Annotated in this window: 385 protein-coding genes, 6 tRNA genes, 3 pseudogenes and 2 riboswitches (1 of these 396 only partly in view); of the genes and pseudogenes, 213 read left to right on the top strand and 181 right to left on the bottom strand. The window is 59.4% G+C overall.

Going from position 1 to position 404,424, the window contains the following annotated elements:
* The 28 genes and pseudogenes from tuf to rplQ form a co-directional block, all read left to right on the top strand.
* A pseudogene (gene tuf / locus CFB10_RS03725) lies at nucleotides 1-346 on the top strand (elongation factor Tu); the annotation flags it as partial.
* Between the two features lie 311 nt (nucleotides 347-657).
* Nucleotides 658-966, top strand: coding sequence for a 30S ribosomal protein S10 (rpsJ, locus tag CFB10_RS03720; RefSeq protein ID WP_003507767.1), 309 nt, complete (start codon nucleotides 658-660; stop codon nucleotides 964-966).
* Between the two features lie 204 nt (nucleotides 967-1,170).
* Nucleotides 1,171-1,812: a 50S ribosomal protein L3 gene (rplC, locus tag CFB10_RS03715; protein ID WP_003507769.1), complete on the top strand. Its 642-nt coding sequence runs from the start codon at nucleotides 1,171-1,173 to the stop codon at nucleotides 1,810-1,812.
* Between the two features lie 12 nt (nucleotides 1,813-1,824).
* On the top strand, nucleotides 1,825-2,445 hold the full coding sequence (gene rplD, locus CFB10_RS03710; RefSeq protein WP_003495173.1) for a 50S ribosomal protein L4: 621 nt from the start codon (nucleotides 1,825-1,827) through the stop codon (nucleotides 2,443-2,445).
* Complete coding sequence (locus CFB10_RS03705; RefSeq protein WP_003495178.1) at nucleotides 2,442-2,735, top strand: 50S ribosomal protein L23; 294 nt, start codon at nucleotides 2,442-2,444, stop codon at nucleotides 2,733-2,735. Before rplD ends, CFB10_RS03705 begins: the two co-directional genes overlap by 4 nt.
* Before the next feature lie 43 nt (nucleotides 2,736-2,778).
* The gene (gene rplB / locus CFB10_RS03700) at nucleotides 2,779-3,615 is read left to right on the top strand and encodes a 50S ribosomal protein L2 (RefSeq protein WP_003507771.1); all 837 of its coding nucleotides are present in this window, start codon (nucleotides 2,779-2,781) and stop codon (nucleotides 3,613-3,615) included.
* 15 nt (nucleotides 3,616-3,630) lie between these two features.
* Nucleotides 3,631-3,909: a 30S ribosomal protein S19 gene (gene rpsS, locus CFB10_RS03695; RefSeq protein ID WP_003507772.1), complete on the top strand. Its 279-nt coding sequence runs from the start codon at nucleotides 3,631-3,633 to the stop codon at nucleotides 3,907-3,909.
* Between the two features lie 2 nt (nucleotides 3,910-3,911).
* Entirely contained in the window at nucleotides 3,912-4,301 is a 390-nt protein-coding gene (gene rplV / locus CFB10_RS03690) for a 50S ribosomal protein L22 (RefSeq protein WP_003495184.1), read from the top strand.
* Entirely contained in the window at nucleotides 4,301-5,032 is a 732-nt protein-coding gene (rpsC, locus tag CFB10_RS03685; RefSeq protein WP_003507773.1) for a 30S ribosomal protein S3, read from the top strand. The genes rplV and rpsC overlap by 1 nt, the downstream gene beginning before the upstream one ends.
* A 38-nt stretch (nucleotides 5,033-5,070) precedes the next feature.
* Nucleotides 5,071-5,484: a 50S ribosomal protein L16 gene (gene rplP / locus CFB10_RS03680; RefSeq protein WP_003507774.1), complete on the top strand. Its 414-nt coding sequence runs from the start codon at nucleotides 5,071-5,073 to the stop codon at nucleotides 5,482-5,484.
* Between the two features lie 12 nt (nucleotides 5,485-5,496).
* Entirely contained in the window at nucleotides 5,497-5,697 is a 201-nt protein-coding gene (gene rpmC / locus CFB10_RS03675) for a 50S ribosomal protein L29 (protein ID WP_003495193.1), read from the top strand.
* A gap of 11 nt (nucleotides 5,698-5,708) precedes the next feature.
* Nucleotides 5,709-5,945: a 30S ribosomal protein S17 gene (rpsQ, locus tag CFB10_RS03670; protein ID WP_003495195.1), complete on the top strand. Its 237-nt coding sequence runs from the start codon at nucleotides 5,709-5,711 to the stop codon at nucleotides 5,943-5,945.
* Nucleotides 5,946-6,181: 236 nt separating this feature from the next.
* Nucleotides 6,182-6,550 (top strand): 50S ribosomal protein L14, encoded by a 369-nt coding sequence (gene rplN, locus CFB10_RS03665; RefSeq protein WP_003495199.1) that lies wholly within the window; start codon nucleotides 6,182-6,184, stop codon nucleotides 6,548-6,550.
* Between the two features lie 12 nt (nucleotides 6,551-6,562).
* Nucleotides 6,563-6,871: a 50S ribosomal protein L24 gene (gene rplX / locus CFB10_RS03660; protein ID WP_003495200.1), complete on the top strand. Its 309-nt coding sequence runs from the start codon at nucleotides 6,563-6,565 to the stop codon at nucleotides 6,869-6,871.
* On the top strand, nucleotides 6,864-7,418 hold the full coding sequence (gene rplE, locus CFB10_RS03655) for a 50S ribosomal protein L5 (RefSeq protein ID WP_003507784.1): 555 nt from the start codon (nucleotides 6,864-6,866) through the stop codon (nucleotides 7,416-7,418). Before rplX ends, rplE begins: the two co-directional genes overlap by 8 nt.
* A 33-nt stretch (nucleotides 7,419-7,451) precedes the next feature.
* Nucleotides 7,452-7,757, top strand: a complete 306-nt coding sequence (rpsN, locus tag CFB10_RS03650) for a 30S ribosomal protein S14 (RefSeq protein ID WP_003507785.1) — start codon at nucleotides 7,452-7,454, stop codon at nucleotides 7,755-7,757.
* Between the two features lie 12 nt (nucleotides 7,758-7,769).
* Entirely contained in the window at nucleotides 7,770-8,168 is a 399-nt protein-coding gene (gene rpsH / locus CFB10_RS03645; RefSeq protein WP_003507786.1) for a 30S ribosomal protein S8, read from the top strand.
* A gap of 43 nt (nucleotides 8,169-8,211) precedes the next feature.
* A complete protein-coding gene (gene rplF / locus CFB10_RS03640) occupies nucleotides 8,212-8,745 on the top strand; it encodes a 50S ribosomal protein L6 (RefSeq protein ID WP_003495204.1) in 534 nt (177 codons plus the stop codon).
* A gap of 12 nt (nucleotides 8,746-8,757) precedes the next feature.
* A complete protein-coding gene (gene rplR, locus CFB10_RS03635; protein WP_003507787.1) occupies nucleotides 8,758-9,120 on the top strand; it encodes a 50S ribosomal protein L18 in 363 nt (120 codons plus the stop codon).
* 119 nt (nucleotides 9,121-9,239) lie between these two features.
* Nucleotides 9,240-9,809 (top strand): 30S ribosomal protein S5, encoded by a 570-nt coding sequence (gene rpsE, locus CFB10_RS03630; RefSeq protein ID WP_003495208.1) that lies wholly within the window; start codon nucleotides 9,240-9,242, stop codon nucleotides 9,807-9,809.
* An 11-nt stretch (nucleotides 9,810-9,820) separates the two neighbouring features.
* Nucleotides 9,821-10,027, top strand: coding sequence for a 50S ribosomal protein L30 (gene rpmD / locus CFB10_RS03625; protein WP_003495212.1), 207 nt, complete (start codon nucleotides 9,821-9,823; stop codon nucleotides 10,025-10,027).
* Between the two features lie 16 nt (nucleotides 10,028-10,043).
* Nucleotides 10,044-10,523 carry a 50S ribosomal protein L15 gene (gene rplO, locus CFB10_RS03620; RefSeq protein ID WP_003521009.1) on the top strand — a complete coding sequence of 160 codons (480 nt, stop codon included), beginning with the start codon at nucleotides 10,044-10,046 and terminating at the stop codon, nucleotides 10,521-10,523.
* A 328-nt stretch (nucleotides 10,524-10,851) separates the two neighbouring features.
* Nucleotides 10,852-12,192 carry a preprotein translocase subunit SecY gene (gene secY / locus CFB10_RS03615; RefSeq protein WP_020012909.1) on the top strand — a complete coding sequence of 447 codons (1,341 nt, stop codon included), beginning with the start codon at nucleotides 10,852-10,854 and terminating at the stop codon, nucleotides 12,190-12,192.
* Nucleotides 12,189-12,779, top strand: a complete 591-nt coding sequence (locus tag CFB10_RS03610) for an adenylate kinase (RefSeq protein ID WP_003507790.1) — start codon at nucleotides 12,189-12,191, stop codon at nucleotides 12,777-12,779. The genes secY and CFB10_RS03610 overlap by 4 nt, the downstream gene beginning before the upstream one ends.
* A gap of 300 nt (nucleotides 12,780-13,079) precedes the next feature.
* Nucleotides 13,080-13,448, top strand: coding sequence for a 30S ribosomal protein S13 (gene rpsM / locus CFB10_RS03605; RefSeq protein WP_003507791.1), 369 nt, complete (start codon nucleotides 13,080-13,082; stop codon nucleotides 13,446-13,448).
* A gap of 138 nt (nucleotides 13,449-13,586) precedes the next feature.
* A complete protein-coding gene (rpsK, locus tag CFB10_RS03600; protein WP_003495225.1) occupies nucleotides 13,587-13,976 on the top strand; it encodes a 30S ribosomal protein S11 in 390 nt (129 codons plus the stop codon).
* A 195-nt stretch (nucleotides 13,977-14,171) separates the two neighbouring features.
* Nucleotides 14,172-15,182, top strand: a complete 1,011-nt coding sequence (locus tag CFB10_RS03595) for a DNA-directed RNA polymerase subunit alpha (RefSeq protein WP_003495228.1) — start codon at nucleotides 14,172-14,174, stop codon at nucleotides 15,180-15,182.
* 118 nt (nucleotides 15,183-15,300) lie between these two features.
* On the top strand, nucleotides 15,301-15,726 hold the full coding sequence (gene rplQ, locus CFB10_RS03590) for a 50S ribosomal protein L17 (RefSeq protein WP_006313985.1): 426 nt from the start codon (nucleotides 15,301-15,303) through the stop codon (nucleotides 15,724-15,726).
* 137 nt (nucleotides 15,727-15,863) lie between these two features.
* Here rplQ and CFB10_RS03585 read toward each other — a convergent pair whose 3' ends face one another.
* From CFB10_RS03585 to CFB10_RS03580, 3 genes are all read right to left on the bottom strand, one after another.
* Nucleotides 15,864-16,193, bottom strand: coding sequence for a hypothetical protein (locus CFB10_RS03585; RefSeq protein WP_020012906.1), 330 nt, complete (start codon nucleotides 16,191-16,193; stop codon nucleotides 15,864-15,866).
* Nucleotides 16,190-16,732, bottom strand: a complete 543-nt coding sequence (locus CFB10_RS23650) for a hypothetical protein (RefSeq protein ID WP_141097698.1) — start codon at nucleotides 16,730-16,732, stop codon at nucleotides 16,190-16,192. The genes CFB10_RS03585 and CFB10_RS23650 overlap by 4 nt, the downstream gene beginning before the upstream one ends.
* Before the next feature lie 124 nt (nucleotides 16,733-16,856).
* Nucleotides 16,857-17,729, bottom strand: a complete 873-nt coding sequence (locus CFB10_RS03580; protein WP_020012905.1) for a DUF817 domain-containing protein — start codon at nucleotides 17,727-17,729, stop codon at nucleotides 16,857-16,859.
* 55 nt (nucleotides 17,730-17,784) lie between these two features.
* Here CFB10_RS03580 and CFB10_RS03575 point away from each other — a divergent pair, with 55 nt between their 5' ends.
* Nucleotides 17,785-18,213, top strand: a complete 429-nt coding sequence (locus CFB10_RS03575; protein ID WP_020012904.1) for a DUF2809 domain-containing protein — start codon at nucleotides 17,785-17,787, stop codon at nucleotides 18,211-18,213.
* Here CFB10_RS03575 and msrQ read toward each other — a convergent pair.
* Both msrQ and msrP read right to left on the bottom strand, forming a co-directional pair.
* Nucleotides 18,167-18,814 carry a protein-methionine-sulfoxide reductase heme-binding subunit MsrQ gene (msrQ, locus tag CFB10_RS03570; RefSeq protein ID WP_020012903.1) on the bottom strand — a complete coding sequence of 216 codons (648 nt, stop codon included), beginning with the start codon at nucleotides 18,812-18,814 and terminating at the stop codon, nucleotides 18,167-18,169. The genes CFB10_RS03575 and msrQ overlap by 47 nt on opposite strands.
* A gap of 2 nt (nucleotides 18,815-18,816) precedes the next feature.
* Nucleotides 18,817-19,758, bottom strand: coding sequence for a protein-methionine-sulfoxide reductase catalytic subunit MsrP (msrP, locus tag CFB10_RS03565; RefSeq protein ID WP_026364172.1), 942 nt, complete (start codon nucleotides 19,756-19,758; stop codon nucleotides 18,817-18,819).
* Between the two features lie 312 nt (nucleotides 19,759-20,070).
* Between msrP and ilvD the strand changes: the two genes are divergently transcribed.
* Nucleotides 20,071-21,906, top strand: a complete 1,836-nt coding sequence (gene ilvD, locus CFB10_RS03560) for a dihydroxy-acid dehydratase (protein WP_026364171.1) — start codon at nucleotides 20,071-20,073, stop codon at nucleotides 21,904-21,906.
* A gap of 385 nt (nucleotides 21,907-22,291) precedes the next feature.
* Nucleotides 22,292-23,293 carry a serine hydrolase gene (locus CFB10_RS03555; RefSeq protein ID WP_020012900.1) on the top strand — a complete coding sequence of 334 codons (1,002 nt, stop codon included), beginning with the start codon at nucleotides 22,292-22,294 and terminating at the stop codon, nucleotides 23,291-23,293.
* A 16-nt stretch (nucleotides 23,294-23,309) separates the two neighbouring features.
* Here CFB10_RS03555 and CFB10_RS03550 read toward each other — a convergent pair whose 3' ends face one another.
* Complete coding sequence (locus tag CFB10_RS03550; RefSeq protein ID WP_020012899.1) at nucleotides 23,310-23,660, bottom strand: lysozyme inhibitor LprI family protein; 351 nt, start codon at nucleotides 23,658-23,660, stop codon at nucleotides 23,310-23,312.
* Between the two features lie 184 nt (nucleotides 23,661-23,844).
* Here CFB10_RS03550 and CFB10_RS03545 point away from each other — a divergent pair, with 184 nt between their 5' ends.
* Both CFB10_RS03545 and CFB10_RS03540 read left to right on the top strand, forming a co-directional pair.
* Complete coding sequence (locus CFB10_RS03545) at nucleotides 23,845-25,251, top strand: DegQ family serine endoprotease (protein WP_020012898.1); 1,407 nt, start codon at nucleotides 23,845-23,847, stop codon at nucleotides 25,249-25,251.
* Nucleotides 25,248-26,564 (top strand): replication-associated recombination protein A, encoded by a 1,317-nt coding sequence (locus CFB10_RS03540; RefSeq protein WP_020012897.1) that lies wholly within the window; start codon nucleotides 25,248-25,250, stop codon nucleotides 26,562-26,564. Before CFB10_RS03545 ends, CFB10_RS03540 begins: the two co-directional genes overlap by 4 nt.
* Nucleotides 26,565-26,677: 113 nt before the next feature.
* Here CFB10_RS03540 and CFB10_RS03535 read toward each other — a convergent pair whose 3' ends face one another.
* On the bottom strand, nucleotides 26,678-26,992 hold the full coding sequence (locus CFB10_RS03535; protein WP_020012896.1) for a DUF1883 domain-containing protein: 315 nt from the start codon (nucleotides 26,990-26,992) through the stop codon (nucleotides 26,678-26,680).
* A gap of 241 nt (nucleotides 26,993-27,233) precedes the next feature.
* Between CFB10_RS03535 and CFB10_RS03530 the strand changes: the two genes are divergently transcribed.
* From CFB10_RS03530 to CFB10_RS03510, 5 genes are all read left to right on the top strand, one after another.
* Nucleotides 27,234-29,048, top strand: coding sequence for a methyl-accepting chemotaxis protein (locus tag CFB10_RS03530; RefSeq protein WP_026364170.1), 1,815 nt, complete (start codon nucleotides 27,234-27,236; stop codon nucleotides 29,046-29,048).
* Nucleotides 29,049-29,413: 365 nt separating this feature from the next.
* Entirely contained in the window at nucleotides 29,414-30,697 is a 1,284-nt protein-coding gene (locus tag CFB10_RS03525) for an extensin family protein (RefSeq protein ID WP_020012894.1), read from the top strand.
* Between the two features lie 314 nt (nucleotides 30,698-31,011).
* Nucleotides 31,012-31,833 carry a sulfite exporter TauE/SafE family protein gene (locus tag CFB10_RS03520; protein WP_026364169.1) on the top strand — a complete coding sequence of 274 codons (822 nt, stop codon included), beginning with the start codon at nucleotides 31,012-31,014 and terminating at the stop codon, nucleotides 31,831-31,833.
* Nucleotides 31,834-31,938: 105 nt separating this feature from the next.
* Complete coding sequence (locus tag CFB10_RS03515) at nucleotides 31,939-32,865, top strand: ABC transporter ATP-binding protein (RefSeq protein ID WP_026364168.1); 927 nt, start codon at nucleotides 31,939-31,941, stop codon at nucleotides 32,863-32,865.
* Nucleotides 32,862-33,623, top strand: a complete 762-nt coding sequence (locus tag CFB10_RS03510; protein ID WP_003507827.1) for an ABC transporter permease — start codon at nucleotides 32,862-32,864, stop codon at nucleotides 33,621-33,623. The genes CFB10_RS03515 and CFB10_RS03510 overlap by 4 nt, the downstream gene beginning before the upstream one ends.
* Before the next feature lie 74 nt (nucleotides 33,624-33,697).
* Here the strand turns inward: CFB10_RS03510 and ribB are convergent, their stop codons facing one another.
* The 4 genes from ribB to CFB10_RS03490 all read right to left on the bottom strand — a co-directional run bounded on the left by ribB (nucleotide 33,698) and on the right by CFB10_RS03490 (nucleotide 36,469).
* Nucleotides 33,698-34,339: a 3,4-dihydroxy-2-butanone-4-phosphate synthase gene (ribB, locus tag CFB10_RS03505; protein ID WP_020012891.1), complete on the bottom strand. Its 642-nt coding sequence runs from the start codon at nucleotides 34,337-34,339 to the stop codon at nucleotides 33,698-33,700.
* Between the two features lie 119 nt (nucleotides 34,340-34,458).
* Nucleotides 34,459-34,609, bottom strand: a riboswitch (FMN riboswitch).
* A 159-nt stretch (nucleotides 34,610-34,768) separates the two neighbouring features.
* Nucleotides 34,769-35,476, bottom strand: a complete 708-nt coding sequence (locus CFB10_RS03500; protein ID WP_020012890.1) for a TIGR02281 family clan AA aspartic protease — start codon at nucleotides 35,474-35,476, stop codon at nucleotides 34,769-34,771.
* Complete coding sequence (locus CFB10_RS03495; protein WP_020012889.1) at nucleotides 35,473-35,664, bottom strand: DUF1289 domain-containing protein; 192 nt, start codon at nucleotides 35,662-35,664, stop codon at nucleotides 35,473-35,475. The genes CFB10_RS03500 and CFB10_RS03495 overlap by 4 nt, the downstream gene beginning before the upstream one ends.
* 19 nt (nucleotides 35,665-35,683) lie before the next feature.
* Nucleotides 35,684-36,469 (bottom strand): adenosylcobinamide-GDP ribazoletransferase, encoded by a 786-nt coding sequence (locus CFB10_RS03490; protein ID WP_026372494.1) that lies wholly within the window; start codon nucleotides 36,467-36,469, stop codon nucleotides 35,684-35,686.
* A 152-nt stretch (nucleotides 36,470-36,621) separates the two neighbouring features.
* Here CFB10_RS03490 and cobT point away from each other — a divergent pair, with 152 nt between their 5' ends.
* Together cobT and CFB10_RS03480 are read left to right on the top strand one after the other, a co-directional pair.
* Nucleotides 36,622-37,656 (top strand): nicotinate-nucleotide--dimethylbenzimidazole phosphoribosyltransferase, encoded by a 1,035-nt coding sequence (gene cobT / locus CFB10_RS03485; protein ID WP_020012887.1) that lies wholly within the window; start codon nucleotides 36,622-36,624, stop codon nucleotides 37,654-37,656.
* 8 nt (nucleotides 37,657-37,664) lie between these two features.
* Nucleotides 37,665-38,069 (top strand): diacylglycerol kinase, encoded by a 405-nt coding sequence (locus CFB10_RS03480; RefSeq protein WP_020012886.1) that lies wholly within the window; start codon nucleotides 37,665-37,667, stop codon nucleotides 38,067-38,069.
* Between the two features lie 38 nt (nucleotides 38,070-38,107).
* Here CFB10_RS03480 and pdhS2 read toward each other — a convergent pair whose 3' ends face one another.
* Nucleotides 38,108-39,643, bottom strand: a complete 1,536-nt coding sequence (gene pdhS2, locus CFB10_RS03475) for a two-component system sensor histidine kinase PdhS2 (RefSeq protein WP_020012885.1) — start codon at nucleotides 39,641-39,643, stop codon at nucleotides 38,108-38,110.
* Nucleotides 39,644-39,751: 108 nt separating this feature from the next.
* Between pdhS2 and CFB10_RS03470 the strand changes: the two genes are divergently transcribed.
* From CFB10_RS03470 to CFB10_RS03455, 4 genes are all read left to right on the top strand, one after another.
* Complete coding sequence (locus tag CFB10_RS03470; RefSeq protein WP_020012884.1) at nucleotides 39,752-40,345, top strand: thermonuclease family protein; 594 nt, start codon at nucleotides 39,752-39,754, stop codon at nucleotides 40,343-40,345.
* Entirely contained in the window at nucleotides 40,338-40,982 is a 645-nt protein-coding gene (locus CFB10_RS03465; RefSeq protein ID WP_170940893.1) for a uracil-DNA glycosylase family protein, read from the top strand. The genes CFB10_RS03470 and CFB10_RS03465 overlap by 8 nt, the downstream gene beginning before the upstream one ends.
* 70 nt (nucleotides 40,983-41,052) lie before the next feature.
* A complete protein-coding gene (locus tag CFB10_RS03460) occupies nucleotides 41,053-41,541 on the top strand; it encodes an Lrp/AsnC family transcriptional regulator (protein WP_003507846.1) in 489 nt (162 codons plus the stop codon).
* Between the two features lie 285 nt (nucleotides 41,542-41,826).
* Complete coding sequence (locus tag CFB10_RS03455) at nucleotides 41,827-42,792, top strand: aliphatic sulfonate ABC transporter substrate-binding protein (protein ID WP_026364166.1); 966 nt, start codon at nucleotides 41,827-41,829, stop codon at nucleotides 42,790-42,792.
* Between the two features lie 261 nt (nucleotides 42,793-43,053).
* On the opposite strand, the gene CFB10_RS03450 is transcribed toward CFB10_RS03455, so the two are convergent.
* From CFB10_RS03450 to CFB10_RS03430, 5 genes are all read right to left on the bottom strand, one after another.
* Nucleotides 43,054-43,878: a class I SAM-dependent methyltransferase gene (locus tag CFB10_RS03450; RefSeq protein WP_020012881.1), complete on the bottom strand. Its 825-nt coding sequence runs from the start codon at nucleotides 43,876-43,878 to the stop codon at nucleotides 43,054-43,056.
* An 83-nt stretch (nucleotides 43,879-43,961) separates the two neighbouring features.
* A complete protein-coding gene (locus CFB10_RS03445) occupies nucleotides 43,962-44,228 on the bottom strand; it encodes an usg protein (RefSeq protein ID WP_003507863.1) in 267 nt (88 codons plus the stop codon).
* Nucleotides 44,229-44,397: 169 nt separating this feature from the next.
* Nucleotides 44,398-45,228 (bottom strand): ABC transporter permease, encoded by an 831-nt coding sequence (locus tag CFB10_RS03440; protein ID WP_020012879.1) that lies wholly within the window; start codon nucleotides 45,226-45,228, stop codon nucleotides 44,398-44,400.
* Nucleotides 45,225-46,028: an ABC transporter permease gene (locus CFB10_RS03435; protein WP_020012878.1), complete on the bottom strand. Its 804-nt coding sequence runs from the start codon at nucleotides 46,026-46,028 to the stop codon at nucleotides 45,225-45,227. Before CFB10_RS03435 ends, CFB10_RS03440 begins: the two co-directional genes overlap by 4 nt.
* 112 nt (nucleotides 46,029-46,140) lie before the next feature.
* Entirely contained in the window at nucleotides 46,141-46,914 is a 774-nt protein-coding gene (locus CFB10_RS03430; protein ID WP_003507867.1) for an ABC transporter substrate-binding protein, read from the bottom strand.
* 341 nt (nucleotides 46,915-47,255) lie between these two features.
* Here CFB10_RS03430 and CFB10_RS03420 point away from each other — a divergent pair, with 341 nt between their 5' ends.
* On the top strand, nucleotides 47,256-49,523 hold the full coding sequence (locus CFB10_RS03420) for an OmpA family protein (protein ID WP_026364165.1): 2,268 nt from the start codon (nucleotides 47,256-47,258) through the stop codon (nucleotides 49,521-49,523).
* Nucleotides 49,524-49,660: 137 nt separating this feature from the next.
* Here CFB10_RS03420 and CFB10_RS03415 read toward each other — a convergent pair whose 3' ends face one another.
* Entirely contained in the window at nucleotides 49,661-50,584 is a 924-nt protein-coding gene (locus tag CFB10_RS03415) for a pseudouridine-5'-phosphate glycosidase (protein WP_020012876.1), read from the bottom strand.
* Nucleotides 50,585-50,613: 29 nt separating this feature from the next.
* On the bottom strand, nucleotides 50,614-51,555 hold the full coding sequence (locus CFB10_RS03410) for a carbohydrate kinase family protein (protein WP_020012875.1): 942 nt from the start codon (nucleotides 51,553-51,555) through the stop codon (nucleotides 50,614-50,616).
* A 246-nt stretch (nucleotides 51,556-51,801) separates the two neighbouring features.
* Here CFB10_RS03410 and recA point away from each other — a divergent pair, with 246 nt between their 5' ends.
* The 3 genes from recA to CFB10_RS03395 all read left to right on the top strand — a co-directional run bounded on the left by recA (nucleotide 51,802) and on the right by CFB10_RS03395 (nucleotide 56,256).
* Complete coding sequence (gene recA / locus CFB10_RS03405; RefSeq protein ID WP_020012874.1) at nucleotides 51,802-52,893, top strand: recombinase RecA; 1,092 nt, start codon at nucleotides 51,802-51,804, stop codon at nucleotides 52,891-52,893.
* 230 nt (nucleotides 52,894-53,123) lie between these two features.
* On the top strand, nucleotides 53,124-55,787 hold the full coding sequence (gene alaS, locus CFB10_RS03400; RefSeq protein ID WP_020012872.1) for an alanine--tRNA ligase: 2,664 nt from the start codon (nucleotides 53,124-53,126) through the stop codon (nucleotides 55,785-55,787).
* 85 nt (nucleotides 55,788-55,872) lie between these two features.
* Complete coding sequence (locus CFB10_RS03395; protein ID WP_020012871.1) at nucleotides 55,873-56,256, top strand: VOC family protein; 384 nt, start codon at nucleotides 55,873-55,875, stop codon at nucleotides 56,254-56,256.
* A 76-nt stretch (nucleotides 56,257-56,332) separates the two neighbouring features.
* Here CFB10_RS03395 and CFB10_RS03390 read toward each other — a convergent pair whose 3' ends face one another.
* The 3 genes from CFB10_RS03390 to CFB10_RS03380 all read right to left on the bottom strand — a co-directional run bounded on the left by CFB10_RS03390 (nucleotide 56,333) and on the right by CFB10_RS03380 (nucleotide 58,984).
* Nucleotides 56,333-56,959, bottom strand: coding sequence for a glutathione S-transferase family protein (locus CFB10_RS03390; protein ID WP_020012870.1), 627 nt, complete (start codon nucleotides 56,957-56,959; stop codon nucleotides 56,333-56,335).
* A gap of 357 nt (nucleotides 56,960-57,316) precedes the next feature.
* Nucleotides 57,317-57,568, bottom strand: a complete 252-nt coding sequence (locus tag CFB10_RS03385; RefSeq protein ID WP_020012869.1) for a DUF1772 domain-containing protein — start codon at nucleotides 57,566-57,568, stop codon at nucleotides 57,317-57,319.
* A gap of 201 nt (nucleotides 57,569-57,769) precedes the next feature.
* Nucleotides 57,770-58,984, bottom strand: coding sequence for an NADP-dependent isocitrate dehydrogenase (locus CFB10_RS03380; protein WP_020012868.1), 1,215 nt, complete (start codon nucleotides 58,982-58,984; stop codon nucleotides 57,770-57,772).
* A 215-nt stretch (nucleotides 58,985-59,199) separates the two neighbouring features.
* Between CFB10_RS03380 and CFB10_RS03375 the strand changes: the two genes are divergently transcribed.
* From CFB10_RS03375 to CFB10_RS03340, 7 genes are all read left to right on the top strand, one after another.
* A complete protein-coding gene (locus CFB10_RS03375) occupies nucleotides 59,200-59,730 on the top strand; it encodes a hypothetical protein (protein ID WP_020012867.1) in 531 nt (176 codons plus the stop codon).
* 116 nt (nucleotides 59,731-59,846) lie between these two features.
* Complete coding sequence (locus CFB10_RS03370) at nucleotides 59,847-60,689, top strand: RNA methyltransferase (RefSeq protein WP_020012866.1); 843 nt, start codon at nucleotides 59,847-59,849, stop codon at nucleotides 60,687-60,689.
* Entirely contained in the window at nucleotides 60,673-61,494 is an 822-nt protein-coding gene (gene murI, locus CFB10_RS03365) for a glutamate racemase (RefSeq protein WP_020012865.1), read from the top strand. The genes CFB10_RS03370 and murI overlap by 17 nt, the downstream gene beginning before the upstream one ends.
* A 392-nt stretch (nucleotides 61,495-61,886) precedes the next feature.
* Entirely contained in the window at nucleotides 61,887-62,126 is a 240-nt protein-coding gene (locus tag CFB10_RS03355) for a hypothetical protein (RefSeq protein ID WP_020012863.1), read from the top strand.
* A gap of 186 nt (nucleotides 62,127-62,312) precedes the next feature.
* On the top strand, nucleotides 62,313-62,948 hold the full coding sequence (locus CFB10_RS03350) for a LysE family translocator (protein WP_020012862.1): 636 nt from the start codon (nucleotides 62,313-62,315) through the stop codon (nucleotides 62,946-62,948).
* A 36-nt stretch (nucleotides 62,949-62,984) separates the two neighbouring features.
* The gene (locus CFB10_RS03345) at nucleotides 62,985-63,872 is read left to right on the top strand and encodes an O-acetylserine/cysteine exporter (protein ID WP_020012861.1); all 888 of its coding nucleotides are present in this window, start codon (nucleotides 62,985-62,987) and stop codon (nucleotides 63,870-63,872) included.
* Nucleotides 63,873-63,998: 126 nt separating this feature from the next.
* Nucleotides 63,999-65,516 (top strand): ATP-binding protein, encoded by a 1,518-nt coding sequence (locus tag CFB10_RS03340; protein WP_020012860.1) that lies wholly within the window; start codon nucleotides 63,999-64,001, stop codon nucleotides 65,514-65,516.
* Between the two features lie 39 nt (nucleotides 65,517-65,555).
* On the opposite strand, the gene CFB10_RS03335 is transcribed toward CFB10_RS03340, so the two are convergent.
* Nucleotides 65,556-66,539, bottom strand: coding sequence for a TerC family protein (locus tag CFB10_RS03335; protein ID WP_026364164.1), 984 nt, complete (start codon nucleotides 66,537-66,539; stop codon nucleotides 65,556-65,558).
* A gap of 451 nt (nucleotides 66,540-66,990) precedes the next feature.
* On the opposite strand from CFB10_RS03335, the gene rpsD reads away from it, so the two are divergent.
* The 5 genes from rpsD (at nucleotide 66,991) to CFB10_RS03310 (ending at nucleotide 71,295) form a co-directional block, all read left to right on the top strand.
* Nucleotides 66,991-67,608, top strand: a complete 618-nt coding sequence (gene rpsD, locus CFB10_RS03330) for a 30S ribosomal protein S4 (protein ID WP_003507896.1) — start codon at nucleotides 66,991-66,993, stop codon at nucleotides 67,606-67,608.
* Between the two features lie 69 nt (nucleotides 67,609-67,677).
* Nucleotides 67,678-68,607 carry a glutaminase gene (locus tag CFB10_RS03325; RefSeq protein WP_003495341.1) on the top strand — a complete coding sequence of 310 codons (930 nt, stop codon included), beginning with the start codon at nucleotides 67,678-67,680 and terminating at the stop codon, nucleotides 68,605-68,607.
* A gap of 62 nt (nucleotides 68,608-68,669) precedes the next feature.
* On the top strand, nucleotides 68,670-69,596 hold the full coding sequence (ttcA, locus tag CFB10_RS03320; protein ID WP_020012858.1) for a tRNA 2-thiocytidine(32) synthetase TtcA: 927 nt from the start codon (nucleotides 68,670-68,672) through the stop codon (nucleotides 69,594-69,596).
* Between the two features lie 16 nt (nucleotides 69,597-69,612).
* Entirely contained in the window at nucleotides 69,613-70,440 is an 828-nt protein-coding gene (locus CFB10_RS03315; protein WP_020012857.1) for an inositol monophosphatase family protein, read from the top strand.
* Between the two features lie 30 nt (nucleotides 70,441-70,470).
* A complete protein-coding gene (locus CFB10_RS03310; RefSeq protein WP_020012856.1) occupies nucleotides 70,471-71,295 on the top strand; it encodes an inositol monophosphatase family protein in 825 nt (274 codons plus the stop codon).
* Nucleotides 71,296-71,370: 75 nt separating this feature from the next.
* Here the strand turns inward: CFB10_RS03310 and CFB10_RS03305 are convergent, their stop codons facing one another.
* The 4 genes from CFB10_RS03305 to CFB10_RS03290 form a co-directional block, all read right to left on the bottom strand.
* Nucleotides 71,371-72,579, bottom strand: coding sequence for a multidrug effflux MFS transporter (locus CFB10_RS03305; protein ID WP_020012855.1), 1,209 nt, complete (start codon nucleotides 72,577-72,579; stop codon nucleotides 71,371-71,373).
* Between the two features lie 137 nt (nucleotides 72,580-72,716).
* A complete protein-coding gene (grxD, locus tag CFB10_RS03300; protein ID WP_003507904.1) occupies nucleotides 72,717-73,052 on the bottom strand; it encodes a Grx4 family monothiol glutaredoxin in 336 nt (111 codons plus the stop codon).
* A gap of 138 nt (nucleotides 73,053-73,190) precedes the next feature.
* Nucleotides 73,191-73,622 carry a hypothetical protein gene (locus CFB10_RS03295; RefSeq protein ID WP_020012854.1) on the bottom strand — a complete coding sequence of 144 codons (432 nt, stop codon included), beginning with the start codon at nucleotides 73,620-73,622 and terminating at the stop codon, nucleotides 73,191-73,193.
* On the bottom strand, nucleotides 73,619-73,870 hold the full coding sequence (locus CFB10_RS03290; protein WP_020012853.1) for a hypothetical protein: 252 nt from the start codon (nucleotides 73,868-73,870) through the stop codon (nucleotides 73,619-73,621). Before CFB10_RS03290 ends, CFB10_RS03295 begins: the two co-directional genes overlap by 4 nt.
* 110 nt (nucleotides 73,871-73,980) lie before the next feature.
* Between CFB10_RS03290 and CFB10_RS03285 the strand changes: the two genes are divergently transcribed.
* Entirely contained in the window at nucleotides 73,981-75,129 is a 1,149-nt protein-coding gene (locus tag CFB10_RS03285; protein ID WP_020012852.1) for a hypothetical protein, read from the top strand.
* A gap of 136 nt (nucleotides 75,130-75,265) precedes the next feature.
* Here CFB10_RS03285 and CFB10_RS03280 read toward each other — a convergent pair whose 3' ends face one another.
* The 4 genes from CFB10_RS03280 to CFB10_RS03265 form a co-directional block, all read right to left on the bottom strand.
* Nucleotides 75,266-75,499, bottom strand: coding sequence for a BolA family protein (locus CFB10_RS03280; RefSeq protein ID WP_003516012.1), 234 nt, complete (start codon nucleotides 75,497-75,499; stop codon nucleotides 75,266-75,268).
* Nucleotides 75,500-75,515: 16 nt separating this feature from the next.
* A complete protein-coding gene (purL, locus tag CFB10_RS03275; protein ID WP_020012851.1) occupies nucleotides 75,516-77,750 on the bottom strand; it encodes a phosphoribosylformylglycinamidine synthase subunit PurL in 2,235 nt (744 codons plus the stop codon).
* A gap of 114 nt (nucleotides 77,751-77,864) precedes the next feature.
* A complete protein-coding gene (locus CFB10_RS03270; protein ID WP_020012850.1) occupies nucleotides 77,865-78,455 on the bottom strand; it encodes an acyloxyacyl hydrolase in 591 nt (196 codons plus the stop codon).
* 112 nt (nucleotides 78,456-78,567) lie between these two features.
* Nucleotides 78,568-79,986 (bottom strand): PLP-dependent aminotransferase family protein, encoded by a 1,419-nt coding sequence (locus CFB10_RS03265; protein WP_020012849.1) that lies wholly within the window; start codon nucleotides 79,984-79,986, stop codon nucleotides 78,568-78,570.
* A 93-nt stretch (nucleotides 79,987-80,079) separates the two neighbouring features.
* Between CFB10_RS03265 and CFB10_RS03260 the strand changes: the two genes are divergently transcribed.
* On the top strand, nucleotides 80,080-80,385 hold the full coding sequence (locus CFB10_RS03260) for a DUF1127 domain-containing protein (RefSeq protein WP_020012848.1): 306 nt from the start codon (nucleotides 80,080-80,082) through the stop codon (nucleotides 80,383-80,385).
* 241 nt (nucleotides 80,386-80,626) lie between these two features.
* Here the strand turns inward: CFB10_RS03260 and CFB10_RS03255 are convergent, their stop codons facing one another.
* From CFB10_RS03255 to bcp, 14 genes are all read right to left on the bottom strand, one after another.
* Nucleotides 80,627-81,076 (bottom strand): hypothetical protein, encoded by a 450-nt coding sequence (locus CFB10_RS03255; protein WP_020012847.1) that lies wholly within the window; start codon nucleotides 81,074-81,076, stop codon nucleotides 80,627-80,629.
* Between the two features lie 33 nt (nucleotides 81,077-81,109).
* The gene (purQ, locus tag CFB10_RS03250) at nucleotides 81,110-81,781 is read right to left on the bottom strand and encodes a phosphoribosylformylglycinamidine synthase subunit PurQ (RefSeq protein WP_020012846.1); all 672 of its coding nucleotides are present in this window, start codon (nucleotides 81,779-81,781) and stop codon (nucleotides 81,110-81,112) included.
* 20 nt (nucleotides 81,782-81,801) lie between these two features.
* Nucleotides 81,802-82,044, bottom strand: coding sequence for a phosphoribosylformylglycinamidine synthase subunit PurS (purS, locus tag CFB10_RS03245; RefSeq protein WP_003507918.1), 243 nt, complete (start codon nucleotides 82,042-82,044; stop codon nucleotides 81,802-81,804).
* A gap of 55 nt (nucleotides 82,045-82,099) precedes the next feature.
* Nucleotides 82,100-82,864: a phosphoribosylaminoimidazolesuccinocarboxamide synthase gene (gene purC / locus CFB10_RS03240; protein WP_003516002.1), complete on the bottom strand. Its 765-nt coding sequence runs from the start codon at nucleotides 82,862-82,864 to the stop codon at nucleotides 82,100-82,102.
* A 203-nt stretch (nucleotides 82,865-83,067) separates the two neighbouring features.
* Nucleotides 83,068-83,631: an alpha/beta hydrolase gene (locus CFB10_RS03235; RefSeq protein WP_020012845.1), complete on the bottom strand. Its 564-nt coding sequence runs from the start codon at nucleotides 83,629-83,631 to the stop codon at nucleotides 83,068-83,070.
* 81 nt (nucleotides 83,632-83,712) lie between these two features.
* A complete protein-coding gene (gene purB / locus CFB10_RS03230) occupies nucleotides 83,713-85,020 on the bottom strand; it encodes an adenylosuccinate lyase (RefSeq protein WP_026364160.1) in 1,308 nt (435 codons plus the stop codon).
* Between the two features lie 81 nt (nucleotides 85,021-85,101).
* On the bottom strand, nucleotides 85,102-85,608 hold the full coding sequence (locus CFB10_RS03225) for a hypothetical protein (RefSeq protein ID WP_020012843.1): 507 nt from the start codon (nucleotides 85,606-85,608) through the stop codon (nucleotides 85,102-85,104).
* Nucleotides 85,609-85,669: 61 nt separating this feature from the next.
* On the bottom strand, nucleotides 85,670-86,347 hold the full coding sequence (gene rpe / locus CFB10_RS03220; RefSeq protein ID WP_003507931.1) for a ribulose-phosphate 3-epimerase: 678 nt from the start codon (nucleotides 86,345-86,347) through the stop codon (nucleotides 85,670-85,672).
* A 131-nt stretch (nucleotides 86,348-86,478) separates the two neighbouring features.
* Complete coding sequence (locus CFB10_RS03215) at nucleotides 86,479-87,558, bottom strand: ABC transporter substrate-binding protein (protein WP_051091660.1); 1,080 nt, start codon at nucleotides 87,556-87,558, stop codon at nucleotides 86,479-86,481.
* Nucleotides 87,559-88,433: 875 nt separating this feature from the next.
* Nucleotides 88,434-88,859 (bottom strand): NUDIX domain-containing protein, encoded by a 426-nt coding sequence (locus CFB10_RS03210; protein ID WP_020012841.1) that lies wholly within the window; start codon nucleotides 88,857-88,859, stop codon nucleotides 88,434-88,436.
* A gap of 8 nt (nucleotides 88,860-88,867) precedes the next feature.
* Nucleotides 88,868-90,373 (bottom strand): DEAD/DEAH box helicase, encoded by a 1,506-nt coding sequence (locus tag CFB10_RS03205; protein ID WP_020012840.1) that lies wholly within the window; start codon nucleotides 90,371-90,373, stop codon nucleotides 88,868-88,870.
* A gap of 219 nt (nucleotides 90,374-90,592) precedes the next feature.
* Complete coding sequence (locus tag CFB10_RS03200) at nucleotides 90,593-91,891, bottom strand: M23 family metallopeptidase (RefSeq protein ID WP_020012839.1); 1,299 nt, start codon at nucleotides 91,889-91,891, stop codon at nucleotides 90,593-90,595.
* Between the two features lie 92 nt (nucleotides 91,892-91,983).
* Nucleotides 91,984-92,808, bottom strand: a complete 825-nt coding sequence (locus CFB10_RS03195; RefSeq protein ID WP_020012838.1) for a ferritin-like domain-containing protein — start codon at nucleotides 92,806-92,808, stop codon at nucleotides 91,984-91,986.
* A gap of 14 nt (nucleotides 92,809-92,822) precedes the next feature.
* Nucleotides 92,823-93,290 carry a thioredoxin-dependent thiol peroxidase gene (gene bcp, locus CFB10_RS03190; protein ID WP_026364158.1) on the bottom strand — a complete coding sequence of 156 codons (468 nt, stop codon included), beginning with the start codon at nucleotides 93,288-93,290 and terminating at the stop codon, nucleotides 92,823-92,825.
* 233 nt (nucleotides 93,291-93,523) lie between these two features.
* On the opposite strand from bcp, the gene CFB10_RS03185 reads away from it, so the two are divergent.
* Nucleotides 93,524-96,907: a DUF3971 domain-containing protein gene (locus CFB10_RS03185; protein ID WP_020012836.1), complete on the top strand. Its 3,384-nt coding sequence runs from the start codon at nucleotides 93,524-93,526 to the stop codon at nucleotides 96,905-96,907.
* 45 nt (nucleotides 96,908-96,952) lie between these two features.
* Here the strand turns inward: CFB10_RS03185 and tyrS are convergent, their stop codons facing one another.
* Nucleotides 96,953-98,206 carry a tyrosine--tRNA ligase gene (gene tyrS, locus CFB10_RS03180; protein ID WP_020012835.1) on the bottom strand — a complete coding sequence of 418 codons (1,254 nt, stop codon included), beginning with the start codon at nucleotides 98,204-98,206 and terminating at the stop codon, nucleotides 96,953-96,955.
* Nucleotides 98,207-98,406: 200 nt separating this feature from the next.
* Here tyrS and CFB10_RS03175 point away from each other — a divergent pair, with 200 nt between their 5' ends.
* Entirely contained in the window at nucleotides 98,407-99,528 is a 1,122-nt protein-coding gene (locus CFB10_RS03175; RefSeq protein WP_020012834.1) for an anhydro-N-acetylmuramic acid kinase, read from the top strand.
* A 240-nt stretch (nucleotides 99,529-99,768) separates the two neighbouring features.
* On the opposite strand, the gene CFB10_RS03170 is transcribed toward CFB10_RS03175, so the two are convergent.
* Entirely contained in the window at nucleotides 99,769-100,446 is a 678-nt protein-coding gene (locus CFB10_RS03170) for an alpha/beta hydrolase (protein WP_020012833.1), read from the bottom strand.
* 210 nt (nucleotides 100,447-100,656) lie between these two features.
* On the opposite strand from CFB10_RS03170, the gene CFB10_RS03165 reads away from it, so the two are divergent.
* The 7 genes from CFB10_RS03165 to sufA all read left to right on the top strand — a co-directional run bounded on the left by CFB10_RS03165 (nucleotide 100,657) and on the right by sufA (nucleotide 107,882).
* Nucleotides 100,657-101,826, top strand: a complete 1,170-nt coding sequence (locus CFB10_RS03165; protein ID WP_020012832.1) for a cysteine desulfurase family protein — start codon at nucleotides 100,657-100,659, stop codon at nucleotides 101,824-101,826.
* A 197-nt stretch (nucleotides 101,827-102,023) separates the two neighbouring features.
* The gene (sufB, locus tag CFB10_RS03160) at nucleotides 102,024-103,493 is read left to right on the top strand and encodes a Fe-S cluster assembly protein SufB (RefSeq protein WP_026364157.1); all 1,470 of its coding nucleotides are present in this window, start codon (nucleotides 102,024-102,026) and stop codon (nucleotides 103,491-103,493) included.
* Between the two features lie 181 nt (nucleotides 103,494-103,674).
* A complete protein-coding gene (gene sufC, locus CFB10_RS03155; RefSeq protein WP_003507958.1) occupies nucleotides 103,675-104,430 on the top strand; it encodes a Fe-S cluster assembly ATPase SufC in 756 nt (251 codons plus the stop codon).
* Nucleotides 104,431-104,452: 22 nt separating this feature from the next.
* Nucleotides 104,453-105,724, top strand: coding sequence for a Fe-S cluster assembly protein SufD (sufD, locus tag CFB10_RS03150; protein ID WP_026364156.1), 1,272 nt, complete (start codon nucleotides 104,453-104,455; stop codon nucleotides 105,722-105,724).
* Nucleotides 105,717-106,967 carry a cysteine desulfurase gene (locus tag CFB10_RS03145; protein WP_020012828.1) on the top strand — a complete coding sequence of 417 codons (1,251 nt, stop codon included), beginning with the start codon at nucleotides 105,717-105,719 and terminating at the stop codon, nucleotides 106,965-106,967. The genes sufD and CFB10_RS03145 overlap by 8 nt, the downstream gene beginning before the upstream one ends.
* A gap of 36 nt (nucleotides 106,968-107,003) precedes the next feature.
* Complete coding sequence (locus tag CFB10_RS03140) at nucleotides 107,004-107,387, top strand: SUF system Fe-S cluster assembly protein (protein ID WP_003507963.1); 384 nt, start codon at nucleotides 107,004-107,006, stop codon at nucleotides 107,385-107,387.
* Nucleotides 107,388-107,492: 105 nt separating this feature from the next.
* Nucleotides 107,493-107,882 (top strand): Fe-S cluster assembly scaffold SufA, encoded by a 390-nt coding sequence (sufA, locus tag CFB10_RS03135; protein ID WP_003507965.1) that lies wholly within the window; start codon nucleotides 107,493-107,495, stop codon nucleotides 107,880-107,882.
* A gap of 219 nt (nucleotides 107,883-108,101) precedes the next feature.
* Here the strand turns inward: sufA and CFB10_RS03130 are convergent, their stop codons facing one another.
* Nucleotides 108,102-108,377, bottom strand: a complete 276-nt coding sequence (locus CFB10_RS03130) for a hypothetical protein (protein WP_020012826.1) — start codon at nucleotides 108,375-108,377, stop codon at nucleotides 108,102-108,104.
* A gap of 167 nt (nucleotides 108,378-108,544) precedes the next feature.
* Here CFB10_RS03130 and CFB10_RS03125 point away from each other — a divergent pair, with 167 nt between their 5' ends.
* Together CFB10_RS03125 and CFB10_RS03120 are read left to right on the top strand one after the other, a co-directional pair.
* Nucleotides 108,545-108,784, top strand: coding sequence for a hypothetical protein (locus tag CFB10_RS03125; protein WP_020012825.1), 240 nt, complete (start codon nucleotides 108,545-108,547; stop codon nucleotides 108,782-108,784).
* Entirely contained in the window at nucleotides 108,762-109,271 is a 510-nt protein-coding gene (locus tag CFB10_RS03120; RefSeq protein WP_026364155.1) for a DUF6714 family protein, read from the top strand. The genes CFB10_RS03125 and CFB10_RS03120 overlap by 23 nt, the downstream gene beginning before the upstream one ends.
* A 92-nt stretch (nucleotides 109,272-109,363) precedes the next feature.
* Here CFB10_RS03120 and CFB10_RS03115 read toward each other — a convergent pair whose 3' ends face one another.
* From CFB10_RS03115 to CFB10_RS03105, 3 genes are read right to left on the bottom strand one after another with little or no spacing between them, the layout of a single operon-like run.
* Complete coding sequence (locus tag CFB10_RS03115; protein ID WP_020012823.1) at nucleotides 109,364-110,572, bottom strand: ABC transporter permease; 1,209 nt, start codon at nucleotides 110,570-110,572, stop codon at nucleotides 109,364-109,366.
* Nucleotides 110,562-111,281 carry an ABC transporter ATP-binding protein gene (locus CFB10_RS03110; RefSeq protein ID WP_020012822.1) on the bottom strand — a complete coding sequence of 240 codons (720 nt, stop codon included), beginning with the start codon at nucleotides 111,279-111,281 and terminating at the stop codon, nucleotides 110,562-110,564. Before CFB10_RS03110 ends, CFB10_RS03115 begins: the two co-directional genes overlap by 11 nt.
* A 14-nt stretch (nucleotides 111,282-111,295) precedes the next feature.
* Nucleotides 111,296-112,594, bottom strand: a complete 1,299-nt coding sequence (locus CFB10_RS03105; RefSeq protein ID WP_020012821.1) for an efflux RND transporter periplasmic adaptor subunit — start codon at nucleotides 112,592-112,594, stop codon at nucleotides 111,296-111,298.
* A 237-nt stretch (nucleotides 112,595-112,831) separates the two neighbouring features.
* Between CFB10_RS03105 and CFB10_RS03100 the strand changes: the two genes are divergently transcribed.
* A complete protein-coding gene (locus tag CFB10_RS03100) occupies nucleotides 112,832-112,981 on the top strand; it encodes a hypothetical protein (RefSeq protein WP_020012820.1) in 150 nt (49 codons plus the stop codon).
* A gap of 77 nt (nucleotides 112,982-113,058) precedes the next feature.
* On the opposite strand, the gene CFB10_RS03095 is transcribed toward CFB10_RS03100, so the two are convergent.
* From CFB10_RS03095 to CFB10_RS03085, 3 genes are all read right to left on the bottom strand, one after another.
* Complete coding sequence (locus tag CFB10_RS03095; RefSeq protein WP_020012819.1) at nucleotides 113,059-114,261, bottom strand: DUF3644 domain-containing protein; 1,203 nt, start codon at nucleotides 114,259-114,261, stop codon at nucleotides 113,059-113,061.
* A gap of 108 nt (nucleotides 114,262-114,369) precedes the next feature.
* Nucleotides 114,370-114,446 (bottom strand) — tRNA-Arg (locus CFB10_RS03090).
* Nucleotides 114,447-114,494: 48 nt separating this feature from the next.
* Nucleotides 114,495-114,800: an ETC complex I subunit gene (locus tag CFB10_RS03085; RefSeq protein WP_003507982.1), complete on the bottom strand. Its 306-nt coding sequence runs from the start codon at nucleotides 114,798-114,800 to the stop codon at nucleotides 114,495-114,497.
* Between the two features lie 267 nt (nucleotides 114,801-115,067).
* Between CFB10_RS03085 and CFB10_RS03080 the strand changes: the two genes are divergently transcribed.
* Nucleotides 115,068-115,144 (top strand) — tRNA-Pro (locus CFB10_RS03080).
* Between the two features lie 53 nt (nucleotides 115,145-115,197).
* Here CFB10_RS03080 and CFB10_RS03075 read toward each other — a convergent pair.
* Together CFB10_RS03075 and CFB10_RS03070 are read right to left on the bottom strand one after the other, a co-directional pair.
* Nucleotides 115,198-116,340 (bottom strand): ceramide glucosyltransferase, encoded by a 1,143-nt coding sequence (locus CFB10_RS03075; RefSeq protein ID WP_026364154.1) that lies wholly within the window; start codon nucleotides 116,338-116,340, stop codon nucleotides 115,198-115,200.
* A gap of 226 nt (nucleotides 116,341-116,566) precedes the next feature.
* Nucleotides 116,567-116,836: a DUF982 domain-containing protein gene (locus tag CFB10_RS03070; protein WP_026364153.1), complete on the bottom strand. Its 270-nt coding sequence runs from the start codon at nucleotides 116,834-116,836 to the stop codon at nucleotides 116,567-116,569.
* A 213-nt stretch (nucleotides 116,837-117,049) separates the two neighbouring features.
* Between CFB10_RS03070 and CFB10_RS03065 the strand changes: the two genes are divergently transcribed.
* On the top strand, nucleotides 117,050-117,298 hold the full coding sequence (locus tag CFB10_RS03065; protein ID WP_003507987.1) for a BON domain-containing protein: 249 nt from the start codon (nucleotides 117,050-117,052) through the stop codon (nucleotides 117,296-117,298).
* Between the two features lie 60 nt (nucleotides 117,299-117,358).
* Here CFB10_RS03065 and CFB10_RS03060 read toward each other — a convergent pair whose 3' ends face one another.
* Nucleotides 117,359-117,841 (bottom strand): DUF192 domain-containing protein, encoded by a 483-nt coding sequence (locus CFB10_RS03060; RefSeq protein ID WP_020012816.1) that lies wholly within the window; start codon nucleotides 117,839-117,841, stop codon nucleotides 117,359-117,361.
* Complete coding sequence (locus CFB10_RS03055; RefSeq protein ID WP_026364152.1) at nucleotides 117,841-118,419, bottom strand: cold-shock protein; 579 nt, start codon at nucleotides 118,417-118,419, stop codon at nucleotides 117,841-117,843. Before CFB10_RS03055 ends, CFB10_RS03060 begins: the two co-directional genes overlap by 1 nt.
* Nucleotides 118,420-118,611: 192 nt before the next feature.
* On the opposite strand from CFB10_RS03055, the gene CFB10_RS03050 reads away from it, so the two are divergent.
* Nucleotides 118,612-119,052 carry a VOC family protein gene (locus CFB10_RS03050; protein ID WP_020012814.1) on the top strand — a complete coding sequence of 147 codons (441 nt, stop codon included), beginning with the start codon at nucleotides 118,612-118,614 and terminating at the stop codon, nucleotides 119,050-119,052.
* 156 nt (nucleotides 119,053-119,208) lie between these two features.
* Nucleotides 119,209-120,471: a YcbK family protein gene (locus CFB10_RS03045; RefSeq protein WP_020012813.1), complete on the top strand. Its 1,263-nt coding sequence runs from the start codon at nucleotides 119,209-119,211 to the stop codon at nucleotides 120,469-120,471.
* A gap of 308 nt (nucleotides 120,472-120,779) precedes the next feature.
* On the opposite strand, the gene CFB10_RS03040 is transcribed toward CFB10_RS03045, so the two are convergent.
* Nucleotides 120,780-120,855, bottom strand: a tRNA-Lys gene (locus tag CFB10_RS03040).
* Between the two features lie 282 nt (nucleotides 120,856-121,137).
* Here CFB10_RS03040 and CFB10_RS03035 point away from each other — a divergent pair.
* Together CFB10_RS03035 and CFB10_RS03030 are read left to right on the top strand one after the other, a co-directional pair.
* Nucleotides 121,138-121,884, top strand: a complete 747-nt coding sequence (locus CFB10_RS03035; protein WP_020012812.1) for a cytochrome c biogenesis CcdA family protein — start codon at nucleotides 121,138-121,140, stop codon at nucleotides 121,882-121,884.
* 34 nt (nucleotides 121,885-121,918) lie between these two features.
* Nucleotides 121,919-122,857: an AEC family transporter gene (locus CFB10_RS03030; RefSeq protein ID WP_020012811.1), complete on the top strand. Its 939-nt coding sequence runs from the start codon at nucleotides 121,919-121,921 to the stop codon at nucleotides 122,855-122,857.
* On the opposite strand, the gene CFB10_RS03025 is transcribed toward CFB10_RS03030, so the two are convergent.
* Entirely contained in the window at nucleotides 122,841-124,049 is a 1,209-nt protein-coding gene (locus CFB10_RS03025; RefSeq protein WP_020012810.1) for a UbiH/UbiF family hydroxylase, read from the bottom strand. The two genes, CFB10_RS03030 and CFB10_RS03025, sit on opposite strands and share 17 nt — an antisense overlap.
* A gap of 209 nt (nucleotides 124,050-124,258) precedes the next feature.
* Between CFB10_RS03025 and pcsA the strand changes: the two genes are divergently transcribed.
* The 12 genes from pcsA to CFB10_RS02965 all read left to right on the top strand — a co-directional run bounded on the left by pcsA (nucleotide 124,259) and on the right by CFB10_RS02965 (nucleotide 136,264).
* Entirely contained in the window at nucleotides 124,259-124,984 is a 726-nt protein-coding gene (pcsA, locus tag CFB10_RS03020) for a phosphatidylcholine synthase (protein ID WP_026364151.1), read from the top strand.
* 212 nt (nucleotides 124,985-125,196) lie between these two features.
* Nucleotides 125,197-126,756, top strand: a complete 1,560-nt coding sequence (locus CFB10_RS03015) for an ABC transporter ATP-binding protein (protein WP_020012808.1) — start codon at nucleotides 125,197-125,199, stop codon at nucleotides 126,754-126,756.
* Nucleotides 126,746-127,837: an ABC transporter permease gene (locus CFB10_RS03010; RefSeq protein WP_020012807.1), complete on the top strand. Its 1,092-nt coding sequence runs from the start codon at nucleotides 126,746-126,748 to the stop codon at nucleotides 127,835-127,837. The genes CFB10_RS03015 and CFB10_RS03010 overlap by 11 nt, the downstream gene beginning before the upstream one ends.
* Nucleotides 127,837-128,757: an ABC transporter permease gene (locus tag CFB10_RS03005; protein ID WP_026364150.1), complete on the top strand. Its 921-nt coding sequence runs from the start codon at nucleotides 127,837-127,839 to the stop codon at nucleotides 128,755-128,757. The genes CFB10_RS03010 and CFB10_RS03005 overlap by 1 nt, the downstream gene beginning before the upstream one ends.
* A 35-nt stretch (nucleotides 128,758-128,792) precedes the next feature.
* Nucleotides 128,793-129,866 carry a BMP family ABC transporter substrate-binding protein gene (locus CFB10_RS03000; RefSeq protein WP_003508013.1) on the top strand — a complete coding sequence of 358 codons (1,074 nt, stop codon included), beginning with the start codon at nucleotides 128,793-128,795 and terminating at the stop codon, nucleotides 129,864-129,866.
* Between the two features lie 212 nt (nucleotides 129,867-130,078).
* On the top strand, nucleotides 130,079-130,816 hold the full coding sequence (locus CFB10_RS02995) for a FadR/GntR family transcriptional regulator (protein ID WP_020012805.1): 738 nt from the start codon (nucleotides 130,079-130,081) through the stop codon (nucleotides 130,814-130,816).
* Between the two features lie 222 nt (nucleotides 130,817-131,038).
* A complete protein-coding gene (glmU, locus tag CFB10_RS02990; protein WP_026364149.1) occupies nucleotides 131,039-132,400 on the top strand; it encodes a bifunctional UDP-N-acetylglucosamine diphosphorylase/glucosamine-1-phosphate N-acetyltransferase GlmU in 1,362 nt (453 codons plus the stop codon).
* A 204-nt stretch (nucleotides 132,401-132,604) separates the two neighbouring features.
* Nucleotides 132,605-134,431, top strand: coding sequence for a glutamine--fructose-6-phosphate transaminase (isomerizing) (gene glmS / locus CFB10_RS02985; protein ID WP_020012803.1), 1,827 nt, complete (start codon nucleotides 132,605-132,607; stop codon nucleotides 134,429-134,431).
* Complete coding sequence (locus tag CFB10_RS02980) at nucleotides 134,428-134,931, top strand: GNAT family N-acetyltransferase (protein ID WP_020012802.1); 504 nt, start codon at nucleotides 134,428-134,430, stop codon at nucleotides 134,929-134,931. Before glmS ends, CFB10_RS02980 begins: the two co-directional genes overlap by 4 nt.
* Before the next feature lie 13 nt (nucleotides 134,932-134,944).
* Nucleotides 134,945-135,613, top strand: coding sequence for a DUF502 domain-containing protein (locus CFB10_RS02975; protein ID WP_020012801.1), 669 nt, complete (start codon nucleotides 134,945-134,947; stop codon nucleotides 135,611-135,613).
* Nucleotides 135,614-135,731: 118 nt separating this feature from the next.
* Nucleotides 135,732-135,977: a CopG family ribbon-helix-helix protein gene (locus tag CFB10_RS02970; RefSeq protein WP_026364148.1), complete on the top strand. Its 246-nt coding sequence runs from the start codon at nucleotides 135,732-135,734 to the stop codon at nucleotides 135,975-135,977.
* Complete coding sequence (locus CFB10_RS02965) at nucleotides 135,974-136,264, top strand: type II toxin-antitoxin system RelE/ParE family toxin (protein WP_020012799.1); 291 nt, start codon at nucleotides 135,974-135,976, stop codon at nucleotides 136,262-136,264. Before CFB10_RS02970 ends, CFB10_RS02965 begins: the two co-directional genes overlap by 4 nt.
* Nucleotides 136,265-136,284: 20 nt before the next feature.
* Here CFB10_RS02965 and CFB10_RS02960 read toward each other — a convergent pair whose 3' ends face one another.
* A complete protein-coding gene (locus CFB10_RS02960; protein WP_020012798.1) occupies nucleotides 136,285-136,557 on the bottom strand; it encodes a hypothetical protein in 273 nt (90 codons plus the stop codon).
* Nucleotides 136,558-136,569: 12 nt separating this feature from the next.
* The gene (gene recG / locus CFB10_RS02955; protein WP_020012797.1) at nucleotides 136,570-138,675 is read right to left on the bottom strand and encodes an ATP-dependent DNA helicase RecG; all 2,106 of its coding nucleotides are present in this window, start codon (nucleotides 138,673-138,675) and stop codon (nucleotides 136,570-136,572) included.
* 188 nt (nucleotides 138,676-138,863) lie between these two features.
* Between recG and CFB10_RS02950 the strand changes: the two genes are divergently transcribed.
* The 3 genes from CFB10_RS02950 to CFB10_RS02940 all read left to right on the top strand — a co-directional run bounded on the left by CFB10_RS02950 (nucleotide 138,864) and on the right by CFB10_RS02940 (nucleotide 143,398).
* Nucleotides 138,864-139,175: a succinate dehydrogenase assembly factor 2 gene (locus CFB10_RS02950; RefSeq protein WP_026364147.1), complete on the top strand. Its 312-nt coding sequence runs from the start codon at nucleotides 138,864-138,866 to the stop codon at nucleotides 139,173-139,175.
* A 3-nt stretch (nucleotides 139,176-139,178) separates the two neighbouring features.
* Nucleotides 139,179-142,676 (top strand): transcription-repair coupling factor, encoded by a 3,498-nt coding sequence (gene mfd / locus CFB10_RS02945; RefSeq protein ID WP_020012795.1) that lies wholly within the window; start codon nucleotides 139,179-139,181, stop codon nucleotides 142,674-142,676.
* Nucleotides 142,677-143,053: 377 nt separating this feature from the next.
* The gene (locus CFB10_RS02940) at nucleotides 143,054-143,398 is read left to right on the top strand and encodes a hypothetical protein (RefSeq protein WP_020012794.1); all 345 of its coding nucleotides are present in this window, start codon (nucleotides 143,054-143,056) and stop codon (nucleotides 143,396-143,398) included.
* 54 nt (nucleotides 143,399-143,452) lie between these two features.
* On the opposite strand, the gene CFB10_RS02935 is transcribed toward CFB10_RS02940, so the two are convergent.
* From CFB10_RS02935 to CFB10_RS02925, 3 genes are read right to left on the bottom strand one after another with little or no spacing between them, the layout of a single operon-like run.
* Nucleotides 143,453-144,385 (bottom strand): DMT family transporter, encoded by a 933-nt coding sequence (locus CFB10_RS02935; RefSeq protein ID WP_020012793.1) that lies wholly within the window; start codon nucleotides 144,383-144,385, stop codon nucleotides 143,453-143,455.
* A gap of 51 nt (nucleotides 144,386-144,436) precedes the next feature.
* Nucleotides 144,437-145,105, bottom strand: a complete 669-nt coding sequence (locus CFB10_RS02930; protein WP_020012792.1) for a DsbA family oxidoreductase — start codon at nucleotides 145,103-145,105, stop codon at nucleotides 144,437-144,439.
* Nucleotides 145,106-145,140: 35 nt separating this feature from the next.
* Nucleotides 145,141-146,988, bottom strand: a complete 1,848-nt coding sequence (locus CFB10_RS02925; RefSeq protein WP_020012791.1) for an extracellular solute-binding protein — start codon at nucleotides 146,986-146,988, stop codon at nucleotides 145,141-145,143.
* A 306-nt stretch (nucleotides 146,989-147,294) separates the two neighbouring features.
* On the opposite strand from CFB10_RS02925, the gene CFB10_RS02920 reads away from it, so the two are divergent.
* Nucleotides 147,295-147,951, top strand: a complete 657-nt coding sequence (locus CFB10_RS02920) for an invasion associated locus B family protein (RefSeq protein WP_003508037.1) — start codon at nucleotides 147,295-147,297, stop codon at nucleotides 147,949-147,951.
* Between the two features lie 102 nt (nucleotides 147,952-148,053).
* Here the strand turns inward: CFB10_RS02920 and hspQ are convergent, their stop codons facing one another.
* The 4 genes from hspQ to CFB10_RS02900 all read right to left on the bottom strand — a co-directional run bounded on the left by hspQ (nucleotide 148,054) and on the right by CFB10_RS02900 (nucleotide 151,312).
* Nucleotides 148,054-148,383, bottom strand: a complete 330-nt coding sequence (gene hspQ, locus CFB10_RS02915; RefSeq protein ID WP_003508038.1) for a heat shock protein HspQ — start codon at nucleotides 148,381-148,383, stop codon at nucleotides 148,054-148,056.
* Nucleotides 148,384-148,474: 91 nt separating this feature from the next.
* Nucleotides 148,475-149,395, bottom strand: a complete 921-nt coding sequence (locus CFB10_RS02910; protein ID WP_020012789.1) for a DMT family transporter — start codon at nucleotides 149,393-149,395, stop codon at nucleotides 148,475-148,477.
* A 97-nt stretch (nucleotides 149,396-149,492) separates the two neighbouring features.
* Nucleotides 149,493-150,902 (bottom strand): type I glutamate--ammonia ligase, encoded by a 1,410-nt coding sequence (glnA, locus tag CFB10_RS02905; protein WP_003508040.1) that lies wholly within the window; start codon nucleotides 150,900-150,902, stop codon nucleotides 149,493-149,495.
* A 71-nt stretch (nucleotides 150,903-150,973) separates the two neighbouring features.
* Nucleotides 150,974-151,312 carry a P-II family nitrogen regulator gene (locus tag CFB10_RS02900; RefSeq protein WP_003508042.1) on the bottom strand — a complete coding sequence of 113 codons (339 nt, stop codon included), beginning with the start codon at nucleotides 151,310-151,312 and terminating at the stop codon, nucleotides 150,974-150,976.
* Nucleotides 151,313-151,401: 89 nt separating this feature from the next.
* Here CFB10_RS02900 and CFB10_RS02895 point away from each other — a divergent pair, with 89 nt between their 5' ends.
* Complete coding sequence (locus tag CFB10_RS02895; protein ID WP_081629726.1) at nucleotides 151,402-151,674, top strand: hypothetical protein; 273 nt, start codon at nucleotides 151,402-151,404, stop codon at nucleotides 151,672-151,674.
* Nucleotides 151,671-153,146, top strand: coding sequence for an NAD(P)H-hydrate dehydratase (locus CFB10_RS02890; protein ID WP_026364146.1), 1,476 nt, complete (start codon nucleotides 151,671-151,673; stop codon nucleotides 153,144-153,146). The genes CFB10_RS02895 and CFB10_RS02890 overlap by 4 nt, the downstream gene beginning before the upstream one ends.
* Before the next feature lie 130 nt (nucleotides 153,147-153,276).
* Here CFB10_RS02890 and CFB10_RS02885 read toward each other — a convergent pair whose 3' ends face one another.
* Nucleotides 153,277-154,314: a GlxA family transcriptional regulator gene (locus tag CFB10_RS02885; protein WP_020012787.1), complete on the bottom strand. Its 1,038-nt coding sequence runs from the start codon at nucleotides 154,312-154,314 to the stop codon at nucleotides 153,277-153,279.
* 271 nt (nucleotides 154,315-154,585) lie between these two features.
* Entirely contained in the window at nucleotides 154,586-154,804 is a 219-nt protein-coding gene (locus tag CFB10_RS02880; protein WP_020012786.1) for a DUF1127 domain-containing protein, read from the bottom strand.
* Nucleotides 154,805-155,043: 239 nt separating this feature from the next.
* On the opposite strand from CFB10_RS02880, the gene CFB10_RS02875 reads away from it, so the two are divergent.
* Nucleotides 155,044-155,982, top strand: coding sequence for a LysR family transcriptional regulator (locus CFB10_RS02875; RefSeq protein WP_003508046.1), 939 nt, complete (start codon nucleotides 155,044-155,046; stop codon nucleotides 155,980-155,982).
* A gap of 54 nt (nucleotides 155,983-156,036) precedes the next feature.
* Here the strand turns inward: CFB10_RS02875 and CFB10_RS02870 are convergent.
* Nucleotides 156,037-156,959 (bottom strand): annotated as a pseudogene (locus CFB10_RS02870) (methylenetetrahydrofolate reductase).
* Between the two features lie 88 nt (nucleotides 156,960-157,047).
* Nucleotides 157,048-157,824 carry a formyl transferase gene (locus CFB10_RS02865; RefSeq protein ID WP_020012785.1) on the bottom strand — a complete coding sequence of 259 codons (777 nt, stop codon included), beginning with the start codon at nucleotides 157,822-157,824 and terminating at the stop codon, nucleotides 157,048-157,050.
* A gap of 192 nt (nucleotides 157,825-158,016) precedes the next feature.
* Between CFB10_RS02865 and CFB10_RS02860 the strand changes: the two genes are divergently transcribed.
* On the top strand, nucleotides 158,017-158,178 hold the full coding sequence (locus CFB10_RS02860) for an entericidin A/B family lipoprotein (RefSeq protein ID WP_003495552.1): 162 nt from the start codon (nucleotides 158,017-158,019) through the stop codon (nucleotides 158,176-158,178).
* Between the two features lie 107 nt (nucleotides 158,179-158,285).
* The gene (locus CFB10_RS02855; RefSeq protein ID WP_003508049.1) at nucleotides 158,286-159,050 is read left to right on the top strand and encodes a phosphodiester glycosidase family protein; all 765 of its coding nucleotides are present in this window, start codon (nucleotides 158,286-158,288) and stop codon (nucleotides 159,048-159,050) included.
* 9 nt (nucleotides 159,051-159,059) lie between these two features.
* Here the strand turns inward: CFB10_RS02855 and CFB10_RS02850 are convergent, their stop codons facing one another.
* Entirely contained in the window at nucleotides 159,060-159,410 is a 351-nt protein-coding gene (locus CFB10_RS02850; protein WP_026364145.1) for a hypothetical protein, read from the bottom strand.
* A 3-nt stretch (nucleotides 159,411-159,413) separates the two neighbouring features.
* Here CFB10_RS02850 and CFB10_RS23960 point away from each other — a divergent pair, with 3 nt between their 5' ends.
* The gene (locus CFB10_RS23960) at nucleotides 159,414-159,554 is read left to right on the top strand and encodes a hypothetical protein (protein WP_003508051.1); all 141 of its coding nucleotides are present in this window, start codon (nucleotides 159,414-159,416) and stop codon (nucleotides 159,552-159,554) included.
* A 126-nt stretch (nucleotides 159,555-159,680) separates the two neighbouring features.
* On the opposite strand, the gene CFB10_RS02845 is transcribed toward CFB10_RS23960, so the two are convergent.
* Entirely contained in the window at nucleotides 159,681-160,070 is a 390-nt protein-coding gene (locus CFB10_RS02845) for a hypothetical protein (protein ID WP_161974088.1), read from the bottom strand.
* Here CFB10_RS02845 and CFB10_RS02840 point away from each other — a divergent pair.
* Both CFB10_RS02840 and CFB10_RS02835 read left to right on the top strand, forming a co-directional pair.
* Entirely contained in the window at nucleotides 160,069-161,472 is a 1,404-nt protein-coding gene (locus CFB10_RS02840; protein WP_003508052.1) for an L-serine ammonia-lyase, read from the top strand. The two genes, CFB10_RS02845 and CFB10_RS02840, sit on opposite strands and share 2 nt — an antisense overlap.
* Nucleotides 161,473-161,537: 65 nt before the next feature.
* Entirely contained in the window at nucleotides 161,538-161,972 is a 435-nt protein-coding gene (locus tag CFB10_RS02835; protein WP_020012781.1) for a DUF1489 family protein, read from the top strand.
* A gap of 82 nt (nucleotides 161,973-162,054) precedes the next feature.
* Here the strand turns inward: CFB10_RS02835 and CFB10_RS02830 are convergent, their stop codons facing one another.
* The 4 genes from CFB10_RS02830 to CFB10_RS02815 form a co-directional block, all read right to left on the bottom strand.
* On the bottom strand, nucleotides 162,055-162,663 hold the full coding sequence (locus tag CFB10_RS02830) for a transglutaminase-like cysteine peptidase (RefSeq protein WP_003523403.1): 609 nt from the start codon (nucleotides 162,661-162,663) through the stop codon (nucleotides 162,055-162,057).
* Between the two features lie 436 nt (nucleotides 162,664-163,099).
* Nucleotides 163,100-163,297, bottom strand: a complete 198-nt coding sequence (locus CFB10_RS24285) for a DUF1993 family protein (RefSeq protein WP_371258466.1) — start codon at nucleotides 163,295-163,297, stop codon at nucleotides 163,100-163,102.
* A 123-nt stretch (nucleotides 163,298-163,420) separates the two neighbouring features.
* Nucleotides 163,421-164,038 (bottom strand): PilZ domain-containing protein, encoded by a 618-nt coding sequence (locus CFB10_RS02820; protein WP_003508056.1) that lies wholly within the window; start codon nucleotides 164,036-164,038, stop codon nucleotides 163,421-163,423.
* Between the two features lie 184 nt (nucleotides 164,039-164,222).
* A complete protein-coding gene (locus tag CFB10_RS02815) occupies nucleotides 164,223-164,765 on the bottom strand; it encodes a PAS domain-containing protein (RefSeq protein ID WP_020012779.1) in 543 nt (180 codons plus the stop codon).
* A 354-nt stretch (nucleotides 164,766-165,119) separates the two neighbouring features.
* Between CFB10_RS02815 and CFB10_RS02810 the strand changes: the two genes are divergently transcribed.
* The gene (locus CFB10_RS02810; protein ID WP_020012778.1) at nucleotides 165,120-165,857 is read left to right on the top strand and encodes a rhomboid family intramembrane serine protease; all 738 of its coding nucleotides are present in this window, start codon (nucleotides 165,120-165,122) and stop codon (nucleotides 165,855-165,857) included.
* A 154-nt stretch (nucleotides 165,858-166,011) separates the two neighbouring features.
* A complete protein-coding gene (locus CFB10_RS02805; RefSeq protein WP_003508059.1) occupies nucleotides 166,012-166,446 on the top strand; it encodes a CBS domain-containing protein in 435 nt (144 codons plus the stop codon).
* A 34-nt stretch (nucleotides 166,447-166,480) separates the two neighbouring features.
* On the opposite strand, the gene CFB10_RS02800 is transcribed toward CFB10_RS02805, so the two are convergent.
* The 4 genes from CFB10_RS02800 to folE all read right to left on the bottom strand — a co-directional run bounded on the left by CFB10_RS02800 (nucleotide 166,481) and on the right by folE (nucleotide 169,113).
* Nucleotides 166,481-166,828, bottom strand: coding sequence for a hypothetical protein (locus CFB10_RS02800; RefSeq protein ID WP_020012777.1), 348 nt, complete (start codon nucleotides 166,826-166,828; stop codon nucleotides 166,481-166,483).
* A 46-nt stretch (nucleotides 166,829-166,874) separates the two neighbouring features.
* A complete protein-coding gene (locus CFB10_RS02795) occupies nucleotides 166,875-167,813 on the bottom strand; it encodes a patatin-like phospholipase family protein (RefSeq protein ID WP_003508061.1) in 939 nt (312 codons plus the stop codon).
* Nucleotides 167,814-167,908: 95 nt separating this feature from the next.
* A complete protein-coding gene (gene hisI, locus CFB10_RS02790) occupies nucleotides 167,909-168,361 on the bottom strand; it encodes a phosphoribosyl-AMP cyclohydrolase (protein ID WP_020012776.1) in 453 nt (150 codons plus the stop codon).
* Between the two features lie 125 nt (nucleotides 168,362-168,486).
* Entirely contained in the window at nucleotides 168,487-169,113 is a 627-nt protein-coding gene (gene folE, locus CFB10_RS02785; RefSeq protein WP_003495569.1) for a GTP cyclohydrolase I FolE, read from the bottom strand.
* Nucleotides 169,114-169,396: 283 nt separating this feature from the next.
* Here folE and CFB10_RS02780 point away from each other — a divergent pair, with 283 nt between their 5' ends.
* The 4 genes from CFB10_RS02780 to thrS all read left to right on the top strand — a co-directional run bounded on the left by CFB10_RS02780 (nucleotide 169,397) and on the right by thrS (nucleotide 172,857).
* On the top strand, nucleotides 169,397-169,843 hold the full coding sequence (locus tag CFB10_RS02780) for an iron-sulfur cluster assembly scaffold protein (protein ID WP_026364143.1): 447 nt from the start codon (nucleotides 169,397-169,399) through the stop codon (nucleotides 169,841-169,843).
* A gap of 3 nt (nucleotides 169,844-169,846) precedes the next feature.
* Nucleotides 169,847-170,206, top strand: coding sequence for a membrane protein insertion efficiency factor YidD (gene yidD / locus CFB10_RS02775; protein ID WP_020012775.1), 360 nt, complete (start codon nucleotides 169,847-169,849; stop codon nucleotides 170,204-170,206).
* On the top strand, nucleotides 170,203-170,727 hold the full coding sequence (locus CFB10_RS02770) for a DUF1697 domain-containing protein (protein ID WP_020012774.1): 525 nt from the start codon (nucleotides 170,203-170,205) through the stop codon (nucleotides 170,725-170,727). Before yidD ends, CFB10_RS02770 begins: the two co-directional genes overlap by 4 nt.
* Before the next feature lie 126 nt (nucleotides 170,728-170,853).
* Nucleotides 170,854-172,857, top strand: a complete 2,004-nt coding sequence (thrS, locus tag CFB10_RS02765; RefSeq protein ID WP_020012773.1) for a threonine--tRNA ligase — start codon at nucleotides 170,854-170,856, stop codon at nucleotides 172,855-172,857.
* Nucleotides 172,858-173,069: 212 nt separating this feature from the next.
* Here thrS and CFB10_RS02760 read toward each other — a convergent pair whose 3' ends face one another.
* Nucleotides 173,070-174,050, bottom strand: coding sequence for a hypothetical protein (locus CFB10_RS02760; protein WP_020012772.1), 981 nt, complete (start codon nucleotides 174,048-174,050; stop codon nucleotides 173,070-173,072).
* 109 nt (nucleotides 174,051-174,159) lie between these two features.
* Here CFB10_RS02760 and CFB10_RS02755 point away from each other — a divergent pair, with 109 nt between their 5' ends.
* The 3 genes from CFB10_RS02755 to CFB10_RS02745 all read left to right on the top strand — a co-directional run bounded on the left by CFB10_RS02755 (nucleotide 174,160) and on the right by CFB10_RS02745 (nucleotide 176,618).
* Nucleotides 174,160-174,741 carry a nitroreductase gene (locus tag CFB10_RS02755; RefSeq protein WP_003508076.1) on the top strand — a complete coding sequence of 194 codons (582 nt, stop codon included), beginning with the start codon at nucleotides 174,160-174,162 and terminating at the stop codon, nucleotides 174,739-174,741.
* Nucleotides 174,741-175,358, top strand: a complete 618-nt coding sequence (locus CFB10_RS02750; protein ID WP_020012771.1) for a flavin reductase family protein — start codon at nucleotides 174,741-174,743, stop codon at nucleotides 175,356-175,358. The genes CFB10_RS02755 and CFB10_RS02750 overlap by 1 nt, the downstream gene beginning before the upstream one ends.
* Before the next feature lie 105 nt (nucleotides 175,359-175,463).
* Complete coding sequence (locus CFB10_RS02745; protein ID WP_020012770.1) at nucleotides 175,464-176,618, top strand: DUF2336 domain-containing protein; 1,155 nt, start codon at nucleotides 175,464-175,466, stop codon at nucleotides 176,616-176,618.
* Nucleotides 176,619-176,660: 42 nt separating this feature from the next.
* Here CFB10_RS02745 and CFB10_RS02740 read toward each other — a convergent pair whose 3' ends face one another.
* A complete protein-coding gene (locus CFB10_RS02740) occupies nucleotides 176,661-177,095 on the bottom strand; it encodes a hypothetical protein (RefSeq protein ID WP_003508079.1) in 435 nt (144 codons plus the stop codon).
* Nucleotides 177,096-177,201: 106 nt separating this feature from the next.
* On the opposite strand from CFB10_RS02740, the gene CFB10_RS02735 reads away from it, so the two are divergent.
* Complete coding sequence (locus tag CFB10_RS02735; RefSeq protein ID WP_020012769.1) at nucleotides 177,202-177,657, top strand: GNAT family N-acetyltransferase; 456 nt, start codon at nucleotides 177,202-177,204, stop codon at nucleotides 177,655-177,657.
* A gap of 87 nt (nucleotides 177,658-177,744) precedes the next feature.
* Here the strand turns inward: CFB10_RS02735 and CFB10_RS23955 are convergent, their stop codons facing one another.
* Nucleotides 177,745-177,888 (bottom strand): hypothetical protein, encoded by a 144-nt coding sequence (locus tag CFB10_RS23955; RefSeq protein WP_020012768.1) that lies wholly within the window; start codon nucleotides 177,886-177,888, stop codon nucleotides 177,745-177,747.
* 25 nt (nucleotides 177,889-177,913) lie between these two features.
* Nucleotides 177,914-179,152 carry an AI-2E family transporter gene (locus CFB10_RS02730; protein ID WP_020012767.1) on the bottom strand — a complete coding sequence of 413 codons (1,239 nt, stop codon included), beginning with the start codon at nucleotides 179,150-179,152 and terminating at the stop codon, nucleotides 177,914-177,916.
* 231 nt (nucleotides 179,153-179,383) lie between these two features.
* Between CFB10_RS02730 and CFB10_RS02725 the strand changes: the two genes are divergently transcribed.
* Nucleotides 179,384-181,117, top strand: coding sequence for an ABC transporter ATP-binding protein (locus CFB10_RS02725; RefSeq protein WP_020012766.1), 1,734 nt, complete (start codon nucleotides 179,384-179,386; stop codon nucleotides 181,115-181,117).
* A gap of 23 nt (nucleotides 181,118-181,140) precedes the next feature.
* Here the strand turns inward: CFB10_RS02725 and CFB10_RS02720 are convergent, their stop codons facing one another.
* Entirely contained in the window at nucleotides 181,141-181,368 is a 228-nt protein-coding gene (locus CFB10_RS02720; protein ID WP_020012765.1) for a hypothetical protein, read from the bottom strand.
* Between the two features lie 465 nt (nucleotides 181,369-181,833).
* Here CFB10_RS02720 and CFB10_RS02715 point away from each other — a divergent pair, with 465 nt between their 5' ends.
* Nucleotides 181,834-183,159, top strand: a complete 1,326-nt coding sequence (locus CFB10_RS02715) for an Nramp family divalent metal transporter (protein WP_026364142.1) — start codon at nucleotides 181,834-181,836, stop codon at nucleotides 183,157-183,159.
* 203 nt (nucleotides 183,160-183,362) lie between these two features.
* Here CFB10_RS02715 and CFB10_RS02705 read toward each other — a convergent pair whose 3' ends face one another.
* From CFB10_RS02705 to CFB10_RS02680, 7 genes are all read right to left on the bottom strand, one after another.
* Entirely contained in the window at nucleotides 183,363-183,941 is a 579-nt protein-coding gene (locus CFB10_RS02705) for a Swt1 family HEPN domain-containing protein (RefSeq protein ID WP_020012762.1), read from the bottom strand.
* On the bottom strand, nucleotides 183,931-184,551 hold the full coding sequence (locus CFB10_RS23630; protein ID WP_141097696.1) for a DUF5343 domain-containing protein: 621 nt from the start codon (nucleotides 184,549-184,551) through the stop codon (nucleotides 183,931-183,933). Before CFB10_RS23630 ends, CFB10_RS02705 begins: the two co-directional genes overlap by 11 nt.
* A gap of 111 nt (nucleotides 184,552-184,662) precedes the next feature.
* Nucleotides 184,663-188,481, bottom strand: coding sequence for a vitamin B12-dependent ribonucleotide reductase (locus CFB10_RS02700; protein ID WP_020012761.1), 3,819 nt, complete (start codon nucleotides 188,479-188,481; stop codon nucleotides 184,663-184,665).
* A gap of 382 nt (nucleotides 188,482-188,863) precedes the next feature.
* Complete coding sequence (locus tag CFB10_RS23625) at nucleotides 188,864-189,133, bottom strand: hypothetical protein (RefSeq protein WP_141097695.1); 270 nt, start codon at nucleotides 189,131-189,133, stop codon at nucleotides 188,864-188,866.
* A gap of 27 nt (nucleotides 189,134-189,160) precedes the next feature.
* Entirely contained in the window at nucleotides 189,161-189,658 is a 498-nt protein-coding gene (gene gpt, locus CFB10_RS02690; protein WP_003508098.1) for a xanthine phosphoribosyltransferase, read from the bottom strand.
* 299 nt (nucleotides 189,659-189,957) lie between these two features.
* Nucleotides 189,958-190,803 carry a universal stress protein gene (locus tag CFB10_RS02685; RefSeq protein ID WP_020012759.1) on the bottom strand — a complete coding sequence of 282 codons (846 nt, stop codon included), beginning with the start codon at nucleotides 190,801-190,803 and terminating at the stop codon, nucleotides 189,958-189,960.
* Nucleotides 190,804-190,906: 103 nt separating this feature from the next.
* Entirely contained in the window at nucleotides 190,907-191,698 is a 792-nt protein-coding gene (locus CFB10_RS02680) for a competence/damage-inducible protein A (RefSeq protein ID WP_020012758.1), read from the bottom strand.
* 278 nt (nucleotides 191,699-191,976) lie between these two features.
* Here CFB10_RS02680 and wrbA point away from each other — a divergent pair, with 278 nt between their 5' ends.
* Nucleotides 191,977-192,576, top strand: a complete 600-nt coding sequence (gene wrbA, locus CFB10_RS02675) for an NAD(P)H:quinone oxidoreductase type IV (protein WP_026364141.1) — start codon at nucleotides 191,977-191,979, stop codon at nucleotides 192,574-192,576.
* Nucleotides 192,577-193,088: 512 nt separating this feature from the next.
* On the opposite strand, the gene CFB10_RS02665 is transcribed toward wrbA, so the two are convergent.
* Both CFB10_RS02665 and CFB10_RS02660 read right to left on the bottom strand, forming a co-directional pair.
* Entirely contained in the window at nucleotides 193,089-193,334 is a 246-nt protein-coding gene (locus tag CFB10_RS02665; protein WP_003509748.1) for a DUF982 domain-containing protein, read from the bottom strand.
* Between the two features lie 94 nt (nucleotides 193,335-193,428).
* Nucleotides 193,429-193,731: a hypothetical protein gene (locus tag CFB10_RS02660; protein WP_003509745.1), complete on the bottom strand. Its 303-nt coding sequence runs from the start codon at nucleotides 193,729-193,731 to the stop codon at nucleotides 193,429-193,431.
* 701 nt (nucleotides 193,732-194,432) lie between these two features.
* Between CFB10_RS02660 and CFB10_RS02655 the strand changes: the two genes are divergently transcribed.
* From CFB10_RS02655 to exoR, 8 genes are all read left to right on the top strand, one after another.
* Nucleotides 194,433-194,585, top strand: coding sequence for a DUF3309 family protein (locus tag CFB10_RS02655; protein WP_003495626.1), 153 nt, complete (start codon nucleotides 194,433-194,435; stop codon nucleotides 194,583-194,585).
* 240 nt (nucleotides 194,586-194,825) lie between these two features.
* Nucleotides 194,826-194,899 (top strand) — tRNA-Cys (locus tag CFB10_RS02650).
* 43 nt (nucleotides 194,900-194,942) lie between these two features.
* Nucleotides 194,943-195,188, top strand: a complete 246-nt coding sequence (locus CFB10_RS02645) for a hypothetical protein (RefSeq protein ID WP_020012755.1) — start codon at nucleotides 194,943-194,945, stop codon at nucleotides 195,186-195,188.
* A 183-nt stretch (nucleotides 195,189-195,371) separates the two neighbouring features.
* Entirely contained in the window at nucleotides 195,372-196,043 is a 672-nt protein-coding gene (locus tag CFB10_RS02640; RefSeq protein ID WP_020012753.1) for a protein-L-isoaspartate O-methyltransferase, read from the top strand.
* Between the two features lie 392 nt (nucleotides 196,044-196,435).
* The gene (gene popZ, locus CFB10_RS02635) at nucleotides 196,436-197,422 is read left to right on the top strand and encodes a cell division protein PopZ (RefSeq protein ID WP_026364140.1); all 987 of its coding nucleotides are present in this window, start codon (nucleotides 196,436-196,438) and stop codon (nucleotides 197,420-197,422) included.
* A 219-nt stretch (nucleotides 197,423-197,641) separates the two neighbouring features.
* Entirely contained in the window at nucleotides 197,642-200,485 is a 2,844-nt protein-coding gene (locus CFB10_RS02630) for a valine--tRNA ligase (protein ID WP_020012751.1), read from the top strand.
* Between the two features lie 459 nt (nucleotides 200,486-200,944).
* Complete coding sequence (locus CFB10_RS02625; RefSeq protein WP_003509739.1) at nucleotides 200,945-202,234, top strand: outer membrane protein transport protein; 1,290 nt, start codon at nucleotides 200,945-200,947, stop codon at nucleotides 202,232-202,234.
* Between the two features lie 562 nt (nucleotides 202,235-202,796).
* Nucleotides 202,797-203,591, top strand: a complete 795-nt coding sequence (gene exoR, locus CFB10_RS02615) for an exopolysaccharide production regulator ExoR (RefSeq protein ID WP_020012750.1) — start codon at nucleotides 202,797-202,799, stop codon at nucleotides 203,589-203,591.
* Between the two features lie 42 nt (nucleotides 203,592-203,633).
* On the opposite strand, the gene xth is transcribed toward exoR, so the two are convergent.
* Nucleotides 203,634-204,431, bottom strand: coding sequence for an exodeoxyribonuclease III (gene xth / locus CFB10_RS02610; RefSeq protein ID WP_020012749.1), 798 nt, complete (start codon nucleotides 204,429-204,431; stop codon nucleotides 203,634-203,636).
* Nucleotides 204,432-204,741: 310 nt separating this feature from the next.
* Nucleotides 204,742-205,074: an iron-sulfur cluster insertion protein ErpA gene (gene erpA / locus CFB10_RS02605; protein ID WP_020012748.1), complete on the bottom strand. Its 333-nt coding sequence runs from the start codon at nucleotides 205,072-205,074 to the stop codon at nucleotides 204,742-204,744.
* Nucleotides 205,075-205,289: 215 nt separating this feature from the next.
* Between erpA and CFB10_RS02600 the strand changes: the two genes are divergently transcribed.
* The 13 genes from CFB10_RS02600 to CFB10_RS02540 all read left to right on the top strand — a co-directional run bounded on the left by CFB10_RS02600 (nucleotide 205,290) and on the right by CFB10_RS02540 (nucleotide 221,180).
* Complete coding sequence (locus CFB10_RS02600; RefSeq protein WP_020012746.1) at nucleotides 205,290-206,507, top strand: deoxyguanosinetriphosphate triphosphohydrolase; 1,218 nt, start codon at nucleotides 205,290-205,292, stop codon at nucleotides 206,505-206,507.
* Between the two features lie 76 nt (nucleotides 206,508-206,583).
* Nucleotides 206,584-208,341, top strand: a complete 1,758-nt coding sequence (gene argS, locus CFB10_RS02595) for an arginine--tRNA ligase (RefSeq protein WP_026364139.1) — start codon at nucleotides 206,584-206,586, stop codon at nucleotides 208,339-208,341.
* Between the two features lie 66 nt (nucleotides 208,342-208,407).
* The gene (locus CFB10_RS02590; RefSeq protein ID WP_020012744.1) at nucleotides 208,408-211,428 is read left to right on the top strand and encodes an SPOR domain-containing protein; all 3,021 of its coding nucleotides are present in this window, start codon (nucleotides 208,408-208,410) and stop codon (nucleotides 211,426-211,428) included.
* A gap of 247 nt (nucleotides 211,429-211,675) precedes the next feature.
* Complete coding sequence (nagZ, locus tag CFB10_RS02585; protein ID WP_026364138.1) at nucleotides 211,676-212,692, top strand: beta-N-acetylhexosaminidase; 1,017 nt, start codon at nucleotides 211,676-211,678, stop codon at nucleotides 212,690-212,692.
* A 58-nt stretch (nucleotides 212,693-212,750) separates the two neighbouring features.
* Nucleotides 212,751-213,596: a ScpA family protein gene (locus CFB10_RS02580; RefSeq protein WP_026364137.1), complete on the top strand. Its 846-nt coding sequence runs from the start codon at nucleotides 212,751-212,753 to the stop codon at nucleotides 213,594-213,596.
* Entirely contained in the window at nucleotides 213,589-214,323 is a 735-nt protein-coding gene (scpB, locus tag CFB10_RS02575) for an SMC-Scp complex subunit ScpB (RefSeq protein ID WP_020012741.1), read from the top strand. Before CFB10_RS02580 ends, scpB begins: the two co-directional genes overlap by 8 nt.
* Nucleotides 214,324-214,451: 128 nt before the next feature.
* Nucleotides 214,452-214,658 (top strand): twin-arginine translocase TatA/TatE family subunit, encoded by a 207-nt coding sequence (locus tag CFB10_RS02570; protein ID WP_003509722.1) that lies wholly within the window; start codon nucleotides 214,452-214,454, stop codon nucleotides 214,656-214,658.
* Nucleotides 214,659-214,714: 56 nt separating this feature from the next.
* Complete coding sequence (gene tatB, locus CFB10_RS02565; RefSeq protein WP_020012739.1) at nucleotides 214,715-215,452, top strand: Sec-independent protein translocase protein TatB; 738 nt, start codon at nucleotides 214,715-214,717, stop codon at nucleotides 215,450-215,452.
* Nucleotides 215,449-216,252: a twin-arginine translocase subunit TatC gene (tatC, locus tag CFB10_RS02560; protein WP_020012738.1), complete on the top strand. Its 804-nt coding sequence runs from the start codon at nucleotides 215,449-215,451 to the stop codon at nucleotides 216,250-216,252. Before tatB ends, tatC begins: the two co-directional genes overlap by 4 nt.
* A 104-nt stretch (nucleotides 216,253-216,356) precedes the next feature.
* Nucleotides 216,357-217,640 carry a serine--tRNA ligase gene (gene serS, locus CFB10_RS02555; protein WP_020012737.1) on the top strand — a complete coding sequence of 428 codons (1,284 nt, stop codon included), beginning with the start codon at nucleotides 216,357-216,359 and terminating at the stop codon, nucleotides 217,638-217,640.
* Between the two features lie 213 nt (nucleotides 217,641-217,853).
* On the top strand, nucleotides 217,854-218,624 hold the full coding sequence (surE, locus tag CFB10_RS02550) for a 5'/3'-nucleotidase SurE (protein ID WP_020012736.1): 771 nt from the start codon (nucleotides 217,854-217,856) through the stop codon (nucleotides 218,622-218,624).
* On the top strand, nucleotides 218,621-219,274 hold the full coding sequence (locus CFB10_RS02545; protein ID WP_026364136.1) for a protein-L-isoaspartate(D-aspartate) O-methyltransferase: 654 nt from the start codon (nucleotides 218,621-218,623) through the stop codon (nucleotides 219,272-219,274). Before surE ends, CFB10_RS02545 begins: the two co-directional genes overlap by 4 nt.
* A 346-nt stretch (nucleotides 219,275-219,620) precedes the next feature.
* The gene (locus CFB10_RS02540) at nucleotides 219,621-221,180 is read left to right on the top strand and encodes a LysM peptidoglycan-binding domain-containing M23 family metallopeptidase (protein WP_020012734.1); all 1,560 of its coding nucleotides are present in this window, start codon (nucleotides 219,621-219,623) and stop codon (nucleotides 221,178-221,180) included.
* 144 nt (nucleotides 221,181-221,324) lie between these two features.
* On the opposite strand, the gene mobB is transcribed toward CFB10_RS02540, so the two are convergent.
* From mobB to moaA, 5 genes are all read right to left on the bottom strand, one after another.
* A complete protein-coding gene (gene mobB / locus CFB10_RS02535; protein WP_020012733.1) occupies nucleotides 221,325-221,840 on the bottom strand; it encodes a molybdopterin-guanine dinucleotide biosynthesis protein B in 516 nt (171 codons plus the stop codon).
* A complete protein-coding gene (gene mobA / locus CFB10_RS02530) occupies nucleotides 221,837-222,463 on the bottom strand; it encodes a molybdenum cofactor guanylyltransferase MobA (RefSeq protein ID WP_003509706.1) in 627 nt (208 codons plus the stop codon). Before mobA ends, mobB begins: the two co-directional genes overlap by 4 nt.
* On the bottom strand, nucleotides 222,460-223,659 hold the full coding sequence (locus CFB10_RS02525) for a multidrug effflux MFS transporter (RefSeq protein ID WP_020012732.1): 1,200 nt from the start codon (nucleotides 223,657-223,659) through the stop codon (nucleotides 222,460-222,462). Before CFB10_RS02525 ends, mobA begins: the two co-directional genes overlap by 4 nt.
* A 1-nt stretch (nucleotide 223,660) precedes the next feature.
* The gene (locus tag CFB10_RS02520) at nucleotides 223,661-224,629 is read right to left on the bottom strand and encodes a DMT family transporter (RefSeq protein WP_020012731.1); all 969 of its coding nucleotides are present in this window, start codon (nucleotides 224,627-224,629) and stop codon (nucleotides 223,661-223,663) included.
* Between the two features lie 161 nt (nucleotides 224,630-224,790).
* Nucleotides 224,791-225,840 (bottom strand): GTP 3',8-cyclase MoaA, encoded by a 1,050-nt coding sequence (gene moaA / locus CFB10_RS02515; RefSeq protein ID WP_026364135.1) that lies wholly within the window; start codon nucleotides 225,838-225,840, stop codon nucleotides 224,791-224,793.
* Between the two features lie 132 nt (nucleotides 225,841-225,972).
* Between moaA and CFB10_RS02510 the strand changes: the two genes are divergently transcribed.
* The 3 genes from CFB10_RS02510 (at nucleotide 225,973) to CFB10_RS02500 (ending at nucleotide 229,085) form a co-directional block, all read left to right on the top strand.
* Nucleotides 225,973-226,341 (top strand): gamma-butyrobetaine hydroxylase-like domain-containing protein, encoded by a 369-nt coding sequence (locus tag CFB10_RS02510; protein ID WP_020012728.1) that lies wholly within the window; start codon nucleotides 225,973-225,975, stop codon nucleotides 226,339-226,341.
* A 273-nt stretch (nucleotides 226,342-226,614) separates the two neighbouring features.
* A complete protein-coding gene (locus tag CFB10_RS02505) occupies nucleotides 226,615-228,426 on the top strand; it encodes a monovalent cation:proton antiporter-2 (CPA2) family protein (RefSeq protein WP_020012727.1) in 1,812 nt (603 codons plus the stop codon).
* A 50-nt stretch (nucleotides 228,427-228,476) separates the two neighbouring features.
* Nucleotides 228,477-229,085, top strand: a complete 609-nt coding sequence (locus CFB10_RS02500) for a pyridoxamine 5'-phosphate oxidase family protein (RefSeq protein ID WP_020012726.1) — start codon at nucleotides 228,477-228,479, stop codon at nucleotides 229,083-229,085.
* Between the two features lie 95 nt (nucleotides 229,086-229,180).
* On the opposite strand, the gene CFB10_RS02495 is transcribed toward CFB10_RS02500, so the two are convergent.
* The 8 genes from CFB10_RS02495 to CFB10_RS02460 form a co-directional block, all read right to left on the bottom strand.
* Nucleotides 229,181-230,251, bottom strand: coding sequence for a GGDEF domain-containing protein (locus tag CFB10_RS02495; protein WP_020012725.1), 1,071 nt, complete (start codon nucleotides 230,249-230,251; stop codon nucleotides 229,181-229,183).
* A gap of 493 nt (nucleotides 230,252-230,744) precedes the next feature.
* A complete protein-coding gene (glp, locus tag CFB10_RS02490) occupies nucleotides 230,745-231,962 on the bottom strand; it encodes a gephyrin-like molybdotransferase Glp (protein ID WP_020012723.1) in 1,218 nt (405 codons plus the stop codon).
* Nucleotides 231,963-232,454 (bottom strand): cyclic pyranopterin monophosphate synthase MoaC, encoded by a 492-nt coding sequence (gene moaC, locus CFB10_RS02485; RefSeq protein ID WP_020012722.1) that lies wholly within the window; start codon nucleotides 232,452-232,454, stop codon nucleotides 231,963-231,965.
* Between the two features lie 7 nt (nucleotides 232,455-232,461).
* Nucleotides 232,462-233,277: an indole-3-glycerol phosphate synthase TrpC gene (gene trpC / locus CFB10_RS02480; RefSeq protein WP_020012721.1), complete on the bottom strand. Its 816-nt coding sequence runs from the start codon at nucleotides 233,275-233,277 to the stop codon at nucleotides 232,462-232,464.
* A 10-nt stretch (nucleotides 233,278-233,287) separates the two neighbouring features.
* Complete coding sequence (trpD, locus tag CFB10_RS02475; RefSeq protein WP_020012720.1) at nucleotides 233,288-234,301, bottom strand: anthranilate phosphoribosyltransferase; 1,014 nt, start codon at nucleotides 234,299-234,301, stop codon at nucleotides 233,288-233,290.
* Between the two features lie 16 nt (nucleotides 234,302-234,317).
* The gene (locus CFB10_RS02470; protein WP_026364134.1) at nucleotides 234,318-236,210 is read right to left on the bottom strand and encodes a peptidylprolyl isomerase; all 1,893 of its coding nucleotides are present in this window, start codon (nucleotides 236,208-236,210) and stop codon (nucleotides 234,318-234,320) included.
* 373 nt (nucleotides 236,211-236,583) lie between these two features.
* Nucleotides 236,584-236,718: a hypothetical protein gene (locus tag CFB10_RS24260; RefSeq protein WP_003503032.1), complete on the bottom strand. Its 135-nt coding sequence runs from the start codon at nucleotides 236,716-236,718 to the stop codon at nucleotides 236,584-236,586.
* Between the two features lie 42 nt (nucleotides 236,719-236,760).
* Nucleotides 236,761-236,940 carry a hypothetical protein gene (locus CFB10_RS02460; protein WP_003503030.1) on the bottom strand — a complete coding sequence of 60 codons (180 nt, stop codon included), beginning with the start codon at nucleotides 236,938-236,940 and terminating at the stop codon, nucleotides 236,761-236,763.
* 417 nt (nucleotides 236,941-237,357) lie between these two features.
* On the opposite strand from CFB10_RS02460, the gene coaD reads away from it, so the two are divergent.
* The 6 genes from coaD to CFB10_RS02425 all read left to right on the top strand — a co-directional run bounded on the left by coaD (nucleotide 237,358) and on the right by CFB10_RS02425 (nucleotide 242,735).
* Nucleotides 237,358-237,852, top strand: a complete 495-nt coding sequence (coaD, locus tag CFB10_RS02450; RefSeq protein ID WP_026364133.1) for a pantetheine-phosphate adenylyltransferase — start codon at nucleotides 237,358-237,360, stop codon at nucleotides 237,850-237,852.
* A 29-nt stretch (nucleotides 237,853-237,881) separates the two neighbouring features.
* Nucleotides 237,882-238,451: a peptidylprolyl isomerase gene (locus tag CFB10_RS02445; protein WP_020012716.1), complete on the top strand. Its 570-nt coding sequence runs from the start codon at nucleotides 237,882-237,884 to the stop codon at nucleotides 238,449-238,451.
* A 36-nt stretch (nucleotides 238,452-238,487) separates the two neighbouring features.
* A complete protein-coding gene (locus tag CFB10_RS02440) occupies nucleotides 238,488-238,997 on the top strand; it encodes a peptidylprolyl isomerase (protein ID WP_020012715.1) in 510 nt (169 codons plus the stop codon).
* A 243-nt stretch (nucleotides 238,998-239,240) separates the two neighbouring features.
* Entirely contained in the window at nucleotides 239,241-240,323 is a 1,083-nt protein-coding gene (queA, locus tag CFB10_RS02435) for a tRNA preQ1(34) S-adenosylmethionine ribosyltransferase-isomerase QueA (protein WP_020012714.1), read from the top strand.
* On the top strand, nucleotides 240,323-241,453 hold the full coding sequence (gene tgt, locus CFB10_RS02430) for a tRNA guanosine(34) transglycosylase Tgt (RefSeq protein WP_003503021.1): 1,131 nt from the start codon (nucleotides 240,323-240,325) through the stop codon (nucleotides 241,451-241,453). The genes queA and tgt overlap by 1 nt, the downstream gene beginning before the upstream one ends.
* A gap of 124 nt (nucleotides 241,454-241,577) precedes the next feature.
* Entirely contained in the window at nucleotides 241,578-242,735 is a 1,158-nt protein-coding gene (locus CFB10_RS02425) for an aminodeoxychorismate synthase component I (RefSeq protein ID WP_020012713.1), read from the top strand.
* 104 nt (nucleotides 242,736-242,839) lie between these two features.
* On the opposite strand, the gene CFB10_RS02420 is transcribed toward CFB10_RS02425, so the two are convergent.
* The 5 genes from CFB10_RS02420 to CFB10_RS02400 form a co-directional block, all read right to left on the bottom strand.
* Nucleotides 242,840-244,117, bottom strand: a complete 1,278-nt coding sequence (locus CFB10_RS02420) for a type III PLP-dependent enzyme (protein WP_020012712.1) — start codon at nucleotides 244,115-244,117, stop codon at nucleotides 242,840-242,842.
* Entirely contained in the window at nucleotides 244,101-245,633 is a 1,533-nt protein-coding gene (locus tag CFB10_RS02415) for an AMP-binding protein (RefSeq protein WP_020012711.1), read from the bottom strand. The genes CFB10_RS02420 and CFB10_RS02415 overlap by 17 nt, the downstream gene beginning before the upstream one ends.
* Nucleotides 245,630-245,893, bottom strand: coding sequence for an acyl carrier protein (locus CFB10_RS02410; RefSeq protein WP_003503006.1), 264 nt, complete (start codon nucleotides 245,891-245,893; stop codon nucleotides 245,630-245,632). Before CFB10_RS02410 ends, CFB10_RS02415 begins: the two co-directional genes overlap by 4 nt.
* 105 nt (nucleotides 245,894-245,998) lie before the next feature.
* Nucleotides 245,999-246,739, bottom strand: coding sequence for a hypothetical protein (locus tag CFB10_RS02405; protein ID WP_020012710.1), 741 nt, complete (start codon nucleotides 246,737-246,739; stop codon nucleotides 245,999-246,001).
* A gap of 288 nt (nucleotides 246,740-247,027) precedes the next feature.
* Nucleotides 247,028-248,155: an S-(hydroxymethyl)glutathione dehydrogenase/class III alcohol dehydrogenase gene (locus CFB10_RS02400; protein ID WP_020012709.1), complete on the bottom strand. Its 1,128-nt coding sequence runs from the start codon at nucleotides 248,153-248,155 to the stop codon at nucleotides 247,028-247,030.
* 351 nt (nucleotides 248,156-248,506) lie between these two features.
* On the opposite strand from CFB10_RS02400, the gene CFB10_RS23950 reads away from it, so the two are divergent.
* From CFB10_RS23950 to CFB10_RS02385, 4 genes are all read left to right on the top strand, one after another.
* Nucleotides 248,507-248,644 (top strand): hypothetical protein, encoded by a 138-nt coding sequence (locus CFB10_RS23950; protein ID WP_020012708.1) that lies wholly within the window; start codon nucleotides 248,507-248,509, stop codon nucleotides 248,642-248,644.
* A 25-nt stretch (nucleotides 248,645-248,669) separates the two neighbouring features.
* Nucleotides 248,670-249,797 carry a hypothetical protein gene (locus CFB10_RS02395; protein ID WP_020012707.1) on the top strand — a complete coding sequence of 376 codons (1,128 nt, stop codon included), beginning with the start codon at nucleotides 248,670-248,672 and terminating at the stop codon, nucleotides 249,795-249,797.
* 115 nt (nucleotides 249,798-249,912) lie between these two features.
* Nucleotides 249,913-250,365: a TadE/TadG family type IV pilus assembly protein gene (locus CFB10_RS02390; RefSeq protein ID WP_244559844.1), complete on the top strand. Its 453-nt coding sequence runs from the start codon at nucleotides 249,913-249,915 to the stop codon at nucleotides 250,363-250,365.
* Nucleotides 250,362-250,964 (top strand): TadE/TadG family type IV pilus assembly protein, encoded by a 603-nt coding sequence (locus CFB10_RS02385; RefSeq protein ID WP_020012705.1) that lies wholly within the window; start codon nucleotides 250,362-250,364, stop codon nucleotides 250,962-250,964. Before CFB10_RS02390 ends, CFB10_RS02385 begins: the two co-directional genes overlap by 4 nt.
* Nucleotides 250,965-250,970: 6 nt before the next feature.
* On the opposite strand, the gene trmFO is transcribed toward CFB10_RS02385, so the two are convergent.
* The 3 genes from trmFO to CFB10_RS02370 form a co-directional block, all read right to left on the bottom strand.
* Complete coding sequence (trmFO, locus tag CFB10_RS02380) at nucleotides 250,971-252,413, bottom strand: methylenetetrahydrofolate--tRNA-(uracil(54)-C(5))-methyltransferase (FADH(2)-oxidizing) TrmFO (RefSeq protein ID WP_020012704.1); 1,443 nt, start codon at nucleotides 252,411-252,413, stop codon at nucleotides 250,971-250,973.
* A gap of 445 nt (nucleotides 252,414-252,858) precedes the next feature.
* Nucleotides 252,859-253,002, bottom strand: coding sequence for a DUF1127 domain-containing protein (locus CFB10_RS02375; RefSeq protein ID WP_003495735.1), 144 nt, complete (start codon nucleotides 253,000-253,002; stop codon nucleotides 252,859-252,861).
* Between the two features lie 458 nt (nucleotides 253,003-253,460).
* Nucleotides 253,461-253,607, bottom strand: a complete 147-nt coding sequence (locus CFB10_RS02370; protein ID WP_003502992.1) for a DUF1127 domain-containing protein — start codon at nucleotides 253,605-253,607, stop codon at nucleotides 253,461-253,463.
* A 662-nt stretch (nucleotides 253,608-254,269) separates the two neighbouring features.
* On the opposite strand from CFB10_RS02370, the gene CFB10_RS02360 reads away from it, so the two are divergent.
* The 4 genes from CFB10_RS02360 to CFB10_RS02345 all read left to right on the top strand — a co-directional run bounded on the left by CFB10_RS02360 (nucleotide 254,270) and on the right by CFB10_RS02345 (nucleotide 257,707).
* A tRNA-Leu gene (locus CFB10_RS02360) sits at nucleotides 254,270-254,352 on the top strand.
* 241 nt (nucleotides 254,353-254,593) lie between these two features.
* Nucleotides 254,594-256,069 carry a trigger factor gene (gene tig, locus CFB10_RS02355; protein WP_020012703.1) on the top strand — a complete coding sequence of 492 codons (1,476 nt, stop codon included), beginning with the start codon at nucleotides 254,594-254,596 and terminating at the stop codon, nucleotides 256,067-256,069.
* Nucleotides 256,070-256,277: 208 nt separating this feature from the next.
* Nucleotides 256,278-256,838, top strand: a complete 561-nt coding sequence (locus CFB10_RS02350; RefSeq protein WP_034501517.1) for an AAA family ATPase — start codon at nucleotides 256,278-256,280, stop codon at nucleotides 256,836-256,838.
* A 221-nt stretch (nucleotides 256,839-257,059) separates the two neighbouring features.
* On the top strand, nucleotides 257,060-257,707 hold the full coding sequence (locus CFB10_RS02345; protein ID WP_026364130.1) for a hypothetical protein: 648 nt from the start codon (nucleotides 257,060-257,062) through the stop codon (nucleotides 257,705-257,707).
* A gap of 198 nt (nucleotides 257,708-257,905) precedes the next feature.
* Here the strand turns inward: CFB10_RS02345 and sthA are convergent, their stop codons facing one another.
* The 3 genes from sthA to CFB10_RS02330 form a co-directional block, all read right to left on the bottom strand.
* The gene (gene sthA, locus CFB10_RS02340) at nucleotides 257,906-259,309 is read right to left on the bottom strand and encodes a Si-specific NAD(P)(+) transhydrogenase (protein WP_026364129.1); all 1,404 of its coding nucleotides are present in this window, start codon (nucleotides 259,307-259,309) and stop codon (nucleotides 257,906-257,908) included.
* Nucleotides 259,310-260,063: 754 nt separating this feature from the next.
* A complete protein-coding gene (locus tag CFB10_RS02335) occupies nucleotides 260,064-260,597 on the bottom strand; it encodes a DUF1003 domain-containing protein (RefSeq protein ID WP_020012699.1) in 534 nt (177 codons plus the stop codon).
* Nucleotides 260,598-260,713: 116 nt separating this feature from the next.
* Nucleotides 260,714-262,654: an LTA synthase family protein gene (locus CFB10_RS02330; protein ID WP_020012698.1), complete on the bottom strand. Its 1,941-nt coding sequence runs from the start codon at nucleotides 262,652-262,654 to the stop codon at nucleotides 260,714-260,716.
* A 222-nt stretch (nucleotides 262,655-262,876) separates the two neighbouring features.
* Between CFB10_RS02330 and CFB10_RS02325 the strand changes: the two genes are divergently transcribed.
* Nucleotides 262,877-264,556, top strand: a complete 1,680-nt coding sequence (locus CFB10_RS02325; RefSeq protein WP_020012696.1) for an NAD+ synthase — start codon at nucleotides 262,877-262,879, stop codon at nucleotides 264,554-264,556.
* A gap of 252 nt (nucleotides 264,557-264,808) precedes the next feature.
* Here CFB10_RS02325 and CFB10_RS02320 read toward each other — a convergent pair whose 3' ends face one another.
* Nucleotides 264,809-265,186 (bottom strand): glyoxalase superfamily protein, encoded by a 378-nt coding sequence (locus tag CFB10_RS02320; RefSeq protein WP_020012695.1) that lies wholly within the window; start codon nucleotides 265,184-265,186, stop codon nucleotides 264,809-264,811.
* A 192-nt stretch (nucleotides 265,187-265,378) separates the two neighbouring features.
* On the opposite strand from CFB10_RS02320, the gene CFB10_RS02315 reads away from it, so the two are divergent.
* Together CFB10_RS02315 and bluB are read left to right on the top strand one after the other, a co-directional pair.
* Nucleotides 265,379-266,206 (top strand): TolB family protein, encoded by an 828-nt coding sequence (locus CFB10_RS02315; RefSeq protein ID WP_020012694.1) that lies wholly within the window; start codon nucleotides 265,379-265,381, stop codon nucleotides 266,204-266,206.
* Between the two features lie 63 nt (nucleotides 266,207-266,269).
* Nucleotides 266,270-266,453: riboswitch (cobalamin riboswitch) on the top strand.
* Between the two features lie 76 nt (nucleotides 266,454-266,529).
* The gene (bluB, locus tag CFB10_RS02310) at nucleotides 266,530-267,246 is read left to right on the top strand and encodes a 5,6-dimethylbenzimidazole synthase (RefSeq protein WP_020012693.1); all 717 of its coding nucleotides are present in this window, start codon (nucleotides 266,530-266,532) and stop codon (nucleotides 267,244-267,246) included.
* A 205-nt stretch (nucleotides 267,247-267,451) separates the two neighbouring features.
* Here bluB and CFB10_RS02305 read toward each other — a convergent pair whose 3' ends face one another.
* Both CFB10_RS02305 and CFB10_RS02300 read right to left on the bottom strand, forming a co-directional pair.
* Nucleotides 267,452-268,558 (bottom strand): DUF2865 domain-containing protein, encoded by a 1,107-nt coding sequence (locus tag CFB10_RS02305; RefSeq protein ID WP_020012692.1) that lies wholly within the window; start codon nucleotides 268,556-268,558, stop codon nucleotides 267,452-267,454.
* A 136-nt stretch (nucleotides 268,559-268,694) separates the two neighbouring features.
* The gene (locus tag CFB10_RS02300; RefSeq protein WP_020012691.1) at nucleotides 268,695-271,010 is read right to left on the bottom strand and encodes an NADP-dependent malic enzyme; all 2,316 of its coding nucleotides are present in this window, start codon (nucleotides 271,008-271,010) and stop codon (nucleotides 268,695-268,697) included.
* Between the two features lie 228 nt (nucleotides 271,011-271,238).
* On the opposite strand from CFB10_RS02300, the gene CFB10_RS02295 reads away from it, so the two are divergent.
* Entirely contained in the window at nucleotides 271,239-272,078 is an 840-nt protein-coding gene (locus CFB10_RS02295) for a UDP-2,3-diacylglucosamine diphosphatase (RefSeq protein WP_020012690.1), read from the top strand.
* Nucleotides 272,079-272,575: 497 nt separating this feature from the next.
* Here the strand turns inward: CFB10_RS02295 and dgcA are convergent, their stop codons facing one another.
* Complete coding sequence (gene dgcA, locus CFB10_RS02290; RefSeq protein ID WP_020012689.1) at nucleotides 272,576-273,559, bottom strand: N-acetyl-D-Glu racemase DgcA; 984 nt, start codon at nucleotides 273,557-273,559, stop codon at nucleotides 272,576-272,578.
* Between the two features lie 143 nt (nucleotides 273,560-273,702).
* Between dgcA and CFB10_RS02285 the strand changes: the two genes are divergently transcribed.
* The 5 genes from CFB10_RS02285 (at nucleotide 273,703) to CFB10_RS02265 (ending at nucleotide 278,775) form a co-directional block, all read left to right on the top strand.
* Nucleotides 273,703-274,863 (top strand): ABC transporter permease, encoded by a 1,161-nt coding sequence (locus tag CFB10_RS02285; protein ID WP_020012688.1) that lies wholly within the window; start codon nucleotides 273,703-273,705, stop codon nucleotides 274,861-274,863.
* A 10-nt stretch (nucleotides 274,864-274,873) separates the two neighbouring features.
* The gene (locus CFB10_RS02280; protein WP_020012687.1) at nucleotides 274,874-275,710 is read left to right on the top strand and encodes an ABC transporter ATP-binding protein; all 837 of its coding nucleotides are present in this window, start codon (nucleotides 274,874-274,876) and stop codon (nucleotides 275,708-275,710) included.
* Nucleotides 275,711-275,718: 8 nt separating this feature from the next.
* Entirely contained in the window at nucleotides 275,719-277,089 is a 1,371-nt protein-coding gene (locus tag CFB10_RS02275) for an MlaD family protein (protein ID WP_020012686.1), read from the top strand.
* A gap of 15 nt (nucleotides 277,090-277,104) precedes the next feature.
* Nucleotides 277,105-277,710 carry an ABC-type transport auxiliary lipoprotein family protein gene (locus CFB10_RS02270; RefSeq protein WP_026364128.1) on the top strand — a complete coding sequence of 202 codons (606 nt, stop codon included), beginning with the start codon at nucleotides 277,105-277,107 and terminating at the stop codon, nucleotides 277,708-277,710.
* A gap of 99 nt (nucleotides 277,711-277,809) precedes the next feature.
* Nucleotides 277,810-278,775, top strand: coding sequence for a dienelactone hydrolase family protein (locus CFB10_RS02265; protein ID WP_026364127.1), 966 nt, complete (start codon nucleotides 277,810-277,812; stop codon nucleotides 278,773-278,775).
* 31 nt (nucleotides 278,776-278,806) lie between these two features.
* Here CFB10_RS02265 and CFB10_RS02260 read toward each other — a convergent pair whose 3' ends face one another.
* On the bottom strand, nucleotides 278,807-279,244 hold the full coding sequence (locus CFB10_RS02260; RefSeq protein ID WP_003502966.1) for a PACE efflux transporter: 438 nt from the start codon (nucleotides 279,242-279,244) through the stop codon (nucleotides 278,807-278,809).
* A 368-nt stretch (nucleotides 279,245-279,612) separates the two neighbouring features.
* On the opposite strand from CFB10_RS02260, the gene CFB10_RS23945 reads away from it, so the two are divergent.
* Nucleotides 279,613-279,771, top strand: coding sequence for a hypothetical protein (locus tag CFB10_RS23945; protein ID WP_003502964.1), 159 nt, complete (start codon nucleotides 279,613-279,615; stop codon nucleotides 279,769-279,771).
* 153 nt (nucleotides 279,772-279,924) lie between these two features.
* On the top strand, nucleotides 279,925-280,173 hold the full coding sequence (locus CFB10_RS02250) for a hypothetical protein (protein WP_020012682.1): 249 nt from the start codon (nucleotides 279,925-279,927) through the stop codon (nucleotides 280,171-280,173).
* 141 nt (nucleotides 280,174-280,314) lie between these two features.
* Here CFB10_RS02250 and CFB10_RS23940 read toward each other — a convergent pair whose 3' ends face one another.
* The 3 genes from CFB10_RS23940 to CFB10_RS02235 all read right to left on the bottom strand — a co-directional run bounded on the left by CFB10_RS23940 (nucleotide 280,315) and on the right by CFB10_RS02235 (nucleotide 281,460).
* Nucleotides 280,315-280,503 (bottom strand): hypothetical protein, encoded by a 189-nt coding sequence (locus tag CFB10_RS23940; RefSeq protein ID WP_020012681.1) that lies wholly within the window; start codon nucleotides 280,501-280,503, stop codon nucleotides 280,315-280,317.
* Between the two features lie 273 nt (nucleotides 280,504-280,776).
* Complete coding sequence (locus CFB10_RS02240) at nucleotides 280,777-281,007, bottom strand: hypothetical protein (RefSeq protein WP_006315379.1); 231 nt, start codon at nucleotides 281,005-281,007, stop codon at nucleotides 280,777-280,779.
* 201 nt (nucleotides 281,008-281,208) lie between these two features.
* Nucleotides 281,209-281,460, bottom strand: a complete 252-nt coding sequence (locus CFB10_RS02235) for a hypothetical protein (protein WP_026364126.1) — start codon at nucleotides 281,458-281,460, stop codon at nucleotides 281,209-281,211.
* A 135-nt stretch (nucleotides 281,461-281,595) separates the two neighbouring features.
* Between CFB10_RS02235 and CFB10_RS24165 the strand changes: the two genes are divergently transcribed.
* The gene (locus tag CFB10_RS24165; protein ID WP_244559843.1) at nucleotides 281,596-282,375 is read left to right on the top strand and encodes a hypothetical protein; all 780 of its coding nucleotides are present in this window, start codon (nucleotides 281,596-281,598) and stop codon (nucleotides 282,373-282,375) included.
* A 171-nt stretch (nucleotides 282,376-282,546) separates the two neighbouring features.
* On the opposite strand, the gene CFB10_RS02225 is transcribed toward CFB10_RS24165, so the two are convergent.
* Nucleotides 282,547-282,622, bottom strand: a tRNA-Lys gene (locus CFB10_RS02225).
* Nucleotides 282,623-282,777: 155 nt separating this feature from the next.
* Nucleotides 282,778-283,032, bottom strand: a complete 255-nt coding sequence (locus CFB10_RS02220) for a GlsB/YeaQ/YmgE family stress response membrane protein (RefSeq protein WP_003524764.1) — start codon at nucleotides 283,030-283,032, stop codon at nucleotides 282,778-282,780.
* Between the two features lie 147 nt (nucleotides 283,033-283,179).
* On the opposite strand from CFB10_RS02220, the gene CFB10_RS02215 reads away from it, so the two are divergent.
* The 5 genes from CFB10_RS02215 (at nucleotide 283,180) to CFB10_RS02195 (ending at nucleotide 291,435) form a co-directional block, all read left to right on the top strand.
* Entirely contained in the window at nucleotides 283,180-285,825 is a 2,646-nt protein-coding gene (locus CFB10_RS02215) for a mechanosensitive ion channel family protein (RefSeq protein ID WP_026364125.1), read from the top strand.
* Nucleotides 285,826-286,057: 232 nt separating this feature from the next.
* Nucleotides 286,058-287,380: a hypothetical protein gene (locus tag CFB10_RS02210; protein ID WP_244559842.1), complete on the top strand. Its 1,323-nt coding sequence runs from the start codon at nucleotides 286,058-286,060 to the stop codon at nucleotides 287,378-287,380.
* Nucleotides 287,350-287,712, top strand: a complete 363-nt coding sequence (locus CFB10_RS02205) for a hypothetical protein (RefSeq protein ID WP_026364123.1) — start codon at nucleotides 287,350-287,352, stop codon at nucleotides 287,710-287,712. The genes CFB10_RS02210 and CFB10_RS02205 overlap by 31 nt, the downstream gene beginning before the upstream one ends.
* 215 nt (nucleotides 287,713-287,927) lie before the next feature.
* Nucleotides 287,928-290,441: an FAD-dependent oxidoreductase gene (locus CFB10_RS02200; RefSeq protein ID WP_020012672.1), complete on the top strand. Its 2,514-nt coding sequence runs from the start codon at nucleotides 287,928-287,930 to the stop codon at nucleotides 290,439-290,441.
* Between the two features lie 160 nt (nucleotides 290,442-290,601).
* Nucleotides 290,602-291,435 carry a response regulator gene (locus CFB10_RS02195; protein ID WP_003502949.1) on the top strand — a complete coding sequence of 278 codons (834 nt, stop codon included), beginning with the start codon at nucleotides 290,602-290,604 and terminating at the stop codon, nucleotides 291,433-291,435.
* Between the two features lie 22 nt (nucleotides 291,436-291,457).
* Here the strand turns inward: CFB10_RS02195 and CFB10_RS02190 are convergent, their stop codons facing one another.
* Nucleotides 291,458-293,014, bottom strand: coding sequence for a phospholipase D family protein (locus CFB10_RS02190; protein ID WP_020012671.1), 1,557 nt, complete (start codon nucleotides 293,012-293,014; stop codon nucleotides 291,458-291,460).
* Between the two features lie 156 nt (nucleotides 293,015-293,170).
* On the opposite strand from CFB10_RS02190, the gene CFB10_RS02185 reads away from it, so the two are divergent.
* From CFB10_RS02185 to CFB10_RS02175, 3 genes are read left to right on the top strand one after another with little or no spacing between them, the layout of a single operon-like run.
* Nucleotides 293,171-293,485 carry a helix-turn-helix transcriptional regulator gene (locus CFB10_RS02185; protein WP_006697387.1) on the top strand — a complete coding sequence of 105 codons (315 nt, stop codon included), beginning with the start codon at nucleotides 293,171-293,173 and terminating at the stop codon, nucleotides 293,483-293,485.
* Nucleotides 293,482-293,838: an SRPBCC domain-containing protein gene (locus tag CFB10_RS02180; protein WP_020012670.1), complete on the top strand. Its 357-nt coding sequence runs from the start codon at nucleotides 293,482-293,484 to the stop codon at nucleotides 293,836-293,838. Before CFB10_RS02185 ends, CFB10_RS02180 begins: the two co-directional genes overlap by 4 nt.
* A 43-nt stretch (nucleotides 293,839-293,881) precedes the next feature.
* On the top strand, nucleotides 293,882-294,490 hold the full coding sequence (locus tag CFB10_RS02175; protein ID WP_020012669.1) for an ATP-dependent Clp protease proteolytic subunit: 609 nt from the start codon (nucleotides 293,882-293,884) through the stop codon (nucleotides 294,488-294,490).
* Nucleotides 294,491-294,498: 8 nt separating this feature from the next.
* Here CFB10_RS02175 and CFB10_RS02170 read toward each other — a convergent pair whose 3' ends face one another.
* From CFB10_RS02170 to CFB10_RS02135, 8 genes are all read right to left on the bottom strand, one after another.
* Nucleotides 294,499-295,389, bottom strand: a complete 891-nt coding sequence (locus CFB10_RS02170; protein WP_020012668.1) for an NAD(P)-dependent oxidoreductase — start codon at nucleotides 295,387-295,389, stop codon at nucleotides 294,499-294,501.
* A 248-nt stretch (nucleotides 295,390-295,637) separates the two neighbouring features.
* A complete protein-coding gene (locus CFB10_RS02165) occupies nucleotides 295,638-297,230 on the bottom strand; it encodes a TniQ family protein (RefSeq protein WP_020012667.1) in 1,593 nt (530 codons plus the stop codon).
* Entirely contained in the window at nucleotides 297,227-298,369 is a 1,143-nt protein-coding gene (locus CFB10_RS02160) for an ATP-binding protein (RefSeq protein ID WP_020012666.1), read from the bottom strand. The genes CFB10_RS02165 and CFB10_RS02160 overlap by 4 nt, the downstream gene beginning before the upstream one ends.
* A gap of 10 nt (nucleotides 298,370-298,379) precedes the next feature.
* On the bottom strand, nucleotides 298,380-300,716 hold the full coding sequence (locus CFB10_RS02155; protein ID WP_026364122.1) for a Mu transposase C-terminal domain-containing protein: 2,337 nt from the start codon (nucleotides 300,714-300,716) through the stop codon (nucleotides 298,380-298,382).
* A gap of 11 nt (nucleotides 300,717-300,727) precedes the next feature.
* Nucleotides 300,728-301,585: a hypothetical protein gene (locus CFB10_RS02150; protein WP_020012664.1), complete on the bottom strand. Its 858-nt coding sequence runs from the start codon at nucleotides 301,583-301,585 to the stop codon at nucleotides 300,728-300,730.
* Nucleotides 301,586-301,854: 269 nt separating this feature from the next.
* Complete coding sequence (locus tag CFB10_RS02145; protein ID WP_052819824.1) at nucleotides 301,855-302,310, bottom strand: hypothetical protein; 456 nt, start codon at nucleotides 302,308-302,310, stop codon at nucleotides 301,855-301,857.
* A complete protein-coding gene (locus CFB10_RS02140) occupies nucleotides 302,292-302,627 on the bottom strand; it encodes a hypothetical protein (RefSeq protein WP_020012661.1) in 336 nt (111 codons plus the stop codon). The genes CFB10_RS02145 and CFB10_RS02140 overlap by 19 nt, the downstream gene beginning before the upstream one ends.
* Nucleotides 302,628-302,645: 18 nt before the next feature.
* On the bottom strand, nucleotides 302,646-302,993 hold the full coding sequence (locus CFB10_RS02135) for a hypothetical protein (protein WP_020012660.1): 348 nt from the start codon (nucleotides 302,991-302,993) through the stop codon (nucleotides 302,646-302,648).
* Nucleotides 302,994-303,727: 734 nt separating this feature from the next.
* Between CFB10_RS02135 and CFB10_RS02130 the strand changes: the two genes are divergently transcribed.
* On the top strand, nucleotides 303,728-304,408 hold the full coding sequence (locus tag CFB10_RS02130) for a hypothetical protein (RefSeq protein WP_020012659.1): 681 nt from the start codon (nucleotides 303,728-303,730) through the stop codon (nucleotides 304,406-304,408).
* Here the strand turns inward: CFB10_RS02130 and CFB10_RS02125 are convergent.
* On the bottom strand, nucleotides 304,368-306,542 hold the full coding sequence (locus CFB10_RS02125) for a DNA cytosine methyltransferase (RefSeq protein ID WP_020012658.1): 2,175 nt from the start codon (nucleotides 306,540-306,542) through the stop codon (nucleotides 304,368-304,370). The genes CFB10_RS02130 and CFB10_RS02125 overlap by 41 nt on opposite strands.
* Nucleotides 306,543-306,984: 442 nt before the next feature.
* Here CFB10_RS02125 and CFB10_RS02120 point away from each other — a divergent pair, with 442 nt between their 5' ends.
* The 3 genes from CFB10_RS02120 to CFB10_RS23935 all read left to right on the top strand — a co-directional run bounded on the left by CFB10_RS02120 (nucleotide 306,985) and on the right by CFB10_RS23935 (nucleotide 311,898).
* The gene (locus tag CFB10_RS02120; RefSeq protein ID WP_081629722.1) at nucleotides 306,985-308,937 is read left to right on the top strand and encodes an ATP-dependent endonuclease; all 1,953 of its coding nucleotides are present in this window, start codon (nucleotides 306,985-306,987) and stop codon (nucleotides 308,935-308,937) included.
* A 4-nt stretch (nucleotides 308,938-308,941) separates the two neighbouring features.
* Nucleotides 308,942-310,927 carry a UvrD-helicase domain-containing protein gene (locus tag CFB10_RS02115; RefSeq protein ID WP_020012656.1) on the top strand — a complete coding sequence of 662 codons (1,986 nt, stop codon included), beginning with the start codon at nucleotides 308,942-308,944 and terminating at the stop codon, nucleotides 310,925-310,927.
* A 569-nt stretch (nucleotides 310,928-311,496) separates the two neighbouring features.
* Nucleotides 311,497-311,898, top strand: coding sequence for a DUF4145 domain-containing protein (locus CFB10_RS23935; protein ID WP_170940891.1), 402 nt, complete (start codon nucleotides 311,497-311,499; stop codon nucleotides 311,896-311,898).
* A 158-nt stretch (nucleotides 311,899-312,056) separates the two neighbouring features.
* On the opposite strand, the gene CFB10_RS02105 is transcribed toward CFB10_RS23935, so the two are convergent.
* From CFB10_RS02105 to CFB10_RS02095, 3 genes are read right to left on the bottom strand one after another with little or no spacing between them, the layout of a single operon-like run.
* Nucleotides 312,057-313,250, bottom strand: a complete 1,194-nt coding sequence (locus tag CFB10_RS02105) for an MFS transporter (RefSeq protein ID WP_170940890.1) — start codon at nucleotides 313,248-313,250, stop codon at nucleotides 312,057-312,059.
* A gap of 60 nt (nucleotides 313,251-313,310) precedes the next feature.
* Entirely contained in the window at nucleotides 313,311-313,910 is a 600-nt protein-coding gene (locus tag CFB10_RS02100; RefSeq protein ID WP_020012653.1) for an NADPH-dependent F420 reductase, read from the bottom strand.
* Nucleotides 313,911-313,936: 26 nt separating this feature from the next.
* Nucleotides 313,937-314,689, bottom strand: a complete 753-nt coding sequence (locus CFB10_RS02095; RefSeq protein ID WP_020012652.1) for a 3-oxoacyl-ACP reductase family protein — start codon at nucleotides 314,687-314,689, stop codon at nucleotides 313,937-313,939.
* Nucleotides 314,690-314,800: 111 nt separating this feature from the next.
* Here CFB10_RS02095 and CFB10_RS02090 point away from each other — a divergent pair, with 111 nt between their 5' ends.
* Complete coding sequence (locus CFB10_RS02090; protein WP_020012651.1) at nucleotides 314,801-315,730, top strand: LysR family transcriptional regulator; 930 nt, start codon at nucleotides 314,801-314,803, stop codon at nucleotides 315,728-315,730.
* A gap of 536 nt (nucleotides 315,731-316,266) precedes the next feature.
* Here CFB10_RS02090 and CFB10_RS02085 read toward each other — a convergent pair.
* Complete coding sequence (locus tag CFB10_RS02085; RefSeq protein WP_051091659.1) at nucleotides 316,267-316,833, bottom strand: type II toxin-antitoxin system VapC family toxin; 567 nt, start codon at nucleotides 316,831-316,833, stop codon at nucleotides 316,267-316,269.
* 159 nt (nucleotides 316,834-316,992) lie between these two features.
* On the opposite strand from CFB10_RS02085, the gene CFB10_RS02080 reads away from it, so the two are divergent.
* The 4 genes from CFB10_RS02080 (at nucleotide 316,993) to CFB10_RS02065 (ending at nucleotide 322,272) form a co-directional block, all read left to right on the top strand.
* On the top strand, nucleotides 316,993-317,196 hold the full coding sequence (locus CFB10_RS02080; RefSeq protein WP_020012649.1) for a hypothetical protein: 204 nt from the start codon (nucleotides 316,993-316,995) through the stop codon (nucleotides 317,194-317,196).
* A gap of 360 nt (nucleotides 317,197-317,556) precedes the next feature.
* Complete coding sequence (locus tag CFB10_RS02075) at nucleotides 317,557-318,183, top strand: hypothetical protein (RefSeq protein WP_020012648.1); 627 nt, start codon at nucleotides 317,557-317,559, stop codon at nucleotides 318,181-318,183.
* A 9-nt stretch (nucleotides 318,184-318,192) separates the two neighbouring features.
* On the top strand, nucleotides 318,193-320,085 hold the full coding sequence (locus tag CFB10_RS02070; protein ID WP_020012647.1) for an AAA family ATPase: 1,893 nt from the start codon (nucleotides 318,193-318,195) through the stop codon (nucleotides 320,083-320,085).
* 354 nt (nucleotides 320,086-320,439) lie between these two features.
* Complete coding sequence (locus tag CFB10_RS02065) at nucleotides 320,440-322,272, top strand: ATP-dependent endonuclease (RefSeq protein WP_020012646.1); 1,833 nt, start codon at nucleotides 320,440-320,442, stop codon at nucleotides 322,270-322,272.
* A gap of 577 nt (nucleotides 322,273-322,849) precedes the next feature.
* Here CFB10_RS02065 and CFB10_RS02060 read toward each other — a convergent pair.
* The 7 genes from CFB10_RS02060 to CFB10_RS02025 form a co-directional block, all read right to left on the bottom strand.
* The gene (locus CFB10_RS02060; RefSeq protein WP_020012644.1) at nucleotides 322,850-323,371 is read right to left on the bottom strand and encodes a DUF2247 family protein; all 522 of its coding nucleotides are present in this window, start codon (nucleotides 323,369-323,371) and stop codon (nucleotides 322,850-322,852) included.
* 2 nt (nucleotides 323,372-323,373) lie between these two features.
* Nucleotides 323,374-332,100 carry a hemagglutinin repeat-containing protein gene (locus CFB10_RS02055; protein ID WP_020012643.1) on the bottom strand — a complete coding sequence of 2,909 codons (8,727 nt, stop codon included), beginning with the start codon at nucleotides 332,098-332,100 and terminating at the stop codon, nucleotides 323,374-323,376.
* A 375-nt stretch (nucleotides 332,101-332,475) separates the two neighbouring features.
* A complete protein-coding gene (locus CFB10_RS02045; RefSeq protein WP_244559841.1) occupies nucleotides 332,476-333,315 on the bottom strand; it encodes a tetratricopeptide repeat protein in 840 nt (279 codons plus the stop codon).
* A 125-nt stretch (nucleotides 333,316-333,440) separates the two neighbouring features.
* Nucleotides 333,441-335,471, bottom strand: coding sequence for a filamentous hemagglutinin N-terminal domain-containing protein (locus CFB10_RS02040; protein WP_051091657.1), 2,031 nt, complete (start codon nucleotides 335,469-335,471; stop codon nucleotides 333,441-333,443).
* Nucleotides 335,468-336,382 (bottom strand): ChaN family lipoprotein, encoded by a 915-nt coding sequence (locus CFB10_RS02035; RefSeq protein WP_244559840.1) that lies wholly within the window; start codon nucleotides 336,380-336,382, stop codon nucleotides 335,468-335,470. Before CFB10_RS02035 ends, CFB10_RS02040 begins: the two co-directional genes overlap by 4 nt.
* A gap of 38 nt (nucleotides 336,383-336,420) precedes the next feature.
* A complete protein-coding gene (locus CFB10_RS02030; RefSeq protein ID WP_141097693.1) occupies nucleotides 336,421-336,984 on the bottom strand; it encodes an invasion associated locus B family protein in 564 nt (187 codons plus the stop codon).
* Between the two features lie 102 nt (nucleotides 336,985-337,086).
* The gene (locus CFB10_RS02025) at nucleotides 337,087-339,078 is read right to left on the bottom strand and encodes a ShlB/FhaC/HecB family hemolysin secretion/activation protein (protein WP_244559839.1); all 1,992 of its coding nucleotides are present in this window, start codon (nucleotides 339,076-339,078) and stop codon (nucleotides 337,087-337,089) included.
* Between the two features lie 621 nt (nucleotides 339,079-339,699).
* On the opposite strand from CFB10_RS02025, the gene CFB10_RS02020 reads away from it, so the two are divergent.
* Both CFB10_RS02020 and CFB10_RS02015 read left to right on the top strand, forming a co-directional pair.
* Nucleotides 339,700-340,299 (top strand): hypothetical protein, encoded by a 600-nt coding sequence (locus tag CFB10_RS02020; RefSeq protein ID WP_020012636.1) that lies wholly within the window; start codon nucleotides 339,700-339,702, stop codon nucleotides 340,297-340,299.
* Nucleotides 340,300-340,305: 6 nt separating this feature from the next.
* On the top strand, nucleotides 340,306-340,641 hold the full coding sequence (locus tag CFB10_RS02015; RefSeq protein ID WP_020012635.1) for a hypothetical protein: 336 nt from the start codon (nucleotides 340,306-340,308) through the stop codon (nucleotides 340,639-340,641).
* A gap of 21 nt (nucleotides 340,642-340,662) precedes the next feature.
* On the opposite strand, the gene CFB10_RS02010 is transcribed toward CFB10_RS02015, so the two are convergent.
* A complete protein-coding gene (locus CFB10_RS02010; RefSeq protein WP_170940889.1) occupies nucleotides 340,663-341,352 on the bottom strand; it encodes a response regulator transcription factor in 690 nt (229 codons plus the stop codon).
* A gap of 204 nt (nucleotides 341,353-341,556) precedes the next feature.
* Here CFB10_RS02010 and CFB10_RS02005 point away from each other — a divergent pair, with 204 nt between their 5' ends.
* Nucleotides 341,557-342,129, top strand: coding sequence for a recombinase family protein (locus CFB10_RS02005; RefSeq protein ID WP_026364118.1), 573 nt, complete (start codon nucleotides 341,557-341,559; stop codon nucleotides 342,127-342,129).
* A gap of 7 nt (nucleotides 342,130-342,136) precedes the next feature.
* Here the strand turns inward: CFB10_RS02005 and CFB10_RS02000 are convergent, their stop codons facing one another.
* Nucleotides 342,137-343,825, bottom strand: coding sequence for a flagellin (locus CFB10_RS02000; RefSeq protein ID WP_020012631.1), 1,689 nt, complete (start codon nucleotides 343,823-343,825; stop codon nucleotides 342,137-342,139).
* A 262-nt stretch (nucleotides 343,826-344,087) separates the two neighbouring features.
* On the opposite strand from CFB10_RS02000, the gene CFB10_RS01995 reads away from it, so the two are divergent.
* The gene (locus CFB10_RS01995; RefSeq protein WP_020012630.1) at nucleotides 344,088-347,801 is read left to right on the top strand and encodes a hypothetical protein; all 3,714 of its coding nucleotides are present in this window, start codon (nucleotides 344,088-344,090) and stop codon (nucleotides 347,799-347,801) included.
* 529 nt (nucleotides 347,802-348,330) lie between these two features.
* Here CFB10_RS01995 and CFB10_RS01990 read toward each other — a convergent pair.
* Nucleotides 348,331-349,362, bottom strand: a complete 1,032-nt coding sequence (locus CFB10_RS01990) for a serine/threonine-protein kinase (RefSeq protein ID WP_020012629.1) — start codon at nucleotides 349,360-349,362, stop codon at nucleotides 348,331-348,333.
* A gap of 1 nt (nucleotide 349,363) precedes the next feature.
* Complete coding sequence (locus CFB10_RS01985) at nucleotides 349,364-349,825, bottom strand: hypothetical protein (RefSeq protein ID WP_020012628.1); 462 nt, start codon at nucleotides 349,823-349,825, stop codon at nucleotides 349,364-349,366.
* Between the two features lie 465 nt (nucleotides 349,826-350,290).
* On the opposite strand from CFB10_RS01985, the gene CFB10_RS01980 reads away from it, so the two are divergent.
* Nucleotides 350,291-351,319 (top strand): hypothetical protein, encoded by a 1,029-nt coding sequence (locus tag CFB10_RS01980; protein ID WP_020012627.1) that lies wholly within the window; start codon nucleotides 350,291-350,293, stop codon nucleotides 351,317-351,319.
* Nucleotides 351,320-351,529: 210 nt separating this feature from the next.
* On the opposite strand, the gene CFB10_RS01975 is transcribed toward CFB10_RS01980, so the two are convergent.
* The 6 genes from CFB10_RS01975 to CFB10_RS01945 form a co-directional block, all read right to left on the bottom strand.
* Nucleotides 351,530-351,892, bottom strand: coding sequence for a hypothetical protein (locus CFB10_RS01975; protein WP_026364117.1), 363 nt, complete (start codon nucleotides 351,890-351,892; stop codon nucleotides 351,530-351,532).
* 416 nt (nucleotides 351,893-352,308) lie between these two features.
* Nucleotides 352,309-354,405 (bottom strand): AIPR family protein, encoded by a 2,097-nt coding sequence (locus CFB10_RS01965; protein ID WP_020012624.1) that lies wholly within the window; start codon nucleotides 354,403-354,405, stop codon nucleotides 352,309-352,311.
* Complete coding sequence (locus tag CFB10_RS01960) at nucleotides 354,392-355,375, bottom strand: PD-(D/E)XK motif protein (protein ID WP_020012623.1); 984 nt, start codon at nucleotides 355,373-355,375, stop codon at nucleotides 354,392-354,394. The genes CFB10_RS01965 and CFB10_RS01960 overlap by 14 nt, the downstream gene beginning before the upstream one ends.
* A complete protein-coding gene (locus tag CFB10_RS01955; protein WP_020012622.1) occupies nucleotides 355,362-358,094 on the bottom strand; it encodes a Z1 domain-containing protein in 2,733 nt (910 codons plus the stop codon). Before CFB10_RS01955 ends, CFB10_RS01960 begins: the two co-directional genes overlap by 14 nt.
* The gene (locus CFB10_RS01950; protein WP_020012621.1) at nucleotides 358,091-359,584 is read right to left on the bottom strand and encodes an ATP-binding protein; all 1,494 of its coding nucleotides are present in this window, start codon (nucleotides 359,582-359,584) and stop codon (nucleotides 358,091-358,093) included. The genes CFB10_RS01955 and CFB10_RS01950 overlap by 4 nt, the downstream gene beginning before the upstream one ends.
* Nucleotides 359,585-359,661: 77 nt before the next feature.
* A complete protein-coding gene (locus tag CFB10_RS01945; RefSeq protein WP_026364115.1) occupies nucleotides 359,662-361,191 on the bottom strand; it encodes a DNA cytosine methyltransferase in 1,530 nt (509 codons plus the stop codon).
* A gap of 66 nt (nucleotides 361,192-361,257) precedes the next feature.
* On the opposite strand from CFB10_RS01945, the gene CFB10_RS01940 reads away from it, so the two are divergent.
* Complete coding sequence (locus tag CFB10_RS01940) at nucleotides 361,258-361,713, top strand: very short patch repair endonuclease (RefSeq protein ID WP_020012619.1); 456 nt, start codon at nucleotides 361,258-361,260, stop codon at nucleotides 361,711-361,713.
* Nucleotides 361,714-361,947: 234 nt separating this feature from the next.
* On the opposite strand, the gene CFB10_RS01935 is transcribed toward CFB10_RS01940, so the two are convergent.
* The 3 genes from CFB10_RS01935 to CFB10_RS01925 are packed head-to-tail and all read right to left on the bottom strand — an operon-like array spanning nucleotide 361,948 to nucleotide 363,916.
* Nucleotides 361,948-362,496 carry a hypothetical protein gene (locus tag CFB10_RS01935; RefSeq protein ID WP_020012618.1) on the bottom strand — a complete coding sequence of 183 codons (549 nt, stop codon included), beginning with the start codon at nucleotides 362,494-362,496 and terminating at the stop codon, nucleotides 361,948-361,950.
* A gap of 30 nt (nucleotides 362,497-362,526) precedes the next feature.
* Nucleotides 362,527-363,111, bottom strand: a complete 585-nt coding sequence (locus CFB10_RS01930) for a papain-like cysteine protease family protein (protein ID WP_020012617.1) — start codon at nucleotides 363,109-363,111, stop codon at nucleotides 362,527-362,529.
* Nucleotides 363,104-363,916, bottom strand: coding sequence for a metallophosphoesterase (locus tag CFB10_RS01925; RefSeq protein ID WP_020012616.1), 813 nt, complete (start codon nucleotides 363,914-363,916; stop codon nucleotides 363,104-363,106). Before CFB10_RS01925 ends, CFB10_RS01930 begins: the two co-directional genes overlap by 8 nt.
* A 207-nt stretch (nucleotides 363,917-364,123) precedes the next feature.
* Here CFB10_RS01925 and CFB10_RS23600 point away from each other — a divergent pair.
* A pseudogene (locus CFB10_RS23600) lies at nucleotides 364,124-364,255 on the top strand (transposase); the annotation flags it as partial.
* A gap of 341 nt (nucleotides 364,256-364,596) precedes the next feature.
* Here the strand turns inward: CFB10_RS23600 and parE are convergent.
* Entirely contained in the window at nucleotides 364,597-366,717 is a 2,121-nt protein-coding gene (gene parE, locus CFB10_RS01920; RefSeq protein ID WP_020012615.1) for a DNA topoisomerase IV subunit B, read from the bottom strand.
* A gap of 206 nt (nucleotides 366,718-366,923) precedes the next feature.
* Between parE and CFB10_RS01915 the strand changes: the two genes are divergently transcribed.
* From CFB10_RS01915 to CFB10_RS01900, 4 genes are all read left to right on the top strand, one after another.
* Nucleotides 366,924-367,805: an alpha/beta fold hydrolase gene (locus CFB10_RS01915; RefSeq protein ID WP_026364114.1), complete on the top strand. Its 882-nt coding sequence runs from the start codon at nucleotides 366,924-366,926 to the stop codon at nucleotides 367,803-367,805.
* Nucleotides 367,806-368,017: 212 nt separating this feature from the next.
* The gene (tpiA, locus tag CFB10_RS01910; RefSeq protein ID WP_020012613.1) at nucleotides 368,018-368,788 is read left to right on the top strand and encodes a triose-phosphate isomerase; all 771 of its coding nucleotides are present in this window, start codon (nucleotides 368,018-368,020) and stop codon (nucleotides 368,786-368,788) included.
* A 115-nt stretch (nucleotides 368,789-368,903) separates the two neighbouring features.
* Nucleotides 368,904-369,362 carry a preprotein translocase subunit SecG gene (gene secG, locus CFB10_RS01905; protein WP_026364113.1) on the top strand — a complete coding sequence of 153 codons (459 nt, stop codon included), beginning with the start codon at nucleotides 368,904-368,906 and terminating at the stop codon, nucleotides 369,360-369,362.
* A gap of 159 nt (nucleotides 369,363-369,521) precedes the next feature.
* Nucleotides 369,522-371,150 carry a CTP synthase gene (locus CFB10_RS01900; RefSeq protein ID WP_003502929.1) on the top strand — a complete coding sequence of 543 codons (1,629 nt, stop codon included), beginning with the start codon at nucleotides 369,522-369,524 and terminating at the stop codon, nucleotides 371,148-371,150.
* A 98-nt stretch (nucleotides 371,151-371,248) separates the two neighbouring features.
* Here CFB10_RS01900 and CFB10_RS01895 read toward each other — a convergent pair whose 3' ends face one another.
* Both CFB10_RS01895 and fumC read right to left on the bottom strand, forming a co-directional pair.
* Entirely contained in the window at nucleotides 371,249-372,181 is a 933-nt protein-coding gene (locus tag CFB10_RS01895) for an alpha/beta hydrolase (RefSeq protein WP_020012611.1), read from the bottom strand.
* 195 nt (nucleotides 372,182-372,376) lie between these two features.
* Nucleotides 372,377-373,768, bottom strand: a complete 1,392-nt coding sequence (gene fumC / locus CFB10_RS01890) for a class II fumarate hydratase (RefSeq protein ID WP_020012610.1) — start codon at nucleotides 373,766-373,768, stop codon at nucleotides 372,377-372,379.
* Nucleotides 373,769-374,268: 500 nt separating this feature from the next.
* On the opposite strand from fumC, the gene CFB10_RS01885 reads away from it, so the two are divergent.
* The gene (locus CFB10_RS01885; RefSeq protein WP_020012609.1) at nucleotides 374,269-376,137 is read left to right on the top strand and encodes a murein L,D-transpeptidase; all 1,869 of its coding nucleotides are present in this window, start codon (nucleotides 374,269-374,271) and stop codon (nucleotides 376,135-376,137) included.
* A gap of 77 nt (nucleotides 376,138-376,214) precedes the next feature.
* Here the strand turns inward: CFB10_RS01885 and CFB10_RS01880 are convergent, their stop codons facing one another.
* Together CFB10_RS01880 and CFB10_RS01875 are read right to left on the bottom strand one after the other, a co-directional pair.
* On the bottom strand, nucleotides 376,215-376,778 hold the full coding sequence (locus tag CFB10_RS01880; protein ID WP_020012608.1) for a hypothetical protein: 564 nt from the start codon (nucleotides 376,776-376,778) through the stop codon (nucleotides 376,215-376,217).
* Nucleotides 376,779-376,803: 25 nt separating this feature from the next.
* Entirely contained in the window at nucleotides 376,804-377,505 is a 702-nt protein-coding gene (locus CFB10_RS01875) for an HAD family hydrolase (RefSeq protein ID WP_020012607.1), read from the bottom strand.
* A gap of 191 nt (nucleotides 377,506-377,696) precedes the next feature.
* Between CFB10_RS01875 and rpiA the strand changes: the two genes are divergently transcribed.
* The 3 genes from rpiA to gor all read left to right on the top strand — a co-directional run bounded on the left by rpiA (nucleotide 377,697) and on the right by gor (nucleotide 380,510).
* Nucleotides 377,697-378,392, top strand: a complete 696-nt coding sequence (gene rpiA / locus CFB10_RS01870) for a ribose-5-phosphate isomerase RpiA (RefSeq protein ID WP_003502924.1) — start codon at nucleotides 377,697-377,699, stop codon at nucleotides 378,390-378,392.
* Between the two features lie 16 nt (nucleotides 378,393-378,408).
* Nucleotides 378,409-378,978 carry a DUF2059 domain-containing protein gene (locus CFB10_RS01865; protein ID WP_003524811.1) on the top strand — a complete coding sequence of 190 codons (570 nt, stop codon included), beginning with the start codon at nucleotides 378,409-378,411 and terminating at the stop codon, nucleotides 378,976-378,978.
* A 143-nt stretch (nucleotides 378,979-379,121) separates the two neighbouring features.
* Nucleotides 379,122-380,510, top strand: coding sequence for a glutathione-disulfide reductase (gor, locus tag CFB10_RS01860; RefSeq protein WP_020012606.1), 1,389 nt, complete (start codon nucleotides 379,122-379,124; stop codon nucleotides 380,508-380,510).
* A 47-nt stretch (nucleotides 380,511-380,557) separates the two neighbouring features.
* On the opposite strand, the gene CFB10_RS01855 is transcribed toward gor, so the two are convergent.
* Nucleotides 380,558-381,418, bottom strand: coding sequence for a LysR family transcriptional regulator (locus tag CFB10_RS01855; protein ID WP_026364112.1), 861 nt, complete (start codon nucleotides 381,416-381,418; stop codon nucleotides 380,558-380,560).
* Nucleotides 381,419-381,562: 144 nt separating this feature from the next.
* Between CFB10_RS01855 and CFB10_RS01850 the strand changes: the two genes are divergently transcribed.
* Nucleotides 381,563-381,748, top strand: coding sequence for a hypothetical protein (locus tag CFB10_RS01850; RefSeq protein ID WP_026364111.1), 186 nt, complete (start codon nucleotides 381,563-381,565; stop codon nucleotides 381,746-381,748).
* 201 nt (nucleotides 381,749-381,949) lie between these two features.
* Nucleotides 381,950-383,326 (top strand): class II 3-deoxy-7-phosphoheptulonate synthase, encoded by a 1,377-nt coding sequence (locus CFB10_RS01845; RefSeq protein ID WP_020012603.1) that lies wholly within the window; start codon nucleotides 381,950-381,952, stop codon nucleotides 383,324-383,326.
* Nucleotides 383,327-383,392: 66 nt separating this feature from the next.
* Here the strand turns inward: CFB10_RS01845 and CFB10_RS01840 are convergent, their stop codons facing one another.
* The 6 genes from CFB10_RS01840 to CFB10_RS01815 all read right to left on the bottom strand — a co-directional run bounded on the left by CFB10_RS01840 (nucleotide 383,393) and on the right by CFB10_RS01815 (nucleotide 390,033).
* Nucleotides 383,393-385,132 carry a TadG family pilus assembly protein gene (locus tag CFB10_RS01840; RefSeq protein WP_020012602.1) on the bottom strand — a complete coding sequence of 580 codons (1,740 nt, stop codon included), beginning with the start codon at nucleotides 385,130-385,132 and terminating at the stop codon, nucleotides 383,393-383,395.
* 1 nt (nucleotide 385,133) lies between these two features.
* Nucleotides 385,134-385,556 carry a TadE/TadG family type IV pilus assembly protein gene (locus CFB10_RS01835; RefSeq protein ID WP_020012601.1) on the bottom strand — a complete coding sequence of 141 codons (423 nt, stop codon included), beginning with the start codon at nucleotides 385,554-385,556 and terminating at the stop codon, nucleotides 385,134-385,136.
* Between the two features lie 137 nt (nucleotides 385,557-385,693).
* Nucleotides 385,694-386,536 (bottom strand): DNA repair protein RadC, encoded by an 843-nt coding sequence (gene radC, locus CFB10_RS01830; RefSeq protein ID WP_020012600.1) that lies wholly within the window; start codon nucleotides 386,534-386,536, stop codon nucleotides 385,694-385,696.
* A gap of 13 nt (nucleotides 386,537-386,549) precedes the next feature.
* Nucleotides 386,550-387,389: a type I methionyl aminopeptidase gene (gene map / locus CFB10_RS01825; protein WP_020012599.1), complete on the bottom strand. Its 840-nt coding sequence runs from the start codon at nucleotides 387,387-387,389 to the stop codon at nucleotides 386,550-386,552.
* Between the two features lie 31 nt (nucleotides 387,390-387,420).
* Nucleotides 387,421-388,140: a DNA/RNA nuclease SfsA gene (gene sfsA / locus CFB10_RS01820; protein WP_020012598.1), complete on the bottom strand. Its 720-nt coding sequence runs from the start codon at nucleotides 388,138-388,140 to the stop codon at nucleotides 387,421-387,423.
* 33 nt (nucleotides 388,141-388,173) lie between these two features.
* Nucleotides 388,174-390,033: an alpha/beta hydrolase gene (locus CFB10_RS01815; RefSeq protein ID WP_020012597.1), complete on the bottom strand. Its 1,860-nt coding sequence runs from the start codon at nucleotides 390,031-390,033 to the stop codon at nucleotides 388,174-388,176.
* 138 nt (nucleotides 390,034-390,171) lie between these two features.
* Between CFB10_RS01815 and CFB10_RS01810 the strand changes: the two genes are divergently transcribed.
* Nucleotides 390,172-390,597, top strand: a complete 426-nt coding sequence (locus tag CFB10_RS01810; protein WP_244559837.1) for a hypothetical protein — start codon at nucleotides 390,172-390,174, stop codon at nucleotides 390,595-390,597.
* A gap of 547 nt (nucleotides 390,598-391,144) precedes the next feature.
* On the opposite strand, the gene fnrN is transcribed toward CFB10_RS01810, so the two are convergent.
* Nucleotides 391,145-391,870, bottom strand: coding sequence for a transcriptional regulator FnrN (fnrN, locus tag CFB10_RS01805; RefSeq protein ID WP_003502897.1), 726 nt, complete (start codon nucleotides 391,868-391,870; stop codon nucleotides 391,145-391,147).
* Between the two features lie 212 nt (nucleotides 391,871-392,082).
* On the opposite strand from fnrN, the gene hemN reads away from it, so the two are divergent.
* From hemN to CFB10_RS01765, 8 genes are all read left to right on the top strand, one after another.
* Complete coding sequence (gene hemN / locus CFB10_RS01800; RefSeq protein WP_020012593.1) at nucleotides 392,083-393,432, top strand: oxygen-independent coproporphyrinogen III oxidase; 1,350 nt, start codon at nucleotides 392,083-392,085, stop codon at nucleotides 393,430-393,432.
* 114 nt (nucleotides 393,433-393,546) lie between these two features.
* Entirely contained in the window at nucleotides 393,547-393,831 is a 285-nt protein-coding gene (locus tag CFB10_RS01795) for an acyl carrier protein (RefSeq protein ID WP_003495848.1), read from the top strand.
* Between the two features lie 89 nt (nucleotides 393,832-393,920).
* The gene (locus CFB10_RS01790; protein ID WP_003502886.1) at nucleotides 393,921-394,400 is read left to right on the top strand and encodes a 3-hydroxyacyl-ACP dehydratase FabZ family protein; all 480 of its coding nucleotides are present in this window, start codon (nucleotides 393,921-393,923) and stop codon (nucleotides 394,398-394,400) included.
* Between the two features lie 208 nt (nucleotides 394,401-394,608).
* Nucleotides 394,609-395,805 (top strand): beta-ketoacyl-ACP synthase, encoded by a 1,197-nt coding sequence (locus CFB10_RS01785; RefSeq protein WP_020012590.1) that lies wholly within the window; start codon nucleotides 394,609-394,611, stop codon nucleotides 395,803-395,805.
* Nucleotides 395,806-395,816: 11 nt separating this feature from the next.
* Nucleotides 395,817-397,100, top strand: coding sequence for a beta-ketoacyl-ACP synthase (locus CFB10_RS01780; RefSeq protein WP_003502883.1), 1,284 nt, complete (start codon nucleotides 395,817-395,819; stop codon nucleotides 397,098-397,100).
* A 145-nt stretch (nucleotides 397,101-397,245) separates the two neighbouring features.
* Entirely contained in the window at nucleotides 397,246-398,274 is a 1,029-nt protein-coding gene (locus CFB10_RS01775; RefSeq protein WP_003502882.1) for a zinc-binding dehydrogenase, read from the top strand.
* A gap of 5 nt (nucleotides 398,275-398,279) precedes the next feature.
* Complete coding sequence (locus tag CFB10_RS01770; RefSeq protein WP_026372493.1) at nucleotides 398,280-399,209, top strand: lipid A biosynthesis lauroyl acyltransferase; 930 nt, start codon at nucleotides 398,280-398,282, stop codon at nucleotides 399,207-399,209.
* Between the two features lie 279 nt (nucleotides 399,210-399,488).
* On the top strand, nucleotides 399,489-400,184 hold the full coding sequence (locus CFB10_RS01765) for a hypothetical protein (RefSeq protein ID WP_026364110.1): 696 nt from the start codon (nucleotides 399,489-399,491) through the stop codon (nucleotides 400,182-400,184).
* 56 nt (nucleotides 400,185-400,240) lie between these two features.
* Here the strand turns inward: CFB10_RS01765 and CFB10_RS01760 are convergent, their stop codons facing one another.
* Nucleotides 400,241-401,044 carry a TSUP family transporter gene (locus tag CFB10_RS01760; protein WP_020012587.1) on the bottom strand — a complete coding sequence of 268 codons (804 nt, stop codon included), beginning with the start codon at nucleotides 401,042-401,044 and terminating at the stop codon, nucleotides 400,241-400,243.
* A 182-nt stretch (nucleotides 401,045-401,226) separates the two neighbouring features.
* Here CFB10_RS01760 and CFB10_RS01755 point away from each other — a divergent pair, with 182 nt between their 5' ends.
* The 3 genes from CFB10_RS01755 to CFB10_RS01745 form a co-directional block, all read left to right on the top strand.
* A complete protein-coding gene (locus CFB10_RS01755) occupies nucleotides 401,227-402,186 on the top strand; it encodes a nucleoside hydrolase (protein WP_020012586.1) in 960 nt (319 codons plus the stop codon).
* Between the two features lie 302 nt (nucleotides 402,187-402,488).
* On the top strand, nucleotides 402,489-403,709 hold the full coding sequence (locus tag CFB10_RS01750; RefSeq protein ID WP_020012585.1) for an LL-diaminopimelate aminotransferase: 1,221 nt from the start codon (nucleotides 402,489-402,491) through the stop codon (nucleotides 403,707-403,709).
* Nucleotides 403,710-403,770: 61 nt separating this feature from the next.
* On the top strand, nucleotides 403,771-404,424 hold the 5' portion of the coding sequence (locus tag CFB10_RS01745) for a homoserine dehydrogenase (RefSeq protein WP_020012584.1). 657 nt of this gene lie beyond the right edge of the window; 654 of the gene's 1,311 nt are visible here — the first part of the coding sequence; it begins with the start codon at nucleotides 403,771-403,773; its stop codon lies beyond the right edge, outside the window.

Below are 404,424 nucleotides of genomic sequence, written 5' to 3'. Positions count from 1 at the left end.
CGGTGTTAACCGTGACGGCGTCGAGCGTGGCCAGATCCTGTGCAAGCCGGGTTCGGTCAAGCCGCACAAGAAGTTCAAGGCAGAAGCCTACATCCTGACGAAGGAAGAAGGCGGCCGTCATACGCCGTTCTTCACGAACTACCGTCCGCAGTTCTACTTCCGCACGACGGACGTAACGGGCATCGTTACGCTTCCGGAAGGCACGGAAATGGTTATGCCTGGCGACAACGTCACCGTTGACGTCGAGCTGATCGTTCCGATCGCGATGGAAGAAAAGCTGCGCTTCGCTATCCGCGAAGGCGGCCGTACCGTCGGCGCCGGCATCGTGGCTTCGATCGTCGAGTAATTTCGACCATTGAAATTCTGACTGGCGGCGGTGTGAACAACACCGCCGCCGGCCTTTTAGTAAAAAGCCTGGCGGCGTTGCATTTTTAGTGCTTGAAAAATTCGGTGAAAGCGCGTAAACGCGCACTCACAATCACCGCTGGATTCGCAAGCGATTGCGGAGCGCGGTGTTTTTAGCAATACAGACTACCGAAATGATTGGGGTGTAACGCTCATCCCTCTCGATTTTTGAAAATCTGCGGCGCCACGATCAATAGAAGTTCATGTGTTTCCGCGTGCGGAAACGAATAACAAAGAACAAGGACAAGACGAATGAACGGCCAGAATATCCGTATCCGCCTCAAGGCGTTCGATCACCGGATCCTCGATGCCTCTACCCGTGAAATCGTGTCGACCGCAAAGCGCACCGGCGCCAGCGTTCGCGGCCCGGTTCCGCTCCCCACCCGCATCGAAAAGTTTACCGTCAACCGCTCTCCCCACGTTGATAAGAAGAGCCGTGAACAGTTCGAAATGCGGACGCACAAGCGTCTTCTCGATATCGTTGACCCCACCCCGCAGACTGTCGATGCTTTGATGAAGCTCGACCTCGCTGCTGGCGTTGACGTGGAAATCAAGCTCTAAGACCCGGCCCGATCCATCCAAGGTGAGGGCTGAAGTAACAAGGCCGGGCTTCACCCTCGGGTGAAGGCCAATAACAAGGAAGGTACGTGGAGAAATCCAACGACTTCCAAACCGGAGACCGGAAACATCGTGAGATGTCGAAGGGCACTCCTTAACAAAGGCCAGAGAGGGTTTTCCCTTCAAGGCTCGCAAGAGGATGAACCAATGCGTTCAGGTGTGATTGCACAGAAAGTGGGTATGACACGCGTCTATAACGACGCAGGTGAACATATCCCTGTAACAGTATTGCGACTGGATAACGTACAAGTCGTTGCCCAGCGCACGGAAGACAAGAATGGCTACACCGCAGTTCAGCTCGGTGCCGGCCAGTCCAAGGTCAAGAACACGACGAAGGCGCTTCGCGGTCATTTTGCCGCTGCCAACGTCGAGCCGAAAGCCAAGCTCGTCGAGTTCCGGGTTTCCCCCGAGAACCTGATCGACATCGGTGCAACACTGACCGCAAATCATTTTCAGTCCGGCCAGCTGGTCGACGTCACTGGAACCACGATCGGTAAAGGTTTTGCCGGTGCTATGAAGCGTCACAACTTCGGTGGTGGCCGCGCTTCGCACGGTAACTCCGTATCGCACCGTGCACACGGTTCGACCGGTAACAACCAGGATCCGGGCCGCGTCTGGAAGGGCAAGCGCATGGCTGGTCATATGGGCCAGACGCGCGTTACGACCCAGAACCTCGAAGTCGTTTCGACCGATGAAGACCGTGGCCTCATCCTCGTGAAGGGTGCAGTTCCCGGCTCGAAGGGTTCCTGGATCATCGTCCGCGACGCCGTCAAGTCGGCTGCGAAGTAAGGGAGCCTTATCATGGAATTGAACGTCAAAACCCTCGAGGGAAAAGACGCCGGCAAGGTTTCTCTGTCGGATGAGATCTTCGGCCTCGACCCCCGCCAGGACATCCTGGCCCGTATGGTTCGCTGGCAGCTTGCAAAGAAGCAGCAGGGAACCCACAAGTCCAAGAACCGGTCGGAAGTTTCCCGCACCGGCGCGAAGATGTACAAGCAGAAGGGTACGGGCCGCGCTCGTCACCATTCGGCTCGCGCACCGCAGTTCCGCGGCGGCGGCAAGGCCCACGGCCCGGTCGTTCGCAGCCACGCACATGACCTTCCCAAGAAGGTTCGTGCGCTTGCTCTGCGTCACGCCCTGTCTGCAAAGCTGAAGGCTGAAGAACTGATCATCGTCGATCAGCTGGTCGCGTCCGAAGCAAAGACCAAGGCTCTGCTGGGCAGCTTCGCTTCGCTTGGCCTGACCAACGCTCTCGTAATCGGTGGCGCCGAACTTGATGGCAACTTCAAGCTCGCTGCTCAGAACATCCCGAATGTGGACGTTCTGCCGGTACAGGGCATCAATGTTTACGACATCCTGCGCCGTGGCAAGCTGGTGCTTTCCAAGGCTGCTGTAGAGGCTCTGGAGGAGCGGTTCAAATGACGGATCTTCGCCACTACGATGTGATCGTATCTCCTTCGATCACGGAAAAGTCGACGCTGGTATCCGAACAGAACCAGGTCGTATTCAACGTCGCCAAAAGCGCTTCCAAGCCTGAAATCAAGGCTGCCGTGGAAGCTCTCTTCGGCGTCAAAGTCACGGCTGTGAACACGCTTATCCGCAAGGGTAAGACCCGTCGTTTCCGTGGGTTCGCCGGTAAGCTTAAGGACGTCAAGAAAGCCGTCGTTACGCTCGCCGAAGGTCAATCCATCGACGTGTCCACCGGACTCTAAAGGTTAGGCCCAAGCGGGCAAAGACCCAAAAGGGAACAAGAATATGGCATTGAAAAGTTTCAATCCGACCACGCCGAGCCAGCGTCAGCTGGTTATCGTGGACCGCGCTTCGCTCTACAAGGGCAAGCCGGTAAAGGCTCTCACCCAGGGCCTCAGCTCCAAGGGTGGCCGTAACAACCAGGGCCGGATCACCGTCCGTTTCCAGGGTGGCGGTCACAAGCGGACCTACCGTCTGGTTGACTTCAAGCGTCGCAAGTTCGACGTTGAAGGCACCGTTGAACGTTTGGAATACGACCCCAACCGCACCGCGTTCATCGCGCTGGTTACGTATACCGACGGCGAACAGGCTTACATTCTCGCGCCACAGCGTCTCGCTGCCGGTGACAAGGTGATCGCCTCCGACAAGGCAGTGGACGTGAAGCCCGGCAACACCATGCCGCTTCAGTACATTCCTGTTGGTTCGATCATCCACAACGTCGAGATGAAGCCGGGCAAGGGCGGTCAGATCGCTCGCTCCGCCGGTACGTATGTCCAGCTCGTCGGCCGCGATGCCGGTATGGCCATCCTGCGTCTCAACTCGGGCGAACAGCGTCTGGTGCACGGCTCCTGCCTCGCATCGATCGGCGCTGTTTCGAACTCGGATCACGGCAACATCAACGACGGTAAAGCCGGTCGTTCGCGTTGGCGTGGCAAGCGTCCGCACGTTCGCGGCGTCGTCATGAACCCGGTCGACCACCCGCACGGTGGTGGTGAAGGTCGCACGTCGGGTGGTCGCCACCCGGTTACTCCGTGGGGCAAGCCCACGAAGGGCAAGCGCACCCGTTCGAACAAGTCGACCGACAAGTTCATCATGCGCTCGCGCCATCAGCGTAAGAAGTAAGAGAGGTAGTCACTAATGGCTCGTTCAGTATGGAAAGGTCCGTTTGTTGACGGCTATCTTCTCACCAAGGCTGAGAAGGTGCGCGAGAGCGGACGTAACGAAGTAATCAAGATCTGGAGCCGTCGCTCCACGATCCTGCCGCAGTTCGTTGGTCTGACGTTCGGCGTCTACAACGGCAGCAAGCATGTGCCCGTCTCCGTCAACGAAGACATGGTCGGACACAAGTTCGGTGAATTCTCTCCGACCCGTACCTATTACGGTCACGGCGCGGACAAGAAGGCAAAGAGGAAGTAATCATGGCGAAGGCTAAGACCGAACGCCGGCTGAAGGACAATGAGGCTCAGGCCATTGCCCGTACGCTCCGCGTCAGCCCCCAGAAACTGAACCTGGTTGCCGCTCTTATCCGTGGCAAGAAGGTTGATCGCGCTCTCGCCGAGCTCGAATTCTCCCGCAAGCGCATTGCAGGCACCGTCAAGAAGACGCTCGAATCTGCAATTGCCAATGCGGAAAACAACCATGACCTCGACGTCGACGCTCTCGTCGTCGCCGAGGCCTATGTTGGCAAGTCCATCACCATGAAGCGTTTCCACGCCCGTGGCCGTGGTCGTGCTTCCCGCATTGAAAAGCCGTTCTCTCACCTCACGATCGTTGTTCGTGAAGTTGAGGAAAAAGGGGAGGCCGCATAATGGGTCAGAAAATCAATCCGATCGGCTTCCGCCTCGGCATCAACCGTACCTGGGACAGCCGCTGGTACGCTGACACCGCTGAATACGGCAAGCTTCTGCATGAAGACCTGAAGATCCGGGCTTACCTGATCAAGGAACTCAAGCAGGCCGGCATCGCCAAGGTCGTCATCGAGCGTCCGCACAAGAAGTGCCGCGTCACGATCCACTCGGCTCGTCCGGGTCTGATCATCGGCAAGAAGGGTGCAGACATCGAGAAGCTTCGCAAGAAGCTTTCCGAGATGACCAACTCCGAAACGCACCTCAACATCGTTGAAGTGCGCAAGCCGGAAATCGACGCGACGCTGGTTGCCCAGTCGATCGCTCAGCAGCTCGAGCGCCGCGTGGCTTTCCGCCGTGCGATGAAGCGTGCTGTTCAGTCCGCAATGCGTCTTGGCGCCGAAGGCATCAAGATCACCTGCGGCGGCCGTCTCGGTGGTGCAGAAATCGCTCGTACCGAATGGTACCGCGAAGGTCGCGTTCCGTTGCACACGCTGCGTGCGGACATCGACTACGGCACAGCCGAAGCTGAAACCGCATTCGGTATCTGCGGCATCAAGGTCTGGATCTTCAAGGGCGAAATCCTTGAGCACGATCCGATGGCTTCTGAGCGTCGCGGTCTCGAAGGCGACGCACAGGGCCCTGCAAGCCGTGAGCGTGGCGATCGTTCCGATCGTCGTCGCGAAAACGCTTGATTGACGCTGGCGAAAGATAAGCTCGGAGAAGTAAGAAAATGTTGCAGCCAAAGCGTACTAAGTACCGTAAGCAGTTCAAGGGACGCATCAAAGGCGTCGCCAAGGGCGGCTTTGACCTGGCATTCGGTGAATTCGGCTTGAAGTCGCAGGAACCGAACCGCGTGAATGCACGCGAGATCGAAGCGGCCCGCCGCGCGATCACGCGTTACATGAAGCGCGCAGGTCGTGTGTGGATCCGCGTATTCCCAGACGTTCCGGTTACGGCCAAGCCGACCGAAGTTCGTATGGGTAAGGGCAAGGGTTCGGTCGATTACTGGGCATGCAAGGTCAAGCCCGGTCGTATGATGTTCGAGATCGACGGTGTTACCGAGGAGATCGCCCGTGAGGCGCTTCGTCTCGGCGCTGCCAAGCTCTCGGTCAAGACGCGCTTCGTACAGCGCATCGCAGAGTAAGGAGCAAGGCACATGAAAGCCGATGAAGTTCGCGGCCTCAGCGCCGACCAGCTCAAGGACAAGCTCGCCGATCTGAAGAAGGAGCAGTTCAACCTGCGCTTCCAGAAGGCGACTGGCCAGCTGGAAAAGTCCTCGCGCATCAACGAAGTCCGCAAGGATATCGCCCGCGTTAAAACCATTGCCCGCCAGAAGGCGGCAGAAGCCAAGGCCTAAGGAAAAATAATATGCCGAAACGCATTCTGCAGGGCGTCGTAGTGTCCGACAAGAACGAGAAGACTGTCGTTGTCCGCGTTGAGCGTCGATTCGCTCACCCGCTGCTTCAGAAGACCGTTCGCCGTTCGAAGAAGTACAAGGCGCACGACGAAAACAATCAGTATAAGGTCGGCGATGTCGTTTCCATCGAGGAATGCGCACCGATCTCCAAGGACAAGCGCTGGACGGTTGTATCCGCCCAGGCTTAATTTCATCAGAATCGCGCCGGGTCTCTTGAACTTGGCGCGAATTCCTGTATGAAGCACCGCAAGGACGCTCGTGAATCGAGCGTCTTTTGCTTTGATGCGCACGGAAGGTCCTTTTAGGAAACCACCCTGTCACGACATTTCCGCGCAAGACGAAGATATATTCATAAGCTGGGGCAGGGGGCTTACTCGGGAGAGTTTGCCCAACCGTTCCGGTAACAACAAGAAGGCGACCTGACATGATTCAGATGCAAACAAACCTCGACGTGGCGGATAATTCCGGCGCACGTCGTGTCATGTGCATCAAGGTGCTGGGCGGCTCGAAGCGCAAATATGCTTCTGTTGGCGACATTATTGTCGTTTCCATCAAGGAAGCTATTCCGCGCGGCCGCGTCAAGAAGGGCGACGTGATGAAGGCGGTTGTCGTTCGCACCGCCAAGGACATCCGCCGCGCTGACGGCAGCGTCATCCGTTTCGATAACAACGCAGCCGTTCTTATCGACAACAAGAAAGAGCCGATCGGCACCCGTATCTTCGGACCGGTTCCGCGCGAACTTCGCGCCAAGAACCACATGAAGATCATCTCGCTGGCTCCAGAAGTGCTGTAAGGAGCTATAGCGATGCAGAAAATTCGTAAAGGCGACAAGGTTGTCGTATTGACCGGTAAGGACAAGGGCCGTACCGGCGAAGTAATCCAGGTGATGCCGAAAGAAGACCGTGCCGTTGTGCGTGGCGTAAACATGGTGAAGCGTCACCAGCGCCAGACCCAGGCACAGGAAGCCGGCATCATCAACAAGGAAGCATCCTTGCACATCTCCAACATCGCCATCGTCGACAAGGATGGCAAGCCGACCCGCGTTGGTTTCTCTGTTGTGGATGGCAAGAAGGTCCGCGTGGCCAAGCGTTCGGGAGAAGTGATCGATGGCTGATAAGTACGAGCCGCGTCTCAAGACGGAATACGTTTCCCGTATCCGTGGCGCCATGCAGGAGAAGTTCTCCTACGCCAACGTGATGATGATCCCGAAGCTTGAAAAGATCGTGATCAACATGGGTGTTGGCGAGGCAACTGCCGACTCCAAGAAGCCCACGATTGCTGCCGCCGATCTGGCTGCAATTGCCGGCCAGAAGCCGGTCGTTACCCGCGCTCGCAACTCGATCGCTGGTTTCAAGGTTCGCGAAGGCATGCCGATCGGTGCGAAGGTTACTCTTCGTGGCGCACGCATGTACGAATTCCTTGATCGTCTGGTCAACATCGCGCTGCCGCGCGTTCGCGACTTCCGGGGCCTGAACCCGAAGAGCTTTGACGGCCGTGGCAACTTCGCCATGGGCATCAAGGAACACATTGTGTTCCCTGAGATCAACTACGATAAGGTTGATCAGATGTGGGGCATGGACATCATCGTTTGCACGACGGCGACGTCGGACGACGAAGCTCGGGCTCTGCTGACAGAGTTCAACTTCCCGTTCCGTCACTAACCGTAACGACGAGCGTAGAAAAGGAACTCCGATATGGCGAAAACAAGCGCAGTTGAAAAGAACAAGCGCCGCCGCAAGTCGGTCGCCCAGCAGGCCGCCAAGCGCGCTGCACTGAAGGCGATCGTGATGAACCAGTCCCTTCCGATCGAAGACCGGTTCAAGGCCACTCTGAAGCTCGCTTCGCTGCCGCGTGACGGCTCGAAGACGCGTATCCGCAACCGCTGCGAAGTAACGGGCCGTCCGCGCGCGTTCTATCGCAAGCTCAAGATGTCGCGTATCGCGCTTCGTGAGCTGGGCAATTCCGGCAAGGTGCCGGGCATTGTCAAGTCGAGCTGGTAAGGAGACGGGCACATGACCATGACTGATCCTTTGGGTGATATGCTCACCCGCATCCGCAATGGTGCCGCTCGCCGCAAGTCTGCGGTAAGCACGCCTGCTTCCAGCCTCCGCGCACGCGTTCTCGACGTGCTGCAGGCTGAAGGCTACATTCGCGGTTATTCCAAGGTCGATTTCGAAAACGGCAAGTCCGAATTCACGATCGAGCTGAAGTACTACGAAGGCGCGTCCGTGATCCGTGAGATCGGCCGCGTTTCCAAGCCGGGCCGCCGGGTTTATGTCTCGGTAAAGTCCATTCCGCAGGTCGCGAACGGCCTCGGCATCACCATCCTTTCGACCCCGAAGGGCGTGATGGCCGATCACCAGGCTCGCGAACAGAACGTTGGTGGCGAGGTTCTTTGCTCGGTCTTCTAAGACCCGAGCAAGGATCTCCATAACGAACAGACAGGATTGAATAATGTCTCGTATCGGTAAAAAGCCCGTTCCGGTTCCCGCAGGTGTGACGGCCAATGTCGACGGCCAGAAGGTCACTGCGAAGGGCCCGAAGGGTGAACTGTTTTTCGTCGCTAACGACGACATTCAGCTGAAGCTCGAAGATAACGGCGTTTCCGTAACGCCGGCTAACGGCACCAAGGAAGCTCGTTCGAAGTGGGGCATGTCCCGCACGATGATCGAGAACATCTTCAAGGGTGTTAAGGACGGTTACGAGCGCAAGCTCGAAATCAACGGCGTCGGTTACCGTGCCGCCATGCAGGGCAAGAACCTGCAGCTGGCTCTCGGCTTTTCCCATGACGTTGTTTACGAGCCGCCGGTCGGCATCACCATTGCCGTTCCGAAGCCGACGGAAATCATCGTTTCCGGCATCAACAAGCAGCAGGTTGGCCAGGTAGCCGCGGAAATCCGCGAATACCGCGGTCCCGAGCCCTACAAGGGTAAGGGCGTGAAGTACGCTGAAGAGCGTATTGTCCGCAAAGAAGGCAAGAAGAAGTAAGGATCACGCGAAATGGCTAGCAGGAAAGAAGCACTTGCACGTCGCGCGAGCCGTGTGCGCCGCCAGATCAAGGCGGTTGCCAACGGCCGCCCGCGCCTGTCGGTTCATCGCTCGTCGAAGAACATCTACGCCCAGATCATCGATGACGTTGCTGGCAAGACGCTTGCGTCTGCCTCAACGCTCGAGGCAGATCTGCGCGGCTCGCTCAAGACCGGCGCCGACGTTGCAGCAGCAGCTGTCGTAGGCAAGCTGGTTGCCGAGCGTGGCGTCAAGGCTGGCGTCAAGGATGTCGTATTCGATCGTGGCGCGTTCATCTATCACGGCCGCATCAAGGCCCTGGCAGACGCTGCCCGTGAAAGCGGTCTGAACTTCTGATTTTTTTCCGCCCGGACAACGATCCGGGCGGAATTTCACCGGGCCATGCGGGTCTCCTCAAAGAGGCCGGTGGTCTTTTCGTTTGCCGTTCCACCCGTAAAAGAAAAAGGACAAGGACAATGGCACAGGAAAAAAGAGGTTCTCGCGACGATCGCCAGAACCGTGAAGAGCGCGATAGCGAATTCGTCGACAAGCTGGTCGCGATCAACCGCGTTGCAAAGGTTGTTAAGGGTGGCCGTCGCTTCGGCTTCGCCGCTCTCGTCGTCGTCGGCGACCAGAAGGGCCGCGTTGGCTTCGGTCACGGCAAGGCTCGCGAAGTTCCGGAAGCCATCCGTAAGGCTACCGAGAGCGCCAAGCGCGATCTGATCTTCGTTCCGCTGCGCGATGGCCGCACGCTGCATCACGACGTCAATGGCCGTCACGGCGCAGGCAAGGTTCTGCTGCGTTCGGCCAAGGCCGGTACCGGTATCATCGCCGGTGGCCCGATGCGCGCTGTTTTCGAAACCCTGGGTGTTCACGACGTTGTTGCCAAGTCGACCGGTTCTTCGAACCCGTACAACATGGTTCGCGCAACGTTCGACGCTCTGAAGCATCAGGTTCATCCGAAGGACATCGCTGCACAGCGCGGTCTCAAGTATGCGACGCTTCAGGCTCGCCGTGCCGCCTCCGGCAACGCTTCTGAAGAATAAGGAGCTGGATCATGGCCAAGAAGACTACTGAAGCCAAGAAGACTGTTACGGTCGAACAGATCGGCAGCCCTATTCGCCGCCCGGCAATCCAGCGTCAGACGCTGGTCGGTCTGGGTCTCAACAAGATGCATCGTCAGCGCACCCTGGAAGATACTCCTGCGGTTCGCGGCATGATCCGTGCGGTCCAGCATCTCGTTCGCGTCGTTGACGAGAAGTGAGACGGAGTAACCTATCATGAAACTCAATGAAATCAGAGACAACGAAGGCGCCTCCAAGGATCGTATCCGCGTAGGTCGCGGTATCGGTTCCGGCAAGGGCAAGACCGGTGGTCGCGGTGTAAAGGGTCAGAAGGCTCGTTCGGGCGTCGCCATCAACGGTTTTGAAGGCGGTCAGATGCCAATCTACCGTCGTCTGCCGAAGCGCGGTTTCAACAACATCTTCGCTTCCGAATATGTTGTCGTATCGCTCGGCCGCATTCAGACCGCCATCGACGCCAAGAAGCTTGACGCTTCCGCAACGATCGATGCCGCTGCTCTCAAGGCTGCCGGCGTTATCCGTCGCGCCAAGGACGGCGTTCGCATTCTCGCCGACGGCGAGCTGAAGGCCAAGGTCGCTTTCGAAGTTGCCGGTGCTTCCAAGCCCGCAATCGAAAAGATCGAAAAGGCTGGCGGTTCGATCAAGCTTCTCGCAGTTGCAGCAGAAGCCGCCGAGTAATATATAGACTTCAGACGCCCGGGGCTCGTCGCTCCGGGCGTTTGCGCTCCCTGGCCTATGGTGCTTTCGATCTAAATCGATTTATAGAGCATCAGGGCAATCTCTTCGCGGTGTGCTTCCTTGGCCCCGCTTGCGGCAGAAAGTGCTGCAGGGAGAGCCTCACAGTTCTTGAACTTCCGTAGGGGAGGGGATAGGACATAAAAAACAGGGTGAGGCATGATGGCGGTCGAGAGCCGCATTTGTCCGAAGCCCGGTTTTGACCAGTATCTTTTAGACCTTTCCGCATCGGCCGGTTGCGCTGGCTGGCAAGGGTCATTCGGAGAAATTTATGGCTTCAGCAGCGGAACAACTGGCTTCGAACCTGAATTTTTCGACCTTCGCTAAGGCGGAGGATCTGAAAAAGCGTCTCTGGTTTACTCTTGCCGCACTTCTCGTCTACCGTCTCGGCACCCACATTCCGCTTCCGGGCCTGAACCCAGAAGCCTATGCGCAGGCCTTCCGTGGCCAGGCCAACGGTATTCTCGGTCTTTTCAACATGTTTGCGGGTGGCGCCGTCGAGCGCATGGCGATCTTCGCGCTCGGCATCATGCCTTACATCTCCGCTTCGATCATCGTGCAGCTCATGACCTCGGTCGTGCCGTCGCTCGAAGCGTTGAAGAAGGAAGGCGAAGCCGGCCGCAAGATCATCAACCAGTATACGCGCTACGGCACGGTGCTGCTCGGCACGCTGCAGGCCTATGGCATTGCGGTCGGCCTTGAAAGCGGCAACGGCCTTGTGGTCGATCCTGGCTGGTTCTTCCGCGTTTCCACCGTCATCACGCTGCTCGGCGGCACGATGTTCCTGATGTGGCTCGGTGAACAGATCACCTCGCGCGGTATTGGCAACGGTATTTCGCTGATCATCTTCGCGGGTATTGCCGCAGGCCTGCCCAAGGCGCTTGCCGGCACGCTCGAACTCGGCCGTACCGGTGCGCTTTCGACCCCGCTCATCCTGATGGTTGTCGTGGTCGCCATCGGTGTCATCGCGCTTATCGTCTTCGTGGAGCGCGCCCAGCGCCGTCTGCTCATTCAATATCCGAAGCGACAGGTCGGTAACCGGATGTTCCAGGGCGATACTTCGCATCTGCCGCTGAAGCTCAATACGGCCGGCGTCATTCCCGCGATCTTCGCATCTTCGCTGCTGCTCCTGCCGGCGACGGCTGCGGGTTTTGCAGGCAACACCAACCTGCCGGGCTGGGCGACGTCGATCATCGCGTCGCTGCAGCATGGACAGCCGCTGTTCATGGCCCTTTATGGCCTGCTGATTGCGTTCTTTGCGTTCTTCTATACGGCGATCGTCTTCAATCCGAAGGACACCGCAGATAACCTCAAGAAGCATGGCGGCTTCATCCCGGGTATTCGTCCGGGCGAGCGCACCGCGGAGTACATTGATTACGTCCTGACCCGTATCACCGTGGTCGGCGCGATTTATCTGGTCTTCGTGTGTATCCTTCCTGAGACACTTATCGCACGCACGGGCATTCCATTAGCCCTTGGTGGTACTTCGCTTTTGATCGTTGTCAGTGTAACTCTGGATACGGTTGCGCAGATTCAGGGTCACCTGATCGCGCAGCAATATGAAGGGCTGATCAAGAAGTCGAAGTTGCGTGGAGGAAAGAGGGGACGATGAGACTGATATTTTTGGGTCCGCCGGGTGCGGGCAAGGGAACCCAGGCCAAACGGCTGACGGACAAGTACGGGATCCCGCAGCTTTCCACCGGTGACATGCTTCGCGCTGCGGTCAGCGCGGGCACCGAAATCGGCAAACGCGCCAAGGCGGTCATGGACGCCGGCGGGCTTGTTTCCGACGATATCGTCAATCAGATCGTTTCCGAACGCATCGAAGCGCCGGACTGTGCCAAGGGCTTTATTCTGGACGGCTATCCGCGCACCGTTCCGCAGGCCAAGGCGCTTGCAGACAACATGCGCAAAAAGAATCTGGTCCTTGATGCCGTTATCGAACTGAAGGTCGACGAAGAGGCGTTGATTCGCCGAATCGAAAACCGTGTGGCTGAAACCATTGCCGCCGGCGGCACGGTTCGCTCGGATGACAATCCGGAAGCATTTCGCAAGCGCCTGACGGAATATCGCGAGAAGACTGCGCCGCTGTCTGCCTATTACAGCGAACAGGGCGAGCTCGTAACACTGGATGGCATGGCTGACGTCGATGCCGTCACCGAGGCAATCGAGCGCGTTCTCGAGAAAGCCTCCGCCTGATCGATGGAGCGGATGGGCGAGGCTGTTGTGTTCTTGCCCATATCTCGCTGCCGCATGGCGACTGATCCTTTGGATCGTAAAAGAATCTTGGCGGAGCCGGTTGCTTTTTTGCGCTGATTCCGTTAAACACCGCGCCAACTCGCGACATCCCAAGCGACTGGCGCGGATTTCCTTGAGGGAAGGGAGATCCGGGTTTGGTCGTTTTGACTTGTCACGGACATCAATTTTGAACTGGCGGTCTCGGCCGCTCGAATGGAATCACCACTTGCCGGATGGCAACTGGAACCAAGGAGAAAAGACGTGGCACGTATCGCTGGCGTCAACATCCCGACTGCGAAGCGCGTTGTTATTGCGCTGACCTACATTCACGGGATTGGTCCGAAATTCGCGCAGGAAATCATGGACAAGGTCGGTCTTCCGGCTGACAAGCGCGTTCATCAGCTGACGGATGCTGAAGTTCTTCAGATCCGCGAAGCCATCGACCGCGACTACCAGGTCGAAGGTGACCTGCGTCGCGACACGTCGATGAACATCAAGCGTTTGATGGACCTCGGCTGCTACCGCGGCCTGCGTCACCGTCGTGGCCTTCCGGTCCGCGGTCAGCGCACGCACACCAACGCCCGCACCCGCAAGGGTCCGGCGAAGGCTATCGCTGGTAAGAAGAAGTAATTTTCCGGTTCTCCGGAAAGGGGAGGCTGGTGCAGTCCGCGCCAGCCTTTCTGGGTTTGGCGTGAAGCCCGGATACGGGTCGATCGCCGGTGTAGCCGCTGGTGTTACGGCGGTGAAGAGATCAATGAAAGGTATAAAATGGCCAAGGAAGCCGCACGCGTTCGCCGTCGCGAACGTAAAAATATCACGTCGGGCGTCGCGCACGTCAACTCGACCTTCAACAACACGATGATCACCATCACCGACGCACAGGGCAATGCTATTGCCTGGTCGTCTGCTGGTGCCAAGGGCTTCAAGGGTTCGCGTAAGTCGACCCCGTTCGCTGCCCAGATCGCTGCTGAAGATTGCGCGAAGAAGGCTCAGGAACACGGCATGAAGTCGCTTGAAGTTGAAGTTTGCGGTCCGGGTTCCGGCCGTGAATCGGCACTTCGCGCCCTGCAGGCTGCCGGTTTCATGATCACCTCCATTCGCGACGTGACGCCGATCCCGCACAACGGTTGCCGTCCGCGCAAGAAGCGCCGCGTCTGACGCGACCGTGGTTCGGAAATTCCGCCTTTCCCCGGGTCAGGCGGAATTTTCGTGTATCTGGCGTGTGCGCGTCGATTTCGATCGACGGACTTGCGCTCAAGAACCCACCGATGAACCACTGAATTAGGTTCCTCTCGGTGTTTTCATGCTCGGTCCGTCACGATTGGATGGTGGCGGCGAACGGAAGGTTTAAAGATGATTCAGAAGAACTGGCAGGAACTTATCAAGCCGAACAAGGTCGAGTTCACCTCGTCCAGCCGCACCAAGGCAACGCTCGTTGCCGAGCCGCTGGAGCGTGGTTTCGGTCTTACCCTCGGCAACGCGCTGCGTCGCGTTCTGTTATCTTCTCTGCGTGGCGCCGCTGTAACGGCCGTGCAGATCGACGGTGTCCTGCACGAATTCTCCTCCATCCCCGGCGTTCGGGAAGATGTGACGGATATCGTGCTCAACATCAAGGAAATCGCCATCAAGATGGACGGCGATGATTCCAAGCGCATGGTCGTGCGCAAGCAGGGTCCGGGTGCCGTAACCGCTGGTGACATCCAGACGGTTGGCGACATCGAGATCCTGAACCCCGACCACGTGATCTGCACGCTTGATGATGGCGCTGAAATCCGCATGGAATTCACCGTCAACAACGGCAAGGGTTACGTACCGGCTGAGCGCAACCGCGCGGAAGATGCCCCGATCGGCCTCATTCCGGTGGACAGCCTCTATTCTCCGGTCAAGAAAGTGTCCTACAAGGTGGAAAACACCCGTGAAGGCCAGGTTCTCGACTATGACAAGCTGATCATGACGATCGAGACCAACGGTTCGGTTTCCGGCGAAGACGCCGTTGCCTTCGCCGCTCGCATTCTTCAGGACCAGCTGGGCGTCTTCGTCAACTTCGACGAGCCGCAGAAGGAAGCAGAAGAAGAATCGGTTACCGAACTCGCGTTCAACCCGGCGCTTCTCAAGAAGGTCGATGAACTCGAGCTGTCCGTTCGTTCGGCAAACTGCCTGAAGAACGACAACATCGTTTACATCGGCGACCTGATCCAGAAGACCGAAGCCGAAATGCTTCGCACGCCGAACTTCGGTCGCAAGTCGCTGAACGAAATCAAGGAAGTTCTCGCTTCCATGGGTCTGCACCTCGGTATGGAAGTACCGGCATGGCCGCCTGAGAACATCGAAGATCTCGCCAAGCGTTACGAAGACCAGTACTAACAATCAAAAAGGCAGACCCTTTAAAGACTGCCTTTCCCCGTCAAACAGCAGGTAAGTCACCTGCATGTGCCAGGAAACGGCAGGTCCGGACAGGAACCTGCGTACAAGGAGAATAGCAATGCGCCACGGAAATTCAGGCCGCAAGCTCAATAGAACCGCCAGCCACCGCAAGGCAATGTTTGCCAACATGGCTGCTTCGCTCATCACCCATGAGCAGATCGTCACCACCCTTCCGAAGGCGAAGGAAATCCGTCCGATCGTCGAGCGTCTCGTGACCCTCGGCAAGCGCGGCGACCTGCACGCTCGTCGTCAGGCGATCTCGCAGATCAAGGATCAGGACGCCGTTCGCAAGCTGTTCGACGCGATCGCTTCGCGTTACGCAACCCGCAATGGCGGCTACCTGCGTATCATGAAGGCCGGCTACCGCCAGGGCGACAACGCGGCTCTCGCCGTCGTTGAATTCGTTGAGCGCGACGTTGATGCCAAGGGCGCAGCCGACAAGGCTCGCGTTGCTGCAGAAGCTGCTGCTGCTGAAGCCGCATAAGGTCTGGCGCCCTTGAGGCGTCGTGAGTTAAAGAAGCCGGGCGAGAGATCGCCCGGCTTTTTGCGTCCTTAAATGGCCTTTCGATCTTGAAGGAAGTTTTGCGTTTCGGACGACGTATGTTCGAGCAACACTCGACTTTAACTTCGAAATGGCCGGTTGTAGTAAACGTCGGTCCCGTCATCCTTCTCAATCAAGTCGGCAGTACGTTGAAGCAGCCAACGAATACCGTCGTCATCGCTGCCGAACTCGGCATTCGATTTGTTCCAGAGTTTTCCAATCAAACTGTTTGGGATATCTGGGCGCAGTGTGGATCGCAAAAATGCGAGGAGTTCATTGCGTTCCGTTTTTGTCAGATGCATGAGACCAAAAAGCAGTACCGCGTCGAGACTTTCAAACAACTCGAAGTCCTGGATCATATAGCTTGTGAACTTCAAGAAAACGGTGGGCGGGGTGACGTTCTTCCTCATTGGCTCATCGTTTCTGGGGTAAGCCGTATTGATATAAAAGCCGTTCGGGCGGTCGCGACACCTGTGCGATGGCCGAATCTCGTTATTAGAAAAGCTTGTTGCAAGATACCTGAGGAGACAAGCCTTACAGTTTCGATATTGCGAGCAATAGTTTTATTCACAAAGTAATCGGCATCTCCATAACTGTCGAAGCTGCCGTTTCGATACATAACGAAGGGTCGAGGCATCCACCATCTTGCTGGAGGTCCCATCCGCAGTAGTATTTCCATATCGGTTTTGCCGACATGGTATCGTAGCGTATGCGCGCCACGGTAGTTTTCTTCCTTGCGTAAATCTACCTTCGGGGTATTTTTTTCCGAAGAAGGAACTTCGTCTTGCGAGCCCGAATGATTGACTGCAGTCCATTCTCCACCGCGTGGATCACCTGCGGGTATTCTGGGTTGATCTGGATTGAAATTGGCCTTTGTTCGGTGAATCTGCAGACGGGCATAAGATAAGTACAGGCGACAGATTTTGAGTTTTCTTTCAAGCTTCTCCACAGCTGGTAATCTCCAAGTTCATAGAACTAACGAGATTAAATCTGTTTTTAGCGACGTGGAAAAAATGGCTGCTTCGCTCATTGATCATGCGCAAATCCGCGGGCGTTTTGTGAGAGAGCCCATCTTACTCCGGAATATGAATGCGGGCCTTGATGTGCTTTAGATGTGCGACGATTGTGAAAGTCATGATGACCAGCAGCGACCATGAACTCCACTTTCCGATGTGGACGACGGACCAGGCGCCTATTTGATCGGGGTATTTCCAGATACCGAAGAAGGTGGAGATATTTTCCGCCAGCCAGACGAAAAAGCCGATCAGGATGAAGGCGAGGAGCAGCGGCATCTTTCGATCCCGATCGTAGGGGCGAAAGACGACTGTTGCGCGGGAATAGAGGCCGATGGCGCAGGCGGCGATGTACCAGCGGTAATCGCCGATGAAGTGATGGGTGAAGAAGTTGGCGTAGATGGCGATGCCGATCAAGGTTGCCATCCAGTAGGTCGGATAGTGGCGAATGCGCACATCCAGCAGCCGCCATGCCTGAATGATGTAGCTGCCGACGGCGGCATACATGAAGCCGGAAAACAGCGGTACGCCTAGCACTTTGGTGTAGGCGAAATCCGGATAAGACCATGACTGGATGGCGCTCGACGTCTTGAACACTTCCAGTGCGAAGCCGACGATATGGAACAGCAGGATGGCCTTGGCCTCGTCAAGCGTTTCGAGCCTGCTCCAGATCATGAAGAACTGGATGCCGAGCGCAATGATCAGCAGCACGTCATATCGGGGGATGCCGAGCACGCCGCCATGCGGCACCACGAAGATGGAGACGAAGAACAAGCCCGCGAACATGCAGGCCCGTGCCTCCTTGATGCCGAAATACAGAAACTCGACGATAAAACGCCTGATGCCCTTGAGTTCGCCCCAGGGATAGGTATCGCAGAGCAGATTGTCCAGGACGGAGAGGCGGCTTGCGGCCGGGCTTGTTGTTGTGCTCATTTCCGTCCCCGATCTCAGTTAGTCACCTTTCATACGAAAACCCGAAGGAAGCCGTATGGGCCTGCCGCGCGTATCCCCATCTTATTTAGCCAGCATCCGGCTTCTGGCGGCGGCGATGGCGGTGATCGTCTGCGGCCTTTGCCTGCGGACCTTCGGTTACGATGTGGGACTGCCGTTCGTGGCGGTAAAATATGGCGGATCCGTGCTCTGGGGTGCGATGGTTTATCTGTTGCTGGCGACCGTCTTTCCCTACCGTTGGCGTGGCTATGAGGTCCATGCCGCGATTATTGCGGCTATCCTCGTGGAACTCGTCCGGCTTGTTCATTTCCCGGCGCTGGATGGGTTTCGCGCAACGACAGCCGGCGCTTTGCTGCTCGGCCGTGTTTTTTCGCTGTGGAATATAGTCTGTTATGTCGCGGGGATTGGGGCCGCCGCCATTATGGCCGGACGGGTCTGGCGCGTTTCGCCCTCTTCATCGACATGATCGAGGGCCGCACCAGCCGGTATCCGAGCAGCACGACCATCGTGCTGATATAAAACACAGGCTCCAGCGTGATCGATTTTCGCGCCAGCACGAAATGCAGCACGCCGACGATGAGCACGAGATAGACGAGTTTGTGCAGCGTGTTCCAGCGGTTGCCGAGCTTGCGGATGGACCAGCGGTTGGAGGTGAGCGCGAGGGGCAGGAGCATGGTAAGCCCCGCCATGCCGAGCATGATATAGGGCCGCTTCAGAATATCGCCGGCGATGGAGCTGATGATCAGGCCGCGATCCAGCACCAGATAGACCGTGAAATGCGCCAGCACGTAATAAAAGGCGATCAGTCCCAGAGCGCGGCGATAGGCGATGAGGTTGATATTGAACAGGTCCCGCAGCGGCGTCACCAGCAGTCCGAGGCAGAGGAAGCGCAGCGCCCAGATGCCGAGCAGGTGCTCGAAATCCTTGACCGGATTAAAGCCGAGGCCGCCGGTCGCGGCGAGGTAGAAATACCAGACGCCGGGACAGAGGCCGATCACATAAAGCGACCAGATAGCCGCCGGCTGGTAACGCTTCGGCAGCGATGGAAGTGAAAAGGCGAGGGCCATGGTCAATAATTCGCTTTCAGGTCCATGCCGGCGTAAAGGCTTGCCACCTCGTCATAACCGTTGAACATCAGGGTAGGGCGGTTCTGGGTGCCGAAAAAGCCGCCTTCGCCGATGCGCTGTTCCGTCGCCTGGCTCCAGCGCGGATGGTCCACATGCGGATTGACGTTGGAATAGAAGCCATATTCGCGGGCGTTGGAGTTTTTCCACGTCGTTTCCGGCTGTTTCTCGGTGAGCGAGATCCGGACGATGGATTTGATACCCTTGAAGCCGTATTTCCACGGCACGACGAGCCGGATGGGCGCGCCGTTCTGGTTCGGCAGCGTTTCGCCGTAAAGGCCGACGGCGAGGATGGTCAGCGGGTGGCGTGCTTCATCGAGGCGCAGGCCCTCGACATAGGGCCAGGACAAAGGCTGAAACAGGCCGCTCTGGCCGGGCATTTCCTCCGGCCGCACCACGGTTTCGAAGGAGACGTATTTGGCGCTGCCAAGCGGCTCCACCTTGTCGAGAAGGGCAGCCAAGGGGAAACCGATCCACGGAATGACCATCGACCAGCCCTCGACGCAGCGCATGCGATAGGTGCGCTCTTCGAGCTGATATTTGATCAGCTCCTCGATGCCGAATTCCTGTGGTTTGGAGACAAGGCCATCCACCTTCACGGTCCACGGTGTGGGCTTGAACTTGCCGGAATTTTCCTTGGGGTCGGATTTGCCCACCCCGAACTCGTAGAAGTTATTGTAGCTGGTGACGGCGTCGAGCGGGGTGAGCTTTTCATCCAGCTTGTAGGCGCCGGGTTTCGCCGCAAGCGGAGCGGCAATTGCCTCGCGGCCGCCAAGCCCGATGGCCGCAAGTCCCGCCGCCGTACCGAGGAAGCCGCGTCTGGACAGGTAGATGTTCTTCGGCGTGATTTCTGTAGCCGCGATCAGGGGCGGACGATAGGCGGGCATTTCAACCTCCACAAAAGCCGGGTGCATCGGCGATAAATCGATTATGATAGGCTATACGGCTGCTGCACAGATATGTTTCAGCGCGTCGCGCAAAAACAACGGTCGGGCGGCGGAAATCGCGCATTTGTGATAAGTGGCCGCGTGAATTGCTGCACCGGGAAGCAGCGTACCGTACCGAACCGTACTGTTTTGCCTGAAGGTGACAGTGACAGGGCTTGCGGTTTGCGCTAGAAAAACCGCAAAATAGGGCAGGAGCTGTTTTTACCGCGTTTGCGGAAATGCGCTCTTTGCCATGAGATCGAGGAAAACACCATGCCAGCCTATCGCTCCAGAACGACAACCCACGGCCGCAACATGGCGGGCGCGCGCGGCCTCTGGCGCGCCACCGGCATGAAGGATAGCGATTTCGGCAAGCCGATCATCGCCGTGGTCAATTCCTTCACGCAGTTCGTGCCGGGCCATGTGCATCTCAAAGATCTCGGCCAGCTGGTTGCCCGCGAAATCGAGGCGGCCGGCGGTGTTGCCAAGGAATTCAATACCATTGCGGTCGATGACGGTATCGCCATGGGCCATGATGGCATGCTCTATTCGCTGCCGTCGCGCGAGATCATCGCTGACTCGGTGGAATACATGGTCAATGCCCATTGCGCCGATGCGATGGTGTGCATTTCCAACTGCGACAAGATCACGCCCGGCATGTTGAATGCGGCCATGCGCCTCAACATTCCCGCCGTCTTCGTTTCCGGCGGCCCGATGGAAGCCGGCAAGGTCGTTCTGCACGGCAAGACGGTCGCGCTCGATCTGGTTGACGCCATGGTCGCGGCTGCCGACGACAAGATTTCCGATGAGGACGTCAAGATCATCGAGCGTTCCGCTTGCCCGACCTGCGGTTCCTGTTCCGGCATGTTCACTGCCAATTCCATGAACTGTCTGACCGAGGCGCTCGGCCTGTCATTGCCCGGCAACGGTTCGACGCTTGCCACCCATTCGGACCGCAAACGCCTGTTCGTCGAGGCCGGTCACCTGATCGTCGATCTGGCGCGCCGTTATTACGAGCAGGACGACGAGACCGTTCTGCCGCGCACCATTGCCAACAAGGCTGCGTTTGAAAACGCCATGTCGCTGGATATCGCCATGGGGGGGTCCACCAATACGGTGCTGCATATTCTGGCGGCAGCGCATGAGGGCGGTGTCGATTTCGGCATGGAAGACATCGACCGTCTTTCCCGCAAGGTTCCCTGCCTTTCCAAGGTCGCGCCTGCCAAGCAGGACGTGCACATGGAAGACGTTCACCGTGCGGGTGGCATCATGCGTATTCTCGGTGAGCTGGAACGCGGCGGCCTCATCAACCGCGATACCTATACGGTGCACGAAGCGACGCTTGGCGACGCCATTGACCGCTGGGACATCACCCGCACCAACAGCGAGACGGTGCGCGAATTCTTCAAGGCAGCGCCGGGCGGCGTGCCGACGCAGGTCGCTTTCAGCCAGTCCTCGCGTTGGGACGATCTGGATACCGACAGCGACAACGGCGTCATCCGCTCGGTCGAAAAGCCGTTCTCAAAGGATGGCGGTCTGGCCGTGCTTTACGGCAACATCGCGCTCGACGGCTGCATCGTGAAGACGGCTGGTGTTGACGAATCCATCCTGAAATTCACCGGCCCGGCGGTCGTTTACGAAAGCCAGGACGCAGCGGTGAAGGGCATTCTCGGCAACGAGGTCAAGGCGGGCGACGTCGTCGTCATCCGTTATGAAGGCCCGAAGGGCGGCCCCGGCATGCAGGAAATGCTCTATCCGACCAGCTACCTGAAATCCAAGGGCCTCGGCAAAGCCTGCGCACTGATCACCGACGGTCGTTTCTCGGGCGGCACTTCTGGCCTCTCGATCGGTCACGCCTCGCCGGAAGCGGCGCAGGGCGGCGCAATCGGCCTCGTACGCCAGGGTGACCTGATCGAGATCGATATCCCGAACCGCACGATCAATCTCAGGGTAGCGGATTCGGAACTGGCTTCGCGCCGCGCCGAACAGGAAGAGCTGGGCTGGAAGCCGGAAGCACCGCGCAAGCGCAATGTCACCACGGCGCTGAAGGCCTATGCGGCCTTTGCGTCCAGTGCGGACAAGGGCGCGGTGCGGATTCTGCCGGAGTAAGGCCTTTTCTGCGGTTTCGGGTTAAGGGCGAAGGTGCATAAGGCTTCCTTCGTCATCCCTGCCCTTGAGGCGAGGAGCCCAAAACCACTGACGCCATGGTTCCTCGGGGCAGGTCCGAGGATGACGTCGAGCGTGAGGAGTCTCTCATCCTCTATCAGCCGCCCTTTCGGGGCGGCTTTTTGCTGCCTGTACGTCGGTTAAACGCTTCCTTCAGAAACAGATTCAACCGCCTTAGAGCTTGATTCCCCAAACCCGCGCAACATGCTGTTTTCCAGCTATAAATTCGAAATTTCCAATCGGGTGCCGGCAACCCCCGCAGTCACATTGGAGTGATGTTCAGCCCTCGGCTCTTTTCCACGGCCTGGCGATGCCTAATTTCAACACCATGAAAAGACGAACCGCACTCGCCCTCATCGCGTCCCTGCCTTTTGCCGAGCTTGCCCGCGCACAGAGTTCAGGCAAGGGCATCCGTTTCGATCCGTTGCTGAGGGACGCAGACGCGCTTTCCAGCCTCAAGACGGTCCTCGTCAGCATCGACGGCGAGGAGGTCGCAAGCCGCGCCTATCATGGGGCCAGCGTTAATGGCTCCACCAATATCAAATCGGCGTCCAAATCGATCATTTCGGCGCTGGTCGGCATGGCGATTGACCGCAAGATCATCGAGAGTGCGGACCAGCCGATTTCGACGGTTCTGCGCGGCGATTTTCCGCCAAGTCCCGATGCGAGACTGGAACGGATCACCATCGGTAACCTCTTGTCCATGCAGTCGGGTCTGGAGCGCATGTCCGGGCCGAATTACGGCCGCTGGGTCGCCAGCCGCAACTGGGTGCGGATGGCGCTGGGTTCCGGTTTTGCGGGAGAGCCCGGCGGCGGCATGCTCTATTCCACGGGTTCCACGCATCTGCTCTCGGCGATATTGACCAAGGCCTCCGGCCGCTCGACGCTTGCTCTGGCGCGTGACTGGTTTCGTCCGCTGAAGGGTTTTGCGATCGGCGGCTGGGAGCGTGATCCACAGGGCATCTATCTCGGCGGTAACCAGATGGCGATGACGGCGCGGTCGCTACTGGCCTTCGGCGAGCTTTACAGGCGCGGCGGGGCGACACCGGAGGGCGAGCGACTGATTTCGCAAGGCTGGATCAACCAGTCCTGGCAGCAGCGCACCAATTCGGTCTTTAACGGCGACGGATATGGCTATTGCTGGTTCATCAAGGAGATGGCGGGCGAAACGGTCTATTACGCCTGGGGTTATGGCGGGCAGATGCTCTATATCGTGCCCGCCAGACGGCTGTCCGTGGTGATGACCTCTCGTGAGGATGCACCTTCCGCCAGAACCGGTTATCGCGACCAGCTGCATGGCCTCATGGAAGTCATGATCCGTGCGGCGTGAGGGCAGGCGATAACGGTCAGAGCGGCCGGTTGATGCTCTGGAACGCCTCTGCAAGACGCTTCATGCGCTCCTCATAGGCGGCTGTCAGGCAGGCGACGTCGGCTGTACATTCCTGACGTTTCTTCAGCCATTTGCTCTGTTCGTCACGCAGCGTGTCGCGTGCGCCCATGGCCATCAGCTGGGTGAGGATATCGAAGGTGGTGGCCATCTTCACATCCTGATCGTTGAGGCTACGGTTGTCGCAGATAGCCTTTTCATCGGCCGCCAGATCGGGCTTTGCGCAGTCGAAGCTTGCAGCAGCGGCCGGTGAAACGAGGGAGGAGGCGAGGAGCAGACCGCAGGCGAGGAGGGGCCTTTTCAAATCCATGACGTGTCTCTTTGAGAAATGCTGTTGCGGATGAAACCGGAAAGGCGGCTCGCTGGTTCCATTTCGCTGCTGTCATGATGGGAAAAGGCGCGGCTTGGGAAAAGGATAGCCATCATCTTGCCGCTCTTTGCTTTACAGGCTTTGGCGTTATAACTCCATCATACTGATGACGATGAGGAATCACATGCGAAGCGTGTTGAAGTATCTGTCCACCGGCTTTCTCGCCGCGCTTATTCTCTTGCCCGTGGGCGCTGGCGCACAGGACAACAGGACCGTGCCCTCAAGCCACACGGAAATGCAGCTTTCCTTTGCGCCACTGGTCAAGCGCACCGCGGGCGCGGTGGTGAATGTCTATGCCGAGCGTGTCGTGCAGCGGCGCCTGTCGCCTTTTGCCGGCGATCCTTTCTTTGAGCAGTTCTTCGGCCAGCAGATGCCGAACCGCACGGAAAAACAGTCGTCGCTCGGCTCGGGCGTGATCGTGACCTCCGGCGGCCTCGTGGTGACCAACAATCACGTCATCGATGGCGCCGACGACATCAAGGTGGCGCTTGCGGACGGGCGCGAGTTCTCCTCAAAGGTGCTGCTGAAAGATGACCGGGTCGATCTTGCCATTCTGCAGATCGATGCGAAAGAACAGTTCCCGGTGCTGTCGCTCGGCAATTCCGACGCGATTGAAGTTGGTGATCTGGTGCTTGCCATTGGCAACCCCTTCGGCGTCGGCCAGACGGTGACCAGCGGCATCGTCTCGGGTCTCGCCCGCAATCAGGTGACGCAGGGCGATTTCGGCTTCTTCATCCAGACCGACGCCTCCATCAACCCCGGCAATTCCGGCGGCGCACTCATGAACATGGCGGGTGAGCTGATCGGCATCAATACGGCCATCTTCTCCAAGGGCGGCGGATCGAACGGCATCGGTTTCGCCATTCCCGCCAATCTCGTCCGGGTTTTCGTCGCGGCTGCTGAACGCGGTGACGCGAGCTTCGAGCGGCCCTATATCGGCGCCACCTTCGATCCCGTGACATCGGACGTTGCTGAGGCGCTTGGCCTGCATCGCGCCCGCGGCGCGCTTGTCGTCAGCGTCGTCAAGGGCGGACCGGCCGAGAAGGCGGGCATCGAGCCCGGCGAGGTCGTTACCGCCGTCAACGGCTTCGAGGTGGAGCATCCGGATGCGCTGGGATATCGCGTGACGACCGCCGGAATCGGCAAATCCGCTGAACTGACGGTGGTGGAGAAGGGCAAAGAGAAAAAGGTGACCATCGCGCTCGATACTGCGCCGGAAACCGCGCCGCGTGATGAGCGCCTGATCGAGGGTCGCAATCCCTTTGCCGGCGCGACAGTCGCCAATCTCTCGCCGAAGCTTGCCGATGAATTGCGGATGCCGTCACAGGTGACGGGTGTTGTGATCACCGATGTGAAGCGCGGCTCGCCGGCCTATCGTGTCGGTTTCCAGCCGAAGGATGTGATCCTGTCGCTGAACGGTGCAGACATCGCCTCCACCGCTGCGGCCGAAAAGGCGCTGGACGATAATCCCGGCTTCTGGCGCGTGGAAATCCTGCGTGACGGGCAACGCATCCGGCAGTTCCTGCGATGAGCGACGATCTCTTCGCCCCGCAAGTGCCCGTGGAGGTCGCCAACCGGCGGCCTCTTGCCGATCGCCTGCGTCCGAAGACGCTGGCGGAGGTGAGCGGGCAGCCGCATCTGACGGGCGAGGAGGGCGTACTGCGCCGCATGATCGACAGTGGGTCATTGGGATCGATGATCTTCTGGGGCCCGCCCGGCACCGGCAAGACCACGGTCGCCCGGCTGCTTTCCGGCGAGGCGGGACTGGCCTTCGAACAGATTTCGGCGATCTTTTCCGGTGTCGCCGATCTCAAGAAGGTTTTCGAGGCAGCGCGCACACGCCGGATGAACGGCCGGCAGACGCTGCTTTTCGTCGACGAAATCCATCGTTTCAACCGCGCCCAGCAGGACAGTTTCCTGCCGGTGATGGAAGACGGCACCATCATTCTGGTGGGCGCCACCACCGAAAACCCGTCCTTTGAGTTGAATGCCGCTCTGTTGTCGCGTGCGCGCGTGCTGACGTTCGGCTCGCATGACGAGGAGAGCCTGAGCGAATTATTAAAACGCGCCGAGGAGGCGGAGGGCAAGCCCCTGCCGCTCACCGAGGATGCGCGTGCAAGCCTTATCCGCATGGCCGACGGCGATGGCCGCGCCGTGCTGACGCTTGCCGAAGAGGTCTGGCGCGCGGCGCGCAAGGATGAGACCTTCGATACCGCGGGGCTGACGCGCATCGTGCAGCGTCGCGCTCCGGTTTATGACAAAAGCCAGGACGGCCACTATAATCTCATTTCGGCGCTGCATAAGTCCGTGCGGGGTTCGGACCCGGATGCGGCGCTTTATTATCTCGCCCGCATGTTCGATGCCGGCGAAGACCCGCTCTATCTCGGGCGGCGGCTGGTGCGCATGGCGGTGGAGGATATCGGTCTTGCCGATCCGCAGGCGCTCGTCGTCTGCAACGCCGCCAAAGACGCCTATGATTATCTCGGCTCACCGGAAGGCGAGCTCGCATTGGCTCAGGCCTGTGTTTATCTCGCCACTGCGCCGAAATCGAACGCCGTTTATACGGCTTTCAAGTCGGCGATGCGGGCGGCCAAGGAAAATGGCTCGCTGGTGCCTCCGAAACATATTCTGAACGCGCCGACCAAGCTCATGAAGGGCGAAGGTTACGGCGATGGCTACCGCTACGACCATGACGAGCCGGACGCCTTTTCCGGGCAGGATTATTTCCCTGAGAAAATGGGGCGCACGACCTTTTATGATCCACCGGACCGGGGTTTCGAAAGGGAAATCCGCAAGCGTCTGGACTGGTGGGCGAAGCTGCGCCGCGAGCGGGGATCGCGTTAGGGTTTTTGCGCGGTTTGAGCCGAAACCGTGTCGCCGTCAATCTTAAGAAAAAGATTCAGGCCGCTGGCAAAAAGAGTCGCGAAACTGCGGCAACTCACTGTTTTTAAAGAAGATCAGGATGCCTTGCGATGTGGTGCTGCCTGCGTCTGCGCGGGCAGCATCTTGACCGAGGATTCGGCGAGGCCGCTATGGCCTTCGGCGTCGATGACCAGATGCCAGTGCAATGTCTCGGGAATGGCGAGGCGGATCGGCGATTTTTTCGCGACGCCGCCGAGATATTTGAAATCGAGCAATTCGGTGAAGCGCTGGAAATTCGCACCCGTCATCAGCCGGACATTGTTGACGACCGACAGGGATACTTCAATGACCGTGCCGGCCCGAAGTTCCTTCAGGTCATAATGTGTATAGCGAAAATTGGGCCGTGCCATCGCGCGTCTCCCTGTAGTGTAATTTCGGTCAAGGAGGATAGGGGCCACACGGTTAACGCTGTCTTTAAATGCCGCCGGCCGGTTTGAAAATTCACTTTGCTGTACTGGTTTGGAATGGTGGCGCGAATTAACGCGAGCATAGAAGAATAATACCAACGTATAATATGTGTATTTAATAATAATAAATTTTTTGCCTTTAACATCGGCTGGTCGAAGTGCATCAGCGACGTTGAGGGGGAACATGAAAAACGTAACAATATCTATGCGCCTGTATGCGCTCGTCGCATTGTTTCTGGCAATACTGGCCGCGGCTCTCACATTCAGCCTGTTTGAAAGCTACCACGAAATGGAGCGCGAGCGGAAAGCCGGGCTTGCGTCAATGAACGAAACCGCTGTTGCCATTCTCGATCAATATTACCGACTGGAGCAGGGCGGAAGCCTGACGCGGGAGGCGGCGCAGCAGCAGGCCAAGACGACCATTGCGGCAATGCGCTACGGCAATGGCAGCGGCTATTTCTGGATCAACGATATGCATCCCAAAATGGTGATGCATCCGATCAAGCCCGAGATGAACGGCACCGACCTTACCGCCAACAAGGACCCGAACGGCAAGGCGCTGTTCGTCGAGTTCGTGAACACGGTCAAGGCAGGCGGCAAGGGCTTTGTCGATTATTACTGGCCGAAGCCCGGTGCGCCGGAGCCGGTCGAGAAATTCTCCCATGTCGCCGGTTTCGCCCCCTGGGGCTGGATTGTCGGCACCGGTGTTTATGTTGACGATCTTGAAGCGGTGTTCTGGCGCGACGTCTATTTTAATGGTGGTCTTTGTGTCTTGGCCGGCCTTCTGGTTGTCGGCGTGGCCGCAGCCGTCGTGCGCAGCGTGACCCGGCCGATCGATCTCATCCGCCAGAGCATGCGCCGCATCGCCGATGGGGACGGTGCGGCGGATATCCAGTTCGCCGACCGACGCAATGAAATCGGCGCGATCGCCAAGACGCTGCTGGTACTGCGCGACAGCGTCAATGAGCGCAGCGCGCTGCAGGCCCGTGAGGCCGACCAGCAACGGGCGCTGGAAGAAGCGCGGCACGGCAACGAGATGGTGCTTCGTTCCGCATCCGAGCGGCAGGCCCATGCCATGGAGCAACTGGGCGATGCGCTCGAAGCGCTTGCCAATGGCGACCTGACCGTTTCGCTTACCGATATCGGCGCGGATTATGAAAAGCTGCGCATGGACTTCAACCGCGCGGTCGGTGCATTGCACGGTGCGATCGAGGCCATTGCCAGAACCGGCCATGTCGTCAATGACAGTGCCTCTGATATCAGCGGCGCGACCGGCAATCTTTCCCGCCGGACCGAACAGCAGGCGGCGGCGCTGGAGGAGACGGCGGCCGCTCTCGATGAAATCACCGCCACGGTGCGCACCGCTTCCGAGCGGGCCAACGAGGCCCGGCAGATGGTGCAGGACACGAAAACCAGCGCCGGTCGCTCGGGCGAGATCGTGCGTAATGCCGTCGACGCCATGGGCCGTATCGAGGACTCTTCCAAACGCATCGGGCAGATCATCTCTGTAATCGACGAGATCGCTTTCCAGACCAATCTTCTGGCGCTGAATGCCGGTGTGGAAGCGGCGCGTGCGGGCGAGGCCGGGCGTGGTTTTGCCGTGGTGGCGCAGGAGGTTCGCGAGTTGGCGCAACGTTCCGCCAATGCGGCCAAGGAAATCAAGACCCTCATCAACCGTTCGGCCGAGGAGGTCGGCGGCGGCGTCGCACTCGTGCGCTCGACAGGCGATGCGCTGGAGGAGATCGTGGCGCTGGTCAACCGCGTCGATGGCCACGTCAACTCCATCGCCACGGCCGCGCGCGAACAGGCGACCGGCCTGCAGGAGATCAACACCTCCGTCAACCACATGGACCAGATGACCCAGCAGAACGCCGCCATGGTGGAAGAAACGACGGCGGCCAGCCAGACGCTCGCTGAGGAAAGCCGCCAGCTGCGCTCGCTGCTGTCGCGTTTCGAACTTGGAAATGGGGTTGCGCGCGAGGTTTCGCGGGCCGCGTGACATATGCGTTTGGGTAAAGTGGAGGGCGCGGCCATGGCTGCGCCCTTAGATGAATGAGAAGCTTTTCCAGCACTCGACGTCATCCTCGGGCTTGACCCGACATCCATTCCTCGCGCGGCTCTGGATCCTCGGGTCAAGCCCGAGGATGACGGAGGAGACGTTTGAGTGTCGGGTGTCGGAGGAGAGGTTTCAGCGTTTCTGTTATGACCTTCGACGCGATTTCGATCGTGCCTTCTTCATTTGCAGCGTCACGCAACAACCAGGTTCGTTATTTCCCGTAACCAATAAGGTTTCGTTTACCTCATTTCTTTAAAATTTATCCTGTATTGCCGCGAATAGCGGCCGCTGAAGGTACAGGTTCTCGTATGGCGTATGTTTCCCTTCCGCGTCGTCTTGTGACGTTGCTGATGGTTTCCACGGTCATGGTGTCGTGTTCGGCGGAGGGCCTCGTGCCACCGGCGGAAGTGGACGGTACCACGCGCGTCAGCGCCATCCGCTCCTCGCGGCAACAGGGATACAGCGCGCCGGCGGGTGCCGTGTATCAGGCGGAGCGGGTGGGGCAGGGCGGTGACTATCCCGCGGCCGTTTCTCAGCCGATGCCAGAACCTTACGCCTCGCAGGATCCCCTGCTGCAATCGCGGCAGGGCGGGCAGGGTTATTCGACACTCGATTCCCAGCATCAGGCGCGCATGGCGGCCAGCGGCCATACCACTGTGCCGGCGCAGACCATGCAGAGCCAGACCATGCCCGCGCAGCAGATGAGCAGCAACCAGATCGCTGAAGGCGAAGGCGGCGTGAACATGGATTCCATGCTGGGTGTGGAGCCCGTCCGCGGGCTTGCCGAAGAACAGGATGCGGAGATTGCCGAAGGCGCTTCCACGCAGCCTGTGGTGGATGGTATCGGCACGGATAATCCCATGGCCGTGCCTCCGGCCCGCCAGACGCAACGGGCCAGCCAATCGCGGCTCATCCCGCCGCCGCCGCTTGGCTCTTCCTCGCGCCGCCAGCCGGTGGAGGAAGTCGCCATGCTCATGCCTGATAATCCGATGGCGGGCGGCGGGCCGCAAAGCAACCGCTCGATGCAACCAGGCGTCATGCCATCTTCGGAGGTTGCCTGCCGCTCCGAACTGCGCCGCCTCGGCGTTGCTTTCCGGGACGTTGCGCGCATTGCCGATGGTCCGACCTGCGGTATCGATTATCCGATTGAACTCAGCGGTCTTGCCAGCGGCGTCGCGATCCGGCCGGCGGTGAAGCTCAATTGTCAGGTCACGCTTGCCTTTGCCAAATGGGTGAAGTTCGAACTCGTGCCATCCTCGCGCTTCCGTTATCTCTCCGGCGTTGGCCGCATCACGCCGATGGGCGGTTATTCCTGCCGCAAGATGAATTCGCGCTCCAGCAACCCATGGTCCGAACATGCGCGCGGCAACGCCATCGATATCGGCACCATCACGCTGAAAAACGGCAAGGAGATCGATGTGCGCAGCAAGAGCTTCTTCGCCTTCCGCGAAAAGGCGCTGCTGAAGGCGGTGCGGTCTGACAGCTGCAAATATTTCTCGACCGTTCTCGGGCCGGGCAGCGATCCCAATCACTGGAACCATTTTCACTTCGACCTGCGCACGCGCAAGTCAGGTTACAGGCATTGCGACTAGGAACGCGAACGGCGTGATTGGGCAGGGCGATAGTCGGGCGGCGTCTTGTCGGAATTCCAATTCTTCTGTCACATTCCAACAAAAAAAGACCGGCCCGAAGGCCGGTTGAAGAAGACAGCCTTATCGGGGGGATATCGGCGTCTTTGCAAGGGCATGCAATGGGAAAAAAATCCCATGGAGTGGTCCATCCGGCGCGGATATGCGGCAAAAGACATCGCGCCGTACTGACCTGCGGCCAACATGGCTTGCCGCGCTCTTCTGATACGCTATGAGGGTCACATGTTTGTGACAACGGCCTTCGGGAGCCTGCCTTTATGCCCCCTGTTTCAGAGCTGATGGTCTTTGCCGCGGCGCTTGCGGTAGCGGGTGTGGTCGCCGGTCTTCTGGCCGGCCTGTTCGGCATCGGCGGCGGCGCGGTGCTGGTGCCCGTCTTCTACCAGGTCTTCGGGCTTCTGGATGTGCCGGAGGCGGTGCGCATGCATCTCTCGCTCGGCACCTCGCTTGCCATCATCGTGCCCACCTCCATCCGTTCGTTTCTGACGCATCGTCAGAAAGGCGCGGTTGATATCGATCTTCTGAAGGGCTGGATCGTTGCGGTGCCGCTCGGCACCATCCTCGCATCCGTGGTTGCCGCCTATGCCTCGAGCGTTGCGCTGCGGCTGATCTTCGCTTTCATCGCGCTCGCGCTCGCCTTCCGGATGATCTTCAACCGGGCGAGCTGGCATCTCGGCTCCGACCTGCCGAAAAATCCGGGCCGTTTTCTTGTCGGCGCCGGCATCGGGCTCTTTTCCGGCCTGATGGGCGTGGGCGGCGGGGTGATGAACAACACCTTCATGACGCTTTACGGACGTACGATCCATCAGGCGGTCGCCACCTCTTCCGGTGTCGGCGTGTTGATTTCGCTGCCGGGGCTTCTGGGTTACATCTGGGCCGGCTGGGGCGATGCGGGCTTGCCGCCGTTTTCCACCGGTTTCATCAACTGGATCGCCGTGGTGCTGCTGATCCCCATCACGCTTGTCGTTGCGCCCTATGGCGCCAGGCTCGCCCATGCGCTCAGCAAAAAGCAGCTGGAGCGGGCCTTCGGGGTGTTTCTGGTCTTCGTCGCAGCGCAGTTTTTCTATAGCGTCTACGGCTGATTTTCCGTCTCTGCCGAACGCAGTGTTCGGTCCGCTGGGGTGGCATTTGCAACCTCTGCGGTCTATATGGCGTTCATCTTACTCGGTTTTTCGAAAGAATTCGCCATGAATGCCATTGTTTCGATACGGAATCTGACAAAATCCTACGCAAACGGCTTTCAGGCGCTCAAAGGTGTCAGCCTCGATATCAGGGAGGGTGAAATCCTTGCCCTACTTGGCCCGAACGGCGCCGGCAAGACAACGCTGATCTCGATTGTCTGCGGCCTGGTCAATCCGGGGGAAGGTTCGGTGCTTGTCGGCGGGCATGATGTGGTGAAGGATTTTCGCCAGACCCGCGCCCTGATCGGCCTCGTGCCGCAGGAATTGACCACCGACCAGTTTGAGACGGTGTGGAACACCGTCAGCTTCTCGCGCGGCCTGCACGGGCAGAAGAAGAACCCGGAACTGATCGAGCGCATCCTCAAATCCCTGTCGCTCTGGAACAAGAAGGACAACATGCTGCGGGAGCTTTCCGGCGGCATGAAACGGCGTGTGCTGATCGCCAAGGCGCTGGCGCACGAGCCGAAGGTTCTGTTCCTCGACGAGCCGACCGCCGGCGTTGATGTGACGCTCCGCCGCGACATGTGGAACGTCGTCTCCGAGCTGCGGGCCAAGGGCGTCACCATCATCCTCACCACGCACTACATCGAAGAGGCGGAAGAAATCGCCGACCGGGTGGGTGTCATCAATGGCGGCGAATTGCTGCTGGTGGAAGAAAAGACGGCGCTGATGAAGAAACTCGGCCGCAAGCAGCTTTTACTGGAACTCGCCCAGCCGGTGGAGCAATTGCCCGAGAGCCTCGCGCCCTTCGGTCTGGCGCTTTCCGAAGACGGTTGCACCGTCACCTATGAGATTGAAGATAATGGCGAGCAGGGCCGCATTGCCGATGTTCTGAGCGCCCTTTCCGCCGCCAACATCCATTTCAAGGATATTTCCACGCGACAGAGTTCGCTTGAGGATATCTTCGTTTCGCTGGTGGGAGGCCAGAAATGAATTTCGAAGCCATAAAGGCCATCTATCTGTTCGAAATGGCGCGCACGCGCCGCACCCTGCTGCAGAGCGTGGTCTCGCCGGTCATCTCCACCTCGCTTTATTTCATCGTCTTCGGAACCGCGATCGGTTCGCGGATTCAGGAGGTTGGCGGGGTTTCCTACGGCGCGTTCATAACCCCCGGCCTCATCATGCTGACGCTGTTGACGCAATGTATCGGCAACGGCTCCTTCGGCATTTATTTCCCGAAATTCACCGGCACGGTCTATGAAATATTGTCCGCGCCCGTATCGATGACGGAAATTGTCGCCGGCTATGTCGGGGCGGCGGCGACCAAGGGCCTGATGATCGGGACGATCATTCTGATAACAGCCACCTTCTTCGTGGATATCACGATTGCTCATCCGTTCATGATGGTGCTGTTCTTCGTACTGACGGCTGTCAGTTTCAGCCTGTTTGGCTTCATCATCGGCATATGGGCAACGAATTTCGAGCAGCTGAACCTCATTCCAATGCTGGTGGTGCCGCCTTTGACCTTCCTTGGCGGCAGCTTCTATTCCATCGACATGCTGCCGCCCTTCTGGCAGACGGTCAGCCATTTCAATCCGGTGCTTTATCTCATCAGCGGTTTCCGGTGGAGCTTCTATGAGATCGCCGACGTCAATCCCATCATCAGTCTGGCGATGATCACGCTGTTTCTTGCGCTCTGCCTCGGTGTTGTCAGCTGGATGTTCAAGACGGGGTATCGGTTGCGGAACTGAGCGGAAAAGCTTTTTTTAAAATTTGACGCCCGGTTTGCGCCGGGCGTTTTCGTATTCACAACAGGAAGCGCAGATCAGGCGACCTGCTTCTGCACCACGTCCTCGACAACCTCGCCCTTGAGGTAAGAAACGAGGTCCTTGATCGTCACGACGAGCAGGCCGTGGCGTTCAGCAAAGACTTCGAGCTGGGGCAGGCGGGCCATGGTGCCGTCGTCATTGGCGACTTCGCAGATGGTGCCGCAGGGGAATTTCCCGGCAAGACGGCAAAGATCGACGGCCGCTTCGGTATGGCCGGTGCGGCCGAGAACGCCTTGCGGGTTGGCGCGCAGCGGGAAGATATGGCCGGGGCGGGCGAAGTCTTCGGGGCGTGAATCCTCCGATACCAGCGCACGCACGGTGTTTGCCCGGTCGGCGGCGGAAATGCCTGTCGTGGTGCCGGGAATATAATCCACCGAAACGGTGAAGGCTGTCTTGAGGGATTCGGTATTGCGCGACACCATCAGCGGAATGTCGAGGGCATCGAGACGCTCGCCCGGCATGGCGACGCAGATCAGCCCGCGCGCATGGTTCATCATGAAGGCGATCTGCTGCGGGGTAATGCTGTCGGAGGCGGCGATGACATCGCCTTCATTTTCGCGGTCTTCGTCGTCAACGACAACCACCATCTCGCCACGGGAAATGGCTTCGATGGCGTCTTCAATTCTAGCAATGGTCATTTTCTTTCAAGCCTTTCAAGGGTTATGCCGTTTTGCGGCATTTTCGCGCTTCAAGAAGCGCCAAATATCCCTTGGGCGAACAATGCAATGCGAGGCCCGCTGCGTGCGGGCGCCTTATGCCTTGTCCTCTTCCATCCGGACTATACCGTCGGCTCCGGCCTCTCACCGGATCTGCTGACCTTCCGGCTTTGGAGACCGGAAGCGCTCGCGGGCTCCGGGAAAAATCCCGATACCGCCGGTGGGGAATTGCACCCCGCCCTGAGAACAAGGCCAACATAAATTATCAAATGGGAAGGAAGCAAGGGGCAATGGCCGGCCTTTGGTCCCTATGTGCGAAAAGAATATCCCCGTTGCGGTCGCATCGGGGTATTTTCTTTCCGGGGCCAATGTCTCGGGGAAGCCGCAGAATGAAGAGCAAAGGGCCGGCGTTTATCGGTCGCGCAGCCGCAGTTCATCGGTCTGCATCTGCAGCGAACCGAGCGTCGACAGGAAGCTCATGCCGAGCAGGCTCTGGCCCAATTGGCCGTCCTGGGCGACGAGGGCCGGGATGTTGCGGCGCACGATCGGGCCAATGCCAATTTCCGACAGGGTGACGGGGGCTGCCGCCGTGCGGCCGTTCGCAGTCATGACCGGTACGGTATAGCGGAGGTTTGTGGTGTCGATGCCGATTGCGGCGGCATCCGCATTGGCGAGTACCACCGAGCTTGCGCCGGTATCCACCAGCATATGGATGGTCTTGCCTTCGACGCCGACATTGGCTTCGAAATGACCGCTCATCGATTTATGCAATATGATTTCCTGCCCACCGTCCGAGGTCGTCACCACCACGGCGCGGCCGGGTATCAGGCCGCCAAGCAGCCTGTCGCCGAAGGATTGCAGATCGTAGCGATAGAGGTAGAGGGAAACGAGGCCGAGGATAATGACCAGCCAGACGGCGAGCTGGCGGATGACGGTGCCGAAACTGCCGCGGCTTCCCGCCAGAATGCCTGCCGATAGGAGACCGGCGATTGGCAGAAGATAAAGAACATGGGCGAATTGATCATTGTCGATGCCGAGCGTTCGGCCACCGTCGTGATTGATGAGCAGCAGCCCAAGGCCGACGGCCAGCAGGAGGAGAACGATGGTCAGCCTGTTCATGCGGTATGCGTCTCCTTGGCGGTCTCGGCCAGATTTGCCAGTCTTTGCGGCAGCAACCGCATGATCTCGCGGCGCTTCTCGTCGCTATACCCTGCCCAGCCGCCAATTTCATCCAGCATTCGTCCGCAGCCGATGCAGAGGCTCATGGTTTCATCGAGGCGGCAGATATGGATGCAGGGTGTTTCCATGATGATTTATATCAGGCCGTCACGCCGCAAGGGCAAGGGCGACAAGAATCACGATCTCCGTGATCTGCTGGCAGGCGCCGATGGTGTCGCCGGTATGGCCGCCGATCTTCCGGTCGCAGAGCCTGCCGAAAAGCATGGCCGCCAGAAAGGCTGCCGCCAGCACAAGGGCGATCGACAGGAGCGGCAGGGCGTGCAGCGTGAAGAGGATGAAAAGCAGCAACCCGATTACAAGCGCGATGTTGCGCTCGCTTGTGCCCGGCTGGCCGGCGCCGGCGGCGATGCCGGAGGTCTTGGCGGCGGGCAGGGACTGCCAGTGCCACACCATCAGCGCGCGGCTCAGGACAAGCGCGGCGATCAGGGCGGCGGCGGCGGTTTTTGCCGGCAGCGTTTCAATGAGCGAGGCGAGTGCGGTGGCGCGGAGCGCAAAGGACAGGATCATGGCAATCGTGCCATAGCTGCCGATGCGGCTGTCCTTCATGATTTCAAGCATGCGCGCCTTCTCCTTGCCGCTGCCGAAACCGTCGGCCATGTCGGCCAGGCCATCTTCGTGCAGCGCACCTGTCACGAGCGCCGTCAGGCCGATGACAAGCCAGCCGGTGAGCTGCGGAGAGGCGTCGAAGGCCGTAAAAACCACAACGAGGAAAGCGGCGGGCAGGGCGATCAGCAGACCGGCGGCGGGAAAGGCGCGGGCAGTGCGGCGCATCGACACATCGTCGGCATCATCAAAAAACCGCGAGGGAACGGGCAGGCGGCTCAGAAAGGCGAGGGAATGCATGACATCTGTTATAAAATCCCCGGCCTTCATGCTCTCTCCGTTGCAGTTGCTGCATTTCCGGTTGTTCCGCGGCGCATCCGCGATTATGAGAGGCGCAACAAAGACCGATTTGCCGGAAAACACAAGTTCCGGACGCATGAGCCGATGCGACAGCCAACCCGACGACGAGAAAGACAGATATCATGAGCATGAGCGGATTGCCCTTCGACGATTTCCGCGCGCTGCTGCGCGAGCTTCCCGGCCCGGATACGCATGCGCTTGTGGCGGCCAAGGAGCGCAATGCGCAGCTGACCAAGCCCGCCGGTTCGCTCGGCCGCCTCGAAGAAATCGCCATGTGGCTGGCTGCCTGGTCCGGCCGTTCTCCGGCAGTCACCCGTCCGCTGGTGGCGATCTTCGCCGGCAATCACGGCGTTACCCGGCACGGCGTTACGCCCTATCCGACCTCAGTGACCCAGCAGATGGTGGAAAATTTCGCGGCAGGCGGCGCGGCGATCAACCAGATCTGTGTCGCCAACGATCTCGGCCTGAAGATCTTCGATCTGGCGCTCGATTACCCGACCGGCGACATCACCTGCGAGCCTGCGCTCTCGGAGCGAGACTGCGCCGCCACCATGGCCTTCGGCATGGAGGCGATTGCCGGCGGCACCGATCTTCTCTGCGTCGGCGAAATGGGCATCGGCAACACCACCATTGCGGCGGCGATCAATCTCGCGCTCTATGGCGGCACGGCGGAAGAGTGGACCGGTCCGGGCACAGGCTCGGAAGGCGAGGTCATGGCCCGCAAGATCGCGGCGGTGAAGGCCGCGGTGGAATTCCACAAGGATCACCTGTCCGATCCGCTGGAGATCATGCGCCGTCTTGGCGGACGCGAGATCGCGGCGATTGCCGGCGCCATCCTCGCCGCCCGCGTGCAGCGCATTCCCGTGCTGATCGACGGTTATGTGGCGACGGCCGCTGCCGCTCTTCTCAAGGCCGCCAATCCTTCGGCGCTTGATCATTGCCTGATCGGCCATGTCTCGGGCGAGCCCGGCCATCTGGCCGCCATCGAAAAGCTCGGCAAGACGCCGCTGCTGGCGCTTGGCATGCGGCTTGGCGAGGGAACCGGGGCTGCACTTGCCGCCGGCATCGTCAAGGCTGCGGCCGCCTGCCATTCCGGCATGGCGACATTCGAAGCGGCGGGTGTGGACACCCGCATCAGTTCCCGCACCGATCATTGAGGCTGAAGATGGACGTGACGCCGCAAAAGAAGCAACCGGAACCCGCCTTTCGCAAGGAAAAAGGCTGGCGGCATCTTTTTGCCGCCGCCCGCTATTCCGTGCAGGGGCTTGGCCGGCTGTGGCAGGAAGCGGCGTTCCGGCATGAGGTTCTTGCCTTCGGCGTCGGGCTCGCCCTGCTTCTGGTCGTGGGCGCGCCGTTTGCGCATCTTCTCGTCTTCACGGTGCTGATGCTGTTGCTGTTTTCAGTAGAGGCGTTGAATACCGCGATCGAAGAGCTGGTGGATCGCATTTCGCCGGAAATCTCCTCGGTCGGGCGGCATGCCAAGGACCTCGGTTCCTTTGCCGTCTTCTGCCTGTTGATGGCGAACGGATTTTTCGTGCTTTATTCGCTGGTGACGACGCTGTTCTTCTAGGCGGAGCGCCTTCGCTTTTGGGCTAATGCTCAGGGGCTTCAGGCAAAGGACCGTCGGCGCGGCTGGATGGCGTGGGTTTCTTCCACGGCCGGCAGGCTCTGCAGCACGCGTCTTGCGGGCAGGATGGCGATGCCTTCGGTGCCCTCGCGCAGTTTCGATTTCAGGATGAACTGGCCGTCATGTTTGGCGAGAATGGCCTGGACGATGGGCAGGCCAAGACCGGTTCCCTGTTCGGCGCTCTTGATGGCGATAGAGCCCTGACCGAAGGCCGACAGCACCACGGGAATTTCATCTTCGGGAATGCCGGGGCCATTATCCCTGATCGACACATATTGGCCCCCGCCCGCCGTCCAGCCGGCTTTCACGAGGATTTCGCCGCCCTGCGGCGTGAACTTCACGGCGTTGGAGAGCAGGTTGAGAATGACCTGGCGGATGGATTTTTCATCGGCCCAGACCTGTGGCAGGCTGTTTTCGAACTGCTGGGAAATCCTGATATTCTTGGCGCGGGCGCGAAGCTGGATCATGCCGATGCAATCCTCGGCGATTTCCAGCATCGAGATCGCTTCTTCATTCAGGTCATAACGGCCGGCCTCGATGCGCGACAGGTCGAGGATTTCGTTGATGAGATCAAGCAGATGCTGGCCGGAACGGTGGATGTCGCCGGAATATTCCTTGTAGAGCGGATTGTTGAGCGGGCCGAGTACTTCCGAGGACATGACCTCGGAGAAGCCGAGAATCGCGTTGAGCGGGGTTCTGAGTTCGTGCGACATGGAGGCGAGAAAGCGCGATTTCGCCAGATTGGCTTCTTCCGCGCGCCGCCGTGCCTCGTCCGAAACCGAGTTAGCGACTTCGAGTTCGGCGATCAGGTCGTCCTTTTCCGTCTGCGAGGAGAGAAGCTTGATGCTGGTCTGGTAAAGCCGGCTGGTGATGCGATGACAGAAGAGGATCGCCATGCCGAACATCAGCGCCAAGCCGACATCAAAGGGATCGCGTGAAATGGCCGATGTTATGCAAAGCGCCGCCAGCACCGGCAGGAAGGTCATGAAGGTCGCCCGCCGCAGCATGAAATTGGCCATGGCGGTGAGCGAAAGCGCGATCAGCAGCGTCGAGCCCTTGAAGAAAAGGACAAGCGTCGGGTTGTTGCGCACTGGTTCGGCCAGTGCAAACATCGCCCAGGCGCAGCCGATCAGAATCTGCACGCTGAGGAAGAGACTTTTCCAGTGCTGGAGATTGTCGGCGGTGATCTCTTGCTTTGCCGCCCGCTTGGCTAGAAGCAGAGAAAAGGCGTGGAAGCTCAGCGCAATCAGCGACCAGATGATCAGGCCGATATCGCGGGTTATATAAAGGCCGATGACGGAAGCGAGCACGATGAAGAGCGGCATGATCATCGCGCCCTGCAGGGTTTCGGCGATATGCATGGTCAGCATTTCGCGTTCATAGGCGTCGCTTGCGCCGGCCCCTTGCTGCAGGCGTTCACGTGTCGTCTTCACCGTGTCGAAGACCGCCTTGTTGCGATGCTTTTTCGACCGGTCGACGATGATCTTGTCGGTGGACGTGCTGACGCTTTTACTCATTGTTACAACGCGGGGTGACATGAACCCTTGCAGACTACGCGCAAAATCTTAAGAAGATGCTGCCGTTAAAGGATTTGTTTGCCATTTCTGACAAGGGTTTGTTGTTACATGAGACGAAATGGAGGCAAGGGCAGGCGTTTTTCGGCATTTCGCGATGGCGGGCTTTTTCTCGCCACGGTTTTTCTCGGCATTCTGATCGCGGCCAAGCTCGATCAGATCAACAGCGAGACCTATAGCGGCCGCTTCTTCGTGATCGATGGTGACACGCTGTCAAAGGGTGAGGACCGTTTTCGGCTGCTCGGTATCAATGCGCCGGAGCTTGCGCAGACATGCCTGCGCGGCAACGAAAGCTGGCCATGCGGGAAGGAGGCGCGCCGCGTCCTGCAACGGCTGGCCGAGCCGGCGGATTTTTCCTGTTCCGGCAGTTCCAGAGACCGTTACGGGCGGCTGCTCGTCTATTGTTCCGCAGGCGGCAGGGATGTCTCATCGGAAATGGTGTCGGCGGGTTTTGCGGTCGCATCAGGTTATTTCCAGTTCTCAAGCGAGCAGGCGGCGGCGCGCAGGCAGGCGCGCGGCATCTGGGCGGGAGAATTCGAGAAACCATCGCAATGGCGGCGGGAACACCGGGCTGCGGATCTGGAAACGCCGGCGGCGGGCTTCCTCACCATTATCCGCCATCTTCTGGGATGGGACCATGGTTGAGCTAGCGCCGGTGCGTGATGATGGGCTGGACGGGTTGCGCAGCGAAATCGCCCGCTGTCGTCTCTGTCGCGATATGCCGCTCAACGGAATGGCTGATCGCCTGCCGCACGAACCCCGGCCGGTAGTCGTCATGTCGGCCAAGGCGCGCATCCTGATCGCCGGGCAGGCGCCGGGGCTTCGTGTGCACGAAACGGGGTTGCCCTTCAACGATGCCTCGGGCGACAGGCTGCGCCAGTGGCTTGATGTCGATCGGCAGACTTTCTACGACCCGGATCGTTTCGCCATCGTGCCCATGGGCTTCTGTTTTCCCGGTTATGACGACAAGGGCGGCGACCTGCCGCCCCGGCGCGAATGTGCGCCGCACTGGCGTGAGCGGGTAATAATGGCCATGCCGCAGGTGGAGCTGATCCTCGCCATTGGCCAATATGCGCAGGCCTTTCACCTGGGTGGGAAGCGGCGCAAAACCATGACTGAAACGGTGCAAAACTGGCGCAGCTATCTTCATGCCAATTCCGGTCCCGCCATTTTTCCCCTGCCGCATCCGAGCTGGCGCAACACCGGCTGGCTGAAAAAGAACCCATGGTTCGCGGAGGAACTGCTGCCGGTTCTGCGACAACATGTGGAAATGCGGCTTTAGTGAAACAATTTTCTGTTTTTCTGCGAAAATTAGTGTATTGAAAGGAAATTAATTCAGGAGGGTAGACGCATTGGATCGCCTAGACCGTAAGATTTTGCGCATTCTGCAAGAGGATTCCACGCTGGCCGTTGCCGATCTGGCGAAAAAGGTCGGCCTTTCCACGACGCCCTGTTGGCGGCGTATCCAGAAGATGGAAGAAGACGGCGTCATCCGCCGGCGCGTGGCGCTGCTCGATCCGGTCAAGGTCAACACCAAGGTCACGGTTTTCGTCTCCATCCGCACCGCCTCCCATTCCATCGAATGGCTGAAGCGTTTCTCCGAGGTGGTTTCCGAGTTTCCGGAAGTCGTCGAATTTTACCGCATGAGCGGTGACGTCGATTATCTGCTGCGCGTCGTCGTGCCTGACATTGCCGCCTATGACGCTTTCTACAAGCGCATGATCGCCAAGATCGAAATTCGCGACGTTTCCTCCGCGTTCGCGATGGAGCAGATCAAATATACGACGGAACTGCCGCTCGACTATATGCTGCTGGACAATCCGAAATCCGGCGAGGAGTGATCCGCCGCCGGCCAGGTTTTTGATCAATGCCCTTTCCGGTTGCCGGGGAGGGCATTTTCATTTGCGGGCCGTTTTTTTCGTCGCTCTGGCCCGCCGGAAGCTGATCTTGCAGGAAGGTCCATCCGGTAGCCGCCGCCAGGCCACGACAATTCTATTCCGCCCAGAATGGCAAATTCGCACATTCAATTCTCTCGGCGTCGTCTCCGCGCAAACTGGGATTTTGATAAAATCTCTCGAATATCTACGCTTTTACTGTCGAAGGATGGAATAGCGAGGGATATCCATATGCTCACACGACGCGGAACATTGGGACTGATTGCAGGTGCGACCGGGGCGGCGTTTCTGCCGCATATCCGGCGGGCAAGCGCCGCAACCACCACATTGCGGATTGGCTGGCAGAAGAATGGCGTGATAGCGCTCGCGAAAAGCCAGGGCGCGCTCGAAGCGCTGCTGAAAGATCGCGGCATCGAGGTCAAATGGTCGGAATTCTCCTCCGGGCCGCCGCTTCTCGAAGCGCTTGGTGCAGGCGCGCTTGATATTGGCCCGACTGGCGATGTGCCGCCGCTTTTCGCACAGGCCGCCGGCGGCAATCTTCGTTATGTCGGCACCTACAAGGCGGCGGCCGGCGGATCGGCCATCCTCGTGCAGAAGGATTCACCGCTGAAGACGCTGGAAGACCTGAAAGGCAGGAAGGTCGCCTTCAAGCGCGGCTCCAGCGCCCATAATGTCACCGTCAAGGCGCTGCGAAAGGCGGGATTGACCTTGAACGACATTACCCCAGTCGATCTTGCGCCGCCGGATGCGGCCGCCGCCTTCCGCAGCGGCAGCATCGATGCCTGGTCGATCTGGGATCCTTATTTCGCCGTGGCGGAAAAAGAGCCGACGACGCGGGTTCTTTCGACCGCCGAAGGCATCGTCGATCCGTGGAGTTACTTCCTCGCCAATGGCGATTTCGTGGAGAGCAATCCCGATCTCGTGCCGCTGATCATCAAGGAATTGGCGAATGTGGGTGCGAAGGCGCAGGCCAATATCGACGCAACGGCAAAATCGCTGGCGTCGATCACCGGCGTTCCCGAGGATGTCACCAAGGTCTCGCTGACACGACCGGGGGCTGATCTCGGACGGGTCTCGCTGGTTCCGGATGAAGCCATCGCCTATCAGCAGGCGCTTGCGGACGAATTCTATGATCTGAAGATCGTGCCGAAGAAACTCAAGGTGGCGGATATCGTCTGGCGTCCCAAGGCGAGTTGAGCGGGCGGGAAAGGTGAGTCTCTTCAACCTGCTGGCGGATGTTGCTGAGAGGTTGATTCAGCAATGTTCCTTAAACTTAGGGCGAGCATGCCCCGCTTGTTTCTTCTCCCCGCCGGGGAGAAGTCCGCGGCAGCGGGATGAGGGAGCAAGGGTAGAGATAGATTGAGAGCTTGCCCCCTCATCCGACCCTTCGGGCCACCTTCTCCCCGGCGGGGAGAAGAAAACTGCCGAGACGTCGGGGCATAAGCCTCCTATGTCGTATCAGCCCTTGAGCTTTGCAATCACCAGATGACCGGGCGTCGGATTGCCGTCCTGCATGCGCACGTTGATGTCGGTCACTTCGAGAACCTCGAAGCCCGTCGCGGCCAGTCTTTCCCTGATATAGTTTTCCGCATGGGCGAAACGCTGGTGCGGGCCGACCATATAGGGGCGTCCGGCGAGCGTCGTTTCGGGCAGAGTTTCCGATGAGAAGATCAGCAGGCCGCCGGCGTTGAGGTTTTCGGCAGCGCCGAAAAACAGCGGCTCCAGCGCGCCGAGATACGGCAGCACATCGGTTGCGGTGATGATGTCGAAGGGCTCGTCGTCATTATCCTCGAGAAAGTCCTCGGCTTCGGCGACATAGAGCGTCTCGTAAAGGTCCTTCTCATGGGCGATCTCGACCATGTTTTCGGAAATATCGATGCCGGTGATATCGTCGGCCATATCGCGCAGCGCTTCGCCGGTGAGGCCGGTGCCGCAGCCGAGATCGAGCAGGCGCTTGAAGGGGCCGAGGTTGAGGGTCTGCAGCCGCTGGCGCACCATCATCGGCACGGCGTAACCGAGCTGCTCGACGAGAATATCCTCGAAAGCTTCGGCGTGCTGGTCGAACAGGGTTTCGACATAGGCGTCAGGCGCTTTCGATGGCTGTTCGCCCCGGCCCATGGCGGCGATGCGCACGGCCGCACCGCCGTGATCGTCCGGATCGATGGCGAGAACCTCTTCATAGGCCTTCACCGCCGCGTCCACATCGCCGGCTTTTTCAAGCGCCAGCGCGCGGTTATAGGCCTCGGCAAGCGCCTCTTCGTCAATTTTCTGGTTCTTCGTCATCGTGCCTATCCGTCAGCGTCTTCAGTTGAAGTTTGCTGTAAGCCGCATCGGGGACGGGCGCAATGTTTATGTGGCGCTATGGCTCAGTGGAGGATGAACTCCCCTTTCAGCGCGCGCCATTCCTGCGCCGAGATCACCTGCCGGTGCACGTAGCGGACGGAGTGCAAAGGCCCGTCGAGCTTTTCCTGCCAGAATTTGAGGAAACCGTGCATTTCGGGGAAATCAGGGGCCAGATCATAGTTCTGCCAGATATAGGTCTGGAGAACCAGCGGATGGTCCGGCAGGCGATAAAAAATCTGGGCGGTGGTGAGGCCGTAGCCTCTCAGCATCATTTCCATGTCCTTGTTCATGACGGCGGTTCCCGTTTCCATGATTGCCGATCACAGCATTGCCGCTGTATCGAATATGGGAACACGACATGGTTAATCCAAGCTTGCCAAGGACATGGATTGTCATAAAATAGTTATATTTTTCAGAGTGTTAGCAGCCTTCCTTGATGAGTGCTGCCAGCTTTGCCGCTTAACGCTTGAGATGGCGCGTCAGGCGGGCTTCCAGCCATGCCCAGACATGTCTCAGCGTTTCAACGATCGTCAGGTAGAAGATCGCCGCCCAGAGATAGGCCTGATAATCGAAGGTGCGGGAAAACGCATAACGGGTCTGGCCCATGAGGTCGAAGACCGTGACGATGGAGACCACCGCCGAACCCTTGATCATCAGAATGATCTCATTGCCATAGGGACGCAGCGCGACGATGAGCGCCTGCGGCAGGATGACCTTGCGGAAGGTGACGAGTTTCGACAGGCCGAGCGAGGCGGCGCCCTCATGCTGGCCGCGCGGCACGCTCTGAATGGCGCCGCGCAGGATTTCGGCCTGATAGGCGGCGGTGTTGAGCGTGAGCGACAGGAGGCCGCAATACCAGGCTTCGCGGAAGAACCACCACAGGCCGACGGTCTCCAGCCCCTGGCGGAAGCTGCCGAGGCCGTAATAGATCAGGAAAAGCTGCGCCAGAAGCGGTGTGCTGCGGAAGACATAGACATAGGCATAAGCGAGCGCGCCGATGATGCGATTTTGCGACATGCGGCCAAAGGCGATCGGCACGGAGAGAATGGCGCCGAGAATGATCGAACTGCCGACCAGCGTGATGGTGGTGATGAGACCATTGATATAGCGCGGCCCGTAACGTTCGAATTTATCCCAGTCCCAGCCTTCGATCATCGCGAAGATCAGCCCGGCGGCAAGCAGCAGCCAGAGCGTGATGACGGCAATGCCGACGATGCGCGAGATATTGAGCGGCTTGTCCGCGACGGCCGGGGCGGGGCGGGCTGGAATGAGTTCCTTGATATGGCTCATCGGCGCGCCTCCGATTTGCGCGACCAGCGATCGATGAAGCCGATCCCGATCGACGAAAGCAGCGCGAGAATGAGATAAAGCAGGCAGGCGATGCTGTAGAAGAAAAAGGCTTCCTTGCTGACGCGGGCGGCGATGCCGGTCTGGCGGATGATATCGGCAAGGCCGATGATCGAGACGTAGGACGTGTCTTTCAGCAGGATGACCCAGAGATTGGTCATGCCGGGCAGGGCGATGCGGACAAGTTGCGGAATGATGATGAGCACCATGGTGTGGCCCCGCGAAAGGCCGAGGGCCGCGCCCGCCTCATATTGCCCCTTGGGTATCGCCTTGAAGGCGGAGAGCAGCACTTCAGAGGCATAGGACGAGAACACCACCGATAACGCCACCATGCCCGCCACGAAGGCGTTGATCTCGACCGGGCCGGTGATGCCGATGTAACCGGCCATCGATTGCAGCAGCATCTGGATGCCGTAATAGACGATGAAGAGCGTCAGGAGTTCCGGCAGACCGCGGAAGATGGTGGTGTAGATACCCGTCGCCAGCCGCAGCGATTTTTCTTCCGATTGTGCGGCGAGCGCGATGAGAAAACCGATCAGCAGTCCGACCGGCAGGGTGGCAAGCGCCAGCGAGATCGTGACCTTGACGCCGAAAGCGATCTCATCGCCCCAGCCCGCATCGCCGCAGGCGACCAGGGTGCCGTTTCCGAAAAGCGAGAAGAGACCGACCGGCCCGCAGAAGGGATCGAGAAGTGTCGAGACATAGGTCCAGAACGCACCTATGGCGGAAAATGCTCCGCTCATGCCAGTTTTCCCCTGCGGTCTTAAGCCGCCGTGATTGTTATCGTGACGTTTTCAAACAAAAATGGCGGAAGGGCAAGCCTTCCGCCACGAGATTTCAACAGATCGAACAGGCTTACTCGCCGTAAACGTCGAAATCGAAGTATTTTTTGTTAATCTCCTGATACTTGCCGCTGGCGCGGATGCCGGCGATGGCGGCGGTGAACTTGTCGGCGAGCGCCGTGTCACCCTTGCGCACGGCAACGCCCGCGCCATTGCCGTTGATCTCGACGTCGACCTTGAGCGGCGTCAGGATCTTGCAGCAGGCGCCGGCATCCGTCTTCAGCCATTCCGAAAGCACGACGATGTCGTCGATGACGGCGTCGATGCGGCCATTGGCGATGTCGAGCTTATATTCGTCGGCGGTCGGATACATCTTCACGTCGGCATCCGGGAAATGCTTTTCGGCATAGTTGGAGTGGGTGGTGGAACCCTGCGCGCCGAGCGACTTGCCCTTGAGATCATCGAGGGACTTGATCGGCGAATCCTTCGGTACGGCGATAGCCGGCGGGGTGTTGTAATATTTCTTGGAGAAGTCGACCTTCTGGAGACGTTCCGGCGTGATCGACATGGACGCGATGATGGCGTCGAACTTCTTGGCCTGCAGGGCGGGGATGATGCCGTCCCAGTCATTGGTGACGAAGGTGCACTCGGCCTTCATTTGTTCGCACAGCGCCTTGGCGATGTCGATGTCGAAGCCGGTCAGCGTGCCGTCGGCTTCGAGATTGTTGAAGGGCGGATAGGCGCCTTCGGTGCCGATGACGATCTTGTCCTGCGCGAGGGCTGCGCCCGACAACAGCGAGATGGCGGCAATCGATACGGCTGCGAGCAGACGGGTGGAAATAGGCATTTCGATCCTCTCTTTTGGTCGTTCATCCGCAGTCTGTTGTTGTTTTCAGTGCGGACGCCATGGGCGCTGGGCGCGGCAGGACGGAGGATACCGCCTGTGGCCTTCAGCGCGGATGCAATTATTCATCCGGTTGGTCAAAAAATGCAACTGCAATATTAGTCATCGCGTTTGTGCCGCAGAGCCTCCACGAAAAGGCCTTGATCTGTTCATTTCCGGTACAGAACGCTTTGTTCATCATGGGAACCGAAGTGTGTGCCGGGCGTTGACCAGCGCCTGCACGCGCAGCCGGAATCACGATGTCGCAAGACTGGCGACCAATAATGGCAGATGAGGAAACACCGATGCTGAAGAAGAACACATTGCTGACGGGGGTGGTTTTCCCCCTCATGTCGCTGGCGATTGCGGTGGAGCCGGCCGCGGCCGGTTTTGCCGGTGCCGCGCGGGCGCAGGCGCTTCCCGGACAGGCGACGACCGGTCAGGTGATTCTGGCGCAGGCGCAGCCGGAAGAGCCGAACCCGGAAGAAGAACTGCGCAAGCGGCGCAAGCAGGCCGAAGAGGCGCAGCCGCAGGCCGAGCCGCAACGCCAGGAGCGTGCACAGGAGCCGCCGCGTGAGCCGGAGCCCAAACGCGAAGCCGCGCCCGCCGAACCGCGCCCCGAGCCGCAGAGGGAACCCCAGCGTGAGCCGCAGCCCGAACCCCAGCGGGAACCGCAGCAGCAGCGCGAGGCCCGCCCGGAGCCCGTGCCGGCCGAACAGCCGCAGGAGCGTCCCCGCAAACCAGAACGCGCACAGGAGCCGCAGGGCGAGGGCGAACAGCGCCCGGCACGCCAGCGCGAGGCGGCACCCGAAGCCGCACCTGCCGAGGAGCAGCCGAAGGAACGTCCGCGCAAGCCCGAACGGGCCGAGCAGCCCGCAGGTGAGGGTGAGCAGCAGCGTCCCCGTAAGGAGCGCGCGAAAGAACCTGCAGCCGAACAGGAGCCCGCAGCACGCCCTGAAAATGCCGAGCAGCCGGCCAAGCCTCGCGAGCCGGCGCCTTCCAAAAAGCCGCAGGTAGAGGAAAAGGCCCCGGAACAGAAAGCCGAACCGGCTGAAAAAGCCGTTCCGGAGAAAAAGCCTGCCGCCCCGGAGCCGGCAGTGAAGGAAGCACCGGTTCCGACCGAAGCCCCGACGCCCGCACGTCCGCCGGCGCCCGAGGCCCAGCCCAATCCCGCACCGGGTCGTCAGCCTTCCGAACAGCCGCCGGTAGAGGGCCAGGGTAGAACTGAACCTGCAGCCCCGCTGCCAGGCGCGCCGACGCCTCCGCCGCCGAGCGGTGCGACGACCGGACAGGCGCCGGCCGGCGAACCCGTGCCCAATCAGGTCGCTGTTCCGCAGACGGAAGCGCCGCCGATGACGAAGGAAGAGCTGGACAAGGCCAAGGCCATTGCCAAGGACCCGTCCAAGACCGCCGATACCGTCATTCTGCCGGTCGACAAGGGTGCCGCCGTTCTCGACAGCGACAAGGAAGTGGAACGCTCCGGTAACCGCCAGACCCGCGAGGAGCGCCGTCGTGAACGGGAGCAGGCCGGCGACGTGAAGGTTCCGACATCGGACGCCGAAGCGCAGCGTGCCGGCGCCGCCGAAGGCAAGGCTCCGCCACCGCCCGTCAAAATGGAGGCGATCACCTCCCAGCAGGGCGAACGTGTCGATCGTCGTCCGCAATATGAGCGGCCGGAAGGTGTCCGCGAATGGCAGCCGCGCGAAGGCCGCCCGCGCGATCGGGATCGTGACGGCGACGCGCCGATCATCCTGCAATTCGGCGACCGTGTCGTGGTGCGCGGCGATGATAACCAGCGCTTCATCCGCGATGGTGGTGAGCCCTACTACGAGCGCTTGGGCGGCGGCCGTGTCCGCGAAACCGTGGAGCGCCGCGATGGAACGCAGGTGGTTACGATCCGCAACCGTTATGGCGACGTGATCCAGCGCTCGCGCATCGACGATCGCGGCCGCGAATATGTGCTGTTCTATGCACCGGAGCTGATGGAAGATCCGGACCGTGATTATGTCTATCGCGATCCCGGCCTCGACCTGCCACCGATGCGCCTGCGCATTCCCGTGACCGATTACATCATCGACACGTCGAGCGATCCGGACCGCGATTATTATCGCTTCCTGGAACAGCCGCCCGTCGAACCGGTGGAGCGGGTCTATTCGCTGGATGAAGTGCGTTATTCGGCCCGTATCCGCGACAAGGTGCGCCGTATCGACCTCGATACGATTACCTTCGCCACAGGCAGCGCGGAAATTCCGATGGCGCAGGCACGCTCCCTGCGCAAGGTGGCTGATGCCATCAACAAGGCGCTCAACAAGAACCCGGGGGAAACCTTCCTGATCGAAGGCCATACCGATGCCGTCGGTTCGGATGAAAGCAACCTCGTTCTCTCGGACGAGCGCGCCGCTTCCGTCGCCAATGTGCTGACCGATGTTTACGGTATTCCGCCGGAAAACCTCGCGACTCAAGGCTATGGCGAGCGTTACCTGAAGGTTCAGACACTTGGCCCGGAACAGCAGAACCGCCGGGTCACCATCCGCCGCGTGACGCCGCTGGTGAAGCCGGTCGCACAGAACTGATTGGGTTCAGGAACTGAAAAGAAAAAGGCCTGGAAAGCGCAAGCTTTCCGGGCCTTTTTGCCGGTTGCGAGGCTTTCCGCCTTTACACCGGCATCCTCGGGCTTGACCCGAGGATAACTGAGAAGACGATCTTTTCTTCAGTTCAGCGCCACGGCGATCTCAGCCGCAAGCTGCGCATTGTTGCGCACCAGCGCAATATTCGTCTCCAGGCTGCGGCCATCCGTCAGGCGGAAAATATCGCCGAGCAGGTAGGGGGTGACTTCCTTGCCGGTGATTTCGTCGCGCTCGGCGTGCGAGATGGCGCGGTTGATGTAGATCTCCATCTCTTCGCGCGGAATTTCGTCTGCTTCCGGCACGGGATTGGCCACCAGCATGCCGCCATCGATGCCCAGCTGTTCGCGGGTTACCTGGAAATTGGCAATCGCTGCCGGGCTGTTGAGCGAAAGCGGGCTCGACAGGCCGGAGGAGCGCGACCAGAAAGCGGGGAATTCCTCAGATCCGAAGGTGACGACAGGCACGCCGTTGGTTTCGAGAACTTCCAGCGTCTTCGGAATATCGAGAATGGCTTTCGCGCCGGCGCAGACGACGATCACGCCGGTCTTGGCAAGCTCGGTCAGGTCGGCGGAGATGTCGAAAGTCTCTTCCGCGCCCTTGTGCACGCCGCCGATGCCGCCTGTCGCAAAAACGCGGATGCCGGCGCGGGCGGCGGCGATCATGGTGGCGGCAACCGTGGTGGCGCCGGTGCGGCGCTCGGCGATCGCAAAGGCGATATCGGCGCGCGAGACCTTCATGGCGTCCGTAGTCTGGGCAAGCGCCTCAAGCTGGTCCTTCTCAAGGCCGATATGCAGCGTGCCGTGAATGACGGCGATGGTGGCCGGAACCGCACCCTGATCGCGGATGATCTGTTCGACGCTTTCGGCCATCTCGATATTGCCGGGATAGGGCATGCCGTGGGTGATGATGGTCGATTCAAGCGCCACGATCGGCGCGCCGCGCTGCTTGGCTGCGGCGACTTCCTGAGAATAGACGATGGGCAGGAGCGGGGAGATGGGGCGGGTCATGGCATCTGTTCCAGTTTTTAAAAGCGAGTTCATGCCAGCATTTCAGCCTGGGGAACAAGCCCCAACATGGCTTCGACACTGTCTTTTGATAGTTCATGCGAGGTGGCGAAGGGGGACTGCACGGTGATGGCCGCCGCGGCCGCCCCCTGTCGCAAGGCCTCCGCAATCGTCTTTCCCCCGGCGATGGCGGCGAGATAACCCGACGCCATGGCGTCGCCCGCACCTGTGACATCCTTCACTTCGCGGATGAGGGGCGGGTGGAGGATCGCTTTTTCCGTTCTGTTGAAGGCAACAACTTCGCTTGCGCCGCGCGTAACGACGCCGCCGGAAAGCCCGGCCTTGCGCAGAATATCCGGCCAGTCGCGAACATTGGCGGCCGTCTCGCCCGTCAGGGCGCGGGCCTCCGCCTCGTTCATGAAGAGAATGTCGATATCGCCGAGAGCGGCTTTCAGCTTCACCGCCTTGGCCGGCGAAATGGCGATGGCCGCCAGCGGCTTTTCGCAGGCGCGGGCAACGAGGCCGAGCGCCGTGAGCGTATCATCCGGCAGATTGGCGTCGCAAAGCAGGATATCGCTCGCCGTGATCGCCTCGCGCACGGCGCGTATCTTCAGGCGGCGCGGGGTGAAGAGCTTGTAGAGGTCCATATCGGCAAGCGCGATGACGAGGTTGCCGTCACGCTCCAGAATGGCGGTGTAGCTCGGCGTGCGCCGGTCGAGGAAGGTGAAGGGCGTGTCTTCAACGCCCGCCTGCCGCGCAGCCTCCGCCACCGCTTCGCCTGTCACGTCACCGCCGCGCGGAGCGATGATGCGGACCTGAAAACCGAGGCGGGAGAGATTGCGCGCGGCGTTGAAGCCGCCGCCGCCCGCCTCTTCCATCCACGAGCCGGGGTTGCTCGCGCCGGGCGCCGTCTCAGTCTCGATCATGCCGCGCCGGTCGATATGCGCGCCGCCCAGAACGAGTATTTTCTTCACGCTTGCGTTTCCCTCTTTGGCGGATGGAAAGACCGGACGATTCGGCCTAAACTGACGTCTTCCTGACCTCGCATCCGGTTTGCGGCGATGGGCCGGGCACGGAAAAACGAAAGCAGAACAAACTACTTATCGCTATTTGTTTTCAATATGCTGGCTCAGCCTTGCGAAATGAGAACAAATAGAGTACATACCGTTTCCATACTGCTTCATTGCCTGTGCGGCTTCAATAACCTAAAGGTGGTTCGGATGGCACAAAATTCTTTGCGTCTCGTAGAGGATAAATCGGTGGATAAAAGCAAGGCACTGGAAGCGGCGCTCTCCCAGATCGAACGGTCGTTCGGCAAGGGATCGATCATGAAGCTCGGTTCCAATGAAAATGTGGTTGAGGTGGAGACCGTTTCGACGGGTTCTCTCAGCCTGGATATCGCGCTCGGCATCGGCGGTCTGCCGAAGGGGCGCATCGTTGAAATTTATGGCCCGGAAAGCTCGGGTAAGACGACGCTGGCGCTGCAGACGATTGCGGAAGCCCAGAAGAAGGGCGGCATCTGCGCCTTCGTGGATGCCGAGCATGCGCTCGATCCGGTCTATGCCCGCAAGCTTGGCGTGGATTTGCAGGGCCTTCTTATCTCGCAGCCCGATACGGGCGAGCAGGCGCTTGAGATCACCGATACGCTGGTGCGTTCCGGCGCGGTTGATGTCCTCGTGGTCGACTCCGTTGCGGCGCTGACGCCGCGGGCGGAAATCGAAGGCGAGATGGGCGACAGCCTGCCGGGTCTTCAGGCCCGCCTGATGAGCCAGGCGCTGCGCAAGCTGACCGCTTCGATCTCCAAGTCGAAATGCATGGTCATCTTCATCAACCAGATCCGCATGAAGATCGGCGTCATGTTCGGTTCGCCGGAAACGACGACAGGCGGTAATGCTCTCAAGTTCTATGCGTCCGTTCGCCTCGACATCCGCCGCATCGGCGCCGTCAAGGAACGCGAAGAGGTTGTTGGCAACCAGACCCGCGTCAAGGTCGTCAAGAACAAGATGGCTCCGCCCTTCAAGCAGGTGGAATTCGACATCATGTATGGCGAGGGTGTTTCCAAGACCGGTGAGTTGGTCGACCTCGGCGTGAAGGCCGGAATCGTCGAAAAATCCGGTGCATGGTTCTCCTATAACAGCCAGCGTCTGGGGCAGGGGCGTGAGAACGCCAAGACCTTCCTGCGCGACAATCCGGAAACGGCAAATGAGATCGAACTGGCATTGCGCCAGAATGCCGGTCTGATTGCCGACCGCTTCCTGCAGAATGGCGGCCCGGACGCCGGTGAAGGCGACGACGGCAGCGACGAAGGCTGATGCCTTCCGCGAAGGTCCCGATGTCGCCGTCCGGAGACTTCGTCGAACTGGTATAGATCAAAAGGGCCGTGCGATTTTTCTTCGCGCGGCCCTTTTTCTTTGCCTATATGTCTTGCTTCGCCTCCATGGCTGGACAGGGCAGGATGCGGACGATAAAAGCCAGTGATTTTGCAATATAGCCATCATTTCCGGTGGCAGTGATGGACTCCAGCTGTGAGCGGTGTGTGGGCATGAGCGGTGTGAATGAAATTCGGTCGACCTTTCTCGACTACTTCAAGAAGAACGGACACGAGATCGTGCCCTCCAGCCCGCTGGTGCCGCGCAACGATCCGACACTGATGTTCACCAATGCCGGCATGGTGCAGTTCAAGAACGTCTTCACCGGTCTTGAAAGCCGTCCTTATTCCACGGCCGCTTCGGCGCAGAAATGCGTTCGCGCCGGCGGCAAGCATAATGACCTCGACAATGTCGGTTATACCGCCCGCCACCACACCTTCTTCGAAATGCTCGGCAATTTCTCCTTCGGCGATTATTTCAAGGAAGAAGCGATCACCCATGCCTGGAACCTGATCACCAGGGAATTTGGCATCGACCGCAACCGTCTGCTGGTGACTGTCTATCACACCGACGACGAGGCCTTTAATCTCTGGAAGAAGATCGCCGGTTTCTCCGACGACCGCATCATCCGCATTCCGACCAGCGACAATTTCTGGGCGATGGGCGATACCGGCCCCTGCGGTCCCTGTTCGGAAATCTTCTACGACCACGGTGATCACATCTGGGGCGGACCTCCCGGCTCGCCGGAAGAGGATGGCGACCGGTTTATCGAAATCTGGAACCTCGTCTTCATGCAATATGAGCAGCTGACGAAGGAAGAGCGCATCGACCTGCCGCGCCCGTCAATCGACACCGGCATGGGGCTTGAGCGTATTTCCGCGCTGCTGCAGGGCAAGCACGACAACTACGACACCGATCTGTTCCGGGCGCTGATTGCCGCTTCCGTGGAAGCGACCGGCGTTCCGGCCGAAGGTGAAAAGCGCGCGAGCCACCGGGTCATCGCCGACCATCTGCGCTCGTCCGCCTTCCTGATCGCCGATGGCGTCCTGCCGTCCAATGAAGGCCGTGGTTATGTCCTGCGCCGCATCATGCGTCGCGCCATGCGCCATGCCGAACTTCTCGGCGCGCGCGAGCCGCTGATCTACAAGCTCCTGCCGGCGCTGGTGCAGCAGATGGGCCGCGCCTATCCGGAACTGGTTCGCGCCGAAGCGCTGATTTCCGAAACGCTGAAGCTTGAGGAAACCCGTTTCCGCAAGACGCTGGAACGCGGCCTGTCGCTTCTCTCCGACGCTACCTCGACCCTGCACAAGGGCGATATGCTGGATGGCGAAACCGCCTTCAAGCTTTATGACACCTATGGTTTCCCGCTCGACCTGACGCAGGATGCGTTGCGCGCCCGCGAAATCGGCGTCGATATTTCCGGCTTCACGGACGCCATGCAGCGTCAGAAGGCGGAAGCCCGCTCGCACTGGGCCGGCTCCGGCGACAAGGCGACCGAAACCGTCTGGTTCGAACTGAAGGAAAAGTTCGGCGCGACCGAATTCCTCGGTTACGATACTGAAACCGCCGAAGGCGTCATTCAGGCGATCGTCAAGGACGGCAAGTCGGTGGACAGCGCCGCCGAGGGCGAGACGGTCCAGATCGTCGTCAACCAGACGCCGTTTTATGGCGAGTCCGGTGGCCAGATGGGCGATACGGGCGTTATCTCCGGTGACAACGGCGCCTTTGCCGTTTCCGACACCCAGAAAAAGGGCGAAGGCCTGTTCGTGCATACCGGCACCGTTTCCAAGGGCGGATTGAAGCTCGACGAAGCCGTGCAGCTGACGGTCGATCATGACCGTCGTTCGCGTCTGCGCGCCAACCACTCCGCCACCCACCTGCTGCACGAGGCGCTGCGCGAGGTGCTCGGCACGCACGTCGCCCAGAAGGGTTCGCTGGTCGCGCCCGAGCGCCTGCGCTTCGACGTTTCGCATCCGAAGCCGATGTCGGCCGAGGAGCTGAAGGTGGTCGAGGAGATGGCGAACGAAATCGTGTTGCAGAACTCGCCTGTTGTCACCCGCCTGATGAGCGTCGACGACGCCATTGCCGAGGGTGCAATGGCGCTGTTCGGTGAAAAATATGGCGATGAGGTTCGCGTGGTGTCCATGGGCACCGGCGTTCACGGTGCGAAAGCCAACCGTCCCTATTCCGTCGAGCTTTGTGGCGGCACGCATGTGGCGGCCACCGGTCAGATAGGCCTTATCCGCATTCTCGGCGAAAGCGCCGTTGGTGCGGGTGTGCGCCGTCTGGAAGCCGTAACGGGGCAGGGCGCGCTTGCCTATCTCGCCGAGCAGGATGAGCGCGTAAAGGCACTGGCTTCGTCGCTGAAGGTTCAGCCGGGCGAGGTACTGTCGCGTGTCGAGGGACTTCTTGACGAGCGCAAGAAGCTGGAGCGCGAACTTGCCGATGCCCGCAAGAAACTCGCAATGGGCGGTGGTTCCTCGGATGCCGGCGCAAACGACGTCCAGCAGGTTGCAGGCGTCAATTTCCTCGCAAAATCCCTGTCCGGCATCGATGCCAAGGACTTGAAGGGTCTTGCCGATGAAGCCAAGGCAAATCTCGGCTCCGGCGTCGTGCTGCTGATCGCTGTTTCCGAAGACGGCAAGGCAAGCGCTGTTGCGGCCGTGACCGAAGATCTGACGGCCCGTTTCAGCGCCGTCGATATCGTCCGCACGGCGTCTGCCGCCCTTGGCGGCAAGGGCGGCGGCGGTCGCCCGGACATGGCGCAGGCCGGCGGCCCGGATGGCGCCAAGGCGCAGGATGCCATCGAAGCGGTGGCGGCGGCCCTGGCGGCCTAGTCAGAGTAAATTGAAAGGGCGGGGTTTTACCCCGCCTTTTTGTTTCGGCCTTCAGGGGCTGCCAAAGACGCGACGGAGGGAAGCGATGCGTTTTGTAAATCCCATCCCTTTCGTGCGAGATATCGATCGGTCAAAGGCGTTTTATCGTGACAGGCTCGGCCTGAAGATCATCGAGGATTTCGGAGACTTCGTCCTCTTTGAAACTGGCTTTGCAATCCATGAGGGGCGGTCGCTTGCGGAGACTGTCTGGGGGACATCGTTGGGCGCGGAAGAGCCCTATGGCAGACGAAATATGCTGCTTTATTTCGAACATGCGGATGTCGAGGCGGCCTTTCGAAATATCGCGCCCCATGTTGAGCTTATCCATCCTCTCGAGCGGCAGGCCTGGGGGCAGAGGGTGTTTCGTTTTTACGACCCGGACGGACATGCGATAGAGGTCGGAGAGCCGCTCGGCCAGTCCGGTGACTAACCCACCGTGACTATCGACCGGATAGACGATTTCGGACGGGTTATGGTTTCGTCGGTGGCGAAACGATCGGCCAGTATTATCCGGTTGCCTGCAAATCCTTTGCCGCTTCCTCATCGAGCTGGGCGGCCCGCTTGAAGGCCGGGCGGTCGGTGAGATGGGCCATGTAGTCGAGAAAGGCCGGGCGTTTTTCGATCGTGCCGAAATGCAGGCCCCAGCCGATATGGGCGCCGACATAGACATCCGCCGCGGTAAAGAGATCACCGGCGATAAAGCGGTTTTCGCTGACGGCCCGTTCAAGCGTATTCATCACATCCGCATAGCTGCCGCAGCCGGCCATGCGCAGTTTCTCCTTCGGCACTTCGAAACCCATCGCCTTCATGCTTGCCGCCATTTCCAGCGGGCCTGCGGCAAAGAACATCCAGCGATAATAGAGCCCGCGCGCCTTGGGCGTGGGCGCAAGGTTTGCGCCGGGAAAGGCATCGGCGAGATAGGCGCAGATCGCTGCCGCCTCGGTGACGATTGTATCGCCATGTTTGATGGCGGGCACCTTCGCCATCGGATTTATCAGCCGGTAGGCCGGCGATTTCATCGAGGTCTCGAAACCCAGTATTTCCGTTCGGTATGGAACGCCCACTTCCTCGAGCATCCACCGCGCGATGCGTCCGCGCGACATGGGGTTGGTGTAGAAGATCAATTCACTCATGCTTTTGCCTCCCCAAGCAAAATCCTCGAAGCATCCCGGGAAAACCGATGCGGATTTCGCGCCTGCGCTTCGCTTTTTTAGTCCGCGGCATCCTTCGCATGTTCCCTAAGACCGCGCCGATGCTCCGATGAATATTTGACTGTGCCGGGCAAGTTATCTGCAAGTAGATGCTGTTTAAGCTTTTGTACTGGCCGCAGCACGCGGAATCGAAGTCTGCGCCTAGTACAACGGCTAATCAAGATACTGTGAACAAAAAAGAAACCCGGCATTGCGCCGGGCTTGTGTTTCCCATGTCTGTATCTTCAGCCATCAATGCCATTGGCTGCCAGATCCTTTGGGCAGGAAAACCATTGTGGTTCAGTGAGGGTCTTTTCTTCCGGCATGCCTTGTTTCCGCGAGAAGCGCCAGAAAAAACGCGATGGTGGCGAGCAGGGTGTGGAGGAGGTTGGAAAGCGCCCAGCGTTTGCGTAGTTCCTGCCAGTCGACCGGCACTTCTGCCGCGACGGCCTTGAAAAACTCGTTGATCGGAACATTGACCATTCGCGTCTGAATGACGGCGACGGTGTAGATGATCAAGGCCGACCGCCATAACAGCCGGCGCGGCGGCATCGGAGGAGCCTGCGGAAATCTGGTTGTCGCTTCTCGCAGGGGATTTGTAGATAAAGCGTACAAAGGGTGGGCTTGCCCTGCCGACGCGGGAGGAGATAGGCGCACGCTCGGCCCGCGTCGCGCAGTTGACGTGTCAGCTCTACGGTAGACATAAAAAACCCGGCGCTGAGGCCGGGTTTTGAAGTCGTTGAGAAAGCAGGCTTAAGCCGCCATCGCCTTCTTGAGGTTTTCGTCGATCTTGTCGAGGAAGGCGGTGGTGGAGAGCCACGGCTGGTCCGGACCGATGAGGAGGGCCAGATCCTTGGTCATGAAGCCGCTTTCGACGGTGTCGACGCAGACGGTTTCGAGCGTTGCTGCGAACTTTGCCAGTTCCGCATTGTCGTCCAGCTTGGCGCGGTGGGCAAGGCCACGCGTCCAGGCGAAGATCGAAGCGATCGAGTTGGTCGAGGTTTCCTGACCCTTCTGGTGCTGGCGGTAGTGGCGGGTAACCGTGCCGTGCGCCGCTTCAGCTTCGACCGTGCGACCATCAGGCGACAGAAGAACTGAGGTCATCAGGCCGAGCGAGCCGAAGCCCTGCGCAACCGTGTCGGACTGCACGTCGCCGTCGTAGTTCTTGCAGGCCCAGATGTAGCCGCCGGACCACTTCAGCGCGGAAGCGACCATATCGTCGATCAGGCGGTGCTCATAGGTGATGCCGGCTTCGTCGAACTGCGCCTTGAACTCGGTCTGGTAGACTTCTTCGAAGATGTCCTTGAAGCGGCCGTCATAGGCCTTGAGGATGGTGTTCTTCGTGGAGAGATAAACCGGCCACTTGCGCATCAGGCCATAATTCATGGAGGCGCGGGCGAATTCGCGGATGGATTCGTCGAGGTTGTACATGGCAAGAGCCACGCCGGCGCTCGGAGCGTCGAAGACGTCCTTTTCGATGACCTGACCGTCTTCACCGACGAACTTGATCGTCAGCTTGCCCTTGCCGGGGAATTTGAAGTCGGTTGCCTTGTACTGGTCGCCGAAAGCGTGACGGCCGACAACGATCGGCTTGGTCCAGCCGGGTACGAGGCGGGGAACGTTCTTGCAGATGATCGGCTCGCGGAAGATGACGCCGCCCAGAATGTTGCGGATCGTGCCGTTCGGGCTCTTCCACATCTGCTTCAGGCCGAATTCCTCGACGCGGGCTTCATCCGGGGTAATGGTCGCGCACTTGATGCCGACGCCGTGCTTCTTGATCGCGTGCGCCGCGTCGACAGTGACCTGGTCGTTGGTGGCGTCGCGGTTTTCAACCGAGAGGTCGTAATATTCGATGTCGAGATCGAGGTATGGCAGGATCAGCTTGTCCTTGATGAGCTGCCAGATGATACGGGTCATTTCGTCGCCGTCGAGATCGACGACCGGATTGGCTACCTTGATCTTTGCCATGAATTCCTCACCTTCGAAGCTGTGACGCTTGATAACGCCAATAGTCGGAAAAATATCCGGTGCGGCTATAGCATCGCACGCGCCTGAGGCAAAGCCATGGGGGGCGCTTTTTTGGCGCAGCGCAATAACGCTTTGCGCATTGCCAAACCATAATGCCGGAATACAGTCAGGCGAATCGCTTTGCCCGCTTGTCGGGCCTACCCCGGGATCACATCATGCGGAATATTCTGCTTCTGACTGCCGCCGTCCTCTTTTCCCACAGCGCCCTTGCTGCCGGGCCCACCGATCCCGTCCAGAAGGTGATGGACATCACCGTCAAGAACTGGTCCGGTGACGCCGAAAACTGGAAATACATCTTTGATGAGGACATGCTGACCAGCCTGTTCAGCAAGGATTTCGTCGCACAATATCACGAAGCGTCCAAGAAGCCGGCTTACGAGGCCGAAAGCGGGGAGAAGGGTGATCCCTTCGGCTACGATGTCGTCACCAACTCCCAGGATGGCTGCCCGCTGCAGGAGGTTTCAGTGACCGCCGGTGCGGTGAAGGACGGCGTGACTGACGTGACGGCGAAATTCAAACTCTGGGCCTGCATGGATGAGGCGGAGATGAAGGCGACGGTTGACGAAGTGCATTTCGACGTCGTCGAGGAGGATGGCCGGCCGGTCATCAGCGATATTCATCGCGTTGGTGACGAGGGCAGGGATTCGCTGCGCGAAGAGATGGCGACGATCATCAAGGGGGAGTGAAGAGGACGCTCACATCCCTCCGCCTTTGATTTTACCGCCGATCTGTGCCAGTGAGGCGCGCTTTAGCGTATCGGTTCCAAAATCGACGCGCCGCTTCAGAAAACGGACGAAAGACGATGGCAGGCACAAACAGCGAGCTTGAACTTGTGGCGGAAGGCCCGGCGATCATTCTGGTCGAGCCGCAGCTCGGCGAAAATATCGGTATGGTGGCGCGGGCCATGGCCAATTTCGGCCTTGCCGAATTGCGTCTGGTCAACCCGCGCGATGGCTGGCCGAGCGAGAAGGCGCGGGCGGCTGCTTCCAAGGCCGACCATGTTATCGACGGAACGAAGGTGTTCGAGACGCTGGAAGAGGCGATCAGGGACCTGAACTTCGTCTATGCGACGACGGCGCGCGAGCGTTACGGTTTCAAGCCGGTACGCGCGCCTGTCACTGCCGCCGAGACGCTGCGTGCAAAGTTCAAGACGGGCGAAAGAACCGGCATCCTGTTCGGGCGCGAGCGCTGGGGGCTGACCAACGAAGAGGTGGCGCTGGCTGACGAGATCGTGACCTTTCCGGTCAATCCCGCCTTTGCCTCGCTCAATATCGCCCAGGCAGTGCTTTTGATGTCCTATGAGTGGATGAAGTCCGGCATGGATGATCTGGGAGAGACGCTGTTTCAGTCCGTCGAGCAGCGGCCTTCGACCAAGGAACAGGTTTTCGGCCTGTTCGAACATATTGAAGAGGCGCTGGACGCGCGCGGTTATTTCCATCCGGCTGAAAAAAAGCCGAAAATGGTCGACAATCTGCGCGCCGTGCTGTCGAGACGTGGTTTTTCCGAGCAGGAAATCAGTGTTTTCCGTGGCGTGATCAATTCGCTCGACCGTTTTCCCCGGCAATGGCCAAAGCAGGCCGGCCGTGGAGGAGCGGCAGAGGGAACATTGGCGAAGGGAACTGGGGAGAATGCTGAAGACGAGTGAGGCGGCCGCCGATGTGCTGAAACCGGTGCTGGTGTTTGATTCCGGCATTGGCGGGCTGACGGTTCTGCGCGAGGCGCGGGTGCTGATGCCTGAACGCGGTTTCATCTATGTGGCCGATGATGCGGGTTTTCCCTATGGCGGCTGGGAGGAGGAGGCGCTGAAGGCGCGCATTCTCTCGCTCTTCGAAACGCTGCTGCAGGATTATAGCCCGGAAGTCTGCATCATCGCCTGCAATACGGCCTTCACGCTCGCGGGTGCCGATCTTCGCGCCCGCTTTCCGCAGATGACTTTTGTCGGCACCGTGCCCGCCATCAAACCGGCGGCGGAGCGCACCCGTTCGGGCCTCGTTTCCGTGCTGGCGACACCGGGCACCGTCAAGCGCGCTTATACGCGCGATCTCATCCAGTCCTTCGCCACCCAATGCCATGTCCGTCTCGTTGGCTCGGAAAATCTGGCACGCATGGCGGAAAGCTGGATCAGGGGCGAGCCGGTCTCGGACGAGGCGGTTCTGGCCGAAATAGAGCCCTGCTTCATCGACAGCGACGGCAAGCGCACAGACATCATCGTGCTTGCCTGTACCCATTATCCCTTCATGGCCAATGTGTTTCGCCGGTTGGCGCCCTGGCCGGTGGACTGGCTCGATCCCGCCGAGGCGATTGCCCGGCGAGCCCGCCATCTGGTGCCGCTGCCACAGGATGCGGAGCACCCTGACGGTTTCGATTTTGCCGTCTTCACATCAGGCAAGCCGGATTTTGCCACCCGGCGGCTGATGCAGGGATTTGGTCTTAGCGTTTCGGCGACCTGAGTTTCCCCGCTCAGCCGCCTGTTGTATTTTTGCATCTATTTTGCCTGTCTTTTGCAATTCGAGATTGCGACCTCTTGTCGCGCCGAATTTCTTATGTAAGATGTTTCTCGTCTGTAACCGCTATGAATGGAGGCGTGGAATGACCAATGACATGAATATGCGCCTTAACGGCATGTCTGGCTTTTCCGGCATGGTCTTCGGCGGTTATGTGATGCGAGGCATCTCCCTCCGATAAGGCTTAAAGCCTGATTTCCCTGCCGTTAGGCATTTTCACTTCGTCCGACATGTGACTTGCGCGTCCGCGTGGCATGACTGCTGCGCCCGCCGTTTCGGCATGTCGTTTTCCATCGATAAAGGACCTGGCCGCTTTGCCGCGCCGGGATGGATTTCCCATGCAGAAAAATCAACCATTGGTAGCACATGCGCTGCCGGATGCGGTCGATCGCTTGTTCGTCACATTCGGCGTCTGGAAAACTCTCAAAGCGGTTCTCGTTGCCGCACTGGTGCCGCGCGCGCCGCCGACTGATCCTGCCGATCTGCCTGAACGCCTTCTGGTCGATATCGGCCTTGACCCCTCGCGCGTAAAGCGGCGGCGGGATTGGGAGGTTCCACACTGGGCGCCCCGGTTTTGATGTGACGGCCTCTCCCGCGCAGACATGCGGGAGGGGCCGTATCGAACTTTGACCGCCGACGGCGGAGAAAATCCTGCGCAGACGTTTTTCGGGTTGTTACGAGAGAGCTGCACGGTTTGTAAAATCCGGCTTGAAGCGAAACATTTTCCGTGGCTTGCTCAAGACTCGGGATAAAGGAGACTCATCATGCCACTGGAGAACTGGCTGGCCTTCGTGGCCGCATCCGCCATCATGCTTGCCATTCCGGGACCGACGATCCTGCTGGTAATTTCCTATGCACTCGGCCACGGCCGCAAGGCAAGCACCGCGACGGTAACGGGCGTGGCGCTTGGGGATTTCACCGCCATGACGGCTTCCATGCTGGGGCTCGGGGCACTGCTTGCCACATCGGCGGCGCTTTTCACTGGTCTGAAATGGATCGGTGCGGCTTACCTCATCTATCTCGGCATCAAGCTGTGGCGTTCGCCGGTTGGTGACGCGGCGGAAAACACGGGCGTGACGGGCCGTGAAAGGCCGCTCAAAATCTTCCTGCATGCCTATATCGTCACCGCGCTGAACCCCAAGAGCATCGTGTTCTTCGTCGCCTTCCTGCCGCAGTTTCTGGTGCCGACATTGCCCTTCTGGCCGCAGGTGCTGATCTTCGAGGTGACATTCCTGGTGCTTGCCACGGTGAACGCGGCGCTTTATGGACTTCTGGCAAGCGCCGCCCGCAATACGATCCGCAAACCGAAGGTCCAGCGCATCGTCAATCGCACGGGCGGCGGTCTCCTGATCGGCGCCGGTCTTGTCGCCTTTGGCTGGAAGAGGGCGGTTTCGGCGTAAACGCCCGTCGATCGCCTGAAATTCGGACATAACAAAATGGCATTGCCGCATATTCTTCTCGCCCTGATCACCGTGTTTTTGTGGGGCTTCAACTTCGTCGCCATCAAGATCGGCGTTGCCGACATGCCGCCCTTGTTTCTGACGGGGGTGCGTTATCTCTTTGCTGCCGTGCCCCTGGTGTTCTTCCTGCCGAAACCCAACGTGCCGTGGCGGCATATGATCGTTTACGGCATGGCGATGGGTTTCGTGCAGTTCGGCCTGCTTTACCCGGCCATCAAGCTCGGTCTGCCGGCGGGGCTTGCTTCGCTCGTCATGCAGTCGCAGGCTTTCTTCACGCTGGCGCTTGCCGTGGTGCTCCTCGGCGAGCGGCCGTTGCCGTCACAGATCCTCGGCGCGATCATCGCTTTTGGCGGGCTGGCGGTCATTGGTCTGGAGCGCATGACGGCGGCAGCGCTGATACCGCTCCTGATGGGCGTCGGCTCGGCCATTGCCTGGGCCTGCGGCAACATCGTCAATCGCCGCATCGGCCAGGTGAACGCGGTTTCCTTTGTCGCATGGACGAGCCTTGTACCCGTTCTGCCGTTAATCCTGCTTTCGCTTATGGTGGAAGGACCTGATGCGATTGCGGAAGGCCTGCTCAACGCAACGCCGACGATGGCTTTCGTGGTGATCTACATGGCCTATGGCGCGACCATCGTCGGCGCAGGCATCTGGAGTTACCTGCTTCTGCGTTATCCGGCCGGAACGGTGGCGCCGTTTTCGCTGCTGGTGCCGATTGTCGGTTTCATCAGCGCCTATCTCGCTTTTGCGGAGCATATCACCGTCTTCGAAGTGGTCGGCGCCGCATTGGTCATCACCGGGCTGATGCTGAACGTGTTCGGCAGGCGGCTTTCATTTTTGCGGGTCTCATCCGGAGCCGCATAGATGGGGCGTAATTGCCTGTGCATTACCGGCACGGGGCAGACGCAACCGGCGATTTTTTGGTAAAGAGCATGTTCGGCCGCCGCCAAGGGAATCGGCCGGATGACATGCAGCACGAGGAATGGAACATTGCAGGTCGGCATCGACATGGGCACCCTATCGGGCGGGCAACAGGCCAAGCTCGATATTGAAGAATTGCTTGCGACACGTTTGCTGGTGCAGGGCAATTCCGGGTCCGGCAAGTCGCATCTCCTGCGCCGGCTGCTGGAGCAATCGGCGCAATGGGTACAGCAGGTCATCATCGATCCCGAGGGCGATTTCGTCACGCTTTCCGATAAGTTTGGCCATGTGGTGGTGGATGGCGAGCGCACGGAAGCCGAGCTTGCCGGCATTGCCAACCGCATTCGCCAGCACCGCGTCTCCTGTGTGCTGACGCTGGAAGGCCTTGATATCGAGCAGCAGATGCGGGCCGCCGCCGCCTTCCTCAACGGCTTGTTCGATGCGGATCGTGAATTTTGGTATCCGGTGCTTGTCGTGGTGGATGAGGCGCAGATGTTTGCGCCCTCCGTCGGCGGCGAGGTGACCGAGGATGCCCGCAAGGCGTCTCTCGGCGCCATGACCAATCTGATGTGCCGTGGCCGCAAGCGCGGGCTTGCGGGCGTCATCGCCACGCAGCGCCTTGCCAAGCTTGCCAAGAACGTGGCGGCGGAAGCCTCCAACTTCCTGATGGGCCGCACCTTCCTCGATATCGACATGGCGCGTGCGGCCGATCTGCTCGGAATGGACCGGCGACAGGCGGAAATGTTCCGCGATCTGCAGCGCGGCAATTTCGTGGCGCTTGGGCCTGCGCTATCGCGCCGCCCGCTGCCGATCGTTATCGGTGCCGTGGAAACCTCGGCGCGCTCGTCCTCGCCGAAGCTGATGCCGCTGCCGGATGCGCCCCAGGATGTGGAAGACCTGATCTTCACGCCTGATCCGGAAGAGTTCACGCGCGCCGTGGTGCGCCGTACGCCGCCAGCACCACGTCCGACGACCGATATTCTCGCCGAGCTCTCCCGTTCCACGCCCGCCGCCGTCGGTCCTTCGCCGGAGCCATCGCCGCGTGCAGGTCAGCCGGAGCTGACGGCGGAAGAGCGAGAGGAGAAGATCGCCGCTGTGCTGGTCGAAATTCTCGACGATCCGCAATCGGCCTATCGCACCGACGCCGTGCTTTATCAGGATTTTCTGGTGCGCGCCCGCATGCGCCGCATTCCCGGCACGCCGATGACGCTGGCGGATTTCCGCCGGCAGGTGGCGATTGCACGCTCAGGCGTGGATGCGACGATGGCGGCAAGCGAAGGCTGGCAGAAGGCGCTGGAGCTATCGATGTCGGTTTCCGACGATCTGCAGGGGGTTTTCCTGCTGTTGGTCAAGGCGGCGCTGGGGGAGGAGCCTTGCCCGCCCGACGCCCGAATTGCCCGCGCCTATGGCACCCATTCCGCCCGCCGCGCGCGCCGTCTTCTCGGTTATTTCGAGGAGAAGGAGCTTGTGGTGGTACATGCCGATTTCTCCGGCAAGCGCATCGTGGCTTTCCCTGATCTCGATGCAAAAACCGCACCCGGCGATGCGGATGCGGCGGAGGATGATGCGAGGCTTGCGGCGGAGTGAGGTTGCGGCAGGTTTCCCTGCCGCTTGCCGTTGAAGACCTTATTCTACGGCCTTTGCTTCCTTGCGTGTCGCGATCAGCGAACCGATGATGCCGGTTGCGAGGATGGCGGCGGTGACGCCGAGCGAGACTGCCGGCGGGATCTTGGCGATGCCGAGCATGTCGGCCACGAAGATTTTCGAACCGACGAAGACCAGAACCGCAGCCAGCGCATATTTCAGATAAGCGAAGCGGTGGATCAGGGCGGCAAGCGCGAAATAGAGGGCGCGCAGGCCAAGGATCGCGAAGATGTTCGAGGTATAGACGATAAACGGATCGGTGGTGATCGCGAAGATTGCCGGGATCGAATCGACCGCGAAGATAAGGTCGGCGATTTCGACCATGATGAGCGCCAGGAAGAGCGGCGTCACGAAGGTCTTCAGCTTGCCGGTGGTCGCATCCGTTTCCTTGACGAAGAACTTCTCGCCATGCAGCTTCTCCGTTACCGGAAGGCGGCTGCGCAGGAATTTCAGGATGCGGTTGTTGCCGATGTCCGATTCGTCATGGTCGGACGAGAACAGCATCTTGAGGCCCGTGAAGACGAGGAAGGCCGCGAAGAGATAAAGCACCCAGTGGAAGTTCTCGACGATGGCAGCGCCGCCGGCGATCATGATGCCGCGCAGGATGATGACGCCGAGGATACCCCAGAGCAGCACGCGGTGCTGATATTGGCGGGGAATGGCGAAATAGGAGAAGATCATGGCGATGATGAAGATATTGTCCATCGCCAGGCTTTTTTCGACCACGAAGCCGGTGACATATTCCATCGCCGACTGCTGGCCGGACTGGTACCAGATCCAGCCGCCGAAGGCCAAACCAATGGCGATATAGAAGCCTGACATCAGCAGGCTTTCACGGATGCCGATTTCCTTGGAGTTCTTGTGCAATACGCCAAGATCGAGCGCCAGGAGGCCAAGGACGAGAGAAATGAAGACCGCCCACATCCATGTGGGGGTACCGAGAAAATCGTTGAGGAGGAACTCCATCAGTCAACCTTTAGCCGGACGAGGTTGGCTTTGCGGATGGGGAACGTGTGTCAAGAATATACGTGGGCCCCAACCTAAAGAAACTCGACATCACGTGTTGTCCGGTAACACGCCAGAGGGGCCCGAGTTCTGATCACGAGGGAGAGATAGGAGAGCCTTCAGGCTTTTCAAGGGCCGGTTTGAGAAAAAAGCGGCAGGCTTTGTTTGACAAATTTGTAAAACGTGTTTAGAAGCCGCCCCAACGCCGGGCAGTGATGTCCGGTGTGTTTTGTTGACTGCCCTGCAGTTTAATAACTGACGTTCGGCGGTCAATATCACCGACATGTCCCGTGGTTTCTCCATTTGCATGTGAGAAGCCTGTCAGAGGCCCTGAAACGGGCTTCAGAGGAGGGCGTGTTTCCTTAAACCGGTTTGGTAACAGACCGGCATAACCTATTGAGAAGGAAATACGATGAGCAAGCGCGAATCGGCTAAGTACAAAATTGACCGCCGCATGGGCGAAAACATCTGGGGCCGTCCGAAGTCCCCGGTAAACCGCCGCGAATACGGCCCGGGCCAGCACGGCCAGCGCCGCAAGGGCAAGATGAGCGACTTCGGCACGCAGCTGCGCGCCAAGCAGAAGCTCAAGGGCTACTACGGCGAACTGCGCGAAAAGCAGTTCCGCGCCACCTACGACGAAGCAAACCGTCGCAAGGGCGATACCTCCGAGAACCTGATCGGCCTGCTCGAGTCGCGTCTGGACGCCATCGTCTACCGCGCCAAGTTCGTTCCGACCGTTTTCGCATCGCGTCAGTTCATCAACCATGGCCACGTCACGGTTAACGGCGTTCGCGTCAACATCGGTTCTTACCGTTGCAAGCCGGGCGACGTTGTTGAAGTTCGCCAGAAGTCCAAGCAGCTGGTGACCGTTCTCGAAGCTGTTCAGCTCGCAGAACGCGACGTTCCTGACTACATCGAAGTCGATCACAATAAGATGGTTGCGACCTACGCTCGCATCCCGGCTCTGTCTGACGTTCCGTACCCGGTCGTCATGGAACCGCATCTGGTCGTCGAATTCTACTCGCGTTAATCGACGCGTTTCAGTATTGAGAAAGCCGCCCCTCGGGGCGGCTTTTTTGTTTGCTGGGGAAGGCTTTGCATGCAGGACATTCAGGCGATCGTCGATTCCATTTACGACAGCATGGTGCCGCGCCTGGGCGAGGGCAAAGTTGCGGACTATATTCCCGAGCTCGCCAAGGTCGATCCGAACCAGTTCGGCATCGCCATCACCACTGTCGATGGAACCACCTATACGGCCGGCAATGCGCTCACGCCGTTTTCGATCCAGAGCATTTCCAAGGTTTTCATGCTGACGCTGGCGCTCGGCAAGGCGGGAGAGACCGTGTGGAACCGGGTGGGGCGAGAGCCTTCAGGCTCTTCTTTCAACTCCATCGTCCAGCTGGAGCATGAGCACGGCATTCCGCGCAATCCCTTCGTGAATGCTGGTGCCATCGTGGTGACGGATATCGTTCTTTCCGGCCACCAGCCGCGAGAGGCGATCGGCGAACTCTTGCGCTTCGTGCGTTATCTCGCTGACGATGACACGATCAGCATTGACGACACGGTGGCGAAATCCGAGCAGGCGACGGGTTTCCGCAACTTCGCGCTTGCCAATTTCATGCGGTCCTTCGGCAATCTGCACCACCCCGTCGAATATACGCTGGGCGTTTATTTTCACCAATGTGCGCTGTCCATGACCTGCGCGCAGCTCTCTCGCGCCGGGCTGTTCCTTGCCAATCGCGGCCGCAATCCGCTGAGCGGCCATACGGTCGTGTCAGACCGGCGGGCGCGGCGCATCAACGCGCTGATGCTGACCTGCGGCCATTATGACGGATCGGGCGATTTCGCCTATCATGTCGGCCTGCCCGGCAAGAGCGGTGTGGGTGGCGGCATCATGGCGGTTGCGCCGGGCAAGGCGTCCATTGCCGTCTGGTCGCCGGGTCTCAACAAGGTGGGCAATTCGGCGCTTGGGTCACATGCGCTGGAAATGCTGGCGACGAAAACCGGCTGGTCGGTATTCGGGGCTTGATATTGCAGGCAGATGCGGGCATTTGCCTGCATTGAGAACGGCAGTCGTGCCGGAGCGAGCTAATGATGAACATTCTCACCAGGATCGATGACATCGCCGATAAGGTCGAGGCAGATCAGGACGCGCCCGAGGAAAACGGCAGCTCGCATCCTCTGTTCGACAATGCACCGCGTTCGGTCTCGTTCAACAAGCTGCGCAAGCGTCTGCTACGCAATGTGCGTCAGGCCTTTACCAATTTCGGCATGCTGAACGGCCAGAAACGCTGGCTGGTGGGCCTTTCCGGTGGCAAGGACAGCTATGGGCTGTTGGCGCTGCTGCTCGATCTGAAGTGGCGCGGCCTTTTGCCTGTCGAACTCATCGCCTGCAATCTGGATCAGGGCCAGCCGAATTTCCCCAAGCACGTGCTGCCGGAATATCTGGCGAAGATCGGCGTTGCCCATCGTATCGAATATCGCGACACCTATTCCGTGGTGAAGGAAAAGGTGCCGTCTGGCGGTACGTACTGTTCCCTCTGTTCGCGGCTGCGGCGCGGCAATCTCTACCGCATCGCGCGGGAAGAGGGCTGTGACGCGCTGCTGCTCGGCCATCACCGCGAGGATATTCTCGAGACCTTCTTCATGAACTTCTTCCATGGCGGTCGCCTTGCGGGCATGCCGGCGAAGCTGATGAATGACGAGGGTGACCTGATGGTGCTGCGCCCGCTTGCCTATTGCGCCGAAGAGGATATGGCGAAATTCGCGGCGGCGATGGAGTTCCCGATCATCCCCTGCGACCTCTGCGGCTCGCAGGACGGACTTCAGCGCAATGCCATGAAGGAAATGCTGGCCGACATCGAAAGGCGCATGCCGGGCCGCAAGGACGTGATGCTGCGGGCGCTTGCCCACGTCAATCCGTCGCACCTGCTCGATCCGAAGCTTTTTGATTTTTCGGCGCTCGCTGTCACCGGGGCGTCACCTGAAGAGCGTACGGAGGCCCGCCCTCCCTTATGAAGAAGTGCCCCGCGCGATGACCCTTTCCGATAAAGATATCGACTTTCTGATTTCCACCGTTGCCGCTGCCGGCCGCCAGGAAATCATGCCCCGCTTCCGCAATCTCGACGCCGGCGCGATCTCCGAAAAGACCTCCGCCGTCGATCTCGTAACCGAGGCGGATATTCTTACGGAAAAGGCGATAACCGCCGCTCTCCTGCAACGGTTTCCGAAGGCCCATATCGTTGGCGAAGAGGCCTATGATGCGGATCAATCCGTCATTCCAGCTCTTGCCGATGCGCCGTTCGCCTTCGTGATCGATCCAATCGACGGCACTTTCAACTATGCTTCGGGTTTTCCCGCCTTCGGCACGCTGCTCGCCGTCACCGTCAAGGGTGAGACGGTCGCGGGCATCATCCACGATCCCGTCATGGGCGATACCATCATCGCACTGAAAGGTGAGGGCGCGTTTCTCAACCGCAGGGACGGCTCGCAGGCAAGGCTCAAGGTCGCCGATCCCGTGCCATTGTCCGAAATGGTCGGCATCTTTTCCTGGGGTCACAGCCATGAAGATCGCCGCCCGGTGATCGCCGCCAATATGGCCAAGATCAAGATGGCGCTTTCAATCAATTGCTCGGCTCATGAATATTGGCTTGCCTCGACTGGCAAGCTGCACTTCATCGGCCATGAAAAGCTGATGCCTTGGGATCATCTTGCCGGTGTTCTCATTCATCAGGAAGCGGGCGGCTACACGGCCCGTTTCGACAATACGCCCTACCGGCCGGGACAGACGACCGGCGGCATCCTGTCGGCCCCCGACAAGGAAAGCTGGAAGATGCTGCGACGGGAAATCGTCGCTTTATAGTCGTTACGCTCAGAAAGAAGGATATCGCCCATGGCTCTCGAACTCGACATCGCCTCTCTTGCCAATGCGCTTCAGGAGGCGGCGGCGGTGGAAATCCTGCCGCGGTTCCGCAATCTGGGCGATGGCGACGTCAGGATAAAGAGCGAGGCGATCGATCTTGTCACCGAGGCCGACGAGGCTGCGGAGCGGCTGATCCGGGCCCGGGTGCAGGAAATCATGCCGGACGCGCTGTTCATCGGCGAAGAGGCGGTCGCGGCGGATGCCTCGCTGCTTGGCAAGCTTGCCGACGCCGATCTCGCCGTGGTGGTCGACCCAATCGACGGCACCTATAATTTCGCCTCCGGCCTGCCGCTCTTCGGCGTGATGATGAGCGTTATCTCGAAGGGCGAGACCGTTGCCGGCCTGATCTTCGATCCGATGGGGAATGACTGGGCGATTGCCGAAAAGGGCTCCGGTGCATGGCTTTGCGCCGCCGATGGCTCGCAGACGCAGATGTCGGTCGTGTCGGCGCCTGCATTGTCGCAGATGGTTGGCATCGCCAATACCGGCTATTTTGATGTGGAGACACGCCGCAAGATTCTCATGAACCTTGCCGATGTGCGGTTGTTCACCAGCTATCGCTGTGCTGCGCATGAATACCGCGTGTTCTGCGGCGGCCATATGCATTTCCTGATGTATAACAAGCTGATGCCCTGGGACCATCTGGCCGGCACGCTGCTGTCGCAGGAGGCGGGCGCTTATGCCGCCCGTCTCGACGGCTCTCCCTATCTGCCGCGCCATCTGGATGGCGGCCTGCTGCTGGCTCCTGATCAGGAGACTTGGGAATTGCTGCGCGAGAAGATTTTTACGGTTTGAGGGAAGTGTCGCTGTAACCAACAAAAAAAGGGCGTGGAACCGAGTTCCGCGCCCTTTTTGTTTGTGTGCCTGAACTTACCGTGTCGGTTTGTTATGCGCTTGGAACAGCACGCCCTTTTCGCCGATCAGCACGAAGACGAGGCCGATGATGGAGACGACGAAGAAGCCCGCCACCATGGGCAGCGCCGTGCCGTCGAAAGCCTGGCCGATGGCGGCGCCGATGAGAGAGCCGCCGACCGTTCCCATGAAGCCGATGACGGAGGAGGCGGTGCCGGCGACGTGGCCGAGCGGCTCCATGGCGAGCGAGTTGAAGTTCGAGCCGATCCAGCCGAACTGGAACATGGCGAGCGCGAAGAACACAATGAAGATCGCAAAGGGCATCGGTTCCGGTCCAACCATCTGCACCACCAGCCAGAGGAAGGTGATGGCGATGAAGCCGAGCAGCGACCCGTGCGACAGCTTGCGCATGCCGAACCGGCCGACCAGCCTTGCATTGATGAAGGACGAGAAGGCCATGAACAAAGCAACGCCCGCAAAGGCCGCCGCAAACCATGCGCCGAGCCCGTAAATGCCCTTGTAGACCTGTTCGGCCGAATTGATAAAGCCGAACAGGGCACCGAAGATGAAGGTGCTGGAGAGCGTGTAACAAAGCGCGATGCGGTTGGTGAGCACGATCTTGAAACCGCCAAGGATAGAGCGGGCAGTGAAGGGGCGGACATCGTCCGGATGCAGGGTTTCCGGCAGGCGGAAATACATCCAGGCCGTTACGACGGCGGCAATTCCCGCCATGAAGGCGAAAATCAGGTGCCAGTCACCGAAAAACAGCACGATCTGGCCGGTGCCGGGCGCGATGACCGGAACGACCATAAACACCATCATGATCAGCGACATGACTTCCGCCATCTGGCGGCCGCCATAAATGTCACGCACGATCGAGATGGTGATGACGCGTGTCGCCGCCGAGCCGATGCCCTGAATGAAACGCAGGATCAGCAGGCCGGAGAATGACGGTACGAAGACTACGGCGAGGGCTGAAACGATATAGATCGCAAGTCCGACGAGCATCGGCTTGCGGCGTCCGAAACGGTCCGAGATCGGGCCGTACAGAAGCTGTGCGACGCCGAAGCCCAGAAGATAGGTGGAAATGACATATTGGCGGTGGTTTTCATTGACGACGCCAAGCGATGCGCCGATTTCCTGAAGACCCGGCAGCATGATGTCGATGGCGAGCGCGTTCAGCGCCATCAGCATCGCGGCAAGCGCGATGAATTCCGTGCGCCCCATCGAGCCTGCGCGCGAAGCGGTGGATTGTGAAAGTTCTGTCACAGGATTGCCCCAAAAAGAACGGCAAAGGCGTTGCATGAAGCAACGCCTGGCATACATTTCTGACAATCAGGGTGGGCCGGATGAACCGGCCGAAATCAGGCCGCGCCGCGGACGCTGATACCCTGTTCTTGGAAGTGGCTTTGCAGTTCGCCGGACTGGAACATCTCTCTTACGATGTCACAGCCGCCGACGAATTCGCCCTTGACGTAGAGCTGCGGGATTGTCGGCCAGTTGGAATAGTCCTTGATGCCCTGACGGATGTCGGCATCGGCAAGCACGTTGATGCCCTTGTAGTCGACGCCGAGATAATCGAGGATCTGTACCACCTGGCCGGAAAAACCGCACTGCGGAAATTGCGGGGTGCCCTTCATGAAAAGAACGATGTCGTTGCTCTTCACTTCGCTGTCGATCATGTCGTTAATGCCGCTCATAGGCCTATTCCTTTCACATGCGGTTCAAGGCCGCTGCTTTCTCTTTGTCCCTAAATAACATGTCGCGGCGCGATTTCCACCCGTGGCGCATAAAAAATGCGCTGGTGTGGTATCGCTAAGTGAAGGTCGCAACCCCCGCTACCAGCGCGTCGTCCCGGGCGGGTAAGAAAAGTTGAGCATTATCTTCCCGATAGGCTCCCGCCGCCTGAAGACTGATTTTATTATCGGACCTGATCTGCCGTTATAAATATTGAGTTCCTGTTTGTTGTCGAACGTCATGGTTTCGTGCCCGCTATTCAGTGAGCAGTCATCCTTGCACTTGATTTCGATCTCGCTAGAGAAGCGACCCGCTTTGATATCGATAATTAGTTTTGGACTTTCCTGTTCTACGAGTCGGCAGGTGTCGCCGGTTTTGCAGAAGGCTGTGCCAGATATCCGATCAGCACCATCAAGCTCCACGACGAAGCCGAGCTTGATCTCTTTGCTGCTCTTAACCTCTGCGGCACCTTGTAGCGGCCCCGAAATCGTCAACACCAAAAAGGTGGGAAGCAGGCGAAGGCGATGCATCATCGAAGCCGCTGTCTGCTGCGCGCGGCGGCGGTGCGTCTTTTGCTCACCTGTTTCTTGGCCGGCTTGGGTTTGACCGCGGCGTTTATTGCCGCTTCCAGAACCGAGCCGACGATGCCGCCTGCGAGGGAAGTATTGCTTTTCGTCCGGCGGCGGGTGCGGCGGGTCTTGCGAAGACCGGTCTTGGTGAGGATTTCAGACAGCGCGCCCTTGACGACGCCGTTGAGCACTTGATCGACGATGCCAGACAATTTTCCCTCGCCAATAAATAAATCATATTTCCGTCGCGATTTTTACTATACGTGCATCGCCCACTGTATCAAGCGATCCTTTCGGGTGTCTCCAGCCCGAAGGTTTATGCATGCCGAGCGTCAAGTCACGACTTGTTCTTTATTTCCCCGGTTTCGATCCGCTCGATGCGGCGGCCCATCATCTGCGTTACCAGCGGGCGGCGGCGCTGGCCGGCAAGACTTGGGATGTCGACTATGCGGTGGGACCGCTCACGAGCAGGCCGGGCGGCGAGACATTCACGGTTGAAGCTTCGGCGGGCGACTGGCGGACGCGCTCAGACATTTTCGTTTACGATCATAATGCGGTGATATCGCAGTTACGGGATGCGCCGGTGTGGCAGCAGATCTGGCTTGGTTTCAAAGCCGGTGCAGGCATTATCGCCGAGGGCGGTGCGGCGCGCTACTTCCGCCATGCCTGGCGTTTTGGTCTGTTCTTCATCTTCCCGTTCCTGCTGATGCTGGTCGGCGGCGCTGTTGCGGCGGCTATTGCGCTCTCGCCTTCGCTGCTCGGTTTGCCTCTCTGGCTCTTCGCAATCAGCCTTCCCGCCGCCGCCCTGTTTTTCGTGAAGGCGTTTCTGCCTTTTGCGGAGCGGTTTCACACCCTGCATCTCTATGCGGACTGGCGCTTCGCGCTCGCTGTCGGCCGCGATGAAGCGATTGCCCGCGACTGGATCGAAGAGAGGGCCGCACTTGTTCTGACGGCGCTTGAGCAGCCCTCGGACGAGGTTCTGGTCATTTCGCACAGCATGGGCGCCAGTCTTGCGCTCGCCGTGATCGGCCGCGTGCTGGAACTCAGGCCGGATGCGCTGGATGGCCGGAAGCTGTCCTTTACAACGCTGGGCGGCGCAGCGCTGCAATGTGCGTTCCTGTCGAGTGCGGACAGGCTGCGTGAGAGCGTCGGCGCGATTGCACGTCACCCTGAGGTGACATGGTTCGATATCCAGTGCCTCACCGATCCCATTCACCTCTACAGGTGCAACACGGTGGCGCTGACCGGCCATAAGGATGCGCCGTTGCCGAAGATCGTGCCGATCCGCTTCAAGCATTCGCTTTCGCCGGAGCGGTATAAAAAGAACAAGCGCAACTTCCTGCGCATGCACCGGCAATATGTTCTGGGGCCTGATCGCAAATCCGGTTACGATTTTACGCTGCTAACGGCTGGACCTTTACCGGCCGCATCTTTTGCCGATCTGGAATCGCAGAGCCCGCCTGCTTTGTAAGCGGCTACTGCTCATTCTACCGGATATGAAAAGGCCCGCGTGAGAGTATCACGCGGGCCTTTGATTTTAGTCCGGAGCCTTTATGCGTTGGCGGGACAGTGAAACTGTCTTGCCCGAACGGCTTTGACGGCCACGGTCATTCGGGAGCCGAGGTCTGCAGTGCAAGGGCGTGCAGAACGCCGCCCATATTGCCCTTCAGCGCGTCATAGACCATCTGGTGCTGCTGCACGCGGGTCTTGCCCTTGAACGCATCCGCAACGACTTCTGCCGCGTAATGATCGCCATCACCTGCCAGATCGCGGATCGTGACCTTTGCCCCGGGAATTCCCGCCTTAATCATGTCTTCAATGTCGCCGGGTTTCATGGGCATGGTGTTTCTCCTTAATTCATTCTGCGGCGAGCAAAGTTTCGCCGTCCATGAATTGAGGGAACCACGATTCATAGGCCAAGTGCAATTCTTTAATCTCGACAGCCCGCGCCGTGCCCAGCTTTACGCTCGCACCGCCGGTAACGCCGATTGCCGGGCAGGAAACGCCCGCCGCTTTGGCCGCCGCCTGCACCTTGTCGAGATCGGCCTTCTTCACCGTCAGGACGTAACGGCCCTGGTCTTCGCCATAGAAGGTGAGGACCGGATTATGGCCTTCGACCGCATCGATCGTCGCGCCGATGCCGGAGGAAATCGCCATTTCGGCAACCGCAAGCGCCAGACCGCCCGAAGAGCAATCGTGAACGGCTGTCGCAAGACCATCGGTGATGAGCGTGCGGACGAAATCGCCGTTCTTCTTTTCGGCTGCCAGATCCACATGCGGCGCCGGGCCATCGATGCGGCCGTGGATATCGCGCATGTAAACCGACTGGGCGATATGCGTGCCGAGACCGGCAGGCGCACCGATGAGCAGCACCACTTCGTCAGCGGCGGCGAAACGAATGCGCGCCATGCGGCCCCAATCCTTCAGCAGGCCAACGCCGCCGATGGTGGGGGTGGGCAGGATCGCCTGACCGTTGGTCTCGTTGTAGAGCGAGACGTTGCCGGAAACGATGGGGAATTCCAGCACGCGGCAGGCTTCGCCGATGCCCTTGATGGCATGGACGAGCTGGCTCATGATCTCGGGCTTTTCCGGATTGCCGAAATTGAGATTGTCGGTGGCCGCGAGCGGCAAAGCGCCGGTTGCGGTGATGTTGCGCCAGCATTCGGCGACCGCCTGCTTGCCGCCTTCGAACGGGTCGGCCTCGACATAACGCGGTGTGACGTCGGAGGAGAAGGCGAGCGCCTTCTTGTCATGGCCTTCAACGCGAACCACGCCCGCATCGCCACCCGGCAGCTGCAGAGAGTTGCCCTGGATCAGCGTGTCATACTGTTCGTAGACCCAGCGGCGCGAGGAGTTGTTGGCCGAACCGAGAAGCGAAACCAGCGCATCGGCAATATCGGCCGACGGCACGTCGTTGTCGGCCAGAGCCGCCGGCACCTTGGCGGGCGTCCACGGGCGGTCGTATTCCGGGGCCTCGTCGCCCAGTTCCTTGATCGGCAGGTTGGCGACTTCCTCGCCATTGTGCAGCACGCGGAAGCGCAGGTCGTCGGTGGTCCTGCCGACAATGGCGAAGTCCAGACCCCATTTGACGAAGATCGCCTTGGCGACCTCTTCCTTGGATGGCTCGAGAACCATGAGCATGCGCTCCTGGCTTTCCGACAGCATCATTTCATAAGCCGTCATGCGCTCTTCGCGCACCGGTACGGCATTGAGATCGAGCTCGATGCCGAGATCGCCCTTCGCGCCCATTTCGACGGCCGAGCAGGTGAGGCCGGCGGCGCCCATGTCCTGAATGGCGATGACCGCGCCTGTTTTCATCAGTTCGAGGCAGGCTTCCAGCAGGCACTTTTCGGTGAAGGGGTCGCCGACCTGAACGGTCGGGCGCTTTTCTTCGATGGACTCATCGAATTCGGCGGACGCCATGGTCGCGCCGCCGACGCCGTCGCGGCCGGTCTTCGCGCCGAGATAGACCACCGGCAGGCCGACGCCCTTGGCTTCCGAAAGGAAGATCGCATCGGACTTGGCAAGGCCGGCGGCAAAGGCGTTGACGAGGATGTTGCCGTTGTAGCGCGGGTCGAATTCCACTTCGCCGCCAACCGTCGGCACGCCGAAGGAGTTGCCGTATCCGCCGACACCGGCGACGACGCCGGCCACGAGGTGGCGGGTCTTCGGATGGTCAGGCGCGCCGAAACGCAGGGCATTCATGGCCGCGATCGGGCGTGCGCCCATGGTGAAGACGTCACGCAGGATGCCGCCGACGCCGGTCGCCGCACCCTGATAGGGCTCGATATAGGACGGGTGGTTGTGGCTCTCCATCTTGAAGACGACGCAGTCGCCATCGTCGATATCCACCACGCCGGCGTTTTCGCCGGGGCCTTGAATGACGCGCGGGCCGGTGGTCGGCAGGGTCTTCAGCCACTTCTTGGAGGACTTGTAGGAGCAGTGCTCGTTCCACATGGCCGAGAAGATGCCAAGCTCGGTAAAGCTGGGCTCCCGTCCGATCAGGTCGAGGATACGCTGGTATTCGTCGGGCTTCAGCCCGTGGGATGCAACGAGTTCCGGGGTGATCTTGATGGAATTTGAGATAGACATAGGTCTCACGCGGTTCGAGCCGAGGAAAGTTTCCGGTTCTTTAGCGCAAGAGGCTCAATGGCGCGACAGGAAAATGTGCTGTTTTGCCGGCAAAACGCTGCTTTGTTGGCTTATTCAGAACTTGTAGCCGACCATCAGGCCGACGCGGGTGAGCCCGTCATTGGGGCCATCGCACAGATTGGCGTGGGAGGCGTGCTCGATCTGGGTCGAAATATTCCAGTTGTTGTCGAAGCGATATCCGATGGCGGCATATTCATGGAAAAGCACCCGGCAGCCGAATTCCGCGCCGGTTTCGCCAGCGCCGTTTTTCAGCCTGCCATCGTGCCAAAGGCCGCCAAAACCGAAATCCACGAAAATCTTCGGGTTAAGATCGAAGGTCCAGTTCACGCCGCCGTAAATGGTGTTCGCCGCGCCCTCGGTGCCGATTTCCGCACCCAGATGCAGGCGGGGGCGAGCGAGTTTTTCGCCTGTCGTTACGGCGGCTGCGCTGGCGAAGGGATCGAAATAGGCGGTGAAGGCCGGGAAGACGCCGTTTTCACCGCCGCCATCGCGATTGGCGAGCGAGGTGGTGGCTCCGAAGCGCAATTCATCGAAGATGCTGCCGTCCGCCGCATTGGCCGGCACGATGTCGATGAAGACATATGCCGCAAGCAGCACCGCCAAAGTGAAAAACGCCCTGACACCTGTGGAACCGAATGCTGCCATCGAATCATTCCCCACTGCGAATTGCGCAAAGGATGGCAGGTTTGTAATTTTGGTAAATGATCAGTTACTGAATTAAACGGGATGTTGCAGGAAAGACTCTGCGGGCCAGCGTTCACGCCACGCTTTCATAGCCGGCCGAGCCATTATCGAGCAGGCGGCGAAGGACGCCGAAGGCATGCGTCAGTTCTTCGCGGGTGGAGGGGCCTGAAAAGCTGATGCGGACGCGGTGGAAAACCTTGTCCGTCCGTCCGGCCTTGAATTCGTCCTCGTCATCGATCAGCACGCCTTCCTTCATCGCCGCATTGCGGAAGGTGCCGGAAAGCCAGGGTTCGGGCAGTCTCAGCCACAGGAAGGCGATATCGGGCAGCGAATTGAAGTCCAGCCCGGCAAAGACGCGCCGGGCAATCGCCTCGCGCTTATTCAGTTCGGCGATGCAATCCTTGCGGATATCGTGGGCGTCGCCGCTATTGACGAGGCGCGCATTGAGTTCGGCCAGCATGAACGGCAGGCCGCCCGTCATCATCGAGTGGGAAATGCGGATGCGCGAGGAATATTGCGCCGGACAGGCGACCCAGCCGCCGCGCACGCCGGCGGCGACGGATTTCGACAGGCCGCCGACAACGAAGGTGATGTCGGGCGCAAATTCGGCGATCAGCGGGATCGCCTCGCGGGTCATCGCGCCATAAAGATTGTCCTCGATGATCCACACGCCGTATCGGCGGGCGATATCGGCAATCGCGCGGCGGCGCTCTTCCGGCAGGATGGCGCAGGTGGGGTTCTGGCCGGCCGACATCAGGAAGATCATCTTCGGATGCTGCTGGGCGCAGACGCGCTCGAAATCATCAGGGACGATGCCGTTCTCATCCGCTTCAACGAGCGTCACCCGCCGACCGGCAAGGGCGGCGCTGCGGCTGATGTGGGAATAGGTGACGGGTTCGAAGACGATGCGGTCGCCCGGCGCGGTCATCGCCGTCACCACACTCATCACCGCCGCATGGGCGCCGAGCGTCGAGACGATGTTTTCCGGTTTTGGCGACCAGCCATTCTGGGAAAGCCAGCGAACGCCCGCCATGCACCAGCTGTCAGGGAAGGAGCGGGCGTAATTGGTGATGTCGTAGGCATGCTCACGGGTGACGGCCTCGATGTGCCGGGCGATCAGCCCGCTCTGGCCGACATCCGGTGCCGCCGTCGTGTTCAGCCTGAATTCGGCGCTGCTGTCGATGGCGTGGCGCGTGCTGCCGAAGGCCGCCGCTGCCGGTTCCATGGGCAATGAGGGGGCAGGGGTCTTGCGCTCATTGACATAGGTGCCGCGTCCGACCTCACCACTGACGAGGCCGCGTTCGTGAATGAGCGCATAGGCCCGGCTGATTGTACCGATTGTCACACCGAGATCGTAAGCAAGATTGCGCTGGGGCGGCAATTTGGAGCCGGCCTGCAGGGTGCCGTCGGAAATCGCGCCTTCAATACTGTCGGCGAGGCGAAGATAAATCGGGCCGTCGCCCTCGGTGATGTCGGGAAGCCAATTTGTCATGGTGACAATTTATGCATTGTATCTATCGGTAAGTCAATTGTATTTATTGTATGCATTGATTGAGGATCAACGAACGGAGACAATAGGTGCAATATGCGCAAGATGGATCAATACCTTTCGACAGCGGATACACTCTATCCTGATGGCTACGAACGGGAACGCGTGTTCCGCGATGCCGGCGACATGGTCGCACCGGCGCCCTTTCCGGCCAAGATCGCCCACACGCTTATTGGTCGCCTGATTGCGGGCATGTTCAATTGGCACCGGAAACGGCAGGGACGGCTCGCTTTGCGGGAATTGTCCGACGATCTTCTGGAGGATATTGGCGTTACGCGGGATGAGGCCCTCAACGAGGCCGCAAAATCGCGGCTTCTCTCCTGGCCCTCCCGGTCGCTTTGATTTTTTGTCGGAGAGCGGTGCCTTCTTTCCCCGGCGCCATCAAGCCATTCGGCAGCCCGCCGCGCCACTCCCAACCGGCGCTGGCGGGTTTTTTTAGTGGGTATACGCGGGGGTGGCAAACGGCCAAAACAACTCCCCGTCATCCTCGGGCTTGTCCCGAGAATCTGCACATATCGATTTTGCTGACGTATTTGGGTCCTCGGGACAAGCCCGAGGATGACGTCTGTGGACGTATGTTAGATCAGCAGCCCTTGCCGCCGTTCGCCCAGCGCTTGACGTCGGTTGCGATGCGGCCGGAAAGGGCTTCGTTCATCACGGGTCCGAAAGCGTCGAGCTTTGCCGGATTACCTTCGGCCTGCACCACCAGCATGGGGCGCGATTCCGGGCTGTTGCGCGGCACGAGCAGGATGCGCGGGCGGCCGGAGAAGGAATTGAGTTCGGGGGCCAGACGATAGGCCTTGAACGCCGCATCGCCCGATTTGAACCAGCAGGCATTCGCGCCAAGCGCGATCCGTTCCATCGTCGGCAGGGCCGCGCGGGAGACGGAGGCAGCCGGCTGCGGTTTCGGCTGGCAGGCGGCAAGTGCGGCGGCAGCGAGGATCAATCCGGCGGCTTTATAGGCATTGTGTCGAAGAAGACGGGGCATCAGGTCATCCAGAAGAAAGGCCGAAACGGCGCCGGAAGCCGGCATCAAAAAAGGCGGGCCTGAAGCCCGCCCGGTCTGTCAGGCCGCGATGACGCCAAGCGCCGAGGCGAAGAGGCCGCGCCCATCATTGCCGCCATGGGCGGCTTCGATCAGGTTTTCCGGATGCGGCATCATGCCGAGAACGTTGCCTTGGGCGTTGATGACGCCGGCAATGTCGTTCAGCGAACCGTTGGGGTTGGTGCCCTCTGCATAACGGAACACCACCTGGCCGTTGCCTTCCAGCGCCTTCAGCTCGTCGGTTTCGACGAAATAGTTGCCGTCGTGGTGGGCGACGGGGCAGCGCAGGATCTGGCCCTTGTCGTAAGCGCGGGTGAAATCGGTGTCGTTATTGGCGACTTCCAGCTTCACTTCACGGCAGACGAATTTCAGCGAGGCGTTGCGCATCAGCGCGCCGGGCAGCATGCCGGCTTCGACCAGAATCTGGAAGCCGTTGCAGACGCCAAGAACCTTGACGCCCTTTTCGGCCTTTTCGCGAATGGCCTGCATGACCGGCATGCGCGCGGCGATGGCGCCGCAACGCAGGTAGTCACCATAGGAGAAGCCGCCCGGTATGACGATCAGGTCGACATCGGGAATATCCGTTTCCGTCTGCCAGATGGTGACGGGCGCGCTTCCGGAGATTTTCGTCAGCGCCGCGATCATGTCGCGGTCGCGGTTGAGGCCGGGAAGTTGGACGACAGCGGATTTCATGGACGGCGGCTCCTGCGGCTTCAGAGGATGGCGATAGCGTAGTTTTCGATGACCGTATTGGCCAGGAGCTTTTCGCACATCGCCTTCAGGTCGGTCTCAGCCTTGGCCTTGTCGGCGCCTTCCAGCTCCAGGTCGAAGACCTTGCCCTGACGGACATGGCCGACGCCACCGAAACCGAGGCTGCCGAGCGCGCCTTCAATTGCCTTGCCCTGCGGATCGAGAACGCCGTTCTTCAGCGTAACAGTCACCCGTGCCTTGATCACCTGATCTTCTCCTGATTTTACCTTGTTAGGCCAATATTACTTCACGAGGCCGATATTACTTTACCAGGACAGGACCGGTGCCGCGGATCGGTTCGTTTTCATTGATGATGCCGAGACGGCGCGCCACTTCGGAATAGGCTTCCACAAGTCCGCCCATATCGCGGCGGAACAGGTCCTTGTCCATCTTTTTCTGGGTCTCGATGTCCCACAGGCGGCAGCTGTCTGGCGAAATCTCGTCGGCGAGGATGATGCGCATCATGTCGCCTTCGAACAGGCGGCCGCATTCGATCTTGAAATCGACGAGCTGGATGCCGACGCCGAGGAAGAGGCCGGACAGGAAGTCGTTGACGCGGATGGCAAGCGCCATGATGTCATCAAGCTCGGCGGGATTGGCCCAGCCAAAGGCCGTGATGTGCTCTTCGGAGACCATCGGGTCTTCCAGCTCATCCGACTTGTAATAGAACTCGATGATGGAACGCGGCAGCACCACACCTTCATCAATGCCGAGACGCTTGGAGAGCGAGCCGGCGGCGACATTGCGCACGACGATCTCAAGCGGGATCATCTCCACTTCCTTGATCAGCTGCTCGCGCATGTTGAGGCGGCGGATGAAGTGGGTGGGAATGCCGATCTTGTTCAGATGCGTGAAGACATATTCGCAGATGCGGTTGTTCAGCACACCCTTGCCGTCGATGACTTCGTGTTTCTTCTTGTTGAAAGCGGTCGCATCGTCCTTGAAGAACTGGATAAGCGTGCCTGGCTCCGGACCTTCGTAGAGGATCTTGGCCTTGCCTTCGTAAATACGGCGGCGACGGTTCATAATTGCAGGTCTCTTGGTTGACGCCGATTCTGGTGGCGTTGCGTTTGGTCTTTGAAGCGGTCCCATAAAGGAAAAGAGTGCATTCTACAATGCGGCTCGCATATTTCCCTTCAATTCTTGTGACAGGCCGGAGAAACCGCGGCACCCGGAAAACAGGCCTCCGGGGCAGATCGAAGGGGCTGCGGCCCGCACGGCCGCCGCCGTCAGGGCTCGACGGCCTTCAGTCGGCTCAGGAACTGGGCGAATACCATGCCACCTTCCGGCCACGGACCATGACCGGACTCGCTGTTGATATGGCCGGACATGCCGGCGTCGATCAGCAGCGAGCCCCAGGCGGCGGCGATGTCATCGGCATGTTCATAGGAGCCGAAAGGATCGTTCCGGCTGGCGATGGTGATCGTCGGGAAAGGCAGCGGATCGCGCGGGTAAGGTCCGAAGGTCATCAGGTGCTTGGGCCGGATATCGGGATTGGCGACATCGGGCGGCGCAACGAACAGCGCGCCGGACACCTTCTTGCCGATTTCCGGCAGGGCATGGATGACGGTCGGCACACCGAGGGAATGGGCGACGAGGACGATGGGCTTGGTGGAGGCATTGACCTCTTCCACCAGCCGGGCGACCCAATCTTCCTTCACGGGTTTGGACCATTCGGCCTGCTCGACGCGGCGGGCGGTGGAAAGCTTGCGCTCCCAGCGGCTCTGCCAGTGGTCGGGGCCGGAATTGGTATAACCGGGGACGATCAGGATATCTGCTTCTGAAACTTTCATGCGCCCATATCTGTGTTGTGATGCCGCCGCGATCAAGGTCGCGGCGGCATTAACTTCAAGGTCTCTTGCTCAGCTCAAGTCTCAGGCGTTGCCGAAGACGCGGTTGAAGATCGTGTCGACATGCTTGGTGTGGTAACCGAGGTCGAACTTCTCGCGGATCACCTCTTCGGGAAGGGCAGCGCGCACTTCCTCGTCGCCCAGCAGTTCCTCAAGGAAGTCGGCGCCCTGTTCCCAGACCTTCATGGCGTTGCGCTGCACGAGACGATAGGCGTCCTCGCGGGAAACGCCGGCCTGCGTCAGCGCCAGAAGAACGCGCTGCGAGTGCACGAGGCCACGGAACTTGTTCATGTTCTTCAGCATGTTGTCCGGGTAGATCACCAGCTTTTCGATGACGCCGGCCAGACGGTTCAGCGCGAAATCCAGCGTGACGGTCGTGTCGGGGCCGATAGCGCGCTCCACGGAGGAGTGGCTGATATCGCGCTCGTGCCAGAGCGCCACGTTTTCCATTGCCGGAACGACCGACATGCGCACCAGCCGGGCAAGGCCGGTCAGGTTTTCGGTCAGAACCGGGTTGCGCTTGTGCGGCATGGCGGACGAACCCTTCTGGCCGGGAGAGAAGAACTCTTCCGCTTCCAAAACCTCGGTGCGTTGCATGTGGCGGATTTCGATGGCGACGTTTTCAATCGACGAGGCGATGACGCCGAGGGTCGCGAAGAACATGGCGTGGCGGTCACGCGGGATGACCTGCGTGGAGACCGGCTCGGGGATGAGGCCGAGCTTTTCGCAGACATGTTCCTCGACGCGCGGATCGATATTGGCGAAGGTGCCGACGGCGCCGGAGATCGCGCCCGTGGCGATTTCGGCGCGGGCATTGACAAGACGCTCGCGGTTGCGGTGCATCTCGGCATAAAAGCGGGCAAAGGTCAGGCCCATGGTGGTGGGCTCGGCATGGATGCCGTGGCTGCGGCCGATGCGCACCGTGTTCTTGTGTTCGAAGGCGCGGGTTTTCAGCGCCGCCAGAACCCGGTCCATATCGGCGAGCAGAAGATCGGCGGCGCGCACGAGCTGGATGTTGAGCGTGGTATCAAGCACGTCCGACGAGGTCATGCCCTGATGCACGAAGCGGCTGTCGGGACCGACAAATTCGGCAAGATGGGTGAGGAAGGCGATGACGTCATGCTTGGTGACGGCTTCGATTTCATCGATGCGGGCGACGTCGAAGGTGGCGCTGCCGCCCTTTTCCCAGATGGTCTGGGCAGCCGACTTGGGGATGACGCCGAGTTCGGCCAGCGCGTCACAGGCATGTGCCTCGATCTCGAACCAGATGCGGAACTTTGTTTCCGGCGACCAGATGGCGACCATTTCCGGCCGGGAGTAACGAGGGATCATGGCAATGACTTTCTTTGTGGAGGAATTTTGCTGCCCGTTTAGCAAAGTGTTCCGGTAATCTCAATCTATCAAGCCACATGCCTATGTTGCTCGTTGCGCACGTCGGCAAAGGAATGCACCCGCAGGCAGGAGCGGAACGGCGGCAAAGGGCAGATATAATCCAAGGCCCAGAACGCAGAACTGGTAAATCGCGCCGAGCGATGTGAAGAGCTGCTGGAAAAACCAGATGCGGGAGAATGCCGGCGCGTGCCATTGCGCATAGAAAATCCGGTACTCAAAAGCGAAGAACGCCGCCGCGACCGCCAGCGTGAAAAAAATGATGGCAAGACAGGCCGCCGCAAAACGCAGCGGCAGGGCGGTGGACGGGGGAACGAAGTGCAACGCGGCCATGGCCAGCAGCCAGCCGAAAAGGCCGCCCGTGAAGAAAAGCGTGATTATGTCGGTGGCGTGGTCGGTTTCCAGCCGGTTCCTGACATAGAGGCCGATGGCGGCGGCCGCGGCTGAGCAGAGGGCCCAGACAAACGCGCCGAGCAGCGTAAACAGCGCTGCCGAAGCCATGTCACGGAAACCCTGCCTGTCGCTTTCCATGAAAATCCCCCAACGCCTTGCTGTGCCGCCCCCGGCCTGTCCCGCATTCAGCGGCGACGGGTTACGTCCGTCCGGCTTCCGCCGCCGCGCGCAGCTGAGCGACGGTCTTGCGGTAGTCGGCGACGCCATCGCCTTTGAAGACGGCCGAGCCGGCTACCAGCGCGTTCGCACCGGCGGCAACGATTGCGCCTGCGGTTTCCGCCGTCACGCCGCCATCCACTTCCAGTTCGATCGGCCGGTCGCCGATCATTGCCTTTGCCGCGCGGATCTTGTCGAGCATGGCCGGAATGAATTTCTGCCCGCCGAAACCGGGATTGACGCTCATGATCAGGACGAGATCGACATCATCAAGCACGTTCTCGATGACCGAAAGCGGTGTGGCGGGGTTGAGCGTCACGCCGGCCTTTCTGCCAAGCCCGCGGATCGTCTGCAGCGAGCGGTGCAGGTGAGGCCCTGCTTCCGCATGTACGGTGATGCTGTCACAGCCAGCCTTGGCGAAGGCTTCGAGATAGGGGTCGACGGGGGCGATCATCAGATGGCAGTCGAAGAACGCCATGCTGTGCGGGCGCAGCGCCTTGATGACATCTGGGCCGAAGGAGATGTTGGGGACGAAGTGGCCATCCATGACATCGAGATGGATCCAGTCCGCGCCGGCTTCCGTGACATCGGCGACTTCCTGTCCGAGCTTGGCGAAATTGGCGGCCAGAATGGAAGGGGCTATGCGGATGGGCAGGGACATGGGGCAAACTCCTCTCGACGCGTTGCGTAAGCTGCCTTTAACATCAAGTATCGGGGTTTGAAACGGCCGGCCGCGCGGTTGCGGGTGGTTTTCAGCCGCGTTTCATCGAATTTCCGTTGCTGCCGCGTTGCCTATTGTCTTTCCGCCTTGTCCGCCGGTTCGAAACGCTGGCCGTTCCAGCGCTGCAGACGATAGGGATTGTCGGAAAGGTCGTGCGACGGGTTGAAGCCGAGATCGCCGATGACGGTCTTGAAGACGGCGCCGCCAGCCAATATTTCCGGCCCGGGTTTCGACTGCGCCTGCACTGCCTCTGCAAGGGCGGCGGTGAGTTCGGCCGCTGCATAAGCGGGCAGGATGTAACCCTCAGGTTCGATGCCCGCGCCCCGCAGTTCGCCGGCGACGGTCTGGGCGGAGGGCAGGGCGTCATAGGCCGGACGCGTGACGGCCAGCACATTCGCGGTCAAGGGAACCGGATTGTTGGCGGCGTTCATGGCGTCGCCGCCCATGATGGTCAAGGGAAGGTTTTCGGATGCGGCATCCCGGGCGATGATGGCGACGTCGTTGCGCTCTGCGCCCACGAAGACATGGGAGATGCCGGTGCGCGCCAGCCGGCGTACAAGCGCAACCTGCTGTTCCTGATTGGGCCGCATCGTATCGGTGAAGGTGGGCTTGAGGCCGTTTTCCTCGAGCGCCGAGCGGATGCGGTCCACCAGTTCGCGGCTATAGATCGTGCCGTCATCCACAAGTCCGATGGAGTGTCCCTTCCAGTCGCGCAGGATGATCTCCGCGATCCTGTCCGATTCGGCCCGGTCTGATGGGGCGAGGCGGAAGAGCGGCCAGCCGTATTTCAGCGCATCTTCCATCAGGATCGGCGCGCGGCTGGAAAGTGTGATCGCGGGAATGGCGGCCGCTTTCAATGGCGGCAGAACGCCCTGAAGCGTTTCCGTGCATAAAAACCCGATCGCGGCGCTGACCTTGGCGGCCACGAGGCCATCGGCAATCGCGCCGCCGCTGCCGTCTTCGCAGCTCTCGTGGATTTCGACGACATCAAGCCCGAGCTTGGCCGCCGCCGCTTTCGCCCCCTGCCGCACCTGCTGGCCCAGAAGCTCGTAAGGACCGTTCTGGGGGGCAACAATGCCAATCGATGCCGCGCTTGCTGAGCCCGCGAAGGCAAAACCGGCGATGATCGTTAGCAGGCGAAGTGAAAGCATGAGGCGATAGAAATCCTGTTGTCCCGGCTTGATGTTTATCGGCAACAACTGGTTTTCCAAAGGAAAAATCGCTGCGGTTTCATCTTAATCGCATATCGCCATCCGCAGGGCGGCGGTTTTGATCGGAAGTTGCCCGATTCGAGGGCTCGTAGCAGTTGGACAACTTTTGATTGTTTGCGTTCGGTGCAATTGCGCGCGACCGGTCTCACGGCGCGGCTGTTCTTGCGGTGAAGTTGTTCCTCCTTTGCGCCGACTGGACGAGGAGGTATTTCGTGTTCCTGCCGTGAGTTGCGTTACTTCATAAATCTATTACATGTGCCGCGTATAAGCACAGTTTAGAAAAGACTGAGCTAGGTTTATGCTTTTCAGAGTGCAGCACAAAAACATGCACATTTTATTATCAATTGCATAATTTATTGATATATATGACGAATATATAATCCTTCCAATTATTCACCGCTTTTACGCCATGTTTTTTTCGCATTTGCGAGAAGATTTGCTTGACGGAAAGTAAATGATTAGCTTAGATGTAACTGTTTCAGGGGACGACTGAAATTGGCTGTAACAGGCCTCGGAAAGTGTTCCGATTATAAGCACTGCCAGACTATATTACATTCTATATTCTATTTTTTTCATTACGTATAAACCGCTTCAGGCAACTGGGGCGGTTTTTTACATGAAGCTAATTTAAGCAATTTAAAATTGAATTCCGAAAGCCTGGCGCAAAGACGTTCTTTCATTTTTGTATTTCTGGAAAAGATATAGCGCGGAGAGGGTAAATCCAACTCCGGCGTATAGATCATATGACTGTGTGAAATTGCCCGTCGAACGCCCTTGCTGCCTGCAAGCGAATTCGGTTGGTCGCTTGTGCGGCCTTATTTCAGGGCGGCCAGGGCGTCCCTGGCAAAGGCGGAGATGGGTTCGGGAAGTTTATCCGGATCGAACCAGCCGATGGCGGAAAGCTTGTCTGGTTCGGTCAATGCCGGCTCACCCTGTGCGTCGCGGGTGACGAAGATCAGTGAAACCCAGTGGTGACCGTCTTGCGTATCGATAAATTCGCTATGGCAGAGAAATTCGACGTCGCCGATCTCAAGGCCGGTTTCTTCTTCGGCCTCGCGGCGTGCTGCGGCGAGGGAAGTTTCAAGGTGATCGACCTTGCCGCCCGGAATACTCCAGTATCCGGCTTCCGGCGCCTTCAGGCGCCGGCATAAAAGTACGCGCTCGTTACGCAATATGACAAGGCCGACACCAACGCCCGGAAAATCGAGGCCGGGCTTGATGGTCGATGTCATATTGTCCATTGCGCTGGTCAAGCCTTGGCGTTGGCCACGATCAGCATGAAGGCGGGAATGTCGTCGCCGAAACCAACCGGTGTCGGGCCATCGTCATGGTCGCGATAATGGCGGCGGCGGTCGCGGTTGTCGTCGTTGGCGTGCGGCTGGTTGCGGCTGTTGCGCTCGGAATTGCGCGGGGTCTTTTCCGGTCTGCGTTCTGCCTTCACCTTGTCTTCTCCGTGAGCCGCAACGTCCGTATCCACAGCGGACTGTGCATCCTGATTGATGTTTTCGACCGGCGATGCGGGTGCATCGCGACGGTTCCTGTCGCGACCTCTGCCGCCACGTTCCTTGGGCCCCCGGCGGCTGGAATTGCTCTCGAAGCTTTCCATGGGTGCGGGGAGTGCGGACAGGTCACCGCTCAGCCACTCGATCTTCTCGGCGATCAGCTTTTCGATCGCGTCGAGATATTTCGCATCGCTCTTGGTGACGAGGGTGAAGGCCTTGCCCGAACGGCCCGCACGACCGGTACGGCCGATGCGGTGGACATAGTCTTCGGCATGAATGGGAACGTCGAAGTTAAAGACGTGGCTGACATCGGGAATATCCAGCCCGCGTGCTGCGACGTCGGAAGCGACCAGCAGCGAGAGGTTTCCGTCGCGGAAGTTTTGCAGCATCGTGGTGCGCGAACGCTGGTCCATGTCGCCATGCAGGGCGCCCACGGAAAAACCGTGGCGGTCAAGCGAGCGGAACAGGTCGGCCACATCCTTCTTGCGGTTGCAGAAGATGATCGCGTTCTTGAGTTCGGCTTCCTCGGCGCGGACGAGATCACGCAATACGGCGCGCTTCTCATAGTCCTTGTTGTGCGCGGCGACGATGCGCTGCGTCACGGTCTTTGCCGTGGAAGATGGCTTGGCGACTTCGATGCGGGTCGGGTTCTGAAGGAACCGGTCAGCCAGCTTCTGAATTTCCGGCGGCATGGTGGCCGAGAAGAACAGCGTCTGCCGGGTGAAGGGGATCATCTTGGCGATACGTTCGATATCGGGAATGAAGCCCATGTCGAGCATGCGGTCGGCTTCGTCGATGACGAGAATTTCAACGCCGGTCATCAGGAGCTTGCCGCGCTCGCAATGGTCGAGAAGGCGGCCGGGCGTGCAGATCAGCACATCGGCGCCGCGCTCCAGCTTGCGGTCCTGGTCTTCGAAGGAAACACCGCCGATGAGGAGGGCGACGTTCAGCTTGTGATTCTTGCCGTATTTCTCGAAGTTCTCCGCCACCTGTGCTGCAAGCTCGCGGGTCGGCTCGAGGATCAGGGTGCGCGGCATTCTGGCGCGCGCACGGCCCTTTTCGAGCAACGTCAGCATCGGCAGAACGAAGGACGCGGTTTTGCCCGTGCCTGTCTGTGCGATACCGCAGATATCACGCTTTTCCAGCGCCGGCGGAATGGCGCCAGCCTGAATGGGTGTCGGCGTCGTGTAGCCGGCATCTGCAATAGCGGAAAGAACTTTTTGGCTCAGGCCAAGATCAGAGAATGTTGTCAAAGGAAGAACTTTTTCCGTTCTGGTTCGGTAAGAACACCTGCGTGCCGCTGCGGCACTTGCAAAGACTTGGCGCGGGGATATGCCCAAATTGCCGGAAAGTCAAGGAAACAACGGGGAAAGCGCGCGAAACAGCGGGGTTCGGGCGGGGCTTCTGGGCCTTTGGTGCAGATTTCAGCGATTTATCGTAAAAAGCGCAAAAAAAGCATTAAAATCGTGCTGCTATTTTAAATAGGTTTTGAGTTCCGTTCCAGCGATCAGGAACCGCATGGGATCAACAGGCGTGTCGTTGCGGCGCACCTCGTAATGCACATGTGGACCGGTGGAGCGGCCGGTGCTGCCGGCGCGACCGATGACGTCGCCTGCTTCGACCTTGTCGCCGGCTCTCACCAGAATGGCGGAGAGATGGCCGAATCGCGTCGAGACGCCCTGGCCGTGATCGATCTCGACCATATTGCCGTAGCCGCCTGAGTTTTCCGCCACCGTCACCTTGCCCGCGCCGGTGGATTTGACGTCAGCACCGGTCTCGGCGCGAAAATCGATGCCGGTGTGCAGGGCCGGCCGGCCGAGAAACGGATCCATCCGGTTGCCGAATCGGCTGGTAATCGCCCGGCCGGGAGCAGGGTTGCCGAAGGGCAGGGCGGTTGCGGTTTCCTTGACGATGTCGAGCCTGTTCAGGGCATTGTCGAGATTGGTAAGCGACAGGTTGAAGGGATCGCCTTCACCGCGCTCGGGATCGGCATAGGGGCCGCCTACGTCGTCGTTGCCATTCTCCTCGATTTTCAGGCCGGCCTGCCGGATGATATCCTGCATCGCATTCGCCTTGTCCTCGGCGTCGCTGGTCAGTCGGGCTATGCGCGATATCTGCTGGCGCTCTATATCCTTCAGCGACAGTGTCACCTTGGAGAACACCCGATCGGCCCGGTCGGACGGTGTTTCGCCGGCTTCGGGTACATAGGCGGCGCGTCTGTCTGATGTGGCGGGCTTTTCCGTCTGTGGCCTGCGTGGCGCCATCAGCTTTTCAATGGCCGAAAGGCCGCCGGAAAGGTCAGCGCGTTTTTCCGGCGCCATGGCGTTCGAAAGAGACGAGGGCGCGGCCGGGGAGGCGGCGATGCCGGAATTTTCGGCGCGCTCCAGCAATTCACTCATGCGGCCGTGTCGCGAGGTCAGCGCCGCCTGCTGTTCCAGCAGCTTTTCCACTTTCTTTTCAACGACCTGCTGATCGAGCAGCTGCCGGGACGTGACGCGGTCCACCTGGGCCCTCAGCGCCGCGATGCGGTCTTCATAGTCGTTCTGCATGCGGGTCTGGCGCGCCATGGTCGCGCCGATCAGGTCGTCACGCAAGATGAGATAGCTTGTGGCGCCGAGATAGCCGAGTGAAAACAGGCCTATCGTGCAGCCGGCAAGCGCCGCCATCCACGGCCGGATGGTCATGTGCCGCACCCTGTCGCCGCGCGCGAGAATGAGCACGTGGGGCTCACGCTTTTTGCCGAATACCCGGTTTTCCGCCGTATCAGTCACAATCTCTCTCCGGACTGGCCGATTTCTTAAGGGAAATCATAATTCGTTAAGGTTAACGAAGTTTTGCAGGAGAGGTCTTTTAGCCTTGTCAGCTATTGGCTGACGGATGTGAGCGCGCGGTAAAAGGAAGGTGTCAGGCCGGCTTCGGCCCGGGCAAGGTCGTTGAAGGGCGGTTTCAGCGGACCGCGGAAATTGGCGCGCACCAGTTGCCTGAAGGTTGCGGCCGGGTCCTTCTTCTCCCGCGCGCACAGGAACCGGAACCATTTCGCGCCGATGGCGACATGGCCCTTTTCATCATTATAGATGATGTCGAGAACGGCGGCGCTTTCGAGGTCGCCGGTTTCTCGCATCCTGGCCTGCAGGGCAGGGGTAACGTCCAGCCCGCGCGCTTCCAGGATGAGCGGCACGACCGCCAGCCGCGCGGTGAGATCGTTGCGTGTGGAGTGGGCGGCCTGCCAGAGCCCGTCATGGGCCGGCAGATCGCCATAGTCGGCGCCGAGGCTTCTCAGGCGGTCGCGCACCAGCCGGAAATGTTTGGCCTCTTCGAAGGCGACCTGCATCCAACCGTCGAAAAAGGAATGCGGCACCGGTTCGCTGGCGTAACGCGCGACGATATCGAGCGCGAGATCGACGGCGTTAAGTTCGATATGGGCGATGGCATGCAGCAGCGCGATCCGTCCCCTGACGCTGTGGAGCGAGCGGCGTTCCACAGCGGTTGGCGGCACGAGTTCCGGCTTCTCGGGCCTGCCCGGACGTTCGGGCAGCGGCGCGTCGAGCGGGGAGCGCAGCGACAGGCGGCGCGCAAACCAGCGTGTCGCCGTTTCCTGCGCAAGCGCGGTTTTTCTGTCGAGATCGGCGCTCGCGATCGCATCCGTCGCGCCGCCTCGGAGCGAAATGATCTTGAACGGGGGCGTCACGACGGGTTGGTCCCTCAGAGCTTCTTCACGGCCTCAAGAACGGCCTGCGCGTGACCCGCGACCTTCACCTTGTTCCAGACTTCCGCGATTTTTCCATCGGGTGCGACGAGGAAGGTGGTGCGTTCGACACCCATGTATTTTTTGCCATACATGCTTTTTTCCTTCCAGACGCCATAGGCTTCCACAACCTTCTTCTCCTCATCGGAGGCCAGCATGACGGAGAGAGCGTGTTTTGCCGCGAATTTGTCGTGACTTTTGACGCTGTCGGGCGAAATGCCGATGACGACGGCGTTGGCTGCCTCGAATTCGCCGCCCAGCGCGCTGAAGTCGATGGCTTCGGCGGTGCAGCCTGATGTGTCGTCCTTCGGGTAGAAATAGAGGATGACGGCCTTGCCTTGCAGTTTGGACAATGTCACCGTCCCTTCACCGTTACGGGGCAAAGTAAAATCGGGAGCGGTGCCGCCAATCGTCAAGTCTGTCATAATCTACCTTTCTTTCGCCGGGATGTTGAGTGAAAGTCGCCACATTCGATATATAGCGAAACCGCGCGTCGTCCAGATCACGATTGAGATTTGAGGTCGAAACGATCTTAAATCTCAATCGTGATCTGGACTAAAGAATTAGAGCGGGATTCCAGACGCAAACCGCTTATACTTTTCGCCATCCGCTCCGGTGTTGCGGCGAAACAAAGCTATTCAAGGGCAAACAAGGGCGTATGGCTGAAGTCAGGGGTGAAAAGGTCAAGTTCGGCAAGCGTGATATCATTGCGCTGCATGATCTTCCTTCGGCGCAGGCCGAAGATCCCATCATCGTTCATTGCCCTGCGCCGCGCTCCATGGTGCGGGCCTTCGTCAAGATTTTCGCGGCGCTTTTCGTGCTGGCCTTCCTCTCCATCGGCGGCATCATTCTTTCGGTCGAGACCGGATCGATCGATGCGACGCTTTCCAGCCAGGCGCAGCAGGCGCTGGAAAAGGCGCTCGGTCCACACTACAGCGCGCGGATCGGTTCTTCGGCGATCAGGTTTTCCACCGGGCTGCGCCTTGCGCTGGTGGCCGAGGACGTGGATATCGTCGAGAAGGAATCCGGCCAGCATCTGAGCCGGGCGCGGGCGATCGGCATGGCGCTCGATCCGCTTGCGCTTCTGACCGGCCGTGTCTCGGTGCAAAGCCTCGAAGCTGACGGGATGGAGCTCGATACCGCGCTTTTGCCCAAGGGTAACGGGTTCGATCTTACCAGCATCAAGCTCGACGCCGTGCCGCAGCAATTGCAGGACGCCTTCGGACAGCTCGACAAGCTCGCCCAGGCTTTCCTGAGCAGCGGAACCGAGGAGATCGATATCTCCAGCGTTTCGGTTCACCTGCCGCCCGGCGAGCTCGGCAAGCCGCGCACCATAGAAGTGCGCGAATTGTCGCTGACGCCGGATCAGCAGGGCGGCTATTCGCTTGATGGCGAAACGCTGTTTAACGGTGAAATTGCCAGCGTGTCGCTCAAGACCTCCGGCGCGGGCGGTGTGATCAGCGGCTTCGAGGCCCGCATCGACGGTTTCGATATCGGCCCGTTCCTGGAAAAATACGATCCCGACGGCAATCTTCATGAGGGCCTGAACGTCAAGACCGGCGTCAACATTGTCGCCCGGCGGGCCACGCAGGGGCAGGAGCCGCGCCTGGACGTTTCCCTCGGCATGGGCAACGGTACGCTTCGGATTGGCGGCGAAGCCCAGACCTTCACGGCAGGCACCGTCAATGCGCATTATGACTTTGCAAAAAGCACCCTCGTCATCGACAATTCGCGGCTGGAGCTCGGCCGGACCATTATTCCGGTCGCCGGTGAAATCAGCGATACGGAAGACGGCTTCGGTCTTTCGTTGCGGATCGACAATGGCGTTGCTTCGTCCGAAGCTTCGGGGGAGGCCCCTGTTCCTTTCAGCCTGAAGGCGGACGGGCATTTCACGGCGGCGACGAAACAGCTTGATGTTCCCGCGCTTTATGTCTCGGGCCCGCTCGGAGACATGGCGGGATCGCTGAAAATCCGGTTCGGCCAGGGGTCGCCGGAAATCAGTTTCGGCGGACAGATTCCGAAGATGGAGGCCACGGCGGTCAAGCAGCTCTGGCCGTTCTGGATGGCGCACAAGCCGCGCGACTGGGTCGTGTCCAATCTTTACGGCGGCACCGTCACCAATGGCTCAATCGCGATCTTCATCCCGCAGGGACGGATGTGCGGCCCCGGCTGCCCTCTGGTGCTGGGCGAAAGCGAAATGCAGATCCGTTTCGACATCGATGACACGCGCCTCAATACCACCGGCGACATTCCACCCTTGCGCGATGTGGACGCGCATTTTGACCTTGTCGGCGGCAAGATGGCCGTCGACATCAAGCAGGGCACAACCTATTTCCCGTCGAACCGGTCGCTTGCGCTGGAGAACAGCCGCTTTCTCATTTCCGCCGTTTACGACAAGCCGTTACTCGGAAATCTCGAGTTGAACGTTTCAGGTTCGGCCGATGCCGTGGCCGAGCTTGCGACACTCAAACCCATCAATGCGCTCAAGGACACGCAGTTCAAACCGGAAGATTTCACCGGCGATGTCAAAGCCCACGCGAATCTCACCGTTGGCCTGCTTTCCAGCCACAACCCGCCGCCGCCGGTCTGGACGGCCGATCTCGACCTGAAGAACCTGTCGCTGACGAAGCCCTTCGCCGGCCACAAGGTGACCGCTGTCGACGGCTTCATGACGTTGGACGACCGCCAGCTCAAACTGGAGGGCAAGGGCCGCGTGGACGACGTGCCGATGGACATCGTGATGACGGAGCCGGTGCGCAAGAAGAGCGATATCGCGCCGACACTGTCGTTGAAGGCAACCCTCAATGAGACGCAGGTCGCCAAGCTCGCCCCTGAACTGTCCACGGTCCTCGGCGGCACGACGGCGATTGAAATCGACGGCGCTGACCCCAAACGCCAGGACATCCGGCTTGATCTGACCAAGGCGTCGATCATTCTGCCCGGGCTCGGTTGGAGCAAGGGTATCGGCATTCCCGCCAATGCCACCTTGACCATGGAAGTGGCTGATGGGCGCACGACGATCAGCGACTTCTCACTCGATGGCGACGGTTTCGGCGCTGCCGGCGATATCGCCTTCAGCAAGAACGGGCTGATTTCCGCCGATCTCAGCCGCGTGCAACTCTCGCCCTCCGACAATTACGCCGTTTCGGTCGCCGCGTCGAAGAACGGCTATATCATCAATGCATCGGGCAAATCCGCCGATCTCAGGCCCTTCATTTCGAAGCTGCGCAGCCCCTCCAGCGGCAGCGATGGCGCGTCCCGTTCGCAGCCCACACTTTCCGTCAAGGCGCAGTTCGACAAGGTTTACGGTTTCAACGACGAAATCCTCGGCAATGTCAGCGCCGATGTCAGCGTGCGGGACGGCAAGGTACGCTCGGTTGATTTCCGCGGTGTCACCGGCAACGGCCAGGCGGTCGTCGCCCAGACCACCAATCGCGGGGCGACGGGAACCGTAACGCTGACCAGCAGCGATGCGGGTTCGCTCGCCCGTTTTGCCAATATCTACAGCCGCATCCGCGGCGGCCTGCTCAATCTTGCGCTGACGACGTCCAATGGCAACGACTGGAGCGGCTCGCTCGACCTGCGCAATTTTGCCGTCGTCAACGAAGCCAAGCTGCAGGACATCGTCGCCACACCGACGGGTGAGGACGGCAGGAGCCTCAACAATGCGGTGCGCCGCAATATCGATGTCAGTTCGGAAAAATTCCAGCGCGGTTTTGCCCGCCTCGTTTATGTCAATGGTTCGGTGGCGGTGGAAAACGGCGTCGTGCGCGGTGAACAGATCGGCGCGACATTCCAGGGGCTCTTGAAGGACCAGAGCGGCCGCATGGACATGACTGGCACCTTCATGCCTGCCTATGGTCTGAACCGGCTGTTCGGGGAACTGCCTTTCATCGGCATCTTCCTTGGCAATGGCCGCGACCGGGGTCTGCTCGGCATTACCTTCAAGCTGTCAGGCCAGACGGACCAGCCGAAGCTGACGATTAATCCGCTGTCGCTCATCGCGCCCGGCGTCTTCCGGCAAATCTTCGAGTTCCAATAAAAAGGGCCGCTTTCGCGGCCCTCAATAACAGCTTTGGTGCGGGTGTTACGCCGGGCGAACCAGAACGTGCTTCTTCTTGCCGACCGAGAGCTTGATGACGCCGTCACCGGTCACTTCGCCGGAACCAACGCTCTGACGCTCATCGGAAACGCCGATGTCGTTGATCTTAACCGCACCGCCCTGAACATGGCGGCGGGCCTCACCATTCGAACCGGCGAGACCGGCGCGCACGATGAGCGAGAGAACGCCGACGCCGGCTTCGAGTTCGGATGCCGGAACCTCGATGGAGGGCAGGTTTTCAGCCAACGCGCCTTCCTCAAAGGTCTTGCGTGCGGTTTCGGCAGCTTCTTCCGCAGCGGCGCGGCCATGCAGGATCGCCGTTACTTCGGTCGCGAGGATTTTCTTCGCCTCGTTGATCTCCGATCCGCCAAGCGCGGCGATACGGGCGATCTCATCCATCGGAAGCGTGGTGAAGAGCTTCGCGAAGCGAACGACATCCGCATCTTCCGTGTTGCGCCAGTACTGCCAGAAATCATAGACCGGTAGCAGGTCCTTATTCAGCCATACGGCGCCCGACGCCGACTTGCCCATCTTTGCACCCGAGGAAGTGGTCAGAAGCGGCGAGGTCAGCGCGTAGAGTTGCGGTGTCCCCATGCGGTGACCGAGGTCGATGCCGTTGATGATGTTGCCCCACTGGTCGGAACCGCCCATCTGCAGGCGGCAGCCTGTGCGCTGGTTCAGCTCCACGAAGTCGTAGGCCTGCAGGATCATGTAGTTGAATTCGAGGAAGGACAGCGACTGCTCGCGGTCGAGACGCGTCTTCACGCTGTCGAAGGACAGCATGCGGTTGACCGAGAAATGGCGGCCGACATCGCGCAGGAATTCGAGGTAGTTGAGACCACGCAGCCAGTCGGCATTGTTGATCATCAGCGCCGGATTGCTGGCGCGATCGTAATCGAGGTAGTTGGCGAAGACGTGCTTGAGCGAGGTTATGTTATCCTCGATCATGTCGATCGTCATCAACTTGCGGGCCTCTTCCTTGAAGGAGGGATCGCCGACCATGCCGGTGCCGCCGCCCATCAGGGAAATCGGCTGGTGGCCGGTCTTCTGCATCCAGTGCAGCATCATGATCTGGGTGAGGTGGCCGACATGCAAACTCGAAGCCGTCGGGTCATAGCCGATATAGGCGGTCACGGTTTCCTTGGCGAACAGTTCGTCGAGACCTGCCTCATCGGAGATCTGGTGAATGAAGCCGCGCTCATCGAGCGTGCGGAGGAAATCGGACTTGAACCTGGACATAACCTTTTACTTTCTGGTTTGATCTTTGCCGTCGCTGGAGCGCCGCACGTCCTTTCGGACGCGCAAAGGACGCTCCACAATGCCGTAAGCAGCCAATGAACGACGCGGCTTTATCATTGTTTTTTGAAATGTGCACCCGTTTCGGCCATGAATAACGGCGATTCACGTCATCATGATTCGATATTGAAAGGGAGCGGCGCGTGGGCGAGGTCAAAACGGCGATCGGGCTGATGAGCGGGACATCGATGGACGGCATCGATATCGCCCTCTTGCACACGGATGGCGAAAGCGTGGTCCGGCACGGGCCGAGCGGTTATTTTCCTTACGATCCGGGCCTGCGCGCCATCTGGCAGAAGTCACTGGTTACCGCCAAAGCCATTCGCGAACGGCGCGAACGCCCCGGCGATCTGGGTGAGGCCGAGCGCAAGCTGACGCTTGCCCATGCGGCGGCGGTCAAATCCTTTCTCCATCGTCACCGGCTCCAGCCCGTCGATATCGATGTGATCGGTTTTCATGGCCAGACGGTGCTGCACCGGCCGGATGAGGCGCTGACCGTGCAGATCGGCGACGGCGCACTGCTGGCCGAGGAAATCGGTATCGATGTGGTTTACGATATGCGCGCCAACGACATGGTGCATGGCGGGCAGGGTGCGCCGCTGATCCCGGCCTATCACATGGCTCTTTCCGCCAACCTGCCTGATGGGTTCGAAACGCCGGCCGTCTTCGTCAATATCGGCGGTATCTCCAATCTGACCTATATTGGCGAGGGCGGGCGGCTTGCGGCGTTCGACAGCGGGCCGGGCAATATGCTGATCGACCAGTGGATAGAGGCGCATACCGGCAAAGCTTTCGACAAGGGCGGCAGGACGGCGGCGGGCGGCACCGTCGTTGCCTCGCTTGTGAAGCGCTACATGGAAAGCCCGTTCTTCTCGGCCAATATCCGCCGCTCGCTTGACCGCAGCGATTTCGTTCCGCCGCAAAAGGGGGAGATTTCGCTGGCGGACGGTGCGCGCACGCTATCGCATCTGACAGGTGCCGCGATCCTCAAATCGGCGAGCTATCTGCCGGAAGCGGCGAAAACCTATGTCGTCTGTGGTGGTGGGCGGCTCAATCCGGTGATCATGGAGGAGTTTGCGAGCCTTGCCGCGAAGGTGGGCGCGCGGGTAATTGCGGCGGAGGAGGCGGGGTTCGATGGCGGTGCAATGGAGGCGGAGGCCTGGGCCTATCTGGCCGTGCGATCGCTTAAAGGTCTGCCGCTGACCTATCCCGGCACGACGGGGGTGAAGGAGCCGGTGACGGGTGGGGTTTTGGCGAGGGTTTAGTAGAAGACGGCGGTTGTGGCTTACCCCCCTCTGCCCTGCCGGGCATCTCCCCCTCAAGGGGGGAGAACGAATCGGGGCGACCTCCCGGTCATCTTTAACGCAGAGGCTTAGGCGAGGAGCAGGCGTCTAGCTGATCTCCCCCCTTGAGGGGGAGATGCCCGGCAGGGCAGAGGGGGGTAAACCGCACCCGCCGGCGATCATTTTAGAAAAATCGAGCCGCCCGCCAAGATGCGCAGCCAATCACCGAATGCGCTTGGCCGCCGGTTCCGGAACCAGTTCGCCGTTGAGGCGGCGGTCGAGATAGTCCTCGCATTCGCCCATCAGCTCATCCACCTTGCCGTTGAAGAAGTGGTTGGCGCCGGGAAGCGTGCGGTGGGTGATGAGGATGCCCTTCTGGGTCTTCAGCTTTTCCACCAGACCGTTGACGTCCTTTTCAGGTGCAACCTTGTCGCTATCGCCGTTGATGATGAGGCCCGACGACGGGCACGGCGCGAGGAAGGAGAAATCGTAGGTGTTGGGCTGCGGCGCAATCGACATGAAGCCCTCGATTTCCGGACGGCGCATCAGAAGCTGCATGCCGATCCAGGCGCCGAAGGAATAACCGGCAACCCAGCAGCTTTTCGAATCGGGATGCAGGCTCTGCACCCAGTCGAGAGCGGAAGCGGCGTCTGAAAGCTCGCCGGCGCCGTGGTCGAACTCGCCCTGGCTGCGGCCGATGGAGCGGAAATTGAACCGGAGCGTCGTGAAACCGCGCTTCTGGAAAAGATAGAAGAGCTGATAGACGATCTGGTTGTTCATCGTGCCGCCGAACTGCGGGTGCGGATGAAGGATGATCGCTATCGGCGCGCTCTTTTCCTTGGAGGGTTGATAACGGCCTTCGAGGCGACCCGCAGGGCCGTTAAAGATGACTTCGGGCATTGGTACTCCGGTCGTGTTTTTTCATTCTCCAACCGCATTCTTCCGATGAGAAGACTTGACGAACTGTGTCATCTTTTCTAGAACGCAGTTTAGAATAATTCGAAACTTTGCGTGTGCTTAAGCACTCGGGTCGTGTCATAAGGCAAGCGCAACTGTAATTTCAAGAAAAATGCGTTTTGGCGCATTGAAGATTGGGCGAAGCCTCTCGTTATGACGGTTTTGACGCGCACATATATGGATTGGAACGCCACGGCGCCGCTTTTGCCCGCCGTGCGGGATGTTCTTGTGTCGGCGCTCGACCTTGCCGGCAATCCGTCTTCCGTTCATCGGGAAGGGCGTGCGGCGCGTGCTGCCGTTGAGACCGCCCGCCGCGAGGTTGCGGCACTTGCCGGTGCGCAGGCCGCCCATGTCACCTTTACCAGCGGTGCGACGGAAGCCGCCAATCTGGTGCTTTCGCCGGATTTCAGGATGGGGCGCGCTCCCGTGCGCTATGGCCGTCTTTATGTGTCCGCTATCGAGCATCCTGCCTTTCGCGAAGGCGGCCGCTTCGCCAAGGCTGACGTTACGGAAATTCCCGTTACGTCAGCGGGCGTCATCGATCTTGAAGCGCTTGAGGCGCTGTTGTCGTCACACGATGCGTCCGCCGGCCTGCCGATGGTTGCCTGCATGCTGGTCAATAACGAGACGGGTATTGTTCAGCCGGTGGCGCAAGCCGCGCGGCTTGCGCATGCTGCGGGTGGGTTGATGGTCGTCGACGCCGTGCAGGCGGCAGGTCGTATCCCGCTCGATATCGATGCTCTCGATGCCGATTTTCTGGTCATCTCGTCCCACAAGCTCGGTGGCCCCAAGGGTGCCGGCGCGCTTGTTTCGCGCGGCGAGGTGATGATGCCGAAGCCGCTGATCCATGGCGGCGGGCAGGAGAAGGGGCATCGTTCGGGCACGGAAAACACCCTGTCGGTCATCGGCTTCGGTGCCGCTGCGGCTGTGGCTACCCGGAATCTCGAGATTGAAGCGGCGCGTCTTGCCGCTCTGCGGGCGCGGCTGGAGGATGGCATGCGGGAGAGTGCGCCTGACGTGATCATCCATGGCGAGGATGTCGCCCGCGTCGGCAATACCACGTTTTTCACCCTGCCGGGCCTTAAGGCGGAAACGGGCCAGATCGCCTTCGATATCGAAGGCATCGCGCTCTCTGCCGGCTCGGCCTGCTCATCGGGCAAGGTGGGGGAAAGCCACGTGCTGACGGCGATGGGGCGCGACCCCAAGCTTGGCGCACTCAGGATTTCCCTTGGCCACGCCACGACCGAGGCGGATATCGAGCGCACGCTCGCGGCGTTCATGAAAATTGCCGGGCGGCGCAAGCTTTCCGGTCAGGCCGCGTAAAATGCGGCAAAGAATTGCGGAATAGCAATTTTCCGCTTGCCGGGATGTGTGAAAAGCGCCATCCCGCACTTACATGGGTATAAGCTCCGCCCCGCTTAACGGCGCGGTGACATTGCCCGAAGATGGATAAGGCGGCTTTCCGCCTTGATACGTTGACAAGCCACCGGACCTTTGCTCCGGCGAGATTGGAGAACGACATGGCAGCGGTTCAGGAAACGATCGATCAGGTCCGCCAGATCGATGTGGACCAGTATAAATACGGCTTCGAAACCAATATCGAAGTCGACAAGGCCCCCAAGGGCCTTTCGGAAGAGGTGATCCGTTTCATCTCGGCCAAGAAGCAGGAGCCTGAATGGATGCTGGAATGGCGTCTTGAGGCTTACAAGCGCTGGCTGACGATGGAAGAGCCGACCTGGGCGCGCGTCAGCTATCCCAAGATCGACTTCAACGATCTCTATTATTATGCCGCACCCAAAAGCACGCCCGGCCCGAAGTCGCTTGAGGATGTCGATCCCGAGCTGCTGAAGGTTTACGAGAAGCTCGGCATTCCGCTGAAGGAACAGGAAATCCTGGCCGGCGTGGAAAACCGCCGCGTGGCCGTGGATGCCGTGTTCGACAGCGTCTCCGTCGTCACCACCTTCAAGGCGGAACTGGCGAAAGCCGGCGTCATCTTCATGTCGATTTCGGAAGCCGTTCGCGAATATCCGGAGCTGGTGAAGAAATATCTCGGCTCGGTCGTGCCGACGACGGACAATTTCTATGCGACGCTGAACTCGGCCGTCTTCACCGACGGTTCCTTCGTGTTCGTGCCGAAGGGCGTGCGGTGCCCGATGGAGCTTTCCACCTATTTCCGCATCAACGAAAAGAACACCGGCCAGTTTGAGCGCACGCTGATCATCGCTGAAGAGGGCGCCTACGTTTCCTATCTGGAAGGCTGCACCGCACCGCAGCGCGACGAGAACCAGCTTCACGCCGCCGTCGTCGAACTGGTGGCGCTCGACGATGCCGAAATCAAATATTCCACCGTCCAGAACTGGTATCCGGGCGACAAGGAAGGCAAGGGCGGCATCTACAACTTCGTGACCAAGCGCGGCGATTGCCGTGGCGACCGTTCCAAGATTTCGTGGACGCAGGTGGAAACCGGCTCGGCCATTACCTGGAAATACCCGTCCTGCATTCTGCGCGGTGACGACAGCCGTGGCGAATTCTATTCGATCGCTGTTTCCAACGGCCATCAGCAGATCGACAGCGGCACCAAGATGATCCATCTCGGCAAGAACACGTCGAGCCGCATCATCGCCAAGGGCATCGCCGCCGGTTTCTCGGAAAACGTCTATCGCGGCCAGGTTTCGGCTCACCGCAAGGCGACCAACACGCGCAACTTCACGCAGTGCGACTCGCTGCTGATCGGCGACAAGTGCGGCGCGCATACCGTGCCCTATATCGAGGCGAAGAATTCCTCCGCGCACTTCGAACACGAGGCGACGACGTCGAAGATTTCCGAAGACCAGCTGTTCTACTGCCTGCAGCGCGGCATCCCCGAGGAGTCGGCCATCGCACTGATCGTCAACGGCTTCGTGAAGGATGTCATCCAGCAGCTACCGATGGAATTTGCGGTTGAAGCGCAGAAGCTGATCGGCATTTCGCTGGAAGGGTCTGTCGGCTGATTCTTGCTCGGCGTCATCCTCGGGCTTGACCCGAGAATCCACAGCCTTTTGCTTGAGCATAGATAACCGACCGACTGGATCCTCGGGACAAGCCCGAGGATGACGGATGTGAAAGTTGAGACGGCCTCTCAGGGGTCTACGAGGCGGTCCTTGAAACCGCACCATGAACAGGAACAAAACCATGCTTGAAATCATCGACCTGCACGCAAAGATCGCCGACACCGAAACCGAGATCATCAAGGGCCTCAACCTGAAGGTTGCTGCCGGTGAAGTTGCGGCCATCATGGGCCCGAACGGTTCCGGCAAGTCGACGCTGTCCTACATCCTGTCGGGCCGCGAAGACTATGAAGTCACCTCCGGTGACATTCTCTATAACGGCGAAAGCATTCTGGAACTGGACGCGGCCGAGCGCGCTGCCAAGGGCATTTTCCTTGCCTTCCAGTATCCGGTCGAAATTCCCGGCGTCGCCACCATGCAGTTCCTGAAGGTCGCGATGAACGAGCAGCGCAAGGCGCGTGGCGAAGCCGAGCTGACGACGCCGGACTTCATCCGCCGCGTCAAGGAAGCTGCCGGCGACCTGAAGATCGACATGGACATGCTGAAGCGTCCGCTGAACGTCGGTTTCTCCGGCGGTGAAAAGAAGCGCGCCGAAATCCTGCAGATGGCGCTTCTGGAGCCGAAGCTCTGCGTTCTCGACGAAACCGATAGCGGCCTCGATATCGACGCGCTGAAGATCGTGGCTGACGGCGTCAACGCGCTGAAGTCGCCGGATCGCGCCACCGTCGTCATCACCCACTACCAGCGCCTGCTCGACTACATCGTGCCTGACAGCGTTCACGTTCTCTACAAGGGCAAGATCATCCGTTCGGGCGACAAGGCTCTGGCGCTGGAGCTGGAAAACAATGGTTACGCCGACATCATCGGTGAAGCGGCCTAAGTCAGGCCAGGAGGTGATGTCCATGAACATTCAAACTACCAATCGGTTGACACCAGCGGAAACCGCGCTCATCGACGCCTATACCGCCAAGTTCAGCGAATTGCCGGGGAATGGCGCGGTCGTCGCTGCCCGCGACGTGCTGTTCGACGATCTGAAGACCGGTGGTCTTCCGACCCGCCGCATCGAGGCATGGCACTATACCGATCTCAAGAGCCTGCTGCGCGCCGTTCCGGAAGACCAGCCCGCTCCAGTCATCGAGAAGGCCGCGTCCGTCATCGCTGGTTCGCCGGTCGCCTATGTGCTGCATGGCACGGCCAATATTGGCAAGGTCGAGGATATCAGCGTTTCGAGCTTTGCCGAAAGCCTGCTCGACGGTTCGGCCGCCGCAGGTCTTGCCGAAGCCAGCAAGGACGACGTGATCGGCCGTATCAACGGCAGCTTCGTGCGCGACGGTCTGGTGCTCGACATTCCCGCCGATGCCGATATCGAGAAGCCGATCGAATTGCAGGCCATCCATGGTGCCGGTCAGGTTCACAGCCGCTTTCCGGTACGCTTCGGCAAGGGTTCCAAGGCAACCGTTATCGAGCGTCACCTTTCGGTGACCCCTGATGCAGCCTTCGTTTCCTCCGTCACCGATATCGTCGTTGAAGACGGCGCGGAAGTGACCTGGATCATCCTGCAGCAGCAGGGTGCGGCCGATATCCATCTCGGCCAGCTGCGCATGAAAATCGGCGCGGATGCCAAGATCCGCCTGTTCGTCATCAACGCCGGCGGCAAGCTGGTGCGGCAGGAACTGCGCATCGACGTGGATGGCGAGGGTACTGACCTCATCGTTCGCGGCGTCAACCTGCTGGGCGGCGAAACCCATACCGACGTGACGATGGTTCTTGGCCACAACGTGCCGAACACGACCTCGACGGAAGTGTTCCGCAATGTTGTGTTCGACCGTGCAAAGGGCATTTTCCAGGGCATGATCCGGGTTGCACCCGATGCCCAGAAGACCGATGCGAAGATGGCGTGCAACACGCTGCTGATGTCTGACGATGGCGAGTTCTCGGCAAAGCCGGAGCTTGAAATCTTCGCAGACGACGTTCAGTGCGGTCACGGCGCGACGGTTGCCGATATCGACGACAACCATCTTTATTACCTGATGGCGCGCGGCGTGCCGCGGGCCAAGGCGCGGGCGATGCTCGTCAACGCCTTTGTCGCGGAAATCGCCGAAGAACTGGAAGAAGAAAATCTGGTAGAGGCGCTGGAGGCCATCATCTCCAGCTGGCTGGAACATCATGCCTGAGAGCGAACGCGCCGCGCTGGCGGCCCCCTATGACGTCGAAGCCGTGCGGAAGGATTTTCCGATCCTGTCGCGCGAGGTCTATGGCAAGCCGCTGGTCTATCTCGACAACGGCGCGTCCGCTCAAAAGCCGCAGGTGGTGATCGACGCCATTTCGCATGCTTATTCCAATGAATATGCGAATGTGCATCGCGGCCTGCATTTCCTCTCCAATGCCGCAACCGATGCCTATGAGGCGGCGCGTGAAAAGGTGCGCCGTTTCCTGAATGCCGGTTCGGTGGACGAGATCGTCTTCACCAAATCCTCGACCGAAGCGATCAATACGGTCGCTTACGGTTACGGCATGCCAAAGATCGGCGAGGATGACGAGATCGTCATCTCGATCATGGAGCACCACTCCAACATCGTGCCGTGGCATTTCATCCGCGAACGGCAGGGCGCCAAGCTCGTCTGGGTGCCGGTGGACGATGACGGCGCGTTCCATATCGAGGCTTTCGAAAAGAGCCTGACGGAGCGCACCAAGCTCGTCGCCATCACCCATATGTCGAATGCGCTCGGCACCATCGTTCCGGTCAAGGAAATCTGCCGCATCGCTCATGAGCGCGGCATTCCGGTGCTGGTCGATGGATCGCAGGGCGCTGTTCACATGCCGGTCGATGTGCGCGATATCGATTGCGACTGGTATGTGATGACCGGCCACAAGCTTTACGGTCCCTCGGGCATCGGCGTGCTTTACGGCAAGGCTGACCGCTTGCGCGAGATGCGGCCGTTCCAGGGCGGTGGGGAGATGATCCTCGACGTGTCCGAAGACAATGTAACCTATAACGAGCCGCCGCACCGTTTCGAAGCCGGCACGCCGCCGATCGTGCAGGCCATCGGGCTTGGTTACGCGCTTGATTATATGGACAATCTCGGCCGTGCCGCGATTGCCGCGCATGAGGCAGATCTTGCGGCTTACGCCGCTGAGCGGCTGCGCGAGATCAATTCTCTGCGCATCATCGGCAATGCGCCTGACAAGGGCGGCATCTTCTCCTTCGAGCTCGAGGGCATCCATGCCCATGACGTTTCGATGGTGATCGACCGGCGCGGCGTTGCCGTGCGCGCCGGCACCCATTGCGCCATGCCGCTCTTGAAACGGTTCGGCGTCACCTCCACATGCCGGGCATCGTTCGGCCTTTACAATACCCGCGCCGAAGTAGACTCTCTTGTTGAGGCGCTGGAATATGCGCGCAAATTTTTCGCCTGATATCGGAATAAGAGATCAGGATTGAGGTTTAAGACCATGACTGCCGAAGCCACTGCAAAGACCCAGGATGCGACCGAAGCTCAGGAAAAGGTATCCACCATTCCGCCGGATGAGCTGGCGCGCCTCAGCGACGACGTGATTGCGGCGCTGAAAACCGTCTACGACCCGGAAATTCCAGCCGATATTTTCGAACTCGGTCTCGTCTACAAGATCGACATCGAAGACGACCGGATGGTCAAGATCGTCATGACGCTGACGGCCCCGGGTTGCCCGGTTGCAGGTGAAATGCCGGGCTGGGTGGAAAATGCCGTGGGTGCCGTCGAGGGTGTTTCCGGTGTTACCGTTGAAATGACCTTCGATCCGCCGTGGACGCCGGACCGCATGTCGGAAGAAGCACAGGTCGCCGTCGGCTGGTACTGACGTGATTTTGACAGGTGTCATCCCTTGATGACACTCTCAGGCGCTATTAGATTGAAATCCATAAGCATCGAGCCTTGAACTCGATTGTCGAAGGAGAATGGGCCCATGGGCTTTGCGATCATGACCATGACCGGGGCTGCCGCCTCGCGCGTTAAAGCAATCGTCGAAAATTCCGGTCCGGACGCCAAGGGCGTGCGCGTCGGCATCAAGAAGGGCGGCTGCGCGGGCATGGAATATACCATCGACCTTGTGACCGAAGCGGATGCGAAGGACGATCTGGTCGAATTCGAAGGCGCCAGGGTCTGGGTTCAGCCTTCTGCCGTGCTCTATCTGCTCGGTACGCAGATGGATTTCGAAGTGACCAAGATGCGCTCTGGCTTCACCTTCAACAATCCGAACCAGACATCCGCCTGCGGCTGCGGTGAATCGGTCGAGCTGAAGCCTGCCGATCTGGCGGCGCTGGCAAAGCAGCGCGAGGCAGAGGCCAGCGTCTGATTGGTTACGGCTATCTCTGCGATGGAGAGGCAGACCTTTCTTATGCACGCAGCGCTCCCATAAACGCGACGTCATCCTCGGGCTTGACCCGAGGATCCATCCCCGTCAAATCGCTTGAGACGTTTGTAGATCCTCGGGTGAAGCCCGAGGATGACGGATGAGAGGTTTGAGGTTCTTTTTCCGCAAACTGCGCCCCGCGCAAAATCAGCTTTCGAAGGATCATGACTGTTGTTTGAGGGTTTCGATAAAATCCGCCAGCGGATGAATCGATGGCGTTGTCGTCAATAACGGTTCAAGAGCCGCCGCGATTATACCGCAATCCTCATCGGCAAGCGGCCGAAGGCTCGAAGTGACCTTGTTGTAGTCGGGCGTGCCGCGTGACGCGAGGGAACGATTGATCACAAACACTTCCGTCTGCCCGTCAGTTCGTTCCACGAAGAGAGCGAGCGAACCGCCGTCCGCGGCAGCGGCGCTGTCTGATACCGATTTGAACATCCAGACTCCATCCGGTAAACTTGAGGGCGAGCCTATCCGATTGAGGCCCTGAAGCAAGGTTATCGGATATTCCGCGAGGTCTGGCAGGAGGTGCGTGACCACCTGCCACCCATACTGAAAAGGTATTTCGGACAGCTGACAGGATTGATCGTGGGGAGGAAACCGGGATGGAAATCAATAGCGCCTCGATTGATATCTGGACCATAGGTCTGATCGTCGCCTGCGTCGTGGCTGGTCTGACGCTGATCGTCGGCATTATTTATCTTACATTTTACTGGGAGGAGAAGGCGCGCCTGCGAGCGCGGTCTGCGACATCCAAGGGTGACACGCAGAATGGTCTTCAGTTCGAGCGGACCGAGGGTGGAGAATGGCCGACGGTGCACGGTGACGGAGGAACGCATCATTGAACAGGCGGATTATTTGATGCGACCGGAGCCTGATATTATCGCAAACGCGAAAGCCGCGGTGAGAGAAGCATTCGCGGGTGTCACCCTGGGTGGTGGCGTCGGCCTTTCCGAGGCGCAGGCGCTTGACGATTATGCGAATAATGAGGTTCGCGCCGCGTGTCGTGCTGGCGACGAGAAGAATGACTGGGCCGCTATCCCCGTGGAGGACCTCAACAGACATTCCGGCAGCCCCGCCTTCCTTGATGCTGAAGGAATGCGATTTCATCTGCCCGCCTATATGACTGCTGATCTCGATGGCGACTACAGGCACGAATTCGCACCCTATTTGTGCGGGTGCCAGGAGAAATTTTCCTTACTGACCCTGCTGCAACGGAATGCCGTGGAAGCGTATCTCCGCGCTATCAATGAGACGGAAAACCTGCCGCCCTATCAGGACGATATAGAGCGCGCGCTAGAAGAATGGGTGGATATGCGTGCTCCACGGTGAGCGATTAGAGCGGATCGGGTCAATCCCCAAGGAGGAGTTGCAGCTTGCCGTTTCCTCTCACACAAAGCCGGTTGCGGTTTGAACGCCGACTTTCACTCATGTCGCAACGCTTCTATCGGGCTCAGGCTTGCCGCCCGCCGTGCCGGAAAATACCCGAAAATCACCCCGATGGCCGCCGAAAAGGCGAAAGCGAGGAAGATGATCGAGGGGCTGGTGACAAAGGGCACGGTGAGATAGCTGACGACGGCATAAGCGAGGCCGAGGCCGGTAAGGATGCCGACGAGGCCACCGAAGGCCGACAGCATGACGGCTTCCACCAGAAACTGCGTCAGCACCTGTTTTTCCAGCGCGCCGATGGCAAGTCGAATGCCGATCTCGCGGGTGCGTTCCGTCACTGAGACCAGCATGATGTTCATGATGCCGATGCCGCCCACCAGAAGACTGACGGCGGCGACCGCGCCCAAAAGCCCGGTCAGCAGCGTCGTCGTGCCGGTCATGGCCGAGGCGATCTGCGTCATGTCGTTGACGGTGAAGTCATCCTCACGGCCGATGCCGATGCGGCGGCGCTCGCGCAGCAGGTTCTGCAGGTCGCTCTGCACCTTGGCGGTGGAAACGCCATCCTGCGCTGAAACCATGATCGAGGAAATGGTGGTGGTGCCGCCAATGCGCCGCTGGTGGATTTTAAGCGGCATGATGATCGTGTCGTCCTGATCGTCACCGAGGCCTGACTGGCCTTTTCTGGCCAGCACACCGATGACGGGGCAGGAGATGTTGCTGACGCGGATCGTTTGCCCCACAGGGTTTTCTGCCCCAAAGAGTTCCTGACGCACCGTTTCGCCGATGATGCAGCCGATCTGGCCGCCGCGATCTTCGGCGAGCTGGAAGTCGCGGCCGAGCGCAATGGTCCAGTCCTGCGCGATCAGATAATCGTTGGTGGTGCCGATGACACTTGTCTGGTGGTTCTTGCCGCCGAAAATGACGGTTGCGGCGGAACTGCGGTTCTGCGGCGCAACGGCACGGATGCCTGATATCTGGTTGCGGATGGCCTCGATATCGCGGTCGTCAAAGCGCTTGGCTTCGGTGCTCGCCCTTCCGGGGCCGAACTGGCCGGGGCGGACGAACAGCATGTTGGTGCCGAGCCGTGACAGTTCCGATTTCACCTGTTCCGTCGTGCCGTTGCCGATGGTGACCATGGCGATGACGGCGGCCACGCCGATGACGACACCAAGCACGGTGAGGAAGGAGCGCAGCAGGTTGCGGCTGATGGCGCGCAGCGCAAGACGCGACGTCTCAAAGAACATCTGATGTCTCCTTTTTGTCCGCGGCGCTATCGGAGGCGAGATGGCCGTCGACAAAGCGCAGGAGGCGTCCGGCGTGGGCGGCGATATCCTCTTCATGCGTGACCATGACGACCGTGATGCCCCTGTCACGATTGAGTGCGGTGATCAGTTCCATGATCTCGACACTGGTTTTCGTATCGAGATTGCCGGTCGGCTCGTCGGCCAGAAGCAGGGCAGGGCGGGTGACGATGGCGCGGGCAATGGCCACACGCTGCTGCTGGCCGCCGGAAAGCTCCTGCGTGGTGTGGTCCTCGCGGCCCTTCAAACCTACCTGCGCCAGCGCCTCCATGGCGCGCTCGCGCCGTTCCGAGGCCTTCATGCCGCGATAGATCAGCGGCAGCTCGACATTTTCCACGGCCGAGGTGCGTGAGAGAAGATTGAAACCCTGAAACACGAAACCCAGCATGTGCCGGCGCAGCAGCGTCAGATGTTCATTGTCGAAACTGCTGGTGGGCACGCCCTGAAACAGATATTCGCCTGATGTCGGCACATCCAGACAGCCGATGATGTTCATTGAGGTGGATTTGCCCGATCCTGACGGGCCCATGATGGCGACGAACTCTTTCTCGCGAATGGAAAGGCTGACGCCATCGAGCGCGCGGATCGTCGCTTCGCCGCGGCCATATTGCTTGACGACATCGCGGAATTCGATGAGCGGCGGCTGTTGCATGCGCTTGTCCTCCGTCAGCCGGCGTTGCGGGCCGTTGCGTCGGTAATCACCTGGTCATCGGCCTTCAGCTCACCCGATTTTACCACGGTATGCTGGCCATCGGTGGAGCCGGTTTCGATGGAAACGGAGACCGGATTGTTGTTGCGCAGCACCCAGACCGTTCTTTTGCCTGTCGCTGCCTGGCCGGCGTCGCGGTTCTGCGAGCGGCCCATGCGGGGCGGGCGGAACAGGCTCATCAACCCGCCGCCACGCGAGGCGGATTCGCGCGGCGGCGTATAACGAAGCGCGGAATTCGGCACCAGCAGCGTGTCCTTGATTTCCTCGACAATGATATTGGCCGTCGCCGTCATGCCGGGGCGCAGCAGCAGTTCCTCATTGTCGACAGTCAATATGCCCTTGTAAGTCACCACGTTGGACACGGTCTCGGACGCGAAGCGCACGGTCTCGATCTCGGCCGGGAAACTGCGGTCGGGATAGGCATCGACGTTGAAAGTGGCCTTCTGCCCGGTTTCGACCTTGCCGACATCGGCCTCATCCACAGACACCTGCAATTCCATGTGGCGCAAATCACCGGCGATGGTGAAGAGAACAGGGGCGTTGAGCGAGGAGGCGACAGTGGCGCCGGGATCGACGCTGCGGGTAAGGATGACGCCATCGATGGGCGAGACGATCTTCGCCTTGCCGAGATTGACCTCGGCGAGCCGCAAATCCGCTTCGGCCGAAAGCACCGTCGCCTCGTTGACCTCCAGCGTGGCGGCGGCGGCATCATGGGTGAACTGCGCCGCATCCAGATCCTGCTGGCTGGACACCCGGTTCTGCACCAGCGATCTCAGGCGCTCCATCGAGGTTTTTGCCGAGCCGAGATCGGCGCGCGCCTTCAGTACATTGGCCTTGGCGGAGGCAAGCTTGGCGCGGGCGCTCTGCACATCGGCCTCCAGCTTGTTGGTATCCAGTTCCGCCAACACGTCTCCGGCCTTGACCGGCGTATTATAGGTGACGTTGACCTTGCGCACCGTGCCGGACAGTTCACTCGATATATCGACCTGGTCCGTCGGCTGAACCGAGCCCGTGGAGGTGACGATGACCGAGAGATCGCCCTGACGTGCGGCCTCCGTGGTGTAGCTATAGGCGACGCCAGCTGCGCGTGACTGGTAATAATAACCAAGGCCCCCGCCAATCAGCACAATGGCTGCTGCGGCATAGAGAAAGCGACGCGACTTTTTCCTGCGGCCGTTTCTGTTCGTTCCCAGAATCTCGCGCAGATCGGGCTGGCTGTTTTTTGTATCGCTGCCACTCGTATTGGCGTCATTCATTCTTATCACCCGCAAATTTCAAAATACCACAGAGGGTTGTTTCCGCTCTCCGGTTTGTCCGTCCATCTGTCGCCGTTGTATTCCTCTGATTGTGGGAAGTGACATAGCTTGCCGTAAGGGTGAAGTGAAAACTTGGTAATATTTATGATAGTTCTGGTCTGCTAGAGATAAATCCGGAAATATCGATGCCATAAACGCGGCTGAGCTTTCAGCAGTGACACTCAGGACGATGATGAAATGAACGACAATGTGGTGAAGTTCCGCAAACCGGTGCCGCCGAAGAAGCCGCGCGAACCGTTGGGGCCGAAAGCCAGGAAGGCCTTGACGATTGCGGCTGTCATCGCGTTTTTCGTGGCCGCGTGGGGGTATTTTACGCTGTTTGGGTAATAGTTTCCCCTATCCAATCAGGCATTTAGACGAAGGTCGAAATCGACCTACTTTTGGAACGCGCTTCGTGAGGCGGTTTAGTTATTCGGATTTTGGTACTCCGCGGCGTGTTCTTGGCAGTGAGCGCGAACTCGTTGGAGCCAGTTTTCGTACCAAACCCACATGCCTTTATACTCGCCTTCTCGGCCGAAGTTGTGAGCCGGATTTTTCGCGTCCAAACTTTGCCAAAGGGCTGTGTGGCTCCCCTGCTTGAATCTTGGATAGCCTTCCGTCTGCATGATTTCGATAATCTGCTTGCCTAGATATCGCTTCTTTTCGACCTCTTTTAGCAAGACGCGATTGATCTCGGCCGCTTCCTCGGATCCCGGTTTAACAAACTCTACGGCAAGATCGGCAGCTGACTGGCGCTTAGCTAGTTTCGGTACGAAAACAACGCGGTACGCGAAATCCGGATCAGCTAATTGTTCATCTGAGAGACCCTGGTGGAACTCGTCCATCAATGTTTCTATGTGCGTTGGTAGTGAACTAGCCTTTTTTAGAATCGAGCGCTGATCAGAACTAAATGTTACAAACTGAAGTGCAATCGGAAGTCGGCGTTCTAGACCATATTGGCCACCGAATAGCGTTTTGATTGCCTCATTGAAGTTGATGCAACAGGCTTGCAGCTTTGCACTAACGGCGTCATCGATCCGGGTCGTCATGCGATGCTCGATCTCGTGCCGGATTAGGATCAAGAATTCCAAGTTTTTGATTGCACCGCCAGCAATTGGGCATTGTGCGTGGCGAAGACAAGCACCCAATTCCCAGTAGCAGTCTTCGCCGGATGCGGTTTTCTTGATAGTGCCATCTACGTTTGTGTAGCGATAGTCTATGTCTTCACGACGGTAGTAGGCATGCATTAGGTACGTCCACGCGATAACGCTGGTAACGATAAACAATTCAGTCCTAAATGTGAGTCCTGCTCCATTGAAAGTATGAACAGCTGCTATCATTGCTTCACGGGCTTTAATGAGTAGTTCATCGCCGCGCACGCTCAAGCCAGTTGCTGGATCAACGTCCGGCCAAGTTGCGAGAAAATCGCTCAAGTCGTCGTTCGTAGCGGCTTTAACAGACTTGTGCTTGCTCTCCGTTCTTATTTCAGAGATGACGCGGTGGTTTACCGACCGTGTTGGACGGGTGAAATACGCTAGGATTTCTTGATCGCTATAACCACCCCGAACGAGCATCGCCTTCACTAAGGCGATTTCCCATCGTTCAAGCGGAAGACGCATTTTTTTCATCGCCTTATCCCTCGTGCATAATGGGATACGACTAGAAAAGTGGGTGAGTCGCAACTTAGAAGCTAAGTGCGTCGAGCGGTTTTCTACTAGATGCGACGTGATAGTAAATGGCGACCCCTGCAGGACTCGAACCTGCGACCTACTGCTTAGAAGGCAGTTGCTCTATCCAGTTGAGCTAAGGGGCCATCATGCCGGGCAATCGATACTCCGGCAAAAACTTTGGTCTTGATGTTTCAGTGCGTCCAGGGCTGGGTGCGGTTGAAACGGAAATTGTCGGTGTAGGAAACCACCTTGCGGGTCGCTTCCTTCGGCTGGATGACGCGGTATTCGATGCCCTTGCGCTGGGCATAGGCTTCGGCCTGTTCCTGCGTCTCGAATGTCAGCTTGAGCTGCTGCTTCATGTCTGAACTGGAGGTGTAGCCCATGATCGGATCGATCTTGCGCGGAACCTCGGCGTCGAATTCCAGAACCCAGACATTGGTCTTCGCCTTGCCGGATTGCATGGCGGTTTTTGCAGGGCGGTAAATCTTCGCAGACATGTCGAAACTGCTCCGGTTGGACAGCGGGGCGCAACGCCCCCGAATTATTCATCACGTACCTGAATAGAATAACCAAATCGTGTCAGGAACGTTGAATTTGAAATGGACTGACTTCAGGTGAGAGTCAAGACGATTATCCCCTTGCAGCCCGATCGCACTGCGCCGTTGCGGCGTCATGTTTTGCCCGTCGGGGCCGCGGTTGAACAAAGATGAATTTCCCTGTTGCGGACTGCGGGTGAACCGTGTATTCCCCAGCCATCGCCTCGGCGGAGTGTAGCGCAGTCTGGTAGCGCATCTGGTTTGGGACCAGAGGGTCGGGAGTTCGAATCTCTCCACTCCGACCATTTTAAAGCAAAACATCAGCTTTCCGGCGTAACCCTATCCCAAAGATGACAATTTATTCCGCTGACGGACCAGCCAGTTTGCTCTCGGCCGTGCCGATCGTCATGACATTGCCACGCCATGCCACCGCGCTGCCGATCCAGCTGCGGGCCCAGACGACGGGCATGATCATATCCCTGCTGATCATGGCGGGCAGCGTGTAGAGCGAAACCGGCCAGCGGTTGAGGGCGGCGAGCGCGAGTTCCGGCACGTACATGAGGGAAAGGACGGCAAAGGCGGTTGCGGCGAGGTTCACGTTCATCATCGCAGCGGCGGCGAGCGCGAAGAGAAGCGGGGGAAGCGCGCCGGTCAGGATTTCCGGTGCGAAATATTGCGGGAAGGTCACGCGCCGCAGCCGTGCCCAGCGGGTCTGGCGCGACCAGATTTCGCCGGCATGGCGCTTTCCGAGCGGCTGCTCGAAGGGGGCGGAGACCAGGTGCACCTTGCGGCCGGCGCTTCGCACCAGCTTCGTCGAGGCGGCGTCTTCGGCGATTTCGGCGGCCAGCGCGCGAATGCCGCCATTGTCTTCCAGGAACGGCTTGTTCCACAACATCGACTTGCCCTGCGCGAAACCCATGCCGATCGCTTCCGCCGCATATTGCCAGCGGCCCTGCGAGCCGTTGAGGAAGGCGCATTCCACATGCGCCCAGAAACCCGCAGGCCGTGAACCGAGCGGCGGCGAGCAGACGAGCCCGCTATCGCTCTGCCAGGCCGACATCATGGTGGCTATATAGGATTTCGGCATCAACACGTTCGAATCGGCGAGAATAACCCATTCATGCTGGGCGGCGCGCCAGCCCTTGACGCAATTGTTCAGCTTCGGATTGGCGCTGATGCGATCGTCACCGATGAGCAATTGCGTGGAAACCGTGGGAAAGGCGGCTTCGGCCTTGCGGACTTCCTCGATCACGGGATCGAATTCATCAGCGACGCAGAATAACAGCTCGTAGTCGGGCCAGTTGAGCTCAAAGGCGCGCGACAACGTCAGCGGCGTGAAGTGTTCCACGCCGCGCAGCGGCACGACAAGCGAGACAGGCGGTTTTTTCCGGACAAGATCGTTTTCTGCATCCCGTCTTGTCAGTCGCCAGCCGGCCAGAACGATGCCGAGAAGATTGAAGGCGAGGAGCAGGATTGCGCAAAGGGCAAAAAAGGTTTCCATGCTGGCCAGTTCCACTCCCAAGCTTTCGGCGGTCCACCCGCCAATCGATTCCATGGAATTCGTCTCTGCCGATTATAACGTTTGCGTGACAGTTACATGTCATGATCGGACAGGCGGGAAGATCGAGCGGCGCATGAGAGGCGCATGATAGGCGTCACGATGGCCCCCGCGCAAAAGAAAAGCCCTCCGCATAGAAGGGCCCAATCGTCATGATGCTCGATGAATTTTAGTGGACGTTCAGGATATGGGCATGACTGCTAGCGATGAGAAACGATTCCCGTGCTTTCTCGATGTCGCATCTGCCGGCGATGGCATCGAGGCAGTTCCTGCGCGCTTCCTCATATTCCGGCCCATGTTCCTCGGGCCAGCGGTACATCAGCATATCAAGCGCCACCAGCGGGCTGTAGATTTCCACGGCCGCCGAAAGCGGCAGATGGATCGCCACCGGTTTCATCCACGCGGCGTGGTGACACGGCTCCGTTCTGTGAATCAGCATGTCATTTTCCTCCCTGTTTCACCTGGCTTGAAAGCCTCTCACACTCCCATGCGCGAAATGCCCGCCTCACGAAATGGTTCCCGATCACCTAAAATGTGATCGGCCAGGGGGTTCCAATTTTCCAAGATGAATGGAAGATGAACAAATAGATGAACCGGAGATGAACAAAACCACCGCTACGGCGTTGGTATGTTCATAAGAAGGAGAACACATATGTTTAATTTGTCAGGCATTCAGGAAAGCTTCTTCGGAGACCGCATGGCCGGCGTATGCGAGGCTATCACCTCGGCTCTGGCCTTCGAATCAGGGCTCGAAAAGTCGCGCATTTCCGCAAGTGTCGAAAATGATGTGATTTATCTGGAAGGCACGGCCGATTCGGTCGAGGCTATTGATATCGCCATCAATCTTGCCGCTTCCATTTCCAATTGCCGGATTCTGAGCCATATCGAGCCGGTTTACTGAATATTGCGCCAGCCGGGCGAAACCTCGTCCGGCTCATTCACACGCAATAACGCGGCAATCTCATTTCCGGTTGCCGATTTGCGCGCTGCGAACCATATCGCCGGGCTTGATGCCAGAACGTTTCGCGGCGCCGCCATTCAGTTCAAGCACAAATTTCACCGGTCCGCGGGAGCTGATGATCGCTTCCGAATGCGGAACGGCGTTTTCGTGAATATGTGTGATTCGGCCATCGCTGCCGATGAACAGCATATCGAGCGGTATGAGGGTGTTGCGCATCCACATGGCGACAGCTCGCGTCTCACCGAAATCGAACAACATGCCGTTTTCAGACGGCATGGATTTGCGGAACATCAGCCCCTGCGCGCGCTGGGCATCGTCAAGCGCCAGTTCGGCAACGAAGTCGTGCGTTTTCCCGGAAGCGGTTTCAATGGTGAGCGGCTCTGACGTGAAGGTCTGGCGTTCCTGAGCCTGGGCGGCGCCGGCGAGGGTGAAAAAAAGAAGCGCCATAACGGCGCTTTTCACCATATGGCGCAGGCCGGGCATCAATGCGACATCCCTATGGCAACCGGGTTGTCGGGATGGATTTCCGCAGCCATCAGGCCCTTGTCGCCATCGCCGTAGCGCACCAGCACCACCTGGCCGGGGCGAAGCTCCGTCAGGCCGAAACGGCGCAGCGTTTCCATATGGACGAAAATATCTTCCGTTCCTTCGCCGCGCGTCAGGAAGCCGAAACCCTTGGTGCGGTTGAACCACTTCACGATGGCGCGCTCAAGCCCGCTCGAAGGCGTCACCTGCACATGGGTGCGCACCGGCGGCAGCTGCGAGGGGTGAACGGCGGTCGACTGGTCCATGGAGAGAATGCGGAAAGCCTGGAAACCACGGTCGCGCCGCTGGATGAGGGCGACGATGCGCGTGCCTTCGAGAATTGTCTGGTAACCGTCGCGGCGCAGGCAGGAGACGTGCAGCAGCACATCCTGCGTGCCGTTGTCAGGCACGATGAAGCCGAAACCCTTGGCGACATCGAACCACTTCACGACGCCGGTGATCTCGGTCAGGTCCACGGCATCGCCCGAAAGGTCCTCGACATCGACTATCGTTTTCGATGACATCCTATCAGCCATATCCTGCCAACCCCTCGATTACGCGCCATACACCGGTCAACTGATTCCTGTGCGCCAGATTAACATCTTGGTAACGGTTTCACGCAAGCCCTAGTTTTTGATTTACGCAGCTGCTTTTATGTCGCCGTCCTTGTCCGGGGCTTGCCATCACGCGTTTATCGGCTTCGGACCCGTGTAATGGAGAGGAATAAAATGCGGTATCTGCACACGATGGTTCGCGTCAAAGACCTTGGCGAATCACTTAAATTCTATGTCGACCTCCTGGGTCTTACGGAAATACGCCGAATCGAGAACGAAAAAGGCCGCTTCACTCTGGTGTTTCTTGCGGCCCGCGACGACATTGCTGCGGCAAAGGAAAACAAGGCGCCGTGCCTGGAGCTCACCTATAACTGGGACACCGAGGATTATAACGGCGGCCGCAATTTCGGCCATCTGGCATACGAGGTCGACAATATCTACGATTTCTGTGCCCGGCTGCAGAAGAACGGCATCGTCATCAACCGGCCGCCGCGCGACGGACATATGGCCTTCGTGCGTTCGCCTGACGGTATTTCCTTCGAAATTCTGCAGAAGGGCGAAAGCCTCGCACCAGCCGAACCGTGGATATCTATGCAGAATACCGGTTCCTGGTAGGGATTTTCCGGTGAGTAGCGGCGTTTTCGGGTGCTATTGCCTTGTCCCGAGGGGATGAGGCATAGTCCGCGAATCGAAACGGCCAGTCCCGTTTTGGGGAAGCACACGCGCCCGTTCCCGTGCTGCTGTTGGAAATGCAAGATACGGAGGCCAGCCATGAAAACTGTCGATAGCGCGAAAGGACGCCTTGTCCGTCCGCGTCTCGTCGTCGCGGTTTCGCTGCTTGGGCTTTCCGGATGTGTTTCGGCGGTGACCGACGACGAGATGGCCGCCGCTGCCAGGAAGCCGGAAATTGCCGCACAGCAAAAGCCGCAAGCCGCAGCTTCTGCCGCTGCCGCCGGCGCGCAACCGGGACATTATGTTGATCCCGCCGTGGCATCGGCGGCCGGTGCGGCTGCGCCCGCCCAGCCGCAGGCGCCGGGCGGCCCGGCGCAGGCTTATGGCGCCGCCGCCGATATTGGCGGATTGACAACGCAGCCAACGGCGATTTCCGCCGGAACAACAAGCATTTATTCCACCGCAGCGTCCGCTGGTGCTGCGGGTGCACCCGGCGCGACGGGCGCTCCTTCTCACAAAATCATTCCTGCGGTCAGCAGCGTTTATTCGGCGCCCATGCAGGCGGCGCAACCTCAGCCTCAGCCGGCATCAGCGCCGGTTCAGGTCCCGCAAGCCGGGTATGTGCCGGCGGAACAGCACAGCGAAAATCGTCAGCCGGTTCCTGTGCCCGCGCCGCAGTCCGCCTCGGAACAGCTCGCGGCTGTTGCGGCGCAGCCGGCCGCAGACGCTGCCAAGGTGGCGGGCGAGGCGCAGGGAGGCGACGGTAAGGGCGTGACGCTTGCGGCATTTTTTGCCGGCGCGGCCAAGAAGCGCCTGCCCAAGATGATTGAAAGCGGCACGGCGGGCAATACGCAGGTCGCATCATTGCCCGGGGCCGCGGACGGGACGATGGGCATTGCGCTTTCCGGCCGCTCGGTCATGTCCGACGAGTTCGATGACGCCCACCTCGATGAAGAGGATGACCAGCCGACGGGCCTGATGAAGCTCGCCTCGCTCTCCGGCCTGAGCCGCGTCGCCCCGAATGGGCTTTTCCTGCAGACGGATCGCGTCGAAGTTGGCTGCTTCAAGCCGGAACTGGTGCGGATGATCAAGGATGTGGAGCGCCACTACAACAGCCCGGCGATCGTCACCTCGGGCTATCGTCCGCCAAAGGGCGTAAGGCAGGGCTCCAAGCACTATACCTGCGATGCCGCCGACATCCAGATCAAGGGCGTCTCCAAATGGGAGCTTGCGACCTATCTGCGTTCCCTGCCGGAGCGCGGCGGCGTGGGCACCTATTGCCACACCGAATCGGTCCATATGGACACGGGTGAGCCAAGAGACTGGAACTGGCGCTGCCGCCGTACCGCTGCGCGCAAATGATCTCTGGCCGGGTTTGCAGGAATATCAAACCCTATGCTTTCCGAGCCTGAAATTTATGCCTGAAGACTGTTCCAACGTTTTAGAGACTGTCCGGTCGTTCTGGGGAGTTGGTGTTTGAGCCGATAGCCCTGATTGTTGCTGCGCGGTGTGGGGCCGGTTGCCTGATTGATGCGCGCAGTGGGTATTCTGAAACCAGGCTTGCAATGGATACAGTCTAAGACTGCAAACGCATCTTTTCCGCTCACATCAGAGTCCTGTCACTAGCGGTGATAACTCTTTGCAAAATATCAGAAAATGTAGATTTGAGGTGGTGAGAGCGCAGGGATTCGAACCCTGGACCTACTGATTAAAAGTCAGTTGCTCTACCGGCTGAGCTACGCTCTCCCGTGTCGGGGCTTGGTTGCCCTTCGGAAGTGCGCGGAACATATGTAGAGCGATCCGTTCGGTCAACCCAAAAAAAGCGCTTTCTACAATCAATCCGGTTTTTTTTGTCGCACCCCCGAAAAGGTGATTGGAGAGAGGGGGCGGCTGGGGATAAAACCTGCTGCAGACATGTCGGCCAGACGGGTGAAATCCTTTTGCAGCAATGACATGCATGAAAATGAAGCGTGAAGCGGCGGCGAATCCCAGGAATCGCGGCGGCTTTGCGGGATGCGGAGTTCTTTCTTGTCGATTGCCGATATTTCCCTGTTCAGCGCGCTTCTGGCCGGCGCTCTTTCCTTTCTGTCGCCCTGCGTCCTGCCGCTGGTGCCGCCCTATCTCTGTTATATGGCGGGCGTTTCGGTCGAGCAGTTCAGGACGGAAGATACAGCACCCCGGCCGGAGATTCGCAGGGCCGTGCTGTTTTCGGCCTTTTTCTTTACGCTCGGTTTCGCCACTGTTTTCGTGGCGCTTGGAGCAGGGGCCTCGACGATCGGTACGCTCCTGCGTCAGAACCTGGATATTCTCGCCAAGGTCGGCGGTTTCATCATCATTCTCATGGGTCTGAATTTCCTCGGCGTCTTCCGCATCGGCCTGTTTTCGCGCGAAGCGCGGTTTCAGGGGGCGGGCAAGCCCGCCACGCTTTCGGGGGCCTATGTCATGGGCCTTGCCTTCGCTTTCGGCTGGACGCCCTGCATTGGTCCGGTTCTGGGTGCGATCCTTGGTGTCGCCGCCGCGCGTGATACGGTTGGTGATGGTGCGGCGCTGCTTGCCGTCTATTCTCTGGGCCTTGCCGTGCCGTTCTGGATCGCCGCGGCGTTTTCCGGTTCCTTCATGCGTTTCCTCGTCCGCTTCCGCCGCCATCTCGGCCTCGTGGAAAAGCTGCTGGGCGTGTTGCTGGTGCTGACCGGTCTTGCCTTCATGTCCGGTTTTATCACCAATGTGGCGATCTGGTTCCAGGAGACCTTTCCGATCCTGATGAAAATCGGTTAAGCCTCCCGCCGGAGTTGCTTGCGGGGGAAACACAGTGACCGATATCGTCGGATTGCTTTTGCCGTTTTTCGGGCTGATCTTCATCGGTTATGGTGCGGCGCGCCTAACGAAACAGCCGGTCGAGGCGATGGGCTGGCTGAACACATTCATCATCTATGCGGCGCTTCCGGCGCTGTTTTTCAAGCTGGTGTCGAAAACGCCGGTTGAAGAGCTGGCGCGCATGGATTTCGTCGCGGCCAGCCTCGCCTGCACCTATGGCATTTTCTTGGCTGTGTTCCTGATCGGCCGGTTCGTGCGGAAAAACAGCCTTGCCGAAACCACGATCCAGAGTTTTGCGGCCAGCTACGGCAATATCGGCTATATGGGGCCGGGCCTTGCGCTTCTGGCGCTTGGCGAGAAGGCGGCGGTGCCCGTCGCGCTGATCGTCTGCCTTGAAAACGCCGCCCATTTCATCGTCGCCCCGGCGATGATGGCGGTTGCGGGCGGCGACAAGCGCTCTCCGGCGAGGCTTGCGCTGGATGTGGCGCGCAAGGTCATCACCCATCCCTTTATCGTGTCGGTGATCGCCGGTTTTCTCGCCGCTTCGCTGTCATGGCAGCCGCCGGAGGCGGTGCAGCGGCTGGTGGATTATCTGGCGCAGTCGGCGGCGCCCTGCGCATTGTTTGCCATGGGCGTGACGCTGGCGCTTCGGCCGATGAAACGGGTGCCGGTGGAAATCAGCTATATCGTGCCGGCAAAGCTGATCCTGCATCCGCTCGCGGCGTATCTCGTGCTCTCGTCGCTCGGGCGGTTCGAGCCGGTGTGGATCTATTCGGCCGTGCTTTTGGCCGCGCTGCCGACCGCGACGAATGTTTTCGTCATCGGCCAGCAATATCACGTCTGGCAGGAGAGGGCGTCTGCGACGATCCTGATTTCGACGGTTCTGTCGGTCTTCACGCTGACCGGCGTGGTTTATTTTATCCAGCCTTTTTGAAGCTGCCGAATAAAAGCGAGGGCAGGGCCTTCAGCCCGCGTCCGGGCTCGATGCCTTCGCGCATGACCATGCTTCGGAGCGTGCCGATTCCCGAGAGCACGTGCAGGCCCGCCGCGCGCGCCATCTGCACCGGCAGGAGATCGGAAAGCAGGGAGCGGTTCAGGAGATCGACGCTCAGCGTGCGGCTATAGACATCCGCCCGCCGCCTGCGGTCGAAGCTGCTGCCCGCATCGGCCGCAATCGGCCGGTCGGAGACCGCGCCCAGCAGTTCCGTCAGCGCGATGATGTCGCGCAGGCTGAGGTTCAACCCCTGCGCGCCGATGGGCGGAAAACCATGTGCGGCCTCGCCGATCAGGGCAACGCGGCCCTTGCCGAAGCGGTGCGCCGTCATTGAAGAGAGCGGCCAGGCCTGCACGCTGTCCTCGACGGTGACCGCGCCCAGCATGGATTGCATGCGCTCCTCGACCCGGAGGCTGAGTGTTTCCAGCGGCAGCGCCGTCAATTCCTCTGCCTGTTGCGGGGTAACGACCCAGACGAGACTGGATCGGTTGCCGGGCAGGGGAACCTGGGTGAAAGGACCGGTTGGCGTGTGGAATTCCGTCGAGACATTGCCATGCGGCCGGCTATGACCGAAGTTCAAAACAATGGCTGTCTGCGGATAGGACCAGGATTTGACGCCGATGCCGGCCGCATCCCGCACCATCGACTTCCTGCCATCAGCGCCGATGAGGAAATCGGCCGAAAGCGTTTCGCCGTCCGCAAGCGTCACCGATACGCGGTCATTGCCGATGTCTATCGTTTCTGCCGTGGCGTCAAGGCGGGTAATATTGTGTTCCTGCCCGACAGCTTCGCTGAGAACATCGAGCAGCGCCTCGTTGGGAATGTTCCAGCCGAAGGCATCAAGCCCGATTTCGGAGGAGCGGAACTGCACGGTCGGCGCGCGCAGCAGGCGCTCGGTGCCGTCGATGATCTGCATGGTGGAAAGGCGTGCGGCTGATGGCGCGATTCGTGACCAGAGGCCGAGACGGTCCATGAAGCGGATGGACTGGTCCATCAGCGCCGTGGTGCGCTGGTCCTTCCTTTCGCTCGAGGGTGCAATGAGCGCCACGTGGCGGCCCGCCCGCGCCAGCGCGATGGCCGCGATCTGGCCCGCAAGTCCCGCACCTGTTATGGCGATATCGAAGTGTCTCATGGTCCTGATCCGTTGTTATTTCCAAAGCATCATAATGGCTTTGCGCGGGTAAATCCACTTCGGCTCCGGAACATCCGGTTGCGAAGATTCGTTGGTCGCCCTGTTATATTAGTCTTAGGATAAGCGGATTGAGCCGGTTGCAAAGCGTGATGAATGGCCGCATACCGGAATAAGCAGGGCGGATGAAAAACGGGGCGCAGACGCTGACCATGAAAATTTTCAACTACAAGCGTGTTCCCTACGCGGAAATCCGCGCCTTTTCCGTTCATATGCTTACGGCTTCCGGTTCGTTTCTGGCCTTTCTCGGCGTCGTTGCCGCGGCTGAACACCGTTTCGTCGACATGTTCTGGTGGCTGGGGCTTGCGCTTCTGGTTGACGGTATCGACGGACCCATCGCCCGTAAGGTTCGGGTGAAGGAGGTTCTGCCCAACTGGTCCGGCGATATGCTCGACAATATCATCGACTACGTCACCTATGTGCTCTTGCCCGCCTTTGCGCTCTACCAGAGCGGCATGATCGGCGAGCCGCTGTCCTTCGTGGCGGCCGGCATGATCGTGGTGTCGAGCGCCATCTATTATGCCGATATGGGCATGAAAACGGACGAATATTTCTTCTCCGGCTTTCCGGTGGTGTGGAACATGGTGGTGTTCACCCTGTTCGTCATGGACGCCAGCGCAACGACGGCCATGATCGTCGTTACCGTCTCGGTGTTCCTGACATTCCTGCCGATCAATTTCCTGCATCCGGTGCGGGTGAAGCGGTTGCGGCCGCTCAATCTGGCTGTCGTGTTCATCTGGTGCGCGCTTGGCGGTTATGCGCTGCTGAGGCACTTCGAAACCCCGAGCTGGGCCGTGGTCGGCTTCGTGGCCAGCGGCATCTATCTTTATTGCATCGGTGGCATATTGCAGTTTTTCCCCTCGCTCGGTGCGAAATAAGAAAAAGGTAAAGCCGTTTATTGCTTGTGCAAATCGCATTTAAGCGGCTTCTTTTTCAGTTGTGCGCAGCAGCAAAACCGTTATCAATAAGTCTTGATTGGATGAAATTGCATACGCATTGACGTCCGATTGGGAACAATGACCGCGATCGTTAGAAACGCCTCGAAGAAGGCATGGATGGTCGGTGAGAGAGGGAACTCGTGACTGGAACTTTGGCGCCGGAGGCCGTGCCTCTCCTGTCCGTTCGCAAGCTGACCAAGCTGTTCGGCAATTTCGCCGCCTGCAACGGTATTGATCTCGATATTGCGCCGGGCGAAATCCACGCACTTCTGGGTGAAAACGGTGCGGGCAAATCCACGCTCGTCAAGATGCTGTTCGGCGTTCTCGCACCCACCGAGGGTGATATTGTCTGGCAGGGCCAGCCGGTTTCCGTCGGTTCGCCAAGTGAGGCGCGCGAGCTCGGCATTGGCATGGTCTTCCAGCATTTTTCCCTGTTCGAGGCGCTGACGGTCGCTGAAAACATCGCACTGTCGCTCGACCCTAAAATTTCACTGAAGGAAATCGCCAGGGAAGCGGAAACGCTATCGCGGGCCTATGGCCTGCCGCTCGATCCCTATGCGCATGTGGCCGATCTTTCGGTTGGCGAGCGCCAGCGGATCGAGATCGTCCGCGCCCTGCTGCAGAACCCGCGCCTCATCATTCTCGATGAGCCGACCTCGGTGCTGACGCCGCAGGAGGCCGACAAGCTGTTCGAGACGCTGGCAAAGCTGAAGGCCGAAGGCCGTTCGGTGCTTTATATCAGCCACCGTCTGGAAGAGGTGCAGCGCATCTGCGACCGCGCCACCGTCCTGCGTCACGGCAAGGTGACCGGCGCCTGCGATCCGCGCAAGGAAACGCCGGCATCTCTGGCGCGTATGATGGTCGGCAGCGATGTTGCAAGCGTTTCGCGCCCGACGGGCGAGGCGCTCGGGCAACCGCAGATCGAGGTCATGGGGCTTTCGGTCGCGCCACGCACGCCTTTTGCCGTGGCGCTGAAATCGATTTCCATGCAGGTGCGCGCCGGCGAGGTGCTGGCGATTGCCGGTGTGGCCGGAAACGGGCAGGGTGAGTTGTTCGATGCGCTTTCGGGCGAATATCCGGTCTATAATAACGACGCCATTCACCTGCGCGGCAAGCCCGTCGGTCGCATCGGCATCAATGGCCGTCGCCTGATGGGTGCGGGTTTTGTGCCGGAAGAACGCCACGGCCACGCCGCCGTTCCCGGCATGAGCCTTTCCGACAATCTGCTGCTGGCGCGGGCGCGTTCCGACCGCAAGGCGTTTCTGACCGGCGGTTTCCTGCGCATCGTCAGGGGTTCGGCGATCAGGGCGGCGGCGCGGCGCATTTCCGAAACGATGGATGTGCGCAAGAGCGGGGCTGATCCGCTGGCCGGATCGCTTTCCGGCGGCAACCTGCAGAAATTCATCGTCGGGCGCGAGCTTGATCGTCAGCCGACCGTGCTTGTTGTCAACCAGCCGACCTGGGGCGTGGACGCCGGTGCTGCAAGCCGCATTCGCCAAGCGCTTGTCGATCTCGCCAAGGCGGGCTCGGCCGTCATCGTCATCAGCCAGGATCTCGACGAAATCTTCGAGGTCGCCACCAATATCGCGGTCATTTCCGATGGCAAGCTTTCTGAGGCTCATCCGGTAGAAGAGATGACGCTTGAAAAGATCGGCCTTTTGATGGGCGGCATTCACACGTCACATTCAGGAGCGGCCCAGCATGCGCATTGAACTGGAAAAACGCGCAGGGGTCTCCCGGATTTTCACCCTTCTTTCGCCGCTTCTGGCGCTTGTGCTGACGCTGCTTGTCGGCGCCGTCATGTTCGCCATGCTCGGCAAAAATCCGGCTCATGCACTTTACGCCTTTTTTGTTGAACCGCTGCTGGAAGTCTGGTCGTTGCACGAGCTTGCGATCAAGGCCGCACCGCTGATCCTGATCGGCGTTGGCCTGTCGATCTGTTATCGCTCCAACAACTGGAACATCGGCGCGGAAGGGCAATTCACCATCGGCGCGATCACCGGCTCCATTCTGCCGGTGCTTTATCCCGACTGGCATTCGCCGATGCTCCTGCCGCTGATGCTGGTGATGGGCGCCATCGGCGGCGCGCTTTATGCGGGAATTCCCGCACTTTTGAAGACGAAGTTCAACACCAACGAAATTCTCGTCAGCCTGATGCTTGTTTATGTCGCGCAGCTGTTTCTCGACTGGCTGACACGCGGCATCTGGCGCGATCCGGGCGGCTACAACTTCCCGCAGACCAAGCCCTTCAACGATAGCGCCGTCTTGCCGGAGATGCTGGCATCGGGCCGGGCGCATTGGGGTTTCGTTTTCGCCATCGTCGCGGCAATCGCGCTGTGGTTCATGATGCGCTACATGCTGAAGGGCTTCGAGGTCACGGTTCTCGGCCAATCGGCGCGGGCAGGGCGGTTCGCCGGTTTCTCGTCGAGCCGCATGGTGTGGTTTTCGATGCTGCTGTCAGGCGCGCTGGCAGGGCTTGCGGGCATTTCGGAAGCTTCCGGCTCCATCGGCCATCTCCAGCCCAGCATTTCTCCGGGTTATGGTTTCACCGCCATCATCGTCGCCTTTCTCGGTCGTCTCAACCCGCTCGGCATCATCCTCTCCGGGCTGGTGCTGGCGCTGACCTATCTCGGCGGCGAGGCGGCGCAGCTTTCGATTGGTGTGTCTGACAAGGTGACGCGCGTGTTTCAGGGGCTGATGCTGTTCTTCGTGCTGTCCTGCGATACGCTGATCTTCTATCGCATCCGGGTCGTCTTCACCGGCAAGGCGCATAACAATCAAGGAGCGGCATGATGGATATGCTTCAGGCCATCCTCCTCACCGTCATCACCGCCGCCACGCCGCTGGTTATCGCCACCTCCGGCGAGCTGGTGACGGAGCGCTCCGGCGTCCTCAATCTCGGCGTCGAGGGCATGATGATCATGGGTGCGGTATGCGCTTTTGCGACCGCCCATATGACGGGGTCTCCCTATCTCGGCATTCTGGCCGGCATCGCCTCCGGCGCGCTTTTCTCGCTGCTGTTCGGCTTCCTGACGCTGACGCTCGTCACCAACCAGGTGGCGACCGGTCTCGCGCTAACAATTTTAGGTCTTGGCGTCTCCGGCATGCTGGGCGAAAGTTTCGTCGGCCTGCCCGGCGTCAAGCTGCAGCCCATCGTCTTTCCGGTGCTGTCGGAGATACCCTTCATCGGCCCCTTGCTGTTCCGGCAGGATCTGATCTTCTACATGTCCGTCGCGCTGGTTTTCGGCACTGGCTGGTTTCTGTTCAAAAGCCGCGCGGGCCTGAAAATCCGCGCTATCGGCGACAGTCACGCTTCCGCCCACGCGCTTGGCATCAACGTCATCCGCACACGTTATCTGGCTGTGATGTTCGGCGGCGCCTGTGCCGGTCTTGCCGGAGCGCAGCTGTCGCTCGTCTATACGCCGCAATGGGTGGAAAACATGTCGGCCGGGCGCGGCTGGATTGCGCTCGCGCTCGTCGTTTTCGCGTCATGGCGTCCATGGCGGGTTCTGGCGGGCGGTTATCTGTTCGGCGCCGTCTCCATCGGGCAATTGCATGCGCAGGCATTCGGTATCGGCGTGCCGTCGCAACTGCTTTCGGCGCTACCTTACCTTGCAACTATTGTCGTGCTGGTCATCATCTCGCATAATCGCCGTACGACCTTGATCAATACACCGGCATCCCTAGGCAAATCCTTCGTGCCGGACAGGTGAAGCATTCTCACGTCTCCAAACCAACAGGGGTAAAAATGAAAAAACTGGTCATCGCACTTGCCGCTTCCATCGCGGCGCTTGGAGGCGTTGTTTCCTCCGCTGAAGCCGCCGACGCCAAGAAGGTCTGCTTCATCTATGTCGGCAGCCGCACCGATGGCGGCTGGACGCAGGCGCATGAAATCGGCCGCGAAGAGCTGCAGAAGCACTTCGGCGACAAGATCGAAACGCCGTTCCTCGAAAGCGTTCCGGAAGGCCCGGATGCCGAACGCGCCATCGAGCGCATGGCCCGTTCCGGCTGCGAACTGGTGTTCACCACCTCCTTCGGTTTCATGGATGCGACCGTGAAGGTCGCCCAGAAGTTCCCCAAGGTGAAATTCGAGCACGCCACCGGCTTCAAGACCGCTGAAAACGTTGCGACCTACAATTCGCGCTTCTATGAAGGCCGTTACATTCAGGGCCAGATCGCCGCTAAGATGTCGAAGAAGGGTGTCGCCGGCTACATCGCGTCCTTCCCGATCCCGGAAGTGGTGATGGGCATCGACGCCTTCGTTCTCGGCGCGCAGTCCGTCAATCCCGAATTCAAGGTCAAGGTCGTCTGGGCCAACACCTGGTTCGATCCCGGCAAGGAAGCCGATGCCGCCAAGGCGCTGATCGACCAGGGCGTCGATATCCTGACGCAGCACACTGACACCACCGCGCCGATGCAGGTTGCAGCGGAACGCGGCATCAAGGCCTTCGGTCAGGCTTCCGACATGATCAAGGCCGGTCCGGAGACGCAGCTGACCGCGATCAAGGACACCTGGGGCGCATATTACATCAAGCGTACGCAGGCTCTTCTGGACGGCACCTGGAAGTCCGAATCCATCTGGGACGGCCTGAAGGACGGCATCCTGACCATGGCGCCCTACACCAACATGCCTGATGACGTGAAGAAGATGGCCGAGGAAACCGAAGCCAAGATCAAGTCGGGCGAACTGCACCCCTTCACCGGCCCGGTGAAGAAGCAGGACGGTTCGGAATGGCTGAAGGCGGGCGAAAAGGCTGAAGACAAGGTTCTGCTCGGCCTCAACTTCTACGTTGCCGGCGTGGACGACAAGCTGCCGCAATAATGCGGATTATCTATTCTTATTGAGGCAAGGCCGCACATGTGTCATGTGCGGCCTTGCTTATTTTCATGCGTTTTACTGCATGGATGAAGTTTGCCTTTGCTTTTCACGCAACTTGATGTTTTTCACTATAATCTGACTTGAGATACACACGTCTGGCGCGATTTTTTCGAGATCGCCAACCGCACGGAAGGATATGGCACTTGCAGCGCGGAATGCTCGATGCGGCGATCGGTTTTCGAAAGCTGCGGACAAATCATGCACAGGTCGTTCACAAGCTCGGTCTCGATATCGTCTCCGGCACCTTCAAGACGGGTGACATCCTTCCCGGTGATGCCGAGCTGATGGAGCGGCTGAAAGTGTCGCGCACAGTGCTGCGCGAAGCGATGAAGACGCTCACCGCCAAGGGCATGATTTCCCCCAAGGCGCGTATCGGCACCCGGGTGACCGAGCGCGAGAGCTGGAACATGTTCGACAGCGAAGTGCTGCTATGGCATTTCGAGGCGGGCGTCAGCGATGAGTTTCTGCTGCATCTCTATGATATCCGTCAGGCTTTCGAACCCTATGGCGCGGGACTTGCCGCTATCAGGGCAAAGGACGGCGATATCGCCAAGCTAGCCGCCTATGCCAACGAGATGGGCAACACGGCCTATTCCAAGGAAAAGCGCGCTCTTGCGGATATGAACTTCCATGTGCTCATCACCGAAATGTCGGGCAACCCGTTCATGCGCACCGTCGGTTCGCTGATAAAGGCGGCTCTGGTGGGCATTTTCCGGATGAGCAACCCGGACACCGATCCCAATGAGATTTCCGATGTCTCCGCCTCTCACCTGAGGCTCGTCGAGGCGTTTCGCCTGCGCGATGAGGCAGCGGCGCGCCGTGAAATGGAAAGGCTGATTGAAAACGGCCGCCAGCAGGTGCTGGAATTCACTGCCCGCAATACCCCACGATAACTCAAACTGCGGGAGCGGGATGCGACCCTCTCCCAATCACGTTTGATGAAAATCGGTGCGGAAATTTGGTGCAGATTTGCATGGTTTCTTAAGTGGGCCGCCGTTATAGCAATTCCGGAATGAAATTACCGATGCGCCCGTTCGTTTGCCGGACGGCGTGAAGTCAAACATATGCCGCCGTCCTGGCCGCCATGCGGCCGGTGACAGGGTGTTGGAGGTCTTATGGAGCGCAGCTCTCTAGCCATTATTCTCGCAGCGGGCGACAGCACGCGCATGAAATCGTCGAAGTCCAAGGTGCTGCATCCGGTCGCCGGGCGTCCGATGATCGCGCATGTGGTGGAGGCGGTGGCTGGATCTGGCGTCGGCACGGTGGCGCTGGTGGTCGGGCGCGATGCCGACAATGTCACCGCGGCCGCAAGCATGAAAGGCATTCAGGTCGAAGCTTTCCTGCAGACGGAACGCAAGGGCACCGGCCACGCGGTTCTTGCCGCACGTGCTGCCCTTGAGCGCGGTTTCGATGATCTCATCATTGCCTATGGCGATGTGCCACTTATCACCTCCGCAACGCTCGACCGGGCGCGTGAGGCGATTGCCGCCGGCGCCGATGTGGCTGTCATCGGTTTCCATACCGATCGCCCGACCGGTTACGGCCGGCTTCTGGTCGAGAATGGCGAACTTGTCGCGATCCGCGAGGAAAAGGACGCCACGGACGCGGAGCGCAAGGTCACCTGGTGCAATAGCGGCCTGATGGCCATCAACGGCCGCAACGCGCTGGACCTGCTCGACCGGATCGGCAACAGCAATGTGAAGGGCGAATATTATCTCACCGACGTCGTCGAGATCGCCCGCTCTCTCGGCCGCCGCGCCGTCGCCATCGACGCGCCGGAAGCCGAGTTGGTCGGCTGCAACAACCGCGCCGAACTCGCCTTTATCGAGAAGCTCTGGCAGGAGCGCCGCCGCCACGAATTGATGGTGGACGGCGTTTCGATGATTGCCCCCGAAACCGTCTTCCTCTCCTTCGACACGAAGATCGCTCAGGATGTTCTGATCGAGCCGAACGTCGTCATCGGTCCCGGCGTCACCATCGAGCCGGGCGCCGTCATCCACGCCTTCTCGCATCTGGAAGGGGCCCATGTCGCACAAGGCGCGGCCGTTGGTCCCTATGCGCGGTTGCGTCCGGGTTCAAACCTGCATGCCAATTCCAAGGTGGGCAATTTCTGCGAGGTCAAGAAGGCGGAGATCGGCGAGGGCGCCAAGGTCAACCATCTGACCTATATCGGTGACGCCTTTATCGGTGCCGGCAGCAATATCGGCGCGGGCACCATCACCTGCAATTACGATGGCTACAACAAGGCTGAAACGCGCATCGGTGCGAACAGTTTCATCGGCTCGAACTCGTCGCTGGTTGCTCCTGTCACCATTGGAGAGGGGGCCTATATCGCCTCCGGCAGCGTGATTACCGATGACGTGCCTGATGATGCGCTGGCGTTCGGGCGGGCGCGGCAGGAGATGAAACCGGGCCGGGCGACCGTTGTGCGCGAGCGGGCAAAAGCGCTGAAGGAAGCGAAGAAAAAGTCCTCTTAGATGACGTTACCGAGCGATACCGAAAGTGACCGGCGGCGTAATTGCCGATTTCAGGGAAACGGTTAAAGCATTTCCAGTAAAAGTGTGCAGCGGTTTTACGTCCGGAAATGCGTCAGAACAAAAAGGTGAAGTATTTTCGCATTTCAGGGAAATGCGAAAATACTCTGAAAGTTTCGGCGAAGAGATCGCCGTCTGGAGAAATATATGTGCGGAATTGTCGGAATTGTCGGAACCCAGCCCGTTGCTGAACGGCTTGTCGATGCGCTGAAGCGTCTCGAATATCGTGGTTACGATTCGGCGGGTGTCGCCACCATCGACAATGGCGCGATGGACCGCCGCCGTGCGGAAGGCAAGCTGTTCAATCTGGAGACGCTGCTTTCGCAAGAGCCGCTGCCGGGTGTCGTTGGCATCGCGCACACCCGCTGGGCGACCCACGGCGTTCCGAACGAGACCAATGCCCACCCGCATTTCGTCGATGGCGTTGCCGTCGTCCATAATGGCATCATCGAAAACTTCGCCGAACTGCGCGAAGAACTGAGTGCCGAAGGGGCGACCTTCACCACCCAGACCGACACCGAAGTGGTGGCGCAGCTTCTGGCGAAATATACCCGCGAGGGTCTCGGCCATCGTGAGGCGATGCTGAAGATGCTGAACCGCGTCACGGGCGCCTACGCGCTGGTGGTGATGTTCAAGGACGATCCCGACACGCTGCTTTCGGCGCGTTCCGGCCCGCCGCTCGCCGTCGGTTACGGCCGTGGCGAAATGTTCCTCGGATCGGATGCCATCGCGCTCTCGCCCTTCACCAACGAAATCACCTATCTGGTGGATGGCGACTGCGCCATCGTGACCCGTCAGGGTGCTGAGATCATCGATTTCTCCGGCAAGCCGGTGAAGCGCGAGCGTCAGATTTCGCAGGCGACGGCCTTCGTGGTCGACAAGGGCAACCATCGCCACTTCATGGAAAAGGAAATCTACGAGCAGCCGGAAGTCATTTCCCACGCGCTCAGCCACTATGTGGATTTCGCCTCCAAGACCGTGAAGCAGGCTGACACGGCCATCGACTTCGCCAAGCTTTCCGGCCTTGCCATTTCCGCTTGCGGCACGGCCTATCTGTCCGGCCTGATCGGCAAATACTGGTTCGAGCGTTATGCGCGCCTGCCGGTGGAAATCGATGTCGCCTCGGAATTCCGTTACCGCGAAATTCCGCTCGTTCCTACGCAGGCTGCGCTGTTCATTTCGCAATCGGGCGAAACCGCCGATACGCTGGCGGCCCTGCGTTATTGCCAGCAGGAGGGGCTGAAGATCGGCGCGGTGGTCAATACCCGTGAATCCACCATGGCGCGCGAATCGGACGCGATCTTCCCGATCCTCGCCGGTCCTGAAATCGGCGTTGCCTCCACCAAGGCTTTCACCTGCCAGCTTGCCGTGCTCGCTTCGCTTGCCGTTGCCGCCGGCAAGGCGCGCGGCACGATCACACCACAGCAGGAAACCGAGCTGGTTCGCCATCTCACCGAGATGCCGCGCATCATGAGCAAGGTTCTCAACAGCGTCCAGCCGCAGATCGAAGCGCTGTCGCGCGATCTGTCGCGTTTCAAGGACGTGCTTTATCTCGGACGCGGCACCAGCTTCCCGCTGGCGCTGGAAGGCGCGCTGAAGCTCAAGGAAATTTCCTATATCCACGCCGAAGGTTATGCCGCCGGCGAGCTGAAGCATGGGCCGATCGCGCTGATCGATGAGAACATGCCCGTCATCGTCATTGCGCCGCATGACCGCTTTTTCGAAAAGACCGTTTCGAACATGCAGGAGGTCGCCGCGCGTGGCGGCCGCATCATCTTCATCACCGACGAGAAGGGAGCCGCCGCTTCCAAGCTCGACACCATGGCGACGATCACGCTGCCCAATGTCGATGAGCTTATTGCGCCGATGGTCTTTTCGCTGCCGATCCAGCTGCTCGCCTATCACACTGCCGTCTTCATGGGCACGGATGTGGACCAGCCGCGCAATCTGGCGAAATCGGTAACGGTGGAATGATCATCCGGCCGGAGCGGCAGGGCGACGAGGAAGCGATCGCTCGCGTTACGGAAGATGCCTTCCGTGACGCCGAGCACAGCAGCGGGACAGAACAGCTGATCGTCGGGCGGCTGCGGGACGCCGGCGCACTGACGGTTTCACTGGTGGCGGAAGACAGCGAAGGCGTCATCGGCCATGTCGGCTTCTCGCCGGTGACGCTGTCGGGCGGCGAGACCGGCTGGTTCTGCCTCGCGCCGCTCTCCGTGACGCCGGAAAGACAGGGAGAAGGTGTCGGTTCGCGGCTGGCGCGTGAAGGGCTTGCCGCACTGGAGCGGCTGAGTGCTGCCGGCTGCGTCGTTGTCGGTGATCCCGCCTATTACGGTCGCTTCGGTTTTCACCATGTTGAAGGGGTGGGTGCGGAAGGGATTCCTGACGAATATTTCACAGTTCTTCGCTTGCATGGTGGAACTCCATCCGGCATTGTCGGTTTTCATCCGGGTTTCGATGGCGACAACGCTTAATTCCGAACGGTAAATGACCGATATTCCAGTCAAAATTTCATTCGCAGCCCGCCTGCGCAATAGTTTCCTCACGGGCGTTCTGATCCTTGCGCCCGTCACCATCACCATGTGGCTGGTGTGGAGTTTCCTGCAATGGGCGGATAGCTGGGTGAAGCCCTATATTCCGGCCCGTTACGATCCCGAGCAATATTTCGATGTGGCAATCCCCGGTTTCGGCCTGCTGATCGCCGTCATTGGCATCACGCTCATCGGCTTTCTCGGCAATAACCTCATCGGCAAATGGATTTTCGGCGTTGGCGAATCCATCCTCAACCGCATGCCGCTAGTGCGGCCGATCTATAAGAGCATCAAGCAGCTGTTCGAATCCGTCCTGAAAGAGCATTCGAACTCCTTCAAGAAGGTCGGCCTGATCGAGTTTCCATCGTCAGGCACCTGGGCCATGGTCTTCGTCGCCTCCGAGGCCAAGGGTGAGCTTGCTCACCGTTTCAACGAAATGGGCCAGCAGATGGTCGCCGTCTTCCTGCCGCCCACACCGGTGCCGACAGCCGGCTTCCTGCTCTTCGTGCCGAAAGACAAGATCGTGATGCTGGACATGACACCTGAAGATGCGGCGAAACTGCTGATTTCCGGTGGCTTGGTGGCGCCCGATTTCACGCCGCCCAAGATGATCGCGCCGGTTTGAAGGCATTCGCGAGGCGCTAGATTCATCCCTCCATTCTCAAGGAAGGATGAGAAACCATGCGGTTGACGAACCAACGTGGTTCACCAATAATCACAGTGAACCAAGAAGGGTTGCGATCATGACTGCATTCACGGTGCGTCTGCCTGATGAGGTTGCCGACAAACTCGACCAATTGGCTGAAAAACTTGATCGGTCACGATCCTATATGGCGGTGCGGGCGATTGAGGACTTTGTTGCACGAGAGGAGTGGCAACTTGCCGAGATCGAGGCGGGTGTAGCGGAAGCCGATCGCGGCGAGTTCGGGACGCCTGAGGATCTCGCAAACATTGTCGGGAAATATGTAAAATCCACCCGGCCGTCATGAGTGACCGGAGAATTCTCTGGACCTTACGGGCGCTGCGACGGCTCGATGAAATTGGCGCGCATATCGAAAAGGACAACCCGGCTGCAGCAGCCCGTGTGATTTCCCGCATTGTTTCGGCGGCCGACATGTTGGTGGAACAGCCGGCAATGGGACGGGTCGGGCGTATCAAGGGAACACGGGAAGCTGTGCTTCCCGACATTTCCTATATTATCGCCTATCGTGTCGGCCAGGATATCGAAATCCTGACGATCATCCATACCTCGCAGCGATGGCCTTCGGCGCTCTAATAATCTTTCATATCAGTCGATCAATCCTCGTCATCAAGATCATCCACTTCCGTCCCCGCATTGGTCGCGTGGAATACGGGAACGAAAAGCCGCATATAGACCAGCCGCACGCTCCAGCCTGCCTCCAGCGCCTCGCTCCAGGCCTTTTTGCGGCCGGGCTTCTTGAACGCCTTGCCGATCGCCTTTTTCTGACTCTTCGCAAATGTCTCGGGTTGCAGGATGTTCTGCGGCGAGCATAGCGCGTAGCCCTTGCGGAAGGCGGGTGGCGGGCGGCGGGGGTCGATCATGTTCATGGCAGGTCACTTTCAGCCGGCGTGCAGGAAGCGGATCGCTTCGTCGCGGCGGTGCAGGTAGAGCAGGGTGCGCAGCGCATTGCCGCGTGGGCCCGTCAGTTCGGGGTCGCGCTCGATGACGTAGGCCGCGTCCTTGCGGGCGATTTCCAGAAGATCGGCGTGGGCTTCCAGGCTGGCGATGCGGAAGCCCGGCGTGCCGGACTGGCGGGTGCCGAGCAACTCGCCTTCGCCGCGCAGCTTTAAATCTTCCTCGGCGATCAGAAAGCCGTCCTCGCTGTCGCGCAGGATGGAAAGCCGGGCGCGGCCGTTTTCGCTGAGCGGGCCCTTATAGAGCAGGATGCAGGTGGAAGCCTCGTCACCGCGCCCCACGCGGCCGCGCAGCTGGTGAAGCTGGGCAAGGCCGAAACGTTCGGCATGTTCGATGACCATGATCGTCGCGTCAGGCACGTCGACGCCCACTTCCACCACCGTCGTTGCCACCAGAAGCCGGGTTTCGCCGCTCTTGAAGGCGAGCATGGCGGCGTCCTTCTCCGGGCCGCTCATGCGGCCATGGATGAGGCCGATATTCGCGCCCAGCATCTGCGAGAGAACCGCATGCCGCTCCTCCGCCGACATCAGGTCGGATTCTTCCGTTTCTTCCACCAGCGGGCAAATCCAGTAAGCCTTCTTGCCTTCCTTCAGCGCGGCGCGCAGTCGCTCGACGATATCGCCGATGCGTTCCGTGGGGATGGTCACCGTCTGGATGGGTTTGCGGCCGGCAGGCTTTTCGGTGAGCTTGGAGACATCCATATCGCCGAAGGCGGCCAGCACCAGCGTGCGCGGAATGGGGGTGGCGGTCATAACAAGCATATGCGGCGTGATGCCCTTGGCGGTAAGGCGCAGGCGTTGATGCACGCCGAAACGGTGCTGTTCATCCACCACGGCCAGCACGAGGTTCTTGTAACTCACGCTGTCCTGAAACAGCGCATGGGTGCCGATGACGATCTGCGCTTCACCTGATGCGACGCGCTCCTCGATCTCGCGCCGCTCCTTGCCCTTGGTGCGGCCGGTCAGCACTTCGACGGTAATGCCCGCTGCCTGAGCGAGTTTGGAAATGGTGGCGTAGTGCTGCCGGGCGAGAATTTCGGTCGGGGCCATCAGCACCGCCTGTCCGCCGGCCTCCACGGCCGTTGCCATCGCCATCAGCGCCACCAGCGTCTTGCCCGCGCCGACATCGCCCTGCAGCAGGCGAAGCATGCGGTCTTCGCCGGCCATGTCCGTCAGAATATCCTTCACCGCAGCGCTCTGGCTCGGTGTCAGCGAGAAGGGCAGTTGCGAGAGGATTTTCGCGGCGACATCACCCCTGGCGCGGACTGGCTGGCCAGCCACCTTGCGCAACCGCTGGCGCACCAGCGCCAGTGACAGCTGCCCGGCAAGGAACTCATCATAGGCAAGCCGCCTGCGCGCCGGAGCCTGCGGCTCGATATCGGCGCTGTCGCGCGGGTCGTGCAATTCACGGAAGCTAGAAGCGACATCACCGAAGCCCTGACGGGTTTTCAGCGTTTCATCGATCCATTCCGGAAAGACCGGCAGCTTCGACAGCCCGCCTTCGATTGCCCGCCGCAGCACCTTGGGCGATAGACCGGCGGTCATGGGGTAAACGGCTTCCACCAAAGGCAGGTTTTCGGCTTCGGAAACCTTCACCATGAAATCCGGATGCACCATGGAGGCGCGACCGTTGAACCAGTCCACCTTGCCGCTGACGAGAACCTCCTCATCCACGGGCAGGGCCTTTGACAGCCAGTCGCCCTTGGCGCGGAAGAAGGTCAGCGCCAATTCGCCGGTCTCGTCATGCAGGAAGACGCGATAGGGCGCGGAGCGGTTTCCCGGCGGTGGCGGCTGGTGGCGGTCCACGCGTCCCTGAATGGTGACAATGGCGCCGGGCGCGGCCAGCGCGATGCCGGGGCGGTTTCGGCGGTCGATGACGTTCGATGGCGCGTGGAACAGGAGATCAATCACGCGGGTGTCGTCTGCGTTTTCCCGGCTCAAGAGCTTGGCCAGAAGATCGGCAAGCTTCGGCCCCACACCGGCAAGGGTGGAGACGGAAGCAAACAGCGGATCGAGAATGGCCGGGCGCATGGTCAGCAAAATCGGGGAAGGGCACGGCTTATGCAAGACTTCGCAGGTCACAAAGGCGGGTTATCACCGGCAGTTTTTAGCCGCCGTGGCATTATTTCGATAAAAACCGGTTCCCAAGCGTTCGCCTCCTGTTCTATAGGAGGTCGCAGTCAACATCCTGTTGAATAGCCAACCGAAAGGTGAATGCGATGACTGGACTGGTGCGCACGAGTGCCGACCTCGATCCGAGACGCCGGCGGATTCTTTACCGCTGCTGGCACCGGGGCATTCGCGAGATGGATCTGGTGCTCGGGCAGTTCGCGGAAGACAATATTGCCGGGCTTTCCGATGATCAGCTCGATGAGCTTGAGATCATCATGGCGGAAGAGGATAACGACCTCGTCAAGATGGTGACGGGTGCCCTTGCCATACCGGAAAAATTCCAGACCCCGCTGTTTGAACAGATCGCCTCCTACCGTCCCGATTTTGATCTCGTCACCGCCGAAACCCTGAAAGCCTGAAACATGATAGCCGGATTCGATGCAAAGCTGGTGGCGTCGGCAGATACGCCGCTGACCATCGGAAATGTGCCCTCCGGCATGGAAGCCCTGCTGCTCGCCGATATGGCGCGGGCGGGGACATCGGTTGCCTATGTGATGTCGGATGGCCAGCGGGTCGCCGATCTCGAACAGATCCTCGGTTTCGTCGCGCCTGATATTCCGGTCATGACGCTGCCGGCCTGGGACTGCCTTCCCTATGACCGCGTGTCACCGAGCGCCGACACCTCGGCGCGCCGGCTGGCGGCGCTTTCCGGCCTCATCGCCCACGCGAAGAAACCGCATCCGGCCATCGTGCTCGTCACCGTCAACGCCATGCTGCAGAAAATGGCGCCGCGCGACATTATCGAGAGCCTCGGCTTTTCGGCGAAGCCCGGCAACCAGATCCGTATGGACGACATCGCCGCAAGGCTGGAGCGCAACGGTTTTGACCGGGTGGCGACGGTGCGTGAAGTCGGTGAATTCGCCGTGCGCGGCGGCATTCTCGATGTCTTCGTGCCCGGCACGGAAGAGCCGGTGCGGCTCGATTTCTTCGGCGATACGCTGGAAAGCATCCGCACCTTCGATCCGGCTAGCCAGCGCACCATCGGCCAGGCGCGCTCGCTCGATTTGAACCCGATGAGCGAAGTGACGCTGACGCCGGATACGATCAGCCGTTTCCGCAAGAATTATCTGTCGCTGTTCGGTGCCGCGACGCGTGACGATGCGCTTTATCAGGCCGTCTCCGAAGGCCGCCGTTATGCCGGCATGGAGCACTGGCTGCCGCTGTTTTACGAGAAGCTGGAAACGGCGTTCGATTATCTCGCGGGGTTCCGGATCGTCACCGATCACACGGCGCGGGAGGCGGCAAAAGAGCGCTCCAAGCTGGTGCTCGATTATTACGATGCGCGCCGCAGTTCCGGCGAAACCAAGGGGTCGACCCAGGGTGCGCCTTATAAGCCGGTTTCGCCCGGCCAGCTCTATCTCGACGGCAAGAGTTTCGATGCGGCACTGGCCGCCGTCAATGCGGTGCGTCTGACACCCTTCAACGAACAGGACAGCGAAGGCCGCCCGGTCGCCACGCTCGATGCCCATGTCGGGCCGCGCTGGGCGCGTCCGCCAACCGAAGGCGAGAGCGAAGAACGGGTCAATGTTTTCGATCTGGCGGTGAAGCATATTGCCGAGCGCCGCGCCAAGGGCTGGAAGGTGCTGATAACAGGCTGGTCGGAAGGTTCGCTCGACCGGCTGCTGCAGGTGCTGAACGAGCACGGGCTTGAGAAGATTAAGCCGGTGACCTCGCTGAAGGAGGTGGAGAAGCTCGGTAAGGGTGAGGCTGCCTCGGCGGTGCTGAGCCTTGAGACGGGTTTCGAAACCGGGACGCTCGCGGTCATCGGTGAGCAGGATATTCTCGGCGACCGCATGGTGCGGCGCTCCAAGCGCCGCAAGCGCGGTGCGGATTTCATCTCGGAAGTGGCGGGGCTGGACGAAGGCTCGCTGGTCGTCCATGCCGAACATGGTATCGGTCGCTTCGTCGGCCTGCGGACGATCGAGGCGGCGGGCGCGCCGCGTGCGTGTCTCGAACTGCATTATGCCGATGATGCCAAGCTGTTCCTGCCGGTTGAAAACATCGATCTTCTGTCGCGTTACGGCTCGGATGCGGCCGAAGCCCAGCTCGACAGGCTCGGCGGCGGCGCATGGCAGATGCGCAAGGCCAAGCTCAAGAAGCGCCTGCTCGACATGGCCGATGAGCTTATCCGCATCGCTGCCGCGCGTCTGGTGCGCCATGCGCCGGTGCTGACGGCTCCCGATGGGCTTTACGACGAATTCGCCGCCCGTTTCCCCTATGATGAGACGGAAGACCAGCTGAACGCCATCGAGGCCATTCGTGAAGATCTCGGCGCCGGCCGGCCGATGGATCGTCTCATCTGCGGCGATGTCGGTTTCGGCAAGACCGAAGTGGCGCTTCGCGCTGCTTTCCTTGCCGCCATGAACGGCGTGCAGGTGGCGGTGGTGGTGCCCACCACGCTGCTATCGCGCCAGCATTTCCGCACTTTCTCCGAGCGTTTCCGCGGCCTGCCGATCCGGGTGCAGCAGGCTTCACGCCTCGTCGGCTCCAAGGAACTGACGCTGACGAAAAAGGAAGTGGCTGACGGAAAGACTGACATCGTCGTCGGCACCCATGCGCTGCTTGGCGCGGGAATCAGTTTTGCCAATCTCGGCCTGCTCATCATCGACGAAGAGCAGCATTTCGGTGTGAAGCACAAGGAGCGGCTGAAGGAGCTGAAGAGCGACGTGCATGTGCTGACGCTCTCTGCGACGCCCATTCCGCGCACCCTGCAGCTGGCCATGACGGGCGTGCGCGAACTGTCGCTCATCACCACGCCGCCGGTGGACCGCATGGCGGTGCGCACCTTCATTTCGCCCTTTGACCCGCTCGTCATCCGCGAAACGCTGATGCGTGAGCACTATCGCGGCGGCCAGAGCTTCTATGTCTGCCCGCGGCTTGCCGATCTCGCCGATATCCACGCGTTCCTGCAATCGGATGTGCCGGAGCTGAAGGTGGCGGTGGCGCATGGGCAGATGCCGGCAGGCGAACTCGAAGACATCATGAACGCCTTTTACGACGGCAAATATGACGTGCTGCTTTCGACCACCATCGTCGAATCCGGCCTCGACGTGCCGACCGCCAATACGCTGATCGTGCACCGCGCCGACATGTTCGGTCTTGCCCAGCTTTACCAGCTGCGTGGTCGCGTCGGTCGTTCCAAGGTGCGCGCCTTCGCGCTCTTCACCCTGCCGGTCAACAAGGTGCTGACGACGATGGCGGAGCGGCGGCTGAAGGTGCTGCAATCGCTCGACACGCTCGGCGCAGGCTTCCAGCTGGCGAGCCACGACCTCGATATTCGCGGCGCGGGCAATCTGCTCGGCGAAGAACAGTCCGGCCACATCAAGGAAGTCGGTTTCGAGCTTTACCAGCAGATGCTGGAAGAGGCGGTTGCCGAGGTGAAGGGCGACGAACAGGTGCAGGACAGCGGCTGGTCGCCGCAGATTTCGGTCGGCACCTCCGTCATGATCCCGGAAGATTATGTTCCGGATCTGCATCTGCGCATGGGCCTTTACCGCCGTCTCGGCGAGCTTGCGGATATCAGCGAGATCGACGGTTTTGGCGCGGAAATGATCGACCGTTTCGGCCCATTGCCGAAAGAGGTGCAGCACCTGCTCAAGATCGTCTACATCAAGTCGCTCTGCCGCATCGCCAATGTGGAGAAGCTGGATGCGGGGCCGAAGGGCGTCGTCGTGCAGTTCCGCAACAAGGAATTCCCCAATCCGGGCGCGCTGGTCGGTTACATCGGCAAGCAGGGATCAATGGCGAAAATCCGCCCCGACCACAGCCTGTTCCTGAACCGCGATCTGCCGACGCCGGAAAAGCGGCTGACGGGTGCGGCCATGATCATGACGCAGCTGGCGGAACTGGCGCGGTCCTAGATTTGAGCTTCAAGGGGGGCTATTTGGCACCGCAGGTGGGTGCGGCTTACCCCCCTCTGCCCTGCCGGGCATCTCCCCCTCAAGGGGGGAGATTGGCGAGAGGCGCTGTCAACCACTTCATCCTCTAACGTCGAGATAGGCGAGGCATTGCCGCATATCGATCTCCCCCCTTGAGGGGGAGATGCCCGGCAGGGCAGAGGGGGGTAAGCCACACCCATCCCCAGCCAAATTTCCAATACCCCACCCACTCCGTTCAGCGAAAATTACCTCGATGTAATGAAACGGACATGCGCCGGTAGTCTTCGCCGGCGTAATCTTTCCCTCATACCCGGTGCGGCGGATGAGTGGATGCCGCCGGGTGATGAAGGAGCAGGACGATGTGGACCAATATCAACAGGTTTGCCACCGCTGGTCTGGTTGCCTTGACAATTGCGGGCGCCACAATTGCCACCACCAGCCAGGCGGAAGCGCGCAATAACTTCGGCCGCGGCCTTGCCGCCGGCATCGCAGGCACGATCATTGGCGGAGCGCTGATTGCGGGTGCAAGACACCCGGGCTACGCTTACGGCCCCGCCTATTACGCGCCGGCTTACGGTCCACCCGTCTACGCTGCGCCTGCTTATGGCCCGCCGGTCGTTTACCAGCCGGTTTATCCGCGCTGCCACGTTGCCTGGAGGCAGAATGCCTGGGGTGACATGTATCGGGTCAGGGTTTGCGATTAATCGATTGGCAGACCGGCGGCGTGCAGAGCGTCGCCGGTTTTTGCATGATTTTAGCTAGCGGCTGTCTTCCGGTGTGATGCCGACGGCCACGTTCTGGTCGGTTGCCGCGATCGAGGCGGGCAGCGGCACTTTTCTCTGTTTCTCGCGGATGAGCGTCAATAGGCCGGAGCCTACGATGAGGGCGATGCCGACCAGCATCCATCCATCGATGCGGTCACCGAAAATCAGATAACCGAACAGGATGGCCCAGAGCATCTGGCTATATTGCGTCGGGCCGATCATGGCGGCCGGCGCATATTGGGCGGCATACATGACCAGCACGTTGCCAAGCGCGCCGAGCAGGCCATATCCCGCCAGCAGCAGCCATTGTTCTCCACCCGGCATGACAAAGGTCGGCACCATGGCGATTCCGCTTATGGCGAGGCAGCCGAGCAATCCGGCACCATAAAGCGAAACGTTCTTTTCCGATGGGCCCATTGCGCGGAAGATGACGATGCTGAGCGCGCCGCTGAAGCCGGCGATGATGGCGCCCAGATGGCCGATGCCCAATTCTCGGAATCCAGGCCGCAGAATAATGAGCACACCCACAAAACCGATGATGACGGCCGACCAGCGGCGAATGCCCACCTGTTCCTTGAGGAACACCACAGACATGATGGTGACGAAGGAAGGAAGCAGGAAGATCAGCGCGAAGGCTTCGGCCATGGAAAGATGGGTAAAGGCAGTCACACTGCCGACCGCGCCGATCCCGGCGGAAAAAAAGCGGATGATCCACAAAGGACGGTTGGTCGTCTTCACCACATCCAGCCAGCTGTCATTGCGCTTGCGGATGAAGGGCAGGGCGACAAGGCCGAACACGGCGCCGAAAAAGACCGATTCGATCGGCGAAATCTGGCCTTCTATGAGTTTAACGCTGGCATCGCTCCAGGCGTAGGCAGCGAAGGCGGCAAAGGCGAGCAGAATGCCTTTCAGGGTCTGGTCGGACACGGAAACACCGGCGGAAAATCAAGTTGCAGAAAACCGCCGGTGATTTGACCGTCAGTTCATCGATCTATGCTCGTCCGCCTTGATTTTTGCAATATCCCGCAATGCAGCAATCAGGACATCAGGCGTTTGTGCACCGCTTATGGCGTATTTCTGGTCGATGATGAAGAAAGGTACGCCGGCGACGCCCATCTGCTGCGCCGCATCAATTTCGGCGATGACCGTGTCCTTGTCCGCCTCCGAAGCGAGAAGCCGTGCCACCACCTGCGCGTCCATACCCGCCTTTTCGGCCACATCGATCAGCACGGCGTGGTCGCCGATATTGCGGCCTTCTTCGAAGTTGGCCCTGAACAGCGCCGTCACGACCTTCTCCTGGACGTCGCGGCCTTCGGAATGGGCCCAGAGCGACAGGCGGTGTGCATCAAGCGTGTTCGGACCGATCTTGATCGCATCAAAATCGTAGTCGATGCCGACTTCCTTGCCGAGCTGCACCAGTGTGGCGTGGGCCTGTTCCAGGCGCTCCTTGCCGAGCTTCTCCTCCAGGGCAGCTTTCTGGTCGACACCCTCGGGCGGATAGTCCGGGTTGAGGCGATAGGGACGCCAGTTCACGTCGACGCTGATTTCATCCTGTACGTCGGCAATGGCGAGATCGAGCCTCGCCTTGCCGAGATAACACCAGGGGCAGACCATATCCGACACGACGTCGATAACGATGCGTTCCATGGTTTCATCTTCCCTTGTCTGGACCGGGCGGCGGGTTATTGCACCCTTGCATCCCACCAGGTCTGTTTCTGATTTCCCGATATTGGCGTCATATCCGGGCGGTCGATATATTTCCAGCGCGCAACCCATTGGGCGCCGATGTAATAGAGCGGAATGATATAATGGCCGGCCACCAGAAGGCGGTCATAGGCGCGCACGGCGGCCTGGAAATCTTCCGTCGAGCGCGCCTGCAGCAGCGCTTCGATCATCCGGTCAATATCGGGATTGGCGGCGCCGGCATAGTTGAAGCTGCCCTGCGCATCGCGTGAGAGCGAACTCCAGCGGTTGAGCTGCTCCATGCCCGGCGAAAGCGACGACGGCAGGGAGCGGATGATCATGTCGTAATCAAAGCTGTTCGAGCGGGCCTGATATTGCCCGTCATCAACCGAGCGGATGCCCATGGCGACGCCGATCAGATTGAGCGAGCGCTGATAGGCAAGCGCGATGCGCTCCTGAGCGGGGTTCTGCGTCATGATCTCGAAGGCGAGCTGGCGGCCGCTGGCATCGGACATCCTGCCGTTTTTGATGCTGTATCCGGCCTCTTTCAGCTTGTCGACGGCCATTTTGAGGACCTTGCGGTCCGCACCGGTGGCGTCGGTGGTCGGCAAGGCATAGGTGCCGGCCAGTAGCTGCGGAGGCATGGTCTTAGCCGCGTCGCCGAGCAGCGCCAGCTCGCGTTCGTCCGCGGCATTGCCATAGGCGCCGAGCGGTGAATTCTGCCAGTAACTCTGTGTGCGCTTGAAGGAGCCGCCGAGAATGTTTCTGTTCATCCACTCGAAATCGAACGCGTAGGTAAGGCCTTCGCGCACCTTCTCGTCGGCGAAGACGGCGCGGCGGGTGTTGAAGACGAGACCGAACATGCCTGTCGGCAGACGCGGCTGGAAGACGTCCTTGACGATATCGCCACGATGGACGGCGGGGAAATTGTAAGCCTGTCCCCAATGGGAGGTGTCGGAGGTGCCGTTGATGGCGTCGCCTTCGGGATAGATGTCGATATCGCCCTTCTTGAAGGCCTCGAACATGGTGGTGACCTGCAGGAAATAGGTCACGCTGATCTCGTCGTAATTGTCGAAGCCGACCTTGCCCGGAATGTCCTTGCCCCAATAGTCCGGATTGCGCTCCCAGATGATTCGTTCGCCCGGCCGCAGGGTTTTGATTCGGTATGGACCCGAGCCGACGACTGCGCCGAGGCCGGCCTGTTCGAATTTTTCCGGATCGATCGCATGTTTTGGCAGGATCGGGGTGGAGGAGGCGAGAATGAGCGGCGTTTCGCGGTTGGCCTTGTCGTTGAAGGTGAAACGCACGCTGCGATCGCCGATCTTTTCCAGCTTCGCCACCCCGTCCAGGCGGCTGTTGAAGGGCGGGCGGCCTTTTTCCTTCAGAAGATTGAAGGTGAAGATCACGTCATCTGCGGTCACCGGCTCGCCGTCGGACCATTTTGCCTTCGGATTGATGTTGAACTGGACGAAGCTGCGCTCCTCATCCCACTCCACTGTTTCGGCTAGCAGGCCGTAAAGGCTGAAAGGCTCGTCGCTGGAACGCAGCATCAGGGGTTCGTAGAGCAGATTGCCGAATTCCGGGTCCCAGACACCGCGCGCGGTGGTGCGCATTCCCTTGAGAACGAAGGGATTGAGGCTGTCGAAGGTGCCGACGACGCCATAGGAAATGCGGCCGCCTTTCTTCACATCCGGATTGACATAAGGAAGATACCTGAAGTCTGCGGGAAGTTCCGGCGTGCCGTGCATGGAAATGCCGTGCAGCGGCTGCGCGAGAGCGTTCCCGGTGGGAAGCAGGGATGATCCCAAAAGGAACAATGCGGGGATGAGGGCCGCAAGGTTGCGCATGTCACTGTCCTGTCTCAACTGTCCGTCCGATGTGCGTCACGACCGTTTATCATCATGATTCTGGCAGATATGTAGCACACGGACATGGTGCGACCCATCCAGGCGCGGGAAATCTTGGGTCAGCTCAAGAAAAAGTTAAAGAAGTGCTGGATATCGCCGCGATCGGCATGTAACAGGGTGGCCGGAAGAGACGGGTCACGCATTTGCCTCATTTAAACGACAGTTGAACGGGCAGAAGGATACCGCCATCGACGAACAGGGCCTTAACGGTTCTGTTCTGGCAGACATTCAGGAGACGGAACTCTTATGATGCAAAAGGCAAACACATTCACCCGGACGGCTCTGTCCGCTCTGGTCCTCTCTCTGGGCGCGGTTTCCGCTCCGGCCATCTCGCAGGCACAGGATGCTGCTCCCGCCGCTCAGGGCGCTGGCGCTCCGCCGCTCGGCTGGTTCAAGACCTGCTCCAAGCAGGAAGACAACGATGTCTGCGTCGTGCAGAACGTGGTTCTGGCCCAGAACGGCCAGATGATCACCGCTGTCGGCCTCATCACTGTTGAAGGCAAGGTCAACCGCAAGCTGCTGCAGGTTTCCGTTCCGACCGCGCGTCTCATTCCTCCTGGTGTGATGATGCAGATCGACGGCGGCAAGGGTCAGAAGCTCGATTACGCCGTATGCCTTCCCGACAAGTGCACGGCCGAAGTTCCGCTGACGGACGCCATGATCGCTTCCCTGAAGAAGGGTAGCGAGGTGGTCTTCACCTCCATCAACTTCCGCCGCGCGCCGAACCCCATCAAGATCGCTCTCTCCGGCTTCACCGGCGCCTTTGACGGCCCGGCGATCACCCAGTCGCAGCTGGCCGAAAGCCAGCGCAGCCTGCAGGAAGGCATGCAGAAAAAGGCTGAAGAGGCTCGCAAGAAGCTGGAAGCCGCTCAGGATGCCGCCAAGGGCGCTCCGAAGCCCTGATTGCAGCGTAAGCGCTAAAAACAGAAAACCGGTCTGGCGACAGACCGGTTTTTTTATGCCCTTTTTTAGCCCCTGGGAGGGTGGGGAGATGCCTGGCGGGCGTCAATGCGCCGTTGACATTTTCGGACGCCACTCACCGTTCGGCGCCTTATCGAAGATGCGGCCGATATTGGGGTTTCGGAGCGGCGTCTCGTTTTCGTCGTGGACGAGGTTCTGCTCGGAAACATAGGCGACATACTCCGTCTCCTCGTTTTCGGCCAGAAGATGATAGAAGGGCTGGTCGCGATCCGGCCTGATTTCCGCGGGGATGGCGTTCCACCATTCCTCGGTATTGGCATATTCCGGGTCCACGTCGATGACCACACCGCGGAACGGAAACACCTTGTGGCGGACGATCTCGCCAAGCGTGAATTTTGCGTCTCTTTGTTTCATGGCATGAACTTCCTTTCCCACTAATAGTTGGGTGCGGAACGCAAAATATCAAGGGCTAGGGGGTATCCCGGCTCTTTCTGCCTATATGAGCTCAGCCACGGCGGCCGAGCGGTGCGGTGGCGATGATGACGCCGCCGGTGACCAGCACGATGCCGATCGCGTGGTAGGTCTCGAAGGTCTCCCCCAGAAACAGCGTGGCCATGAGGATCGAGACGGGCGGCATCATGTAAAGCGTGACGCCTGCCGTGGCGGGACCGAAGACCCGCACCGTGTGGGTGAAGCAATAAAAGGCCAATAGCGAGGCGAACAGGATGATGCCGCCGATCTTGGCCCATGCCATTGGCGTGGCGGGCAGCATGCCGCCCTGCGCCAGTTCCAGCGCCGCCGGCGGCAGAAGCACCAGCGCACCGGAGAGCGCGATCAGGCCAAAAAGGCTGAAGGACGCCATCTGCCGCGCCGCCGGCTCGCGCAGCAGCAGCGAATAGACGGCAAAGGCGATGGCCGCCGTCAGTATGGCGAAATCGCCGATGTTGAAGTTCATGTGCCGGAGAGCTGCGATATCGCCCTTGAGCACGATGGCCGCCACGCCGGCAAAGGCGATGACCATGCCCGCCACTTCGAGCTTTCTGATGGGGCGGCCCTGAAAGATGCGCTGGAACAGGATGATGAACAACGACGAAGTCGTGTAGATGAGCGTGCCGTTGGCGGCCGTGGTCATTGTGAGGCCCCAATAAACAACGCCGCCGCAGATGCCCATGCCGAGAACGCCGAGAACGAGCCAGAGCAACGTTTTCCGGCGCAGGAAAGCGATGCAGTTGCGCCAGTCGGCGATCATGAACGGCGCGATGATGAGTGTCGAGCCCATCCAGCGGATGAAGGCGGCGATGAAGGGCGAGACTTCGCCGACGACGCCACGGCCGAAAATGACATTGCTGGAGAAAAAGAACGGCACCGCCAGAAAGATGAGCCAGTCCGTGAGGCGTGTTTGCTGAGTGGCTGGCTTGATTGACATTCTTCGCGACATGGCTGGTCTTCAAAAGAAAACGGCGGCTTTCCGGGGAAAACCGCCGAGATGGATCGAGCGCCCCGGAGAGCGCTCGAAAGGCCGATCAGGCCGAGTAGTACATGTCGAATTCGACCGGATGCGGGGTCATTTCGAAACGCATGACTTCCTGCATCTTCAGCTCGATGAACGAGTCGATCTGGTCGTCATCGAACACGCCGCCGGCGGTCAGGAACTTGCGATCCTTGTCGAGGCTTTCAAGCGCTTCACGCAGCGAACCGCAGACGGTCGGGATCTTCTTCAGTTCCTTTGCAGGAAGGTCGTAGAGGTCCTTGTCCATCGGCTTGCCGGGGTGAATCTTGTTCTTGATGCCGTCGAGGCCGGCCATCAGCATGGCCGCAAAACCGAGATAGGGGTTCTGGGTCGGGTCCGGGAAGCGGACTTCGACGCGCTTTGCCTTCGGGTTGGAGCCGAAGGGAATGCGGCAGGATGCGGAACGGTTGCGCGCGGAGTAGGCGAGCAGAACCGGCGCTTCATAACCCGGCACCAGACGCTTGTAGGAGTTGGTGGTGGGGTTGGTGAAGGCGTTGATGGCCTTGGCGTGCTTGATGATGCCGCCGATGTAATAGAGGCAGTTTTCAGAAAGGCCGGCATATTCGTCGCCAGCAAAGGTCGGCTTGCCGCCCTTCCAGATAGACTGGTGAACGTGCATGCCCGAGCCGTTGTCGCCGAAGATCGGCTTCGGCATGAAGGTTGCCGTCTTGCCATAGGCATTGGCGACCTGATGCACAACGTACTTGTAGATCTGCATCTTGTCGGCGCTGGATACCAGCGTGTCGAACTTCACGCCCAGCTCGTGCTGTGCGGCAGCCACTTCGTGGTGGTGCTTTTCAACAACGACGCCCATTTCGGCCAGAACCGTCAGCATTTCGGAGCGCATGTCCTGCAGGCTGTCGATCGGCGGAACGGGGAAATAACCGCCCTTGACGCGCGGACGGTGGCCGAGGTTGCCGGTTTCATAATCCGTGTCGTCGTTGGACGGCAGCTCGGACGAGTCAAGCTTGAAGCCGGTGTTGTAGGGGTCTGCCTTGTACTTGACGTCGTCGAAGACGAAAAATTCGGGCTCGGGGCCGACGAAGACGGTGTCGCCGATGCCCGAGGCCTTGAGGTAGGCTTCGGCCTTCTTGGCGGTGCCGCGCGGGTCGCGGTTATAGGCTTCGCCCGAGACCGGGTCGAGAATGTCGCAAAGGACGACCAGGGTGGACTGGGCGAAGAACGGGTCGATATGGGCGGTGGCCGGATCGGGCATCAGCACCATGTCGGACTCGTTGATGGCCTTCCAGCCGGCGATCGAGGAGCCGTCGAACATGACGCCATCGGCGAACATGTCTTCGTCCACACAGACAACATCCATGGTGACGTGCTGCAGCTTGCCCTTGGGGTCGGTAAAGCGCAGGTCCACGAACTTGATGTCGTTATCCTTGATCTGCTTCAAGATATCGTTTGCGGTCGTCATTTAAACGTTTTCCTTGAGTGTGATGATGACGAGGTGAAAACCCAAGCCTCCCCGGCTCGGGACGTTCTTGATTATATGGCGTCCACGCCTGTTTCACCGGTACGGATGCGGATGACTTCCTCGATATTGGAAACGAAAATCTTTCCGTCGCCGATACGTCCGGTCTGCGCCGCATTGCGGATCGCCTCGATGACGGCTTCCGCGTTCTCGTCCGCCAATACGACTTCGACTTTCACTTTCGGCAAAAAGTCCACGACGTACTCTGCACCGCGGTAGAGTTCCGTATGGCCCTTCTGACGACCAAAGCCTTTTGCTTCCGTGACCGTGATGCCCTGAAGTCCGACTTCCTGAAGGGCTTCCTTCACTTCATCGAGCTTGAAAGGCTTAATGATCGCTTCGATCTTTTTCATGAGAAAATATCTCTCCGCTTCTCCCGTTAAAGCAGGTTATTCCCGCTCTGCCACAAGAATGCACGTATTGTGCCAGATCGGAAGCGGGCTTGAAGAAAAAACTTCGATCCCCCGGCCTTCAGACACAAAATGCATTCGGTTTTGGCGGTTTTCCAGCCAATTTCTCTCGGGAACCTGAAAAATCCATCAGCATTTCTGCCAATTCTTATTATTTTAGATGGTTCGAATATTTGAGAATGCGTGAGTGTGATGAAGTTGGTTTGTTTATATTTTATGCATTTGATTATTATTTGGACTTGGCTATCTGCTTATTTTTGTATCGATTGCCTTTCCGGCGTTTTGAAGGGATGATTGAGGCATGACATCCCTCTCTCAGCTCTCCCTTTTTGACCCGGCTGTTATGGCCAGCATCGATGCGGCGGCCGGTCAATCCGGCATTCCGCTTTATGATCTGATGGAGCGGGCGGGGCAGGCGGTTGCCGCCTCAGCGCTTCGCCACTATCCGCAGGCCCTGCGTTTCGTCGTGCTCTGCGGCGGCGGCAACAATGGCGGTGATGGTTACGTGGCGGCGCGGGCGCTTGTGGAAAGCGGCGCGGTCGTTGTGGTTCATCATCTCGGTGATACCGGCGCGCTCAGGGGTGATGCGCGGATGGCTTTCGAGCGCAGCGGGGTGGCGCCGCTGCCGCTTGGCGACTACGCGCCTCTTGCCGGCGACGTGGTGATCGACGCTGTCTTCGGGGCAGGACTGTCCCGCGATATTCCTCGGGAGCTTGCACGGACAATCGAGGCCGTGACCAATGCGAAGGCGTCGGTTCTCGCCGTCGATCTGCCCTCCGGTCTCTGCGGCCGGCGGGGCGTGCCGCTTGGCGCCTCGTTCACGGCCGAACGGACGGTGACCTTCATGGCGCGCAAGCCCGGCCATCTGCTGATGCCGGGGCGGGAGCTTTGCGGGGCGCTCGAGGTGTTCGATATCGGTATTCCCTCCCGCATCCTCACCGATCACGCAGGCGCGGTTGCGGAAAACCATCCGCTGGTCTGGCGTGACGCCTTGCCCGCGAGCGATATCGAGACGCATAAATTCCGCCGCGGCCATCTGACCGTCTTTTCCGGCCCGGCCCATGCGACGGGTGCGAGCCGCATGACGGCGCTTGCGGCGCTGAAGGCGGGGGCAGGCATCGTCGCTGTCGCCGCGCCGAGGCAGGCGCTCGACGTGCTGTCCGTGACGCTGACGGCCGTGATGAATGCGCCGATGGACGATGCCGATGATCTGCGGCTCTGGCTGGACGACCGGCGTCATGGAGCCTTCGTTCTCGGTCCCGGTTTCGGCGATCTAGAAAAGGCGCGGCAATTCGTATCCCTGCTTGGAGACAAGGCGGTCGTGCTGGATGCCGATGCGATCACGGCTTTCAAGGATCACACGGAGACCCTGTTCGAGCGCATTACCTCAGGCGCGGGCAAATTCATCCTGACGCCGCATGAGGGCGAGTTTGCGCGTTTGTTTCCCGATCTTGCCGCCGACGGGACGCTGAGCAAGATCGAGAAGGCGCAGGCCGCCTCGGCGCGCAGCGGCGCTGTGCTGGTCTATAAAGGCGCAGACACGGTGATTGCCGCACCTGATGGCCGGGCGCTGGTCAACACCAATGCGCCGGCGAGCCTTGCGACGGCCGGATCAGGTGATGTGCTGGCCGGTATCATCGGTGCGCTGCTGGCGCAGGGAGCCCCCGCCTTCGAAGCGGCTGCGGCCGGTGTCTGGCTGCATGGGCAGGCGGGCCACAGGGCGGGTGACGGCATGACGGCGGAAGACCTTGCCCATGCGGTTCGGCCGTTTGGGTGAGTTGGTCTGATTATGTTCGCTGTTTGCTGGCCGCTGACAGATCCGGTGGTTTGGCACAGTTCCACCATCCCCACTCCGTCCACACAAGTCGGCATGACGGAGGTCGTATTTCAGGCGCTAATGCCAGCACTCAATGCGCGGCTTTGCCCTGGCCCGCCATTGCCATTCGCGAGGCGCTGATCAAGAGTTTGCGTTCGGCACGCTCCTGCTGCGGGGTGCGATTGTAGATTTCGCGATAACACTTGGAAAAATGCGAAGCCGAGACGAAACCGCAGGCGACGGCGACCTCGACCACCGGCATGGCAGACTGCACCAGCAGGTGGCGGGCGCGGTCGAGACGGATTTCAAGGTAATAGCGGGCGGGTGAACGGCCCATTTCCTGCCGGAAGAGGCGCTCCACCTGCCGGCGGGACAGATCGGCGGCGTCGGCGATATCAAGCAGCGACAGCGGTTCGGCAAGATTGCCTTCCATCAATTCGATGATCGACAGGACCTTGCTGTTCTGGACGCCGAGGCGGGCCCGCAGAGGCAGGCGCTGGCGGTCGTTCGGGCTGCGCACCCGGTCGGTCAATTGCTGTTCGCAGACGCGGTTGACGAGGTTTTCGCCGAAATCCTGACCGATCAGGCTCAGCATCATGTCCAGCGAGGCCGTGCCGCCGGCGCAGGTGTAGATATTGCTGTCGACTTCAAAGAGGTCGGCATAGACTTCCACCTGCGGGAAGGCTTCAGAAAAGCCGGGCAGGTTTTCCCAGTGGATCGCGCAGCGCTTGCCGTTGAGGAGGCCAGCCTGTGCCAGGATATGGGCGGCGGTGCAGAGGCTGCCGATGGCGATGCCGCGATTATAGGCTTCGCGCAGCCAGGCATTGACGGACTTGTTGATGTGTTGATCCACATCGATGCCGGAACAGATGATCGCCATCTCAGGGCGGTTTTCGCCGCTGACGTATCGCCGCTCGTCGGCAAGACAGGTATCGGCCTCAAGACAGATGCCGCTTGACGACATGACCTTCTGGCCGTCGAGGGAGGCAAGGCGCCATTCATAGGCCTGATAGCCCAACATTCGGTTGGCGATGCGAAGCGTTTCAACCGCTGCGGCGAATGGCAGCAAGGTAAATTGCGGAATGAGAAAAAAGACGATTGAGCGTTTCTTCTGGGAGTTTCTGCTCATTTGCCCGTGCTCCGTTGCGAATACGCAATTCCTCCCTTGGAATTGGTCTTCTGGATGTCCTGATTACGACATCTTTAACGAAAAATACGCCTCGGATTCGGAGCTGTCAAAAAATAGCTTTTGAAATATGCAAATTTCGCGACAAGCCTTTAAAAAAGGCGATGTGTCGCATGCAAAACAGGCAGGCTGTTTTGCGCCTCCGTCCTGCCGTTCGGGCGCGGGCAGGGATGGCTCGCAAAACGCGCAATGTTTGCGAGCCATCGGTTGGGCATCATTTGCGGATGGTGTGTATGCGAGTGGTGTCGGTGGTCGGCCATCCGATATCCTTCAATGTTTCAGGCGGCAAAGCCTCCAGTGCGCGGAGCATCCTGGCGCGGCGCCATTCTGCGTAACGGGCGGAAACCTGGTTGGACAGGCGATGGAGCCAGCCAATGGATGAAGGACGGTGCGGAGAACGGTTCGTCACCGGGAGATAATGTATCATGGTCATGTCTTGATCCTTTCGTGAACCACGATCCTGTTTGCGACTTCGATATGCGCTTGCCTGTTTCATCAGGCAAGATAATGAATCTTATGTCATTCATCAGTTTTTGGAATGAATTGCCGGCGACGCCTGCGGGGAAAATTCCAATCCGCGAGATCGTCAGCGCTTCATTCCGACGAGGCTCAATTCGCCCCGTCAATCGATGTCCCGGATGGTGCGCGCTTGTTGACATTCAATCAAACGAAATGATATCCATCTATAAATCAAAATATTTGAAGGTGCGTGCCATGACCGTGACTTTCCGCCAACCGCTGCCGTTGCTGGATAACGACATATTGAGAACCTTCGTCGCCATTGCGGAAACGGGAAATTTCTCCACCGCCGCTGAAGTGGTGTTCAGAACGCCTTCCGCCGTTTCCATGCAGATCAAGAAACTCGAGGAGCAGTTGAAGACGACGCTGTTCCTGCGCGATGCCCGCTCAGTCACATTGACGGCGCATGGGGAGACGCTGCTGACCTATGCGCGGCGGATGATTGCGCTCTCCAACGAGGCGGTGTCGCGTTTCGTCATGCCGGAGCTTTCAGGCGTCGTCCGGCTCGGCGCGCCGGAGGATATTGGCGAGCGCGGCCTGCTGCCGGGCATTCTCAAGCGTTTTGCCGAGGCTTTCCCCGGCATCATGATCGACGTCACCATCGATTCCAGTTCAAATCTCTACAAGCGCATGGACGAGCAGCGGCTCGATCTCGCCCTCGTCAACTGTGCCTCGCATCCGCTGCGCGACACCGGTGAGGTGCTGATGCGCGAACGTCTTGTCTGGGCAGGCGCGAAATGCGGCACGGCCTATCTGCGTGACCCGCTGCCGATCTCCATCTGGGAGGAAGGCTGCATCTGGCGTTCGGAAGCGATCAATTCGCTGGAGCGGCGCGGGCGCAATTTCCGCGTGGCCTATCTCAGCGGCCATACCATGGCGCAGCGCGCGGCGATTGCCGCCGATCTCGCGATTGCACCGCTGCCGCGATCCTATGTGCTGAACGATATGGTCATTCTGGGCGACAAGGAAGGTCTGCCGGAGCTCGGCTCTTTCGATATCCGCCTGATCATGGGCGACAAGGCGTCGCGCCCTGTTCTTGCCGTGGCTGAAAGCATTCGAAACGCTTTTGTCGAGGTCGCCAAGGCGGCCTGAGGTCCTGATAGTGCGCGGCGGCCGTGGCCCGTCGCGCTGTCAGGATGGCGGCTTTCAGCCCGCCATCGAATCCTGTGATGCCGAACGGTCCGCGCCGCCGGTTTGCCAGCTTCCACGCTTGACCAGCCAGTCGGCCGAATTCTGCAATCCGCCAAAGGGAAAGACGTGAATCTGCCGGATCGGCCCCTGCGGATTGGCCTGCCAGTGCCGTTCGATCGGCCCGACGATGCTTTCCGGCGAATGCCCCTTCGCCAGCGTCGTCAGGGAAAGCGCGTTTTTCTTGAGATAGGCAATGGAATTGCCGACGCCGCAGAGCGCGGCATATTTCAAGAGCGTCGTGATCTTGGCCGGGCCGGAAACGCCGATATGCACCGGCAAATCGATGCCTGACGCCGTTAGACCTTCCGCCCAGGCGATGAAACGCGCGGGATCGAAACCGAATTGCGTGACGATGCGCATTTCACAGCATCGCTTCTTTCTGCAAAATCACGTTTCAGCCTGAGTGCGGCCATCGCCGTGTCGTCGTTGAAATCCGGGCTGCCTTCGGGGTGGCCGGCGATGGCGATCCGCCTTATTCCGCAACGGTCGAAAATGCCTGATGACAGCATGTCCATGCTGGATGCGAAGGGACCGGCCGGCCGGTCGACACCGCCGCCGACAACCAGAACATCCGTAACACCCGCTTCTCCGGCAAGCCGTCTCACCTGTTCCTCAAACCCCGTGCGGGAGGGTATGCGCCGCGCTGCAAGATGCGGCACTGGCTCATAACCGAGGTCGCGCAAATGTCCTGCGGCATCAACGAGCTTTTCCTGCGAGGCGGCTCCGGTGTCGGTAAGATAGACGCGGACACCCCGCGGAAAGAGACCGTCAAGGTCGGTTACGCCAAGCACCTGCGCGGGCGAGGCTTCGATGGAGGCGGGAATGATGGAAGCGGCGGAAATATCGGGCAATTTGTGCATGATCCTTTTTATTATCATGCACCGATTTTTCGGCGAAGTCTGTGCCTGTTGCGGCAAGACAGGCTTGCATCTGCGACGAAGCTCACCCGGTTCCCTGACCGCGGTTTCACCAGATCCGTTTCGTCAGGCCGTTCCACAGCCAGGTCCAGATGGTCGGCGGAAAACGCAGCACCGATTTGCCGGGTGAGGGCGGCTGCGGGGCGAGGCTGCCGGAAAGCGCGTCCTCGATGGCGCTGACGGCGATATCCACCGAAGCGGCGGTCAAAAGCAGCGGATAGGTGGCGATCGTGTCGGAAGGCGATGGTTTCAGCCGCTTCTCGTAGAGTGTGGCGCCGGTATCCACGCCTTTGTCGACCAGATGCACGGTCGCGCCGAAATTGCCGCGGTCCTTTTCGACCAGCGCCCAGTAACCGCCCATCTGCCCGCGATAGGCGGGGTTGATGCCGGCGTGGAAATTGATGACCGGGCATTGCAGGGCCTGCAGCGTGGCGGGTCTCAGCAGACGGCACGAAATGGTAAAGATCGCCGCCGGTTGCAGCAGATTGGCGGCCTTGCGGCATTCCTCATCGTTGAGCGAGGCGAATTGCGTAACGGGAAGACTGTGGTGGAGATCGGGAGAAAGGCCGTGTTCGGCGATGATCTCGTTGCTTCTGCGAACCGTGAAGCGTTTGCCGAGCCGTGAGGCGATCATCGTCGCCATCTGGCCCGCAGCGACAACCCAACCGAGCCGTCGCGCGCGTCGCCTGAGAATGACTGACTTGCTTTCCGGCTGCTCCATGAAGACGTGGATATCGGGAAATCGGGCAGCCAGAGCATTGATCATGACATTGGGGTTCACGCCGCCCGCCGTCATCACCAGAAGCCGATTGTTGATGTCAGTCATATCACCCACGGGATTTTCCTAAGCCATGATGCAGTTGCCGAGTGTCACTCGTGAACTTCAAAACCATGTTAATTTTCATCGACAGGATTTTTTGAAATGCTGCTGGAACCGTTTTTTGGGACTCACGTTATTGTGACGCATATCACATTGGCGCTTGCCTTTGGACGGCAAGTCATAGGGGAGTAGTTTCACATGATCACACGCATTCTTTCGACCGTTTTCGTGGCTTTGCTGACTGTCGTCACCCTCAGCTCCTGCGGTAATACCATTCGCGGCATGGGCCGGGATACGGCAAACGCCGTTGACGCGACGCAGGATGCCGGCCGCAACGTGGACCGCGCAGCGCGTCGTTAATCAAGGCTCCCCTCCCGGAAAGGCGTTACCCGAAAACCCGGGTGACGCCTTTTCTTTGACCGAATTTCCCTGCGAATGTTCGCCTGACGAGAATCAAAGGGGCGGGCATGATTTCATCGATGAAGAAACTGGCAAAGGCGCTGCTGCCGTTGTTGTTGCCATTCTCCGCGCAGGCCGGTGGGCAGCCGGATTTCTGCAAGGCCATCGACCATGCGGGCGGGCGCTACACCGTCTGCAGTTTCGATCCGGCAAGGAACGCCATCCGCATTTATGACCGCGACCATGTCTCCGGGCAGGGATACCGCAGTTTCGCCGACCTGTCGTCGGCCTTGTGGCGGCAGCACATGTTCAGCATCTTCGCCATGAATGGCGGCATGTATCATTCCGACTATTCGCCCGTCGGCCTCTACATTGAAAATGGGGTGGAGCGTTCGCCGCTCAGCACCCGGGGCGGCTGGGGCAATTTTCACCTTTTGCCGAACGGCGTATTTTATCTGAAGGGTGCAAAGGCTGGCGTGCTGGAAACCGCAGCCTATCTGGCGGCGGATCCGAAAGCCGATTTCGCCACCCAGTCCGGGCCGATGCTGGTAATCGACGGCAAGCTGCATCCGCGCTTCCTGCCCGATAGCGACAGCCTGAAGCGACGCAACGGCGTCGGCGTCTCCCGCGACGGCATGGTGCATTTCGCCATTTCGGAAAATACCGTGCGCTTTTATGATTTCGCCACGCTGTTCAGGGACGTGCTGGATGCGCCGAATGCGCTCTATCTCGACGGCACGATATCCAGCGTCGATATTCCTGCGATGAACCGCCGGGATTCGCTGTTTCCCATGGGGCCGATCATCGCCGTTGTCGATCGGGTGCCGGATTAGCCGAAAAGATCAGATCGGCGCCTTGGGATAGGCTTTTTCGAGACCGGCCGATGCCGTCAGCCCTTTGCGGAAGGCGATATAGGCGGGGTGCTGGCTCGCTCTTGCGGTTTCCGTGATGCGGATCTGCAACCGGGAAGGGGCATTGCCGCCAAGCCATTCGCCGGTCGTTTCCAGCTTCAGGCTGTTCAGGAAACGGGCGTTGGTCTGCTGGTCGAGATAAAGATTGAGGCCAGCCAGCAGGTTTTCGTCCTGCAGGGCGTTTTCCATCAACAGCAGCACCCACGCTTTATCTTCGCTTGTCAGCGAAGTGAGCTTCGACGCGACCGTTTCACGGTCGGGAAAGGAGGATGCCTGCTGCATGGGGTGACTCGCATCGTTGCCGTTGCCATCGTCGATAAAGCAGCACTGGCGGCCTTTCAAGGCGCGACGCTTCAGTGGAAGAAATTCGACTGCAACGTGTTCGGTCGCGAGGGTTTTCAACAGGCGTTTGTAGGAAAGCTTTAAATAACGGTTACACTTTAGCCTAAATTGCGGCGAAGCCCGAAATGACGTCTTTTTGCGCGCCGCGCTAACACCTTGTTTTTTCACATACCTATGCACGGGGCGAATGGCAGCCCATCGAAAACGCCTTCATTTAGCCGCTTTTTGCATTTGCGTTCGCCGCCGGATTTTAATAAATGCTTGCCTCAACGGGCCGGGTCTTGAAGATCCCCCGGAGAGTGAATAGCTGGAGTAATCATGGAAGAAACCGCTCAGAAATCCTGCTGGGGCGTCACCTTGCGCGCACTTGCAGGCTTTGCCGCTTTTCTCGCATTGACGTACATTTTTGGCAGCCCATAAGCATCTCTCCTGAATGACGGGTTTTGAAACGGCGCGGTTTTCCTCTGGAAACCGTGCTGTTTTCGTTTCTGGGACGCTCATGTCGCAGCTGCGCAAACCGCTGACGCTCTTTTGTGGCGATCCGTTTCGGCTTTGGATATGATGATGCAGGAATCCATTCTTATTCAGGGCGAACTTCATGTTTCTTTCGGTCTTTGACGTCTTCAAGATCGGTATCGGTCCTTCGAGCTCCCACACGATGGGGCCGATGACGGCTGCAAACCGCTTCCTGGCGCTGATCCTCAGCGATGAGTGGCCGCGGCCGGCGGGTGCAGCCGTTGCGCAGCTGAAGGTCAGCCTGCATGGCTCTCTCGCCTTTACCGGCATTGGCCACGGCACCGGCCGTGCCGTCATTCTCGGCCTCACCGGCGAGCGGCCGGATCTTGTCGATCCCGATGCGATGGACGCCATTATCGATGCGGTGGAGAAGGCCGGCACGGTAACGCCGCCCGGCCATCCGTCCTACGAGTTTCGGCCCGCAGAAGATCTGATCTTCGACAAGAAGAACCCGCTGCCCGGCCATGCCAACGGCATGATCTTCTCCGCCTTCGACAATCAGGGCAGGCTGCTCATCAAGCGCATCTATTATTCCGTCGGCGGCGGTTTCGTCGTGACCGATACGGAACTTGAGGCGATCAAGCAGCGCGGCAAGACCATCGATAATGGTCCGCGCGTGCCTTATCCCTTCGGGACGGCGCGGGAAATGCTTGAGATGGCGGCCCGTTCCGGCCGCACCATCGCCCAGATGAAGCGCGCCAATGAAGAGACGGTGGTTTCCCGCGAGGAGCTGAACGAGCGCCTCGACCAGATCTGGGAAGCCATGAACGGCTGCATTGAGCGCGGTCTGAAAGTGGACGGCATCATGCCTGGCGGCCTGAAGGTGCGCCGCCGCGCCCGCTCCATTTACGAGAAGCTGAATGCGGAATGGCGCAGCAACCGGCTGAACCCTGTCATGGCCAATGACTGGCTGAGCGTTTACGCCATGGCCGTTAACGAGGAAAACGCCGCCGGCGGCCGCGTGGTGACCGCGCCGACCAATGGTGCGGCAGGTGTCGTGCCGGCGACCGTCAGATATTTCCGGCACTTCCATGAGGATGCCAGCGTCGATGATGTGCGCGACTTTTTGCTGACGGCGGCCGCCATCGGCGGCATCATCAAGCACAATGCCTCGATTTCAGGCGCGGAAGTGGGCTGTCAGGGTGAGGTGGGCTCGGCTTCCGCCATGGCGGCGGCGGGCCTTGCCGCAGTCATGGGCGGATCGCCGGAGCAGGTGGAAAATGCCGCCGAGATCGCACTCGAACATCATCTCGGCATGACCTGCGATCCGATTGCCGGGCTTGTGCAGGTGCCGTGCATCGAACGTAACGCCATGGGCGCGGTGAAAGCGGTGACGGCGGCCTCGCTGGCGCTGAAGGGCGACGGCCAGCATTTCGTGCCGCTTGATGCCTGTATCGAGACCATGCGCCAGACCGGCAACGACATGAGCGAGAAATACAAGGAAACCTCCACCGGCGGCCTTGCCGTGAACGTTGTGGAGTGCTGAGCGGGCAGGGCGTCAGGCAGGGTTGCCATGCTTGACGCCCGCTGCAAAAAGGCATTGATAGAACCATGCCTCTACATCTCATCAAACTTTGCGTCGGCGCGGATTCAATCCAGGACTTGAGAGACTGGGTCGCGCATCGCGCGCTGACCGCAATTGCCGCAGGCCTTGAGCCGCACAGCGTTCACACCACCCGGATGATCCCGAAACGTGTCGAGGAATTGCTCGAGGGCGGTTCGCTCTACTGGGTCATCAAGGGACAGGTACAGGCGCGACAGAAACTTCTCGATATCCGCTCCTTCAAGGGCGAAGACGGTATTTCCCGCTGCGATCTCATTCTCGGCCCAGAGGTCATCGAAACCTCACCTGCGCCAAAACGCCCGTTTCAGGGCTGGCGTTACCTGAAGGACGATGAAGCGCCACGAGATCTCGGCGGCGGCGCGGGCGGCGAGGATATGCCTTCCGATCTCCGGCGGGAACTGGCCGAGCTTGGTCTGCTCTGACGCCTGACGGATGGAAATGAAAAAGCCGGCCCCTTTTAGGAAGCCGGCTTTTTTCGTTTGGGGAGACGGGTCGTTTGTTGGTTCAGTTGATGCCGCCGACCGCAGTTGTGGCGCGACCATCCTGAATTTTTACCCAGCGGCCGGGATTGGCGGTGTCCTGGCGCTTCAGGTAGGTGTATTCGGTTTCCGACCAGTTCATGACCTTGTTGCGCATGTTGTCGAGAACGAAATCGCCACGATCGGTGCGGACGGTCAGAACGGCATGGCCTTCGCCATTCGGCTGCAGAACAACGGTGATCAAGAGGTTGGAGGCGGAGAAGCCCTTGTTCATCAGCATCTTGCGCTTCAGAAGCACGAAGTCTTCGCAATCGCCCACCGTGGTCGGATAGGCCCAGCGCTCTTCGACGCCATAGATTTCCATGTCGGTCATCGGCGTGATGGTGGTGTTGACGGTGTAGTTGACGTCGAGCATCGTCTTCCAGCGCTCTTCGGTCAGTTTCATCGGGCCGTTGTCCAGCGATGTCGGCTGGCATTCACTCTGATAGGTCTGGCAGAATTCATAGTGGCCGATCGGCGGATTGGCCTTGCCGATGACGCGCATGACGGCGGCCGGCGAAGCGCTTGCCTGATGCGCGAAGGCGCTGACGATGAATGCGATCAGAGTGAAAACGAAACGGTTGTTCTTGTTCATTGCTTGTCTCCCCGTGTTGAGAAGACATTCGCAGGTATATTTTGACCCGGCGGAAATTTGCGAAGCGCAATTTGAGCTTAAATTTCAGCAAATTAGCGGTTGTTTTGAACTGTATTCGAATTAGTTTTTATGCGTGTTTGAAGCAAATTTTATTACAATTTTACGCATCTCACCCTTAGGTTTTTGGTAGCCATTTAGGCCCCTGTATTGAAAGCGATTTTCGGCGCGGAGATATTTGAGGAGCCCTGTGCAGCCAGTTGGCGGAGCGTATCACAGGCACGGATTTCCCGTTTTGGGATGGCTGTTTCAGGCTGGGACAGGCCGGAAAAAGCGGCAAAAAAACTTCAAAAAAACTGCATTTTTTCTGGAAAAATGTTTTGCAGGGCGCTTTTTCGTGCCGTGGACAGGGCGAGACATGTTCTACCGCGCTTATTTTTTACCGACTATGGTGGACCGATCTGCCGCACAGCTGTCGCTGATAATCACCTCTTCCGACCGGTACGCCGAGTATGCGCGCAGGATGTCGCGCGGTCAGGGCATGAAAATGGAAGTTCGGCAGCGAGAAGTGGAAAATAAGGCGCTGGAAGCCATAAGCGGCTTTTGAACCCGATACGGCCCGCGAAGGGCGGAGCATGGATATGCTGCCAAACCGTGGTCCGGGAATCTTCTCAATCATGCGGCTGGGGTGAGCGCAAAGCGCGCCAACCGCCGCACCTATTCTTACGGACGTAAAACCTGCCGTATTCAGTGGAACGTTCTAGAGAAATTCAATCAGCGCGTCGGGCGACTGGACGCGGTCGAATTCGACGGCGACGCCTTCCATGAAATGGCGCACGATCTTGCCGCTCATGTTTTTGCCGAGCTGGACCCGGCTTCCGAGCGGCGGCCGGTTTTCGATCTCGATTGCGGCGCCCGACAGGGAAAGGTCGATCAGTCGGCAGGCGACAAGCACGCCGTCTTCCAGAACAAGCTGGGCTCTCGCGTTGCGCGGCGTCAGGCGGTCGTGGCGGCGGTCTTCCGGCAGGCCGAGCAATTGGCGCTTGGCGATCCATGCCAGCTGGGCGGCGAGTTTTTCCCGCTTGCGCTCCGGCGCGTTGATGGCGATGAGGAAGCCCGATGCGGTGAGCGATGTCACCGTGCCTTCGATCCGGCCGATATGCTGGAGATAGGCGATGACGCGGTCTCCGTGGCGGGCAATGCCCGAGCAGGTGAACTGCGCTCTTTCGGCGGTCATCTCGGTCGCGGTGCAATCATATTCTTCATGGTCGGGCAACATCAGGCGGCCGGTGAAGGACACGCGGACGGCGTCGTCAAGATGAGCTTCCTCAACCGGACGCAGGATTTGGGCGGTGTTGACCGAACGAGACGAAAACATGAGCAGCGCAATTGTGATGAATGATGATGGTAAGTTTCTACCTTGCGCGAGTTAACAGACTGTATTGTTTAATCTCTACAATTTTTCTGATCGGCAATATCGTTACAGTTCTGACCTATTTTTTTGAGATTTCGATGCTGCCGCACCTTTTTCAGACCGGGGCGGGAGCGGTGAAACAGGTCGGTCAGCAGCTTTCGGCGCGCAGCGTATCCGTGGGATATTCTGCCGGCGCGATGTCCAGGCGCAGCAGGCGGCTGCTTTTCATTGACAGATGCTGGATGGGCGCGGCGAATTCATGTCGCGGCCGCTCCGGAAGCAACGCCCCGAGCAACCGCGGCGCGGCGTCGGGATCCGTGTGCAGCGGCAGGAGCAGCATTTCATATGCCTGCGGTGCGGCGCCATGGCTGTCCTCCGCCTCCAGATCGAAGACCACGGGCAACTGGTGGTGCAGGATGCCGCGCGCGACGCGGCAGGGGAAAACGGCATTTGCCGGATGCCACAGTTCCGAAAACGGGCGATCCCGCAGCTCGCGGCCGAACAGGTCGCAGAGACGTGTGCCGGCAAGGCGGAAGAACGGGGTGTTCTCTCCCTTGTCAGTGAGGATGAAAAGATCGCCGAGGTGATGTTTCAGCTTTGCGGGATCGATGTCCTCGCGTCGAGGGGCCGATCGCTTGCCGCGCAGTTCATCCCAATAGGCATATATGTCCAGTCCGGCCATGCTCTTCATAGCATCTCTCCATGTTCGTTTTTGGGACATCATGTCCATCCGAACGTCTGTATCCGGAGGTGTAGCGAATTTCGTGCCAACTGGATTTGTTAAGGTTAACAAAGGGTTGATATTGAATGGCGACAATGGTCGTGGCATCGGTGCGGCCATGTCGGGGAAAGCTCCGTCAGCACAATTCGATGGCGCCGCCCGTTATTTTACGGCGGGCCCACAAGCCGGACCATCCCTGGCCCGGCGTCTTGACCGATTGCGGTTTGGGCGTCGCGCGCTTCAAAGGCGGGACGGCTTTTTTTTCGTTCGGGCTTCCTATATTGCTCGGGGAACGCAAAATTCGACCAAGACAGGGATGGGATCATGTCCTACGGGGACGGCGAACAGCCGCCGGTTTCGGAAACGCCGGAGCCGAAAGACGACACGAACGATCCCGTCTTCAACCTGCCATCGCTGCTGGTCGGCATCCTGGCCGCGCTGATCGTCGCCTATGTCGTTCCCGCCTATCTTCTTTCGGAGGAAGGCAATGGCTGGTTCATCTTCACCTTCGGCTTCATTCCGCTGCGCTATGCGGTGCCGTTTTCCCAGCAGGGGCTGGAATGGCTCTGGACGCCGGTGACCTATTCTTTCCTGCATGGCGGCATCGAGCACATTCTCTTTAACGGATTGTGGCTGATGGCCTTCGGCGCGCCGGTTCTGCGCCGGATCGGAACAGTGCGCTTCGTGCTGTTATGGTGCATTTCCGCCGCCGTTTCCGCCTTCGGTCATGCGGCGCTGAACTGGGGCGATGTGACGGTGCTGATCGGCGCGTCGGGTGTCGTTTCGGCGCTGATGGGGGCGGCCTGCCGCTTCGCTTTCCCGGCGCGTGGCGGATATAGCGCCTCCTTCGGCCATCTGATGCCGCGGCAGAGCATTCTTGGGGCGCTTTCCAACCGCACCGTGCTGATCTTCACGCTGATGTGGCTGTTCGGCAATGTGCTGATTGCGGTCGGCGTGCCGCTGTTCGGCGATGTCGGCGGTGAAATCGCCTGGGATGCCCATGTCTTCGGCTTTCTGCTCGGCTTCCTGTTCTTCGGGCTTTTCGATCGACGACTGGCCTGAGCCGATCACGCTCCTTGTCGGCCGTGGCGCAAATTTGCTTTCGCGCGTCCCATCCGGGATTGCATTCATGCGGACCTCAGCGCACCATATCCCATGATTTGCAACCGCCGGGGGAGACTGCGGCGCTGCGTATCGCTGAAAAGAGGAGGAAGGCATGCCAACATTCGTAAAGGATCTTCTCGACCGCAAGGGCCGGGACGTCGTGACTGTCGGTCCGGAGGTCAGCATCGGTGAAGCGGCGGCAACGCTCAATGCGCATAAGATCGGTTCCGTCGTCGTGACCGACGCCGATGGTGTCGTTCTCGGCATCTTCACGGAACGCGATCTGGTGAAGATCGTGGCGGGCCAGGGCGCCGCTTCCCTCCAGCAATCCGTTTCGGTGGCCATGACCAAGAATGTCATTCGCTGTCATCACAATTCCACCACCGATGAGCTGATGGAAATCATGACGGGCGGACGTTTCAGGCATGTTCCTGTTGAAGAAAACGGCCGTCTTGCCGGCATCATCTCCATCGGTGACGTGGTGAAGGCGCGGATTGGCGAGATCGAAGCCGAAGCGGAGCACATCAAGGCCTATATTGCCGGTTGATCTTGCGTCCCGGCGTCAGATGGCTGGAAAAGGTTCAATCTCGGGCCGGGACGCACGCATCGCCCTTGGTAACAAGTCGCCATTGAAGAAAGTCGGCTATTTTTGCCGATATTTCCACGTAGAAGTCTTGCGTCTCATAGTCAGAGCAGACAATTTCAACCCGATTGAACTGTGAAATGAATTTGCCGCTGCTGGACCAGTTGCCATCGGCCTCTTCTTTCACAATGACGATGTCGATCCAGGGCTGACTTTCCGCCGACGTAAAGGTGACATCGTTTTTCCGTTTGAGCTCAGGCTGTCCCTCCAGAAATCCGATCAATCGATTCGTGTCGCAAGATATGTTTTTGTCGGTCGGGGGCAGGACCGAGATATACCAATACATAGTCTCACCATATCTGGGCTTTGGAGACGCTTTTAAAAGCAGGGTATTAGCGCCGGAACGCCTGCTGCATGCGCTCAAGCTCCGGAATACGGGAGCGCGTTTCCTCATATCCCCGGTCGATGGCTTCGCTGGCGCGATGGAATTCCGAGAGGCCGATATGGTTGATGCGGGGATGAAGCATCAGATCGGGCGGGTCGCCCGCCAGACGCGAGCGCGAAATCCGGTCCTGAATGATGTTGAAGGCCTGCACCATGACGCCCGGCAGGCCGGGACGCGGCGCCGTTTCCACCGGCGGTGTGCCGCCGCCATGCGGTGAGGCCGCGTGCTTGACCACGGCGGAACGGCCAAACAGATCGTAGTTGAGGTTCACGGCGACGACCAGCGCCTGCTCATAGGCGCGGCAGACGGACACCGGCACGGGATTGACGAGCGCGCCGTCAATCAGCGTGCGGCCGTTGCATTGCACGGGTTCGAAAATGCCGGGCAGGGCATAGGATGAACGCAGCGCGGTGACGAGATCGCCCTGATGGATCCACACTTCGTGGCCTGTGCGCAGCTCCGTGGCGACGGCGATGAAGGGATGGTCGAGGTTTTCGACGCGCAGGCCTTCCAGATGCTCCTGCATGCGCTTGGTCAGCCGCATGCCGCCAAAAAGACCGCCCCCGCCGATCGTCAAATCGAGCAGGCCGGCAATGCGGCGCATCGTCAGCGAGCGGGCGAATTCCTCCAGCTCATCGAGCTTGCCGGCGAGATAACAACCGCCCACCAGCGCTCCGATGGACGTGCCGGCGATCATGCCGATCTTCACGCCAGCCTCGTCCAGCGCCCGCAGGACGCCGATATGGGCCCAGCCGCGGGCCGCGCCGCCGCCAAGGGCGAGCGCTATGCGGTGTTTGTCGACGATCTGGGTGACGGGCGGCTCATTGCCGGTGGCTTCGGGATTTCCAGCCGCAAGATGATTGTGACGATTTCCCCATCCCAACATGACCGCACTCCCTGCCAATTCTGTAAGGCTCCGCCCTTGTCCCCGGAGCCCGCTATATTGGTAGCAAATTGGTGCGGCCGATGGAAGGTGGCCGTTTATTTGTCCGAATAGGTCGTGGACGGATCGAAATGGCGGGTGTCGTCGGTGATCTTTGTCACAGCATCACCATTGGAAAGCTCGACGGTGCGATAAAAGCACGAGCGGCGGCCGGTATGGCAGGTCGCATCATGGCCGGCGACGGAGACCTTCAGCCACACGGCGTCCTGATCGCAATCGGTGCGGAATTCCTTCACCGTCTGCAGGTTGCCCGATGTTTCGCCCTTCTTCCAGATCTTGTCGCGTGAACGGCTGTAATAGTGGGCGATGCCGGTCTCCAGCGTCAGCGACAGGGCTTGCGCATTCATATGGGCGACCATCAGCAATTCGCCGTCGCGTGCATCGGTAACCACGGCGGTGACGAGACCGTGGGCATCGAATTTTGGCGAAAAGAGACCTGCGTTTTCGAGCACTTCCTTGTCCGCAGGCGCGGACGGAAACGAAATGGACATGGTTACCCCGGGAGAAAAGCGGAAGGTTTCAGAGCGGCGGGGAAAATGAGATCACTCCGCCACTCCAAATTTGTCTGAGCATCGGGATTTTTTTGAAGCCCGCGCTACACTTTCCGGTCCGATGCCTAGCGGTTGCGCACCATGGTCATGAAGCGGACCTGCTCGGCCGGATCGTTCTTGAACGTGCCGGTGAAGCTGGTGGTCAGCGTCGTGGATCCCTGCTTGTTTACGCCGCGCATGGACATGCACATATGTTCGGCGTCGATCATGACGGCCACGCCGCGCGGTTTCAGCGTTTCTTCGATCGATCTTGCGATCTGCGCTGTCATGTTTTCCTGCGTCTGCAGGCGGCGGCCGAAGATTTCGACGACACGGGCGATCTTCGACAGGCCAAGCACGCGGCCGGCCGGAAGATAGGCCACATGCGCCTTGCCGACGATCGGCACCATGTGGTGCTCGCAATGGGAGAAGAAGGGGATGTCGCGCACCAGCACCACATCGTCATAACCGCCGACTTCCTCGAAGGTCGTGCCGAGCACGTCCTGAACGTTCAGCTCATAACCGGCAAAAAGCTCGCGATAGGCCTTGGCGACGCGCTTCGGCGTATCCAGAAGTCCTTCGCGGGCGGGATTTTCTCCTGCCCAGCGCAAAAGAACGCGCACTGCTTCTTCCGCTTCGGCCTGGCTTGGGCGAGCTTCTGCCACGTCGGGTTTTGCGCCAGCGCCGGGGAAATTCTTCACGATCGCATCCATTCCGTCTCTCCCGATGCGGGTAAAGGCCGCACCTGAATTCGTTTTTCATCGCGAACTCTTGTTCGCAGTTGCTGCTATCTGGTTGTTTTACAGCATTTTGGCAAGACCGATGCTGTTATTTCGGTATCGGAGCCGTTAATTTCATCACGGCTTGATGTCCAGAAAGCTCGTTAGCATATAATGAGAATGAAGGGCAGGAAAGCTTCACTGCGACAAACGCTGTGTTTGAAAAATTTGACCTGTCCTGTTTTTGGGCAATCTTGAGCGCGCCGGGCACCTGACGATGGACGATATCTACAATAATCGCATTCTGGACTTTGCCGGGAATATTCCACTGACGGGTGTTCTTGAAGATGCCGACGCCAGCGCCGAAAAACACTCGCGCCTGTGCGGCTCCAAGCTCAAGGTTTATCTGAAGGTCGAAGGCGGCATCGTGACGGCGTTTTCCCACGAGGTGCGTGCCTGCGCGCTCGGCCAGGCCTCCGCCTCCATCATGGCGCATCACATCATCGGCGCTTCCAGCGGCGAAATCCGCCAAGCGCGGGAAGATATGCTCGCCATGCTGAAACAGGGCGGCGAGGGGCCGGCAGGCCGTTTCGAAGACATGCGGGTGCTTCAGCCCGTGCGCGATTTCAAGGCGCGCCACGCCTCCACCATGCTGACCTTTGAAGCGGTGGTCGATGCGCTCGACCAGATCGAAGGCCGACCGGCTTTGAACGCCGCAGGTTAGGCCATGTGCGGCGAACCGGGCTGCCGGCATCAGCAGACGGCAAAAAAAGCGGGCCGATCCCGCAACTGGGCGGGCGGCTTTGCCAAAACGCCGGGGCGGTTGTTTGGTGTCGGCCTTATCCGGCTTTATCAATTGACGCTTTCCGGCTTCATCGGAAACTCCTGCCGCCATATCCCCACCTGTTCCGAATATGGCTATGAGGCCATCGCCCGCCACGGGCTTTGGGCGGGCGGATGGATGGCGCTGTTTCGCGTTGCGCGCTGCGGGCCGGGGGGCACAAGCGGGCTGGACCCGGTGCCGGAAGCGCTCGGCAGCACCAGGCGCTGGTGGGCGCCCTGGCGATACTGGAGCCTGCGTCGATGAAGGATCATGTGGCGCTGCTGCACAGCATCGTCCTTGGCGCGGGCAAGCGGCTCATCATGGCCGATCTGCGCGCAATGGCTGAAGAACTGGGATTTGCCGAGTGCCGGACGCTTGTCGCCACCGGAAACCTGGTCTTTCGTGCGGAGGATGCTTCCGTTCGCGAGATCGAGGACAGGCTGGAGCGCGCCTTCGAAAAGCGTTTCGACAAACATGTCGATATCATGGTTCGCCCGGCTCGCGACTGGCTGAAACTGGCGGCTGAAAATCCGTTTACGGACGGCAATCCATCCGATGTCTGCGTTCGGGTGATGCGTGAACCGCTTGGCGAGGAGGTTCTCGGATTTCTCGAAAAATATCGCCGGCAGGAGAAGATCGCCGTTGTTGGCGGTGATTTATGGATCGATTTTCTGGGAAAGCCAAGCGAGAGCCGGCTTCTCCCGGTCCTGACCACCAAAAGGCTCGGTATCGGCACGAGCCGCAACGCCAATACGGTCAATGGTCTCGCGGAAATGCTTCGCTGAACGACCCTTCACCTTTGACTGGAATGGCAAAAGTCTTTATCAGCCTGCCTGTCCGTTTTCAGCGGGCAGATCATTATTCCAACACCACCCGCATTCGTTGGCGGGACTGGACAGGAGCACGAGACGATGTCTGAAGCCATTTCCCTTACATTTCCCGATGGATCCGTGCGCAGCTACGCCCCCGGTACGACCGGCCGCGAAGTTGCCGAATCCATCTCCAAATCGCTTGCCAAGAAGGCCGTCGCCATTGCGCTTGACGGCACCGTGCGCGATTTGTCCGAGACCATCACCGATGGCAAAATCGAGATCGTCACGCGTGAAGACAAGCGTGCGCTGGAACTCATCCGCCACGATGCCGCCCACGTCATGGCCGAGGCCGTGCAGGAGCTGTGGCCCGGCACGCAGGTGACGATCGGCCCGGTGATCGAGAACGGCTTTTATTACGACTTCGCCAAGAACGAACCCTTCACGCCGGAAGATCTGCCGAAGATCGAAAAGCGCATGAAGGAAATCATTCAGCGCAACAAGGCGTTTACCCGCGAAATCTGGTCGCGCGAAAAGGCCAAGGAAGTCTTCGCCGCCAAGGGCGAGAACTACAAGGTCGAGCTGGTTGATGCGATCCCCGAAGGTCAGGACCTGAAGATCTATTACCAGGGTGACTGGTTCGATCTTTGCCGTGGCCCGCATATGGCGTCCACCGGGCAGGTCGGCACCGCCTTCAAGCTGATGAAGGTGGCGGGTGCTTACTGGCGCGGCGACAGCAACAATGCGATGCTGTCGCGCATCTACGGCACCGCCTGGGCGACGCAGGAAGAGCTGGACAATTATCTGCATGTTCTGGCCGAAGCCGAAAAGCGCGACCATCGCCGCCTCGGCCGCGAAATGGACCTGTTCCATTTCCAGGAAGAGGGCCCGGGCGTCGTGTTCTGGCACGGCAAGGGCTGGCGCATGTTCCAGACGCTGACGGCCTATATGCGCCGCCGGCTCGCCAATACCTATCAGGAAGTCAACGCGCCGCAGGTGCTGGACAAGTCGCTGTGGGAAACCTCCGGTCACTGGGGCTGGTATCAGGAAAACATGTTTGCGGTGAAATCCGCCCATGCCTTCACCCATCCCGATGACGAGGAAGCCGATCAGCGTGTCTTTGCCTTGAAGCCGATGAACTGCCCCGGTCACGTTCAGATCTTCAAGCATGGCTTGAAGTCTTACCGCGAAATGCCTGTCCGTCTTGCGGAATTTGGCACCGTGCATCGTTACGAGGCTTCGGGTGCTCTGCATGGCCTGATGCGCGTTCGCGGCTTCACGCAGGATGATGCGCACGTTTTCTGCACCGAAGAGCAGATGGCGGCGGAATGCCTGCGCATCAACGACCTGATCCTCTCCGTCTATGAGGATTTCGGCTTCAGCGAAGTCGTCGTCAAGCTCTCCACGCGCCCGGAAAAGCGCGTTGGTTCCGACGATCTCTGGGATCGCGCCGAAAGCGTGATGATGGATGTTCTGAAGACCATCGAGGAACAGTCCGGCGGCCGCATCAAGACCGGCATCCTGCCGGGCGAGGGTGCGTTCTACGGGCCGAAGTTCGAATATACGCTGAAGGACGCCATCGGCCGTGAGTGGCAGTGCGGCACGACGCAGGTGGACTTCAACCTGCCGGAACGCTTCGGCGCCTTCTATATCGACCAGAACTCCGAAAAGACGCAGCCGGTGATGATCCATCGCGCCATCTGCGGTTCGATGGAGCGCTTCCTTGGTATTCTCATCGAGAACTTCGCCGGTCACATGCCGCTGTGGTTCGCGCCGCTTCAGGTCGTGGTCGCCACGATTACCTCGGATGCCGATGATTACGGCCGCGAGGTTGCCGAAGCGCTGCGCGAGGCGGGTATGGCGGTCGAGACCGACTTCCGCAACGAGAAGATCAACTACAAGGTCCGCGAGCACTCGGTGACCAAGGTTCCCGTCATCATCGTCTGCGGCCGCAAGGAAGCGGAAGAGCGCACCGTCAACATCCGTCGTCTCGGTTCGCAGAACCAGACGTCGATGTCGCTCGAGGAGGCCATTACAAGCCTCGTGGACGAGGCGACGCCGCCGGATGTGAAGCGCAAGCTTGCGGCGAAGAAGCAGGTTGCCTGATAAAAAACAACGGCCCCTTCGGGGGCCGTTTTGTTTGTGGGCAAAGTCCTGAAAGCTCTCTTCCGTCATGCTCGGGCCTGTCCCGAGCATCTGCAACGTCTCGATTGAATTGGACGTGTTTAAATCCTTGGGACAAGCCCAAGGATGACGTCGCGCGTAAGACGGAGAGTCATCATCCTGAAGGCTGAGGATGAATTCGAGAGTCTTGACGTTTACTCGAAATCCCCGGTCATATCTTCCGGCGCCTGATCCTTCATCAGCACTTCCACATCCGAATCCCTGCCCGAGGTGACCTTGAAGTTACGCTGGTAGACCTTGTCCTTGTTGCGGGCGATGGCTGTATATTCGCCTTCCGCCAATACCATGGTCGAAAACGCGCTGACGCTTTCGTTCACCACGTCGCCGCCGCCGTTCAGCACGGACCAGGCCGTATCGGCAATGGCTTCGCCGCCCTCTTCGGACACGAGCTTGAGGGTGATCTGCGCGGCCTGATGTTGCAGTGTCGCTTCGGTCAGCTTGCCGGCTTCCACCTGAATGTCGGCGCGCACCACCGCATTGACGTTGCCGTATTCGGAAACCACGTGATAGGTGCCGGCATTCAGCCGCACGATGGTGTTGGGCTTGATATCGGCCATGACGAGGCCGCGTTCGCCATCCGGCCGGGCGTCGGACGAATAGACGGAAAATTTGAGCTGGGTGCCGGAAATCTGCTTGTCGGAACCCGCAACCGCGTTCAGCACGAAGCCGCCGGCATCGAGAATCAGCACCTGTTTCTGAACGTTGCCGGACGTTGGGATGTTGAGCTTCTTGGTCACGCCCGCACGGCCGAAGGCGACGTTGACGAAATATTCGCCGGGTACCAGATTGAAATGGGCCGAGCCGCCCTCGGAGCTTGCCAGCATCGGCAATTTGCCGTCAGCGCCCGGAATGGGGCTGAAAACGCGCCAGGACAGGCCTTCCTTCACCGCTTCGCCTTCGCTCGTCAGCTTGGCTTCCATGGCGATGTCGCGCGCGGTGCTTGCGGGGGCATTGGGTGCGGAAGGGGCGGTGAAAGCGTTGAGTTTCGGCATTTTCGGCGTGCCGCCGAGCTGCTTGAAGTCTTTAAAGGCATCCTGCGAAAAAGCGGCCTGTGATAAAAGGCCAAGCGCAGCACATGCAATGGCCAGACGTGCCGCGATTTTGATTGCCGACATTTTCGATACCGATTGACTTCTTGATTTTCCCGCATCACTTCAAAACCAATGCCATGGCTATTTCAAGGCCCATGTTTCGCGATGACAGCAGAATGGAAGATTTTTGATCATGACCAGCGATATCAAGCTCCTCGATTATCTCAAGGCTCGCCGTTCCACGCCGGCCCTGCAACTTGCCGAGCCGGGACCTTCGAAGGGGCAAATCGAGGACATCCTTCGCCTTGCCGTGCGCGTGCCTGACCATGGCAAGCTCGCGCCGTGGCGTTTCGTGGTTTATCGTGGCGAGGAGCGTGTGCGCCTCGGTGAAGCGGCGCTCAGGATCGCGCTTGAAAAGAACCCGGAACTGGACCTGCAGCAGCAGGAAGCGGAGCGCACGCGCTTCACCCGCGCGCCCGTCGTTATCGCCGTCATCAGCACCGCCAAGCCGCATTTCAAAATTCCGGAATGGGAGCAGGTCATGTCCGCCGGCGCGGTGTGCCTCAACCTCATCTTCGCGGCCAATGCCAGCGGTTTTGCCGCGAACTGGCTGACGGAATGGCTTGCTTTCGATCCGGCATTCCTTGCTGAGACCGGCGTCAGCGGGGAAGAGAAGGTCGCGGGCTATATCCACATCGGCTCAACGACATTCCCGCCGGTGGAGCGGCCGCGGCCGGAGCTTGCCGATGTCGTTACCTGGGTCGGGGACGTCTGATGTTCTACACCACGGACACCAACCAGCACGGCCTGCCGCATGATCCGTTCAAGGCCATCGTCGCGCCGCGGCCGATCGGCTGGATCGGCTCGAAGGGCAGGGACGGCTCCATGAACCTCTCGCCCTATTCCTTCTTCAATGCGATTTCGGACCGGCCGAAGCTCGTCATGTTTTCCTCGAGCGGCAGGAAGGACAGCCTGCGCAATGTCGAGGAAACCGGCGTCTTCACCGCCAATCTCGTCAGCCGTCATCTGGTGGACCGGATGAATGCGTCTTCTGCACCTGTCGCCTATGACGTTGATGAATTCTCCCTTGCCGGCCTTACCGCCGTCGACGGGCGGGTGGTGGACGCGCCGTTCGTCGGCGAAGCGCTGGCTGCTCTGGAATGCCGGGTGACGCAGATACAGCAACTCGGGGATCTCGACGGCAAGCCGACGGATTCGTGGATGGTGATCGGGCAGGTCATGGCGATCCATATCGATGAAACGATCATTCGTGATGGACGCATCGACATGGGGCTGTCGCGCCCCGTGGCGCGCATGGGTTACATGGATTACTGCGATGGCGGCAGCGATGTGTTCCAGCTGCAGCGCCCCTCTACTACGCCGTCAATATAATCCTTCGCCGGCAAGGGTTAAATTTTATGGTGAACCAAACGTAAACCATTTGCGCCTAGAGTTTTATACATGGTGGCGGCGATGATGCCGCCATCCATTGTATGAATGTGTTTCGAGGCTCAGGTGATCGTACAGGCATTTCTTCGCTGGTCTGAAAAGGCTGGATCGACCGAGCGGGCGAAAGCCGCCAATGCGCTCGGCCGTGCCTATCTGCAGTCAGACATGGCGCGGGAAAACCGCGATGCCGCCTATATGGCGATGACCTATCTGCTCGACGATCCATCGCCGCGTGTGCGGCTGGCGCTTGCCGAAGCGCTGGCGGATGCCGATGACGCACCGCGCGCCATTCTCGTTTCGCTTGCCGAAGACCAGCCGGAAATCGCCTGCACCGTCATTGCCCGTTCGCCGGTTCTCGGCGAGGCCGACCTGGTTGATCTGGCCGGGCGCGGCGAAAGCCTGACGCGCGCGCTCATCGCGGCAAGGCCCGGCCTGCCGCGCGGGGTCTGCGCCGCCCTCGCCGAAGTCGGCGATCTGCCTGAGACCATCATCCTGCTTGAAAACGACGATGCCTTCATCACTCCATTCTCGCTGCGGCGCATTGCCGAGCGCCATGGCTGCGACGCCGATATTCGTGACCTCCTGCTTCGCCGTGAGGCGCTGCCGGCCGATGCGCGCCACCTGTTGATGGGTCGCATCAGCGAGGCGCTCGCCGGCTCGGCGCTGGTTCACGCGATGATCGCGCGCAACCGCGCCGACAGTCTTTTTCGCGAGGCGGAAGATTCCGCCACCATTCTTATCGCATCAAGCGTTTCTTCGCCGGAACTGCCGGCGCTGGTGGAGCATCTGCGCCAGCGGCTGGAACTGACGCCGGCGCTGCTCATCCACGCCGTCTGTTCGGGCCGGCTGGAATTCTTCACGGCGGCGATGGTCAATCTCTCCGGTCTCGATGACCGCAAGGTGCGCGCTATTCTGGCGACGGGGCGGCCGCACGCGCTGAAGGCCCTGTTCCAGTCCGTCGGGCTTTTTGGCGATGTCGTTGACGTTTTCATCGAGGCGACGCTGATGTGGCGCCGTGCCGCCCGCTCGCAGCTTTCTGAGGCGGCGGCCTCCGTCTCGGCAGAATTGCTGGCGCATTTCCGCGACGTCAACGGTTCCGAGACATTGTTCGAACTGCTGCATGCCGTGCGCAAGCTGGCCATTGCCGAAGAACGGCAGAAGGCGCGGTATTATGCGGAAGCGCTGACTGTCGAGGCGGCGTAAGGTCCTGGGGGCCTCCAGACGCAATTGCTGCATTCCTCGCAATCATTTATCGAACCGCTTGGCGATCCACGAATAGCTGTTTTCGACCATCCTGACTGGTGTCCCCAGGAGGTGCTTTATGCCCTCGGTGGACGGCAGGATACGGCTGACGCGGCCGATCGCCTGTTTGGTGAGGCTCTCTTCTTCCTTCGGCGTTACCTCTGCGGTCGCCTGCTGCGTTCCGGCAGGTGCTGCGGCGGCGGGAGGCTGTGCGCCGGGCGTGTTGCCCGCCGTTTGCGGGGCCTGCTCACCCGGTGTCTGGCACACGGCCACCACGACCGGGTAGGGCGCATTGGCGTAACGCTCCAGCTCCTTTTCCGACACGGCGTCACATAGTTCGATGCTCGTCCAGCGCTGCTGCGAGGTGGCGAGGTAATGGCAATCGGTGGCGCTGTCGTCGCAGCCAAGGAAGGTCATGAGAACGAGGGCTGTTTTCATGGAGTGTGTTGCCTCTGTCGGGAATAATGCTCTAGAAACTCATCTATCCCGATTGCAGTGACATTACGACGAAATACGCATTTTTATAGAGAAGGCAGGCATCGCATTGGCCACCGAAATCAAGCTTGAAACACCGAGGCAGGACGCGGTTCTGCGCCTCATCGATCTCTCCAATACCTATATGGCGTCACTTTACCCCGCCGAGAGCAATCATCTGGTCGATATAGGCCAGCTGGAAAAGGACAATGTCTCCTTTTTCGTGGTGCGGCACGATGGCCGCGTGGTCGGTTGCGGCGCGCTGGTGGAGGCGGGTGACGGCACGGCGGAGGTCAAGCGCATGTTCGTTGATCCCGAGGCGCGGGGATTGCGGATCGGCAAGCTGATCATGGATACGCTTGTCGCGCGCGGTGCCGAACTCGGCCTTTCCGCCATCCGGCTGGAAACCGGAATCAGCCAGCCGGAGGCGATCGGTCTTTACCGCAAGGCGGGGTTTGTGGAGATCGAGGCCTTTGCGCCCTATAAGCCTGACCCGCTCAGCCTGTTCATGGAGAAGGTGCTTTAAGTCGAAGGCGCAGATCGTTCAGATTGTCTGGCGATGTGAGTGTTTGAGGTATAGCCGCGGCATCCGCCCACATCACCCCGAACTAGGTCATAGTTCCAGCGCGATCACGTCTTTGATCGCCGAATGCTCTTTCACGGCGCAGACGCGCCGTGGCTGGATGCCGGTATCCAAGCGCGGCGTGACGAAAGAGAGAGAATCGACTTTGGCCCGTCGGCTGGCGCTCCACGTCATCGCCAATCACCGCAGGCCTCACCAGTCAAAAGGCGGCTTTCCGAAATGCCGTCGTTTCCTCGCTATCCTCTTCGAGCGCGGCAACCTCATCAACCGGATCGTCCTCTGTCGGCGGCGGTGGCGGAGCCTCGGGGGTGGCGGCGGCGGACAGTTCCACCTCGCGCACCCATTCGCGCCAGATTGCCACCAGAAGCGCCATCAGCACCGGGCCGATGAAGAGGCCGAGGAAACCCATGGTCTTGACGCCACCGACAAGGCCGAAAAAGGTGGGCAGGAACGGCAGCTTGATCGGTCCGCCGACGAGTTTCGGGCGGATGGTCTTGTCAACGATGAAGAGTTCGACCGAGCCCCAGACGAACAGCGCCAGCCCGTGGGCAGGCGAGCCGCTGGCGACCAGATAGATCGACACCAGCGTAAAGGAGAGCGGCGCGCCGCCCGGAATGAGCGCCATGACACCTGTGAGCACGCCGAGCGTAACGGGCGAGGGCACGCCGGCGATCCAGTAGGCGATGCCGAGGATGATGCCTTCGCCGATGGCGATCAGCGTCATGCCGGTTACGGTGGAGCTGATGGTGGCGGGCACGACGCGGGAAATGCGTTCCCACCGCGTCGGCAGGATGCGCTCACCCACCAGATCGACCTGACGGGTGAAGCCTGCGCCGTTGCGGTAAACGAAGAACAGCGCGATCAGCATGAACAGCAGGGTCAGCACCAGGTGGAACGCACCATTGCCGGCGGCGAGGATCGCCCGGTATATATTGCCGATATTGGCGCCGCTGACGAGTTGGATGAGTTCGCCGATGGCGCCCGGCGTACCGATATATTTCACCCATTGTTCGCCGAGCCAGGGGCCGACGGCGGGAAGGGCGGCGATCCAGTCCGGCACGGGCGCGCCCGTCTTGTTGACGTGCACCGCCCAGCCGAACCATTCGCGGATTTCGGTTGCCGTATAGGAGGCGGCGATGAAGATCGGCACCACGAGGAAGGCAATGATGAGGATGATGGCGATGGTGGCGCCGAGCGTGGTGTTGCCGCCCACCTGCCGCAGAAGCCGCGTATAGACCGGCCAGCTGGCGAAACCGATGACGAGGGCGGCGAGAACCGGAACCAGAAAGCCGTTGAAGAAATAGATGCCCGCAAGGACGACCAGAAGGAGCAGCCAGCGCGCAGCCGAAATAGGCGGGATCAGGGCGATCCGCGTCGGGCTGGCGGGACCAAGCCATCTCGGTTCGCCACTGGGCTTACGGCTGTCAATATTACTCACGGCAGGCTCTTTCTCGCATTCTCCCCGCAAGGGGTGCATTCACTCTGTCACACCGATACATATAAGTGCAATATAACCCGATCACATTACCGTTGTGTGTTTATTGCTGAACCTATTGAACGATTTTGGTAAAAATAGAACATCGGTCTTGGCGCGCGCATTGAAATATGACAATTGAACTCCGTTTTTATTGCGGCGTCAGGTTGCCGCGCCCGATCTCCAGGTCATGCCATGCTGCGCCGTTTCTTTGCCTATTATCGCCCCTATCGCGGTCTGTTCATTCTCGATTTTTCCTGCGCGGTTTTGTCGGGCGTGCTCGAACTCGGTTTTCCGATGGCGGTGAAGGCCTTTGTCGACGTGCTGCTGCCGGGCGGTGAATGGGCCATCATTCTTGCCGCTTCGGTCGGGCTGCTGGTCATCTATGTGCTGAATACCGGGCTGATGGCGACTGTCACCTATTGGGGGCACATGCTCGGCATCAATATCGAGACCGATATGCGCCGGCTCGCTTTCGACCATCTGCAGAAGCTTTCCTTCCGTTATTTCGACAATCAGAAGACCGGCCATCTGGTCGGGCGGCTGACCAAGGATCTGGAAGAGATCGGCGAGGTCGCCCATCACGGCCCCGAAGACCTGTTCATCGCCATCATGACCTTCATCGGCGCTTTCCTTTTGATGCTGTCGGTGAATGTGCCGCTGGCGCTCATCACCGCCGCCGTCGTGCCCGTCACCGCCTGGGTGACCAGCCGTTACGGCGGCCGCATGACGCAGAATTTCCGCGCGCTTTATGGCCGCGTGGGGGATTTCAACGCGCGTATCGAGGAAAATGTCGGCGGCATGCGGGTGGTGCAGGCTTTCGCCAATGAGGATCACGAGCGCGCGCTGTTCGAGAAGGACAACCAGAAATACCGCCGCACGAAGCTCGATGCCTACAAGATCATGGCGGCCAGCACCTCGCTCAGCTACATGAGCATGCGGCTGACGCAGATGATCGTGATGATCTGCGGCGCATGGTTCGTGCTGACGGGCGGTCTCACGGAAGGGGGCTTCGTTGGCTTCCTGCTGCTGGTCGGCGTGTTTTTCCGTCCGGTGGAAAAGATCAATTCGGTCATCGAGACCTATCCGAAGGGCATTGCCGGTTTCCGCCGCTTCACCGAACTTCTCGACACAGCGCCTGACATTGTCGATGCGCCTGATGCGGTGGACGCGCCGCTGCTGCGCGGCGATATTGAATATCGCCATGTCGGTTTCGGTTATGCCGAGGGCAAGCAGGTTCTCACCAATATCGACCTGAAGATCAGCGCCGGCGAGACCGTGGCCTTCGTTGGCCCTTCGGGTGCGGGCAAGACGACGCTCTGCTCGCTGCTGCCGCGATTTTATGACGTGACCAGCGGTGCGATCACCATTGACGGCGTGGATATCCGCAAGATGAAGCTCGCGTCACTGCGCAACCAGATCGGCATCGTGCAGCAGGATGTCTTCCTGTTCGGCGGCACGATCCGCGAGAATATCGAATATGGCCGGCTTGGCGCTTCGGATGCGGACATCATGGAGGCGGCGCGCCGCGCCCGTCTTGATGGTGTCATCGAGGCCATGCCGCTCGGGCTCGACACGGTCATCGGTGAACGTGGCGTCAAGTTGTCCGGCGGCCAGAAACAGCGTCTCGCCATTGCCCGCATGTTCCTCAAGAACCCGCCGATCCTCATTCTGGACGAGGCGACCTCGGCGCTGGACACGGAAACCGAACGCGCCATCCAGCAATCACTCACAGAGCTTGCCAAGGGGCGCACCACGCTCGTCATCGCCCACCGGCTGGCGACGATCCGCGATGCCTCGCGCATCGTGGTGGTGGACCAGACAGGCATTGCCGAAACCGGCGCCCATGCCGAGCTTCTGGCCGCCAAGGGCCATTACAGCCGCCTGCATGAGGCGCAGTTCAGCGGCCATCTTGCCGGCCTGAGCTGAGAGCGGCGCGTTTGCGCCGCAGCTTAACCGCCGTTCTCCGCCGCCTGTTCCTCCACGATGCCGGGGTTTGGCTCCGGCTTGCCGGGATGGCTGGTGACGAGATAACCCATGGCGACCGCGGCGGCGACGACGAACAGCAGCACGATGCCGCTGATCGTCATCAGCCAGTCGCGCGGCCTTCGATACGCCATGATATATTTCGGCCATCGGCTCGGATGGTTCATCAGGCTGAATTTGTGGCCGTGTCGCATGAACTTCCCCGGTATCAGAGTGTTTCCTGAAATATAAACGCAGGCGGATGCGCCGCTGTTCCGCAAGGGCGGTGCCGGGGCGATGACAAGGCTGTGAGCCCGGCTGGCTGTAGCTCCGTCTTCTATAGCCGTCGGCACGGCGGTCTTCGCATTTGCTGCGGCCCTTTTTCCTCAAACCTGCGTCATTCCGGCCCTGAACCGGAATTCAGCGGAGGTGCGTCTGCGCGGCGAGACGAATCTTTTCATCAGCAGGGCCTGGGTTGGGCACTGGCAAGGTGGAAAGGACGGTAAGGAAGGGGGTGTCAGCCGCCCGGGGAACGTGAAGGTGCGCCGGATCGCGTTCAAACCGGATAGGTTCACCCGGCGTCGTCTGCATGGCTGCAAAACTCCCCTTGCCAGCCACTGTTGCTTATGCGAATGATTTGCAATTGCATCACTTCAACCTTTCCTTTGAAAGCGCATAAAATGGACAAGCCAGTCTTTGGATGGCGGCGAAACGGCGACGACCTCTCGTTATCAGACGTTCACAGTTCGATCAGGATCAAGCCGAATGCCGGCACGTTTCGCCGGGCGATGGCTTTTTTCGGCCCCGGATATCTCGTTGCGGTCGGTTATATGGATCCCGGAAACTGGGCGACGTCGCTCGCCGGCGGCTCCAAATTCGGCTACACGCTGCTGACTGTTGCGCTGGTCTCGAACATCATGGCGATTGTGCTGCAATCGCTCTGCGCGCGCCTTGCTATCGCCTCCGGCCGCGATCTCGCCCAGGCCTGCCGCGACGCCTATCCAAAGCCAGTGGCCATGGTGCTGTGGCTGCTGGCGGAAATCGCCATCATCGCCACCGATATTGCCGAGGTGATCGGCACGGCGATCGGCCTCAACCTTATCTTCGGCATTCCGCTCGAACTCGGCGTCCTCATCACCGCGCTCGATGTATTCCTCATCCTCTATCTGCAGAAGCTCGGTTTCCGCTGGGTGGAGGCGCTGGTCATCACGCTGCTTGGCGTCATCGCCGTGTGTTTCGCCATTCAGGTGGCGCTCGCCGATCCTGACTGGGGGCAGGTGATCCTTGGGTTCGCCCCGACGACTGATATCGTCACCAATCCTGATATGCTTTATCTGGCGCTCGGTATTCTGGGTGCGACGGTGATGCCGCATAATCTCTACCTGCATTCGGGTATCGTGCAGACCCGCGAAATCGGCGAGACGGTTGCCGAAAAACGCGAGGCGCTGAAATTCGCCACCCTCGATTCGACCATCGCCTTGATGTTCGCCCTGCTCATCAACGCCTCGATCCTCATCCTCGCAGCGGCGACCTTCAACAAGACCGGGCAGACCAATGTCGCCGAACTCGGCGAAGCCCATAATCTGCTGGCACCATTGCTCGGCCTTGCGATTGCGCCGACGCTGTTCGGCGTGGCGCTCTTATGCTGCGGCATCAATTCCACCGTCACGGCAACGCTCGCCGGCCAGATCGTGATGGAGGGTTTCCTCAAGATGCAGCTCGCCCCCTGGCTGCGCCGCCTCATCACCCGCGGTATCGCCATCATCCCCGCCGCCGGCGTGACCATCTTCTATGGCGACAGCGGCACGGCCGAACTCTTGATCCTGACGCAGGTGGTGCTCAGCCTGCAACTCTCCTTCGCGGTCTTCCCGCTCGTCATGTTTACCTCCGACCGCGCCAAGATGGGCGCACTGAAAGCGCCGCTATGGCTCTCGGCCTTTGCGTGGCTGATCGCGGTGGTGATTGCGGGGCTGAATGTGAAGCTGCTTTTGGATTTTATGGGGTGAGGCGGGGTCAGGCCGCGCCTTTACGGAGTTCGGCCGCCGTTCCCTCGGGATCGACGGCGATGACTTTCAGATAGCTGCGGGCCGACTGGTCTGGCTCCGCATAGCGCACTGTGTCGAGCGAAATATTGTACCGGGGATGGGCAATGCTTGATAGTTAATCACGACCTAGTGCTAGAAACGACCTTGTGATGCATTTGACGAGCTTAAAGCCCCACTACTCGATTCCAGTCATTGACGTACATGTATAGTCTTTGAAACTCGCTCGGAAGCAACATTCTGTTGTGCGCAATGAAATTTCTGACCTTTTCCATCTCATCCATGCGTTGTTTAAGCCAATGTTGGGAAGGTAATATTGGGAAATAATCCCATTTGTTTATAATAATTTGGGCGAGGTGACCGAAGTCCACAAAGCCGAGCAAATCCGTGTTTTCACCTTCAAGCCAAGAGTCTTGGACGGCGGCGTTTCGACGAGATTCGGCCTGCCCTCTAATTTTTGGTGGCAGTTGCTCAATCCACTCTATTCCGTCTTTTTCCAAGAGAGTGTCTCGAATGAAATCGCGAACGGAATTTTCGAAGCAAAATAGGACGGCATAAAGCCTCGCCATTTCAAGCGCTTTATTGCGAAGTGACACACTGAAAGGTGACAGAGCTTCAGCAAGTAGTTTTTCTTCAGCGTCACTTTGGTCTGCGCCAACTTGAATTCCCGCCGATTGGAAATTGGCTGCCTCAGCTTCGAACATCAGACCACGAAAGAGGAAGTCTCTAAGTTCCTTAGTGGTCATATAGATGCTCTCTCAATGACTTGAAAATCGCGTTATATACCTCCACGTCTTTTGTCGCCGGTAGGTGAATTTGAATGTTGTAGTGAAGGCCGGGTGGAGGTCTGTGGGTGGCGTGCCCTGTTGGAGCTACCATTCGGTCCACAATGTTTGTCGAAGGTTCCGGTGAAGCTTCGCTTTTGATAATATTTCCACCCTTGAAGTCTGCTAATTCGCATAGAGCCAAGAATGTTTTTGTCATCAGTCCAGCAACATTATCATTTGTATTATGGTAACTCTTAAATTTTCCAAGTATAGATGATTTATCGGAGTTTGTTGGGATTTCTTTTATAAGGAAAATGTCGGAGTATGCCTCTCGAAGAGCTTCTGCCATCACTTTTTCGGATCGAGAATGATCGCGATATGTGTGGTATCTTGAGGTGGGTTTTCCATCTGGTGAAAGAAACCCGAGTGCTTTCAATAAAGGAATAAACGCCCTGTCATTTGATGAGCCAAAGCCCCAATCTTTGAGAAGCTGCGTCGTAAATTGCTCCGGAGCCTGGCCACTTTTAATCTTCTCAAAAAACTCTTTCACTCGACCTGAGGCAACTAGGTATGTATTTGTAAGCGTCAAAGTCCAAACCTCCTCAATAAAAATCCCCGCAATGAACTAAGTCATCGCGGGGATATATTCTGCTCAACTTAAGCTACTGGAAAGTGGCTACGCCACTTATCCCTGTATTTCTCAGCTGCAACCACTCGTCGCACCGCAAGTATCGCACTTCTCGCAAGTGCCATTCCGCACCATCGTGAAGTTCTGGCATTCCGAGCACATGTTGCCCGTATAGCCCTGTGCAATCGAGCGCATGCGGCGTTCGTTTTCCTTCTTCTTGGCTTCCGCCTTGGCCGATGCAGCGTCTGCGGCGGCCTTGTCGGAGAAGAGGGCGGTTGCGGTCTGTTTGGCTTCCTGGACCACGTCGTCGATCACCTCTTCGGCAATCTCTTCCGCCAGTTCCTTGGCGCGTTCTTCATAATCGCGCTTGAAGGAGACGATTTCCGAGGTGGAGATGGCGACCGTTGGTTCCAGCTTGCGGGCGGCGGAGCCTGCAAACGAGGTGACGTTGGCCGAGGCGCGGGCGGGGGCTGCCGTTGCCGAGCCCTTGGGTTCGGAAGCGGCGCGTTCGCCTTCGTTGCTGGAAACCAGCGTCGGCTTGTAACCGCGTGTCCAGCCGGTGGAAAGCAGGTTGGTCTTGCCTTCCTGGATGCCCTTGCCGAGTGCGGTATTGGAGAAGTCAGACGTATCGACATGGGCCAGATCGTGGCGGCCGAGATAGGACACGGCGAGTTCGCGGAACACGTAGTCGAGGATCGACGTGGCGTTCTTGATTGCGTCGTTGCCCTGCACCATGCCTGCCGGTTCGAACTTGGTGAAGGTGAAGGCCTCCACATATTCTTCCAGCGGCACGCCATATTGCAGGCCGAGCGAAATGGCGATGGCGAAGTTGTTCATCATTGCACGGAAGGCCGCACCTTCCTTGTGCATGTCGATGAAGATTTCGCCGATGCGGCCATCGCCGAATTCGCCGGTGCGCAGATAGACCTTGTGACCGCCGACCGTTGCCTTCTGGGTGTAACCCTGACGGCGGTTCGGCAGCTTTTCACGCTCGCGCGACACGCGCTCGATGACGCGCTCTACGATCTTTTCGGTGATCGTCACGGCCTGCTGGGCAAGCGGCTGCTGGATCAGTTCTTCGACGAAATCTTCTTCGTCCTCATCTTCCACCAGCGAGGCGTTGAGCGGCTGGGAAAGCTTGGAACCATCGCGGTAAAGGGCGTTTGCCTTCAGCGCCAGTTTCCAGGACAGCATGTAGGCTGCGCCGCAATCTTCCACCGTCGCATCGTTCGGCATGTTGATCGTCTTGGAGATCGCACCCGAGATGAAAGGCTGTGCCGCCGCCATCATGCGGATGTGCGATTCGACCGAGAGGTAACGCTTGCCGATCTTGCCGCAGGGGTTGGCGCAATCGAAGACGGCTAGGTGTTCGTTCTTGAGGAACGGTGCGCCTTCCAGCGTCATCGCGCCGCAGACGTGAACATTGGCCGCTTCGATGTCCTTCTTGGCAAAGCCGAGGTGCTCAAGCAGGTTGAAGCTCATGTCGGAGAGCTGCTCGTCGGAGACCTTCAGCGTGTCCTTGAGGAAGTCGGCGCCGAGCGTCCACTGGTTGAAGACGAACTTGATGTCGAAGGCGCTTTTCAGCGCGCCATTGACGGCTTCGATCTTCTCATCGGTGAAGCCCTTGGCCTTCAGCGTGGAAGGGTTGATGGCCGGCGCCTGGTTGAGATTGCCATGGCCGACGGCATAGGCCTCGATCTCGGCGATCTGGCTTTCGGAATAACCGAGCGAACGCAGCGCATCGGGAACCGCGCGGTTGATGATCTTGAAGTAGCCGCCGCCGGCGAGCTTCTTGAACTTCACCAGCGCGAAGTCGGGCTCGATGCCGGTGGTGTCGCAATCCATCACGAGGCCGATCGTGCCGGTCGGCGCGATAACCGTCGTCTGGGCGTTGCGGTAGCCATGCTGTTCGCCGAGTTCCAATGCCTTGTCCCAGGCGGCAGTGGCGTGGGTGATAAGGTCCTGATCCGTGCAATCGGCGTGGATGAGCGCAACCGGGTTCACCGACAGGCCTTCATAACCATCCGAAAGGCCATGGGCGGCGCGGCGGTGGTTGCGGATGACGCGCAGCATGTTGTCGCGGTTCGGCGCAAAGCTCGGGAAGGGGCCAAGCTCGCCGGCCATTTCCGCCGAGGTGGCGTAAGAAACGCCGGTCATGATCGCGGTCAGCGCACCGGCAATGGCGCGGCCTTCATCGCTGTCATAGGGAATGCCCGAGGACATCAGGAGGCCGCCGATATTGGCGTAACCGAGGCCGAGCGTGCGGTATTCATAGGAGCGTTCGGCAATCTGGCGTGACGGAAACTGCGCCATCATGACGGACACTTCGAGCACGACGGTCCACAGGCGAACGGCATGTTCGTAATCGGCGATGTCGATGCGCTTCGTCGCCTGATCCTTGAACTGCAAGAGGTTCAGCGAGGCGAGGTTGCAGGCCGTGTCGTCGAGGAACATATATTCCGAGCACGGGTTCGAAGCGCGGATCGGGCCTTCGGCCGGCGAGGTGTGCCAGTCGTTCATGGTGGTGTTGAAGTGCAGGCCGGGGTCAGCCGATGCCCAGGCGGCGTGGGAAATCTTTTCCCAGAGATCGCGGGCCTTCAGCGTCTTCATGACCTTGCCGTCCTTGCGGGCGGTGAGGTTCCAGTCGCCATCGTTTTCGACAGCGCGCAGGAAATCATCCTTCAGCGAGACGGAGTTGTTGGAGTTCTGGCCGGATACCGTCAGATAGGCTTCCGAATCCCAGTCCGTGTCATAGGTCTTGAACTGGATGTCCTTGTAACCCTGTTCGGCGAACTGGATGACGCGCTTGACGTAGTTTTCCGGCACCATGTCCTTCTTGGCAGCGCGGATTTCGCGCTTCAGGGCAGGGTTCTTGGCCGGGTCGAAGCAATCACCATTGTCAGCCTCGCAATTGACGCAGGCCTTCATGATCGCTTTCAGGTGCTTGGCGACGATCTTCGAGCCGGTGACGAGCGCGGCAACCTTCTGCTCCTCGTTCACCTTCCAGTCGATATAGGCTTCGATGTCAGGGTGATCGGCATCGACAACCACCATCTTTGCTGCACGACGGGTCGTGCCGCCGGACTTGATGGCGCCGGCTGCGCGGTCGCCGATTTTGAGGAAGCTCATCAGGCCGGAGGAGCGGCCGCCGCCGGAGAGCTTTTCGCCTTCGCCGCGCAGATAGGAGAAGTTGGAGCCGGTGCCGGAACCATATTTGAACAGGCGCGCTTCACGCACCCACAGGTCCATGATGCCGCCTTCATTGACGAGGTCGTCTTCAACGGACTGGATGAAGCAGGCATGCGGCTGCGGATGTTCGTAAGCGGATTTGGACTTGGTCAGCTTGCCCGTGAAGGGGTCGACATAGAAGTGACCCTGGCCGGGACCATCAATGCCATACGCCCAGTGGAGGCCGGTGTTGAACCATTGCGGGGAATTCGGAGCAACGCGCTGGGTGGCGAGCATATAGGCAAGCTCGTCGCGGAAGGCCAGCGCATCTTCTTCGGACGAGAAATATTTGCCCTTCCAGCCCCAATAAGCCCAGGTGCCGGCCAGACGGTCGAAAACCTGGCGCGCATCGGTCTCGGAACCGAAACGTTCGGCTTCTGGAACGTCCTTTAACGCCTTTTCATCGGGAACGGAGCGCCACAGGAAGGAAGGAACGTCGTTTTCCTCAACCTTCTTCAGGAACTTCGGCACACCGGCCTTGCGGAAATATTTCTGCGCCAGAACGTCTGTGGCAACCTGGGAAAACTGCGCGGGAACGTCGATGTCAGCCAGACGGAACACGATCGATCCATCCGGGTTCTTGATTTCACTGACGGCCTTGCGGAAGTCGATTTCCGCGTAAGGCGATTGGCCGGGCTTCGTGAAGCGGCGTTCAATGCGCATGGTTTCTGTCCTCGTCCATTGGGCGCCCGGTGAAGGGCGCAAAAATCCGGTCCAGCCGTGCGATGCCTTCGCGCAGCCGGTTGTTGCCGATCTGTAAGGGATGTTCATCCTTGGATGTCGTCCCTGTATCTCGTGGCTTATTCGGCTGCAAGCATGTCATGGAATACTAAATATAGTATCAACAGCTTCCTGCCGCCAGTCCCCGCGTCATGTTTTTGGCGGTTTCCGAAAGGCGCGCAAAAGCCTGCGGCGAACCGCCCCCTCATGGTCGGGACCGCCGTTTGGACATGCGCGCTGAAGATGGAGAGGAACCGGCCTCGTTACTTTCCGGTCCGTTGCCGCCGCAACATAAGTGTCACTTTCCTCTCGCGGCACAGATTCGTCAAGCCATAGATTGAAACCCATTTTTAACCACAAGATATTGTGTGAAGTGCCTGTGGAAAACGGGGATAGGAAAAGCGATTAGAAAAATCAGTGACTTGGCGGGAAAATTTGAAGCTTGCGCGAGGCTGGTTTCCGCAACGGAAAGACAAAACCCTGCATTTCCGGGGTGAGGCATAATGGCGACACTGCGGTTTTTCCGTGTTTTTCCGCCGTCATCAAAGAAGGATTTTCTCCCAAAAAAACCGCCCTCGGCGGGGCGGTTTTTCATGTCCGATTTTTTAATGACGGCCGGTAATCAGCCGCGCGATCCCTTGGCGATCGGCTCCTGATAGGTGAAGCCCATGTCCCAGGGAAAATAGATCCAGGTATCCTGGCTGACTTCGGTGACGAAGGTGTCAATGGTCGGCACGCCCTTCGGCTTGGCGTAAACACAGGCGAAATGCGCCTTCGGCAGCATTTCACGCACTTCCAGCGCCGTCTTGCCGGTGTCGGTCAGATCGTCGACGACGAGCACGCCTTCGCCGCTGTCGGACATCAGCTCCGGCGCTACGCCCTTCAGCAGAACCGTGTCGCCCTGGTTGACGTAATCGTGGCGGGTGGCGATGCACACCGTGTCGATCATGCGGATGTTGAGTTCGCGCGAGATGATCGCCGCCGGAACGAGGCCGCCGCGGGTGATGCAGACGATTGCCCGGAACTCTTTGTCGAGACCGGCAAGACGCCAGGCAAGCGCACGGGCGTCGCGGTGGAACTGGTCCCAGGAAACGGGAAAGGCTTTATCGGGAAGGGACATGTCGTCTACCATCTGGTCAAAATTGTCGATGGCTTTGGCTAATAGCCGCAAGACCGGCAAAAAGGCAAGCTTTCCGCTAAAAGGACAGGGCGGGAGATTGCCGCCTGTTTTTTCTCCCCGCCGGGGAGAAGGTGGCCCGAAGGGTCGGATGAGGGGGAAGCCTCACCGCATATCTCGACTGTCGCCCCCTCATCCCGCTGCCGCGGACTTCTCCCCGGCGGGGAGAAGAAACAAGCGGTGATCGCTCGTATAAGGCGGGATACGGAGGGTATGCGGCACTGTTTGCGCCGCATCCTTATTCAACGCGACAGCAGCGTCATCGCCGTCATGGAATCGAGCAGGGTGCGCGTCACGCCGCCGAACAGCAGCTCCCACCAGCGGGAATGGCCATAAGCGCCCATGACCAGCAGATCGATGCTGTTGTCGGACAGGCGGTTTTCGATCGCGGCCTGCGGCGAGATCCCGGCGATCTTTTCCTGCGAGGTGACCGTAACGTTCACGCCGTGGCGGGCGAGGGTGGCGGCCAGTTCCGCACCGGCAAGGCCGGAAGACTGCGTTTCGCTTTCGGCCTGATCGACGGAGAAAATCTCGACACTGTCTGCGGCCTTCAGGAAGGGCAGGGCGTCGAAGGTCGCGCGGGTCGCCTCGCGCGAGCCGTTCCATGCGATCAGGACGCGCTTGATCGGTTTCGCAAGGGTCAGCACATGCGGCACGAGAAGAACGGGGCGGCCGCTTTCATAAAGGAAGCCGTCAATGTCCGAGCGGCTGTCTGACAGTGCCGAGGAGCTGCTCTGGCGGGCGACGATGAGATCGGCGCAACGCGCGCTGTCGATCGCCGATGCGGAGGCGTAACCCACCGAGGTGACGAAGCTGCGCCATTCATGCGAGATGCCATTGGCGGACAGGGTGTGCTCGAAGATAGTCCCGACGTCGGTGGTTTCCTTGTGCGCCACATCCTGCAGCGCCTGCACGGTGGCGGGATCGGGAATTTCCATCGGCGCGACGAGCGGAACGGCGGCCAGCGTTTCCATGTGCAGGCCAATCACATGCGAGGAAAACTGGTCGGCAAGGCTCACCACGAATTCGCCGAGCTTCTGCGTGTTCGAAACATTGTCGACCACTGCCAGTATCGTTTTGTAACCCATTTCTCTCTCCTCGGTGACATGTCTTTTCTAGGGGGAGAGTGGCCGTCTTTGCCGATGGCCACCTTGATTTTGGTCAAACCTTTTTGTTTCAGGCCTTTTCGTTTCAGGCGGTTGCATCGCCCTTGCTGGCGGCCAATTGTTTCTCCTGGCCGATGGTTTCGATCATGGCCGCAACCGCGTCGGTCGCCGCCTTCAGCACGCCGGCGTCTCTGGCGCGCACGACGATCTCCGTCGAAAAACGCTGCCCGTCATATTTCGGATAGGAGCCGATGCTGGTTTCGGGGTGCGCCTTCTGGATGGCCGTCAGCGGCGTGCCGATATCACCTTCGCCATAGGGCGAACGCACCGCCTGCGACATGACTTTCGCACCGGTGCGCAGCGTCGGCATGACATTGTCGAGCATGGCCTGGAACACCTGCGGCACGCCGGCCATGACGTGGACATTGCCGATGACGAAGCCGGGGGCGACGGAAACGGGGTTGGCGATATGGGCGGCGCCTCTCGGCATGCGCGCCATGCGCTTGCGCGCCTCGGTGAATTCCATGTCGCGGACGCGATACATGTCACCGAGCAGGCGCAGCGCCTCGGCGTCGTGTTCGCAGGGCAGGCCGAATGCCACTGATACCGCATCCGCAGTGATGTCGTCATGGGTCGGGCCGATGCCGCCCGAGGTGAAGACATAATCGTAACGGCTGCGCAGCGCGTTCAGCGCTTCCACGATCGCTTCCTCCTCGTCGGCGACGATGCGCACTTCCTTCAGGTCAATTCCGGACATGGTGAGCACATCCGCGAGGTGCCCGATATTCTTGTCCTTGGTGCGGCCCGAAAGCAGTTCGTCGCCGATGGCAAGCATGGCGGCGGTAACAACGGAGGAGGTGGAGGAGGGGTTGGACATGGGTGCACTCGTCATCTGTTTTGTCAGACGTTAACGCCGCGCCAGTGCGAATGCAAAGCGGTTTTAAAGAAACGCAAAACGGGGATTGGTTGACGATGGCATCGAGTGTTCACTCATCGTGAACAGTGCGTATGCCAATCCCCGGCTGGCGAGAGACCGATCCGTCCGCTACGTTTTTGTCACACGGTTTTTACAGGTCAACGCCGATGATCATCGAGTTTTTAAAGAAGCTTGTCGCCGGTACGCCGGAAACAGTTCCAGCAAAGGAAACGAAGAGAATGACAAAGGTTCTGGTACTTTATTACTCCTCTTACGGCCATATCGAGAAAATGGCCTATGCGGTTGCCGAGGGCGTGAAGTCCACCGGCGCGGAAGCCGTGGTCAAGCGCGTTCCCGAACTCGTTCCGGAAGAGGTTGCCAAGTCCTCCCACTTCAAGCTGGACCAGCCGGCTCCGGTGGCGACGGTGGACGAACTGGCGGATTACGATGCGATCATCGTCGGCGCCGGCACGCGTTTCGGTACGGTTGCGTCGCAGATGCGCAATTTCTGGGACCAGACCGGTGGCCTGTGGTTCAGTGGCAAGCTGGTCGGCAAGGTCGGCTCGGCCTTCACGTCGTCCGCCACCCAGCATGGCGGCCAGGAATCCACCATTCTCGGCTTCATCCCCACCTTCCTGCACCACGGCATGGCCGTTGTCGGCCTGCCCTATGCTTTCCAGGGCCAGATGGGCGTTGATGAGATCAAGGGCGGTTCGCCCTATGGCGCCTCCACCATCACCGATGGCGATGGTTCGCGTCAGCCTTCCGAAATCGAGCTGGACGCCGCTCGTTATCAGGGCGCCCATGTCGCCAAGCTGGCCGCCAAGCTTTCTGCCTGACGTGATGATTTGTTGAAACAGAAATGCGGCCCAAAAGGCCGCATTTTTTATGCCGGAACGTCAAGTCGCCGGTTCTGTCGGAGATAGATTTTTGAGGTGGGTCAAATCGGCAGGTTGACCATGAAAAGGCAGCTTGCGACCACGAAGCCGATCATCGAGATTTCGAGAAAACCGTTCAATCCGTCACGCATTCCAACCCTCCTCCTGTTGAGTGAAAAGAGAACGGTCAAAGTTTATCGCGGTTCCATAACGAAAGAATGAAATTCAGGAAATTCTAAAATCCAGCCTCTCCGCCTTTCGACGGAGGGCGTTTTCACGCTTCAGCCTGTGACGACGAAGGCGACCACGAGGTGGCCGAGAAGGCCGATCGCCAGGCAGGAGAGGAGAAAAATGAACAGGGCTTTTTTCATGTTTCCGGAAGCTTCCATCTGTTGCGATCCATCGAACCTGTCTTGTTGAAACCGTAGCGCTGCAGGCGGCATTTATAGTCTGCGGCCCCAGTTATTGCGCCGTCAGGCCTTGATATCGAGGCCCGCTTCGATTGCGGCTGCGATGAAGGCCTTGCGCGCGTCCTCGGGCTTTTTCCGGCCTGCATCGACGGCGGCGCAGATCAGCAGCGCCTTGTCCAGCGCATCGCCGTCTTCTATAGGCCAGTCCTCGATCAGCGCCCAGGAGGCGGCCTGAGTGGTTTCGATGCTCGTGTAATCGCCCGGCGTTTCGAACGCGATCAGGACGGGTTTTTGCCAGCGCGTATTCATCGCCTATCCATCGTGGTTGTTGCGCCCGGCTCTAAACGAACCGGTCAGGATGCGCAATCCCGTTGCGGATGCGTTTCTGCCGGTTGCGGTGCGGTCAGTCGTCGCGCCCGAACAGCCAGTCGCGAATGATGCGCCGGTCGATGAGTTCCAGCGAGCGGTCGGGCGCAATGCGATAGGTTTCCACCGCCCTTGTGCTGCCGTCTATGCGGAATTCATGGCTGAAGGTGCTGCCGATCGGCGATTTCGTCAGCTTTGTGCGCGGCTGGCCCCTGTAGATGATGCTGCCGGGGATGGGTTCGACATAGGGCGCGGGGCCGACATAGGCGGTCGTGCCGGCGGTGCATCCGGCAAGTGCCAGTGCAAGCGCGATAGTGGCCGATGATGCGAGCGTTTTCATCCTGTCCTCCGAAGTGCGTCTGTGAAAACGAGATGGAGGCGCGGCGGTTCCCGGCGGGCAAGGGGCCGGAGGCGATTTTCCCCGACTATTTGCTTTTCGGATTCTGAATGTCGCGCGCGACCCAGCGAAAGAAAAAGTAGACGAGCAGGCCAAAGATGAAAAGCGGGATGAGGTTCGCAAAACCGGACATATGATTCTCGTTTCTCCCTCCCGGCACGGGGTCTAGCCGGACTGAAACCGACAAGGCAAGGCAAAGGCGTGACACGGCCGGTAAAATATCCGTGTGCCTGCAAAGGAGAATTTGAGGGTCTTGGGGAGGGGCGGGAGAGATCTGGCGCACTGCCAGTGATGCCAGATCTCTCCGTCTCCCGCCAGTTTCAGGGTACGGGGGACTGGCGCTTAATATGACGGACAACTGCCGATAGACATAGGCCGAGAAATTACCACGAATAAATCGCTGGTTTGACGGGTCCGCGTGAAGGCTGGCCTGTCATTCGCATCCCGAGCTTATTGCCGCGATATAATTAGCCAGAGAATTACTTCAGGAGAGGGGGCGAATGGGCCGCTTCCGCCGGTGTAACCCGTTGAAACGGAACAGGATGCCCATCTGCAATTATGGTGCCGGACCCGCAGGAAAGGGAACTTTTTGCGCGTTTCATCATTCAATCAGGCAGACACATGCCAACAGCGGAGGGTTAAACATGCTCGGCACCATCCTCGTCATCCTGCTCATTCTTTTCCTGATCGGCGCGCTGCCCAGCTGGGGTTACCATAATTACGGCTACGGTCCGTCGGGTGGCCTCGGACTGGTACTGGTCATCGTTCTGATCCTTGTCCTGCTTGGGCGGATCTGACCGATCGGCATATAAAATGCAGCATTGCCCGCGACGGCGCAAACGCGCCGGATGCGGGCTTTGTTTTCTTCCGAAATATGAAGCAGATACAAAAAGCTTCGGAATCTTAAGCGCTTAGGTGACCCACCTTTGCTGCATGCCGGTCCGATCCGAAAAAACACTACATTCGGAACGAACCCTCTTGCGCCCATAATGGATTCGTTCTAAATGCCCGCCATCGCTTGATTGATGAGCGTGTGAGGCCTCGTGGCGGAGTGGTGACGCAGAGGACTGCAAATCCTTGTACCCCGGTTCAATTCCGGGCGAGGCCTCCAAATTTCTCCACCATCGGCATTACATCAGATCTGCGACCCGTAGATGACGCGTATGCGCGCTGTTTTTTTGGCCAGAATGCAGGAGGAGAGCGTGGATCAGGATCGGCAGGCCAAGGCGGGCAACGGCGGGAAGCGAAGGCTCTGGCCATGGCTGCTCCTCGGTGTTGTGACTGTCTTGGCGATCTATGCCTATGTGACGACGATCCAGATGATCGAGGACCTGACGCAGCTTTGGAGCGATCTCGTTCAGCTTTTCTGGTGGATCATGCCGGATATTCCTGCTTCCTGACGATGCGATTCACGCCAATCGCGGGAAATTTGCATCACCCTCCGGTGCTTTTTAGGACCGCAGCCAATGAGCGCGCTTGAAAGCGCAGCCTCTGGCAATTATGAGATTGTTTTAACGGTCGGCTGCATCTTCCGACTTGGGCTGGTTTTTGGCCCCTATCCGTGAAATTGAGGCGATAAGGACATGATGGATTTCGAAACCGCACGCGCCAATATGGTCGACAGCCAGTTGCGCACGACCGACGTGACGTCGCATTCCGTGCTGAAGGCGTTTTTGAGCGTGCCGCGCGAGGCTTTCGTGCCGGCGGGCGTGCGGCAGATTGCCTATGTGGACGAGGATCTGCAGATCTGTCCCGCCCGCGATGGCCGCCCGGCCCGTTATGTCATGAAGACTTCGCCGCTGGCGAAGCTGCTGCAGCTTTCGGCCGTATCGAAGGAAGACGTCGTCCTGGAAGTCGGCGGTGGTGCAGGTTATGCGGCTGCCATTCTTTCCCAGCTTGCCGGTTCGGTGGTTTCGCTCGAAAGCGATGAGGCCCTGGCCGCGCAGGCGACCGAGACGCTGGCTTCGCTCGGATATGACAATGTCGCCGTCGTGACCGGCGATCTCGAAAAGGGCTATGCGGGCGAAGCGCCCTATGACCTCATTTTCATCAATGGCTCGGTGGAAGAAGTGCCGGCGGCGTTGACCGACCAGCTGCGTGACGGCGGACGTCTGGTTGTCGTTGTCGGATATGGCGGAGCCGCGAAGGCCACCGTCTATCGCCGCGACGGCAACGGCACATCGGCCGCCACCTTCTTCAATGCGTCGGTCAAGCCGCTGCCGGGTTTTGCCAAGGCGGCTGAATTCGTTTTCTGATCGGCAAACGATCATTGTCTTTTTGACGCCGGGGTGGACTTTCCGCCCCGGCGTTTTTGTGTTTGGTTTGCCGGAAGACCGCTTCCTCCCGGCCGCTCTCACAAAGCTGTGCATCATCACGAAACTTGTCGAATCAGTGATTTAGTTCCTCGCTATGCTGACCTAAACTAAGGGTGATTCGGGGTGTGCGTATTTCTGCCCCGCATGACCCTGCGACAGGGACGGCAAAATTGCTCAAGCGCTTTGGCCGGCCGTGTTTCAGAGCATCGGTGTGGTGATCGATTTCGGTTGCCGAAAACGCGATGTGAAAATTGAACAGGTCAAGGAGCGCTTTATCCGGTGTCCGAGAGGGATGCGGCAGGGCGCTCGAAGAGTGGAAACCGGGGATTGATATGGCTCAGCCAAGCGTAGCGCGTGAACCGTCCATGGAAGAGATTCTGGCGTCTATCCGCCGGATCATCGAAAGCAACGAGACCGGACCCACCGGCGCGTTCTCCGGGCAGTTGCCGCCGGTCTATGACGATGAAGACGAGGCTGCAAGCGAAGCGGCTTTCGTGGCGGAGCCCATCAGCCCGCCGGCACGCGTCCCCCCCGCCGCAAACCAGGCTTTTGGCGCACGGCCTGCGCAGGATTTTTCGCCGATTTCTGAAGGGCCCATGGTTGAACGGCAGGAAAGCTCTGCCGAAAAGACCATGTCGCTTGCCGATGTCGCCGCCCGCGTGCGTGCCGCCGCCGACCGTAACGCCGCCATGGGACCGCAGGCTTTCGCCGCGCAGGCGCAGCGTGGCGCGGCCGAGACCGCGTTGCCGGCCGCAGCCGCCCCGAATGTATCACAGCCTTCGTCCGTATCGTCTTCCGACCGCGCCGCGCCGCAGCGCCCGACGGATGTTCGGCCGCTGATGGCAGCCGTGGCGGCCGCAGGTGTGAACGAGCAGCCGGCGTCTTTTGCCGCTGAGGATCGCGCCGCCGCCGCCGCCGTCGAAAGCGCGCCTTCGGCCGAAAGCCGCTTCGATCAGCTTACGCTGCGCGGCGCCATTGAAACGCCGCTGACAGCGGAGCGTTTCGACATCGCGGTGCTGAACCCTGTCGGTGAGAAGCCGACATTCGATCTGGCCGAGGTGCAGGCAAAAGACGAGGCGGATGTTGAGGGCGGCCTGTCGCTCAATCTGCTTTCCGCCGCTGCCGGTGCGCAGATCGCCCGTTCCTTCAGCGAGCTGGCGGAGGTTTTTGACGGTGTCGAGCGGCGCTCGATCGAGGATATGGCCGCCGAGATGCTGCGCCCGATGCTGCAGGACTGGCTGGAAGACAATCTGCCGACGCTGGTGGAGCGTCTCGTGCGCGAGGAAATCGAACGCGTGGCGCGCGGTTCGCGCCGCTAAGTCCCGCTCTTGTCGCATCTGCAATTGCTGATGATGCGATGAAACAGCCGCCGCTCCGGCAACGGGGCGGCTTTTTTGTTGAAGATGAAGGTGTTATGGGGTCATAGTCACCCGTGGGTCCGCTCAATGGTTGGCTCGCGGGCGGGTTTCTGTTGACTCTCTCCCGTCCATCCTTATTTAAAAAAATCCACACAAGAACTCTAAAATTCAGGTCAGGAAATGCTCGAAAAGACCTACGATTCCGCATCCGTCGAACCGAAGATCGCCAAAGCCTGGGACGAGGCTAATGCTTTTCGTGCCGGCGCCAACGCCAAGCCGGGCGCGGAAACCTTCACCATCGTCATCCCGCCGCCGAATGTGACCGGCTCCCTGCATATGGGCCACGCGCTCAACAACACGCTGCAGGATATTCTGGTCCGCTTCGAGCGTATGCGCGGCAAGGACGTGCTGTGGCAACCGGGCATGGACCATGCCGGCATCGCCACGCAGATGGTCGTCGAGCGCAAGCTGATGGAAGGCCAGCTTCCCGGCCGCCGTGAGATGGGCCGCGAGGCTTTCGTGGAGAAGGTCTGGGAATGGAAGGCCGAATCCGGCGGTCTGATTTTTAACCAGCTGAAACGCCTTGGCGCATCCTGCGACTGGTCGCGTGAGCGCTTCACCATGGATGAAGGTCTCTCCGAGGCTGTACTCGAAGTTTTCGTTACGCTCTACAAGCAGGGCCTGATCTATAAGGACAAGCGTCTGGTCAACTGGGACCCGAAGCTGCTGACCGCGATTTCCGACATGGAAGTCGAACAGATCGAGGTCAAGGGCAATCTCTGGCATCTGCGTTACCCGCTCGAAAAGGGCGTTACCTATCAGTATCCGATCGCTTTCGATGAGGAGGGCAAGCCCACCGAGTTCGAGACCCGCGATTATATCGTCGTCGCCACGACGCGCCCGGAAACGATGCTCGGCGATACCGGCATTGCGGTGAACCCTGAGGATGAGCGTTACAAGGGCATTGTCGGCAAGCATGTCATCCTGCCGATCGTCGGCCGCAAGGTCCCGATCGTTGCCGATGACTATGCCGATCCGACCGCCGGCACGGGCGTCGTGAAGATCACGCCCGCGCATGACTTCAACGATTTCGAAGTCGGCAAGCGCTGCGGCCTGCGCGCCATCAATGTCATGAATATCGACGGCACGATCACCATCAAGGAGAACGAGGATTTCCTCGAAGGTCTCAGCCATCCCGCTGCGCTGCACGGCGCATGGGATCGTCTGGAAGGACAGGATCGCTTTACCGCGCGCAAGATCATCGTTGAAATCTTCGAAGAGGCCGGGTTGCTCGACAAGATCGAGCCGCACAAGCATGTGGTGCCGCATGGCGACCGCGGCGGCGTGCCGATCGAGCCGCGCCTGACCGACCAGTGGTGGGTGGACAACAAGACGCTGGCGCAGCCGGCGATTGCCTCGGTTCGCGAAGGCCGCACCAATTTTGTGCCGAAGAACTGGGAAAACACTTACTTCCAGTGGATGGAGAATATCCAGCCGTGGTGCATCTCGCGGCAATTGTGGTGGGGACACCAGATTCCGGCATGGTATGGCCCGGACGGGCAGGTCTTTGTTGAGAAGACCGAAGAAGAGGCGCTGCAGGCCGCCATCCAGCACTATATCGCCCATGAAGGTCCGTGGAAGGCCTGGGTCGAGGAGAAGCTCGAAAACTTCGCGCCGGGCGACATCCTGACGCGCGACGAAGACGTGCTCGACACCTGGTTCTCGTCGGCGCTCTGGCCGTTCTCGACGCTCGGCTGGCCTGAACAGACGCCTGAACTGGCGCGTTATTACCCGACCAACGTGCTGGTTACCGGCTTCGACATCATTCCCTTCTGGGTGGTGCGGATGATGCAGATGGGCCTGCATTTCATGAAGGACGACGCCGGCAATCCGGTCGAGCCCTTCAGCACGGTCTATATCCATGCGCTGGTTCGCGACAAGAACGGCCAGAAGATGTCGAAGTCCAAGGGCAACGTCATCGACCCGCTGGAACTCATCGACGAATACGGCGCGGATGCGCTGCGTTTCACGCTGGCCATCATGGCGGCGCAGGGTCGCGACGTGAAGCTCGATCCGGCTCGTATTGCCGGTTACCGCAACTTCGGCACCAAGCTCTGGAACGCCACGCGCTTTGCCGAGATGAATGGCGTCAAGCGCGATCCGCACTTCCTGGCTGAAACTGCATCGCTGACCATCAACCGCTGGATCCTGACCGAGCTTGCCAATACGGCGCGCGACGTGACGGCGGCGCTTGAGAACTTCCGCTTCAACGATGCGTCAGGCATTCTCTATCGTTTCGTCTGGAACCAGTTCTGCGACTGGTATCTGGAACTGCTGAAGCCCGTCTTCGGCGGCGAGGACGAAAAGGCGAAGCGGGAATCCCAGGCCTGTGCGGCCTATGTTCTGGAAGAGATCTACAAGCTCCTGCATCCCTTCATGCCCTTCATGACCGAAGAGCTTTGGGCGCACACGGCGGGCGAGGGCGAGGAGCGGGATGATCTGCTTTGCCTCACCGACTGGCCGACGCCGGAGTTCCGCGATGATGCCGCAGCTGCGGAAATCAACTGGCTGATCGATCTCGTTTCCGGCATCCGCTCCGCGCGCGCCGAAATGAATGTGCCGCCGGGCGCCACCGCCTCGCTTGTGGTCGTCGGCGCCAATACCTCCACCGAAGCGCGGCTCGACCGCCACGCCGCCGCCATCCGGCGCTTAGCACGGGCGGATGAAATCCGTGCCGCCGAGGTTGCGCCGAAGGGTTCCGCGCAGATCATCGTTGGCGAGGCGACGGTCTGCCTGCCGCTCGGCAACCTCGTTGATCTCGCGGCTGAGCAGACCCGTCTCGAAAAGGCGATCGGCAAGGTGGATGCGGAAATGGAACGCATCGACAAAAAGCTGTCGAACGAAAAATTCGTGGCCAATGCCGATCCGGAAGTGGTTGCTGCCGAGCGCGAGCGCAAGGCCGAGCTGGAAGTGCAGCTTGCAAGCCTGAGAACGGCGCTCACACGGGTCAGCGAAGCGGGGTAATACCGCTTACGGCTTTGGAGAAACAAAAACGCCCCGTTTGAAACGGGGCGTTTTTTTGCTTTGGCGTAACAAGTCGTCTCGATTGATTGCTGCACTGCAATGGCGAATCATGTGCGCTCGAATGAGCGATTATTTCACGCCATTTTCAGCAAGAAACTGTCCGAACAGTTAAAAAAGCCAACAAAAACGGCCTGATAAGCGCGTTTCCTCGGGAAACCCGTGAGTGTGGTTATTTGGAGACAATTCCTGTCTCAAGTGGGAATTTGTTTCATTTTATGTCGGATTGCTTCAATTGGATTAGAAAAATAACCTAAAATGACTATGCAAGGGGATCGACATCAAATTCTTACGTAAAAAATGGAGAAGTGTCGCAGAACTGTGCCAGTGTGCGGCAGATTGTCATTTGCTGCGAAGCGCTTCACTCTTTTGATGATCACATTGCCTTGATTGGGGAGAGAGATGGCAAAAACTGCAATTTTTCGCGGCGCGGTATGTTTCGCAGTCAGCATCGCGGCGGTAACGCCTTCACTGGCGGGTGGCCTTGAGCGCGGTGGTTACAATATCGACCTGCTGTTCGATCCGTCCGATTATGTTCTCGACAGTTCCGCGACCTTTGTCGCGCCGCAGCGCAAGGTGGAGAATGCGCGGGACAATCCGCTGAAGAGCGGTCCTTTGCCTGCGGCCTGGTCAAGAAGCGCAGATGACTCTGAAAACTTCTGGTCGACCCGCGTCGGCGCCAAGGCGGCAATCGGCGATTTCGGCGACTGCATGTTCGACTATTCGCAGCCATGGGGCGCGCACCTTAATCCCGGCATCTGGCAGGGTTCGAGCTACAACATCGAAACCAAGGTCAAGTCGCACAATTACGCCACCACCTGCCGCGTGAAGTTCGATCTTGGCAAGGGTGACTTCTCGATCATCGGCGGCGGCTTCTATCAGGAATTGAGCGGTTATAAATACCGTCAGGTTCTCGGCCCGGCCGTTCTGGGCCTCAATCCGGCCTGGTCCAGCTTCAGCGGCGTCGGCAAACTTGAGATGGAAGGTGACGGCTGGGGCTGGCGCGCCGGCATGGCCTATGAGATTCCCGAGATCGCGTTCCGTGCGAGCCTCGTTTACAACAGCGCCGTCGATCACGACCTGACCGGTTTCGCCGATGTCAGGGCGATCCCGCAGACGCCGCCGTCCATATCTCCCACGCTCGCAAAATACGGCGGCAAGCTCGTGCCGATCTATGGCTCTGTTTCCATGCCTGACAGCATCGAGCTCAAGGTGCAATCCGGTATTGCGCCGGATTGGCTTGCTTTCGGTTCGGTCAAGTGGACGGACTGGAGCCAGATTCAGGTTATTCCTTTCTGCGCGGTCGGCACGTCGCCCTGCGTTCCAAGTGGCGCAGACACGCTGAACACGCTCGACCTGTTTTATCGCGACGGCTGGACGATTTCCGGCGGCGTCGGTCACAAGTTCAACGAACAGTGGAGCGGTGCTGTGAGCCTGACCTGGGATCGCGGTACATCGACCGTCATCGGCACCCAGACCGACACCTGGACACTGGGCACGCAGATCGTCTACTCCCCGAACAAGAACATCGAGTTCAAGATTGCCGGCGCTCTCGGCCTTCTCACCTCGGGTAGCTCGTCCATCAATGGCGGACCGTGCGGCGCAGGCTTCACCTGCGGCAACGAGGCGGGCTACGACTTCGGTAACGACCTCGTCGCAGCAATCTCGACCGGCGTGAAGGTCAAGTTCTGACACCATCCTTCCGTAGATGCTAAAATAAAGGTCCGGTTTACCAACCGGGCCTTTTTTCATGCGCGACTATGATTCCTGCTCGATAAAATTTTCTAGCCCGAAAGTTTTGTGACGATTTGGCAACACTTTTCTGCAAGCGTGTGGTCGCGTTGGAATGTGAGCATATCTGTCCATTTCCCGCCACAAACAGGGTGCTTGGCTTATGTTTAGGGACGCGGGAATGAAAGAACATGCAGGCGTTTGATGTGGTGGTGCGCAAGGCCGGAAAGTGAAAACGGGTTTGGATTCAGGGTTTAAGCAAGTAATACGGGAATTTGGTCCGGCTTTCTTGTTTGGCGCTGACCGGTGGACGGTGAAATGCCGTTATATTGCCGGAAATTATGCCTATATCTGTCTCACTGGAAAATGAGGGCAATTGCCGCAGATGACCACCGGTGGTGCGCTGGAAAGTGCTGCCGGAAAGACGCAGTGTGTTCGAAAAATCGCGACCCGGCGGGTTCGGCTTTGCAGTATTCCGCAAGTATTGGCTATATGCCGGGAAGAGTGAGAGAAGTTCGCTGAAATGCTGAAATGTGAAGCCAACGTTTTAAAGCCGCTCCTCATGGGCATGTTGCTTGCGTCGCTCGCAATGCCTGCTGCGGCTTTTGACATCAATGCGGGCGTGACCAAGGAATCCGGCCCCTTCGACCTGTTCAAGTTCGGCTTCAAGGCCTACAAGAACGGCAACAAGGGTGAAGCCGTCGAGGCCTATCGCTACGCGGCTGAAAAGGGCCATACCGGCTCGCGCTGGGCGCTGGCCAATATGTATGCCTATGGCGACGGCGTCGCCAAGAACGACTTCGAAGCTTTCAAGATCTACAGCGAAATCGCCAATCAGGGCGTCGAGCCGGGTTCGGAAGATACCGGCTTCTTCGTCAATGCGCTGCTTTCTCTCGCCGATTATTACCGTCACGGCATTCCCGGCAGCCCTGTCAAAATGGACCTTTCGCAGGCCCGACAGCTTTATTTCCAGGTGGCCTCCACCTTTGGTGTCGCTGAAGCGCAGTTCCGTCTGGCGGAGATGATTCTTGCCGGCGAGGGCGGCCGTGCGGATGTGCAGCAGGCCAAGAAGTGGCTCAACCAGGCCCGCAAGCACGGCCATGCCGGCGCCATGTCGATCTTCGGCAACCTGATCTTCCAGGAAGGCCAGACGACGCAGGGCCTCGCCTTCATGACGGCTGCGCTCGACAAATGCACGGCGGTGGACTGCACCTGGATACAGAACCTCCAGGAGCAGGCTTTTTCGCTCGCCGGTGAGAACGATCGCCGCGCGGCGATCGCCATGGCGCAGAACATGCAGTTCAACGATCCGGATTGAGAATGGCGATCAGGGCGGCTTCTTCCGCCCGAAGAGGGCCGGTCAGCCGGCCGGACTGAAAGCGAAATAACCGCAGACCGGCACATGGTCGGACGGTTTTTCCCAGGCCCGCACATGTTTTTCGATGCTGACGGATTGCAGCCGGTCGGCAGCTTCGGCCGATAACATCAGATGATCGATGCGGATGCCGTTGTTTTTCGGCCATGCGCCGGCCTGATAATCCCAGAAGGAATAAAGTCCTGCTTCATCCGTCGTCGCCCGCGCGGCATCGGTGAAGCCCAGATTCTCCAGCTTGCGGAAGGCGGCGCGGGTCTTCGGCAGGAACAAAGCATCACCTTCCCACACGCGTGGGTCGTGGCAATCGAACGGCTCGGGGATGACATTGTAGTCGCCAGCGAGGATCAGCGGTTCCTCAAGCGCGAGGCGATCTTCGGCAAAACGCCGCAGCCGCTCCATCCAGGCAAGCTTGTAGGGATATTTGACCGGATCGTCAGGCGGATTGCCATTCGGCAGGTAAAGCGAGCAGACGCGGATCGCGCCGCCTTCGACGGAAAACACGCCTTCGATGAAACGCGCCTGTTCGTCGGCGTCGTCGCCCGGCAGGCCGCGATTGACTTCGTCGGGCTTTACCTTCGAGAGCAGCGCCACGCCATTGAAGCCCTTCTGGCCGTGAGTCTCGACTTGATAACCGAGCGCTTCCAGCTCAAGCCGGGGAAAACCCTCGTCGACCGATTTGATTTCCTGAAGGCAGACGATATCGGGCGATGAATCCTTCAGCCACTGGCAGAGGTTTTCGATACGCGCCTTGACGCCATTGATGTTCCAGGTGGCAATCTTCATCGGAGTTTCCCTTTTGTGAGGGTACTTTTACCCGATGTAAAATCGATTGCCACCGTTTTTGGAAAACGGCCCTGTGGATGTGGTGGAAAGACGCCGGGCGGGCGGGCGGCATCGCTGCGTTTTTTCGTCCCTCATTCCTGTGCTTGTCACAGGAATCCAGCCGACGCGCGTCTGCGCGGCGAAAGGACTCTTCTCAGCCCAAGGACTTGGGCTGGCTGAATCCCTGTGACAAGCACAGGGATGAGGGGAGGAGAGAAATGCGCATCACCTCAAAGTTGAGAGCATCGAGGTGGAGTCGCGGGCCATTCGCTCAAATAGAAAAGCTCGTGCCACAGCCGCAGCTTGCCACGGCGTTGGGGTTCTTGATCTGGAAGGATTGCCCGAGCAGATTGTCCACAAAGTCGATTTCGGAGCCGGCCATATAGACAACCGACAGGCTGTCGATCAGCACCTTGGCGTCGCCGCGGGCGATCACGATGTCGTCATCGGTTTTGTCTTCGGCCAGATCGAACTTGTAGGAGAAGCCCGAGCAGCCGCCGCCTTCCACCGAAACGCGCAGCGCCTGTTTGCCGGCGTCGGCTGCGACGATCTGGGCGATTCGCTTCGCCGCTGCTTCCGAAAGGGTAATGTCGCTGTTTTCCATGTCGTTTCTCCTGCCGGGGTCAAGAACCGGAGAGCAATAATCTCGTTGTCACCATTATAAACCGGTCAAATTCCCGGTCTATAGCCTGTGTGAAGGCGGTCAGCGCGGCGATGATGCTTTGCGCTGACGTCTGCGATAGGTATGAAGGGTGAATGAAAAGGTCAATGGCCGAGACCAAAAGGAAGTACCGGCCAGAGAAGACAACAGGTGGATGCATGATCATAGACCAGCGCGCATTGGGTTTCGGAAGTGGCGAGAGGGCGGTTTTCGCCTCTGATCCATGGACCACGCGCGGCCGTCTTTTTCCCGAAGAGGGAAGCCTGACGCGTTCCGAATTCCAGCGCGACCGTGACCGCATCGTCCACACGACAGCCTTTCGCCGCCTGAAGCACAAGACCCAGGTCTTCATCAGCCCTGACGGCGACCATTATCGCACCCGTCTCACCCACACCATCGAAGTTGCGCAGATTGCGCGAGCGCTCGCCCGCGCGCTGAAGCTCGATGAGGATCTCGCCGAAGGCGTGGCGCTGGTGCATGATTTCGGCCACACGCCCTTCGGCCATACCGGCGAAGACGCGCTGGATGCGGTTCTGTTGCTCTATGGCGGTTTCGACCACAATGCGCAGTCGCTGCGCATCGTCACGAAGCTGGAGCGCCGTTATGCCGAATATGACGGCATCAACCTCACCTGGGAGACGCTCGAAGGGCTCGTCAAACACAATGGCCCGCTGGTGAACGCCAAGGGTGAGGGGATCAAGGGACCGGTTCCGCTGCCCATCCTCGAATATTGCGAGCTGCAGGATTTGGAAATCGGCACCTATGCGAGCCTCGAGGCGCAGGTGGCGGCGATTGCCGATGATATCGCCTATAATACCCACGACATCGATGACGGCCTGCGCGCCGGTTATCTCACCTTCGAGATGCTGGAGGAGGTGCCTTTCCTCAGCGGCCTGATGGCGCAGGTGCGGGCGAAATATCCCGTGCTCGACAAGGAGCGTTTCGCCAATGAGATCATGCGCCGGCAGATCACCCACATGGTCGAGGATGTGATAGGCGTTGCGCAGCAGAATCTTGCCCGCCTGAAACCGCGAAGCGCGGCCGATATTCGCGCCGCCGATTTCACCGTCGCGACCTTCTCGCCTGAGATGGCCGAGACCGACCGGCAGATCAAGAAGCTGCTGTTCGGCCATATCTACCGGCATCCGGAAATCATGCGCATCCGCGCCGGTGCGACACAGATAGTCACCGATCTTTTCCACCGTTATATGGAAACACCGGCGGAAATGCAGAGCCACTACTGGGTGGACAGCATTTCCGGCATGAGCGTGGCCGCAAAAGCCCGGCATGTGGGCGACTATCTGGCCGGGATGACCGACAGTTATGCACTGCGCGCCCACCAGCGTCTGTTTGACCACACCCCCGATTTGCGATAGGGCAGCGGGCAATCGCGGAGCCGACCCGGTTATGATGGCCGGACATAAACAGAAGCCCTTCGCGCAGGTTGGAACGATGAACATTTTTGCTGATTTCGATACCAGGATCAAAAACGCGCTCGAGACCCTCGATCTCGTGAAAGAGAACCGCGAAAAGGTCGATTTCAGTCGAATTACGGTCGAATCCCCGCGTGATCTGAGCCACGGCGATGTTGCAACCAATGCCGCCATGGTGCTGGCGAAGCCGCTCGGCACCAATCCGCGCGCGCTTGCCGAACTCATCGTGCCCGCACTTCAGGCCGATGGCGACGTCGACAGCGTCAATGTCGCGGGTCCCGGTTTCATCAATCTCAAGGTCTCGGTCGGTTACTGGCAGCGTCTTCTGGCCGACATGATCAGCCAGGGTATCGATTTCGGCCGCTCCACCATCGGTGCAGGCCAGAAGATCAACGTCGAATATGTCTCCGCCAATCCGACCGGCCCGATGCATGTCGGCCATTGCCGTGGCGCCGTGGTGGGCGACACGCTGGCGAACCTGCTCGCTTTTGCGGGTTACGGCGTTACCAAGGAATATTACATCAACGATGCCGGCTCGCAGATCGATGTGCTGGCCCGTTCGGTGTTCCTGCGTTACCGCGAGGCGCTTGGCGAAGATATCGGCACCATTCCGTCCGGTCTCTACCCCGGTGACTATCTCGTTCCCGTTGGCCAGGCGCTGGCGGATGAATATGGCATCAAGCTGCGCGCCATGCCCGAGGAAAAATGGCTGCCGATCGTGAAAGACAAGGCGATCGACGCGATGATGGTGATGATCCGCGAGGATCTTGCGCTGCTCAACGTCCGGCACGACGTGTTCTTCTCGGAGCGCACGCTGCATGAGGGCAATGGCGGCCCCATTCTCTCGGCCATCAACGATCTCACCTTCAAGGGCCATGTCTACAAGGGCACCCTGCCGCCGCCGAAGGGCGAATTGCCTGAGGACTGGGAAGACCGCGAACAGACGCTGTTCCGCTCCACGGAAGTGGGCGACGACATGGACCGCGCGCTGATGAAATCGGATGGCTCCTACACCTATTTCGCCGCCGACGTCGCTTATTTCAAGAACAAGTTCGACCGTGGTTTCTCCGAGATGATCTATGTGCTCGGCGCTGACCATGGCGGTTACGTCAAGCGTCTTGAAGCCGTTGCGCGCGCCGTCTCCGAGGGCAAGTCGAAGCTGACGGTTCTTCTGTGCCAGCTCGTCAAGCTGTTCCGCGACGGCGAGCCGGTGAAGATGTCGAAACGCTCCGGCGACTTCGTCACTCTGCGTGATGTCGTCGACGAAGTGGGTCGCGATCCCGTGCGATTCATGATGCTTTATCGGAAGAATTCCGAGCCGCTGGACTTCGATTTCGCGAAAGTGACCGAACAATCGAAGGATAATCCGGTTTTTTACGTGCAATATGCGCACGCCCGCTCAATGTCGATCTTCCGGCAAGCGCAGGAAGCGTTTCCGGGGCTTGCTCCCTCTGCGGAAGAGATGGCGGCATCTGTCGCTTTGATCAGCGATATCAACGAGTTGCAGCTGGTTGCAAAGCTCGCCGAATATCCGCGCCTGATCGAATCGGCGGCCCTTTCGCATGAGCCGCACCGGCTTGCTTTTTACCTCTATGATCTCGCCAGTTCCTTCCATGGACACTGGAACAAGGGTAAAGACCATCAGGAATTACGTTTTATTAACGATAAAAACCGAGAATTGAGCATTGCCAGACTTGGGCTGGTGAATGCTGTCGCAAATGTTTTGAGGTCCGGCCTTACGCTTTTAGGAGCGGACGCACCTGCTGAAATGCGATAACATATCACCATTATTTGCTCACAATACGCTGGCAAGAGCTGCAATGCGTAGATGGTGGAACACGTAATGGTCGAAAAAAATGTCGCGTATAACCGGGACACCCGGTCCGAAGGCTTCGCTGACAACGATCCCCTGGCAGAGCTGGCGCGTATCGTCGGCTTCGAAGATCGTCCTTCGCATGCGGGTTCCGAAGCTGCGCCACGCGCTGCCTCACCGGCGACCCGCCGCGAACCCGAGTTCAACCTCGAGGACGAGCTGCTTCGGGAGTTCGAGGTTTACGATGCGCCGCACGCCGATCCGGTCGTTCTTGATCCGGCAAACGATGTTCGTGCGGGCATCCACCCCAACGATTTCATGCAGCGTGTCGAATCTGTTTTCGCCCGCCGTGAGCCGGAGCTTGCGCCGGTGGCCGAACCCGCACCCGTGGCCGCATCTGCGCCAGAGGTGAGGGAAGAGCCGCTTCCGGAAATCGATCAGGCCTATATTCACAACTACGTCGAAACGACCACGCAGGATATTCGCGCGGATTTCCGCGATGATGCCGGCGCGGTGGCGGAAGTTTTCGATGTGCATTCGCGCCAGTCGCGTCCCGCCGAGCCGATGGTTTACCAGCCGGTCGCCCAGCAGGCAGCATGGGAAGAGCCGCAGGCCGCCGAGCCCGTGCAGCCCGAATGGCACGCCATGCCGGAGCTCCCGGCCGATGTTTCGAGCAATGTTCAGTCCTATCAACCGGAGCCGCAGGCTTTCGATCTCGCCGATGAGGTGGAAATAGCTGTCGCCGAGGAAGCGCCCGCACCGATTTCCGTGCGTCCGCCGTCGCATGGCGGCCGGTCTTCGCTGGAATTCTCCAGCCTGCGGCTGCCGCTCGCCAATTTCGGCGCGCGCCGGGATGTTTCGGCTGTCGATCCGAAGCGGGTTGAGCCGCGCTCCGAGCTGCAGCCTGCCGCAGCCCGCATCGAGCCGCAGGTCGAAGCCGCTCCCGCGCCTGCCGTCGTTCAGGCGGTGGAGACCGCTCCGTCCTTTGCGCCTTCGGTCGCCGAGACCTTCACGCCGGCCGCAGAGCCTCTGGCGTTTGAGGTTGCCGAGAAGCCGGCAGCGAAACATCTCTCGCCGATGGACGAGCTGATTTACGACGTCGCGAAATATTCCATTCCCGGTCGCGGTGAAACACCGCTCGTGCAGGACGTTCCCGCTGCGAAGGTGGAGCCGCCCGTGGTTGCCGCCGCGCCGGTGAAGGCGGCGCCGATTGCCGCTGCTGCGCCTGCAGCACCCGCTGAAGAGCTGGATTTCACTGATTTCGCCGGCTTCAACGATGATGATTTCGAGCTTGCGCTCGACGATCTCGATCTTGATCTGGACCTGTCTGAAATCGCCGAGGCGGAAGTTGCACCTGCGCCCGTGCCGCAGCCCGTTCGCCAGCAGCCGGTCGCTCCGGTCGCCGTTGCCGCCGTAGCACCGCAGCCGGTGAGGGAACAGCCCGCGCCGCAGCCGCGCCCGGCTCCCGTGGCCGCACCGGTAGCCGCCGTTCCGGCTCAGCCGCGCCCCGCTGTTGCAGCAGCACCGCAGCCAGTCGCACCGCAGACGCTGGAAAGCCTGCCTTTCGATCCTTCGCAGATCGGCGAGACGGAAGAACATCCGGAAACCATCGCCGAAATGGATGTGCCGGAACTGCCGGTCGGGGTTTTTGAACCCAAGCCGGCCGCGCGCCGTCACGAGGAAGATCTCGATATCGATACCGAGCTTGCGACGCTGTTTGCGCCTGCTGTCGCCGGTGGTCTCGATCGTCACAAGCATGCGGAAAATCGCGGCGCCGCCCAGGCGCGCCCTGTTCAGGCTCCGGAAGAGGCCGATGAATTCGAACGGGCGCTGGAAGAGGATTTCCGTCGTTCCATGCAGGAGGCTGCGGCTTCCCGTGGCAGCGCCCCGCGCGATGCCGAAAACACCTATGTCGACCATCAGGCGGCTTATCGTGATGAAGATGAACGCGGCGGTCGCCGCTGGATCATGCCGGTTGCCGCGGCAATCGGTCTGGTGCTGATCGGTGGCGGCGTTTACGCATTGGTTTCCGGCGGCTCGTCCAGCACGGGTTCCAACGGCGCGCCTGTTATCATTTCCGCCGACAACGACCCGATGAAGGTCGTGCCGGAAAATCCGGGCGGTCGCGTCGTGCCAAATCAGGACAAGGCGGTTTATGACCGTGTGGCCGGCGGCAGCGCTGCCGATCCGAAGCAGCCGGCGCTGATTTCCAGCAACGAGCAGCCGGTGGATGTGGTTCAGCGCACGCTGATCCCCGAACAATTGCCGCTTGAAGGCGAAAACGACGCGGATATGGAAACCGCCGGTACGCCGGTTGGCGAGACCGAGGATCCGCGCCTGCTTTCGCCGGAAGAAAAGGCCGCACAGAACGAAGGTTCGGCTGCAACCGGCGTTTCGCCGCGCAAGGTCCGCACCATGATCGTCAAGCCTGACGGCACGCTGGTTGCCCAGGAGGTCGAGGTGCCGGCAGCCCAGCCGCCGAAGGCCGACAAGGTCGAGGAGCTTGCAGCGCCGCAGACCGCCAAGCCCGGTGAGGGCGCTCCCGCCGTCATCGCCGCATCGCGGGTTCCGGTCGCGCCGGAACAGGCGGCTCAGCCGCAGGCCAACACGCCTGCCGCTGCCGCTAAACCGGCAGCACAGTCGGCGGCACCGCTTCCAGCGGCGCGTCCGTCCTCGCAGCCTGCCAATGTGGTGGCGACGGTGACCAACCAGGGCAATGTGCGCCCCGCGACCGCTCCGGCGCAGCCGCAGGCCGCGCAGCAGCAGACGGCGGCCGCAACGCCTGCAGCGACCAGCACGCCTTCCGCCGGCGGCTATTACATCCAGATCGCCTCGCTGCCGAGCCAGGCGGAAGCCCAGAAGTCCTACCAGAACATGTCGGCCAAGTTCGGCTCGGTCATCGGTGGACGCGGCGTCGACATCAAGGCCGCCGAAATCGCCGGCAAGGGCACGTTCTACCGCGTCCGCATCCCGGCGGGTGACAAGAACGAAGCCGTGGCGCTGTGCGAAAAGTTCCGCTCAGCCGGCGGCAGCTGCCTGGTGGCGCGCTGATAGCGGCCAATACGGCTTGTAAGATTGGGGTTGCCTTCTAGGGCAACCCTTCTTTGGGTGGGGAAGGGTTTTCCCCACACGCGACGTCATCCTCGGCCTTGTGCCGAGGATCTGCCAACGTTTCGCCAGCCGGTCGGTTGCAGATGCTCGGGACAGGCCCGAGCATGACGGCGGAGAGTTTGACACTCCTCCCCACGCCTTTCGGTACAAGGCCATTTCCCATTCCATTTCCTGAGAGCGTGACATCATGACCGATTGCAAAGCTATGATCCTCGGATGCAGCGGGCTTTCGCTGACGGCCGACGAGATTGCCCTTTACCGCGATGAACAGCCCTGGGGCTTCATCCTGTTCGGGCGTAATATCGGCGAGCCGCAGCAGATCACCGATCTCGTCGCCGCCATGCGCGACGCCGTCGGGCGGCCAGACGCGCCGGTTCTGATCGATCAGGAGGGCGGGCGCGTGCAGCGCATCAAGCCGCCGATCCTGCAGGCCTATCCGAACGCCCGCATTCTCGGTGAAATCTATGAGCGCGACCGGGGGGCGGGCCTGCGCGCCGCCTGGCTGATGTCGCGCCTGCACGCCTTCGACCTCATGAAATTCGGTATCAACGTCGATTGCCTGCCGGTGCTTGACGTGCCGGTGGAAGGCGCCAGCAACGTCATCGGCAACCGCGCCTATGGCTACACGCCGACCATGGTGGCCGAGATGGGGCAGGCGGCGGCCGACGGGCTGAAGGCGGGCGGCATGCTGCCCGTCATGAAACATATGCCGGGCCATGGCCGAGGCATGGTGGATTCGCACCATGAACTGCCTGTTGTCGATGTACCGCTCGATGAGCTGGACGCCCATGATTTTGTGCCGTTCCGGGCGCTGAACCACGAATTGATGGCGATGAGCGCGCATCTGGTATTCAATGCCGTCGACCGCGAACGGCCTGCGACGACCTCGCCGAAGGTCATCGAGGAGATCATTCGCGGCCGCATCGGCTTTGACGGCCTGCTGATGTCCGACGACAGTTCCATGAACGCGTTGAAGGGTACGCTGGGCGAGCGGGCTGCGAATATTGTTGCGGGTGGCTGCGATATAGTCTTGCATTGCAACGGCGTGATGGGTGAAATGCTTGAAGTCGTGAAGGAGGTTCCCGTTCTTTCCGGCCGCTCGCTGGAGCGGGTGCGGGCAGTTGAATCGGGTTTCCCGATTGCGGACCCGTCCGACGAAGCGGAACTGAGAGCCGAATTCAACGCCATGTGGGCCGTTTCCTGACGATCTTGGGGGCGGCCGCTCACTCGGGATCAAGGCCGGACGCCCGGCGGATGGAACAATGGCCGCAGACAAGTCTCGCAATTCGACACCGATGGACAAGCTCTGGCAGGACGTGACGCCGGAGCGGTTGACGGGTGAGGCCGGGCTGGTCATCGATGTCGCGGGTTTCGAAGGCCCGCTCGATCTTCTCCTGCATCTTGCGCGCACGCAGAAGGTCGATCTGTCGCGCATTTCGGTGCTGGCGCTCGCCGAACAATATCTGCAATTCGTGGAAAGTGCGCGTCGCGTGCGCATCGAGCTTGCGGCCGATTATCTCGTGATGGCGGCATGGCTCGCCTTCCTCAAATCCAAGCTCCTCATTCCGCAGCAATCCAAGGATGACGGCCCCTCGGGCGAGGAAATGGCGGCGACGCTGGCTTTCCGGCTGAAACGCCTGGAGGCGATGCGCGAGGCGGCGGAGCGCCTCGTCAACCGCGCCCAGCTCGGCCGCGATGTTTTTGCCCGCGGCGCACCGGAGCATATTCCCCATATCAACCGCTCGGCCTATGAGGCCAATCTTTATGATCTGCTCAGCGCCTATGCCAATCTGCGGCAGCGGCAGGCGATTACCCAGGTCACGATTGAAAAACGGCAGGTCTGGTCGCTTGTCGAGGCGCGCGAGCTTCTGACCCACCTCCTCGGCGATGTCGGGGAATGGACCGTGCTCGACCAATATCTGCTGCAATATGTGCCCGATCCCGCCATGCGGGTGACGGCGATTGCCAGCGCCTTTGCCGCTTCGCTGGAGCTGGTGCGCGAGGGATCGCTGCAAATCCGGCAGGAGGGCGCTTTCCAGCCCATCTATATGCGCCGCGGCACGAGGGATGAGCCCGCAGCCAGTGCCGGGAGGAACGATAATGACTGATGATGAAGAGACCGGCGAGGCGATGATCGCGACAGATGGGGTAGGATTCGAGCCCACGGTATTTTCCGAACGGCAGCTGAAGGAGGCCGAGCGGATCGCCGAGGCTTTGGTCTTTGCCTCGTCCGAGCCGGTTTCCGTGGCTTTCATCGCCGAGCGCCTGCCGCGCGGCATCGATGTCGTCGCCATTCTGCAGCGTCTCAAGGTTGTCTATGCGGAACGGGGCGTCAATCTCGTGCAGGTGGGCGGGCAATGGGCCTTCCGCACCGCCGGCGATCTTTCCTTCGTCATTCGCGCCGAGGAAAAGGAGCCGAAGAAGCTGTCGCGCGCGGCGCTGGAAGTTCTGGCGATTATCGCATATCATCAGCCGGTGACACGCGCCGAAATCGAGGAAATCCGCGGTGTTCAGACCTCGCGCGGCACGCTTGATGTGCTGATGGAGGCGGGCTGGGTCAGGTTCCGTGGCCGCAGGCGCACCCCCGGCCGGCCGGTGACGATCGGCACCACGGTGGAGTTTCTTGACCATTTCGGCCTTGAGGAATTGCGCGATCTGCCGGGCCTTGAGGAATTGAAGGGCGCAGGGCTGCTTTCAGGCCGCATCCCCTCCAATTTCGGCGTGCCTCTGCCGATGATGAGCGACGAATTGCGTGAGGACGAAGACCCGATCACGCAGCTTGATCTGGAGGAACTGGGCCTGCTTGCGCCTGGCGGCGGCGATGGCGACGATTGATATCGCCATCCTGTTGGCGAGGCCACGAAAACTTTATGCGCACTCGCTGTTGAAGCGACGATTTGTCGTTTGAAAAAGCCTTTCAAACGTCTTACATCGTCTGAAAGCGAAATTCAGGAGTTTCAGTTATGGGTTCTTTTAGTGTGTGGCATTGGCTCATCGTGCTGGTGATCGTTCTCGTGCTCTTCGGACGCGGCAAGATCCCGGAATTGATGGGTGATGTCGCAAAGGGCATCAAGAGCTTCAAGAAGGGCATGGCTGACGAAGACCAGACGCCGCCGCCGGCCGATGCCAACACGAAGACCGTCGACCACAAGGCTGACGAGATCAAGTAAGCGGCCTTGCCGCTTGGTGTGAGACTGACGGGCGTTAGGGTCTCGGGAGCATATTGATGTTAGATATCGGCTGGAGCGAGCTTCTGGTGATTGCGGTCGTTTTGATCGTGGTCGTCGGACCGAAAGACTTGCCGCCCATGATCCGCGCCTTCGGCAAGACGATGGCCGGCCTTCGCAAGATGGCGGGCGATTTCCGCAAGCAGTTCGATGAGGCCTTGAAAGAGGCCGACATGGACGATGTGCGCCAGACGATCTCCGATGTCCGCAATCTCAATCCCACCAACTCGCTGCGCGATGCGATGAACCCGCTTCGCCAGCTCGGCAACGAGATCAAGTCCGATCTCCAGAAGGCGACGGCTGCGCCGGATGGCCTTTCATCCACGCCGGCGCCGGCGACAGGCGAGCCGGTCGCGCCGCTGGTCAGCGTGCCTGAGCCTGAAATGAAGCTGCCGGATGCGCCGCCTGCTGTTGCCGCGCCCGCTGCGCCGGTTGCCGCGGCCGTCGCTGCGGAGGAGAAGCCGAAGCGCGCACGGGCGAAATCTATTGCGACTGTTGAGGCCGAAGCGGTTGCCGCCAAGCCGAAACGTGCAGCCCGGAGCAAGGTTGCCGCAGCGCCCGAAACCGCCGTCACCGTGAAAACCAGTGAGCCCGCCGCCTCGAAGCCCGCCCTGAAGGCAGTCGCCAAAAAGGCGGCCGTCCGGAAGTCTTCCGCAGACAAGGCGGCGGTGGCCGATGCCAAGCCGGCGAAAACGGCAAAAACCAAGGCTGCAAAGCCCAAGAAGGATGAAGCATGAGCGGGGACATCGAGGATAAGCCGCAGCCGCTGATCGAGCATCTCATGGAGTTGCGCACGCGGCTGATCTGGTCGCTCGGCGCATTTTTCGTCGCCTTCATCGCCTGTTTCGCTGTTGCCAAACATCTCTTCAACCTGCTTGTCATTCCCTATAAATGGGCCGTGCTCTGGGCGGGTCTGGATGTCACGAAATCGTCGCTGATCTATACCGCGCCGCAGGAATTCTTCTTCACGCAGATCAAGGTTGCGATGTTCGGCGCCATGGTTATCTCCTTCCCGGTGATCGCCTCGCAGCTTTACAAATTCGTGGCGCCCGGTCTCTACAAGAACGAGCGCGCCGCCTTCCTGCCATTTCTCATCGCTTCCCCGATCCTGTTCCTTGTCGGTGCGGCGCTCGTCTATTTCTTCTTCACGCCCATGGTCATGTGGTTCTTCCTCGCCATGCAGCAATTGCCTGAGGATGGTGAGGTGGCGATTTCCCTGATGCCGAAGGTGTCGGAGTATCTGAGCCTCATCATGACGCTGGTCCTCTCCTTCGGTCTGGTGTTCCAGCTGCCTGTGGTCACCACGCTTCTGGCCCGCGTCGGACTTCTGACCAGCGACTGGCTGCGTGAGAAGCGCAAGTTCGCCATCGTGCTCGCCTTCGTGGTCGCAGCCGTGCTGACGCCGCCGGACCCCATGTCCCAGATCGGTCTTGCGCTGCCTGCGATCATTCTCTACGAGATTTCCATCTACATGGCTCGACTCGTGGAGAGGAAACGTGCGGCGGAATCCAAAAGCACGGAGCTGGAAGAGACCTGACGCTTCGCCACGGTCTTCCCGCTCATCCAGTTTCCTCGCGCCGGGCCCTTCGCCCGGCGTTTTGCTGATGAAACGCGGGCTACCAACAACAGTCTGGAACGACGATGCACGACATTAAATGGATACGCGAAAACCCCGAAGCCTTTGATGCGGCGCTTGCGCGCCGTGGCGCGGAGCCGGCCGCCAGCGGCCTGATCGCGCTTGATGAAAAGCGCCGTTCCGTTATCCAGTCCCTGCAGGACATGCAGTCGCGCCGCAATGCCGCTTCCAAGGAAATCGGCGCCGCCATGGCGCAGAAGAACATGGAGCTGGCTGAAAAGCTCAAGGCCGAAGTCGCCGACCTCAAAGATAACATGCCGCGCGCCGAGGAGGAGGACCGTCTGGTCACCGCCGAGTTGAACGACGCCCTGTCGCGCCTGCCCAACATGCCCTTCGATGATGTGCCCGATGGCAAGGACGAGCATGACAATGTGGTCGCCCGCGTCGTCGGTCAGAAGCCCGGTTGGAACCATGAGGCAAAGGAGCACTTCGAGATTGGCGAAGCGCTCGGCTATATGGATTTCGAGCGTGCCGCCAAGCTTTCGGGCGCACGTTTTACCGTGCTGACCAGCCAGCTGGCGCGTCTGGAACGGGCGCTCGGCCAGTTCATGATCGACCTGCACACCTCGGAACACGGCTATACCGAAGTCTCCTCGCCGCTGATGGTGCGCGACGAGGCGATGTTCGGCACCGGGCAATTGCCGAAATTCTCCGAGGACCTGTTCAAGACTACGGATGGCCGCTGGTTGATCCCGACGGCCGAGGTGACGCTGACCAACCTCGTCTCCGGCGAAATTCTCGACCAGGAGAAGCTGCCGCTGCGCTTCACCGCGCTGACGCCGTCCTTCCGTTCGGAAGCGGGCTCGGCCGGCCGCGACACACGCGGCATGCTGCGCCAGCACCAGTTCTGGAAATGTGAGCTCGTCTCCATCACCGATGCGGAAAGCGCCGTTGCCGAACATGAGCGGATGACGGCCTGCGCCGAAGAGGTTCTGAAGCGTCTCGGCCTGCATTTCCGCACCATGACGCTCTGCACCGGCGACATGGGCTTCAGCGCCCGCAAGACCTACGATCTGGAAGTGTGGCTGCCCGGCCAGAACACCTATCGCGAAATTTCGTCCTGCTCGGTCTGCGGCGATTTCCAGGCGCGGCGCATGAATGCGCGTTATCGCGGCAAGGACGACAAGGCGACGAAGTTCGTTCATACGCTGAACGGTTCCGGCACCGCCGTCGGCCGCTGCCTGATCGCCGTTCTCGAAAATTACCTGAACGACGACGGTTCCGTCACAATTCCAGACGTGCTGCTGCCCTATATGGGTGGTCTGAAGCGCATCGAGAAGGCGGCTTAAGAGAGCGCGGCATCGTGTTATTGGAAGGAGAGTCTGCCAATTACTCCGACCGTCATCCTCGGGCCTGTCCCGAAGATCTGCAACCTATCGATTTATTTGGACGTGATTAGATCCTCGGGACAGGCCCGAGGATGACGTTGAGTGAACTGCACACTTCACCGCCGGAGGAGAGGATGCTCCGTCACTGAAGACATGAGAAGCGGAGAGAGAAACATGCGGATTTTGCTGACGAATGACGACGGTATTCACGCCGAAGGTCTGGCCGTGCTGGAGCGTATCGCCCGCACGCTGTCCGACGATGTCTGGATCGTCGCGCCGGAGACAGACCAGAGCGGGCTTGCCCATTCGCTGACGCTTTCCGAACCCCTGCGTCTGCGCAAGGTTTCCGACAAACATTTCGCGCTGCGCGGCACGCCCACCGATTGCGTCATCATGGGCATTCGCGAAGTCCTGCCGGAAAAACCCGATCTCGTGCTGTCAGGCGTCAATGCCGGCGCCAATATGGCCGATGACGTGACCTATTCCGGCACCATTGCCGGCGCCATCGAAGGCACGCTGCAGGGCGTGCGTTCCTTTGCGCTGAGCCAGGCGTTCAGCCATGGCGAAGGCCGCGTCGTGCCGTGGGAAGTCGCTGAAACCTATGCGCCCGATCTCATCCGCAAGCTCATTGATGTCGATCTGCCTGACGGCACCTTCCTCAATCTCAATTTTCCCAATTGTGCGCCAAAGGATGTGCAGGGCGTGTCCGTCACCGGGCAGGGCAAGCTCGATTTCGGCCTGACGGTGGAGGAGCGGCAGGATGGTCGCGGTCTTCCTTATTACTGGCTGCGCTTCGGCGAGCGCCTCGGCACCTTCCGCGAGGGCACGGATATTCACGCCTTGAAGCACGGCAAGATTTCGGTCACACCGCTTAAGCTTGACCTGACGGACTACACGGTGAAGGATCGGGTTGCGCAAGCACTTGGATTCGGAGTCGCCGATTGAAATCCGCAATGGTCGAAAAGGAAGGTTTTGCCGCTCTCGTTCTCCGCTTAAGGGGCGAGGGGATTTCCGACCTTGACCTTCTGACGGCGGTCGAGCAGACGCCGCGTTCCAAATTCGTGCCGCCGCAATTTGCCGCTGACGCCTATTCCAGCCGCACGATCCCGATCGACTGCGGCGCCTTCATGGAAGGCGCTGACATGGCGGTGAAGATTCTCGCCCGCCTGCAGCTGAAACCCGGCCAGCGCGTGCTGGAAATCGGCACGGGCAGCGGTTTCATGACGGCGATAATTGCACGCCGGGTGGAGCGCGTCTTTTCGCTGGAGCGCTACAAGACGCTGGTGCAGCAGGCGCAGAACTGTCTCGATGATCTCTCCATCCGCAATGTCGTCATCCGCCAGGCGGATGGCAGCAACGGTCTGGTGGGCGAGGGAACCTTCGACCGCATCGTCTCCACCGCCGCCTTTACCACCATGCCCCGCTTCTTTGCCGAGCAGATCGTTTCCGGCGGCATGATGATCGCGCCGATCATTCTTGAAGGCGACCGCTGCGTGATGACGCGTTTCTCCAAGACCGGCAGCCGCTTCGAGAAGGAAGAGCTGTTCGAGGCGCCTTATTTGCCGCTCAGCACCCATATTGCGCGCCATTTGTGACAAACTGAAAATTTTGGAGACATTCTATTTTTGTCTCCTAATGTTCTGAATTGTCGCAACTATCTGATTTTTAATATCATTATTGTCTCAACATGACGCACCTGGTTTCCGTCATGGTTATCGAAGTGTCAAAAAAGCGCTGAGCGGCTTAACGTTTTAACGGCGTGGTAACACTAACGCGCTTTAATCATAAACATCGACGCATGGTTTTCCCCACCTCGGGAAATGGGCCTTGCAAGAAGTGAAATTTGTGCCGGATCGCATCCAGATGCGGCGGGTTGGCGTCAGTGTAGATCGAGTCATGCGTATGAGACATTCGTCTAAAATCGGAAAATCAGTCGCAAAAATGTTCGCAGCGGCATTGCTGGCAAGCGTCGCAACGGGCTGTAGCTCGGATGCAACGCGGTTCAGCGGCCTCTTTTCCAGTGGACCGGATCGGATGACAACGGCGTCAATTCCTGCCCGTCAGGGCGGCGGTGCTTACGGGCAGGCCCCGGTTCCGCAGGGCGACATGAATGGCGGTTACGCCTCAGCCGCGCCGCAGGGTGGTTACGCCAACCAGAACATGGCCGGCAACTCCTATCCGCAGTCCGGTGGTTATGGCGGCGTCCAGCCTTCCACGGCCCGCGCTTCGGCCTCGCCGGTGCAGCGTTCCGAGCTTTCGGCCCCAACCGCCGTGGCAAGCCGCGACCCGTCGACACGCAACGAAGCCATGGCCCAGCCTTTCCCGTCCGCTCAGCGACAAGCCGCGCCGTCTCTTGCAGCGCCCGCCCAGCAGGCTGCCGCTCCCGTCGCCGACAACCTGACCACCGCGACCGTACGTTCCGACAAGAATGGCTGGCACACCGATGGCGCTTCCTCCGTGACCCTGCGTCCCGGCGAAAGCATCGCGACGCTCTCCAACCGTTACGGCGTTCCGGAAAAGGAACTGCTGCGCGTCAACGGTCTGAAGACCGCATCCTCGGCGCAGGCCGGCCAGTCGATCCTCATCCCGAAATTCGGCCAGGCCCGCAATGCCGCCAAGGATGCCGCCGGCAATATCGCTCTCAACCGCAATGGCGACCAGCCGACCCCCCTGCGCGGCCCCGAGGGGAATGTGGCCGTGCTGCCTTCGCAGGCCGCCGCCCGTGACAAGGTTTCCTCCGAAGCCGGCAAGCTGACGCCTCCTGGCGGCAAGCCGCTGCCGCCGAGCGGTGGTTACAAGGTTCAGCCGGGCGATAGCCTGGCGAAGATCGCCCGCGAAAACGGCGTGTCGGTTGCTGCCCTGAAGGCGGCAAACGGTCTCGGCAACGAAAGCATCCGCGTCGGCCAGACGCTCACCATGCCGGGCGCCTCGACGGATGCCATCAAGACAGCTTCGGTTCCCGCCAAGGAAGCGGCGAAGGCGGTCGAAACCGCATCCGTCAAGCCTGAGCCCTACAAGGCTCCTGCTGCCGCCGCTCCGACTGCGCCTGCCGCACCGGCCACGGCAAGTGTCAGCGATATCGAGAAGAAAGCCGACATGGCTTCTGTCGCACCGGAATCCACCGGCATCGGCAAATATCGCTGGCCGGTTCGCGGTGCGGTCATCAACAATTTCGGCGACAATGTCGAAGGCAGCCGCAACGATGGCATCAACATCTCCGTTCCCGAGGGCACGCCGATCAAGGCCGCCGAAAACGGCGTTGTCATCTATGCGGGCAACGGTCTGAAGCAGCTTGGCAACACGGTTCTCGTCCGTCACGACGATGGCAAGGTCACCGTTTACGGCAACGCCGCCAATCTCGACGTCCAGCGCGGCCAGAAGGTCCAGCGCGGCCAGACCATCGCCACCTCAGGCATGACCGGCAGCGCCAAGCGTCCGCAGGTTCACTTCGAAGTCCGCAAGGATGCGACGCCGGTGAACCCCTCCAGTTTCCTTGAATAGGTATTGCGTCTCAAGGAATGATGAAGCCGGGTGAAGAACCCGGCTTTTTCATTTTTGGGGTGGTGCAAACGTCTCCACACATTCGACGTCATCCCCGGGCTTGACCCGAGGATGACGCAGGAGAGGCGGCGGCCAAAACGTCGGCTAGGTCCTGACCAGCCCAACCGTCTTCTCGATGAAGTCTGCGATCGTGGCGGTATCGTCGAGATAGAAGACGGGAAGGGTGGCGTCCGCCACCGGGTGATCGGCGGCAATGGCGATGATATGCGGGTCGAGCGGCGCAAGCGGTTCGGTCTTGGCGGCCTCCAGACGGCGCGCCTCGATCTTCGGCACCGGCTCATATTTGTAACCTTCGATCAGCACCAGATCGCAGGGGGCGAGGCGGGAGAGGATGTCCTCGAAGGAGGGTTCCGGTTCGCCGCGCAGTTCATGCATGATGGCGAAACGGGTGCCGGAAACGATGGTAACCTCGTGCGCGCCGGCCTGCCGGTGACGCCAGCTATCGGCGCCGACCTTGTCGATGTCGAAATCATGATGGGCGTGCTTGATGGTGGAGACGCGGTAGCCGCGCGCCGTCAGCTCGGTGACGATGCGCACCGCGAGGCCGGTTTTGCCCGAGTTCTTCCAGCCGGCGATGCCAAAGACCTTTTGTGCCGTCATGGTTCCATGCTCTCCAGATAGCTGCGCGCCAGCGCCAGTTCATCCGGCGTGTTGATGTTGAAGAACGGATCGAGGCTGCCCTTTGCCGTTTCCAGCGGCGGGAAAGCTACGCCGATGGTGACATGCCGGGCAAGATAGGCGCGGATGCGCCGGTTTGCATCGTTCTTCAGCCACGCCTCGAGATCATCGGCAAGGGCCACCGGCCACAGCGCAAAAACCGGGTGAAGCTGGCCGCTGGAGGCGGCGATGACGATCGCATGATCCGATACGTGCTCGCAAAGGCGCGCCACGAGATCGTCGGGGAAAAACGGGCTGTCGGCCGGCGCGGTCAGGAAGTGGCTAGCCGCGTTCTCGCGGTGCTGGAAATGACGCATGCCGGCCAGAATACCCGCGAGCGGCCCGGCATGGCCGTTCAGTGTATCCGGCAGCAGCGGCAGGCCGAAACTCTCCGCCCAGCCATTGGCAGCATTGATGGTGACATCGCAGACCTGCGGCGTGATGCGGCCGATGACATGGGAAATGAGAGGGCGATCGCCCAGCTGCACCATCGCCTTGTTGCTGCCCATGCGCCGCGAAAGCCCGCCGGCGAGCACGAGGCCGGGTATTTCAAAAGGGGCCGTCATTCCCGCTTTTCCTGCAGCCTTACGATATAGGTGGTGAGGAGGGCGACAAGGCCGGTCGCCAGCATCACGAGAAGAAGCGGCCAGGTTCCATCCTCTTTGGACAGGACCGAGGAGGCGAGTACTGACAGTGCCGCGCCGCCGCCGATGGTCATGGCGCCGCCGAGACCGGAGGCGGAGCCTGCCAGATGCGGCTGGACGCTGACCATGCCGGCATTGGCGCTCGGCAGCGTCACGCCGTTGCCGACGCCGATCAGGGCAAGCGGCACGAAAAACGCATAGGCGCTTTCCGCCCCGGCTGAGATCAGCACCATGGTTGTGACAATGCCCGCAATGGCGATGACATTGCCCGACAACATCATGCGGGTGATGCCGATTTCACTGGCATAACGGCCGGAAATGAAGTTGCCGAGCATATAGCCGCTGGCCATGAAGAAGAATTGCAGGCCGAGCATGGCCGGTGCAAGCCCGTAAAGCACGCTGCCGACGAAGGGCGCGCCGCCGAGGAATGAAAAGAACATGCCCGATGAGAAGGTCGAGGTCAGCGCATAACCCCAGAACAGCGGCGAGCGCAGCAGCTCCGGCCAAGCGTGAAACTGCTGGGAAAAGCTTGCCGATTTGTTGTGGTTGGTTTCCCCGAGATCGAACCAGGCGAGCACCAGAATACCGACGCCGAGCAGGCAGAGGAGGGCGAAGCTCGACTGCCAGCCGGAGATGTCGTTGAGCAACCCGCCAACCGTCGGCCCCACCATCGGCCCCACGGACATGCCCATGGTCACGTAGCCGATCATCGAGGCCGCCTGTTCCATCGGCACCATGTCACGCACGATGGCGCGCGCCAGCACAAAGCCCGAAACGACGGCCGCCTGCGCGACGCGCCCGATCATGAAAACGGTGATATTGGGCGCCAGCATGCAGACGAGCGTTGCGACGATCATGATGGCGATGCTGGCCAGCATGACCGGGCGGCGTCCGAAGAGATCGGAAAGCGGGCCGATGATGAGCTGCAGGCAGGCGGTGGCGGCAAGATAGCCCGAAACGGCAAATTGCATCACGGCATAATCGGTCTCGAAATAGAGCGCCATGGCCGCAAGCGAGGGCAGGAACACGTTCATGCACAGCGCGGCGACGCCGGCGATGACGACTAGCGTGATGATGTGGGGCGGGGTGGTCCTGTCGAGAAAACGGCCGCTGTTCATCTCATTCTCCCGCTTCTTCCGCAACGGCGGCTTTCGTTACGGAAGCCGGCCGCACCGTGGTGGCGGCGGTGGGTGTCGCAGCCGAGCGCTTGGCAATCTGCGAACGCTTGCGCAGGCTTTCGCGATAGAAGGTATAGAGGCCCGAACCGATGACGATCATGGCGCCTGCGATGGTGTAGCTGTCGATTTTCTCGTTGAAGAAGAACACGCCGATCATGAAACCCCAGAGCAGGCTGGTGTAACGGAATGGCGCGACAAAGGAGATTTCGCCTGATCTCATCGCGAGAATGATCGCCTGATAGCCCACCAGCACCAGGATGGCGGAGCCGGCGAGATGCGACAGGATCATGAAATTCATCGGCTGCCAGCCGCCGAAGGGCGCGATCAGCAGGCCGCCCACGGCCATGTTGACGAAAGCGGTAATGACGGTGATGGCGAGCGAGGGCACATCCGCATACATTTTCCGCGTCAGGAGATCACGCGCGGCGGTGACGGCCAGCGATGCGACGACCAGCAGCGCCCCCGGCGTGAAACCTTCAGGGCCCGGCCTGATGATGACGAGCACGCCGATGAAACCGACGATAATGGCGGCCCAGCGCCGCCAGCCCACGGGCTCACGCAGGAAAAGGGCGGCGCCCAGCGTCACCACCAGCGGCAGGGATTGCAATATGGCCGAGGCATTGGAAAATTCGATGAGGCCGAGCGCCGTCAGATAAAGCACGGCGGCTGTCACCTCGCAGAGACAGCGCAGGATGATGATGGGTCGCAGCAGGGTTTTGAGCGGCCGAAGCGCGCCGAAATGGCGTGCGGCGATATAGATCAGCACCACGGTCATGATGCCGCGGACGAACATGATCTGGCCGGTGTTGATATAGGGTGTGACGGACTTCGTCAGCGCATCATTGGCCGTGAAGCTTGCCATTGCGAGCGCCATGAAAAGTGCGCCGCGCGTATTGTCCGTCAATGCCATTCCCAAATATCCCAGACCATGCGCGGTTTACCCCGTCCGCCCTTGCGGGCGATCTGGAGCCGCCGTTCCGGCGCAACCACGCATTCCTCCATGCAAAGAGACGTGGCACGGCACAGCCGGTATTTCAACCGCTTATATGGGCGGGTGGACGAGAAAGAGGCTCAGCCGCCGGTCACGCTCATATGGCGGGAGACGGCGGGCCGGTTGTGGGTCCGGTCGATGATGAAATCATGCCCCTTCGGCTTGCGCAGCAGGGCTTCATCAATGGCGCTCGAGAGATAGGCGTCGCTGTCGGAGGCGCGCAGCGCCGTGCGCAGATCGGCGGCGTCGTCCTGGCCGAGACACATATAAAGCGTGCCGGTGCAGGTGAGGCGCACGCGATTGCAGCTTTCGCAGAAATTATGCGTCATGGGGGTGATGAAGCCCATCCGGCCGCCGGTCTCCTTCACCGTCACATAACGGGCGGGGCCGCCGGTCTGGTAATCGCTGTCGATGAGCGTGAAGCTCTTTTCGAGATCGGCGCGCAGCTGCGAAAGCGGCAGGTAGCGGTCCGTCCGGTCTTCTTCGATCTCACCCATCGGCATGGTTTCGATGACAGTCAGGTCCATGCCGCGGCCATGGGCGAAACGCATCAGATCGGGAATCTCGGCGTCGTTGAAGTCCTTCAGCGCCACAGCGTTGAGCTTGACCTTGATGCCTGCGGCCTGGGCCGCGTCCAGCCCTTCCATCACCCGGTCGATATCGCCCCAGCGGGTGATATGGCGGAATTTATCGCGGTCGAGCGTATCGAGCGAGACATTGATGCGGCGCACGCCGCAATCGGCGAGCTCTGCGGCGAATTTCGAAAGCTGCGAGCCGTTGGTGGTCAGCGTCAGTTCGTCCAGCGCGCCTGTTTGCACATGCCGGCCGAGGTTCCTCACCAGCGACATGATGTTCTTGCGAACCAGCGGCTCGCCGCCGGTCAGCCTCAGCTTGCGCACGCCGCGCGCGATGAAGACGGAACAGAGCCGGTCGAGTTCTTCCAGCGTCAGAAGGTCCTTTTTCGGCAGGAAGGTCATGTGCTCGGACATGCAATAGGTGCAGCGGAAGTCGCAGCGGTCGGTCACGGAAACACGCAGATAGGTGATGGCGCGGCCGAAAGGGTCCACCATCGGTGTGCTTTTTTCCATCAGGGTTTTCGCTTTTTCAAGCGAGCCGGGGAAACTGTTCACGTCTCCATCCTCATTGCGCCTTGCGCCGGGCACACACGCCTGATGTGTGCTCTATTAGGTGATGTAGTGGCTTGCCTATCGTGAGGCAAGTCCGTAATTCTGACGCATGTGACGAGCTTGCGGAAGTGAAAAATGAGTGATGCCTGGCCGACCGAGCTGCTTGTGTCGAAAGACCGGCGCGAATTGACTGTTTCCTTTGATGATGGAAGCGTTTACCGGCTTGGCGCCGAGATGCTGCGTGTGCTTTCACCCTCCGCGGAAGTGCAGGGCCATGGGCCGGGACAAAAGGTCACGGTGCCCGGCAAACGCAATGTCGCCATCCGTTCCATGGTCGCGACCGGCAATTATGCGGTTCGCATCGTTTTCGACGATGGCCACGATAGCGGCATCTACACCTGGAAATATCTGAAGGAATTGGGTGAGACCGGGGAGGCGCTGTTTGCGGACTATGAACGGCAGCTCGCCGAAAAGGGCCTGAGCAGGGAACCGCGATTCCGATAGCCACACGCCATACGCTGCATTGCCGGGCGCACGACATTCGTTCGACAGACGCAAGGCCTGCGGCTTATCGTGACGTTTCCCCCCTCATTCCTTTGGCAAGCGCGGGAATGAGGGAGGAGGACAGCTTCGTCTGAAGCGCCATGTCCCGGCAGCAAATAACCCGTTGAATCTGCGCGCCGTCCGCCAGTAAAATCGTTTTCGCTTTTCCCGCCGATGCGCTAGGAAGTGAGGGAGGGAACACCCTCGTCTTATTGATTTTCAGCGGGGTGGCGTGTGGCTGTAGAAGCGAACGGAAATGATCTGGCCCAGGTGGTCGTATTGTTGGCGGCAGGCGTTGTCGCCGCGCCGATCTTCAAGCGCATCGGTCTCGGCTCGGTGCTCGGTTATCTGGCCGCCGGCCTCGTGATCGGGCCTTATGGTCTCGGTTTCTTTTCCGATTCGCAGGCCATTCTGCATATAGCGGAACTCGGCGTGGTGATGTTCCTGTTCATCATCGGCCTTGAAATGCAGCCCTCGCGGCTGTGGTCGATGCGGCAGGATATTTTCGGGCTGGGTGCCCTGCAGGTGCTGGTCTGCATGGCGGGCCTGACGCTGGTGGGCGTCAGTCTCGGCTTTCCCGTCATCATGTCCTTTGTCGCCGGCACCGGTTTCGTGCTGACCTCGACGGCGATCGTCATGCAGATGCTGCAGGAACGCAACAGCATGTCCAGCCTCAAGGGCCAGCGCATCATCGCCATCCTGCTGTTTGAGGATCTGGCCATCGTGCCGCTGCTGGCGCTTGTCGCCTTCCTCGGTTCGGGTGGCGAACATGTGACGGCGTCGGAGCGCTGGGTTTCAGTCGGCATCGCGCTTGCCGCCGTCGGCGCGCTCATCCTTGCCGGGCGTTATCTTCTCAACCCGTTTTTCCGCCTGCTCGCCGCTTCCGGCGCGCGTGAGGTGATGACGGCCGCAGCGTTGCTGGTGGTGCTCGGTTCGGCGCTTCTGATGCAGGTCAGCGGTCTTTCGATGGCCATGGGCGCTTTCCTTGCCGGCGTGCTATTGTCGGAATCCTCTTTCCGTCACCAGCTTGAGGCGGATATCGAGCCGTTTCGCGGCATTCTGCTTGGCCTTTTTTTCCTCGGCGTCGGCATGGCGATCGACCTTGCCGTCATTGCCTCCAACTGGCAGCTCGTGCTGGTAAGCGTCGCGGCTTACATGCTGCTCAAGGCCTTCCTGATCTATGGCGTGGCGCGGGCGCTTGGAACCACTAGGCGCGAAAGCCTGGAACGGGCGGTGCTGATGGCGCAGGGCGGCGAATTCGCCTTCGTACTTTATTCGGCCGCCGTCAGCGCCGGTATTCTCGACCGGGAGGCGAACGCCATCCTGACGGCGACCATCATCATCTCCATGGTGCTGACGCCGCTGATGGTCATCCTGCATGACCGGCTGGTGCCGGCGGCGGTTCCCAATACCGACGATCTCGACGTGCCCGAGAATGTCGAGGGCAGCATTCTCCTCATCGGCTTCGGCCGTTTCGGGCAGATCGTCAGCCAGCCGCTTCTGGCGCGGGGCTACACGCTGTCGCTCATCGACAAGGATGCCGAATTCGTGCGCGATGCGGCGGAGTTTGGCTTCAAGGTCTATTATGGCGATGGTTCGCGGGCGGAAATCCTGCATGCGGCCGGCGCCAGCACGGCGCGCGCGGTTCTCATCTGCGTCGATGACAAGGAGGCGGCGGTCAGGATCGCGGAGATCGTCAAGCACGAATTCCCGCTGGTGCCGGTCCTTGCCCGTGCTTACGACCGTGGCCATGCCATTGATCTGCTCAAGGCGGGTGTGGACTACCAGATCCGCGAGACGCTGGAATCGGCGCTGAATTTCAGCGAGGAAGTGCTTGGCGCCATGGGCGAGGAGCGGGAAGACGCCGCCCGTCTGGTGGAGGAATTCCGCGATCGCGACGAGGAACGTTTCGCCATGGAAGTCGTCGGCGGCATCTATGCCGGCCGTTCGCTGATCCGCGGCAACGCCCAGCCGGCCGATCTCGTCGCCGCGCGCACGGCGCGTGAGCGGGCGGAGCGGGAAAAGGCGGAAGCGGCAGAGGAATAGGGATTGCGCCCGGTGGTGTCGCAGGGTGATTTCGAGGGATAGGAACGGATATGACGATCATTCGCACGGTTGAGGAATTGAAGGCCATCTATGACGGCGCGAGCGAGGCATCGATCGCCAAGGTGACGGCCACGCTGACGGCCGAATACCGGCTGATGATCGAGACTTCGCCGTTCCTTGCGCTGGCGACGGTCGGGCCGGAGGGTATGGACTGTTCACCGCGCGGTGATAAGGGCGGCGTGGTCAGGGTGGCTGATGACAGGACGGTGCTTCTGCCGGACTGGCGCGGCAATAACCGGGTGGATTCGCTTTTGAACATCGTGCGCGATCCGCGCGTGGCGCTGATGTTCCTGATCCCCGGCTCGAACACGACGATGCGCATCAACGGCCGCGCTGTGGTCTCCGTCGCTCCCGATCTGCTGGAAAGCTTCGAGATGGATGGCAAACATCCGCGCACGGTTATCGTGGTGACGATCGACGAAGTCTATTTCCAGTGCGCCCGGGCGCTGATGCGCTCCGAGCTCTGGAACCCCGATAATTTCGTCGATCCGGCGTCGCTTCCGACCCCCGGTCTTCTGCTCAAGGCGGCAAAGGCGGAATTCGATCAGGAAACCTACGACCGCGAATGGGCGGCGCGGGCGGCGAAGACCATGTGGTGAGGCTTTCCCTCCCGCCCTCATTCCTGTGACAAGCACAGGAATGAGGGCGGGGAGAGCGCCGTGTTTTTAATGCGCCCAAATTGGCGCAATTTGCTTCACGTCCGATAAATCAGCCAGTTCTTCCCGACGTAATTCTTCTGCATGCCGTCCTCATAATAGACGGAGCGGTTCCGGCCGGTTTCCTTGGCATGGTAGAGCGCCGTATCGGCATGGCCGTAAAGCTCGCTCGGATTGGTGGCCTGCGCGGCGGAGGCGAAGCCGATGGAGATCGTCACCGTGCCGTAGTCGGCGCCCGATCTCGAATTGCGGAAGGGCGTGCTTTCCAGCGACAGGCGGATGCGCTCGCACGTCACCATCACCTCTTCCGGCGTGTTGCCATCCAGAATGATGGCGAATTCCTCGCCGCCGCTTCTGGCGACAAAACCATCCTTGCGGACATTGGCGCGGATGACCGAAGCGACGGTGGCGAGGATCTTGTCGCCGACCGGATGGCCGAAAGTGTCGTTGATCCGCTTGAAGTGATCGATATCGAGCAGAACCAGCGTGGTATATTGCAGGCCGATGGAGCTGTCGTAAACGGATGCCAACCGGTCGTCGAAGGCGCGCCGGTTGGAGAGGCGCGTCAGCGAATCGGTGTTGGCGATGCGCTTGTATTCGTCCAGTTCGAGGCGCACCTGATGCATTTCCTCGGCATGGCGGTTGACGTCGTTGAACGCCTTTTCGCCATCGATGATCTTCGAGCCGGTGGCTTCGGCCAGCAATGAAATCGCATTCCTCAGAATATTGCTGCTGGCGGCGTTCTTGTCATCGATGCGCTGGCGCGTTTCGCCGAGAATCCTGTTGTAGTTTTCGATGGAGGATTGTTCGCGCCTCAGCGTTCCCAGGAGGCTCTCCAGCTCGCGCCGCAGCTTCTCATGCGCATCGTCGATCGACCGTTCGGGATTGCCTTCGCCGTAGCGGGAGGACAGCTCGTCCAGATCTTCCTGTGTCACCCGGTTGCCAAGCGCGGCCAGGTCCTTCGTCAGGGCAGGGTTCGAGCCGATATAGGCTTCGTAAAACAGGCTGTAGTTACGCGGGATCGGCGAAACACCCATGCTCCGCATGGCATAGGCAATCTGCCCGGCAATGTCGGGCCCCGTGGTTTTGGGCGTGGATGCCGTGTTCATCAAGAAACTCCAGTGAGTCTGCTTATCGACTATGATTATTATTATGAAGCGCGTTTTGGAAAGCTTAATTTACGGGAAACTAATTTTTGTTTTCGGAAACGCGATTTTCGCCGATATTTATTTTATTTAATTGATAAATATAAGTAATTTTCATTTTGAGGAATTCCGGAAGTTTTTCGCTCTACTATTCGTCTTGGTGCCAGCATCGCATTTATTCTGTCAATCCCAATAAGAGGATTCGTGTGATTTATTTTGGCACAACAATAAGGGGAGATATTGCCGGGACAAAGAGAGAAGCGGGGTTTTGAGTTGAAGGAGACTCCACCTATAGGCGGCTTTTTCTGTCATTCGTGTCCAGATACAGGAATGTTACAGTTTTATTGGCGGCTCCCGTGCCGCGCGGGATGTGTCAGTGCCGTTTTGAGACGGCGCGGCAATCATTTGGCAAGTTTTGGGAAGGGGTCCTTTATGCTGTCGGCACACCGCCTGCGTATCAGGATTTGAGCCTTATGACCGGGCACTCCGCCCCTGCGGCTGCCTCAGGTGCATTTGGCGGACGCACGATCAGACAATCGGAATGGGCCAAAATCTTCATCATCGATGAATCCTGCTTCGCATAGGCTTCCGCCACCAGCACGCCTTTTTCGTCCGTACTGAAGCGGGCGCGCAGATAGTCCTGCCGGTGGTCATTCGCCTTCAGCGGCGTGGCGGTGCGGGCTATGGCCATGCGTTGCAGGGGCGCGCGGCGGGCGAGGCGGCGTATCAGCGGTTCGAGGAACAGCAGGCCGCAGACGAGACTGGCAACCGGATTTCCAGGCAGACCCAGAACCTGCATGACGCCGATGGACCCGACCATCAGCGGTTTCCCCGGACGCATGGCGATGCGCCAGAAATCGAGCTGCATGCCTTCCGCCTTCAACGCGGCCTGCACGAGGTCGTGGTCGCCAACGGAGGCGCCGCCGAGCGTCACCAGCACATCCACCTTCGCCGCGACGGCCTTGCCGATGGCGGCGCGGATCAGCCTCTCGTCATCGGCAATGATGCCGAGATCGAGAACCTCCGCGCCGGCCTGCCGGGCAAGGGCTGCAACACCGAAGGTGTTGGAGGCGATGATCTGGGCGGGCTGCGGTGCGCTTCCCGGCGGCAGCAACTCATCGCCGGTGGCGAGGATGGCGATGCGTGGCTTGCGATAGACAGTGAGCGCGGCATGGTTCATCGCCGCCGCCAGTGTGAGGTCGGTGAAGCCAAGTTCACGCCCGGTCTTCAGAGCCGTTTCGCCTTCGGCAAAATCCTGCCCGCGCGGGCGGATATGTCGCCCGGCGGTGACGTCGAAGGCGGTGCGGATTTTTCCGCCCTCCAGCACTTCGGCGTCTTCCTGAATGAGGACTGTATCCGCACCCTGCGGTACGGGCGCGCCGGTGAAGATGCGCACGGCCTGGCCGTCACCCACCGCGCCGGTAAAGGCATGGCCGGCTGCGGCCTGACCGATGACGGTGAGGACCGAACCTATCTCCGGCGCATCGGCGCTGCGCAGCGCATAACCATCCATGGCCGAGGCGTCGAAGGGCGGCTGGGTGAGACGGGCCGCAAGGTCGGCCGAGAGAACCCGGCCATCACATTCGGCAAGCGGCAGGGTTTCGCTTTCGGTCACCGGAACCGCTGCTTCAAGAAGGCGTGTTATGGCCTCATCCACGGGCAGCAGCGGTTTCATTCAGGTCTCCTGTCGCCGGAAATCGCCGGATTTGCCGCCGCTCTTTTCGAGAAGGCGGATATTGACGATTTCCATCGCCTTGTCGGCGGCTTTCGCCATGTCATAGATCGTCAGGCAGGCAATGGAGACGGCGGTCAGCGCTTCCATCTCCACGCCCGTTTTGCCAGACAGTTTCACCATGGCCTCGACTCTCAGGCCGGGCAGGGCGGTATCTTCGGTAATATCGACCGCAACCTTGGTCAGCATCAGCGGATGGCAGAGCGGGATGAGGTTTGCCGTCTGTTTGGCGGCCATGATGCCGGCGAGGCGCGCGGTGCCGATGACATCGCCCTTCTTGGCGTTGCCGTCGCGAATGAGCGCCAGCGTTTCCGGCTTCATCTTCACGAAGCCTTCGGCCACGGCGACACGGACGGTTTCGGCCTTGTCGCCGACATCGACCATATGCGCTTCGCCGCTCGCATCGATATGGGTGAGCTTTCCCGTCTCGCTCATCGGCGCTTTATTCCGCTGCCAGAATGCCGGATTGGCCTGTCAGCAGCGCTTTGGTCGCCGCTGTCACATCGTCCTTGCGCATCAGGCTTTCGCCGACGAGGAAGGTGCTGATGCCGCTTTTTTCCAGACGCTGGCAATCCTCGAAGGTGAAGATGCCGCTTTCGCCCACCAGCAGCCGGTCAGCCGGCACGAGGCCCGCGAGCTTCTCGCTGGTTTCGAGGCCGACTTCGAAGGTGCGCAGGTTGCGGTTGTTGATGCCGAGAAGCGGCGAGGCGAGTTTCAGCGCCCGTTCGGTTTCTTCGGCGTCATGCACCTCGACCAGCACATCCATGCCGAGCGAAAAAGCCTCATCCTCAAGCCGTTTCGCCTCGTCGTCGGAAAGCGAGGCCATGATGAGGAGAATGCAGTCCGCACCCCAGGCGCGGGCTTCATGCACCTGATAGGTATCGAACATGAAATCCTTGCGCAGCGCCGGCAGGGCGCAGGCATTGCGGGCGGCGGTCAGGAATTCCGGCGCGCCCTGGAAGCTCGGCGTATCCGTCAGCACGGAGAGGCAGGCGGCGCCACCGGCCTCATAGGCTGCGGCCAGCGCCGGCGGATCGAAATCCGGGCGGATCAGGCCCTTGGAGGGGCTGGCCTTCTTGATTTCGGCGATCAGCCCGAACTTGCCTTCGGCCTGTTTTGCCCTCAGCGCTTTATAAAAGCCGCGCGGCGCGGTCTGGCCGGCGGCCATCGCCTTTAGATCGGCAAGCGAAACCCTGGCCTTGGCGGCGGCGATTTCCTCGCGCTTGTAAGTTTCGATCTTTTTCAGAATGTCGCTCATGATCTCGCTCTCATTCTTCGTTGGACACGGCGACCAGACGGTCAAGCGCTGCTGCGGCCGCGCCGCTGTCGAGCGCTTCGCTGACGATCGTCATCGCCTCGCCAATCGTCTCAGTCTGGCCGGCAATGACCAGCGCTGCTGCCGCGTTGCACAGCGATACGTCACGATAGGCGTTGCGTTTTCCGGAGAGGACCTCGCGCAGCGCCGCCGCATTGGCAATGCCGTCGCCGCCCTTCAAATCTTCCATGGAAACGGGCTCGACGCCGAAATCCTTCGGCGTCAGGTCGAAGGTGCGGATCTTGCCATCTTTCAGCGCCGCCACATGGGTGACGCCGGTTGTCGTAACTTCATCCATGCCGTCGCCATGCACGACCCAGATGCTTTCCGAACCCAGATCGCGCAGCACTTCGGCAAGCGGCACCAGCCAGCGCGGCGAAAAGACGCCGAGCAATTGCCGTTTGGCGCCCGCCGGATTGGAGAGGGGCCCGAGCAGGTTGAAGATCGTCCGCGTGCCGAGTTCGACGCGGCTGGGGCCGACATGGCGCATGGCGGAGTGGTGCAGCTGCGCGAACATGAAACCGAGACCCGCCTCGCTGATGCAGCGGGCGATGAGCTCGGGACCGATGTCGAGCTTCACGCCAAGCGCAGAGAGCGCATCCGCCGTGCCGGATTTGGAGCTTAGCGCCCGGTTGCCATGTTTGGCGACCGGCAGGCCCGTTCCGGCGACGATGATCGAGGCGAGTGTCGAGATATTATAGGTGCCGATGCCGTCACCGCCAGTGCCGACGATATCGATGGCATTGGCGGGGGCCGAAACCGGCAGCATGCGGGAACGCATTGAGGAGACGGCGCCGACGATTTCGTCCACCGTTTCCCCGCGCACGCGCAGCGCCATCAGGAAACCGCCGATCTGCGACGGCGTGGCTTCGCCCGACATCAGAATGTCGAAAGCCGCCCGCGATTCCTCGCGGTTCAGGCTTTCTCCATTTGCGACCTTGGCGATCAGCGGCTTCAGTTCGGCCATCTTGTCGCCCCCCGGGTTAGAAGCCGACCATCGCCTGATCGGCGAGGGCCTGATTGATGGTGACACCATAGTCATTCTGCAGGCGGTTGACCATCTGGTCCAGCATGTCGTCGCCGGCCGCGCGGGCAATGGCGGCGAACTGCTGGTCGTCATTGGCGAGCGCATCTGCAGGCGCATTGGTGTCGACGGCGGTGACCTTAAAGAGGATGCGGCTCGAACCCTCGGCATCGGCGGCCGTGCCGACCACGCCTTCGGCGCCCGAGAAGACGGCGGCGATGGTCTGCCGGCCGAAAATCGCGTCCTCGCTCGTGCGGCGCAGGCCGGATTTCTGCTCGACGGCAAGGCTCAGCTCACCGGCCACGGCTTCCAGCGTGTCGCCCTTTTCGACGCGCGCCTTCAGTTCCTCGGCCTTGGCGGCAAGCGCGTTGCGCTGCTGTTCCGCCGTCCAGTCGGCCACGACATCGTCGCGCACTTCGGCAAGCGTGCGGTCGCGGGCGGCGATGATCTGGTCAACATCGAACCAGATGTAACCTTCGCGGCCGAGATTGATCGGCAGCGCTTCCGTGCCGGGTTCGGTCTTGAAGACCTCCTGCGCGAGCTGCGGGGAGGGCAGGCCCTGAACCGCATCGCCCTTTTCATCGAGGCCGGCGGCATCGATGGCGGCGATGGTGACTGGCTTGAGGTTCAGCTGCTTGGCGGCATCGGCAAGCGAGGAGCCGCCGGCGCGCAGGTCCTCGTAACGGTCATGCACATTGGTGATTTCTTCCGCGGCGGCGGCGGTGGCGAGGTCCTTGCGGATATCCTCTTTCGCCTCTTCCAGCGTGCGGGTGGTTTCCGGCTTGATGCCGGTGACGCGCAGGATGACCGGGCCGAAGGAACCTTCGACCACGGGCGACACGCCGCCATCCTTCTGGATGGCGAAAGCAGCGTCGGCGATCGACTGGTCCGGGATGGTATCCTTGGTGAATTCGCCGAGCGTGACGTCCGATGCGGCCTTGCCCTGATCCTTCACCACCTGGTCATAGGTGGTATTGCCGAGGCGGATCTGTTCGGCGGCGGCTTCGGCCATTTCCTTTTCAGGGAAGGTCAGCTGCTCCACCGTGCGGCGGCCGGCGGTGCGGAAGCTGTCCTTGTGGCTGTTGTAATAATCAGCGATCTGGGCGTCGGTGACGGAGGCCTGATCAGCGATGTCTGACGGTTCCAGCTTCACATAGGTGAACTTGCGGAACTCGGGCGCGCGATATTTCGTCTTGTTGGTCTCGAACCAGGGTGTGAGCACATCGTCGCCCGGCGCCTTGACCGGCGGAATGACGGCGTTCGAAAGAATGACGTAGTCGACCGAGCGCTGTTCATTACGATATTGCTTCAGCGCATCCACCAGCACCTGCGGTGCGGCAAAACCATCGGAAACGGCTTCGACGATCTGGCTTCGGACGGCAACCTTGCTGCGTTCCTTGATATAGTCGTCCTCGCGGAAACCGGAATTGCGCAGGCGCTCGCTGAAGAGATTGCGGTCGAACTGGCCGTTGACCGACTTGAAGGCCGGGTCTTCGGCGATGAGGTTGGCGAGGCGGTTTTCCGAAAGGCCGAGATTCATCTTCGAGGCCAGCTCGTCAAGGGCTGCACCGGCCGCAAGCTGGCTGAAGACCTGACGGTCGATGCCGAAGGCCTTGGCCTGTTCGGTCGTCAGGCGGGTGCCGAACTGGCGGCTGAGATCGGAAATCTGGCGCTGATAGGCGAGGCGGAATTCCTCAGGGCTGACCGTCTGGTCACCCACCGTCATGACGGCGTGGGAATTGGCGGTGACAAGCGATGCGGAGACGCCCCAGACGCCAAACGAAACAACAAGCAGGAGAAGCAGCAGCTTGGCTGCCATGGTTCGAGAAGCATTTCTCAGGGAATCGAGCATCGTTATGCAAACCTCACAGGAACGTCATCGCGGTTGCCGGCTGTCCGGCCCGCAACGTATCGGCGTTCCTTAAATCAATCCAAACGGAAATTGAAGGGAATTTGCCTTGGAAAAACGGGGTTTTGAAAACGGTTGTGTGATTGAAGGCGCCGAAATGGAGGCGACGGTTCGATATCGGCTGCCTCTAGCCAGCTCAAGTCCTTGGGCTGAAGGGCTCCTCCCGCCGCGCGCGAGCCGCGTCAGTCGGATTGCTGGGATGAGCACTTGAATGGGGGAAGGAGAGGCTGGCGGCTTGGCAAAACAAAACCGCCCGGACGGTCCAGGCGGTTGAAAAGAATCATTTTTAAGGGGCTGTCGGGCCCGTTCGCCGCACTCAGAAGGCGCGGTCGCGCCGGATCGTCGCCTTGAATTCCTCATCTTCCCGCCGCATCTCGGCGACGACTGATATCATCGATGTCACGAACATTACGCTGATCAGGGCCAGAAGCATCGTCAGAAATGTGAACATTGATATCGTCTCCGGGAGTTATGGGGAAATTCTCCCCGTTCCTCAGTAATAATTCATATACTGGTAACGGGCGGTCAGCTGCGGGTAGTCCGGTCCCTGGGTTTCAGGCTTCTGCTCATAAAGGCTAAACGTCGTTGCTACCATTGCGATAACCAGTACTGTCCAGGCGGTGCTGATGACGCTGATTTTCGCCGAAGTAGACTGTTTTTCTCTTACAAACATATGTCCGTTCCTTTGGTTCTTTCTTAACGCGCCATGTCTCGACATGTTCCGCGTCAAACGTAAAAATCGATTAGCATCGCGCCTGTGAAACTTCCTTGAATGGCTCGTTCATCTGGCGTTCAGGAAACTGGCTAAGGCCGTCATTCGAGAAAAAGATACTCGGCAGCGAATGAAGCGATGATCGAAAGGACGATCATGAAGGCCAGCATTTTCAATTCTCCGGATGCTTAACGAGTGAGGGGCGTTTCGGTTTCCCGATGGCGTGCATTTAAACAAAATAGCTCTGAAACCGCACTGAACGGCCCATTCATCCGTGGTTCAGGCGGTCTCGAACACGGGCTTGGGTGGTAAAAGTCTTGCGCCGAGCCCGTCTCCATGACAAAAGGCGGCACATAACGCCCACCACCTGAGAGCGATATGACGATTGCCTTTTATCCAGGATCCTTCGATCCGATGACCAACGGACATCTGGATGTGCTTATCCAGGCGCTGAGCGTGGCGTCCAAAGTCATCGTCGCCGTTGGCATCCATCCCGGAAAAGCGCCGATGTTCAGCTTCGAGGAACGGGCGGCGCTGATACGCCAGGCTCTTTCCGAGACCCTGCCGGGTGAAGCGGGGCGCATGGAAGTCGTCTCCTTCGACAATCTCGTCGTTGATGCCGCGCGCCAGCACGGCGCACATCTCCTGCTGCGCGGCCTGCGAGACGGCACCGATCTCGATTATGAAATGCAGATGGCCGGCATGAACCGCCAGATGGCGCCTGATATTCAGACCGTGTTCCTGCCCGCCGGCACGTCGTCGCGACCCATTACAGCCACATTGGTCCGGCAGATCGCCGCCATGGGCGGCAATGTCGACGCCTTCGTGCCCAAGGCCGTGCTTGAAGCCCTCAACGCCAAGCTGAAGCGCTGACTTCAGCCCCACATTCTGGAGCCAATCCGATGAAACTCGTTCGATTTGCCTTTGCCGGCGCCATGTTTGCAGGTGTGCTTGCCGCCAGCACATTCGCGTCTGCCGCCGAACTTCTTAACGTCCAGCTGAAGGATGGTCCCGTTGTCATCGAGCTGATGCCTGATGTTGCGCCAAAGCACGTTGCGCAGATCGAGGCGCTGGCCAAGAAGGGCGCTTATGACAACGTGGCCTTCCACCGCGTCATCGACGGCTTCATGGCGCAGACCGGCGACGTGCAGTATGGCAACATGGAGAAGGGCTTCAGCGCCCAGCGCGCCGGCACCGGCGGTTCCGACCTGCCGGATATTCCGGCCGAATTCTCCAAGGTTCCGTTCACGCGCGGTGTGGTCGGCATGGCCCGCTCGCAGGACCCGAATTCCGCCAATTCGCAGTTCTTCATCATGTTTGCCGATGGTCCGTTCCTGAATGGCCAGTACACCGTGGTCGGCAAGGTCGTGTCCGGCATGGAAGCCGTGGACAAGATCAAGCGCGGCGCCGGCGGCAACGGCGAAGTTTCCAACCCCGACCGGATGATCAAGGTCACCGTCGGCAAAAAGTAAGGTAGGGCAATAGAGCCCGAACAGAGGAGAATAACCATGGCCGAGATCAAGGATCCGGAAAACACCATCATCATGGAAACGACGACCGGCAAGGTCGTGATCCAGCTGCTGCCGGAGGTTGCGCCTGGCCACGTCGCCCGCATCAAGGAACTCGTTTCGGAAGGCGCCTATGACGGCGTCGTGTTCCACCGCGTCATTGAAGATTTCATGGCCCAGACCGGCGACGTGCAGTTCGGCAAAAAGGGTTCCGACAGCTTCAACCCGGCCCGCGCCGGCATGGGCGGTTCCGACAAGCCGGACCTGAAGGCTGAATTCTCCGCCATCCCGCACGTGCGCGGCACCTGCTCCATGGCCCGTTCGCAGAACCCGAACTCCGCCAACTCCCAGTTCTTCATCTGCTTTACGGATTCTCCGTGGCTTAACAAGCAGTACACCGTCTGGGGCCAGGTCATCGAAGGCATGGAAGCCATCGACAAGGTCAAGCGCGGCGAGCCGGTGAAGGATCCCGATTCTATCGTTTCCATCAAGCTCGCTTCTGCGGCTTAAGAAATATTGCATCACACCGCTCCGCAGGCGACTGCGGGGCGGTTCGAATGTTGAGAAGGTGTCAGAACCTCTCCGTCGTCATCCTCGGGCTTGTCCCGAGGATCTAACCACGTTGACGATGTGGATCGTTAGATCCTCGGGACAAGCCCGAGGATGACGCCTCGTTAGAGGAAACCTTGTCACCACTTTCCACCCGCCCCATGCAATGCAGGGCGGGTTTTGATATTTTCGAGAGCCCTTGCAATGCGTGTAGACCTGTTCGATTTCGACCTGCCCGAGGAGAATATCGCCCTTCGCCCCGCGAACCCGCGCGATAGTGCGCGCCTGCTCGTGGTCGATCCGAATGAAAACCGTATGGAAGACCACCGCGTCTTTGATCTGCCGTCCTTCCTGAAGCCCGGCGATGCGCTTGTCTTCAACGACACCCGCGTCATTCCCGCCCAGCTGGAAGGTGTCAGGCTGCGCGAAGGTGCGCCGGAGACGGCGGTTTCGGCCACGCTGCACATGCGCGCCGACCAATCGCGCTGGAAGGCTTTCGCGCGCCCCGGCAAGCGCATCAAAGAGGGTGACCGCATCCGTTTCGGTTATGAGCGCGACAATGCCTGCGGCCTTGCCCATCTGGAGGCCACTGTCGAGGAAAAGGGCGAGGAGGGCGAGATCACGCTGCTGTTCGACGTTTCCGGTCCGGTGCTCGATGAGGCGATTGCCTCCGTCGGCCATATTCCCTTGCCGCCCTATATCGCCGCCAAACGGCCGGAAGATGCGCAGGACCAGACCGATTACCAGACCATCTATGCCCGCGAAAAGGGAGCCGTCGCCGCCCCCACCGCCGGGCTGCATTTCACGCCCGATCTGTTTGCCGCGCTGGACAAGGTGGGCGTCGAGCGACATTTCGTGACGCTTCACGTTGGGGCAGGCACCTTCCTTCCGGTGAAGTCCGACGATACCGACGATCACAAGATGCATTTCGAGATCGGTCATGTGTCGCAGGAAACCGCCGATAGGCTGAATGCCGTCAAGGCGCGCGGCGGGCGCATCGTCTGCGTCGGCACAACATCGCTGCGGCTGATCGAAAGTGCGGCCGACGAGAATGGCGTTATTCACCCATGGTCCGATGCCACCGGCATCTTCATCACGCCCGGTTACCGTTTCCGGGCCGTCGACATACTGATGACCAATTTCCACCTGCCGAAATCGACACTGTTCATGCTGGTTTCGGCTTTCTGCGGTCTCGAAACGATGCGTGACGCTTACAGGCGCGCCATCGAAACCGGATACCGTTTCTATTCCTATGGCGATTCCAGCCTGTTGTTCCGGAAAAACTGATGCACGAGAAATTCACCTTCACCCTGAAAGCCACGAGCGGCGGCGCACGCCTCGGCGAAGTCGCCATGCCGCGTGGCGTCATCCGCACGCCCGCCTTCATGCCCGTTGGCACTGTCGGCACCGTCAAGGCCATGTATCTCGATCAGGTGCGCGAGCTGGGCGCCGATATCATTCTCGGCAATACCTATCATCTGATGCTGCGGCCCGGCCCGGAGCGCGTGGCAAGGCTCGGCGGCCTGCATGAGCTGATCCGCTGGCCGCACCCGATCCTCACCGACAGCGGCGGCTTTCAGGTCATGTCGCTTTCCGGCCTGCGCAAGCTGGACGAGAAGGGCGTGACCTTCAAGAGCCATGTGGACGGCTCGCTGCACCATATGTCGCCGGAACGCTCGATCGAAATCCAGGGCATGCTCGATTCGGACATCCAGATGCAGCTCGATGAATGCATTGCTCTGCCGGCCGAGCGCAAGGAAATCGAGCGCGCCATGGAAATGTCGCTGCGCTGGGCGGAACGCTGCCGCGTCGCTTTCGGCGAGCAGCCCGGCAAGGCCATGTTCGGCATCGTGCAGGGCGGCGACCAGCCGGACCTGCGCATTCGCTCGGCTGAAGGCTTGAAACAGCTCGATCTCAAGGGTTACGCGGTCGGCGGCCTTGCCGTCGGCGAGCCGCAGGATGTGATGCTGGGCATGCTCGACATCACGCTGCCGGTGCTGCCCACTGAAAAGCCGCGTTATCTGATGGGCGTCGGCACGCCTGACGATATCCTGAAATCCGTCGCGCGCGGCATCGACATGTTCGACTGCGTGATGCCGACCCGTTCCGGCCGTCACGGGCTTGCTTTCACCCGTCGCGGCAGGGTCAATATCCGCAACGCCCGCCATGCCGAGGATATGCGGCCGCTCGACGAGCAATCCAACTGCCCGGCCTCGCGCGATTATTCCCGCGCCTATCTGCATCACCTCACGCGCTCCAACGAGGCGCTGGGCGGCATGCTGCTCTCCTGGCACAATCTTGCCTATTATCAGGAGCTGATGCAGGGTATCCGCAAGTCGATCGAGGAAGGCCGTTTCGCCGATTTTTATGCGGAAACCATCGAGATGTGGGCGCGAGGCGATATAGACCCGGTTTAGGTTGCAGAGCTTCCCCCACACTCGACGTCATCCTCGGACTTGATCCGGGGACCGAGGATGACGGAGGAGAGGTTTCTATCCGCCGCTTTGAACGCCCCAAACCTTCCTTCTACGGATTTATTCCTTGGCACATGCGCCTTACGTTCTTTTCCGGGATGACACGACCGGCGCGGTGACAGCCTTCACCGAGCCGGAAGAGATCATCGTCGCGGATGAGCCGGAGGCGTTTTTTGCAGCACTTGTACGCATGGAGCAGCTGCGTCGCGACGGGAAATATCTTGCCGGCTATATGTCCTACGAGGCCGGCTTCCTGTTCGAGCCGAAGCTTGCGCCTTTTGCGGCCGAGCCCCGCAACGTGCCGTTCCTTCGCTTTGGCGTCTTTTCCGGCCCGCAGCCGGATGAGGGGCGGTTTGCTCGTCCCACTGACCTGCCGGAAGCGGATGCGTTTCTGTCCGATCCTGCGCCCGCATGGAGCCTTGAAGACTATTGCCAGCGCTTCGAGCGGCTGCACGGGCATCTGCGCCGGGGCGACTGTTATCAGGGCAATCTGACCATGCCGGTCCATGCCCGCTGGAGCGGCGATCCGCTGACGGCCTTCTGGTCGCTGATCGAACGGCAGCCGGTGAAATATGGCGCGCTGGTCGATCTCGGCGGCCCGGTCATCCTGTCGCGCTCACCGGAACTGTTTTTCTCGGTTGATGGGGACGGTTTCATCGAAACCCATCCGATGAAGGGAACGACGCCGCGCGGGGCCGATGCGGAAGAGGACCGGGCGATTATCGCGGCGATGCTCGCGGACGAAAAGACGCTCGCCGAAAACCGCATGATCGTCGATCTGCTGCGCAACGATATTTCCCGCATCACCGAGGTCGGCAGCCTCGATGTGCCGCGGCTTTTCGATATTGAGACCTATCCGACCGTGCATCAGATGGTCAGCCATGTCAGGGCGAAGCTTCTGCCTGACATGACGGTGGAAGACATCTTCGCCGCCCTGTTTCCCTGTGGCTCCGTTACCGGTGCGCCGAAAATGTGGGCGATGAAAATCCTGCGAGAACTGGAGGCAACGCCGCGCGACGCCTATTGCGGCGCAATCGGCTTCATGTCTCCTGATGGTGAGATGCGCTTTTCGGTGGCGATCCGCACGCTCAGCCTGTTCGAGGATGGACGCGCCGTCTTTAATGTCGGCGGCGGTATCGTGTTCGATTCCGTTGCCGAGGCGGAATATGACGAGTGTCTGCTGAAATCGAAATTCGCGGTGGGGGACAGGTTGTTGCGGGGTTAGCTTCCCCCCTCATTCCTGTGCGTGTCACAGGAATGAGGGGGGAAGCTATGACGTAAGCAACCAGATGTGTATCCGTAGAAAAATGGACTCCGGCTTTCGCGTCGTCAGCGCCCGATCACCTCAAACACGCCATTCTCCACCAGCACCTCCTTCGCCGCCGCATGGCTCAGAAAACCCGCAGGGCTGGCGCTGGCGCCATAGGCGCCCGATTGCAGGATGGCGAGGAGATCACCGGCCTTGAGCTTCGGTAGCGCCGCATTGCGGGCGAGCGTGTCGAGCGGCGTGCAGAGCGGGCCGACGAGGGTTGCCGTTTCCTCATGCTCCGCCAGCATCATGGCCGGCGCGACGATGGGATAGTTGCGCTTCACGATCTGGCCGAGATTGCCCGAGGCGGCGAGATGGTGGTGCATGCCGCCATCCATCACCACGAAGGTGGTGCCGCGTGAGTTCTTTACCGAATTCACCTCCGCCACATAGACGCCAGCCGGGCCTGCGAGGAAACGGCCGGGTTCAACGATGATGTGGGCGTTGGCAATCAGCGGATGCGCATGGAGAAGGGCCTTGAGCTCGGGAATGGCGGCGCTGACTTTTTCAAGATCGAGCGCTGTTTCCCCGGCGAAATAGGGGATGCCTAGACCGCCGCCGAGATCGATGGTTTCGAGCGGCTTGCCCAGCATCTCGGCCGTGCGCGCAGCAATGGAAATGCCGTGTCGCCATTGGGAGACAAGCATGTCTGCATCGAGAATCTGCGTGCCGCCATAAATATGGACGCCAACGAGATCGATATATCGGGTGCTCTTGAAGAGCGGCAGGATGTTTTCCAGCTCTTCCTCATCGAACCCGAAGGCCGTGGCCTTGCCGCCCATGCGCATCGCGCCGGCTTGAGCATCCGGCACCGGATTGATGCGGATCGAGGCTTTGACCGGCTTGCCGATCGCCTCGATGCGGCCAATTTCCTCGGCGCTTTCGATGTGGATTTCGCCGATGCCGCCCTCGATCACTTCGCGCAATTCGGCTTTGCCTTTGCCGGGGCCGGCGAAGATGATTTTTTCCGGTACGACACCGGCCTTGATGGCGGCGCGGTATTCGCCGACGGAAGCGATTTCTGCACCCGCACCTTCCTGCCGGAAAAGCGAGACGATGGCGGGCAGGGGATTGGCCTTCACCGAATAATAGATATCGGCAAAACCGCCGAGCGCCGCTTCGAGATCGCGATAGGCGCGGCGCATGGCGGCGGCGTCATAGAGGAAGCAAGGCGTTCCGGTCCCGGCGACAATATCGCGCACGGGAAGTCCGCCGATCATCAAATCGTTCTCGCTTATTTCGAATAACGCGGCTGCAAAGGCCGGGCCATGGTTCTGGTTTTTATCCGTTGGCGCCATTGTCCGTCCGTTCGCGCACCAGCGCGCGGTAATCCACCTTGCCATTGGCCGTGACCGGCAGCCGTTCCACCAGTTCGATGGCGCGCGGGATCATGAAGGGGGCGAGCATTTCGGCCGCCTTCTTCAGTGCCGCCGAAACATCGATATTCTGGTTGGCGGCAGTCGCCACGGCATGCACCTTTTCGCCCGCAAAGGGGTCGGGCAGGCCGATGACGGCGACCTGCTGGAAAAGGCCTGTCGACATCAGGCTTTCCTCCACCTCGGTCGGGCTGATGCGATAGCCCGACGATTTGATCATCGCATCGTTGCGGGCGACGAAGCTGAAGAAACCGTCCTCGTCCTCCACCGCCAGATCGCCGGAATAACAGACGGTCTCGCCGCCCAGCGCCGCCGGAATGAAGGGGTGAGGGCGCAGTACCTTGGCGGTGTCTTCCGGCCGGTTCCAGTAACCAAGCGAGACGGTCGGGCCGCGATGCACGAGAATGCCGGGTTCACCCGGTTTCGCCCTCTGTCCCTCGGCGGTGACGATGAAGATTTCACATTCGGGAATGGCCTTGCCGATGGAGGTCGGGCGGCGGTCGATTTCATCAGGCGGCAGGAAGGTGGAGCGGAAGGCCTCGGTGAGGCCATACATCAGGTAGATTTTCGTGTCCGGCAGCTTCTCGCGCAGCGCTTTTACGGTTTCCTGCGGCACGCGTCCGCCGGAATTGGTGATGTAACGCAGATGCGGCAGAGGCGTCTTTGTGAGCGATGGTGCCGCTTTCGTCAGGATCGCCCAGATGGTCGGCACGCCGGCCAGACCCGTGATGGCGTGGTCGCGCAGATCGCGGACGATCTCATCGCCCAGCCGGAAAGTGGAGATAACAGTGGCCGCGCCCTGTTCCACCGCCGTCAGCAGCTGGTTCAGGCCATAATCGAAGCTGAAAGGCAGGAGGGAAAGAATGCGGTCCCTGCCGGTAATGTCCAGATAGGTGCGCACGATGCGTGCGCCGGCCAGAAGATTGCGGTGCGACAGCATCACGCCCTTGGGCGAGCCGGTGGAGCCGGAGGTATAAAGAATTGCGGCCAGGTCTTCGCCGATCGCCGCCGAAGGCCGGGCGGGTGCGCCGGTGCGGGTCCCAATCTCCTCCGCCAGCAGGACCGTGACATCGGGAAGGTCTGCCAATGCTGCTTCCAGCTCATCCATCATCGCAGCGTCGCTGATGACGATTTTCGCGCCGCAATCCCTGATGATATGGCGGATCTGCTGCGCCTTCAGCAATGCGTTGACCGGCACGAAGACGCCGGAGGCCATGCTCACGCCGAAGATCGACCAGCATTCCTCGATGCCGCGCGGCAGATAGATGACGATGCGGTCACCGCGTTGTGTTCCGGCTTCCTGCAATGCCGCTGCACAACGGGCTGCTGCTTCGGCGAATTCGCGATAATTCAGCGATCGGTCCTTGTGGACAACGGCCTGATCGTCGCTCGCCGCGCGCGCGGCAAGAAGATGGTGCAGCAGGAAATGGGGTGTCATCTCCTCCGTTCCCTGAGGACGAAGGCGATGAGATCGGCCGGCGTGCCGAGATTGTCGGGGGTGAAATGCTCGTCATCGAGAATGATGCCGAAACCCTCACCGAGGAAGATCATCAGTTCCAGAAAGCCAAGCGAATCGATCACGCCGCCTTCGAGAAGCAGCGTATCGGCGGAAAAGGGGGCATAGGCGGGGAAACGGTTGGAGAGGTAGGAATAGATGGTATCAGCAACGTCGATTTCACTCTTTTGCGCTGCAAGCATGCTCGTTCTCCGATTTCCCTCGTGTTCCCCAGAAGACTGCCCGGAACGGCGCTTTGTCTGTAAAGGCCAAGATTCCGTCAAGTCGCGCACGAATCACTAAAATACCTACGGTGGCAATAACACCAACTCTGAGTATGTTTCGTTAATAAAATGTGGGTTCCATACGCCTTTTACTTGTATCGGTGCAGATTTATGTGCGGCAAGCCCGCCCGCCTTTCGCTCTCCCTCAAGCGCCGCCATGGTCAGCGCAAGCCGGCCGTGGCCAAGAAGGTGGCGGGCAATTGCGGATATGTGCCTTTGCGCAACCTGCCGGTCGTCGCAATGGATGAGGCGCGCGGAGGGCAGTCTCTTGGTTGTGGTTTTAAGGAAGACCAGCGGGTGGTGGCGGTTCTCCGCCTCCATCAAGGCCACGATGCAGCCGAGGCGGGCGTGGTCTTCCAGCATGCCGCGCGTTTCGGCGGACAGTGTTTCCGGTTTTATGTCCGCAAGCGGGCGGAGCCGCGCATTCGCCGGGCGCAGTGCCGCAAAGGGCAGCGGATAAAAAAGCGTGCAATCGGTCACCGTCGCAAAGCCCAGCCTCTCATTCAGCCTGCAGGCTTCGGGAGAGGGGGTGAGATCGGTGAAGATTTCGTCCTCATTGGATGAGGCCATCTGCAGCATGCGCGGTGCGAACCAGCGGCAGGAAGGCTCCACATACCAGCTGGACAGGTTGACGATGATCGTGCCGGTGCCGGGCAGGCGGCTTTTGATCGTCAGCAGCACACCTGCGGCGTCGTCGCCCTTCATCAGCAATTGCCCGATCGGGCCCAGTTCGCGCCGCTCGTGATGTTTACTGATGAGCGACAACCCGCGCGACCAGAAGGCCTCGCTTTTCTCCGGGAAGCCTTTCGCCAGAAGAGCGACGGCGGCGACGCGGTTTCCGTTGTCGATCGGTACGATTTTCAGGGTCGCTCTCCGCTGGTCTTGCGCCTTTCGGGGCGGGGAGGGATTTTCAACTCCACCGCGTAGTATCGGCTTACGACGATAGATTTACCGTCCCGTTAATCGCAATGGCTGCAGGCGGTTGGAGGCGATCACATTTGTATGAAAGGCGGGCGCGCGCGGTTACGCGCGTCCCGCCTCTGTCTTATCCAATCAATAAACCACGACGCCGCGGATGCTTTCGCCCTTGTGCATCAGGTCGAAGCCCTTGTTGATGTCTTCGAGCGGCATGGTGTGGGTGATCATCGGGTCGATCTGGATCTTGCCTTCCATGTACCAGTCGACGATCTTCGGCACATCCGTGCGGCCGCGCGCACCGCCAAAAGCGGTGCCCATCCAGTTGCGGCCGGTGACGAGCTGGAACGGACGCGTGGAGATTTCCTGGCCGGCGCCGGCAACGCCGATGATGACCGACTTGCCCCAGCCGCGATGCGAGGCTTCCAGCGCTTGGCGCATGACCTTGGTATTGCCGGTGCAGTCGAAGGTATAATCGGCGCCGCCGATCAGGTCGCCATTACGCTTCGTCATGTTGATGAGATAGGGCACGATGTCCTCGCCGACTTCCTTCGGGTTGACGAAATGGGTCATGCCGAACTTCTCGCCCCAGGCCTTGCGGTCGGGGTTGATGTCGACGCCGATGATCATGTCCGCGCCGGCAAGACGCAGGCCCTGCAGCACGTTGAGGCCGATGCCGCCGAGACCGAAGACGATCGCCGTGGAACCGATCTCGACCTTGGCGGTGTTGATGACCGCACCGATGCCCGTCGTCACGCCGCAGCCGATGTAGCAGACCTTGTCGAAGGGTGCGTCCGGGTTGATCTTGGCGAGCGCGATCTCCGGCAGGACCGTATAGTTCGAGAAGGTCGAGCAGCCCATGTAGTGATGGATCTTGTCCTTGCCGATCGAGAATCGCGAGGTGCCGTCAGGCATCACGCCCTGGCCCTGGGTGGCGCGGATGGAGGTGCAGAGATTGGTCTTGCGCGAGGTGCAGGAATAGCACTCGCGGCATTCCGGCGTGTAGAGCGGAATGACATGGTCGCCCTTCTTGACCGAGGTGACGCCCGGTCCGACATCAACCACGACGCCCGCGCCTTCATGGCCGAGAATGGCCGGGAACAGGCCTTCCGGATCGGCGCCCGACAGGGTGAAATCGTCTGTATGGCAGATGCCGGTCGCCTTGACCTCAACCAGCACTTCGCCGGCGCGGGGGCCTTCGAGTTGAACGGTCATGACCTCAAGCGGCTTTCCGGCCTGAATGGCAACTGCGGCGCGAACGTCCATATCTTATCTCCTGGCATTGTCTTGTGATTGAACAGGGCTGTTTTGCCCGAGCTTGGCTGGAGGGACAAGGGGCAAAGCCCGGTTTGTCGCCCCGAAGAAAACTGCATTGCCGAAATCGGCCCAATCATGCACGGCATGATGGCCGTAATTCATACGTTCTAATTTATTAATAAATGAATTAAGCATATGAATTTACAGTATATTTTTAGATTTTTGTTGGCCTTTGGTTTACGGTTTCCGTGCTAATGACCCCGTGGATTTTAAGAGGTCGGCGAGGACTGCTCCCGAAAAAGCGTTCGCCAATCGACAGGCAATTTTCAGCACCCGGCGGCAGGCCGGATATTTTTTAGCGTGGCAGAAAGCCCGGCGCACCGCTTTTCACAGCGCGCCTTTCCCGCCGCGATGAGCGACATGAAACGGTGTTTTCAGGATGAGCAGGCGGATAAAAAAAACAGCACGGAAAAGGAGCCTTTTTTCGTCGCTCCTTAGAGACCACTCGGGCACCTTCGCTATCATGACCGCGCTGCTGCTGCCGGTTTTCATCATCTTGCTGGGGTTGCTTTTTGAAGGCGGCAGGGCGCTGGCATATTACAACCAGTCCAAGCGGGTCATGGCCATGGCGTGCGAAAGAGCCACCAAGCCCACGCGCACCTATACGTTGCTTGACCGCGTCAGGCGTGACAACGTGACCGCGGCCTTCGATGCCATGATTCAATCCACCAAGCAAAAGGTCCTCTCGCGCCAGGTGGAGGTGGACTGGACCACGACGAAGATCAAGGCTGAGTTCAGTTACGGTCTGATTTTCTCGGAGATGTTCAATCTCGATAAGCTGAAATATCGCCTTGATGAGTCCTGCGAAGGCATCCCGCCCTATCCCGAGGACGATGCGGTCATCATTGACAATATGTTCGAGAGCAATGCTCTCGGCGTCGAGCGAGTTCTGAAAAACGGCGTCACCAAGGAAACCCCCGGCGGCTGCTGGGGTGTCTATCCATTTTCGGAAATCGGATGGGATGGCGGGACCGGACCCGGCGTAGAGTTGCAGGACTGGAGCAGCCCCTGCTGTCGCCGCAATCACAACTGGCAGGGTTATCCGGCGGGCATGGAGAGCAAGAAACTCAACGGGGCCCCCACCGCGAACGACTTGGCCTGCACGCTGAAGGAGGCCGATAAGGTAAAGACCACCGACAAGAACGGAATTGAAAAGAAGGCGGGCACCGAGCTCTCATTGCCAACCCGTTATGTCATGGAACTCGACAGCGACTGGGGCCCGCCTGCGCCCGGCAAGAAAAAAAATATCGAAGCCAATAGCTCGATCTACAAGGATGTCGAGCTTCACCCCGGAATATATAAGATCATGGTTTGGTATAACGGGCGCCGGGCCGTCGAGGACGTCGAAAAAACAAACGGAATCAAGATTTCGCTACAGCAACGGCTCCCCACCCTGAAACCTCAGCAGAAGGTGTGGGAAATGGCCCAGGATAAAAACAATATCGCTTGGACGCCGAGGGATTACAGTTTCAGGGTCAAGGCTTACTCCATCTATCGGGTGACGATCGAAGCTACCGGACTGAGCGACAGCTTCGGCGGCATCATCACGGGCTTCCAGCTTATCTATGTGGATCGAATGGAAGAAGGCTGAGATGAAGTCTTTTCTTTCCCCGCGTCAGGATAAAAGCTGCGGCGGCCCGCGCGGATGCCGGTTCACGCATGGGGCATGTTACCGGCTGTTTGGCGACCGAAAGGCGGCAACGGCGGTGGAGACGGCGCTGCTGTTGCCGCTGTTTTTTGCGCTGATTTTCGGGGCGCTCGAAATCGGCCTGCTGATGCTCTATTATCTCTATCTCTCTTTTGCCTCGAATGCGGGCATCGAGTATCTCCGCAAGGCGGCGGCGGACGGTAAACCGGCGACCGAGATTGCGCTGCGTAAGGCAATCACCTCCCGTTTCATTGGAGGGACGGACGAAGCCAATCTCAAGATTGCCCTTTTGCCGATTCCCGACGACGACATTGCCGAAGCCAAGGTGCCCATACCGATCGTGAACGATTTCCGCCCGCCCGCCGATACCGCCGGGCAGTACATTCTGGCGATCGGTTACAAATGGAATTTTTTGATGCCGACGACGCGTATCCTCGTGCCGGACACCGGCGGCATTCATCAGTTGCGCAACATTTCCCTGGCGATCACTGCCGTGCGGGTGACCGAATGAAAAAGACGACACAGTTTTTGCGTCTTGCTGGTTTTGGCCGTTGCCGCTCTGGCGCTGCGGCGGTGGAAATGGGGCTTCTGGCACCGCTGCTCGTCCTTATGCTTGCCGTGGTCATTGAGATCGGGCGGGGCTGGCTGAGCTATGACCGGTTCATGACGATCGTCGACAATTCAGCGCGCTGGGCGGCAAGATTTCCTGAATTCGAGGAAAGGGTGCGCACGGGGGTTCCGAGTTTCGTCGTGCTTTCCGGCAGCGGCATTCTCCAGACGGGCAAACTCGACCTGACATTGAGAAGCGTCAAACTGGTGGATAAGGTCGCCCGGCTGCAATTTCCCGCCCACAATTTTCTGGGCTCTGCCGAAGATGTGCCGTGGGAGAAAACCGTGATCGCCAACGGTTTCGTCGCTCAGGACGCTATCATTGTTGTCTCTGGGCGGTACAGCTATCGGCCTCTGATCGCTGCGGTGGCCGATATCTCGCTCAAATTCGAATATGTCGCGGCGGTCAACCCGTTCTTTTCCCAGCGATATCCTTACCAGAGCGGCAAATCGGATTTCGCAAAGTGGAACCTCAAGCGCTCGCCATTCAAACCGAACTGATCGGCCTCAGACAGCCTCTGTCTCGGCCTGGCTTTCGCCGAGCCACGCCGCACAATCCCGCAACGCCCGCGCTGCAATCAGCTGGCGTTTCATGATCGTCTTGTCCTTGCCGCGAAAACGCTTCACGCCATCAGGCTTGACGATGGAGCCGGGTTCCAGTTCCGGGAAGAGGCCGAAATTGATGTTCATCGGCTGGAAGGAACGTTTGCCCTGCTCATCATCGGAGGAGAGGTGGCCGCCGGTGATGTGGTTGAGGAGCGAACCGAGCGCGGTGGTTGCCGGCGGCAGGCTCGGGGCCTCGCCCTTCTGTTCGGCGGCGGCAAAGCGACCGGCCAGAAGGCCGACCGAGGCGCTTTCTACATAACCTTCGCAGCCGGTGATCTGGCCGGCGAAACGCAGGTCAGGCCGGGATTTAAGCTTCAGCGAGCGGTCGAGCAGAACAGGGGAATCGATATAGGTGTTGCGGTGCAGGCCGCCGAGGCGGGCGAATTCCGCATTTTCGAGGCCCGGAATCATGCGGAACACATCCGCCTGGACGCCGTATTTCAGTTTGGTCTGGAAACCGACCATGTTGTAGAGCGTGCCGAGCGCATTGTCCTGGCGCAGCTGGACGACGGCATAGGCCTTGACGGTCGGGTTATGGGCGTTGGTCAGGCCCATCGGCTTCATCGGGCCATGGCGCAGCGTCTCGCGGCCGCGTTCGGCCATGATCTCGATCGGCAGGCAGCCATCGAAATAGGGCGTGCCTTCCCATTCCTTGAAACCGACCGTGTCGCCGGCAATCAGCGCATCGATGAAGGCGTTATACTGCTCCTCGTTCAGCGGGCAGTTGATGTAATCCTTGCCCGTGCCGCCGGGGCCGACCTTGTCGTAACGCGACTGGTACCAGCAGATATCCATGTTGATGCTGTCGCGGTGAACGATGGGGGCGATGGCGTCGAAAAAGGCGAGCGCATCCTCACCCGTCTCGGCCTGGATGGCGGCGGCGAGATCCGGTGAGGTCAGCGGGCCGGTGGCGATGATAGAGTTGCCCCATTCCTTCGGCGGCAGGCCGTTTACCTCTTCGCGGATGATCGTCACCAGAGGGTGACTTTCCAGCTCTTTCGTCACTGCTTCAGAAAACCCGTCGCGGTCGACGGCGAGCGCACCGCCGGCCGGCACCTGGTGTCTGTCGGCGCAGGCCATGATCAGCGAGCCGGCAAGCCGCATTTCGGCATGGATGACGCCCACGGCGTTCGCCGTCGCGTCGTCGGAGCGGAACGAGTTGGAACAGACCAGTTCCGCCAGCGTATCGCCCTTATGCGCATCCGTGCCGCGCACGCCGCGCATTTCGTGCAGGATGACAGGGACGCCGCTTTGCGCGATCTGCCATGCGGCTTCCGAACCGGCCAGTCCGCCGCCCACGACGTGAATGGGAGAAGTGGTCTTGTCTTGCATGCTGGTGTCCATGGGCGGCCGCGGGGCAAAGGCTCCCGTCCGGCGGCTGTCTTTCGAGTGATTGTTCCGCGGGTCCCGAAGGACGCTGCATTGTTTGCGGATGCACTAGCATGCATGGCCGGGGCAGCCAAATGTTTTTGGGATGGGGGATGTGAGGGAGGTGATGTGGAGCGGGCGGTTGCCGCTTGTTTCTTCTCCCCGCCGGGGAGAAGGTCGCGGCAGCGGGATGAGGGGGCGAGGGTGCGGTCTATCGCTGGGGTTGCCCCTCATCCGACCCTTCTGGCCGCCTTCTCCCGGCGGGGAGAAGAAATATGCCGCGATGACGGGCGCCTTTCCAAAGGCCAGTTTCTCCAGCCAAACCCCAGAATCAAAAACGGCGCCAGAGGCGCCGCTTTCTCTAACCTGTCGCTCAATCGTCGCGCCCTGGAGGTCGGGCAGCGGGACGACCGTTTACGCCTTAGCGGAACGAACGGGCTGCTACGTTACGGATGTCGTAACGGGTCAGGCCGATGTCGCTCAGAGCCTGGTTGGACAGGCTGCCAAGTTCGTTGATCGTGCGGCGGTAGGAGATCCAGTTCTTTGCGATGCGGATGGGGTTCATAATCGTTTCCTCAATCTATCTCTGTTGATTTCGTCTGCCGGCTCAGTGTTTCTCTGTGCTCTCGGCTGTTGAGGTTTATATATAGACATTGAGCCATGTTGTGCAGTGCAGAATTTAGGCTACTGCCATGCATTTGTGCACTATGTCGGCTAAATTTGCGGCTTTGAGTATCGGTTGGGCAAAATATGAGCGGAAATGCCTGTGTTTCAGGCGGTTTTGACTGATTTGGCAGCTTTTGGCGGCTTAGGAGAGGCTTTCCGGTGTGAAAAGCAGCCATGAAGAGGCTCTAGCGCGATCCAGGCCTGTGCAATTGGTCGGCCCATCGATGCATTTTTCATCTGCCGATACGGCGAGTGGCTGCGCAGTCGCCCAAAACGAAAAAAGGCCGGAGGCGGAAGCCTCAGGCCTTTTTGGGTAGGTCGTCTCGCATCCGCCGCAAGAAGCGGCGGGGCGTATGATTAGATGCCGACGGCGGTGCGGGCGACGCGGCGGATGTCCTGACGGCCAATGCCGAGGTCATTCAGTTCGCGGTCGGTCATGCGGCCGAGTTCGGTTACGGTCTGACGATACTTGCGCCAGTTGGTCAGCGAGCGTGTGATGTTCATTTTCATCTTCCTCTTCGTGCTGTTCAGTCTCTACGGCCAGTCTTGGGAGGCTTTGGTCCGGGGCTGAACTCGATCTCTGTATGACCATGAATATAATCGGTTTAATCAAAACAAAAACAGACAAAGCAAGATGTCACCTATGCATTAAACGCAAGGCAAGCAGGGAAATCGACCTGATTGCGGCGATCCGTGCATAATTTGTGACCAATTTGTGTGCTTTTGGTGCTCGAAAGAGGTCGGGCGTTGCGAATCCAGAGGGAATGGCCGGAAAATGGATGGGCGGGCCGCAGAAGCCTCGAATTACAGATATGAAGCGGGGTGCGGCAATCCGGTAATATCGGTTGCGGGAGAGGCTATATATAATGTCAATGTAGCCGCATAAATATTGCCCGCTTCCCCGCCTGCTTCCATGCGGATGTGCCGCTTGGGGCGGGCCGGCAAGGCGAGGGGGGTGGACGCCCCTCGGTTTCCCGTTTTCAGCCCAGAATCGTCTCGGTTCCGCCCCTGTGCCCCATCTCCTGGCGCCGGCGGCAAATAAGCCTGGAGGGCGGCTGTCTCTTTCCGCGGGCGCGGGCAACAAGAAAAGTCCGGAGGAAACGAAAGGCGGGGGGAACGGCGTGCTTGACCCTTTCAGAACATTGTGACATACCGCCGCCCAACGTGCGGGTATGGCGGAATTGGTAGACGCATTGGTTTTAGGTACCAACGCTTCGGCGTGGGAGTTCGAGTCTCTCTACCCGCACCACAAGCAAAGCATGGCTGTGCCACGCTTGCGCCAGAGTGCATCTTTATAAGATGCGGGGAGCTTCGGGGTTCTTTTCTCCCCTTTGGTCTTTTTCTCCGGTGCAGGTGAAATGGTGTCCGGCAGGCGCTTGTGTAAAGAAATAAGGGAAGCCACGGCCGGGGAACGACGTTTCCGGCGCAGTGCTCGAAAGTAAACCAACGGCTGTCTGAGCACCGCCGCCATGATGTGAAGGTTTGAGAAAATGCAGGTTATTGAAACGCTCGCTGAAGGGCTGAAGCGCGAACTCAAGATCGTTATCCCGGCTGCCGACATGAAGGCCCGTCTGGACGAGCGCCTGGTTGACGCCAAGGACAAGGTTCGCATCAACGGTTTCCGTCCCGGCAAGGTGCCGATGGGCCACCTGAAGAAGATGTATGGCAAGTCCATCATGGCCGACCTCGTCAACGAGCTGGTTCGTGAAAAGCCGTCCGAAATCCTCTCCAGCCGCGGCGAGAAGTCTGCGACGCAGCCGGCCATCTCCATGACCGAAAACGAGCAGGAAGCCGAAAAGATCCTGTCGGCCGAATCCGATTTCGAATTCACCGTCGCCTATGAAATCATTCCGGCCATCGAACTGAAGGCCAATGACGGCATCAAGGTTACCCGCGAAGTTGTTGAAGTCTCCGAAGACGAAATCAACGAGCAGATCCTCAAGATCGCTGAAAGCGCCCGCACCTACGAGACCAAGAAGGGCAAGGCCGCCGATGGCGACCGCGTCACCATGAACTATCTCGGTAAGGTTGACGGCGTTGCCTTCGACGGCGGCGCTGCCGAAGATGCCGAACTGGTTCTCGGCTCCGGCCGCTTCATCCCCGGCTTCGAAGACCAGCTGGTCGGCGTCAAGGCCGGCGACGAAAAGACCATCACCGTGACCTTCCCGGCCGACTATCCGGCTGCGAACCTCGCAGGCAAGGAAGCCAACTTCGACATCACCGTCAAGGAAGTTGCTGCCGCCGCCGAAGTCGAAATCAACGACGAACTGGCCACCAAGCTCGGCCTCGAATCGGCTGAAAAGCTGAAGGAAATCGTCAAGGGCCAGATCGAAAGCCAGTACGGCAACGTCACCCGCCAGAAGGTCAAGCGTCAGATTCTCGACCAACTGGACGAGATGTACAAGTTTGACACGCCGGCTGGCCTGGTTGACGCCGAGTTCGACAACATCTGGCGCCAGATCAACACCGATCTCGCCCAGTCCGGCAAGACCTTTGCTGACGAAGACACGACCGAAGAAGAAGCCCGCGAAGAATATCGCAAGCTGGCTGAACGTCGCGTCCGTCTCGGCCTCGTTCTCTCCGAAATCGGCGAAAAGGCCGGCGTTGAAGTGACCGAAGAAGAAATGCAGCGCGCGCTGTTCCAGCAGCTGCAGCAGTTCCCCGGCCAGCAGAAGGAAATCCTCGATTTCTTCCGCAACACGCCCGGCGCTTCCGCTTCGCTGCGCGCTCCGATCTTCGAAGAAAAGGTCATCGACAAGCTGCTCTCCGAAATCTCGGTAACGGACAAGACCGTTTCCAAGGAAGAGCTTCTGGCTGACGACGGCGAAGAGGAAACGGAAACCAAGAAGAAGGCTCCGGCCAAGAAAAAGGCTGCTGCCAAGGCTGACGCCGCTGAAGGCGAAGAAGCCGCTCCGAAGAAGAAGGCTCCGGCCAAGAAGAAGGCCGCCGAAGGCGACGCCGAATAATCTTCTTCAGTGCAAGCTGATTGAACAGAGGGCCGTGGCGAAAGCTGCGGCCTTTTTGTTTGGACTGCCTGGTTTCTCGGGAGTGTTGCTCGCTCAGGTTTGGACTTTCGACATCGTCTCGTCATTCTGAATCATTATCGTTGGAAACCGTGGCCGCCGAATGAAGGCACCATCGCCACGACGCCGGGGAATGTTGAAGGGTCCTGTCATGGGCGTCAGAAACTATTTGATCGAGGGTGTTTCCGGGACCGGTAAAACCTCGGTGGCAACGGAACTCCAGCGCCGTGGCTATCATGTCATCCACGGCGACCGTGAACTTGCCTACAAAGGTGATCCTGAAACAGGCGAACTGGTCGATCTCTCGATGTTTCAAGGCGATGAGGATATTGTCTACCGTCATCGGCATCATATTTGGGATGTCAAAAAAGTGCAGGCGCTGGTGACTGATCGACGTCACGCGATCACGTTCTTTTGCGGCGGCTCAAGGAACTTTGGGCGTTTTATAGACCGCTTCGATCAGGTCTTCGTTCTGGATATCGATGTCGCCACCCTGCAAAGGCGGTTGATGGAGAGGAGTGAAGACGAGTTCGGTGGAAAGGCGGACGAACGTGAATTTGTCTTGCGACTCCATGCGACGAAAGAAGACCTTCCCGCCTCTGCAACGGTCATTGATTCCTCCAGGCCTTTAGACGCTGTGGTCGACGATATCCTGGCCCGCTGCGTTAGCCCGACCTCAGGAAGTCAGCAACACGGGGCTTCTTCGTTTTGATCACAATGCGGTGCAGCATGATTTTTTGCTGCATCTGCTCTTGTTCATCTCCCGTTCATCTGGCACCCTGCGCAGCATGATTTGCCCCGGTCGCGGAACGCGGCCGCTCGGGTACTGTGTGCCGCTTTTATGCGGCCTCATCGCTGCCAAACCATTGGCCTTGAGCTTTTACCGTGCCTGCCGGGTGTTCCGGCGCGCCCTTAATCTGCCAGGGGACAAATATGTCGCTCCGAACGGGTTCTGCCCTTGTATTGTCGTTCTTTACCGCCGCCACGGCCGCTCATGCCGATGAGGCCGGGCTGATCTGGAAACCGGTCAAGAATTCCGATCGTTCCTACACGGCGCGCATCGGCGCCAAGCTGCCGGTCGATACGCCGATCCGGGCGGGGCTGGAAATGGGCATGAATGCCTCGAGGATGGGGCAGGTGGTGGATACGCCGGTGCGCCTGTGGGGCAATGTCACGCTGCTGGCCGAACAGCTGCCGGGTGTCTCGCTTGCGCGCGATGTCGGTGTCATCGTCAATGCATTGACGGGATCGAGCAGCCTCTCCATGACATCGCAGCAGAAGCGCATCGTCACGCCGGAACTGGATATCGAGGCGAACCGCAATTTCACCGTGCGGTACGACGGCACGGCGCAGCAATGGAACGGGCTGGATGTGTCGCAGTCGCTGCGCCTGTCCCGCTCGGAAACCGGCACGGCCTTCGTGCTGACGGGGGCGAGCCGTAACAGCTTTAACGAGTTCAGCAGCGGCGTGGCCGTGGAGCAGAAGATCGGCGATAATCTGACGGTGCGCGGAACACTTGACCAGGGTTTTGCGGATCATTTCCGGCCGGGGGTGAGTGCGCGGTATAGTATTCGGTGGTGAGGGGGCCTTACCGGTTGTCGGATGAATGAGCAGAAACGATAGGCATTCTCGCGCCCTGCGCGGCCTCATCCTTGGGCTTGTCCCAAGGATCTAATCACGTCGTATAAAATTGCGGCGTTGCAGATGCTCGGGACAGGCCCGAGCATGACGGAGGAGAGGGTTGCGCATATCGCAACGAACTCTCCTCGCAACAAAAGCCTAATCCTTCTTCAACTCACCCATGCGGTTCCACGCATCGAGCCCGGCAATCTTGTAAGCTTCGGCAAGTGTGGGATAGTTGAACGTATTCTCGACGAAATACTCCACCGTGCCTTTGAGATTCAGCACCGCCTGGCCGATATGCACCAGTTCCGTTGCGCCTTCGCCGACGATGTGGACGCCGAGCAGGCGGCGGGTTTTCAGCGAGAAGATCATCTTCAAGAGCCCGCTGTCGAGACCCATGATGTGGCCGCGGGAGGTTTCGCGGAAATGGGCGATGCCGCATTCATAGGGAATGGCGCGTTCGATGACTTCTTCTTCCGTCAGGCCGCAGGTGGAGATTTCAGGCACGGCATAGATGCCGTAGGGGAAGAATTGCGGCGGTTCGCCGGCCGGTGCGCCGACGGCGTGGCGGGCGGCGATGCGGCCCTGTTCCATGGACGTGGAGGCAAGGCTCGGGAAACCGATGATGTCGCCGGCGGCATAGATGTTCGGCACCGAGGTCTGGAAGGTCTCGGGATCGACCTTCAGGCGGCCGCGGCTGTCGGCCTCCAGCCCGCAGGCCGAAAGGTTGAGCGTATCGGTAGCGCCGACGCGGCCGGCGGCAAACAGCACCGTCTCTGCCTTGAGGACGCGGCCATTGCCGAGCGAAACGAGGCATTTGCCGCTTTCGTCGCGCTCCACCTTTTCCGCCTTCTGGCCGAAGATCAGCTTCATGTTGCGGTCGCGCAGCTGATAGGCGAAATCCTCGACGATTTCCTTGTCGATGAATTCCAGCATCGTTTCGCGCGGCTCCACCACCGTCACCTGCGTGTCGAGCGCGCTGAAGATGGTGGCATATTCGATGCCGATGACGCCGGCGCCGACAACGATCATCGAACGCGGCAATTCCTTGATCTCGAGAATCTCGTCCGAATCGAGCACCGCCTCGCCATCGAAGGGGATATGCGGCGGCCGGTAGGGGCGGGTGCCGATGGTCAGCAGGATGGAGGTGGCGGTAACGGTCATGATTTCACCGTCGTTTTTCACCACCTTCATGGTGTTGGCGTCGATGAAGCTTGCCGTGCCGCGAATGTGCTGGACGCGGTTGCGGGCGAACTGGTGCTCCAGCACTTCCACTTCGTGATCCAGCGTGATGAGCAGGCGGCGGCGCAGGTCTTCGGCGTCGATCTCCTGCTTGACACGATAGGCGCGCCCGTAAAAACCGCGCTCGCGCCAGCCGGTGAGGTTGAGCGCCGTTTCGCGCAGGGTCTTCGAAGGGATGGTGCCGGTGTGCACCGAAACGCCGCCGACGCGGCTGCCCTTCTCGATGACCAGAACCTTCTTTTCGAGCTTGGCGGCCTGAATGGCGGCCCGTCTTCCCGCCGGACCGCTGCCGACAACAATCAGATCGAACTGGTGCATGAAAAACCCCGGAACAGAATTATTGCAATGACCGGATGTCGCATCCGGCATGGCGTCGCCGCGAAATGGTCGTGATGCCATTTTGACGATGGGGAGTGATTCCCCTTCAGCCTTGCCCGCAAGAGTGCAATGCAACAAACGCCTGCGTCAATCTGTAGCGTAAGAATCTGACGGATTCGTAACTGGGGGGTGAGGTTTCAGGAGGTTGTGCGATTCTTAGTGGCGCGGAGGTGCGTGGAGCTTACCCCCTCTGCCCTGCCGGGCATTTCCCCCTCAAGGGGGGAGATCGGCAAGAGGCTCTTTTACTGCTCCATTCTCAAGCGTTGAGATGGGCGAGGCCTTGCCGCAGATCGATCTCCCCCCTTGAGGGGGAAATGCCCGGCAGGGCAGAGGGGGGTAAGCCCCACGCTCCTCCCTTCACTCCTGAAAAAGCCTCAAAAACCCAACAGCTTCATCCCGCCCGGCGTTGCCGGTCGGGGATACCCAGCGTGCGTCGGGCGATTGCCCGGCTGCGCTTCGGTTGGGGTTGGTGTGGGTCGGATGCGTTGCGCAACCGGGTCTTTCACCATGCCGTATCTCGCAAAGGGCGGTGCACCGCCTGTTGCGAAATGGTCCTTTCCACGAACGTTGCCAGCGTTCCCACCACAGGACCGTCCCTTGGTTTCCGCCACGTCTGGCAGCCACCCGGCAGGACTGCGTTCACTCTAACAGCGCGCCGCGGAGCGGGGAAAAGCGGGGACGAATTTTTCCGGCGTCAGTCTTCCTTGCGGGTAACGTGACGGTGCAGCGCGGCAAGGTCCTGGCGAAGTGCCGCCAGTTCGGCCAGCACTTTCACATCGATCTTTTCATGCAGGGAAAGAACCTCGAGCTCGGCCTTCAGGTTCACCTCATAATCCTTGGCGGCCTCGAAACGGTCACGGGCGGCCTGACGGTTCTGCGACATCATGATGATCGGCGCCTGAATGGCGGCCAGCATGGAGAGCAGCAGATTGAGGAAGATGAAGGGATAGGGGTCGAAGGCGCGCGTCGTCAGCACGATGGTGTTGATGATGGCCCAGACCACCAGGAAAAAGCAGAAGCTGAGGATGAAACCCCAGGAGCCGCCGACCTTGGCGATATTGTCGGCCAGCCTGTCGCCGAGGCTTGCACCGGCGGAAAATTCCGCGTTGATGTCGCTCGAAACCAGCTTTTTCTGGTGCGACAGTTCGAGAATGCGGCGCTCCACCTCGCCGATTTCGCGGGAGGAGCGCTTGAAGTGCGAAACGATATAGTCGGAGATATCTGACACGGTGTTTCTCCGGTTTTTATGGGGCGATACGGATGTTTCCCGAGATAAACCCGCATGGCGATGGAATTCAAACGATTTCCACCGCCATACGGTTCAGGCGTCCCCGCCGAAAACCATCAGACCGACGGCGCGCCCTCATGCAGCCAGTTGAAACCGGGGAAGAAGCGCTCGCGGCCATATTGCTGGCCGAACATCATGTCGAACTGCAGCAGGCGGTAATCGCGCACCACGTCGGGAACGGCATTGGGCGCGATTGACCAGTCGGGCAGGGCCTTGCCGTCGGTCGCCACCAGCATGTGCCGGTCGATGACGGAAAAGGCCTGCTGAACCTCACCGAGCGTGCCGGTATAGAAGGGATCGGAGAATCCCGCGGTCTTCAGCACATGGTAGGGCAAAAGCGCCGGGCTGATGGTGCCGATATTCTTGCGCACGCCCTTCCTGGAGGACCAGACGACGAGCGGCGTCTCGTGTTCCTTCTTCATCACCTCCAGCGGCGCGCGGCGGCTGGCCACCATGCCCGGCATGTAACCGCTTTCCACGAAGGCCTGGCCAAGCGGCGGCAGGTGATCGCCGAAGAGGACGATGATGGTTTCGCGGTCGCGTTTTTTCGCCCAGCGCATCAGTTTCAGCAGCGCTTCATCGGCTTCCGCCACCCCTTGCGAATAGGTGGCGAGCGCCTGCGAGGCCGAGGCGGAGAGATCACCGTCGACGCCGATGGTGTTTTCGGCGTAACGGGTCGCCTCATAAGGCCCATGTCCCTGAAGGGTGACGGCGAAGAGGAAAAGCGGGTTCTGCGTGCGCTCCGCCGTCGCCATGATCTCGTCCATCAGCGCATCGTCGGAGGCGAAGTTGCCGCGTTTTTCCATGGCGGGCAGCGTCTCTTCCGAGCGGAATTCCTCGAAGCCGAAATTCCTGTAGACCTGCTTGCGGTTCCAGAACCATTCCTGGAACGGATGCATGGCGATGGCGGAATAACCTTCGCCGCGGAAGAAACTGGCGAGCGAGGGCACCGGGCGGCGGATATATTGCTGATAGGGAATGCTGCCATAGGGCAGGAAGGCGTTGGAAAAGCCGGTCAGCGCCTCGAATTCCACATTCGCCGTCATGCCGCCGAACTCGGGCGAAAAGACGTTGCCGGACTGTTTGGCGCGGATGGTCGGCATCGGATCGGCCGAAAGCTTTACGTTTTCGAGACGCGCCGGGTCCCAGAGCGATTCGCTCATCAGCATGATGACGTCAGGGTAGTCGCCCTTGTTGGCGGCGAAGGCGGCGGGTTCGGACGTCAGGTCGGCGATGCTGTTTTCACCGTAACCCTGCGGCGCTGCGACATTGGCCATCGGAATATTGAAGGCGAAGGCCATCAGGAAGCCGTTGTGGCGGTAGTTTTCCTGCTGATCCCACATCATGGGTATGATGTTGAGACGGTCACGTGCCCAGGAATAGTGCGAATAGTCCATCAGCGAGGCCAGACCGGCAAGAAGCGGCAGCGCCAGCGCGAGACCTGCCGCGCGCTCACGCCAGCGCAGGACGGGCGAATGGCGGCGCGCCAGCAGCCATAGCGCCACAAGTGCGGCGATGGTGGCGCAGATGCCAAGCCCGAGCAGCACCGCCGTCAAGGGCTGGGCCTTCAGCATGGTCGGCAGAAGCTCTAGGATCTGCCGGCCGAACAACAGGTCGGAAGGGTAAAGCGGATCGGAAAGATAGGTCTGTTTCTGCGCGGAAATCAGCCCCGTCAGCACGCAGAGCGGTGCGACGGCGATCAGCGACAGGTAACGCCGGCCGAGGATCGCATCCAGCGCCACGAGAAGGGCGAGCACGGCGGCAATGGTGGTGATGCCGGGGCGGGCGGAGGAGGTGAGGAAAGCACCGACATCCGTGAGCGAACCGCGGGCTATCCACTCCAGCGCCACAACGAGCACGACGGAAGCAACGGTCAGATTGGCAAGCGTAGAGGCCGTGCCCGAAAGCTTGGAAAGGCTCCTTATCCCTGCAGGCGAAAAGACAAAACCAGCCTTTTCGGAAGCCGTTGTTTTTGGCGCCGAATGTCTCAAACCCATACTCCGGTATTTCAGGCGGCACGGCCGATCCGGGGAGGTGAATCGGGTGTCGCAAAAGTGTCATGTAACTGTCACATAAGCGCGATGAACGCGACATGAACTTTGAAGAGTCTGGCCGGTGCGGCGATAACCTTAGCGTGAACGCGCGCGGCTGATGCGTAACGGACGCCGCCATGCAATTGCCGCGTTGCGGAGCGCGCACGGGCGCGGTATTGAAAAGCCATGAGCGACAGACACGATATCCAGAACCATCTCCGGATTGCCGTCGGGCAGTTCAATCCCACCGTTGGCGACGTGGCGGGCAATCTCGCCAGGGCGCGTGAGGCAAGGGCCGATGCGGCAACGCAGGGCGCCGACCTTCTGCTTCTGACCGAACTGTTCATTTCCGGCTATCCGCCGGAAGATCTGGTGCTGAAACCGGCTTTCTTGAAAGCATGCCTGAAAGCCGTGGAAGAACTGGCGGCGGAAACCGCCGATGGTGGGCCGGGCGTCGTTATCGGTTTTCCGCGACAGGGCGAGACGGGACGACACAATTCGGTGGCGCTTCTGGACGGCGGCAAGATCATCGCGCTGCGCGACAAGATAGACCTGCCGAATTACGGTGAATTCGACGAAAAGCGTGTTTTCTCCGAGGGCTCGATTTCCGGTCCCTATAATTTCCGTGGGGTCAGGATCGGCATTCCGATCTGCGAGGAAATCTGGAACGATATGGGTGTCTGCGAAACGCTCGCCGAAAGCGGGGCGGAAATCCTGCTGGTGCCGAACGGTTCGCCCTATTATCGCGGCAAGCTGGATGTGCGCCATCAGGTGGCGCTGAGGCAGGTGATCGAAAGCGGCCTGCCGCTCGTTTTCGCCAACCAGCTGGGCGGGCAGGACGAGCTGGTATTCGACGGCGCAAGCTTCGGTTTTAACGCCGACAAGACGCTTGCCTTCCAGATGAGCCAGTTCGAGGCCACACTTGCCGTCACCGACTGGAAACGCACGGCAGATGGCTGGCGCTGCGAAAGCGGGCCTTTCTCCAAGATTCCGGAAGGTGAGGAAGCGGACTACCGCGCCTGCATGCTGGGCTTTCGCGACTACGTCAACAAGAACGGCTTCAAGAGCGTGGTTCTCGGCCTTTCCGGCGGCATCGATTCGGCGATCTGTGCAGCCCTTGCCGTCGATGCGCTGGGCGAAGAGCGGGTGCGCTGCATCATGCTGCCTTACCGTTATACGTCGGAAGAATCGCTGAAGGACGCGGCCGATTGCGCCAGGGCGCTGGGCTGCCGTTACGATATCGTGCCGATCGTGGAGCCGGTGGAGGGGTTTCTCTCGGCGCTTTCCGATCTCTTCGAGGGCACGGAAGAGGGCATTACCGAGGAAAACCTGCAGAGCCGCACGCGCGGCACCATTTTGATGGCCGTCTCGAACAAGTTCGGCTCGATGGTTGTGACGACGGGCAACAAGTCGGAAATGTCGGTGGGTTACGCCACGCTCTACGGCGACATGAATGGCGGTTTCAACCCCATCAAGGACCTCTACAAGATGCAGGTCTATGCCATTTCCAGCTGGCGCAACGCCCATGTGCCGCCGGGCGCTCTCGGCCCTTCCGGCGAGGTGATCCCCGCCAATATCCTTTCCAAGGCGCCCTCGGCCGAATTGCGTCCCAACCAGACCGACCAGGATTCGCTGCCGCCCTATCCGGTGCTCGACGATATTCTCGAATGCCTCGTCGAGAAGGAAATGTCGGTCGAGGAGATTCTCGCGCGCGGCCACGACTTGGCCACCGTGCACCGGGTCGAGCATCTGCTTTACCTCGCTGAATATAAGCGCCGGCAATCGGCCCCGGGTGTTAAGATCACCAAGAAGAACTTCGGCCGTGACCGGCGTTATCCGATCACCAACCGGTTCCGGGATCGGTGACTGAAGGAAGGCGCGGGTAGCGGATGTTTGCTCGGCGTTGCCATGCGTTTCTTCTCCCCTCGGGGGAGAAGGTGGCCCGAAGGGTCGGATGAGGGGGCAACCTTGCCGAATATCTCGACCCTTGCCCCCTCATCCCGCTGCCTCGGACTTCTCCCCGGCGGGGAGAAGAAACAAGTGGCATGTGCTCGGTCCCCAGTGGGACTTCGTGTTTAAGCAGACGGCGGGGAGAAAACCCCGCGCCGCCCACTCGCCTCAGATAACCTGCCCCACATCGATGCGGTTGCCATCGGGGTCTTCAAAGACGAAGGCGCGCAGGCCGTAATCCTTGTCCTGCAGGCCCTTGATGATGCGCAAGCCCTGGCTCTTGCAGAGCGCGTGCAGCGCATCGACATCGCTCACCATCATATGCGCCACGTTGAAGGGCGCTGCCTTGTGCGTGGGCTGCAATGTCAGATGCAGCTCGGCATTGCCCTGTTTCAGGATCATGAAGCCGACGGGGTTACCGTTTTCGAAGGTCTTTTCGAAGCCCAGCACGCCAACGTAAAAATCATGGGCCGTTTCGATATTTTTGACAGGAAGCATTGCGGCGATCCGGCCGAAGCGGATGCCGTGATCGGCGATGGTATTCATCGCGGAACCTCGGATCTGGGAGAAACGGGAAGCGGCGCGGACGGTGCCGGAGCGCTGGCGTTTTTTCCGGTTTGAATTTGCAGGACGGTGCCTGCCGCCCTAGGATCATAATCGAGGCGATGGCGGATGCAAACGGAATGTCTGCATTGCCCAGCGCTTTGAACGAGAACACGGACACGCCCGGGAGGCAGAATGCGCAGCTCCATCGAAATCTTCAACATCCGCACCCGGCAGATGCGGGTGGTGTGGCAGACACCTGATCTCTTTGAAGCGCCGAACTGGTCGCCGGATGGGAAATATCTGCTGTTGAACAGCGAAGGCCTGCTTTATCGCCTGTCTCTGACCGGTGATGTTGCGCCGGAGAAGGTCGATACCGGCTTTGCCACGCTCTGCAATAACGATCACGGCATTTCGCCCGATGGTTCGCTCTACGCCATTTCCGACAAGGTGGAATTCGGCAAGAGCGCCATCTATCTCATGGCCTCCGCAGGCGGCGCGCCATGGCTGATGACGAAGAACCTTCCTTCCTACTGGCATGGCTGGTCGCCGGACGGGCAGAGCTTCGCCTATTGCGGCATTCGCGATCAGGTCTTCGATATCTACTCCATGGATATAGAAAGCGGCGTCGAGACGCGGCTGACCCATGGCGAAGGTCGCAATGACGGGCCGGATTATTCGCCTGACGGCGAGTGGATCTATTTTAATTCCAGCCGCACCGGGCGGATGCAGATCTGGCGCGTGCGGGTGGACGGCTCCGCCGTCGAGCGCATCATCGACAGTCCTTATGGCGACTGGTTTCCGCACCCGTCTCCGAAGGGAGACAAGGTGGTGTTCGTCTCCTATGACGGCGACGTTTTTGACCATCCGCGCGATCTCGATGTACGGGTGCGGCTGATGGATATGGATGGCGGTAATGCCGAGACGCTGTTTGAGCTTTTCGGCGGGCAGGGAACGATGAACTCGCCTAACTGGTCACCTGAGGGGGACGAGTTCGCCTATGTCAGGTATTTCCCTGTGTAATGGGGGAGGCAGACCACATTGCCGCACCACCGGCAGAATACTTGCATTCGCAAACTTTTTTGCCCATAGCTTCCTTTGTCAGGTGCCCGCCCTTGCGGCGGGAGAATCGGGAATCCGGTGAAAGCCCGGAACGTGCCCAGCGCTGTGAGGCGGACGCTCTTTTTTTGAAGCCACTGAAGCAATTCGGGAAGGCGAAAAGGGCGGATGAAGCCAAGTCAGAAGACCGGCCTGACGGGATAGACCGAACCGCGCGGACGGCGGCAGGTTGTTGTCGAGGCGGGGTGCGCATTTGCGCCCGGCCTTCGCATTGTTGGGGATAAACGATGCCAGCCGATCCGTCCGTGAGCAATCCGCCCGACGCCAGTTCTTTCGATCAGGCGCTGTCACCCGCCCGCCCGTTTTCCGGTGAGGAACGCGAGGCGATTTACCGCGCCATTGAAACCCGCCGTGACGTGCGTGATCAGTTCCTGTCCGATCCGCTGCCGGATGATCTGGTGGAACGTCTCCTGAAGGCGGCCCATTCCGCGCCCTCGGTCGGTTTCATGCAGCCGTGGAATTTCACCCTCGTCACCGATGGCGCGATCCGCCAGGCGGCCTTTGTGGCCTTCAGCCGCGCCAATGAGGAAGCGGCGGCGATGTTTACGGGCGAGCAGCAGGCGCTTTATCGCAGTCTCAAGCTTGAAGGCATCCGCAAGGCGCCGCTCAGCATCTGCGTCACCTGCGATCCCACACGCGGCGGCAAGGTGGTGCTGGGCCGCACCCATAATCCACGCACGGATGTCTATTCCACCGTTTGCGCCATCCAGAATCTCTGGCTGGCGGCCCGCGCCGAAGGCATCGGCGTCGGCTGGGTCAGCATTTTCCACGATAGCGACATTCGCACCATTCTTGGTATTCCCGACCATATCGAAATCGTCGCCTGGCTCTGCGTCGGCCGTGTCGATGCGCTTTACACCGAGCCGGAACTGGCGGTGAAGGGCTGGCGTCAGCGCGTGCCGCTGGAGGAACTGGTGTTTCGCAACCGGTGGGGCGGGGTGTAGAAGCGGAGGCCTGTAAATAAGGCGGGACACGTTGCCGCGTGTTTCTTCTCCCCGCCGGGGAGAAGGTGGCCCGAAGGGTCGGATGAGGGGGCAAGCTCTCGGAATATCGCTGACGCCGCCCCCTCATCCCGCTGCCGCGGACTTCTCCCCCTCGGGGAGAAGAAGCAAGGCGCGCGCTCGCCCCATTACGAGCGCGGAAGAGATTTCACTGCTGCGGCTGTATACCCTTCAGTGCCGGGTTCTTCAGGTCGATACGGCCTGTCTGGTCGGGCAGAAATTTCGGGCCTATGACGCGGACGCGGCTGTCGTTCGGGTCATATTCGCGTTCGGGAACAGGCTGTTCCGGTGGCTTGGCGGCCTGTTGCTGTTCGGCGGGTTTCTCAGCCTTGTCACCTTGCGGTGATGGAATTGTGGTGATGCCGGAATAGGGTTTTTCGGGCTGCGGCCGGGCGGCCTCTTCCTGCTTTTGCATTTCCTTGTGATAGGCGGCCATGTTGCAGGCGCAGCCCGGCGCTTTTGTGCTGGCGTTTCTGTAAGCGAAGGCGGTTGGCAGCTCTCTGTAGGGTTTGCCTGTTTCTGCAGACACCATGTCGGCCGTTTCCTGATCCGCCATGGAATGGAAATAGAGCTCCGTCTCCGTGCCGGGGCACATCTTCTGGCATTGTTCTGCCTGGGCGCGGAAATCGAGCGGTGAGGCGTTGGCGGCGATGGGGAAAAACGAGCCGTCGCAGGTGCGCACGCAGAGCGTTCTAAGCCCACCTTCCGCTGCGGCGTTGGGATAGGGCGAAAGCCCTGCCTGTCCCGGCTGATTTTCCTGCTGGCGAAAGGCATCGGGGTAACGGGTGACATCGGGGGCCGGCGGCAGCTGTGCTTCCGTTTCCGGGAGGGTGCTGCAGCCATTGGCGTCGAGCGCGGCGAGAATGCGCTGGCGTCTGATATCGCCGTCGTCGCTGCGCTGCGCTGCCATCGCATCGTCACGGTCACGGATGATGGCGTCGCGTTCGCTCTGCGCATCCGCCATCGCGTCGCTGATCTGCGCGCAGAGATCGGCATTGGGGTTGCCATAAACGGTGATGCTTGCAGATGAGCAGCCGTAGCGGCGCAGATCGTTCCTGATCCTGCGGATTTCTATGTTCTGGCGGGTGAGTGCATTGGCGTAGCGGCGCACCTCGGCCGTGTTGCCGATGACGCGCGGCGGCTCGCGCAATTGCGCGTAGAGAGTGTCACAGACCTGATCCGCAAAAGCGGCGGCCGGAGCGATGAAGACGAGGGGAAGCAGGAGGCCGATGATGCGGCTTTGGCGCCGGGTCAATTGTTCGATCCGTTCGATGTCCCCGGCCGGTGGCAGGGGCGTTATACTTCACGAAATCCGTGTTTCAGGAAGATAACATAAGCTGTTGCCGCAATGCGGCAACAGCATGTTCAAAATTGCGTTAATGCGGCCCGCATCACACCGAAGGGTGCGATGCCTGCACCACGGCAAACGCCGCCATGTTGACCACGCCGCGCGAGGTGACGCTGGGCGACAGGATATGGGCGGGCAAAGCCGTGCCGAGCAGGATCGGGCCGACATGCAGGCCCTCCGTCAGCGTGCGGGTGACGCCGAGCGTGATGTTGGCGGCATCGAGGTTCGGGAAGACCAGGAGGTTCGCTTCACCGGTCAGCACGCTGTTGGGCATGGCGCGCTTGCGAAGCGCTTCTGAAAGCGCGGAGCCGCCCTGCATTTCGCCGTCCACTTCCAGTTCCGGTGCCGCCGCCTGCACGATCTTCAGCGCACGGCGCATCTTGCGGGCGCTTTCAGAATCGCGCGAGCCGAAATTGGAATGGCTGGCGAGTGCGATCTTGGGCGTAATGCCGAAGCGGCGGATTTCCTTGGCCGCGAGAATGGCCATTTCCGCCACTTCCTCTGACGTCGGGTCGTAATTGACGAAAGTGTCGGTAAGGAACAGCGCGCCCTGCTGGGTGATGAGCAGGCTGAGGCCAGCAAACGAGCGCACGCCTTCCTGCTTGCCGATGATCTGGTTCACGTCGCGAAGATGCCGGTCATAACGGCCTTCGAGACCGCAGATCAGCGCATCCGCTTCATCGCGCTTGACCGCAAGCGCGCCGATCACCGTGGAGTTGGTGCGCACGATGGTGCGCGCTGCTTCCGGGTTGATGCCGGCGCGGCCGACGAGGGCGAAATAGTCATCGACATAGTCACGGTAGCGCGGATCGTCTTCCGGATTGACCACGGCGAAATCCGTATGCGGACGGATGCGCAGGCCGAAGCGCTTGAGGCGCGTTTCGATGATCTGCGGACGGCCGATGAGGATCGGGATGCCGGTGCCTTCTTCCAAGAGCACCTGGGCGGCGCGCAGCACGCGCTCGTCTTCGCCTTCGGCAAAGATGATGCGCTTCTTTTCGGCGGCTTTCGCTGCGTTGAAGACCGGCTTCATGATGAAGCCGGAACGCCAGACGAAACGGTTCAGCTGATCGAGATAGGCTTCGAAATCGGTGATCGGCCGGGCGGCGACGCCGCTTGCTGCTGCGGCGCGGGCAACGGCCGGGGCGATGCGCAGGATGAGGCGCGGATCGAAAGGCGAGGGAATGAGGTAGTTCGGGCCGAAAATCGGCGTCTCGCCGCTATAGGCCTTGGCGGCGACTTCGGAAACTTCCTCACGGGCAAGCTCGGCGATGGCCTGCACGGCGGCCATCTTCATTTCCTCGTTGATCGTGGTTGCGCCGCAATCCAGCGCGCCGCGGAAGATATAGGGGAAGCAGAGAACGTTGTTGACCTGGTTCGGGAAGTCCGAACGGCCGGTGCAGATCATGGCATCCGGCCGGGCAGCACGCGCCGCCTCCGGCATGATTTCCGGGTTGGGGTTGGCAAGTGCGAGGATCAGCGGATTTTCCGCCATGCGCTCCAGCAGTTCCGGCTTCAGGACGCCGGCGGCGGAAAGGCCGAGGAAGACATCGGCGCCATCGATGGTTTCGGAAAGGACGCGCTTGTCGGTCTTCTGGGCGTAAACTTCCTTCCATTCGTCCATCAGCGTGTTGCGGCCGTCATAAACGAGGCCTTCAATGTCGTGGACCCAGATGTTTTCTTTCTTCGCGCCCATGGCGACAAGCAGGTTGAGGCAGGCGAGCGCCGCAGCACCCGCGCCTGACGCCACGATCTTGACGCTCGCAAGCGATTTTCCGGCCAGTTCCAGAGCATTGGTGACGGCGGCGGCGACGATGATCGCCGTGCCGTGCTGATCGTCGTGGAAGACCGGGATATTCATCTTCTCGCGCAGCTGGCGTTCCACCTCGAAACATTCCGGCGCCTTGATGTCCTCAAGGTTGATGCCGCCGAAGGTGGGTTCCAGCGCTGCGATGGTCGACACCATGTCATTGATGCCGGGCGCGTCGATCTCGATGTCGAAGACGTCGATGCCGGCGAATTTCTTGAAGAGGACGGCCTTGCCCTCCATCACCGGCTTGGAGGCAAGCGGACCGATATTGCCAAGACCAAGCACCGCCGTGCCGTTGGAAATGACCGCGACGAGGTTGGCGCGGGCGGTATATTCCGCCGCCATCTCAGGATTTTCATGGATGGCGAGGCAGGGGGCGGCAACGCCCGGCGAATAGGCGAGCGCTAGGTCACGCTGGTTGCCAAGCGGCTTGGTGGCCTGGATTTCCAGCTTGCCGGGGCGCGGGTAGCGGTGGAAAAAGAGCGCCTGTTCCTCGATGTCGGCCTTTGCCGTGTTGGCGGGCGTGTTGTTCTTATCGTGAGAGGTCATTCTTCCACCGTCATGTCTGGTTCAATTCCGGCCCCCTGAATACAACAAACTTTCCCATGGTACAGCCGTTATTTACCGCCCCCTTATGCAAATGCGGGCATGGCTTATTCGCGTTTTCGTGATGCCACCAGTCATATTCCCTATAAAAACCGGCCATTGTCATGTTGCTGCAACACGAGTCTGGTTCTGAGAGGGAAGAAAGCCGCAGGGACGCAACCGAACAGGGGGATGAAATCCGTGGCCGGTCAAATTGAAACCAGACAGTTCAGAACGCTTTTCATTTCGGATGTCCATCTCGGTTCCAAGGCGGCCAAGACGGATTTCCTGCTCGATTTTCTGAAACATCACGAAGCCGAGACGATCATTCTGGTCGGCGACATCATCGACGGCTGGCGCCTGCGCCGCAGCTGGTATTGGCCGCAGGGCTGCAACGACGTGGTGCAGAAGCTTCTACGCAAGGCCCGCAAGGGAACCCGCATCGTCTATATTCCCGGCAATCACGATGAATTCCTGCGGGAATTTCCGGGCATGCATTTCGGCGGCATCGAAGTGGCCGAGCGCATGATCCACGAGGCGGGCGATGGCAAGAAATATCTCATCATCCATGGCGACGAGTTCGACGTGGTGGTGCGCAACGCCCGCCTGCTCGCCTATCTCGGCGACTGGGCCTATGACGCTGCGATCGCGCTCAACATCGTCATCGCCGCCGTACGCCGCCGCATAGGCCTGCCTTACTGGTCGTTCTCGGCCTGGGCCAAGCTGCAGGTCAAGCACGCCGTCAACTTTATCGGCGAATTCCAGCGCGTGGTGGCTGACGAGGCGCGCCGCAACAATGTCGACGGCGTCATCTGTGGGCACATTCACCATGCTGTCATGGAAGACATGGACGGCATTCGTTACATCAACACCGGCGACTGGGTGGAAAGCTGCACGGCGATTGCCGAGAACGCCGATGGCAGCTTCGAGCTGATCACCTGGATGCAGACAAGCGACGTTACCGCCGAGCAGACATCGGATGAGATGGAGCCGGTGGATATTCCGGGGCTGATCGGGAAGCATGCGGCCTGAACTGGGTGCTGCTTGATGGCGGCGGCGATCCCTAAGCGTGGTCTCACTCTCTGACGTCATCCTCGGGCTTGTCCCGAGGATCTGCAGCAGATCGATTTCACGCGATGTGAATAGATCCTCGGGACAAGCCCGAGGATGACGTCAAGTGTGCGGCAAAGCTGGTGGTCGTCTTCACGCGATGTTGCAAGAGCCACTTTGACGGTCGGCGCGGTGCATTCGCGCGAAACTCAAACGTCAATCGCTATCCTCAAAATCTCGTTAGGACTGCGTTCGTCGTAGACGAGCCTCGACTAGCTAATATGGAGCAAGCGGATGCCGCTTGTTTTTTCTCCCGCCGGGGAGAAGGTCGCGGCAGCGGGATGAGGGGGCGAGGGTGGTGGTATGCGGAGAGGTTGCCCCCTCATCCGACCCTTCGGGCCACCTTCTCCCCGGCGGGGAGAAGAAACAGGCGGCGAGGTCGCGTCTTATCTTGTTTCTCTGCCTTCGATAGCCGGGGCTTACCCCCACAATTCCGGCCGTGCGGGATAAACCAGCGAACCCTCATAGACGAGACCCGGCTGCCGGTCCTCAGCCAGCAGCAGCGGCCCGTCGAGATCGGCAAAGGCTGTCCCTTGAGCGGCCAGCACGGCGGGGGCCATGCCGAGCGAGGTGCCGAGCATGCAGCCGACCATGATGGTGAAGCCGAGGCGCTCCGATTCCGCCTTCATGACGAGCGCTTCCGTCAGCCCGCCGGTCTTGTCGAGCTTGATGTTGATCGCATCGTAGCGGTCGCGCAGGTCGGTGAGGTCCTTGGTGGAATGCACGCTTTCATCGGCGCAGATCAGCACCGGATGGTCGATGCGGGCGAGGATGGCGTCCTTGCCGGCGGGGAGCGGCTGTTCGATCAGCGATATCTTCAGTTCCGCCGCAAGTCTCAGATAATATTCGATATTATAATCATTCCAGCCCTCATTGGCGTCGATGATGATGCGCGCCTCCGGTGCTGCGGCGCGCACGGCGCGCAGGCGTGCCTCGTCATCGGCCGTGCCGGTCTTGATCTTCAGCAGCGGGCGGCCTGCGTTTTCCGCCGTTTTCGCGGCCATGGTCTCGGGGTCGGCGAGTGAAATCGTATAGGCGGTGACGAGCGGTTTTGCCGCCTGTCCGAGAATGCTTTCGGCGGCGCTTTTGCCGCTCATCTTGGCTTCGAGGTCCCACAGCGCGCAATCGACCGCATTACGGGCGGCGCCCGGTTGCATCGCCTGCTGCAGTTCCTGCCTTGTCAGGCCGTCGGCAATCCGCTCCGCCATGGTCTCGATATCGGCGATGACGCCTTCGATGCTTTCACCATAACGCGGATAGGGCACACATTCGCCACGGCCGGTGAAGGAACCATCGCGGATGATGCACGTTACGACATCCGCATGCGTGCGGGTGCCGCGTGAAATGGTGAAGCTGCCGGCGACGGGAAAACGTTCTGTTGTGGCTTGCAGGTAACGGGGCATGTTTTTTCACTTCCGATAGGGCGGCAAAAGACACATGACGCCAAATTTATCACGAATTGTCGGCGGTTACTGTGGCCTGCCGAAGGCCAAACCGTTATGAAACCTTTAAGAATCTCATGACGGCTGCACTCGCTCGGAGCATTATGCAAGAACAGGACACACGGCAACAGGCGAACCCGGCCGCCATCACCGAAGACGACAGCGTCTCCGGCGGCGGTTTGCGTTTTGTCATGAGCGGCTCCTGGCGCAACAGCAATCTCTCCGGCGTTTTCCCCAGTCTCGAAAAGATCGAAAAAAGCAGATCCGCCGGTGCGGTGGAAATCGATCTTTCCGCCGTCGAGGCCATCGATACCACGGGCGCGTGGATCATTCAGCGTCTGCGCAAGGACCTTGAGGCCAACGGCGCCACCGTCACCTTGACTGGCAATGACCATATTGAAGAGGTCATCGGCCAGTTGCCCGAAAAGGTGGAGATGGAGGGCGAAGCCGCTGCGAAGGAGGGGCTTGCCGAGCGCATTTTTGCGCCCATCGGCAAGGCCGTGATCCAGAACGGCGCGGATTTCCTCGCCGGCATGTATATTCTCGGCTCCGCCGTGCGCGGCGCGCAGATGAAGCTCGGGCGCGGACGCGGCGTGTCGCCGGCGGCGATCGTCAACCAGATCGACCATATGGGCGTGCGCGCCGTGCCGATCATCATGCTGATGTCGTTCCTGATCGGCGCGATCATCGCCCAGCAGGGCGCGTTCCAGCTCAGATATTTCGGTGCGGAAGTCTTCGTCGTCGATCTCGTCGGCATTCTGCAATTGCGTGAAATCGGCGTGCTTCTGACCGCGATCATGATTGCCGGCCGGTCCGGCAGCGCCATCACGGCGGAAATCGGCTCGATGAAGATGCGCGAGGAGATCGACGCGCTGAAGGTGATCGGTCTCAACCCTGTCGGCGTGCTGGTGTTTCCGCGTCTGGTGGCGCTCACCATCGCGCTGCCGCTTTTGACCATTCTCGCCAATTTTGCAGCACTTTTCGGCGCGGCTATCGTGGCGCTGCTTTATTCCGGCATCACGTTCGAAGTGTTCCTGTCGCGCCTGCACGGCGCTGTCGAGGAATCGACCATTGCCGCCGGCATGATCAAGGCGCCGTTCATGGCGCTCATCATCGGCATTGTCGCGGCGGTTGAGGGCATGAAGGTGGGCGGTTCGGCGGAATCGCTTGGCCAGCATGTCACCTCCTCGGTGGTGAAGTCGATCTTCGTCGTCATTCTGGTGGATGGTCTTTTCGCCATCTTCTACGCAGCCATCGATTTTTAAGGAGGGCGCGTTGGAAACCCTGGACCAGAAACCGCATGAGACCAGAACCGGAAAAGACGGCCGCGAAGTGGTGCTTTCCGTCGAGGGCGTGACCGTTGGTTTCAACGGCCGGAACGTGCTTGAAAATCTCGACCTCGATGTCTATCGCGGTGAAATCCTGGGCTTCATCGGCCCTTCTGGTGCCGGCAAATCCGTGTTGATGCGTGCGATTTTGCGGCTCCTGCCGCGGCAGGCGGGTGCGATCCGCATTCTGGGCACCGATTACGACAAGGCGAGCGAAGACGACCGGATGATGCTCGACCAGCGTCTTGGCGTGCTGTTCCAGCAGGGGGCGCTGTTTTCCGGCCTGACGGTGAAGGAAAACATCCAGCTGCCGATGCGCGAATATCTTGATCTGCCGAAAAAGCTGATGGACGAGCTTGCCTATCTCAAGATCGAGATGGTGGGGCTGAAGCCCGATGCGGGCGACAAATACCCGTCCGAACTGTCAGGCGGCATGATCAAGCGCGCAGCCCTTGCCCGGGCGCTGTCGCTCGATCCCGACCTCGTCTTCCTCGATGAGCCGACATCCGGCCTCGATCCCATCGGGGCGGCGGAATTTGATATGCTGATCGCGCGCTTGCGCGATTCGCTCGGCCTGACCGTCTATATGGTGACGCACGACCTCGACAGCCTGTTCTCCGTCTGTGACCGCATCGCGGTTCTCGGCCAGAAGAAGGTGCTGGTGGAAGGAACATTGCAGGACATGTTTGCCTGTGACGATCCGTGGGTGCAGTCCTATTTCCGCGGCAAACGGGCGCGCTCTGTCGTTCTTCCGGACGGCAGACATGAAAATCCGGTGGAGTAACAAGAAGCATGGAAACCAAGGCGAACTACACCATAGTCGGAATTTTCACGCTGATCGTGATCGCCGCCGCATTCGGCTTCGTTTACTGGATGGCGGAATTCGGCCGTGGCGGCCCGACGGCGCAGCTTGTCGTGCGTATTCCCGGTTCGGCCAACGGCTTGTCCGTCGGTTCTCCCGTGCGCTTCAACGGTATTCCTGTCGGCACCGTGCGCGGCCTTGCCATCGACCGCGATGACCCGGCCTATTCCATCGCCTTTACCGAAGTGCAGGCCGATGCCCCGGTTTTCCCGTCCACGCGCGCCGTGCTTGAAATCCAGGGCCTGACGGGCGCTGCCTATATCGAGCTTTCCGGCGGCAACAAGGATGGCGAGCGTATTCTGCAGAAAGCCGTCGAAAGCGGCGTTCCCGCCGAGCTGACGGCCGATCTTTCCAGTGTCACCAACCTGCTTGCCACCGCAGACAAGATCCTGAAACGTGCGGACGGCGCGATCGGTGAATTGCAGGGCTTCGTGCAGGATGCGCGCGGCCCGCTGACGCAGACCGTGCGCAACGCCGAGAAATTCTCCGATGCGCTGGCGGCCAATTCCGACGGCATCAAAAACTTCATTGCAAGCCTCAGCTCGCTTTCGACCACCGTGCAGTCGGTCTCGGTGCGTCTCGACGGCACGCTGACCGCGATCGAAGATCTGGTGAAGGCTGTGGATGCCGGCAAGATCGATTCCATCCTGTCGAATGTCGACAAGGTGACGAAGGATGTGGCCTCGGCTTCGAGCGATATCCAGGGCATCATGGAGACGGTGCAGAGCACAGCGCGCAATTTCGAGGCGGCGAGCACGGAAGTGCAAACGGTCGTGAAGCGCGCGGATGAGCTTCTCGCCTCGGTTGATCCCGCCAAGGTGGGCACGGTCGTCAACGACGTCTCGACTGCCACGGCCGATGCGCGCGACGCGGTGGCGAACTTCAAGCGGATTGCCGACGATGTCGGCGCGCGCCGCGCCGATATCGATCAGGCGGTTTCCGATTTCACGGAAATGGGCCGCAAGCTGAACCTCGCCTCCAGCCGCGTCGATGGCATTCTCGCCAAGGTGGACGGCATGCTCGGCACTGATGACGCCAATTCGCTGTTTGCCAAGGCGCGCGAAACGCTCACCTCCTTCAAGGCGGTGGCCGACAATCTCAATGCCCGTATCGGGCCGATTGCTGACAATCTCACACGCTTCTCCAGCTCGGGCCTGAAAGATTTCCAGGCGCTCATCGGCAGCACGCGGGTGACGGTCGACAATCTAAACAACGCCATCACCAATATCGACCGCGATCCGCAGCGGTTGATCTTCGGCGGCGAAACCGTGAAACAATATGACGGCAGAACAAGGCGCTAAGAGGGGTATGGGCCAATGAGACTATCGATGAACGGCCAAAGGCGCCGCGCCCTCATTCTGGCTCCGCTGCTTGCCGCGATGATGGCGGGCTGTGCGGGTGCGCCGAAGAACGATACTTTCGATCTTTCCGTCTCTTCGGCGACGGTGACGCAGGGGCCTTCGCTCAGGAGCCGGCAGCTGCTGATCGCCGATCCGACGGCGTTAAAGGCGCTGGACAGCGAAAACATCGTGGTGCGCCTTTCCGGCTCGGAGGTGCAGTATCTCGGCAATTCGCAATGGAGCGACCGCCTGCCGCGCATGGTGCAATCCAAGCTCGTGGAAGCCTTCGAGGATACCGGCAAGCTCGGCGGCGTCGGCCGGCCGGGGCAGGGGCTGGCGATCGACTATCAGGTCGTGACCGATATTCGCGCTTTCGAAATCGATACGGCAAAGAACATCGCCAATATCGAAATCTCGGTGAAGCTGCTGAACGACCGCAATGGCACGGTGAAGGCGCAGGAAGTGTTCCGCGCCAGCGCCCGTGTCAGCGGCTCCGGCAACGCCAATTTCGTAAAGGCGCTGGATCAGGCTTTCGCTGCCGCCACGCGGGAGATCGTGGCCTGGACGCTGAAATCGCTCTAGGCGTCAGCGGTCATTGCCGTCAGAAGAAATCGCTTTATGTTTGCGTAAGACCGGTTGCCGATCGGTCCATATGCGATGTTGCCGATCCGTGAGTTCGTGATGCGTTTTCTGCTGCTGCTTTGCCTTGTGCTTTCCACCCTGTCTGGAGCGGGCGCCGCCATGGCGGCCGGTCTCCGGCTGATAGAGGTTCCAGCCGCGAATGGCAAAGCTGCCATGAAGGCTGCGGTATGGTCACCCTGCGCGGCCGCGCCGGCGGAGGTCAGGATCGGCCCCTTCATTTTGCCCGCCGTGCGGGATTGCCCTGTTCCCGATGGAAAATATCCGCTTATCGTTATCTCCCATGGTTTTGGCGGCACCTATTTCAGCCATCGCGACACGGCGGCGGCGCTGGCGGATGCCGGTTTCATTGTCGCGGCGATCAATCACCCCGGCGACAATGCGCTTGACATGAAGAAGGCGGGCGAACTTTCCGCGCTGACGGGCCGGCCGGCGGAGATTGCCCGTTTGCTGGATCATCTGCTTGAAGGTTTTAGCGAAGCCGGTTCCATCGATGCCGGGCGGATCGGCGTTTTCGGATTTTCGCGTGGCGGTTATACCGCACTGGTGCTTGCTGGCGGCACTCCCGATTTTGCGAATGCCGGGCTGCCCTGTCCGGACCCGCAGGCGCCGATTTGCGCGCAGATGCGGCAGAAGACGACATTACCGCAGCACGGCGGTCAGGATGCGCGTGTGAAGGCTGTGGTTGCTGCCGACCCGTTAAATGCATTTCCCGGCGCGGGCGACCTGAAGAATATTAGGATCCCGGTCCAGCTCTGGAGTTCGGAACGGGGTGGCGACGGCGTCGCGCCGCAGGATGTTCTGCGGCTGCGCGGCGATCTGCCGGCGAAACCGGACTATCGGATGGTGAAAGGGGCGGGGCACTTTTCGTTTATCACCCCTTGCCCCGCCGAGATGGAAAAGGCCGTGCCCCAGATTTGCAGCGATGCGGCGGGTTTCGATCGGGTGGAGTTCCATCGCGGCTTCAACGCCGATGTCGTCAGCTTCTTCAAGGCATCGCTGCACTGAGGCGCTGTTTGCCTGTAGCGGAAGCCGTCGATCAGACGGCGTCCTGCTGCGACTTCCATTCCGGAAGGGGGAAAACCCGGTCGTAGCTCCAGTTGAAGACAAAAGCATAGACCACGTAAAACAGCGCAAACGAGATATCCATTACCAGCGCGTGGGCAAGGCTGATATTCAGATACCAGGCGATGAAGGGCATCAGCACGATCAGCAGGCCCAGTTCGAACAGCACGGCATGGGCCACCCGAAGAGCGGGCGTCTTCAGCGTCGTGCCTTTCAGCCGCTGCATGGCGTGGTCGAAACCGAGATTATAGACATAGTTCCAGACCGTCGCCAGCGTGGCGCTGACGAGGCCGACAATGCCGATATCTTCCATAGGCATGCCAAAGAGCAATGCGCCCAGGGGAATGACGAGCAGAAGGCCGATGATTTCGAAACTGAGGGCGTGGCGGATACGATCTTGCAGGGAACGCATTTCATTCTCCGGTATGTGACCGGGCCGTCCCGCATGCTGTCGCCGATATGGCCGAGGTCGTCCTCGCGCTGAGGCATATAGAGGTTTTGGGCGAATTTTTCAAGCGCGTGCATTTGGGGCCTTGGATATGGCTGGAAGGTCGCCGCTTGTTTCTTCTCCCCGAGGGGGAGAAGTCCGCGCAGCGGTATGAGGGGGCAAGCTCTCCGTATATCTCTGCGCTAGCCCCCTCATCCGGCCGTTCGGGCCACCTTCTCCCCGGCGGGGAGAAGAAATACGCGGCAGCGGCTCGATCTCTCTCGGTGCAAAGAGAGGGCGATGCGGAACCAGACCGGTGCATTTTCGTTATCGCTTATGGAAGGAGGCGTGCCATGCAGCAGAATTCCTCTGAGGGAAGAACGATCAAGGCCGCCAACACGGCGAAGGTTTCGACTTACACGCCAAGCCTCATTTCCCTCAAGGGAAGCTATGTGGCGATGATATTTCGCAGACCGCTTTGCCGAAATCCGCTGGATGTGCGGAAGAAATAAGGGTGAGGAAACTTGCCTGTTACTTGGCCCCGCACATTGATGACGACGACTGCCGAAATGATCGAAAGCTTTAGATGTCTCTAAAGTGTGATTTTCAATCCGGCCCGTCTCCACCTAGACTGGAGATCGCCACAAGAGCGAAGGGAGAATGACATGAAATCAGTTCTCATTATCGCCGCTGTCTTTGGTTTTTCCGCCAGTGCAGCGTTTGCGGAATGCGCAGGTCATCAACAGATCAACGCTTCCGTTCCTGCCGTAGACCGTGAATTCAAAACTGCAAGCATCGTTCCGCCAACGGACCCGGTTGAGAAGCCTGTCGTCATCCTGAAAAAGACCGACCGCCTTCCGGCTGCGGTTGCGACGACCGGTGAGCCCGAAGCCGCAATGCAGCGCATGCAATAGACAAGAACAATAACCTCTTCATTCAGAAATCCCGTGCGTGAGGTGATCCGCGCGGGATTTTGCTTTTTGAAAACGAGGGGAGGCAGGAATGCTAACGGTAAAGGCCTGCTTCGCGCGCCTTCTCCGGCATTTCGGGAGCGACTAGCTGTCGAGCTTCAGCGACAGCTGTTTCGGCCCTTCGTTCTTTTTCAGCACGTAAAGCGGCCGGGTGATGATGACTTCCGTTCGCCGTTGCAGTTCGCGGCGTCGTTCGAGCGCGCGCTCGCGCATGTCGCGGGAGCGGGCGACGACGGAAAGGGCATTTTCTATGGTTGCGTCTGCTGTGTTCATCGCTGACCTCCATAATGTTCACTTTATGTTCTCATTATTGATGGCTTGTGTCAACACTATGGCACGGTTACGGGCAGGTAATCGATACGCCCCCGGCACGCTGAGCACGGCGGCGCGAAAGACTGCGTGGGGATCGGCTTTGCTCCACGCGCCAAGCTGCCCCGCACGGATCTGTTCCGGCAGTGTCGACAGGGACACTCCGGGCTGGCTACGTCGATTTTCACGATGATGTTTCGAAGGCGCGAGGCTGATCCGCCCGGCTTCAGGAGGGGCTCAGGAGAGGGGGCGTTGATCCGGCGCGGGAAGGCTGCCGGCGGTCAAGAGATCGGTGAGATGCTCGCTGGCGAGCGCGACGATGGCAAGGGCGGCCTGCTGGCGGTTCCAGCCGGCATGTTCCGCTTTTTCGATCAGTCCTTGAATGGAAGGCTCCAGCGCGAACTGGCACTCTGCCTGGTAGTCCATGGTGTCGATCGAAAGCGACGGGGAATTGATTGCGGCCCGCATCCTTTGGTCTCCCTGTTTTCCGGCATGCTCATTCTACGCGAGACGCAAATCGGAACATGCACATTCAGAGGCCGGTGATATCGGGTATCTTGTGAGGCCCGCATATCACTGGCAGCGAATCCCCCAGCAGGCGGACGTTAACGGTAAGTCTTGATCGCTGTCAACGAGCGCAGGGTGGCAGGAACGTCGCCATACTCGTTTTCAGAGCCTTCCGTTCCGGAACGGTTTTCGCCGCCAGATCAGCAGCGCCATCACGTAAAGCGCAAAAAGCACGAACCATGTGACGGGCAGCACCATAAAAAGCGCCGCATAAGCGCAGTTTCCCTCAAAACAGGAGCCGAGAAATCCGGAATCGGCGAGTGCTGCCGACAATAAAAACGCACATATCCCACTCCCGACCGCGCCGAGAATGAAAAGCAATATGTTGATGAACAATCTCATGCCCCCGATCATAGGGATGATTAAGACAGCTTTGGGGAAACGGCGTCACGGCGAGACCTATATTCACCGTTTCGGCAGCCTTGAGAAGGAAAGAACGCCTTTTCTCGCCGCAGCGAATTGACGAAAGCACTAAGTCGAATTTTAAATATGACTCGCGTTTTACGGGAATTCTGGTTTTATTACTTCGGGGTTATAAATGGGGATTTTCAGATGATCAGGGTCGTTTTTGTTACGCTCGCTTTTTTTCTCTTCGCCATATCACCGTCTGTTGCTCAGGATACGGCTCCTGACTGGAAAAAATTTGGTTCCGAATATTTGACCTACAATGGTCAGGCCCTGACGTTCGATGCGGCGGACCTGCAACGTCACCAGAACCGCTTGCGTTGCGTTAAAATGAATAATTACGGATGCGTTATGGGGCGAAGCTGGCAAGGGGCAGTCGCCAACGACAGGGTCGGTCATGCCATCTTCGAGCATCCGAAATGGTCGGTGCGCGCAGTTGTCCGGGATTATTGCTCAAAGAACCGCAGGGGATTGCGATCTGCAATGCAGATTGCCGAGACCTATTCACCCTGGTGCGATACGCTCGGCACCGTCGGGGTTCGAAACGGCTGGGGCAGATCATGCACTGGCGGCCCGCAGCCGCCTGCAGGCTTTAAAGGTCCTCTCTGCGCAAAACCCGCAAACGGCACGCCTGCGGCCGGCCAGTGCGGAAGCTGCAATTGCCCCGATGGCGTTGCGCAAGGCATGGCGGCCAGCGTGAAAGTCGGGATCAATGACAATCTTGCGCTTTTTGGTGCTGACGGCTCACCGAATGTCGGCAATCTGGTTGCCGTTCTCGGAAGCAAGTTCCGGCGGGAGACCGGTTTTGCAGTCAATGAAGGGTTGATCAAGGAAGGTATCGAGCTGGCGGGGCAATGCCGCTGACGGGCTTTTAGCTCCGCATCAACAATGCGCTTTGGGAACACCGACAGAGGCGGTGCAAGCCGCCTTTTTATGGACGCGGTCCAAGGCTTCCAGCCCGCCCCAAGGGCATCATCGGCCCGTAAGGCCGACGCTGGCTGCGTCCGTTAATTTTATGATAAATCAAGGAGTTAATGGTGGGTGATGTAGGGCTCGAACCTACGACCCGCTGATTAAGAGTCAGCTGCTCTACCAACTGAGCTAATCACCCGACCGGCACCGTGTGGCGGTGTGAGGGGGCGTATAAAGGGGAAGTTTGGGCTTGTCCAGCGCGGAAATGAAATTTCTTCGATTTTTGTGACGAAAAAATTTCAGCCGCGCTGGAAAAGCCTGAAAATCCGGGGTTTTACGGATTTTTCCTTTTATTCATCCGCGTCTGAAAGCCCGGCCGATAAGGATGAGGATGCAGGCGCCGATAAAGCCGGCGATGAGATAACCGAGCCAACCCGTCAAAACGATTCCAAATACGGAAAGGATGGCGTTGGCGACGATCGCGCCGACGATTCCAAGAAGGATGTTCATGAAAACACCCATATTGCTTTTCATGAATTGTTCGGCGAGCCACCCGGCGACACCACCGATGATGATGGCTGCGATCCAGCCAATGCCAGCAGATTCCATGATTTCCTCCCATGTTGCTGCATTATCAAAGGTGATGATTCCCGTGGTGAAAAGCAAGGCAAACTCCTGAAAACCTCGCTTTATGCGGGTGGTTTTCCGCGCGGCAGGCGCTAAATAGCCTGATGCGGGCGCAAAGAGACGAAAGGCATGGATGTGCGGTTGATGTTGGGCGGATTGATGGACGGCAAACGGGTGTTCGACGGCTCGACGCGGGATCGGCGGCAAAGGACGGCCATGGCGGCGATAATGGCCATGGTGCTTTTCCTGGTCGGCGGTCTTTTGTCGGCAATGCCCGCCGCGGCGCAGGAGGGAACGACATCGCCCGCCCCGGTGGCGATCCAGGCTTCGACCGTCGAGCAGGCGAGGGCGGAGCTGGAGAAATGGAAGGCCGATGTTGCGGCCATCGCCCGGCAGGTGGAAGCGGGCGGCAGCGACGACGTGCAGCTTGTGGACCTCAAGGGGCGGGCCGATACCATTGCCGCCGATGCGGCCGCCGCCAACACCAAGCTGCGCACCCGTCTCGACCAGATCAAGACCCGGCTGGATGCGCTGGGTGCGGCGCCTGCGGACGACCAGCCGCCGGAAGCCAGCATGGTGACGGAAGAGCGAAACCGGCTGACGGCGGAACGGGCCGAGGTGAATGCGATTGCCGGCGAGGTGGAGAGCACGGCCACCAATGCCGCGCAGATCTCCAACAATATCACCGCCGTTCGCCGGGCGCTTTTCGCCGCCACGCTGTTCAAGCGCACGGAAGTTTCGGCACAGACGCTGGGTGATGCGTCCTCGGCCTTTCTGACCGAGCTGACCAACCTGAACAACGCTTTCAGCAGCTGGGCGAGTTTCGTCTGGAATTACAAGCGCCTGCCGATGTTCGGGGCCGTGACGCTGTCGATCATGGCGGCTCTTCTGTTTCTGGTGGGCGGTTACCGCTTTTTCGGCAGCCGCATGGACCGGCGGGCGTTTACGGGCGAGCCTTCCTATCTCAGACGGCTTTCGGTGGCCTTCTGGTCCACCATGGTGCAGTCGCTGTCGCTTTTCCTGTTTCTCGTCACCTCGGCGTTTTTCCTCGATAACTTCAACGTGCTGCGGTCCGATATCGCGCCGATCCTGTTCGGGGCCATGGCGGTCACGGGCTTCGTTTATTTCGTGTCGCGGCTGAGCTATGCGATCTTTGCACCGACGCAGTCGGAATGGCGTCTGCTGCAGGTTTCCAATCGCGGCGCACACACGCTGTCCTCGGCCGTGCTGCTGATGGCGCTCGTCAATGGGCTCGATTATCTGTTCGGCACGATCAGCGAGACGTTGTATTCGCCGCTGATCGTCACCGTCGCCAAGAGTTTTGTCGCCTCGATCATTATCGGCCTCATCCTGCTCACTGTGTCGTTCCTGCGGCCGGTGATCGGCGAGGGGCAGGATTACGAGACCGGCAATCAGCGTCTGCCGCGCTGGCTCGTCATTCTGCTGCGGGTCGGCGGTCTCATTCTCATCGGCGCCTGCCTGACGGGTTATGTCGGTCTTGCGCGCTTCCTCGCCACGCAGATTGTCGCCACAGGCGCGGTGCTGGCGACGATGTATATCGGCATTCTCTCCGGCAAGGCGATTTCACGGCAGGGGGCCTTTTCGGAATCCCTTGCCGGCCGTTATCTTGGGCGACGTTTCGGCCTCGGCCCGGTTGCGCTCGATCAGGCCGGTCTTGCCGCCGGGCTCGGCATCTATGCGGTAGCACTTGCCTTCGGCGTGCCGCTCATCCTGTTTTCCTGGGGTTTCCAGCCTGGCGATATTGAAAGCTGGGCCTATCGCCTGCTGACCGGCATCACCGTCGGCAACGCTTCGATTTCGCTGATCGGCCTCTTCGGCGGCGTTCTCGTCTTCGCCATCGGTTATATCATCACCCGCTGGTTCCAGAAGTGGCTGGACAACAACGTCATGGCGCGCGGGCAAGTGGATGCCGGGGTGCGCAACTCGGTCAAAACAGGTATCGGTTATCTCGGTATCGCAGTTGCGGCCATTTTCGGCGTCTCTTCGGCCGGTCTCAACCTTTCGAGCCTGGCGCTGGTGGCTTCTGCCCTTTCGGTCGGTATCGGTTTCGGCCTGCAGAATATCGTCTCGAACTTCGTCTCCGGCCTTATCCTGCTGGTGGAGCGACCCTTCAAGGTGGGGGACTGGGTGGTAACAGGCACGACGGAGGGCACCGTCAAGCGGCTTTCCGTGCGCGCCACCGAGATCGAAACTTTCCGTGGGCAATCGATCATCGTGCCGAATTCGGAATTCATCAATTCCTCGGTTGGCAACTGGACACACCGCAACCGCATCATGCGCGCCGAAATCCCGGTTTCCGTGTCTTACGATTCCGATCCGCAGAAGGTCATGGATATTCTGCTGGAACTCGTGCGCGCCCAGCCGCCGGTGCTGCGCAATCCCGAGCCGCATGTGGAATTCCTCCGCTTCGGCGATTTTTCGCTGGATTTCGAACTGCGTTTCCATCTCGCTGATCTGTCGAACGGGCTTGGCGTGAAAAACGCGCTGCGCATCGCCATCCTCCAGCGCTTCCGGGAGGAGGGGATCGACATCCCGTTCCCGCAGCGCAACCTCAATATCCACGTCGAAGGCGACGCCAATCCGCAGATGCTGGCGGCGCTGCTTTCGGAAGAGGGCGACAAGGCGGTGGTGGCCCATACGGGTGCGGCGTCGCCCGTCGCCGGCAATGCGCCGGAGAACGATGCCGGCAAGGCGGGCGGCAAGACTGTTGCGGAACAGCCAGCCGCGGCAAAAGCGGCCGGCAAGGACAAGTGAGCGGCTGCGGCTGGTATCGGTCCGGACGGGTGCGGGGCAGGCCTCGCATCCGACTGTCTTGCGGTGAATGATGGGCGCACCGGGTTTGCCTTTACTTGATGGAGGCCGGATATGCCCGACTGCCGTCACGAAAATATAATCGGAATACCCGTAATGACTGTATTGTTATGTAAACTGTAAGTTGATATATTGTGGTTATTGTTTAGTTTATTTCGTTTCTGTCGGGGTTCAAATGCCGGATCCAATCGATGAGAATGCCCAGCCTGCCCAGCCTGCCCAGCCTGCCCAGCCTGCCCAGCCTGCCCAGCCTGCCCAGCCTGCCCAGCCTGCCCAGCCTGCCCAGCCTGCCCAGCCTCCGGGCCCGGTTTCCGCAAAAACACCTCTTCGCGAAAAACTGAAGGGTTTTTGGGCGTGGATGCAGCCCCATGCCGCCCGGCTGTCCCTTCTGACGGCCGGGGTCGTTATAGGTTCGGCGGGTCTGTTTTTCCTGATGGGTCAGACGGATGTGACCGACGATTACCTGCCCAAACGCTGGAATGAATCCATCCGCCGGTTGGGTATCACGCCGGTCTACCCGCCCCAGGAGGACATTTACGTTGGCGATATCATCGCCGAGGTCGTAGATTCAGGCCACAAGTTCAAATCCCTGCCGGACGACCTCCAGAGCGAATCCTTCATCGGCCGCTACGTCAAGGTGACGCAGATACCGGATCTTCGACGATACCTTTCCCTGAAATCGGAAGCCCCTTATTTCGGCGACAATACCTGGCAGCAGAGTGAGGAAAAGCTTGCTCTTTCGCAGCCGCGCACCGAAGTCCAGAATAATGGCACGACGTCGGGTCTCGAGGTGAAGGATGTGCTTTTCCCGGTTATCAAGATCGAGCGACGGGAAGGTATGGCCGGGCTCTGGAACACTATCGGTTTCGGCGGCGCGCGTGCGGATGTCGAGGAAATCGAGCTGCAGAACGTTCAGACGTACGCCATCAATCCTTTTCACGCTCAATACGCATTGATTCAGTTTTGTGCCGGCAAGAAAACGCAGCTTCTTTGTAACGATGAATATCTGCGGGAGAAGCTGTCCTATATTCTCGGCCGCGACATTTTGAGAAGTGCGGAAACCAAGGATTGCGGTCTGCGCTACATCTACGACATCCGGCTGCTTGTGGTGCGCCAGGCATTCCTGACGCGTGGTGTGAAGGTCACCAACGGCCGTGGCCGGTTGGTTGAGGCCAATCTGGCCGGTAGCAAGCCGGACATGAAGCAATTGCAGGATGCCGTGAATTCGGCGGCAACCGACCGACCCAAGGAAACCCCGGCGGACGCCGCCGTGAAGGAAAAGCTCGCTGCTGAAAATACCATCCGCAGCGCCAATAGTTCGGGCCTTTTCTCCGAACGTCGTTTTGCCCGGCCCCTCGTTATTGGTTTCAATTCCGTTTCGCTGGGTATGCGCGGCAGTACACCTGCCTGGAGGGATGATCTGGCAAAGGCAGCCGCCGATGAGAAAGTAAAAGGCACGACGCTGGCATGCGCGACATCAACGGAGGCGCAGAAATGAAAAACGCATCGATTTTGTTCGGACTTTTCTGCTTCTTTCTCGCCAGTACTCAAAATGCCCTCTCGCAGCCTGTTGGTGGCAACGGTTCCCCGATCAACGCCGATTGCCAATTTGAGATTCCGCCTTGCGAAACTCCAATCGTCAGTGTTCCAGGTAAGCCTCCGGTCTCTCCACCACCGGCAGCAGGGGGAGGAGGCATTCACAATCTGCCTGGAGCCTCCGTTTTCAAGGAAACGATAATTATTCCCGGCAACAACATGTTCGAAGAATTCAAACTGGATCAGCCCAAGATGCTTGAGATGCAGAAGCAGCTTCAGAATCGGTCACCCTGAATATCGGATCGATACTATCCAGCCTGTGTCGCCGTCTCCACAGGGGCGGCGGCAGTCGAACCAAAGCCCACCCCGATGGCGCAATTTCTTCCCTGTCGCAGCACCCTATGGCCATGTCGCAATCAGGCGGCTGAACGGCCGGCAAGCGCTTCATATTCCTCCCATCCAATGTCGGCGGAATAAGGCAAGGCCGGCGCTTTTCAGGGGTTCTGTAAATGAAGACACATGCACGGGCGGTGGTGATCGGTGGCGGCGTCGTCGGCGTTTCGACGCTTTATCATCTTGCCAAGAAGGGCTGGAGCGACAGCGTTCTCATCGAGCGCAAGGAGCTCACCTCGGGTTCCACCTGGCATGCCGCCGGGCTTCTGCCGCTGTTCAACATGAGCTATTCGGTCGGCCAGATCCACAAATATTCCGTCAAGTTCTATGAGGAGCTTCAGGAAGAGACCGGCATGAATGTCGGCTTCTCCAAGGTCTCCAACATCCGTCTCGCCCGCACCAAGGATCGCTGGGACGAATATATGTATTATGCCGGCATCGCCGAGACTATCGGTGTGCGCGTCAACATGCTGACGCCGGAGCAGGTGAAGGAAATCTGGCCGCTCTGCGAGACGGACGGCCTGCTGGGCGCCATCCAGCATCCGGATGACGGTTATATCCAGCCCGCCGATCTGACGCAGGCGCTGGCCAAGGGCGCGCGTGATCGCGGGGCGACCATCTACCGCAACACGACTGTCACCGCCATCGAGCAGCTGGAAGACGGTCACTGGAAGGTGACGACGGATAAGGGCGAGATCATCGCCGAACATATCATCTCCTGCACGGGCTCCTTTGCCCGCAAGACCGGCGAGATGGTCGGCATCAACATTCCGGTCATCCCGGTCGAGCATCAGTACATCGTTACCGAGCCGCATCCGGCCATTCAGGAACGTCGCCGCCAGGGCCTGCCGGAAATGGGCGTTCTGCGCGAATCCGACTCGGCCTGGTACATGCGCGAAGAAGCGGGCGGTCTGATCCTCGGTCCTTACGAAGTCGGCGCGCCGGTCTGTTATGTCGACGGTCCCTCCGACGACAGCGAATATGAGCTGTTCCAGGAAGAACTCGACCGCCTGATGCCGCATATCGAAACCGCCATGGTGCGCGTTCCGGCCTTCGGCGAAGTGGGCATCAAGAAGGTCTATAACGGCGCGATCGCCTATACGCCCGACGGCAACCCGATCGTTGGTCCCGCACCGGGCCTGAAGAATTTCTGGCTGAACGAAGGTCATTCCTTCGGCATCACCGCCGCCGGCGGCGCCGGCTGGCAGCTGGCCGAGTGGATCGTCGACGGTGAACCGACGCTCGATCTGATGGGTGTCGATCCGCGCCGCTTCGGGCCTTACGCAACGGAAGGTTACCTCATCGCCAAGAATGAGGAAGCCTATGCCAACGTCTTTACCATGCATTATCCGGATGAGGAGCGCTCCGCCGCCCGCCCGCTGAAGACGACGCCGGTTTATGACCGCCTGAAGAAGCTCGGCGGCGTGTTCGGCTCGGTTTATGGCTGGGAACGCGCCAACTGGTATGCGCCGGAAGGTTATGCGCTGCGCGAGGAAGATCTCGGCGTCGGCGCCGATGTCATCACCAGCCACAATCACGCGCCGGCTCTGGATGACGGCCGTATCGTTGAAAAATGGTCCTTCCGCCGCTCGAATTATTTCGAACATGTCGGCAACGAGGTGAAGAACGTTCACCAGAATGTCGGCGTGCTTGATATGTCGGCCTTCGCGAAGATGGAGGTTTCTGGCCCCGGTGCGCGGGCATGGCTCGACAGCATTCTTGCCAATGCGGTGCCGAAGAAGCGCGGTCGCATCGCGCTCACCCATCTTCTGACGCCGACTGGCGGCGTAAAGGCGGAATTCACCGTCTATGAGTGGGCGCCGGGCCGCTTCTACATGGTTTCGGCCGGTGGTCTCGAGACGCATGACCATGACGTGCTGCGCCGTCTTGCGCCCACCGACGGGTCCGTGGTGCTGCAGCCGATCACGCAGAAATACGGCGTGCTGGTTCTGGCCGGTCCGAAGTCGCGCGATCTCCTGAAGAAGCTCACCCGCACCAGCCTTGATAACAAGGATTTCCCCTGGCTCACCGGCAAGCAAATTTCCGTCGGCGTGGCGACGGCGCATGCGCTGCGCGTCAACTTCGTGGGCGAACTGGGTTGGGAACTGCACCATCCGATCGAGATGCAGAACTACATCTTTGACCGGCTCATGGAAGCGGGCGCTGAATTCGGCATCAAGCCTTTCGGTATCCGGGCCATGGTGTCCATGTCGCTCGAAAAATCCTACCGCAACATGGGCCGCGAACTGTCGGTCGAATATAACGCCTATGAATCGGGTCTCGACCGTTTCCTGCGCCCGGAGAAGAACTTCATCGGCCGCGACGCACTGGTGGCCTACAAGGAGGCGGGCCTGAAGTCGGTCTTCTCGACGCTGACTGTGTCGGGCAATACGGATGTCGATGCGCGCGGTTCGGAAGCGATCTTCGATGAAAACGGCGCGCTTGCCGGTCGTGCAACAAGCGGTGGGTTCGGCTGGCGCATGGGCAAATCCATCGCGCTTGCCATGCTCAAGCCGGAATACGCGGCCGTCGGCACCAAGCTCAAGATCCGCATTCTCGGCACGTCCTATGATGCCGAAGTGGTTGAAGAGAGCCCGTTCGACACCGAAAATGCGCTTCTGCGCGTATAAGACCACATCCCCTCCCAAAGTCGGAATACGGCCCCTCGCGGGCCGTATTTCCTTTTAAGTAAGCATGTGCTCAACTGGCTTTCACGCAAAAGTGTTATTAATCATTCTGAAAAATGAGCCTGCTATCTTTCCCTGACATACGATGGGGGATCGGGGTAGAATGAATTTCCTGGGCATTACGGGCATGCAATATTCTGGCGTGCCTTTCACCAACAACCGCATTTTGCTGGCGGAAGACAGCAACGTGTTCACCCAGATGGTGACCCTGCGTCTCAAGGAGATGCTGGGCGTTTCCGTGGAGGTATGCCGCTCTTTTGAAGAGTTGCAGGCCTGTTACGAACATTCTCCCGAACCGGTGACGCTGGCGATTTCCAACATCAATCTGCCGGGGGCGGAAAAGGGCGAGGCGCTGGAATATCTGATCGATCTTTCGATCCCGACCATCGTTTTCACCAGCACCTTTCACGAGGGGACGCGCGAAACGCTGATCGCCAAGGATGTGGTCGATTATATCCTGAAGGACAATATTTTCGCCGTGGATATGCTGACGGAATCCGTCTGCCGTTTTCTCACCAACCACCGCCACCATGTGCTGATCGTTGATGACAGCCCGACAGCGCGGGCGCTGCTTTCGAGCCGTCTCAAGCGCTATAATTTCCGCGTCAGCTTGGCAGATAGCGGCGCCAAGGCGCTCGAAATCCTGAAGGCCAATTCCGATATCGGCCTCGTGGTGACCGACTATAACATGCCCGATATTGACGGCTTCGAACTGACGCGGCGCATCCGCACCGTACGCGGGTCGCATGAGCTGCGTATCATCGGCGTCTCGTCCTCCACAAACCGGCTGCTTTCCGCACGGTTCCTCAAGGCGGGCGGCAATGATTTCATGCTGCGGCCCTTCATTGACGAGGAGTTCTATTGCCGCGTCAACCAGAACCTCGATACGCTGGTTCAGATACAGCTGGCGAAAGCGGGGGTAAGGCCGGCGGCCTGACGGGGAGCGGCGTGACGGCCTGTCAAAGCTGCGATTCAAACGGCAGGAAGCGCATGATACCGGCGACGATGCGGCGGCTGATGGCGGCGTCGGGTTCGCGCCGGTAGGTTTTCGTCCGGCCCTGTTCTTCCGTCATCCAGACAATATGCCTGCCTTTGTCGATTTCCAGCTCGAAGCTCATGGTGCGGCGGATTTCGTCGGCGAATATCTCATCCATACGGGCGACCAGCGGGGCCGAGTTGAACACGACGCCCATTTCCGTATTAAGCGAGGCGGAGCGTGGATCGAAATTGAGCGAGCCGATATAGCCGGTCTTGCCATCACGGGTGAAGGCCTTGGTGTGCAGGCTCGCCTGTCCCGAACCGCGCAGGGTGAAGTTCGACTGATCCGCCTGCGCGCGCAGCTCATGCAGCTGCACCCCGCCGGAGAGGAGCGGTTTTCGATAGCGGGCATAACCGGCGTGAACGGCGGCAACATCGGTCGCCGCCAGCGAATTGGTGAGGATGGCGACTGACACGCCGTTTTCGGCGAGTTGCAGGAATATCCCCACCCCCTGTTTGCCGGGAATGAAATAGGGGGAGGTGATATGCAGGCTGTCGCCTGCTGCCTGCATCAGCGGCAGCAGGCTTTCCATCAGGAAGTTGTGGCCCTTGCGGCGTTTACCCGCCGCTTTCTCCGGCGGATCGGCAAGGATATCCGCCGCCTCAACCCAGTGCAGGCGGTCCGACATCAGAAAATGATCGCGGCCATACTGGCTTTCGACGCGTTCCAGATAGGGTTTGGCCGCCTCGCTTTTCGGCAGGGCATCCAGTTCGCGGCGCAATTTGGCGAGTTTGTTTGGCCTGCGTGAAAGCAGGGAACGCACGGGAACGGAAACGGCGCTGTTCCAGTAATCGTCGAAGATTTCGGTGGCGTCGGCGACGATGCTGCCGAAACCGAGAATATCGAAATCATGGAAATTCGCGCGCTCGGCGGCATCGAAATAGGCGTCGCCAATATTGCGCCCGCCGACGATCACGGCCCGCCCGTCGGCAATCCACGCCTTGTTGTGCATGCGCCGGTTGACGCTTCGGAAACGCAGCGCCAGCTCGATGCCTCGATGCAGCATGTTTTCCCGCGCCCGGGTGGGATTGAACAGCCTGAGTTCGATATTCGGATGGCTGTCGATGGCGTGGAAGATGCGGTCGGAAATGGAAACGCCGAGATCGTCGAGGAGCAGACGCACGCGCACGCCGCGATCGGCGGCGGCGATCACCTCACGCATCATCAGCCGTCCGGTCAGGTCGGCATTCCACATGTAATACATGAGATCGAGGCTGCGCCCCGCCGCCCGGGCCGCCGCCACTCGCACCGCAAAGGCATCGAGATTGGAATGTAAGAGGCAGAGCGCATTCTTCTCGTTCCAGCCGTTTCTGATCGACTGCCAGTGCCGGTCCAGCGCCGTTTCATCCTCGGCAACGGGCATGGCGGTGGAGGGGCGTTTGGGAATGGCCCTTTCCCGCTGCTTGCCGATGACGACGAACAGGCTCGGTCCTATGACCAGGAGAAGAATGATGATGAAGACCGTAAATGCAGTCACTTGTTTTGATCGCTCCCGGCCCGAAGAGTATCAGGCGCAATGAAAACGCGCGAGGAGATAAAGCGTTCACGGCATTGGACGTTGTGGATGAAAAACGCTGTCTTCCGCCCGTCGAAGGGACTTGTGATTAAGATAAGTGTGTGCTTATGTGTTGTCATGACTGAGAATGATATTTTCCGTGCGCTGGCCGATCCGACACGCCGCGCCATTTTCGAAAAACTGGCGGACGGCGCCATGAACGCTTCCGCCTTGCGTGAAGGCATCGAGATCAGCCAGCCGGCCATGTCGCAGCATCTTTCGGTCCTGCGCGGGGCGGGGCTGGTGGTTGAAAGGCGGCAGGGCCGTTTCGTCAATTATGAGGTCGATCCGGAAGGATTGACCCGCATTGCGGCATGGCTCGGCAAATATCGCGCCTACTGGCCGCAGCGCATCGAGGCTCTGAAGCTCCTGCTGAAGGATATGGATCAATGAACAGGCAAACACCGGAAGCACCGAAAAGCGGTCTGGAGCTTGAATATGATCTGGACGAGCCGCCGCAGAAAGTGTGGCGTGCGATCAGCATTCCCGCCTTTCGCGAACACTGGTTGCCGAGGCAGGCCCTGGCGGAACCAGAGGCGATAAAGACGACGCCGGGGCAGGAGGTCTGCTACCGGCTGCGGGAGGATCATCCGCCATTTCTGGAAAGCACCGTCACGTTCCGGATCGCAACGAATGACCGTGGCGGCACCCGCCTGCGCATCATTCATGACCTGCCCGTAAATACCGGCTGCATGACGAAGGCCGCCGCAAACCACAACGGTTCGCCGATCAAGCTCGCCGCCTGATCCGGCACGTTTCCCGATATTCTTAAACGACAGGAGTTCGCCGATGCGCGAAACGATGCAACTCGTCCCTATGGTAGTCGAACAATCGTCAAGGGGAGAACGGTCTTTCGACATCTACTCCCGCCTGCTGCGGGAGAGGATCATCTTCCTCAATGGCGAGGTGAACGATACGGTTTCCGCGCTGGTCTGCGCGCAATTGCTGTTTCTTGAAGCGGAAAACCCGAAGAAGCCGATCCATCTCTACATCAATTCGCCGGGTGGCATGGTGACCAGCGGTTTCGCCATGTATGACACCATGCGTTACATTCGCGCGCCGGTGCATACGCTGTGCATGGGAACGGCCCGTTCCATGGGCTCGTTCCTGCTGATGGCGGGCGAACCCGGCACACGGGCGGCGCTGCCCAATGCGAGCATCCTCATTCATCAGCCATCGGGCGGCTTTCAGGGGCAGGCGTCGGACATGCTCATCCACGCCGAGGAAATCAGGCAGACAAAACACCGCATGACGCGGCTTTACGCCGAGCATTGCGGGCGTAGCTACGAGGAATTCGAGAGGGCGATGGATCGCGACCGCTTCATGACGGTGCAGGAGGCTCTGGAATGGGGCCTTATCGACCGCATTCTGGAAGTACGTGAGGATGCGGCGGCATAGGGCTGTGCTTACTCGGATTTCCGGCTGATATTGGCGCCTGCTGGCAGGACTTCCAGGCTGCGCCGGGCAAGCTCAGCCACTAATTCCTCGAAACCGAAGCGGGATGTCCAGCCCAGCCCCTCTGCGGCGCGTGCGGGTGAATAGATCCGGTCAATGGTCGCCGGCAACGTCCATCCCATCTGCGCGAAAGCGGCGGCGAGGGCGGGGGTCCGCTGCCGCAGGATGGAGGCTGCATCCCGAGCGAGGATGTCGCAGTCATCAGCGGAAAACGGGGTGGCGGCCGATATGATATAGCGTTGGAAATCGTCTCCCGCATTGCTCAGCGCCAGCAGATGGGCGTCGGCGACATCGCGGATATCGACGCCGCGATGCAGCCGGTAGGCCGCCATCACATCGGCGGGCTCCGGGAAACTTCTGGACATGCGCAGCACGCGCACGGCGAGATGCGGGCCCGCCATCTCCGCCAGCACCTGCTCGGCTTCGAGCTTGGTGCGGTGATAGATGCTTTTCGGCCGGGGCGGCGTCTCTTCATCGATGAATGTGCAGGATCCTGCAGATACGGCGTGTCCATAAAGCGCCGTGGTGCTGGTGAAAACCAGCCGTGGCACGCCTGCCGCCATGGCCGCTTCCGCCAGCATGCGGGTCCCGTCGACGTTGATGCGCTGAAATTCCGCGTCCGGAACGATGCCGACATGCGGGGCGTGGAGTGCCGCCGTATGGATCACCGCGTCTGCGCGCTCGAGAGCGGAATGCAGGAGCGCCCTGTCTGCGAAATCGCCAACGATATGGGTGGTGGAGAAGGGGGAGCGGTCAATGCCGGTAACATCGTGCCTGCCGGCCAGGGCGCTGAAAATCGCACGGCCGACCCGACCGGAACTGCCCGTGAGCACTATCCGCATGATGTTGCCTCCATATCAACACAAAAGGCAGCGCCATGCGCTGCCTTTCAGGGGTGCATCCGGATGATCAGATGAGAAATGTAACCGAATACTGGCCACTCCCGCTCTAACCCTTTGATACGTGAACCCACGAACCTCAAAGCACAAGTACTTTTGGCCACTCAGGATGTCAAAATTGGCCAATGGCATGAACCGAAAGAAAAGCCGGGATGAAACCCGGCTTGAATTCGCGTAAATTTTCTCGATGTCTACAGTAGCAATTGCCGATTGGGACTGCCGTGAGGCTGAGGTCCCACCGTTGAACGCTTGCTCTGCCGATCCGAAATGATCGAGTTTTGACGCATCATCAGAAGCCGCATTTCGATTGGATCGACTCGAAGGGCTGCAAGTCCGATTCCACTTTCGTCCCAGCCAACTTTTGAGAGTTTTTCAGAGCGGATCAAATTGATTGCCTCGATGAACGTGCATCCGCAACGCTTGATCGAACTATGTAAATCGTGGAGCTCGCTCATGTCCGTGCAGTTGGCGACGGCTCGAAGGTTCGCGAGTAGAGTGATAACTTGCTCGGCCGGGTATCGAGGAATGATCCTGGCGCCGGGTCGCTGTTTCACTTCGAAGGATGGCTTCAGAAGGCCGCCGTTGATGAGCTGCCGGCCTAGTTTGCGCGTGACCCCAAGTTCAGTAGCGACCTCTTTCTGATTAAATGTTGCAGCCATTTCCGTGACAATGCGGTCGACGGCTTGGGCTTCGATGAGATTTCTGCCTCTACCGCTTGTTTCACTGGGGAGTAATCCTGCGTCCAGCACGAGTTTGTTGAGGCGCTCGAACGGAATGCCGTGGACTTTTGAGGCAGAGTGGATCGTGTGGAACTTTCTGGAAGTGATCGGCCCGAAGAATTCATCCCCGGGTCCGAGCGGGAGATTGTGAATAGCCACATCACGCATGATATCTCGGATCGGATCAAATGCAGCTTCGGTCGTCCGATGGGCAAGGGTTAGATAAAGACGACCGAAGATGGATCGTTCACCGCCGGAACCTTTCCCGCGGTGAAAATCATCCACCTGAGCCTGCAGGTATTGGCGGAATGCAGGTTCCCCTTCTTTAAGAAGATCGTAGCCAGCACCGCTGCTCTCTGACCATTCCCGGTCGCCGAATTCCGATGAGCGGAACAGGTTTCCGTGCAGCAGAGATGCGCCCACAATTTCGCAAAGGCGGATGGCGACATACAGCGGCAGGGAGTCAAGCCAGTCGGCGCCGCCCCTGACGCCTTTCAACCTCCTCTCGACATATGTCTGAAGATTGTCCGGTTCCGCAGCTTCAGCAGACGCCATGAACTTGGGAATCTTGGAAGATTCCGTCGCAAGGTTGGCCGCAAAGTCGTGCTGGAACGGCGATCTCGCGAGCTCGGCACTCGAGACGAGGCGAACGCCGTGCCGCTTGCAGGTGCGGATAGCGGAAACGTGCCAATGCAGGCGTCCGTATGCCCGAAAACCTCGCCTGCCGCCGCAGCGTTGTTCGTCTTCGCTCACGCAGAAGGGACAAAAACGAAACCGCAGCCTTTGCATCTCATGCCGGCTGAGCACCTGACCGGAGATTTGATAGATGTACTTGTCTCCGAGAATAACTCCCGCAGAGAGCGACGATCTCGGCATATCCAGAACTGCGGCGAAGGTCTCCAAATCCTTCTCCCGTCCGGCAACGATGCCCTGGAACTGAAGTTGAAGGTGGAAGGCGAAGGCGCGGGCGTTTTCGTAGCCACATGCCGCCGCAAGTCGCGAGAAATAGCTGGCGACGGTTTCATAGCCAGCGTGGAAGGGAAGCAATTCGGCAAGCCTGCTCATTGGGGGCGAACTCCGTACCTGGTTGCATTCTTTCCCTTGGACCTCAGCCTTTCGGCTTCCCAGACCCGATCGTCGTCGCGGAGCAGAGCGGTTGCGGGGTCGAGTTCCTCCCAGTTGGCGGCGGTGAAGATGTTCTTGCTAGGCCTGCAACCTGAGAAGGAGGCGTAGGTCTTCGCAAAGTCATCGATCGTGACATGGTCACGATCCGCGTAGATGGCTAACTCGACGGCCGCCCGGATCATCTGGACCACAGACCCGAATTCGGCATCACAGGCGTGCATCAATCGCTTGAGGAACGTGCCCTTTTCCCTTTGCCGCGTTTTGGTCGTTTCCTCGTCGGCTTCTTCGCCAGTGTCATCAAGTTTGATCCGGATTTCCATGCGAGCGTGTTCCTGCACAATCGTCTCCAGAATGCTTTTCACAAGGTCTGTCGTACCGTCTGCATCGAGGGTGTCGAAGGGAACGACGGTGCGGCGATTGTAGAGCTGCTTTCGCGCGAGGAAGCTTGCCAGGGGCGCCACGCCTGCAAGGATCAGTCTCACGGGCCAATCCGGCATCTGGGTCAGCGACTTGAATGCGTCGCCGATAACGGTTGCCTCGCGGAGAGAGGCAGTCTCGATAGCGTTCTGGGCCTCATCGATGAACACCCACATGACCTTGTGAACTTTCAACAGTCGGCGAAACAGCAGCCAGGCCTGGTTCTCCTTGATGCCTTCCGGAGGCGCGTGACCGAGCGCTTCGAGGCATGAGATAGCCAGCAGGCGAGGCGTACATGGTGACGGAGCATCGACAATGATGACGGGGTGAATCATGACACCGTCGTCGTCCACGTAGGACTGCATCGCAGGAATGCTCTCGATATGCTTCATCAGTGCCGTGGTCTTTCCTGCGCCGGAACGCCCGGTGACAGCCACGATCCTCCGCTTGTCAGGCCTCCCGGTGATAGGGGTGAGAACGCTTGCAACCGACGACATCAAAGCAGCTCGCAGGGGCATGTCACGATCGAGGATCACGTAGTTATCGTACAGTTCCGCGATCCGGTCCGCGATGGCTGCGCGGTTGTCACCGATCAGCTCACGGACGTGGGCGATGGCTGCCTGACTGCGCTTTGCGTCGAGGTTCTTGTCAAACATTTCCATGAGAATCTCCCTAGTTTTCGAAGATGTTGGTGGTGATGCGGCGAACGACCGTCGTCTCGTCGTCTACTGGCTCGTTCGGCTCGTGCGCATGTGCCTCCTGCTCCTGCCCGTGCTGCAGGGGCATGGTGCCGAGCTGCGGACGTCCGCCTGCGTCGGCTTCTTCCCGAGCCGCCTTTGCCGACTTTTTCTTTGCGGCGTAGACAACCGGGTGAATGCCGAGAGCCGCGAACAGCTCGTTGGACGGCTGCCATTCACCCTCTGGGCGGAATTCACCTTCGAACGGTCTCTCGACGACGTCGAATGTGCGGTCCATGCTCTTCTCGAAGCGCTGGTAGTCCTCGTCGGCTAACACGGGGCTGAGCAGGCCGGCTTCAAGACGAGCCATTTCCGCCTGGTTTTTGAGCCAGAGGAAGGTCGCCTGGAGGGTGCCGCGGGATACTTTGGCATTTTCGGCATTAAACAAACGGAGCTTCTCGGTTGCCGCCAGCCACTGCCAGATGCTTACACCCTCCAGATCCTGATGGACGCAAGGCACTTCGATCCAGCCGTCCTCGGCCCATACGGAGAGGCTGCCCAGGTTGTGATTGTTGATGCGGGCAATCACCGGAGTCTTGCCGACCTTTCGGCGAATCTTCTGAAGTTCCTTGCTCTGGAACTGCAAGCCGGCGCTCCGGATGCCCTTTTTCGAGATGGTGCGCTTGATGTGCGTTCCAAAAAGATGCGTACGCAGCGCTCCGGTCGGGCCGGGCATCACGCCGTAGTCTCGGCTGAGTTCCAGCCAACGGTTCTGCGGCGTGGACCCGTTCAGTTCGGAATGCGGCGCGTTGTGGTACCCATCGATGGCCCACCGGAGCATGCACTCGGCAACCTGATCAGCAATCATATCTGCCTCGGCTTCGGAGTCGTAGTCGCCCTTTTCGACAGAAGAACCCCACGTGCGTCCGTTGAAATAGTTGAACATCTGGTGCGAAAGGGTTCGGAACCAGCGCTCGATGAAGCCTCGCCAGGGTGCTTCCCCGGCGGGCGGCAGGAACAAGTCAGTGCCCATGTCGTTCACCGCGATCCGAAAAGAGCGGTTGGCAAAGTACGCTGCGCTATCGACCGCGATAGTCTCGATAGTGCCACCCTGAATCCATGCGGTTGAGCATCCGAGACGGCGCGCGATATCGGTCTTGTCGCGGGTCGACATTTCCAGGACTGTCATTGCCGATTTGTTAGACGGCGGACGAGCACTGACGTAGAGCGCTGTCAGGCCTCTGCTGGCCACATCGATCCCCGCCGAGATCCACAATCGGATCCGCTTGACCTTGGCCCGCTCGGTCTTCGACATCGTTTTCCAGACACCGATCATCGCCAGTACTGTGTGGAGGTCGGTTTCGTGATCATCGACTTCCACGCGCTCGCCCGCCCGGACGACGTCGATGCCGCCGTGCTCGGGTTGCCATTTGCGCTTGGCGGCTTCCTTGCCGTCGTGTGCAAGGTCGCGCTTCATCTCGGGAAGATCTGCATACCGATTGCGCAGCGTGCTCTCGCACGGAATCCTGAGTTGGTCGCCGGCACCGCGCGTTTTGTTTTCGGCCTCCATGACAGTAACCATGTCGGCATGGATTCTTGCGAGGTCGGGATCGGTTCGCGAGCAGGCGGCGGCGATCGCAGCGTTAAGGTGAATGAGCTCGTCCGCTGTGAAATACTCCTGGCGCTCGTTGCGATACTGGTTTCGGAGGAAGACCGGGTCGAATTCGTTCTCCTCCATCTTCTGCATCCAGGTCTTCAACGTAGAGGGGGTTGGTTCAACGAGGGTGACGGTCTTCTCCTTTGTCCGGTAAGTCGCCTTCGGCGAGCTCGCCAACTGGTGGGCACGCCATTTCAGAGAAATGAGCGGGATCACCCGCAGAAGGGAGTCGCGCGACTTGCTGACGCGAGGCGGAAGCGGCATCCTATCCATGCGGGCAAGCCTGCACTTTTCCCTGTAGTCGGCCCGCATCTCGTAGAAGGACCGAACGAAGTATTCTCTTTTAAGGACCGTTTCCTGATCGCTCGGGTTCATACCGCTGAGTTTGTCTGCACCTTTCAACCGGGCGCGCGCCTTCGTTTCGGCGTAGAAGTCCTTCTCGATCGTCATCGGATTGCCCGGACGGTTGAGTGCCTCCGTGATGTCGGCCTGACTGAAGGTTACTGTCGCCCGGGTCTCATCCATGCGCTGGAGCGCGGCACCGTTTCGGTCGCAGTACAGGACACAATAGTCGATGCCGCGATCACGAACGCGGGCCTTGACGGGAAGGCGGTTGAACACCGGCAGCACGGCGCCGTGCTGTAGCGAGAGGAGGGCGGGAAGGTTGGTTTCCATGTTTTTTCCTTTCATGCGGCGTTGTGGTTGAAGGCGACGAAGGGGGCATCCACGAGCTTGAGGTCGGGACGGCTGGGCAGTAGGATCTCGTCGTGGATCAGGCACCAGACGGCGTTCCAAGCGGCCGCGGAGTCATCGAAGATGCTCGTCAGCGTCATGAGTGACACGGTTCCGTCGAATTTCGAGGCGTGGTTCGCCAGGCGGGCATTGTCGTTGGCGACCGATCCCCTGAGCGCACGAAGGACGCTCTTTGCGTTCCACCCGCGGTCATTGGTGATCTCGCGTTCGGTCAGGATGATCGCCTCGTCGGCGAAGCCCGCGAGGGAGCCGGAGTTGATCCGTTCGATCGTGTGACGGAGGTCGTCCTTGTCTAGCTGCCAGGATGGTCGCACACCAACGACGATCCGGTAGCCATTGCCCGCCATCGTCGCCCGGAAGTCGACGGTGTGTTGTTTGTCACCGTCGTCGCGGGGGACGATGATGGCTTCGGGCTGATCCTCGACTTTAGCGACGTGCTTGGAGGCACAGAGCATGTAGGCGAGGTTCATCTCGTATGTACTGGCGTAGCTGATTGCCGAGCGTGTCTTCGGATTGGTAATGGTGCCGCGGGAATGGCCCTTCGTTCTGGCCGGGTACCATCGACTGGGCGTCGGCTCCTCGGTCGGCATCCAAAGCCATGGAAGGCTGACGAGGTCGGCATAGTTTTCGTCATCGTCGTGGACGTCGATCGGGAAGGGCCGAATCCGTCCCGAGATAAGCGGATTATCCGGCTTGAGGAAGACGGTCTCGGAAGGAAGCGGGATTTGGGTCCGGTCGTAGCCGGACTCCAGCTCCTTCATGAAGCGGATGAGTTGTCTGACGCGGGTCATTGAAGGCTCCGTTGAACGCAGGTGTCTGATGCCGGCCGCGCTGTGCGGCCGGGCCAGGGCTGTCTGGTGGAGGGATGTGCTAGGGCCGGGGCGGCCCGCGCGGAGTCATGGGGTGAATATCTCCCATCGATGACTGTCGGAAAGGCGATGGCCACGCCTTGGGCGTTCGACTATCCGGAAAGCGCGCATTTCGGCATCGCTTTCGAAATGCTGGGCGGGCCCCGTTTGGAGTGGTGAGGCTAACCGGGCAGCGGTGTCGAGCAGCGGGCTCAGTGTATTTGTGGCTCAATCGCCTGGAGTTCGGCGAGTCTCTGCGACACCTCCGGCTCCCTCAAACCTTCGGCCCACAGCGACCTGCGCGTGATGCCGAGGGGGCCTTTCTCCGCCATCAACGGCTCTCGAAGCATGACTTTTGCGATTTCGTCATCTTCACGAAACGAGTGCGCCAGGGTTGAGAACAGGTCGCGCGAGGGGATGGGCAAGCTGATACCCAGCCGGCGAAGGGCCGGTCCTGCTTCATGTTCGATCAGGCAAATGAGAAGCTCGTGTGCCGTTTCATCGTCGATTCCGAGCAACTGGGTCTGCTGAATGATAACATTCAACGTAGCCGCGAAGGTCGTCGCGAGCATCGGATGGTCCTGTAGAACATCGGCTGACCAGCGGAGCACGGCAGGATGGAAGTCGGCCAGAGTCGTGAAGTAGGTCGTCATTTCTTCATGGAGCATGCGGCTTCCTCGTTTTGGAGTGGATTGCGGATCGTTTCGGGCCGACTGGCGTTCTCGGCCGCTGCGGCATCGGTTCCCGGTGATCGGATAGCGTCGGGCATGTTTGGCTTCCCGCGCACGACGGTGACCTGGTGTGGTGCCAGCCGCTTCAGGTGACGGCGCGGTCTCTTCGGGAGCGCCTTCCACACTCCCGCCCACTTGAGGATGCGGACAAGATCGAGGTCGAACTCGTCCAGTTCTGCGGGGAGCACTTGGAGCAGAGTCTCGTCCATGACATCGGGTTTTCGGGTGCGCATCGAGCTGGTTTTGATGGTCATCCTGTTCTGGCTCCCCGATCAACGACGACGCCAGAGATTCAGAAAACTGTCGTGCTCATCGACGAGCGCGGTTTCGGTCGGTAGACCGAAATAGTACTCCTGCATAGGCAAGCAGGATTTAGGCAAGTTGACGCGGCGAGAAGTGCCAAGGCGCGTGAGGCGGACCGCGTTGCGGAACGTCTGAAAATCGCATGCACGCAGCCCGTGGCGATGGCATTCGGCTTTCATCGCCATGTAACGCGACGAGAGGTCTTCGAAGCGCTTCGCACGGATGCACTTGCGCGCAAAGTCACGCTGGATTTCGATCTCTGCCTTGGTGAAAGCCGTCGGCAGGACCTGAATGGAGACGTCGGATGCAGTGCTCATGTGGGTATCCTTCTTGGTGAAGTGCGGACGTGCGCCGTCGATCTCCGGAGTTGCCCGGAGTGCGGCATTTCTTGAACTTCGGAGAGACGCCGCGCGCGGCGCAGGTCAGTTCAGGGCGGATCGCGTGCGGATCTGTTCCACGTTGGTGTCGGCATTGGCGAATCTTTCTTCAGAGCACGGGTGGGCGTTCCCGGCAGGCAATGCCAGGGCGAAATCACACGGAAATGTCGGTGGTAGATCAGGCTACGACGAAGACCACGGCAGAGGTCAGCAGGCGCAGGGGGATGACTTCATTTGCTGGATACATTGTGAAACTCCATCGCAGTCACTAGCTACAATGTCGTTCCTAAATGACCCTCGGAAACTTGTCCGCCGACCTAAGGCTGCATCGTTCGAAATAGTGAAATTCTTCGGAGGTCGCCCGTTCGGAAGCATCAAGCTCCCCTTACGCGGTGCCGGGGCGCACCTGTGGCGTCAGCGTCAGACCTGACCCTTCACGGATATCGATATCTGTATCATCGGTACCTCCGGCGCCTCCTCGGGCGTGAGTAGTAAGGCAGATTGCAGGCGTGGCGTCTACAGAAAAATATTAAGCTATATCAGGTTGTTAAATGTTCTTCTTAAGTTCTCGTGTCAACAATTGAGAGAACTTCAAGCGACGAATCCTTTCAACCCGGTTTGTCCCTTGCGTCCGTGCAACGGATCCTTCCCGCACCAGCAGGGAGGTCGAATCCATGGGATATTTCACGCAGATCATGATCGAGGCGAAGGAGCGCTACGGGCATATCCTGAAGGAGAGGAATCTCGTGATGCGCGGAGAGCGCGGAGGAGGCGGACTGACCCTGGTGTTCAGGACGCGCGATCCTAACGGCTGGAGGCTACCAGTCGAACTCTACGTCCCGGGCAAAGCCGAAACACGCAAGGACCGGGCGGAGTGGGCGGATGTCCAGGTGACCGCCGAAATCAATACCGAGGTGAAATTCGGGGATGATGGGTGGTTCGGGTACATTCCGAGGCAGTTTGAGCAGGAGCAGTACCTCGCGGGGGACGACATGGCCCTGTTTGTCAACGCGATCGGCGTTTATCTGAAGGAAGTCGTTCTTGTTCCATTACATGAGAGCGACAGGGAAGTCTCGCAGGAAGTGGCGATGGCCTACGAGGAGTTCAGCGACCTGTGCGGCCCGGATGGTCCCGAGATAGCCTTTTCGACCGATGGTAAAGTGGAGACGCTCACCGTCGAGGATGCCGCCGGACGCGAGGTCAGATTCGCGTGGAGAGAAAGCGGCGTAGGCCTGCTTCACGTAGACGGGAAGCAGGTCAGGCGGCTGGAGCATCCAGCGGCATGGGAGATCCAGAAGGCAATCGGAAAACATTTCAAGGAGTGGACAGGTCCTCAGCCTCTGCAGTCTCTGTGACTTGCCCGTCGCTTTGCCGGGATCGCTGATATTCGTGCGCGTTGCGCTTTCGGGCGCGACGGTTTCTCTTTGCCTGAGCCCTTAGCGTCTTCAGGTCCGGGAACTTCGCGCCGTAGCTGTCCCTCAACTCCTCAACGTCCTCAATCGTCATTGCGTTCAGCATGAACCTCGTCGAGCCCGTTGGTGTCACGCCCTTCACGCCGATCAAGGATTCGCTGAAGGGAACAAGCGGCGGCGCGTCGATCGAATTTGGCATTCGGCCCGAGAGCGCCCGGGCGATGGCCAGACCAACCGCCTTCGACATTTGCGGCGGGAACGCGTTTCCGATCTGGTGGAACTGACGGTCTGCCTTGCCTTCAAACTTCCATGCCCGCGGGAACCCCTGTAGCACCCGGGTAACATCGACGGTCAAATAGGGAAGGGTTGTTGGGTCTTCGATGCTTCCGAGTGGGGCCGGTCCGTCACCGACGTGTTTCGGGTCGATGGCGAAGCCGAGCTCGTTCTCCCATCTCCGCTTCATCTTACCTTTGTTCTTGTAGAGGCTCGAGGTGACTGTGGTGGAGACCTTGCTTCCGTAATTCGCGAGCCAATTTTCCGCCCATTGGTCGTAGACGGCATCACCCAGCGCGCGATGTGGGAAGATCACGTCGGCGAGGGCTTCTCCCATGGTGGTCGTGATCCCGTCCTTCGGTAGTGAGAACAGTCCGGGTTCGTCCTTGTGCACGCCAACCAGCACCACCCGTGGGCGCGACTGGGCAAGCCCGAAGTCGCGGGCGTTCAGCTTGTGCAGGCCGATGCGGTAGTCGAGCGCCTTCAGCCGCTGGAAGACGCTGGCGCGATATTTAAGGAATTTCTTGTCCGTGAAGCCTTCGACGTTCTCGAAGAAGAAAGCGCGAGGCCTGATGACCTTCACATATCGGATCGCCTCATCGAACAGATTCCTGCTGTCGCTTGCGCCGAGTTGCTTCCCGGCCTGAGAGAACGGTCTGCACTCCACGCCTCCGGCAAGCAGATCGATACCTTGGAATTGTTGGAGATCCCGATCCGAAACCTTCTCCAGGCGCTTTCGGGTGACGGGCCACGTCCAGTTCTTTTTCAGGGTCCGGGTGGCATTGAGATCCATGTCGTAGAGCCGTGCGGGCTCGAAGCCCGCACCGAGCAGGCCTATCGCCTGACCGCCAGCACCCGCGCATATTTCCAGAAACCTCAAGGGTTTGGTGGCTTCGGTATTTTCTTCAAGTGCCGGATCCGGATCCGGCTCCGGATCGCAGGGAAGCAGATAGGCGAGGGCGTCCTGAAGCTCAGTCTGCCAGAGATAGCCATGTTCGAAGGCAAAGCCGCTGAACTTCTCGTACCAAGCAAACTTCCCATCGGCGAAGCGTTTCAGGGATTCATGGGCGGCGGCAAGCTTGTGCCGATGTGACCCATTCCTGAAGCCGGCGACACCCTTTCCTGGCAGTTCCACCTCGCCATAGACCGACTTGAATTCACGGAGCACGATCCTTGCGTGGGATCTCAATCTAACGGCCGCGGAAATGCATGCCTCGGACCGGTCGACGAGATCCTCGTTCGGATCGCAGGGTGGCTCCCCGACAAAGCGCTCCGTGAATGCGTCAATCTCGGAAAGGAGCGTGGCGACGTTTTCGCCGAGCGCCTGGACGCGGAGGTGCGACTGCTTCGAAGCCGCAGCCGTCATCGCGCGCTGGCGGCCCCGTTCGGCATAGGCGCTCGCTCCGATCCTGTTGCGGATCGTCAGACGACGGAGCCTGGCAACGGTTGGAATATCGACCTCGGTTCCGTCTGCAAGAGCGTCCAGCGCAGCTTGACGGGTATCGGCATCGGTCGCGATCAGCGCCTTCACCACGTGGAATGGGACGCAGCGCTTGCGCAGGAGTGACTCGCAGGATCCGAGGGTCTCATCGAAGGCGAAGATCGACGGCAGGTCGCTGCGCGGGATGCCGCATTCGACAACCAGGAAACTGCGCAGATCGTCGTCACTCATCGTTGAGCGCATTTGGCCGATGCTGGCGATCATGTCGAACTGGGCTTTGGCAATGGATTTGCGATTCGCCAGGATTCGCTTCATCAGCGCCCCCGGGTCGTCGCTCGTCGTGTTGTCTGCCGTCTCAGCCATCGCCAGCCTCTGTTGTCATTGCTGTCTAGCAGGCTGGTCCTTCTGTCCCGGAAATGGATTCGATCAAATTCTAACTATCCTGTTCGAAGTTCGCCGGTCATACCAATGGCGCGATGTCGTCCGCCTTCCTGATGGTGGACGCTGGGAAGGCGGAAGTGTCCGTCGATGCAAAGGGTTCTATTTTCAGCCTCACGTTCGCTAATCGATCAGTGAGAGATCCCGAAGAGGGAATTGGGCAAAGGAAGCCGAAAGCTGGAAACGCCAGGATACTTCCCCAACCGATAACTATGTGGCGTTGGCCAGCTTTGCGCCGTTATGTTGGTCGGTTGCTGTTCCTCAACATTGCGCCAAGCTGCCACTGCCTTACGACCGAAGTGGTCCAGATCTTTTGCACCTGCTATAGTGCAACCATACGTTTTAGAGAATCATTTGGGGCATCTGTTTGCACATTTCCGAGATATATGCCGCTGGCTTTCGTTGCTTTGCTCCGAACACTCCTCTGCAACTGAAACTTTCGCGCGGCCTTAATATGCTCGTGGGACCGAACGACGCCGGGAAGAGCGCGATAATCGATGCTGCCCGCTATGTCCTCTGGACACGCGGCGACGACTACATCCGACCGGACCTACATGATTTCCACGTCGATGCCCATGGCGCACGGGGTTGCGATTTCATCATTCGCTGCACCTTCGACGATCTCAACGCGGATGAAGAGGCTCGGTTCCTCGAATGGTGCACCAACGAAAAGGGGAAGCTCCGTCTCCACGTCTGTATCCGGGGCGCTCGCCGCGTTTCTCCTGGTGGTGGCAGCATCATCTCCAGCCAGCACCGCGCCGGCGCCGAAGGCGAAGGCCTACCGCTCGACGGGGAACTGCGCGAGTATTTGAAGGCCACCTATCTCAAGCCTCTGCGGGACGCCGAGCGTGAGATGCGAGCGGGGCGCCGGTCACGCCTGTCGCGTATTCTGGGCGCAATGCCCACGATGGGGCCTCAGAGCAAGCCGGCGGCGCCAGGTGCCAAAGCTACGCTCCATGACACGGTTGTCGCTGCAGATGTCGCCGTCCGAGACAACCCTGCCGTGGGCGGCGTGGCCAATAGCGTGAACACTGATTTCCTCGACAAACTGTCGTTCGTCGATGATCGCCTAGTTGCGACGCTGGACCTCGGCGCTGGTGGTTCGTTCGATCAGATCCTCGAAAGGTTCGAGCTTTATCTGAATGCCAAGGCTGGCACGGAGCGAGTGCAGCGGGGGCTGGGCTACAACAACCTGCTCTTCATGGCAGCCGAGCTGCTATTGCTTCAGTCACATCCCGACCAGGTGCCGTTTCTGCTGATCGAGGAGCCCGAAGCGCATCTGCATCCGCAGCACCAGACGCTCTTCATGGAAGTGCTTGCGGCCCGCGCCGCCAAGCCGGACCCGGGCAAGGGCGAGACCCATCAGCAGGTCCAGGTATTACTCACCACCCATAGCCCGCAGCTCGCGGCCGGCGCTGAGCTTGAGACCATGACGATGATCGTCGGTCACCGCGCTTTTCCGCTGGGCGCGGCCCATACCCGACTCGAAGTGGACGATTATGAGTTCCTTCGCCGGTTCCTCGATGCGACCAAGGCCAACCTGTTCTTCGCTCGTGCGCTGATTGTCGTCGAGGGCGACGGCGAGCACCTGTTGCTGCCGGCAATCGCCGAGAAGCTGGACCGTCCGCTCAGTCGCCACGGCGTGTCGATCGTCAATGTCGGCCACCGTGGTCTGTTCCGCTATAGCCGGATTCTGCAGCGTAAGGCCGGGGACGCGGTGCCGGTGCCTGTGGCGCTCATTCCAGACAGGGACATCCCGCCACCTGAAGCCAAAGGTCTCGTCGGCGAGCGCAAGACTGAGAACGAGTTGACCCAGGACGAGATCGCAGCGCGGCTGAAGACGCTGCGGCGCGATATCGGAGATCCCGTCGACGCTTTCATCGCCGATAGCTGGACACTTGAGTTCGATCTTGCGCTCCGGCCCGAGCTTGCCGAGAGCGTTCACCAGGCGGTTCAGCTCGCCAAGACCAGCAGTCGCAAGCCCGAACGGCTCGCGAAGATCGTGGAGAAGGCCAGCGAAACCTACGCGGGCTGGAAGGAGGCTGGGCACTCTGCCACCGAGATCGCCGTTAAGATCTACCAGCCTGTCCATGACAAGGAATCTTCCAAGGCCGAGGTCGCCGAGCAACTCGCGGCCATCCTGCGCAAACGCACCGATACGCCGGAGCAGATGCGCGATTGGCTCCCGCCCTATTTGGTGCGCGCGATCGACTACGTGACGGGTGGCTATGTCCCCGGTACGTCGGCGATCGCTCCCGAGCCAGAAGACGAAGAGATCGGCGTCGCCGGGATGGAAGGCGCGGCGGCGGAGGAGGGGTAACGTCATGTTCGAGATCCTGCCGCTCACGCCTGAACTGCTTGCTGAACTTGGCGACGAGCTGGGCGGCTGCGATTTCACCGACGCGAGCCAGACCGACTTCCTAGCGAAGACCACCCCATGTGACGTCCAGGCGGCGCCCGGCAATGGTAAGACGACGCTGCTGGCGGCAAAGCTCGCGCTGCTTTCACGTAACTGGCTGACCCGCAGGCGGGGCGTCTGTGTGATTTCGCATACCAATGCCGCACGGACGGAGGTCGAAGATCTGATCTCCCGCCACCCGACAGCGGCGCGACTGACGTCCTATCCCCATTTTACCGGTACGGTCACGGCTTTCATCAACCAGTACCTTGCCTTGCCTTACCTCCGCGGCTTGGGCTGGAGCGTGCGCCAGATTGATGACGACGCCTTCGCGTCGGAGGCGCTGAGGCGGTATCCCGGTTGGGGCGTCCTCGACAGTCTCGCCAAGAACAAGAAGCTCAAGCTGAAGCGTAGGCTCGAAGAGTGGATTGCGCTCCTCGATTTGGATCCGGGTTTCACGGACGTTGATGCAGAGCCCCAAGCACTCACGGTGCGCTGCCGCAAAGGGCAATGGGGTGCCCACACCGCTTGCGGGAAGGCGCTCGAATCCCTCAAGGCCTCGATGGCCAGGAGCGGACTCTATCGCTACGCCGACATGACTGCGCTCGCATGGCGTGCGCTCCGTGAAAACCCGGCTCTGGCCGCGCGGCTTCGTGATCGTTTCCCGCTCGTCATTCTTGATGAGGCGCAGGACACCCATGGCGAACAGCTTCGACTGCTGGAGCACCTCTTCAAGCAGGACGGGACAGCGTTCCAACGCCTCGGGGACAGCAATCAAACGCTCTACGAGGACGATGGTGCAGCCCCGGCCTATTGGACGCCGGGCCCCGGCTGCATCCCTCTTGATACGAGCCGCAGGTTCGGCGGGGAGATCGCCGGTTTTGCAAGCCGGCTGACCGCGCGCCAGGCTCAGACGATTGTGGGCTTGGGCATACGGCCTGCGTCGCGGGTGATGTTCCTGTTCGACGAGGGTACGATCGGCGGGGTTCTCGGAGCCTTCGCCGAAGAAGCGCGCGCGCTGTGGGGCGCCGATTGCAGTACGCGCGACGTCTGGGCGGTCGCATCGCGTCACAATCTGCCCGGCAAGAAGGGGGCGTGGCAGCCGAAGAGCCTGGTCGACTATCACCCTGCATATCGCAGCGAAGGTGGTTCTCGCGGGAAGGCCAACCTTCTGTGCCGGCAGTTTCAGAAGGCTGCGGTACACCATGCCGCAGCACGCCCTCCCGCCGAGGTCAGTGAGATGCTCGCGGTCGGCATTTCCGGTTTGGCGCGCGCCCATGGGTGGAGAGCGGCGAATGATCGTCCAATTACCGCGCACAATGTGTGGACGGCACTATCGCATCGCGACCTCGCGTTGCCACGGGCTGTCCGCCGACTACTGCGGGATCATGTGCTTGCCGGCGACGCGGCGTGGGATCAGGCGGCATGGTTGGTTTTCATGGAACAGTTGTTGCCGCACTTCAGTCCGCATCCTCAGGGAGCTGAAGCGGAAATCGCGGACTTTTGCGGTTTCGTCGCCGAACAAAAGGCCGATCCCGCCGACCCCGAACGCCGCTCTACGAAACAGGTGCAGTTCGACGAGCTAACATTGCGGCTGGGATCGATCCACTCGGTCAAGGGCAAGAGCGTCGACGGAATTCTCGTCGTCGAGAGCGAGGTATGGAAAGGCAGCGGAGCAGACGAGCAGTGCATCGATCTCACCACGGTCCTTCCCCGTGCCTTCGGCATTACCGACCAGCCACTCACGGGCGTAGGACTCACCGCCGCGACAAACGTCTTCGTGGGCGTGACCCGGCCAAGGGAATTGCTTGGTCTTGCGCTGCGGAAATCGCATTCGGCCGCAGTGGCACCGGCAGCGCAAGCGCAAGGATGGAAGGTCATAGACCTAACCACAAAGGAACAGCAAGATTGACGACAATCGCGAGATGTTGGCTTTCCAAAACATCCAGGCCAAGTCCGAATGTTCTGCTCGCTCCCAACCTAACCTGTCGAAGATCCGGACCATCTGCATCTTTCGGTTACTTCGGTACTTCCTCAGCCTTCAATAGTTCGGGCAAACATGCCGGATTTGAAATCTGTAAAGGGAAGAGTATCGAGCGATTTAAACAAGGCTTCACAAAGCCGAATAAACGGGGACTTAAAATGGCGTCGAACCGCGAGCTTTGGCCTGAATTTTTCAACGAGCTGGACTTTCCGGCATTCCCTTGTCCTTCATGTAGTCGGGGTCGACTGGTTGTAGATTCCCAGACTTATTCCAAGGTGCGTTCCGGAAGTAGCGATCTTTACCTCCAGAAGCACGGTTATTCGCCTGACGAAGATTTCGGGCGTTTTACATGCATCATGGTATGCAGCAGTAGATCCTGCCGAGAAGTCGTGACAGTCTGCGGGAATTATACCGAAGTGGAGACCTACGGAAGTCGCCGAGAAATTACGACGGCCACACAGAATTGGCCGCGCTTTATGGAGCCGGCGCCACCATTGATGGATATTCCGGACGAAACACCGACGGAAGCCGCAAAGGCGATGCAGCAGTCGTTTAACTCGTTTTGGGGCGATCGCGGGTCGGCGGCCAACCGACTACGGATTAGTGTCGAACGTATCATGGATGCCCACAGTATCCCTAGGGAGGAGGGCGGCCACGAGCTCAAACTATTCAAGAGGATCGACCGATTCGCTGAAAAATACGCGGGAGGATCTAAGGATACTTTCGACGCCCTGCGGCACGTAGGCAATCTTGGCAGCCATGACGGCGACGTATCGAGGGAGGCTTTGCTAGACGCTTACGAAATTTACCAAGAGTGGTTGCGCAACTTTTATCGAGCTTATCCGGACCGAATAAAGGTGCTCACGGAGCGGCTAATTAAGAGCAGGGGAAAGTATTAGATTGTACCCCAGCCTTTTGGCCTCGATTGGACCTATTAATGTGCGGTATTGGGGAGCAAAAACAACCAGACCTAAAATGACATGCCGACTACCCTGGTTCCGGTGAAAACGGGAATGAGTGTAGCGTATCTGACATAAGCTTACGCAGCGGCGGCTCACTATCGGTTTACTGAAGACACAACGACTATCAGAACGGTCAGAAGGGCGGCCCCACCACCTATCACTAGCGCGCTTGCGACTCCAAAATGATCGACAGCTAGCCCTCCGACCAGCGCGCCCGCTCCAATGGCAAGTTGAGCAGTAGAGACGAACAGCGCTGCCACGCTTTCGAGCTTGTCAGGTGCGGAGCTGAACATATAGGTCTGCATCGCGATAGGAAGCATTCCAAAGCCGAAGCCCCAAGCCAGCGTCCAGATCGTCGCGGCCACGGCGCTATCTCCAGTTGCCGCAAGGCCGAACGCCGACAAGCTGATCAACGCAGCAGTCCCGGATAAGGCAAGATTCAGGTGTTTCCCTACCGCCCAGCCGCCGAACAGATTCCCGATGAAGCCGGCAACACCGTACCCAAGAAGGAGCGCGCTGAGCGCGGCGGCGTCGATATGCGATACCTGATTGAGAAAAGGTGTGATGTAGGTGTAGGCGGCGAATTGCCCGATGAATATCAGGACAGCGGCAAGCAGGCCCACTTGCGTCTTTCTGTTTCGAAGTACGGCTGGGACTTGGGCCAATCCGGATGACTGCTGTGGCTTGATCGAGGGCAAGAGCAACAGGAGTGCTGCGACCACGAGAATGGCTACTCCAGATGCCAGTCCGAATGACAAGCGCCATCCCAGTAGATTCCCGACGAGTGCGCCCGCCGGAACGCCGGCGACCGTTCCCAGCGACACACCGGAATAGATCAGAGACGTAGCACGTCCGCCCTCCGCTCCGGGGCGAAGTCGCGGACCAAGTGATCCCCCGATCGTCCAGAAGCCACCAACCCCGATTCCCAGCAGAACGCGGCCGAGCATCAGCACCTGGAAACTGGTCGCCGCCGCGACAATTGCATTTGAAAGCACAAGTAGTCCCAGAAGGAAGACCAGAACGTGCTTGCGGTCGAACCGACCGGCAAGGCCTATTGTGAGAGGGGCGGCGATGGCGGCGAGGACACCTGGTGTCGTGACCATCAGGCCAGCCTGCCCCTCGCTGACGCCGATGTCTGCTGCGATCTGTGGCAGCAGTCCAACGGGTAGGAATTCCGTGGTGACGAGAGCAAATGCGCCAACTCCGACGCTGGCAACTGCGGCCCAAGATGCAAGTGGGGTATCGTGCGCACGAGTTTGCGAATAACTGGAAGAAACAGGCATATCCATCTGAAGGTCCTTATCCGTGAGAGCGTTCGGCCGGAAGCTCACGCCTCCGGCCGAATCTCGTCATCCAAACTTCACGAGGTTAAGTGCTGGGAGCGGACCGCCTGGAAACTGCACCAGTTTTCCACCGATCGAGACCGGACCGAGGTCAATCCCCGCGAAGCCCAGCTTGGCGATCAGCGCTCCCACTTCGGCCTTCGACCGCGCGTCGTCTCCCGAATAGAAGAGGACGCGGCTGCCACCTTCGGCGCGTGGATCACCAGAGAGCAGATGCGCAGGGAGATGGTTGAACGCCTTTACGACACGAGCGCCCGGCACCAGGCTTGCGAAGACTTCCGTCGACAGCCGGCCATTAAGTTCGGCCGGCTGAAAGAGCGGACGCTCGATCGGGTTGTTGGCGTCGATGACGATGCGGCCGGCCCAATCCGGGACATTCGCCAATGCCTTTGGCAACTTCGACCAAGGCACGGCGACCAGCACGAGATCGGCCTTGGCCGCTTCCTGGATGGTGCCTGCCGTGATGTGTGGCGTCAGTTCGGCTGCGAAGTCCCGAAGCGTCTCGGGACCCCGACTATTGGAGATCGTTGCGGCGATACCGTTCCGGGCAAGCGCGCGGGCGAATGCGGAGCCGATCTCGCCGGCTCCAATGATACCGATAGACATGGGGAGTCTCCAGGTTGGATTTATGATTAAGCGGTGAAGCCGCCGTCGGCGACGATGTCAGCACCGGTCACGAAGGCAGCCTCCGGACTGGCGAGATAAGCCACGACGCTTGCAACCTCGTAATCCTTGCCGTAGCGGCCGATCGCCATTCCGGGGCCGACGATCTTCGAGACGGGACCTCCATCCGGATTCATGTCGGTGTCGGTCGGGCCGGGGTGCACCGTGTTCACGGTGATCCCCTTGGGGCCGAGGTCGCGAACGAGGCTGCGGTTGAAGCCGGAGACAGCTCCCTTCGTCAGCGTATAGAGAGAGGCAGTCGGGAAGGCCGCATAGCGAACCATCGACGAGCCGATATGGATGATCCGTCCGCCCGACTTCATACGGCGCGCAGCTTCCTGCGTGCCGACGAAAACACCTGTCACGTTGACCGCAATCATGCGCTCGTAGTCTTCGAACTTGATGTCCTCAATCGGACCACCGAGCGCGATGCCGGCATTGTTGACGAGGATATCCAGGGAGCCGAAGGTTTCCTCGGTCTTGGCCACGGCGGCCCGAACCGATTCAGGGTTTCCGGAGTCGGCATGGATGGCGATCGCACGTCCGCCTGCGGTTTCGATTTCCTTTACGACTGCCGCTGCCTTTTCCGGCGATGCGCTGTAGGTGATGGCCACTGCGGCTCCATCAGCAGCAAGACGCTTTGCGATGGCGGCACCGATCGAACGGGACCCACCGGTGACGAGAGCGGTCTTGTTGGACAGTTTCAGAGAGGTGTTGGTCATTGCGATAACTCCGTTGCTTGGTTTCGATGGAGTGAATATCGCCCTCTTATTCCTCTTTGATTAGACGGTATTGACTGTTATTAATTTCAAGCGATCATTGAAAGTTGCATTATGGAAACACTCGCTAATCTGGAATCCTTCGTCCGCAGCGCCGAGTATGGCAGCTTCTCTTCAGCGGCCCGCAGGCTGGGGTTGACGCCAGCGGCCGTCAGCAGGAACGTCGCGGCCCTCGAATCCAACTTGAAGCTCCGGCTCTTTCAGCGCAGCACGCGAAGTCTGACGCTCACGGAGGCTGGCGAGCGCTTCCTTCATTCGGTCCGTGACCACTTGGAGAGCCTTCAAGGTGCGATTGCCGAGGCATCCAGTGAACAAGCGGAGCCGGCAGGCGTGCTGAGGCTCAGCATGAGCCCTACCTTCGGAGTGGAATACATCCTTCCGACCTTGCCCGAGTTCATGCACCGTTACCCGCTAATCAGGCCAGAGTGGATGTTCGAGAACCGTCAGGTGGACCTGATCGCCGAGGGGTACGATGCGGCGATTGGTGGCGGATTCGAGCTCACGCCGGGTATCATCGCAAAGACTCTTGCCTCTGCCCATATCATCGCGGTCGCCTCGCCATCCTACATGCGCGATCGGGTTCCTCCTCACGACCCATCCGGCCTGTCTTCGCTAGACGGCATCGTCATGCGTTCATTGCGGACAGGCCGAATTCGACAATGGCAGATGCGAGACGTTGCGGGTGAAGAGCAGCCCGCACTGTTAAAGGAAAGGATTGTTGTCAACGATCCGGCCGCAATGAGGTCCGCCGCGGTTCTCGGGCTTGGCGTCGCCATGATCGCCAAACCTGACGCACTACCGTACCTAGAGAAAGGCGAACTCGTCCGGTTGATACCTGCATGGTACGCGGATGCTGGGCCGATATCGATCTACTACGCGAACCGAACCTTGCTACCCGCAAAAACTCGCGTGTTTGTTGATTTCATCAGCGAGGCTTTTCAACGCGAGAGGTGGCCAGAGCGGTTCGCAGGGACGCTGGGATAATCTCCGCTGTTGCTGGCGCTTTTCGGACGAGGTCCGTCGGTAAGCGCAGGGCCGCGATTAAACGCGGCCAACGTCTGCACCACCTCAGCTTCTACAAAGTGGGAAAGTTCTGGAATTGCTCTTTTGATTCAGTGGTGTAGGACGGCTTTGGTGGGCCTTGCTACCTAAGGCCGTTAATGTGGACACTCGGTAGCTGCTAGTCCGCTTCTGGCCCAAATTGGTTCGTCCTCGATGTCGGGACAACGGCTGCTGTTCGCTGCTGAACGCGATGACAGGTTTATTTGCCGAATTCCAGAAAGCCTTTGCGGGCGTTGCGGGATGTCCTTCAGAGAAGCTGCCAACCTGGCTAGGTGTAGCCCCATCCTCAAAGCTAGTTACATCTTCGCCATGGCGGGTAACCACAAACGCTCGGCGATGCGCTGTTAAAGGTTGAATGCGAGCTAGCCAGGGTCGCTCGGAAGACTGTGTCCCAGGGGAAACGCGAAAGATGTGAATATGTTAATGCCAGGGGTACGGACAAGTAGCGCCTGGGGGCTCTATTGCAAATCGTTTCCGGGTTCGAATGAACTGTGGGAGCTGGGCGTGCCAAGCTTGGGCAGAGACTTCTCATGTGGATCGGGTTCGTCCGCGTCGAAATCGGGAAGCGGTACAACGAATCCGGGCTCAACGTACCAATGCACCTCCATCGGATGGTACACGCCGGGTAGCGAGAAATGCGCGTTGATCTCAAGAAAATCATCGACGTTAGCTGTAAGTATCGGCATCCGGTGCGCGATGGCGACGGCGGATATCATCAAGTCGTGTCCGAGCCTGTTGCTTTTTTGTCCGCGCTGAACGGTCCACATGTGCCTCAAGGCGGGGACAGATGTCATTCTCGCGTAGACAGTTGCCACCGCCGTCGTCATTTCCGGAAACGGGAAGGCCATCGAGATGAGCTCATCGACCCAGTTGGCGATAAGAAGCGCTCTCTGTGGATCATCCTTCACCCGGAGATGGGCTCCGCGCAGCAGTTCTGCTATGACCGGGTAGCAGAGTGCGAGACGATGTATGCCGACACGCAAGAGCCATGGACGCAGTCCGGGCGGCGGCTTCACGCGGCCCATAAGGCTCACGATGTCCGTATCCAGTAAAAGAATGGGGTCTGTCCGCACTTTCACATCTTTCTGTGGTCAGAAACTTTCTTCTTGAAAAATTCGAGGTGCGATCCAATTGGTATCGCTATACTGCGCAGGCTGGTATGATGTCGTCCGAGAGAGGCCCAGATGACACGTGATTCCGATTGGCAGAGACACGAGGCCGAGGCCCGCATCCAGGAAGTTCTGGACGCAGCTAAAGCGCGCGGCACTCAGAGACTGATCGACACCGACGGCAGATTTGACGTGACGTTCGTACCCGGAAAGCAGACACTGGAGGAGTTGTTCTCCCGTCCTGGTCCTCTCCCCGAGGATGACGATCCCAATCCCTGATCGAGATTTCTGCAGCTACGGTGAGGAACCGTAACCGGCGATGGCAAAACCAACAAGATATGACGTGTCGAATTTCGGCTGCTTCGGGTTACTCCACTGATTGACATAGCTTAATCGTTGAGGCCATCAGGCACGAACTCTAGGAAAAGTCTCTGCTTCTCGCGCCATAAGGGCCTTGGTGGTTCCCGGCTTGTGAAACTCGCTCTCACCTCGCAGGTAAATCCTAGTTGACGTCGAGAACTTCGTTCACTAAATGTTCTATCCATGAGCAAGACTTTTACGCACACCTTCCGAATACGCTGACGGAGACCGGGACCGTTCCCGGTGTCGCCCAGATCGCTATTCGTCGGAGGTGAGGTCATGAAGACCGAGTCCACTCATGTCGCGGGTGATGATGCCTGCGTTTTTGCGAAATACCGTCCGTTCATTCCGTCTGCGACACTCAAGTGCGTCGGTCGCCCCCTCTATCGTTCGCGGGAGGCGCGTGATTATGCCTGCTTGCTGGATCTGGATCCGAAGGTGTCCACCTGGCGCTGCATGCCGCAGCCGATCATCAATGACTCCGGAGCACGAAACCCACGACACCACTATGTTGATTTCGCTGTAGAGACAGAGAATGAAGCCTTGCTCATCGACATTCGGCAACGAGATGCCGGCACCGTCGGTTGGATCGCCAGGTTAGCCGAAAAACAGGGCTACCGCTATCTGGCGGTTTCCTTATCCGAGTTCGTCGGCGCGCCACGGATTCAGAATGCCAAGGATCTCATGCGCTACGCTGGATATGATGCACCGCTGGGCGACCGCATCCGAATTCTCGCAGCGCTGGAAGAAATGGGGACTTTAACGCTTGCGGAATGCCTCTCTGTCGTTCGCGAAAGCAAGCCGATGCCAACAATCGCAACAATGATCCTTAATAACATCCTCGAAGTCGACCTCGATGAAGCTCTGCTGGGACCGGAAACGGTCGTCAGGCGCGTGGCGAAGTAGGGACCGAAGATGTCAAACAAATCTGCCGAGCGGGAACCCTCGCTCGAAGCGGCTACCTATGCCGTCGCGCTCAAAAATACTTTGAGGTTGTGTGGTGTCTACCTGAGCGAAGGGCAGATCGATCATGCAGTCGGTCTCGTACTGCCACCCCGGGCCAACATGGAAGCCTATCGGGAGGCGGCTAAACTGGTCCTGCGAGAGACCAGTGTTTTGATCCGCTACGCAGTTACAACAATTGAGTTGGGCAGGCGAGGGGAGACATATTGCGAAGACGCTGGGAAAGTCCTGGCGCAAAAATCGGCTGTTGTCGTCCTGATCGAGAAAGGAACCAGGCTTTTGCCTGAGATCGCAATCGCCTTGGACCGCATCGTTGACGTCGGGTCCATCAAGCCGAACCACCTGATTTCGGCCGCGAAAAATGTATGGCAGATCGATATTGCAAGCGAGGCAGCCAGCCGGCTCTGCCACTATCCTCCAAGCCTCTTGTTCGGTGCGTTGCGAAAAGGACGTCCGATCGAAATCGTCTTGGAAAGGCTCGCGGACGCTTCGAAGGCTCCTGCGACCATGACTTGGGAGCCTTTGGTGGAAGACCTGGAAGGCTATGGCGAGGCGCGCGATTGGGCAGCGAACCTGGTTGTTGATCTCGCTGACTGGAAGGCCGGCAAGATCGCATGGCGTGATGTTGATGCGGGGCTTCTTCTCAGCGGTCCTCCCGGGACCGGCAAGACGCTCTTCGCATCGGCGCTTGCGCGCTCCTGCGGGGCGACATTCATCGGCACATCGAGCGCGCAATGGCAGTCCAAGGGACATCTCGGCGACATGCTGGGCGAAATGCGGAAGAGTTTCCGCGACGCAGCCGCCGCAGCTCCGTCGGTGCTCCTCATTGATGAGTTCGACAGCATCGGCGACAGGCGGACATTCAGAGGAGACAACGCAAATTACAGTCTTCAAGTCGTGAACGCCTTACTCGAACTGCTCGATGGATCCGCAGGCAGGGAAGGTGTGATCGTCATCGCCGCATCGAATTTTCCGAACAGTATCGATCCGGCATTGTGTCGACCCGGCCGCCTTGACCGCCACATCGCGATCGAGCTTCCTGATCAAGCGGCTCGCGAGCAGATGCTTGCGATGCATCTGGGCGCTGCCAGCGCTCCGGAGGACCTCACTAAAGCTGCTCTGGCAACAAGTGGGTATTCTGGCGCAGACATCGCGCAGGTCGCGAAGGATGCTCGCCGCTTGGCCCGTCGCCAGGGCAGGGAAGTCCGAGTGTCGGATGTGCTTGCAGTCGTGCCAGCAATCGCACCCATTGGCGACGATGAGCTTTGGTCAGCATCTGTGCATGAAGCCGGTCACGCGATCGTCGGTGCCGTTCTGTCGGTGGCCGAGATCGAGATGATTGTCGTAACGAGGGAGGCTAGCCATAGAGACGCGAGTATCGGGCACGTGCAATGGCGGCGGAGCTACACACCAAATCGAAGCCGCCAGTCCTATCTGGACGAGATTGCGATGCTGTTGGGTGGAATGGCCGCCGAAGAGGTCATCCTCGGTGATGTTTTCGATGGCTCCGGCGGCGTCGCTGGATCCGATCTTCAGCGAGCTTCGGATATCGCAACGATCATGCTTGCAAGTCTGGGGCTGGTGTCACTCCAGTACTGTGATGTTTCAAGTTCCAGGGATTTGGATCAACTGCGGCGCGACGATCCTGTTTTGCGGCGCCGGGTCGAACGATTGCTGGAGGCGGAGCTGTCGAGAGCGACGACAATCATCCAAGCCCGGAGGCCGGAGGCGCAAGAGATTGCACGAGCCATCGCAAACCGGGGTATGATGAGAGGATGTGAGGTGATGGATATCGTTTACAAGCCAAGGGGCGATGGAGTAGCCCCCGTTTTTCAATCCACCTAGGACCGCCCTGTCTCTGTCCAATCGCAGTGAGCTCGGACTCGAGACATTCGAGGATGCAGCAAGGTTGGTACCAGGATTCTCGGCATCGAAACAGCCGGGAATAGCGACAAGGGCCGCCACCCAAAAGCTTATTCGGCCTATCAAGAGAAGCCCCCGGCGAAGCATAAGTTCGCAAGCCGCACTTGACGGCAAAAAACATCGGCGACCCGGAGGTCGATCCGCACGTGTTCGGCCCGCAATACTCGCTACGACAAATATCTGGGCGCATTATTGACTGCAACTTTTACTCGTGCACTAAAACAATATCAGCGCGGCGGGAGAATCGCCGAAATAAACAATTGCTCCGGGGGGACGATGCCAAAGATCAGGCGTATTGCGATCAAGAATTTCCGCTCGATAGTTGATCTCACTATGAATGCAACCGACCTGACCGTGATCGTCGGTGATAACGACTGCGGCAAGTCTAACGTTCTCAGAGCGCTTAATCTCTTTTTTAACGATGAAACCAATCCGAACTCCGAGTTCAATTTCAATGACGACTACAATAGGTTTGCTGAAACCAAGGCGAAGAAGGCAGCGGAAATTGAAGTTGAGATCGACCTGGAACTGCCGCATAGCTATCGCAAAAACAACGGTGACCTAATCCGCTGGAACAAGCGCTGGCGTGCCGACGGGCTCCAACATGATGACGATTACTGTGGTATCCGCCTCGAAAAGCGCAAACGCGGCGAGGGATTCAATGAGGTTCGAGTCGAAATTGACGGCAGATCGAGGGTCCCATCTCTCTTGTCGCGGATTCAATTCGAGTACGTGCCAGCCGTCCGGAGCGCGGAGTTCTTCCAGACGCTCCGTGGCCGCATTTTCCAGGTTATAGCAAACGCATCAGAGCACTCAGTTAGGCAGAGTAGCGGTCAACTGGAAGAGGCCATCTCGAACGCGGTGTCCGGTCTTCTTCAAGACATCGACACGGAGATGAAGGATACATCTCGATTAAGCTTGCCCAACGACCTCACCCCACTGTTCCGGAGCCTCGACTTCCTCGCGGGTGAGAAGTCCATATCGCTGGACAGCCGTGGAGACGGGATCAAGGCGCGCTACATACCACTCATATTGAAGTTCATCGCCGAGCGAAGCAGAGAGACTACCGGGATCGCGCCCACGTTCATCTGGGCCTATGAGGAGCCGGAGAACAATCTGGAATTCCGGCGCGCTCAGTCCCTTGCAGACGCATTCTACAAGCTTGCTGAGGACGAGCTTTCGCAGGTACTGCTAACAACCCATTCACCTGTGTTCTACAATATGCACAAGGACGATAACGGTCGCGGACTTTGCAGTGCCTATCACCTCACCAGGGAAGGTAGCAGTCGAGGTACCGAGGCGCGATCGGCAGAGGAGGCAAGCGTTTCGCTCGACGAATCCATGGGAGCGATGGCGATCATCGCACCACATATAAAGGAAGCGCAGGAAGCGCTCGCGGAGGCCACGTCACAGGCCTCAGACCTCAAGGGAAAGCTTGAGCAATTCAATCAAGAGAATCTGCCCACCCTATTCGTTGAGGGTAAGACTGACTATCTGGTCTTCCGCCGTTTACTACACTCTTTCCGCGCGGATCGGGCGGAGCAGATTTTCCTTGCCGAACCTCCAGATAAAGCGGGTGCGAACTACGTTGCGAATATGCTGAGGTCCTGGGAATTTCGTACCAAGCACCTTCCTGTAGCTCAACGTCGCAATGCCGTGGGGATCGTTGACGGAGATCTTGAGGGCACCGGTGCTTATCAGCGTTTTCAAGATGAGGACACAAACTGGAAGTACGTTTCGCTCAACAAACTTCTCCAACCGCCGCACCTTACCCCGGCATCACAACTCGGCATCACAATTCCGGTCTGCCTCGAGGAACTCTGGCCAGCACAGGTGTGGGCGCACGCTGCACAACAGGGTTGGCTGGTCCCGCGCCGGAAAAAGGGACTTTTCAGCGAGCAACTGCTGCAACGCCTTGCGGTCGAGGACGAACGGCTTAGCGATCTGCTGGATGACGCTTGGCGCCCGTACTTCGAGCAACGGGTGAACGATGCTTTCAAATCTGACTGGTCGAGCTACATCGTCGGTCTACCTGACGCGGATCTCGAACCATTCGCAGCGGCACATTTGACCATTCTCGACATGGCACTGAATGAACTAGGACTTTGAGTGGAATAGGGGAGGTTTGACCTACGAGCGCGCGGAGTTGGTCCCCGCTACCGTCAACCCTCCACCCCTCGCGTTACACCTACCGCTTCATCGAGTAGGCGCGGCCTTCGTAAAGGTTTCTCGCGAAATCTGTACTCATCTTCTTGAATTTATGACTCATCGCCAAGATGTCGCTCGACAGGGGACGGAGCTGCCGAGGCTCTTTCTGCCTTGAATTTTCGCAAACCATGCGAGTGCGGCGTCAACCTCAACCCGCCCTTTAAGTTCACGCTTGGCAATGTCGCAAACTACGGACTTAGCGACGCAACTTCAGCGCAATGTGAGAAATCTCGATGGTTGCTTCATCGGACGCTCCCCTTCGGCGGCGAAGCCACCCAGAATTTCATGTTCGATGTCATCTCGTCCGACGGCCGAAATCATCGCCGTCCCGATCCGGCGAGACGATTGGGAAACCGGGACGCCCGTTCCACACCATGCGAAGCACTGAGCGAATCTGGGTCAAAACATCATCGATTTGCTGGGTTGCATAGCAAAATTGCTGATGTGGTTGGACTCGTGAGTAAACTCCTGCGTCCAATCAGCTACTTTGCTTCCCAAGTGAGGTCAGTGTTTCTTTCTCTTGGTTCAAATAATTCTCCCATTTCATCAGCAATCGCGACCTGTTCTCTTCCAATGAATGAGATGTGGGATCATATCCATCTTTGGGCGGCATATAAGGAACAAACTCATCCATGCAGGCGGGGTAATCGAAGTCAGCATAAACTTCCTCTATGCAGGAAAAAACATCGCTGTAAGCGGACCTATGGTTGAATAAATAGGACAAGGCAATAAAAAGCCACTTCCGCTTTGAATCGAATCCAGTATCAGATAAAGTAGAAGATGCTAATGTGATCAAGAGAGCGGCAATGTTACTTTCATTCTCAAACTCTTGAAGCGCGAGTGAAATTTCCTCTTCAGAGTAACTGCCTGACTGAATCCGGGATTCCGCAAATTGAATTGCGAAACGTTCATCTATTAGACCAAAATTAACCGCCCACTGAATGTCTATCCAGTTCAATTTGATGAAAGGGCCGACAGAACTAAATTCTAATTTCATCATGATTATGGTTTCACTCGTTGATTTGGTGCGCCATTGATTACTCCTCCTTCGATGAACCTTTGATGGGTTACACCTTTACCTGATTGAAATATATACTCAAATATTCCGCTCTTTCCGTTATATTCAGCTTTGGTTTGCAAGAGCGTTCGCTTTACGCCATCCCCTCCAACTAATTCGAAGACCTTTCCAGTCATCAACTGTTCTGCAGTCGCAAAACTAGCGGCTCGATGCGAACTATCAGCTTTCAGACCACTTCCGATCCGCGGCGCACCTAGTATCATGTCAGCAATGGGACGGCCAACAACGTGACCGACGATCCCCCCAACGACGGAGCCAGGAGCAATCCCTACTGTGACAATTCCGGCTCCCAAAGCGGCAGTGGCCGCCTGCTGATCCGCTAAGGACAACTTCTCAAAACTACCGTCGCCTGCCATCCAGGCGCGAATACCGCGATTGACGCGCGTACGCTCTTCGTCGCTGGTTTGCTGGAAGCGGTCCCGACCGGCCGCCACGGCGTCTCCCATGCCAAGGCTGTCAGCCAATGCACTGAGAGCCGGCATCATACGCGCCCAGGTATTCCCCCCCAGATCGGAGGCATCGCCCATGGCCAGCAATTGATATTGAAGTGTGGAAATCATGCCCCAGGCCGAATCCGGGTCGGCCTGTGCGATTTTAGCGACATCATAGAGCTGGGAGCCCCAGTTTATGCTCTCATCGTTGAGGTTCTTGATGAGCTTCGCATCAACGGCCTTGGCAATCTGGATTGCATTGGCGCGGGCCACGGCAAGATAGGCATCGGCCCTGTGGCGGCTTTCGTCACTGATGGCGCTGGTGTTCGTTTGCAGATAATTTTCAATGTAGCCGAAGGCATCGAATGAGCCGCCCTGAATGGTCCAGGCAATGGCGCAATCAAGTGCGGCCTGGATTGCAGCATCGATGTTCGTCTGGGGTTGGAGCAGAGTAACAAGCGAGGAATCGATGAAACTCTGTACCTTGTCAGGTGAAAGCTTGCTAAGTTCATTTAGCGGCACTCCGCACGGACTTGAGCCGTAACCGTTGGTTCCGCAGTCCGTGACGATCTTGAGCTGATTGTCCTTCTTGTCGAAGAACAGTTGCTCGCCCGCTGCTGTAAGATAGAGAATCTGAGAGATCTCTTCCTTTGTCTTCTCACCAGACGCAATTGCCGCAGACAGATTGTTCCGTTTCACGAGTTGGTCGTGAAACTCCTGCGAGGCCATATAGTTCTGCAGCTCTGCTCCAGTCAGCCCGCGCACGATAGCGTCACGATAGAGATCGATGGCTTCCGGCCCTTGCGCCGCGACAGTTTCGGGAATTGCCGCGTTCTGCGCCCGCTGATAGTTCTGAATCTTCTTCAGATTATCGCCAAACTCGATCAGGTTCTGCACATCAAGCTCACCCGACAGCTTGGTGTAGTCGTCCTTCGTGATCTCCTGATACTTCGAGGCATCCTTGTTGATGGAGGCGAGAAGCTGCTCGGCGGCGGCCTTGTCCGCCTCCGTTCCGGCAACACCATCCTTGTCCGCATCGCGAATGGTGACGTTCAGATCACCCGACGCATCGAGCGTCGTGCGGGTCTCGCCCTGCTTGTCCTTCTTCTCGTAGGAGAAACCGACGGAGTTCAGCCCACCGCCGCTCATGCCGATAGACCCGCCGACATTCTTGTACTGGTCGGTATCCTTCAGGTCGGCTACGGTCAGTGTGCCGGTATCGAGGCTGATATCGCCATCGGTCGCCTGCAGCAGTGCGCCGACCAGCGTGGTGTCTTCGGCAACCTTGATATCGATGCCCTGTGCCGCGACAATCCCCGAGCCGGAGGACCATGCCTTGAAGCCGTCCTCCTTCGAGCCGCGAACGCTCCAGTCGGCGGGGTTGACGCCAACCGTCAGGCCGAAGGAAAAACCGTCCCGCCAGCCCTGAGCCTGCGGCGAGAGGATGGTGAGATCGCGCCCGACATCAAGATCGACCGTCCTGCCGATGATGTTGCCGCCCAGAAGCGCCGTATCGCGGCCCGATGTCAGCGAGACGTTTCCGGCGGCGGTGATGGAGGCATTCGTCAGCGTCTCGTCATAGCCCTTCGACTTGCCGATATCGAAGCCGATCGAGGACAGGGAGAGTTGCAGCCCGAAGGAAGACGACTTGTCCTTGGCATAATCGACAAGCGCCGCCATGAGGATATCGCGGCCGGCATCGATGGAGACATCGCCGCCGGAGACCATCTTCGTGCCCTGATCCAGAATGACGTCCAGCCCGGCCTTCATGACGATATCGCCGCCAGCCGTCAGTTCGGAAATCTGGCTCTCACTCCAGCGCTGTTCGCTCTTCCAGACGGACAGGTTGATGCCGACTGTCTTCGCTATCGAACCTGCAGTAATTTGCCCCGTTCCGGGATCTCTGAAAGATTTGAGGGGATCGAATGCGGAACCAACCACACCACCTTTGCTGGGTCCGAGGGTAGCGTCCACAGCACCGCCGAAAACGGAAGCTCCGGTGGTCGCCAGATTGACGGCAGCCAGCCCAGCCGCAAGTCCATTGTCGGCATTGGCGAGCGTTGCAAGTTTGGCGGTCAGCGGATTGATGCCGGCAAGGCCGGAAAGGATCTGGCCGCCGGAGCCGCCCTTCAGCGCGGCATCTATGCCGGCCGATCCGGGGAAGCTCAGCCCGACGTAAAAACCCTTCTCCGTGAAATAAAGCGCATCCTGCGCCGCTTCCAGCCGGATCGTGTCATCGGTCTTCATCAGAAGGTCGTTGACGGCGGCAATCTTCACGCCCGTTCCGGTAATCGGACCCTTGGCGTTGAGCGAGACATCATTGCCCGAAAGGCGGGTGACGGTCGTATCGACATCGTTCCAGCTCTGCTTGACCGAGCCCCATCCCAGACCCTTGAAACCCCATTCCTTGTAGCGGTTATGGACTTCCTCACTGACGACACCCATGTCGATTTTGCCGGTGGCGTCGATCGAAAGCTTGTCGAAGGCGCTGACCAGCGCACCGTTCAGAAGAACATCGCCAGGAGCGGTTCCCTTCGCGCACAGGCTGCCACCGTCGCATACGCCGTAGCCGGCAAGGATCGAGACATCGCCAACCAGCGACTGGGCGCTGGCCTCGGCGGTGGTGATCTCGCTGCGCAGCACCGTGACACCCGACAGGAAGCCGCGCTTCTTGTAATCTTCAGCGACGAAACTGTCCTTCAGCGTCTCGAAGGTCACATCGCGACCGGCTGCGAGCAGCATGTCGGTGACGGAGCCGAGTGTACCGCCGCTATTGACGATATCCAGGTCGGCGATGACGGTCAGATCCCGTCCGGCCGTGATGGATGCAACATTGTAGTCGGTACGCAGGGTGCCGCAGGCCTTGCCGACACAACCATCCTGTGAATCGACGGTACGGGTATAACGCTCTGTTTCGTTGATCAGCGAGCCGCCGACCCTGAGGTCGATGTTGCCAGCCGAGGCAAGTGTGCCGCCCCGGTTCAGGAGATCGCCATCGGTTGCCATGAACAGAGTGCCCGCCGAAATCAGGCCGCTGTCCCCGCGTCCTCCGGCAAGTGCACGGTCACGCTCATCGAGGTCGATCAGACGCTGGTTAAGGATAGAGGAGGCGGAAATCGAGGCGAGCCCGGAGGCTACGATCGCACCGCTGTTGTTGAGCTTGCCGTCGATATCGATCAGGAGATCATCGGCAGCGATCAGGCCGGCGCCGCGTCCGCCACGCAACAGTTCATCCTGCGAGGGCAGGTAGAGACGCGGAACAAGCACGGGCTTGCCGTCGATGATACGGGTTTCATGCCATACGATCGGCTTTTCGAGGGCAGCGCGCTGCGCCTCGGTCAAGGCCACGCCGTATCGCGCGCCGGTGCTCGCCGCGAATTCCGCCGCATTGCGGTAAAGCTGCTCCCGTTGCTCTTCCACAGAGAGGGAAGGATCGACGACCAGATGCGTACCGGCCTGCTGGCGGGCCGCCTCGGCGAGAGCCTTGGCTTCCGCGACCGGATCCGCATAGAAGGTGAGCGCTGCGCCATCTATGCGCGCCGAGCCGAGCAGGCGTGCAGCTTCGGCCGAGCCGGTGACGCGCACGAGGTTGCCGAAATCGGAGGCGTTGACACTGTGCAGGTTTCGCGCTTCGAAAGCCCCGAGGTCGAGAGGCGGAACCGAGACATCATCGAGCACGAAGTTGACGATGCCCAACTGACCTGCGGCAGCGCCAATAGCCGAACCGACATTGCCACTGATGCCAACAGGCGTCGTACCGCTATAATTGCCGAAACCGGAACCATCGATACCGCCGGGCGTGCCGAGGCCGTTTTGCAACTCTCCCGCCTCGATGGACACGAGGCTTCCCGAAAGCGTGCCGCGATTGGTGATCGCGGCGCCGCCATCGATCATCAGAGAGCCGCCGGACTTTATCATGGAGCCGACACCGACCGTGGCGGTTCCGACATATGTTTTCGTGGCGTTGCCGTAGGGTCCAGTCCCGACCTCGGCCATACGGCTGCCGATCATGATCACGTCGGGGATGTTGTTCGGATCGATACCGAGCGCAGCCAGATCAAGCAGACTTGCCGCGTCCGCGTATTCGATGACCTGGACGGCGCCTCCGTTGATGACGCCATCCTTGTATTTCTGTTTACCCGAATAGGTGATCGTCACGGGAGACTTGCCCTTGGAAATGACAATCATCCGGTTGCCGCCTTCAGCGCGTTCGGCAAGCGCCGGGTCTTTGAAAACGGCGGGGTTGAATTGTGCCACCAGCCATCGCGGATCGGCACCGACCGGCGCATGAAACTTGCCCGACCCGCTATCCATGAAACTCCGGACACCGCCCCATTGCACTCGATAGTGATCGACATTGCTGGTGACCATATCGTTGAGGATACGGTTCACGTCGATGGAAAGGTCCTTGACCGCGAGGATACGACCTTCGCGGTTTTCAAGGGCGTCGCCTGAAATCGCCATGTTTGCGCCGGCGCGGATCGTGCCGGGCAATCGAACCCGAACAATCCCGGAGAACTCGTCGCGCGTGGCAGTCATCGTCCCCCAGTACCGCGCGGGGCTGCTGGTGCGCTCGGTCGCATAGAGGATGCTGAGGTCACCGAGCTGGTAATAGTCCTGCGCGCTGTCCGTACCATCCAATGCGGTATTGATCAGTGCCGTCGCCTTGATCTGCATGTCGGCGCCGCTTTCGATACGGGCCGATGCGTTGGTCAGCGTTGCCAGGACCTCGATTGCAAGATTGCCGCCGGCGAATATACGGCCGAGGCTGTTATCGAGATTGCCACGAACCTCGAGGATCATGTTACCGCTGGACTTGATTGCGGCGTTGGTCCCGACATTGGCGAGCGACGCGGCCTGGGCTTTCAATCCTGCTCCGGCATGGATCAGCGTTTCGTTTGTCAGCAGTCCGCCAACCACGACGTTCAGTGTTCCGGGTGTCAGGATCGAACCGAGATTGTGCAGGTTTCCACTGACACTGGTCTCTATCGCTCCGGCATCGATTTTACCTGTGGCACCGTTGACAAGATTGCCCTTGATATCGAGGCCCAGCTTGCCGGCGACGCTAAGCAGCCCTGCATTCGTGAAGGACGATCCAAGGATGAGATCGAGATTGCGGGCCACCAGACGGGCAGACGAAGAACCGGGAATATAACTGTAAGTCTGCAGACGCAGGTTTCCACCGGCCTCGATTGATCCGCTGTTACCAAGGCTCGCGGTCGCTGAAAGCAGGGCACCGTTGGCCGAAACGATCTGGCCGAGATTGGAGAGATTTCCGGAAAGGTTTAAGGTCAGTTCGCCAACGGGTACGAGGCCATTTTCTGTCTGGCGTGTCGAACCGGCATAGATACGCCCCGTCTGCTGGTTATCGAGCTTCTCAGCCGAAACTGAAAGTCCCTCGCGACCTTGCAGAAGACCAGAGTTCGACAAGGTAGTGTCTGCCGAAAGCGTTAGCGCGCGATTGGAAGCGATTGAACCCGCATTGTTGGCGATACCGCGCGAGGCGAGAACGGTTATGTCGCCGTTGCTGGCGATACTTGACCCGGAACCACTGTTGATCAGATCGGCTACAGTCAGTTCCAGATCGCCGGCGGCATGGATAGAACCGCTATTGGCAAGGAGGCCGGAAACGGTGGCACTCAGCGTTGTCTCGGAAACGAGTTTGCCGAGATTGACGAGATCGCCAACGACCTTCGCCTCGATAACCTTGGCGACGATTTCGCCGCTTGCCTCATTTCGCGCACCCTGTGCCGCTTGCAGAGTCAGCGCTCCAGGCGTGGCGATCAGACCCGCATTGCGTAAGGATCCAGACAGGATGATATTTGCGTTTGCCGCAACCAGCTCTGCGGCAGGAGAATTCGAAACGTAGGAAACGGCTTCAAGGCGCAGCGTGGATGACCTCGCCTGGACGACACCGTCGTTGAGGGCACTTCCCGCAGTGACAATACCGAGCGTGCCTCCACTGACCATCTGACCAAGATTACTCAAGTCTCCAGCATCCAGCTTGATGTCTATCCGTCCCGCATGGATCTTGCCGGTTTCGAGATTGGTCAGTGCGGAGGCTGTAACCCCAAGGTCAGACCGTCCGAGCAGCAGGCCGGCATTAGTGAGAGAGCCGGATGCGGCGATCTCGAAACTTCCATTGGCCTGCAGCGTCCCGAGCAGGTTGGCGAGGTGACCAGACGTGATCGAAAGATTTCCATGTGTTCCGATCAATGCTGTTGCGCCAGAGTTGAGGATATCAGCCGCCACGAGAGTGAGGTCTGCATTGGAGCTGATCGTACCGGTGTTCGTGATCGCGCCACCCGCGCTGATATCGACGGTCTCGAGTGCGCTAATCGCTCCGTTGTTGCGGAGCTCGCTTCCGAGGATCAGCACTGCCATCCGGGCAGCCAATTGGGCCCCCTGCGAGTTGGCGATATAATTTACGGCATCGAGTTCAAGTTCACCTGCTGCGGTGATCTTTCCGTTATTTGTTACGCTTCCGTCAGAAAGAAGCGTAAGCGTCGTTTCGGAGAGGAGACTTCCCAAGTTGGTGAGATTGCCTGCGGTCGTTATCCTGAGCGTTCCGGCCTTGATCACACCCGTTGCATCGACGATAGCCTGCTGAGCGTTGATCGCGAGTTGGTCGCTTGAAAGGAGTACGCCGGCATTCCTGAAGTTACGGACATCGAACAGGCGATCGCCCGTCGTGAACACACCGGTGTTCGAAATAGCCAGATCCCGGAATGCCATCGCAAGCGCAGGATAGCCCGCAGTATCGATCCGGGTGCCGATGGTTAGCTGTTCAGCCGCATTGATGAAGACGGGAGAAGTCTTTTTGAACTGGGTGCCGTCACCGATCTCGACATTCGTTGCCGTGATCGAACCCTGTTTTCCCGGTTCGAACCAGGTCGAGGTCAACGCCACGTCCTTCGCCCTGATGTCGATGTTCGGCGCGACAAGGGTGGCTGTGTCGGTGGCAAGTTTGTCTGTCGCACGCAGGTTCATATTGCCGACGCTGGCGATAATGCCGGACAGAGAGGCATTGCTGCCCGCATCCACCGTCATAGCACCGCCGGATTTGAGGACGGCGGCGGAAGCGATGTCAGCACTCGCAACGATGGAAAGGCCGCGCCCGCCTTCTACGGTCGCCGTATCGAGCAGAGAAACATCGCGGGCAGTGATGGAGATTTCTCCCTGTGCCGCGAGATCGCGCGCAATCTGAAGCGCGCCTGCTGCACGAAGGTCGGCGTTGCCGGCTATGCCACCCGAAACCATCCGGATATCACCAGCGGAGACGAGCGAAAGTGCGCCCGGCAGGAGTGTGCCATTGGCATCGAGCATACCAAGAGCCTGTATGTTGCCAGCCAGCGAAATTCCTGTATTCAGATCGCTGGAAAGGGCCGCAATCGATGCCGCGCGTACAACGCCTGCCGCGCTCGAAACGATTCCCTGGCCCGTGGCATCGCCGGCGATGGCCGTCGTTTTGCCCGTTGAACCATCCGTGCGATTGGAGCCGGCCTTGAGGTCGATACGACCCCGCGCATCGATCAGGCCATCGATCCGGATTGACTTTGCATCAAGCCGGATCTCGTCCGGCGACTGGCCGCCCGCGGCCGAAACACCGGTGCCGGAAATGGTGATGTCGCCGGATCTGGTTTCCAGTCCCACCGTGCCGGCATGGTAGTCGATAAGCGGGATTCCGGTGGTCAGCGTCGCGCGACCGGTGTTGATAAATCCGCACCCCATGCAATCAATGCCATTGGGATTGGCCACGATCACGTCGGCCTTTGAACCAAAGACCTCTGTCACGCCATTGAGGTTGGAACGTCTGCTGCCGGTTACTTCGTTGACGATGATCTTGGCGGAGCCGCCACCGACGAGATTGGGATTGGATTCAACCTTGCCGCCGATGATGGAGGTTCCGCCAAGCCCGGAATTGTTCAGGATCAGTCCGCGCGTATCGATATTGTACTCGCGCAACTTGTTGTGACTGACGCCGCCGCTCGACGGCTTGACGATATTCAGAGTCGGCGTTCCGTTGCCCGAAGACGTCACATTTGGACGAAACTCAATTGGCGCGGTCGGATCTGTGATGACCTGCGCGCTGGCGGGTGCAAATGAACTGGCGATCGTCGTCAGCACAAGGCTGACCGACGTCACCAATGCGGTCGCTTTCTTGACCAGCTTGCCCGACTTGGACTTGCGGATCAGCACTTTGACCATCATCGTTTTCATTCGGATACTCCCAACAGCAAGGGCAATTGAATTCGTATTCGCGTAGGTACAAACCAGATCGTCAGCAGTTCTTTATGAGGACGGTCCAGATATATTGCGTGGTCCATCCCGGATGGCGGTAAACCGGGCGAGATGTTTCGCTCACATTGGCAATCGTCGCGCCCGGCCTGCATTTTTCGAGGAGGGCTTTTTTGCAGGATCGCTCCGTCGGGGTGATGATCGAATTGGTGCACGTCGCCGACATAATCTTTTCGCCGTTCCATGTGGCCACTGGCTGTGGGTCAGTCGGCCGGCAGCCAGCCGCAAAGACCGGTAAAAGGCACAGGGACAGAAATCGGGTCATCTTCGCGCCAACCATTCTCTCAATCCTGGTGCTCAATTGGCTTCAGCCGTTTGAGCAGGTTTCCAGTTGCGAGCACGCGCCTGCGCGTCCTCAATCTCTGCCGGTGTCATGCTCGCTGTCAGGCGCTCAAGAGCGGCACGCGCACCGGGGTGTCCGCGTTCATTGGCGAGGTTGTAATAGAGGTGGGCACGGATCGGATCGGCAGCCACGCCTTCACCCTTTTCCAGCATCTCGGCGAAACCGTAGAGCGAGACCGGGTTTCCGAGCGATGCGCCCTGTTCGAACAGCTTCACCGCCCTGGCGAGGTCCTGTCCGGTTCCGGTACCAGTTCGAAGAAGTGCGGCCTCCATGTTGCGTGCGCCGGTATGGCCATTCTGCGAGGCCTTCTCGTAATAACCGAAGGCAATTGCGGCATCCTTGGCGCGGCCAAGACCATCGAGAGCAAGACCTGCGCAATTGAACTGGGCTTCCGGGTTACCGAGATCGGCAGCCTTGCAGATCAGTTCAGCCGCGGCAGCAAAATCCTGGCGGACATTTTCGCCGCGAAGATGCATGAGCCCCAGCCGGTTCATCGCCGCAGCCGAACCCTTTTCCGCCGCAGCGATATAGAGAGCCCGTGCTTTCACCGCGTCAGGCGTAAAACCCACACCGAGCTCGACCATGCGCGCCAGATGAAAGCCGGCCTCGCCATCGCCTTTGTCAAAACCCTCGGCAAAAGCCTTTGCCGCATTGGCAAAATCCTTCTTTTCCAGAAGAGCCTTGCCATCTTCAAGAGGGCCAGCCGCTGCTGGTTGCGCCAAACCCAAAGCGCCCATGAGGGCGATAATGGCCAGAGAGGTGAGGGCGGGTCGGCGGCATGGTGTGTTGCGCATGGATTGAACTCCGTGATCGGGATTTTCCGGGTCATGCCCGGGAGCAATTTCGTCTTTTTTTTGCACCGTGGGTTTGGGCGTCGCGGCGAGCAAGAACGGTGATTTCCGTTGAATTCGGCTTGCCATCATCTACCCACCATTCTCGGGAAGAGCCCGATGGAGTCGAGGCCGAACGGGTATTCTTCGCCTGCTGTTTCCTTGAAGGTTTCGATCCCTGAGGAAGCAAAGACACCATCTCTCGCCCGCAACGCGCCCGCAGTCACCTGAACCGGGCGGAAGGCATTGATCGTGATGCTGCCCTGGGGCGCATCAAAGACACCGCCCTGGTCGCCGGTCCCGATCCACGCGGTCGATCCACCCCAGAAATTATAGAGGCCGGTTGGACGCTGAACGACGGTCGGGATCGAGCCGCCCTCCAGCACCACGGAGGGAGCAGTTGCATTGATGCTGCCGTAGCTGATGATCTGGCCATATCTGTTCAGGATTGAGGATGAGGCGCGCAATTCGATATTGCCGTTGGCATTGATGGCGCCACCCGCGACGCCTGTCGTGGATGAGCCATAACCGATGCAAGTCAGCCTGCAGCGCTTGACGAACTGCAGGGAGCCGGACAGGCCGCCCTCATTGAGGATGCTTGTCCCGTCAACCAGGACCGATCCGGTATTGGCATTGATCGAGCTGCCGCGGTTGACGACGTTTCCACCGGCCTTCATCGCGACACTGTCACCGATGATATATGCCTGCTGGCCCGGCACCCGTTGTTGACCATAATCCAGGCTGATGGTTTCGGTCGTTTCGCGCGATTGCCAGAGGGTGTACCAGAGCCGCTTGCCAACCTCCTTCTGGTAGTGCCATACACCTTCGCCGTTGAGGACATCGGCGATATTGAGGATGTCGCCGCCTGCTTCGAGTGTTGTCGCGCTGTTCGAGAGCAGCCTGCCAGTATTATTGATAATGGAGCCGTCGGCGCGGACATCGAGATCGCCCTTCGCTCCGAATACGATTGCGAGTTGATCGGCATTCTCGGTCAGAAGCGCGATATCACCCGCAGCCTTGAGTGTAGCGGCACCTTTGGAGTCTGCATTCGCTCCGTCACGGCTGCTGCCGCTCATCAAAACACCGGTATTTTTGATGTCACCCGTGCCGGCAAGGAGCGTCAATGCGCCGTTGATGGCTTCGATTTTGCTCTGAGGCTGGCCGGCCAGTGAGCGGGCCTCTATCGAGCCTGCGTTAATGTGGACATTGCCCTTCGCTTCAATCGACCCGCTCGTCGTGACCTTGCCGGATGCATCGATAACGAAATTACCCAAAGTCGCGAGCCCGTTGCCTGCGTGGCTGACACCTGCGCCATTGCTGGTGGCGCGGATGCGGACCGTATTGGCCTTCAGCGTTCCGCGCGAGGTTATTTCAATGGCGACAGAATTGTCGTTGCTTCCTTCGTCTGTCATCCGTCCCCAGTTCTCGAGATCGGAGTTCGGTACGATCGCTGAATCGTATTCGACGGAACTGCCGCCGGCGGTCAGTTCTATAGACGAGCGCAATTGAGGAGAGCTGTTTTCGACAGGGCCGTCGATGCGGATACGGCCTGCCAGCATTTGCAGAGTGCTCATGGCGCCAGACAAACCGCCAGGACCGACATTGATCGTACCGTCGGCAGTCTTGAGTACAATATTATCTTGATAGGACGTCGGTGTGATCTGTCGACTTACGATCGACGCCTTGCCGGTGGAAAGTACGACGCCGCCGGTGTTGTGGAAGGAGGCACCATTCACAGAAATGCCGTTAGGGTTGGCGATAATGACATGCGCGGGAGCGCCTTCCACCTTCAGCGGCCCATTGAGATTGGATATGCGGGAAGACGTGACCTCGTTCAGGATCGTGCGCGCATGGACCGTACTGTTGTCGAGATTGACCCCGAGAGGGCTGACAGAAAACTCCGTATAAGTATTGTGGCTGATGGTGGATCCGGGGCTGCCGACCGGTTCGGCTATATGAACCGTCGTTGCACCAGTCGCGGCATCGGTGCTCGTCGTCGTGTTGGTCCCGAGGTCCGGAATGACCTGCGCGAATGCCGGCAGAGCGGTGCTGCCCAGAAACAGGCACAGGCTGCCCGCCAACGAATAGCTGATATTTGGCAATCGGAAGATGCTTCTCATCTGGAGATAGACTCCCCTGTCTTGTTCGTCAGCCCTGTCAATTTGCACGGGTCGGCCAGTTCAGCCCTGCCGACGATCCACAGGTAATCGTAGAGCTTGCGCTCCTCGTCGGTGATGTTTTCACCTTCGGCGAAAGCGCCAACGGTCAGAACCGATGCATCTGCCTGGGCAAGGGCCTGATAAAGAGAGCGGTCCTTGCGACCGTGACCGCGGCCGACCTGCAGCAGAACACCATGCTTCAACATCCGGGCCTGCTCTGCGGCATCGGCCATGGAAAGATCGCGGCGGATCTGATGGTCGGCGTTCAGCGTGGCCTGCCGGTCCGAGATCAGTCCGCAATGCGCTGCCATCATTGCTTTCGTCCAGCTTTCGCGGACAGCGGTTTCGGCTGCACCGAGCCGTTTGCGGATCGCCTTTTTCTCGCCTGGTGTCAGTTCCCCCGTGCGTCCGTCTTTCTCCGCCAGATCGCCGCCATGTAACGGAATGCGAAGGCTGAATGTGCGCTCAACGAGAGGCAACCAGTTGTCGAAGGCTGGCCAGCCTCGTGTCCACCATTTCAGTTCTGCGCCCAGTCCGGCCGGTGTTTCCGGATGGTTTTTGCGATAGAGGGCAATTGCCGCATCGTCATCGCGCGAGAGCATTTCCATCACGACGGTTACGGGACGATCATCCTTTGCCATAGCCGACAGCACGCAGGACGACGCAACCGCCTGTTCCCGGACGCCATGCCGTTCGCCAAAGAGCAGGTAATCCACCTTGCCGACGCGACCGGCGAGGTCGGCAAAGGAGATCGGGCGGCGGCTGGACACTTCTTCGATCCTGCCCGTGCAGTCCTTGAACTCGCCGGGTGCCGCCAATCCTTGTCCTGCCATTGATAGCCAGCCTGCCGCCATCAGTCCGGCAAGCAGCACGTGGCGAGCTATCCCTGCGCATATCTCCCTGTCCGGTCTCATGGTATTGCCGCATCCAGCGCGTCGATACCGGCGCTGATCCCGTTGAGTGAAACCTTGAGCGGGATGGTGGTTGCCTTGGTGTCCTTGAGAGCGACCGTAAGAACGTTTCCCTTGCGCAAAGCGCCGAGCAGCGCGCCGCTGAGAGCAAAGCCGGCGTGGCATCCGGAGATATTGCAGGTCTCGAAGATAACGCGCTGTGTCTGCCCGCCATCGATCTTCAGCTCCAGACCTGCCGGTAGATAGACGTTCAGCGGCGTCGAAATGATCGCGACGCGCTGTTTTCCCTGCCTCGCAATGTTGAACAGAAAGACGACATCCTTTCCGCCGTTGACGGCCTGCGCCTGCTGGAGACGGCATGCCCCGCTTTCCGCTTTAGGGGGCGCGGCATTCGCCTGTGGCTTGCAGACCAGCTCCCAATCGCCATAACGTTTGGGCTCTACGACTGCTTCTGCCGCAACCCCGGAAGTCTCTTCCCGGACAGCGAGAGCCTTTCCGTCCTCCGCAATTGCTTTCGGCGCAGGCGCGATCAGCAGCAATCCAACGGCAACAAGCGCCGCCATGCCCATTCCGGAGACCGATGAGAACCGCCAGTGGCACAGCCCGAACGTGAGGTGATTATCGCCAGCATCTCTTGAGGGAGGATCGAACAAAAACGGCATGGCTCAAAAAACCTTCAAACGCAGTGTCATGAACAACTCACCCTTTTCCTCGCTCACGCGCCGGCTTCGGCTGTCTTCGGCAACTCGCCAGGCGTAGCCGACATCGAAAGAAAGCCTTGGGCCGCCATATCGCAGGCCCACACCACTGCCGACCCGGTATCCGGTGACTTCATTGGCAACGTCGCGGCCTAGTCCTGCGTCGAGAAAGAGATAAGGGTTGAGACGGGAGAGGGTCGTTCGCGCCCATTCCGACGATGGGGCGGGTATTTGCACTGGGCTCTGGCTGTCCGGCTGCGGGCCTGATCCGGCTTTCCCCAACAGCAAATCGACCGGCATCGCGAATGCGACCTCGTTGCGCCACACCGCGCCCCGGTCAGCCTTGAAGCTTCCATTGGAAAATCCGCGCACCGAACTGCGCGAGCCGATCGTCATCTGGTCGTCGGAATAAAGCGCGGTTGCCGCCCATTGTGTGGACAGGCTGGACGAAACGGAGGCGCGCCCGGGAAAGACATAAGACCCCGAAAGAGATGCATCCAGCTTTGTGAACTGGCTGTGAGGTATGGAGGCGTCGATATCGTCGGCATCTTCGCGCGCATTGAAGATAGACAGCCCCTGGCTGGCACCGATCCGGGCCGACACGTTGGCGCGTTCGAAAAAGCGGCTGTAAGTCAGGCCTGCCTGAAGCGGAGAAACGCGCTGGTCCATCAGCCCAACGCCGTTGATATAGCGGTTCTGTTCACGATGCGCGACCGTGAAATCGGCAACCAGCCGCTCCGTGCGCGATGAATGAACGATCCAGTCGGCACCTGCGCTGACGTTCCAGGTCGTCATGAACAGTTCGGAAAGCGGGCCGAGGTCGATCATGTTTTCGGACCAGTCGCCCTTCAGCCTCATTGTGGCGCGTCCGACGGGAACCGCAAAATCGCCACTCAGTTCGTTGGTCTCGACGCCGCTTTTAAGCGTCAGCCCCCACATGTCGTTGATGCCGATGAGATTGTCTTTTTCCGCCGTGATCCCGAAGCGCAACTTGTCAACGCCTTCGATGGATTCCGTGTCGTAGCCGCCGTAGAGCCTGAAGGCATCATTGACGCGGTTCGTGATCTGCACGTCGGAGGTCGCCGGCCTCTTGCCCGGAACAAGCTCCGCCTTTGCCTTGTTCGAAGGAACCCTGTTGAGGCTATCGAGTGTGTCCTGCAGGCGATCGACATGCAGGACATCGTCTTTGGCAATTGTGCCAGTCATCGCGATCCGGGCGGATGGCGGCAGCAAGGTCAGGCGTTCGAGATCGTCATCAAGGCCCTCCCACCAGGCATCTGCCTGCTGCACGAACTCGGAAATGGACGAGGACCGTGCAACGTTGCCACTTAGTTCGGCCATGCGGGGAAAGAACGCCTTATAAGGCTGCTGCTCCTCCTTGTAGACGACCGCATCGATCCGCCCGGGCACAACGCGCAGGACCAGCGTTCTGCTGGCGGCAATGTCTTGCTCCGGCAACCAGGCCTGCGTCGTGGCAAAACCCTTGTCGGCAAAAAGACCGTTTACCGCCTTGAGCAATCCGCCGACGCTTTCATTGCTCTGGCAGGACGATGCGAAGGGTCTTGTCACGTCCTCCACAGCTTCGCTGCCAATGAGTTCGTGGCCGCCTTCGATGCGGATCGTGTCTACCGGAAAACATGGTGAAGCACCGGACGTCGTATTATCAGATGCGGGACCCGCAAATGTCTGGATCGTCAGGGCAGGCTCCTGCGATGCGGCAACACCTGGATCTGCCTGGCCTGCGTTTGCCTCTGCCGGTGGCCGCCCTTTGAGATCATCCCGTGACAATGCCGTTTGTGGAGCAAGGCAAAGAGCTGCGCAGAGAACGACGACCGGGTTTCGCAATGCGGGTGACGTCGGTGCGATACCACCGACCACCTTCCTGCTGAAACGACCTGATGTAGATGATTTGGTAGCTGCCGGAACGACAAATCGCGCTCTGGCCAGATATCTGGTCATCAATAAACTTCAACCCCATGTTGCCCAATGCGACGCATTAATCAATAGAGGGTATTTTGCAAGACAACTCTGGCGCGTTTATCAAAAGAATGAGAATTGAGTTACCAATTTGCATCAGTTATTCGTTGGATTTCGTTGATATCGAAGCTCGCACGGTGCTGGCCAGAGTGGATTCAAGGGGCGATACTTCACGTCAGAATTATAGTTAAGTGTTTGCCATCGCTGGTTTTATTTTTCCGACCGAAGTTGAGCAGGCAGCCGGTTGCCCGCAGTTGGATTGGTCACGGGGTAAAATGCAAAAAGTCATATATGATTGTTTGTGATCTGCCCCGAATGCCGGCATGGGCACCAGACGCAGCGAACCCGGGACAGATTTTTTGATTTTCCCGGCCAGTAAGGGCGAGGATGAACGACCTTTGCGTGTGTTTTCTAGGGGCGATCGGGGAGGGGCCGCGGGCTCGCAGGCCTGACCCTATTTTCGCTGAAGCCGGAAAGAGCCAGGCGCTCGGGGCCAGAAATCCACCTTTCCAGCCGGAGATCGGGTAGTTTCCCCCTGCCAAACAGGTAACTCCCTTAATCCGAAACAGCCAACGTCTCCCGAAAACCTGCAGGGAGACTCGTATGTCCATTCAAGACAACCCGAACATCATCAGAATCACCGGAGCGGTGAAGGAATATAACGGCAGGGCATTCCTCGGACGTAACGGCGTGGACGATATCGATGACGTGTGGCACTACGCATACATCGTCATAGAGGACACGAATGGCGCGCTTCTAAAGTTCGAGCGCGTTACCACCAATGAGAAGATCGACGCCGAGATTGAGATCGGCAACACTGCCACGTTCTATTTCCGACGAATCCAGGGATGGAAGAAATCGGTATTCCATATCGTTGCTACTGAAAGCGAAGTCCGTGGCAACAACTACTTCTCGCTTGTCCGGACGATGGACGTGCTCAAGCAGAGACTGGTCGCGATAGGCATCCTGCCCATTGCGTATCTGCTCGGTTGGATTTTCGTCGGACTTCCAGTGAGCTACATATTCGGCACCACGCTCGCCGCATGGCTGGTGCTGATCGTCCCAGGATTCCTGTTCTATTTCCTCGCCATACATCATTCCAATCCGGCTCGTATTCGAAAGGATTCGCTGGCGGTGCGGGAAGAGCTTGAGCGTTCTCGCGTCGGTCAGAAATTCGCCGGCCGCGAACTGAAGACGGTGTGAACGGAGATGGCGAAGTTTGACAGAAACGCCGCACATCGGGCCATCGTCACGCTCTTCGGTGGCTTCATGGGCATTTCCATTCTGGCGTCCGCTGTGATCCTTGCATTCACTGTTTTGAGCACGGTTGGTGCTCCGATGTGGGCCTCCTGGTCAGCGCATACGTCTCGTCTGGAACGGGAAAAGGAGCGCGTCGCCCGCATAGAGAAAGCCACCCAGGAGGATAGTTTTCAGGTTGTTTGCCTGGACTACTTCGAAGCGTCGTTTCTGGACAGATTGATTGGTGGATACAGGCGGTTCTCGTGGTGCGAGGATTATCGCGATCGGATGCCTGCTGGCTCCTGAACAGGATAGCCGGCAGGCGGATCAATCGTCCCGTTTGCTGATGTCCGGAATGCCCGAGGAGATCGACAATCCGACGAGGTGAGCGATATTCCTGGCGCCGAAGGCGGATTTTAGTCGTTCGATCCTGTGCTCGATCGTTCGTGCCGACAGGCTCATGACATCGGCGATCTCCCTCGTCGATGCACCTTCGACCAGCAGTTGAACGATACCGAGGTCGGCATCGTCCAGTCCGGCGGCCCGTGGTCCTGTCGGCAGCAGGAAGCGTATGTCGAGTAGTCCGATGCACCAGGAACTCCGGCCAGCCGAATTCTTCTGTGGCAGGATGATTCGGTCATAAGCTACGTGCATGTCGAGGGTCCGTGTTACGATGCGCCCCATCGCCGGGCGCTGTCGTTTGGCGGCGTCGACATAGGCCGGAACCACGATTCCCTGCAGGTAGTGCTGGTCCGGGAAGTCGGAGAATGAGCTTGGACGCTGCAAGAGGTGCAGGCTGGCAAATCCAGTCGGCAGGTCGTAGCCCTTGATGAAATCGAGATGAAATTCTTCGGGTTTCTCCGACCGGGTATCGACCACAAGCAGCACCATGTTGGCCCGGAGCATTCCATGGAAGGGACCATGGATACCTTTAGGATCGACAAGCCCATCGGGACTGGAAATCCACGAATCCATGAGAAGCCGGGAAATCTGCTTGAAGGTCGCCGGCCGCTTCATCGTCGGCATCCGGTGGCAACACGAACAGCATGAAGGGACAGAACCGAACGGTTTTGTCACGACGCAGGGAGTTCTTTTGTTCCATGCGTAAACCCCTGTGAATGTTGCCTATAATGCTTTTCCTGCATCCCCGTCCGCCAGTTCCGCGAATCCGTTCGTTTCTGTCAAGCCGGTCTGGGACGCAGGATGGATTTGGAAGGATTCATGGCGAGGATTGGATATGCGAGAGTATCGACGGCAGACCAGCACCTGGATTTGCAGAGAAACGCCCTTCGGAATGCGGGCTGCGCCAAAGTCTTCGAGGATCACGGTGTTTCCGGAACCCAGGACGCGAGATGTGGCCTGTCCGCGATGATGAAGACGCTTCGGAAAGGTGACGTGCTTGTCGTCTGGCGATTGGATCGTCTGGGAAGGTCCATCCAACATCTGATTTCCGTAATCGAGAAACTGGGGCGGCGCGGCATAGGCTTCCTTTCTCTCACGGAAAACATCGACACCTCTTCGGCGGGCGGAAAGCTGATCTTCCATATCCTCGCAGCGCTTGCCGAATTCGAGAAGTCGTTGATCCGGGAAAGAACGATCGCGGGCATCGAGGCGGCGAAGGCCCGTGGAAAGTATCCGGGGCGACGACCAGCGCTGACCGAGGCGCAATGCTTTGAAATCCGGACCGCGATCGATTCGGGATCATCAGTCCAAGATGTCGCCCGTCGATACAACGTCCATCCGAGAACAGTGGCCAGGGGGATCGAGCGTCTGGAGCTGGCAAGGTTCGCCTGAAGCAGCTCTACCGGAACAGGCTGAGAAGAGCCTGAGGTTGGGAGTTGGCAATGTGAAGGCTCTGGATGGCGAGCTGCTGTTGCGTTTGCAAGGCATTCATGCGCGCCGAAACCTCCTCCATGTCAGCGTCGATGAGGCGCGATACTCCCCGTTCGATCGAGTCCATCAGATTGTCGAGGAAGTCAGCCTGCATGGAGTTGCGCTTCTCGAGCGATCCGAGAACGGAGCCGGCTCCCGTGAGCTTTGTGAGCATCGCCTCGATCCCCGTGAGATAGTAGTCGAGGTTTGCGCCGGGCGTTGTGATGTCGACGTCGAGGAGGCCGAAGTTGGGAAGGTCGCCAAAGCCGTCGTAGGCAGGGCCTATACCGATGGAGGTCTTGCTTCCTGATGCCTTGTTGATGGTCTCGTCCACTTCGTAGAGGATGTACCCTCCCGCATTCGTCACCGTCACGCCGACATTCTGCGCCTGCATCGCAGTGTTGAGGACGGCTACGAGGTCGTCGTCGGAGGTCACGTCCCCCGTCGTCGTTCCCAGAGCCTGGTCCACCGTCGCCCGGTTGATCTCGACGGTAGTCGTCGTGCCGTTGATCCTGATGGGCACATAGATCTGTGCGGTGCTGTGGACGGTGAAGGGCTCGTCCCAGTAGCTCACGACCGATGGGCGCGAGCCATAGTTCGTTCCGGTCGCCGCAAGGCCGCCAGTCTTCCCGTCCGCCAGCGTCGAGGAGACATTGAGTACCTGGATGGATGATCCCGTCAGTCCGGAGGTCTCGAGGGACAGGAGGGCGTAGCCGTCGGTCGTTCCGCTGCGGCTCGCGAACTGCGCGCCGAGAGGAATGATTGCCTCGCGCATCAGCCATGCGAACTGATCTCGCGTAGAAATCACGCCGTCTAGTGTGGGATAAACCTGATCCATGAGCGTCCGGTTGAGCGTGACATTGACCGTCGTTCCGCTTCCCGGAGCTGTCGTCGTAGACGGGTCGTCGGCATCGAGGATTATTTGGAAGGTTATGGCGGTCGAGTCGTCGGTGAAGACGAGTGGGCCGTCGAAGTTGAAGCTCTGGATTGCTCCGCCGCCGTAGGTGAAGGTGTCGGTGTTGCGCAGGCCACCAATCGTTCCTGGACTGCGGTCGTCCTTCTGGAGTATGCCGCCGCCTGTGCTGTTAAACAGGGACAGCTCTGCAATATCAACATCCGTGGTGGTGACTCTCACCGACGACCCTTGGCGGACGAATCCTGTCGTGAGGGTAGTGCTGCTGTCCGGCTGGTCGTAGATGTTGGCAATGTCGGTGTTGAGCCAGTTCTGGCCGCTGAAGCTCGCAGATGTCGCGATCGACGTCGCCTGCTGCTTGAGCTGTTCGAGTTCTCCCTGGACCTTCGTCCTGTCGATCCCGGATTCCATGGCGGCGACGATCCTTGACTTGAACGCATCGACAACCCCGATTGTGGCCTCGATGCCGGCATAGGTCGTGTCGATTTTCGCCGCTCCGAAGGCCATCGCGTCCTGGGCCGCCGACATCGCACTGGCATCCGACCGCATGGTCGTCGAAATAGACCAGTACGCGGCATTGTCGGTGGCAGTGCTGATCCTGTAACCGGACGAAACCATGGCCTGGTTTAGGTCCAACTGGCCGTTGATGGTTCGCAACGTGGCCAGTGCCATCGTCGCCGATGTGTTCGTCAGGATACTCGTCATGATGATGCCGCTGAAAATGGATCGGTTTAAATCGGCATCGTCATGAACCCGTGCGCGGCAACCCCGCCGTCAGAACCATGTTCGGATGGCGTTAACGAATGCGGCAAAATCGCAGGGGGAAACTACCCGTTTTATTGGAAGCAATGATAATCCGCCCGAGCGAAGATTGTTTCCTGTGACTACCGCAACGACATCCATAGCGGGAATGTCGCTTTGCGATACAATATCGCTGACTGCATTCATTGAGGGGTTGTTAGCACGAATGCTTGAGATTCCCGAAAGCCTATTTGACGCACAGAAGATGCTAGCCGACAGCTCGGAAAGAAGCGCCCAAGCATTGGCTGCTGATTTCCGCCAGTATCACGCAAAATCAAGCATTGCCGCCGTAGGTGGATTGCTGACGGTTCCTCATCTCCAAGCGAATACAGTGCGCCTCGAAGCCATCAGCCATCTCGTTGTTTCAAACGCCTCCGGAAAAAAGAAGCCAACGAAGCAGGATGCCTCTCGATGGTTCATACAGGTTGGCCAAGCAGTTTCTTTTATGGAAGATGCTGCGGAAGACGTATTCGTAGGCAGAGTGAACTTTGAAGGACGCAATTATCTCGTCTTGGAAGGACTCGCTGAGGCGAACTGCCATCATCTCCAACATATGTTGAATGTACTGGAAACGATGCCTGATATCGCATTCTACGCGGTGCTTCGTGAGGCGTGTCGGACCCTGCTGCTGCTTTCGGATCAGGTTTGCTCCCGTGCAGGCCTCAGTGCATTCGTACGTGGTTCCGAATACAAGCTGCCAACTCTCCCTTTGGAGTTGGTGCCGACGCTGAAAACGTTGGCCAAGCGCGTTACTTTCACAGATTCTGAAATATCCGGATTGGGTGGAAACCCCGTCGCTCTTGGTAGATTCTTCCTATCTCCTTCTGATCGACAGGTCGGCATCGGGCTTCACGGCAACAGTTCTCTGGAGCGATGCCCGCTGATTCATTTTGAAGACGCGATTGTCGTAGCCCTTCCTTCCGCTGTCGGACTGGCTATTCGACGCGCAGTAATTGAAAATTGTATTGAAGCAGGAACCGCTAACGCCCTGCATATGGGGCTCCTGCAGTCACAGACCAACCAGTTGTCGCTCAACCCAGCCATTTCAACAATCGATATTCCTCCGACCGAGATCAAGCCGGGCGCGAATGTCATTCCCTCGAGAGCTGTCGAGTTCCAGCCTGGCTACTGGTTTCATCTTGTCTTGGTAGCTGACGGCTTCGCGAATTTCAGCGAAACAGGATTCGACCGGCCGAATCCTGATGCCCATGCGCTATCCGCCGAGCTTGCTGGGGCCCTCCGGGAAACAGCTACGGAATGTAGGGAGAAGCCTGGATTCAAATTGGGACTTTCCCTAGTGGTCCTGTGCGGTTTTGGAAGAGGACAACTACTCGAATTAAAGGGGCCGGCAGGTTGGTTAGTTGAAGGTATCAGTGGGTACGATCTTGAAGTGCTCGGATGGAGGCACGACTTCGATATTGCTGAACTTTTCAAGTTCCTGCTCGCCGAAATTGACGCTGCCTCCAAGGGGTTCCCATTGATGGCCATCAACGGGATTCTGGCTCGCATTGGATTCGCCTATGGGAACAGGGGTCACGTGCTACCTCACGAGGCATTACCGGATGGAGCGGAAAACGCCACCCTGATCGTGCCAACCAACGCGCATCTGGATCTACGGGTGCAGCATCACGCGAGATTCGATGAACAGGCCGTCGTCGCTCCTGATGGCGAGATAGTGGTAGTGCGCCGGAAGGATGGAGGGAAACGGTCACCGGAGAAAGCGCAAAGGATTTATGTTTCCTATTCCGATGCGAGCCGCGGTCGTTTTCGCGCGGTTTGGAAGTCCAAAGCTCGAAGTTGGTGGCTCGAAACGGTTCCCAGAGGGGGCGAGCCTGTCCAGCTCTACCCCATATTCGAAATGCAGACGGTCTGGATGGAGCGAATCGCCCCAGTGCTTGACCAGGCTTTCCCAGAACTGCCGGACACAATGACGTGGCGGCTCGTCACCTCTGCTTGGCCACAAATGAAATCAGAGGACATTTGCCCTCCCTCCGCGGAAGAAATTCACGCTTCGATCGGCGCGTCGCATGACCGGACAAGAAAGGTGGTGACTACTGAAATCGGCCCGGCATTTTTCTACGGCCTTTCGCACGCCGAAAACATTTCCGAAACCGCACTCGTGCAAGCCTTGGTGCGGGAAGCGGTGCAGTTTTCAAGCGCGCCTGCGCCTGATATCGGTGACCTTGTGGTCAGGATCGTACCATCACCACATGCACGCCAACTGCATGCGTTTGCTCCTCAAGACCTGAGGGATCACGTTCGTCATTCGATCGACAGAAGCGGCGTAGACATATCCGCGTTCGATGATGCCGCCATACGACTCGGACTTGGCTGGCATGGTGTGCCGCGTCCTGGAGGCACGCTGCGGGAACGGGGCGAATGTACTCGGGCGTTGAATGCCATCACCGTCGCTGCAGAGGAAATGTTCTGCACGGATCTTTCACACTTCGAAAGGCATGCGCTGATTGAACGTGTCGTCGCCAATCGGGAAGCGTCAATTCTCGACAAGAGAAGATGGGAGCGGACTTCTACCGCCATCCTAGGCCTTGCGTCCGATCCCCAGGAAACCCGCGAGGAGATTTTTGAACGGCTTGTGAAGGCCAATGGTACCGATCTGGCGAGCCGGATTATTCTCGAAGCGGCAATATGCGAGTGCCCTGCTGGCAGCGGATATGAACTCGCAGATATTGATCTGTCGCGGCTGATGGCGCAAGCCATGATGATCCATCACCTGGGTGGCTATTCCGATGCCATCCACTACGAGGGCATGAAGCCGGAAGTACGCATTTCTCCGGCTGGGGAAGTGCAAATTGACACCAGTTTCTTTGACGCAGTCGTCGAGCCAGTCGGACGGTCGTTCGCTACGTTGCAACTCCACAGACACCGCGAGCAGTACACGAACTTGCTCCGTGACCCGGAATTATCGCCTACCGACATCTCTGTCCATGTTGAATCTGGATTTCTGAAAGCATGGGAGGCCGAGCTGGGGGTATCTCTGGTCGACTTTCGCACCGCGTTGGAGGCCTTGGAGAACCGCCTGTATGAGAAAGGACTAGCTTACGAAATCCTACCGAGAGACGATGTCATAGACTATCTGGACCAGCACATCGGAAACGCGGAGGCGTTCATTTCTGCTCTCGAGTTGGTACCTCGTCTGGCATGGAAGAACGTTTCTCCGCCGTTTGCTGACCAGGACAGACAGCCTTGGCGATTTCGCCGACGGCTTTCCGTCGCACGTCGCCCGATTTTACGATTGGAGCCGGCATCGAACGCGGACGTCGTTATTGCTCCAGGCATGATCCGGGACGCTTTTGCTATCATGCTCCATAATTACTATCAGGGGCAATTTGATCTTGGCACCCTCACTTCAAAGGAAATGAAGCGTTGGCGAGAACACATTGTCGCCAAGGAGGCTGCCGAATTTGAGGAGCGAGTAGTCATGCGTCTCGAAGAACTTGGATGGAACGCTCGCCGCGGTGTCAAATTTCCTCACGTGCTTGGCAAAGCTCTTTCTGAGGATCCTGGCGACATTGATGTGCTGGCTTGGCATGAAGATGGCCGTGTCATGCTCCTGGAGTGCAAGGATCTGCAATTTGCCAAGACACCTAGTGAGATAGCAAAGCAGCTATCGAAATTCCGGGGCCAAATGGATGAAAAAGGTCGACCAGACTTGCTGGCCAAACATCTCAAGCGGGTTGCTCTCGCTACTGAACATAAAGACGCGTTCCGCGCTCACTTGAATCTAAGCGGGATTGCTATCGACGGCGCTCTTGTGTTCGCACACACGGTACCGATGAGTTTCGCGGCAGAGCGGATCGGGCATTCGGTAACACTTCTGACATATGACCAACTGGAACCATTTTTCCGCTCTGCCCACTGAAAGGACACCGCGAGAAGAGCAAATCGGCGGAGGTTTGCGTCAAGCAAAATTTTGGTGGCAACTGCTACATAATGGCGGAATTACGTCGCGATCGACAGTTTCGAACTGTCACGACGCCCCCTTCATGTGTTACAGCGCGCGCTCGTCCTCAAGATGAGATTGCGGCGGCTCGGAGATTTTGGACGGTCGAGGCTATCTTATCAAGGATGTACTCGACCTGTTCATGCTCCCAGAAGCGCAATGTCGTCCGTGAGATGCAACGGCGATCTTGATTGACTGTTTACTTGTTCGCATTATGTTCGATAATGTAACGGGAAGGCACCTATGGCGACCGCGATTCTCTTCAAGACCTGCAAGCACTGCGGCAGCTCGCACGAGCGCGACGGGGGAGACTTCTCGGCTGACAGATTCTGCAACAACTGCAGCGGCGACAGGAGAGCAATTGCGGCTGCGGTCTTCAAGGCACGCCCAGTGACAAGGGACGAAATCGTCGCCTCGGGCAGGTATCTGAAACGCTCATCTAGCCGCGCTAGCCTCCGAAATACTTCCTAAGTTGGCTGTCGGCCAGGCTCTTGGCCACGGGGCCGCCAGAACTTCCCAAAGTCTTTTTCGCGCCTTTGCCAAGGGGATGGCTGACAGCCGTCCAGCTCCACAGCTTGCCGTGCCTGACGAGATCAACCTCAATCCTGCGGCCTTTGATCTCCCGGGTCCAGCGGACATCGTCGCCGTTGAGGGCGCAGTCCCACGCAGCTTCTCCTGCAATATCGGCAAGCGCATCCAATGCTCGTCGGCTTGTCGCCAGACGCGTCGCGCTGTCGTCCACGAGCATCGCCCGGATGAGGCGCCGCCATCTGCCGGAGATATGGGGAAGCCACGTCAGCCTGTCGGCGTAGCCGCCGTCCGCCACGCTGAACCGGGGAAGGGGACTCTGCCTGTACCATTCGTCTCCATGAAGAAGGCGGTAGAGCGTCATCCCGAGCGCCCAGAAGTCGGTTTTCTTGCTGGACAGTCCCGTCTCATGCGATTCCGGTGCTAGGTGATCGGTGTACGAGTAGCCGAGTTCGGCGTAGCCCAGCACCATGTCATCGGTGACGAGGCCGAAGTCGCCGAGCTTCACGGTGCCGTTCTTGGTGACAAGAATATTGCCCGGCTTGAGGTCGCGGTGGAGCATCTCGCGATCATGCAGGGAGCCGAGGCCATGGCAGATGTGCGTTGCCACACGATGAACCTCGGTCGAGGACATCGGCCCAGCCTCGTAAGGCTTCTGAAGGGAACCCCGCTCGCACAGCTCCATTGCCAGGTATATAGCGTCTTCGGTCGTCGAGCGGTTGACGTAGTAGACCTGGACGACGTTGTCGTGGGTCGCCTTCTTCAGGTTGGCGCCCTCCTTCACGAGGTTCTCCTTGCGCTCCTCCCACTTCTCGGGAGTGTCGGTGTCCTTCGGGCGGATTACCTTGATGGCGAGCTGCTCGTGAATGTCGTCGCTTCCCAAGTGAACGTCGCCGAAATGGCCGTTGCCGAGCTTGGGCCCGATCTTAAGATTGGAGGAGAACTCGCTCATGTCAGCGGGTCGCCAGTATCAGGAGAGCCGCCTCGCGGCTGCCGCTGCGCATGGCGACTCCGTCGAGGTTTTCCTTCCAGTAGTCGTTGTCCTTCAGATAGTCGTCGGCCTTGCGCTTTCCGAAACCTTTGCTGACGCGGGCCTTTGAAACCTGCTCGACCGGGCAACCGCAGGCGAGAGCGCATATGGCGACACCACGTAGCTCCGCTGCCTGGAGATGCGCAAGGCCCATGCCGCGCGCGTTCGCGGCGCTCTCCTTGATAACCGCCTTCACTATGCCCTTGTCCCGGACATAGTCCGAAAGGCGCTTGTATATCGTCTGAAAGGCCTGGGGGCGATCACCCTTTTCTAGCTTCCAGGATTCGTCCGCCACGATGACGATGGGGCCGTCATCAGGAACCTCGGCGTCGACTACGATCAGTCCGTCACCCGAGACATGCACACCCAGCCACCTGTCCGTCACTGTTTTCCGAGTCCTTCACGGCACCCGGATATCGAACTGTGTCGGCAAACGCATGGTGCTTTAGATGATTGAAACTAGCGGGATAGTTGACGACCGAGACGATTCGGTCAAGGAGCGAGTAGCAAGGAACCGGCGAGGCGATAGGTGTTATACGCACCCACACCGTGCCTAAGCTCCTCTGAAATCATTGGGTAATCTCCCGTCGTCCGCACGGCATTTTGCCGACCCACACTGACATCTTGCCAAAAGCGGTCACCGGCGGGTTGTTTGAGCCAATAATGATTTTTTCATCGGAGGATCAGGTGCCGAGACCAAGCCGTTATTCCTGCGGTGCAACGATGCTCGCTGCCCCCCCGATTCGTACTGACTGTCCAATTTGGTCATTTCCACAACGTTGTCCTAACGACGTGTTGAAAAGGCTTCCGGATCAGCTATCGATGGATTGGTTCAATCTGGAGTATCACCATGCGATCTCAGTCCTCAGCAGTTGCGGATCAATGGCAAACTTGGTGGATCATCACAGGACCAAAGCTCCCTGCTGACGAGTTCAGATTTTCGGATCGCATCGTCCTGGCTCCTCTATCGGATGCCGCCTTCGAAGACTCGAAAAAGGTTCGGCCACCTGTGATGAAGATGGAGGCTTCTTTAGACTCCCAAGTCGTCTGCTATCCTCCGCGGGATGAGGTGCAAAGTCGGCACCGCCTCCAGATCGATGTCCAAGCATCTAATGCCGACGAAGCTTCCGACACCGCACAGCGGATAGCTGACCGGCTGCTTCTGTCACTGAGCCTTTCGATTCCTGGCAGGAGGTATCACGCCGAGCTTCGCCGTCTGCGACGAGTAGGGGAGCAACAAGAGATCACGGCTTGGTCGCAGTCGGCTACCATAGCGATGTTTGAAGAGCCGGACCCGTTGTTTGAAGCCGATTTGACGGAAGTACGGGCGCTATTCTCGGAGATCGACAAGGACTCAGTTGCCGAAAACGCCTACATCCATCTGCTGACGGCCTGGCAGCTACAGAGCACTGCAGGGGCGAAACCGCTTCAGCGTTCGATCCTCCAGCATTACGTTCTCTGCGTCGAGGCGATCGTCAATGGCGTGATGACCTCGGTGCGCAAAGACCGAGCGGACAGCATCCGGCAGGAAGAACGTCAGTTTGCAGCAGGCTTTGCGGAGAGTTTTTCCAAGCGCGCCAACAAGCCGGAAGCGATCCGTGAAGCGTCGACCGAACTCCGGAAGATAGGTCTCATAAACATGCTGCCGTCGATCGCAACGGTATCTTCAATCTTACGGATATCCGATGATGTGAAGGATCAGGCCATAAATCTATATCGATTTCGTTCGAGCAATCTCAGCCATCCCGGTCGAGATAGGCCGGATGCTTTCCGAGAATGGTTAACTGGCGGATCAACCGTTGATAAATTCTGTCTGGCGGATGTCGTCGCGCGAAATTTCTTGGCTGCGTATTGCAGACATAGTGCCGGGATTGGGTAGCGGCGGGCAACGCCAGGAGAGATTCAGATGACCCTGAAGTGGACTGCACTTGGTGTCTTTGTTGATTGCCACTGAGAACTGATGGAGGGGGCATCCACTCCATCAGTTCTCAGTGGCAATCAACAATAAGCTTCTGCCGTGGAATTACAAGGCCGCGCCCAAGCTCAGCTAAGCCTACACAGGCGCTTCTCGTCCCTTGAACCAAAACACTTATGGGAGATGGAAGCGGCTTATGTCCACTGCATTAAGCGATGTCTCAATTGCTGACCCATCATCCTTATAAACTTCCAGCTCATGAAGCTTACCCTCTACAACATGCAGAAGGACATTTACGGCAGGACGATAATCCACACCTTCCGTATCGAAGTAATATCCCTCTGTGGGAACCCGCTGTTGTACACTGGCGAGTGGACCCGACACCCTAAACTGCAGGCTACCTTCTGCGTCGATAGCTGACACTTTCGCTGTGTCCAACTGGCTGCGCAGAGCTTCCGCTCCAGGAAACCCTTTTGCCAGTAACAGCTCAATAAGTTGACGTTCGCTATGGGTCAGATCACGCCACGCCTCAGACAATGCTCTTCCTCCTGCAGGTTCGACCATATTACACTCAGGAGACGCATTACCATATAGTTTGGGCTCTCACTTCCTGCTGGTGCGCATGAATGGCCTGAACTCCCGTCAATGGCACCGGGCTGCCGAGTAGCGGGTGGCTACGGCAAGGTGTAAGCAAGACAACGCTTACGGCCTTTCTGAAGTACGAGAACGGCGGTGCCCGACGGAAGAAGACGGCACTGCAGGATGTATCCCGTCTTTATCGGCAGGGCTATAATCTCCGGCCCGATAGCCGCAACGCCTTCGAGCAGTTGATCAACGGAATGGTGCTCGCCCATGAACAACTGGAAGTGCTGCGGCCTGCCCAATCCTGAGCGGGAGTGATGCCGGCACAGAAGACCGCTAGATCCAAACCGCTTGCTCAGCGATCACAGACGTCACCGCGTGGTCGCTGCCTCTGGTGCTCCGGCAGCAACGAAGCCTTCGTCTTTCAACCGGGCAAGAAGCTTTATTGCATGGAGTGCCTGTGAATCGGTAGGAAGGCGCTGGGGTATAGTGGCACATATCTGAACGATCTGCAGATCCTTGGGTGTCAATCGCTTCTTCGCCCGTCCCCATTCGAGCACTTTGGACCAGTAGGCGCCACCAAGCGTAACCACTTCGCTCTGTGCATTGATTCCATCGGTCAAGGCTCTTTGTGAACGAGCATCACGTAGATTGGATCGCGCACTTTCGATCAAGACGAGGCAGCTTTCGAGGCTATCGCCATACTGAAGTTCTTCGGACTTCAAGCGGTTCCAGCAAGCCTGCTGCTTCGCCCATTCTGACATGTTTCTAACACCTGAAGGCGGGTGAGTGACCACATGATGGGCAGCAGCAGCCGCGACCAGAAGGGCATCAACCAGTACGTCCGGAACGGTCTGGCGGCGCCAGATCGTATCGAGATCGAGCACTTCCTTCTCGCCGTTCGCATCATGGAAAAGTTTGGCCATCGCGTACGTTACGACGTTGGCACGGTATCCTCCCTCATACCATGACTGCTTTGGGATTTCCGTTTCCAGTTTCCTGAAAATCAGTGCCTTTGAGATCAGGCGCTTGTACCAGAGGTCATCGTATTTGGCGTCGCTTTTTGACCAACTGTCACCGATCTCCTTCGCGAATTCGGCGAAGTTCTTCTGTGCGCCGCGCGAGACAATATGGGGGTGCCCCGATGCAGAGAACACGAACTTGGCCAAGTCTGTTTTCGAGAAGAGCTTGGTCTTGGGAAATTCGAGGTCGAACTTCTTCTGCTGTGTCGGTTTGAGCTTCGCGCGCTCATTGATGTACTGGCCGCGCGACCGCTCGTAAAACCATTTGCTGTCATGCCGCTCGTTATCGGGGGCTGCGAAGATCGTGCTGCGCGAAATCTGTTCCATGCGTATATGAAACGGATGATTAGAGAAGAAGTCCGCTGCGTTGACCTTGTTCTGGGTATTGGCGAATTCGGAAATTCTCGGGACGATCTCTTCCGATCTGTCTGGCGGGACTACGGTCAGCTTCATTTGCACGAATACCCGGTCGAGCTGTTCCTTCGCCAACCTCAGTGAAGCGTGGATCGATCCCGTTGTCTGTGCTCCGTTCACGATTTGCAGATTGTTGATCGATGAGACCGCCAAGCCCGAAGACGTCTGGACGCAAGTCACCCCATCGGCAGTGGCAGAGAGACCATTATTGTACGGGAAGAACAGTTCCGGTGCGTCCTTGATCGTCTTCTGAATGCCCTTATTGGTCTTCGCGCGCGCTTGGAGGAAGGATCGGACGTTTGCCTCCAGCAGGCGGGCACCCCATCTATCATAGATGCTCGCGAGCTGGTGGCCAGGAACGATCATGAGGTAGCTTTCGAGGGCGGCGTCGTCCTGGGAAGCTTTCAACGCGGGGAGAGCGCCACCAAAATCCTTTTCGAAATCGATAAGCATGTCGGCGCGCGACTGACCCAAGCGCTCGTAACGTTCAAAGCGGGCAAGGTCCCATACCGAGTAGGTTATGGGAACCTGTTCCTTGTTATCCAGCTTTACTGTGTCATCACGCCCGACATATTGCCTGTTCGAGACAAGGATGAGCTTGACCTTCGACACATGCTGCCACGTGGCAATTATCAGATCGGATACTTGGAAGGCTGGATTGACCTCGTTGAGAGCATCCCGGAATTTTTCGGAGCGCGCTTTGCCAAGAAACCGGATCAATGGATTGAGGAGAGGCGCGAGTTCGCTTTTTCCAAATGTCCGGACCTCGTCGGAGTCGACAAAATCGCATACTATGAGCCCAAGGGTGCCGTCATTGTCTCGCGGGTCACCGGAATAGCCATCGATGCGGATCTTTTTCCCGCCGTCGATATCCTGAAAGAAGGCCCGGTCGGCAGCTTCCAGTTCGCCAGCTTCCGTCAACCTTTCGGCCATTCTGTCGAAGAATGCCTCAATCATGAGGATGCCGCTTGCGTCGGCTTCCCGCCGGACGTCCGCCATCAGGTTCTGGTGATATTCCTCAAGATCGCTCATCGGTGCCTTCTTCAAACAGCGTTGCACGTATGGTTGCCCAGTCCGTATTGAAGGGCGCACAGGCATCAAGAGAAAGGGAATAGCTTAAGTTCGACACTCCAAGGGGTACCGGCGCTGCCAATCTGGGGAAGGGGTCCTCCACCGCGAAAAATTCGGCCTCGGATGCCTGCCAATGCCAAGCTGAGTAGTCATGCATGGGATCATATCCGGCATCTGCCAGTCGAAGATCGAACTGAGGGATAGCGGATGGTGCACTGCGCTCCAGTGTTCTCGCCAGCGCGGCCACATGGTCGGCAAGCGTCAAGCCGTTCGGTGGTTGAACCTTGTCGACCGTCAGAACGGCGAGCCAGAGCCTGCGGCCTTCAACCTCGGCGAGTTGATATTCGTTCGAGATCTTTACGAAAGGCTGCGAGGCACCGCGCCGTGCCTTTACCTCGATGCAATCAGACCTCAGTTCGAAATCCTTCGGCGCCCCCGAAGGACCCGTCCACGTCTCGATTGCGGCCTTTGCTCCCATATTCTCAACGAGGAGCGTCAGTATCTTCAACTCGCCGATGAGGCCCTTCTGCGCTTCTTCCGGGAGGAGGTCGTCCTTTCCGCCGCGAAGAAGGTGATGCCAGCGAAATGTACGTCCGATCGCCTTTTGAAGTGCAGCCGCTTCGTCTTCCGCCGTTTCCGCGGACGCAACGACGTCCCGGCAGAGAGTTTCGAACAGTTCCACTTGGGCGGCATCGTTGAGACGGATGCATAGGATTGGCCCGCCCGGTAGTGTCTGGAAGTGAATGTCGAGGCTTCGGAGCTTCGGCAGGTCGGGTAGGGGATTTGGCAACTGGGAAAGCTGTAACACCAACGCTGCGTCTGATCGCGTGAGAACGGCCCAGAAAAAACTCCAGCGACCCGACGCCTTCACCCGTCTTGTATCGACCTTGCCCGCCTCAAGTCCGGCCCAAGGCGTATTATTCAGGATCACCAAAGGCCTCCTCCTCAACTTCTTCTTCCCCGAACATCTCCCGCATGCGTATGGTGTTGACGACGTAGTCGACCGTCCCTCCCTGGATGTTCGAAGGAGGGAAGTAGATGCCCCACGCGAGCACATCCTCAGGAAGCCGTTGCTTGAGCTCCTCATCGCCGATTTCGGGATGGACGAAGCGGAGAATCATAAGGGGCCGTCGCCCTTCGATCTCAATGAAAATACGTGGAGGCAGTGTACCCGACGCTGACTTGCCTTGGTCTCGAATGTAATTGCTCTTGGCGATGCTAATCTGATCTTCTGTCAAGCCCTCGCGCTCGTCGCCCGGCGAGCCGACACGACGGCTTGCTCCGCTGATCGCAAGTGTCCCAGCCTTCAAGTTATCCAGTCCTACAGCACGGTTGAACGGCTTCATCTGAAGGCCGCTGAGGTCTGGCGGGTCGAGGCCATCCTCTTTCTGAGCGCTTGCGAAAAGAACGTCCCAATCCTTCAACTCGGCTTCCGAGCGGGCTTCGATGTAATCTCCCATCAGCCGCGGATCAGTCAGCGGATCGGCCGGATCCGCTCGGAATATGTTCAGGAAATTGCGGACCAGTTCGACAGGAACGGTCTTGAAAAGATGCCCACGAGGCCGCTCCTCGCGATGTACCCCGCTGGTTTGGATTGCTTTCGCCAATACGACGCCCGCCGATCTGTTTCTCGCAAGCTGATCGCCGTCATTCTTGATGCGCGTTGTTTCGACCAGTCTGCCCGCAAGTCCGACCCTGACAGGTATTTGCTTGCCGCTACCCATCTTGTTGCGCGCGGTGACTATCAGGGTCTCGGGATGGCTACGGACAGCGAGACCGAATTGCTCGGGAGTCGCCTTCGCCAGTTCCATGCGCTTGAGCTGTGCCTGCAGATCTTCCATGGCCTCCTGGATGTGGGAGTACCAGCCGACCCCATCCGCCGGAATCCATAGCCTGCAAAGGTCCTCGTAGCCTGGCCTGTAACCAAACCACCGACCCATTTGCATGAGCGTGTCGTACATCATGGAGTTCCGAAGGAAATAGCTCGTCGTCAGTCCTTCGAGCGTAAGGCCGCGCGAAAGCGAGAAGCCTCCAACCGCGATCACTGTGACGCCATGCTCGCCACCCTTCTCATAGGCAAGCGCTTCCGAACGCTTCGAAGCGTTGACCTCGATGACGCGCGCCGCAATCAGTACTTCGTGCAGACGCGCCTGGATCTGAGACCAGTCCGCGTCCTCGATATCTGTGTACTCTTCTTCCCAGACACGATGGAGGGCGGCGATCTCCGGGTTTGCCAGTGCAGCCCTGCCTTTGCCGGCATCTACTGCTACCGCATCGCGAATACGACTGACGATGTCACTGACGCGCGAACGCAGTCTGCCCTGAACGTCTGTGAAGCGCGAGACATTGATCAGCATTGAGGCATGAGATCCCTGTTGGCCCCTAACATTTCGGACAGCCCGCGCGACTAGAAATGCTCGCACCGCATCGACAAGGCTTTCAGGCAGGGCATCGACCGGATGGTCGATCTTGTGCTTTATCGGAAAGATATCCTCATTATCGGCAATAATCCGAACATGCTTTGTGCGTTCATCGATGAATACCTTCTGTGCGCCGAAATAGTTCGAAGGCGCATCAAGTCCGATGATGAAGTGCCGGGGAAATAGGTCTTGCTTGAAGGTCTCGTCGGCAGTGTCCGGATCGATCAGGATATTCGCGAATGGGGTAGCGGTATATCCTACGTAGCAGCTCCGGTGAAATAGTGACAGGAGCTCTCTGATCTGGCCGTTGATGCGAGTAATCTCTTCCTTGCTATACGCCGTGTTGATCGAAGCGTTATCCGCTTCATCATCGATGAGAAGCATCGGCTGCTGCACCATCTGGGTTCCTTGGCTGACCGAATGCTCCTTCAGCCACTCCAGCAGGTTTTTCAGCGTGCTCGAATTCTTCTTGATTACCAGCACAACGGGAACATTGTACTGGCCAATCTGGCTGGTATTGGTCGTAGCTGTCGCCTTGTTGAAGTCGCGCAATGTGTTGGTGAGAGAGACCGGGAATTCTCGCTGATCGAAGGTGCCTACACCGATAATCTTCTGCCGCTGAGCCTTGTTCGCATGCGCAAGGCGACCGGTGTCCCGGCCAATGAATCCTTCGTCGATCCGCATCTGCGTCTGATTGCGAAGATTGTTATGGATCCCGGCGATTACGACGATTAGCCGGTATCCGGCGTCAGCCGCCTTGCAGATGAGCCCGGTGTAGTTCGCTGTCTTGCCGCTCTGGACATGGCCCACCACCATTCCCCGGCGGCCCCAAGGATTCAGGTTTCGCGGATTTCCAAGCCTATCGAGCACGCGATCCGTGACTTCGTCGGTGGCGTCGATGACAGATTTTGGCAGGCCCTGAAGGCTAAGTAGCTGGCGATACCGGCCCCAGTAGAAGTTCCCAATCTCGCCGTTGATCTTCGCATCATGAAGCCACGGACGGAAATCTTCCGCGTCAACGATCGCGCCCAGTCCCATGCTGATGCCGTGCTTCTCTTCGATGAGGCGGGCAAGATCTTCAGCTTCGTCGACGCTCACCTTCCCGGAAAACATCGGGGTATCGCGCAGTTGCGCGATAATGTCTCTGATCGATTGCGCCGTATGGGGACCCTGTTGCGAAGCCATGAACATTGCGGTCATGCCTTCAAGGCTGCTCAGTATCTGGTTCATTTAGCTCGATTTGCCTCGATGATGGCGTCTATGATTCGCTGGGTGTCGGACCATGCGGTCCGAAATGGATCGACATCTCTCATCAAGGCGACGATATCCTTGAGTTCCTTTTTGGCCGCCAGAAGGACGGAAAGGGTCGCCTGCACTGCTTGAGTGAGGGTGTCCTCATCAACACGGTCCGGCACGACGTCCTCGGCGACAGCCGCCATATCCGCATGTAGCGTCTCAACTGGCAAAGATGCACCAACGAGATTGATGCAATTGAAGAAACCTCGGCGAAGATGTTCCGGGAGTTCTTCGGCATACTCGGCGAAGATTGGATGGTCGGTGTTCGGCCTGTAGCGGATGTGTCCATCAGACTGAATTCTGTGCCACAGAGGCAATCGGTTGTGATCGACGAGCTTCTGCCCACGTTTCCGGTAGGTGCGTTTGGAACCTTCCTGAATGCGTTCGATCACCTTCTTCAATCGGTCGCGAACCGCCGGAGGAAGCTGAGCCGAAGACTTCTTGACATCGATTTTCCAATCACTGTCCATGCTGTTGGAAATATCGATCCTTACTCGGGATAACTTCGTGAGCTCGGACTGGCGGCAAAGACCGAACCAAGTGCCATGCAATATCAGTCGTTCGCCTCGGTACAGGTAAAAGCCCTGAGATTTCAGATGCCCCTCAGGTCCGCCGAGGTCATCCCAGTCCGGGGTGCTCATTTGTTTATGGTGAGGAATTGTAAAGCTCTGGATCTCGACATCGCCCTGCGGAAGGGTGATGATTTCCTCCGGATCGGCAATGGTAACCGAGTTCTTGCGCGCGAATGGATCCAGTGGGCGAAGCTGCCGACCGTTCAGAAGAATCCTGATTGGCTTTGGATCTTCCAAGAAACGATGGAATACCAATCGCAGGTGGCGCTCGGTTTCCGCCAGGCGCTGATTTATTACCTCCGCTCGTTTCGCGGTGTTCAGCTTGTGGCCGCCGCTCAAGCGATCAAGCTTTTCCCATAGCACCAAGGTTCCGGTCTTGCCGAGCTGGTCAGCACATGGGATTGCTGCGATATCGTCCAGAAGCTGAACGGACCACTCGTTGCGGCGAGCGACGTCATCCAAGTCCCACACGGCCGCAGACGTGATCCCGTTGGTGCGGGTAACAACCGTCAACCTGCGGCATTGCGAGAAACTTGCGCTTTTCAGCCCAAGTCCAAAGCGACCAAGATCGACTTTTTCCCGAGTATCGAGAGGATTCCGGCTACCGGGACGCATGGCCGCCACCAACTCATCCTCGGTCATTCCCATGCCGTCATCAGCGATCGCGATGAATGGCTCTTCCGAAAATGTTTCGGTCAGTATCTGGATCCGGCGGGCGCATGCGGTGATCGAGTTGTCAACAATGTCCGAGATCGCGGTCTCAAGGGAATAGCCGATGTCTCGCAAACCTTCGATCAATGCTGCAGCCTGCGGTGTAGCGTCTGCCCTTCTAGCCACGAATCCTTGCTGCATTCACGAATCCCAACGAGTCCTTGAACCACCACCATCGCGCGAAAAGTGGAGGACGGCAATATACACTTAGGCTAATATTACGAGTTCGTGCAAGTAAGCGATGTGTAAACAAGATGTGCGATTTGTCGAGCAAGGTAGGGCGGCACGGCATTCCCGACTTGAACGTATTGCTGTGTGCGATTTCCCATGAATAAGTAGTCGTCCGGAAAGGTCTGAAGGCGAGCTGCTTCCCGGACAGTCAGACTGCGGCACTGAGTTGGATCGGGATGGATGAAATAGTGGCCGTCTTTCGAAATGTGGCTTGTGACAGTCGTCGATGCTTCGTTGGAGAGCTGAACGCGGAAACGGTCGGCAAATATTCCGCTATCCCAATTGCGGTGATTTGGCCGAAGCACCTCGGGGAATTCAGAGGCTTTCGGGCTGTAATTATGAACCTTTCCGAATACCGCTGCAAAAAGATATCGACCAAGATCTGATGCCATGTGCCCGCGCGTGCCATGCTGGGCAACGGAAAGCAGTTCCGGACACTCAAGCCATCGCAGCAATTCGTCGTTGGACTTGCCGTAGCCGCTTGGAAGAGTGGCGGAAGAGCGAGGCAATGGTGACGCGTTCTGGAATTCGCTCATCAGGCTACGAAGGCGCTGTTCCAGGCCAACGCCAGAGCTTGAGGCCAAGATCTTGGCGGAGTCGAACAAGTAGTCGCTCCATCTCGCGAAGCTGTCGTTGGACTCGCTTATCCCACTGCGAAGGCGTCCTAGGTTGCCAATGGCGTCCTCGACCGTCCTGCGCCTTTCGCTGACTGGAATGCTTGTGGCTGACACGCGCGAAGCCAGGTCGGCTCGGATACCAATGATGATCACTCTATGCCGTCGCTGCGGTACGCCGAACTCCTCGGCCTTCACTATAAAGTCGGACGGCTTCCCCGCTTGACGAAGAGTTGCTTGACCGTTCTCCACCCGTACGGCGAAGAGCTCGTAGATATGGCCGTGCCTTGTACCCAACGAGGACAGGTCTTCCATAAGCATTTCGAAAACGTGTCGACTCTCTACGGTGGACGACAGCATGCCCTTCACGTTTTCCATCACGAATGCCGATGGTCTCAGACGTTCCAGGACCCTTATGTACTCCCGAAACAGATAATGACGCTCGTCTTGCTCCGGTACATAGTCGCGTTTGCCGTTCGCTCGCGCTCGTCCAACCAGCGAATATGCCTGACAAGGCGGCCCACCGATCAGAATGGTGTCATCAAACTTTTGAAGTCCTGCGATCGCCTCATCTATCGCTTCGGACGCGGCGGTCGTTCCAAGTTCGAGCTGTCTGGCTTCCCGTGATGCGTGATCCCAGGCGCCGTTGCCAACGAGGGCCCAATCCGGCTCTCCCACCGCGCCCGCATGAAAGTTGACGAACTCGGCCGGGAGTTTCCCATGCTCGGCGCGAAATGCTCTCAAGAAGGCGCGCAGCCGCAAGGTATTATGCGCGGACATTTCCTTTTCTACGGAGATGCCGATACTAAATGGATTATGCTGGTCAACCGACAGAGATGAGAACCCTTCACCTAATCCACCCGGCCCAGCAAAGAGATCAATGATACCGAAAGTGGTAGGCAAGAACGACTCCTGATCGATATGTTTTGTCGGTGTATACTATGTGTAGCTGCAATTGCCAGGATACAAATGACTGATATTGTCGACCCTACGACACGATCGCGAATGATGGCGGGAATCAGGGGAAAGAACACGAAACCCGAGCTTGTGCTTCGCCGTGCGCTCCATGCACAAGGGCTGCGTTTCCGCTTACATAGCACGAAAATCATCGGCGCGCCTGACATCGCCCTTCCAAAATACAAGGCGGTAGTATTCGTACATGGCTGTTTCTGGCACCGCCACTTTCGCTGCCGTTATGCGACAACGCCGTCTACCCGACCGGAGTTTTGGCAAGCCAAGTTTGCCGCCAACGTTGCCCGCGACGACGACGTCAAGCGCGCGTTGCTCGATATAGGCTGGCGGGTAGCGACGGTTTGGGAATGTGCGTTGCGAAAGCAGAACTTAATTGAAGCGGCAGCTAGGCAGTTGACGGAATGGCTTCCGACCGCTTCAAAAGAGATAGAAATCGGGGAGGGTGAGGTCTAGTCGATCCGGGATCGGTCATTTCGCTGAGCCTAGCAACCGGTGCCGGCTTGGAAGCAATCACCCGACACGAACTGTCCGAGACGACTACCACCTTTCCGCAACGAATTCATGCGAGATTTGATGCAAACTTCCTCTGTACGAGCATATGGAGGTGGTCGATCACGCGGCGCGTTCGGTCTCGCCATCCTTTCACTAGAATACCTACGCTGAGAAGAAATCACCGAAGCCCGGACATCAAAAAGGTGAAGGTGACTGCTGCGAGCCGTCGGGATGATGTCCCTCGACCGCAAGCCCTCGAAGTTCGTCGAACGTTCTAGCCTCAGGAAGCAGACGCCTCCCCTGGAAGAACGCAGGAAAAAGCTTCACCTCCTTCGATTTCATGATGATCATGAGCGTGAAGGCGGCGGGGATTTCCACGATCTCAAGTTCGTATATGTCTTGGCTGCTTGAGGCTTCGGCTTCCGCGGCTTCGAGTGCATCGTTGTAGGCAAGCGCGAAGCTGCCACGTCGAAACGAACTGTAGGATCCATTTTCACGACTGCTGATGTCCAGAACACCGAAACCATCGTCATCCCGGACAAGGTACTGCCATCCCATAGTATAGGGGGAGGCGAGGTCGGCTTCTGAGCGCGGTACTGCTCCAAGCACCCTCTTGGGGAATGGACCGATGTGGCGGTACTCGGTGTTCGCACGGCTTCGCCCAGGCATGGCGGCCAGGAAACCCATTGCCCGATTGAATTTCTCGCCGACGGAACTCGGTGCTCGAAGCATCGCGATTGTCATTCTATCTCTCCATGCCTCAAGTCCCGTATATCATTTTTCCGGCGCACGAACATGGTAGGTCTGAACCCAGCGACCCCCGTACTCGAGGTAATCGTTTCGAAGCTCGCTCCCAGGTACCGGGAACGAATGATCAAAACACGGGTCTCCTATCAGGTAGTGATCTTCTCCATTCTCGTCGAGCCAGCAGCCGTGGATCACAACTGCATGTCCTCCCTCCGATGGCCATTTGATCTGAACGCAAACGGGATTTCTCCTGTCCAATTGCTGCATGGCCTGTCGAAGTTCGGCAAATCCACGATAAGTCGAATTGTCGCAACCCACGATCCGAAGCCCCGTCAGCATCGTATCCTCTCGGTTCCACGACTCTTCGGGCACCCATGGCGGCGGAAGGCCAAGTGCTCGTCCGACGATCTCGTCCTGAGAAACATAGTCCTCGCAGTCGTAGTATTGCGAAATGCTCGAAGCCGTTGCCGCCCAGCACCAGTTGCTCCATTTCTGCGTTTGCATTTGGAAGGTCAGGTGCAATTGGTTTGGATATCTGACGCGCTCTGGAAGTCGATAGAGGCTGCTGATCCAATCGAACACGGAGCTGACGAACCTGAATCCCTCACGCATTTTTCGCGAACCCACCGTGCAGGTGGCCAGCTACCTGCACGCCGCCCAGATCCAGAAAGCCGTCATCGATCACCGTGACCACGCCCCGTAAGGGCGCGACTGCCTGAAGAATCCTCTCGCTGCCACGATGGTGAATGTGAAGGGCAGAGAGTATGCCTTTGTTGTGTGCACCCGTGTCGATCGCTATCCGACCGTGACAACGCTCCACCATCAACGGCGATGTCGGCGTGTGTCCATGGACAACGGTCTTTCGGGACGATCCGGTGAAGCTCAGGAAGGGTTCCCGGATCCACATGAGCTTGTACGGATCCTGTCGAGCAAATGGCACACCCGGCTCGACGCCGGCGTGGACGAGAATGTGGTGGTCAAGTTCAACGTACCGCTCGGCTGCACGGAGGATCGCCACGTGGTCGACATCAACAACGTCGAGGATTCGGTCGAGTGCGGCATCATCGGAGGAATCGAAACCGTAGGAGGCGAGGGTGGCTGCGCCTCCCATCCTGGCGATCCAGTGCAGGAGAAGAGCCTGCTTCCGGGGGAGATCGGTCTCGTCGAGGATGCGGAGGATGAAGGAATCGTGGTTGCCGAGAATGAGCCGCGAAGCTGGAAGCTGCTTCAGTGTTTCCGCAACCAGATGCATCGCCTGCCGGCTGTGCGGGCCGCGGTCGACTATGTCGCCGAGGAACACGATCCGATAGACGATTCCAAGACACGCCGCCTGCCTAGATATGCCGTCCAGCAGTGCACGAAGTAGGTCTGTACGTCCGTGGACGTCTCCGATTGCGAAGGTGTGAACGCTGGTCATGTTGAAGATGTCCCTGTTTGAGCCAGAGACATCGCATGCCGATAGTTGGCGAAAACTTTACGGGGTGGTGCCGGGGAGTTGCAGGGTTAATGGGAGATGAATCTCCATGGAAGCATTTTCATCTGCGGCTTCTGGAAGTCTTAGCAATGTCCGGCTAGAACGAGGACGACCTACAGACTTCGATGGTCTGGATGACCCAGCATCTGGCCGAAATCGCCCGAGTTGAACCCGGTCGAAAACCTCTGGCACTTTATGCGCGACAACTGGCTCTTGAACCGAGTCTTTAAATCCTACGACGACATTGTCGATCATTGCTGCGATGCTTGGCGAAAGCTATAAAGCCAGCCATGGCGCATCATGTCCATCGGACGCAGAGAATGGGCCAATGGGTTTTGATCAGCGAGGGGGCGTATTACTGGTGCATCCCGCGAGAGACGAATAAGTAGCCTCGGACGTCGCATCGGTACATTACTCTTTCGCTTGTAGTTGCGCGGTGGACTTCGCCGGCTTCCCCTAGTCGAATACTTGCCATCGCTCGCAGTAGAAGATCTCGGTTCGTCTTTCAATAAATCCCAAGTACTAGAATGTACCTGGGGTTGTGTTTTATGCAGTTGGCTAGTTTTGGCTTCAAGAATGGCCAGTTTCAGCGGTATTTGGCCAGGATCAGCTTGGGTTTCTCATCAGATATCCAGATTGTCCGCAAAGGCCGCCCGCTCCTGAATGAAACGGAAGCGCGCATCGGCCTTGGTGCCCATCAGGTTGTCGACGGCCTCGCGGGTGCCTTCGAAATCCACATCGTCGATCTCGACACGCAGCAGGGTGCGCTTTTCGGGATCCATGGTGGTTTCCTTCAGCTGCTGGGCCATCATTTCGCCAAGGCCTTTGAAGCGGCCGATTTCGACCTTCTTGCCCTTGAAGACGGTTTCCATCAGCTCGGCGCGGTGGGCGTCGTCGCGGGCATAAGCGCTCTTGGCACCCTGACGGATGACGTAAAGCGGCGGCACCGCCAGATAGAGGTGATTGCCGCGAATGAGTTCCGGCATTTCCTGATAGAAGAAGGTGATGAGCAGCGAGGCAATATGGGCGCCGTCGACATCGGCATCGGTCATGATGATGATGCGCTCGTAACGCAAATCTTCTTCGCGGTATTTGGTGCGGGTGCCGCAGCCGAGCGCCTGGATGAGATCGGCGATCTGCTGGTTGGCGGAGAGTTTTTCACGGCTGGCGCTGCCGACGTTCAAAATCTTGCCGCGCAGGGGCAGGATGGCCTGATTGGCGCGGTTGCGCGCCTGCTTGGCGGAGCCGCCGGCCGAGTCACCCTCGACGATGAAAAGTTCCGCATTTTCCGCCGTGTTCTGGGCGCAGTCCGCCAGCTTGCCGGGCAGGCGCAGCTTGCGCACGGCGGTCTTGCGGTTGACTTCCTTTTCCTTGCGGCGGCGCAGGCGCTCTTCGGCGCGCTCGATCACCCAGTCGAGCAGCTTGGCCGCTTCGCCCGGATTGCCAGCGAGATAATGGTCGAAGGGATCGCGCAGCGCGTTTTCGACGATGCGCTGGGCCTCGACGGTCGCGAGCTTGTCCTTGGTCTGGCCGACGAATTCAGGCTCGCGGATGAAGACCGAGAGCATGCCGGCGGCAGAGATCATCACGTCGTCGGTGGTGATGTCCTTGGCGCGCTTGTTCTGCGTCAGATCGGCATAATTTTTAAGGCCCTTGGTGAGCGCGATGCGGAAACCCGCCTCATGCGTGCCGCCTTCGGGCGTCGGGATGGTGTTGCAATAGGAATGGATCTGCGTATCGCCGCCATACCAGGTTACCGCCCATTCCAGCGCGCCGTGGCCGCCGGTCTTTTCGGTGCGGCCCGAGAAAATCTCGCGGGTGACGGTGAATTCCTTGCCGAGCGTGGCGGCGAGATAATCCTTGAGGCCGCCGGGGAAATGGAACACGGCCTTTTCGGGGATTTCGCCGCCGGCCGGCACCATGCCGGGATCGCAGCTCCAGCGGATTTCGACGCCGCCGAAGAGATAGGCCTTGGAGCGGGCCATACGGAAGATGCGCGCCGGTTCGAATTTCGCGTGATCGCCGAAGATCTGCGGATCGGGATGGAACCGCACGCGGGTGCCGCGACGGTTGTGCACGTCGCCCAGTTCCTCAAGCCCGCCGATCGGCGCGCCGCGCGAAAAACGCTGGCGGTAAAGCTTGCGGTTACGCGCCACTTCCACTTCCAGAAGATCGGACAGCGCATTGACCACGGACACGCCGACGCCGTGCAGGCCGCCCGATGTCTCATAGGCCTTGCCGTCGAACTTGCCGCCGGCATGCAGCTTGGTCATGATGACTTCGAGCGTCGACTTGCCGGGAACCTGCGGGTGGTTTTCCACGGGAATGCCGCGGCCGTTATCGGTGACCGTCAGAAAGCCTTCGGCATCGAGATGGACCTCGATGAAATTGGCATGGCCGGCGACGGCCTCGTCCATGGAGTTGTCGATGACTTCGGCGAAAAGGTGGTGCAGCGCCTTCTCGTCGGTGCCGCCGATATACATGCCCGGCCGCATGCGCACCGGCTCCAGCCCTTCAAGCACGCGGATTGATGAGGCGCCGTAATCGTCACCGGAAGGAGACACGGGTGCTGGTGGCGCAGGCGGCGTGGCGGCCGCAACGGCTGCGGGTTTCGGCTGCACGTTCGCGTTGGCGGGAACTGTCGACGGGGCCTTCACGGGTTTGACCGCGTCATCATTCGTTTCCGTTTCGCTGTTTCGTGCTGCCGGAAGACCGGAGAAGAGATCGTTGCTGTCGTCCATCATGTCCAAGTTCAAAATTCGTGTCGTCAGAATTTCGCCAAGCGAATCAGTATGCCAATGGGGCGATTATAGCGCCAAACGTGTAAGGCGTGTGGCCGAACGCGGCGCACCTTATGCCACGATTGTGTCAGGGTTTCGCAACAGGAGGATTGCGCTGCCGGCCTTGCAATGGCAAGTCTCGCAGCCACGAATGAACGGTTAACCAAGGCATGTCCACAGCTCATTTCACGTTTTGTACTCTTTTCTGCCTGACTGTTGCGGCGATGCCGGGCGGCGCCGGGGCGGCTGACGGGCCGCTGCGGCCCTTCAAGGACGAGCTATTTTCCGCCCAGACGGTGCTTTCCACTGGAGATGGCGGCGCATCTGAGGTGATCGATTATCAGGAGATGCGCGACATCAACGGCCGCGACGAGGTGCCGGAGCGGCGGGTGAAACGGCAATATGTCGATATGGCGCCGAAGAGCGCGCAGGCGCTTGAAACCGTGTCGGTCGAGGGTAGGGCGCTCGAAGTGGGGCGCGTCGGGCCGGCAAGCGGACAGGCCTTCACCGTCATCTTCATCCACGGGCGCGGCGGTGACCGGCGGCTCGGCATGAATGACTACACCTTCGGCGGCAACTTCAACCGCATGAAGAACCTGGCGGTCGCCAATGGCGGCACCTATTATGCGCCGAGCGTGCGCTCCTTCGATGAGAACGGCGTTGCCGATGTCGCGGCGTTGATTGCCGATGCAGCCAGAAAATCGGGCGGCAAGCCTGTTGTGCTGACCTGCGCCTCCATGGGCAGCTTCATCTGCTATGGCATCAGCCGCGACAAGGCTGCTGTCGCCAAGCTCAAGGGCATGGCGATCCTCGGTGGTGCGGTCGATCCCGATTTTCCGAAAAGCGTCTTTGCAAAAGCGAAGAAGCCTGTGTGGTTCACCCATGGCAGCGCCGACAAGGTCTATTCGGCCGATCAGCAGGCGATGATCTTCCGCACCCTGCTGAAGGCCGGCGAGCCGGCGCGGTTCACGCGGTATGAGACCGGAAGCCACGGCACGCCGGTGCGGATGACGGACTGGCGGGCGGTTTTGAACTGGATTTTGAGCCGCTGAGGCCTCGATTTGGGTCAGCGGTGGCAAAATTTTCGAAATCGGCCGTCGTTTTGAACCTTCGGGCCGCTTTTTTGTACCATTTGTTGCCGGCTGCGGTTAAAGGAATATCCCGGGATTTCCGGCAGTATTTCTGTCGTGATTAAGGGCCGCTTTGCGGCTGAGGGATGGGGCGCCGCCAAAGGTGGGGCCAGAGACAAAGGGAATGGATACGCATGACGCCGAATGTTCGACCGCTTGTTGCCGGAAACTGGAAGATGAACGGCACCCGTGCCTCGCTCGATCAGATCAAGGCCATGGCAGAAGGCGTCAAGGGCGCGCTGTCCGAAAAGGTGGATGCGCTGATCTGCCCGCCCTCGACATTGCTTTACGTTGCAACGGCGCTCTGTGATGACAGCCCGCTGATGATCGGCGCGCAGGATTGCCACCAGAACGCATCCGGCGCCCATACCGGCGATATTTCCGCCGAGATGATTGCCGACTGCTTCGGCACCCATGTCATCGTCGGCCATTCAGAGCGTCGCACCGACCATGCCGAGACGGATCATCTGGTGCGCGCCAAGGCCGTTGCCGCGCACGAGGCGGATCTCATCGCCATCGTCTGCATCGGCGAGACGGCGGATGAGCGCAAGGCGGGCCAGACACTCGATATCCTCAAGCGGCAGCTGGCCGGCTCCCTGCCGGACGAGGCAACCGCCGAAAACACCGTCATCGCCTATGAGCCGGTCTGGGCGATCGGCACGGGTCTGACGCCGACGGTTGAAGACGTGCGCGAGGCCCATGCCTTCATGCGCGACGAGCTCGTGAAGCGCTTCGGCGATGCCGGCAAGACCATGCGCATCCTCTATGGCGGCTCGGTAAAGCCGGCCAATGCGCTGGAACTGATGGGCGTCGAAAACGTCGATGGCGCGCTGATTGGCGGTGCGAGCTTGAAAGCTTCCGACTTCCTTTCCATCTATGCGGCATACGAGCAACTGACGGCTTGATCCAAGCTTTCCTGCAAGAGTGGCGGGAAAGGGGCTTGGAATAAGCCGTCGCCTCATGTAAAGAGCCGCAAAACCTTCTTTATGGTGCTCCGCGCGGGGCATGGAATGGATTGTCATGCAGACCGTTTTGATTGTTATTCACCTCATGATCGTGCTGGCGCTTGTCGGCGTGGTCCTGATCCAGCGTTCCGAAGGCGGCGGCCTCGGTATCGGCGGCGGTTCGGGCTTCATGTCCGCGCGCGGAACGGCCAATGCGTTGACCCGCACGACGGGCATCCTCGCCGCGCTGTTCTTCCTGACGTCGCTCGGCCTTGGTCTTATGACCCGCTACGAATCGCGCCCGACCGACATTCTGAACCGTATCCCGGCCACGCAGGGTCAGGGCAACGGCATTCTCGACACGCTCGGCCCGGCAACGACGCCCGCAACCCCGGCTCCGGCTGGGAATGGCGTTCCGACCAATAGTGGCGCAGCCGTACCCGCACAGACGACACCGGCCCCTGCCGCTTCCGGCACGGCCGCCCCGGCACCGGCGCAGCCCGCCGATCCGAACGCAGTTCCGACCGGTCAATAAGCCCGGTTCTGATTTAACGCTCCGGCAGGCCAAAAGCCTGCCGGTTTTCTTTTGTTCGCATTCCGGCTCGTCCCATCGCAGATTCGTCAACAGCGAATTTTCGAAACCATTAATTTTGGGCTGGCGGAATCAGAGGTAAAAAGGTATCCGGTGAATCCCATGGCGCGATATGTATTCATCACAGGCGGCGTGGTCTCCTCTCTTGGCAAGGGCATCGCTGCGGCAGCACTCGGAGCTTTGTTGCAATCCCGTGGTTATCGGGTGCGGCTTCGTAAACTCGACCCCTATCTGAACGTCGATCCCGGCACCATGAGCCCGACACAGCACGGCGAAGTGTTCGTGACTGACGACGGTGCCGAGACGGACCTCGATCTTGGCCACTATGAGCGCTTCACGGGGCGTTCGGCCACCAAGACCGATAACATCACGACCGGTCGCATCTACAAGAACATCATCGACAAGGAACGGCGCGGCGACTATCTCGGCGCAACCGTTCAGGTCATTCCGCATGTCACCAACGAGATCAAGGATTTCGTGATCGAGGGCAATGACGATTACGACTTCGTCATCTGCGAGATCGGCGGCACGGTGGGTGACATCGAGGCGATGCCGTTCATGGAGGCGATCCGCCAGCTAGGCAACGACCTGCCGCGCGGCACGGCGATCTATCTTCACCTGACGCTGATGCCTTACATTCCGGCAGCCGGCGAGCTGAAGACCAAGCCGACCCAGCATTCCGTCAAGGAGCTGCAGGCGCTCGGCATTCACCCCGACATCCTGCTCGTGCGCGCCGACCGGGAAATCCCTGAAGCGGAACGCCGCAAGCTTTCGCTGTTCTGCAACGTGCGTCCTTCCGCCGTCATTCAGGCGCTGGATGTGGCGAATATCTATGACGTTCCGATCGCCTACCACAAGGAAGGTCTCGACTCGGAAGTGCTGGCCGCCTTCGGCATCGAGCCGGCGCCCAAGCCGCGTCTGGAGCCGTGGGAAGAGGTCTGCAACCGTATCCGCACGCCGGAAGGCGAGGTAACGATTGCGATCGTCGGCAAATATACCGGCCTCAAGGATGCCTATAAGTCGCTGATCGAGGCGCTGCATCACGGTGGCTTCGCCAACCGGGTTAAGGTCAAGCTGGAATGGATCGAGTCGGAAGTCTTCGAAAAGGAAGATCCCACACCCTATCTCGAAAAGGTCAACGGCATTCTCGTGCCTGGTGGTTTCGGCGAGCGTGGTTCCGAAGGCAAGATCATGGCGGCGCAGTTCGCGCGTGAGCGCAACGTGCCCTATTTCGGCATCTGCTTCGGCATGCAGATGGCGGTCGTGGAAGCGGCGCGTCATCTGGCGGGCATCGAAAATGCATCCTCCACCGAGTTTGGCCCGACATCCGAGCCAGTCGTCGGCCTGATGACCGAATGGGTGAAGGGCAACGAGCTTGAGAAGCGCTCCTCCAAGGGCGATCTCGGCGGTACGATGCGTCTCGGCGCCTACAAGGCGGCGCTGAAGAAAGACACCAAGATTGCCGAAATCTACGGCACCACTGACATTTCCGAGCGCCACCGCCACCGCTACGAGGTGAATGTGGACTACAAGGACCGCCTGGAAAATTGCGGCCTCGTCTTCTCGGGCATGTCTCCTGATGGCGTCCTGCCGGAAACCGTGGAATATCCTGACCATCCGTGGTTCATCGGCGTGCAGTATCACCCGGAACTGAAGAGCCGTCCGCTCGATCCGCATCCGCTGTTTGCGAGCTTCGTCGAAGCGGCGGTGGAGCAGAGCCGGCTGGTTTGACGGTTTGAATGATTACGAAGAGGGCCGCTTTTGCGACCCTTTTTTGTTTGGTGATGATGGGCTTGGGAAGCGCGGTGCGCTGCGATGCGCCCCATGCATCAGGTCAGAAAGCTACGTTTCTTAAGCCACGCTTCGTACCATGTCGGCCATGCTTCGGTGAGAGTTCCGTGCTTGCCCATGCCAAAGCCGTGACCGCCGGACGCGATTGGATGAAACTCGACATCCGCGCCGGCCTTTTCGCAGGCCTGCTGCATGATACGGCTGTTGGCCGGATCGGAAATGCGATCGTCATCGGCCTGCGTCAGGAAAATCGGCGGGCAATCCTTGCCCACATGGCTTTCCACCGACCATTGCCGCGTTGCCGCATCCGTCGGATGTCTGCCGACAAGCGATTTGCGGGTCGAGGTATCGTCATAGGGAGTCGATAGCGTGATGACCGGGTAGATCAGCGCTGCGATATCCGGCCGGGCTGATTGCCTGTCGATATCATCGAGGGCATCGTAAGATGAGAAGGCGGAGCGGGCCGCAGTCAGGCCCATCAGGTGGCCGCCCGCAGAAAAGCCAAGCGCGCCGATCTTGTAAGTATCGATCTGCCATTGCGAAGCGCGGGCGCGGATGAGCCTGATGGCACGCTGTGCATCCTGAAGCGGGGCAAGCGGACCGGCGACCCAGCCTTCGATCGGCAGGCGATAGGTGAGGACGAAGGCGTGGATACCCCTTGCGGCAAGCCAGCGTGCTGCAGGATAGGATTCCTTGCCTTCTTCGATGCGTTTATATCCACCGCCACCCGCGATAATGATGGCGGAACCGTTTGGTTCATCGGGCGCGAATATTTCGAGGCTCGGCAGGCTGATATTGCTGACCGCGCCTTTCCTGCTGATCTCCAGAGCGCCACCCGGACCGCTGCCGCCGGGAGGTGGGCCGGGCCAGAGAGGTATTTGCAGCCGCCTGTCCCGGGCCAAGACATCTGGGATTTTCAAGGCCACTGCGAAAAGCGCGCCGCCCAGCAGGAGATTGCGGCGGCATATCATGGCGTCATCCTCATCGCGCTTGGGGTTTCGGCATTTGCGCCGGAGACCGGTTCACAAGGACGATCTTCAAAACGGCAGGTGGGGTCAATACCGGACCATCGCAGACTGTCCAGCTTGGAGCCTGTCCTTATCCATCCGGCAATAAAAAACGGGCCCGAAGGCCCGTTCCAATTCCAGCGATAAATCCCGATCGGCTTACTTCGGCCCGATCATGTTTTCCGGGCGCACATACTGGTCGAATTCCTCGTTGGTGAGGTATCCGCCGCCGACGGCCTCGTCGCGAAGGGTCGTGCCGTTCTTGTGTGCGGTCTTGGCGATCTTGGCGCAGATGTCGTAGCCGAGCTTGCTGTTGAGCGCAGTCACCAGCATCAGCGAGTTTTCGACGCCCTTCTTGATATTGTCTTCGCGTGCCTCGATACCGACGACGCAATTGTCGGTGAAGGAGACGGCGGCATCGCCGAGAAGCTGGACCGACTGCAGGAAGTTGTAGGCCATCATCGGGTTATAGACGTTCAGCTCGAAGTGGCCCTGCGAACCGGCAAAGGAGAGGGCTGCATTGTTGCCGAAGATATGGGCGCAAACCTGGGTCAGCGCTTCCGACTGGGTGGGGTTGACCTTGCCCGGCATGATCGACGAGCCGGGTTCGTTTTCCGGCAGCGAGAGCTCGCCGAGGCCGGCGCGCGGGCCGGAGCCGAGGAAGCGGATGTCGTTGGCGATCTTGAACAGCGCTGCGGCTGCGGCGTTGATCGCGCCATGCGAGAAGACCATGGAATCGTGCGAGGCGAGCGCCTCGAACTTGTTCGGCGCGGTCACGAAGGGCAGGCCGGTGATCTTGGAGATCTCATCGGCAACTTTTTCAGCGAAACCAATGGGGGCGTTGAGGCCCGTGCCAACAGCCGTGCCGCCCTGGGCGAGCTTGGAAAGTGCGGGCAGGGTGAGTTCGATATTGGCGATGGCCGAGGCGACCTGCGCGGCATAGCCGGAAAATTCCTGGCCGAGCGTCAGCGGCGTGGCATCCTGGGTGTGGGTGCGGCCGATCTTGATGATCTTTTCGAACTGCTTGACCTTGGCTTCCAGCGCCGAGTGCAGGTGCTTGAGGGCCGGCAGCAGGTGGTGAACGATCTCTTCCACGCAGGCGATGTGCATCGCCGTCGGATAGGTGTCGTTCGAGGACTGGCTCATATTGACGTGGTCATTGGGGTGAACCGGCTTCTTGGTGCCCATTTCGCCGCCGAGCATTTCGATCGCGCGGTTGGAAATCACCTCATTGGCATTCATGTTGGATTGCGTGCCGGAGCCGGTCTGCCAGACGACCAGCGGGAAATGTTCTGTCAGCTTGCCGTCGATGACTTCCTGAGCAGCCGCGATGATGGCGTCGCCGACCTTGGGGTCGAGGCCGGCAAGAGCCATATTGGCGCGGGCCGCTGCCTGCTTGACGATGCCGAGCGCGCGAACGACAGAGGCGGGCTGTTTTTCCCAGCCGATCTTGAAGTTGCCGAGCGAGCGCTGCGCCTGCGCGCCCCAGTAGCGATCGGCCTGAACTTCAATAGGGCCAAATGTATCGGTTTCCGTCCGTGTGGCTGTCATCAATCTTGCCTTTTTACTCGTGTTCCTCCGCCAAAACGGCGCCTTCGCCCGCCTTGCGCGGCCGATATATAGAATCATCACGCCGGCAATGAAAGCACTGCAATGCGGCAGAGGCAGATATTTCCCGCCGCGCAAAAGCGATTTTACCGTGTGGCGTGGTGCGCGGAGAAAAAGGCGTCGGCGTGTCATTTTTACTACGACGTGAAATGGCCGGAAAACCGGGCTTTACCGGGGGCGCTGACGGTTTGTTGGGGCAGGGTAAAGTGAATGAAATAAATAGAAATTTAACCATTCTCGCCAATTCTGGAAATTACGTTTTTATGGCTTTGGCTGTATCATAAGGTTCATTTCGGCACGGTTGTGGGCTTTGGGCGTTTTCTTTTCAACGGGCCGGCGATCGGCTAGACAGGCATGAAACTGATGCCCGCCCTTTGCTGGCGGTGCTGGGTGCTACGAGGATCAAATTGCAAGTCACATCTGGAAAATCATCCGCAGCGCTGGTGCTGGCTCTCGGTCTTTCCGTTTCCACCGCTCTTCCCGGCAGCGCCGGGGCGGTTACGCTGATGGACCTCCTGCGCGGCGGCCCCGGCAAGATCGCGCGTGATCGCGGTGAATTGCCGCCGGCCGGCATCGTCACCTCGCCCTCGACCTCCGGGGCTGGCGCGGGACAGAGTGCGGACGCGTCCGATCCCGAGCCCTTGCCGCGCGTTTCCGGCCCGCGCTATTACGACTACAAGGCGGATGCGGCGCGTGCGGTGAACACGGCGAATTTCGGCGAAGGTCTCGCCAATCTGAAATTCAGCGCCACGCCAGAGATCGCCAAGGCGCTAGAAGCCTATTATGGCGCCGGCGGCAAGACGCTGTGGGTTTCGGAAGGTGAGCTCACCGAGCGCGCCAATGCCGTCATCGCCTTTTTCGAGACGGTGGGCGAAAGCGGCCTCGATCCGGCCGATTACAGCATTTCCGCACCGGCAAGGGACGTGACCGCCAGCATCAGCAGCAATGCTGCAGGCACGACTGCAACCGGCACGCCGGTCGAAACGGCCTCGGCGCCCGTATCCGACGCCTATCAGCGGGCGCAGATGCAGTTCGAGCTGGCGCTCTCCGCCAAGGTTCTTGCCTATGTGCAGGATACGACCCGTGGCCGTGTCGATCCGAACCGGCTTTCCGGCTACCATGATTTCAAGCGCAAGACGGTGAACCTCGCACCTGTGCTGAAGCTTGCGGGCCTCAGCCCCGATGTCGCCGCCTATCTGCGCAGCCGCGAACCGTCGAGCGCTGAATATCTGGCGTTGAAGTCCGAACTTGCCCGCCTGCGCGGCGAGGGTGATGCGGCGCATGTCGTGCGCGTTCCCGCCGATCTGGTGCTGAAGCCCGGCAACAGCAGCGCGGATATGGCCAATGTCGTGAAGGCCATCGAACATCGCGCTTCGCCCGCCTTCAAGGCCGAACATGCGGCGATCATTTCCGCCTATCAGCAGACGCCGGATTATACGCCTGATCTCGTCGATCTGGTGAAGGCGTTCCAGAGCGAAAACGGCTTGAAGCCGGATGGCGTCATCGGCCGCGCGACCGTGCGCGCCATGGTCGGCGAAAGCAATGACGCCAAGATCGTCAAGGTGCAGGTGGCCATGGAGCAGGTCCGCTGGCTGCCGGCCGATCTCGGCCAGCGTTACGTCTTCATCAACCAGCCCGCTTTCATGGCCTATTACCACAATGACGGCCTGGAACAGTTCGGCATGAAGGTGGTGGTCGGCTCGAAGGCCAACCAGACCTATTTCTTCCAGGATGAGATCCAGACCGTCGAGTTCAATCCCTATTGGGGGGTGCCGCAGTCGATCATCGTTAATGAGATGCTGCCGAAGCTGCGTCGTGATCCGTCCTATCTCGACCGTCTGGGTTACGAAGTGCAGGTGGGCGGCCGTGCCGTTTCTTCCACCAGCGTCAACTGGTACGGCTCCACCAACGCGATTTCCGTGCGTCAGCCGCCGAGCAGCGACAATGCGCTGGGCGACCTGAAGATCCTCTTCCCGAACGCACATGCCATCTACATGCATGACACGCCGGCCAAGAGCTTCTTCAACCGCGACATGCGGGCGCTGAGCCATGGCTGTATCCGCCTGGTCGATCCGCGCCGCATGGCGGCCGCGGTTCTGGGCACCAGCGTCGACAAGGTTGGCGAGCAGATCGCATCCGGCAAGAACCGGGCCGTGCAGGTGCCGGAGAAGGTTCCTGTCTATGTGGCCTATTTCACCGCATGGCCGGACAAGGACGGCAAGGTCCAATTCTTCGACGATGTCTATGATCGCGACAGCTATGTGCAGAAGGCCTTCGCCGTAACGACGAAGGCGCGGGCCGCGTCGATCTGATCAAGACCAGATTTGAGAAAAAGAAAGCGCCGGAGACGGCGCTTTTTTGTTTCTGCGATCATCGGTCAGTCTTTTGGCTATGATGCAGTAAAAAGCGTGAATCCCAGTTGGCCATCTGTATCGAGCGTATTTGCGTGCCGCAGTGCATCCTCCAGCAATGATTTGCGGATGAGGAGTTCGTAAAAGAACAGATGAACGAAAAGCGGCGTCGCCGCGCCGTCGGGATAACCGGGCGAGGCGATGTAGGCTCTTGCACCACCTTCCATGAAGGCTTTGGCGAAAGCCTGCGAGCCCGTACAGCAGGCGGTACTGAAAACGACTGTGTCCCGCAGGTCGATGTCTCCCGAAAGAATATCGGCGCACATGCTGCCGTCTTTCAACCCGATCCGGGTCACCTCCGTATCAAACTCGCCGACGACAAGGCCGTTTTCATCACCATGGCCGCTGATGATGAGATAGGGCGGCGGCTGATCGGGTTGTTTCAGGCAGGCCAGAATATCTTCCGGCGTGCCGGGGAGATAGAGCCTCACCGATGCGCCGAGACTTTCCAGCATCGCCCTCAAAAGCAGGGCCTCGCCGGAATCGCCAACGGCGACGATGCCGACAGCGGTGCGTGGGAAAAAGAAATTGCGATCGACCATGGCGAGCCTACCGGTAGCGGTTGATTTACGCTGCCGCGTTGCGCCCTGTCAGCAGCCTTCTGACCAGATCGGGCGTCAGCGCTGCGAAATCATCGATCACGACATCCGGTTCGAGTTCGGCCATCGGCACATCCGTATAACCGAAGGTAACGCCGATCGAGGGCACGGTGGCGTTCTTGGCGGCGAGAATGTCGTTGATGCTGTCACCCACCATGATCGTGCGCTGCGGGTCGCCGCCGGCCCTTTCGATGGTGCCGAGAATATGGCGGGCATCCGGCTTGCGGAAGGAAAAGGTGTCGCCGCAGGTGATGGCGGCAAAATATCGGGTGAGATCGAGTTTTTCGAGCAGCGGCAGAGCGAGGATTTCGGTCTTGTTGGTGCAGACTGCGAGTGTGATACCGGCTGCCGAGAGCGCATCCAGCACGCCGACGATGCCGGGGTAGGGGCGGCTCTCGCCGGGCATTTCGGCGCGGTAATGGGTGATGAAACGCTCATAGAGGGGTTCGATCTCGGCCTCCGGCAATTCCGTTTCGCGCAGCGCGAAGGCGCGCTTGATCATCACTCGCGCGCCTTGGCCGACGAGATGCGTCAGGTCGTCATAGGTGACGGGCGCAAGACCGGCTGCGGCGATGGTGTGATTGAGGCTAGAGACGAGGTCGGCGGCGGTATCGACCAGCGTGCCGTCGAGGTCGAAAATGGCGAGCGGGGAGAGCGGGCGGGATGTCACGGGAACTGGCCTCTTGGAGAATGCTTTTGGCGTTGGTATCGGTGCGTTCGTTGCGGCCAAGCCTAGGCAAACGGCTTTTGCTTTGCAACCGCGTCACAACGTTCTGTTCGTTGCCTTGAAAAAGGCTTTCGTTTGGCTTTCGACCCGTGTAAACAGCACGGCGACGACAAAGCTACCGGAGTTTCAGGCACATGGATGCCCGCCAGATGAAGATCAAGGCCGCCGAGGCCGCATTGTCCCACGTTCAGGACGGCATGCGGCTTGGTATCGGCACGGGTTCGACGGCCGAGGAATTTGTCCGGCTTCTGGCCGAAAAGGTCGCAGCCGGCCTCAAGGTCGAGGGCGTTCCGACATCCGAGCGTACCGCGCGCCTGTGCGTCGAGCTTGGCGTGCCGTTGAAATCCCTCGATGAATTGCCGGAGCTTGATCTGACCATCGATGGCGCCGACGAGGTCGATCATGCGCTGCGTCTCGTCAAGGGCGGCGGCGGCGCGCTTCTGCGCGAAAAGATCGTGGCTGCGGCATCCGCCCGCGTGATCGTCATCGCCGACCAGAGCAAGGTCGTCGAGACGCTTGGCGCCTTTCCGCTTCCCATCGAAATCAACCCGTTCGGCCAGGTGGCAACGCGCATCGCCATCGAAAAACTGGCGGCGCGATCAGGCCTTTCGGGCGCGTTGACGATGCGCTCGTCCGGTGATGGCGCCTTCATGACCGACGGTGGACACCTCATCCTTGACGCATCTTTTGGCCGTATTCCTGATGCAGAAGCGCTAGCACGCGAGCTGAACACGATTCCCGGTGTCGTCGAGCACGGACTTTTCATAAATTTGGCATCGCTTGCCATTATCGCGGGTCCTGAAGGCGCCCGCGTGATGCAGGCAGTATAACAGGAGCGAGATTTTCATGGTCAAACTAGCGGGACTGGGCAAAGCTGCCGCTGCTTCGATCCTCATTTCCGGCATCGTGTTCGGTACTGCCGCACGCGCTCAGGAAATTTCGGAAGCGCATATCGCTGCCGCACGGCAGGCTATCACCTCTCTTGGCGTCACCGACCGTTTCGACGACATCCTGCCTGGACTGGCGGAGCGTCTGAAGGCCGAACTCATTCAGGCCTCGCCGAATGTGCAGGACGCGATCACCGAGACCGTTGACGCGAAGGCGCTTGAGCTTGCGCCGCGCCGCGCCGATCTGGAGCGCGAAGCTGCGCTGACCTATGCGCGCGCTTTCACCGTTGAAGAGTTGAACGCCATTTCCACCTTCTACAGCAGCGAAGCCGGCAAGAAGCTCCTGAAGGACGGCCCGATCGCCACGCGCGAACTGATGAAGGCCGCCGACATCTGGGCCGCCGGCATCAACCGTGACCTGAACGCCTCCAGCATGTCGGAACTGCAGAAAGTCGCCGGCGCCGATCTGAAGCCGCTTCCGGCCGATCAGAACGCCACGGGCGGCGCTCCGGCAGCTCCCAAGCCCTGATTGAAGAGACAGTTCAGAAATATTCAAAGCCCGGTTGCAAGACCGGGCTTTTCATTTGTGCGTCGCAGCACCTATATGTGCCGTGAATGCGCCGCCACCCGTCTCGAGGCTGAGGACGGCGGTTTTGATCAGGGGTTTTGACTATGACAGCTTATGACTACGATCTCTTCGTCATCGGTGGCGGTTCTGGCGGCGTGCGCAGCGGCCGTGTAGCGGCCTCGCTCGGCAAGCGCGTGGCAATCGCCGAGGAATACCGCTATGGCGGCACCTGCGTCATCCGCGGCTGCGTGCCGAAGAAGCTGTTCGTCTACGCCTCGCAATTCCCGGAACATTTCGAGGACTCGGAAGGATTTGGCTGGAGCGTCGGCGAACGCAGCTTCGACTGGAAGAAGCTGATCGCGGCGAAGGACAAGGAAATCACCCGTCTCGAAGGGCTCTACCGCAAGGGTCTTGAAAACGCCAAGGCGGACATTTTCGACAGCCGGGCGGAACTGGTTGACGCCCACACCGTGAAGCTCACGAAAACCGGCCAGACGTTCACGGCCGAGCGTATCGTGATCGCCGTCGGCGGCACGCCGAACGAGCACAAGGCGCTGCCCGGCCATGAGCTAACGATCTCGTCCAACGAGGCTTTCGATCTGGAAGAGCTGCCGAAATCGATCCTGATCGCCGGCGGCGGTTACATCGCCGTGGAATTCGCCAATATCTTCCACGGGCTTGGTGTCGAAACGACACTGATCTATCGCGGTAAGGAAATCCTCTCGCGGTTCGATCACGACATGCGCAAGGGCCTGCATGAGGCGATGGAGGCCAAGGGCATCCGCATCATTCTGGAAGACATCATCGAGGACGTCAGCAAGGATGGCGCCGGTGGCTTCGTGGCGCGCACGAAGCAGGGCAGCTCGCTGCATGTCGGCCTGGTGATGCTGGCGCTTGGCCGCGATCCGAACACCAAGGGCCTTGGCCTCGAAAATGCCGGGGTTAAACTCGATGCGCGGGGCGCGATCATCGTCGATGATTACTCGCGTACGAACGTGCCGAACATCTTCGCGCTGGGTGACGTCACCGACCGGGTACAGCTGACGCCGGTGGCGATCCACGAGGCCATGTGCTTCATCGAAACCGAATACAAGAACAACCCGACCAAGCCGGATCACGAACTGATCGCGACGGCGGTGTTTTCGCAGCCCGAAATCGGCACGGTCGGTCTTTCGGAAGAGGAAGCCGGCAGGAAATATCCGGAACTGGAGGTCTATCGCGCCCAGTTCCGCCCGATGAAGGCGACGTTATCCGGCCGTCAGGAAAAGACGATCATGAAGCTGATCGTCAATGCTGCCGACCGCAAGGTTGTCGGCGTCCATATTCTCGGCCATGAGGCGGGTGAGATGGCGCAGCTTCTCGGCATCACGCTGAAAGCCGGCTGCACCAAGGATGATTTCGACCGCACCATGGCGGTTCATCCGACGGCGTCCGAGGAACTGGTGACGATGTATTCGCCGAGCTACCGCGTGGTGAACGGCGAAAAGGTCTAGTCACCCCCCCCCCCCACTTCGGCACATCGGTGATTTTCGCCCGCTTATCACCGACGCCCGCTGAACAGGTCCTCGTTGCTCTTTAAAAGGGCAACAAGACGGTCTATGGCGAGCCGCATTTCCGCGGCATGCCGGTCGTCATCGTTGACGACGATCCACAGCGGATGGGATAATTCTTCGATCGCCCCGCCATCGCGGACAAGGCCGGGCAGGGCATCGCCAACGAAACACGGCAGGACGCCTTTTCCCGCGCCGCCCTGGATAAGGCCCGGTAAAAGTGAGGGCGCGTTCGTCCAGGTGTGGATAAGCGGTTCCCGATGACGAAATACCCATTTCTCCGCGTCGGACGCCGCCACCTCGGTTCCAATTGAAATCCATTGCGTGAACTCTTCGCCTGAACTGTCCTGCGGGCGATAGGCGCAATAGGCGACGTCGACCGATTTGCGCACGGCAAAATTTCCGGTGGCTGGCTTGTCGTGCCTTATCGAAATCAGGCCGCGCCGATAGGTCAGCTCGTCTTCGTTCTCGCATTGTTTGCAGCACAGCCGAAAAGCGTCGGATGGGCCCCGGATGGCTGCCGTATTGGCGGCTATGAAGCCCGCAATCCAGATGTCGCTCGATATCGAAACAATCGGCAGCGAGAAGGCCTCACCGTGCCATTGCGCGATCTCTGCCGCGCTCTGTCGCATGATCAGAACCTTTTCGAGGAGGACCTCACCATCCGGGGCGAGCCTGTATCCGTTCTGGCTTCGAATAAAGAGCGTTCTTCCGATCTTGCGTTCCAAAAGGAGCATTTTCCGGCCAATTGTTGGCGCGCTGAGCCCGGCCCTGCCTGCAGCACCAGCCAAACCTCCCTCTGTCGCAACAATGTCGAAAAGCTTTAGTTCGTCCCAGTCTACTTCCTTCACGGCATCTTCTCCAAATCACCGCAGCACCCTATGCGCATCAGGGGCCGCATTCTCCGTTTTTATATGAAACGGGTCTTTCAAACGTGCACCTATGCTCTCTCCCGCCGGGTCCGCTTAACTCGTCTCCACACCAAGGAGACAGAGATGTTACCGGAAACCATGTTCCTGATGGAAAAGATGAGGCGCACTGAAGTACTGCGCAGGCAAGGCGGGAGTGATGATGAGTGGGAGACATGGCCGTCCTCTGCCATGGACCGACTGGCAGTCTTTCTCTTCCATCTGCCTCTTTGCCTGCGCCACTATATCCGCGCAAAATGGGGAATTTCTTGATTGCTTGGGAACAGGCGGACACCATCTTGTGATATTTTAATCGTTTGAAACGATTTTTCTTCGTCGGACGGCATCAAAAGGGCCGGAAAGGGAGGTGCGGGGGCGCGGGTGTCTATGCAAACTCGGCGCTTGGAGCTATAAGCCGCTCAATTTTTCGAGGCGGTCGCGCGGCAGTCGCGCGGGCGAGAAAAGGGTAAGAACATGGCACAGAATTGGACCCCCGGCAGCTGGCGGCAGAAGCCAATCCAGCAGGTTCCCGAATATCCTGACGCGGCGGCGCTTGCGGCGACGGAAGCCACGCTTGCGACCTATCCGCCGCTGGTTTTTGCCGGTGAAGCCCGTCGCCTGAAAAAGCAGCTTGCCAATGTGGCCGAAGGCAACGCCTTCCTGCTGCAGGGCGGCGATTGCGCCGAAAGCTTCCTTGAGCATGGCGCGGACAATATCCGCGACTTCTTCCGCGCTTTCCTGCAGATGGCCGTCGTCCTGACCTATGGCGCGCAGCTGCCCGTTGTGAAGGTAGGACGCATTGCTGGCCAGTTCGCCAAGCCGCGCTCTTCCAACGTGGAAGTGCAGGATGGCGTTTCCCTGCCGTCCTACCGTGGTGACATCATCAACGGTATCGAATTCAACGAGGCCTCGCGCATTCCGAACCCGGAGCGTCAGCTCGACGCGTACCGCCAGTCGGCGGCGACGCTGAACCTGCTGCGCGCTTTCGCGATGGGCGGTTATGCCAACCTCGAAAACGTTCACCAGTGGATGCTCGGCTTCATCAAGGACAGCCCGCAGGCGGACCGTTATCGCAAGCTGGCCGACCGCATCTCCGAAACCATGGATTTCATGAAGGCGATCGGCATTTCGGCGGACAGCAATCCGAGCCTGCGCGAAACCGATTTCTTCACCAGCCATGAAGCGCTGCTGCTCGGTTACGAAGAGGCGTTGACCCGCGTCGATTCCACCTCCGGCGACTGGTACGCCACGTCGGGCCACATGATCTGGATCGGCGACCGCACACGCCAGCTCGACCATGCGCATGTGGAATATTTCCGCGGCATCAAGAACCCGATCGGTTTGAAATGCGGTCCGTCGCTGACGCCCGATAACCTGATCGAGCTGATCGATGCGCTGAACCCGGCGAACGAGGCCGGCCGCCTGACGCTGATTTGCCGCTTCGGCCATGACAAGGTGGCGGACAGCCTGCCGAAGCTCATCCGGGCGGTGGAGAAGGAAGGCCGCAAGGTCGTCTGGTCCTGCGATCCGATGCACGGCAACACGATCACGCTCAACCACTACAAGACGCGTCCGTTCGAGCGGATCCTGTCGGAAGTCGAAAGCTTCTTCCAGATCCACCGCGCCGAAGGCACGCATCCGGGCGGCATCCATATCGAGATGACCGGCAAGGACGTGACGGAATGCACGGGCGGCGCGCGCGCCGTGACGGCGGATTCGCTGTCGGACCGTTACCACACCCATTGCGACCCGCGCCTCAACGCCGATCAGGCGCTGGAGCTGGCGTTCCTGCTGTCCGAGCGCATGAAAAGCGGCCGCGATGAGAAGCGTCTGGCGATTGCCAACGCCTGATCTGACGACATAAACAAAAAAGCCGCCGGGAGACCTTCCGGCGGCTTTTTCGTGCGCGGTGCTGGACTATTGCACCAGCGCCGGCTGCTGGCAGCGGACATCCGTGACCCGCACATCGGCTTCGCCGATCTTGACGCCGAGAACCAGCAGCACGTTGTAAAGCAGCTGATCGACGGGTGCTGTGACCACCGCAAGCGTGTTGGCAAGCGCCGCCTGAATGCCTGCGAGGCCTCCCAGATCAAGGTTGAGGAAGAGAAGCCTGATATCCAGATTGAGGTTCTTCAGCAGTGAACTGACAAGAGTGGTAACGGTGTCCTTGGTGGAGACACTCTTGATCTTGGCCTGGGTGATATCGGACTGCGTGAAGGTCAGCTTGGTCTTGGTCATATTGGTGGCGTTGATGAGGGCGCTGCCATTGATGGCGAGCAGCGCCGAATCCACGATTGCCGCCTTGGTGACACGCGGATCCTTGCCGAAATTGGCAAAGGCCGTGGTATCGACATTGCCAAGAGCGATTTCCGCGACGCCGGGAACGACCTCGACATCGACGGTTCCCTGTCCGCCGCCCGTGCAGCGAATATCGGCAAGCCGCGCTTCGGCATGGGCGACTTCCACATAGAGCGGAAGATTGACCTTGAGGCCGGCAATGGCCTGAAGCCCGTCAACCACGACATTGACCGCAAGCCGGGTCTGCGCGGTGCGCACCACGGTGCCCTGACCTCCAACGGCAAGCGACGGCGTTTCGACCGGCGGTTCACCGATGGCAAGCGTTGCCTTGACCGAGGCGAGACCGAGAAGATTGGCGTTGATATTAAGCCCCAGCTGATTGCCGCCATTGCCGGCTACCGCTGCGGCATTGATGAGATCGAAGACACCGGCGGTGACCTTGAGGTTTTCACCCGTACCGATCAGCTTGTCCGAGAACGGGCCGAGATTGAGGATTTCCTCGAGCTTGATCTTGACGTTGCTCTTGTTGACGGTTTTTTGCAGCGTATTCAGAATGTTGACGACCGCCGGCTGCAATCCCGTTGTTTTCGTCAGCACGTCGAGGAATTTGCCGTAGCTGATTTCGGTCTTCAGAACATCCTTGTAGGTGCCGGCGGTGAGGTTGAGATCGATGGCCAGCGCCTCGACGATCTTCAGTGCGTTGACATCGGCGGCGAGAAGCGCCTGATAATCCATCAGCTTCAACGACACCGTGGTGCCGAGCAGGCCGCCGAGAAGGCTGTTGAGAATTCCCTCATCGAGGCTGGCGAGCCGCGATCCCACCGAAAATGCCGCGATCTTCTGGGACGAGGCCGTTCCGACCGCCGAAACCTTTGGCGGCTTGGTGAAGGCGGAGGCGAAGAATATCTGCCCCTGTTCGACGATGTTCACTTTTATCGCATTGGTGGGCAGGGCGTTATCGACAAAACGCTGGCCGACAGGGACCGTCGCATCCGGCTCATAGTGACCCTTGATGACTTCGGCATAACCCTTGCTGCTGGCGAATTCATTCAGGGGATCGAATGGCTGGAGCCCCTTGGCGGTCAAGATGCCCTGGGCCGTCCGGACGCCGAGATCCATGCCGTTGAGGGCAAAATATTGCTGAACCGCTTTTTCGGCATCGGTGGCGTTGGCTGCCGCCGAGATGGCGGCGAGGTCGGCGGTCTGCTGCAATTGCCGTTTCTGCAATGTCAGGTAACCGTAATCGACACCGAGCGCCAATATGCCGATGAAGAGCGGTGCGGTGAGCCCCGCCGAGATGGCGATGTTGCCCGTTTTATCCTTGAGGAAGCGGGGGAGAAGGGAATGGATATCTCGCATGTCATGCTCCTCCGATCCGGATGGTGGAAAAACGCCGGATGACCGGCTCGGGCAGGGTGTAGCTGTAGAGGCTCCAGATCGGCAGGTTACGGGCGTCATATTCGACCTTGACCGTGAACTGGTTGGCATTGGCGGGATCGGTGGCGACGTTGACGGTGAAACGCGTCTTGTCCATGAAGGCGTAGCTGAGATCGCTTTTGCTGACGAAATCGCGGGCAAGCTGCTGGCGTTCGGTGGTGTTCAGTCCGGCAACGGCCGTTCTTGCCGCATCGGCGGCGATCTGCTGCACCGAATAGGCGGCCATCAGATAAATGCCGTAGGCGATCATCGTGAGCAGGACGAGAAAGAATATCGGTGCGACGATGGCGAACTCGACAGCAGACGAGCCGGATCTATCGCGAAAGAAACGCACTCCATTAAACATAAAGCACCCCCGTTCCTTCAGGCATCAAGGTTCGATGCCTTGATTTATTATTTTCGGAAATGCTAATTTATAGGTGTTAATTTTGTGTTGATGCCGCCTCTATGGGTTGCAACTCGCGTTAAACTTTCGCGTTTGCTTCAGATCAGCCGAAGGCCTTTGAAGCTGGCGTGGCCATCCTTGCCGATGATGATATGGTCGTGAACGGCGATGCCGAGCGGCTTTGCCGTATCGATGATGGTTTTGGTCATCTCGATATCCGCTCGCGAAGGGGTGGGGTCGCCACTCGGGTGATTATGTATTAAAATCAAGGCTGTAGAGGATAGCTCAAGCGCGCGCCGCACGATTTCGCGCGGGTAGACCGGCGTGTGGTCCACGGTTCCCTGACCCTGCACCTCGTCGGCGATCAGGACGTTGCGCTTGTCGAGGAAGAGGATGCGGAACTGTTCCCGCGTCTCGTGGGCCATGGCGGCATGGCAATAATCGATGACCGACGACCAGGAGCCGAGAACCTGCTTGTTGCGGATTTCGCTTTTCAGCATGCGCTGGGAAACGGAGGCGACGAGCTTCAGATCAAGCGCCACGGCTTCGCCCACGCCCTTCACTTCCTGCAATAATGCCAAAGGAGCGCCGAGAACGCCGCCAAGGGTTCCGAACCGGGCAAGGAGGGCCTTGGCGATGGGTTTGGTATCGCGCCGCGGAATCAGCCGGAACAGCAGAAGCTCCAGCAACTCGTAATCGGCAAGCGCTGCATCGCCGCCATCGCGGTAACGCGCCCGCAGCCTGTCGCGGTGACCGTGATAATGGGCCGCATCCGTTTCCTGTTCTGCGGTGGCTACGGCCCGCTCGGGTTTCCTGGGCGCATTTCGCGGTTCTGCAAAAAAGCCGCGCTCATCCGCCCCTTCAAACAGATCGCCTTCGCCCGCCTCAAAGCCTGACGTCGTGGAAAGATCGGCGGAAGGCGAGGCGGGGCGTTTTGCCATAGGCGGTCTGGCCTTATGCGGGGGAAAGCGGCGGCAGGCCCGGACGATCAAAACCACCCGGTGACAGCGTGAAGATTTCGCAGCCGGTGGCCGTGACACCAACGGCATGTTCATATTGGGCGGAAAGGGAACGGTCACGCGTCACCGCGGTCCAGCCGTCCGAAAGCACCTTCACATGCGGTTTGCCGAGATTGATCATCGGCTCGATGGTGAAGATCATGCCCTCGCGGATTTCCGGGCCTTCATCGGGGCGGCCGTAGTGCAGGATGTTGGGTGTGTCATGGAACAGGCGTCCGACGCCATGGCCGCAGAAATCACGCACCACGGAGCAGCGTTCCGCTTCCGCATAGGCCTGGATCGCAGCGCCGATCGCGCCGGTGCGTACGCCGGGCTTTACGGCGGCAATACCGCGCAGCAGGCATTCATAGGTCACTTCCATCAGCCGCTCGGCGGCGCGCTTGATCTGGCCGACGGGATACATGCGGCTCGAATCGCCGTGCCAGCCGTCAAGCACATAGGTCACGTCGATATTGACGATATCGCCTTCGCGCAGCGGCTTCTCATCCGGAATGCCGTGGCAGACCACATGGTTGATCGAGGTGCAGACGGATTTCGTATAACCACGATAATTCAGCGTCGCCGGCAGCGCGCCATGGTCGGCGCCGAATTCGAAGACGAAGCGGTCGATGGCGTCAGTCGTCACACCCGGCTTGACGATGGCTGCCAGTTCATCGAGGCAACGCGCCGTCAGCTGGCACGCCTTGCGCATGCCGTCAAAGTCCTCAGGCGTATAAAGGCGGATGACGCCGGTATTCTTGAGGGGGGCGGAGGCTGCTTCGATATAGGTGACCATCTTGGTGCTTTCTGTCTCTTTACGTCCCCGTTCATAAAACAGCCGGACGCCATTCGTCCATCTTAACCGTTCCGCTGACTGAAATTTGTGCCGGGGAGACCGTGCATTTGACCGCATAGGCCTCCACGCCGCGCGCCATCGCCCGCTGAAACGCCAGCGCATAGACGGGATCGAGATCGTCGCAGATGCGCATCCGGTCGCAATCACCGCGCTGGATGAGATAGAGCATCACTGAACGGTAACCAGATTCCGCTGCGTCACCCAATTCCTCCAGATGTTTCGCGCCGCGTTTGGTGGCGGTATCAGGAAATTCGGCGAGGCCTTGCTCGCGCATGAAATGCACGTTCTTCACTTCCACATAGGCGTCCGGCCGGCCGGGTTCGGACAGCAGGAAATCGATGCGGGAATTGCGGCCGTATTTCTGCTCGCGCCGGATCGTCGAATAGCCGCCGAGTTCCGGAATGCGGCCGTTCAGGATCGCTTCTTCCGCCAGCCGGTTCGGCATGCCGGTATTGATGCCGACCACGGTGCCATCGGCCTCGACCATTTCCAGCATGTGACGGTACTTGCGGGTGGGGCTGTCGTGTTCGGAAAGCCAGATGCGGGAGCCCGGGGTCGTCAGCCCGCGCATGGAGCCGGTATTGGGGCAGGAGCCGGTGATCGCCGTGCCGTCTTCCAGAACGGCATCGAAGAGGAAACGCTTGTAGCGGGAGATCAACGTTGCGGGAATAAGCGGGGGTGTGAAGAACATGGGGCCTGAAAGACTAAGAGGTAGCGGGCGTGATCAGGACAGGACATAGATTCCCGGCGCATCGCCGAGCACCGGGCGCTTGCCGTCCCCCGGTTTTCGCGCCTTCACCTTTTCGGCACTCTGGCTTTCGATCCAGTTCTGCCAGTGCACCCACCACGAGCCCTTATGGGCCGTGGCGGCGGCCTGCCAGGCGTCGAAGTCTCCGGCCGGTGACGGTCCCGTCCAATATTGGTATTTCTCAAGCTGCGGCGGGTTGACGACACCGGCGATATGGCCGGAAGCGCCGAGTACGAATTCCACCGGCCCGCCGAACAGCGCAGCGCCCGTGAAGACCGATTTCGCCGGTGCGATATGGTCGTCGCGGGTGGCGAGATCATAGACGGGTATCGTGATATCGCCGAGATTGATGCGCTTGCCGGCAACGCGCATCAGTCCGCGGGCGAGATTGTTCTCGAGATAACAATTGCGCAGATAAAACGAGTGGCTGGCGGCGGTCACCCGGGTCGAATCGGAGTTCCAGTACAGCAGGTCGAAGGGCAGGGGCTCGGCGCCGCGCAGGTAGTTATCGACCACATAGGGCCAGATGAGATCGGAGGCGCGCAGCATGTTGAAGACGGTCGCCATGATCGAACCGTCGAGATAACCGACCGCCTGCATGTGCTTGTCCAGCGCCGCAAGCTGGCCTTCGTCGATGAACACCTTGAGGTCGCCGGCATGGATGAAATCGGTCTGGGCGGCCAGCAGCGTGGCGCTGCGGATGCGCTCATCGCCTTCCTGCGCATGCAGCGCCAGCGCCGAGGACAAAAGCGTGCCGCCGACGCAATAGCCGATGGCGTTGATTTCCTTCTCGCCGGTCCGTTCCTCGATGGTATCAAGCGCAAAATCGATGCCTTCGCGGATGTAATCGTCCCAGCCCTTGTCGGCCAGACGGGCATCCGGATTGATCCAGGAGACCATGAACACGCTGTGGCCCTGCTCAAGGCACCAGCCGACGAAGGATTTCTGCGGGTTGAGATCGAGAATGTAGAATTTGTTGATCCATGGCGGCACGATCAGCAGCGGCCGTTTGAAGGCCTTCTGCGTCGTCGGCGCATAATGGATGATTTCGCAGAGCGGGCTTTTCGCCACGACCTTGCCAGGCGTGACGGCGATATTCTGGCCGATGACGAATTTGCTGTAATCGGTCTGGCGCAGTTTCAGATGGCCATTGCCGGCCGCGACATCCTCCGCCAGCTGCGCCATGCCCTTGACGAGATTGGCGCCGCTGGAGGCGACCGTCTCGCGAAAGACCTGCGGATTGGTGAAGACGAAATTGGCCGGCGAGAGGGCCTCCGTCACCTGGCGCATGTAAAACAGCGCCTTGGTACGGGTATGTTCGTCCAGCCCGTCTGCCTCCGTCACCATCCGGTCGGCAAAACCGACGGTGGTCTGGTAGGCTTTCAGGAGAAAATCGAAGAACGGATTGGCCTGCCAGTCGGCATCGGCAAAACGCCTGCTCCTGCGGACGGCAGGACCGCTTTCGGCGGGTTTTTCAAAAGCCGAATCGGCGTCGTCGGAAAACTGCGCCACCGATTTCGCCCACAGATCGTAATAGCTGGAAAGCAGATGGGTCTGCGCTTCGAGCGAGCGCTTCGGTTCTGCCATCCAGTATTCGGCGACATCGGAGAGCGTCTTGACCAGATCGGTCACGGGATCAGCGCTTGCCTGCGGAATTTCACCGCGTTCGCGCGGCGCCAGCCATTCGGAGGCGGCCTTGCCGAGATTCTCCAGCGCGCGGGCGATATTGATCGCGAAGGTTTCCGGGTCGCGGATCAGGTAGGCCTCGGCGGAAGTAGCGTCGAAACCGGGCGTTTTTCCACCCTTTTTCTCTGCCCCGCCGTCAACACCTGCCATGCGCCATCCTCCACCAAATTTGTGTTTGCACATTCTGCATGAAAACGAATACAAGTTCCACCAGCAAGGGGAGGCCGCAAAGGGCCGAACCGCAGTCGAATTCGATATCGGCGATATCCTTACAGGCGGAACATGACGATGGGCAAGCACATGGGCACATGGGGAACATATGCGGAAAACGCCGCGAGAATCGCTGTCTTTTCGCTCTCCGGCACATTGCTCGTCACCGCGCTTGCAGCCTGCAAGGCCCCGGAGCCGATTGTTGCGCCCGCCCATATGCGCCGTCCCACGACTGAAATCGTCGGTCCGCGCCCCGTCAGCGACAATGCGGTGAGCCAGAAGCGCGATACCGGCACCTATCCGACCTTCTCGCAGCCGCTGACGGCCGCGGGCACCCAGATGGGTGAGGATGAGGCTTCAACCATGGAAGCAAACCTCTCGCGCCTCGGTGCGGCAAGGCGCAACGGCCAGATTTCGGAAGCCGAATACAAGCGCCGGGTGGCCGAGCTGCGGGCGCTTGCCGAAAACCAGAAGCCGGTTGCGACGCCTGCAGCCTCGCAGTGAGATCATGCAGTTTGCGCGGTCTCAGCGACTGGTCAGATTATCTTTGATTGACGAAACATGCACCCAAACGGGGAATTCCCTATGGAGCAAGCGGGTGCGCCCGGTTTCTTCTCCCCGCCGGGGAGAAGTCCGCGGCAGCGGGATGAGGGGGTAAGCTCTCCGCATATCTCTGCGCTTGCCCCTCATCCGACCCTTCGGGCCACCTTCTCCCCGCCGGGGACAAGAAACAAGAGGGGGTGCCGAACTTGCTACAGCGACAATCACGGCTGAAGGTCCTGTCGGCCCGGCAATCATAACCCCTTCTTTACCCTGCCTTTGAACCTTCCGCTTACCCAAGATGTTAAGCGGATGGATGAGGTTTGCCGCTATGATGCAGCCATAACAAACAGGCCGCTGAAAAAGCGAGGCACGGGGTGAAATATCATGAAATGCATCGCCGCTTTGCTGGTTTTTGCCAGTTTTGCGCTCGCACCCGCACAGGCGCGGGCGCCGCACATCAATTTCGGAGCATCCGCGCTTCAGGGGCAATGATCGAAGGGAAAGCCCGTCAGTCGTTGCCGGCGGCTTCGCTCAGCACGTCGAGATCAGGCACCGTGATGTGACGGTTGTTCTCGATGCGGATAATGCCTTCCTTACGCAGTTTGGTCATTTGCCGGCTAACCGTTTCGATGGTGAGTCCAAGGAAATCGGCGATGTCGGCGCGTGAAAGCGGCAGGTCGAAACAGGATTTGTCGTCGTTTTCCGGATCGATATGGGTGGCGATCATATAAAGGAAGCTGGCAACCTTTTCCTGCGCCGATTTGCGACCCAGCGTCAGCATCCAGTCGCGCGCCTCATCCAGTTCCTTCAGGGACTGGTTGTGAAGCTTGCGTTCCATATCGGGTACTTCGGAGACCATGCGGTCGACAACGCGACGGGGAAAGAGACAAATCTCCACATCGGTTGCGGCTTCCGCCGTCATCTTGCTCTCCGCAAGGAACGGACGGCCGAGGAAATCCGGCGCGAATTGCAGGCCGACGATCTGCTGGCGGCCATCCGACATCATTTTCGACAGCTTCACCACACCCTTCAGGATATTGCCATAGGAGGTGACGAGTTCGCCCTGACCGAGAAGCTCGTTGCCGGCTTCCAGTTTTTTGCGGCTGGAATGGCGGTTGAGATCGCAGAGCTGCTGTGGTGTCAGCGTGCTGCAAAGACCGCCGTGACGCGCCTCGCAGGAGCGGCAAACAACGGGCTCTTCCGAATTGTGGATGGTCTTCTGCAGCGTGTCCATAAGCCTTTTCCAATGCTGGCTTTTCGGGACGATTGCGACCGTGGGTATCAAATCCGGTCTCATGCAAGGCTTTCGCCACGTAGCCGTCGTCCCCGCGTCTACTTTAGCAAGAACTTATGGCGCAATTTGATTGAAGTCAAAGTTGCAAACTGTCGCAGCCGTTACTGAAAGAGAGGAAATCGACATTTTCTTGATAAAAGGCAAATCGGGTGATGAATACCGAACTTCTTCACAAATATTCGGGTGCAGTGCCGCGTTACACGAGCTATCCGACCGCGCCGCATTTCCACGAGGGAATCGATAATGGCGCCTATCGCAGCTGGCTCGGCGCGCTTGGCCACAGGAATCGCATATCGCTTTATCTGCATATTCCCTATTGCGACCGGCTGTGCTGGTTCTGCGCCTGCCACACCAAGCACACGCTGAAATACGAGCCGATTGCAGTTTATCTTGAAGCACTTAAGCAGGAGATCGCGGCGGTTGGCGCGCTTGTTTCGCCCGATGCGGTGGTGAGTGCTGTTCATTTCGGCGGTGGTTCGCCCACCATGCTGAAGCCGGAGGACATAAAGAGCCTGATGGACTGTCTGCGGCGTCACTTCACCTTCGGGCTTGCACCTGAAATCAGCGTCGAGATGGACCCCAATGATCTGGACGACAGCCGCTATGACGCGCTTGCCGCCATCGGCATGTCGCGGGCAAGTCTCGGCGTTCAGGACTTCGATGACAAAGTGCAAAAAACCATCAACCGCATCCAGTCTTTCGAACAGACGAAATCGGTCGTGGATGCCGTGCGGGCGAGGGGCGTGCACTCGGTCAACTGCGACATTCTCTATGGGCTGCCGTTCCAGACCTGTGAGACATTGGAAAGGACCGTCAACCAGATCGTGTCGCTCGATCCCGATCGCATCGCGCTTTTCGGTTACGCCCATGTTCCCTGGATGAAAAAACACCAGTCGCTGATCCCCGAACACGCGCTTCCGGATATTGCCGAGCGCTACCGCCAGATGACGATGGCGGGCGAGATGCTGCAACGGGCAGGCTACAAGGCGATCGGCATCGACCACTTCGCCAAGCCGACCGATACATTATGCCGGACCGCAGAAGCCGGCGCGCTGCGGCGGAATTTCCAGGGCTACACGACTGACACCGCCGATGCGCTGATCGGGCTTGGTGCATCCTCGATCGGCAGGCTGCCGCAGGGTTATGTGCAGAACATGGTGGCGACGGGGGAATATCAGCGCATGGCGGGCGAGGGCGGGCTTGCCGTCGTCAAGGGCATTGAACTGTCGGAGGAGGATCATCTGCGCTCGCACGTCATCGAAAGGCTGATGTGCGATTTTTCGATCGATCTTTCGCAATTGCGGCACCGTTTCGGCAAGATGAGCCATTCCGTGAGGGATCAGGCGCAGCTGTTCGCAGCAGGCGACAGGGATGGCGTGGTGCGGCTGGACGCCGATATTTTTGCCGTGACGGAGGCCGGAAAGCCGTTCGTGCGTAACATCGCGGCAATCTTCGACACCTATCTCGGTAACGGACGCGGCCGTCATTCGGTTGCTGTTTAGGCAACAGTTTTTGGGCAAATTACAAAGTTACGTCACGAAACCATTGGCTTTTTTGTGCGACTTGCCTATGTGGTGCGTCAGACAGGATAATTCATACGAACGACAATAAGGATTATGGGCGTGACAGCTACATTCGACAAGGTTGCCGACATTATCGCCGAAACCAGCGAAATCGACCGCGAAACCATTACGCCGGAGAGCCACACGATCGACGATCTCGGCATCGACAGCCTCGACTTTCTTGATATCGTTTTCGCGATCGACAAGGAATTCGGCATCAAGATTCCGCTCGAGCAGTGGACGCAGGAAGTCAACGAAGGCAAGGTTTCCACCGAAGAATACTTCGTGCTGAAGAACCTCTGCGCCAAGATCGACGAATTGCGCGCAGCCAAGGGCTGAAGCAACGATGCCCGCTTCAGGCGGGCATTTTTCTTTCTGGACCCAGCCTGTAAAGGCGGGTCGCAACCGACCAGAGACGGGCCGGACGGATGCTGCTTGAATATTTTCAGATGATCGACAAGGTCGAGGCCGTGGACATGGCGACGCGCACATTGAAGGCGCAGTCGATCGTTCCCGACCAGAGCCCGGTTTTCGAAGGTCACTTCCCCGGCATGCCGCTGGTTCCGGGTGTGCTGCTGATCGAAACCATGGCGCAGGCTTCCGGCATGCTGGTTCTGGCATTTTCCGATTTTGCGTCCATGCCGTTCCTGATGTCGGTTGACGGCGCCAAGATGCGCACCTTCGTGGAGCCGGGCGCTGTTCTCGACATCGAGGCGGTGCTGGAGCATGACGGTTCCGGTTTTGCCGTCACCAAGGCGAAGATAACCTCTGCCGGCAAGAAGGTCTGCGACGCGCAGCTTAAATTGCGCACAATGCCGTTCAGCGAAATTCCGCTCGGGCCTATCGTCAAGAAGCGGGCGGAAGAAGTCGGCCTGATGGCGGCGATTGCCGCGGATGCGCAGAAATAGACGTTTCCACCCGTTTCGAAGGAGAGCGTTTTTCCCGTCGGCCCGGTTTTGACGCATGAAATTCGTGGGCTCGCGACGGCGGATCGGGCCTTCACCATTGCCAATCCGCATCGCGCGCTTTATTCCGCAACGCATGAAGTGGTTGTTCGCAACCGCTGTGGATAGCCGTGACCGTTTCCGCGGGGCCGGCTGCAAAGGATGACAGACGATGAAATCTGACAATGATGTGGTGATAACAGGGGTCGGCATCGTGACCTGTCACGGCGTTGGCAGCCAGGCGCATGTGGCGCTTCTTTCTGGAACCGCCGCGCCGGCGACGATTGTCGAGACCGAAAAATTCAAACCCTATCCGGTCCATCCCATGCCTGAGATCGACTGGTCCGCGCAGATCGCCAAGCGCGGCGACCAGCGCCAGATGGAAAACTGGCAGCGGCTTGGCGTTTTTGCCGCCGGCCTGGCGCTTGATGATGCCGGGCTGAAGGAAAATGCCGAAGCCTGCGCCACCATGGACATGATCGTTGCCGCCGGTGGTGGTGAGCGCGACATCAATGTCGATACGCTGATCGTCGACGAGGCGCTGAAGCGCAATGACCGCGAAAAGCTGCTGAACGAAAAGCTGACGACCGAACTGCGCCCGACGCTGTTTCTCGCCCAGCTTTCCAACCTGATGGCCGGCAACATCTCCATCGTGCACAAGGTCACCGGGTCTTCCCGCACCTTCATGGGCGAGGAAGCGGCCGGCATTTCCGCCGTCGAAACCGCGTTCCACCGCATCCGCTCCGGGGAATCGAGCCACGCGCTGGTGGGCGGCGCTTTCTCTGCGGAACGTCCCGACATGATCCTGCTGTTTGAAGCCATCGGCGCACATGCGCAGGGCGGCTGGCAGCCGCTGTGGTCGCGTGGCGACCAGGACGGCGGCGGCATGGTTTCCGGTTCGCTCGGCGCCTTCCTTGTGCTGGAATCGCGCAAGCACGCCAGTGAACGCGGCGCGCGCATCTATGCCCGTATCGACGCCATCGAGGGTGACCGCGGCAGCCGTGACGAAGGCAAGATGGAAAAGCGCATGGAGCGTCTGCTCGCCCCCGCTAAGGACGGTGCGGCGACGGTCGTGTTCTCCGGCGCAAGCGGTTATGACGGCGTGACGGCCCGTGAGAAGGACATTCTCGAAAAGGCTCTGCCAAATGCTGTCATCCGCGGTTTCGGCGGTATCACCGGCCACGGGCTGGAAGCGCAGTTCCCGCTTGGACTGGCGCTTGCGGCGCTCACCCTTGAAAGCGGCGCGAAGGTGCCGGCTTTTGACGCGGCCGAGGAAAAACCCATGGGCGAGGCGGCCAGTGAAGCCGTCGTCACCACCGTCGGCCATGTGCGCGGCGAAGGTGTCGCCGTTCTGTCCCGTGACGTGTGAGGAGAAAGACCATGACTTCCAACTTCAAGGATCATCTCGGTCGTCCCATCGTTGCCGTGACGGGCATGGGCATCATCACGTCGCTTGGGCAGGGACTCGCCGATAACTGGGCGGCGCTGACATCCGGCAAGTCGGGCATCCACAAGATCACCCGTTTCCCGACCGAGGGGCTTTCGACGCGGATCAGCGGCACGGTGGATTTCATCGATATCCCGGTTCCGAATTCCGTCGAGCGTTCTTATGCTTTTGCGCGTGAGACCACCATTGAGGCTCTCGCGCAGGCAGGTATATCAGGTGATTTCGACGGTCCGCTGTTTCTCGCAGCACCGCCAATCGAGCCGGAATGGAGCGCCCGTTTCGAGCTTGCCGACCGGTCTCCACCGGCCGCCCAGCCGGGTGACGCCTATGAAAGGTTCCTGACGGCTTTCCGTCAACGTCCGGACCCGGCGTTTCAGGAAGCGGCTCTTTTCGGCGCGATTTCGGAGCGTCTTTCGGACCGCTTTGGCACACGCGGCCTGCCGGTCACGCTTTCTACCGCCTGTGCATCCGGCGCGACCGCGATCCAGCTCGGCGTCGAAGCCATCCGCCAGGGCCGCACCGAGCGCGCGCTGACGGTTGCGACAGACGGTTCGGTCAGCGCCGAAGCGCTGATCCGCTTCTCGCTGCTGTCGGCGCTTTCGACCCAGAACGACCCGCCGGAAAAGGCCTCCAAGCCATTCAGCAAGGACCGCGACGGTTTCGTGATCGCCGAAGGCGCGGCAACGCTGGTGCTGGAATCGCTCGAAGCCGCCGTTGCACGCGGTGCGAAGGTTCTCGGCATCATCAAGGGCGCCGGTGAAAAGGCTGACAGCTTCCACCGCACACGCTCTTCGCCCGACGGCGGCCCGGCGATTGCGACGATCCGCGCGGCACTTGCCGATGCGGGCGTGGCCGAAAGCGATATTGGTTATATCAACGCCCACGGCACCTCGACGCCGGAAAACGACAAGATGGAATATGGCTCCATGCTCGCCGTCTTCGGCGAGGGCCTGAAGAACATCCCGCTGTCATCCAACAAGTCGATGATCGGCCATACCTTGACCGCCGCAGGCGCTGTGGAAGCGGTGTTCTCGCTGCAGACCATGCTGACCGGCACCCTGCCGCCGACGATCAACTACAACAATCCCGATCCGACCATCACGCTCGACGTGGTGCCGAATGTGAAGCGGGATGCTCAGGTGAGCGCGGTTCTCTCCAACTCCTTCGGATTTGGCGGGCAGAATGCAAGCCTTGTCATGACGCGGGAACCGGCCTGACCGGTTTCACCACTAACAGGAGCGTTTTCGCTTGAATTGCGAAAACGCTCTCGCTTCTTTGATTACGCATTCCGGCCGCAAAACCGTTACAGAGGTTTGCTGGAATAGCCCTTTAGATAAACGCCCTCGGGCGAAGGACTGATATATGCGCGCTCTTCAACTCGTGGACGACCGGAAGCTCGAAAAAGTGGACCTGCCCGAACCGGATGCTCCGGCACCGGGCGAGGTGACGCTGCGCGTCAAGGCCGTGGCGCTGAACCACATCGACGTGTGGGGCTGGCGCGGCATGGCTTTCGCCAAGCGCAAGATGCCGCTCACCATCGGTGCGGAAGCCTCCGGCGTGGTCGAAGCCATCGGTCCGGGCGTGTCGAACGTGCTGCCCGGCCAGCTCGTCGCAATCTATGGCGCGCGCACCTGCGGGCTGTGCAAACCCTGCCGCGAAGGCCGTGACAATCTGTGCGAACATGTGCAGGGCGTTCACGGTTTCCATCTCGATGGTTTTGCCCAGGAAAAGATCAATATTCCCGCCCGCCAGCTCGTGCCCGCACCGCATGGCGTCGATGCCGTTGCGGCTGCCCTCGCACCGGTCACCTTCGGCACGGTCGAGCACATGCTGTTCGACAATGCCAAGCTCGAATCCGGTGAGACGATCCTCGTGCATGCCGGCGGTTCCGGCATCGGCACAGCGGCGATCCAGCTTGCCAAGAAGATGGGCTGCACCGTCATCACCACCGTCGGCTCCGACGACAAGATCGAACGGGCGAAGGCTCTGGGCGCCGACCACGTCATCAACTACCGGACCGACCGTTTTGAAGGCGTCGTGCGCAAGCTGACGAAAAAGAAGGGCGTCGACGTTGTATTCGAACATGTTGGCAAGGACACCTGGGCGGGCTCGATGTTCTCGCTGAAGCGCGGCGGCCGTCTCGTCACCTGCGGTTCTACGTCTGGTGTCTCCACCGATATCAACCTGATGATGCTGTTCCAGCAGCAGCTGAAGCTGCTCGGCTCGTTCGGCTGCCGCATGGAAAACATGGCCAACGCCATGCAGAAGATGGCGCGTGGCATCGTGCATCCTGTTATCGACACCGAAGTCACCTTCGACGATATCGACCGGGCGCTGGAACGTATGGAGACGCGTCAGGTGTTCGGTAAAATCGTTCTGCGGATGGATTGACCGTCTTGAAGCTTTTCCTGACACGGATCGTCCTGAAACTGGACCACTTCCGGCAGTGGCTGATCGCGACATTCGCCTTCGGCCTTCTCAACCTGCTGAAGCTCTTCCCCGCCGATGCGGGCATTCGCGCCGCCGACCGGCTGGCGCGCTGGGTGGGGCCGAAGACTGGTCGCCACAAGCTGATGCTTTATAATCTGGCACGCGCCTTTCCCGAGAAGTCAGAGGAAGAGCGGCTTGCGATCGCCATGGACAGCTGGGCCAATATGGGCCGGCTTGCGGCGGAATATGTGTTTCTCGACCGGCTGTTCGATTTCGATCCGGAAAAGAACGAGCCGGGCCGCATCGAGGTCGAGGGCACCTCGACCTTCCTCGAACTGCGCGACAATCCGCGACCCTTCATCGTCTTTACCGCCCATAGCGGCAATTTCGAGCTGCTGCCGGTTGCCGGCTCGGCTTTTGGTCTCGATGTGACGGTGCTGTTCCGGCCGCCCAACAATCCCTTCGTGGCTGACAAGGTTTTCAATTTCCGCAAGGAGCGCATGGGTAATCTCGTGCCCTCGCATGCCGGCTCCTCCTTCGCGCTGGCGCGGCAGCTGGAAAAGGGCGGCGGCGTGGGCGTGCTCGTTGACCAGAAGTTCGGCAAGGGGCTGACGACGAAGTTTTTCGGCCTTGAGGTTCGCACCAACCCGCTTCTGGCCAAGCTGGTGCGGCAGTTCAACTGCGATGTTTATCCCGCTCGCTGCGTGCGTCTTCCTGACAACCGCTACAGGCTGGAAATAGAGCCCAGGGTTGAAATTCCGCGTGACGACAAGGGCAATGTCGATATTCAGGCGACGGCGCAGCTTCTGAACGACAAGGTCGAAAGCTGGGTGCGCGAATACCCCGGACAATGGCTGTGGTATCACGACCGCTGGGACGTGAAGCATCAGATTTGACAGGATCGTGTGCGGCCGGATTTTCGGCGATTCTCACGAAATTCGACGGGAAAATCGCGCGTTTCGGTGCTTTTCCATATTTGCGGAACCTCATTTTTCGTTCATGGATTATCGAAATTGAAAAATTAGCGGCTGCTGTGATATTTTGGACAACAATCCTCGCGGCGTTCCTGCGTTTCGTTACGTCATTTTTAAGCGCAAAGACGCTATAATCAGGGGATAAAGGCTTAATCCGTTCGCATAGGTAGCGGGGGTTATGCCCGTTCAGGGAGAGTTGGGTTGAAAGATTTGATTGAGTTGTTCTGGCTGCGTTATACGGAACTGCAATCTGCCGTTGGTAAAAACGAAGCCGACAAGATTGCCGTGCTGGAACGTGAACTGGAACAGCTCCTCGAGCGGGTTGTCGGACGCAAGACAGAAAATTCCGAGGATATTCGCGAGCAGTTCCGTTTTGCCATCGATCTCCTCAACCACGAGGCGGAAGACCTTGGCTGCGTGCAGCGCAACTCCGAGCTTCTTCGCACCCTTGTCGATCGCTACGTCGGCATGCCGTCAAAGGCCAAGGTCGTCGGTGACGAGGACGAGGACACTCTGGAATGGCATCATCGCCACCTGATCCTCGATGAGGATATGCTCAACGATCTCGACGAGCCGGTGGTGATCGTTTCACCCGGCTACCGCGTTTCCTTCGCCAATGCTCTCGATGCATTTCAGCGCAATGCCCCGGAAGGGCTTGTCGGCTGCCATATCGCCGAGCTTGTCGGCGTTCACCGTTTCCAGAACAATCTCAGGGAAAAGCTCGACAATTGCTTCAAGGGCGATACGTCGAAATATACCTATGCGGAAGATCAGAACGGCCGCACGGTCGTCAAGTCGCTGGAAATCTCACCGTGCTACTCGTCCGCCTACAAGCTCGTGGGGGCGATGGTGGTGATCCGCGAAATCGCCGATCGCCGTCGCCGCGCCGCCGGCTGAGGCAGCGAGGAGCCTTCCCATCGTCGTAAAGACGGGAAACGGCGTTCCACCATCCCTTATTTCGGGAAGATGGTTTCCCAGACCGTTGCGATGGACCAGGCGGACGATGCATCGACAAGAAGTTTCGTCGCCATGGCGAGACATGACAGGACGAGAAGCGGGCGTATGATCTTCGCGCCGTTTTTCATCGCGAAACGGGATCCGATCTGCGCGCCGATGAACTGGCCGACGCCCATGGCCAGGCCAAGCTTCCACAAAACCGCGCCACCCATTGCAAAGACGAGAAAGCCGCCGAAATTTGAACCGAGGTTGAGAAGCTTCGTGTGGGCGGTCGCCTTCAGCATTCCAAAACCGGCAAGGCCCACAAAGGCCAGCATGTAGAAGGATCCCGCGCCGGGGCCGAAAACACCATCGTAAAAACCGATCAGCGGCGCGACCGCAAGCCCGAACACGAAGGGCGTGATGCGGCGATGGCTGTCGGTATCGCTGAGCTGCGGTTTGAAGGCGAAATAAAGCGCGATCGCAATCAACAGGAACGGCATGATGGCGCGCATGAGATCGGCTGGCACGAAGGCGGCTGTCAGCGCGCCGAGCATTCCGCCCGCCATGGCCATCAGCCCCATTGGCAGTTGCTCTTTGAGATTGACGTGGCCGCGTCTGGCATAGGCAAGGGTCGCGGAGGCGGAACCGAACTGCGCCTGCAGCTTGTTCGTGCCGAGCGTATCGAGCGGGGCGATGCCCATGATCATCATTGCGGGAATGACGATGAGGCCGCCGCCACCGGCGATGGAATCGATAAATCCGGCAAAGATGGCGACGCAGAAGAGAACGATAAAAACGTTGAGGGCGATGTCTTGCACTGGGAATGTCCGGGCAGGCGGGAGGAGAGGGCTTCTTCTTTCACCGAAAAGGCCACCGCGCAATATTTTTCTGTACGTTCGGCTGCGGGCAGGGGGATTGCGGTGTTGCCGCTTATCGTTATGTTTCCGTGGCGCGTCGCCGGAAGGCCTGATGGCGCTTGAGACATACGGATGAGGGCATTATGCATAAAGTGATATTCGATACGGATCCCGGTGTGGATGACGCCATGGCGCTTCTTTTTCTGCACCGCCATCCCGATATCGATCTGATCGGCGTCACCACCGTTTTCGGCAATGCGCCCATCGATATCACCACCCGCAATGCGCTTTTCCTGAAGCGGGAATGGCAGATGACCGCACCGGTCGCCAGGGGCGCCGGCGTGACCTTCGATCCCGCCCGCAAGGAAGGCCACTGGCCGACCTTCATCCATGGCGAAAACGGTCTCGGCGATATCGATATCCCCGAGACCATCGATCTGCCGCTCGATCCGCGTCCGGCGCATCGCTTCATCATCGAGACGGTCAAGGCCAATCCCGGTGAGGTGACGCTGATTGCTGTCGGTCGCATGACCAATCTGGCGCTGGCGCTCAGCGAAGAGCCGGATTTTGCCGCGCTGGTGAAGCAGGTGATCGTCATGGGCGGCGCCTTCGATATCAACGGCAATGTGTCGCCGGCGGCCGAGGCCAATATTCACGGCGATCCGGAAGCGGCCGATCTCGTCTTCACCGCGCCCTGGCGAGTGGTCGTTGTCGGTCTCGATGTGACGACGAAAGCGGTGATGACCAGCGCCTTCATGGCTGACATGGCAAAGGCCGGCGGCAAGCCGGTGCAGCTGCTTTCGGACCTGTCGCAGTTCTATATCGATTTCTACAAGACCCGCACCGGCGACGGCATGGTGGTGCATGATAGCTGCGCCTGCGTCTATCTCGTGGCGCCTGGGCTTTTTGAAACCCGCAGCGGTCCGGTACGCGTCGTCTGTGGCGGGCTTGCCGACGGCCAGACGATCCAGAAGCCGGATGGCCGCGCCTTTCCGCCGGGTGACTGGGATGGGCATCCGAGCCAGCTGGTCTGCACGGATATCGAGCCGGAACGCGTGCTTTCGGTCATCCGCGCCGCAATTGTGACCGGGGAGCGCGGCTGAAGGGCGGGAATGGCCGTTCTTGAGCATGGCTTGCCTTGCATTTTCCAAGAATCTGGCGTTATGCAAGTTCCCTGATCGTAGTGCGCGATCCGCCATGCCGGAGGGGCTGAAAAGGCCGTGCCGGAAGGATGGGCGGATGGCCGCTATGTGGCGCGGGCCGAGAAAACCCCTGTAGGTTTTCCCGTGCTTTGCGCTACAATGAATAACGCCTGCCGGGTCGGTTCGTGTCGGCGGCGTTTAACAACAAAAAACGAACCTTCGTTATGGGCCGGCAGTACCGGTCCATTCCCATGAGGAAAGAGATGGAAGAGTTTCACAAGGTCCGGCGTCTGCCGCAATACGTCTTCGAACAGGTCAACCGTTTGAAAGCGAGCGCGCGAGCGGCCGGGGCCGATATCATTGATCTCGGCATGGGCAATCCCGACCTTCCGACCCCCAAAGCGATCGTCGACAAGCTTTGCGAGGTCGTTCAGGATCCGCGCACCCATCGTTATTCCTCGTCCAAGGGCATTCCCGGCCTTCGCCGCGCGCAGGCTGCCTATTATGCCCGCCGTTTCGGCGTGAAGCTGAACCCTGATACGCAGGTCGTCGCGACCCTCGGCTCCAAGGAAGGCTTCGCCAATATGGCGCAGGCCATCACCGCACCTGGTGACGTCATCCTGTGTCCGAACCCGACCTATCCGATCCATGCCTTCGGTTTCCTGATGGCGGGCGGGGTTATCCGTTCGATGAATGTCGAGCCTGACGACAGCTTCTTTGGCCCGCTGGAGCGCGCCGTGCGCCACTCCATTCCGAAGCCGCTGGCGCTGATCGTCAACTACCCGTCGAACCCGACGGCGCATGTGGCATCGCTCGATTTCTACAAGGACGTGATCGCCTTTGCGAAGAAGCACGAGATCATCGTGCTGTCCGACCTTGCTTATTCGGAGATCTATTTCGACGACAACAACCCGCCGCCTTCGGTTCTCGAAGTTCCCGGCGCCATCGACGTCGCGGTGGAGTTCACCTCCATGTCGAAGACCTTCTCCATGCCCGGCTGGCGCATGGGCTTCGCCGTCGGCAACGAGCGGCTGATCGCGGCGCTGACCCGCGTGAAGTCCTACCTCGACTACGGTGCCTTCACGCCGATCCAGGTTGCGGCGACCCATGCGCTGAACGGTGACGGCTCCGACATTGCCGAAGTGCGCAATGTCTATCGCCGTCGTCGCGATGTCATGGTCGATACCTTCGGCAAGGCCGGTTTCGAGGTTCCGCCGCCGGCGGCGACCATGTTCGCCTGGGCGAAGATCCCGGAAAAGTTCCGCCATCTCGGCAGCCTGGAATTCTCCAAGCTCCTGGTCGAGAAGGCCGATATCGCCGTTGCTCCCGGCATCGGCTTTGGCGAGATGGGCGACGATTACGTCCGTCTCGCGCTCGTGGAAAACGAGCACCGAATTCGTCAGGCAGCGCGCAATCTGAAGCGTTTCCTGTCGAGCGCAGACGAAACGATGCACAACGTCGTTTCGCTTAACGCCCACAGATAAGGGCAACCGAAGGCGGCCGGGCCTCGGCCGCCACCATCACCAGCAAATCAGGAACATACCCATGGCAGATTCATTGAGAATCGGCATAGCGGGGCTCGGCACTGTCGGCGCTTCGCTCGTGCGCATCCTCCAGCAGAGAAGCAACGAACTTGCGATTACCTGCGGACGCGCGATTGAGATTATTGCGGTGAGCGCGCGCGACCGTTCGCGCGACCGCGGCATCGATCTCAAGGGTATTACCTGGTTCGACACGCCCGAGCAGATGGCAAGCGAAGCCGATATCGACGTCTTCGTCGAACTGGTCGGCGGCGCTTCCGGTCAGGCGGAAAATGCGGTGCGAGCCGCACTTGCACGCGGTCTCCATGTGGTGACAGCCAACAAGGCGCTGCTTGCCAAGCACGGCGTCGAACTGGCGACGATTGCCGAAGACAAGGGCGCGCTTCTCAATTTCGAAGCGGCGGTGGCTGGCGGTATCCCCGTCATCAAGGCGCTGCGTGAGTCTCTCACCGGCAACCATGTGTCGCGCATCTACGGCATCATGAACGGCACCTGCAACTACATCCTGACCAAGATGGAGAAGGAAGGGCTGTCTTTCGAGGCCTGTCTGAAGGAAGCGCAGCGGCTCGGTTATGCCGAAGCCGATCCGGCCTTCGATATCGAGGGCAACGATACCGCCCACAAGCTGGCCATTCTGACGACGCTTGCCTTCGGCAAC

It is taken from the genome of Agrobacterium sp. 719_389 (genome assembly GCF_900188475.1).
Classification (GTDB): domain Bacteria; phylum Pseudomonadota; class Alphaproteobacteria; order Rhizobiales; family Rhizobiaceae; genus Agrobacterium; species Agrobacterium radiobacter.
The sequence above is the reverse complement of the archived record's forward strand: the minus strand, read 5'-3'. Positions and strand labels throughout refer to the sequence as shown.

What these genes read in the sequence shown, in the direction of transcription:
- rpsJ (WP_003507767.1), top strand. Translation starts at nt 658, where the DNA reads ATGAACGGCCAGAATATCCGTATCCGCCTCAAGGCGTTCGATCACCGG.
- rplC (WP_003507769.1), top strand. Translation starts at nt 1,171, where the DNA reads ATGCGTTCAGGTGTGATTGCACAGAAAGTGGGTATGACACGCGTCTAT.
- rplD (WP_003495173.1), top strand. Translation starts at nt 1,825, where the DNA reads ATGGAATTGAACGTCAAAACCCTCGAGGGAAAAGACGCCGGCAAGGTT.
- CFB10_RS03705 (WP_003495178.1), top strand. Translation starts at nt 2,442, where the DNA reads ATGACGGATCTTCGCCACTACGATGTGATCGTATCTCCTTCGATCACG.
- rplB (WP_003507771.1), top strand. Translation starts at nt 2,779, where the DNA reads ATGGCATTGAAAAGTTTCAATCCGACCACGCCGAGCCAGCGTCAGCTG.
- rpsS (WP_003507772.1), top strand. Translation starts at nt 3,631, where the DNA reads ATGGCTCGTTCAGTATGGAAAGGTCCGTTTGTTGACGGCTATCTTCTC.
- rplV (WP_003495184.1), top strand. Translation starts at nt 3,912, where the DNA reads ATGGCGAAGGCTAAGACCGAACGCCGGCTGAAGGACAATGAGGCTCAG.
- rpsC (WP_003507773.1), top strand. Translation starts at nt 4,301, where the DNA reads ATGGGTCAGAAAATCAATCCGATCGGCTTCCGCCTCGGCATCAACCGT.
- rplP (WP_003507774.1), top strand. Translation starts at nt 5,071, where the DNA reads ATGTTGCAGCCAAAGCGTACTAAGTACCGTAAGCAGTTCAAGGGACGC.
- rpmC (WP_003495193.1), top strand. Translation starts at nt 5,497, where the DNA reads ATGAAAGCCGATGAAGTTCGCGGCCTCAGCGCCGACCAGCTCAAGGAC.
- rpsQ (WP_003495195.1), top strand. Translation starts at nt 5,709, where the DNA reads ATGCCGAAACGCATTCTGCAGGGCGTCGTAGTGTCCGACAAGAACGAG.
- rplN (WP_003495199.1), top strand. Translation starts at nt 6,182, where the DNA reads ATGATTCAGATGCAAACAAACCTCGACGTGGCGGATAATTCCGGCGCA.
- rplX (WP_003495200.1), top strand. Translation starts at nt 6,563, where the DNA reads ATGCAGAAAATTCGTAAAGGCGACAAGGTTGTCGTATTGACCGGTAAG.
- rplE (WP_003507784.1), top strand. Translation starts at nt 6,864, where the DNA reads ATGGCTGATAAGTACGAGCCGCGTCTCAAGACGGAATACGTTTCCCGT.
- rpsN (WP_003507785.1), top strand. Translation starts at nt 7,452, where the DNA reads ATGGCGAAAACAAGCGCAGTTGAAAAGAACAAGCGCCGCCGCAAGTCG.
- rpsH (WP_003507786.1), top strand. Translation starts at nt 7,770, where the DNA reads ATGACCATGACTGATCCTTTGGGTGATATGCTCACCCGCATCCGCAAT.
- rplF (WP_003495204.1), top strand. Translation starts at nt 8,212, where the DNA reads ATGTCTCGTATCGGTAAAAAGCCCGTTCCGGTTCCCGCAGGTGTGACG.
- rplR (WP_003507787.1), top strand. Translation starts at nt 8,758, where the DNA reads ATGGCTAGCAGGAAAGAAGCACTTGCACGTCGCGCGAGCCGTGTGCGC.
- rpsE (WP_003495208.1), top strand. Translation starts at nt 9,240, where the DNA reads ATGGCACAGGAAAAAAGAGGTTCTCGCGACGATCGCCAGAACCGTGAA.
- rpmD (WP_003495212.1), top strand. Translation starts at nt 9,821, where the DNA reads ATGGCCAAGAAGACTACTGAAGCCAAGAAGACTGTTACGGTCGAACAG.
- rplO (WP_003521009.1), top strand. Translation starts at nt 10,044, where the DNA reads ATGAAACTCAATGAAATCAGAGACAACGAAGGCGCCTCCAAGGATCGT.
- secY (WP_020012909.1), top strand. Translation starts at nt 10,852, where the DNA reads ATGGCTTCAGCAGCGGAACAACTGGCTTCGAACCTGAATTTTTCGACC.
- CFB10_RS03610 (WP_003507790.1), top strand. Translation starts at nt 12,189, where the DNA reads ATGAGACTGATATTTTTGGGTCCGCCGGGTGCGGGCAAGGGAACCCAG.
- rpsK (WP_003495225.1), top strand. Translation starts at nt 13,587, where the DNA reads ATGGCCAAGGAAGCCGCACGCGTTCGCCGTCGCGAACGTAAAAATATC.
- CFB10_RS03595 (WP_003495228.1), top strand. Translation starts at nt 14,172, where the DNA reads ATGATTCAGAAGAACTGGCAGGAACTTATCAAGCCGAACAAGGTCGAG.
- rplQ (WP_006313985.1), top strand. Translation starts at nt 15,301, where the DNA reads ATGCGCCACGGAAATTCAGGCCGCAAGCTCAATAGAACCGCCAGCCAC.
- CFB10_RS03585 (WP_020012906.1), bottom strand. Translation starts at nt 16,193, where the DNA reads ATGAGGAAGAACGTCACCCCGCCCACCGTTTTCTTGAAGTTCACAAGC.
- CFB10_RS03580 (WP_020012905.1), bottom strand. Translation starts at nt 17,729, where the DNA reads ATGAGCACAACAACAAGCCCGGCCGCAAGCCGCCTCTCCGTCCTGGAC.
- CFB10_RS03575 (WP_020012904.1), top strand. Translation starts at nt 17,785, where the DNA reads ATGGGCCTGCCGCGCGTATCCCCATCTTATTTAGCCAGCATCCGGCTT.
- msrQ (WP_020012903.1), bottom strand. Translation starts at nt 18,814, where the DNA reads ATGGCCCTCGCCTTTTCACTTCCATCGCTGCCGAAGCGTTACCAGCCG.
- msrP (WP_026364172.1), bottom strand. Translation starts at nt 19,758, where the DNA reads ATGCCCGCCTATCGTCCGCCCCTGATCGCGGCTACAGAAATCACGCCG.
- ilvD (WP_026364171.1), top strand. Translation starts at nt 20,071, where the DNA reads ATGCCAGCCTATCGCTCCAGAACGACAACCCACGGCCGCAACATGGCG.
- CFB10_RS03555 (WP_020012900.1), top strand. Translation starts at nt 22,292, where the DNA reads ATGAAAAGACGAACCGCACTCGCCCTCATCGCGTCCCTGCCTTTTGCC.
- CFB10_RS03550 (WP_020012899.1), bottom strand. Translation starts at nt 23,660, where the DNA reads ATGGATTTGAAAAGGCCCCTCCTCGCCTGCGGTCTGCTCCTCGCCTCC.
- CFB10_RS03545 (WP_020012898.1), top strand. Translation starts at nt 23,845, where the DNA reads ATGCGAAGCGTGTTGAAGTATCTGTCCACCGGCTTTCTCGCCGCGCTT.
- CFB10_RS03540 (WP_020012897.1), top strand. Translation starts at nt 25,248, where the DNA reads ATGAGCGACGATCTCTTCGCCCCGCAAGTGCCCGTGGAGGTCGCCAAC.
- CFB10_RS03535 (WP_020012896.1), bottom strand. Translation starts at nt 26,992, where the DNA reads ATGGCACGGCCCAATTTTCGCTATACACATTATGACCTGAAGGAACTT.
- CFB10_RS03530 (WP_026364170.1), top strand. Translation starts at nt 27,234, where the DNA reads ATGAAAAACGTAACAATATCTATGCGCCTGTATGCGCTCGTCGCATTG.
- CFB10_RS03525 (WP_020012894.1), top strand. Translation starts at nt 29,414, where the DNA reads ATGGCGTATGTTTCCCTTCCGCGTCGTCTTGTGACGTTGCTGATGGTT.
- CFB10_RS03520 (WP_026364169.1), top strand. Translation starts at nt 31,012, where the DNA reads ATGCCCCCTGTTTCAGAGCTGATGGTCTTTGCCGCGGCGCTTGCGGTA.
- CFB10_RS03515 (WP_026364168.1), top strand. Translation starts at nt 31,939, where the DNA reads ATGAATGCCATTGTTTCGATACGGAATCTGACAAAATCCTACGCAAAC.
- CFB10_RS03510 (WP_003507827.1), top strand. Translation starts at nt 32,862, where the DNA reads ATGAATTTCGAAGCCATAAAGGCCATCTATCTGTTCGAAATGGCGCGC.
- ribB (WP_020012891.1), bottom strand. Translation starts at nt 34,339, where the DNA reads ATGACCATTGCTAGAATTGAAGACGCCATCGAAGCCATTTCCCGTGGC.
- CFB10_RS03500 (WP_020012890.1), bottom strand. Translation starts at nt 35,476, where the DNA reads ATGAACAGGCTGACCATCGTTCTCCTCCTGCTGGCCGTCGGCCTTGGG.
- CFB10_RS03495 (WP_020012889.1), bottom strand. Translation starts at nt 35,664, where the DNA reads ATGGAAACACCCTGCATCCATATCTGCCGCCTCGATGAAACCATGAGC.
- CFB10_RS03490 (WP_026372494.1), bottom strand. Translation starts at nt 36,469, where the DNA reads ATGAAGGCCGGGGATTTTATAACAGATGTCATGCATTCCCTCGCCTTT.
- cobT (WP_020012887.1), top strand. Translation starts at nt 36,622, where the DNA reads ATGAGCATGAGCGGATTGCCCTTCGACGATTTCCGCGCGCTGCTGCGC.
- CFB10_RS03480 (WP_020012886.1), top strand. Translation starts at nt 37,665, where the DNA reads ATGGACGTGACGCCGCAAAAGAAGCAACCGGAACCCGCCTTTCGCAAG.
- pdhS2 (WP_020012885.1), bottom strand. Translation starts at nt 39,643, where the DNA reads ATGAGTAAAAGCGTCAGCACGTCCACCGACAAGATCATCGTCGACCGG.
- CFB10_RS03470 (WP_020012884.1), top strand. Translation starts at nt 39,752, where the DNA reads ATGAGACGAAATGGAGGCAAGGGCAGGCGTTTTTCGGCATTTCGCGAT.
- CFB10_RS03465 (WP_170940893.1), top strand. Translation starts at nt 40,338, where the DNA reads ATGGTTGAGCTAGCGCCGGTGCGTGATGATGGGCTGGACGGGTTGCGC.
- CFB10_RS03455 (WP_026364166.1), top strand. Translation starts at nt 41,827, where the DNA reads ATGCTCACACGACGCGGAACATTGGGACTGATTGCAGGTGCGACCGGG.
- CFB10_RS03450 (WP_020012881.1), bottom strand. Translation starts at nt 43,878, where the DNA reads ATGACGAAGAACCAGAAAATTGACGAAGAGGCGCTTGCCGAGGCCTAT.
- CFB10_RS03445 (WP_003507863.1), bottom strand. Translation starts at nt 44,228, where the DNA reads ATGAACAAGGACATGGAAATGATGCTGAGAGGCTACGGCCTCACCACC.
- CFB10_RS03440 (WP_020012879.1), bottom strand. Translation starts at nt 45,228, where the DNA reads ATGAGCCATATCAAGGAACTCATTCCAGCCCGCCCCGCCCCGGCCGTC.
- CFB10_RS03435 (WP_020012878.1), bottom strand. Translation starts at nt 46,028, where the DNA reads ATGAGCGGAGCATTTTCCGCCATAGGTGCGTTCTGGACCTATGTCTCG.
- CFB10_RS03430 (WP_003507867.1), bottom strand. Translation starts at nt 46,914, where the DNA reads ATGCCTATTTCCACCCGTCTGCTCGCAGCCGTATCGATTGCCGCCATC.
- CFB10_RS03420 (WP_026364165.1), top strand. Translation starts at nt 47,256, where the DNA reads ATGCTGAAGAAGAACACATTGCTGACGGGGGTGGTTTTCCCCCTCATG.
- CFB10_RS03415 (WP_020012876.1), bottom strand. Translation starts at nt 50,584, where the DNA reads ATGACCCGCCCCATCTCCCCGCTCCTGCCCATCGTCTATTCTCAGGAA.
- recA (WP_020012874.1), top strand. Translation starts at nt 51,802, where the DNA reads ATGGCACAAAATTCTTTGCGTCTCGTAGAGGATAAATCGGTGGATAAA.
- alaS (WP_020012872.1), top strand. Translation starts at nt 53,124, where the DNA reads ATGAGCGGTGTGAATGAAATTCGGTCGACCTTTCTCGACTACTTCAAG.
- CFB10_RS03395 (WP_020012871.1), top strand. Translation starts at nt 55,873, where the DNA reads ATGCGTTTTGTAAATCCCATCCCTTTCGTGCGAGATATCGATCGGTCA.
- CFB10_RS03390 (WP_020012870.1), bottom strand. Translation starts at nt 56,959, where the DNA reads ATGAGTGAATTGATCTTCTACACCAACCCCATGTCGCGCGGACGCATC.
- CFB10_RS03385 (WP_020012869.1), bottom strand. Translation starts at nt 57,568, where the DNA reads ATGCCGCCGCGCCGGCTGTTATGGCGGTCGGCCTTGATCATCTACACC.
- CFB10_RS03380 (WP_020012868.1), bottom strand. Translation starts at nt 58,984, where the DNA reads ATGGCAAAGATCAAGGTAGCCAATCCGGTCGTCGATCTCGACGGCGAC.
- CFB10_RS03375 (WP_020012867.1), top strand. Translation starts at nt 59,200, where the DNA reads ATGCGGAATATTCTGCTTCTGACTGCCGCCGTCCTCTTTTCCCACAGC.
- CFB10_RS03370 (WP_020012866.1), top strand. Translation starts at nt 59,847, where the DNA reads ATGGCAGGCACAAACAGCGAGCTTGAACTTGTGGCGGAAGGCCCGGCG.
- murI (WP_020012865.1), top strand. Translation starts at nt 60,673, where the DNA reads ATGCTGAAGACGAGTGAGGCGGCCGCCGATGTGCTGAAACCGGTGCTG.
- CFB10_RS03355 (WP_020012863.1), top strand. Translation starts at nt 61,887, where the DNA reads ATGCAGAAAAATCAACCATTGGTAGCACATGCGCTGCCGGATGCGGTC.
- CFB10_RS03350 (WP_020012862.1), top strand. Translation starts at nt 62,313, where the DNA reads ATGCCACTGGAGAACTGGCTGGCCTTCGTGGCCGCATCCGCCATCATG.
- CFB10_RS03345 (WP_020012861.1), top strand. Translation starts at nt 62,985, where the DNA reads ATGGCATTGCCGCATATTCTTCTCGCCCTGATCACCGTGTTTTTGTGG.
- CFB10_RS03335 (WP_026364164.1), bottom strand. Translation starts at nt 66,539, where the DNA reads ATGGAGTTCCTCCTCAACGATTTTCTCGGTACCCCCACATGGATGTGG.
- rpsD (WP_003507896.1), top strand. Translation starts at nt 66,991, where the DNA reads ATGAGCAAGCGCGAATCGGCTAAGTACAAAATTGACCGCCGCATGGGC.
- CFB10_RS03325 (WP_003495341.1), top strand. Translation starts at nt 67,678, where the DNA reads ATGCAGGACATTCAGGCGATCGTCGATTCCATTTACGACAGCATGGTG.
- ttcA (WP_020012858.1), top strand. Translation starts at nt 68,670, where the DNA reads ATGATGAACATTCTCACCAGGATCGATGACATCGCCGATAAGGTCGAG.
- CFB10_RS03315 (WP_020012857.1), top strand. Translation starts at nt 69,613, where the DNA reads ATGACCCTTTCCGATAAAGATATCGACTTTCTGATTTCCACCGTTGCC.
- CFB10_RS03310 (WP_020012856.1), top strand. Translation starts at nt 70,471, where the DNA reads ATGGCTCTCGAACTCGACATCGCCTCTCTTGCCAATGCGCTTCAGGAG.
- CFB10_RS03305 (WP_020012855.1), bottom strand. Translation starts at nt 72,579, where the DNA reads ATGGGGCGCACGGAATTCATCGCGCTTGCCGCGATGCTGATGGCGCTG.
- grxD (WP_003507904.1), bottom strand. Translation starts at nt 73,052, where the DNA reads ATGAGCGGCATTAACGACATGATCGACAGCGAAGTGAAGAGCAACGAC.
- CFB10_RS03295 (WP_020012854.1), bottom strand. Translation starts at nt 73,622, where the DNA reads ATGATGCATCGCCTTCGCCTGCTTCCCACCTTTTTGGTGTTGACGATT.
- CFB10_RS03285 (WP_020012852.1), top strand. Translation starts at nt 73,981, where the DNA reads ATGCCGAGCGTCAAGTCACGACTTGTTCTTTATTTCCCCGGTTTCGAT.
- CFB10_RS03280 (WP_003516012.1), bottom strand. Translation starts at nt 75,499, where the DNA reads ATGCCCATGAAACCCGGCGACATTGAAGACATGATTAAGGCGGGAATT.
- purL (WP_020012851.1), bottom strand. Translation starts at nt 77,750, where the DNA reads ATGTCTATCTCAAATTCCATCAAGATCACCCCGGAACTCGTTGCATCC.
- CFB10_RS03270 (WP_020012850.1), bottom strand. Translation starts at nt 78,455, where the DNA reads ATGGCAGCATTCGGTTCCACAGGTGTCAGGGCGTTTTTCACTTTGGCG.
- CFB10_RS03265 (WP_020012849.1), bottom strand. Translation starts at nt 79,986, where the DNA reads ATGACAAATTGGCTTCCCGACATCACCGAGGGCGACGGCCCGATTTAT.
- CFB10_RS03260 (WP_020012848.1), top strand. Translation starts at nt 80,080, where the DNA reads ATGCGCAAGATGGATCAATACCTTTCGACAGCGGATACACTCTATCCT.
- CFB10_RS03255 (WP_020012847.1), bottom strand. Translation starts at nt 81,076, where the DNA reads ATGCCGGCTTCCGGCGCCGTTTCGGCCTTTCTTCTGGATGACCTGATG.
- purQ (WP_020012846.1), bottom strand. Translation starts at nt 81,781, where the DNA reads ATGAAATCCGCTGTCGTCCAACTTCCCGGCCTCAACCGCGACCGCGAC.
- purC (WP_003516002.1), bottom strand. Translation starts at nt 82,864, where the DNA reads ATGAACCGTCGCCGCCGTATTTACGAAGGCAAGGCCAAGATCCTCTAC.
- CFB10_RS03235 (WP_020012845.1), bottom strand. Translation starts at nt 83,631, where the DNA reads ATGAAAGTTTCAGAAGCAGATATCCTGATCGTCCCCGGTTATACCAAT.
- purB (WP_026364160.1), bottom strand. Translation starts at nt 85,020, where the DNA reads ATGATCCCTCGTTACTCCCGGCCGGAAATGGTCGCCATCTGGTCGCCG.
- CFB10_RS03225 (WP_020012843.1), bottom strand. Translation starts at nt 85,608, where the DNA reads ATGGAAAGCGACAGGCAGGGTTTCCGTGACATGGCTTCGGCAGCGCTG.
- rpe (WP_003507931.1), bottom strand. Translation starts at nt 86,347, where the DNA reads ATGTCCCTGCCCATCCGCATAGCCCCTTCCATTCTGGCCGCCAATTTC.
- CFB10_RS03215 (WP_051091660.1), bottom strand. Translation starts at nt 87,558, where the DNA reads ATGCTTTCACTTCGCCTGCTAACGATCATCGCCGGTTTTGCCTTCGCG.
- CFB10_RS03210 (WP_020012841.1), bottom strand. Translation starts at nt 88,859, where the DNA reads ATGGACAATATGACATCGACCATCAAGCCCGGCCTCGATTTTCCGGGC.
- bcp (WP_026364158.1), bottom strand. Translation starts at nt 93,290, where the DNA reads ATGACAGACTTGACGATTGGCGGCACCGCTCCCGATTTTACTTTGCCC.
- CFB10_RS03185 (WP_020012836.1), top strand. Translation starts at nt 93,524, where the DNA reads ATGGCTGAAGTCAGGGGTGAAAAGGTCAAGTTCGGCAAGCGTGATATC.
- tyrS (WP_020012835.1), bottom strand. Translation starts at nt 98,206, where the DNA reads ATGTCCAGGTTCAAGTCCGATTTCCTCCGCACGCTCGATGAGCGCGGC.
- CFB10_RS03170 (WP_020012833.1), bottom strand. Translation starts at nt 100,446, where the DNA reads ATGCCCGAAGTCATCTTTAACGGCCCTGCGGGTCGCCTCGAAGGCCGT.
- CFB10_RS03165 (WP_020012832.1), top strand. Translation starts at nt 100,657, where the DNA reads ATGACGGTTTTGACGCGCACATATATGGATTGGAACGCCACGGCGCCG.
- sufB (WP_026364157.1), top strand. Translation starts at nt 102,024, where the DNA reads ATGGCAGCGGTTCAGGAAACGATCGATCAGGTCCGCCAGATCGATGTG.
- sufC (WP_003507958.1), top strand. Translation starts at nt 103,675, where the DNA reads ATGCTTGAAATCATCGACCTGCACGCAAAGATCGCCGACACCGAAACC.
- sufD (WP_026364156.1), top strand. Translation starts at nt 104,453, where the DNA reads ATGAACATTCAAACTACCAATCGGTTGACACCAGCGGAAACCGCGCTC.
- CFB10_RS03145 (WP_020012828.1), top strand. Translation starts at nt 105,717, where the DNA reads ATGCCTGAGAGCGAACGCGCCGCGCTGGCGGCCCCCTATGACGTCGAA.
- CFB10_RS03140 (WP_003507963.1), top strand. Translation starts at nt 107,004, where the DNA reads ATGACTGCCGAAGCCACTGCAAAGACCCAGGATGCGACCGAAGCTCAG.
- sufA (WP_003507965.1), top strand. Translation starts at nt 107,493, where the DNA reads ATGGGCTTTGCGATCATGACCATGACCGGGGCTGCCGCCTCGCGCGTT.
- CFB10_RS03130 (WP_020012826.1), bottom strand. Translation starts at nt 108,377, where the DNA reads ATGTTCAAATCGGTATCAGACAGCGCCGCTGCCGCGGACGGCGGTTCG.
- CFB10_RS03125 (WP_020012825.1), top strand. Translation starts at nt 108,545, where the DNA reads ATGGAAATCAATAGCGCCTCGATTGATATCTGGACCATAGGTCTGATC.
- CFB10_RS03115 (WP_020012823.1), bottom strand. Translation starts at nt 110,572, where the DNA reads ATGTTCTTTGAGACGTCGCGTCTTGCGCTGCGCGCCATCAGCCGCAAC.
- CFB10_RS03110 (WP_020012822.1), bottom strand. Translation starts at nt 111,281, where the DNA reads ATGCAACAGCCGCCGCTCATCGAATTCCGCGATGTCGTCAAGCAATAT.
- CFB10_RS03105 (WP_020012821.1), bottom strand. Translation starts at nt 112,594, where the DNA reads ATGAATGACGCCAATACGAGTGGCAGCGATACAAAAAACAGCCAGCCC.
- CFB10_RS03100 (WP_020012820.1), top strand. Translation starts at nt 112,832, where the DNA reads ATGAACGACAATGTGGTGAAGTTCCGCAAACCGGTGCCGCCGAAGAAG.
- CFB10_RS03095 (WP_020012819.1), bottom strand. Translation starts at nt 114,261, where the DNA reads ATGAAAAAAATGCGTCTTCCGCTTGAACGATGGGAAATCGCCTTAGTG.
- CFB10_RS03085 (WP_003507982.1), bottom strand. Translation starts at nt 114,800, where the DNA reads ATGTCTGCGAAGATTTACCGCCCTGCAAAAACCGCCATGCAATCCGGC.
- CFB10_RS03075 (WP_026364154.1), bottom strand. Translation starts at nt 116,340, where the DNA reads ATGGAAACCTTTTTTGCCCTTTGCGCAATCCTGCTCCTCGCCTTCAAT.
- CFB10_RS03070 (WP_026364153.1), bottom strand. Translation starts at nt 116,836, where the DNA reads ATGCTGATTCACAGAACGGAGCCGTGTCACCACGCCGCGTGGATGAAA.
- CFB10_RS03065 (WP_003507987.1), top strand. Translation starts at nt 117,050, where the DNA reads ATGTTTAATTTGTCAGGCATTCAGGAAAGCTTCTTCGGAGACCGCATG.
- CFB10_RS03060 (WP_020012816.1), bottom strand. Translation starts at nt 117,841, where the DNA reads ATGCCCGGCCTGCGCCATATGGTGAAAAGCGCCGTTATGGCGCTTCTT.
- CFB10_RS03055 (WP_026364152.1), bottom strand. Translation starts at nt 118,419, where the DNA reads ATGGCTGATAGGATGTCATCGAAAACGATAGTCGATGTCGAGGACCTT.
- CFB10_RS03050 (WP_020012814.1), top strand. Translation starts at nt 118,612, where the DNA reads ATGCGGTATCTGCACACGATGGTTCGCGTCAAAGACCTTGGCGAATCA.
- CFB10_RS03045 (WP_020012813.1), top strand. Translation starts at nt 119,209, where the DNA reads ATGAAAACTGTCGATAGCGCGAAAGGACGCCTTGTCCGTCCGCGTCTC.
- CFB10_RS03025 (WP_020012810.1), bottom strand. Translation starts at nt 124,049, where the DNA reads ATGAGACACTTCGATATCGCCATAACAGGTGCGGGACTTGCGGGCCAG.
- pcsA (WP_026364151.1), top strand. Translation starts at nt 124,259, where the DNA reads ATGAAAATTTTCAACTACAAGCGTGTTCCCTACGCGGAAATCCGCGCC.
- CFB10_RS03010 (WP_020012807.1), top strand. Translation starts at nt 126,746, where the DNA reads ATGCGCATTGAACTGGAAAAACGCGCAGGGGTCTCCCGGATTTTCACC.
- CFB10_RS03005 (WP_026364150.1), top strand. Translation starts at nt 127,837, where the DNA reads ATGGATATGCTTCAGGCCATCCTCCTCACCGTCATCACCGCCGCCACG.
- CFB10_RS03000 (WP_003508013.1), top strand. Translation starts at nt 128,793, where the DNA reads ATGAAAAAACTGGTCATCGCACTTGCCGCTTCCATCGCGGCGCTTGGA.
- CFB10_RS02995 (WP_020012805.1), top strand. Translation starts at nt 130,079, where the DNA reads ATGCTCGATGCGGCGATCGGTTTTCGAAAGCTGCGGACAAATCATGCA.
- glmU (WP_026364149.1), top strand. Translation starts at nt 131,039, where the DNA reads ATGGAGCGCAGCTCTCTAGCCATTATTCTCGCAGCGGGCGACAGCACG.
- glmS (WP_020012803.1), top strand. Translation starts at nt 132,605, where the DNA reads ATGTGCGGAATTGTCGGAATTGTCGGAACCCAGCCCGTTGCTGAACGG.
- CFB10_RS02980 (WP_020012802.1), top strand. Translation starts at nt 134,428, where the DNA reads ATGATCATCCGGCCGGAGCGGCAGGGCGACGAGGAAGCGATCGCTCGC.
- CFB10_RS02975 (WP_020012801.1), top strand. Translation starts at nt 134,945, where the DNA reads ATGACCGATATTCCAGTCAAAATTTCATTCGCAGCCCGCCTGCGCAAT.
- CFB10_RS02970 (WP_026364148.1), top strand. Translation starts at nt 135,732, where the DNA reads ATGACTGCATTCACGGTGCGTCTGCCTGATGAGGTTGCCGACAAACTC.
- CFB10_RS02965 (WP_020012799.1), top strand. Translation starts at nt 135,974, where the DNA reads ATGAGTGACCGGAGAATTCTCTGGACCTTACGGGCGCTGCGACGGCTC.
- CFB10_RS02960 (WP_020012798.1), bottom strand. Translation starts at nt 136,557, where the DNA reads ATGAACATGATCGACCCCCGCCGCCCGCCACCCGCCTTCCGCAAGGGC.
- recG (WP_020012797.1), bottom strand. Translation starts at nt 138,675, where the DNA reads ATGCGCCCGGCCATTCTCGATCCGCTGTTTGCTTCCGTCTCCACCCTT.
- CFB10_RS02950 (WP_026364147.1), top strand. Translation starts at nt 138,864, where the DNA reads ATGACTGGACTGGTGCGCACGAGTGCCGACCTCGATCCGAGACGCCGG.
- mfd (WP_020012795.1), top strand. Translation starts at nt 139,179, where the DNA reads ATGATAGCCGGATTCGATGCAAAGCTGGTGGCGTCGGCAGATACGCCG.
- CFB10_RS02940 (WP_020012794.1), top strand. Translation starts at nt 143,054, where the DNA reads ATGTGGACCAATATCAACAGGTTTGCCACCGCTGGTCTGGTTGCCTTG.
- CFB10_RS02930 (WP_020012792.1), bottom strand. Translation starts at nt 145,105, where the DNA reads ATGGAACGCATCGTTATCGACGTCGTGTCGGATATGGTCTGCCCCTGG.
- CFB10_RS02925 (WP_020012791.1), bottom strand. Translation starts at nt 146,988, where the DNA reads ATGCGCAACCTTGCGGCCCTCATCCCCGCATTGTTCCTTTTGGGATCA.
- CFB10_RS02920 (WP_003508037.1), top strand. Translation starts at nt 147,295, where the DNA reads ATGATGCAAAAGGCAAACACATTCACCCGGACGGCTCTGTCCGCTCTG.
- hspQ (WP_003508038.1), bottom strand. Translation starts at nt 148,383, where the DNA reads ATGAAACAAAGAGACGCAAAATTCACGCTTGGCGAGATCGTCCGCCAC.
- CFB10_RS02910 (WP_020012789.1), bottom strand. Translation starts at nt 149,395, where the DNA reads ATGTCAATCAAGCCAGCCACTCAGCAAACACGCCTCACGGACTGGCTC.
- glnA (WP_003508040.1), bottom strand. Translation starts at nt 150,902, where the DNA reads ATGACGACCGCAAACGATATCTTGAAGCAGATCAAGGATAACGACATC.
- CFB10_RS02900 (WP_003508042.1), bottom strand. Translation starts at nt 151,312, where the DNA reads ATGAAAAAGATCGAAGCGATCATTAAGCCTTTCAAGCTCGATGAAGTG.
- CFB10_RS02890 (WP_026364146.1), top strand. Translation starts at nt 151,671, where the DNA reads ATGACATCCCTCTCTCAGCTCTCCCTTTTTGACCCGGCTGTTATGGCC.
- CFB10_RS02885 (WP_020012787.1), bottom strand. Translation starts at nt 154,314, where the DNA reads ATGAGCAGAAACTCCCAGAAGAAACGCTCAATCGTCTTTTTTCTCATT.
- CFB10_RS02880 (WP_020012786.1), bottom strand. Translation starts at nt 154,804, where the DNA reads ATGACCATGATACATTATCTCCCGGTGACGAACCGTTCTCCGCACCGT.
- CFB10_RS02875 (WP_003508046.1), top strand. Translation starts at nt 155,044, where the DNA reads ATGATATCCATCTATAAATCAAAATATTTGAAGGTGCGTGCCATGACC.
- CFB10_RS02865 (WP_020012785.1), bottom strand. Translation starts at nt 157,824, where the DNA reads ATGACTGACATCAACAATCGGCTTCTGGTGATGACGGCGGGCGGCGTG.
- CFB10_RS02860 (WP_003495552.1), top strand. Translation starts at nt 158,017, where the DNA reads ATGATCACACGCATTCTTTCGACCGTTTTCGTGGCTTTGCTGACTGTC.
- CFB10_RS02855 (WP_003508049.1), top strand. Translation starts at nt 158,286, where the DNA reads ATGATTTCATCGATGAAGAAACTGGCAAAGGCGCTGCTGCCGTTGTTG.
- CFB10_RS02850 (WP_026364145.1), bottom strand. Translation starts at nt 159,410, where the DNA reads ATGCAGCAGGCATCCTCCTTTCCCGACCGTGAAACGGTCGCGTCGAAG.
- CFB10_RS02840 (WP_003508052.1), top strand. Translation starts at nt 160,069, where the DNA reads ATGTTTCTTTCGGTCTTTGACGTCTTCAAGATCGGTATCGGTCCTTCG.
- CFB10_RS02845 (WP_161974088.1), bottom strand. Translation starts at nt 160,070, where the DNA reads ATGAAGTTCGCCCTGAATAAGAATGGATTCCTGCATCATCATATCCAA.
- CFB10_RS02835 (WP_020012781.1), top strand. Translation starts at nt 161,538, where the DNA reads ATGCCTCTACATCTCATCAAACTTTGCGTCGGCGCGGATTCAATCCAG.
- CFB10_RS02830 (WP_003523403.1), bottom strand. Translation starts at nt 162,663, where the DNA reads ATGAACAAGAACAACCGTTTCGTTTTCACTCTGATCGCATTCATCGTC.
- CFB10_RS24285 (WP_371258466.1), bottom strand. Translation starts at nt 163,297, where the DNA reads ATGCTCCGCCCTTCGCGGGCCGTATCGGGTTCAAAAGCCGCTTATGGC.
- CFB10_RS02820 (WP_003508056.1), bottom strand. Translation starts at nt 164,038, where the DNA reads ATGTTTTCGTCTCGTTCGGTCAACACCGCCCAAATCCTGCGTCCGGTT.
- CFB10_RS02815 (WP_020012779.1), bottom strand. Translation starts at nt 164,765, where the DNA reads ATGAAGAGCATGGCCGGACTGGACATATATGCCTATTGGGATGAACTG.
- CFB10_RS02810 (WP_020012778.1), top strand. Translation starts at nt 165,120, where the DNA reads ATGTCCTACGGGGACGGCGAACAGCCGCCGGTTTCGGAAACGCCGGAG.
- CFB10_RS02805 (WP_003508059.1), top strand. Translation starts at nt 166,012, where the DNA reads ATGCCAACATTCGTAAAGGATCTTCTCGACCGCAAGGGCCGGGACGTC.
- CFB10_RS02800 (WP_020012777.1), bottom strand. Translation starts at nt 166,828, where the DNA reads ATGTATTGGTATATCTCGGTCCTGCCCCCGACCGACAAAAACATATCT.
- CFB10_RS02795 (WP_003508061.1), bottom strand. Translation starts at nt 167,813, where the DNA reads ATGTTGGGATGGGGAAATCGTCACAATCATCTTGCGGCTGGAAATCCC.
- hisI (WP_020012776.1), bottom strand. Translation starts at nt 168,361, where the DNA reads ATGTCCATTTCGTTTCCGTCCGCGCCTGCGGACAAGGAAGTGCTCGAA.
- folE (WP_003495569.1), bottom strand. Translation starts at nt 169,113, where the DNA reads ATGGATGCGATCGTGAAGAATTTCCCCGGCGCTGGCGCAAAACCCGAC.
- CFB10_RS02780 (WP_026364143.1), top strand. Translation starts at nt 169,397, where the DNA reads ATGGACGATATCTACAATAATCGCATTCTGGACTTTGCCGGGAATATT.
- yidD (WP_020012775.1), top strand. Translation starts at nt 169,847, where the DNA reads ATGTGCGGCGAACCGGGCTGCCGGCATCAGCAGACGGCAAAAAAAGCG.
- CFB10_RS02770 (WP_020012774.1), top strand. Translation starts at nt 170,203, where the DNA reads ATGAAGGATCATGTGGCGCTGCTGCACAGCATCGTCCTTGGCGCGGGC.
- thrS (WP_020012773.1), top strand. Translation starts at nt 170,854, where the DNA reads ATGTCTGAAGCCATTTCCCTTACATTTCCCGATGGATCCGTGCGCAGC.
- CFB10_RS02760 (WP_020012772.1), bottom strand. Translation starts at nt 174,050, where the DNA reads ATGTCGGCAATCAAAATCGCGGCACGTCTGGCCATTGCATGTGCTGCG.
- CFB10_RS02755 (WP_003508076.1), top strand. Translation starts at nt 174,160, where the DNA reads ATGACCAGCGATATCAAGCTCCTCGATTATCTCAAGGCTCGCCGTTCC.
- CFB10_RS02750 (WP_020012771.1), top strand. Translation starts at nt 174,741, where the DNA reads ATGTTCTACACCACGGACACCAACCAGCACGGCCTGCCGCATGATCCG.
- CFB10_RS02745 (WP_020012770.1), top strand. Translation starts at nt 175,464, where the DNA reads ATGTGTTTCGAGGCTCAGGTGATCGTACAGGCATTTCTTCGCTGGTCT.
- CFB10_RS02740 (WP_003508079.1), bottom strand. Translation starts at nt 177,095, where the DNA reads ATGAAAACAGCCCTCGTTCTCATGACCTTCCTTGGCTGCGACGACAGC.
- CFB10_RS23955 (WP_020012768.1), bottom strand. Translation starts at nt 177,888, where the DNA reads ATGACGTGGAGCGCCAGCCGACGGGCCAAAGTCGATTCTCTCTCTTTC.
- CFB10_RS02725 (WP_020012766.1), top strand. Translation starts at nt 179,384, where the DNA reads ATGCTGCGCCGTTTCTTTGCCTATTATCGCCCCTATCGCGGTCTGTTC.
- CFB10_RS02720 (WP_020012765.1), bottom strand. Translation starts at nt 181,368, where the DNA reads ATGCGACACGGCCACAAATTCAGCCTGATGAACCATCCGAGCCGATGG.
- CFB10_RS02715 (WP_026364142.1), top strand. Translation starts at nt 181,834, where the DNA reads ATGGACAAGCCAGTCTTTGGATGGCGGCGAAACGGCGACGACCTCTCG.
- CFB10_RS02705 (WP_020012762.1), bottom strand. Translation starts at nt 183,941, where the DNA reads ATGACCACTAAGGAACTTAGAGACTTCCTCTTTCGTGGTCTGATGTTC.
- CFB10_RS02700 (WP_020012761.1), bottom strand. Translation starts at nt 188,481, where the DNA reads ATGCGCATTGAACGCCGCTTCACGAAGCCCGGCCAATCGCCTTACGCG.
- CFB10_RS23625 (WP_141097695.1), bottom strand. Translation starts at nt 189,133, where the DNA reads ATGAAAAACCGCCCCGCCGAGGGCGGTTTTTTTGGGAGAAAATCCTTC.
- gpt (WP_003508098.1), bottom strand. Translation starts at nt 189,658, where the DNA reads ATGTCCCTTCCCGATAAAGCCTTTCCCGTTTCCTGGGACCAGTTCCAC.
- CFB10_RS02685 (WP_020012759.1), bottom strand. Translation starts at nt 190,803, where the DNA reads ATGGGTTACAAAACGATACTGGCAGTGGTCGACAATGTTTCGAACACG.
- CFB10_RS02680 (WP_020012758.1), bottom strand. Translation starts at nt 191,698, where the DNA reads ATGTCCAACCCCTCCTCCACCTCCTCCGTTGTTACCGCCGCCATGCTT.
- wrbA (WP_026364141.1), top strand. Translation starts at nt 191,977, where the DNA reads ATGACAAAGGTTCTGGTACTTTATTACTCCTCTTACGGCCATATCGAG.
- CFB10_RS02665 (WP_003509748.1), bottom strand. Translation starts at nt 193,334, where the DNA reads ATGAATACGCGCTGGCAAAAACCCGTCCTGATCGCGTTCGAAACGCCG.
- CFB10_RS02660 (WP_003509745.1), bottom strand. Translation starts at nt 193,731, where the DNA reads ATGAAAACGCTCGCATCATCGGCCACTATCGCGCTTGCACTGGCACTT.
- CFB10_RS02655 (WP_003495626.1), top strand. Translation starts at nt 194,433, where the DNA reads ATGCTCGGCACCATCCTCGTCATCCTGCTCATTCTTTTCCTGATCGGC.
- CFB10_RS02645 (WP_020012755.1), top strand. Translation starts at nt 194,943, where the DNA reads ATGACGCGTATGCGCGCTGTTTTTTTGGCCAGAATGCAGGAGGAGAGC.
- CFB10_RS02640 (WP_020012753.1), top strand. Translation starts at nt 195,372, where the DNA reads ATGATGGATTTCGAAACCGCACGCGCCAATATGGTCGACAGCCAGTTG.
- popZ (WP_026364140.1), top strand. Translation starts at nt 196,436, where the DNA reads ATGGCTCAGCCAAGCGTAGCGCGTGAACCGTCCATGGAAGAGATTCTG.
- CFB10_RS02630 (WP_020012751.1), top strand. Translation starts at nt 197,642, where the DNA reads ATGCTCGAAAAGACCTACGATTCCGCATCCGTCGAACCGAAGATCGCC.
- CFB10_RS02625 (WP_003509739.1), top strand. Translation starts at nt 200,945, where the DNA reads ATGGCAAAAACTGCAATTTTTCGCGGCGCGGTATGTTTCGCAGTCAGC.
- exoR (WP_020012750.1), top strand. Translation starts at nt 202,797, where the DNA reads ATGCTGAAATGTGAAGCCAACGTTTTAAAGCCGCTCCTCATGGGCATG.
- xth (WP_020012749.1), bottom strand. Translation starts at nt 204,431, where the DNA reads ATGAAGATTGCCACCTGGAACATCAATGGCGTCAAGGCGCGTATCGAA.
- erpA (WP_020012748.1), bottom strand. Translation starts at nt 205,074, where the DNA reads ATGGAAAACAGCGACATTACCCTTTCGGAAGCAGCGGCGAAGCGAATC.
- CFB10_RS02600 (WP_020012746.1), top strand. Translation starts at nt 205,290, where the DNA reads ATGATCATAGACCAGCGCGCATTGGGTTTCGGAAGTGGCGAGAGGGCG.
- argS (WP_026364139.1), top strand. Translation starts at nt 206,584, where the DNA reads ATGAACATTTTTGCTGATTTCGATACCAGGATCAAAAACGCGCTCGAG.
- CFB10_RS02590 (WP_020012744.1), top strand. Translation starts at nt 208,408, where the DNA reads ATGGTCGAAAAAAATGTCGCGTATAACCGGGACACCCGGTCCGAAGGC.
- nagZ (WP_026364138.1), top strand. Translation starts at nt 211,676, where the DNA reads ATGACCGATTGCAAAGCTATGATCCTCGGATGCAGCGGGCTTTCGCTG.
- CFB10_RS02580 (WP_026364137.1), top strand. Translation starts at nt 212,751, where the DNA reads ATGGCCGCAGACAAGTCTCGCAATTCGACACCGATGGACAAGCTCTGG.
- scpB (WP_020012741.1), top strand. Translation starts at nt 213,589, where the DNA reads ATGACTGATGATGAAGAGACCGGCGAGGCGATGATCGCGACAGATGGG.
- CFB10_RS02570 (WP_003509722.1), top strand. Translation starts at nt 214,452, where the DNA reads ATGGGTTCTTTTAGTGTGTGGCATTGGCTCATCGTGCTGGTGATCGTT.
- tatB (WP_020012739.1), top strand. Translation starts at nt 214,715, where the DNA reads ATGTTAGATATCGGCTGGAGCGAGCTTCTGGTGATTGCGGTCGTTTTG.
- tatC (WP_020012738.1), top strand. Translation starts at nt 215,449, where the DNA reads ATGAGCGGGGACATCGAGGATAAGCCGCAGCCGCTGATCGAGCATCTC.
- serS (WP_020012737.1), top strand. Translation starts at nt 216,357, where the DNA reads ATGCACGACATTAAATGGATACGCGAAAACCCCGAAGCCTTTGATGCG.
- surE (WP_020012736.1), top strand. Translation starts at nt 217,854, where the DNA reads ATGCGGATTTTGCTGACGAATGACGACGGTATTCACGCCGAAGGTCTG.
- CFB10_RS02540 (WP_020012734.1), top strand. Translation starts at nt 219,621, where the DNA reads ATGTTCGCAGCGGCATTGCTGGCAAGCGTCGCAACGGGCTGTAGCTCG.
- mobB (WP_020012733.1), bottom strand. Translation starts at nt 221,840, where the DNA reads ATGACGGCACAAAAGGTCTTTGGCATCGCCGGCTGGAAGAACTCGGGC.
- mobA (WP_003509706.1), bottom strand. Translation starts at nt 222,463, where the DNA reads ATGACGGCCCCTTTTGAAATACCCGGCCTCGTGCTCGCCGGCGGGCTT.
- CFB10_RS02525 (WP_020012732.1), bottom strand. Translation starts at nt 223,659, where the DNA reads ATGAACAGCGGCCGTTTTCTCGACAGGACCACCCCGCCCCACATCATC.
- CFB10_RS02520 (WP_020012731.1), bottom strand. Translation starts at nt 224,629, where the DNA reads ATGGCATTGACGGACAATACGCGCGGCGCACTTTTCATGGCGCTCGCA.
- CFB10_RS02510 (WP_020012728.1), top strand. Translation starts at nt 225,973, where the DNA reads ATGAGTGATGCCTGGCCGACCGAGCTGCTTGTGTCGAAAGACCGGCGC.
- CFB10_RS02500 (WP_020012726.1), top strand. Translation starts at nt 228,477, where the DNA reads ATGACGATCATTCGCACGGTTGAGGAATTGAAGGCCATCTATGACGGC.
- CFB10_RS02495 (WP_020012725.1), bottom strand. Translation starts at nt 230,251, where the DNA reads ATGAACACGGCATCCACGCCCAAAACCACGGGGCCCGACATTGCCGGG.
- glp (WP_020012723.1), bottom strand. Translation starts at nt 231,962, where the DNA reads ATGAAACCGCTGCTGCCCGTGGATGAGGCCATAACACGCCTTCTTGAA.
- moaC (WP_020012722.1), bottom strand. Translation starts at nt 232,454, where the DNA reads ATGAGCGAGACGGGAAAGCTCACCCATATCGATGCGAGCGGCGAAGCG.
- trpC (WP_020012721.1), bottom strand. Translation starts at nt 233,277, where the DNA reads ATGAGCGACATTCTGAAAAAGATCGAAACTTACAAGCGCGAGGAAATC.
- trpD (WP_020012720.1), bottom strand. Translation starts at nt 234,301, where the DNA reads ATGGCCGAACTGAAGCCGCTGATCGCCAAGGTCGCAAATGGAGAAAGC.
- CFB10_RS02470 (WP_026364134.1), bottom strand. Translation starts at nt 236,210, where the DNA reads ATGCTCGATTCCCTGAGAAATGCTTCTCGAACCATGGCAGCCAAGCTG.
- CFB10_RS24260 (WP_003503032.1), bottom strand. Translation starts at nt 236,718, where the DNA reads ATGTTCACATTTCTGACGATGCTTCTGGCCCTGATCAGCGTAATGTTC.
- CFB10_RS02460 (WP_003503030.1), bottom strand. Translation starts at nt 236,940, where the DNA reads ATGTTTGTAAGAGAAAAACAGTCTACTTCGGCGAAAATCAGCGTCATC.
- coaD (WP_026364133.1), top strand. Translation starts at nt 237,358, where the DNA reads ATGACGATTGCCTTTTATCCAGGATCCTTCGATCCGATGACCAACGGA.
- CFB10_RS02445 (WP_020012716.1), top strand. Translation starts at nt 237,882, where the DNA reads ATGAAACTCGTTCGATTTGCCTTTGCCGGCGCCATGTTTGCAGGTGTG.
- CFB10_RS02440 (WP_020012715.1), top strand. Translation starts at nt 238,488, where the DNA reads ATGGCCGAGATCAAGGATCCGGAAAACACCATCATCATGGAAACGACG.
- queA (WP_020012714.1), top strand. Translation starts at nt 239,241, where the DNA reads ATGCGTGTAGACCTGTTCGATTTCGACCTGCCCGAGGAGAATATCGCC.
- tgt (WP_003503021.1), top strand. Translation starts at nt 240,323, where the DNA reads ATGCACGAGAAATTCACCTTCACCCTGAAAGCCACGAGCGGCGGCGCA.
- CFB10_RS02420 (WP_020012712.1), bottom strand. Translation starts at nt 244,117, where the DNA reads ATGGCGCCAACGGATAAAAACCAGAACCATGGCCCGGCCTTTGCAGCC.
- CFB10_RS02415 (WP_020012711.1), bottom strand. Translation starts at nt 245,633, where the DNA reads ATGACACCCCATTTCCTGCTGCACCATCTTCTTGCCGCGCGCGCGGCG.
- CFB10_RS02410 (WP_003503006.1), bottom strand. Translation starts at nt 245,893, where the DNA reads ATGCTTGCAGCGCAAAAGAGTGAAATCGACGTTGCTGATACCATCTAT.
- CFB10_RS02400 (WP_020012709.1), bottom strand. Translation starts at nt 248,155, where the DNA reads ATGGACGTTCGCGCCGCAGTTGCCATTCAGGCCGGAAAGCCGCTTGAG.
- CFB10_RS02395 (WP_020012707.1), top strand. Translation starts at nt 248,670, where the DNA reads ATGACCGCGCTGCTGCTGCCGGTTTTCATCATCTTGCTGGGGTTGCTT.
- CFB10_RS02385 (WP_020012705.1), top strand. Translation starts at nt 250,362, where the DNA reads ATGAAAAAGACGACACAGTTTTTGCGTCTTGCTGGTTTTGGCCGTTGC.
- trmFO (WP_020012704.1), bottom strand. Translation starts at nt 252,413, where the DNA reads ATGGACACCAGCATGCAAGACAAGACCACTTCTCCCATTCACGTCGTG.
- CFB10_RS02375 (WP_003495735.1), bottom strand. Translation starts at nt 253,002, where the DNA reads ATGAACCCCATCCGCATCGCAAAGAACTGGATCTCCTACCGCCGCACG.
- CFB10_RS02370 (WP_003502992.1), bottom strand. Translation starts at nt 253,607, where the DNA reads ATGAACATCACACGCTCGCTGACCAACTGGCGCAAGTATCGTCAGACC.
- tig (WP_020012703.1), top strand. Translation starts at nt 254,594, where the DNA reads ATGCAGGTTATTGAAACGCTCGCTGAAGGGCTGAAGCGCGAACTCAAG.
- CFB10_RS02350 (WP_034501517.1), top strand. Translation starts at nt 256,278, where the DNA reads ATGGGCGTCAGAAACTATTTGATCGAGGGTGTTTCCGGGACCGGTAAA.
- CFB10_RS02345 (WP_026364130.1), top strand. Translation starts at nt 257,060, where the DNA reads ATGTCGCTCCGAACGGGTTCTGCCCTTGTATTGTCGTTCTTTACCGCC.
- sthA (WP_026364129.1), bottom strand. Translation starts at nt 259,309, where the DNA reads ATGCACCAGTTCGATCTGATTGTTGTCGGCAGCGGTCCGGCGGGAAGA.
- CFB10_RS02330 (WP_020012698.1), bottom strand. Translation starts at nt 262,654, where the DNA reads ATGGGTTTGAGACATTCGGCGCCAAAAACAACGGCTTCCGAAAAGGCT.
- CFB10_RS02325 (WP_020012696.1), top strand. Translation starts at nt 262,877, where the DNA reads ATGAGCGACAGACACGATATCCAGAACCATCTCCGGATTGCCGTCGGG.
- CFB10_RS02320 (WP_020012695.1), bottom strand. Translation starts at nt 265,186, where the DNA reads ATGAATACCATCGCCGATCACGGCATCCGCTTCGGCCGGATCGCCGCA.
- CFB10_RS02315 (WP_020012694.1), top strand. Translation starts at nt 265,379, where the DNA reads ATGCGCAGCTCCATCGAAATCTTCAACATCCGCACCCGGCAGATGCGG.
- bluB (WP_020012693.1), top strand. Translation starts at nt 266,530, where the DNA reads ATGCCAGCCGATCCGTCCGTGAGCAATCCGCCCGACGCCAGTTCTTTC.
- CFB10_RS02300 (WP_020012691.1), bottom strand. Translation starts at nt 271,010, where the DNA reads ATGACCTCTCACGATAAGAACAACACGCCCGCCAACACGGCAAAGGCC.
- CFB10_RS02295 (WP_020012690.1), top strand. Translation starts at nt 271,239, where the DNA reads ATGAAATCCGTGGCCGGTCAAATTGAAACCAGACAGTTCAGAACGCTT.
- dgcA (WP_020012689.1), bottom strand. Translation starts at nt 273,559, where the DNA reads ATGCCCCGTTACCTGCAAGCCACAACAGAACGTTTTCCCGTCGCCGGC.
- CFB10_RS02285 (WP_020012688.1), top strand. Translation starts at nt 273,703, where the DNA reads ATGCAAGAACAGGACACACGGCAACAGGCGAACCCGGCCGCCATCACC.
- CFB10_RS02275 (WP_020012686.1), top strand. Translation starts at nt 275,719, where the DNA reads ATGGAAACCAAGGCGAACTACACCATAGTCGGAATTTTCACGCTGATC.
- CFB10_RS02270 (WP_026364128.1), top strand. Translation starts at nt 277,105, where the DNA reads ATGAGACTATCGATGAACGGCCAAAGGCGCCGCGCCCTCATTCTGGCT.
- CFB10_RS02265 (WP_026364127.1), top strand. Translation starts at nt 277,810, where the DNA reads ATGCGTTTTCTGCTGCTGCTTTGCCTTGTGCTTTCCACCCTGTCTGGA.
- CFB10_RS02260 (WP_003502966.1), bottom strand. Translation starts at nt 279,244, where the DNA reads ATGCGTTCCCTGCAAGATCGTATCCGCCACGCCCTCAGTTTCGAAATC.
- CFB10_RS23945 (WP_003502964.1), top strand. Translation starts at nt 279,613, where the DNA reads ATGCAGCAGAATTCCTCTGAGGGAAGAACGATCAAGGCCGCCAACACG.
- CFB10_RS02250 (WP_020012682.1), top strand. Translation starts at nt 279,925, where the DNA reads ATGAAATCAGTTCTCATTATCGCCGCTGTCTTTGGTTTTTCCGCCAGT.
- CFB10_RS23940 (WP_020012681.1), bottom strand. Translation starts at nt 280,503, where the DNA reads ATGAACACAGCAGACGCAACCATAGAAAATGCCCTTTCCGTCGTCGCC.
- CFB10_RS02240 (WP_006315379.1), bottom strand. Translation starts at nt 281,007, where the DNA reads ATGCGGGCCGCAATCAATTCCCCGTCGCTTTCGATCGACACCATGGAC.
- CFB10_RS02235 (WP_026364126.1), bottom strand. Translation starts at nt 281,460, where the DNA reads ATGATCGGGGGCATGAGATTGTTCATCAACATATTGCTTTTCATTCTC.
- CFB10_RS24165 (WP_244559843.1), top strand. Translation starts at nt 281,596, where the DNA reads ATGACTCGCGTTTTACGGGAATTCTGGTTTTATTACTTCGGGGTTATA.
- CFB10_RS02220 (WP_003524764.1), bottom strand. Translation starts at nt 283,032, where the DNA reads ATGGAATCTGCTGGCATTGGCTGGATCGCAGCCATCATCATCGGTGGT.
- CFB10_RS02215 (WP_026364125.1), top strand. Translation starts at nt 283,180, where the DNA reads ATGGATGTGCGGTTGATGTTGGGCGGATTGATGGACGGCAAACGGGTG.
- CFB10_RS02210 (WP_244559842.1), top strand. Translation starts at nt 286,058, where the DNA reads ATGCCGGATCCAATCGATGAGAATGCCCAGCCTGCCCAGCCTGCCCAG.
- CFB10_RS02205 (WP_026364123.1), top strand. Translation starts at nt 287,350, where the DNA reads ATGCGCGACATCAACGGAGGCGCAGAAATGAAAAACGCATCGATTTTG.
- CFB10_RS02200 (WP_020012672.1), top strand. Translation starts at nt 287,928, where the DNA reads ATGAAGACACATGCACGGGCGGTGGTGATCGGTGGCGGCGTCGTCGGC.
- CFB10_RS02195 (WP_003502949.1), top strand. Translation starts at nt 290,602, where the DNA reads ATGAATTTCCTGGGCATTACGGGCATGCAATATTCTGGCGTGCCTTTC.
- CFB10_RS02185 (WP_006697387.1), top strand. Translation starts at nt 293,171, where the DNA reads ATGACTGAGAATGATATTTTCCGTGCGCTGGCCGATCCGACACGCCGC.
- CFB10_RS02180 (WP_020012670.1), top strand. Translation starts at nt 293,482, where the DNA reads ATGAACAGGCAAACACCGGAAGCACCGAAAAGCGGTCTGGAGCTTGAA.
- CFB10_RS02175 (WP_020012669.1), top strand. Translation starts at nt 293,882, where the DNA reads ATGCGCGAAACGATGCAACTCGTCCCTATGGTAGTCGAACAATCGTCA.
- CFB10_RS02170 (WP_020012668.1), bottom strand. Translation starts at nt 295,389, where the DNA reads ATGCGGATAGTGCTCACGGGCAGTTCCGGTCGGGTCGGCCGTGCGATT.
- CFB10_RS02165 (WP_020012667.1), bottom strand. Translation starts at nt 297,230, where the DNA reads ATGAGCAGGCTTGCCGAATTGCTTCCCTTCCACGCTGGCTATGAAACC.
- CFB10_RS02160 (WP_020012666.1), bottom strand. Translation starts at nt 298,369, where the DNA reads ATGGAAATGTTTGACAAGAACCTCGACGCAAAGCGCAGTCAGGCAGCC.
- CFB10_RS02155 (WP_026364122.1), bottom strand. Translation starts at nt 300,716, where the DNA reads ATGGAAACCAACCTTCCCGCCCTCCTCTCGCTACAGCACGGCGCCGTG.
- CFB10_RS02150 (WP_020012664.1), bottom strand. Translation starts at nt 301,585, where the DNA reads ATGACCCGCGTCAGACAACTCATCCGCTTCATGAAGGAGCTGGAGTCC.
- CFB10_RS02145 (WP_052819824.1), bottom strand. Translation starts at nt 302,310, where the DNA reads ATGCTCCATGAAGAAATGACGACCTACTTCACGACTCTGGCCGACTTC.
- CFB10_RS02140 (WP_020012661.1), bottom strand. Translation starts at nt 302,627, where the DNA reads ATGACCATCAAAACCAGCTCGATGCGCACCCGAAAACCCGATGTCATG.
- CFB10_RS02135 (WP_020012660.1), bottom strand. Translation starts at nt 302,993, where the DNA reads ATGAGCACTGCATCCGACGTCTCCATTCAGGTCCTGCCGACGGCTTTC.
- CFB10_RS02130 (WP_020012659.1), top strand. Translation starts at nt 303,728, where the DNA reads ATGGGATATTTCACGCAGATCATGATCGAGGCGAAGGAGCGCTACGGG.
- CFB10_RS02125 (WP_020012658.1), bottom strand. Translation starts at nt 306,542, where the DNA reads ATGGCTGAGACGGCAGACAACACGACGAGCGACGACCCGGGGGCGCTG.
- CFB10_RS02115 (WP_020012656.1), top strand. Translation starts at nt 308,942, where the DNA reads ATGTTCGAGATCCTGCCGCTCACGCCTGAACTGCTTGCTGAACTTGGC.
- CFB10_RS23935 (WP_170940891.1), top strand. Translation starts at nt 311,497, where the DNA reads ATGGATATTCCGGACGAAACACCGACGGAAGCCGCAAAGGCGATGCAG.
- CFB10_RS02105 (WP_170940890.1), bottom strand. Translation starts at nt 313,250, where the DNA reads ATGGATATGCCTGTTTCTTCCAGTTATTCGCAAACTCGTGCGCACGAT.
- CFB10_RS02100 (WP_020012653.1), bottom strand. Translation starts at nt 313,910, where the DNA reads ATGTCTATCGGTATCATTGGAGCCGGCGAGATCGGCTCCGCATTCGCC.
- CFB10_RS02095 (WP_020012652.1), bottom strand. Translation starts at nt 314,689, where the DNA reads ATGACCAACACCTCTCTGAAACTGTCCAACAAGACCGCTCTCGTCACC.
- CFB10_RS02090 (WP_020012651.1), top strand. Translation starts at nt 314,801, where the DNA reads ATGGAAACACTCGCTAATCTGGAATCCTTCGTCCGCAGCGCCGAGTAT.
- CFB10_RS02085 (WP_051091659.1), bottom strand. Translation starts at nt 316,833, where the DNA reads ATGGGCCGCGTGAAGCCGCCGCCCGGACTGCGTCCATGGCTCTTGCGT.
- CFB10_RS02080 (WP_020012649.1), top strand. Translation starts at nt 316,993, where the DNA reads ATGACACGTGATTCCGATTGGCAGAGACACGAGGCCGAGGCCCGCATC.
- CFB10_RS02075 (WP_020012648.1), top strand. Translation starts at nt 317,557, where the DNA reads ATGAAGACCGAGTCCACTCATGTCGCGGGTGATGATGCCTGCGTTTTT.
- CFB10_RS02070 (WP_020012647.1), top strand. Translation starts at nt 318,193, where the DNA reads ATGTCAAACAAATCTGCCGAGCGGGAACCCTCGCTCGAAGCGGCTACC.
- CFB10_RS02065 (WP_020012646.1), top strand. Translation starts at nt 320,440, where the DNA reads ATGCCAAAGATCAGGCGTATTGCGATCAAGAATTTCCGCTCGATAGTT.
- CFB10_RS02060 (WP_020012644.1), bottom strand. Translation starts at nt 323,371, where the DNA reads ATGATGAAATTAGAATTTAGTTCTGTCGGCCCTTTCATCAAATTGAAC.
- CFB10_RS02055 (WP_020012643.1), bottom strand. Translation starts at nt 332,100, where the DNA reads ATGAAAACGATGATGGTCAAAGTGCTGATCCGCAAGTCCAAGTCGGGC.
- CFB10_RS02045 (WP_244559841.1), bottom strand. Translation starts at nt 333,315, where the DNA reads ATGCGCAACACACCATGCCGCCGACCCGCCCTCACCTCTCTGGCCATT.
- CFB10_RS02040 (WP_051091657.1), bottom strand. Translation starts at nt 335,471, where the DNA reads ATGAGAAGCATCTTCCGATTGCCAAATATCAGCTATTCGTTGGCGGGC.
- CFB10_RS02030 (WP_141097693.1), bottom strand. Translation starts at nt 336,984, where the DNA reads ATGGCGGCGCTTGTTGCCGTTGGATTGCTGCTGATCGCGCCTGCGCCG.
- CFB10_RS02025 (WP_244559839.1), bottom strand. Translation starts at nt 339,078, where the DNA reads ATGACCAGATATCTGGCCAGAGCGCGATTTGTCGTTCCGGCAGCTACC.
- CFB10_RS02020 (WP_020012636.1), top strand. Translation starts at nt 339,700, where the DNA reads ATGTCCATTCAAGACAACCCGAACATCATCAGAATCACCGGAGCGGTG.
- CFB10_RS02015 (WP_020012635.1), top strand. Translation starts at nt 340,306, where the DNA reads ATGGCGAAGTTTGACAGAAACGCCGCACATCGGGCCATCGTCACGCTC.
- CFB10_RS02010 (WP_170940889.1), bottom strand. Translation starts at nt 341,352, where the DNA reads ATGAAGCGGCCGGCGACCTTCAAGCAGATTTCCCGGCTTCTCATGGAT.
- CFB10_RS02005 (WP_026364118.1), top strand. Translation starts at nt 341,557, where the DNA reads ATGGCGAGGATTGGATATGCGAGAGTATCGACGGCAGACCAGCACCTG.
- CFB10_RS02000 (WP_020012631.1), bottom strand. Translation starts at nt 343,825, where the DNA reads ATGACGAGTATCCTGACGAACACATCGGCGACGATGGCACTGGCCACG.
- CFB10_RS01995 (WP_020012630.1), top strand. Translation starts at nt 344,088, where the DNA reads ATGCTTGAGATTCCCGAAAGCCTATTTGACGCACAGAAGATGCTAGCC.
- CFB10_RS01990 (WP_020012629.1), bottom strand. Translation starts at nt 349,362, where the DNA reads ATGAGCGAGTTCTCCTCCAATCTTAAGATCGGGCCCAAGCTCGGCAAC.
- CFB10_RS01980 (WP_020012627.1), top strand. Translation starts at nt 350,291, where the DNA reads ATGCGATCTCAGTCCTCAGCAGTTGCGGATCAATGGCAAACTTGGTGG.
- CFB10_RS01965 (WP_020012624.1), bottom strand. Translation starts at nt 354,405, where the DNA reads ATGAGCGATCTTGAGGAATATCACCAGAACCTGATGGCGGACGTCCGG.
- CFB10_RS01955 (WP_020012622.1), bottom strand. Translation starts at nt 358,094, where the DNA reads ATGAACCAGATACTGAGCAGCCTTGAAGGCATGACCGCAATGTTCATG.
- CFB10_RS01950 (WP_020012621.1), bottom strand. Translation starts at nt 359,584, where the DNA reads ATGCAGCAAGGATTCGTGGCTAGAAGGGCAGACGCTACACCGCAGGCT.
- CFB10_RS01940 (WP_020012619.1), top strand. Translation starts at nt 361,258, where the DNA reads ATGACTGATATTGTCGACCCTACGACACGATCGCGAATGATGGCGGGA.
- CFB10_RS01935 (WP_020012618.1), bottom strand. Translation starts at nt 362,496, where the DNA reads ATGACAATCGCGATGCTTCGAGCACCGAGTTCCGTCGGCGAGAAATTC.
- CFB10_RS01930 (WP_020012617.1), bottom strand. Translation starts at nt 363,111, where the DNA reads ATGCGTGAGGGATTCAGGTTCGTCAGCTCCGTGTTCGATTGGATCAGC.
- CFB10_RS01925 (WP_020012616.1), bottom strand. Translation starts at nt 363,916, where the DNA reads ATGACCAGCGTTCACACCTTCGCAATCGGAGACGTCCACGGACGTACA.
- parE (WP_020012615.1), bottom strand. Translation starts at nt 366,717, where the DNA reads ATGATGGACGACAGCAACGATCTCTTCTCCGGTCTTCCGGCAGCACGA.
- CFB10_RS01915 (WP_026364114.1), top strand. Translation starts at nt 366,924, where the DNA reads ATGTCCACAGCTCATTTCACGTTTTGTACTCTTTTCTGCCTGACTGTT.
- tpiA (WP_020012613.1), top strand. Translation starts at nt 368,018, where the DNA reads ATGACGCCGAATGTTCGACCGCTTGTTGCCGGAAACTGGAAGATGAAC.
- secG (WP_026364113.1), top strand. Translation starts at nt 368,904, where the DNA reads ATGCAGACCGTTTTGATTGTTATTCACCTCATGATCGTGCTGGCGCTT.
- CFB10_RS01900 (WP_003502929.1), top strand. Translation starts at nt 369,522, where the DNA reads ATGGCGCGATATGTATTCATCACAGGCGGCGTGGTCTCCTCTCTTGGC.
- CFB10_RS01895 (WP_020012611.1), bottom strand. Translation starts at nt 372,181, where the DNA reads ATGATATGCCGCCGCAATCTCCTGCTGGGCGGCGCGCTTTTCGCAGTG.
- fumC (WP_020012610.1), bottom strand. Translation starts at nt 373,768, where the DNA reads ATGACAGCCACACGGACGGAAACCGATACATTTGGCCCTATTGAAGTT.
- CFB10_RS01880 (WP_020012608.1), bottom strand. Translation starts at nt 376,778, where the DNA reads ATGGTCGATCGCAATTTCTTTTTCCCACGCACCGCTGTCGGCATCGTC.
- rpiA (WP_003502924.1), top strand. Translation starts at nt 377,697, where the DNA reads ATGGATGCCCGCCAGATGAAGATCAAGGCCGCCGAGGCCGCATTGTCC.
- CFB10_RS01865 (WP_003524811.1), top strand. Translation starts at nt 378,409, where the DNA reads ATGGTCAAACTAGCGGGACTGGGCAAAGCTGCCGCTGCTTCGATCCTC.
- gor (WP_020012606.1), top strand. Translation starts at nt 379,122, where the DNA reads ATGACAGCTTATGACTACGATCTCTTCGTCATCGGTGGCGGTTCTGGC.
- CFB10_RS01850 (WP_026364111.1), top strand. Translation starts at nt 381,563, where the DNA reads ATGTTACCGGAAACCATGTTCCTGATGGAAAAGATGAGGCGCACTGAA.
- CFB10_RS01845 (WP_020012603.1), top strand. Translation starts at nt 381,950, where the DNA reads ATGGCACAGAATTGGACCCCCGGCAGCTGGCGGCAGAAGCCAATCCAG.
- CFB10_RS01840 (WP_020012602.1), bottom strand. Translation starts at nt 385,132, where the DNA reads ATGCGAGATATCCATTCCCTTCTCCCCCGCTTCCTCAAGGATAAAACG.
- CFB10_RS01835 (WP_020012601.1), bottom strand. Translation starts at nt 385,556, where the DNA reads ATGTTTAATGGAGTGCGTTTCTTTCGCGATAGATCCGGCTCGTCTGCT.
- radC (WP_020012600.1), bottom strand. Translation starts at nt 386,536, where the DNA reads ATGGCAAAACGCCCCGCCTCGCCTTCCGCCGATCTTTCCACGACGTCA.
- map (WP_020012599.1), bottom strand. Translation starts at nt 387,389, where the DNA reads ATGGTCACCTATATCGAAGCAGCCTCCGCCCCCCTCAAGAATACCGGC.
- sfsA (WP_020012598.1), bottom strand. Translation starts at nt 388,140, where the DNA reads ATGTTCTTCACACCCCCGCTTATTCCCGCAACGTTGATCTCCCGCTAC.
- CFB10_RS01815 (WP_020012597.1), bottom strand. Translation starts at nt 390,033, where the DNA reads ATGGCAGGTGTTGACGGCGGGGCAGAGAAAAAGGGTGGAAAAACGCCC.
- CFB10_RS01810 (WP_244559837.1), top strand. Translation starts at nt 390,172, where the DNA reads ATGGGCAAGCACATGGGCACATGGGGAACATATGCGGAAAACGCCGCG.
- fnrN (WP_003502897.1), bottom strand. Translation starts at nt 391,870, where the DNA reads ATGGACACGCTGCAGAAGACCATCCACAATTCGGAAGAGCCCGTTGTT.
- hemN (WP_020012593.1), top strand. Translation starts at nt 392,083, where the DNA reads ATGAATACCGAACTTCTTCACAAATATTCGGGTGCAGTGCCGCGTTAC.
- CFB10_RS01795 (WP_003495848.1), top strand. Translation starts at nt 393,547, where the DNA reads ATGGGCGTGACAGCTACATTCGACAAGGTTGCCGACATTATCGCCGAA.
- CFB10_RS01790 (WP_003502886.1), top strand. Translation starts at nt 393,921, where the DNA reads ATGCTGCTTGAATATTTTCAGATGATCGACAAGGTCGAGGCCGTGGAC.
- CFB10_RS01785 (WP_020012590.1), top strand. Translation starts at nt 394,609, where the DNA reads ATGAAATCTGACAATGATGTGGTGATAACAGGGGTCGGCATCGTGACC.
- CFB10_RS01780 (WP_003502883.1), top strand. Translation starts at nt 395,817, where the DNA reads ATGACTTCCAACTTCAAGGATCATCTCGGTCGTCCCATCGTTGCCGTG.
- CFB10_RS01775 (WP_003502882.1), top strand. Translation starts at nt 397,246, where the DNA reads ATGCGCGCTCTTCAACTCGTGGACGACCGGAAGCTCGAAAAAGTGGAC.
- CFB10_RS01755 (WP_020012586.1), top strand. Translation starts at nt 401,227, where the DNA reads ATGCATAAAGTGATATTCGATACGGATCCCGGTGTGGATGACGCCATG.
- CFB10_RS01750 (WP_020012585.1), top strand. Translation starts at nt 402,489, where the DNA reads ATGGAAGAGTTTCACAAGGTCCGGCGTCTGCCGCAATACGTCTTCGAA.